This window comes from Prevotella communis (assembly GCF_022024115.1).
GTDB lineage: Bacteria > Bacteroidota > Bacteroidia > Bacteroidales > Bacteroidaceae > Prevotella > Prevotella communis.
On the sequence record NZ_CP091792.1, the window covers coordinates 980,414 to 1,441,786 of the forward strand.

354 protein-coding genes, 13 tRNA genes, 3 rRNA genes, 1 other RNA gene, 2 pseudogenes, 1 CRISPR repeat array and 1 riboswitch (2 of these 375 only partly in view) are annotated in these 461,373 nt (G+C 48.0%); of the genes and pseudogenes, 178 read left to right on the forward strand and 195 right to left on the reverse strand.

The features are described from left to right. From L6468_RS03780 to rplT, 4 genes are all read left to right on the forward strand, one after another. Positions 1-1,397, forward strand: the 3' portion of a protein-coding gene (locus L6468_RS03780) for a family 43 glycosylhydrolase (protein WP_237795448.1). 727 nt of this gene lie to the left of the window's left edge; only the last 1,397 of its 2,124 coding nucleotides appear in the window; the start codon falls outside the window, past its left edge; its stop codon occupies positions 1,395-1,397. A gap of 86 nt (positions 1,398-1,483) precedes the next feature. Further along, positions 1,484-2,182, forward strand: coding sequence for a translation initiation factor IF-3 (gene infC, locus L6468_RS03785; RefSeq protein WP_237795462.1), 699 nt, complete (start codon positions 1,484-1,486; stop codon positions 2,180-2,182). Between the two features lie 103 nt (positions 2,183-2,285). Beyond that, positions 2,286-2,483 carry a 50S ribosomal protein L35 gene (gene rpmI, locus L6468_RS03790; RefSeq protein ID WP_091816336.1) on the forward strand — a complete coding sequence of 66 codons (198 nt, stop codon included), beginning with the start codon at positions 2,286-2,288 and terminating at the stop codon, positions 2,481-2,483. 36 nt (positions 2,484-2,519) lie between these two features. Continuing rightward, the gene (rplT, locus tag L6468_RS03795) at positions 2,520-2,864 is read left to right on the forward strand and encodes a 50S ribosomal protein L20 (RefSeq protein WP_091816332.1); all 345 of its coding nucleotides are present in this window, start codon (positions 2,520-2,522) and stop codon (positions 2,862-2,864) included. 114 nt (positions 2,865-2,978) lie between these two features. Here the strand turns inward: rplT and L6468_RS03800 are convergent, their stop codons facing one another. From L6468_RS03800 to rfbA, 3 genes are read right to left on the reverse strand one after another with little or no spacing between them, the layout of a single operon-like run. Continuing rightward, positions 2,979-3,422: a BT0820 family HAD-type phosphatase gene (locus L6468_RS03800; RefSeq protein ID WP_091816330.1), complete on the reverse strand. Its 444-nt coding sequence runs from the start codon at positions 3,420-3,422 to the stop codon at positions 2,979-2,981. Between the two features lie 13 nt (positions 3,423-3,435). Beyond that, positions 3,436-5,997 carry a GumC family protein gene (locus L6468_RS03805; RefSeq protein WP_237795469.1) on the reverse strand — a complete coding sequence of 854 codons (2,562 nt, stop codon included), beginning with the start codon at positions 5,995-5,997 and terminating at the stop codon, positions 3,436-3,438. Between the two features lie 43 nt (positions 5,998-6,040). After that, the gene (gene rfbA / locus L6468_RS03810; RefSeq protein ID WP_237795476.1) at positions 6,041-6,916 is read right to left on the reverse strand and encodes a glucose-1-phosphate thymidylyltransferase RfbA; all 876 of its coding nucleotides are present in this window, start codon (positions 6,914-6,916) and stop codon (positions 6,041-6,043) included. A 122-nt stretch (positions 6,917-7,038) separates the two neighbouring features. Here rfbA and L6468_RS03815 point away from each other — a divergent pair, with 122 nt between their 5' ends. The 4 genes from L6468_RS03815 (at position 7,039) to rny (ending at position 9,975) form a co-directional block, all read left to right on the forward strand. Continuing rightward, a complete protein-coding gene (locus tag L6468_RS03815) occupies positions 7,039-7,668 on the forward strand; it encodes a DUF8491 family protein (RefSeq protein WP_237795478.1) in 630 nt (209 codons plus the stop codon). 79 nt (positions 7,669-7,747) lie between these two features. After that, positions 7,748-8,047, forward strand: a complete 300-nt coding sequence (locus L6468_RS03820; RefSeq protein ID WP_091816319.1) for a hypothetical protein — start codon at positions 7,748-7,750, stop codon at positions 8,045-8,047. Positions 8,048-8,061: 14 nt separating this feature from the next. After that, complete coding sequence (locus L6468_RS03825) at positions 8,062-8,367, forward strand: cell division protein ZapA (RefSeq protein WP_091816316.1); 306 nt, start codon at positions 8,062-8,064, stop codon at positions 8,365-8,367. Between the two features lie 63 nt (positions 8,368-8,430). After that, positions 8,431-9,975 carry a ribonuclease Y gene (gene rny / locus L6468_RS03830; RefSeq protein ID WP_091816312.1) on the forward strand — a complete coding sequence of 515 codons (1,545 nt, stop codon included), beginning with the start codon at positions 8,431-8,433 and terminating at the stop codon, positions 9,973-9,975. 99 nt (positions 9,976-10,074) lie between these two features. Here rny and L6468_RS03835 read toward each other — a convergent pair whose 3' ends face one another. Together L6468_RS03835 and L6468_RS03840 are read right to left on the reverse strand one after the other, a co-directional pair. Next, entirely contained in the window at positions 10,075-10,464 is a 390-nt protein-coding gene (locus tag L6468_RS03835) for a DUF1573 domain-containing protein (protein ID WP_091816308.1), read from the reverse strand. 21 nt (positions 10,465-10,485) lie between these two features. Next, complete coding sequence (locus L6468_RS03840) at positions 10,486-11,637, reverse strand: glycoside hydrolase family 88/105 protein (RefSeq protein WP_237795480.1); 1,152 nt, start codon at positions 11,635-11,637, stop codon at positions 10,486-10,488. 149 nt (positions 11,638-11,786) lie between these two features. Here L6468_RS03840 and aspS point away from each other — a divergent pair, with 149 nt between their 5' ends. From aspS to L6468_RS03855, 3 genes are all read left to right on the forward strand, one after another. After that, a complete protein-coding gene (aspS, locus tag L6468_RS03845) occupies positions 11,787-13,547 on the forward strand; it encodes an aspartate--tRNA ligase (protein ID WP_237795482.1) in 1,761 nt (586 codons plus the stop codon). Positions 13,548-13,659: 112 nt separating this feature from the next. Then, positions 13,660-13,971 (forward strand): winged helix-turn-helix domain-containing protein, encoded by a 312-nt coding sequence (locus L6468_RS03850; protein ID WP_091816301.1) that lies wholly within the window; start codon positions 13,660-13,662, stop codon positions 13,969-13,971. Positions 13,972-14,038: 67 nt separating this feature from the next. After that, entirely contained in the window at positions 14,039-14,383 is a 345-nt protein-coding gene (locus tag L6468_RS03855) for a hypothetical protein (protein ID WP_091816298.1), read from the forward strand. 2 nt (positions 14,384-14,385) lie between these two features. On the opposite strand, the gene L6468_RS03860 is transcribed toward L6468_RS03855, so the two are convergent. Beyond that, positions 14,386-15,000 carry an acyltransferase gene (locus L6468_RS03860; RefSeq protein ID WP_237795484.1) on the reverse strand — a complete coding sequence of 205 codons (615 nt, stop codon included), beginning with the start codon at positions 14,998-15,000 and terminating at the stop codon, positions 14,386-14,388. Positions 15,001-15,078: 78 nt separating this feature from the next. Between L6468_RS03860 and mfd the strand changes: the two genes are divergently transcribed. The 7 genes from mfd (at position 15,079) to L6468_RS03895 (ending at position 23,957) form a co-directional block, all read left to right on the forward strand. Next, positions 15,079-18,507 (forward strand): transcription-repair coupling factor, encoded by a 3,429-nt coding sequence (gene mfd, locus L6468_RS03865; protein WP_237795486.1) that lies wholly within the window; start codon positions 15,079-15,081, stop codon positions 18,505-18,507. Between the two features lie 8 nt (positions 18,508-18,515). Beyond that, complete coding sequence (locus tag L6468_RS03870; protein ID WP_237795488.1) at positions 18,516-19,904, forward strand: sulfatase-like hydrolase/transferase; 1,389 nt, start codon at positions 18,516-18,518, stop codon at positions 19,902-19,904. Between the two features lie 149 nt (positions 19,905-20,053). Then, entirely contained in the window at positions 20,054-20,479 is a 426-nt protein-coding gene (locus L6468_RS03875; protein ID WP_091851455.1) for an Hsp20/alpha crystallin family protein, read from the forward strand. Positions 20,480-20,636: 157 nt separating this feature from the next. Then, on the forward strand, positions 20,637-22,136 hold the full coding sequence (locus L6468_RS03880) for a sensor histidine kinase (RefSeq protein ID WP_237795496.1): 1,500 nt from the start codon (positions 20,637-20,639) through the stop codon (positions 22,134-22,136). Positions 22,137-22,160: 24 nt separating this feature from the next. Next, entirely contained in the window at positions 22,161-22,562 is a 402-nt protein-coding gene (locus L6468_RS03885; RefSeq protein WP_176944262.1) for an ATP-binding protein, read from the forward strand. Between the two features lie 37 nt (positions 22,563-22,599). Then, on the forward strand, positions 22,600-22,902 hold the full coding sequence (locus L6468_RS03890) for an STAS domain-containing protein (RefSeq protein ID WP_091816281.1): 303 nt from the start codon (positions 22,600-22,602) through the stop codon (positions 22,900-22,902). Next, positions 22,899-23,957 (forward strand): GTP pyrophosphokinase, encoded by a 1,059-nt coding sequence (locus tag L6468_RS03895; RefSeq protein WP_091816277.1) that lies wholly within the window; start codon positions 22,899-22,901, stop codon positions 23,955-23,957. Before L6468_RS03890 ends, L6468_RS03895 begins: the two co-directional genes overlap by 4 nt. Before the next feature lie 56 nt (positions 23,958-24,013). Here L6468_RS03895 and L6468_RS03900 read toward each other — a convergent pair whose 3' ends face one another. Next, the gene (locus L6468_RS03900) at positions 24,014-25,378 is read right to left on the reverse strand and encodes a TrpB-like pyridoxal phosphate-dependent enzyme (RefSeq protein WP_091816274.1); all 1,365 of its coding nucleotides are present in this window, start codon (positions 25,376-25,378) and stop codon (positions 24,014-24,016) included. Positions 25,379-25,480: 102 nt separating this feature from the next. Between L6468_RS03900 and L6468_RS03905 the strand changes: the two genes are divergently transcribed. Beyond that, positions 25,481-26,920 carry a sodium:solute symporter gene (locus tag L6468_RS03905; RefSeq protein WP_237795497.1) on the forward strand — a complete coding sequence of 480 codons (1,440 nt, stop codon included), beginning with the start codon at positions 25,481-25,483 and terminating at the stop codon, positions 26,918-26,920. Here the strand turns inward: L6468_RS03905 and L6468_RS03910 are convergent. From L6468_RS03910 to L6468_RS03945, 8 genes are all read right to left on the reverse strand, one after another. Then, positions 26,850-28,532 (reverse strand): hybrid sensor histidine kinase/response regulator transcription factor, encoded by a 1,683-nt coding sequence (locus L6468_RS03910; RefSeq protein WP_091851463.1) that lies wholly within the window; start codon positions 28,530-28,532, stop codon positions 26,850-26,852. The genes L6468_RS03905 and L6468_RS03910 overlap by 71 nt on opposite strands. Positions 28,533-28,816: 284 nt before the next feature. Beyond that, positions 28,817-29,743 carry a thioredoxin-disulfide reductase gene (gene trxB, locus L6468_RS03915; protein WP_237795499.1) on the reverse strand — a complete coding sequence of 309 codons (927 nt, stop codon included), beginning with the start codon at positions 29,741-29,743 and terminating at the stop codon, positions 28,817-28,819. Positions 29,744-29,759: 16 nt separating this feature from the next. Continuing rightward, positions 29,760-30,311, reverse strand: a complete 552-nt coding sequence (locus L6468_RS03920) for a glutathione peroxidase (RefSeq protein ID WP_091816265.1) — start codon at positions 30,309-30,311, stop codon at positions 29,760-29,762. 33 nt (positions 30,312-30,344) lie between these two features. Continuing rightward, positions 30,345-31,256, reverse strand: a complete 912-nt coding sequence (locus L6468_RS03925; RefSeq protein WP_237795501.1) for a DNA/RNA non-specific endonuclease — start codon at positions 31,254-31,256, stop codon at positions 30,345-30,347. Positions 31,257-31,352: 96 nt separating this feature from the next. Beyond that, positions 31,353-31,607, reverse strand: coding sequence for a type B 50S ribosomal protein L31 (locus tag L6468_RS03930; RefSeq protein ID WP_091816260.1), 255 nt, complete (start codon positions 31,605-31,607; stop codon positions 31,353-31,355). 178 nt (positions 31,608-31,785) lie between these two features. Next, positions 31,786-33,468, reverse strand: coding sequence for a DUF6359 domain-containing protein (locus L6468_RS03935; protein ID WP_237795503.1), 1,683 nt, complete (start codon positions 33,466-33,468; stop codon positions 31,786-31,788). Positions 33,469-33,503: 35 nt separating this feature from the next. Beyond that, positions 33,504-34,427 carry a DUF5689 domain-containing protein gene (locus L6468_RS03940; protein ID WP_091851473.1) on the reverse strand — a complete coding sequence of 308 codons (924 nt, stop codon included), beginning with the start codon at positions 34,425-34,427 and terminating at the stop codon, positions 33,504-33,506. A 31-nt stretch (positions 34,428-34,458) separates the two neighbouring features. Beyond that, positions 34,459-37,029 (reverse strand): TonB-dependent receptor, encoded by a 2,571-nt coding sequence (locus L6468_RS03945; RefSeq protein ID WP_237795505.1) that lies wholly within the window; start codon positions 37,027-37,029, stop codon positions 34,459-34,461. Between the two features lie 189 nt (positions 37,030-37,218). On the opposite strand from L6468_RS03945, the gene L6468_RS03950 reads away from it, so the two are divergent. Genes L6468_RS03950 through L6468_RS03960 form a run of 3 tightly spaced genes read left to right on the forward strand, consistent with a single transcriptional unit; the run spans position 37,219 to position 39,397 of the window. Next, positions 37,219-38,268: an endonuclease/exonuclease/phosphatase family protein gene (locus L6468_RS03950; protein WP_091851478.1), complete on the forward strand. Its 1,050-nt coding sequence runs from the start codon at positions 37,219-37,221 to the stop codon at positions 38,266-38,268. Between the two features lie 5 nt (positions 38,269-38,273). Further along, positions 38,274-38,891: a uridine kinase gene (udk, locus tag L6468_RS03955; protein ID WP_091816249.1), complete on the forward strand. Its 618-nt coding sequence runs from the start codon at positions 38,274-38,276 to the stop codon at positions 38,889-38,891. Then, positions 38,888-39,397 carry a histidine phosphatase family protein gene (locus tag L6468_RS03960; protein ID WP_091816246.1) on the forward strand — a complete coding sequence of 170 codons (510 nt, stop codon included), beginning with the start codon at positions 38,888-38,890 and terminating at the stop codon, positions 39,395-39,397. The genes udk and L6468_RS03960 overlap by 4 nt, the downstream gene beginning before the upstream one ends. Before the next feature lie 32 nt (positions 39,398-39,429). Here the strand turns inward: L6468_RS03960 and L6468_RS03965 are convergent, their stop codons facing one another. From L6468_RS03965 to L6468_RS04025, 13 genes are all read right to left on the reverse strand, one after another. After that, positions 39,430-40,380: a hypothetical protein gene (locus L6468_RS03965; protein ID WP_176944261.1), complete on the reverse strand. Its 951-nt coding sequence runs from the start codon at positions 40,378-40,380 to the stop codon at positions 39,430-39,432. A 136-nt stretch (positions 40,381-40,516) separates the two neighbouring features. After that, positions 40,517-40,900: a lipocalin-like domain-containing protein gene (locus L6468_RS03970; RefSeq protein ID WP_143010110.1), complete on the reverse strand. Its 384-nt coding sequence runs from the start codon at positions 40,898-40,900 to the stop codon at positions 40,517-40,519. Beyond that, complete coding sequence (locus L6468_RS03975; protein ID WP_143005663.1) at positions 40,884-42,404, reverse strand: capsule assembly Wzi family protein; 1,521 nt, start codon at positions 42,402-42,404, stop codon at positions 40,884-40,886. The genes L6468_RS03970 and L6468_RS03975 overlap by 17 nt, the downstream gene beginning before the upstream one ends. Positions 42,405-42,416: 12 nt before the next feature. Then, entirely contained in the window at positions 42,417-42,992 is a 576-nt protein-coding gene (locus L6468_RS03980; protein WP_237795508.1) for a sugar transferase, read from the reverse strand. Next, the gene (locus L6468_RS03985) at positions 42,989-44,107 is read right to left on the reverse strand and encodes a glycosyltransferase family 4 protein (protein ID WP_091816238.1); all 1,119 of its coding nucleotides are present in this window, start codon (positions 44,105-44,107) and stop codon (positions 42,989-42,991) included. Before L6468_RS03985 ends, L6468_RS03980 begins: the two co-directional genes overlap by 4 nt. A gap of 93 nt (positions 44,108-44,200) precedes the next feature. Next, positions 44,201-45,373 (reverse strand): alpha-amylase family protein, encoded by a 1,173-nt coding sequence (locus L6468_RS03990; protein WP_091816235.1) that lies wholly within the window; start codon positions 45,371-45,373, stop codon positions 44,201-44,203. Next, positions 45,370-46,671: a D-glycero-beta-D-manno-heptose 1,7-bisphosphate 7-phosphatase gene (gene gmhB / locus L6468_RS03995; protein ID WP_237795515.1), complete on the reverse strand. Its 1,302-nt coding sequence runs from the start codon at positions 46,669-46,671 to the stop codon at positions 45,370-45,372. The genes L6468_RS03990 and gmhB overlap by 4 nt, the downstream gene beginning before the upstream one ends. Positions 46,672-46,689: 18 nt before the next feature. Beyond that, positions 46,690-47,337, reverse strand: a complete 648-nt coding sequence (locus L6468_RS04000) for a D-sedoheptulose-7-phosphate isomerase (RefSeq protein WP_091816230.1) — start codon at positions 47,335-47,337, stop codon at positions 46,690-46,692. 6 nt (positions 47,338-47,343) lie between these two features. Beyond that, entirely contained in the window at positions 47,344-48,393 is a 1,050-nt protein-coding gene (locus L6468_RS04005; RefSeq protein WP_091816227.1) for a GHMP family kinase ATP-binding protein, read from the reverse strand. Positions 48,394-48,399: 6 nt separating this feature from the next. After that, positions 48,400-49,458, reverse strand: coding sequence for a glycosyltransferase family 4 protein (locus L6468_RS04010; RefSeq protein WP_255779413.1), 1,059 nt, complete (start codon positions 49,456-49,458; stop codon positions 48,400-48,402). Positions 49,459-49,471: 13 nt separating this feature from the next. Further along, entirely contained in the window at positions 49,472-50,590 is a 1,119-nt protein-coding gene (locus tag L6468_RS04015) for a glycosyltransferase (protein WP_237795517.1), read from the reverse strand. Positions 50,591-50,679: 89 nt separating this feature from the next. Beyond that, on the reverse strand, positions 50,680-51,816 hold the full coding sequence (locus tag L6468_RS04020; RefSeq protein ID WP_237795518.1) for a glycosyltransferase family 4 protein: 1,137 nt from the start codon (positions 51,814-51,816) through the stop codon (positions 50,680-50,682). Between the two features lie 4 nt (positions 51,817-51,820). After that, a complete protein-coding gene (locus L6468_RS04025; RefSeq protein ID WP_237795520.1) occupies positions 51,821-52,717 on the reverse strand; it encodes a glycosyltransferase family 2 protein in 897 nt (298 codons plus the stop codon). A 137-nt stretch (positions 52,718-52,854) separates the two neighbouring features. On the opposite strand from L6468_RS04025, the gene L6468_RS04030 reads away from it, so the two are divergent. Together L6468_RS04030 and L6468_RS04035 are read left to right on the forward strand one after the other, a co-directional pair. After that, positions 52,855-53,916, forward strand: coding sequence for an acyltransferase family protein (locus L6468_RS04030; RefSeq protein ID WP_237795522.1), 1,062 nt, complete (start codon positions 52,855-52,857; stop codon positions 53,914-53,916). Positions 53,917-53,931: 15 nt separating this feature from the next. Beyond that, positions 53,932-55,680, forward strand: a complete 1,749-nt coding sequence (locus L6468_RS04035; protein ID WP_489146327.1) for an LTA synthase family protein — start codon at positions 53,932-53,934, stop codon at positions 55,678-55,680. A 25-nt stretch (positions 55,681-55,705) separates the two neighbouring features. Here L6468_RS04035 and L6468_RS04040 read toward each other — a convergent pair whose 3' ends face one another. Genes L6468_RS04040 through L6468_RS04055 form a run of 4 tightly spaced genes read right to left on the reverse strand, consistent with a single transcriptional unit; the run spans position 55,706 to position 61,652 of the window. Continuing rightward, the gene (locus L6468_RS04040; protein WP_237795533.1) at positions 55,706-57,046 is read right to left on the reverse strand and encodes a lipopolysaccharide biosynthesis protein; all 1,341 of its coding nucleotides are present in this window, start codon (positions 57,044-57,046) and stop codon (positions 55,706-55,708) included. Then, positions 57,043-58,089: an EpsG family protein gene (locus L6468_RS04045; protein WP_091851517.1), complete on the reverse strand. Its 1,047-nt coding sequence runs from the start codon at positions 58,087-58,089 to the stop codon at positions 57,043-57,045. The genes L6468_RS04040 and L6468_RS04045 overlap by 4 nt, the downstream gene beginning before the upstream one ends. After that, positions 58,086-59,117, reverse strand: coding sequence for a chain-length determining protein (locus L6468_RS04050; RefSeq protein WP_237795548.1), 1,032 nt, complete (start codon positions 59,115-59,117; stop codon positions 58,086-58,088). The genes L6468_RS04045 and L6468_RS04050 overlap by 4 nt, the downstream gene beginning before the upstream one ends. Positions 59,118-59,123: 6 nt before the next feature. Beyond that, positions 59,124-61,652: an SLBB domain-containing protein gene (locus L6468_RS04055; RefSeq protein WP_237795554.1), complete on the reverse strand. Its 2,529-nt coding sequence runs from the start codon at positions 61,650-61,652 to the stop codon at positions 59,124-59,126. A 160-nt stretch (positions 61,653-61,812) separates the two neighbouring features. Between L6468_RS04055 and ssrA the strand changes: the two genes are divergently transcribed. Next, positions 61,813-62,215, forward strand: a transfer-messenger RNA (tmRNA) gene (ssrA, locus tag L6468_RS04060). A 35-nt stretch (positions 62,216-62,250) separates the two neighbouring features. On the opposite strand, the gene L6468_RS04065 is transcribed toward ssrA, so the two are convergent. Then, entirely contained in the window at positions 62,251-64,167 is a 1,917-nt protein-coding gene (locus L6468_RS04065) for a polysaccharide biosynthesis protein (protein ID WP_237795557.1), read from the reverse strand. Between the two features lie 152 nt (positions 64,168-64,319). On the opposite strand from L6468_RS04065, the gene L6468_RS04070 reads away from it, so the two are divergent. Both L6468_RS04070 and glmS read left to right on the forward strand, forming a co-directional pair. Then, on the forward strand, positions 64,320-64,829 hold the full coding sequence (locus L6468_RS04070) for a hypothetical protein (protein WP_237795559.1): 510 nt from the start codon (positions 64,320-64,322) through the stop codon (positions 64,827-64,829). Between the two features lie 128 nt (positions 64,830-64,957). Beyond that, positions 64,958-66,802 (forward strand): glutamine--fructose-6-phosphate transaminase (isomerizing), encoded by a 1,845-nt coding sequence (gene glmS, locus L6468_RS04075; protein WP_237795561.1) that lies wholly within the window; start codon positions 64,958-64,960, stop codon positions 66,800-66,802. A gap of 80 nt (positions 66,803-66,882) precedes the next feature. Here glmS and L6468_RS04080 read toward each other — a convergent pair whose 3' ends face one another. From L6468_RS04080 to L6468_RS04090, 3 genes are all read right to left on the reverse strand, one after another. Continuing rightward, entirely contained in the window at positions 66,883-67,272 is a 390-nt protein-coding gene (locus L6468_RS04080) for an HU family DNA-binding protein (protein ID WP_237795563.1), read from the reverse strand. A gap of 675 nt (positions 67,273-67,947) precedes the next feature. Beyond that, positions 67,948-68,301: direct repeats of the CRISPR family, unit length 47 nt; unit sequence GTTGTGAATACCTCTCAAATTAGTACGAAAGCAATATCATAAACAGT. Between the two features lie 103 nt (positions 68,302-68,404). Further along, positions 68,405-72,004 carry a type II CRISPR RNA-guided endonuclease Cas9 gene (gene cas9 / locus L6468_RS04085; protein ID WP_237795571.1) on the reverse strand — a complete coding sequence of 1,200 codons (3,600 nt, stop codon included), beginning with the start codon at positions 72,002-72,004 and terminating at the stop codon, positions 68,405-68,407. A 265-nt stretch (positions 72,005-72,269) separates the two neighbouring features. After that, entirely contained in the window at positions 72,270-73,127 is an 858-nt protein-coding gene (locus L6468_RS04090) for a Cthe_2314 family HEPN domain-containing protein (RefSeq protein ID WP_237795579.1), read from the reverse strand. A 144-nt stretch (positions 73,128-73,271) separates the two neighbouring features. Here L6468_RS04090 and L6468_RS04095 point away from each other — a divergent pair, with 144 nt between their 5' ends. Together L6468_RS04095 and L6468_RS04100 are read left to right on the forward strand one after the other, a co-directional pair. Continuing rightward, positions 73,272-74,261, forward strand: a complete 990-nt coding sequence (locus tag L6468_RS04095; RefSeq protein ID WP_237795581.1) for a virulence RhuM family protein/type II toxin-antitoxin system death-on-curing family toxin — start codon at positions 73,272-73,274, stop codon at positions 74,259-74,261. Between the two features lie 190 nt (positions 74,262-74,451). Beyond that, positions 74,452-75,519, forward strand: coding sequence for a glycerate kinase family protein (locus L6468_RS04100; protein ID WP_237795582.1), 1,068 nt, complete (start codon positions 74,452-74,454; stop codon positions 75,517-75,519). On the opposite strand, the gene L6468_RS04105 is transcribed toward L6468_RS04100, so the two are convergent. Continuing rightward, positions 75,506-76,132 (reverse strand): AlbA family DNA-binding domain-containing protein, encoded by a 627-nt coding sequence (locus L6468_RS04105; protein WP_237795584.1) that lies wholly within the window; start codon positions 76,130-76,132, stop codon positions 75,506-75,508. The genes L6468_RS04100 and L6468_RS04105 overlap by 14 nt on opposite strands. Before the next feature lie 106 nt (positions 76,133-76,238). After that, positions 76,239-78,149: a molecular chaperone DnaK gene (dnaK, locus tag L6468_RS04110; RefSeq protein ID WP_237795593.1), complete on the reverse strand. Its 1,911-nt coding sequence runs from the start codon at positions 78,147-78,149 to the stop codon at positions 76,239-76,241. A gap of 167 nt (positions 78,150-78,316) precedes the next feature. On the opposite strand from dnaK, the gene L6468_RS04115 reads away from it, so the two are divergent. Next, positions 78,317-79,636 (forward strand): hypothetical protein, encoded by a 1,320-nt coding sequence (locus tag L6468_RS04115; RefSeq protein WP_237795595.1) that lies wholly within the window; start codon positions 78,317-78,319, stop codon positions 79,634-79,636. Positions 79,637-79,687: 51 nt separating this feature from the next. On the opposite strand, the gene recA is transcribed toward L6468_RS04115, so the two are convergent. The 4 genes from recA to L6468_RS04135 are packed head-to-tail and all read right to left on the reverse strand — an operon-like array spanning position 79,688 to position 83,502. After that, positions 79,688-80,710 (reverse strand): recombinase RecA, encoded by a 1,023-nt coding sequence (gene recA / locus L6468_RS04120; RefSeq protein WP_091816160.1) that lies wholly within the window; start codon positions 80,708-80,710, stop codon positions 79,688-79,690. 50 nt (positions 80,711-80,760) lie between these two features. Beyond that, positions 80,761-81,999, reverse strand: a complete 1,239-nt coding sequence (locus L6468_RS04125) for a saccharopine dehydrogenase family protein (RefSeq protein ID WP_091816158.1) — start codon at positions 81,997-81,999, stop codon at positions 80,761-80,763. A gap of 7 nt (positions 82,000-82,006) precedes the next feature. Next, positions 82,007-82,867, reverse strand: coding sequence for a mechanosensitive ion channel family protein (locus tag L6468_RS04130; protein ID WP_091816155.1), 861 nt, complete (start codon positions 82,865-82,867; stop codon positions 82,007-82,009). Between the two features lie 41 nt (positions 82,868-82,908). Beyond that, positions 82,909-83,502, reverse strand: coding sequence for a DUF6621 family protein (locus tag L6468_RS04135; protein ID WP_237795597.1), 594 nt, complete (start codon positions 83,500-83,502; stop codon positions 82,909-82,911). Positions 83,503-83,681: 179 nt separating this feature from the next. On the opposite strand from L6468_RS04135, the gene rhaD reads away from it, so the two are divergent. After that, positions 83,682-84,491, forward strand: a complete 810-nt coding sequence (gene rhaD, locus L6468_RS04140; RefSeq protein WP_237795599.1) for a rhamnulose-1-phosphate aldolase — start codon at positions 83,682-83,684, stop codon at positions 84,489-84,491. Positions 84,492-84,603: 112 nt separating this feature from the next. Here the strand turns inward: rhaD and L6468_RS04145 are convergent, their stop codons facing one another. The 5 genes from L6468_RS04145 to L6468_RS04165 all read right to left on the reverse strand — a co-directional run bounded on the left by L6468_RS04145 (position 84,604) and on the right by L6468_RS04165 (position 91,538). Then, positions 84,604-85,680 (reverse strand): OmpA family protein, encoded by a 1,077-nt coding sequence (locus tag L6468_RS04145; RefSeq protein WP_237795601.1) that lies wholly within the window; start codon positions 85,678-85,680, stop codon positions 84,604-84,606. Between the two features lie 116 nt (positions 85,681-85,796). Next, positions 85,797-86,843: an L-rhamnose/proton symporter RhaT gene (locus tag L6468_RS04150; RefSeq protein WP_237795603.1), complete on the reverse strand. Its 1,047-nt coding sequence runs from the start codon at positions 86,841-86,843 to the stop codon at positions 85,797-85,799. 42 nt (positions 86,844-86,885) lie between these two features. Next, entirely contained in the window at positions 86,886-88,634 is a 1,749-nt protein-coding gene (locus L6468_RS04155) for an alpha-galactosidase D (protein ID WP_237795605.1), read from the reverse strand. Positions 88,635-88,793: 159 nt separating this feature from the next. Continuing rightward, complete coding sequence (locus L6468_RS04160) at positions 88,794-90,044, reverse strand: L-rhamnose isomerase (protein ID WP_237795608.1); 1,251 nt, start codon at positions 90,042-90,044, stop codon at positions 88,794-88,796. A gap of 12 nt (positions 90,045-90,056) precedes the next feature. Continuing rightward, complete coding sequence (locus tag L6468_RS04165; RefSeq protein WP_091851579.1) at positions 90,057-91,538, reverse strand: rhamnulokinase; 1,482 nt, start codon at positions 91,536-91,538, stop codon at positions 90,057-90,059. A 175-nt stretch (positions 91,539-91,713) separates the two neighbouring features. Here L6468_RS04165 and nhaD point away from each other — a divergent pair, with 175 nt between their 5' ends. Beyond that, positions 91,714-93,045, forward strand: coding sequence for a sodium:proton antiporter NhaD (gene nhaD / locus L6468_RS04170; RefSeq protein WP_237795615.1), 1,332 nt, complete (start codon positions 91,714-91,716; stop codon positions 93,043-93,045). A 56-nt stretch (positions 93,046-93,101) separates the two neighbouring features. On the opposite strand, the gene L6468_RS04175 is transcribed toward nhaD, so the two are convergent. The 3 genes from L6468_RS04175 to L6468_RS04185 are packed head-to-tail and all read right to left on the reverse strand — an operon-like array spanning position 93,102 to position 99,539. Then, on the reverse strand, positions 93,102-93,974 hold the full coding sequence (locus L6468_RS04175; protein WP_091816131.1) for a helix-turn-helix domain-containing protein: 873 nt from the start codon (positions 93,972-93,974) through the stop codon (positions 93,102-93,104). Between the two features lie 20 nt (positions 93,975-93,994). Continuing rightward, positions 93,995-96,718: an ATP-binding protein gene (locus L6468_RS04180; RefSeq protein WP_091816129.1), complete on the reverse strand. Its 2,724-nt coding sequence runs from the start codon at positions 96,716-96,718 to the stop codon at positions 93,995-93,997. A 1-nt stretch (position 96,719) separates the two neighbouring features. Next, positions 96,720-99,539 carry an ATP-binding protein gene (locus tag L6468_RS04185; protein ID WP_237795617.1) on the reverse strand — a complete coding sequence of 940 codons (2,820 nt, stop codon included), beginning with the start codon at positions 99,537-99,539 and terminating at the stop codon, positions 96,720-96,722. A 117-nt stretch (positions 99,540-99,656) separates the two neighbouring features. Here L6468_RS04185 and L6468_RS04190 point away from each other — a divergent pair, with 117 nt between their 5' ends. Continuing rightward, positions 99,657-100,940 carry an O-acetylhomoserine aminocarboxypropyltransferase/cysteine synthase family protein gene (locus L6468_RS04190; RefSeq protein ID WP_237795619.1) on the forward strand — a complete coding sequence of 428 codons (1,284 nt, stop codon included), beginning with the start codon at positions 99,657-99,659 and terminating at the stop codon, positions 100,938-100,940. A gap of 563 nt (positions 100,941-101,503) precedes the next feature. Here the strand turns inward: L6468_RS04190 and L6468_RS04195 are convergent. Continuing rightward, a tRNA-Gln gene (locus L6468_RS04195) sits at positions 101,504-101,577 on the reverse strand. A 176-nt stretch (positions 101,578-101,753) separates the two neighbouring features. Here L6468_RS04195 and rsfS point away from each other — a divergent pair. From rsfS to L6468_RS04220, 5 genes are all read left to right on the forward strand, one after another. Beyond that, on the forward strand, positions 101,754-102,113 hold the full coding sequence (gene rsfS / locus L6468_RS04200) for a ribosome silencing factor (protein ID WP_237795626.1): 360 nt from the start codon (positions 101,754-101,756) through the stop codon (positions 102,111-102,113). 19 nt (positions 102,114-102,132) lie between these two features. Beyond that, positions 102,133-104,199, forward strand: coding sequence for an ATP-dependent zinc metalloprotease FtsH (ftsH, locus tag L6468_RS04205; RefSeq protein ID WP_237795635.1), 2,067 nt, complete (start codon positions 102,133-102,135; stop codon positions 104,197-104,199). Between the two features lie 55 nt (positions 104,200-104,254). Then, positions 104,255-106,429: a tetratricopeptide repeat protein gene (locus L6468_RS04210; protein WP_237795637.1), complete on the forward strand. Its 2,175-nt coding sequence runs from the start codon at positions 104,255-104,257 to the stop codon at positions 106,427-106,429. Positions 106,430-106,643: 214 nt separating this feature from the next. After that, complete coding sequence (locus L6468_RS04215; protein ID WP_237795639.1) at positions 106,644-107,483, forward strand: phosphatidate cytidylyltransferase; 840 nt, start codon at positions 106,644-106,646, stop codon at positions 107,481-107,483. A gap of 85 nt (positions 107,484-107,568) precedes the next feature. Further along, a complete protein-coding gene (locus L6468_RS04220) occupies positions 107,569-108,174 on the forward strand; it encodes an outer membrane beta-barrel protein (RefSeq protein WP_237795640.1) in 606 nt (201 codons plus the stop codon). Between the two features lie 68 nt (positions 108,175-108,242). Here the strand turns inward: L6468_RS04220 and dacB are convergent, their stop codons facing one another. Then, the gene (gene dacB, locus L6468_RS04225; protein WP_237795649.1) at positions 108,243-109,463 is read right to left on the reverse strand and encodes a D-alanyl-D-alanine carboxypeptidase/D-alanyl-D-alanine endopeptidase; all 1,221 of its coding nucleotides are present in this window, start codon (positions 109,461-109,463) and stop codon (positions 108,243-108,245) included. Positions 109,464-109,581: 118 nt separating this feature from the next. On the opposite strand from dacB, the gene nadB reads away from it, so the two are divergent. Next, complete coding sequence (gene nadB / locus L6468_RS04230; RefSeq protein WP_091851610.1) at positions 109,582-111,168, forward strand: L-aspartate oxidase; 1,587 nt, start codon at positions 109,582-109,584, stop codon at positions 111,166-111,168. Positions 111,169-111,276: 108 nt separating this feature from the next. Here nadB and alaS read toward each other — a convergent pair whose 3' ends face one another. Next, a complete protein-coding gene (alaS, locus tag L6468_RS04235; protein WP_237796642.1) occupies positions 111,277-113,940 on the reverse strand; it encodes an alanine--tRNA ligase in 2,664 nt (887 codons plus the stop codon). A 109-nt stretch (positions 113,941-114,049) separates the two neighbouring features. On the opposite strand from alaS, the gene L6468_RS04240 reads away from it, so the two are divergent. Next, positions 114,050-114,400, forward strand: coding sequence for a MerR family transcriptional regulator (locus tag L6468_RS04240; RefSeq protein WP_237795651.1), 351 nt, complete (start codon positions 114,050-114,052; stop codon positions 114,398-114,400). Between the two features lie 12 nt (positions 114,401-114,412). On the opposite strand, the gene L6468_RS04245 is transcribed toward L6468_RS04240, so the two are convergent. From L6468_RS04245 to L6468_RS04270, 6 genes are all read right to left on the reverse strand, one after another. Beyond that, complete coding sequence (locus tag L6468_RS04245; RefSeq protein WP_373277373.1) at positions 114,413-115,381, reverse strand: pectinesterase family protein; 969 nt, start codon at positions 115,379-115,381, stop codon at positions 114,413-114,415. Positions 115,382-115,389: 8 nt separating this feature from the next. Beyond that, positions 115,390-117,678, reverse strand: a complete 2,289-nt coding sequence (locus L6468_RS04250) for a RelA/SpoT family protein (RefSeq protein WP_237796643.1) — start codon at positions 117,676-117,678, stop codon at positions 115,390-115,392. Positions 117,679-117,738: 60 nt separating this feature from the next. Beyond that, entirely contained in the window at positions 117,739-119,004 is a 1,266-nt protein-coding gene (locus tag L6468_RS04255) for a lytic transglycosylase domain-containing protein (protein ID WP_237796644.1), read from the reverse strand. An 84-nt stretch (positions 119,005-119,088) separates the two neighbouring features. After that, positions 119,089-119,841, reverse strand: a complete 753-nt coding sequence (locus L6468_RS04260; RefSeq protein WP_237795653.1) for a DUF5683 domain-containing protein — start codon at positions 119,839-119,841, stop codon at positions 119,089-119,091. Between the two features lie 13 nt (positions 119,842-119,854). Next, positions 119,855-120,769: a ParB/RepB/Spo0J family partition protein gene (locus L6468_RS04265; RefSeq protein WP_237795655.1), complete on the reverse strand. Its 915-nt coding sequence runs from the start codon at positions 120,767-120,769 to the stop codon at positions 119,855-119,857. A gap of 3 nt (positions 120,770-120,772) precedes the next feature. Next, positions 120,773-121,537: a ParA family protein gene (locus L6468_RS04270; RefSeq protein ID WP_091816089.1), complete on the reverse strand. Its 765-nt coding sequence runs from the start codon at positions 121,535-121,537 to the stop codon at positions 120,773-120,775. Between the two features lie 199 nt (positions 121,538-121,736). Here L6468_RS04270 and L6468_RS04275 point away from each other — a divergent pair, with 199 nt between their 5' ends. After that, the gene (locus L6468_RS04275; protein ID WP_237795657.1) at positions 121,737-124,880 is read left to right on the forward strand and encodes a glycoside hydrolase family 98 domain-containing protein; all 3,144 of its coding nucleotides are present in this window, start codon (positions 121,737-121,739) and stop codon (positions 124,878-124,880) included. 65 nt (positions 124,881-124,945) lie between these two features. Here the strand turns inward: L6468_RS04275 and L6468_RS04280 are convergent, their stop codons facing one another. From L6468_RS04280 to L6468_RS04300, 5 genes are read right to left on the reverse strand one after another with little or no spacing between them, the layout of a single operon-like run. After that, a complete protein-coding gene (locus L6468_RS04280; protein WP_237795658.1) occupies positions 124,946-126,190 on the reverse strand; it encodes an ABC transporter permease in 1,245 nt (414 codons plus the stop codon). Further along, positions 126,174-127,343: an ABC transporter permease gene (locus tag L6468_RS04285; protein WP_237795661.1), complete on the reverse strand. Its 1,170-nt coding sequence runs from the start codon at positions 127,341-127,343 to the stop codon at positions 126,174-126,176. The genes L6468_RS04280 and L6468_RS04285 overlap by 17 nt, the downstream gene beginning before the upstream one ends. 25 nt (positions 127,344-127,368) lie before the next feature. After that, positions 127,369-128,358, reverse strand: a complete 990-nt coding sequence (locus L6468_RS04290; RefSeq protein WP_237795663.1) for an HlyD family secretion protein — start codon at positions 128,356-128,358, stop codon at positions 127,369-127,371. Positions 128,359-128,389: 31 nt separating this feature from the next. Next, a complete protein-coding gene (locus L6468_RS04295) occupies positions 128,390-129,913 on the reverse strand; it encodes a TolC family protein (RefSeq protein WP_237795664.1) in 1,524 nt (507 codons plus the stop codon). Between the two features lie 4 nt (positions 129,914-129,917). Then, on the reverse strand, positions 129,918-130,787 hold the full coding sequence (locus L6468_RS04300) for a hypothetical protein (RefSeq protein ID WP_237795666.1): 870 nt from the start codon (positions 130,785-130,787) through the stop codon (positions 129,918-129,920). Between the two features lie 137 nt (positions 130,788-130,924). Between L6468_RS04300 and L6468_RS04305 the strand changes: the two genes are divergently transcribed. From L6468_RS04305 to L6468_RS04315, 3 genes are read left to right on the forward strand one after another with little or no spacing between them, the layout of a single operon-like run. Continuing rightward, positions 130,925-131,161, forward strand: coding sequence for a DUF4492 domain-containing protein (locus L6468_RS04305; protein ID WP_431356695.1), 237 nt, complete (start codon positions 130,925-130,927; stop codon positions 131,159-131,161). Between the two features lie 29 nt (positions 131,162-131,190). Further along, positions 131,191-132,774, forward strand: coding sequence for a cytochrome ubiquinol oxidase subunit I (locus tag L6468_RS04310; RefSeq protein ID WP_237795668.1), 1,584 nt, complete (start codon positions 131,191-131,193; stop codon positions 132,772-132,774). After that, positions 132,771-133,937, forward strand: a complete 1,167-nt coding sequence (locus L6468_RS04315) for a cytochrome d ubiquinol oxidase subunit II (protein WP_237795670.1) — start codon at positions 132,771-132,773, stop codon at positions 133,935-133,937. The genes L6468_RS04310 and L6468_RS04315 overlap by 4 nt, the downstream gene beginning before the upstream one ends. 124 nt (positions 133,938-134,061) lie before the next feature. On the opposite strand, the gene L6468_RS04320 is transcribed toward L6468_RS04315, so the two are convergent. The 6 genes from L6468_RS04320 to L6468_RS04345 form a co-directional block, all read right to left on the reverse strand. Beyond that, entirely contained in the window at positions 134,062-134,157 is a 96-nt protein-coding gene (locus tag L6468_RS04320; protein ID WP_176757075.1) for a smalltalk protein, read from the reverse strand. A gap of 39 nt (positions 134,158-134,196) precedes the next feature. Continuing rightward, a complete protein-coding gene (locus L6468_RS04325; protein ID WP_237795671.1) occupies positions 134,197-134,748 on the reverse strand; it encodes an HU family DNA-binding protein in 552 nt (183 codons plus the stop codon). A gap of 191 nt (positions 134,749-134,939) precedes the next feature. Further along, on the reverse strand, positions 134,940-135,899 hold the full coding sequence (locus L6468_RS04330; protein ID WP_237795673.1) for a CHC2 zinc finger domain-containing protein: 960 nt from the start codon (positions 135,897-135,899) through the stop codon (positions 134,940-134,942). Between the two features lie 2 nt (positions 135,900-135,901). Then, positions 135,902-137,209, reverse strand: a complete 1,308-nt coding sequence (locus tag L6468_RS04335; protein WP_237795674.1) for a hypothetical protein — start codon at positions 137,207-137,209, stop codon at positions 135,902-135,904. Between the two features lie 236 nt (positions 137,210-137,445). Next, positions 137,446-137,841 (reverse strand): hypothetical protein, encoded by a 396-nt coding sequence (locus tag L6468_RS04340; protein WP_091816052.1) that lies wholly within the window; start codon positions 137,839-137,841, stop codon positions 137,446-137,448. Positions 137,842-137,875: 34 nt separating this feature from the next. Next, the gene (locus L6468_RS04345) at positions 137,876-138,361 is read right to left on the reverse strand and encodes a D-Ala-D-Ala carboxypeptidase family metallohydrolase (protein ID WP_237795676.1); all 486 of its coding nucleotides are present in this window, start codon (positions 138,359-138,361) and stop codon (positions 137,876-137,878) included. Between the two features lie 215 nt (positions 138,362-138,576). On the opposite strand from L6468_RS04345, the gene L6468_RS04350 reads away from it, so the two are divergent. Next, entirely contained in the window at positions 138,577-138,978 is a 402-nt protein-coding gene (locus L6468_RS04350; RefSeq protein WP_091816044.1) for a pilus assembly protein HicB, read from the forward strand. A gap of 79 nt (positions 138,979-139,057) precedes the next feature. On the opposite strand, the gene L6468_RS04355 is transcribed toward L6468_RS04350, so the two are convergent. The 3 genes from L6468_RS04355 to L6468_RS04365 form a co-directional block, all read right to left on the reverse strand. After that, positions 139,058-139,468, reverse strand: coding sequence for a hypothetical protein (locus tag L6468_RS04355; RefSeq protein WP_237795678.1), 411 nt, complete (start codon positions 139,466-139,468; stop codon positions 139,058-139,060). A 3-nt stretch (positions 139,469-139,471) separates the two neighbouring features. Further along, positions 139,472-140,536 carry an HIRAN domain-containing protein gene (locus tag L6468_RS04360; RefSeq protein WP_237795680.1) on the reverse strand — a complete coding sequence of 355 codons (1,065 nt, stop codon included), beginning with the start codon at positions 140,534-140,536 and terminating at the stop codon, positions 139,472-139,474. Positions 140,537-140,666: 130 nt separating this feature from the next. Then, positions 140,667-141,023, reverse strand: coding sequence for a hypothetical protein (locus L6468_RS04365; protein ID WP_237795682.1), 357 nt, complete (start codon positions 141,021-141,023; stop codon positions 140,667-140,669). A gap of 449 nt (positions 141,024-141,472) precedes the next feature. Between L6468_RS04365 and L6468_RS04370 the strand changes: the two genes are divergently transcribed. From L6468_RS04370 to L6468_RS04380, 3 genes are all read left to right on the forward strand, one after another. Next, complete coding sequence (locus L6468_RS04370) at positions 141,473-143,569, forward strand: site-specific DNA-methyltransferase (protein WP_237795684.1); 2,097 nt, start codon at positions 141,473-141,475, stop codon at positions 143,567-143,569. A 1-nt stretch (position 143,570) separates the two neighbouring features. Next, positions 143,571-146,105 carry a DEAD/DEAH box helicase gene (locus L6468_RS04375; protein ID WP_237795687.1) on the forward strand — a complete coding sequence of 845 codons (2,535 nt, stop codon included), beginning with the start codon at positions 143,571-143,573 and terminating at the stop codon, positions 146,103-146,105. A gap of 290 nt (positions 146,106-146,395) precedes the next feature. Beyond that, a complete protein-coding gene (locus L6468_RS04380) occupies positions 146,396-146,659 on the forward strand; it encodes a hypothetical protein (RefSeq protein WP_237795688.1) in 264 nt (87 codons plus the stop codon). 104 nt (positions 146,660-146,763) lie between these two features. Here L6468_RS04380 and L6468_RS04385 read toward each other — a convergent pair whose 3' ends face one another. Both L6468_RS04385 and L6468_RS04390 read right to left on the reverse strand, forming a co-directional pair. After that, complete coding sequence (locus tag L6468_RS04385; RefSeq protein ID WP_237795690.1) at positions 146,764-147,726, reverse strand: alpha/beta hydrolase; 963 nt, start codon at positions 147,724-147,726, stop codon at positions 146,764-146,766. A gap of 60 nt (positions 147,727-147,786) precedes the next feature. Further along, the gene (locus L6468_RS04390) at positions 147,787-148,425 is read right to left on the reverse strand and encodes a cytidylate kinase-like family protein (RefSeq protein WP_237795692.1); all 639 of its coding nucleotides are present in this window, start codon (positions 148,423-148,425) and stop codon (positions 147,787-147,789) included. Positions 148,426-148,607: 182 nt separating this feature from the next. Here L6468_RS04390 and L6468_RS04395 point away from each other — a divergent pair, with 182 nt between their 5' ends. Both L6468_RS04395 and porE read left to right on the forward strand, forming a co-directional pair. After that, positions 148,608-150,686 carry a DNA topoisomerase 3 gene (locus L6468_RS04395; RefSeq protein ID WP_237795694.1) on the forward strand — a complete coding sequence of 693 codons (2,079 nt, stop codon included), beginning with the start codon at positions 148,608-148,610 and terminating at the stop codon, positions 150,684-150,686. Positions 150,687-150,714: 28 nt separating this feature from the next. Next, positions 150,715-152,751: a PorE family type IX secretion system protein gene (porE, locus tag L6468_RS04400; RefSeq protein WP_237795696.1), complete on the forward strand. Its 2,037-nt coding sequence runs from the start codon at positions 150,715-150,717 to the stop codon at positions 152,749-152,751. Here porE and L6468_RS04405 read toward each other — a convergent pair. The 5 genes from L6468_RS04405 to L6468_RS04425 form a co-directional block, all read right to left on the reverse strand. Next, positions 152,696-153,028, reverse strand: a complete 333-nt coding sequence (locus tag L6468_RS04405) for a DUF5056 domain-containing protein (RefSeq protein ID WP_176756902.1) — start codon at positions 153,026-153,028, stop codon at positions 152,696-152,698. The two genes, porE and L6468_RS04405, sit on opposite strands and share 56 nt — an antisense overlap. Continuing rightward, complete coding sequence (locus L6468_RS04410) at positions 153,012-153,581, reverse strand: RNA polymerase sigma factor (protein ID WP_091816007.1); 570 nt, start codon at positions 153,579-153,581, stop codon at positions 153,012-153,014. The genes L6468_RS04405 and L6468_RS04410 overlap by 17 nt, the downstream gene beginning before the upstream one ends. Before the next feature lie 15 nt (positions 153,582-153,596). Beyond that, positions 153,597-154,271 (reverse strand): DUF6249 domain-containing protein, encoded by a 675-nt coding sequence (locus tag L6468_RS04415; protein WP_237795698.1) that lies wholly within the window; start codon positions 154,269-154,271, stop codon positions 153,597-153,599. 98 nt (positions 154,272-154,369) lie between these two features. Next, positions 154,370-156,010, reverse strand: coding sequence for a family 43 glycosylhydrolase (locus tag L6468_RS04420; RefSeq protein ID WP_237795708.1), 1,641 nt, complete (start codon positions 156,008-156,010; stop codon positions 154,370-154,372). Positions 156,011-156,079: 69 nt separating this feature from the next. After that, positions 156,080-160,042, reverse strand: a complete 3,963-nt coding sequence (locus L6468_RS04425; protein WP_237795715.1) for a glycoside hydrolase family 2 TIM barrel-domain containing protein — start codon at positions 160,040-160,042, stop codon at positions 156,080-156,082. A 107-nt stretch (positions 160,043-160,149) separates the two neighbouring features. On the opposite strand from L6468_RS04425, the gene L6468_RS04430 reads away from it, so the two are divergent. Then, the gene (locus L6468_RS04430; RefSeq protein WP_237795717.1) at positions 160,150-161,418 is read left to right on the forward strand and encodes a methyltransferase RsmF C-terminal domain-like protein; all 1,269 of its coding nucleotides are present in this window, start codon (positions 160,150-160,152) and stop codon (positions 161,416-161,418) included. 117 nt (positions 161,419-161,535) lie between these two features. Here the strand turns inward: L6468_RS04430 and L6468_RS04435 are convergent. The 3 genes from L6468_RS04435 to L6468_RS04445 all read right to left on the reverse strand — a co-directional run bounded on the left by L6468_RS04435 (position 161,536) and on the right by L6468_RS04445 (position 162,857). After that, positions 161,536-161,607: transfer RNA gene (locus tag L6468_RS04435), tRNA-Cys, on the reverse strand. Positions 161,608-161,651: 44 nt separating this feature from the next. Continuing rightward, positions 161,652-161,846: a FeoB-associated Cys-rich membrane protein gene (locus tag L6468_RS04440; protein WP_143005667.1), complete on the reverse strand. Its 195-nt coding sequence runs from the start codon at positions 161,844-161,846 to the stop codon at positions 161,652-161,654. A 48-nt stretch (positions 161,847-161,894) separates the two neighbouring features. Continuing rightward, positions 161,895-162,857 (reverse strand): diacylglycerol/lipid kinase family protein, encoded by a 963-nt coding sequence (locus L6468_RS04445; protein WP_237795729.1) that lies wholly within the window; start codon positions 162,855-162,857, stop codon positions 161,895-161,897. A gap of 148 nt (positions 162,858-163,005) precedes the next feature. Between L6468_RS04445 and spt the strand changes: the two genes are divergently transcribed. The 3 genes from spt to L6468_RS04460 all read left to right on the forward strand — a co-directional run bounded on the left by spt (position 163,006) and on the right by L6468_RS04460 (position 166,906). Then, a complete protein-coding gene (gene spt, locus L6468_RS04450) occupies positions 163,006-164,193 on the forward strand; it encodes a serine palmitoyltransferase (RefSeq protein ID WP_091815992.1) in 1,188 nt (395 codons plus the stop codon). A 55-nt stretch (positions 164,194-164,248) separates the two neighbouring features. After that, a tRNA-Pro gene (locus tag L6468_RS04455) sits at positions 164,249-164,321 on the forward strand. 134 nt (positions 164,322-164,455) lie between these two features. After that, positions 164,456-166,906 (forward strand): helix-turn-helix domain-containing protein, encoded by a 2,451-nt coding sequence (locus L6468_RS04460; RefSeq protein WP_237795731.1) that lies wholly within the window; start codon positions 164,456-164,458, stop codon positions 166,904-166,906. A gap of 5 nt (positions 166,907-166,911) precedes the next feature. Here L6468_RS04460 and radA read toward each other — a convergent pair whose 3' ends face one another. Beyond that, a complete protein-coding gene (gene radA, locus L6468_RS04465; RefSeq protein ID WP_091815986.1) occupies positions 166,912-168,303 on the reverse strand; it encodes a DNA repair protein RadA in 1,392 nt (463 codons plus the stop codon). A gap of 136 nt (positions 168,304-168,439) precedes the next feature. Here radA and L6468_RS04470 point away from each other — a divergent pair, with 136 nt between their 5' ends. Both L6468_RS04470 and L6468_RS04475 read left to right on the forward strand, forming a co-directional pair. Beyond that, entirely contained in the window at positions 168,440-169,357 is a 918-nt protein-coding gene (locus L6468_RS04470) for an ABC transporter substrate-binding protein (RefSeq protein WP_091851703.1), read from the forward strand. Between the two features lie 19 nt (positions 169,358-169,376). Further along, positions 169,377-171,575 carry a tetratricopeptide repeat protein gene (locus L6468_RS04475; protein ID WP_237795733.1) on the forward strand — a complete coding sequence of 733 codons (2,199 nt, stop codon included), beginning with the start codon at positions 169,377-169,379 and terminating at the stop codon, positions 171,573-171,575. Here the strand turns inward: L6468_RS04475 and L6468_RS04480 are convergent. Genes L6468_RS04480 through kdsA form a run of 4 tightly spaced genes read right to left on the reverse strand, consistent with a single transcriptional unit; the run spans position 171,572 to position 178,336 of the window. Then, complete coding sequence (locus tag L6468_RS04480) at positions 171,572-172,864, reverse strand: phospholipase D-like domain-containing protein (RefSeq protein WP_237795735.1); 1,293 nt, start codon at positions 172,862-172,864, stop codon at positions 171,572-171,574. The two genes, L6468_RS04475 and L6468_RS04480, sit on opposite strands and share 4 nt — an antisense overlap. Beyond that, positions 172,861-176,616 carry a two-component regulator propeller domain-containing protein gene (locus L6468_RS04485; protein ID WP_237795737.1) on the reverse strand — a complete coding sequence of 1,252 codons (3,756 nt, stop codon included), beginning with the start codon at positions 176,614-176,616 and terminating at the stop codon, positions 172,861-172,863. Before L6468_RS04485 ends, L6468_RS04480 begins: the two co-directional genes overlap by 4 nt. Positions 176,617-176,630: 14 nt before the next feature. Then, complete coding sequence (locus tag L6468_RS04490; RefSeq protein WP_091815972.1) at positions 176,631-177,578, reverse strand: KpsF/GutQ family sugar-phosphate isomerase; 948 nt, start codon at positions 177,576-177,578, stop codon at positions 176,631-176,633. Beyond that, entirely contained in the window at positions 177,575-178,336 is a 762-nt protein-coding gene (gene kdsA, locus L6468_RS04495; RefSeq protein ID WP_237795739.1) for a 3-deoxy-8-phosphooctulonate synthase, read from the reverse strand. The genes L6468_RS04490 and kdsA overlap by 4 nt, the downstream gene beginning before the upstream one ends. Positions 178,337-178,535: 199 nt before the next feature. Between kdsA and L6468_RS04500 the strand changes: the two genes are divergently transcribed. After that, entirely contained in the window at positions 178,536-179,063 is a 528-nt protein-coding gene (locus tag L6468_RS04500; RefSeq protein WP_237795741.1) for an outer membrane beta-barrel protein, read from the forward strand. Positions 179,064-179,193: 130 nt separating this feature from the next. Here the strand turns inward: L6468_RS04500 and L6468_RS04505 are convergent, their stop codons facing one another. Together L6468_RS04505 and L6468_RS04510 are read right to left on the reverse strand one after the other, a co-directional pair. Beyond that, on the reverse strand, positions 179,194-181,335 hold the full coding sequence (locus L6468_RS04505; RefSeq protein WP_237795743.1) for a Tex family protein: 2,142 nt from the start codon (positions 181,333-181,335) through the stop codon (positions 179,194-179,196). Then, positions 181,332-181,796: a GAF domain-containing protein gene (locus tag L6468_RS04510; RefSeq protein WP_237795745.1), complete on the reverse strand. Its 465-nt coding sequence runs from the start codon at positions 181,794-181,796 to the stop codon at positions 181,332-181,334. Before L6468_RS04510 ends, L6468_RS04505 begins: the two co-directional genes overlap by 4 nt. 143 nt (positions 181,797-181,939) lie before the next feature. On the opposite strand from L6468_RS04510, the gene mutA reads away from it, so the two are divergent. The 4 genes from mutA to map all read left to right on the forward strand — a co-directional run bounded on the left by mutA (position 181,940) and on the right by map (position 188,898). Continuing rightward, positions 181,940-183,805, forward strand: coding sequence for a methylmalonyl-CoA mutase small subunit (mutA, locus tag L6468_RS04515; RefSeq protein WP_237795747.1), 1,866 nt, complete (start codon positions 181,940-181,942; stop codon positions 183,803-183,805). Positions 183,806-183,824: 19 nt separating this feature from the next. Next, positions 183,825-185,990, forward strand: a complete 2,166-nt coding sequence (scpA, locus tag L6468_RS04520) for a methylmalonyl-CoA mutase (RefSeq protein ID WP_237795754.1) — start codon at positions 183,825-183,827, stop codon at positions 185,988-185,990. A gap of 99 nt (positions 185,991-186,089) precedes the next feature. Further along, the gene (locus L6468_RS04525) at positions 186,090-188,057 is read left to right on the forward strand and encodes a sugar phosphate nucleotidyltransferase (protein WP_237795755.1); all 1,968 of its coding nucleotides are present in this window, start codon (positions 186,090-186,092) and stop codon (positions 188,055-188,057) included. Next, complete coding sequence (map, locus tag L6468_RS04530; RefSeq protein ID WP_237795757.1) at positions 188,041-188,898, forward strand: type I methionyl aminopeptidase; 858 nt, start codon at positions 188,041-188,043, stop codon at positions 188,896-188,898. Before L6468_RS04525 ends, map begins: the two co-directional genes overlap by 17 nt. On the opposite strand, the gene L6468_RS04535 is transcribed toward map, so the two are convergent. Continuing rightward, a complete protein-coding gene (locus L6468_RS04535) occupies positions 188,892-189,212 on the reverse strand; it encodes a hypothetical protein (RefSeq protein WP_237795760.1) in 321 nt (106 codons plus the stop codon). The genes map and L6468_RS04535 overlap by 7 nt on opposite strands. A gap of 236 nt (positions 189,213-189,448) precedes the next feature. On the opposite strand from L6468_RS04535, the gene L6468_RS04540 reads away from it, so the two are divergent. The 7 genes from L6468_RS04540 to leuB all read left to right on the forward strand — a co-directional run bounded on the left by L6468_RS04540 (position 189,449) and on the right by leuB (position 200,112). Further along, on the forward strand, positions 189,449-191,104 hold the full coding sequence (locus tag L6468_RS04540; protein WP_091815938.1) for a glycogen/starch synthase: 1,656 nt from the start codon (positions 189,449-189,451) through the stop codon (positions 191,102-191,104). 36 nt (positions 191,105-191,140) lie between these two features. After that, positions 191,141-193,711, forward strand: a complete 2,571-nt coding sequence (glgP, locus tag L6468_RS04545) for an alpha-glucan family phosphorylase (protein WP_091815936.1) — start codon at positions 191,141-191,143, stop codon at positions 193,709-193,711. Between the two features lie 273 nt (positions 193,712-193,984). Then, positions 193,985-195,490 (forward strand): 2-isopropylmalate synthase, encoded by a 1,506-nt coding sequence (locus tag L6468_RS04550; protein WP_237795762.1) that lies wholly within the window; start codon positions 193,985-193,987, stop codon positions 195,488-195,490. Further along, on the forward strand, positions 195,487-196,863 hold the full coding sequence (leuC, locus tag L6468_RS04555) for a 3-isopropylmalate dehydratase large subunit (protein ID WP_237795763.1): 1,377 nt from the start codon (positions 195,487-195,489) through the stop codon (positions 196,861-196,863). Before L6468_RS04550 ends, leuC begins: the two co-directional genes overlap by 4 nt. Beyond that, the gene (leuD, locus tag L6468_RS04560) at positions 196,860-197,450 is read left to right on the forward strand and encodes a 3-isopropylmalate dehydratase small subunit (protein ID WP_091815926.1); all 591 of its coding nucleotides are present in this window, start codon (positions 196,860-196,862) and stop codon (positions 197,448-197,450) included. Before leuC ends, leuD begins: the two co-directional genes overlap by 4 nt. Continuing rightward, positions 197,429-199,018: an alpha-isopropylmalate synthase regulatory domain-containing protein gene (locus tag L6468_RS04565; RefSeq protein ID WP_091815923.1), complete on the forward strand. Its 1,590-nt coding sequence runs from the start codon at positions 197,429-197,431 to the stop codon at positions 199,016-199,018. Before leuD ends, L6468_RS04565 begins: the two co-directional genes overlap by 22 nt. Positions 199,019-199,050: 32 nt before the next feature. After that, positions 199,051-200,112, forward strand: a complete 1,062-nt coding sequence (gene leuB / locus L6468_RS04570; RefSeq protein WP_091815920.1) for a 3-isopropylmalate dehydrogenase — start codon at positions 199,051-199,053, stop codon at positions 200,110-200,112. An 8-nt stretch (positions 200,113-200,120) separates the two neighbouring features. Here leuB and L6468_RS04575 read toward each other — a convergent pair whose 3' ends face one another. After that, a complete protein-coding gene (locus tag L6468_RS04575; protein WP_348535127.1) occupies positions 200,121-202,472 on the reverse strand; it encodes a mechanosensitive ion channel family protein in 2,352 nt (783 codons plus the stop codon). 455 nt (positions 202,473-202,927) lie between these two features. Between L6468_RS04575 and L6468_RS04580 the strand changes: the two genes are divergently transcribed. From L6468_RS04580 to L6468_RS04605, 6 genes are all read left to right on the forward strand, one after another. Continuing rightward, positions 202,928-204,457 (forward strand): 16S ribosomal RNA (locus tag L6468_RS04580). Positions 204,458-204,581: 124 nt separating this feature from the next. Beyond that, positions 204,582-204,655: transfer RNA gene (locus tag L6468_RS04585), tRNA-Ile, on the forward strand. 20 nt (positions 204,656-204,675) lie between these two features. Then, a tRNA-Ala gene (locus L6468_RS04590) sits at positions 204,676-204,749 on the forward strand. Between the two features lie 168 nt (positions 204,750-204,917). Further along, a 23S ribosomal RNA gene (locus L6468_RS04595) occupies positions 204,918-207,814 on the forward strand. Positions 207,815-207,949: 135 nt separating this feature from the next. Next, a 5S ribosomal RNA gene (gene rrf, locus L6468_RS04600) occupies positions 207,950-208,062 on the forward strand. Together the 16S, 23S and 5S rRNA genes with 2 tRNA genes alongside form the textbook arrangement of a ribosomal RNA operon. Positions 208,063-208,341: 279 nt before the next feature. Then, positions 208,342-209,991 carry a carbohydrate-binding domain-containing protein gene (locus L6468_RS04605; RefSeq protein WP_237795767.1) on the forward strand — a complete coding sequence of 550 codons (1,650 nt, stop codon included), beginning with the start codon at positions 208,342-208,344 and terminating at the stop codon, positions 209,989-209,991. Between the two features lie 137 nt (positions 209,992-210,128). Here L6468_RS04605 and L6468_RS04610 read toward each other — a convergent pair whose 3' ends face one another. The 3 genes from L6468_RS04610 to L6468_RS04620 form a co-directional block, all read right to left on the reverse strand. Further along, positions 210,129-210,302, reverse strand: coding sequence for a hypothetical protein (locus L6468_RS04610; RefSeq protein ID WP_237795769.1), 174 nt, complete (start codon positions 210,300-210,302; stop codon positions 210,129-210,131). Positions 210,303-210,311: 9 nt separating this feature from the next. Beyond that, a complete protein-coding gene (locus tag L6468_RS04615; protein ID WP_237795771.1) occupies positions 210,312-213,146 on the reverse strand; it encodes a choice-of-anchor J domain-containing protein in 2,835 nt (944 codons plus the stop codon). 278 nt (positions 213,147-213,424) lie between these two features. Beyond that, positions 213,425-213,859 (reverse strand): NUDIX domain-containing protein, encoded by a 435-nt coding sequence (locus tag L6468_RS04620; protein WP_237795773.1) that lies wholly within the window; start codon positions 213,857-213,859, stop codon positions 213,425-213,427. 1,864 nt (positions 213,860-215,723) lie between these two features. Here L6468_RS04620 and L6468_RS04625 point away from each other — a divergent pair. From L6468_RS04625 to L6468_RS04645, 5 genes are read left to right on the forward strand one after another with little or no spacing between them, the layout of a single operon-like run. Then, on the forward strand, positions 215,724-216,932 hold the full coding sequence (locus tag L6468_RS04625) for an OmpA family protein (protein ID WP_237795775.1): 1,209 nt from the start codon (positions 215,724-215,726) through the stop codon (positions 216,930-216,932). A gap of 9 nt (positions 216,933-216,941) precedes the next feature. Next, positions 216,942-217,880 carry a FimB/Mfa2 family fimbrial subunit gene (locus tag L6468_RS04630; RefSeq protein ID WP_237795782.1) on the forward strand — a complete coding sequence of 313 codons (939 nt, stop codon included), beginning with the start codon at positions 216,942-216,944 and terminating at the stop codon, positions 217,878-217,880. Between the two features lie 33 nt (positions 217,881-217,913). Next, positions 217,914-218,807, forward strand: a complete 894-nt coding sequence (locus tag L6468_RS04635; RefSeq protein WP_237795784.1) for a fimbrillin family protein — start codon at positions 217,914-217,916, stop codon at positions 218,805-218,807. 42 nt (positions 218,808-218,849) lie between these two features. Continuing rightward, positions 218,850-219,875, forward strand: coding sequence for a fimbrillin family protein (locus L6468_RS04640; RefSeq protein ID WP_237795786.1), 1,026 nt, complete (start codon positions 218,850-218,852; stop codon positions 219,873-219,875). 37 nt (positions 219,876-219,912) lie between these two features. Further along, positions 219,913-221,175 carry a fimbrillin family protein gene (locus L6468_RS04645; protein ID WP_237795787.1) on the forward strand — a complete coding sequence of 421 codons (1,263 nt, stop codon included), beginning with the start codon at positions 219,913-219,915 and terminating at the stop codon, positions 221,173-221,175. A gap of 239 nt (positions 221,176-221,414) precedes the next feature. On the opposite strand, the gene L6468_RS04650 is transcribed toward L6468_RS04645, so the two are convergent. From L6468_RS04650 to coaW, 8 genes are all read right to left on the reverse strand, one after another. Then, a complete protein-coding gene (locus tag L6468_RS04650) occupies positions 221,415-221,726 on the reverse strand; it encodes a LytR/AlgR family response regulator transcription factor (protein WP_237795789.1) in 312 nt (103 codons plus the stop codon). A 1,121-nt stretch (positions 221,727-222,847) separates the two neighbouring features. Further along, positions 222,848-223,105: a hypothetical protein gene (locus tag L6468_RS04655; protein WP_237795791.1), complete on the reverse strand. Its 258-nt coding sequence runs from the start codon at positions 223,103-223,105 to the stop codon at positions 222,848-222,850. Further along, positions 223,106-223,212, reverse strand: a riboswitch (SAM-I-IV-variant riboswitch). Between the two features lie 132 nt (positions 223,213-223,344). Beyond that, the gene (locus L6468_RS04660; RefSeq protein WP_237795792.1) at positions 223,345-225,837 is read right to left on the reverse strand and encodes a glycoside hydrolase family 127 protein; all 2,493 of its coding nucleotides are present in this window, start codon (positions 225,835-225,837) and stop codon (positions 223,345-223,347) included. A gap of 11 nt (positions 225,838-225,848) precedes the next feature. Continuing rightward, positions 225,849-227,408 (reverse strand): DUF6850 family outer membrane beta-barrel protein, encoded by a 1,560-nt coding sequence (locus tag L6468_RS04665; RefSeq protein WP_237795794.1) that lies wholly within the window; start codon positions 227,406-227,408, stop codon positions 225,849-225,851. Beyond that, positions 227,401-228,624 (reverse strand): DUF4876 domain-containing protein, encoded by a 1,224-nt coding sequence (locus L6468_RS04670; RefSeq protein ID WP_237795797.1) that lies wholly within the window; start codon positions 228,622-228,624, stop codon positions 227,401-227,403. The genes L6468_RS04665 and L6468_RS04670 overlap by 8 nt, the downstream gene beginning before the upstream one ends. A 23-nt stretch (positions 228,625-228,647) precedes the next feature. Further along, complete coding sequence (locus tag L6468_RS04675) at positions 228,648-231,377, reverse strand: TonB-dependent receptor (protein ID WP_237795799.1); 2,730 nt, start codon at positions 231,375-231,377, stop codon at positions 228,648-228,650. A 4-nt stretch (positions 231,378-231,381) separates the two neighbouring features. Then, positions 231,382-233,826: a zinc-dependent metalloprotease gene (locus tag L6468_RS04680; RefSeq protein ID WP_237796646.1), complete on the reverse strand. Its 2,445-nt coding sequence runs from the start codon at positions 233,824-233,826 to the stop codon at positions 231,382-231,384. 41 nt (positions 233,827-233,867) lie between these two features. Beyond that, the gene (gene coaW, locus L6468_RS04685) at positions 233,868-234,704 is read right to left on the reverse strand and encodes a type II pantothenate kinase (protein WP_091815414.1); all 837 of its coding nucleotides are present in this window, start codon (positions 234,702-234,704) and stop codon (positions 233,868-233,870) included. A gap of 115 nt (positions 234,705-234,819) precedes the next feature. On the opposite strand from coaW, the gene L6468_RS04690 reads away from it, so the two are divergent. Both L6468_RS04690 and L6468_RS04695 read left to right on the forward strand, forming a co-directional pair. Continuing rightward, positions 234,820-235,440: a deoxynucleoside kinase gene (locus L6468_RS04690; protein WP_091815417.1), complete on the forward strand. Its 621-nt coding sequence runs from the start codon at positions 234,820-234,822 to the stop codon at positions 235,438-235,440. Positions 235,441-235,455: 15 nt separating this feature from the next. Further along, a complete protein-coding gene (locus tag L6468_RS04695; RefSeq protein ID WP_091815419.1) occupies positions 235,456-236,076 on the forward strand; it encodes a deoxynucleoside kinase in 621 nt (206 codons plus the stop codon). Between the two features lie 130 nt (positions 236,077-236,206). On the opposite strand, the gene L6468_RS04700 is transcribed toward L6468_RS04695, so the two are convergent. The 5 genes from L6468_RS04700 to sppA all read right to left on the reverse strand — a co-directional run bounded on the left by L6468_RS04700 (position 236,207) and on the right by sppA (position 241,237). Next, positions 236,207-236,279 (reverse strand) — tRNA-Phe (locus tag L6468_RS04700). Positions 236,280-236,427: 148 nt separating this feature from the next. Then, the gene (thiL, locus tag L6468_RS04705) at positions 236,428-237,501 is read right to left on the reverse strand and encodes a thiamine-phosphate kinase (RefSeq protein ID WP_091853016.1); all 1,074 of its coding nucleotides are present in this window, start codon (positions 237,499-237,501) and stop codon (positions 236,428-236,430) included. A gap of 4 nt (positions 237,502-237,505) precedes the next feature. Next, on the reverse strand, positions 237,506-238,381 hold the full coding sequence (locus L6468_RS04710; RefSeq protein WP_091815425.1) for a purine-nucleoside phosphorylase: 876 nt from the start codon (positions 238,379-238,381) through the stop codon (positions 237,506-237,508). Next, positions 238,266-239,435, reverse strand: a complete 1,170-nt coding sequence (lpxK, locus tag L6468_RS04715) for a tetraacyldisaccharide 4'-kinase (protein WP_237795801.1) — start codon at positions 239,433-239,435, stop codon at positions 238,266-238,268. The genes L6468_RS04710 and lpxK overlap by 116 nt, the downstream gene beginning before the upstream one ends. An 8-nt stretch (positions 239,436-239,443) precedes the next feature. Continuing rightward, a complete protein-coding gene (gene sppA / locus L6468_RS04720; protein ID WP_091853024.1) occupies positions 239,444-241,237 on the reverse strand; it encodes a signal peptide peptidase SppA in 1,794 nt (597 codons plus the stop codon). A 154-nt stretch (positions 241,238-241,391) separates the two neighbouring features. Here sppA and L6468_RS04725 point away from each other — a divergent pair, with 154 nt between their 5' ends. The 5 genes from L6468_RS04725 to L6468_RS04745 all read left to right on the forward strand — a co-directional run bounded on the left by L6468_RS04725 (position 241,392) and on the right by L6468_RS04745 (position 248,221). Further along, positions 241,392-242,747: a rhamnogalacturonidase gene (locus tag L6468_RS04725; RefSeq protein WP_237795803.1), complete on the forward strand. Its 1,356-nt coding sequence runs from the start codon at positions 241,392-241,394 to the stop codon at positions 242,745-242,747. Positions 242,748-242,872: 125 nt separating this feature from the next. Next, positions 242,873-243,145 carry a co-chaperone GroES gene (locus L6468_RS04730; protein ID WP_091815438.1) on the forward strand — a complete coding sequence of 91 codons (273 nt, stop codon included), beginning with the start codon at positions 242,873-242,875 and terminating at the stop codon, positions 243,143-243,145. Positions 243,146-243,203: 58 nt separating this feature from the next. Further along, a complete protein-coding gene (gene groL / locus L6468_RS04735) occupies positions 243,204-244,835 on the forward strand; it encodes a chaperonin GroEL (RefSeq protein ID WP_237795805.1) in 1,632 nt (543 codons plus the stop codon). Between the two features lie 282 nt (positions 244,836-245,117). Then, positions 245,118-245,309, forward strand: a complete 192-nt coding sequence (locus L6468_RS04740) for a hypothetical protein (protein WP_237795807.1) — start codon at positions 245,118-245,120, stop codon at positions 245,307-245,309. Beyond that, on the forward strand, positions 245,306-248,221 hold the full coding sequence (locus tag L6468_RS04745; RefSeq protein ID WP_237795809.1) for a DUF4450 domain-containing protein: 2,916 nt from the start codon (positions 245,306-245,308) through the stop codon (positions 248,219-248,221). Before L6468_RS04740 ends, L6468_RS04745 begins: the two co-directional genes overlap by 4 nt. An 82-nt stretch (positions 248,222-248,303) precedes the next feature. On the opposite strand, the gene L6468_RS04750 is transcribed toward L6468_RS04745, so the two are convergent. Together L6468_RS04750 and L6468_RS04755 are read right to left on the reverse strand one after the other, a co-directional pair. Beyond that, complete coding sequence (locus tag L6468_RS04750; RefSeq protein ID WP_237795811.1) at positions 248,304-249,830, reverse strand: M56 family metallopeptidase; 1,527 nt, start codon at positions 249,828-249,830, stop codon at positions 248,304-248,306. Beyond that, a complete protein-coding gene (locus tag L6468_RS04755) occupies positions 249,827-250,183 on the reverse strand; it encodes a BlaI/MecI/CopY family transcriptional regulator (protein ID WP_091815451.1) in 357 nt (118 codons plus the stop codon). Before L6468_RS04755 ends, L6468_RS04750 begins: the two co-directional genes overlap by 4 nt. A gap of 204 nt (positions 250,184-250,387) precedes the next feature. Between L6468_RS04755 and L6468_RS04760 the strand changes: the two genes are divergently transcribed. The 4 genes from L6468_RS04760 to L6468_RS04775 all read left to right on the forward strand — a co-directional run bounded on the left by L6468_RS04760 (position 250,388) and on the right by L6468_RS04775 (position 255,337). Next, on the forward strand, positions 250,388-251,923 hold the full coding sequence (locus L6468_RS04760; RefSeq protein ID WP_237795819.1) for a RapZ C-terminal domain-containing protein: 1,536 nt from the start codon (positions 250,388-250,390) through the stop codon (positions 251,921-251,923). A 53-nt stretch (positions 251,924-251,976) separates the two neighbouring features. Next, positions 251,977-252,726: a nucleotidyltransferase family protein gene (locus L6468_RS04765; protein ID WP_091815457.1), complete on the forward strand. Its 750-nt coding sequence runs from the start codon at positions 251,977-251,979 to the stop codon at positions 252,724-252,726. 6 nt (positions 252,727-252,732) lie between these two features. After that, positions 252,733-254,340: a glutamine-hydrolyzing GMP synthase gene (gene guaA, locus L6468_RS04770; RefSeq protein WP_237795833.1), complete on the forward strand. Its 1,608-nt coding sequence runs from the start codon at positions 252,733-252,735 to the stop codon at positions 254,338-254,340. Positions 254,341-254,425: 85 nt separating this feature from the next. Beyond that, positions 254,426-255,337, forward strand: coding sequence for a PP2C family protein-serine/threonine phosphatase (locus L6468_RS04775; protein ID WP_237795841.1), 912 nt, complete (start codon positions 254,426-254,428; stop codon positions 255,335-255,337). A 5-nt stretch (positions 255,338-255,342) separates the two neighbouring features. Here the strand turns inward: L6468_RS04775 and L6468_RS04780 are convergent, their stop codons facing one another. After that, positions 255,343-257,019 (reverse strand): SulP family inorganic anion transporter, encoded by a 1,677-nt coding sequence (locus L6468_RS04780; RefSeq protein ID WP_237795843.1) that lies wholly within the window; start codon positions 257,017-257,019, stop codon positions 255,343-255,345. A 182-nt stretch (positions 257,020-257,201) separates the two neighbouring features. After that, on the reverse strand, positions 257,202-257,603 hold the full coding sequence (gene mscL, locus L6468_RS04785) for a large-conductance mechanosensitive channel protein MscL (RefSeq protein ID WP_091815471.1): 402 nt from the start codon (positions 257,601-257,603) through the stop codon (positions 257,202-257,204). A gap of 245 nt (positions 257,604-257,848) precedes the next feature. Between mscL and gap the strand changes: the two genes are divergently transcribed. The 7 genes from gap to L6468_RS04820 all read left to right on the forward strand — a co-directional run bounded on the left by gap (position 257,849) and on the right by L6468_RS04820 (position 266,147). Further along, positions 257,849-258,874 (forward strand): type I glyceraldehyde-3-phosphate dehydrogenase, encoded by a 1,026-nt coding sequence (gap, locus tag L6468_RS04790; protein WP_091815474.1) that lies wholly within the window; start codon positions 257,849-257,851, stop codon positions 258,872-258,874. A gap of 71 nt (positions 258,875-258,945) precedes the next feature. Continuing rightward, complete coding sequence (gene greA / locus L6468_RS04795; protein ID WP_237795845.1) at positions 258,946-259,410, forward strand: transcription elongation factor GreA; 465 nt, start codon at positions 258,946-258,948, stop codon at positions 259,408-259,410. Between the two features lie 14 nt (positions 259,411-259,424). Then, positions 259,425-260,348, forward strand: a complete 924-nt coding sequence (miaA, locus tag L6468_RS04800) for a tRNA (adenosine(37)-N6)-dimethylallyltransferase MiaA (RefSeq protein ID WP_237795847.1) — start codon at positions 259,425-259,427, stop codon at positions 260,346-260,348. Next, a complete protein-coding gene (locus tag L6468_RS04805; RefSeq protein ID WP_091815483.1) occupies positions 260,345-261,274 on the forward strand; it encodes a diacylglycerol/lipid kinase family protein in 930 nt (309 codons plus the stop codon). Before miaA ends, L6468_RS04805 begins: the two co-directional genes overlap by 4 nt. 175 nt (positions 261,275-261,449) lie before the next feature. Next, positions 261,450-263,399, forward strand: a complete 1,950-nt coding sequence (locus L6468_RS04810; RefSeq protein ID WP_237795849.1) for a glycogen debranching enzyme N-terminal domain-containing protein — start codon at positions 261,450-261,452, stop codon at positions 263,397-263,399. Between the two features lie 12 nt (positions 263,400-263,411). Then, complete coding sequence (locus L6468_RS04815) at positions 263,412-264,683, forward strand: glycosyltransferase family 4 protein (RefSeq protein WP_091815488.1); 1,272 nt, start codon at positions 263,412-263,414, stop codon at positions 264,681-264,683. Between the two features lie 33 nt (positions 264,684-264,716). Then, positions 264,717-266,147, forward strand: a complete 1,431-nt coding sequence (locus L6468_RS04820; protein WP_237795851.1) for a glycoside hydrolase family 57 protein — start codon at positions 264,717-264,719, stop codon at positions 266,145-266,147. 144 nt (positions 266,148-266,291) lie between these two features. Here L6468_RS04820 and L6468_RS04825 read toward each other — a convergent pair whose 3' ends face one another. The 9 genes from L6468_RS04825 to L6468_RS04865 form a co-directional block, all read right to left on the reverse strand. Further along, positions 266,292-268,364, reverse strand: coding sequence for a pectate lyase family protein (locus L6468_RS04825; protein ID WP_237795853.1), 2,073 nt, complete (start codon positions 268,362-268,364; stop codon positions 266,292-266,294). A gap of 78 nt (positions 268,365-268,442) precedes the next feature. Then, entirely contained in the window at positions 268,443-270,221 is a 1,779-nt protein-coding gene (locus L6468_RS04830; protein WP_237795855.1) for a thrombospondin type 3 repeat-containing protein, read from the reverse strand. A gap of 113 nt (positions 270,222-270,334) precedes the next feature. Next, positions 270,335-272,140: a chitobiase/beta-hexosaminidase C-terminal domain-containing protein gene (locus L6468_RS04835; RefSeq protein WP_237795857.1), complete on the reverse strand. Its 1,806-nt coding sequence runs from the start codon at positions 272,138-272,140 to the stop codon at positions 270,335-270,337. A gap of 98 nt (positions 272,141-272,238) precedes the next feature. Further along, the gene (locus L6468_RS04840; RefSeq protein ID WP_143005721.1) at positions 272,239-272,760 is read right to left on the reverse strand and encodes a hypothetical protein; all 522 of its coding nucleotides are present in this window, start codon (positions 272,758-272,760) and stop codon (positions 272,239-272,241) included. A gap of 26 nt (positions 272,761-272,786) precedes the next feature. Next, positions 272,787-275,165, reverse strand: a complete 2,379-nt coding sequence (locus L6468_RS04845) for a hypothetical protein (RefSeq protein ID WP_237795859.1) — start codon at positions 275,163-275,165, stop codon at positions 272,787-272,789. A 21-nt stretch (positions 275,166-275,186) separates the two neighbouring features. Then, positions 275,187-277,322, reverse strand: a complete 2,136-nt coding sequence (locus L6468_RS04850; protein WP_237795861.1) for a RagB/SusD family nutrient uptake outer membrane protein — start codon at positions 277,320-277,322, stop codon at positions 275,187-275,189. A 13-nt stretch (positions 277,323-277,335) separates the two neighbouring features. Further along, positions 277,336-280,662, reverse strand: coding sequence for a SusC/RagA family TonB-linked outer membrane protein (locus tag L6468_RS04855; RefSeq protein ID WP_237795864.1), 3,327 nt, complete (start codon positions 280,660-280,662; stop codon positions 277,336-277,338). Between the two features lie 197 nt (positions 280,663-280,859). Continuing rightward, entirely contained in the window at positions 280,860-284,018 is a 3,159-nt protein-coding gene (locus tag L6468_RS04860) for a pectinesterase family protein (RefSeq protein ID WP_237795865.1), read from the reverse strand. Between the two features lie 130 nt (positions 284,019-284,148). After that, on the reverse strand, positions 284,149-288,678 hold the full coding sequence (locus tag L6468_RS04865) for a rhamnogalacturonan lyase family protein (RefSeq protein WP_237795874.1): 4,530 nt from the start codon (positions 288,676-288,678) through the stop codon (positions 284,149-284,151). Positions 288,679-288,914: 236 nt separating this feature from the next. Between L6468_RS04865 and asnA the strand changes: the two genes are divergently transcribed. From asnA to L6468_RS04910, 9 genes are all read left to right on the forward strand, one after another. Next, positions 288,915-289,952: an aspartate--ammonia ligase gene (asnA, locus tag L6468_RS04870; protein ID WP_091853074.1), complete on the forward strand. Its 1,038-nt coding sequence runs from the start codon at positions 288,915-288,917 to the stop codon at positions 289,950-289,952. A gap of 136 nt (positions 289,953-290,088) precedes the next feature. Then, a complete protein-coding gene (locus L6468_RS04875; RefSeq protein WP_237795876.1) occupies positions 290,089-291,873 on the forward strand; it encodes a DNA polymerase III subunit gamma/tau in 1,785 nt (594 codons plus the stop codon). Between the two features lie 35 nt (positions 291,874-291,908). After that, complete coding sequence (locus L6468_RS04880; RefSeq protein ID WP_091815522.1) at positions 291,909-292,262, forward strand: hypothetical protein; 354 nt, start codon at positions 291,909-291,911, stop codon at positions 292,260-292,262. Beyond that, positions 292,246-292,647: a hypothetical protein gene (locus tag L6468_RS04885; RefSeq protein ID WP_091815525.1), complete on the forward strand. Its 402-nt coding sequence runs from the start codon at positions 292,246-292,248 to the stop codon at positions 292,645-292,647. Before L6468_RS04880 ends, L6468_RS04885 begins: the two co-directional genes overlap by 17 nt. 90 nt (positions 292,648-292,737) lie before the next feature. Then, a complete protein-coding gene (locus L6468_RS04890) occupies positions 292,738-293,493 on the forward strand; it encodes a DUF4369 domain-containing protein (protein ID WP_176944249.1) in 756 nt (251 codons plus the stop codon). Then, positions 293,477-294,820, forward strand: coding sequence for a dihydroorotase (locus L6468_RS04895; protein WP_237795884.1), 1,344 nt, complete (start codon positions 293,477-293,479; stop codon positions 294,818-294,820). The genes L6468_RS04890 and L6468_RS04895 overlap by 17 nt, the downstream gene beginning before the upstream one ends. Further along, positions 294,817-295,623 (forward strand): vitamin B12 dependent-methionine synthase activation domain-containing protein, encoded by an 807-nt coding sequence (locus L6468_RS04900; RefSeq protein WP_237795886.1) that lies wholly within the window; start codon positions 294,817-294,819, stop codon positions 295,621-295,623. The genes L6468_RS04895 and L6468_RS04900 overlap by 4 nt, the downstream gene beginning before the upstream one ends. Further along, positions 295,620-296,597, forward strand: a complete 978-nt coding sequence (locus tag L6468_RS04905) for a metallophosphoesterase (RefSeq protein ID WP_237795888.1) — start codon at positions 295,620-295,622, stop codon at positions 296,595-296,597. The genes L6468_RS04900 and L6468_RS04905 overlap by 4 nt, the downstream gene beginning before the upstream one ends. 22 nt (positions 296,598-296,619) lie before the next feature. Further along, positions 296,620-297,378, forward strand: coding sequence for a lysophospholipid acyltransferase family protein (locus L6468_RS04910; RefSeq protein ID WP_091815545.1), 759 nt, complete (start codon positions 296,620-296,622; stop codon positions 297,376-297,378). 18 nt (positions 297,379-297,396) lie between these two features. Here the strand turns inward: L6468_RS04910 and L6468_RS04915 are convergent, their stop codons facing one another. The 3 genes from L6468_RS04915 to L6468_RS04925 form a co-directional block, all read right to left on the reverse strand. Next, positions 297,397-298,152 carry a polyprenol monophosphomannose synthase gene (locus L6468_RS04915; RefSeq protein ID WP_237795889.1) on the reverse strand — a complete coding sequence of 252 codons (756 nt, stop codon included), beginning with the start codon at positions 298,150-298,152 and terminating at the stop codon, positions 297,397-297,399. Positions 298,153-298,245: 93 nt separating this feature from the next. Then, the gene (locus tag L6468_RS04920; protein WP_237795891.1) at positions 298,246-299,370 is read right to left on the reverse strand and encodes a glycosyltransferase family 4 protein; all 1,125 of its coding nucleotides are present in this window, start codon (positions 299,368-299,370) and stop codon (positions 298,246-298,248) included. Positions 299,371-299,415: 45 nt separating this feature from the next. Continuing rightward, positions 299,416-300,573, reverse strand: a complete 1,158-nt coding sequence (locus L6468_RS04925) for a glycosyltransferase (protein WP_237795893.1) — start codon at positions 300,571-300,573, stop codon at positions 299,416-299,418. 140 nt (positions 300,574-300,713) lie between these two features. Between L6468_RS04925 and L6468_RS04930 the strand changes: the two genes are divergently transcribed. Continuing rightward, on the forward strand, positions 300,714-301,868 hold the full coding sequence (locus tag L6468_RS04930) for a glycosyltransferase family 4 protein (protein WP_237795894.1): 1,155 nt from the start codon (positions 300,714-300,716) through the stop codon (positions 301,866-301,868). On the opposite strand, the gene L6468_RS14750 is transcribed toward L6468_RS04930, so the two are convergent. The 3 genes and pseudogenes from L6468_RS14750 to L6468_RS04945 form a co-directional block, all read right to left on the reverse strand. Beyond that, positions 301,807-303,018 (reverse strand): glycosyltransferase family 4 protein, encoded by a 1,212-nt coding sequence (locus L6468_RS14750; RefSeq protein ID WP_348535136.1) that lies wholly within the window; start codon positions 303,016-303,018, stop codon positions 301,807-301,809. The two genes, L6468_RS04930 and L6468_RS14750, sit on opposite strands and share 62 nt — an antisense overlap. Beyond that, positions 302,995-304,098, reverse strand: a pseudogene (locus L6468_RS04940) (glycosyltransferase family protein); the annotation flags it as partial. The pseudogene L6468_RS04940 and the gene L6468_RS14750, both read right to left, overlap by 24 nt. Before the next feature lies 1 nt (position 304,099). Continuing rightward, the gene (locus L6468_RS04945) at positions 304,100-305,152 is read right to left on the reverse strand and encodes a glycosyltransferase (protein ID WP_237795895.1); all 1,053 of its coding nucleotides are present in this window, start codon (positions 305,150-305,152) and stop codon (positions 304,100-304,102) included. 160 nt (positions 305,153-305,312) lie between these two features. Between L6468_RS04945 and L6468_RS04950 the strand changes: the two genes are divergently transcribed. Next, entirely contained in the window at positions 305,313-306,344 is a 1,032-nt protein-coding gene (locus L6468_RS04950; protein ID WP_237795897.1) for a glycosyltransferase family 2 protein, read from the forward strand. Between the two features lie 351 nt (positions 306,345-306,695). Here L6468_RS04950 and L6468_RS04955 read toward each other — a convergent pair whose 3' ends face one another. Continuing rightward, on the reverse strand, positions 306,696-308,702 hold the full coding sequence (locus L6468_RS04955) for a DUF4842 domain-containing protein (RefSeq protein ID WP_237795899.1): 2,007 nt from the start codon (positions 308,700-308,702) through the stop codon (positions 306,696-306,698). Positions 308,703-308,903: 201 nt separating this feature from the next. Here L6468_RS04955 and L6468_RS04960 point away from each other — a divergent pair, with 201 nt between their 5' ends. Beyond that, complete coding sequence (locus L6468_RS04960) at positions 308,904-309,761, forward strand: glycosyltransferase family 2 protein (protein ID WP_237795902.1); 858 nt, start codon at positions 308,904-308,906, stop codon at positions 309,759-309,761. Between the two features lie 76 nt (positions 309,762-309,837). On the opposite strand, the gene L6468_RS04965 is transcribed toward L6468_RS04960, so the two are convergent. The 6 genes from L6468_RS04965 to L6468_RS04990 all read right to left on the reverse strand — a co-directional run bounded on the left by L6468_RS04965 (position 309,838) and on the right by L6468_RS04990 (position 314,252). Then, a complete protein-coding gene (locus L6468_RS04965) occupies positions 309,838-310,269 on the reverse strand; it encodes an N-acetylmuramoyl-L-alanine amidase (RefSeq protein WP_237795909.1) in 432 nt (143 codons plus the stop codon). 15 nt (positions 310,270-310,284) lie between these two features. After that, a complete protein-coding gene (locus tag L6468_RS04970; protein WP_176756948.1) occupies positions 310,285-310,380 on the reverse strand; it encodes a smalltalk protein in 96 nt (31 codons plus the stop codon). Between the two features lie 74 nt (positions 310,381-310,454). Beyond that, entirely contained in the window at positions 310,455-310,925 is a 471-nt protein-coding gene (locus L6468_RS04975; protein ID WP_091815593.1) for an HU family DNA-binding protein, read from the reverse strand. Between the two features lie 186 nt (positions 310,926-311,111). After that, entirely contained in the window at positions 311,112-311,402 is a 291-nt protein-coding gene (locus L6468_RS04980) for a hypothetical protein (protein WP_237795910.1), read from the reverse strand. 248 nt (positions 311,403-311,650) lie between these two features. After that, entirely contained in the window at positions 311,651-313,879 is a 2,229-nt protein-coding gene (locus tag L6468_RS04985; RefSeq protein ID WP_237795911.1) for a VapE domain-containing protein, read from the reverse strand. A gap of 58 nt (positions 313,880-313,937) precedes the next feature. Then, positions 313,938-314,252, reverse strand: a complete 315-nt coding sequence (locus L6468_RS04990; RefSeq protein ID WP_237795912.1) for a hypothetical protein — start codon at positions 314,250-314,252, stop codon at positions 313,938-313,940. A 280-nt stretch (positions 314,253-314,532) separates the two neighbouring features. Between L6468_RS04990 and trpS the strand changes: the two genes are divergently transcribed. The 14 genes from trpS (at position 314,533) to L6468_RS05060 (ending at position 327,159) form a co-directional block, all read left to right on the forward strand. Further along, positions 314,533-315,579, forward strand: coding sequence for a tryptophan--tRNA ligase (gene trpS / locus L6468_RS04995; RefSeq protein ID WP_237795913.1), 1,047 nt, complete (start codon positions 314,533-314,535; stop codon positions 315,577-315,579). Positions 315,580-315,615: 36 nt separating this feature from the next. Further along, complete coding sequence (gene uxaC / locus L6468_RS05000; RefSeq protein ID WP_091815605.1) at positions 315,616-317,022, forward strand: glucuronate isomerase; 1,407 nt, start codon at positions 315,616-315,618, stop codon at positions 317,020-317,022. Positions 317,023-317,117: 95 nt separating this feature from the next. Further along, on the forward strand, positions 317,118-317,918 hold the full coding sequence (locus tag L6468_RS05005) for a polysaccharide biosynthesis/export family protein (RefSeq protein WP_237795914.1): 801 nt from the start codon (positions 317,118-317,120) through the stop codon (positions 317,916-317,918). Between the two features lie 84 nt (positions 317,919-318,002). Then, positions 318,003-319,082, forward strand: a complete 1,080-nt coding sequence (gene carA / locus L6468_RS05010) for a glutamine-hydrolyzing carbamoyl-phosphate synthase small subunit (protein ID WP_237795921.1) — start codon at positions 318,003-318,005, stop codon at positions 319,080-319,082. Positions 319,083-319,122: 40 nt separating this feature from the next. Then, positions 319,123-322,365, forward strand: a complete 3,243-nt coding sequence (gene carB, locus L6468_RS05015) for a carbamoyl-phosphate synthase (glutamine-hydrolyzing) large subunit (protein ID WP_237795928.1) — start codon at positions 319,123-319,125, stop codon at positions 322,363-322,365. 18 nt (positions 322,366-322,383) lie between these two features. Continuing rightward, positions 322,384-323,520 carry a carboxynorspermidine decarboxylase gene (nspC, locus tag L6468_RS05020; protein WP_091853146.1) on the forward strand — a complete coding sequence of 379 codons (1,137 nt, stop codon included), beginning with the start codon at positions 322,384-322,386 and terminating at the stop codon, positions 323,518-323,520. Between the two features lie 103 nt (positions 323,521-323,623). Then, positions 323,624-323,696: transfer RNA gene (locus tag L6468_RS05025), tRNA-Gly, on the forward strand. A 48-nt stretch (positions 323,697-323,744) separates the two neighbouring features. Further along, positions 323,745-323,826 (forward strand) — tRNA-Leu (locus tag L6468_RS05030). A 29-nt stretch (positions 323,827-323,855) separates the two neighbouring features. Further along, positions 323,856-323,939: transfer RNA gene (locus tag L6468_RS05035), tRNA-Leu, on the forward strand. Between the two features lie 22 nt (positions 323,940-323,961). Then, a tRNA-Gly gene (locus tag L6468_RS05040) sits at positions 323,962-324,034 on the forward strand. Positions 324,035-324,074: 40 nt separating this feature from the next. Beyond that, on the forward strand, positions 324,075-324,629 hold the full coding sequence (locus L6468_RS05045) for a hypothetical protein (protein ID WP_237795931.1): 555 nt from the start codon (positions 324,075-324,077) through the stop codon (positions 324,627-324,629). Further along, positions 324,626-325,048 (forward strand): single-stranded DNA-binding protein, encoded by a 423-nt coding sequence (locus tag L6468_RS05050; protein ID WP_091853148.1) that lies wholly within the window; start codon positions 324,626-324,628, stop codon positions 325,046-325,048. The genes L6468_RS05045 and L6468_RS05050 overlap by 4 nt, the downstream gene beginning before the upstream one ends. 9 nt (positions 325,049-325,057) lie before the next feature. Next, complete coding sequence (gene gldE / locus L6468_RS05055) at positions 325,058-326,389, forward strand: gliding motility-associated protein GldE (RefSeq protein WP_237795939.1); 1,332 nt, start codon at positions 325,058-325,060, stop codon at positions 326,387-326,389. Then, a complete protein-coding gene (locus tag L6468_RS05060; protein ID WP_237795941.1) occupies positions 326,386-327,159 on the forward strand; it encodes a glycoside hydrolase family 25 protein in 774 nt (257 codons plus the stop codon). Before gldE ends, L6468_RS05060 begins: the two co-directional genes overlap by 4 nt. Before the next feature lie 79 nt (positions 327,160-327,238). Here the strand turns inward: L6468_RS05060 and ilvC are convergent, their stop codons facing one another. The 4 genes from ilvC to L6468_RS05080 all read right to left on the reverse strand — a co-directional run bounded on the left by ilvC (position 327,239) and on the right by L6468_RS05080 (position 332,969). Further along, the gene (gene ilvC, locus L6468_RS05065) at positions 327,239-328,288 is read right to left on the reverse strand and encodes a ketol-acid reductoisomerase (protein WP_237795943.1); all 1,050 of its coding nucleotides are present in this window, start codon (positions 328,286-328,288) and stop codon (positions 327,239-327,241) included. Positions 328,289-328,491: 203 nt separating this feature from the next. After that, a complete protein-coding gene (locus L6468_RS05070) occupies positions 328,492-329,553 on the reverse strand; it encodes a sugar kinase (RefSeq protein WP_237795945.1) in 1,062 nt (353 codons plus the stop codon). Positions 329,554-329,608: 55 nt separating this feature from the next. After that, positions 329,609-331,822: a RelA/SpoT family protein gene (locus L6468_RS05075; RefSeq protein WP_237795946.1), complete on the reverse strand. Its 2,214-nt coding sequence runs from the start codon at positions 331,820-331,822 to the stop codon at positions 329,609-329,611. Between the two features lie 46 nt (positions 331,823-331,868). Next, positions 331,869-332,969 (reverse strand): AAA family ATPase, encoded by a 1,101-nt coding sequence (locus tag L6468_RS05080; RefSeq protein ID WP_237795949.1) that lies wholly within the window; start codon positions 332,967-332,969, stop codon positions 331,869-331,871. Positions 332,970-333,146: 177 nt separating this feature from the next. On the opposite strand from L6468_RS05080, the gene L6468_RS05085 reads away from it, so the two are divergent. Further along, positions 333,147-333,219 (forward strand) — tRNA-Lys (locus L6468_RS05085). A 54-nt stretch (positions 333,220-333,273) separates the two neighbouring features. Here the strand turns inward: L6468_RS05085 and L6468_RS05090 are convergent. Beyond that, entirely contained in the window at positions 333,274-333,807 is a 534-nt protein-coding gene (locus tag L6468_RS05090; protein ID WP_091815631.1) for a DKNYY domain-containing protein, read from the reverse strand. Positions 333,808-334,003: 196 nt separating this feature from the next. On the opposite strand from L6468_RS05090, the gene L6468_RS05095 reads away from it, so the two are divergent. The 3 genes from L6468_RS05095 (at position 334,004) to L6468_RS05105 (ending at position 334,828) form a co-directional block, all read left to right on the forward strand. Beyond that, positions 334,004-334,213, forward strand: coding sequence for a DUF4250 domain-containing protein (locus L6468_RS05095; protein WP_237795951.1), 210 nt, complete (start codon positions 334,004-334,006; stop codon positions 334,211-334,213). Further along, positions 334,210-334,455 carry a hypothetical protein gene (locus tag L6468_RS05100; protein ID WP_091815636.1) on the forward strand — a complete coding sequence of 82 codons (246 nt, stop codon included), beginning with the start codon at positions 334,210-334,212 and terminating at the stop codon, positions 334,453-334,455. The genes L6468_RS05095 and L6468_RS05100 overlap by 4 nt, the downstream gene beginning before the upstream one ends. A gap of 97 nt (positions 334,456-334,552) precedes the next feature. Beyond that, positions 334,553-334,828 (forward strand): formate/nitrite transporter family protein, encoded by a 276-nt coding sequence (locus L6468_RS05105; protein ID WP_255779498.1) that lies wholly within the window; start codon positions 334,553-334,555, stop codon positions 334,826-334,828. Between the two features lie 75 nt (positions 334,829-334,903). On the opposite strand, the gene trpA is transcribed toward L6468_RS05105, so the two are convergent. Genes trpA through trpB form a run of 7 tightly spaced genes read right to left on the reverse strand, consistent with a single transcriptional unit; the run spans position 334,904 to position 341,336 of the window. Next, complete coding sequence (gene trpA, locus L6468_RS05110; protein WP_237795959.1) at positions 334,904-335,680, reverse strand: tryptophan synthase subunit alpha; 777 nt, start codon at positions 335,678-335,680, stop codon at positions 334,904-334,906. Further along, on the reverse strand, positions 335,677-336,345 hold the full coding sequence (locus L6468_RS05115) for a phosphoribosylanthranilate isomerase (RefSeq protein ID WP_237795961.1): 669 nt from the start codon (positions 336,343-336,345) through the stop codon (positions 335,677-335,679). The genes trpA and L6468_RS05115 overlap by 4 nt, the downstream gene beginning before the upstream one ends. Further along, positions 336,342-337,076: an indole-3-glycerol phosphate synthase TrpC gene (trpC, locus tag L6468_RS05120; RefSeq protein ID WP_237795964.1), complete on the reverse strand. Its 735-nt coding sequence runs from the start codon at positions 337,074-337,076 to the stop codon at positions 336,342-336,344. Before trpC ends, L6468_RS05115 begins: the two co-directional genes overlap by 4 nt. A gap of 22 nt (positions 337,077-337,098) precedes the next feature. Beyond that, positions 337,099-338,097: an anthranilate phosphoribosyltransferase gene (gene trpD, locus L6468_RS05125; protein WP_091815895.1), complete on the reverse strand. Its 999-nt coding sequence runs from the start codon at positions 338,095-338,097 to the stop codon at positions 337,099-337,101. Between the two features lie 60 nt (positions 338,098-338,157). Further along, positions 338,158-338,721 (reverse strand): anthranilate synthase component II, encoded by a 564-nt coding sequence (locus tag L6468_RS05130; RefSeq protein ID WP_237795965.1) that lies wholly within the window; start codon positions 338,719-338,721, stop codon positions 338,158-338,160. A gap of 34 nt (positions 338,722-338,755) precedes the next feature. Further along, a complete protein-coding gene (locus L6468_RS05135) occupies positions 338,756-340,147 on the reverse strand; it encodes an anthranilate synthase component I family protein (RefSeq protein ID WP_091815650.1) in 1,392 nt (463 codons plus the stop codon). Further along, on the reverse strand, positions 340,134-341,336 hold the full coding sequence (gene trpB / locus L6468_RS05140) for a tryptophan synthase subunit beta (RefSeq protein ID WP_237795967.1): 1,203 nt from the start codon (positions 341,334-341,336) through the stop codon (positions 340,134-340,136). The genes L6468_RS05135 and trpB overlap by 14 nt, the downstream gene beginning before the upstream one ends. Before the next feature lie 300 nt (positions 341,337-341,636). Here trpB and L6468_RS05145 point away from each other — a divergent pair, with 300 nt between their 5' ends. The 3 genes from L6468_RS05145 to L6468_RS05155 all read left to right on the forward strand — a co-directional run bounded on the left by L6468_RS05145 (position 341,637) and on the right by L6468_RS05155 (position 349,906). After that, positions 341,637-343,382, forward strand: coding sequence for a mechanosensitive ion channel family protein (locus L6468_RS05145; RefSeq protein WP_237795969.1), 1,746 nt, complete (start codon positions 341,637-341,639; stop codon positions 343,380-343,382). 81 nt (positions 343,383-343,463) lie between these two features. Beyond that, on the forward strand, positions 343,464-347,180 hold the full coding sequence (locus tag L6468_RS05150) for a glycoside hydrolase family protein (RefSeq protein ID WP_237795971.1): 3,717 nt from the start codon (positions 343,464-343,466) through the stop codon (positions 347,178-347,180). Further along, positions 347,180-349,906, forward strand: a complete 2,727-nt coding sequence (locus L6468_RS05155; RefSeq protein ID WP_237795972.1) for a LamG-like jellyroll fold domain-containing protein — start codon at positions 347,180-347,182, stop codon at positions 349,904-349,906. Before L6468_RS05150 ends, L6468_RS05155 begins: the two co-directional genes overlap by 1 nt. Before the next feature lie 36 nt (positions 349,907-349,942). Here L6468_RS05155 and L6468_RS05160 read toward each other — a convergent pair whose 3' ends face one another. Genes L6468_RS05160 through L6468_RS05170 form a run of 3 tightly spaced genes read right to left on the reverse strand, consistent with a single transcriptional unit; the run spans position 349,943 to position 353,312 of the window. Continuing rightward, the gene (locus L6468_RS05160; RefSeq protein WP_284438411.1) at positions 349,943-351,118 is read right to left on the reverse strand and encodes a GDP-L-fucose synthase family protein; all 1,176 of its coding nucleotides are present in this window, start codon (positions 351,116-351,118) and stop codon (positions 349,943-349,945) included. Positions 351,119-351,152: 34 nt separating this feature from the next. Continuing rightward, positions 351,153-352,244 carry a GDP-mannose 4,6-dehydratase gene (gene gmd, locus L6468_RS05165; RefSeq protein WP_237795982.1) on the reverse strand — a complete coding sequence of 364 codons (1,092 nt, stop codon included), beginning with the start codon at positions 352,242-352,244 and terminating at the stop codon, positions 351,153-351,155. Then, a complete protein-coding gene (locus L6468_RS05170; protein ID WP_237795983.1) occupies positions 352,245-353,312 on the reverse strand; it encodes a mannose-1-phosphate guanylyltransferase in 1,068 nt (355 codons plus the stop codon). Between the two features lie 157 nt (positions 353,313-353,469). Between L6468_RS05170 and L6468_RS05175 the strand changes: the two genes are divergently transcribed. Further along, positions 353,470-354,378, forward strand: a complete 909-nt coding sequence (locus tag L6468_RS05175; protein ID WP_237795985.1) for a M48 family metallopeptidase — start codon at positions 353,470-353,472, stop codon at positions 354,376-354,378. Here the strand turns inward: L6468_RS05175 and aat are convergent. From aat to L6468_RS05190, 3 genes are read right to left on the reverse strand one after another with little or no spacing between them, the layout of a single operon-like run. Beyond that, on the reverse strand, positions 354,362-355,006 hold the full coding sequence (aat, locus tag L6468_RS05180) for a leucyl/phenylalanyl-tRNA--protein transferase (RefSeq protein ID WP_237795993.1): 645 nt from the start codon (positions 355,004-355,006) through the stop codon (positions 354,362-354,364). The two genes, L6468_RS05175 and aat, sit on opposite strands and share 17 nt — an antisense overlap. Before the next feature lie 60 nt (positions 355,007-355,066). Continuing rightward, positions 355,067-357,253 carry an AAA family ATPase gene (locus L6468_RS05185; RefSeq protein ID WP_237796006.1) on the reverse strand — a complete coding sequence of 729 codons (2,187 nt, stop codon included), beginning with the start codon at positions 357,251-357,253 and terminating at the stop codon, positions 355,067-355,069. 8 nt (positions 357,254-357,261) lie between these two features. Continuing rightward, positions 357,262-357,564, reverse strand: a complete 303-nt coding sequence (locus L6468_RS05190) for an ATP-dependent Clp protease adaptor ClpS (RefSeq protein ID WP_237796008.1) — start codon at positions 357,562-357,564, stop codon at positions 357,262-357,264. An 884-nt stretch (positions 357,565-358,448) separates the two neighbouring features. Between L6468_RS05190 and L6468_RS05195 the strand changes: the two genes are divergently transcribed. The 5 genes from L6468_RS05195 to L6468_RS05215 all read left to right on the forward strand — a co-directional run bounded on the left by L6468_RS05195 (position 358,449) and on the right by L6468_RS05215 (position 362,724). Beyond that, complete coding sequence (locus L6468_RS05195; RefSeq protein ID WP_111898462.1) at positions 358,449-359,249, forward strand: KilA-N domain-containing protein; 801 nt, start codon at positions 358,449-358,451, stop codon at positions 359,247-359,249. A gap of 308 nt (positions 359,250-359,557) precedes the next feature. After that, positions 359,558-361,051: an MACPF domain-containing protein gene (locus tag L6468_RS05200; RefSeq protein WP_237796010.1), complete on the forward strand. Its 1,494-nt coding sequence runs from the start codon at positions 359,558-359,560 to the stop codon at positions 361,049-361,051. Positions 361,052-361,066: 15 nt separating this feature from the next. Continuing rightward, complete coding sequence (locus L6468_RS05205) at positions 361,067-361,477, forward strand: hypothetical protein (protein WP_237796012.1); 411 nt, start codon at positions 361,067-361,069, stop codon at positions 361,475-361,477. A 7-nt stretch (positions 361,478-361,484) separates the two neighbouring features. Next, positions 361,485-362,249, forward strand: coding sequence for a TlpA family protein disulfide reductase (locus tag L6468_RS05210; protein WP_237796014.1), 765 nt, complete (start codon positions 361,485-361,487; stop codon positions 362,247-362,249). Then, positions 362,239-362,724: a hypothetical protein gene (locus tag L6468_RS05215; protein WP_237796016.1), complete on the forward strand. Its 486-nt coding sequence runs from the start codon at positions 362,239-362,241 to the stop codon at positions 362,722-362,724. Before L6468_RS05210 ends, L6468_RS05215 begins: the two co-directional genes overlap by 11 nt. A gap of 38 nt (positions 362,725-362,762) precedes the next feature. Here the strand turns inward: L6468_RS05215 and L6468_RS05220 are convergent, their stop codons facing one another. The 5 genes from L6468_RS05220 to L6468_RS05240 form a co-directional block, all read right to left on the reverse strand. Next, positions 362,763-364,163, reverse strand: coding sequence for a plasmid recombination protein (locus tag L6468_RS05220; RefSeq protein ID WP_237796018.1), 1,401 nt, complete (start codon positions 364,161-364,163; stop codon positions 362,763-362,765). A gap of 362 nt (positions 364,164-364,525) precedes the next feature. Then, on the reverse strand, positions 364,526-365,218 hold the full coding sequence (locus tag L6468_RS05225; protein WP_237796020.1) for a hypothetical protein: 693 nt from the start codon (positions 365,216-365,218) through the stop codon (positions 364,526-364,528). A gap of 183 nt (positions 365,219-365,401) precedes the next feature. Beyond that, entirely contained in the window at positions 365,402-365,812 is a 411-nt protein-coding gene (locus L6468_RS05230; protein ID WP_237796022.1) for a helix-turn-helix domain-containing protein, read from the reverse strand. A 34-nt stretch (positions 365,813-365,846) separates the two neighbouring features. Continuing rightward, positions 365,847-367,016 (reverse strand): site-specific integrase, encoded by a 1,170-nt coding sequence (locus tag L6468_RS05235; protein ID WP_237796024.1) that lies wholly within the window; start codon positions 367,014-367,016, stop codon positions 365,847-365,849. 417 nt (positions 367,017-367,433) lie between these two features. Continuing rightward, positions 367,434-368,171: a helix-turn-helix domain-containing protein gene (locus L6468_RS05240; RefSeq protein ID WP_237796025.1), complete on the reverse strand. Its 738-nt coding sequence runs from the start codon at positions 368,169-368,171 to the stop codon at positions 367,434-367,436. Positions 368,172-368,851: 680 nt separating this feature from the next. Between L6468_RS05240 and L6468_RS05245 the strand changes: the two genes are divergently transcribed. Further along, entirely contained in the window at positions 368,852-370,285 is a 1,434-nt protein-coding gene (locus tag L6468_RS05245; RefSeq protein ID WP_431356696.1) for an IS4 family transposase, read from the forward strand. Positions 370,286-370,570: 285 nt separating this feature from the next. Here L6468_RS05245 and L6468_RS05250 read toward each other — a convergent pair whose 3' ends face one another. The 6 genes from L6468_RS05250 to L6468_RS05275 form a co-directional block, all read right to left on the reverse strand. After that, positions 370,571-371,701 (reverse strand): alpha/beta hydrolase, encoded by a 1,131-nt coding sequence (locus L6468_RS05250; protein ID WP_237796029.1) that lies wholly within the window; start codon positions 371,699-371,701, stop codon positions 370,571-370,573. Positions 371,702-371,746: 45 nt separating this feature from the next. Continuing rightward, complete coding sequence (locus L6468_RS05255) at positions 371,747-372,730, reverse strand: DUF362 domain-containing protein (protein ID WP_091854389.1); 984 nt, start codon at positions 372,728-372,730, stop codon at positions 371,747-371,749. Between the two features lie 34 nt (positions 372,731-372,764). Next, the gene (locus tag L6468_RS05260) at positions 372,765-373,808 is read right to left on the reverse strand and encodes a carboxymuconolactone decarboxylase family protein (protein WP_237796036.1); all 1,044 of its coding nucleotides are present in this window, start codon (positions 373,806-373,808) and stop codon (positions 372,765-372,767) included. Positions 373,809-373,844: 36 nt separating this feature from the next. After that, positions 373,845-374,381, reverse strand: coding sequence for a flavodoxin family protein (locus L6468_RS05265; protein ID WP_237796038.1), 537 nt, complete (start codon positions 374,379-374,381; stop codon positions 373,845-373,847). Beyond that, positions 374,378-375,484, reverse strand: coding sequence for a cyclophilin-like fold protein (locus L6468_RS05270; protein ID WP_237796040.1), 1,107 nt, complete (start codon positions 375,482-375,484; stop codon positions 374,378-374,380). Before L6468_RS05270 ends, L6468_RS05265 begins: the two co-directional genes overlap by 4 nt. 123 nt (positions 375,485-375,607) lie before the next feature. Next, on the reverse strand, positions 375,608-376,774 hold the full coding sequence (locus tag L6468_RS05275; RefSeq protein ID WP_237796042.1) for an iron-containing alcohol dehydrogenase: 1,167 nt from the start codon (positions 376,772-376,774) through the stop codon (positions 375,608-375,610). Positions 376,775-376,932: 158 nt separating this feature from the next. Between L6468_RS05275 and L6468_RS05280 the strand changes: the two genes are divergently transcribed. The 4 genes from L6468_RS05280 to rsmA all read left to right on the forward strand — a co-directional run bounded on the left by L6468_RS05280 (position 376,933) and on the right by rsmA (position 381,667). Further along, positions 376,933-377,826: a helix-turn-helix transcriptional regulator gene (locus tag L6468_RS05280; RefSeq protein WP_237796049.1), complete on the forward strand. Its 894-nt coding sequence runs from the start codon at positions 376,933-376,935 to the stop codon at positions 377,824-377,826. A gap of 164 nt (positions 377,827-377,990) precedes the next feature. Then, entirely contained in the window at positions 377,991-379,427 is a 1,437-nt protein-coding gene (locus L6468_RS05285) for a Na+/H+ antiporter NhaC family protein (RefSeq protein WP_237796051.1), read from the forward strand. An 18-nt stretch (positions 379,428-379,445) separates the two neighbouring features. Next, positions 379,446-380,843 carry a C1 family peptidase gene (locus L6468_RS05290; protein WP_091815743.1) on the forward strand — a complete coding sequence of 466 codons (1,398 nt, stop codon included), beginning with the start codon at positions 379,446-379,448 and terminating at the stop codon, positions 380,841-380,843. Between the two features lie 20 nt (positions 380,844-380,863). Further along, positions 380,864-381,667, forward strand: coding sequence for a 16S rRNA (adenine(1518)-N(6)/adenine(1519)-N(6))-dimethyltransferase RsmA (gene rsmA / locus L6468_RS05295; protein ID WP_091815746.1), 804 nt, complete (start codon positions 380,864-380,866; stop codon positions 381,665-381,667). 397 nt (positions 381,668-382,064) lie between these two features. Here rsmA and L6468_RS05300 read toward each other — a convergent pair whose 3' ends face one another. Genes L6468_RS05300 through L6468_RS05310 form a run of 3 tightly spaced genes read right to left on the reverse strand, consistent with a single transcriptional unit; the run spans position 382,065 to position 385,584 of the window. Next, positions 382,065-382,736 (reverse strand): peptidylprolyl isomerase, encoded by a 672-nt coding sequence (locus tag L6468_RS05300; RefSeq protein ID WP_237796053.1) that lies wholly within the window; start codon positions 382,734-382,736, stop codon positions 382,065-382,067. A 6-nt stretch (positions 382,737-382,742) separates the two neighbouring features. Next, complete coding sequence (locus L6468_RS05305) at positions 382,743-384,134, reverse strand: MATE family efflux transporter (RefSeq protein WP_237796648.1); 1,392 nt, start codon at positions 384,132-384,134, stop codon at positions 382,743-382,745. Beyond that, positions 384,112-385,584, reverse strand: coding sequence for an SPFH domain-containing protein (locus L6468_RS05310; RefSeq protein WP_176757022.1), 1,473 nt, complete (start codon positions 385,582-385,584; stop codon positions 384,112-384,114). The genes L6468_RS05305 and L6468_RS05310 overlap by 23 nt, the downstream gene beginning before the upstream one ends. A gap of 121 nt (positions 385,585-385,705) precedes the next feature. On the opposite strand from L6468_RS05310, the gene L6468_RS05315 reads away from it, so the two are divergent. Together L6468_RS05315 and L6468_RS05320 are read left to right on the forward strand one after the other, a co-directional pair. Further along, on the forward strand, positions 385,706-388,393 hold the full coding sequence (locus L6468_RS05315; protein ID WP_237796061.1) for a 3'-5' exonuclease: 2,688 nt from the start codon (positions 385,706-385,708) through the stop codon (positions 388,391-388,393). Positions 388,394-388,489: 96 nt separating this feature from the next. After that, complete coding sequence (locus L6468_RS05320) at positions 388,490-390,535, forward strand: hypothetical protein (protein ID WP_237796063.1); 2,046 nt, start codon at positions 388,490-388,492, stop codon at positions 390,533-390,535. Between the two features lie 58 nt (positions 390,536-390,593). Here L6468_RS05320 and L6468_RS05325 read toward each other — a convergent pair whose 3' ends face one another. The 8 genes from L6468_RS05325 to L6468_RS05360 form a co-directional block, all read right to left on the reverse strand. Further along, on the reverse strand, positions 390,594-393,425 hold the full coding sequence (locus L6468_RS05325) for an outer membrane beta-barrel protein (protein WP_237796065.1): 2,832 nt from the start codon (positions 393,423-393,425) through the stop codon (positions 390,594-390,596). 1 nt (position 393,426) lies between these two features. After that, a complete protein-coding gene (gene serB, locus L6468_RS05330; protein ID WP_237796067.1) occupies positions 393,427-394,665 on the reverse strand; it encodes a phosphoserine phosphatase SerB in 1,239 nt (412 codons plus the stop codon). Positions 394,666-394,675: 10 nt separating this feature from the next. Continuing rightward, positions 394,676-395,404, reverse strand: coding sequence for a YjjG family noncanonical pyrimidine nucleotidase (locus L6468_RS05335; protein ID WP_237796074.1), 729 nt, complete (start codon positions 395,402-395,404; stop codon positions 394,676-394,678). Beyond that, positions 395,401-396,750 carry an aldo/keto reductase gene (locus L6468_RS05340; RefSeq protein WP_237796081.1) on the reverse strand — a complete coding sequence of 450 codons (1,350 nt, stop codon included), beginning with the start codon at positions 396,748-396,750 and terminating at the stop codon, positions 395,401-395,403. The genes L6468_RS05335 and L6468_RS05340 overlap by 4 nt, the downstream gene beginning before the upstream one ends. A gap of 33 nt (positions 396,751-396,783) precedes the next feature. Beyond that, positions 396,784-398,268 (reverse strand): 4Fe-4S binding protein, encoded by a 1,485-nt coding sequence (locus L6468_RS05345; RefSeq protein ID WP_237796082.1) that lies wholly within the window; start codon positions 398,266-398,268, stop codon positions 396,784-396,786. 81 nt (positions 398,269-398,349) lie between these two features. Next, on the reverse strand, positions 398,350-399,246 hold the full coding sequence (locus L6468_RS05350; RefSeq protein WP_237796084.1) for an esterase-like activity of phytase family protein: 897 nt from the start codon (positions 399,244-399,246) through the stop codon (positions 398,350-398,352). A gap of 33 nt (positions 399,247-399,279) precedes the next feature. Next, the gene (gene tatC / locus L6468_RS05355) at positions 399,280-400,026 is read right to left on the reverse strand and encodes a twin-arginine translocase subunit TatC (protein ID WP_237796098.1); all 747 of its coding nucleotides are present in this window, start codon (positions 400,024-400,026) and stop codon (positions 399,280-399,282) included. Further along, a complete protein-coding gene (locus L6468_RS05360; RefSeq protein WP_091815779.1) occupies positions 400,019-400,207 on the reverse strand; it encodes a Sec-independent protein translocase subunit TatA/TatB in 189 nt (62 codons plus the stop codon). Before L6468_RS05360 ends, tatC begins: the two co-directional genes overlap by 8 nt. A gap of 112 nt (positions 400,208-400,319) precedes the next feature. Between L6468_RS05360 and queC the strand changes: the two genes are divergently transcribed. Next, positions 400,320-400,979: a 7-cyano-7-deazaguanine synthase QueC gene (queC, locus tag L6468_RS05365; protein WP_091815782.1), complete on the forward strand. Its 660-nt coding sequence runs from the start codon at positions 400,320-400,322 to the stop codon at positions 400,977-400,979. A 64-nt stretch (positions 400,980-401,043) separates the two neighbouring features. Here the strand turns inward: queC and dpp5 are convergent, their stop codons facing one another. Genes dpp5 through yidC form a run of 3 tightly spaced genes read right to left on the reverse strand, consistent with a single transcriptional unit; the run spans position 401,044 to position 406,607 of the window. Continuing rightward, on the reverse strand, positions 401,044-403,215 hold the full coding sequence (gene dpp5 / locus L6468_RS05370) for a dipeptidyl-peptidase Dpp5 (protein ID WP_237796100.1): 2,172 nt from the start codon (positions 403,213-403,215) through the stop codon (positions 401,044-401,046). A 9-nt stretch (positions 403,216-403,224) separates the two neighbouring features. Then, a complete protein-coding gene (locus tag L6468_RS05375; protein ID WP_091815785.1) occupies positions 403,225-404,688 on the reverse strand; it encodes a DUF1846 domain-containing protein in 1,464 nt (487 codons plus the stop codon). Positions 404,689-404,714: 26 nt separating this feature from the next. Next, positions 404,715-406,607 (reverse strand): membrane protein insertase YidC, encoded by a 1,893-nt coding sequence (gene yidC, locus L6468_RS05380; protein ID WP_237796106.1) that lies wholly within the window; start codon positions 406,605-406,607, stop codon positions 404,715-404,717. An 80-nt stretch (positions 406,608-406,687) separates the two neighbouring features. Between yidC and L6468_RS05385 the strand changes: the two genes are divergently transcribed. Both L6468_RS05385 and thrS read left to right on the forward strand, forming a co-directional pair. Continuing rightward, the gene (locus tag L6468_RS05385; RefSeq protein WP_237796112.1) at positions 406,688-407,866 is read left to right on the forward strand and encodes a DUF3078 domain-containing protein; all 1,179 of its coding nucleotides are present in this window, start codon (positions 406,688-406,690) and stop codon (positions 407,864-407,866) included. Positions 407,867-407,947: 81 nt separating this feature from the next. After that, positions 407,948-409,894, forward strand: a complete 1,947-nt coding sequence (gene thrS, locus L6468_RS05390; protein ID WP_237796120.1) for a threonine--tRNA ligase — start codon at positions 407,948-407,950, stop codon at positions 409,892-409,894. 74 nt (positions 409,895-409,968) lie between these two features. Here thrS and rpiB read toward each other — a convergent pair whose 3' ends face one another. From rpiB to uxuA, 4 genes are all read right to left on the reverse strand, one after another. Then, entirely contained in the window at positions 409,969-410,409 is a 441-nt protein-coding gene (rpiB, locus tag L6468_RS05395) for a ribose 5-phosphate isomerase B (protein WP_237796122.1), read from the reverse strand. Between the two features lie 62 nt (positions 410,410-410,471). Next, a complete protein-coding gene (locus L6468_RS05400) occupies positions 410,472-412,484 on the reverse strand; it encodes a transketolase family protein (RefSeq protein ID WP_091815799.1) in 2,013 nt (670 codons plus the stop codon). A gap of 33 nt (positions 412,485-412,517) precedes the next feature. Continuing rightward, positions 412,518-414,110 carry a xylulokinase gene (locus tag L6468_RS05405; protein WP_091815802.1) on the reverse strand — a complete coding sequence of 531 codons (1,593 nt, stop codon included), beginning with the start codon at positions 414,108-414,110 and terminating at the stop codon, positions 412,518-412,520. A gap of 375 nt (positions 414,111-414,485) precedes the next feature. Continuing rightward, a complete protein-coding gene (uxuA, locus tag L6468_RS05410) occupies positions 414,486-415,739 on the reverse strand; it encodes a mannonate dehydratase (RefSeq protein WP_091815906.1) in 1,254 nt (417 codons plus the stop codon). A 202-nt stretch (positions 415,740-415,941) separates the two neighbouring features. On the opposite strand from uxuA, the gene ileS reads away from it, so the two are divergent. From ileS to L6468_RS05450, 8 genes are all read left to right on the forward strand, one after another. After that, the gene (gene ileS, locus L6468_RS05415; RefSeq protein WP_237796129.1) at positions 415,942-419,352 is read left to right on the forward strand and encodes an isoleucine--tRNA ligase; all 3,411 of its coding nucleotides are present in this window, start codon (positions 415,942-415,944) and stop codon (positions 419,350-419,352) included. Between the two features lie 5 nt (positions 419,353-419,357). Further along, positions 419,358-419,744: a TraR/DksA family transcriptional regulator gene (locus L6468_RS05420; RefSeq protein WP_091815809.1), complete on the forward strand. Its 387-nt coding sequence runs from the start codon at positions 419,358-419,360 to the stop codon at positions 419,742-419,744. Continuing rightward, the gene (locus L6468_RS05425) at positions 419,741-420,376 is read left to right on the forward strand and encodes a lipoprotein signal peptidase (protein WP_091815812.1); all 636 of its coding nucleotides are present in this window, start codon (positions 419,741-419,743) and stop codon (positions 420,374-420,376) included. The genes L6468_RS05420 and L6468_RS05425 overlap by 4 nt, the downstream gene beginning before the upstream one ends. After that, positions 420,373-421,317: a DUF4296 domain-containing protein gene (locus L6468_RS05430; RefSeq protein WP_091815815.1), complete on the forward strand. Its 945-nt coding sequence runs from the start codon at positions 420,373-420,375 to the stop codon at positions 421,315-421,317. Before L6468_RS05425 ends, L6468_RS05430 begins: the two co-directional genes overlap by 4 nt. A gap of 68 nt (positions 421,318-421,385) precedes the next feature. Further along, entirely contained in the window at positions 421,386-422,705 is a 1,320-nt protein-coding gene (locus L6468_RS05435; protein WP_091815818.1) for an MFS transporter, read from the forward strand. Positions 422,706-422,707: 2 nt separating this feature from the next. Beyond that, positions 422,708-423,244 carry a bifunctional nuclease family protein gene (locus L6468_RS05440; protein WP_091815822.1) on the forward strand — a complete coding sequence of 179 codons (537 nt, stop codon included), beginning with the start codon at positions 422,708-422,710 and terminating at the stop codon, positions 423,242-423,244. Next, complete coding sequence (locus tag L6468_RS05445; protein ID WP_237796131.1) at positions 423,231-423,953, forward strand: 16S rRNA (uracil(1498)-N(3))-methyltransferase; 723 nt, start codon at positions 423,231-423,233, stop codon at positions 423,951-423,953. The genes L6468_RS05440 and L6468_RS05445 overlap by 14 nt, the downstream gene beginning before the upstream one ends. A gap of 23 nt (positions 423,954-423,976) precedes the next feature. Next, complete coding sequence (locus L6468_RS05450) at positions 423,977-424,432, forward strand: DUF3256 family protein (protein WP_237796138.1); 456 nt, start codon at positions 423,977-423,979, stop codon at positions 424,430-424,432. On the opposite strand, the gene L6468_RS05455 is transcribed toward L6468_RS05450, so the two are convergent. The 8 genes from L6468_RS05455 to mazG all read right to left on the reverse strand — a co-directional run bounded on the left by L6468_RS05455 (position 424,423) and on the right by mazG (position 430,317). Beyond that, positions 424,423-424,917, reverse strand: coding sequence for a hypothetical protein (locus L6468_RS05455; RefSeq protein WP_237796140.1), 495 nt, complete (start codon positions 424,915-424,917; stop codon positions 424,423-424,425). The two genes, L6468_RS05450 and L6468_RS05455, sit on opposite strands and share 10 nt — an antisense overlap. A 15-nt stretch (positions 424,918-424,932) precedes the next feature. Next, a complete protein-coding gene (locus L6468_RS05460; RefSeq protein WP_091815831.1) occupies positions 424,933-425,292 on the reverse strand; it encodes a hypothetical protein in 360 nt (119 codons plus the stop codon). A 45-nt stretch (positions 425,293-425,337) separates the two neighbouring features. Then, a complete protein-coding gene (locus L6468_RS05465; RefSeq protein WP_237796142.1) occupies positions 425,338-425,889 on the reverse strand; it encodes an RNA polymerase sigma factor in 552 nt (183 codons plus the stop codon). Positions 425,890-425,925: 36 nt separating this feature from the next. Beyond that, positions 425,926-427,386, reverse strand: a complete 1,461-nt coding sequence (locus L6468_RS05470; protein ID WP_237796149.1) for a L,D-transpeptidase family protein — start codon at positions 427,384-427,386, stop codon at positions 425,926-425,928. A 71-nt stretch (positions 427,387-427,457) separates the two neighbouring features. After that, positions 427,458-427,856: a hypothetical protein gene (locus L6468_RS05475; protein WP_143010105.1), complete on the reverse strand. Its 399-nt coding sequence runs from the start codon at positions 427,854-427,856 to the stop codon at positions 427,458-427,460. After that, a complete protein-coding gene (locus L6468_RS05480; RefSeq protein WP_091815843.1) occupies positions 427,849-428,766 on the reverse strand; it encodes a ribonuclease Z in 918 nt (305 codons plus the stop codon). The genes L6468_RS05475 and L6468_RS05480 overlap by 8 nt, the downstream gene beginning before the upstream one ends. Positions 428,767-428,772: 6 nt before the next feature. Beyond that, positions 428,773-429,453, reverse strand: coding sequence for a lipocalin family protein (locus L6468_RS05485; protein WP_237796151.1), 681 nt, complete (start codon positions 429,451-429,453; stop codon positions 428,773-428,775). A 12-nt stretch (positions 429,454-429,465) separates the two neighbouring features. Then, on the reverse strand, positions 429,466-430,317 hold the full coding sequence (gene mazG / locus L6468_RS05490; protein WP_237796163.1) for a nucleoside triphosphate pyrophosphohydrolase: 852 nt from the start codon (positions 430,315-430,317) through the stop codon (positions 429,466-429,468). Between the two features lie 169 nt (positions 430,318-430,486). Between mazG and L6468_RS05495 the strand changes: the two genes are divergently transcribed. From L6468_RS05495 to L6468_RS05515, 5 genes are read left to right on the forward strand one after another with little or no spacing between them, the layout of a single operon-like run. Beyond that, positions 430,487-433,189 carry a valine--tRNA ligase gene (locus L6468_RS05495; RefSeq protein ID WP_237796170.1) on the forward strand — a complete coding sequence of 901 codons (2,703 nt, stop codon included), beginning with the start codon at positions 430,487-430,489 and terminating at the stop codon, positions 433,187-433,189. Positions 433,190-433,207: 18 nt separating this feature from the next. Next, a complete protein-coding gene (locus L6468_RS05500) occupies positions 433,208-434,926 on the forward strand; it encodes a putative transporter (RefSeq protein WP_091815857.1) in 1,719 nt (572 codons plus the stop codon). A 42-nt stretch (positions 434,927-434,968) separates the two neighbouring features. Continuing rightward, positions 434,969-435,997, forward strand: coding sequence for an OadG family transporter subunit (locus L6468_RS05505; protein WP_237796177.1), 1,029 nt, complete (start codon positions 434,969-434,971; stop codon positions 435,995-435,997). A gap of 4 nt (positions 435,998-436,001) precedes the next feature. Further along, a complete protein-coding gene (locus L6468_RS05510) occupies positions 436,002-436,469 on the forward strand; it encodes an acyl-CoA carboxylase biotin carboxyl carrier protein subunit (protein WP_237796179.1) in 468 nt (155 codons plus the stop codon). A gap of 38 nt (positions 436,470-436,507) precedes the next feature. Beyond that, a complete protein-coding gene (locus L6468_RS05515; RefSeq protein ID WP_091815865.1) occupies positions 436,508-437,659 on the forward strand; it encodes a sodium ion-translocating decarboxylase subunit beta in 1,152 nt (383 codons plus the stop codon). A 154-nt stretch (positions 437,660-437,813) separates the two neighbouring features. Here the strand turns inward: L6468_RS05515 and L6468_RS05520 are convergent, their stop codons facing one another. Next, entirely contained in the window at positions 437,814-437,990 is a 177-nt protein-coding gene (locus tag L6468_RS05520; RefSeq protein ID WP_176757021.1) for a hypothetical protein, read from the reverse strand. A 258-nt stretch (positions 437,991-438,248) separates the two neighbouring features. On the opposite strand from L6468_RS05520, the gene mtaB reads away from it, so the two are divergent. Both mtaB and L6468_RS05530 read left to right on the forward strand, forming a co-directional pair. Continuing rightward, positions 438,249-439,589 (forward strand): tRNA (N(6)-L-threonylcarbamoyladenosine(37)-C(2))-methylthiotransferase MtaB, encoded by a 1,341-nt coding sequence (gene mtaB, locus L6468_RS05525; RefSeq protein ID WP_237796187.1) that lies wholly within the window; start codon positions 438,249-438,251, stop codon positions 439,587-439,589. Then, entirely contained in the window at positions 439,582-440,604 is a 1,023-nt protein-coding gene (locus tag L6468_RS05530) for a glycosyltransferase family 2 protein (protein WP_237796189.1), read from the forward strand. Before mtaB ends, L6468_RS05530 begins: the two co-directional genes overlap by 8 nt. Positions 440,605-440,659: 55 nt before the next feature. On the opposite strand, the gene L6468_RS05535 is transcribed toward L6468_RS05530, so the two are convergent. Then, positions 440,660-443,779 carry a glycoside hydrolase family 2 TIM barrel-domain containing protein gene (locus L6468_RS05535; protein WP_489146328.1) on the reverse strand — a complete coding sequence of 1,040 codons (3,120 nt, stop codon included), beginning with the start codon at positions 443,777-443,779 and terminating at the stop codon, positions 440,660-440,662. Between the two features lie 122 nt (positions 443,780-443,901). Between L6468_RS05535 and L6468_RS05540 the strand changes: the two genes are divergently transcribed. From L6468_RS05540 to L6468_RS05565, 6 genes and pseudogenes are all read left to right on the forward strand, one after another. Continuing rightward, complete coding sequence (locus L6468_RS05540; RefSeq protein WP_237796192.1) at positions 443,902-445,725, forward strand: DUF6057 family protein; 1,824 nt, start codon at positions 443,902-443,904, stop codon at positions 445,723-445,725. A gap of 2 nt (positions 445,726-445,727) precedes the next feature. Beyond that, a complete protein-coding gene (locus L6468_RS05545) occupies positions 445,728-447,236 on the forward strand; it encodes a TolB family protein (protein WP_091815876.1) in 1,509 nt (502 codons plus the stop codon). Positions 447,237-447,342: 106 nt separating this feature from the next. Then, positions 447,343-447,416 (forward strand) — tRNA-Arg (locus L6468_RS05550). A gap of 29 nt (positions 447,417-447,445) precedes the next feature. Further along, positions 447,446-447,519, forward strand: a tRNA-Arg gene (locus L6468_RS05555). A gap of 114 nt (positions 447,520-447,633) precedes the next feature. Then, entirely contained in the window at positions 447,634-448,689 is a 1,056-nt protein-coding gene (locus L6468_RS05560; RefSeq protein WP_237796194.1) for a TlpA disulfide reductase family protein, read from the forward strand. A gap of 193 nt (positions 448,690-448,882) precedes the next feature. After that, a pseudogene (locus L6468_RS05565) lies at positions 448,883-449,199 on the forward strand (hypothetical protein); the annotation flags it as partial. Positions 449,200-449,534: 335 nt separating this feature from the next. Here the strand turns inward: L6468_RS05565 and L6468_RS05570 are convergent. Both L6468_RS05570 and L6468_RS05575 read right to left on the reverse strand, forming a co-directional pair. Continuing rightward, complete coding sequence (locus L6468_RS05570; RefSeq protein WP_237796203.1) at positions 449,535-449,630, reverse strand: smalltalk protein; 96 nt, start codon at positions 449,628-449,630, stop codon at positions 449,535-449,537. Between the two features lie 70 nt (positions 449,631-449,700). Next, entirely contained in the window at positions 449,701-450,261 is a 561-nt protein-coding gene (locus L6468_RS05575) for an HU family DNA-binding protein (RefSeq protein WP_237796206.1), read from the reverse strand. A gap of 558 nt (positions 450,262-450,819) precedes the next feature. On the opposite strand from L6468_RS05575, the gene L6468_RS05580 reads away from it, so the two are divergent. Further along, positions 450,820-452,169: an ATP-binding protein gene (locus L6468_RS05580; RefSeq protein ID WP_091817197.1), complete on the forward strand. Its 1,350-nt coding sequence runs from the start codon at positions 450,820-450,822 to the stop codon at positions 452,167-452,169. A gap of 133 nt (positions 452,170-452,302) precedes the next feature. Here the strand turns inward: L6468_RS05580 and L6468_RS05585 are convergent, their stop codons facing one another. Together L6468_RS05585 and L6468_RS05590 are read right to left on the reverse strand one after the other, a co-directional pair. Further along, entirely contained in the window at positions 452,303-452,398 is a 96-nt protein-coding gene (locus L6468_RS05585; RefSeq protein ID WP_237796203.1) for a smalltalk protein, read from the reverse strand. 70 nt (positions 452,399-452,468) lie between these two features. Next, positions 452,469-453,002: an HU family DNA-binding protein gene (locus L6468_RS05590; RefSeq protein WP_237796208.1), complete on the reverse strand. Its 534-nt coding sequence runs from the start codon at positions 453,000-453,002 to the stop codon at positions 452,469-452,471. 447 nt (positions 453,003-453,449) lie between these two features. Here L6468_RS05590 and L6468_RS05595 point away from each other — a divergent pair, with 447 nt between their 5' ends. The 10 genes from L6468_RS05595 to L6468_RS05640 all read left to right on the forward strand — a co-directional run. Then, positions 453,450-454,163: a four helix bundle suffix domain-containing protein gene (locus L6468_RS05595; RefSeq protein ID WP_237796210.1), complete on the forward strand. Its 714-nt coding sequence runs from the start codon at positions 453,450-453,452 to the stop codon at positions 454,161-454,163. Between the two features lie 145 nt (positions 454,164-454,308). Further along, on the forward strand, positions 454,309-455,190 hold the full coding sequence (locus L6468_RS05600) for a helix-turn-helix transcriptional regulator (protein ID WP_237793110.1): 882 nt from the start codon (positions 454,309-454,311) through the stop codon (positions 455,188-455,190). Between the two features lie 165 nt (positions 455,191-455,355). Beyond that, entirely contained in the window at positions 455,356-455,862 is a 507-nt protein-coding gene (locus L6468_RS05605; RefSeq protein ID WP_237793109.1) for a hypothetical protein, read from the forward strand. Continuing rightward, positions 455,832-456,317 carry a hypothetical protein gene (locus L6468_RS05610; RefSeq protein ID WP_237796212.1) on the forward strand — a complete coding sequence of 162 codons (486 nt, stop codon included), beginning with the start codon at positions 455,832-455,834 and terminating at the stop codon, positions 456,315-456,317. The genes L6468_RS05605 and L6468_RS05610 overlap by 31 nt, the downstream gene beginning before the upstream one ends. Positions 456,318-456,530: 213 nt before the next feature. Further along, positions 456,531-456,812 carry a hypothetical protein gene (locus tag L6468_RS05615; RefSeq protein WP_237796214.1) on the forward strand — a complete coding sequence of 94 codons (282 nt, stop codon included), beginning with the start codon at positions 456,531-456,533 and terminating at the stop codon, positions 456,810-456,812. A gap of 100 nt (positions 456,813-456,912) precedes the next feature. Further along, positions 456,913-457,554, forward strand: coding sequence for a BRO family protein (locus tag L6468_RS05620; RefSeq protein ID WP_255779422.1), 642 nt, complete (start codon positions 456,913-456,915; stop codon positions 457,552-457,554). Between the two features lie 283 nt (positions 457,555-457,837). Next, positions 457,838-460,105, forward strand: a complete 2,268-nt coding sequence (locus tag L6468_RS05625) for a DUF3987 domain-containing protein (RefSeq protein WP_237796649.1) — start codon at positions 457,838-457,840, stop codon at positions 460,103-460,105. 99 nt (positions 460,106-460,204) lie between these two features. Beyond that, entirely contained in the window at positions 460,205-460,591 is a 387-nt protein-coding gene (locus tag L6468_RS05630; RefSeq protein ID WP_237796223.1) for a hypothetical protein, read from the forward strand. A 9-nt stretch (positions 460,592-460,600) separates the two neighbouring features. Continuing rightward, positions 460,601-461,017 (forward strand): hypothetical protein, encoded by a 417-nt coding sequence (locus L6468_RS05635; protein WP_237796225.1) that lies wholly within the window; start codon positions 460,601-460,603, stop codon positions 461,015-461,017. Positions 461,018-461,112: 95 nt separating this feature from the next. Then, positions 461,113-461,373 carry the start of a M16 family metallopeptidase gene (locus L6468_RS05640; protein ID WP_237796227.1) on the forward strand. It continues 2,586 nt past the right edge of the window, so only the first 261 of its 2,847 coding nucleotides appear in the window; the start codon lies at positions 461,113-461,115; its stop codon lies off the right edge, out of view.

Genomic DNA, 461,373 nt, shown 5'->3' on the forward strand with positions numbered 1-461,373 from the left:
TCAGTGCCGATGAGACTTATGGCTACAGTGGCGTAGGCCGTACTGTGGTGCCCCGTGGTACGAAATACCGTATCGGTGAGGACGGGACGAAGTTTGGCGTGAGTCCTGCCAGTCCTGATGCAACGGGTTGTGATAATGCCCATCAGGGTGGTATCGTGCAGGCCAAGAACGGTTCGTGGTGGGCACTGCTGATGCAGGACTTCCATTCTATCGGCCGTACGGTATGCCTGATGCCGATAACATGGGAAGACGGCTGGCCAATGATTGGTCTGAAGGGTAATCTGGGGCGTGCACCCCGTACATGGTATAAGCCAGATACTGTGGAGGGTTGTTATGGTATCGGCGAGGAGGCTCAGCCTATCCGTGCTCCCTATGACAGGAATGAGAACTTCAATGGAAAACAGTTGGGACGTGTGTGGCAGTGGAACCATAATCCCGATGACAAGATGTGGAGCCTGAAGGGTGGCCGCCTGCGTATTCAGTCGCAGCCCGCAGAACAGCTGATGTGGGCACGTAACACACTGACACAGCGTGTGATAGGTCCTAAGAGCATCGCTACCGTAGAGCTTTATGTGAAGGGCATGAAGGATGGCGACGTGGCCGGTCTGGGTAATATCAATATCCCCTGCTCATGGATTGGTGTCATGAAGCAGCAGGGGCAGCCTCTCATGCTGCGTGCCTTCGACCAGACAGCCTCAGACTCTCCCTCTGCCCCCGACATTATCCTGCCTGCCATTCCTCGTGACGGTAAGATATGGCTTCGCTGCATCGGCGACTATGACAACAACCAGATGCAGTATGCCTATTCTACTGATGGCAAGGAGTTTAAGACGCTGGGTCGCATGATGCCGCTGACCTATCAGCTGATCACGTTCCAGGGCTCTCGTCATGCACTGTTCTCTTTCAATGTGAATGGACAGAGGGGTGGCTATGCCGAGTTTGATAACTTCACCGTGGAAGAGCCTATGGCCGACCGCTCAAAGAATATTCCCTATGGTAAGACCATCCGTATCATCAACAAGGCTACCAACCGTCCGGCTATTGCCTTGAAACACGGTATGCTGTATGATACCCATGCGGGCGATAAGAGCGACTTGACGAAGTTTAAGGTGATTGACCGTAACCTGGGTCGCGTTGCCTTGCAGTGTGCTGACGGACGTTATGTGAAGGTCTATGGCGACGGTCTGCCCGGCGATGTGCGTTTCACTACCGATCCGAAGGAGGCAGAGATGTTCCTGTGGCAGGATTACCTGGATCATGACTTCATGCTTCTGTCGCTGACGAATCATAAATATCTGGGAAAAAGTCCTACAACAGGCAGTCCTTACAGCATGGACTTCGCAGGTCCGGATCCGGCTCGAAGGAATGGTTCTGTGTTGCGTTGGGAGGAAGAATGACTAGAAAAATGAAAAAAGAAGGGAAAATATTTTGCTAATTCGCTGAATTTGTGTACCTTTGCAGCCGATTTGCTTAAAATAGCTTAATGAAACCTGACAAAAAACAGAACCAATACCGCGTCAACGAACAGATTCGTGTACGAGAGGTCCGCATAGTAGGCGAGAGCGGATCCACGGTGATGCCTACTAGAGAAGCGCTTGATATGGCACGTCAGCAGGGTGTAGACCTTGTTGAGATTTCGCCCAATGCTAATCCTCCTGTGTGTCGTCTCATTGACTATTCTAAGTTCCTCTACCAACAGAAGAAGCGTGCTAAGGAGATGAAAGCCAAGCAGGTGAAGGTGGAGGTGAAGGAAATCCGTTTCGGACCTCAGACCGATGAGCATGACTATCAGTTTAAGCTGAAGCACGCCAGGGAATTCCTCGAGGAAGGTAATAAGGTACGAGCATACGTATTCTTCCGCGGCCGAAGCATCCTGTTCAAGGAGCAAGGTGAGGTGCTGTTGCTGCGTTTTGCCAACGATCTGGAGGAAGTAGGTAAGGTAGAGTCAATGCCAAGCCTCGAAGGAAAGAAGATGTTCCTCTATCTGGCTCCTAAGAAAGCCGGCGTAGCCAAGAAGAGTCAGCAGGCTCGCGACCGTGAGAATGCTGAGGCTGAGCTGAAAGAGGCTCAGAGACAGCAGGCTGCAGAGATTGACGCAGAGGCTCCTGCAAACGGAGGCCTGTTTGCCAACGCAAAAATCAGTGCTGATGCGCTGAAGAAGTTGACAGAGACAGAGGATTAATTATCCATTCTCAATTGTCAATTATCAATTAGAAAGAAAGGGTGGCGCGCCCGGTATATGCGTAGCTGCCGATTATTAATAACAATTTTAAAATTAAAAAACAATGCCAAAAGTAAAGACAAATTCCGGTGCTAAGAAGAGATTCTCATTCACTGGTACAGGTAAGGTTAAGAGACATCACGCTTACCACAGTCACATTCTGACTAAGAAGACCAAGAAACAGAAGCGTAACTTGGTAGGTTCAACAATCGTTGATCAGACCAACATGAAGCAGGTTCGTGACCTGTTGTGTCTCCGCTAATTAACCCTATTGTCTAACATTTAAAGTAAAGAAACTATGCCAAGATCAGTAAATCACGTTGCATCACGTGCAAAACGTAAGAGAATCCTGAAACTTACTCGCGGTTACTTCGGTGCCCGCAAGAATGTTTGGACAGTAGCGAAGAACACCTGGGAGAAGGGTCTGACCTACGCTTATCGCGATCGTCGTAATAAGAAGCGCAACTTCCGCGCACTGTGGATCCAGCGTATCAACGCTGCCGCTCGCCTGGAGGGTATGAGCTATTCTAAGCTGATGGGTGCTCTGTCAAAGGCTGGTATCGAGATCAACCGTAAGGTGCTCGCTGACCTCGCCCTGAACAACCCCGAGGCTTTCAAGGCTATCGTTGCAAAGGTGAAGTAAATTGCATTTGAAGCAAGAAAAAAGATAACCGCCGGCATTGCCGACGGTTATTTTTTTTATTCCTAAGTGTATTGGCTTGTCTGTCTTAAGCGGTAGAGAAACCGCTGAGGCCGTTTAGAACGGCCACCAGCTCTTCTTTTTCTTGGAGTGCCTGTCTTCGTAGGCGTCCATCCTGTAATGGCTTACCTCCTCGTCGATAATATCGTTCCACGTCTTGTGTCTGGATATCATACGATAGATGGTGCCCCAGTCGGGGAGACCGCCAAGATTGCGGTCGTCAATCCATACGTCGGCCTTCAGCTTACGTGAGAAATGCTGGTTGTTTTCTGTGCTTTCCTCAGGGTAGTCGCGATTGACGGCGTAGAACTCCACGCCACGCTCCTTACACCAGTTAACAGCGTCTTCCAATAGCTTGCCCTCGCGAACCGACCACAGAATGACTCTGTGGTGGTCCTTGATGAGCATCTTCAGTGTGTCAATGGCAAAGGGAATCTCCTTGCCAATCTCAGGATATCTGTGCTCGACGATGGTACCGTCAAAATCAACAGCAATAATCATATTTACTTCTTACTTATTTCTTGATAGAGTTATCGTCCTTGTTGCCGTAATGGCTCTCGTTGTAGTTGCCATAGTTGCCATAGCTTCCGTATGAACTGCCGTAGCCGTAGCGTCCGTAGCGGCCATAGCCATAACCGTATGCATAGCGTCCGTACTTACCATACTTACCATAGCCGTAGTAGTAGCCGTACTTCTTCTTTGACATGTCGATACCGTTGATGACAAGGCACATGTTAGGCAACTTCTCTTCCTTCTTCAGGGTGTTGATCATGCCGAAGCTTGACTTTGGTGTGTAGTCGGCACGGCAAACGTATACGGTGACGTCTGCATAATGGCCAATCTGGAAGGTATCGGTTACCAGACCAACAGGTGCGGTATCGAGGATGATATAGTCGTACTGTTTGCGGAGCATATCCATGATCTGTCTCATGTTGTCGCGTGCCAGCAACTCTGTGGGGTTTGGAGGCGTAGGACCAGCCAGCAACAGGTCAAGGTTGGCATTGACGCCTGATGATCTGATCTGTGACTTCAGGTCTTCTTCGTCAATCTTGTCCTTCACAAGCAGTGAGGTGATACCGATGGTACGGTCCTTGATGTCAAACAGGCGGCCCAGGGCTGGCTTACGGATATCGAGACCAAGCAGAATGGTCTTCTTTCCGAGCAGTGCGAAACTGACGGCCAGGTTGGCTGCGTTGAAGGTCTTACCCTCACCAGAGGTTGACGAGGTGAACAGGATAGCCTTGTCGTTCTCCTTCATCAGGAACTGGATATTCGTACGCATGCTACGGAATATCTCGTCGGTCTGGTTGTTCTTGTTCTCGTGTACCACGATACCTGCAGCTGTCTTTGCATCCTCATTGGCAATAGCCACGTCGGCCACGATGGGAATGTCTGTCAGGCGCATCACGTCCTCATGACCTTCAATCTTATAGCGCAGGAACTGCAACAGGTAGGTGATGAGCAGAGGAAGGGCCAAGCCTAATACGATTGCAACAAGAAGAATGATGGCATCCTTAGGACTTACCTTGCCACCGAAAGCGGGTTCGTCGATAAGGCGGCCTTTGTCTGCAGTAGCAGCCAGTGAGATAGAATTCTCCTCACGCTTCTGGAGCAACATCAGGTAAAGGCCTGACATCACATCCTGCTGACGGCCAATCTCGGTCAGGATACGCTCCTGCTCAGGTGCATTGACAATCTTCGTCTGGTATTCGTTGTATTGCTTCTCGACGCCCTGACGAGCAATGTCGGCTGTGCGACGTGCCTGTCGGAGGGCTTCCTTGATACTCTCACCCAGTTCATCCAGTAATTTAGTCAAGGGCTCTACCTTTGGCGAAATCCCTGATGCAGAAGCCAGCAGATGGTTGCGGTCTAATACGGTCTTGTTGTACTGTGAGATAAGCGCATTGGATGCCGCATCCTCCATACCAACATTAGAGGGGATGATCTGGTATTTGTTGTTGGGGTTCTGGACATACTTGCTCAGATCGTCCAGAATCATAATCTGTGTATTAGCCTTTGACAGTTCGCCATAATACTGGTTAACCTGTGTCATGGTCTGCGTAGCATCCAGTCTCATCTGCACCAGATTGTTGTTGCGCTTGTAGACCTCCAGTTTGCTTTCCGTAGTACCCAACTCCTCGGAAATCTTCTCAAGACGGGAATTGATGAATTCCTCAGTCTTGTAGGCAATCTCGTTCTTGTCGGCATTGGCCTGACGGTTATAGACAACAGCCAGGTGCTTCAGGTAGTCCAGGGCACGCTCTGCGCTTTGGTCTCTGATGGTCAACTGTGCTATAGAGGTCTGCTTGGAGGTAGGCGCAATGTTGATGATCTTGGCGTATGAAGCAGCCATGCTCTTGGGTGATCTCACGGTGACAATCCAGGATGTGGTCTTTTCTTCAGCCTCTTTTGCTTCTCCCTTCATGGCTCTCTTGGCGCGTTTGCTTAACTGCTCCAACTCCAGGTTCTCTGTAAAGGTCAGTGTACCGTAAGGTGTCTCAACGCTGGCGGGCAGTGACTTGAACGAGCCTTCGAATTTGGCTTCCTTGAGTCCCTGAACCTTGTAGGTCTTGCCTTCTTTGATAAGACGGAAGCTGAATGCTCTCTTCAATGTGTTGTCAAGATCATCCAAATCGTCAGTCGGCATGTCCACGTTGATAGGCTGGTTCTTATATACCAATGGGTTAGTAATACGGCCTTCAGTGCGGTATTCTACATAAAGGTGGAGGTCCTTGACGACTTCAAGGGCCAGAATGCGTGATTTCAGAATCTCAATCTCATTGTCGATACCTGCTGAGTTGGTGATGAAACCGAGGTCTTGCATGTTGGCCAGCATCTGGCCGTTGCTGCGTCGGTTGTTTGTCTCATCCTTAATCAGCATTTTTGCGGATACTTCATATACAGCAGGCTGATAGCGCAGGTAGAGGTATGCGCCGGCAATAAAGATGATGAGTGACACCAAAAACCATTGCCAGTTTAATACCAGCAGGGTAAAGATAGTCTTAATGTCAAATGAAGACTCTTCTTCTTGTAGTCCGTTTTCTAAAGGTGATTCAATGGTTTTATTTTCTTCCATTTCTTTTACCGATTATATTATATGTATACTAGGTTATTGATATTTAATTCTGTGCCAATTGGAGCAAATACTGTCCATAGCCGTTCTTTATCATAGGCTGGGCCAGTTTCTTGAGCTGCTCCTTATTGATCCATCCGCGCTTGTAGGCAATCTCTTCCAGACAGGCAACTTTCAGTCCCTGTCGCTTCTCGATGACCTCGATAAACGTGCTGGCTTCAGCCAGGGAGTCGTGTGTACCGGTATCCAGCCATGCGAATCCGCGCTGCAGTGTCTGTACCTTCAGTTTCTTCTGGGCCAGGTACTCCTGGTTCACTGTGGTGATTTCCAGTTCTCCGCGTGCGCTGGGCTTGATGTTCTGTGCAATATCAACCACGCTGTTGGGGTAGAAATACAAACCAACAACGGCGTAGTTTGACTTAGGATGCTCAGGCTTCTCTTCAATGCTCAGGCAGTTGCCTTCTTTGTCGAATTCTGCAACACCATAGCGCTCGGGGTCGTTGACATAGTAGCCAAAGACAGTAGCGAGGCCGTTCTTCTCTGCATTTTCAACACTCTGGCGAAGCAGACCGCTGAAACCTGAACCATAGAAGATGTTGTCACCGAGGACAAGACAGACACAGTCGTCTCCAATAAACTCCTTACCGATGATGAAAGCCTGTGCCAAACCGTCGGGAGATGGTTGCTCGGCATATTCGAAATGTACGCCAATCTCGCTGCCGTCGCCAAGAAGCCGGCGGAAACCGGGAAGGTCGTGCGGTGTCGAAATGATTAGAATATCGCGTATCCCAGCTAGCATAAGTGCTGATATGGGATAGTAAATCATCGGTTTGTCAAAAATTGGAATCAGTTGTTTGCTGATGCCTTTTGTGATGGGGTAGAGGCGTGTTCCACTTCCACCTGCTAATACAATTCCTTTCATAAATATAACGTTATACGGCTGCAAAGGTAAGCATTTTTTTCTTCATAAGCATCTTTTTGCTAGGAAAAATACGACTTTGTCGATAAAAAAGTGTAACTTTGCAGCCGATTTAAGACTTAATTATGGGAATATTTTCAAATCTTTTCGGTCGCAAGTCGGCCGATACCGAACAAAAAGTGGGTGGCATGGAGGATTTTATGACCCTTATCCGAGTATATTTTCAGGCTGTGATCGCCTCAGATCTTGGTATCACTAATCTGAATGCACTGCCCGATTTGCGCGTGTTTAAAGTGACTTTGCGTGTACCAACACAAGGTGGAAAACTTGGACTTGGTGAAAAGGCACGTTGTAAGAAAATGTTGAAGGAACTCTATGAGATGGATGATGACTTCTTTAAGGAGATTGACCAGAGTATCCGTCACCGCTGTAAGAAGATTCAGGATGTGCAGACTTATCTGCTGCAGTTCCAGACTTATGTACAGGATGTGATGATGCTGTCTGGTAACCTGATGAAGTTCAAGCTTCGTCTTCCCAGTTTCTTTAAGGGTGCAATCCGTACTGCAACGGAAAAGACCGTTCATGACATCTTTACGAAGAATGACTACAAGGATGCCAGCGTACTGAAAACGGTGGTCTCTGTACGTGAGCTCGACAAGCGCCTCGGTTTCTCTGAGAAATGGACTACCGACTTCGTTTATCGTGTAGTGATGCTTGCAAAGAAGGAAAAGCAGCCTCAAACTGACGCTAAATAATTAATAAATATTAAATATCTTTCAAAATGGTAGGCAAATTAACTAATTTTGTCTACTTTTGTGGGATAAAAGAGTAGTTATGGCCCAGAATGAAAAAGTTTTAGCCAACTTCCAAACCCGCATGCGGCAGATGATTCTTCGGTTCCAGGAACTGAAGAAGGAAAATGCCGACCTTTATGCAATGGTTGAGGATGGAGAGCAGCGTGTCAAGCAGCTCGAGGAGAAACTGGCTCAGCAGGAGCGTGACTACCAGTCGCTGAAGATGGCCCGCATGATGGAAATCACTGATGGTGACTTGGATGGCGCTAAGGAGCGTGTTGCCAAGTTGATTAGGGATGTGAATAAATGTATTGCCGTATTGAGCGACGAGAACGAGTAACTGACGAGAAGAAAATGGCAGAGGGAAACAAACTCAATATAACGTTGCACGTCTATGACGAAGACATTCCAATGGTACTTCATAATCGTGAAGACGAGGAGTACTATCGTGCAGCAGCCAAACTCATCACCGAGCGCTATGGAGCCTATGCACAGGTTTACAAAGGGCGCAAGAGTGATCATACTATCGCGTTGATGACACTCATCGAGATTGCATTGCGCTATGAAAAGGAGTTGGGCAAAAATGATACAGCACCTTATGATAATATTCTCGCTCAGTTGACTTCGGAAGTTGAAGAAGCGTTGAAAAGTGAAAAGTAATGATGTGCTTTCGCTTGGAGAGAGAATATTAACAATCTAAATATATATGTATTATAATTAACTATGGTGGATTTAATTTTTGTGGTATTAATAGCCGTAGCAACCTTCATTATTGGAGGATTGTGCGGATATTTTGTTTTCCTTAAGGTCCTCAAGGGAAAATACAACACGATGGTCGATTCGGCTAATAAGGAGGCTGAGGTCATCAAAGAGAAAAAGCTGTTGGAAGTTAAGGAGAAGTTCCTCAACAAAAAGAGTGAGCTCGAGAAAGAGGTACAGCAGCGTAACCAGCACATCCAGCAGAGTGAGAATCGCCTGAAACAACGTGAGATTTCACTGAACCAACGCCAGGAGGAGCTGGGACGTCGTAAGAACGATCTTGACAACCAGCAGCAGCGCATTGACAATGAGAAAAAGGCATTGGCATTGAAGCAGGATGAACTGGGTAAGATGCAGCAGAAAGAGCGCGAGAAGCTGGAGGAACTCTCTGGACTGAGCGCAGAGGAAGCTAAGAACCGCCTGGTAGAGGCCATGAAGGACGAGGCCCGTACCGATGCTGCAGCTTATGTGAATGAGATTATGGACGAGGCCAAGCTGAATGCGAATGCACAGGCAAAGAAAATTGTGATTCAGACCATCCAGCGAGTAGCTACTGAAACCGCCATTGAGAACAGTGTATCTGTATTCCATATTGATAATGATGACGTAAAAGGCCGTGTGATTGGTCGTGAGGGTAGAAATATCCGTGCACTGGAGGCCGCCTGTGGTGTAGAAATCGTTGTTGACGATACACCTGAGGCTATCGTTATCAGTGGTTTTGACCCCGTTCGTCGTGAGGTATGTCGTCTGGCTCTCCATCAGTTGGTTAGCGATGGCCGTATCCACCCCGCTCGTATTGAAGAGGTTGTGGCAAAGGTTAAGAAACAGCTTGACAACGAGATTATTGAGACTGGTAAGCGTACAGCTATCGACTTGGGTATCCACGGCCTGCATCCTGAACTGGTACGTATCATCGGTAAGATGAAGTATCGCTCAAGTTATGGACAGAACCTGTTGCAGCATGCACGTGAGACCGCAAACCTCTGTGCTGTGATGGCTTCAGAGCTTGGCTTGAATCCCAAGAAGGCAAAGCGTGCCGGTTTGCTCCACGATATTGGTAAGGTGCCCGATGAGGAGAGTGAGATGCCTCACGCACTGTATGGCGCTAAGATTGCCGAGAAATACAAGGAGAAACCCGATATCTGCAATGCTATTGGTGCTCACCACGATGAGATGGAGATGCAGACACTGCTGGCTCCTATCGTTCAGGTTTGCGATGCTATCAGTGGTGCTCGTCCTGGTGCACGTCGTGAGATCGTAGAGGCTTACATCAAGCGTCTGAATGATCTTGAGGCTATTGCCATGAGCTATCCTGGCGTTACCAAGACCTACGCTATTCAGGCTGGTCGTGAGCTTCGTGTGATTGTCGGTGCAGACAAGATGGATGATGCCGAGACAGAGGCACTGAGCGGCGAGATTGCTACAAAGATTCAGAATGAGATGACCTATCCCGGTCAGGTGAAGATTACCGTGATTCGCGAGACAAGATCTGTAGCTTACGCTAAGTAAGGGAATAGGGATAAACTAAAAGTGAAAAATTTGCTACCGCGCGCCTGCTTTCAGGACAGCGGTAGCAAATTTTTTACTTTTCACTTTTACTTTTTACCTTTATTTCGCTTCTTCCATATCACCTTCGATATAGAGTCGGGTCATTTCTGTGACGCCGTTGGTGCGTACGGTGATAGACTTCTTGAAGTGTCCGGGGAACTTACCTGTGCCATTGTAGGTTACTGTAATCTCACCCTTTTCACCTGGCTGGATGGGTTTCTTGGTGTATTCGGGCACCGTGCATCCGCAAGAAGCAATAGCTTGGTTAATTACTAACGGCGTCTCGCCGATGTTCTGGAAGGCAAAGGTGCAAGTGACGATAGGATCCTTCTCCGAGAATTTTCCGAAGTTGTGGGTTAGCTTGTCAAACTTGATCTCAGCCTTCTTCTGTGCCATTGCGAAAGTCATTCCGCAAATGAGCATCATCGTGATAAGCAATACTTTTTTCATAAGTCGATCGTCTTTAGTTATTTATTTGACGTTGTTCTTCTGTAATAGTTTAAAATATTCCGTAGCGCCCAACAGGAAACAGCCAGTGCCGTAATCCTCGAAGTCGGGAACCTTGGTGTAACTCAGGGGCTGACCGGCAGAGGGGTCTTTGCCTGTGCCCTGCATCCAGCCCAGGAAACCGTCCTGATGAACTGCATCGCGTACCATAGCCGTCCAGGCTTTGTCGCACACAGGACTATAGACCTTTGCTTTCAGGTAGCCTTTCTGAATGCCCCATGCCATGCCATAGAGGAACAGGGCCGTACCACTTGTCTCAGGCATCTCGTAGTTGGTTGATACCAAACTGGGATTCCAGAAACCATCCTCACGCTGACATTTGCGCAGACCCTCACTCATCAGGAGAAAGTCCTTCTTCAGTTCTTTGTATTCTTTTGACTTCTCGGGCAGCAGGTTCATGCAACGCACCAGCGCGGCATATACCCAACCGTTACCACGGCTCCAGTAGCAGTCCTTGTCGTCGGGCTCCTTGTAGGGAGGTACGTAGTCGGCATCACGCCACCACAGTCCGTCTTTCACATTAAACAGTCCACCGCCACATTCATTCCTGCTCCAGCGGTACATCTTCATACCGTGGTCCAGGTATTTCTTGTAGCCGGTCTCTTTATACATCTGCACATACAGTGGCATTGCCATCTGGATGGCGTCAATCCATGTCCACCAGCCATAGAGACTCTGATTCTTCTTGTTGGCCGTATGCATCTGGTAGTCAAGGTTCTCGCGGATATTCCTTATCTGCTCTTCCTTGTCCTTATTGCTGTAGGGCAACAGCTCTATGTAGGTCTGTCCACAGCATTGGTCGTCGGCATCACATGTATTCATGCCGTTTCTGGGGCTCCATTTGTGGAAATCGGCCCATGTCATTGCATAGTCTATGTAACGCTGCTGTGGGTCTATCTGTTGCAAGGCCATGAGTCCTTCGTAATAGACGGCACGCGTCCACAGATTAGACGGTCTTACCTTCTTGACGTTGGTGGGCAATGTCGGGTCGGCATACTTTGCCATGAAGTAGTCATTGGCCTTACGTGCTACGCTCAGCACGTCGTTGGCTGTTGTTTGTGCCATGGCTCCCAGTGTCATAATGGTAGCCAGCATCATTGTAGATAGTCTTTTCATTGTAGTCTTTTTGTCTCGTTTTTGGGTGCAAAGATACGAATAAGTGTGAGAAAAAACAAATAAATTATGAAAAGAAAACAAATTTCTTTTTGCATTTCGCTATCTTATTCGTACCTTTGCATCCCGAAAGTAAAAACATAATATATAAGATGTATAGGACTAAGACTTGTGGTGAGTTAAGACTCACCGATGCCGGCAATGAGGTGAAGCTCGCCGGATGGGTTCAGCGCACACGTAAGATGGGTGGTATGACCTTCGTTGACCTGCGCGACCGTTATGGAATCACACAGTTGGTGTTTGACGAGTCAAAGGATGCAGCTCTTTGTGAGCGTGCCAATAAACTGGGTCGTGAATTCTGTATCCAGGTGGTTGGTGTCGTGAGCGAGCGTCAGTCAAAGAACCCCAAGATGCCTACGGGTGATATTGAGATACTGGCTTCTGAGTTGAACGTGTTGAGCGAGAGCCTGACACCTCCGTTTACGATTGAAGACCAGACCGATGGTGGTGATGATATCCGCATGAAGTACCGCTATCTGGACTTGCGTCGTTCTGCTGTACGTAAGAACTTGGAATTGCGTCACAAGATGACCATCCTGATCCGTAACTTCCTTGATGCACAGAACTTCATTGAGGTTGAGACACCTATCCTGATTGGTTCTACTCCTGAAGGTGCCCGCGACTTCGTGGTGCCCAGTCGTATGAATCCTGGTCAGTTCTATGCATTGCCTCAGAGTCCTCAGACCTTGAAGCAGTTGCTGATGGTTTCCGGCTTCGACCGTTATTTCCAGATTGCCAAGTGTTTCCGTGATGAGGATTTACGTGCTGACCGTCAGCCTGAGTTTACGCAGATTGACTGTGAGATGTCTTTCGTAGAGCAGGAGGATGTGCTTCAGATTTTCGAGGATTTGGCCCGTCATCTCTTCAAGGAGATTCGTGGCATCGAGTTGCCTGCCCTGCAGCGCATGACCTGGCATGAGGCAATGCGTCGTTTCGGTTCTGACAAGCCCGACCTCCGTTTCGGTATGGAGTTCGTGGAGTTGATGGACGTTCTGAAGGGTACAGGTTCTTTCCCCGTGTTCAACGAAGCTAACTATATCGGTGGTATCTGTGTACCTGGTGCTGCTGATTATACCCGTAAGCAGCTCGACCAACTGACTGAGTTCGTGAAGCGTCCTCAGGTAGGTGCAAAGGGCTTGGTTTATGTGAAGTTCAATGCTGATGGCACTGTGAAGTCATCTATAGATAAGTTCTATGAGCCTGAGGTATGGCAGAAGGTGAAAGAGGCTATGGGCGCCAAGGATGGCGACCTCGTGCTGATTCTCTCTGGCGATAATGCCAACAAGACTCGCGTACAGCTCTGCACACTGCGTCTGGAGATGGGTGATCGTCTGGGGCTGCGTGACAAGGATAAGTTTGTGTGCTTGTGGATTGTTGACTTCCCCCTGTTCGAGTGGAGTGACGAGGAGCAGCGCCTGATGGCTACCCACCATCCGTTTACGATGCCTAACCCCGATGATATCCCCTTGCTCGATACCGATCCTGCCAAGGTGCGTGCCGTGGCTTACGACTTCGTATGTAATGGCGTAGAGGTAGGCGGTGGCTCACTGCGTATCCATGATGGCAAGCTGCAGGAGAAAATGTTCCAGATTCTGGGCTTCACGCCTGAGCGTGCCATGGCTCAGTTCGGCTTCCTCATTAATGCCTTTAAGTACGGTGCACCTCCTCATGCAGGTCTGGCCTTCGGTCTTGATCGCTTCGTGTCGTTGATGGCTGGCCTCGATAGTATTCGTGACTGTATTGCCTTCCCGAAGAATAATTCCGGACGCGACGTGATGCTTGATGCTCCAGGCGAACTCGACCCCAAACAGTTGGAGGAACTTCAGCTTAAAGTTGACCTGAGTCAAGAATAGTTAACATATTGCTAGAAACTTCGGTGTTTTAGTTAGTTTTCTTAACAAAAAGGCTTAATTTTGCTGTCGAATTGACAAATCAAATTCACAAAGACTTAATTTTATAACTATTATGGCAGAAAAAAAAGCTACTACAAAGAAGGCTGCTGAAACGAAGGAAGCTAAGGCTCCCGCAGCTAAGAAGGCAACTGCAACAAAGAAGGCCGCAGTAAAGGCTGAAGTTACAGCTGTTAACGCTGAGAACATTGGTTTCAAGGCAGGAGATGTTTATCAGGCTCTGGCAGCAGCGCAGAAGGCACTCAATGTAAAGGAGATTGCCAAGGCTGCAAAGATTACAGAAGAAGAGACTCTGCTCGGTCTCGGTTGGTTGTTCAAGGAGGGTAAGCTCCTGAGCACAGATGACAACAAGATTGTTCTGGCCTAAGAGACGGGCAAACGAAACAATAAGAAAAGGTCGGTAAGCACTGTATTACCGACCTTTTTTAGTGAAAATGACATACGAACAACAGATATTGCATATATTGTCAGAAGTAGGTGAGCGTGGCATCAGTGTGTCATTGCTGGCAAAACATGTGTATAACCTTAACTGCACTTTGTTTTCCCAGCCCGACCTTCAGGAGGTAAAGCAGTTTGTGCAGCAATACCTGTTGAAAAATTCAAAATCTTCCCTCTCATTGATTGAAAGTACCGGCCGTCGTGGCTATTACCGGCTGAATACCCAGAATAATGCCGATGCCCGTCAGCTGATGCTTGAATTTCGTGAGGAAGAGATAGAAATGGAGGAAGTTGAGGAAGAGAAGCCCAAACAGGATCTCTCACTCAGTCTGTTTGACTAGGATTAGTCGTCTCCCGTATTTATTTTCTTGATGATTCTTGCTGGAACACCACCCACAACGGTGTTCGTTGGAACGTCTGCCGTTACCACGGCACCTGCTGCAACTACTGCGTGTTGACCTATCGTGACACCTGGCAGGATAACGGCGTTGGCGCCAATCCAAACATCATCCTCTATCGTGACAGGATTTGTTGAGATGCCTTGCTCGTCGATACGTCTTGTCGTGTCACTGAAATTATGGTTCAGTGCTGTCACCGTGATACCTTGTGCCAGGTTAACGTGACTGCCAATAGTCACGGGACCGATAATCGTGTTGTGGATACCTATACGGGTATGGTCGCCAATGATGACATCACCTACGGCGTTGTTGATGCATGAATACGACTCAACCACGCTGTTCTGACCAAGTGAAAAAAGTCTGTAGGGTGGGGTGTCCATCCGTACGGACCAGTATATTTTTGAACCGCGTCCACGTTCTTGATAGAGAGGAGCCAACAGGCGGATGTACCATCGTGGTCTTGCGTCACGCTGGTTCATTATCAGATAGTCAATCCATCGCTTCAGTCGCGGATTGGCTTTCAGATTCTGTCTGATGTCCTCTTTCTTCTTCGTAACCATAGGATGATTTGATGCAAAAATACGTAGAATATTCGAGAATCCCAAATTTTTTTCCTAATTTTGCAGAAAATATCGAAAATGAATATTCAGGAACTACAAAAACTATACGCCAATCATCCTCAGGTGGTAGCCTTGTCAAAAGCCATAGGAAAATCTTCGTTAAAGTCGATTTCCCTTGATGGCCTCCTGGCTTCTTCCGCGCCGTTGGCCTTTAGTGCCCTGTCGCTGAAGATAGAGTCACGCCTGCTTTTTGTTATGCAGGACGCCGAGGAGGCCGGTTATTTCTATCACGACCTTTGTCAGGTGATGGGCGACAAGCAAGTACTCTTCTTTCCTTCCAGTTATAAGCGTGCCATTAAATACGGTCAGAAAGACCCTGCCAGCGAGATTCTTCGCACGGAGGTGCTCTCCCAGGCGACGCATCATAACCTGTTGTATATCGTGACTTATCCCGAGGCACTTGCCGAGATGGTGGTGACGCGAAAACAGTTGGACGCCCGCCGGTTGACCCTGGAACAGGATCAGTCGATGAGTGTGGATGTTATCTGTAAGACATTGCGTGAGTTCGGCTTCCGTGAGGTTGACTATGTCTATGAGCCGGGACAGTTTGCCCTGCGTGGTTCTATCCTTGACGTTTATTCGTATAGTCATGAGTTCCCTTTCCGTATCGATTTCTTTGGCGATGATATTGACTCGATCCGTACCTTCGAGGTAGAAAACCAATTGTCGAAAGAGCGATGTGATCATGTGGATATTGTACCAGAACTGACAGCTGAGGAGGAGAAAGAGTCAATCTTGAAGTTCCTTCCAGATGATACTTTGCTGGTTACGAAAGACCTGCAGTTTGTCCGTGAGTCCATAGAACGCACCTATCAGGAGGGCTTCTCGCAACAGGCCATGCAGGAACGTATGGCAGAGGCAACGGAGATGGAACAGCGCCAGATTGAAAAAGAGATGCGGCGTGACAGTCAGATTATTACCGGCTCGCAGTTCGCTCTGGATGCTGAGCCGTTCCGCAAGATTCTGTTGAAAGATGAGAAAAGTTCTGCCGTTATACGCTTCAATATCAAGCCCCAACCGCTTTTCCATAAGAACTTTGAACTGTTGACGCAGACTTTGGAGGACTATCTGCTGCAGGGTTTCAAGCTCTATATCCTGGCTGACAGTGCCAAGCAGCAGGAACGTCTGAAAGATATCTTTGCAGAGATGAAACAAGGTGTAGAGTTTATTCCCGTGGATAAGACCCTGCACGAGGGATTTGTTGATGCTGACGGACGCCTGTGCCTGTTCACCGACCACCAGATATTCGACCGCTTCCATAAATATAACCTTAAGAGTGACAAGGCCCGTAGTGGTAAGGTGGCACTTACACTGAAAGAGATTCAGCAATTCGAGATTGGTGACTATGTGGTACATGTGGACCATGGTATCGGAAAATTCGGCGGACTGGTCAGAATGCCTTTGCAGAACGGCGGTTTTCAGGAGATGATTAAAATTATCTATCAGCGTGGTGATGCGATCTATGTCAGTATTCATTCTTTATACAAGGTATCGAAATACAAGTCGCAAGAAGATGGTCAGCAGCCCCGCATGTCGACATTGGGTACTGGTCAGTGGGAACGTCTTAAGGAACGTACCAAGAAACATATCAAGGATATTGCCCGCGACCTTATCAAACTCTATGCAGCCCGTCGTCATCAGAAGGGATTCGCCTTCAGTCACGATACCTACTTACAGCATGAACTCGAGGCTTCGTTCCTCTACGAGGATACCCCCGACCAGCTCAAGGCTACACAGGACGTAAAGGCTGATATGGAGATGCAGAAGCCGATGGACCGACTGGTTTGCGGCGATGTGGGCTTTGGTAAGACTGAGGTGGCCGTACGTGCTGCCTTCAAGGCTGCTGTTGATGGAAAACAGGTGGCTGTGATGGTGCCTACCACGGTGTTGGCCTATCAGCATTACCGTACCTTCCAGGGCCGACTGAAGGATATGCCTGTCCGGGTGGATTATCTTACCCGTGCTCGTACTGCGAAACAGACCACCGCGCTGCTGAAAGACCTGGAAGAGGGTAAGGTGGATATCCTTATCGGTACGCATAAACTTATTAGTAAGAGCGTGAAGTTCAAGGATCTGGGACTTCTGATTATCGATGAGGAACAGAAATTCGGCGTGTCCACAAAGGAAAAACTGCGTCAGATGAAGACGAATGTGGATACCCTCACAATGAGTGCTACGCCAATTCCGCGTACCTTACAGTTCTCACTTGTCGGGGCCCGTGACCTCAGCGTCATCCAGACGCCTCCTCCTAATCGTTATCCTATTCAGACGGAGATACACACTTTCTCTGCCGAGATTATCACCGATGCCATCAACTTTGAGATGAGTCGTAATGGACAGGTCTATTTCGTGAATAACCGTATCAGTGACCTGACGCATATTGAGGAGATGATTCATAAGTATATCCCCGATTGTCGTGTGGCCATCGGTCATGGTCAGATGAAACCCGAGGAACTGGAGAAGATTATTCTCGACTTCTCTAACTACGACTACGATGTGCTTCTGTCTACCACCATCGTGGAGAATGGTATCGATATCCCCAATGCCAATACTATTATTATCAATAGTGCACAGTACTTTGGTCTTAGCGACCTGCACCAGATGCGTGGTCGTGTAGGTCGTGGAAATCGTAAGGCTTTCTGCTACTTGTTGGCACCGCCATTGTCGGCTCTGCCTGTAGATAGTCGTCGCCGACTGGAAGCTCTGGAGAATTTCTCTGACTTAGGCAGTGGCATCAATATCGCCATGCAGGACCTTGATATCCGTGGCGCAGGTAACCTGCTGGGTGCTGAACAGAGTGGTTTTATCTCTGATTTGGGTTATGAGACCTATCAGAAGATTCTGAATGAGGCTATGGTGGAATTGAGGAATGAGGAGCAGACTAATCCCCAACCCCTCTCAGAGATGGAAGGGGGAAGTCAGGCTCAAGAGCAGGGACTGCCTTCGTCCCTCCCTCGCAGGGAGGGGACTGGGGAGGGGCTGCCGGGAGATGGGCCTTTTGTCTCCGACTGTAACCTTGAGACTGATCTTGAGATGTATTTCCCCGACCAGTATGTGCCTTCTGACTCTGAACGTATGCTGCTCTATCGTGAACTGGACAATACACGTAATGATGAGGAGGTTGAGGCTTATTGCAAACGCCTCATAGACCGTTTCGGTCCTTTGCCCCCACAGGCAGAGGAACTGCTGCATGTGGTTGCTTTGCGCCGGTACGGCAAGGCCCTGGGATGTGAGAAGATTATGCTTAAACAGGGACGTATGTTCCTTTATTTCGTAAGTAATGCCCGCAGTCCGTTCTATCAGAGTGAGGCTTTCGGACGTATCATAACCTATGCCACCACGAATGTGCGTCGCTGTAATCTGCGTGAGCAAAATGGAAAACGCTCTATGGTGATTACCGATGTGCCTACTGTAGGTGAGGCTGTGAAAGTATTGAAACAAATTTGAATGTGCCCATGAACTATCGATTATTCCTGGCCTTGACGGGTGCTGTGGCGGCTGCTGAGGCTGAGGCACAGAAAGCAACTCCCGAGCGTCCGAACATTATCTTTATCCTGGCCGACGATATGGGCTATGGTGATTTGTCGTGCTTTGGTTCGAAGCATGTGAAGACGCCAAATATCGACCGCCTTTCAGAGACAGGTACTACTTTTACGCAGTGTTATGCAGGTAGTGGCATATCGAGTCCTTCGCGCTGTTCACTGATGACAGGCAAGCATACTGGTAACACCCGTATCCGGGATAACCAATGTCCTGTTGGTGGTATTCAGGGTGTGAAGATTAATGCGAATGGTGATACGACCTATATCCGTCGTACCAATCTGATGCCTTCAGATACGACCATTGCTACCGTCCTGGGTACGGCAGGCTATCGTACCTGTTTGGTGAATAAATGGCATCTTGATGGTTACGACCCTACGGCTTCGCCCAATCATAGGGGTTTCGATGAGTTCTATGGCTGGACCATTTCTACGGTCCACTCAAATTCTCCATATTATTACCCCTACTATCGCTTTGTTGGAGATTCGCTGACTACCATCGAGGAGAATGCTCATGATGCTCATGTGCGTCATAATACTGATATCTCTACTGATGATGCGATTGCTTTCATCGGACGTAACAAAGAACGCCCGTTTTTCCTTTATCTGGCTTATGATGCGCCTCACGAACCTTATATCATCGATGAGACTTCATGGTATGACGGACAGCAGGACTGGTCAATGAATACCAAACGCTATGCTTCGCTGATTACTCATATGGATCGTGCCATCGGACGGTTGCTGGCTTATCTTGACCGGGAGGGGTTACGTGAGAACACGCTTGTGATCTTTGCCTCTGACAATGGTGCTGCCGTACAGGCTCCGATTGCAGAACTTAATTGCAATGCAGGCTTTCATGGACGTAAGGGACAACTCTATGAGGGTGGTATCCGTGTGCCTATGATTGTGAATCAGCCTGGTCGTGTGCCTGTACAGAAACTGCAGAACCTCATTTATTTCCCTGATGTGATGCCAACGTTGGCTGCCCTCACGGGTTCGGAAAATAGTTTACCTCAGGGAATCAACGGCATCAATATCTTGCCGCTTTTCTACGGACAACCCGTAGATACCGACCACCGTATGCTCTATTGGGAGTTCACGGGTAAACAACGTGCAGCCCGTCTGGGCGACTGGAAATGCGTTACCATTAAGAAGAATGCACCGTTGGAGCTCTATAACCTGAAGGATGATCCTGAGGAACGGCATAACCTGGCTGATGAATACCCTGAGATGGTGAAGCGTTTCGACGAGGAGATGCGTCGTATGCATCAGCCTTCCGAGTGCTGGCCGTTGGATGGAGAATAATTGGTGCGACATTTTGTCTGTGTTATGTGTCATTTTGACTTAACTTTTTGCGTTGGCATTGATGTTGCCTTATTGTAATCGAGCAAGATGCTCAAAACAATAGAAACAACATTGTAAAACCAATAAAAAAACATTAGGAGGACAAAATTATGACACCAATGATGAGAACAAACAATTGGATTCCAACAGTATTCAATGATTTCTTTGATACCGACTTTATGCCGCGTGCAAACTGCACAGCCCCGGCCATTAACGTAAAAGAGACTGACAAGGCCTACGTTGTAGAACTGGCTGCTCCGGGTATGAAGAAAGAGGATTTCAACGTGCATATCAATGATGAGGGCAACCTGATCGTTAAGATGGAAAAGAAAAACGAAAATAAGGAGGAAGACAAGAGTGCCCGCTATCTGCGCCGCGAGTTTTCATATTCAAAGTTTGAACAGACACTGTTGTTGCCAGACGATGTGAAACGAGAGGATATCAAGGCTCATGTGGAAAACGGCGTGCTGACGGTAGAATTGCCAAAGCAGGTGGAGGAAAAGGTGAAACTGAGCCGCCAGATTGAGATAGGATAAGCGGACACGTACTTGTCTGAATGAAGGATGAAAGGCAGCTGCAAATAAATGCAGCTGCCTTTTTACGTTTTTTCTGCTTTTTTTGTCGTTTTTCTTGGTTGAAAAGGAATTTATTGTTACTTTTGCAAGTGAATTATCGTGACTAAAAATTTGAAGGATGGAAAACAGAAGATTATTTGTATTATTCATAAGTGTATTCTTTGGTTGTGTGAGCCTGATGGCTGAGAAAAGCGAACTGCATCAGCGTGCAGAGGCTGAAGCTGCCAGTCATCATGTTGCCAGCGCCCGTTCTTTGTATATCCGTGCTTTTGAAGGTTATGTGGCTAAAGGTCAGATGGAGGATGGTGTGACATGTGGCGTGAAAGCTACGGTGCTATATTATCAGGAAAATTTCTGGAAAGAGGCTTTTGACTTGCTACGTCGTGTCGATCAGTCTATTGCTGCAGGTCATGGCATGGCCAGCAGTAAGGCAGCCTTGCGTTATCAGACTTCTAAAGAGCGCATGCAGATGTATATGAAGATGCGCAAGAGTGATCGTGTGAAGGAACAGTTGGCTGCGATGGAGGCAAACGTGAACCAGGCGAATGATGAGAGCCTGAAAAACGACCTGCTTTATCATAAGGCCATTTATTACTATACCTTCGGACAGACGTCACAGGGTAATGCTGTATTTAAGGAAATGGCTGCAAAACTGACCGCTGAAGGTGATTACGACAAGGTAGATAAGGTTTATCAGACTTTGTTGGCCAGCGGACGTCAGAGTAATAACGCTGGTATGCTGAATCAGGCATATAGCAGTTATATGGTATGGAAAGACTCTGTGACAGCGATTAAGACGGCAGCAGAACGCGATAGCCTGAAACAGGTGATTGCTAACAATGAGCAGATTATAGCTGATAAGGACGATTCGTTGTCGGCACGTCAGTTGACCATCTCAGGACTTATTGTGCTGGCTGTGGTGCTGGCGGTAGTGCTGGTATTGGGAGCTATGGTGCTGATGCGCTATATGGTGACCACCCGTAAGCAGAAGAAAACCATAGAACTGGCTAACGAGAGCAATGCCCTGAAGGCGAAGTTTATCAGCAATATCTCATCGCAGCTGGAGCCTACGCTGAATAAACTGGATGATTCGAAACCAGAGGTGAAGGCACTGCTGAGATTCTCAGAACATATCCAGACGTTATCGGACGTTGAGAATAAGTCGGCCGATACGGATGATTTCCAGGATACGCAGGTACAGCCTCTGTGCGAGAGCCTGATAGAGGAGATACAGCCAAAGGTGAAGGATAACGTGTCACTGACTATGACGGTGCCCAAGATGGAGGTGAAACTCCACAAAGAGTATATCACTTATGTCTTACGTCATTTGCTGAAAAATGCGGCAGTATATACGCCAGCAGAGGGAAAAATCACATTGGAGTTCAAAAAGCGCAGTCCTCATACCTATCAGTTCCTGATTACGAATACGGGTTCTGTGATTCCTCAGGAGAAACGTGAAGACGTGTTCAAGCCTTTCCTTGAGATAAAGGACCTGACTGAAGGTGACGGACTTGGATTGCCTATCTGTAAACAGATGGCTTTGAAGATGAATGCCGATCTGGATATTGATCCCGCATTTACCAAGGGTACGCGCTTCGTACTGAATCTACATGTGTAAATGATAACCATAAAACCTGACGATATGACTTTAACTCTAAGAAATGATATTCAGGATGTGCCGCTGCTGGCTGCATTCATAGATGAGGTCTGCGAGACCGCAGGCTTTAATGCCTCAGTTACCATGCAGATGAACCTGGCTATGGAAGAGGCTGTGGTCAACGTGATGAACTATGCTTATCCAAAAGGTGTGCAGGGTGATATAGTCATTGAAGCAGAGGAGATGGGTGATCGTGTGCGATTTGTTATTATTGATGGTGGCACGCCATTTGATCCAACAGCTGAGGCTGACGCTGATACGACGCTATCGGCAGAGGAACGTCCTATTGGTGGACTGGGTATCTTCCTGGTGCGCCAGTTGATGGATACCGTCAGTTATGAATATAAAGATGGTAAGAACAGACTGACACTCGTGAAGATAAAATAGAAAATAAATTCGAATAATCATAAAACGACTTAAAATTATGAAAACTACAATTTTGGAGAAGGATGGCGAGTTGGTCGCTGTGTTTGAGGGACGTTTGGACACTGCAGCAGCAGTAGAGACTGAGCAGGCTCTGAAGCCTCTGTATGATTGCACAGGCCATAACATCGTGTTCGATTGTAATAAACTGGAGTATATCTCTTCAAGTGGCTTGCGTTTGCTGCTTGGCGTACTGAAGAATGCCAAACCTAAGGGTAGCCGTGTGTTTATCACTGGTATCAATGATGATTTGCGTACGGTATTTGCCATGACAGGCTTTACCAATCTGTTTGAGTTTAAATGATACCTAAGCTGAATCCTCACGGAGAGGCACTCCTGCAACAGTTCAGGGAACAGGTGCCTGCTTTGGAACAGTTGTCAAAAACGGTCTACGACCAGTTGAGACAGGTGTTGCATGAGCAGTCTGTGGAACTGAGTGCCATAGAATATCGTGTGAAGACGGAACAGTCGTTGGCTGGGAAACTGGAGCGTAAAGGCGACAAATATGCGTCTTTAGAGGATATCACCGATTTGGTGGGATTACGCATCATCACTTTCTATACGGATGATGTTGACAAGGTGGCTGCTATCGTACAGCAGTTGTATGATGTAGACTGGTCCAACTCTATTGATAAGCGTAAGGCACATGAACTGACGAGTTTCGGTTATAACTCATTGCATTATATCTGTCGACTAAAAGAGGGGAGTGCTCCTTTCGAGATTCAGATGCGTACAGCCTTACAGCATGTGTGGTCAGCGATTGAACATGATATAGGATACAAGGGTGCTGTGAAGCTGCCACCGGAATACCGTCGTCAGTTCAGTAGATTGGCAGGTATGCTGGAACTGGCAGATGATGAGTTCAGCAGGTTGCGTACCACCATGACTGACTACCGCCGACAGGTGCAGGCTTTGGTGAAATCGGGTAAGTTGGATGAGGTGTTGCTAAGCACTGATTCCTTTAGTAGCTATCTGCAGATGCATCCTTTCAATAAGCTGAACCAGCGTATTGCAGCTGTGAATCAGGCTGAGATATTTCCAGCGTCTTTGATGCCGTATCTGCCCATACTCGAGGGCTTTGGATTAGAGACCCTGGGTGATTTGCAGCGCTTTATAGATAGTAATGGTGAGGAGGCTTATCAGTTGGCTGTGTCGCAACTGGCTATCACAGATTTGGATATCCTGGCTGAGAGTATCGGATTACAGAACCTCTGTCTTGTTCATATCCTGAAGACCGGGCGTGGTCGTGTAGGTCTGAGATGGTTCTATGACACGATTAACGGCACACATGATAGCAATGAGATGCTAGCGGATATGTTGTACGAACAAGTGGCTTCACTGCCCTTCGTAAAAAAATAAAAAAAAGTTTCGTTTCAGAATTGGAACGAAACTTTCTTTTATTTATATCAGTTGTCTTATTTCTGGTTGTCAAGTTCTGCCAGGTTTTCGGCAATCATCTCGTCGGTTACAGTGTAGTTCTGCAAATCACCCTTGATATAGGCCTCGTAGCTGGGCATATCGATGAGTCCGTGACCAGAGAGGTTGAACAGGATAACCTTCTCTTCGCCGGTCTCAATGCACTTCTTGGCCTCGCGGATGGTTGCGGCGATGGCATGAGTGCTCTCGGGAGCAGGGATAATACCCTCCGTGCGGGCAAAGAGCATACCTGCCTCGAAGGTCTCGAGCTGAGGAATATCTACACCGTGCATTAGACCGTCCTTAATCAACTGCGAGATAATCATGCCGGCACCATGATAGCGCAGACCGCCAGCGTGGATGTTGCTTGGCTTGAAGTTATGACCCAGTGTGAACATGGGGAGCAGAGGTGTGTAGCCTGCCTCGTCGCCAAAGTCGTAGCGGAACTGACCGCGGGTCAACTTAGGACAGCTGTCGGGCTCGGCGGCAATGAATTCTGTGTGACGCTCACCGCTCAGGTTGTGGCGCATAAAGGGGAAAGAGATACCACCGAAGTTACTACCGCCACCGAAGCAGCCAATCACGATATCAGGATATTCTCCTGCCATCTGCATCTGCTTCTCGGCCTCCAAACCGATGATGGTCTGGTGCAGACCAACATGATTGAGCACAGAACCGAGTGTATATTTGCAATTGGGAGTTGTTGTTGCCAGTTCCACGGCTTCAGAGATAGCAGTACCCAAAGATCCGCTGTGGGTAGGATCCTTGGTCAGGATATCCTTACCAGCACGGGTTGACATAGAGGGTGAACCCTCGACAACAGCACCAAATGTACGCATGATGCTTGAGCGATATGGCTTCTGCTGCATGGTAATCTTTACCTGATAGACAGCGCAATCCAAACCGTAGATCTTAGCGGCATAGCTTAAGGCTGCTCCCCACTGACCGGCACCAGTCTCTGTGGTAACGTTTGTGGTACCTTCCTGCTTGGCGTAGTAGCACTGGGGAAGGGCTGAATTGATTTTGTGCGAACCCAGAGGGTTGGTAGATTCATTCTTAAAATATATGTGGGCGGGTGTGCCAAGTGCCTCTTCAAGTGCATAGGCACGAACCAGCGGGGTAGAGCGGTAATACTTGTACTTCTCCAGTACGTCTTCAGGAATATCTATCCAGCGATGTTCGGTATCGAGTTCCTGCACACAGCACTCACGGGGGAAGATGTGTGCTAAGTCGTCAACGCCAAGGGGCTGCTTGGTAGCAGGATGGATAGGAGGCAGAGGCTTGTTGGGCATGTCGGCCTGGATGTTATACCACTGTGTGGGAATCTCACTTTCCTGAAGGATAAATTTCTTTTGTTTGCTCATACGTTTTTATTATTGGTTTAGTATTTTGCGATGCAAAGTTATAAAATAATTATCAATTATCAATTAACAATTATCAATTATTTTGTAACTTTGCCGACTGTTATGTGGATAATTGTAATTATATGCATCTATTTTGCTGCTTTGATGTTCATCAGCAGGTTGACTCAGAGACGTGCAGATAATCAGACTTTTTTCCGGGCTGAGCGTCGTTCGCCATGGTACATGGTGGCTTTTGGCATGGTAGGGGCGTCGATATCAGGTGTAACGTTTGTCAGTGTTCCTGGTATGGTGCTCTCGTCGCAGATGACATATCTGCAAGTGTGCCTGGGTTTTATCGTAGGCTATCTCGTTGTGGCGTTTGTGCTGTTGCCTGTCTATTATAAATTGAATCTGACGTCTATCTATATGTATCTGGGACAACGGCTTGGCCGGCAATCCTATCAAACAGGCGCATGGTTCTTTTTATTGTCGAAGATGGTGGGAGCGACCATCAAATTCTATGTGGTATGCATGGTATTGCAGCAGTTCGTCTTTGAAGCATTGGGCGTGCCTTTTATGGTGAGCGTATTGGTTCTTGTACTGTTGATTTGGCTGTATACACGAAAGGGTGGGGTGCGTACGCTTGTGTTTACAGACGTGTTTCAGACATCGTGTCTTTTTGTTGCCTTACTCCTTATTATATATATGGTGATGCTTCAGATGGATTTCTCGCTCACTGATGTGTTGGGAGCGTTATACACGGATGAACGCAGTAGAGTGTTTGAGTTTGATGACTGGACATCCCCGCGCTATTTCTGGAAACAGTTCCTGAGTGGTGCTTTTATCGTGGTTGTGATGACTGGACTGGATCAGGATATGATGCAGAAAAACCTGACTTGCCGGTCATTGCGTGAAGCGCAGAAGGATATGTGTTCCTACGGTGTTGCCTTTGTGCCTGTAAACCTGCTCTTCCTGACATTGGGCGTATTACTGGCACAGCTCTTTGAGAGTCAGGACGTAGCGTTACCTGCAAAGGGAGATGAATTACTTCCTCTATATGTTGAGCATACTTCTTCTTTCTTCCATATAACCTCCTACCTCTTTGTGCTCGGCATCGTGTCGGCTTCCTTCTCCAGTGCCGACTCGGCGCTGACATCGCTCACGACCAGCTATTGCGTGGATATCAAGGGAAGGGCTCATGATGAGCAGCTCAGAAAACGGTCGCATTTGATAATTTGCTTGTTGTTTGCAGTAATGATTATCGTGTTTCATTTGCTGAACAATAAGTCGCTGATAGATGCAATTTATACGATCGTATCGTATACTTATGGTCCTTTGTTGGGACTCTTTGTCTTTGGACTCTTTACAAAACGCTTGGTAAACGATAGGTGGACGCCCGTTGTCTGTGTAATATCACCATGCTTCTGTTATGCTATCGACAGTATGGCACAGATACTTTGGGGATACCATTTCGGATACGAATTACTGATGGTCAACGGGCTGCTGACTTTTCTTGGGCTTTGGCTATTATCTCGCTCGGCTGAATGCCAAAGTCCTTCTTGAAGCAGGTGGCAAAGTATTTGGGATCCTTGAACCCCACCATGTAGGCGAGGTCGCTCACCCGGATATCGGGTTGGCTCTCTGCTAATCGCTTGGCTTCGTTCATGCGTATGGTGCGAATATAGTTATTGATATTCATGCCCGTCAGTGCACGAAGTTTATTATAGAGCGTAGAACCTGAGGCTCCCATTTCTGCAGCAAAGGTGTCACGGTCGAATTCACTGTCGTCCAGATGTTTCATCACGCATTCCTTGGCTTTCAGAATGAATTCCTCGTCAGCGGTAAGTGGACGGTCTTTGTTTTCCTCTTCAGTAGCAGCTCTTTCTCCTACAATTCGCTTGCGGTTCTCGATAATGTTGTTGATACGTAGTTCGAGGTCGCCCAAACGGAATGGTTTGGTGATAAAGTCATCGGCACCTATGAGCATTGATTCCTTGCGTGCTTCATCACTGGTCTTAGCTGATATAAGGATGACGGGCAAGTGATGCATATCTTCATTACTCTTGATGAGTCGAGTCAGTTCGTTACCATCCATTTCTGGCATTGTCACGTCAGAAATAATCATGTCGAGATCCCGGGTCTTTATAATCTCCAGAGCCTGTTGACCGTTTGTGGCTGTTTGGATATTATATTTGCTGCTCATGAGTGTTTTCATCAGCATAAGCAGTTCCTCGTTGTCCTCTACGAGCAGGATATTATAGAATTCTTCTTTTTCTTCGTAGGCAGTAGGTGTCACAAGTTGCTCTGGTATGTCTTCCAGTGCACGAATATCGATAATGGTTTTGCGTGGTTTGGTAGGATCGAAGTCGTGTTGTTCGTCAATCTGTGAGGGCGTAAATGCATCTTTGCCGATAGGAAGAGTTACTGTGAAAGTGGTGCCCTTGCCTTCTTCGCTCTTGCAATGGATGGTGCCATTGTGCAGAAAGACCAACTCGCGTGTGAGTGCCAGTCCGAGACCAGTGCCGTTGACTCTCATCCAACGGTAATCGCCATCATAGAAGCGATGAAACAGATGTTTGAGCCTGTTAGCTGGGATGCCGATTCCATTATCGCTCACCTCAATGGTGACTTGATTGAAGTCTTTGTTGGTCCATACCTTGAGGGTTACAATGCCTTGGGCATTTGTGAATTTTGCGGCGTTTGACAGGAGGTTATAGATAATCTTGTCTACTTTGTCGGTATCAATCCATCCCATCATGGACTGTGGGTTGCATTGTATATCGAAAGTAAGTCCTTTTTTATACATCAATGGTTCAATGCTTAGGGCTGTCTCACGAATATAGGCTATGACATCTCCTTGTGATACGCGAAGTCTTAGCTCTCCCGCTTGCGACTTGCTCGTTTCAAGAATCTCCTGGAGCAGGCGCGTCATACGTTCAATATTGAGTTCCATCAAAGCATAGTCCTTTGTGTGTTGAGGTTCCTGAGCGCGTAATTTTTCTATGGATGCAGAAATCACGGTGAGTGGTGTCAGTAATTCATGGGAAATGTTGGTAAATACCTCGTTCATCTGTAGCCGATGATGTATCTTGACACTTCTTCTATATACGAGCCAACCGATGACGACTAGTAGAATCGTCATAATAATGATGACCATAATAATTTCGTTGTTCATGGGTTGGTAGTTTTAAGTTTAAATTTCGACAGCGAAATTACGAATATTTTTCAAAAAGTGCAAGTTTTCTTTTCAAAAAGTGCTTATTAAGGTTTATTTTTCGTTAATTTGGGTGGAAAAATCGATAAAAAGTAATTTTTAAACTATAATTAACAAAACTTCAACCTATCTTTCCAATGAAATTGTTATCTTTGCAACGTAAAAAGATTTTTAATGGTTAAGGTTTATGGTTGATTAATTTAGTTATGAAAAAGCCTCGTTGTGAAACGAGGCTTTTTTGCGTTTTATGCTAATAAGTATCTTTCTGCTTCTATTGCAGCCTGACAACCTGTACCTGCCGCACTGATTGCCTGGCGATAGGTGGGGTCAGCGCAATCGCCTGCTACGAATATTCCAGGAATCTTTGTTTTGGGTGTACCGTCTATCTTTTTCAGGTAGCCTACCTCGTCGGTTTCAAGCCATTCCTTGAATATGTCTGTATTGGGTTTGTGTCCGATAGCCAGGAAGAATCCGTCAATGGCAATGTCTACAAATTGTTCGTCGGGCTCGCCCTTGCGCTTTACCAGATGGGCACCTTCTACACCGTCTTCTCCAAAGAGTCCGATAGTGTTATGCTCGAACAGGATCTCAATGTTCTCGCGTTCCATAACGCGTTGCTGCATGACTTTTGAAGCGCGCAGATAGTTCTTGCGTACAATCAGGTATACTTTTTTGCATAGACCGCTCAGATAGAGGGAGTCTTCACATGCGGTGTCGCCACCACCTACTACTGCTACGGTCTTCTTGCGATAGAAGAATCCGTCGCAGGTGGCGCAAGCGCTTACACCCATGCCGTTGTATTTGCGCTCATCGTCGAGTCCCAGGTATTTGGCTGATGCTCCAGTGGCGATAATCACTGTGTCGGCTTCAATCTCGTTGTTAGAGTCGTCCCATGCTTTATAGGGAGCCTTAGAGAAATCAACCTTTGTGATTACACCATCACGGATATCTGTGCCAAAGCGTTCTGCCTGTTCGCGCAGGTCCATCATCATCTGATTGCCATCCACGCCGTTGGGATAGCCAGGGAAATTCTCTACCTCGGTAGTCTGTGTGAGCTGACCGCCAGGCTGCATACCGCTATATTCTATGGGATTCAGATTGGCTCTGGATGCATAGATTGCTGCTGTATAGCCTGCAGGACCGCTACCAATAATCAAGCATTTCGTCTTCATAACTATGAACTATGAATTATTTCAGCAGTTCTTCAATCTGCTTGGCAATGTTTTCAATTTTCTCAGTTGGCTCGAAGCGGGCGATAACCTGACCTTTCTTGTTGATAAGGAATTTAGTGAAATTCCATTTGATGTCGGCAGATTCTTTGTAGTTGGGATCTGCCTTTGACAACATATCGTCGAGAATATGGGCAATGGGGTGGGTCATATCCCAACCGGCAAAACCCTTTTGTTCTTGCAGGAACTTATACAGTGGTTCGGCATCGTCGCCGTTTACTTTAACTTTCTTAAAGCGTGGAAATTCTGTTCCGAAGTTCAGCTTGCAGAACTCGTGAATGCTCTCGTCGGTTCCGGGAGCCTGCTGGCCAAACTGGTTGCAGGGAAAGTCCAGGATCTCGAAGCCCTGACTATGGTACTGTTCGTACAGTTTCTCCAGTTCTTCATACTGAGGTGTAAAACCGCACTTTGTGGCAGTGTTTACGATGAGCAGCACTTCGTTGGCGTACTCTTTCAGCGAAACGTCCTTGCCTTTTCTGTCTTTGACAGTAAAATCATAAACAGTTTTCATTGTTTTGTGAGTTGTATTAATTTAAATGATTGTTTATAGTCCCCATTTGATTGTGGCAAACGACTTCTCGACCTCGTTCTCTGTGGCGTCGGGCAGGTTACAGAAGAAGTCAATGCCGGTAAGTGCCTCCAGGTTATCTATGCTCATGGCATATTTGCTGAGCTCGTCACCTGAATGGTCTATGTTGTCGTGCTCAAGCCAGAAGCCAATGGCCTGATAGGTGGTCTTGGTTTTCATCAGCAGAGCAACGAAGAAATACTTAGGAATAGGTAGTTGTCCCTTAATCTTACCTTGTGGATAACGACTATTCTTTAGTAGCATATCTTCTTCGATGGTTCCACCTTTTACAATATATAATGTGTCGCATCCGCTACTGCGTCCCCAGTTGCGTACTTTGCTTTCCAATCTGCACCAAGGACTGTCGTATTTGTCTTCATTGCCAGCATTAAACATGTAATACTGGGGCTGCATATTCGTGTAGTAGAACGTCTGGTGATTGGCAGTCTTTGAATATTGTCTGTCAGCCGATGCACAAATGTGTCCACGAGTAAAGCCAGAACCTTTATAGTAACTATATGTGTCTGAAACTCTGTAAGATGTGGGCAGGTCTGGATCTTCTTCAAATCTGCCATCATATCCTGCAGAGCCCGTCTGGCCTTTATGGATACGATAGGCTGTCCATCGCTGGGCTTTTTTGTCTGCATCCCATTCAACGATGAAGTTCACGCCTTCTTTGTGTGTGGTAGAATGAACCAATACGATACAGCCATTCTTTAGGTGAGGCATCTCCAAACGAGATGCTTCCTTGACAATGTTTGTGGCGTTTTGGTTGCTGTTTGTTAAGTCGTAAACCTTGGAGTCGTCATCATCACTACACGATGTTGCTATCAGGCATACCGATAGGAATAAGGTTAGTTTCAGACTAAGGGTCTTGAGAGTCGTCATCTTTTCGTTTTTGTGATTAGTCAATGAAGGTGCGTACAAGGCATATGCAACTACCCTGGACGCACCTTCGCGTAAGTGTCATTTCCTAGAAATATCTTACTTCTTCGAAGCCTTACCGTAGCGGCTCATGAACTTATCGACGCGACCAGCGGTGTCGACGAGCTTGCTCTTACCAGTGTAGAAGGGGTGAGAGCTGCTTGAGATTTCAACTTTTACCACGGGGTAAGTTTCGCCTTCGAACTCTACAGTGTCGTTAGTCTTAGCAGTAGACTTCGTAAGGAACATATCGCCGTTGGACATGTCCTTGAACACGACGGGGCGATAGTTTTCGGGATGAATTCCTTGTTTCATTTCTTTTTGTATAATTGATGATAAATAATAATTCTGTGCGCACAATGCGCCAATCAGGGTGCAAAGGTACGAACTTTTTTTGATTCCTGCAAACTTTTGGCTTCTTTTTCTATGTTAAGGAAAAATAAACGGGCTGCATCCGTTGTGGATACAGCCCGTATGATAAATAGAGAAACTCTTATTTGCGACGGCTGGCAGCTGTCTGAGAGTTGAGCTTCACTAAGTAGTTCTTCTTGCTGGCAAATTCGGGAGTGTTACCATTGTAGTTCACTACCTTGCCGCAAACAATTACTTCGTCGCCTACTTGAACCTGTGTGTTGCCTTCAACCCAGGGTTGATTGCCGAAGTAATAGCAGCTGTATGCGATAAACTCCTTGCCACCCGTAGCACCATCGTCAGAGATGTTAAAGGTAGCAGTTCCATACTGAGCACTGAAAGTGAATTTGATGCTGGAAATTTTTCCCTTAACATAGTAGTCGGCTTCAGATGTCACTCCTTTTTCCATGGCTGCTACGGCGTCGTATGCCTGAGATGCAGTCAGAGGATTATCGAGTGTTCCTGTGGTATTTGTGTTACCACTATTGCTACCATTGCTATGAGATACAAGGTAGTTGTTCTTGTCGAACTCAGGTGTTCCGTTGTAGTCCTTCAGTTTTCCTGCAACGACAACTTCGTCGCCTATGGCAAGATTTTCAAGTGCAGTAAACTGCTCCTTGTTAAGGTTAAGTCCGCTGTATACCTGCAATTTGGTGCTACCATCCTTGCTGTCAGAAATCCAGTATGTGATAGAGCCATAAGTGCTATTGAATTTGTCCAGCTGAACAATAATACCCTTAACGAAAGCCTCGTCTGGCAGTGCTCCTGAATTGATGGCGTTGATGGCTGCAACAACATTCCAGGGGTCAGCTTGTGTACCGCTACCCTTTGCTTCTCCGCTTGGGGTGTTTCCGCTTTCTGGCTTAGTGCCAATCTCAGTGCCATTAAGAATTGCGTAAGTCACACTCTTGATACCAGTCACGCTGAAATACTTTTCAATGTTACCGTAGAGGGTTACTTCCTTTTTGTAGTTTCCTGCATTATCCACGAGGTTAAGTGAGCTGCGTACATCGCCAGTAGGCAGTTGTACAGGCATACACTTGGTAATGTCGGTCTCATCAGCAGAAGCAGCAACCAGAATGTTTGATACAGTAGCGGTTTCTGCACTAAACTTAGCGTCTGTTGTTGCCTTACCATCAATACTACCAACGATGTATCCTTTCACGAACACGCCAGTGCCACTGCCAGCTGCAAGAGCTGCTGTTACATTATATGGAGAATCGATAGTACCCTTACCGTCGCCATTGTCACCGGATGTGTTGCCGCTATCACTTGTGGTTCCATTATGTGAATAAATGTATGTGCCAGTGGTAAACTCAGGAGTATCTCCTTTGTAATTTACAACTGAACCACACATAATCACTTCGTCACCTGCCTTGAGCTGGTCTGTAGAGGTGAACTTCTGATCGTTCAGATAATTTGAACGGTAAACCAAAAGTGAGTTGGTTCCGTTTTTGTCATCAGCAATAGTAAATTGTGCATTCAGATAAGTTGCGTCAATTCCTTTGCCGAGGTCAGAAATATATCCTTTTACGTAAATCTTGTCAGAGTTGACGTCTGCGCCAAGTTCGTTGATAAGTTTCAACGCGGCTGCCACATTGTATGGGTCCTCAACGGTACCACTACCTGCGGGGTCGATGGTAACCTCTTCTCCTGAGTTGAATGAGTCATACGGATTGTTGTATGGCTCGGGCACATCTTCACATGCAGTGAAGGTGAATGCTGCGATGGTCATAGCCATCATTGATTTGAAAATCTTATTCATAGTTTTATTCTTTTTTTCTGTTAACAAAATAGGTTTTACTTCACTTCTTCAATGTCGCTCAGCGAACGCATGATGAGCTCCCACTGGTCGCGCTGGCCTTTCTTGTTGCAATAGTGCTTCAAGACACCAGTAACATTGACTTTACCAGTAGGCAGCTTCATTGCTGCGAAATCTGCGTAGCTGCTGGTGTAGATCTGTACAGCAACACCATCATTTGTGTCAGAGATCTGCTCATTGAAATACCAAGAGGTTGAGAAACCTGGGATAACAAAAGCTGATTCACCAGGAACAAACTTGATACCGTCGTGATAAGTGCCGTTTTCTCCTTCTTCAGAATTGAAGTAACCTGCCTGCTTAATGGTGACATTCTTGATGGTACCCAGTTTGCCTGCATCCATCGTCAAGTCCCAAGTGGTAGGAGTGCTACCATCGGCAAAAAGTTCTGGAGTTACGTGCTCACGATAACCAGTGTAGGTGAAGTGCTGCTGCCACAATGCACGGGGCATACGGCTGACGCTAACTTCGCCATCCTTACTTGTGTAAGGTGTACCAATTGTAGCAGAGCGACGGTAGTTACCAATGCAGAGTCCTTTCAGGTCAATCAGAATCTCGGTACCCACGGGGAGGTAACCAAAGATGCCGCCCTGAGAGATGCCGATGAAAATACCACCGGTTTTATCCTGCACGCAGATTTCATTGTACATATTTCCCTCGATATCATTGGCTGTTACTACAACCTTGAGCTGCAGGTCTTCATCAATCTGCTTGTAGACACCCAGTGTTGATATCTCGTTCTTGTATTTTGTCTTCAGATCCTTGACGGTGATGACATTAGCCTCCTTGATGTCGGAATTACCGTAAATGGTGTCCTTGGCTGCAGGCTCGTCCCAATCGCCGTCCATACATCCTGTAAACACACCGCATACAAGTGCTAATAATAAATAATGTATCTTTTTCATACTTTCTTAATGCTTAAATCGTGACTATCTATTAGAACTTATATGCAATGTTGAGCATACCGTTGATGCCGTAAGCATAGAACTTCATGGGGTTCTTTGAGAACTTATAGGCACGTACGTTTCCGCTAGCAGTGTAGTCGGAACGGCTCTGCTCGTAACCGCCAGTTACAATGTTCTGGTTGTTCAGCAGGTTAGTAACCGACAGGTTGATGCTCATAGAGCGACCTCTCTTCAGGTTGATGCTCTTGCCGATAGAGGCGTCAAGCATGAAACCACCGTGACCCTTGGCCTGTTCTACGGCGCTCTCCATCACGTTGCCATTAGCATCGTACACATTGTGCTCAATCTTCTCGCGAGCTGCCAATGTTGAAGAGTAACGGTAAGAGGGTGAGTAGCCAAGGTAAATACGATCGTAGTAATTACCGTTCAGGTCAATGAACCAACCGCCTTTGTGGTAGCTCAGAACCAGACTCAGTGCTGTGAGGGGAGTACCAGATTCGCGCATGTTTTTATTATATACTACCTCTGGCTTGTTGTCGTTAGCATCATTGAAGGTACCCTTTGTGCTGCTCATGTACCAAACCTGGGCATTGTTAGTGTTGCGAGCCTCGCTGATAGTACCGAGCGTCTTCAGGTTGATAGCGTCGGTGAGCTTGAAGTTCAGACCCCATTCTACGCCGTAGTACTCTTTTGAGATGCCTGTCATTGAAACATAAGAGAATGAGTTGATATCGTCAAAGTAGAAGTTCTGCCACTCAGTAGCGTCTTCAACGATAGCACCATATGCCATGATGTTAGCTTTCAACCATGAGTTCTGCATCTGGTAGCCAATCTCGGCAGAGTAGTTCTTCTCGTTCTTCAGGTCAACCACGAAGTCATTGTTCATCTCAGGTGAAACGAAGGCAGACTGTGCCTGTGGAGCACGAACCTCTACGCCGACACCACCATTGATAGAGTGACCATGTCCGAGATTGATAACGGCGCCTGCCTTACCGCCACCTTCTAGGAAGTGGGCAGTCTTGCTCTTGCCGTAAGAGTTGTTGAGGAACATACCGTTGCGCATCTTGCCTTCACGCTGCATCTCGACACCGCCAATGCGACCGCTAACGAAAGCGTGGGTGTTGCCTGCAATGTCAGCGGCATAGGTCATCCAAACGTTGGCCTTGTTGACAAAGATATTGTAGTCGTAGCCAAATCTGTCGCCTTCGCGAACAACGGCATTAGGATGGTTTGCGTCATACTGAACCTCAGGATCCAGTGCTGAATAGTTGCCGATAGCGTAGGTGTTGATGTTGTGATAAACACTGGCACCCAGCAGGTCGTCCATTGTCTGGTAGTGCATACCCTTGTTGGTAGCCAGCTGGAATCCCATGTTCAGACGCTGGTCTTTGTTCAAGTCGAAGTTCAGGTTTGATGCAAGGGCAACATTCAGGTTGTCATTGTGCTTAGCCTGAATGAAGTACATGGCGTCTGCACCCTGCAAGGCAGCGTTGCGGTTGGCCAGGTACAACTTGTCGAAGTCAATCTGACGGTCGCGCTGGTAACCTGACATCAGGTTCTTGGCACGCAGCCAGTCGCTGGCACACTGCTCTGTACGGTTGTTGACGTCACTCTCATCCCATACGTCGAAATAACTACTTGGCAGGTTCTTCCAGTAGTTGGGGTGTGGGTTGTCTGAATTGTTGTAGTTGAGCTTGGTGCTCTTGTACATAGAATAGCGTCCGGTCAATGTGGTCACCAATTTCATCTGGTCGTTGATCTGCCAGTCCCAAGTAAACATGGCTGTGGGAGCGAAATCGTTAACTACACGGGAGTTGCGCTTCTTGCCGTTCTGGAAACCCCAGTTAGGGTTGTAAAAACGGTTGTTAGCCAACCAATACATTTCGTCAGTGGCTGCACCCTGAGAGGCACGCTCTGTGGGGTTGCCCCAAGTTACCAGTGAAATGTGGTGCTGGTCGTTGATGAATTTCTCTGCGCCGAAGAAGTAGCTCAGTGCGTTGTAGAATGTTCCTTCAACATAAGACGTGCTCATGTTTGCCCAACGGTAAGTCAGGTTGGCAGAGTAAGCCCAGCCGTTTTCCTTGACGCCGCTGTTGTAGGTGTACATGCCACGAAGGGTGTAGTTGCGGTTTGCACCTGACAGCGTGAAACGGTGCCCTGTAGCAAAGGCAGAGGGACGGAAGTTGTAGTTGTTAGAACCGGCCATGCCACTCATAGAGAAGTTGTTGTCTTCGAAGGGCAGTGAGTTTTCCACGCCACGTGTCTGCTGGTTCAGACCACCAACGATAGAATAACGGAACTGACCTGTCTCCATGTCATTCATCTGCACACCATTGATGTAGATGTCATTGTACTTTTGGTTCAAAGCACGGTAGCGGAAGCGCATAGGGCTGAACAGATAGCCTACTTGTGAGGCGTAAATGCTTGAGTTTGAACCTGTGATAGTCACGTTCTGCGACATATCGTCGTCCTCGCCCAACTGTGCTTCCGTGAAGGTGAATGCTTGCTCGTCCTGCACGCCCAGAGAGTCAATCTCTGTCTGAGCCATTGCAACGGGAGCGACACAAAGCGCCATCATCACGAATTTCAGCTTTTTATTCATAGAACTTTTTTAAGATTAAATTAATTATAGTTGTGTGCAAAGATACATTAAAATTATGTAACAACAAAGTATTTTATAAAAAAGTTTTCTCAATTATAAAATATGTGGTAAAATTGTATTGTTTATCAGAATTTTTTGTAACTTTGCACACAAGAACTATTTATTAAGCCTAATTAGACTGATCTGAATATGAAAAAGACAATGTTTTTATTGGCACTGCTTTTCCTGATGGGAACTGGTACCACGTTTGCTCAAGAGAAAAAGTTCTCGTTGTATGGCATCGGATTCTATAATTTGGAGAATCTGTTTGATACGTGTCATGATGAAGGTCATAACGACTATCAGTTCTTGCCCGATGGACAATATAAGTGGACGGGACTGAAGTACTCCAATAAACTGAAGAATATGGCCCGTGTGCTTGCAGAGCTCGGCACAGACAAGTTGCCTGGTATAGGTTGTGCCATCATTGGTGTCTCTGAGGTTGAGAATGCCAAATGTATGGAAGACTTGTGTAATCAGGAACCCTTGAAGAAGCGTGGCTACAAGTTCGTACATGTTGAGGGACCTGACTATCGTGGTGTTGACTGTGCCATGATTTACAATCCTCGTCTTTTTTCTGTTGAGAACGTGACATTGATGCCCTATACCTATATCTTGCCTGAAGACAGTATGCGCCATACCCGTGGATTCCTCACGGTGAGTGGTAAGTTGGCTGGTGAGCATGTGGCAGTCATTGTCAACCACTTGCCTTCTCGTGGTGCAGGTTCTTTCTATCGTGAGGAGGGTGGCCGACAGATTCGTTTGGTGAAGGATTCCCTGCTTCGTGTTGATCCTGATTTCAAGATTATTATCATGGGCGATATGAATGATGATCCTCAGGATAAGTCTATGGCAGTGTCCTTGGGTGCACAGCGTAAGATGAAGGATGTAGAGAAGGGCGGCCTTTGGAATCCTTGGTGGGATACTCTGGCCAATGGCACAGGTACGCTGATGTATGATGGAAAGTGGAACCTGTTTGATCAGATTATCCTGTCTCAGTCATTACTCGACCAGAATAAGAAAAAAGACTATCGTACCCTGAAATATTTTGCTCACCAGATTTTCCGTCGTGACTATCTGTTCCAGAAAGAGGGCAAATATAAGGGAAATACCCTACGTACTCATGCCGGCGGTGTGTGGCTCAACGGTTATAGTGATCACCTGCCCACAGTGGTGTATGTCGTAAAAGAAGTAAAGTAACAGGTATGACAATTATCGGAATAGCAGGCGGTACAGGTTCAGGCAAGACCACCGTAGTAAGAAAAATTGCCCAGTCGCTGCCTCCTCATTGTGTGGCTGTCGTACCTATTGACTCGTATTATAACGATACTACGGGTATGACGCCAGAGGAACGCAAGGCTATCAATTTCGACCATCCTGATGCTTTCGACTGGAAACTGCTGACGGAGCATGTGAAAAAGCTGAAGAATGGAGAGGCTGTGGAACAACCCACGTATTCCTACATCGAGAGCAATCGTCAGAAGGAAACCATTCATGTGGAACCAAAACCTGTGATTATTATTGAGGGCATCATGGCTCTTCATAATAAGAAACTGCGTGATGCAATGGATTTGAAGATCTTTGTCGATACAGATAATGACGTACGCCTGATTAGAAATATCCGTCGTGACGTCGTTGAGCGTGGCCGTACGGTTGAGATGGTGCTTGATCGTTACGAGAAGGTGCTTAAACCTATGCACGAGCAGTTTATCGAGCCCACTAAGAAATTTGCTGATTTGATTATTCCCTGGGGTGGCGAGAACCGTACGGGTATTCATATCCTGAAAACTTATATTGAAGGTATTGTAGTTCCAGGGGTATGACAAAGTTATATCTTGTTCGCCATGGCGAGACGTTCGATAATGAACGTCAGATTATGCAAGGACAGACGCCGGGTGAACTGAATGCAACAGGCATCCGTCAGGCTGAGGCTTTAAGTCTTCAGTTGGCGGATGTTCATTTTGATGCTATTGTAGCCAGTGATTTATGGCGAGCTATTCAGACGGCACAAATCCTGGCAGAGCCTCATCAACTGTCTGTTGTTACCACGCCCCTGTTCCGGGAACGTGACTGGGGTAGTTTTACAGGGCGTTTTATCCCTGATTTAAAAGACATAAAACCATGGCCTGATGATATAGAATCTCTCCCTGCAATGAAGGATAGGGCAGGGCGTTTCCTTGATTTTATCCGTAAGAATTATCCTGAGTCTCAGGTATTGGCAGTGGGACATGGTATTATTAATAAGGCTATCCAAGCTGTGTACTGGGGAAAGGAAATGCACGAGATAGAGAAAATGAAAAATGCCGAGGTGCGAATCCTCGACATTTAACAATTATCCTTCACTTTTCCTTTTACCTTAATTTATCTTCTTCCTCCACGGGGGCTGCTACCGCTGCTGGTACCTCTGGTGCCGCGATCAGATGAACCTCTTGACATGCTGCCACTGAAGCTTCCGCTGCTATGACTTCTGTTGCTGCTACTGCTGCCAATGTTGTGATTGCTGCCTGAGGTTGATCTGCTGCGGTCAAAGTCACGATTACCAACGCTTGTTCTGCTATTGCCGGACTCACGGGTGCCGATGGTCGTGTTGGTACGATTGAGGTCACGGTTACCGCCAGTGCTGCGATGGCCTCCGAATTCGCGGTTGTTATCGATACTGCGATTGTTGTTCAGGCCACGATTGTCATTCGTACTCCTGTTCCCGTCAACTCTACGATTTACGTCTGGTGTACGGCCGTTTCTCTCGGTAACACGTGTTGAACTGCGTCCTCCGTTGTTTCGGTAGTCACCGCGATCCCAACTGTTTCGCATTCCTACGTGATGATCCCGGTGAGTTACTGGGCGATAATGGCTATGGCGTCCTTCGTACCAGCTTCTGCCTCCATTATGGCGCCAGCTGTGTCCACCGCGATAGGTAGCATAGAAGTGTGGACGACCGAAGTAGAAGTAGTCACGACGTGGGTAGTGAATGTAAACTCCGAAGTGCCAGTGACCTGCCTCCCAATAAAGCGGACGGTAGAAATAAGTGGCTGCACGGAACAAATCCCACTGCCATGAATAGAGGATATAACTCAGATCAAGGTTGCGGCGCTCCCAGTAGGGACCGTATACATTATCATATGAAGTAACCCCCATCAGGTAGTCGAGGTTAATCTCGTAGGCTGCCTCATACTGCGCGTCATTCAGATTCAGTTCGTAGGCCATCTTGTCCGTCAGGAATAGAGCCTCGTTGCGAGCCTGCTCGTATGACATGGCGTTTGCCGCTGCTGCTATCGTCAGCATGGAAACCAGGGTAAACAACATCTTTTTCATAATCGTATCGTTTTAATCGTTCTACAATCAATTTCTATTTCTTGCTGCAAAGATAAGGCGAAAATATGGACGAAAAAAGGGATTTTCCCTAAATGGTTAGAGGAAAATCCCTATGCTTGATAAGTAGTGGATCATTTCAATACTTATAGAAACTCCAGGTCTGGCCATCTTTGCTGAGCACTAAATCATCATCGTTGAGTGCGTTGATTTTCAGACGAATGTCGTTGAAGGGCTTGAAACCAAAGCTGTTTTCTATAATAGCAGTGTCGGCTGCAGATGCGTTGATGGAGATGCATTGTATGAACAGACTGTCACCATTGTGTTGGAAGTTTGCATATATCTCTGTATCGTCAGTCATTCTAAAGAGAGCTACAGAACCAGAGAAACTGACATATTGTGTGTCTGATCCTTTTAGACGCCACTGTCCAAGCAAGTCGCCTGCCTCCCTGCCTTCCTGACAAGAGCAGATAGGGCAGATTAAAGCAAACAGTAGGATGATGTATTTACAGAATCTTGCCATGATATCCAATTTTTATGTCAAACGTAGAATTGTCGCCATAGATGTTTCCTTTGTCAAAGGCATATGATGCGCTGAACTGCCAAGGCCCTTTGTGATACTTGCCTTGGATCATCGCATCGAAAGAGTGGTGCTTGTTTGCTAAAGGTCTGCTGTATGTACCCCATCCCTCACGATAGGAACCTTTTACGAGATAGCTCAAATGATTGCTGATTTCGCCATTGACACCTACGTGCCAGGCTTTGACACGGTTATCTTTAAAAGCTGTGTAGCCATCCTTATTGTAAATAGGCGAGGTTATCAAAGCAATGCCGGGTGTCATGCCATAGACGGAATAACTATTATAGGTGAAGTGATTATAATAGTTGTCGCTGCCAACAACATAGTCTGTTATCTGGCTCCGTATAGGTTCGGCGTAGTCATTGGGATCCCAATGTAATGGTCCCGACTGGTTGGTACTTTGAAAGTATTCTAGCACTGCCCCTCTGATATACTGTGTGCCAGGGGTCTTATTGTTATATTGCAGTCCCCATGTTCCGTCAGCTCCATTGCTTTTTCTCATTCCAGAACCATCTTCGAATATATCATCCAGATAGGCCTGGACGGTATGATTCTTGTTGATATTCCATCCCAGTTGTACTGTCATCTCACCTAAGTGGTTGCCAAATATCCAGTCTTCCATGGCATCGTGTTCTGCATAGTTGCTATCACCAAATGGCAGTACAACCTCTAATAATGATTTTAGGTTTGTCGAACTCTTTTTCGTTACAAATTCACCATTCCTATTATAGGCGTGTGTGGTTCCGCCAAACTGTACTATATGTTCCATACCTCCAATGAAGAATAGATGTTCATTGAAATTAAGGCGGAAATAGAAATGTTTCTGGTGGTATAATATATCTGTGGCATAGCATCTGTTGATGTTTTGTCCATTAACAATAGGTGCCTCATTAAATTTCCTTTCGCGATAGTTACCGTCCAGGTAAGTGCCGTATCCTCCGTCAAAGTTCAGTTCCAGTATTCCTTTCGTGAAGGGAACACTCCAGAAACCGTCGGTTCCGATATGAACCTGAACCATAGGTTTGGCATTGGTTCCCTTGATAAATGATCCGATAGATAAGTCCTCATCGCGAAGAACTTGGTGCTGCTCTCGCTCTCCAACCTCCAAGAAGAATTTCTGATAAGACAGGTTTGCATAGCATTGCTGCAGATATGCCTGATGGTCGGCATGGACAGAGCCAATGGCATCAATACCGCCCGATAATTTCCAGTCACGTGACAGGTCATGGCTAATCTGCACGGCTCCGCGTATGTAGGCGGTGTTAGAGCGCGTGCCCAAAACGTGATGGCGATTAGTTGCTAACTGATAGGCTGTGAAGTCGCCTGTTCCGACAGCTGCCTCTGACGTGATATCGTAAGAGATAGTTGTTTTTAGAGAGTCTTGCGCATGTCCTAGTGCAGGATATATGCAGCATCCGATAAGTAGTAATATTGGCTTGTAATTCATTGTGCAGATGGTTTAGAATATTTTCCCAAATGCTATTTTTGTAAAAGTCTTATAGATGATGCTTAAATCTAGCATACAGGACTGGTGCTCCATATAATACAGATCCAATTCAAGTCTTCTGAGCATTTTTTCCATGGTGTCTGTATAGCCGTTGTAAAGCGTGGCATACGAGGTGATGCCTGGTCGCATGCAGTAGAGCTGTTCATAACGGGGGTCATGCTCCATAATCTGGTCGATAAAGTATTTACGTTCAGGGCGATAACCAATGAAAGACATGTCACCTTTCAGAACATTCCATAACTGTGGCAGTTCATCCAGATGATGAGCTCTTAGGAACTTACCTATCTTAGTGAGGCGCTGGTCGTCTGGCTCAGCTAACATTGGCAAGCCGTTCTGCTCGTTGTTGACAACCATAGTGCGGAACTTATAGATATTAAAGGGCTTACCATGCAAGCCAATACGTTCCTGCTTGAAAATGATAGACCCCTTGCAGCTACATTTTATACCTATATATATAATGAGGAACAATGGCGAACCAAGAATGAGTCCAACCAACGAGAGTGCGATATCGAACAAACGCTTATTCATGCTACCTCCTGATTTGGCATATAGACAGGTAAATTCTTCTTCGTAATGGCTTTGTTGATACACCAGTGTAGAAGCATCCATATAACAATATCTATTATTACTACACAACTCATATTGATTTTTATCAGGTACCATAGAGTTAAGTTGATTAAGATGAATACTAATGTAATTGCTAATATTGTAATTAATGCCTGATGCTGATTCATGCCTGTGCGCATCAGTTTATGATGGATATGATTCTTGTCAGCCTGGAAAATATGGGCTTTGTGGAATAGTCTTACCAGCGAAACACGCACGACGTCGAATGAGGGGACTATCAATAGAGAGTAAGCCAGCATCATTGATTCCAGTCTGAAGTGCTTTACATTGGGATTATCCATCGTGAATTTCACAAACAGGAAGCCTAGGATGAAACCTAAGGTGAGTGATCCCGAATCTCCCATGAATATCTTGCGGTTATCCTCTGCTTTCCCCAGTATATTATAATATAGGAAGGGAATCAAGATGCCAATCAGTCCAGATATGAGAATGCAATATGCGATGATGTCCTCACGTATAAAACATACAAGGAACCCTAATAACGCAATCAATGATATACCTGCAGAAAGTCCGTCAATACCGTCTATCAGATTGAGTGCATTGCTAACAAACACGATGACGAAAACCGTGAGCACGCTTCCTATACTAAAAGGAATCTCGTGGATACCACAGAAACCATACAAGTTGTTAATGTATAGTCCGCATATAGGTAATATCGTTGCAGCCACAATCTGAACTGTGAATTTTGTCTTTGCGCCCAACCCCACTAGATCGTCAATGAGTCCAACTCCATAAATCAGAAGTAAGCTAAAAAAGAATCCTAATGTCCATGTACTGACTTGTACTTGCTGTTCATGAATGTTGTGGTTATAGGCTATAATGGTAACAAGAGATGCCAGCAACATACTGGGCAGGAAACTAATGCCACCCAGTCTTGGTGTTGCGTTCTTGTGTACCTTACGCTCATTCGGAATATCGTAAAGCCTTTTGCGCTTACAGAAATCAAGAATGAGAGGTGTAATAACCACCCCGCATATTAAACTCAATAAAAAAGCGCTTAGTATATATATGATCATAAACAATTCTTCATTATTATTTATTATAATAACTAAGAATTTTTGCTATTATTGTATGCTATTCAGGAAATTTTATTCTATGCCTTTTGTGTTTTATTTCAGCTTAAATATGAGCATATCTCCGCCTCCTATCTTGTAATTGGTCCTGATTGTGGTCTCTTTCAGTTGCTTAGTCAGCATTGTCACATTTCTTTTGGCAGAAATATAGAGTTCCATATCGCTTTGATAATCTTTGTTGACCACTGCCATGTACAGATGTCCGTTTTTCTTGAAGGTTGAGATGATGGCCCCTTGACGACCTGTAATCTTCAGTTTCTTGATGTTTGTCGGAATGCGTTTTAATTTCGTGGTGCCCTCCGGTATTTTCACCATGTGGTTTACTGTTTGGATCTCTGCCTTGTCAAACAAGGGAAGCAGGCCACGCAGTTCCTGATTCATTCGTTTTACCAATGGATAGTTCTTGGTGCGACGTCCGTCAATACTAATGGGGGCATCGTGGAAATTCCATTCATCCGTAGGCTTGGGGGTCCAGTAGGTGAAATATTCTATGGCTTGAGCACCGTATGCCAGATTGGAGTATATTTGCAGCCGTAGTGACTCTATTGTGGGCTGTGGGTAGTCACAATGGGGCGTGCAAAGGGCAAAAGCCCAGAAAGGCTTACCCGTACGTAGGCTTTCATGGCGAACATCCTCCAAACAAGAATACCATGTTTCGCGAATACCAAAATCCCTAATAGGATAGAAATCAAAGGAGATAAACGGCAGTCCGATGGCTGATGCCTGTTTGAGATATTGCTTGTATGGTGGCATCTGGATTTCTCTAGGTAATCCATCACCATAGTCTGGCAATAGATTAACGTATGTAGGTTTTTTTGTGTCCTGTTTCGCCATTGCCCGATAGCGTCGTATAGTCTCCTGGATATCCTTTGGCCAAGGCTCGTCTTGCAGAAAGTACCCGTAGAGCGCTGGATGATTCTTGAGTCTTGGAATCCCGACATGGGGCTGAACAGATATCCATCCGCTGCTAATCAACAATTGGATGCCACTCTCTTGGGCATCGTCCAATATTCTGAGAAGGGTGTCAACGGGCGTATCGTCGTAGAAACAGATTGACACATCAAATCCTGCCTCCTTGAATTCCTTGAAACGACTAGCGTTAGAATATTCCAAAGGAATACCATAATAGGCCACGATGGGTATCTTGGCCTGAACTGGGAGAATGGAGAATATGACTATATTCAGGAATAATAGATGTAGCCTTCTCATATTATTTTGTTGACAATAGAGAGTAACGCATCTGGCTCATTTGTCTTAATGAAAAAAGATTGTTTACAGCCAGCGGCATTCCCAGCCTCAACATCCCTTTCACTGTCGCCAATCATATACGATTGCGATAAGTCGATGTTCCAGTCTTTGGCGGCTTGTAGTAGCAAACCAGGCTTTGGCTTTCGACAATTGCAGTCAATTTTATATGCTGGGCGTTCACCCTCAAAACCTTTGTCGGGGTGGTGAGGACAATAATAGATAGCGTCAACGAAAGCACCCTCCTGTCCAAGCAACGTCTCCATCTTGTCGTGAATTTCTTGCAACTGCTCGAAGGTACAGTCGCCACGTGCAATGACAGGTTGGTTGCTGACAACGATGCAAAGATATCCAGAGTGGTTAATCTGCCTAATAGCTTCAGCAACTCCTGGTAGTAAATCGAACTCTTCTGGTTTGGTCAGGAAACCAACGTATTTGTTGATTGTGCCATCCCTGTCCAGGAATATGGCTTTTTGTTTCTGTGAGAGATTCCTGGCCTTCACCTTTCCAGAAAGGATGTCCTTTTCAGCCTCATGGTAACGGTCTGGTGTTCCCATATCCTTGATATACTCAGAGGTATCATAAGCAAAGATTCTTCCTGATGCGATATTGGGTTTCAGTACGTCACGATCCAAATCAATTTTGTCTGGAGTCTCAGGATGACGAGGAATATAAGACTTCATGGTTTCATGTAGCAGTTCTGGTGATATGATTTCAATGCCAGCATTCACCCTGTTCTTGTAATAGAGTCGTTCATCTTCCTTATTCATCCATTTCATTACCCGATGGGTGTCGATAGGTAATCCGCCTTTTTCTTGTGGAGGAAGTATCTCTGTCACCAGCAATGAACTGTCGTAAGGATGTCCGTTGGGATGAGACATCAAACTGGCCCAGGCATGATGTTCGTGATGAAATTGGATGAAACGGTTGAAATCTACATCCACAATGACGTCACCGCACATCAGCAAAAAGTCGTCCTGAAGATTCAGCTTGAATAAAGCTCCTGCTGTTCCCAACGGATGGTCTTCCTCATAATAGCTGATATGAACGTCAAAATTGCTGCCATCCATGAAATAGTTGCGAATGACCTCGCCCAGATAACCTGTTACCAAAGTAATGTCCGTCAGTCCACAGGCTTTTAAATTCTCAATCTGCCATAGCAATATCGGTTTTCCGCAAATTTCAATCATGGGCTTAGGCACATCGCTTTTGATAGAAGCAATGCGCGTTCCCTTGCCACCGGCCATAATGACGACTTTCATAATTCCTTCCTTTATTTGTTATTTACCGAAGAAATGCTCTTCTAACATTAAGCAGAGACAATGATAGACAGGAAGGTGCAGTTCCTGTATTTTATAGGTTTCAGTCTCCGGCACCTGGATGCAGATGTCTGCCAGCTCTTTCAGCTTGCTGTCACGCTGGCCAGTCAGTCCGATAACGTGTAACCCTTTTGATTTTGCAGCTACAGCAGCAAAGAGCACGTTACGGCTATTTCCTGATGTAGATATGCCTAAGAATACATCGTGGGGTTTGCCATAGCCATTGACTTGCTGTGCAAAGATGAGTTCAGGATTACTATCGTTCATAAATGCTGTGGTCAGCGAAGAATGACCAGTTAAAGCTATGGCAGGAAGCGCTCCCTGCAGGTGTTTAGCCAGAATTTCGCCCAACTCAGGGTCGATAGTTCTCAGGGCTTCAGCTTGGTCTTTGAACACTTCCCTCTTGAGCTTGAACTCTTTCATCAATTCACCAACAATATGCTCGCTATCAGATGCTGAACCCCCATTGCCACAGACCAATAGCTTGCGACCATCTGTGTAGGCTTGCTTCAGGGTGTTGTAAGCTTCTTGAATAGAATTGCGACAGACTATCAGTTTTGGATAACGGTCTATCAGATTGTCAATATGTTTGTTGATATTTTCCTCCATATATATTTAGAATGCTTTAACATTGTCTGTATCGTAAATCTTCCAGCCGTGTGCACCACCATCGCTGAAGTTAAAAGGCATGACAAATCCATCCAATTTTGATAGGGCCTGTTCTACTTCCTTCTTTCGCGTAGGCTCTACTACGAACATGATGAATCCACCGCCACCGGCTCCAGATACCTTTCCTGCTTTGGCACCAGCCTGAAGGGCAACATCCATCGCTTCTTGAATGATGGGGTTCGAAATGTTGTTTGCCATCTTCTTCTTGTTTTCCCATGCCTCACGCAGAATATCGGCAAAAGCATCAATATCACCTTTCAAAAGAGCAAGCTTGGTGTCAATGGCACTCTGTTTGATACGGTGCATTGCTTCAATGGCATTGCTATTACCTCCCTCAGTGTTTTTCTTCTGTTCGTCGATAATGGCAGCTGATGAACGAGAGCGTCCTGTGAAGTAAAGAAGCATGGAGGCTTCCAACTCATCAATTATCCAACGCTTGATTTTCAGTGGATTGACGATGGCGATATCATCCTTCATAAACTCAATATAATTGAATCCTCCGAAGGAGGCGGCATATTGATCTTGTTTCCCACCACTCAGCATTAGGTCTTTCCGTTCTATTTCGTATGCCAACTTGGCTATCTCATAATCACCCAACGGCAATCCTTTCCATTCCACAAAAGCTTTTAGAATGCAAACAACCATAGTTGATGAGGTTCCTAATCCAGAGCCTGCTGGTGCATCATTGTAGGTGGTGATCTTGAATGCTTGCGGTTGTAGATGGAAATCACGGTAAACCCTGTTGTATACCCCCTTGATGAGGCTGGCTTGTCCATCAATCTCTAATGAGTTGGATAATGGATATGACTTGTGGACATCTGCATCAAAGGAATGGATGGTAATCTGTGCGTCATTTGTCTCTTCTATGGTACAATAGGCATAGAGATTGATGGTGGCATTGAGTACTAAACCTCCATAGATATCACAATAGGGGGCTACATCTGATCCTCCTCCTGCAAGTCCTAATCTTAATGGTGCTTTACTGCGTATAATCATAGTTCGTTATTTATAATGTTGAGCCAATAGAATGATTTTTTTTGCGGTTTTCTCCCATGAAAATCTATTGGCATTTTCATATCCTTTTGCAATGACGGTGGGGCGAAGAGTGTCATTCTTTTTCAGAAACTGCTCTATTGTATTCCTTATATCTTCAATATGGTGTGGGTTAAAATATATAGCAGCTTCTCCACAGACCTCTCTCAATACGGGAATATCAGATACGAGTACAGGACAACCGCACTTCATAGCCTCAATGACAGGTAGACCAAATCCCTCATATAAGGAAGGAAAAATGAAACAGATTGCCTGATTATAAAGTCGGACTAATTCTTCATCAGAGACCCTGCCAAGAAAATGGATGGTGTCTTTTATGGCAGTCATACTGCCTTCCTGTGTGAAAATTCGATTGTGAGAACCAACTATAAACAGAGAACATCCCTTGATATCTTTGAATGCTTCAATAAGACGGCCAAAGTTCTTGCGAGGGTCGAGAGATGAAACGGTCAGGGCAAAAGGTTTGGTGGGAACGCTATCTTGTAACTGAAAGTGAAAGAACTTCTCATCAGCAGCATTATAGGCGATACTGATGTTCTCTTCCTTGATAAAAGGATAGAAACGAAGAATCTCTTTTTTTGAGAACTCACTAACCGTGATGATATGTTTTGAAGTTCTGACAGCCAAGGGGGTCATCAGTTTGTACCACCAATAATAACCTTTGGAAAACCATTGGGGATTATCAAGGAACGAAAGGTCGTGTATAGTCATTATCTTGTTACGGAGGAGAATACTCCCTAATCCCGTAAAAGAAAACATGAAGTAGTCTTTCTTTCCGATGAAATAGAAGGGTAGTACAAATTGCTCCCATAAATGAGACCGGCCGAATCCGTAATGAACGATAGGAAGATTGCCGACATCATAGCATGACATAAGGGGAGAGTTAGGACAAATAATCGTGAAATCTGTGCCCATCTCTACCAGCGTTTTACATATCATATATGCATAACGCTCCACTCCTGTTATGGGTCGTGTGAGAAATCGTCCGTTGACATAAATCCGACTCATAGTCTTTCGCTTCTTACAATTGTTCGTAAATGGCTTTCATGATGCTAACAGATTTCTGCTCTGTGAACATATCTATGACACGTTGATGCGCAGCCTCGGCAAGTCTTTCTCTTAATGAATGGTTATTTAATAGATTGTCGATAGCCTTAGCATAACCAGAAATGTCGCCTAAAGGTATTTCCAGTCCTGTTTGATCTTTGATGGAGACCCAATTCACACCAGAACCTTCTAGATGGAAAACAATAGGGGTACAACGGCAGTACATTGCTTCAGCCAACGCCAATCCTAATGCTTCTGCTTTAGTGTTAGAGGTGAAGGAAAAGATATCCGCTGCATGGATATAACAGCGTAGGTCATCCGTACTTAGTTTACCTGTAAAGGTGATACGGGACGATGTGTTTTTTTTCATTAACTCTTTGGTTAGCGGACCGCTACCGGCAATGATAAACTGACAGTCGCTTTTGACCTGCTTTTCAATCTTCATTAACCAGTCGATGCCTTTATAAGGAATGTGGCGGCCAAAGAGAAACACAATTGGTTTGTTCCCGTATTGTGTTTTTATCTCAGTTATGCGTCTTTCATCCCCATCTTTTAAATTGAAATTGTCCAATACAATACCGCTTTGAACTACGCTCGTCTTTCCTTTGTATTGATAGATGGGACTTGATGGATGAATGTAGTTCGGACTGGTGGTGACGATGAGATCAGCACGTTTCAATATAGCACTCTCGAACGGTTTGACAAGTCTATAAACAATGCCTTTAGATAGAATATCCGAATGCCAATGCAGAATTAGTTTTGTATCAGGGTGGATGGCTTTGAGCACTAATGGGTAGACGTAGGGGTTAGGGCAGTGGACATGAGCATATTGCGGCTTGTATTCTGCTATCAATTTCTTTAATGTCCGGTAATACCCTATGGCTACGTCTTGACTCATTATGGAGAAATTGACTTTGACACGATATACTGTGACACCATTAATGATATCTACGGTATCTTTTCCGTCAGTGGCAAAGCAGATGACAATATTACGATATTCCGTTAACCCCTCGGCCATAGACTTGACCAAGGTTTCGATGCCCCCAATATAGGGATGGTAATATTTGGAAATATGGAGTATGGTTTTTTGCATGTGCAGCTGAGTTGTTTTATAATGATATAACGTTACAATGTTTTTTTTATTGTGTTATTTTTGTATTAAGTAGTTTGTAGAAATTGAACCTATGTATGAGATGTAGTGTGCGAAAGATAAGAAGTTAATCTGTCGATAATGTTACCCCAATGATAGTCAGATAATTGCTGCAAATTGACATTAGGTCGTTCTTGTAGCATCTTTACGATTGCATGTATCCATTTTTCTTTGTCGTATCCTTCTACTGTAACAGCACCGTCTTTCCCTTTGGCCACTTCTATCATGGCCGTGTTATGAGCAGTAACAACAGGGCATCCGCATAATAAAGCTTCCAATTGAGGCATTCCAAATCCTTCCATTAGTGCACAAGATACAAAACAAGCGGCAGTATGATATAGCATAACTAAGTCTTCATTGCTAACATAACCACAGAAAATGGTTGACTCTTTTGGAAAAGACGGTGATTCTATGATGTCTTTAAGATCCGTGTTCTTCCAACCTTTTCCGCCTACCACCACCAATTGAATGCCATGCTCCTTGTAGAGATTGGGTATGATGTTTAATAAGAACTTAAGATTCTTTCTCGGTTCCAGAGAGCCGACAAATAGAATGAATGGATGCTTGATGCCGAATGCTTGTTTTATTTGCAGCTTTTTGTCTTCAGACAGCGTCCTGCGAAAAAATATATTCCTGTCGGCAGCATCGCCTGTAAATATCTCCTTGCAGTGGCGTGAGGGGTAATATGCTTCCACTTTTGATTTCGTATAATAGGAGTTGGTCCATAGGAAGTTCGCTTTTTTGATTGCTTGTCCGAAAAAGATACTGGTAGCCAGTCGGTTAGTCCATGACATAGTCTGAGCCATCTCAATATTGACAACATCATGAATGGTCACCATTGTCTTTACCTTTGAGGGAATGAAGTAGGGTAGGTGAGGCACTGGTGAATAATACATGTTGATGTGTAGTTTCCTACAAAGGTAGGGCACTAATAGTTGCAGAATGATGATGTTCGGCAGTCTTTTGGGAAACTGCTTTGAATAATCAAGCAGTTTTATATTGTCTGGGATTGATGATAGCTCGTATCTTGTATCAAGTCCTTTGGGTAGTATAATATAAAATATGTCGTTTTTTCTCTGCTTCGCCCATTCCATGATGGCACAGGTAAAGAACGTCCCAACACCAGCAGAGAAAAGGGACCATATTCGACCGTCAATGAGAATGCTCATATTATTAAAGTTTTATCGAAACGTATAATTGCTTAGTGAATTTCCATTTGTCTGCAAATGATACATTAGGATTGAGCCATACAGTTAGTCTTAACACCGGGTGGATAGTACGATAGAGAAAGTATTTCCAACGAGGCTCTGTAAGCTTGAAATAAATGTATTCACTTTTTTGTTGTCTATAGGTATCTCGTATAAATCTGCTACTCTTTCCGTCTTTGCCGCCTTCGCCTTCGAAGTGGATGATTCTAGGGCCATTGAGTAGCACATTATCGTAGCCATGTAGATTGAATCGATGCTCCATCTCGGACTCCTCGCAATACATGAAAAAAGCTGGATGAAAAGCACCACACTCATCCAAAACCTCTCGACGGACAAATAGGTCAGCACCTGTTACGTAGTCAACAGTCAGCCATTGCTTGGGATACTTAATAACTGGAGGATTATACAGATGCAATCCTTTTAGAATGGGAATCCAAAGGAATTTTTGGAAATCGTCTTTCATTTTCGGAAACTGTCCATAGGAATGGATCCAATTTCCCTGTCTGTCTTCTAATATACATCCTAATGCACCAAGCTTGCCCTGAAACTGTTCAGCAAAATCGTAGAATATCTTGATGGCATTGTTTTTGAGTAGCGTGTCAGAGTTGAGGAAGAATATGTATTTCCCTTTTGCTTGTTCTAATCCTTTATTATTCGCCTTGCCAAAGCCTAGGTTCTCACCTGTAGGAACAAAGATAATGCGACTATCATTAGATAAAGCCTCTATAGATCCATCTGTGGAACCATTGTCAACGACTATAATTTCATAATCAATGCCGATGGTATGTTCTATAATGCTATCCAGACACGGTTTTAGAACATGCAGCGTATTGTAATTGACAATGATGATAGATACAGTCATAGTTATGCAAAAGTATAAAATTCTATTTATAGCAGCAAAGAATATGCTCATTGCAGATAAGAATTTAAATATAATTAACGTGGGTGCAACAGTTTGTATAGAAATACTTCGTACCTTTGCATAATAATGTAAATTCGATGAATAATATACAATTTTATAATTCTGTGTCTTTTGCTAAAGGTATCGGCATTATGTTGATGGTTTTGGGACATACATTCTTTTCCGTTTATGGCTATACAGTAATCTATATGTTCCATATGCCTTTGTTTTTCTTTCTCTCTGGCTATTGTTTCAGAGTGAGTCATTTGGAGGATTTTAGGAATTATGCCCAAAAACGTGTCAGTAGAATATATGTCCCATTTGTTAAGTGGAGCTTGATATTCCTTTTATTGCATAACATCTTTTTTCATTTAAATATCTATAATGATACTTTTGGTTTCGAGGGAGAAGTCTCTCAGTTATATAGTGTGTCTGATTATCTGAAAAAGACATTCTTTATATTCTTTTGCCTCAGTGGTAACGAACAATTGTTGGGCGGCTACTGGTTCCTGCATACTATGTTTTTTGCCTCTTTCATTTTCTATGGACTACTAAAACTGAAAATTCCCATTATCGGAGGAGTCGTTACCTTGCTGCTAAGTGTCTTGCTATATTTTAAGGGGATTCCTGTTGTCAATATCTACTGTGGTCCGAAGGAGCTCTTTGCTGTATCATGTATGATGGCAGGTTACCTCTATAAGTCATATTCGATAGAAGAAATCGTTGACAAGTACAGTAGGCTTGTTCTCCTTGGCTGTGCTTTATTATTGCTGTTGGGAAGTGTGTACTGGCGTGGCGATATGCTAGATATGATATGGACTCATACCATTCCCTATTTTATCTCAGCAATAGCTGGCTCTATCGTTGTGATGATGGTTTCCAAATATCTGACTGGAAAAACACACCGTCTTTCTAGCTTTATTTCAAATATCGGTAATAAGACGATAGAAATATTGACATGGCATTTCTTGTCCTTCAAAATAGTTAGTTTGATCATAATTGCCTATTATGGTCTCCCGATTGAGCAATTGGCAGAATTCCCGGTATTGAGGCCTTATAATACTCAAGGTTGGTGGATTGGCTACCTGGTTGTTGGTGTTGCTGTTCCTGTTATTGGTTCGGGATTAAAGCACAGTTTGTGTAAAGGTATCAAAAAATGATTATAACGGATTGATATGTTGTCAACATATTTACAAAAAGTAACCTGGAATAGGAAGTTTTTATTGTTGTTTGGTTTGTCGGTGGTCAATCTCTTGTCTATGCATGGACAGATGGTATTGACGGTGGAATATGAGTATCCGTTTAAGGTGGATGCTATAATGAGCAATTTTTTTTCGTGTCTGATTGATGCAACGTCCTTCTTCCTGCTGAGTATGCTACTGATGAGGGGTAGGGTAAAGAGGGCATTGTTGATGACATTCATTTTAACGGCATTGCTCTCCTTCTGCAACGTGCTCTATTCGCGCTTTTTTGGCTACTATCTGCCCAATCTGGTAATTCTACAGGTGGGCAACTTGAATGACAGCGACGTAATAGATAGCACACTGACAGGCTTTCGTTGGCATGACTTATTCTATATCCTTTGGGCTATCCTCTTCGGTTGGTTGTATAAACGCTACAATAAGGAGGACTTGAAGAGGCTGTGGCTGAAGACGATAGGATTGTTGTGGGGTACGATGCTGGCAGGTGTCTTGATCTCCATCCTGATGTTGGACTTGCTACATGATCATGACTTGAAAACATCTTTTATTCGTTTCTCGCCAACCAAGCAGCAATATGCGCAGGCACCCAACAATATGCTGTATCGCAGCGGTTTCCTGAGGCGTGCGTTGGTGTGTAACGATGATTTTATACAGAGGGATTGGGAGTTGGACGAAAGTCAGAAGGCGGATATTGAACAGGAATTTACTGACTATGGGCAACGAACGACAAAACCCACTGTCATGGGGACCAAGAATTTGATATTCATTATTGTTGAATCGTACCTGTCGGTAACGTCAGACCTGAAAGTGGATGGCAAGGAAATTACACCCTTCCTGAATAGCTTGAAACGCGATAGTATGGTGTTTTATAATGGACATATGTGTCCTAATATTGAGATGGGCGAGTCGTCCGATGGGCAATTTATCTATATGACGGGCCTGTTGCCGCTGAAGTCGGAGATAACTGTCAATATTGTTAAGGACAAGATGCTCTATGGTTTGCCGGCAGCTTTGATAAATGCTGGCCGACTAAAACATTCGCACGTTATTGTACCCACGTCGCCGACGTTTTGGGAACAGGACAAGATGAACTTGCGTTATGGAATTGAAAAGATGTACTCGAAGTTCGACTATGACAAGGATATGACTGGTTACGAAGATTTGAACGACGAGCAAATATTCCAAATGACATCACAGGTGGAAACAACGGCAGAACAGCCTTTCTTTTCGCTCGTGCTGACGATGTCGATGCATAACCCCTATACGAAATGCGTGGAGCATGGTTTTACGCTGGCAGATAAATCGCTGACGACGGAATACCTGAACTATTTGGTGGACTGTCACTATACTGATATGCAGATAGAGAAGTATATCAAGCATTTAAAACAACAGGGACTCTATGATAATAGCGTCATCGTGATAGCCGCCGATCATCAAGCCCATCCTGCTCATTTGAATATGGCTGATAGTCAGGTCGTTGACGAGTTGCCACTTTACATTATCAATGGTGGTATTAACAGTAGCAATGCATGGACCGGACGTTGCAACCAATTGGACGTCTATACCACACTACTGGATATCTATGGCGTACGTTCAACATGGCGCGGATTAGGACATTCCCTGTTAAACGCCAACTATCAGGAATACAACGTTGAAAGGTTGCAGACTTTGTCGGATTGGATTATCAGGAGCAACTATTTTGAAATGATGCGCAAGCACTAAGAGAAGATTATTGCTCGAATGCAACTTATTTCATCCAAATACCATTTGCTTTTCCGTTGATGAGCTTATAGAATTGAATTCGGTTGACAATGAGCCCGGGGATGTTCACCAAACACATGACAATCATAAACCAGATGATGCTGTGTGTCCATTGTGTCGTCAGGTAAGCCAATGGAATAAAAAGAACGGCTGCTGCTGTGGTAAAGATGAGTTGTAGTCGCAGTTTCCCGATACCATTAATGAAATAGCTGTAGCGCATGCTATAGATAAGGATGAAAATATAGGTAGCCATCATGATGCTCATCTTCAGGTCAATGACCGTCTGTTGGTCTATCCAGATGGCGTAGACGATATCTGAGAGCGCAATCATGACTATCAGACAGATAAGAATTCCTACCGTCATCAGTCGTAGTTTTTTTGTGGCATTACGAATCCATGCTATATCGTTTTTCTGATAGGCATCGGTTGTAGCATTCCAGAATGGCATGCAGATAACAGTAAAGATGACGAGCAGTATGCTGAAGTAACGATAGGTGATCTGATAAGGAGTGACCATCGTAGGAGAGAACAGATTCGAGATGAGTATGTTTGATGTCATAAACAAAACGACACTGGAGATTTGCATGATGAAAAATTGTACCCCCATATGAATGACTGCCTTTGCTTCTTTGAGCTTGATAAGTTTTAACGATGGGCACAGATGCGGATATTTGTAGAGAAAAGTATAAGGAAAAGCTAGTAAATAGATAATGAGTGGTGACACTGTGTTTACCAAGGCGATAAGCATCAGTGAATGGCTTCCTGACCACAGTACGATATAGGTGCCAATGAGTGCCAGTGTTTGACCCAAGGCTATTAGCAGATTGCTGACAGCAGGGAGTTGCATACCCATGTAGAAGTTGCCAATCAACTTAAAAATAAATGATGTACATACCAGTGTCACCGTTGCCATCAGAACTTGGTCAAGATGATCCACTTTCGATGGCGAAGCGTTGAAAATCCAGTAGGGGTCGGTAAGGGCAATTAATAATAACAGAATAAGCAGTACGGGAATGATGATGCATGTCAACATGGCGAAGGTCGATGAAATGAGAGAACGGGTCCGTTCAAACTCATCGTGTGCCATGTATTCTGCTATCTTGTTACGGAGTCCGTTACCAAGGCCAATATCCATGTTGTCAATCCATAATAGCAGGCTACTTATGGTGAGCCAAATGCCGTTTTTGTACTCTCCTAAGCAATGAAGGGTTGCCGGAACCAGCAGAAGTACAATGAGGGCTGACCACCCTTTGATAACAAAAGAGGCAAAGATATTCTTCTGTAACAGGGAAGAACGGCTGCTGCTAACGGTTTTATTGTTACTCATTCCATTGCAAAGTCTAATAGCTCCCATACGAATAGCGTGAAGTACATTTCTACCGCTCCAATAAAGCAGACCGCAATTCTACCATAGTACTGCGGACGTATAGTGTAACAGACGCATGGGAATAGTGCCAGTTCAACGATACCCAGTAATTCGTGCAGTCGGCCCGCAACTACAGAAATTGACGAGAGGGCAAAAAAGCAGGCCATTGAATAGGCTGTGATTTTTAGTAATAATGGTAATGCAGGACACTTTTCTAACATTGTGTCGTAAAAATAGAGCGAGTAGAGGATGATGCAATATTGAATCCAGATAAACACATTCTTGAGGGATAGTTCATCAAAGATTCCTCTTTCTGTTAATGCTTTATACATCTCAATCTTGTCCTGAATATAGGGTATTGGGAGGGCGGAGAAGAAATCATAATGAAGCAGGAACAACACGACTCCAATAGGCATAATCGCTATCAGTAGATATTTCCAGATCTGTGATAGTCTGTTGTTGAAAAATAGGATAGGATAAAACGCGAGTGATGAATAGTGAAATATGTTTGCTATTAAGAAGAAGAGAATGGCTTTCTTCTTCTTTCCTTCAGAGAGAGGTTTGATGGCCAGCAAAAGCATACCTGATGCAATGCTAGCTCTAATCTGTATGTAGTCGTGAAGAATAAAATAGTTTCCGAAGTATATGACTAATGGAAGAAAATACCAAGGCGATAGTTGCCTAAGGGCAATAAACTTTATCGTGACACCCAAAATGGCGTATATCAAGAACAGATAGTGGACATCGTCCGTAAATCTTTGCACAATCCCCGAAAAGAATAAGAAAGAGGCTTCTACCAGAAGTTCTGGATTGTTTTCATGGGTTTTGAAGATCTCTTCGTAAGCTTCAGAGTCAGGGTCGACGCCTATCGTCCTGAATGCACATAAAAGTATCATAATGATACATAGTCCCCAATATACATATTTATTATGGTCTCCAAGATATTCCTCCAGGAATATCAAAGAGACAATAACAATAAATAGTAAGAGGAAGGTATATATCATTGTTTACGCAATATATATAGTGAAGTGCCGGCAAATGTAAGCATTAGCATGAATGCAACAAAAATCATGCGTTTAGGACCTGCAGGTTTAATGGGCACTGAAGCACCTTTGATGACGGTGAACGCTGGTGTGCGCTCCTGTACTTTCGCTTTTGATGCCTGCATCTGGGTGTTGAGTGTGGTATAAGTGTTGTATCTTAGCTGAAGGTCATTCTCCATATCCTCAAGTTGCAACTCAAGGCTTTTCAGAGCTACATTTGTACTGGCATCTGCCATCCTGCCGTATTGCTGACGAGTTTTCTCGTATTCCTGTTTGGCTTCCATTGTTAGTTTCATGTAGTACTCGTAATCAGTACGGGCTTTGCTGGTACGATAGTCTGTAATGAACTCCTGAAGTCGTTCCTTAACGGAGTCACCGATAGTTTTACAGATCAGCGGGTCCTGATCCTTTATACTGATACTGATAACAGCTGTTTTCTTGTCGAAATTAATCTTGATGTTATTTCTGATACTTCCGGCAATAGCATCTTCGTCCTTCGACAGGTTATAGGGATCGATAGTTCGTTCTTCTGCTTTTTGTTTGCTACGAAACAGGTTCTTCATCCAATCAATGGGGACAAACCATATAACAGGCTTTTGATGTTTCTGTAAATAATCATGGTATGTGGTTTCAATGCTTCCGTCTACAGTTTTTACCCGTACATTGAAAAGATTGGTGACAAAGCCATTATCTTCCATAAGGTCGGGATATAGAAGGGGGGTAATGGCATCGTTGCTTTGCAGATTGTCCAAATCGAATCCGAAAGAAGATGCTAGCGATCCTAATGTACTACTACCAATAGACGACCCGCCTAGTTCTGGGGCTAACTTGATATCTGTATTATAGTAGCGCGGAAAACCTAGGATAAATACACATGATAATACAAAGGCTATGGGTAATGTCTTGGCAAAGAGTTTCTTCCTGGCCCACAGCTTTTTTGCTATATTAATGACATCAATGGTCTTCAGTTCTTTCTTATTATCTTCCATAGCTTCTTACTTTGTCAAGTTTGCAATCGTAGCAATCATTGTTGCGATAGAGGCAGTGCTAGAGCCGATACTCAGGATTTCTGGCAGTGACATGCCCTTGCGGCGTGACTTTGTGGGCACCACAATCTGGCAACCTGGGCGAGGCTTGTGCTTGCGGTCTGCGCGTGCCACCATGCCATTCATGTAGATGATAACGGTCATCGATTTCTTGGCTGTTGATGTTGTTCCACCGGCTAAGTTAATATAGTAGTCGGTACTCTTGCCTTCCTTGAAATATACTGTGTTGGGGAATAGTACTTCACCGTTAATTTTTACTGTTCCGTCATAACGGGGCACCACAATGCGGTCGCCTTCGCGAAGGATTGGGTCGTCATCGGTTCCTGGGTTCTTCAGAGCTTTATCCAACTCAATACCTACGGGGTAGGTGGTATTTGTCATCAATTTCTTTACGTCGATGGAGTCGTTACCCGAGTTGCGTTGGGCGGTGCGTAGCATAGTTTCCATCATGTCGCGCTCTTCTGAGGTCATCTGGCGCAACAGTTTGGTACCTTCAGCATAAGCCTGATTGGTCAGTCCGCCTGCCATCTTGATGACTTCGCTCAGTCGCTGTCCCTTGCTTGACAATGCGTAGTTGCCACTAAACTGCACCTCGCCTTCGATGGTGACATTCTGTTGTTCGTTATAGTCGGGAGAACGACGTACATAAACTTCATCGAATGGTTGCAGTGTAAAATCGGGTTGTTCAGAAATCGTGAAGTCAGGATTCAGCTTGAAACTGAAGTTCTGGGCTATCTGGTCGCCAGCCTCCGTAGAGTTGGGGTTGGTAATACGACGTGCTACATCGACTTTTGCCAACGATGCAGCCTCAGTAGGACCACCAGCTTGGATAATCAGGTCTTCAAGTGTCTCGTTCTCAGCATAGCGGTAAACACCAGGATAGGCCACTTCACCATTGATTGTTACCGTTTTCTTCTCGTTGCGTTCCTGACGACTGGCAATGTAAATAACATCCTCGTTCTTCAGGGCAATGTCAGGAGCTGTACCTTCCATAATGGCACGTAAATCCAAACTTATCATCTCAAGTGAACGGTCTGCCTTTATGCGATGCATCACGGCATGCTGTGAGATGGCTTCCTCTGTGACTCCTGCTGCTGCTTCTATGAGTGCTTTGACGGTGTTGATTTCTCCTCCCACTTGATACATGCCAGGACGGAATACGGCGCCGCGTATCTCAACCATATTCTGATATCGATTTAGCGTTGAGTCAATACTGACGCTGTCTTCATCCATTAATTTGAAACTGTTCATGTCAAATTCGCCAATATTGAATACAGAGTAGCCTGCACCGGCTTTACGATTGACGCGGATAGCCTTAGTATAGGCATCACCTGTGAAACCACCAGCATAGCGGAGTAGGGTAGCGGCACTCTCGTTTTCTTTCATCTCGTAGAACATTGGGCGCTTTACCTTACCCGTAATATTCACCAATGTTTCGTAGGGGCTGACGGTAATCACGTCATTGTCTTGCAGACGTACGTCACCACTTAACTTTCCGTTAAGCAGGAAATCATAAACATCAACATTTGAAAGCAATTTCCCTTTGCGATATACTTTAACGTTGCGCAATGTTCCAATTTCATTGGGACCGCCTGCCATGTAAAGTGCATTGTAAACAGTGGCGAAGGCCGACATCGTGTATGTTCCCGGTACTTTCACCTCACCCATCACGCTGATTGTGATTGTGCGTGTTTGTCCTAGGGTTAAATCTATTTGCGAACCCTGATAGCGTGGACCTATGACTTGCTTGAGTTTTGCTTTGGCTTGACTAACGCTGAGCCCGCCCAGCTTGATGACGCCAATTCCTTCTATGGTTATTGTACCATCAGGAGAAACAGACTCTGTGATACTTTCTTGTGAGGCTCCCCAAATATCGACGTTCACTTCATCACCAGGACCAAGTACGTAATTCTGAGGCGTAGCCAGGTTCATGCTACTCTCGAAAGTCAGATTCTTGTTGTTAAATACATCGTGGCCGAATATCTTACGTTTTTCAGGCTTTTGCTCATCCAACTTGTATTTTAGGGAATCTGGCATCATAAAGTCAATGGCCTCGTCCATTTCCACAAAGTCCTTATCGTCGTCATCGTACGTATGGCGTTGAATCTGGTTTGATTTCTTGCCATCCTTAACACGGAATTGTGAGGCGTTTTGCTTGTCTTTCTTTACCTGTTCCTCACGTTTTTCACCGTTGGCTTCGCGCATACGATTCTTTACGGCTTTCGAACCGGCTGTAATATCTTCTGCACCAAGGGCACCGTTTTTGATCTGCTTCTGATACTTCTTCTGGATGCGGCGTAATTGGTCAATGGTGACGCCACGCTGCATCAACTGAGTCACAATCTGTTGGCGCGATACACCCTTGGCGTTCTGCTCAATTACATAATCCATGATTTGGTTGTCAGTCATACTCGACTGCGCAGTCATTGATGTGCAGGTAAGCAGCATCATTCCTAAGAGGAATAGGTATTTTCTCATATCTTGTCTATTGTTTTGGCATAATAATACATTATAATAAACCGATTCACGGCAAAATTATTGCAAAGGTACGAAATATTTTTTTATTCATAGTTCTTATTTCATAATTATTTTATACCTTTGCACCCGCAATACCTGCATTTTGCATGGTTCATAGTCTGGGGTTGACTGGATTTGACGGCAAGATGAAATGGTACGTAAGCACGCGGAGCTGGGCTATGGGAGGCTCCTTAATCTCTTCTGTAGGAAAATTAATTGGCAACAATGAGTATGCTCTCGCTGCCTAATCGAAGTATAGTAGATTACTGGCTTAATTCCCTTACAAGGTGAGGGAACGAGACGTCGCTCCAAGGATCTGGTTCCGAATCCGAGGGCTCAGCGGCGCAGGTTAAATCGGAAATAGTCTGTTGGGCGCCTCGACTGGTAGATGAAATTTTAGGGGATAAGGTTACGATTGGTGGCTTGGGTCTTGTCGTAGCTCGAAAATGAAGGCCAAGATAAGCGTGTAGAAAGCGTATGGTTTCCTTGTGCGGACGAGGGTTCGACTCCCTCCAGCTCCACTTAATAAGAAAAAGCCCTCAAAAAGTGAGGGCTTTTCTTATTTGTCTAATACTTCGTATACTGAGTTGTTTGACTTGTATTCAGGCACAATCTCCTTCATCTTCTTTACCGTTGCCATGTCGTCATATTGCTTGGATATGGCTATCAGGTTATTGATCTCCTTATTGACTTCTTCATAATCGTATTCACGCACTTCGGCAATACGTATCTTTTCGTGGAACGAGGGCTTAGTGCCTTCCAACTCGTTGAGCACTTCCTCGTAAAGCTTCTCGCCAGCACGCAGTCCGGTGTACTCTATTTTTACGTTTTTAGCGCCGCTTAGTGCAATCATGCGTTGAGCCAGGTCTGCAATTTTTACTGGTTGTCCCATGTCAAATACAAAGATTTCGCCACCGTGGCCTTTTGTGCCTGCTTCAAGTACCAACTTACATGCTTCGGGAATCAGCATGAAGAATCGCACAATGCGTGGATCTGTTACTGTGACAGGACCGCCATTCTTGATTTGTTCCCGGAACAGAGGAATCACACTGCCGTTAGATCCCAGTACATTACCAAAGCGGGTGGTGATAAACTGTGTCTTATCCGTAGTCTTGCCAAGGCTCTGTACGTAGATTTCACAGATGCGCTTTGAACATCCCATCACGTTGGTGGGGTTCACGGCCTTATCCGTTGATACCATGACGAACTTCTTGACGCCATACTTTACGCTCAGGTCGGCAATCACCTTCGTACCATATATATTATTCTGTACAGCCTCACTGGGGTTGTTCTCCATCATCGGCACGTGCTTATAGGCGGCAGCATGGAAAACATAGTCGGGTTTGAAGTCGCTGAAAATCTGCTCCATGCGGTCTTCCTTGCAGATACTTGTGACCACAGTCTCAGCCTTCACATCGGGGAATTCTTTCTCCATCATCAGACGGATATCATGCTCAGGCGTCTCGGCCTGGTCTATCAGCATCATCTTGGCAGGCTTGTTGACGGCTACCTGACGCACCATCTCAGAGCCGATGCTGCCTGCAGAACCGGTAATCAACACACGTTTGCCTTTCAGAAGTGCACCTACGGATGCCATATCCACAGTGATTTCCTGACGTGGGAGGAGATCTTCCACAGAGACCTCTTTCAGCTGCATGCTACGGAAGTTATCTTCGTTGAGGTTGTCTTCGTTTGGTTTTAACTCCTTTGCCTGCTGAGCCATATAAATCTTGCAGCCAGCTTTGATAAGCATGTCCTGTATCTGCTGGTTGTTTCTGAAATCGTCAATACGAAGGGGGGATACAAGTACGGCGTCAATATGTTTCTGGGCAATGATGTCTTCCAGATTGTCATTGACATTATAAACTTGCTTACCCATCAGCAACATGTGCTTAGCCTGCTTGTCGTGTGAGATAAAACCCTGAAGGAGATATTTCTTGGGGTTTTGTGAGTTGATGTACTTGGCAAGACCAATACCGCCAGAGAGTGCGCCGTAGATAAGTACTCTCATGGCTCGCTTGTCAGATACCATCACGTCGTATAGGTTTTTAACCATCACACGTCCGGCCCACATCAGCAGGGTAGCCACACAGAATGTGACAACTGTTTCTGTCTGGCTCAGGATGGCAATGCAGCAAACATACTTTTCTGCGATGACAGAGTAGATAAGAGCAATAACCATTGACAGCAAACTGCCATAGCCTACACGCATCAAGTCTACGAAACTTGAGTAACGTACAATTCCGGAGTATGTGCGGAAGACGCGGAAACCAATGATTGCGAATGCCGTATAGATAAGCATGGTGTACAACACCGCAAATCGGAGATCAAATAATACGGCAGTTTTCCTGAAAGTCCAGAAGGTAAAGATACCTGAGAGGAATACAAATAGACTATCTGCGATTAGCACACACCAATAAGGTAAAGTATTCTTGGTGAAGTACCAACTGATTATTTTGTCTAATGGATTTTTCATATTAGCTTAGTATTTTCGGGTGCAAAAGTACATATTTTTTGTAAAATAAAGAAATTTTTGAGTATTATTTTAAACTTTTTCGTCACTATTGCGTCTAACCTGTGATTTCAAACCATATTTTAATCACCATATAATTAAAAACAATTAAAACTATGAAGAAACTTTTTATGATGATTGCAATGCTGGCACTTCCGTTTGCCATGCAGGCACAGACAACATTCCACGACGTCGAAGCAAACGATGCTACTGGAAAAGTGAAGAAGATTGAGAGCAGCCAGATGGGCCGCCAGCAAGTGATTAATTTCTCTCCCGACGGAAAGATGCAGCAGGAGGGTATGAGCGATGCAAAATATGATGCCAATGGCTATCTGCAGTCGGCAAAAATGAATGCACGCGGTATGGATATTGTTGTTACCTATAAGTGGGAAAACGGTAAGGTGAAGAGCCAGAGCATGGACATGGGTGGCCAGGGCTTTTCTATGACTTTTGCCTATAACGACAAGGGCGCTGTTGTCAGTCAGACCATGGATATGGGTGGCCAGGAAATGAAGATGGAATATACCGATATAAAATATGATGCTAAGGGTAACTGGATCAGCCGTAAGACCTCTATGATGGGGCAGGAGATGGAACAGACCCGCACTATCGAATATTACGAATAAAGCCAACCATTCACATTATACATTAAATTTCTTTTTAAAAAAATGGCTATCTTTTATTAAGGTAGCCGTTTTTTTTGTAATTTTGCAGCCGAAAAAACAAAACTTAGCAGTATAAAACTAAACAATATATGTGTGGAATAGTTGGTTATATTGGTAAGCAACAGGCTTATCCAATACTTATTAAGGGACTTCGTCGACTGGAGTATCGTGGTTATGACTCTGCCGGTGTGGCACTGATTAATGATAAATGCGACCTTAATGTTTACAAGACGAAAGGTAAGGTGGACAATTTGACGGAGTATTGCTCTGACAAGGATGTCACGGGCTGTGTAGGTATTGCCCATACGCGCTGGGCTACTCATGGCGAACCTTCGGCTCGTAATGCCCATCCACACTATTCGCAGAGCCATAACCTGGCAATTATCCATAACGGAATTATTGAGAACTATGCCGATATTAAGGCTAAGCTGATAGATAAAGGCGTGGAGTTCAAGAGTGACACGGATACCGAGGTACTGGTGCAGCTCGTAGAGTATATCATGGAGAAAAAGGGCATCACTCTGCTTGAGGCTGTTCAGGTGGCACTCTATCAGGTGATTGGTGCTTATGCCATCGCTATTGTTGATAAGCGCGACCCCAGTCAGATAATTGCTGCCCGTAAGCAGAGTCCACTAGTGGTAGGTATCGGAAAGGATGAGTTTTTCCTAGGGTCTGATGCCAGTCCTATCATTGAATATACGGACAAGGTTGTGTATCTGGAGGATGGTATGATTGCCGTCATCCGTTTGGGTGAGGACTTGAAGGTGATGAGTATCCTCGGTGAGGAGCAGGAACTGCAGGTGAAGAAGGTGGATATTGATCTTGGACAGATAGAGAAAGGCGGCTATGCTCATTTTATGCTGAAGGAAATCTTTGAGCAGCCCGAATGTCTTACTAACTGTATGCGTGGACGTATCAATGTAGATGCCAACCACGTGACACTTTCTGCCCTTATCGATTATCGTCTCCAACTGTTGAAAGCCAAGCGTATTGTCATAGTAGCTTGTGGTACCTCTTGGCATGCAGGTCTTATTGGTAAACAACTGATAGAATCGTTCTGCCGTATTCCTTGTGAGGTGGAGTATGCCTCGGAGTTCCGTTATCGTAACCCTGTTGTTACAGACGATGACGTGGTGATTGCAATCTCGCAGAGTGGTGAGACGGCCGATACTCTTGCTGCTATCCAGTTGGCTAAGGAGAAAGGGGCCTTTATCTATGGTATCTGTAATGCCATTGGCTCAAGCATCCCTCGTGCCACCGATACGGGTACATATATCCATGTAGGTCCAGAGATTGGCGTGGCTTCAACGAAGGCTTTCACGGGTCAGGTCACGGTACTCACCATGTTTGCTTTGGCATTGGCTGATGCAAAGGGTACTATCAGTCGTGATGAATACCTGAAGGTGGTGGAAGAGTTGAATCGTGTTCCTGAAATTATCAGGGAGGTGTTGAAGACAAATGAGAAAGTGCGTGATCTTGCTCGTACCTTTACATATGCGCACAACTTCCTGTATTTGGGACGCGGCTATTCTTATCCAGTAGCTTTGGAGGGCGCTTTGAAACTGAAGGAGATTTCTTATATACATGCCGAGGGCTATCCTGCTGCAGAGATGAAACATGGACCTATTGCTCTGATTGACTCTGATATGCCTGTTGTGGTCATTGCTACACACAATGCCATGTACGAGAAGGTACTATCTAATATTCAGGAAATCAAAGCTCGCCAGGGACGTGTCATCGCACTTGTGTCAAAGGGTGACGATACTATTAGTCGTATAGCTGACGAGGTTATCGAACTGCCTGATGTGCTGGAATGCCTGGAGCCTTTGGTGGCTACCATTCCTCTCCAGCTTTTGGCTTACCATGTGGCCGTCTGCAAGGGTAAGAACGTGGACCAGCCTCGAAATCTGGCAAAGTCGGTTACGGTAGAGTAATTGTTTGAATATGTGATATATTAAAAATGGTGTAACCTGCTGGGTTGCACCATTTTTATATTTTATTCTTGCTTTACTGGTTAGTCCTGTTTCTCCTTCTCGAAACTCATGTTCTCGTAGAGTTCCTGCGAACCGTCATTGCTTTGGGGTAGGAAGTGGAGTCGTACACCACGGATGTGCTTCTTGGCGCGGAATTCCTTGGGATCATCTACCTTGTCACTTTCTATCTCGAGTTTCATCATACCCCAGTCTGGCAGACGCACACGATCACCGTCGCGCAGGTGACTGTTCACCACTTCGGCGATGCTGATAAGTACGCCTTTGATATTGCCTGCGCTGAACCCCGTGCGCAGGGCAGTCTCCTTGATAATCTGTTCGCTCTCTATGGTCTTCTCGTGAACGGCCACTGCCTTGTATTTTCCAAAGTTCTTGAGGGTGGGCTTGGTTTCTTGCTTAATCTTATATTTCATAATGCTTTTCGTATTTTCGTGCAAATTTAGTAAATACTCCTGAGAATGCCAATTATTTCTCGATAATCTTGATTTAAACATCTTCCGACACTCACCCGTTACATCTCTATCGGTTATAAAGTAAAACCCAGTCTATTGTTCCTCATTTCTTAGCAGTAGAGTAGTAAAGAAATTCTCTAGAGAATTTTGTCCTTACTAAGTGATATAGCATTTGCTACTTAGTTATACAGGAAGAAATTCTCTAGAGAATTTTTCTACTATCATATAGAAGGCAGATTGAAAGTCCGTAATTTCGTTCTTGTTACTACGTTAAACAGACCTGATAAGTCAATACAAATAGTACCCAGAAATACAAGAGAACTAGAAGAAGATCCCATAGTGATTCCTGATTAGAATGGCTACGTTCCACAACATTCTTGCATAGGTAAGCGTTAAGTGGCAGCTCGTGAGGAAGGAACTGTATGATGGTAAGAAATTACAATAGATTTTGGTGGTTTGAAAAAAACATCGTATATTTGCAGCGCAAAGGGTGGTCTTTGACATATTAGTATAAAGAATACATACATAGTCTGTTATTCGCGTTCCCCCCGGCGTTCAGCGTTGTGAATACCTCTCAATTAGTACGAAAGCAATATCATAAACAGTGCGCAGGTCGATGTCTTCCGTGCGCTGCTCGTTGTGAATACCTCTCAAATTAGTACGAAAGCAATATCATAAACAGTCTGGATGATGTACTTGCCGTCGTAGGGGATGTTGTGAATACCTCTCAAATTAGTACGAAAGCAATATCATAAACAGTATCATGTCCGACGCGATGCAGAACTCACCAGTTGTGAATACCTCTCAAATTAGTACGAAAGCAATATCATAAACAGTGTAAAAAAAATCAAATCCGAGAAGGCTGAGTTGTGAATACCTCTCAAATTAGTACGAAAGCAATATCATAAACAGTCATCACCTCATTCTTCTGCCAAGTAACACCGTTGTGAATACCTCTCAAATTAGTACGAAAGCAATATCATAAACAGTAGATCTGCCGTAAAAGACAGAACCACAGAGATTTATGATTGCAAACAGGAAAACAAAAATGTTTGTGATAACAGAGAAATCCCTCGATAGTGAGGGATTTCTTTTATTCTGCATACTCTATATGTCCAATCTTGGTTATCCGAACTTTTACAGCACCCTTTAAATCGTTTATAACACGAATTCTTTTCCACGTCATGTTTTTCAATTTCGCATTATTGTTTTTCGTCGCATCGTACTGATGTCTGAAACGATAGTCTCCTTCCGATATGGCCTGAACCTTGAATAAGTGTGGACTTATCAAAGCATAGTTATCTTTTGCGGTCAGATCTATGTCAGCTGGATTGAAACCTGTGGCCTCGTCGGGGAACACAAAGCAGTCGTTCTGCTGAAGCGAAAACAGGAACCTCCAGCCCTTGTCTGCATTATATGTCATGTCGATGACGGGGTTACCCTGTATGGCGCTGTCAACAGCATCGAAAAATGACACCACAACTTCGTGCAACTCATGCTGCGCATCTTCGTATATCGCAACATGATGATTGTTGTTTGTTCTGACGTAGTCGGCAGATTGGACCTTACCATCCTTGTCAAGCAGCAGCTCGCCCTTGTTGTCGTGTTTTTTGTGGATGGCTCGGGCATCCTTTAATTTGGTTCTTACGATGACCCGTTTGATGCGGATGCCTTTCTCACGATTAAACCAGATGGGATTCTCTTCCAGATTGGAAAAAGCCTCTTTGGGTTTGTTGCCATACTCGCGAAGTCTTTCTTGCAGAATGCGCTGTACGCCCTTGTCAACGACATCATTTACATTTAAACTCTCGTTCACCTCAACACGTTTGGTGAACACCTTTACGCCATTCTCCATGATGCTGCCATAGTAGGTATCATCGTGCAGTTTGCCTCTTGGCGTTAGCTGTATCTGGCGGTTGCCTTCTTTTTTCTTCTTACTCTTCGAGATGTTCAGGTTTGGTGTTACTGCGTTTATTGCTGGTTTTTGATAAACGTTGATTCTCTCCAGCTGTTGTTTGACTTCGGCACGCAACTCTCCCAATGGCATTGGCTCATTGAAGCGCCAGTTGCCCTGCTTGTCGCGATGCAGATTTTTCTGTCGCATCTTCATCAACTGTTCCCGCTTTTCGCCCTCAGCATTCAGACTGTTGAGGTAATTGATGAAAGCAGGCTTGGTGAAGGCAACGGTGATAGCATCCATCGCGTGGTTACGATGGTCGGTACGCTTAGTCCAGGCATCCTCGTTGATCTTGCGAACCGTCTTACCGTCTTTGTCCTCGTAGGTATCAATCAGCTCCAGTTTGTCGTATTTGTCCCAAACGAGTTCCTGTAATACATCCACCAATTGCCAGTCGTCGCGCAGGCGGCTGGTAATGCTACCGGTAGTGGGTACTACCTTTCGGGTGATAGTACCCAGCAGTTCGTAAGCCTTGCGGTTGATGTATTGTGTTAGGCCCAAATCCCTTGTCAGAGGCTCGTCCTGAATGTCGGCTGCTGTGCGCAGCAGATTGTCCTTCTTGGCTTTGCTGATGGCTTTCTTCTTGAATAGGTCGTTGACTCTGGCTATATACTGCTGGGCTTCGGCCTCGCCATATTTCCACTTCACATAGTCCAGAGCCGTCATATCGCCCTTCTCCTCATTGATGCTCGAAAGTTCTACCGTCAGCACCGAGAAAGCGTTGCTGGGGCTTTTGGCTTTGGGGATGATGTGTTCCTTGTCGAACTTACGATGGATGATAAGGTCAACCAAATCGACCTTGGTCTTAGAATAAAGCGTCTTGTATCCAAGAGGTGCCAACTCCTTATATAATCTGTATTTCAGGATGTCGTTTTCGCTGACGTAGGTTACATGATAGCCTCTTTCGTTCAGCTGGTCAATGAGTTCCTGTCGGCACTTTGCTCGTTCGTTCTTATTATTCTCTATGTCCTGAGTCATTCGCCTTCGGCTTTCTGCGTTCTTGCTCAGGTCGCGTGCAAGTTCAATGCGTATCTCGTTGAATTGACCATACTCATCGCCATATTCGTCTATCAATCCGTTTACAACCGAAACCATCTGGTTAAGGACTCTTTCTACTAGCGGATTGCGCAGGCTATTATGAGGAATGGGTTGCAAGTAATGGTGCAAAACGCGGCTTTCGTTCTCTTCCTTGGTGATGGAACGCTTGGAGTGATTGTAACCTGCTTTTTCGCAGGCTTCATTATACTGATAACCCTCTTTCAGGAATGGTAGTAACTTTTGTATGGCTTTGGCGCTGAGGCTGCGATATCCATCGGGGAATTTAACATCGGCAATGATCTTGGCGTATTCATCGTTGTCGAAGCCGAAGAACTCCTTTACACGTTGCACAAGTTTGGCACTGCCTGAGCGTGAATTGTCGCCAGGGAAAGAATAGAGCAGATGCCACAACTTATAGTGAGGCTGCATGTAGATTTCAGGACCTATCATGACTTCGCCATTCAGCGCTTCCGTCTTGTAACCCAAGCCTTCAAATACCTTGCATATAACATTAAGCACATCTTGTGCCTTCATCTTCTTGATGTCCAATATGTCGTGACCTGTCATTTCCAATATCTTCAGATATGCGCTCACCAGTCTGGTCTGAGTCTCGTTGCCAATGAGGGTGTCGAAGTTCAGGTCGTAGGTCTTTGTCTGTTTGCCAACAAGCAGTTTGATGGCGGCTGTTTTTGTCAGTTCCTTCCTAATAGACAGTTCTGCGGCCAGCATCTCCTTCTGTTCCAGCGTCAGAGCGTATTGCTCAAGCGTGGTGGTGTTGGTGAGAACGACATCATTCAGTCGCTGCCACATCCTGAATTCTTGGAATAAGGGCGACGATATGGGGCAGACTCTGCTACCTGTTGTTACAAGTTGCTTCTTGCCGTTTTTCTCAACCTCTATCTGATGACTCTCCAGTTCGCAAAAACTCAGGTCCTGTTTCTTGCTCTCTATGGGGCGTTGGAAGAAAATAATACGGTTCTTAATTTCCTTCTTTAGTTTGCGAGTTAGTTCTGGGTGGAATGCCATCTGCGTCTTCCAAATCTGCTCAAACTCATCCTCGTAGTCCTTGCGATAGAATGTCTGGCGCTTGATGCCTTTCAATGGATTGAGAGTCAGTTGGTTCATCAGGTATTGGCCAACGGTCTGATGGTTCTCAACCAACGTATTACTGCGTCCTGTTATGGCAGCCAGATAGGCTCCCATATCCTCTATGTCGGTATCAGCTTCGCCCTTACGGATGCTTTTATATCCGCGCTTTTTGTTAATCATGAGCAGTACCCTTGCCAGCTCGCTTAATGAGATTTCCTCACGTGCAGCCTTTGATCGCAACATGAGGGTTTCGTAGGTGGTTCCCTTGCCGTCTTCACACAGCAGGGTATCGCCGTCAATGAAACCATTCTCGCGCAACAGGGCTATCAGGTCGGCACGTCTTTGTTTGTATCGCTGAAGTTTACGATGGGCTCCACGTTTCTGCCGTCTCACCAAATTGGGAGAAACGGTGAGTCCCTTTCTGAACATGTCAATAGGCTTACCCTCTGAAATCTTGCCTTTGGCATTCATATACGCAAAATTGTCAAAATCAACCTTGACGACATTCGAATCAATAATCCTTGATTGTTCGTTGTCGTTCTCTGCTTCTAATATCAGCGCCCAGCCGATACTGGCAATTCCCGGGTCTAATCCTAGTATAAATTTCATAGGGTAGCAGCAATTAAATAATGTCTTGCAAAGATAGTAAAAAGGCGACGTAATGAGATAAAAACAGCATCGATTTTTAAAATAATTAAAGTTTAGGATATGATTTGGCAATATTTTTCGTCGTTTTCTTTGTTCATTCTAAGAAAAAACGTATCTTTGCAGCACTAATTTGAGGTATTCACAATAAGGATTATTCCGTTGTGAACATTAAAGAGAGCCAAAGCTATTTCCTAATAGTGGCGGTTCTTTTTCTTTTGGGGTATTGTTACTCTCTATGTTTTGATAGCACAAATCTGTTCAGACTATCTTTATTTAGTTCTATAAACTCATTACTGTGTGACTCTAAGAATTTAGGTGACATCTTCTGAATTAACTTTGGCAATAATAATTCAAAGAGCTTTTGGGTTGATCCTATTGTGACTGTCAACAATGTGTTTAATTCGCCTATAAATGCTTTCTTGGTTTTTGCCAGAAGATACTTGTTTGCCTTTGTACCCTCTATGTATTCATGCATATCATCCGCTGTTAACGGCTTTGTGTGAAGGCTCGACCAAATGATAGTAAGGTGATAGTTGTCTAGCATTTTGGAAGACAAAAGTCCCTCGTGAGAAACCTTATTTCTCTTTTGCTCATGTTCTTGTATTACAGAATAATAGTGTTCTATTAGCTCGACAATATCATTCTCACCATTTGCATTCAACGCATCACGCAATTTGTTCCATTGAATCATTCTTTTGCTGCCAATATTAATATCGCACAACTCAACTAACAGCTTAAAGTACAAATCGTGAATAGTCGTAATAGAATGACAGAATGAAGAGTAATGATATCTATAGAAATCGTATGCAGTATAACCCTTTTCTGAGTAGTATTTAGCATTATAACGCCTCTTGATTTGCAAGATGGCGAGTTGCATATATGACATTGATGATGTAATCCCCATCATAATTTTTCTTACCTTTTTGAGACACGTTTCGTGTGGTAAAAGTGGTGGACGCTCACCTTTTATTTTGCTCTCAATATAAGGATACGACCGCACGATATCGTCTAAGCTGGCAAAATCATCCAAGATAAGAACTATCTCGAAGAAAGGTGTTTTTGTCACAAGGTTGATATTATTCATAAGTCATTATGTCATTGGTTTGTGCAAAGATACGAATAAAAATCAGAGGAAGAAACTTTTTCTATGATTTAAGACGTAACATTTCCATTTTTTGCATACTATATTAATAGAAAAGTATTACTTTTGCAAAACGAAAAGAATGTTATGAAACAGGATCAGATTGTAATCTATCAGACGGAGGATGGGCAGACACAGATTGATGTCCGTCTAGAGAATGAGACAGTATGGTTGACGCAGACTCAGATGGCTCAATTATTCAAGTCATCTCGTACGAACGTATTAGAGCACATCCTGCATATCTACGAAGACGAGGAACTGGAGAAAGAGGCAACATGTCGGAATTTCCGACAGGTTCGTCAGGAGGGCAAGCGTATGGTTAATCGTACGATAACAATGTACAATCTTGACATGATTATCTCCGTTGGTTATCGAGTCAATTCTAAACGAGGTGTGAAATTCCGTCAGTGGGCAAATAAGGTGCTCAAAGACTATCTGATAAAAGGCTACGTCGTAAACGAGCGCATCCGCAAGGAGCAGCTTGGTGAGTTGCGACAGTTGGTGCAGGTGGCCAGTCGTGCCATTAGCAATCAGAAGGTGGAGAAGACGGTTGAGAATCAGGACCTGCTGAATGTGGTGGTAGATTATACTTACGCCCTTGATACACTCGACAACTATGACTATGAACGTCTGACTATCGATAAGACTACAAGTCAGGAGAAGTTTCATGCCACTTATGATAATGCGATGGAGGAGATAGCTCGCCTGCGTGAGAAGTTTGGCGGCTCTTCACTCTTTGGCAATGAGAAGGATGAGTCGTTCAAGAGTAGCATCGGACAGATTTATCAGACGTTTGGTGGTGAGGAACTCTATCCCAGTGTGGAGGAGAAGGCTGCTATGCTGCTGTATCTGGTGACGAAGAACCACTCGTTTAGCGACGGCAACAAACGCATTGCTGCCACGCTGTTCCTTTGGTTCCTGAATAACAACGGCATTCTGTATCGTGAGGACGGCTCAAAGCGACTGGCTGATAATACCCTTGTGGCTCTGACGCTGATGATTGCAGAGAGTAAGACAGAAGAGAAGGACGTGATGGTGAAGGTGGTGGTGAACCTGATTAACCAGCGGAACGAGTGATATAAAAATAAGAATGGTGTAACCTGCAGGGCTACACCATTCTTATTATTGTGAGGCAGTTTATAACTGCATGTTTGGTTTCATGACATCATGACATTTTACGGTGTGTGGCATTGAAAGAGAGTAGGGGGAAAAAGAATTGCTCCGTTTGTCTGGTTTCCAGGATTAATTCGTATCTTTGCGCCGTCATATGAAAAAGATTATTATAGCCATCGACTCCCTGAAGGGTTGTCTGACATCTAATGAAGCCAACAGGGCTGCAGCGGATGGCTTTGCCTTGTCTATGCCTGAGGCAGAGGTCGTCAGTATTCCCGTAAGTGATGGCGGCGAGGGCTGGCTGGAGGCATTCAAGGATGTCCTTGGCGGAGAGGTAGTAGACGTGAACGTGAAGGATCCAATGATGCGAACCATCATGGCGCAGTATCTGGTGAAAGACGATACAGCGGTGATAGAAATAGCGAAGGCCAGCGGACTGACACTGCTCACGGCAGAGGAACGTAATCCTATGGTGGCAACGAGCTATGGCACAGGCCAGCTGGTGGTGGATGCTGTAAGGCGCGGATGCAGGCATATTATCGTGGGGCTCGGTGGCAGCGCTACCAGCGATTGTGGTATCGGGATGCTACGGGCTATTATCGATGCCTTCGCCCGTCATGGCAGTTGGGATGATGTCAGGGAACTGAGTCATGTACATTTCACGATTGCTACTGACGTGACCAATCCGCTTTGCGGTGAGAAGGGCGCTGCACATGTGTTCGCGCCTCAAAAGGGAGCAACACAGGAACAGGTGCTTGCCCTCGATGCACGAGCCCGTCGTTTTGCGGAAGTCTCATCCAGACACATGGGCTACGACCGCCAGGATATGCCAGGAGCCGGTGCGGCGGGCGGCTTGGGCTATGCTTTCCTGCAATATATGAATGCTGAATGCCGTTCGGGTATTGACCTGTTGCTTGACAGCGTCCACTTCGATACTTTATTACAAGATGCCTCGCTGGTCATTACGGGCGAGGGCTCTGCTGATTGTCAGACGCTGATGGGTAAACTGCCCTTCGGCATCTTGCAGCGAGCAAAGAAATACCATGTACCCACCTGGCTGATAGCTGGTCGCATTAGTGATCGTGAGGCGTTGCTCGATGCAGGTTTTGAACGTGTAGAATGCATCAATCCGCCTGACGTACCGCTTGACGAGGCCGTGAAGCCCGAAACCGCCAAGCGACATATTTATGAACTCTTTTTAGGTGGGATTATATCTGACTGAATAGGAACTGCTGGCTTTGGTACTCCCAGCGAACGATGCCAAAGCGGATAAGACGGGCCAGCAGAGCGATGACTTTTGGACGGGGCAATCGCGAGGAGCGTACTATCTGGTTCAGTGTGCGCTGTCCCTCAATGGCATTGAGCAATTGTCTCACTGTGTCGTTGTAGGTCATGATGGCCCCCTGAGGCTTTTGCTGTTCGCGCCAAAGAGCCAGATGAACAGGCGAGGCAACGATGTTCTCGTCGGCAATGCGGATATAGGCACGCTTGCTACCTTCTTCATCCAAAGCACAGATAGGACGGTTGGGGGAGGGCGGAACGGTGGCAATGACAATGGTCCTGCCCTCTACATGATAGGTATCAAACTTGATGCTCGCCTCGGGCTTGCAGTATTTGTAAGCCGCCTGATGCATCATGTAGATCTCCTCCTCGCTTCGTACCCCCGAGAGATGTCCGTCGTCGCGCACGCCAATCAGCAGGCGGCCGCCATCGGTATTGGCAAAAGCCGATACCGTTTTTGCCAGTTTGCAGGCATCGGCAACGCGATATTTGAAGTCTTGCTGCTGGTGTTCGCCTTCACGAATAAGGCTGAGAAGATAGTGCTTGTCGTCCATACGGGGTGCAAAGTTATGCAAATTATCTGAAGAATCACGCTCTTTGAGGCAAAAAAAAGCGTGCAACCTTTCGGATGCACGCCTTCATCATTGTCATATGTGGTATTTACTTCACTTCCTCGAAGTCAGCGTCCTGAACGTCATCGTTAGGATTTGACTGAGTCTGCTGACCACCCTGGTACTGCTGCTGACCTGCATCGGCACCGGGCTGACCTGCGCCTGCCTGCTGGTACATCTTCTGAGAAGCAGCCTGCATCACCTGGTTCAGGTTGTTCATGGCTGTGTCGATAGCAGCAACATCACCTGCCTTGTGAGCTTCCTTCAGCTGGTTGACAGCAGCCTCTACGTTAGCCTTGTCGGCACCCAGCTTGTCACCATTCTCGTTGAGGAAGGTCTCAGTTTGGAAAATCATAGAGTCGGCCTGGTTCATCTTGTCGATGCGCTCGCGCTCCTTCTTATCGTTCTCAGCATTAGCCTCGGCCTCAGCCTTCATGCGGTTGATCTCGTCCTGTGACAGACCAGATGAAGCCTCGATGCGGATGGCCTGCTCCTTACCGGTAGCCTTATCCTTAGCACTTACCTTCACGATACCGTTGGCGTCGATGTCGAAGGTTACCTCAATCTGAGGCACACCGCGACGGGCGGGAGCGATTCCGGTGAGGTTAAACTGACCCAGGCTCTTGTTCTGAGAAGCCATAGGACGCTCACCCTGCAGTACGTGGATGGTTACCTCTGTCTGATTGTCAGCTGCAGTAGAGAATACCTGGCTCTGCTTGCAAGGAATAGTTGTGTTGGCATCAATCAGCTTGGTCATTACGCCACCCAGGGTCTCAATACCCAGAGTCAGAGGAGTAACGTCGAGCAATACGATGTCCTGACCAGTCTCCTGGTTAAGGATAGCACCCTGGATAGCTGCACCTACAGCTACTACCTCGTCGGGGTTCACACCCTTTGAAGGCTCCTTGCCGAAATAGTTCTTTACCAGTGTCTGCACAGCAGGAATACGGCTTGAACCACCTACGAGAATCACTTCGTCGATATCTGATGTTGAGATACCTGCATCGCGAACGGCGTTCTGGCAAGGTACCAGGCAAGCCTGAATCAGGTTGTGGGCCAGCTGCTCGAACTTAGCACGTGTCAGGGTCTTCACCAAGTGCTTGGGAACACCACCTACGGGCATGATGTAGGGCAGGTTAATCTCTGTAGAAGTAGTGCTTGACAACTCAATCTTAGCCTTCTCAGCAGCCTCCTTCAGACGCTGCATAGCCATAGGATCACTCTTCAGGTCTGCACCCTCGTCGTTCTTGAATTCCTGTACCAGCCAGTCGATGATTACCTGGTCGAAGTCGTCACCACCCAGGTGTGTGTCACCATTGGTAGAGAGCACCTCGAACACACCACCACCGAAGTCGAGGATAGAGATATCGAAAGTACCACCACCGAGGTCGAACACGGCAATCTTCATATCCTTGTTGGTCTTGTCGATACCGTAAGCCAGAGCAGCTGCTGTAGGCTCGTTCACGATACGACGTACGTTCAAGCCAGCAATCTGACCGGCTTCCTTAGTAGCCTGACGCTGAGAGTCTGAGAAGTATGCGGGCACGGTGATAACGGCTTCAGTCACCTCCTGACCCAGATAGTCCTCTGCGGTCTTCTTCATCTTTTGAAGCACCATAGCAGAGATTTCCTGAGGCGTATACTTACGGCCATCGATGTCAACACGGGGATAGCCACCCTCGTTTACTACATTAAATGGTACGCGTGAGATCTCCTTCTCGGTCTGCTGCCATGTCTCACCCATGAAACGCTTAATAGAATAAACGGTGTTCTTGGGGTTGGTGATAGCCTGACGCTTGGCGGGATCGCCAATCTTACGTTCGCCACCCTCAACGAAACCTACTACAGAAGGCGTTGTGCGCTTACCCTCGCTATTAGCGATAACAACAGGCTCGTTGCCTTCGAATACAGATACACAAGAGTTTGTTGTACCTAAGTCAATTCCAATAATCTTTCCCATAATTGTATTTATTTTTTTTGTTATTATTCAAAATATGTCACTGACAATCTAGCAAAGTGCGTGCCAAAAGTGAAAAAAATCCCCATAATCGATTTTTTGTCACGTCATTTTGTCATAAGTCAGAAAAAAATTATATCTTTGCACTCGTTATCAATCAACATAACGTTATGAAAAGACTATTTGTGATGGTTGTCATGGCCGTGGCTGTCATTGGTGCCTCGGCTCAGGAGAATAAGTATATCGTGAAAACGAAGGGCGCTAAGAAGACTGTTGTCGCAACTTCTGCAGAGGATCCTCAGGCCGCTAAGGAAACGGAGGAACCTCAGGATACGCTGAGCCGCTTCTTCCGTCATGTCAGCATGTGCGACTGGGGAGAAGGTATGCGCTTCATGGTGATTCCCGACAAGAAGGATATGGTCATCAAGACTTTTGCCGATGCAGAGACAGGTCAGATGGTGAGCAGTCTGAAACTCCGTCATAAGATTATGGTCTATCAGGGACATGAGAATACCGGTGGACTGCACGAGCGTGTGAACTTCAAGTGCGAGGATGATGGCAAGGCTTACTATTTCGAGGTGCCCACAGCATCATTCGATGACTACTGCTTTGGCAAACTGGGTGTGCCCACCCTGGCATATCTGGGTGATGTGGATGCTGCTATCGAGTTTTTCAAGGATAAGACGCTGTTTACCCTGGCCAGTGAGTATTATGTGGATACAGAACTGGATGGTGATGGCTACAAGACCATCACGGATGTGAAACCTGGTACGGAGGTGAAGGTTGTGGCTGTAGGCGTAGGCACGCGTAACTTCCCCGTAAAGATTATCGTGGCTGATGAGTCAGGACGTGAGTTCTATCAGAATGTGGCTATCAGTAAGACCAACAGTGGTATGCGTGACGAGGAGTTTGAAATCAGCAATATGAAGTTCCATACCTTCCGTGGTGCCTTTGAACTGCCTGCTGACAATATGGCAGCAAGTTCTGCTTATAAGAAATATATAGGTAAGGAGGTCTATACATTGTATGCATCTGTCTTTACTGACCAGAATGGCAAACCTACGAAGGCTGCACGCCTGTCAACATTCAGAATCAAGGATGTGCGTGCCCAGCGTGGTACCCATTATGTCAAGATGACACTGCGCGGACTCGGTTCAGGCAAGACCTATACGAAGGAGGTCACCTTTGTGAGTCAGGATGTGTCCGGTGATATCGCAGGTACGCATGAGGACCTTTACAACAACCTGTTTGCTGAGGGTAATCCTCTGGATATCCCAGGTGTTAAGAAGGAACATATGGTAGATATCCAGAAAGGTGTGGCCCGTCCTGGTTTCACTGAGGCCGAGGTGCTGCTGGCCCTTGGCGAACCAAGCAGCAGGAGGGAAGTGGACGACAAGACCTATACGATGGAGTATAAGAGCGTGAACCAGCGATATGCTTGTGTCTTCATGGATAAGAAAACCAAGAAAGTGAAGAGCGTGAAGCATTAAAATAAAAAGGGCAATCGAAATTGCCCTTTTTATTTTGATTTCTACTCTTGCTTACTGCTCGTGTAGTTTCTCCATAATCTTTGCCTCCAGTTCCTCACAAAGCTCGGGGTTGTCCTTCAGCAGATTCTTCACGGCATCACGTCCCTGAGCCAGTTTTGATTCTCCGTAAGAGAACCATGAGCCACTCTTCTTGATGATACCCAGTTCTACACCCAGGTCTACAATCTCGCCAATCTTTGAGATACCCTCGCCGAAGGTGATCTCAAACTCTGCCTTGCGGAAAGGAGGAGCCACCTTGTTCTTTACCACCTTCACGCGGACCTGGTTACCAATGATGTTGTCGCCATCCTTGATAGAGGTCACCTTACGGATATCCAGACGTACGGAAGCGTAGAACTTCAGGGCGTTACCACCAGTGGTTGTCTCAGGATTGCCAAACATGACACCAATCTTCTCACGCAACTGGTTGATGAAGATACAGGTGGTGTTGGTCTTGGCGATGGTAGAGGTGACTTTGCGCAGGGCCTGGCTCATCAGACGTGCGTGCAGACCTACTGCTGAATCACCCATATCGCCCTCAATCTCCTTCTTAGGCGTCAGGGCGGCTACAGAGTCAATCACAATGATGTCGATAGCAGCCGAGCGAATCAGCTGGTCGGCAATCTCAAGAGCCTGTTCACCATTGTCGGGCTGTGAGATATACAGGTTGTCAATATCGACACCCAGCTTCTGTGCATAGAAACGGTCGAAGGCATGCTCTGCGTCGATAAAGGCTGCAATACCGCCATTCTTCTGGCATTCTGCGATGGCATGGATAGCCAGAGTGGTCTTACCTGATGACTCAGGACCATAGATTTCGATGATACGTCCCTTTGGATAGCCACCTACGCCAAGGGCAGCATTCAGTGCGATAGAACCGGTGGGGATGACCTCCACGTTTTCCACGCTTTCCTCGCCCATGCGCATGATACTACCCTTACCGAAGTCTTTCTCGATCTTCGCCATGGCAGCCTGCAAGGCCTTCATTTTCTCCTGTTGAGGAGTCAACTGTTCTGTTTCTTCTTTCTTTGCCATATGGTCTTTTTTCTTTTTTTTCGTTATTACGTTATATCGTTATCACAACATTAGAGCTCCAGGTCTCCGTCGTGAATCTCGTGCCAGGGCAGACCCTGCTTGTTGAGCTGTTCCATGAATGGATCGGGATCAAACTCCTCTACGTTGTGAACGCCGGGCGTATTCCAAAGACCCTTGCAGAACATCATGGCACCAATCATAGCGGGTACACCTGTGGTATAGCTGACACCCTGCATGCCAGTCTCCTCGTAGGCGGCACGGTGGCTGCAGTTGTTGTATACATAATAGGTATGCTCCTTGCCATCGTTGCCGATACCACGGATGCGACAGCCGATAGAAGTCTGACCCTCGTAGTTCTCGCCCAGATCCTGTGGGTTGGGCAGCACGGCCTTGAGGAACTGCAGAGGCACAATCTTCACCTTTGCAGTGCCGGTACCGTCGGCCAATGGAGCCTCGTACTCCACCTCGTCGATACGGCTCATGCCAATGTTCTGAATCACCTCCAGGTGCTTCAGGTACTGCTGACCAAAGGTCATCCAGAAGCGGGCACGCTTGATGGTGGGGTAGTTGATAACCAGTGACTCAATCTCCTCGTGGTGCAGCAGGTAGCTGTCGCGAGGACCAATTTCGGGGTAGGTCAGGTCCTTATGGATTTCCAGAGGTTCGGTCTCAACCCACTTGCCATTTTCCCAGTAGAGTCCCTTCTGGGTAATCTCGCGGATATTAATCTCCGGGTTGAAGTTGGTGGCGAAAGCCTTGTGGTGGTCGCCAGCGTTACAGTCAACGATATCCAGATACTGAATCTCCTTGAAGTGGTGCTTGGCAGCATAGGCGGTGTAGACAGATGTTACACCCGGGTCGAAGCCACAACCAAGGATGGCTGTCAGACCGGCCTTCTCGAAACGCTCGCGATAAGCCCACTGCCATGAGTACTCAAAGTGAGCCTCGTCCTTGGGTTCGTAGTTGGCGGTATCCAGATAGTTGCATCCGCATGCCAGACAGGCATCCATGATGGTCAGGTCCTGATAGGGCAGGGCCAGGTTGATTACCAACTCAGGCTTGAAGTCGTTGAAGAGCGCCTTCAACTGCTCTACATCGTCGGCATCCACCTGGGCGGTCTTGATGTCCAGTTTGTATCCAGCCTTGTGAATATCCTCTACTATCTTGTCGCACTTAGCCTTTCTGCGACTGGCAATCATGAATTCTGTAAATACGTCAGCATTCTGTGCAATCTTGAATGCTGCTACTGTAGCGACGCCACCGGCGCCAATCATTAATACTCTTGACATATTTTATTTATTTGTTGTTCAGTATGTTAACATCTACACGGTTGAATGGGAACATGAAGCCACGTTCCTTCAACATCTGGTAGACAGTCTCATTCAGGTTGAAATAGACAGCCCAGTAGTCGGCACCCTTACACCAAGAGCGGGTGACAACCGTTACGCCGCTCTCGCCCAGGTTCAGCAGACCAATCCAGGGCTCTGCCACGATGGGAGAATCCTCTACGGGACCCTGAATGACCTGTGGGTGACTCTTCAGGATATCCATGATGGCTGCCTTTACCTCATTGTAGTCGGCACCATATTCAAACTGAAACTCCAGGTCCACACGACGATAGAGCTCCTTGGAGGAATTCTTCATGGTGCCACTGCTCAGCGTACCGTTTGGAATCAGGATGATCTGGGCATCACCAGTACGGATGATGGTATTGAAAATCTGAATCTCCTTCACGATGCCGGCATAGCCCTGCGCCTCGATGAAGTCGCCCACCTTAAACGGACGGAACAGCAGAATCATCACGCCACCGGCGAAATTCTGCAGCGTGCCGCTCAGTGCCATACCGATGGCCACACCTGCTGATGCAAACAGGGCAATGAATGAAGAGGTCTCGATGCCCAGGATGCCTACGATGATGATGATAAGCACAAACCAGCATACCACGTTGATGATACTGTTGAGGAAGGTATAGAGCGTAGCGTCCACCTTGCTCTTCTCCAGCATCTTGGTAAACAGCTTGATAATCAGTTTAATCAGATAGCGACCAATGAAATACACAATGGCTGCTACTACCAGATTCTTACAAAAGGTGAGTCCCCACTGCCAAAGTTGCTCATAGGGCACGGCAGCGAATAGCTTGTCTAATATACTGCTCATAGTTTTTTATAGTTTATTTCTTAGCTCTTAACTCTTAATTCTTAACTCTTAACTCCTGCCTCCAACTCTTCCCCTCTGATACCCAGCGCGGCCATCAGCGAGTAGCCCAGTATCTCCTGACAGAACCCGCCGCCCGTCATGGGCTGCATGGCAAACACGGTGACACGCTTCAGGTCATCTTCTGCCTTGCGCACGATATCGCGTACATTATTATATAGCGATTCCTCAGGTATCACCATCACGCGTTTCACCTCTTTCTGCTGCATCACGGTCTGGAGCGTGTCCAGGAATAGCGAGTCCTTGTCAACGAATCCTTCGCCATTGGGTGTGCTGAAGCAAAACTCGCCCAGGTTACCCTTGAAGGCCTTTCCGTCCAGTTCCTCTGAGAACTGCCCTGGCACGAAGTTTTTCATCGCCGTCATTTCCTTGTCGTGCGTCAGTATGACGGTCGTCTGATGCTCACCGTTCCTGAGTCCGCCGTCCAGTGCGATACACTCCACCCATTTGGCCATGTCAGCCTGCGGAATCCGCCTTTCCAGCATTCGTTCAAAATTCACTATCAAGTCGAATGCCACTCTGTCTACAAGGGCTGCATCCGCTATGATAACATTCTCGCTCCATTGTATATTATTCATAAGTGCAAAGGTACAAAATGACGGGTAATTTACCAAATCTTTCGCCATATTTTAATTTAATTTCATGTGATTGACATAAATCAAACCGTAAATCATAATTCAGGGGTTAAAAATCAAATTATTGTGCTGGGTACTTAAAAATAGGTATACCTTTGCAAATGCAAAGAAAACTATAGATTATGAAGAGTATCTTAGACGGACGTCCTGCCTTGAAGGCGGAGATTGAGAAAATCGCTGAGGTGGCCGGCTATCTGTGGCAAAACGGATGGGCTGAGCGCAACGGCGGAAATATCACAGTGAATATTACAGAGTATGTTGACGACGAGATTCGCAGCATGGCTCCTATCAGTGACGTGAAGCAGATTGGTGTGACATTGCCTGCACTGAAGGGCTGTTACTTCTATTGCAAGGGTACAGGCAAGCGTATGCGCGACCTGGCTCGCTGGCCTATGGACAACGGATCTGTGATTCGTATCCTTGACGACTGCGCTTCGTATGTGATTATTGCTGACAACGCTGTGATGCCTACCAGCGAACTGCCCAGTCACCTCACCGTTCATGCCCGTCAGATTGAGACCAATTCCGGCTATAAGGCAACGGTTCATACACACCCCATCGAACTGGTGGCTATGAGTCATAACCGTGCATTCCTGGGTAAGGATGTGCTGACGAAGATTCTGTGGAGTATGATTCCAGAGACCAAGGCTTTCTGTCCGCTGGGTCTGGGTATCGTGCCTTACACCCTGCCTGGTTCCAACGCACTGGCTGATGCTACACTGAAAGAACTGGAGAACTATGATGTGGTGATGTGGGAGAAGCATGGCGTCTTTGCCAAGGGTACTGACGTGATGGATGCTTTCGACCAGATTGATGTGCTCTCAAAGAGTGCCAAGATTTACATCAACTCAAAATGCATGGGTTTCGAACCCGAGGGCATGAGTGATGAGCAGATGAAGGAGATGACAAAGGCCTTCAACCTGCCCAGATAAGAAAACAACTACTGACTACATATTATATTATTACTTATTAACGGGTAATTAAAAAGCCCCAGCGTTGAGAAATGCTGGGGCTTTGATTTGTTCTATGTTGACAGGGTAGGGGTTACTCTTCGCCAAAGGCTATCACTGCACGGTTGTCGTCATTATTGGCAAATGGCTGTTCGGTATCGCCCTTCACCTCAATCTTCAGACGGTCTGCTGCAATACCTTTCTCTACGAGTGCCTTCTTCACGGCGTTGGCACGCTGCTTGGCGATACGCTTGTTGACACTGGCATTACCAGTCTCTTTGTCAGCATAGCCGGTGAGCACGATGTTAGCCTTTGGATGCTCGTTGGCCCATTCCATGATCTTGTCAATCTTGCCAGCCTGCTCATCCTTGATGTCGGCCTTTGCCAGATCAAAGAAGATATTCTCTGTAATCTTCACGGGCTTCTTCACCACAGGTGCGGGGTCTGGCTTTGGTTCGGGCTTGGGCTCAGGCTTGGGCTCAGGCTTCACCTCGGCAGGCTCCTCTACATAGACATACTCTTTTTCCTCGATAACGGCAGGCTCTTCTGCCTTTGCCTTCTTGTGGCCGAACTTGAACGTCAGACCAGCCATGGCATAAGGCCACCACTTGTTGTTATCAACGTATACCTCGTTGTTCTGACGGATATAGTTGGTACCAGCCTCGATGTTGAATCCCCAGTGCTTTGACAGGTTGAAGTCAATCATACCGCCCACCTTCCATGCGGTGTTCCAGCGGTCACTGCCATAAGCGGTGGCACGTGCGTTGTTGTCGACCCATGCGTGGGGCACAGCCAGTTCAAAGGGTACGCCTGCAATGGCAATCAGGTTCACAGTGTTCTTCTGATGGGGGAAGAATACGTTAGAGAGGTTGAACATCATATCGAGGTCGATGTTGCCAATCTTGCTCTTGTATTCAGAACCATCGGGCAGTGTTGCCTTCCAGGTGCTTCCATTAGCCTGCAGACGCATTCCAAACACGCTGGTGAAGTTGTATCCCAGGGAAACAGCGCCCATGGGATTCCATTTGCGGTCTATTCCCTGACCGTTATAGGCTCTCATCACACCACCCTGCACACCGATAAAAGCGTGGGGATAGTCTTTTGTTTCCTGCGCAGAAACATTGATAGCAAACAGCATTGCCACCATTGAAAGAAAGATTCTGTACTTCATGTGATAATATTTGTATTGTTTAAGTTTCGTTAACTAGCCGCAAAGATAATGCGTTTTTTCGAGAAAAGCAAATGTTTTGCTCGAAAAAACGCATTTCCTTGATTAAAAGACGCTTGTTACTTGCTGAGGCTATCGATGATAGTAGGCAGGAAGGTAGAGATAATCAGCACTGCGATACCTGCAATCAGTACGCTGATGGTCTTGCCGGAACATCCCTTCCACTCCTTGAGGATGATACCCCATACATTAGAGAATACCACGTTGAGTGCCATCAGGATACAGAACGACAGGACAAACATGGTGCCGCCCTTCTCGAAGAAGCTCTGACCCAGTGAGAGTCCGAAGAACTGTGAATACCACAGGGCACCGGCCAGCAGACAGAACACCACATTGTTGCCCCATACACTGCCTTTCTTATAGTCGCCCCATGTCTTGTTCTTCTGGTTCTGGTAGAAACAGTAGATGGCATTGGTGACAAATCCGCCCAGGGTCACCAGGAAGGTGGCGGGCAGGGCGGCAAACATCTCCTGCGTCTCAGCGAACTTGATGTCGGCACCGAAGGTGAGACCTACGTTGAAACAGCCACTCATGAAACCGGCAAGCAAGGCGATGGTCAGTCCCTTGGGGAAGTTGAAGTCCTTCACGGCAGCCTTCTTCTCCTCCTCAGAGAGGCCAGCCGACTTCATGGAACCTGCCACACCGATGATGGCGATGCCCACAAGCGTGACTACCACACCCAGAATCACTGAGAAGGTCAGTTTTGACAGGGGATCCTGCTCAGGGAAGAAGATGTTGAGCAGCACAGGTCCCATGATGGTTCCCAGACCGGCGCAGGTACCCAGGGCGATGCTCTGGCCAAGTGCCACACCCAGGTAGCGCATAGAGAGACCGAAGGTCAGTCCGCCCACGCCCCACAGCACACCGAAGAGGATCGTCATCCAGATATTGAATGACTGTTCGGCTGTGAAGAGCTCAAACAGCGAATGGCCTGCAGGTACTGCCAACAGTGCGCCCAACAGGGGCAGGAGCAGCCAGGCGAAGACACCCTGCACAATCCAGTAAGACTCCCAAGACCAGTCCTTGATCTTGTTGATAGGTACGTAACATGACGACTGGCAGAAAGCGCCAATCGCGATAATGATTAGTCCGATAACAATTTCCATGTTGTTTAGTAATGAATTAGTATTGTTTGTTTGTTAAATGAATTATTTCCTGATTATCTTGCGGTTGTTGCTCACCACGATGCCGTGAGCCTGTGCGCCCTTCACCTCGCGTCCCTGCAAGTCGAACAGACGTTGAGGCTTGTTTGCCTCGTCTTTTATCATGCCAACGGAAGTAGGTATAGCAGGCGTCACGTCGATATAGTCCATATCGGGCAGCCAGCCACTGGTATTCACTAAGCGGATGGTGTTCTCACCTTTCTCCAGAGTGATGTCGAGCGTTTTCTTGCCAACCTTTTCCCAGCCACCAGAATTGCAACTGAGTCCTTTTGCTTTCTTGCCGTTCACATAGACATTGATAGTGCGATTCTCACCACAGATATAGCCGATGGTGAGTTTGTAGTCACCACCTTCCTTGCTGTACACATTGCTCCACTCCAGGTAGTTGTTGCTGTTGCTGCCACCGATGTAGCCCACTTTGTAGCCACCAGAGCAGTAGGAGGCCTCTGAGTACTGGCAGATGTTCCAGTCAATCTCAGAATAGGCCTTGCTGTAGCCCGTCTCTGCCTCATAGCGGGTGCGCTCCAGTCGGGTGTCGGCCTCGGCCACATAGATTTTTGTGCCATGCTTGGGAACGGTGACCTCGTAGGTCCCGTAGAACTTGCCGATATCCTTCTTTGTGAAGCAGTCGTGCAGTGCCACACTGTCGGCCAGGTCTATATCCTTGAAGTTCAGTGTCACCTTCTTGGCCGCATCGTTGGGATTGTAAATGGCGAAAGCACGTTTGTTGCCATAGTGCTTCTCAATATCCTTCACCATGATGTAGCAGTCGTTGACCTTGGCTGCCAGATAGGCCTGCTGGTAGAGTGTGTCCTGATTCAGGGCGATGAGTTCCTTGTTCTTCAGCAGGTTGAGGTTGGTGGTGCTGAGGCTATTTATATTACAGCCGATAAGCAGAGGCGAGTTCATGATACACCACATGCCAAAGTGGGTCTTGGCTTCTTCGGCGGTGAGTTCATTACCCCATTTGTTGACACCCACTTCGAGCATATCCATGTCGTTGTAGTGCCCCTTGCTGCTGTAGGCACTCATATAAAGGTTCTGCTTCAGGATGTCCTTTATGGAGTCCCAGTTGGAGAAGATGTCCTGCGTGGTGCGCCATGAGAAACCTGCATTGTTAGCCCATGTGCCAGGGTAAGCCCAACGGCAGATGTTCATGCGTACATCGGTACGACCGGTATTTTTGATAGCTTGGGCGATAGCGGTATAGCGGGCCTTCTCGTCAAGATCCAAACCGTCCTTATTATGAACGGGGTCGCCACCACAGAAATCCACCTTAATAAAGTCGAAACCCAGTTCCTTGAAAAAGAAGTCACAATCCTGCTGGTCGTGCTGATACAGCCCCACGCCTTCACCGTCTTTGTCGCCGCCATGGTAGCTGCCGCAAGTGTTGTAGCCACCATCACTGTAGATGCCGGCCTTCAGGCCTTTTGAGTGAATAAAGTCAACCACGGGTTGAAGTCCGTTGGGAAAGCGTGTGGGGTGAATCTTCAGTTTGCCCGTTGCTGCATCGCGTCCGCCAAAATAGCCGTCATCAATATTGATATGGTCGTAGCCCGCGTCAAACAGCCCCTTCGAGACCATTGCAGCTGCCTGTCCCTTGATAATCGATTCACTGATGTTGAGTTCAAACGTGTTCCACGAACTCCATCCCATTGTTGGTCCATCCTGTGCTGTTGCTGTTGTGACAGACATTGCTGCAAACAACACCAAAGATTTTATTTTTTTTCTCATCGTTTATAGTTTAGGTAATAATACTCGGTTTTAAACGGATGCAAAATTACAATTTTTTCAACAATAAACGACCTTTTTCCCTACATTATTTATTTAAAAGGATGAAAAAAGGGCCCCCGGAATAAGTCGGGAGCCCACCAAAATTACCTAAAACAGTGATTAGCGCTTGCTCGTCACATTCTTCTCGTACTCCTGGATGGCAGCGATATACTCCTCGCCCACGGGTACGTTGTTCTTCAGGTTGAAGTAATCGAACACAGCACCGAAAGGCATTGACTTAGCCTCTTCCATCAGTGCCAGACGCTCGAAGTACTGACCGTTGTCCTCATATTCGCGGAGCTTAGCCTTGGGCTCGAGCAGAGCCTGGAGGATACACTTCTGAGTGGCACGGCTACCGATGATGTAAGCACCGATACGGTTGATGGAAGCATCGAAGTAGTCGAGACCTACGTGAGCGCGGTCCAGGGCATCGCAGCGTACCAGTTCCTTGAACAGATCCAGTGTCTGGTCGTTCATGATGGTTACGTGGTCTGAGTCCCAACGTACAGGGCGGCTCACGTGGAGCATCAGCTCGGGCACGTACATCAGCAGGGTAGAAACGAAGTCAGATACGTTCTCTGTCTGCTCGTAGTGACCAGTATCGATGGTGTACATCTGCTTGCGGGTAGCGCAGTAAGCGGTGTAGAAGTCGTGTGAGCCTACAGTGTAGCTCTCCAGACCGATACCAAACAACTTAGCCTCAAAGCAGTTCTTCACGCCGTCGAGCTTCTCCTCCATAATCTCGTCGAGAGAAGCAGCCAGCAGCTCACGATACTTCTTGCGCTGTACGGGCATATCCTTGCTTCCGTCGTGTACCCAGATATTCATGATACAGGGGTCGTTCTGTGCCTTACCCATGGCGTCGGCGATACGACGGCAACGTTTGGTGTGCTCAATCCAGAAATCACGGATGCCCTTGTCGGGGTTGCTCAGTGTGAGGTCTCCACTCTTGGGGTGAGAGAACGAAGTAGAGTTGAAGTCGAGCTTCATGTTGTTCTCCTTAGCCCAGTCAATCCAGCTCTGGAAGTGCTCTACGCCCACCTGGTCGCGGTCTACGAACTTACCTCCGAAGTCACCATATATCTCGTGCAGGTTCAGGCGGTGGTTACCACCCAGCAAAGTCTTTACGAACTCAATATCCTGACGCACCTCGTCGATGTTACGGGCACGGCCGGGGTAGTTACCTGTGGTCTGGATACCACCAGAGAGAGCCTCGTTGCGCTCGAAACCTACCACGTCGTCGGTCTGCCAGCAATGCAGAGAAATCTGCTGTTTCTGGAGCTGGTCAAGTACGGCATCGGTATCGACGCCAATAGCAGCATAGCGGTCTTTCGCTACGGCATAAGCTTTTTCAATCAGTTCTGCTTTCATTTGTTTTGTTTTTTATTTGTTGATGATATTTAGATATTTCTGATAAGCCTCTTCCCAAGCCGCCTTGTCCTGTGGCTCGTATTTCACCATCTCGATGGAGTTGGCGATGATCTGGCGCATCTCCCAGATGTCCTTCACCATATTGGCCGCCTTGGCCTGCAACATGATATTGCCGATGGCCGTGCACTCCTGGGGTCCTGCCAGTACGGTGGCGCCTGTAGAGTTGGCAGTAAACTGGTTCAGGTATTTGTTCAGCGAACCGCCACCGATGATATGGAGCACATCCAGGCGGAAGGGGGCAAACTCCTGCAGCCAGGTGAACACCTGACGATAGCGCAGGGCCAGCGAGTCGAAGATACAACGGCATATCTCTGCTGGTGTCTCAGGAACGGGCTGGTTCGTGTCGCGACAGTATTTCTGAATGGCAGCAATCATACTTGTGGGAGCCGCAAAAGCCGCATCATCAGGGTTGATGATAGAGCGGAAGGGCTCTACCGTCATGGCCTGACCCTGCAGTTCGGGGTGTGACAACTTGCGTACCTCCTCCGGCCACTCCAGGCGGCAGCGCTCATAGAGCCACATGCCACAGATATTCTTCAGAAAGCGTGTGGTACCCTCGATGCCACCCTCGTTGGTGAAGTTGCGCTCGTACGAGAGATCGCTGATCACGGCATCCTTAGTCTCGATACCCATCAGACTCCAGGTGCCACTGCTAAGATAAGCAAATTTCTCGTCCTTGGCAGGTACGGCAGCCACAGCGCTGCCAGTGTCGTGACCGGCTACGGCGATGACAGGTACCGGACCCAGACCAGTGAGGCGCTGCACCTCGTCCGTCAGTACCCCAATCATGGTGCCTGGGTTCACCATCTTGCCGAATTTGGCACGTGTCAGTCCCAGTGAGTTCAGCAGACGCTCGTCCAGTTGCTTTGTGCGTGGGTCGAGGAGCTGTGATGTTGAGGCGATGGTATATTCGCAAACCTCGTTGCCCGTGAGCATCCAGCTCAGTGCATCGGGCACAAAGAGAATCTTCTGCGCGTTGCGGAAAGCCGAGTTGCCCTCGCGCTTCATGGCGTAAAGCTGGAAGATAGAGTTGAAGTTCATGAACTGGATACCAGTGACGTCGTATACCTCACGTTGCGAAACAACGTGGCGCAGGTAGTCGTCCATGGCGTCGAAGGTGATGGGATCGCGATAGGCACGTGGGTTTCTCAGGATGGCACCATCGTCGCCTATGCACACAAAGTCCACCCCCCAAGTGTCGATACCTATAGAGGTGATCTCCAGTCCACGTTGAGCTACCTCTTTCAGACCCTTGATAATCTCGAAGTAGAGGGCGTAGATATCCCAGTAGTAGTGACCGCCCTGCTCAATGAGGTTGTTGGGGAAGCGGGTCACCTCTTCCAGTTCAAATTTCCCGTCTGCGATATTGCCGATGATGGTGCGTCCGCTGGTGGCGCCCAGGTCCACGGCAAAGAAATATTTCTTATTTTCCATTTGATGTTTTAGTGTTTTAGCCTAATTGCCCACAAAAGTACAGAGATTTGCCCATTCTTGACCTCATAATTTGATTTTTGGGCATAGTTTTTTGTTTGAATCACTTTTTTTCGTACTTTTGCAGCCAATTTGTGAAGACGACATTATTAATATTATAAAAAGTATAGCATAAGACATGACATTTACAGTTTTGATTATCACACTTTTCGTCGTGGGCTACCTGTGTATTGCCCTCGAGAGTGTGTTCGAGATCAACAAAGCAGCTATCGCCTTGTTGATGTGTGTGGGGTGCTGGACATTGCTGATGGTTGGTGTGCAAGGATTCTTTCCTGACATGCCCGATGGTGTGAGCTATGTCACAGAGCGCATTCAGCATCATCTGGGCGATGCTAGCGAGACCCTCTTCTTCCTGATGGGCGCCATGACCATCGTAGAGATTGTGGACTCCAATGGCGGTTTCAACTTCGTGCGCGATGCCATCAAGACGCGCTCAAAAAGAAAGCTGATGTGGCGCGTGGCCTTCATGACCTTCTTCCTGTCGGCCATCCTCGACAACCTCACCACCTCTATCGTGATGATTATGGTGCTGCGCAAACTGGTGCAGAGTCGCGAGGAGCGCCTGATCTATGCCGGCCTGATTATCATCTCGGCCAACTCGGGTGGTGCTTTCTCGCCGATTGGCGACGTGACCACCATCATGCTGTGGATCAAGGGCGTGATAACGACCCAGGGCGTGCTGACAGAAATCTTCATTCCTTCGCTGGTGTCGATGGTGATTCCTGCTGCCGTTCTGAGTCTCCAGTTGAAAGGCAAGTTTGACAAGGAGCAGAACCTGAAGTGCACGGAGATAACGGCCTTTACTAAGAATCAGCGCAAGGTTATCTTCTGGTTGGGCGTAGGCGGACTGGTCTTCGTGCCTGTCTTCAAGACCATCACCCACCTGCCTCCGTTTATGGGTATCCTCCTGGTGCTCGGCCTGCTGTGGACGGTGACGGAAATCTTCCACCGTATGCAGGAGACGGGTGAGGACGACACCATGGCAAAACGCGTCAGCGACCTGCTGTCAAAGATAGACCTCTCTACTATCATGTTCTTCCTGGGCATCCTGATGGCTGTGGCCGTGCTCCAGGAAATCGGTGTGCTGAAGACGATGGGTGAGGGACTGAACGAAGCCTTTGCAGGCAATTACTATCTGATTAACGGTATCATCGGTGTGCTGTCGTCTATCGTAGATAATGTACCGCTGGTAGCCGGTTGTATGGGTATGTATCCTGTATCAGATGTTGCAGGCGATGCGATGGCTGTTGACGGCGTGTTCTGGCAGCTGTTGGCCTACTGTGCCGGCGTAGGTGGCTCCATGCTGATTATCGGCAGTGCTGCTGGTGTTGTCGTGATGGGCCTCGAGAAGATTTCCTTTGGCTGGTACCTGAAGAAAATAACCTGGGTAGCTTTTGCCGGTTATTTGGCTGGTATAGGATGCTACTGGGTAGAGAAACTGTTCTTTTAGGAGTTAAGGAGTTAAGACGTCAGTTTTGTCTTAACTCCTTAACTCCTTTAACTCCATCATTGATTACGTAGTTCACTGGGCTTCCTACCAGTCTTGAGCTTAAACTTGGCAGAGAAATAGTCGGGCGACTCGAAATTGAGTTGGTAGGCTATTTCCTTGATGCTCATATCCGTCGTGGAAAGCAGCTCCTTGGCACGCTGCAGGCGCAGGTCCTGCTGATAGGTGGCAGGCGACAATCCCGTATGTTCCTTGAACAACTTGCGGAAATTAGAGTAGCTGACACCCAGTTCCTCGGCCACCTCTTGAATGGTGAGCGAACTCTCCAGTGATTCGCGGATGCGCAGACGCGCCTTGTTGATCATGTCCACATGCGTCTGGTTGCGGCTCTTCAGTTCTATGTTGCGCTCCAGCGAATACATCATGCCAATCAGGTGGTTCACGATGCCGGCCATCAGCTGCTGCGAGTAGGCCGCCTCTTCCTGCGCCGTCTTGTAAGCCTGTTTGTAGAGGCTCACCACCGCATCCGAGAAGCCCACGTGATAGACAGGCTTGGTGGGTGACAGGAAACCAGCCCTGACGCGTGCGTCCATGTTTTCGCCCTTGAAACCAATCCAGTATTTCTTCCAGCCCTTCGGACCTACGGGGTGATAGCTGTGCCACTCGCCAGGGAAAAGCAGGAAGAAGTCGCCCTCCTTCAGGTGCACCTCAGGTACGGTGCGACTGTGGAAGATACCTTCACCTTCGATGATATAAAGCAACTGATATTCAGACAGGACTCGTCCTTTCTCCAGTTCAAAATAGTAGCCGTCAGCATGACCTCTAGTAGGATAAGGGTCGTTGGGCCCTATCTCTTCATAGCCAATTGTCGTTGCTGTGAGTCCCCACAGGGCATCACGGTCGCTGGCCAGCATATATTTACTTATCTGCATTGTTTTGTAGAAGATTATATTTAGTCTTTATTGAGTTCACAGGGAATCCACAGCCAGAAGGTAGAGCCTTTGCCCTCGCCCTCGCTGAACACGCCAATCTTTCCGTTGCACCGTTCGGCAATGGTCTTGCAGATACTCAGTCCCAGACCCGTGCCCTGTACGAAGTCGTTCAGTTTGACGAAACGCTCAAAGACGCTGGCCTGCTTGTCCTTCGGGATGCCTGCACCAGTATCTTCGCAGTAGATATAGAGTCCTTCGTCCTGCTTGCGGTACCCCACCTTGATATGTCCCTCGCGGGTATATTTCACCGCATTGGTCACGAAGTTGGTAATCACCTGTTGCACGCGTCCCTTGTCCAGTGTGGTGTTGAGCGTGGGGTAGGGGTTCTCCTTGAGGAACTCCACGCCGGGCTCCTGCACACGCTGTGCCAGTGTCTGACAGATATCGTCGAACACCTGCGAGAAGTCCACGTCAGTAGGCGCGATAGCCAGTGTCTGTCCTGTGCCAGATGCTTCCAGAATATCGTTGATAAGTCGGAGCAGCATGTCGCAGTTGTTGCGTATGATGCGGATAAACTCCTGACGGTCTGCCGGCTCGTCGATAATCTGGAGCAGGTCACTGAAACCTACGATGGCATTTAGCGGCGTACGTATCTCGTGGGTCATATTGGCCAGGAACGCACTCTTCATGGTGCCCGATGCCTCTGCCCTGGTACGCTCCTTCTTCAGTTGCTCCTGCACCGTCATCAGGTCGTTCACATTCTTCAGCACACCGAAATAGCCCGTGCACTCGCCGTCGTCCTCAATAATGGGCATACCACTGATGGCATACCACTGTGGTCCGTTGTCGATGGGTGTCGACAGGAAATGGTGGGTGTTGTTAAACGGCTGCCTCGACTCCATCAGTGCCTTGAGGTTGCTTGCGGCAGCAGCCCGCTCGTCCTCAAACATTGAGTTCAGGTAGTCCTCAAACGACTCCTTGAATTCATACGACGACAGCGACCTTGAGAAGATAATCTCCATCGTCTTGAAACTGATGGACCATACAAACATGTTACCATTCTTCAGCAGGTAGTTCAGCTCGTGCTCATAGCGGCTCACCCGCTTGCTGATCTGTTTCAGCTTCTTCTCGTGCTTGCGCTGCTCCAGGTCCATCTCACGCTCTGCGGTGACGTCGCGCGAGGTGACGATATAATACAGCAGGTGGTCCTGGTCATCGAAGGTAGGACGTATTCTGAAGTCCAGGTATTTGTCGATGCCAATCTCAGGGTAGTACATGCGCTGGCACACGTGGAACGAGTGCTTGCTAGTGCGGTCGAAGTCGGTCTGCAGCAGGGGCGCGTCAAACATGCAGGTCTTCCTGAAGTATGCCTCACTCTCCTCGGTGAATACACAGAGCTCGCGCATGCTGTCGTTGAAGTCGATGAGCTTGCCGCTGGCATCATAGAACGACATCGCGATAGCATTCGAGTGGAATATCCTGCTGTATCTGTTGGCCAGCTCCTTATTGGCGCTGTCCTGCTCCACCTCGAGCGTGATATCCTTCACGATATTGATGATATGCGTCAGTTGGTCGCCCTCCATCTCAGCAATAGAGTTGCCATGCAACTGACGTCCGTTCCATTTGAAGTCCAGGTCGAACGGCTGTTTGGCATTCTTCAGCAGGTGACCATAGACCGAACGGGCATGTTCTACGTCGGATGGGGCTATCTGGTCGAAGAACTCCTCCACGTCCATGCCTTCCTCAGGCACCAGGTTGCCATAGACATTACTAATCTGTCCGGTAGCCTGGTTATGCTCAATGACGTAGAAACGGCCCATGCTCAGAGCCTGCGCCATGATATTTCCAAGGTCTCGTGTTTTCTCCGCCTTTTTCCTGATCTGACGTCTGAGCAAGTGACTGAGAATCATGAAGACGATAATCAGCATCACCACCAGGCCGATGATGAAGAACACGTATCTGGGCGTGTTGTGGTGGATGCGCTCCGGGTGGAACCACTTGTCAGTGATCACCTCCAGCTCGCCTTCCTGCATCATGCGGGCAAACTCCTCGTCGATGTCGTTGATCAGTTCCTCGTCCGTACTCGTGAAGTGCAGTTCACCGGTGGGGATGTCCACGTCGCAGGTCCTCACATTGTCGAGCGCCATCTCCTGAATCTCCTGCCGCAGGGGCATGCTGCCCCATAGGTAGTACTTGATCTCGCCGTTCGACAGTGCCACCAGGGCATCGTGGGGATTCTCGTATCTGACATGATACGGACGGAACTCCTGCTGGTTCAGGTATACGGCCGCATAGTCGTTGTTCTTGACCACGATGGTGTCCCCGCTGGTCAACTGCTTCAGCGAGCGCAGTGGCGGGGTGTCATCGCGATAGGCCACCTCAATCTTATAGAACGTCATGAAGTTCTGCGTCTGTACATACGGTGGCTTGTCATAGACCACGTCCAGGGCGTGAATCATGTCGGCCTGTCCGTTTTCAAAAGCCTCGATCGCCTTGGTCCAGTCGCGCATCTCGAAGCGGTGGGGTATCTCCAGCTTGTTGAGGATGGCATCCATCACCTCCACGCAGTAGCCCGTGGGCGTGCCATTCTTGTTGAGCTCGTAGGGCGGGAAACTCCAGTCGCACACCATCACCAGCGGGTCGGCCTCCGTATACGGACGTCCGTGCCTGCCTTGCGGTGCTGCTGTCATGGCGGTGAGCGCTGACAGTGCCAGGATCAGTGTGATGATGTGTCTCTTGATCATATCAGATATTCTTCCGTTCTATTTCCTTGGCCTTACAGGGAATGGCAAACCATACGGTGGTGCCCTTGCCCTCGGCCGACTTGATTTTGATGCTGCCGTTCATGAGCCTGGTCAGCTCGTGACAGATGCTGAGGCCCAGTCCGGTGCCATTGTTGGCCCCTGTAGAGAAACGCTCAAAGATATGGTCGGTCAGCTCGGGCTCGATGCCGCCGCCCGTATCCTCCACAGCCACGATCAGCTGGTCGCCCGTGTAGTCATAGTGCACGCGGATGGAGCCCTTCTCCGTAAACTGCTTCGCGTTCTTGATCAGTTGCTCCAGGATAACCCCGATGTTCTGCACGTCGATGTCGAGCACCATGTGACTGTAGTGGTTCTCCACTATGAAATTAACGCCCTCCTTCGTGTGATTATTGCCCCAGAAGGTGTTGCACATGCTGTCAAACGCCAAGGCGAAGTCCGTGGGCTTTGTCTTTATCTCGATCATGCCCGCGTCAATTCTCGACAGGAACAGGATATTGTTGATCAGTGCCAGCAGCGTGGCGGCGTTGTTCTTGATCTCTTCTACGAAGAGAACCTCGTCCTCGGGCGAGTGGGGCATCTGGAAGAACTCCGCGAAACCCACGATAGAGTTGAGCGGCGTGCGTATCTCGTAGTTCATATTGTGCAGGAACGCGTTCTTGATGGTCTCCACCTCCTGCGCCTTCACCGTTTCCTTCTCCAGCAGCACCTCCGTGTTCTTCTGTTCGCTCACGTCACGACAGATACCGAAGTATTCCTTGCCCTGGCTGAATGTCGATGGTATCAGCAGCAGTTGGATATAGAGCGGCTGACCGTCAGGATTCTTCAGCGTGGTCTTCAGCGTGACGTCGATATGCGTGGCCTTGTGGCTGTCCATATCCATCAGCATCTGCATGGCCTGCATCCTGTATTCCTCTTCCAGCAGGTGGATGGCATGTGTCTGGGTCAGTTGCTGCTGCACGTCGCTGATGGTGCTGTAGATAGACATGATATGCGTGTCGGGCTGGTAGATGACGAAGCGCATGCCGCCCACCTTCAGTGCATAGTTGATGTTGTCGATATAGCGGCTCACCTCCTTGTTGGCCTGGGTCAACTGCTGCAGGCCCTCCAGCCTCTGGTGGTGGTAGTTGGATATATCGGTCACGTCGCGTCCTGTGCCGTATCCGCCTTGCAGCACCTTGCCGCTATCGTCGTAGAGGGGCTGCAACTTCAGTTCATAGGAGATGGCCTTCTGCACACCTCTGCCAAAGGGTACCTTCAGTCTGATGTTGGCGTAGAAAGGCTCCTGCTTGTCCTGCGGCAGGTCCTCTTCCTTCAGTCCGTAGAGGTCGCATATATGGATGTCCTTGCTCAGGATGTCCTCACGCCTGCAGCCGAAAGTATGGCAGGCCTTGTCGTTCAGGTCCACGATAAAGCCGTTCTTGTCGAAATACACCATGTCGATCATCACCGAGTCAAAGATGGCCTGATAGCGTATCAGCGTGTCCTTCACCCTGTTCTGTCGCTGGCGGTCCTCACTGATGTCATTGCGTGTGCCGATGATGACGGTAGGCTTGCCGTTGCGGTCGCGATGCAGCACAGAGAGCGAGATGGCATAGTCGTGTATGTCGCTGCTGTTCACGTCTGATGGCGCCTGCATCGTCAGTTCGGCGTTCTCCACCTCCTGACTGGTGATGCGGTTCAGTGCCTGCATCATCTGCTCCAGGTCCTGCGACGTGTAGTTGCTGAAGAACTGCAGCAGGGTGTATTCGTGCTTGTTGTTGCCGTTCTTGTCGAGCCAGGTCACGGTCTGCCGCCTGATGTCGTAGATCCATATCCTCACGTTACTGGCTTTCAGCGTCAGTGCCAGTCGGGTGTTCTCCCTGCGGATGTCGCGTGTGGCGCGTCTGGCTCGTATGGTGTAGAACAGGTAGATGCCCAGTATGCCTGCGAGGAAGAGTACCAGGAGGTTGGCCACCATCCATATCCACGAGGGGATGCCGGTGTCCTTCCGCTCAGGATAGAACCATTTGTTCTGCAACTCCTGCAGCCTGTCCTGCGCGCGCAGCACGGCATAGGTGCTGTCCATCAGCGCCAGCAGTTGCGGGTTGTTGGCCATGAACCTGTATTCGCTGTGGGGCATGTCTATGGGCTTTATCTCCAGGTTGTCGGAATGGAATTGGTTGAGCTGCCATTTCAGCGACATCGTGTTCCATACGATGATGCCCTCGCCCTCGGTGCTCACCTGCAGCATGGCCTCTTTCATGTCGTTATAGGGGATGGCGTTCTTTTCCCAGCCCTTTTCCTGCATCAGGTGGTGACTGTAACTGCCTTTGTGCACGATGACGCGGTTTCTTGCCAGGTCGTTGAGCGTCTTGATGGGCTGCTGTTCACCTTTTGCATAGACCACGCTGTGGGTGGCCAGGTTCAGCGCGATGCCGCCGTACTGGCCGTATTTGTCATGGTAGGGTGCCTTCAGGCCTATCATCACGTCGGCCTTGCCGCTTTTCAGGTCATTCAGTACTTTGCGGAAGTCTTTGAGCTTGATTTCATAGGGCATGCCCAGCTCCTCGAAAATCATCCTCATCAGGTCCACACGGTAGCCGGTGGGCTTGCCGTCTTCCAGGAAGGAGTAGGGCCATACGTCCCAGGTGTCTTCATAGACCACCGGGTCGTCAGCAGTGAAGTGGAGGGCATCTTCTGTCTGGTCCTGCGCATAACCTTGCGTCAGTCCACACAACAAAACAACCAGCAAGGCGATAAGACCTCGCTTCCATACGCAACAGTCGCTCCCCCTATGGGGATTATGCAGTGGATTGATCATCTTAGGTTGTTTTGACTGTGCAAATTTAAATAAAATCTGCGAAATAACAAAACTTTATCTTGTTTTTCCTGATTATTTCTTACCTTTGCACGCAAAAATGTTCTAAAACGTAATAAAATGAAACAGAAAATGAAGCAATCGACCCTTTGCGTGCAGGCTGGATGGGAACCTAAGAACGGTGAGTCGCGCGTACTACCTATTTATCAGAGTACTACGTTCAAGTATGACAACACGGAAGAGATGGCCGACCTCTTCGACCTGAAGAAAGAGGGCTATTTCTATACCCGTCTGCAGAATCCTACCAATGATGCGGTGGCTCGCAAGATTGCTGCCCTCGAGGGTGGAGTAGGGGCTATGCTTACCAGTAGCGGTCAGGCTGCTAATTTCTATGCCATCTTCAATATCTGTGAGGCTGGCGATCATTTTGTGACTTCCAACGAGATCTATGGCGGCACCTACAACCTCTTTGGCGTGACGCTCAAGAAACTGGGTATCGAGTGCACGTTCGTGAATCCCGAGGCTTCTGAGGAGGAGATCAGTGCTGCCTTCCGTCCCAATACCAAGGCGCTGTTTGGCGAGACCATCTCTAACCCTGGCTGTAAGGTTCTGGATATCGAGAAGTTCGCTCGCATTGCCCACCAGCATGGTGTGCCCCTGATTGTCGATAATACCTTCCCCACGCCTATCAACTGCCGTCCCTTTGAGTGGGGCGCCGACATCGTGACCCATTCTACCACCAAATATATGGACGGCCATGCCACGCAGGTAGGCGGCTGCATCGTGGACAGCGGTAACTTCGACTGGGATGCCCATGCCGAGAAATTCCCTGGTCTCTGCACCCCCGACGAGTCTTATCATGGACTTACCTATACCAAGAAATTCGGTAAGATGGCTTATATGACCAAGCTTACGGCTCAGCTGATGCGCGACCTGGGCAGTATTCCGTCGCCTCATAATGCCTTCCTGCTCAACCTCGGACTGGAGACGCTGCATCTGCGCATGCCCCGTCATTGTGAGAATGCCCAGAAGATTGCCGAGTTCTTGCAGGCCGACGAGCGCGTGGCTTGGGTGCACTATAGCGGACTGCCCTCTGACGAGAGTCATGCCCTGGCACAGAAGTATCTGCCCAACGGCTCTTGCGGTGTGATTGCCTTTGGCCTGAAGGGAACACGCGAAACGGCCGTGAAGTTCATGGATTCTCTGGAGCTGATCTGTATCGTGACCCATGTGGCCGATGCCCGTACCTGTGTGCTGCATCCTGCCAGCCACACCCACCGTCAGCTCTCTGATGAGCAGTTGCGCGAGGCAGGCGTAGCTCCCGACCTGATTCGTCTTTCCGTAGGTATCGAGGATGTCGATGACCTCCTGGCTGATATCCGTCAGGCACTCGACAAGATTTAATCTGAATAAAGTAAATAAATCCTGTTGTTTGAGCGTTACGTCGTTTCTCCGCGGGCGATACGTCGTTTCTCTCATCGCAACTCGTCGTTTCTCTTAACGACAATGCCAAGTGAAGTGCAAGGTGAATGCAGAGCCGGGCTCGCTCGAGCTTTGCTGAGCCGCAGCCTTCACTCGCGATGCATCTCAAATGTATTGCAAAGGTACGAAGAATAACTACGCAAAACAATAGTTCTCCCCGGTTATTTTTAGGAGAATGCAAAATATTTTTAGTGAATTATTCTGGCCTGAACGGCTGTCCCTAACACACTAACGCCCTAACGCCCTCACATTAGGGTTTGTTAGTGTTAGGGTGTTGTTATGATTTATATTATATATTATATATATTATAATATATATAATATATAATATAAATATAATGTTGGTTGGGATTCCATTGTTATATTCCAAGAATTCAAATGTGAGTGTGTTAGGGTGTTAGGACGTTAGGGTGCTGTTTTTAATGGGCCATGGCGAGAGGGTAGGATATAACAAAAAAATGGATGTGCTTTTGCACATCCATCTTTTGGTTGGGGTACCCGGACTCGAACCAGGAAAGGCAGGACCAGAATCTGCAGTGTTACCATTACACCATACCCCAATTCCTTTGCATCAAGTTGTCGTTTTCTCGATTGCGGGTGCAAAGGTACGACTTTTTCTTGAATCTCCAAAACTTTTTGCAACTTTTTTTCAAAAAATCCGTAAAAATATAGAGAAATCGTTGTGACTTCAGATAAATTTCGTATCTTTGCAATCAAAATACACATTATTATATAAATGGAACAAACAAAGAAATTAGTAAACGTAATTATAGAGGGAATACAAGAAAAAAAAGGTTCACAGATTGTAGTGGCCGACTTGAGTGAGATAGAAGGCACTATCTGTAAGAATTTCATTATTTGTCAGGGTAACTCGCCTGCACAGGTGGAGGCTATTACTGAGAGTATTGCTGAGATGGCACGTAAGAAGTTGGGCGAGAAGCCTGCTCACGTGGTGGGTCTGGAGAACGCCCAGTGGGTGGCTATGGACTATACCGACGTGATGGCGCACGTGTTTCTGCCCGATGTACGCGAGTACTACGACCTGGAGCATCTGTGGGAGGATGCACCAGTGGAATATGTCCCAGATTTAGACTAAATGCACATAACTATATTGTATGGATCAGAATCAAAACCCGAACAATAATCAGCCGAAGATGCCCAGGTTTAATATGAACTGGGTGTATCTGCTCGTGATTGCTGCCCTGGCATTCTTCTATTTTTCAAACGGAACCGGTGGCCTACAGGAGCAGGGCAATACGCAGGGTCAGGCTTCGTATAGCGAGTTCAAGAACTTCGTGAAGAATGGCTACGCCAACCGTATCGTGGCCAACAAGAGTACGGAGACGCTGAAGATGTATGTGAAGCCCGACAGTATTCAGGCTGTGTTTCATAAGACTACGGCGACAACAGGCACGGAGCCTTACCTGAGCGTGGAGTATGGCAGCAATGCCAAGGTGGAGGAATTTGTAGACTCTGCCCGCGCACGTGGCTACTTCACGGGTAAGTTTGACTACGAGCACGAGGCCAGCAATGGCATCCTGAGCTTTATCATCACCAGTCTGCTGCCTATCTTCTTTCTGGTATTCCTGTGGATGTTCTTCATGCGCAGGATGGGCGGCGGTGGCGGCATGGGTGCCGGCATCTTCAACGTGGGCAAGAGCAAGGCCAAGATGTACGAGAAGGGTGGTGAACTGGGTATCACCTTCAAGGATGTGGCTGGTCAGGCTGGTGCCAAGCAGGAGATTCAGGAGATTGTGGATTTTCTGAAGAACCCGCAGAAATATACGGACCTGGGTGGTAAGATACCCAAGGGTGCCCTGCTGGTAGGTCCTCCGGGAACAGGTAAGACACTGTTGGCCAAGGCCGTGGCAGGCGAGGCCGGCGTACCGTTCTTCTCGATGAGTGGTTCTGACTTTGTAGAAATGTTCGTGGGTGTGGGCGCGTCGCGTGTGCGAGACCTGTTCCAGCAGGCTAAGGCCAAGAGCCCTTGTATCATCTTCATCGACGAGATTGATGCCGTGGGCCGTGCCCGTTCGAAGAACCCTGCCATGGGTGGTAATGATGAGCGCGAGAACACGCTGAACGCCCTGCTGACGGAGATGGACGGTTTCGGCACGAACAGCGGTGTGATTATCCTGGCAGCTACCAACCGTGTGGATATGCTCGACTCGGCCCTGCTGCGTGCCGGTCGTTTTGACCGACAGATTCACGTGGACCTGCCCGACCTCAACGAGCGTAAGGAGGTGTTCATGGTGCATCTGCAGCCCCTGAAGCTCGACGAGACGGTGGATGTGGACTTCCTGGCACGTCAGACGCCTGGTTTCTCGGGTGCCGATATCGCGAATGTATGTAATGAGGCAGCGCTGATTGCTGCTCGTCATGATAGTCAGAAGGTGGGCAAGCAGGACTTCCTGGATGCTGTGGATCGTATCATCGGTGGTTTGGAGAAGAAGACGAAGGTGATGACGGAGGCCGAGAAGCGTTCTATCGCTATCCATGAAGCTGGTCACGCTACCATTTCATGGTTTACACAGTATGCTAACCCCTTGGTGAAGGTGAGCATCGTGCCACGTGGACAGGCGCTGGGTGCTGCCTGGTATCTGCCTGAGGAGCGTGTGCTGCAGACCAAGGAGGCGATGCTCGACGAGATGTGCTCGCTGCTGGGCGGACGTGCTGCCGAGGAACTCTTCGTGGGTACTATCTCTACAGGCGCAATGAACGATCTGGAGCGCACCACCAAACAGGCTTATGGCATGATTGCTTATGCCGGTATGGGTGAGCAGTTGCCTAACATCTGTTATTATAATAATGCGGAGTATCAGTTCCAGCGTCCTTATTCGGAGACAACGGCCAAACTCATTGATGATGAGGTGCTGAAGATGATCAACGAACAGTATGCGCGTGCCAAGCAGATACTGACAGAGCATGCCGAGGGTCACGCCCAGTTGGCTCAGCTCCTGGTGGAGCGTGAGGTGATCTTTGCCGAGGATGTGGAGCGCATCTTTGGCAAGCGTCCCTGGACCAGTCGTGCTGATGAGCTCCTGGAGGCTCAGATGCGTGCCGAGGCCGAGAAGATGGCTGAGGAGCGCACCAAGCAGCTGGAAGCGCAGCAGCAGGAAGCCAAGGCGCTGGATGCCAAGGATACTGAAGAGTCGAAAGATACAGAAGGGAATGAGGCTTAGGATTCAGCCTCATTCCTTTACCAATAACTAACTAAAATTTTCAAACCTAAAACCTATGAAGTTAAAACTAATCGCACTGTTTTTGTTGATTGGTGCAAGTCAGGTGCTGCATGCACAAACCACAGACCAAGTTCCTGTTGGCGATACCGTCTATTTGTATAACCCTGCAAACGAGAAGTTCTTTGTTGGTGAGAACCAGTATAAGACGCAGGCCAGTCTGTCTGCGAATCATGCCTATAAGGTTGTGGTGAACAAATATCTTGACCAGAACAACCAATGGGATGGTAAGACCTACGTGATGACGGACTCCGTAGAGGCTGGTAACTATGGTTTCAGCTATCGCAACATTTTCATTGATGCAATAGACTGTGTTGTCTGGGTGGATCAATCAGAGAGGTCGGAATTTAGTGACTATCTGTGGGAAATCGTTCCTTCCAAGACGATGAAGGGTGCTTTCAATATCTATCCTGCAGAAGCGAACAATGCCTATAAACATAGCAATATGCCTGACAGATGGCTGGGATGCTGTGATACCACGGCTCTGGAATATCCGTTGGTATCGTTGGTGAAGACAACTGATCCCAAGGCATCTATCGATTGGACCTTCGTGCCTATGGCTCAAGGTGACAAGATGTTGGCTGAGCGTCATAAGGCATTGGCACAGAAGCGTCTGGCACTCCTCACGGGTGGAAAGCCGGTGACGAGTGAACTGAGCATCACGCCACTGCTGGTCAATCCCCAGTTCTCTGATTCCAAGGCAAGTGGCTGGCATACCACGTTTGACGTGAAGCGGGGTACCGTGACATGGTGTGGTGGTGACCAGTCGAATCCATGTGCAGAAGCATGGCAGTGTAACTTCGATTTCTGTCAGAAGTTGGAGGGAATGCCAACGGGTTTGTATAAGGTAGACATGCAGGCGTTCGCCAGAACCAATGAGCCCAGGTTTGCATGGTATGAGCGCGACTCGGCCTTTATCAGCACCGTGATCTATGCGAATGAGGCAGAATTGCCCGTGCACAACCTGATGCGCAACACGTTCCCCAACAGGAATGACTATGACTTCCTGCGACCAGCCATCGACGGCACCAACAAGGCTGCATGGGAGACCGTAGAGGGCTCTTATGTCCTCAATAATCTGCGTGCTACGTCGTTGGCCTTTGCCAAGGGACTCTTCGACCAGAGCATCTATTGCTATGTGGGTGATGGCACGCTGCAAGTGGGCATCAAGGAACCTATCGTGCGCAATGGTGCGTGGTCGGCATGGGATAATCTGAGAATTACTTATTTGCCAGAGACCAAGGAGAATTACGCGAAGGCCATCAGATATCATGTGGAGAAGGCTAAAGAGATAGAGAAAATAGCCAAGACGATGAAGGGTGTAGATGTAAAGTCTCTCACGAAGGCACTCTCTGGTATAGAGAAACTGTTGAAACAGGGCTCTGTCAGTCAGTTGCGCGACAGGCTGGCGCTGATCAATAAGGCGATGAAGCGTACCAGGGAGGCCATGCTTGCCAGTCTGCATTTTGCAGCCCCCATGCAGGTGACATCCATGAATCCCACAGTGGACAAAAGGCGCCAGGAACTGAATCGTATCCATACGTTGGGCCTGTCGTACCTTACCCTGGGGGCAATGGCGGAGAAGGATCAGAATATGGAACTCTCGTTGAAATACTTTCAGTCTGCAAGTGACTTGTATGCTGCTTATCCAGATGCTTTCTATCGTCAGCTCATTGCTGTGGCAAGAGTCATATACTACCAGCAGCTTGCTGCAGAACATGGGGATGAGGCTGCAAATACCGTGGTGACGTTGATAGAGCGTTTGGAGCCTTATAACACCAATGCTATTCTAAAAGAACTGGATAATATCTATCCGAAGGCTGGCGAATTGCTGTCTGTCCAAAAGAATTATTCAAAGGCAGAGGAGATATATATAAAGGCTGCCAACCTCAGTTTGAGACTTGGTAATATAGAGGAACTTGCCAATCGTTTTAATATGTTGGCCTACTGCTTAGCCTATCAGGAAAAATATGACGAAGCCTTGGAGATCATCGATTCGGCCATAAAGAAGCAGCCTCAGGATGCAAACCTCTATGACAGTAAGGGTGAGTTCTACTTGATGAAGGGTGATAAGAAAAATGCGCGCAAGATGTGGAAGCAGGTCATCACCCTTGATCCCGATTTCCCACAGAAACATGAAACGGTACTCTATCAGAAACTGATAAAGAAATAAATTCGTTTTTTTGCAATTTAGGGGTGTTTGCAAGCGCCCGTCCTTGTTCGGCAGACAAGCGTCTGGCTTTGTCGGTGCCTTGGACGACGAGAAAAACAATATGCTGACGCCGCAAATAGGTTGGCTGGTGCGTGCCCGTGAGTGAATTTTCTTGGTGTAATTGTGCAACTTTCAAAAAAATGTTGTATTTTTGCACCAAGAAAACGTGAATAATATGAAAAACTTTATTGTTAGAACCATCACAGGCGTATTTTTCGTCGCCGCTATCGTGGTCAGTTTTCTGAATCCGATGGCTATGGTCTTCCTGTTTGCGCTGGTCACTGGCCTGACTATCTGGGAGTTCTGCGGACTGGTGAACGAGCGTCCCTATGTGCAGGTGAACCAGTTTATCTCGACGGTGGCAGGCGTGTATCTGTTTCTGGCGATGGCAGGCCACTGCAGCGGATACGTGAATACGGACACTGTGTTTATACCTTATCTGATAACCATCGTCTATCTGCTGATAGCAGAGCTATACCTGAAGGCAAAGGATCCTATCAACAACTGGGCCTACACGATGTTGCCACAGATGTATATCGCCCTGCCATTCTCTATGCTTAATGTGCTGGCATTCCCCCAGGCAGGCAGCTACTCGTTTGTGTTGCCCTTGAGTGTGTTCGTGTTCCTTTGGATGAACGATACGGGTGCTTATCTCTGTGGCTCACTTCTGGGACGTCATAAGCTCTTCCCAAGGGTTTCGCCAGGCAAGAGTTGGGAAGGTAGCATCGGTGGTGGCCTACTGGTTGTAGGCGTGGCAATACTGATTTGGTGGCTGCTTGAACAGACTCAACAGCACAGCGACTTGGATATGTGGCAATGGGCTGGACTGGGCCTTACTGTCGTGGTGTTTGGCACGTGGGGCGACTTGGTGGAGAGTCTGCTGAAACGCACGCTGGGTATCAAGGATAGTGGTAACATCCTGCCTGGTCATGGAGGTATGCTGGACCGCTTCGATTCTTCGCTTCTGGCTATCCCTGCGGCAGTGGTTTACCTGTTTACTATCTCGCTGATGTAAAAAAGTCTTTAGAAAACTTGCATAATTCAAAAAAAACTTGTTATTTTGCACTTAGTTTTAAACATTAACCTAAATAGTTAAAGAAATGATGAAGAAATTTTTAGTGGCTATTGTAGCCGTGCTGTTTGCAGCACCTTCGTTCGCTCAGTACAGCAGCGGTGGTTTTTCTTTGAGTGAGAGTACTGTATATTATGGTGCACGCGTTGGTTTGAACGTAGGTTGGATCAGCGGTGATGTTGATGGCTACGGTGCAAAGGCAGGCATGAACATCGGTGGTGTGCTGGGTCTGCGTGTTAGCGACGCTACACCTGTATTCCTGGAGTCTGGTCTTTATTTTGCTATGCAGGGTGCCAAGGATGGTAAGGATGAGATAAACCTGAACTATCTGGAAATTCCTCTGCTGATTAAGTACGGCGTGCAGGTTACTGATGATATCGCCCTGTTGCCTTATCTGGGTCCTACCTTCGGACTGGGTATCAGTGGTAAGATTAAGCCCGGTAGCACTGGTTCATTCTCAAGCGATGGTGGTTTCAACCGTCCTGATGTAGGTATCAAATTCGGTTGCGGTGCTGAGTACAACAAGCTGTATCTGGAGACAGGTCTGAAGTTTGGTGTGACCAACATCCTGGATGATGACAACGATGCTGCACACAATGGTGCATGGTATCTCAACTTCGGTGTGAACTTCTAATATCACTCCATATACAAAAAAAGAAAGCCTGCTCAGTCGAGCAGGCTTTTCTTATATTTTCTGACTGCTTATTCACATAGGATGTCGCAAATCTTATCTTGATAGTTGCGGGCAGCCTTGCCACTGAGTGCGCCCTGATTAATTATGGAAAAGCAGAGACGATGGCCGTTGGAGGCGGTGCAGTAGCCTGCCAGGGAGATGATACCGGTGAGTGTGCCGGTCTTAGCCTGCACATTACCTTCGGCATGGGTATCAATCATACGCTTCTTGAGGGTGCCGTCCTCGCCGGCAACAGGCAGTGAGGGCAACAGGTGTTGATAGATGGGCTTATGCTGATAGGCATAACGCAGGAGGCGCAGCAAGCACTCGGCAGAGAGGTAGTTGTAGAGCGACAGTCCACTGCCGTCGGCCAACTTATAGCGACTGCTGTTCAGACCTGCACGTTCCATCAGGGCTTTCTCCTGACGCTGGGCGTAGAGTGCCTTTCCTGGATGGTTGCTGTGGGCGGCAATCTGATAGTACATCGACTCGGCATAGAGGTTGTCACTATCTTTCATCATGCGCAGCAGTATCTGGTCTATAGAGGTTTTGTGCTGACTCAGCAGGGTGGCGTCCTCGTCAACCTTACCTTCCCTGATGGTGATATCCTGCAGCACGATATCATAGCGTGACAGGGCGTTGATAAACTGCAGGAGGAAGTTGTCCTTACGATCTACGAGAAGTGGCGACAGGGTGGGGTTGTCGTCGTCCCAGCACCAGCCTTCGCCCCATTTCAGGGTGTCTTTCAGCGTGTTGTCGGCGATGATACTGCCACAGATGGTGTCTATACCCTGCTGCTTGACGCTCTGAGCAAAGGCGTCAAGGTCGCCATAGGAGAACGAGGGGTCGAGGCCACCTACGCAATAGAGGTTACCCTGAAGGGTGTGGTCGGTTATGTCTCCTTTATAATATAAAGATGTGGTATAGTGATAATTGGTGCCCAGATAGTCGAGAGCTGTGATGGCCGTGACCAGTTTCATGGTAGAGGCAGGACGCAGGAGCTGTCGCTGGTTCATGCCAAACAGCTGACAGTCGTCTGTGAGGTCCCATACCATCAGCCCCAGTTGGGTATAGTCCAGCAATGGGTCGCGCATCATGGAGTCCAGCTGGCTCTGCATCTGCTGAGGCCAGGGCAGTTGTAGTTCGGTAGTGTCGGATGTGGCGGCTGGTTCGCTGACTATCTGTTCCGTTTGGGCATAGAGCGAAACTGACAGTAACCAGAATAAGCCTAAAATAGTTCTTTTCTTCATAATTGATGCAAAGATATAAAATTATTGTGAATTATGGGCTCCCCTTTATCGCTTTTTTAGAAAAAAGAATTATGAATTATGAATTATTTTGTACCTTTGCACCATTAATTTGATTTGTATGGTTTACAAATATGATTTCCTGATTATAGGCGCTGGCGTGGCTGGCATGAGTTATGCCCTGAAGGTGGCCCGCGCCAAGAAAGGTAAGGTGTGCATTATCTGTAAGACCTCGCTCGATGAGGCCAACACTTCATTTGCACAGGGTGGCGTGGCTTCGGTTACCAATCTGGCTGTTGATGATTTCGACAAGCATATCGAAGACACGATGATAGCAGGCGACTATATCAGTGATCGCGCTGCAGTAGAGCAGGTGGTGAGAAACGCTCCTGAACAGATTAAGGAACTGGTGGAGTGGGGCGTCAACTTCGACCGCAAGGAAGACGGTACGTTTGACCTGCATCGTGAGGGCGGACACTCTGAGTTTCGCATCCTGCACCATGCTGATGATACTGGTGCTGAGATTCAGCGCGGACTGATGGCTGCCGTGAGAAGCAATCCTGATATCGTGGTGAGAGAGAACCACTTCGCAGTGGAGATTATCACTCAGCATCATCTGGGTGCCAAGGTGACACGTCGCACACCCTATATCAACTGTTATGGTGCTTATGTGCTGAACCCTGAGACGGAGAAGGTGGACACGTATCTGTCGAAGGTCACGCTGATGTGTACTGGTGGATGTGGGGCTGTGTATCAGACCACCACAAACCCCATCATTGCAACGGGTGATGGTGAGGCTATGGTCTATCGTGCCAAGGGTACGGTGGCCGACATGGAGTTTGTGCAGTTTCACCCCACAGCCCTCTATTCTCCAGGCGAGACACATCCTGCCTTCCTGATTACGGAGGCCATGCGTGGCTATGGCGGCATCCTGCGCCTGCCTAACGGCGAGAGCTTCATGGAGAAATATGACGAGCGTCTGTCGCTGGCTCCACGTGATATCGTGGCACGTGCCATCGATAAGGAGATGAAGATTCACGGATTGGACCATGTGTGTCTGGATGTCACGCATAAGGATCCTGCCGAGACTCGTCGTCACTTCCCGAATATCTACCAGAAATGCTTGTCTATGGGTATCGACATCACCACGGACTATATCCCCGTGCGTCCTGCTGCCCACTATATGTGCGGTGGTATCAAGGTCGACCTGAACGGTTGTTCAAGTATTGAGCGCCTGTATGCTATCGGCGAATGCTCATGCACTGGTTTGCATGGTGGTAACCGCTTGGCTTCCAACTCACTGATTGAGGCCGTGGTCTATGCGGATGCTGCTGCCAAGCACTCACTGGAGCATGTGGACCTGTACGACTTCAACGAGAAGGTGCCTGAATGGAATGATGAGGGTACGCTGACGAATGAGGAGAAGGTGCTGATTACCCAGAGTGTGAAGGAGGTGGGCGAGATCATGTCCAACTATGTGGGCATCGTTCGTTCCGACCTGCGTCTGCATCGTGCCTGGGTGCGCCTGGATACGCTCTATGAGGAGACGGAGAACCTCTTTAAGCGCGTGAAGGCCACAAGGGATATCTGCGAACTGCGCAATATGATTAATGTGGGCTATCTGATTACTCGCTTTGCCCTGGAACGTAAGGAGAGTAGGGGACTGCATTACACCATTGACTATCCGGCTCACGCATACGATAAGTAAGGGTAAAAGGAAAAGAGAAAAGTGAAAAATTTGCTACCGCTTTATGTTTGAGGTAAATCCCCAATATGCGGTAGCAAATTTTTCACTTTTCACTCTTCACTATACCTTTTATAGTTTTGCTAATTCAATCACCTTGTCAACAGCAGCGCTGAGGCCATCAACACTCTTACCGCCAGCCTGTGCAAAGTGGGGCTGACCACCACCGCCGCCTTGGATGAGCTTGGCTGCTTCGCGAACCATCTGACCAGCATTCAACTTATGATCGGCCACCATGTCGTCGCTCATCATGATAGAGATCTGAGGCTTGTTGTCTGCATGTGTGCCTAGTACGCAGAGTAGAGAACTATCCACGGCTGCACGAATCTTGAAGGCCAAATCCTTGGCTGCTGCAGGAGCCATGGGCAGCACAGCGGTGATCACCTTCACACCGTTGACCTCGCGGGCTTTCTCTACCAACTGCTTGGCAGTACGCTCTACAGCCTGTGCCTGGAAGGCTTCGATTTCCTTCTTCATAGCGTCATGCTCGTCGATATATTTCTTGATAACGCCCTGCAAATCCTTGGCATTATTGAAGAAAGCCTTCACGGCACGCAGCATATCCTCGGTCTGGTACAGGAGCTCTTCGCACTCCTTGCCAGTCTTAGCCTCAATACGACGGATACCGGCAGCAACACTGCTCTCAGAGATAATCTTAAAGAAGCCGATACGGCCGGTACTGCTGGCGTGGACACCACCGCAGAACTCGCATGAGGGACCGAAACGGACTACGCGCACCTTGTCGCCGTACTTCTCACCGAAGAGGGCGATAGCGCCGAGTTTCTTGGCTTCGTCGAAGGGCATGTCACGATGCTCGTCGATGTGGATGTCCTGACGAATCATGTCGTTGACCATACGCTCTACCTCGCGCAACTGCTCGTCGGTGACCTTCTCGAAGTGTGAGAAGTCGAAACGCAGGGTGTCGGGGCTCACGAATGAACCTTTCTGCTCCACGTGGTCGCCCAATACCTGCTTCAAAGCATAGTCGAGCAGGTGGGTAGCGGTATGGTTGGCAGCAGAAGCATCGCGCTTGTCGGTATCAACGCAAGCCATAAACTGGGCTGCGGTATCCTTTGGCAACTGCTTCACGATATGTACGCTCTGGCCGTTCTCGCGCTTGGTATCGATAATCTCGATGGTCTCGTTCTCAGAAACCAGAACACCCTGGTCGCCTACCTGACCACCCATCTCGCCATAGAAAGGCGTATTATCGAGTACCAGCTCGTAGAACTCGTTCTTCTTCTGGGTCACCTTGCGATAGCGCAGGATGCGGCACTCGTATTCTGTATAGTCGTAGCCCACGAACTGTTGTTCGCCTGGCTGCAGCTCTACCCAGTCTGAGTTCTCTACGGCAGCGGCATTGCGGGCACGGTCTTTCTGTTTCTGCATCTCGGTGTTGAACTGCTCCTCGTTGACGGTGAAGCCGTTCTCACGGCAAATCAGCTCGGTCAGGTCCAAGGGGAATCCGTAGGTGTCGAACAGACGGAAAGCCTGTACGCCGTCGAGCTCCTTCTTACCTTCGGCCTTGAGCTGCTCCATGGCGTCGTTGAGCATGCCGATACCCTTCTCCAGTGTGCGGAGGAATGAGTCTTCCTCTTCCTTCATCACCTTGGCAATGAGGGTCTGCTGAGCCTTCAGCTCTGGGAAGGCGTCGCCCATCTCCTCAACGAGGGTAGGCAGGAGCTTGTAAAGGAAGGCTTCCTTCTGACCCAGGAAGGTGTAGGCATAGCGTACGGCACGACGCAGGATACGACGGATCACGTAGCCAGCCTTGGCGTTTGAGGGCAACTGACCATCGGCTATAGAGAAGGCAACGGCACGCAGGTGGTCAGCGCAAACACGCATAGCCACGTTGATATCGTCCTGCTCCTTACTGATGGGGTTCTCGGTCTCCTCCTCGAAGGTGGTATATTTCAGACCTGTGATCTGCTGCTCGGCCTTGATGATAGGCTGGAACACGTCGGTATCGTAGTTGGAGTGCTTGCCCTGCATCATGCGGACCAGGCGCTCAAAGCCCATACCAGTATCAATCACGTTCATTGACAGGGGCTCCAGTGAGCCGTCAGCCTTGCGGTTGAACTGCATGAACACGATGTTCCAAATCTCGATAACCTGAGGATCGTCCTGGTTTACCAGTTCACGGCCGCTCTTGCCACTGGCCTTGCGCTGCTCGGGTGTACGTGAGTCAACATGAATCTCTGAGCAGGGACCACAGGGACCTGTATCGCCCATCTCCCAGAAGTTGTCGTGCTTGTTACCATTGATGATGTGGTCGGCAGGCACGTGCTTAGACCAGTATTTGGCTGCCTCGTCATCGCGAGGGATGTTCTCTTCGGGTGAACCCTCGAATACGGTTACGTACAGGTCCTCGGGGTTCAGCTTCAGTACGTCGACAAGGTATTCCCATGCCATATCAATGGCACCCTCCTTGAAGTAGTCGCCAAAACTCCAGTTACCCAGCATCTCGAACATGGTGTGGTGGTAGGTGTCGTGACCTACTTCCTCCAAGTCATTATGCTTACCTGAAACGCGCAGACACTTCTGTGTATCGGCACGGCGACGTGGCTCTGGGGCACGTGTTCCCAGGATAATATCTTTCCACTGGTTCATACCCGCGTTGGTGAACATCAGCGTGGGGTCGTCCTTGATAACCATCGGTGCAGAGGGCACGATGGCGTGCTGTTTTGACTCGAAAAACTGTTTGAACGAGTCGCGAATTTCTTTTGCAGTCATTATCAATCTTTGGTTATTTTCAATTTTGTGTGCAAAATTACAAAATAATTGCGAAAAATCGATGAGGAATTAGAATAATTTCGTATCTTTGCAACCAAATGATGATGTTTTTATGGCACTGAATCTGAATAAGAACTTGAAACTCTACTATTCCATCAAGGAAGTAGCTGAGATGTTTGACCTTAACGAGAGCACTTTGCGCTTTTGGGAGACGGAATTTCCGTATCTCAAACCAAAGACGTCTGGCCCCAGTAAGGTTCGTCAGTATACCGAGAAGGATATTGAGCAGATTAAGCTGATCCACAACCTGGTGAAGGTGCGTGGATTCAAGTTGGCTGCTGCCAAGAAAATCATCAACTCCAATCGTGATGGTGCCAACAAGAAGGCCGAGGTGCTGACACGCCTGATGAGCGTGCGTGACGACCTGCAGGCGCTGAAAAAGCAACTTGACGGGTTGCAATAAAAAATGGCATCCTTATGGGTGCCATTCTTCGTTTCTCTGAAACACTTTCTCCAGTGTGATAGCTTTTGCTTCTTTCTTGGTGAGTTGTCGGCTCCAGGCTACGCGCTTGTCTGTTGCAGCGCCCTCACCTGTGTTCTCGAACTCCAGATAGCGGGCTGTCTGTTCGCGCTCTTTCTGCCAGTGGTGCCATCCCTCAGGACGGATCTGCCTGGGCAGGTTGCAATGCATGAAGAGGGTGTAGCCGTAATCACGCCATGGACGACCCAGATAGACCTTCTGCACATCGTTTGCAGCCGTGACGGTGCACTGGTTGAAGATATAGCCGAAGGGGATATGCTTGGGCGTTGATGCTGCCGTGATGTAACTGTTGGCCTTGCAATGAATGGTGCACTGCTCAAACCATGCTGTCGACGGACCAAAGATGAAGTCGGTGGTGCCCTCGATATAGCAGTGGTCAAAGAACAGGCGCGTTCCCTCCATACCCGTATAGATGGTGTCCTGATGACCCAGGAAACGACAGTTGATGAATTTCAGGCAGTCGCCTTGTGTATGCAGGGCCACAGCCTGTCCCAGACGGGCGGCATTATTCTCTATCGTCAGGTTCTTGAAAGTGATGTGGTTGGCATCCACCCTGACGGTATAGGTGCGGAAGGTACCCATCCCCAGGCCTGTAGGCGGATAGAGGATGTTGGCATGGTCGTCGTAGGTGATGATGGTCTCCTCACGACTCTCGCCACAGAGTTCTATGTTCTGCACCCACTGTGGGATAATCACTTTCTCCTTGTAGGTACCTTTCTTGATGTAGATAACTTTGTGATAGTCCATGAAGGCGCGGCACACCTCGATGGCATCTGCAATGTTACGGAACTGGCCAGTGCCGTCGCGTGCCACGACAATCGTATCGGGATTGTCGTAGGGTGAGGCGGCATACGTGATGCCTGCCAGCAGTGAAAAGATGATAGTTTGTAGTAGTCTGTTCATCATATGTATTACATGATTTGTGAAATCTCTTTCAGGTCGTCCACCTCTTTCAGACGGTCGATAATCTCTGCCACATCATCACGGTCGTGAACACGCAGGTCGATGACACCGTCGAAGATACCATCCTCCGTGGTGAAGGTCAGCTTGCGGATGTCCACGCTCATCTGGTTGGAGATAATCGTCGTCACCTCGTTGACCAGTCCGCGGCGGTCGATACCTCCCAGGCGGATGGTGGCATCAAAGAACATGGTTTTGTGCATATCCCATTTTACGTCCAGGATACGGTTGCCGAAGCTGGCTTTCAACTTGTTGGCAATCGGACAGGTACGTTTATGGAGTTCTATGCGGTTACGATTGTCTATATAACCCAGCGTGTCGTCACCGGGGATGGGGTGACAGCAGTCGGGGAAGATATATTGACGGATATTCTTCTCGTTGATGTAGATAGGCTTCTTACGATTGAACTTCTCGGGCACGATAAACAGTTCGGGCTCCTCTTCCTTCTTCTCCTCCTCTTTCTTGGCTTTGACGAAAGGCACGAATTTGCGCCAGCCGCCACCGTTGTTGTTACTGTGTTTCTTCTTCTTACCCTTTATCTCGTCGATATCTTTCTCGCCAATCAGGAAGGTGTTCTCGCCGATGCCCTGATAGAGGGCTTCGCGACGCGTCACGTCGAACATCTTGCACAGGCGGTCCAGGACAGCAGGCGACTGTTCGATATTGTACTTCGCCAGCCAGTTCTCCAGTTTCTCCTCACCCTTCTTCTGTATCTCACGATTGGCACGGCGCAGCATGGCCTCAATCTTGGCCTTGGCCTTGGCCGTGGTCACGAAGTTCACCCATGAGGGTTGTACGTGGTGCGACTTGGATGTGAGAATCTCCACCTGGTCGCCGCTGGCCAGTCTGTGACTCAGGGGCACCAGCTTGTGGTTGACCTTCGCACCGATGCAGTGTGATCCCAGGAAGGTGTGGATAGAGAAGGCGAAGTCGAGCACGGTACTGTCTGCCGGCATCGTCTTGATCTCACCCTTGGGCGTGAAGACAAATATCTCGCTGGAGAAGAGATTCAGTTTGATGGCATCCAGAAAGTCCATCGCGTCGGGCTGTGGGTCGTCCAGGATCTCCTTGATGGTACGGAGCCACTCGTTCAGCTCAGTCTCATCCTCTGTGATACCATCTTCCTCAGCCCCCTCCTTGTATTTCCAGTGGGCAGCAAGTCCCTGTTCCGCTATCTCGTTCATACGGTCAGAACGGATCTGCACCTCAATCCAGAGACCCTGTTTCGACATCAGCGTCACGTGCAGGGCCTGATAGCCATTGGCCTTGGGATTGTTCAACCAGTCGCGAATGCGGTCGGGGTGATATTTGTATATCTTCGTCAGGGCCACGTATATCTTCCAGCACTCATCCACTTCCTCCTCACGGTTCTTGGGAGTGAAGATGATACGTACGGCCAGGATGTCATAGATCTCGTCAAAGGACACATGCTTCTTCTGCATCTTGCTCCAGATGGAGTAGGGCGTTTTTACACGTTCCTTGATCTCATACTGGAAGCCCATCTTCTGGAGGGCAGCCTCGATAGGCTGGGTAAACTCGTCGAACGACTGATGACGCAGGACGCGGGTCTCTTCCAGCTTACGTTCGATAATGGCATATTCCTCCGGGTGCTCGAACTTGAAACTCAGGTTCTCCAGTTCCGACTTGATCTTATAGAGTCCCAGACGGTGGGCCAGAGGGGCATACAGGTAGAGCGTCTCGCCCGCAATCTTGTATTGCTTGTTGGCAGGCTGGGAGTCCAGCGTGCGCATGTTGTGCAGACGGTCGGCTATCTTAATCAGAATCACACGGATATCCTCGCTCATGGTGAGCAGCAGCTTCTTGAAGTTCTCTGCCTGAGCCGAGGCCTGTTCGCCAAAGATGCCTCCGCTGATCTTTGTCAGTCCGTCGACGATCTGTGCAATCTTCGGACCGAACATGTTCTCGATATCCTCAACGGTGAAGTCGGTATCCTCCACAACATCGTGGAGCAGGGCTGCACAGATACTGGTAGAACCCAGTCCTATCTCCGAGCACACAATCTGTGCCACGGCGATGGGGTGCATGATATAGGGCTCGCCCGACAGTCGTCTCACGCCCTTGTGAGCCTGACGTGCGAAATTGAATGCTTTTCCAATCAAGTCCACCTTCTTGCGATGGCGCGAGTTCAGGTAGTCATTGATGAGTTTCTCGTACGCATCATTAATCAGTTTTTCATCGGCTGCTTCCTGTTCCTTTAATTTCTGCTCATCATCAGTCATAGACATCCTCCTCTTGTAAAAAAATAACTACTAACTATCTTCTCTTTTCTATCTTCCTCTTTAACGTACTCTCAGACGCTGTCCGGGACGTAGGTTGCTATTGCGCAGTCCGTTTAATTTCTTTATCTTGCTGACTGTCGTTCTATTTCTTTTTGCGATGGCACTCAGGGTATCGCCAGAGCGTACCTTATGCCATTGTGCGTTTCTGCTGCTCTTTCTGTCTTTGGTCGTGCTGGTTTTCACCGTCACCTCTTCTACTGCCACTTCCAGACGCTTCTCGGTGCTCGACTCTGCTGCATAGATGGAGTCCTGTCTGTCAATGAATGTCGAGATATCGCTGATTGGCAGACGGATGGGCGATGGCGTCGTAGCACCAGGCACGATGTCACGTCTGTAGGCAGGGTTCAGCGCTCTGATCATGGAGATGTCAAGTCCGCAGACACTGGCTATCTGACTGAAGTTCACGTTGCGGTCTACCATGACGGTGTCTGTCTTGACGGGCAACTGACTCTTCATCGGACAGATATTATGCTCGCAGTAGTAGTTCATCACGTAGTTGGCCGCAATGAAAGCAGGCACATAGCCTCTCGTCTCCTTGGGCAGATAGGGGTAGATCTTCCAGTAGTCCTTCTCACCGCCAGAGCGACGGATAGCCTTGTTGATATTCTCAGGACCACAGTTGTAGGCGGCAATCACCAGGTTCCAGTCGCCGAAGATATTATACAGGTCGCGCAGATAGCGGGCAGCAGCGTATGATGCTTTTACAGGGTCGCGACGCTCGTCCACCAGTGTGTTCACGTTCAGTCCGTAGGCCTTACCCGTGGTCAGCATAAACTGCCACAGGCCGGTAGCACCAACACGTGATACGGCTGTGGGGTTCAGGGCCGACTCAATGACAGGCAGGTATTTCAGTTCCAAGGGCAACTGGTACAGGTCGAGTGCTTCCTCGAAGATAGGCATGTAGAAATTTGACGCACCCAGGAAGTAGCTCACCGACTGTCTCATGCGTGAGGTATATCTGTCGATGCACGACTGCACCACCTCGTTGTATGGCATCTCCATGATGGTGGGCATGCGATGCAGACGGTCGATATACACCTGCTTGTCGTAGGTGACATTCTCGTTCTTCATCTGACAGTCGTTGTCCGTTGCCAGGTAAGTCTTCGACATATATTGGCTCATCAGACTATCCATATCGTAGGTCATGGCCTCAGGGAAGTCAATCTCCTCCTTGTTGCCCATCTCGTCGACAACCTCAATCTCGTCGTCGTCATCATCATCGTCGACCACAATCTGTGCACTGCCGTTCAGGGGCAGCACAGCCATACATAGTGGCAGTGACCATCTTACTGTTTTGTCCAATAGCTTTGTAATATATGTCTTTATCATCATTCGTTAATGTTATCGTGTTTAAAAATTAATACTACAGTTGACACCCAGCGATGTGGCATAGAGCGGGTTGACAGACGACTTGTTGCTGATCACCGTAGGACGTACCTTCAGACTCAGGTCCTTGGAGATGTCGAACGACGACAGTTCTGCATCCACGTAGGCGTCAATCACGGATACCGCATAGACACCCAGCATGCAGAAGAAGCTCAGGTCGCGCCATCGGCGGTATTTATCCTTCCTGCTCTTGAAGATCTGCTTGTAGCGCTCTTCGTTGGCAGGCGTAATCTGTTTGCCCAGGTGCAGGAACTTATTATAGCTGGCCGTTCCCGGGTCGTCGTCCATGATGTCCAGATAGGCCTGTGAGTAGTCCTTGTACATCATGTTGTTCCACATCATGGCATAGATACAGCCTACGAATCCGCCATATACGATGGGCAGTTTCCAGTATTTCCTGTTGTATATCTGACCACCGCCAGGTATGACCAGTGCCAGCCAGAGAGCCCTCTGCGGGTCGGGTCGCCATGTGTTCCAGTCGCGCGCCACCTTCATCTCTGCCTCGTCCTTCACGAAGGTCAGCTTCTGGTATTCCAGCGAGTCCTCGATGAAGGCCGTGTCGAGAGGCAGTGCCTCGTACATGGAGTCCATCGCCATCACGATGGAGTCGGGTAGGGCGTTCTGGGCCGATGCCGTAAAAGGTAAAAAGGCAAATAGGTAAAAAAGTAAAAGCTTTGTTACCCGTTCGTTCCTTCTGTATACCTTTTTTATATTCATATCAACCACTTCCTTATCTCTCCAGCAGACTCATGATACGGTTCAGGTCCTCCTCATTGGCAAAGGTGATGCTGATCTTTCCGTTACCCTTGGGTGAACAGGTCAGCTGTACCTTTGTGTTGAGCATGCTTGTCAGGCGGTTCTTGCTCTCGTTCAGACTGCTTGACAGGGGCACCCTTGTCGTGATGCGCTTGCGTACGGTCTGCACGTCCTCGCCATTCTTCAGTGCCTGTACCATCTCCTCAACCTTGCGCACAGAGTACTGGTTCTTCTGTACCTCCTTGAAGAGTTTCAGCTGAAGCGAGGGAGAGTCCAGTGCCAGCAGTGCACGCGCATGTCCCATGTCAATCTCACGGTTCTTCAGGGCCATCTGAATCTGTGCGGGCAACTTCAGCAGACGCATATAGTTGGTCACCGCCGTACGGCTCTTGCCCACGCGCTCAGAGATTTTCTCCTGCGTCATGCCACTGGTCTCTGCCAGGTGCTCGTAGGCCAGTGCTATTTCGATGGCGTTCAGGTCCTCACGCTGGATATTCTCCACCAGTGCCAGCTCCATCACGCTCTCATCGTTGGCCGTGCGGATATAGGCAGGGATAGCCGTGAGACCGGCAATCTGCGATGCGCGCCAACGACGTTCACCGGCGATGATCTGGTAGTGGTTCTCGCTGACCTGACGCAGGGTGATAGGTGCAATAATACCCATTGTCTGGATACTTGCTGCCAGTTCCTGCATAGCCGTCTCGTCAAACTCACGACGAGGCTGGTCGGGGTTGGGCTCAATCTGTTCGATGGGAATCTCGTTCAGGTTTGACGAGCCTTGCGTCTTAACGTCACTTGTATCTATGAGGGCATCCAGTCCGCGACCAGTGCTGATATCGTCCAGACCTCTGCCCAGTACGCTCTTATCAAATTTCTTTCTAACAGCCATGATTTATTTGTTTTTGCTGATAATTTCCTTTGCCAATGCCAAATGGTTCTTGCTACCTGTAGAGTCTGCGTCATAGAGGATGACGGGCAGACCGTGTGAGGGACTCTCAGACAGTTTCACGTTACGCTGAATCACGGTCTTGAACACCAGTTCCTGGAAGTGGCGCTTCACCTCGTCGTAAATCTGGTTGGCCAGACGGAGACGTGAGTCGTACATCGTCAGGAGGAAGCCTTCAATCTCGAGCTTCGTGTTCAGTTTCGACTTGATGATCTTGATGGTGTTCAGCAGTTTTGAGATACCCTCCAGTGCGAAGTACTCACACTGCACGGGGATGATGACTGAGTCGGCTGCTGTCAGGGCATTCACCGTGATGAGGCCCAGTGATGGTGAACAGTCAATCAGGATATAGTCGTATTCATTGCGGATGGGGTCGAGCATATTCTTGATGACACGCTCGCGGTTGTCCAGGTTCAGCATTTCTATCTCAGCACCTACCAGGTCAATATGGCTGGGGATGATGTCCAGTCCCTCGATGTCGGTTGTATAGATAGCCTCGCGTACATCTGTATGGTTAATGATACATTCGTAGAGCGAGCAGTCCACCTCTTTCAGGTCTACTCCCAGTCCGCTGGATGCGTTAGCCTGAGGGTCGGCATCAACCACCAGTACGCTTTTCTCCAGCGTAGCCAGCGATGCTGCCAGATTAATGGTTGTCGTGGTCTTTCCCACGCCTCCTTTTTGGTTAGCAAGTGCAATAATCTTTCCCATTTTTAATTTTTCTCCTATGGATTTGAACTGCAAAGATACATAATTTCCGTGAAACAGTTGTTGTTTCACTCATTTATTTTGAAAATTTTAGAAAATGGAGTGTAGTCTGTACAATTTCCAAAACGAATGAAACATTTTCGTATAATTATTAGAGGAATTATTTGTACTTTTGCAGCATAGATTTAAAAACCTAAGAATTATGATTAGAAAAATTTACTCATTTCTTTTAGTGATGATGCTGAGCGTCTGTGCCTTTCATGGCATCCAGGCCCAACAGCGTCGTCCTATTGACAATCAGCATCCGTTATGGTTGGTCCACGTTGATGTGTGGAACAGTGCTGACCCACAAAAAATTATTGATTTGATACCAGCAGATATCAAACCTTATGTTTGTCTGAACCTGTCGCTCTCTTGTCAGTTTGACACGAAGACCGGCATGTATCGTATGCCTCGTAATGCAGTGCGAACCTATAAGTCGTGGGCCACTGTCTGTCAGCAGAACAATATGTGGTTCTCTTGTCAGCCTGCCTCTGGTGGTCACACCCATATTCAGGATAACGACCTGCAGACTTTCGAGTATTTCTTCAAGACCTTCCCCAACTTCCTTGGATGGAACTATGCCGAGCAGTTCTGGGCCTTTGGCGATGCAGGCGACCTGAGTTCCATGACCAAGTCCAGTCGTTGGAATCTCTTTGCCAACCTTGTTGAGATGTCTCATAAGTATGGCGGCTTTCTCACGGTGAGCTGGTGTGGTGGTATCTACCATTTCGATACCGACCCTCTGGCAGAGTTGAAGACCGAGCCCAAGTTCTTGGCTGCCTGTCAGAAATATCCCGAGTCCATCCTGTTTCTCTACAAGTACACCCATTGCAGCAGTTTCTATAACAACGAGAGTGTGTGCTTCGGTCCGTTTATCGCCGGTCTGACCAAGAACTATGGTGTGCGCTATGACAACTGCGGCTACAACGACATGCTGACTAAGGTGCTGGGCGAGAAGCACGGCAAGAAATATCCAGGCAGTGCTGGTATAGGCACCGTGATGGAGCAGACCTGTGTGAACGGCGGTGCCGTGTGGGACGGACCAGAACTTATCTGGACCGAGGACTTCCAGAACCTCAGTGACAGTAACGTGGATGGCTATACCCGCCGCAACTGGGGACTGTTTCCTAACTTCAAGGGTATCTGGATTGATATGTGGCGTGAGATTATCAAGGGCAAGATGTATATCCCCACCCGTCAGGAGGTTGTAGCCAAGACCAAGGCCGTGCTGATTCATGATGCCGACAATGATTTCAAGGTGCCCGATGCCCTCTATGCCGGCCTGTATGAGGTGAAAGACCCGGGCAACAAAGGCGACGGACGTTGGGAGAACAACGGTTGGTATCTGAAGTCCTCGGGCCGTTATGGCGCTATCCCCATGGTGCCAGGCCTCTATGACGATATTGCCAAAAGTATCCCTGTGCAAGTAAAGAAGAGTGGGTTCAGTTCGCGTTGGGGCACCCAGTCAAAGAAGGTTAAGGAGTTCAACGAACTCTATCCAGAGGTGTCAAAGGGCGACCTCTTCGTGAACCGCTATCGCAATCAGTTGGTGACCTATGCTCCTTATACCTATTTAAATAAGAATAAGCACGCCACGGGTGCCATTTCTCTGCAGTATAATACCTGCGACTCATTGAAACTCGACTATTACAATCTCTCCAGCGGTGTGATTCGTGAGTATGCCGACCGTATCGAACTCTATCTGAACAACTACCGCAGTGATACCCTGACGGTACGTACCGATACCATCTATATCGTTGGTGCCACCGCCCAGCCTGTCACAACGGTGGAGAAACACAAGACGGGTACCACCACCTATAGCGCCTCTTTGGTTAGCGAGAACTATGATGCCGACACGAAGACCTATCGTGTGGGTGTGAAACACATGGGTCCTGCCACCATCACTATTGCCTGTGCCGGCGAGGGTACCAACCGTCTTACCGACTATCTCCCCGATACACCCTTAGGCCAGCCCCAGCAGCCAGCAGCCTATCATGGTCCAGTTATCATTGAGGCCGAGAATATGGACTACAAGAGCGTGAACGTCAGTCTGACACACTCCGGCTGGTGGGCACAGGACTATAAGGACTTTGCCGGTATGGGCTACGTAGAGACACAAGCCAGTACAGCCGCCGCCCTGCGTCATCAGTTGGCGCTGACCGAAGGTGGTGCCTATAATATCCTGGTGCGCTATTGTAACAGCAGTAAGGCTGGTAATATGAAAGCCACCGTTAATGGTACTGCTCAGACTGTAGCTTTTGAGAAAGTTGATAAAAACGACTGGCGTGAGGCTGTTATCCCTGTCACGCTGAAAGAAGGTACCAATAATTTCGTGCTCCAAAACTCAGGCGCTATCAAGATGACCATCGACCAGATTACGTATATGCCTGCAGAGATGCCCAAGGAGAAATTTGATGTTGCTGTGCGACAGGCCGACTTTGGAACTGTGGTTGCAGATGTCGATTCAGCCCAGGCAGGTCAGGAGGTCCACCTCACCATCAGCGCTGACGAAGGCTATGGCATCAAGTCGCTCCGTGTGGTCAACTCCGTCTATTTCACCCAGGGCAAGACCATTCCTGTGGAAGTGGGTGCCAAGGAGGTATCGTTCATCATGCCCGATGAGAACGTGACCATTCAGCCTCAGTTCTACGATATGTGCGCCGTCTATGACCTCGACTTCACGGATGTGCAGGCCGGTGAACTGCCTGTTGGCTGGCGTACCACCGATGGTGACAATGTGCGCAACTATCCCACCTCGAATGGCAGTGGCCCCCGTACCTTCAGTGGCCTGCAGGGCTATCAGGGCAAGGCACTCTACTGGCGTACCACCAGTGCGGAGTATGGTCGCCTAGCCAACTATAAGCTCTCGCTCGAACCTGGCTCTTACGTGCTCTCTTTCGCTACGGCCGCATGGAAGGGCACACCCACCTATTTGGCACGTATCCTGAAGAGCACAGGCGGTGTCGTTGCTTCTTCGTCCAACTATACCGCTACGCCCAACCTGAATGGTAATGCCGCAGGCGATATCTCGTCGGCCACGCGCAACACGCTGTCGTTCGACATCACCACCAAGGGCGACTACGTGATTCAGTTCAAGGAAGTGGGCAGTGGCATGCAGGAGTTCCTCCTGGCCGAGTGCCGTCTGCGCGACTTGTCCATCCTCACCGGCATCACCACCCGTCCTGTCAGTCGTATGCCAGAGGGTATCTACAGTCCTTCGGGCGTACGTCGTGAGTCGCTGCAGCGCGGACTGAATATCGTGGTGAAACCCAACGGACAGACCATGAAGGTGCTGATCAGATAAGCATCCGCTCAGATACATAAGAAAAGGCTGCTCCATTCGTGGGGCAGCCTTTTTATTATGTTTGTTTATCCTTGTCTCTGTTGTCTTCTCCTCTTCATGTCGATATATCGCCAGAAGGCATCGTGACGCGCCAGGTAAATCTGGTAGCCGTAGACCACGCATGCCAGCCAGAAATACAGGAACACGTGGAGCCAGAGAATCCATATCTCCGTTGACACGTCGCTGATGGTGGCACCCATCGAGTTCAGGCGTACGTAGGCCCTGATGCCGAAGGTAGAGGGGAATACCCACGATGCACCCTGCCAGAAGCCGGGGATGTTGCTCTGGGGCCAACTTACACCCGAGAGGAACAGCAGGGGTACGGATACAAAGACCATCAGCAGCATCACGTTCTCGCGGTATCTCACAATACATGATACCACGATGCCAAAGAAGATACATGCCAGCGTGTAGGGCAACATCAGCGTCAGCAGTGGTTGCCATGCTGCCAGTTGGGGGAAGTGGAACAGGCGTGGCACGGCGATGACCAGCCAGGCACCCATGATGGCGTATATCATGAAGTAGCACAGCGACTTGCCCAGCACGATGCGGAACACGTTCTGATAAGGGCGCGTCACCGGTATCAGCTGGTGGTAACGGTTGCGCTCGCGTGCCGTACCTGCCGACATGCCGATACCCAGTACCAGCGTCTGCTGCAGAATCAGCATCAGCACACCGGGAAGGATGAAAGAGCCATAGCCCCCCTGCGGATTAAAGATAGCCACGTCGGCATAGTCCAGCGGACGGGCAGCGATAGCCTCTTCCCTGCTGGTGAAATGGCCTCCCAGTTTTGTCTGTATCTCGGCCCCCATCTGCATGGAAACCAGTTGGGCGGTCTGGAAGATAGCCTTGTAGGTGAGCATCAGGCTCATGTCACAGTATACGCTGATGACGCCCTGCTGCATCCTGTTGATGTTTGTCTCAAACTCACTGGGAATCAGGTAGATACCCTTAACTAACTGACGACTGACCAGCGACTTGGCCTCGTCGAGGTCCTGTGCGTAGTAGGCCACCTTCACATCTGCCGACGCGTCGCACATACGGATAAACTGTCGTGAGAGCGCCGTGTGCGACTGGTCCACCACGACCACCGGCACCTCGTGCACCGTCTCGTTGTTGTAGATCCACGAATAGAGTAGGGGATATATCAAGGGCACGATGATAAAGAAGATGAGCATACCTTCATCCTTCAACACCTGTCGCATCTCGTCGCGCCATATCAACATGGTGTCGTCGATCCTTCTTCTGAAACTATTACGGTATGTAGACATAGGTCAGCATTGCATTCTTAATTTTCCTCACCACCAACCAGGGCAGCAGTATGAATGCTGCCATAGCGGCCATGTGGAACCACGACTCCAACAGTGGGTAACCGTTGAACACGTTAATCTGATAAATCATGTAGTAATGACGCAGGGGAAACAGCCACGTGAGCGTCTGCAGCGCACCGTCCATGCCCATCATGGGGAAGGCAGAGCCCACCATCGAAAAACTGAGCACCGCCCAGAGTGAGCACACACTCATCGACATACGCAGCGACGGCATCAGGCCAAAGGCAAAGATGCCAAAGCCCTGCGAGGCTATCACCTGTACCAATCCCAGCAGTACCAGCATCCAGGGACTGCCCTGATGGGGGAACTGCAACACGTGGAACACGTAGTATTCATAACTGTAGACCACCGCCAGCCATATCATGGTCTGAGGCAGGAACTTGCCCATCAGCGCTATCGATATGCGGTTGTCGGCCATCTCCAGCCATTCCTTCGACGTGCCGAACTTCAGTTCCGTGCCCAGCGAGTAGGCCGATATCAGGAAGATAAACAGCATAATCATGCCAGGTACCAGCATCGTTGACAGGTAGGAGTTGTAACTGGTCCACGGGTTGGCTATCTGATGCAGGTCTATGCGGATAGGCTGCAGGAATGTCTGTATCTGTGCATCCGTGAATCCCTTGGCACGCATCGTGGCCTGACCTACGGCTGCCGAGCCCAGTGTAGAGATTGTCTTCAGGTCCTTCATCAGCAGGGCACCCGACGCCAGTGTGGTATATGAGTAATAGAACGATATCTTTGGCTGTCGGCCTGCCAGCAGGTTCTCCGTGGTACCCTTGGGGATATACAGGAACGCGTATATCTCGTTCTCCTGGATATCACGACGGGCCTCGTTCACGCTGGGGTAGTGGGCCACCACCTTCGACATCTGGAAGGCATCCAGACGCTGCACCAGTGAGCGCGACGTCGATGTGTTGTCCAGGTCCACCACGCCCACGGGCATCTCCGTTGGCAGTCCATCGTCCATCAGCGATGTGAAGAACACCATGACCATCAGCGGGAAAGCCACCATGCAAAACAGGTACACCCTGTTCCTGCACAGTATCTGCAACTCGCGCAGTCCTACCTTATATAATAATTGTAGCGTTTTCAACTCTAACGTCTTAACTCTTCATTCATTACTTCACCACCAGGCTCATGCCGGGACGCAGGCCCTCAATCTTCTCCACCGGACGCGCCTTCACCTCAAAGGTCTTCAGGTCATACTGTCCGTTGGCCTTCGTAGCCTTCCATACCGCATACGAGCCCTGATCCTTCATGTGATACACCTTCAACTTGATTTCCTTGTTGAATGCGGGTACGAAAGCCGTAAACTCAGTACCAATCTTCATGCCGTTCAACTGATCCTCGCGTACGTTGAATGTGCCCCACATATCGTTCATCATTGAGATGGTCATGATAGGACTGCCCGTACCAACGAGCTCGCCCACCTTCGGGTAGATGCTGCTCACCTCACCGTCCATCTGGGCTATCTGCACGGTCTCGCCGATATAGGCGTTGACCTCCTGCACGGCACCCTTGGCGCGGTTCAACTGTGCCTGAGCGGCCAGTTTCTCCTCCTGACGGGCACCGTTCACAGCCATGTCATACTGACTCTTGGCAGCCTTCATCTGAGCCTCAGAAGCCTTGTACATAGCCAGCGCCTCGTCGCGCTTCTGTGCACTCACCACGCCCTCGTCAAACAGACGCTGCACGCGGTTGTATGATTTCTCGGCAATCTCCAGGGCTGCCGTTGCCTGCTGGTACACCTGATAGGCACCCTGCACCTGTTCCTTGCGGGCACCATTCTTGGCCATCATCTCCAGCGCGGCGGCACCGTCCTCAGCCCCCTGTGCCTGTTGCATCTTGGCACGTACCTCGGGTGCATCCAGAATGGCCAGCGTGTCGCCGGCATGTACGTAGTCGCCCTCCTTCACACGGATTTCCAGAATACGTCCGGGCACCTTGCTCGACACGCGATACTCTGATACTTCCACCTGTCCCTGAATAATCTCGGGATCGCGACCCAGTGCAAAGAAACCTATGAGAGCCACGATAATAACAACTGCAGCAAAACCAATGATCGCATACAGAATGTTATGATGCTGTTTTTTTGATTGATTACTCATATCTTGATACTTCTTAACTCTTAATTCTTAACTAATACAGCGTTCCCAGTGCTTTCTGCAGATCCACCTGCGAGAGCTTCACGGCAATCTGTGCGTCGATGAGCTGTGACTGTGCCTGCAGCCAGGCCGTCTGTGCCTCCATCACCACGGTAGGTGCTATCACACCCTCCTTGAATCCCAGGTTGGCCGTGCGCAGGTTCTCGTTGGCACGCTCGATACCCGTCTGCGCCATCACCAGACGCTTGTTGGCCTCGTCCACCTTAAACGTGTTCTGGTTCACCTGCAGCTCTATCTTCTCGCGAGCCTCGTCGCGCTCCAGAGCAGCAATGGCTGTGGCACCCTTGGCAGCACGCACCTTGTAGGCCACGTCGCCCCAGTTCCAGATAGGCACGCGCACCAGCACACCCACGTTCCAGAATCCGCCGAATTTCTTCTCGAATCCGTTGAGCACGTTGGGATTGCTCACCGCATAGCCACCCATCAGGGCCACCTGTGGCAGGTTGGCAGCCTTCAGGATATTGGTAGCCTGCTTCGACATATCCACCACATTATCCAGCATCTTCAGTTCGGCACGGTTCTCCACTGCCTGTTCCACGTTCAGCTGGGGGTGCAGCGTCACCACGGCCAGGTCCTCCACGTCCTCGTCGGCCAGTGTGATCTCCTCGTTCATCGGCATGCCAATCATCTGACAGAGCAGCATCTTCGACAGCACCAGTCCGTCGTCCACCTTCTGCAGGGTCATCTCGGCCTCGTTCACCTTCACGCTGACGCTCAGTCCCTCGCTCCGTGTGGCCACGCCCTCTTCAATCATGCGCTGCACGTCGGTATCAAATTTCTTAATCAGTTCCAGGTAACTCTCAGCCAGCTTCTTCTTGTGCTTCAGCGACACCACCTGCCAGTAGGCCTGGTCGGTAGAGTAGAGGATACCCTGACGACGTGCTGCCACTGAGTTGTTGGCAAACTCCTCGTTGATGTCGGCCAACTTATTGAGCGCCATGATGCCACCACCCATGAAGATGGGTTGGGTGACCAGTACCGAACCGGCAAAGATATGACGCGTATCCGTGCGGAAGGCATCCACTATCTTCTGTCCCTCACTGTCCAGCAGACCAGCCATGTTGGTCGATGTCTGCTGCATGTTCTGCTGCAACTGTCCAGCCATCTGCTGGAAGGCCTCGGCAGGCACACCCAGTTGTCCCAGCATCGTACCCATCTGTCCCAGTGTCGTCTGCAGCGTGTTGCCCAGTCCCGACAGGGATCCTGTGAGGTTGGTACCCAGATTTGATAACTTACCCTTCTGCTCGTTGTTCAGGATAGAAATCTCCTCGCTGGTGAATTGGTAACTGCCTATCGCACTGACGTGGGGCAGGTACTTGGTGCGTGCCGACTTCCTGAGGTTGGCTGCGATGTCCTGTTTCAGTTGCTGCACGCCCATCTGCTTATTGTTGCGCAGGGCCATGGCACGGCAACTGTCAAGACTCAGCAACTGCTGTGCCTCGGCTGCTCCCTGACCCAGAGCCAGGAGCAAGAAGCCGAAAGTAAAGATTCTCTTCATATTGTTATTCAAAGGTAAATGTTCTTGTTCCAATCATGTTGCCGTCGGCAAAGATGCTGACGCGATACTGTCCGGCCTCCAGGAATTCGCTGACCTGCCAGTAGGTCTGTACGTTCACTTCCTCGCCGGTATATTCCACCACTTTCTTCATCGAGTACTCCAGCTGACGGTTCTCGTAGGGGAATGTGCCTGCTGTCAGCACCTGACCCGCAGGTGTCTGTATGCGTACGTAGAGGGTGCGGTTGCCCGTCTGTGCCGTCACGTTGCGTGCAATGTTGAAGCCCACCTGGATGGTCTTGCAGTCCTTCATCTTCTTGGCCGTCTTCTGACGCTTGTTCAGCGTGGTCATGGTGATGCCCGTAGCGTCCAGCTGTGCGGCGATGGCCACCTTCTCTGTCAGGTTCTGCTTCTCCATGCGCAGACCCTCGTTGGCCTGGTTCGACTGTGCCAGCTGGTCCTTCACGCGGTCGTTCTCAGCCATCAGACTCTGGTTCACCTGGTTCAGCGAGTCCACCTGTCGGATATACGAGCGCAGCACTTTGCGTACCGTGGCCAGCTCTTTCTTCAGTCGCGTAATCTCGCGTGTATCGGCTGCCTTCACGTTTTTCAGTTCCTCCAGCAGCTGCTGCGTGCGCATCTGCTCCTGGGTCAGTTGGGCTATGATAGAGTCATTGTTGATAGAGTTCATCATCTCTGTGTACTGCAGGGTCAGTCGCTCGTAGTCGTTCTCCATCTCCTGCTTGTCCAGTTCGGCCAACTCCAACATCTCCATTTTTTCCTGTTCCAAATTTCGGTTGTTCAGCAGCAGGTAAACCATGATGCCTGCCATTGCCAGGATCACCACCACGACTGCTGCTATGAGTGCTTTTTTCATGTCTGTACCTTACTATTTAAATAAAAACGCTGCAAATGTACAAGTTTTTCACTAAATTGCCAAAGAAAATTTGGTACTTTTATATTATTTTACTATCTTTGCCGCAATATTTACCAATTCTATTCCTATAAAGACCTATGATGACTAACTTCCTATATCGAACAATTCATTTTTACTATGATGGCTTCCGTCACATGACGGTGGGTCGCACCCTGTGGGCTGTCATCATTGTGAAGCTTATCATCATTTTCCTTGTCCTGAAGGTTTTCTTCTTCCCCAACTATATCTCCGAGCACTCCGATGCCGGTTCCGAGCCCGACTTCGTAGCCTCCGAGCTCATAGACCGCGCAGAGTCTAATGTCTTAACTCCTTAACTCCTATAACTCCTTTAACTCCTATAACAATGACAAACCTACTACTATCCATTGATGCCGGTACCATTGACTGGTCCAGAGCGCAGTTCGCTCTCACGGCAATCTATCACTGGCTCTTCGTGCCCCTGACCCTTGGCCTGGCCGTTATCATGGGCATAGCCGAGACCATTTACTACAAGAAGCGTACGGACTTCTGGAAACACACGGCCCAGTTCTGGCAGCGCCTCTTCGGCGTGAATTTCGCCATGGGTGTGGCCACGGGTATCATCCTGGAGTTCGAGTTTGGTACCAACTGGAGCAACTACTCCTGGTTCGTGGGCGATATCTTCGGTGCCCCACTGGCTGTCGAGGGTATCGTGGCTTTCTTCATGGAGAGCACCTTCGTGGCCGTGATGTTCTTTGGCTGGAAAAAGGTGTCGGCTGGCTTCCATCTGGCCTCCACCTGGCTCACCGGACTGGGTGCCACCATCTCTGCCTGGTGGATTCTCGTGGCCAACGCGTGGATGCAGTATCCCGTGGGCTGTGCGTTCAATCCCGACACCATGCGCAATGAGATGACCTCGTTCCTCGAGGTGGCACTGTCGCCCTTCGCCGTCGAGAAATTCTGCCATACGGTCATCTCCTCGTGGATCATCGGTGCCGTGTTTGTCGTTGCCGTCAGCTGTTGGTATCTGGTCAGGAAACGCCACATCCAACTGGCTGTCCAGAGCATCCGCATTGCTGCTATCGTCGGCTTTGTGGCTGCCCTTGGCGCAGGTGCTACCGGTCATAAGAGCGGTCAGACCGTGGCGCAGGTACAACCCATGAAACTGGCTGCTATGGAGGCCCTCTATGATGGTGGTCACGAGATTGGCCTGAAGGTGGTTGAGGGTATCGAGGTGCCCTATGGTCTGTCGATGATGGCCACCAACACCCTCGATGGCTATGTGCCTGGCATCAACGACCTGCTCGATGGCTATGTGAAGGACGATGGTACGGTGGAGCCCTCTGTCGATGAGAAGATAGAGCGAGGCCGAAAGGCGATACAAGCCTTGGCTGATTACCGCAAAGCGAAGGCCGAGGGCGCCGACGAAGAAATTCTCAATTCTCAATTGTCAATTATCAATTCTAATATGCCTTATTTCGGCTATGGCTACGTGAAGGACAAGGCCGACGTGGTGCCGCCCGTATGGATCAATTTCTGGGCGTTCCGTGCCATGGTGGGACTGGGCTGTCTCTTCATCGCCTTCTTCGGACTGGTGCTCGTCCTGATATTCGATATCCCCATGGTGTCGCTCCTGGTGCGCCGACTGCTCTCTGCCGTCGGACTGCTCGATGAGCGTGCGGCCGACCGTAGCGCTCCTGCCGATGCGATGCCCGCATGGCTCTGCTGGACTGCCGTACTCATGGTGCCCCTGGCCTATATCGCCTCCGAGAGTGGCTGGCTGGTGGCTGAGTTTGGTCGTCAGCCCTGGACCATCCAGGATATGCTGCCTACGTGGGCTGCTGTCAGCGACCTTAGTGCCGGCAGTGTGGCACTCACCTTCTTCCTCTTCCTCATCCTCTTCACCACGATGCTGGCTGTGGAGATAAACATCCTGTTGAAACAAATTAAGAAAGGACCGCAACTATGACTTACGAATTCTTGCAACATTACTGGTGCTTCATCGTATCACTGTTGGGAGCACTACTCGTCTTCCTGCTCTTCGTACAGGGAGCCAACTCCATGATATTCCAGTTGGGAAAGACACCCGACGAGCGTCGCCTGCTCATCAATTCCACCGGTCGTAAGTGGGAGTTCACGTTCACCACGCTGGTCACCTTCGGCGGTGCTTTCTTCGCCTCTTTCCCCCTGTTCTATTCCACCAGCTTCGGCGGTGCCTACTGGCTGTGGATGCTCATCCTCTTCACCTTCGTGCTGCAGGCCGTGAGCTATGAGTTCCAGAATAAGCTGGGCAATTTCCTCGGTCCCAAGACCTTCCAGTGCTTCCTGGTGCTCAATGGCATCCTGGGTCCCCTGCTCCTGGGCGGCGCCGTGGCCACCTTCTTCGAGGGCTCCAATTTCATCGTGGAGAAAGGGAATATGATTGATGCCGATGCCCTGTCGCCTGTTATTAGTCACTGGGCCAACGCCTCTCATGGCCTTGATGCCCTGCTCAATCCGTGGATACTCGTCTTCGCCGTGGCCGTGCTCTTCCTGGCCCGTACGCTGGGCATCCTGTACACCATGAACAATATCGCCGACGAGACCATCCGCACCCGCAGTCGCTATCAGCTGGCTGGTGCCGCCTTCGTCTTCGTGGTGCTCTTCGTGGTCTATCTGGTCCATCTGCTTCTGAAGGACGGCTATGCCTACGACGACAGCGGCCTGATTTTCATGGAGCCCAACAAATACCTGAACAACATGCTGGATATGTGGTATCTCACCGCCGTGATGCTCCTCGGCGTCGTCCTGGTGCTCTGGGGAATAGGAAGTGAGTTGATAAACCTCAAATCTCCAACCTTAAATCTCAAATCAAACGGCATTTGGCCTGCCGGCATCGGCACCGTGCTCACCGTGACGCCCCTGCTCCTGATGTCAGCCTGGAACCACACCGCCTATTATCCCTCCACGGCCGACCTCCAGTCGTCGCTGACGCTCGAGAACTCATGCAGCAGTTATTTCACCCTCAACACCATGTTCTGGGTGTCGCTCCTCGTTCCCTTCGTCCTTGCCTACATCGTCTATGCCTGGCGCCAGATAGACAGCAAGAAGATAGACCGTGACGAGATTGCGTCCGACGACCACGCCTATTAATACCTCTTTTAATATAACAACGGCTCCCGAAGCATTCCGCCTCAGGAGCCGTTTTTTTAAATGTTTCATGTTTCGCTCGGCTTTGCCGCTTTTACAAAGGCCGCAGGCCGACTAAAAGAATGTATCACATGCACGAGGTCACTCCCAGTGCCGTTGCGATGGCCGACAGCACACTAATGGCTGTTTGAATCGCGAATTTCCAAAATGTCTTGTTCTTCATGGTTCAGAATTTTAATGTTTAATCTTTAATGTTTAATCCTTAAGGATTGACGGGACCGCCGCCGTTGCCAGACTCGGAGCTAGAACTGCCGCCGCCGTTCTCCGTGCCTCCGTTGTTCCCTGACTCCGTGTTTCCGCCTCCGGTCTCTTCGCCCGTCAGCTCGCTGTACACGCTGGTACTCAGGTTCACGGCCTCACGCATAGAGCGTGCCTTGTACATGGACTTGCGGCTCTGGTCGGCCAGGAAGGCGATGCCGATGCGGGTGACGTTCTCCGTGGCGCTGAAGTCCTTGGCGTTGTCTACACCTGCGCTGGTCAGGGTGGGGTACAGCGTGCCGATGCCGTCGAGCTTCACCTTATGACCGTCGGCCAGCATCTCCTGCATGCAGTTCTTCAGCTTGGTGATCACACCGATGACGACGTCTTCGGTATACACAGAACCGTGCTTCATGATGTGCTCGGCCATGTCGTCCAGCGTCAGGGTTTTACGATAGATAATCTTGCCGTAGGTCTTCTGTACTTTCTTGCGAGTGTTGTCAGCATCCTTTACCTGTACGGTACGCTGAACTTTCTGAATTTGAATTTCTCCCATTGTTGTAATGTTTTTTTTGGTTGTTAAATATTAAGGTTCTATTGTCTAAAGTTCCACTTCTCGTTGTCTTAAAGAGCAACTCGACCTTTCTCTATAGGCGAAACGTCGTTTCTCTCATCGCAACTCGTCGTTTCTCTTATTGACACTACAAAGGTACAAAAAAATCCCGAGATACGCAAGTCTTTCCGTAATTATTTTTCAGATATTTTTTGCTTCAGAAAATAGTCGGAGAAGTCCTTGCAGTCGGGCGGCAACTGATGGTGCACCAGCGACGGCAGCACCTCCTTCAGCTGCAGGAACAGACGCTCGCCAGGGGCGTCGCGATCGGGGTACATGTGAAACAAAGACCCACCCCCTTCCCCATTCCCGCTGACGCGCCTACCCGTAGCCTTTCCCTGTGATGGAGGGGAGTATATAGAGTTTAGCAATTCTATATCTTTCTTGGAGAGCAGCGTTGCTGATGGTATCGCGATGGCCTTGTGACCGGCAGAGAGCATGGCCCAGCAGTCGGAGGCGCCCTCCGTGATGAAGAGCTGTTCGCCCGGACGAAGGAGGTTCAGAACAGGCAGGTTGTAGATGCCACATTGCGAGCCTTGCGGGAAGCGGAAGCGGGGCAGGGCGCCACGCACCAGGTTGCGGTTCTGCACGCCCACCAACCGTCCCTCACGGTCATAATAGGGTATCTGCAGCCAGGGCACCCCCTGCTTGTCTTTCCAGGAAGTGAGGCGGCACCAGCGGATTACCCTCGGGTCCAGGCGTCGCTCCTCAAAGAGAAACTTCTGGGCCTCTGGCAAAAGCCAAGGATGCTCAAAGAAACGTTCATACCTACTCCCGTCGAAGGATGTCTGAGGGCTGATGTCTGATGTCTGCGGTTTCCATTCTTCAAGGATTATGTTATGTTCGTCGGCCAACCATCGGCAGGCAGCCCTGAAGTCCAGATTCAGGTGCTTCATCACCAAGTCGATTGGTCCGCCGCTGGCCCCGCACACAAAGCATCGGTATGTGTTCTTGCTTACCTTAAACGATAGGCTGGGGTGGTTGTCGGCATGAAACGGGCACAGAGCCTTATGATGCACAACCCGCAGTCCAAGTCGCTCAGCGACTCCCTCTATGGGGAGTTCGCGGAGCTTTTGAAGATCTTGTCTATCCATGATTATGAATTCTTCAGATAATTTTCTGTTTTAGAATAGAGCCCAGTCTGCGCAGAGTACTCGATGAACTTGCGATGCACCCATTGACGTAGTTGGGCTTTTGTGCCCTCTTTGTTCTTACCTGATTCCAGGCGAAGCGCCTCTAATTGTGCTTCGTTGAAGTTGTTGGGCAGCGAGTCGAGCATGTTCTTTGGGCCTGCCTTACTGGTCTCTTGGATGTTGACGTCGCCATCCTTCAGCATGTCGGCAAATATCTGCATTTTTGACCAAAGGTCGTGATACACCAACCACTCTACCAACTCACCCATGGCCTTTGTCCACGTCTGAGTATTGAGCACCCAGAGTATGCAGCCCGCCTTCCACGCCGAAACGAGTGATCGCTTTGATACGTCCCAGAGCACATCGTCGTCTACCAGGTCGGCTAGTGTGGCCATATCCTGCGCAAGTCGGTCTATGAGCTTGTTCAGCGGGCGGATGATGAATCGCCCCTTTGTCATGTCGAGACGTGCCATATAGGTGTCCAGTTGTTGGTAGAAATTGTCGGCAAACTCTCCCCTGCGCGGTATGTGCCCACTTCGGGTGGCTTCGCGAGGTTTGTAGGAAAAGACCATGCGGCCGAAGGTGCCGTTGTGGAGCTCATTTTTGTAGAACTTGCGAACCGTGACAGGCACGCCTGAGAGGGTGATGCAGGCACGGAGCACGGGGTTGCCACTCACACCATTGGCCGTTGCACGCAGGGCTCCAGCTTGAGCCATATCATAGATATTTCTCAGCAGGTGACTCATGTACTTGTGGCTGCCACAGAGTTGGTCGGCCATTTCTACCTCAGGAAAGTTGAACAGCTGCGTACGTCCGCCCGCTGCCTCGAGGGCTATAGCGTTTTCTAGGAAGCCTGCGCTGGTGGTGTTGGCCGGCGGGAGGAAGATGGGGGTATCTGGTTTTACAGGACCATCTTTGCTCTTCGACTTCGAATTGCTGATCTTCGCCCACTCGCGCAATTTTTTCATCTCCGTCTCATCGTGCAGACTAAAGTCTCGACAGATAGCCTTCGTTAACTCAGTCAATTGACCCTTGTTACACCCTGATCCGCCTACCAGATTGGCCATTTGGCCGCACATTTCCTTCCAGGAGCGGTCTGGGTACTGAAATTCCGCGCCGCTTATATGTGCGCCAAGTGAGGGGAAAAGCATCGGAACAAGGGGTTCGTGCATGTCTTTTGAGGCTTGTGTGAGCAGTAATTTGATACATTCTGTACCCTTTCCGAGGTTAGGCATCTCGGGAGCCTTGTTTGTTGTGATATCGTATTTCATTGATTATAAGCTTTTTAGATGAATTTGATGTTGACTGAGCGTGACAGTGACAGTTGTGACAGTTGTTTTTTGAGGGGTACCCCTTTTCTTAATATTCTATTTATAATATATATAACTAATTATATATCAATAAGTTATATATACTTATAAGGGGTATAGTGAGATGTGTACTCTCAATTTTTTAATTGTCACAACTGTCACTGTCACGCACTCCGTCATTTCTCTTTTTTACCTTTTTACCTTTCCTCTACCAGGCCCTCCAACGCCCACATCAGTTCGTTGCCCACGCTGCTGGCATAGCTGTCCACGCAGAAGCCTGGTCCTATGTGTATCGGGCGGAGGTTGGGACGGTAGGAGCCGTCGCTGTGCCGGGTGATGGTGATATACTCACCCTCGAAGATGCGCGGGTTGCGCTTGGTGCATGTTTTGTTAGAGGTCTCCACAAACGTCATGTATTCGTTGTACTTGAAGTCCTCGCACCTCACGTGCCGTTTCAGCACGCCCTGGTAGCACTTGCCCGCCTTCATCCTGGCATCGCTCCTCAGGAAAGTCTTCACGTCCATACACAGTTCTGTATTCTTTTTCCAGCCCTGCTTCTCAGGGCACTCCGTAATTATTATTGTCTGTTTCATAAATAATTCGTTTAATTCGTCTTAATTCGTTGTTTTAAATCACATTGAGAAGGGATATCTTCCTGCGGTTGTTCTTGGGACGCACGGCAAAGTGCAGCCAGTAGCCGCGGGCATTGCGCTCCATGAGCAGCTCATCGAAGTCCTGATGCATCTCGTCGCTGATGTCGAGCAACAGCACCACATACCTCAGCAGCTGCTCCTTGCCCATGACCCGCAGGTCGGCAGCACACCCCGTGAGATGGTTCGACGTGGTGCATCCACCCACCAGCCTGTTCAGCTCCTTGCAGCGGAAGGCGCTGTTGATGATCACAGGGTCGTTGCCCTCGCCATACTGCTCGTTCCAGCGCTGGCGCAGCATCTCCAGCCACTGGCACACCCTCGTCAGGTTCTCTGTCACCTGCTCATCCGGCTGCGTCTGCCGCTGGCGGTCCACATATCCCAGCTCCACGTCTGTGCGCGTCATCTCCTCAAGTGTAAAGTGAGGCGTTAACTTTGTCGTTTTATTATTTTCTTTTGCCATAACAGTAAAATTTTAAAATTAATAATGTTTGTTGGATTGAGCTGGCCAGCTTTGATTTCCGGCGGCAAAGTTAGGGGTATTCTCCGATTCCTACTCCCCTTAGGGGTACCACGCGTGGGTACTACGGTCTGAATAGTTAAAAATATGGTAGTATAACAAAAAAGTTACCAAATAATTTGTTTGTTTATAACTTTTTTGTTACTTTTGCACCGTCTATGAGGAAAGTATTAGTGATAGTATCGCAGGCATCCGACGGCACATTCTGGTGCCACACAGAAAAGGATGTCTATGGCGCGGGACTGAATGCAGCAGGCCAGACTGTGAAGGAGGCCAAGGACGACTTACTGGCTTGTCTGGAAGAGGCTAAGGCAGACTACGAAGAAAGCGGGAAGACGGCTGAGCAAGTAGAGTTCCGCTATCAGTATGATTTGCAGTCGTTCTTCGACTACTTTTCTTTTTTGAATGTCACAGAGGTTGCCAAGCGCGCTGGAATCAATCCTTCGCTGATGCGCCAGTACACACGGGGTATCAAAACGGCAGGTGAAAAGACTTATGAGCGTCTGACTGCCTGCATGGCAAGTATTACTAAGGATCTGCAAGCCGCGTCTTTCCGTTAGGATGGCACGGATGTATTTCATAAAACAAGAACAAGAACAGTAAAAGTCCTGATGCGTGAGCACCGGGACTTTTCGCTTCTTAATCAAACAACACCTTCAGTTCGTCTAGAAAGTCGAGCGTTTTCTTTCTGGTAAGGGCCAAGTTATAATCACTTCGCATGTAATTCCGATTCCAGAAGCCCTCGAACACCTTCCACTTCTCTTTGATGCCCAGTCGCTCCGCCATCGCATCGGCCAACAGTGCCGCCTGCGTCCGCGATATCAAGGGCTGGTAGTGCTCATCCACGTAGCCCGCCTGCTGCGCCTTCCGCCATAAAGCCATAGCTTTATCTGTAGCGAGAACTTCAGGCAACTCTTTATATTCTGCCTCCTGAATCTCGGCTTCTTCCACCGTATGCCACAGCCCGTTCTTGTCTTGCACCAGCGTCAATTTGCCGCCAGCGTTCACCTCGATGTTGGGTCCGTAGTTGTTCTTGATATGAAATCCCATCGTTTACTCTATGTTTTTATTGGGCAGCGACAACGTGCCGCCGTTATGCTCAATATTCGGCCCGAAGTTCTTGTCGATGTTTGTATCCTTATTGCTGAAAAGTTCTACGTGTACGTTCACGTTCTGAGGCGTTTTCTCGTTCTCGGCCGCCGATGTACTCTCAGACTTCTGGCGCGCAGAGACGGCCTCATAGAAGGCTATGCCCGAGATGAATCGCCACAACACCTCGCGAGGGATGTGCATATACAGCAACTTAGCCACAAAGTTCTCCTTATTCTCTATCCACTCCTCAAACATCGACTCTGGGAAACATTCCAACTGCCTCTTTATCTCGTCAATATTGTGCTCGTGACGACATACCAGCAGGGGCTTGATGGTCTTCGGTTCTGCAATCAGGCGCATCCAGTAGTTGAGCACCTTTCCGCCATGCGACTCACGTCCTGCGCGGCCACACGCCATCTTCAGTTCCTCCGTCAGTTCCTGAAAGCCGTAGTCGTCAATCTCCATCAGGCGCAGACAGAGCCTGCGGCGGAAGTCGCTCATCTCGCCACTCAGGTCGTAGCATGACAACTCGCAGAATCGCATGGTCAGCGTCAGAAAATCGCGATGCTCCTCATCGCTCCACAGCTCATGCTCATCCAGTCGCTCGCAGATCTCGTCCATCATATAGTCCAGCGTCACCATCTCATGCGTGGATTTCAGGCGTGGCCCCGTGTAGTTCCAGGCCGTATACGCTGCCGTGGGGTATAACTCGCACGACTCGCCCAGCGTCTCCACCTTGCACTCAAACACCAGGCACTTGTGCTCGCCGTTCACCTCCACAATACGTCCGCGCAACGACTTCCTGCCGCTGCCGCGCAACGTCTGCCAGGCTTCCCTCAGGTCGTAGGCTGCCACATAGCCCGCATGCCGTCCCTCCCAATCGTAGGCACAGATGGCTTTTGCATCAACGTCGTTGGCTGGATCGGGGCGCAACGTCATAGCACGTCCCATCGCCTCGGCAAGAAACTCGCCCAAGCAGTCTTTCACATTATAATAAGGTAACGCAACAATATGTGTCCTGAACATCGGTGTTTAATTATTCTCAAAACAATCGAGGTGCAAAGGTACAAAAAATCCGGCAAAAAATCGAACAAATCGCCAGGTATTATCTACATATTTTTTTATGTATCATCCTAAATCTCCTTTTTATTGTCCTTTATTGGTTTAATGGATCCATATTTTTCCCCACCAACCCTTCTTTTTCTTTGAAAAACGACAAGATTGTATTCTTTTTTTTAAGAACTTCATGATGAAGTACAAACAAAAATAAAGAGCAATCGTTGAACGACGGCTCTCTATAAATTGGGCAGTATCGATAAAGCCTTACCCCACGCGGGATTCTACCCGGATAGTCAAAAACAAATGTTCTGACGTTGCAAAGATAGAAAGTATTTTCGTTAATTCCAGATTTTTGAGCAGCGAATGCAATAAATGCTTGCATTTGTATTGCTGAGTCGTGAAAAAATTCGCCCGTCGGGTCAAATTTTTGAGAGGAAATCTTTCTAAATCTCATTTTTTTTCTTGTACTATTTGATAAGATTACTTTTTTTTACTACCTTTGTAGGCAATTACCGGCAATTGTCGTTGTTCGGCCTCTGGTCGCTTGTTCCCGTAAGGGTCTCAAGAAAACAGCGCATGCTGCAAAGCATCAGTCTCTGAGAGCAGAGAGCCGGTATGATTTTTGAGGGTAAAAACATAGCGTTTGCTGTTTATTCAATAACGTTCGGGAAACTTGGCGGTGGAAAGAACAAGGATACAGAGTAACAGTAGATGTTCACGTATGTGGGCACTACTACATCTGTATTCTTAGGTTTCCGCCAAGTACCTCCGAACGGGATGTGGTTAAGGTGTCCACTTCTCGTTTCTTTGATGAAGGTACTTGGTGGAAACTGTTGTTATCTGAATCTTATTCAGCTTACTTGGCTTTGATGATGCCCCACATCATTAAACTATGTAGTATTTATGGCTGTTATCAATGATCTGATAGATAGAATCAGTGACCCAGAACTGCGTCGTCGTATTAATGACGAGGTGGTACGTTTACAACAACAGAAGAAGTTTGGGCTGGTGTTTGAGGAACATTTGCCTGAAGCAACTCCCTTATATGATGTCCCCATCAAGGTGAAGTCGTTAGTGGCTCGTAAGGATGGATACTTCAAAGAGTTCTTCCGTGTAAAGCGTATAGAGGGGAATGTTCTGTTTTGCGAACGGGAGGATGACAGTCATGAACAGGTCGAGTTACAAAAGAATGAAGCTGTAGCTGTTGCGCTTTTTGGAGAGCCCATCTATCCATACTTAAAGCCAATGGATGCCGTGAAGAATGCGCCTGATAGCGACTTGTGGCATACATTGATAGAGGCCGATAACTATCACGCTCTGCAACTTTTGGTTTATCTTTATGGTGGTATGGTGGATTGTATCTATGTTGATCCGCCTTATAATACAGGAGCTAAAGACTGGAAATATAACAATGACTATGTTGATAGCTCAGACAGTTACCGTCATAGTAAATGGTTGAGCATGATGAAAAAAAGATTGGTTCTTGCCAAGAAGTTGCTCAATCCCCAAAACTCTGTTCTGATAGTCACAATAGATGAAAAAGAATATCTTAGATTGGGATGCCTGTTGGAGGAATTGTTTCCTGAGGCAAGGATACAGATGGTTAGTAGTGTCATTAATCCAGCAGGTGTAAGTCGTGGTGGAGAATTTGCTAGAACAGATGAATATTTGTACATAGTAATGCTTGGAGATGCATCTCCACAGGCGTTACCATTATCAAATGACTGGAGAGGAAATATAAAAGGAGGATATAAAGACAAACTGCGTTGGAATGGCCTTCAACGTTCAGGTACGGCAGTCTTAAGGACGGACCGCCCCAAGATGTTTTATCCAATATATTTAAATTCTTCAGGTGATAAGATAATTGAAGTGGGTAGCGATATACCATTGGATGTGGATAGAAAGTCCGTTTCATGCCCAAAAGGATTAATTCAAATATGGCCAATATTTCCGGATGGGAAAGAAGGTAGATGGCGACTCGGAAGAGAAACATTAATTGACCTAATCGATAAGCACTATGTAAAAATAGGAAAACTCAGAGGTGAGAAAACATCCTTAACCTATCTGGCAAAAGGAGAACAACAGAAAGTAGAAAGAGGCGATTTCCCGATTATCGGCTATGCTGCAGATGGATCTATTATTGTGGACGAGAGTAACTATGAGGCAAAGTTTATTCCAGGAACACAATGGTGGATTAGTTCTCACGATGCGACCCAACAGGGGACAAAGCAACTTAATGCAATTATTGGAAAACGTTTTGATTTTCCGAAATCAGTGTATGCAGTTCATGATGTTTTACATTTCTTCGTTGTTAATAAACCCAATGCTCTTATCGTAGATTTCTTCGCGGGCTCGGGTACAACATTACAAGCCGTTAACCTGCTGAATGCAGAGGATGGTGGACATCGTCGCTGCATTATGGTGACAAACAATGAGGTATCGGAGTTTGAAGCTAAGGCGCTGAGAAAGAAAGGTTACCAACCTGGCGATGAGGAGTGGGAGAAATATGGCATTGCCCGCTATGTAAACTGGCCTCGAACGGTTTGTAGTATTGAAGGCCACGATATTAACGGACAGCCATTAAAAGGTAATTACTTAGGTAGTGATATACCTATGCAGGATGGATTCAAGGCCAATGCAAAATACTTTAAGTTAGGTTTCCTTGATAAAAACTCTGTGGCAGCTTATCGTCAATTCCATGAATTGCTGTCACTACTTTGGATGAAAGCTGGTGCTATTGGCGAATGTCCTACATTAAAAGGCAAGGAAATTCCAGAATTTTTGATTCTGACAGAGAATAAGATGGCTATTCTGACAGAAGAATGGGCCTATGCTAAGTTTATGGATGAGATGAAGGACCGCCAAGACATTAAAACGGTGTTCTTGGTTGTTGACTCTGAGATTGGCTTCCGTGAGATGGCTGCACCATTGAAGTGGGCCAAGACCTATCAATTGTATAAAGACTATTTGGAGAACTTCACTATTAACTACGAGAAATAATATGGCTATTGCATCAGAACTTTTCCCCTTTCAGATAGAAGCTTTAGATAAACTTCGTTCGTTCTGCAAGAAAGCAAAACGCGACTATGAAGATGATGGTGAGAACACCATTATTACGCTCGCGGCTCCTACAGGAGCTGGTAAGACTATCATTATGTCGGCTCTGATAGAAAAAATTCTTTGTGGTGATGAAAACAACAAGAGCGAACGTAATTCTATCTTCATATGGTTGTCGGACGACCCAGAGTTGAATGAACAATCTATGCACAAGGTGGAGCGTGAGACAAGATTCAAACTGCCGATAAATAGTCTTGAGATTATTAGTGATGAGTCTTTTGATAAGGCGGAATTGGAGGATGGCAAGATATACTTTCTGAACATTCAGAAGTTGAGCAAGTCGAGCAACCTAACCAAGAAAGGAGATGGCAGAGAGCATACCATCTGGCAGACTCTTCAACGAACCATTGAGAACAAAGGTCATCGTTTATATTTTATAATTGATGAAGCGCATCGTGGCACTTCAAAGGTCAGCGAAACTAAACAGGCCAATAGCATTATGCAAAAGTTTATCTTTGGCAGTTCTGATGATGGACTAAGCAAGATGCCCATTGTGATTGGAATGAGTGCTACCGTTGACCGTTTCACAGAACTGATTAAGGATTCTGGATCCACCACGCGTTCTTGGTCTATTGATGCTGAAAAGGTCAAGGATTCTGGACTGCTGAAAGACGAAATAGAGATAAGCTATCCTGGTGATAATCAAATGCAACGTGGTATGGCTATTCTGAAATATGCTACCCGTGAATGGATGGAGAAATGCCAGCACTGGGAAGACTATTGTAAGAAGGAGCATGAACCAACGGTATATCCTGTAATGGTGATACAGGTAGAGAATGGTACTGGAGGAAAGATTTCTGAAACTAATCTTGATGAATGTCTGAAGACGGTTGAAGAAGAACTTGGAAGAAGCTTGTATGAGGGCGAAGTGGCTCATTCGTTTGGCGAACCTAAGACAGAACTGAATATCAATGGTTTGAAGGTGCCCTATGTGGAACCATCAAGAATCGACGAGAGTCAGAAAGTAAGAATTGTATTCTTCAAGGAGAGTCTTTCTACAGGTTGGGATTGTCCAAGGGCAGAGACGATGATGTCGTTCAGAACTGCCAACGATTATACATATATCGCTCAGTTGATGGGTCGTATGGTGCGTACACCATTGCATCGCAGAATTGAAGGTGACGAATCGTTGAATAATGTACATCTGTTTTTGCCAAACTATAATAGTGAGAATGTTCAACGCGTCATTGATGCATTAAGCAGTAAGGAGGGAGAAGGAATTCCTTCAAATATCAAAAAGAAACCGGTGGGCAATCCTGATGAGCAAGAACTTCATGTGGCAGAGGATAAGAAAGATGTGTATGAGTGGTTGAATAATCTGCAGTTGAAGACATATGTATTCAACAGATTTAAGGTGAACAACTACCTAACTTCGTTGTTTAATCTGGCATATCTTGCTGCTAATACACAAGGCTGCGATCCTGATGCAGCAGTCAGAGTGTCAAAACAGGTATGCAAGATGATTTCTGACTATATTGAGGGTCTGAAAACTGAAGGCATATACATTGATAAGGTGCGCGATGTCAAACAGTTTATACTGACAGAAAGCAAAATGGAGTATCTAACTGAGAATAAGTTGAAAGATGCTTCGAACCTTGTATTGGAATTGACAGACTATGATATTGAACGTGAATTTGCGAGAGCTGATTCAAGACTAAAGAATGCAGGTCTTCGTTATGTCCGTGATAACTATGATGAAGAAGACCCCATGAAACCCAAAGTGGAGGTGATTCTATTTGCGCAGTCAGAGGAATGCATGGCTGAACTTGATAAATATGCAAAGAATACGTTCTATCAGTATAAGCATGACTATAGAAAGTATCTGTCGAAATATAGCGAAAGTGTTAAGAGTAAATACGATAAATACACTCGTGAAGGAGAATGTGTGAGTGACCACTCTTGGATGTTACCATGTACTATTTATTTGCCTAAGGGTGAAGAGCAATGGGAAGAGCGTAATCATCTATTTGTAGATAGTGAAGGAAAGGCATTCTTTTCATTGAATGGTTGGGAAAGGGATGTTATCATTGAGGCAAAAAAGGATCCCAACTTTGTATGCTGGTTACGAAACCAACATATGAAACACTGGGCATTATGTCTTACTTATTCAATGAGTGAAAAGAATCATCCTTTCTATCCAGATTTCATCATTGTTAGGAGAGATGGTCAAGGTGGCTATCTACTTGATATTGTCGAACCTCATAAGAAGGATGAGGACAATGTTCCCAAGGCAAAAGCTATGGCTAAATATGCAGAAGAAGCAGATGGTGACGTTGAGCGATTTGAAATGACTAGAATGTATGGAGACAAGATGCTTAGGCTTGACTTTGCTAACCCTGCTATTAGCCATCACTTAAGCGATGCTACAAAATATGATGACGACTATCTGGATGAATTGTTCAGAAAAATAAATCAATAGAAAAAAGAGGACATCAGAAGAATGTCGCAGGGGCTGGTTCCTGCCATCCATTTTTATGAAGATAGTCTTAGGAGGACATCAGGGACAGACGAGTGTCTTGCTTCTGAATCATTACCTTATGGGTAAGGAAGAGTCGAGATGCCAGTCCCCTGGCATCTTGCTAAAGAATTATTTGGTTATGTTAGTTTTTATGGTTATCTTTGCATTACATATATATCACCCGGTGAGGCGTTATTCCGGAGGCAATATGTAATTATCTTAAATCCAACACATTATAACAAAATAGACAAATGAAATCAATCAGACAATTATTCGAGAATGTAAGGCAATGGTTGCGGTCGCTCTCCTTCAGGACTGGAGTTATCGTATTGATGAGTTGCATACCGTTTTATATTTTATCCTTCGCCCAGATGGTGCTACCTATAAGCGCTGCAGCAAAAGGTATTCTTTGGACGGTACTCTTCGGACTGGCAAAGACCTGTCAGTATGGAGGCCTGACAATACTCGGCGTGGAAGGATACAAGCGATTCAAGAACATGCTTAAACGTAATTGACCCCGTAGCTCAGGTTCCCTATACATCTATTTATAAACTCATAAAAAATGGGAACCTCGGGGGCTACTCCCGAGATTCCCATTTTATGATATAAGAGAGAGGGTTTATTTCTTCGTGCGAACAGCATCGAGGAAGTTGGTCATCTTCTTCAGGTTCTCGGCAGAGTACATGCCCATGCCGTGACCGCCTTCAGGTTCCAGGGTGATGTCGGTCTTGACGCCCAGAGCCTTCAGGGCATCGTAGAGCTTCTTGCCCTGACAGCAAGGCACCACATTGTCCTTCATGCCATGGAATACGATGAGGGGAACATCGTTCTTGTCGATATATGGCAGGAAGCTGACAGAGAGGTATTTGTCGGGATCTACGTCCTTCTTGCTGTTTACAAGGGCATCCTCGGGACTGGAGGGGCCGAACGACATGTGTTCACCGCACTCCATATCGGTCACGTCGACAGGGCCGGACCAGTCGCAGGCGGCATTCACCAGGCTGCTCTGCTCGGTATACTGACCAACGGTACCCTCGATATTCAGTTGCTCCTTGCCCACCTTGGTCTGTCCTACGCCATTGGTGACGGCACAGAGGGTGGCCAGGTGACCACCTGAGGAGAAGCCTGAGGTGGCGATGAACGAGGTGTCGAACTTATAGGTCTTGGCCTCGCCGCGGATGAAGCGCACCACGGCCTTGATATCATTGATCTGGGCAGGCCACTTGGCATCGGCGCTGGAACGGTGGTTAGGACAAACCACGGCATAGCCGGCATCGAGGAGCGACTTCACGATGGTGCCAATATCGGCAGCACCCTTACTGTTGTTTGAGAACCACGCACTGCCGTAGATATGTACTACGACGGGATAGGCTGCCTTCTCCTGCTTGGGCAGGTAGATGTCGCAGGTGTGGAATGCCTGGCCGTCGCCGGCATAGTTCACATCCTTCCACTGCTGTGAGGTTTCAATACTTGCCTGCTGCTGGAAGCCGCCGAAACCGCCGGCTGGCTGGGCCATCAATGATGATGTGCCGAGCAATGCTACGCAGCACACCATCGTCTTCAGATAATTTTTCTTCATCATTTTTTTTTGTTAGACTTTTAATGTATTTGGTTGGGTAAATTGATAACTTTGCTCACAGGGCTACTTCAGGTACAACATGATGATGTCCACGATCTCGTCCTCGGTCTTGCCGTCGGCCTTGATCACGATGTCGTAGTTGCGGGTGTCGTAGCGTGAGGTGCCGGTATGTTTCCTGACATAGTTCTCGCGCATCAGGTCCACCTCCTTGATGACCTTGAGTGCCTCTTTCTCGCTGATGCCCTGCTTGCGCATCACACGCTCCAGACGGAAGGGCTGGGAAGCCTGGATGAGGATACTGACGTGGTTGGGGTGGTTGCGGAAGATATGGAAACCACTACGACCGGCAATGACGCACGACTCCTCGTGGCTGATGCCCTTGAGTATCTCGGTCTCAGCCTCGAAAATCTGGTCGGTATCCAGCAGTTCGGGTTCGCTGCCTTTCTCGGGGATATAGTAGTTGGAGTGCATGCTGGGACTCACAAACATGATGCGCTTGATGTCGGCCCACCAACCTTGTTTCTGACCCTTCAGCTTTTCAATCTCTTCTACAGTAAGGTGGTATTGCTCCATCAACCCTTTGATGACCGCCTTATCATAGAATTCCACACCCAGTCGCTCGGCAAGTTTACGACCTACGGTACGACCTCCGCTTCCTAGTTCACGGTTGATCGTGATGACAAATTTCACGTTTTTATTCATAATGGTTTTATTTTGATTAAAGATTATTTTCTTGTAATGGTCTCCTAATTCCTTCATGGGGTGTTAGTATTATTTTTTTCACTGACAAAGGTAAGAATATTTTCCGTAGCGTCCAAATTATTCGGGAGAAAAGCGCAAAATATTTTTTTTTTGATTACCTTTGCATGCAAATTAAGAGAAACATGATTGTTTGTATAGCAGAGAAACCCAGCGTGGCGAAAGATATAGCACGTATCATCGGTGCTAACAGTAGTCACGACGGATATATGGAAGGCAACGGCTATCAGGTGACGTGGACATTCGGTCATCTGTGTGAGCTGAAGATGCCCGAGGACTATACGCCCGTGTGGAAGGCGTGGAGTCTGTCGGCACTACCCATGATTCCGCCTAAGTTCGGCATCCGCCTGAAGGACGATGCAGGCATCAAGAAGCAGTTTGCCATCATCGAGAGCCTGATGCAGAAGGCCGACGGCATCATCAACTGCGGTGACGCCGGACAGGAGGGTGAACTGATTCAGCGATGGGTGATGCAGAAAGCGCAGGCCAAGTGTCCGGTGCAGCGCCTGTGGATATCGTCGATGACCGACGAAGCCATCCGCGAGGGTTTCGCCACGCTGAAAGACCAGAACGAATATCAGTCGCTCTACCTGGCTGGACTGTCGAGGGCTGTGGGCGACTGGCTCCTTGGTATAAACTGTACGCGCCTGTATACCATTAAATATGGACAGAATAGGCAGGTGCTCTCCATCGGTCGTGTGCAGACGCCCACGCTGGCGCTGATCGTGAACCGTCAGAAGGAGATAGACAACTTCAAGCCGGAGCCCTACTGGGTGCTGGCCACCGTATATCGTGACACAACGTTCACGGCCACATCGGGTAAGTTCACGTCGAAGGAGGAGGGTGAGAAGGCCTTTGCCACCATCGAGGGAAAGCCATTCACGGTGACGAAGGTGGAGAAGAAAAACGGTAAGGAGACGCCGCCAAGCCTGTATGACCTGACCTCGCTGCAGGTGGACTGCAACAAGAAATTCGGGTTCTCGGCTGAGATGACGCTGAACATTATCCAGCAGCTCTACGAACAGAAACTGACCACCTATCCGCGTGTGGATACCACCTTCCTGCCGGATGATGTGTATGCTAAATGTCCGCAGACAATGAACGGACTGTTCCAAGTGAAGTTTGCCGGACAATCAGTTTATGCTGATTTGGTTAAAGCGTTGGGTGGTAAGCCGTTACAGAAGTCAAAGAAGGTGTTTGACTCGTCGAAAGTGACCGACCACCACGCCATTATCCCCACGGGAATCGTGCCCCAGAACCTGACGGATGTACAGCGTAAGGTGTACGACCTGATAGCCCGCCGTTTCATCTCGGTGTTCTATCCCGACTGTAAGTTTGCACAGACCACGGTACTGGGAGATGTGGACGGTGTGGAGTTCAAGGTGACCGGTCGTACCATCATTGATCCGGGATGGCGTGCCGTGTATGCAAAGGACGCTCAGACGGATGATGACGAGAAGAAGCCGGAGGAGGAAGAGCGCACGTTGCCTGCCTTCGTGAAAGGCGAGAGTGGGGAACATACGCCTACGCTGACGGAGAAGATGACCACGCCGCCAAAGTACTATACGGAGGCCACGCTGTTGCGTGCGATGGAGACGGCCGGTAAGCTGGTGGAGGATGAGGAACTGCGCAGGGCGATGAAGGAGAACGGTATCGGCCGTCCGTCAACGCGTGCTGCCATCATCGAGACGCTGTTCAAGCGCCATTATATCCGCAAGGAACGCAAGAACCTGTTGGCCACGCCTACGGGTATAGAACTGATAGACTTGATTCGTGAGGAGCTCCTGAAGAGTGCCGAACTGACGGGTATCTGGGAGAAGAAACTTCGCGACATAGAGGCGAAGAAATACGATCCGATGCAGTTTATCGATGAACTGAAGCAGCAGGTCACGGAAATTGTCCGCGAGGTGATTGGCGACACCACCAACCGTCGTGTCACCGTGACCACCGAAGAAGACCTGAAGGTCAAGAAGAAGCGCGCAACAAAATCCACTGCTCCCAAGTCTAACAACTCCCCTCTCTCACAGAGAGGGGCTGGGGGTGAGTCTGCAGGGGGTGAGTCTGCTGGGGGTGAGTCCGGTGATTCTTTGGCTGGCCAACCTTGCCCTGTTTGCGGCCAAGGCACCATTATCAAGGGCAAAACGGCCTATGGCTGTTCGCGCTGGAAGGAAGGATGCACTTTCCGCAAACCTTTTGAGCAATAAAACGGAGAAGTTTGCGTTATAATAGGGTATGCGCAAACTTATCGCAATCATATATACAGCATTAATCGGTCTCCTCGTCACAGGATGTGGAGCCGATTCTGCTATGCGTAAGGGTGACAAGTTCTATGCCCTGGGTGAATACAATGATGCTGCCGACCAGTACAAGAAGGCCTACTCGCAGACGAAGTCGAAGGACAAGCCCTTGCGCGGGCAGCGAGCCTTGAAACTGGCCGACTGCTACCGACGTATCAACTACACGCAGAAGGCTATCGGAGCCTACCAGAATGCGGTGCGATTTAAGCAGGCCGACTCTACGGCGATGCTCCATCTTGGGCGCTTGCAACTGAAAAACGGGTCGTATAAGGAGGCTGAGAAGATATTTAAAACGTTAGAGGATTCTATGCCGCGTAACATTCTGGTTAAGAATGGATTACAAAGTGCGCAGATGGCGCCGAAATGGAAGGCGGAAGCCCAGTATTCAGGCTATACGGTGAAGAAGCAGGACCTGTTTAACTCGCGCCGGTCGGAGTACTCACCGATGTTGGCTGGCGATGATTACAACCAATTGTATTTCTCGAGTACTCGCAGTCAGGCAAAGGGCGACGAACTGAGTGGCATCACGGGTACGAAGAATGCGGATATCTTCTTCTCACAGAAAGATGACAAGGGAAAATGGTCGAAGCCGGAGGTGATAGAGACCGACCTGAACACGGAGTTTGATGAGGGTGCCTGTGTCTTTACGCCCGACTTCAAGACGATGTATCTCACGGTGTGTAAGACCGACCCGGAATATCCGCGCTTTGCACAGATAGCCACCGCCCAGCGTAGTGATGCATCGTGGGGTAAGGCTACCGAACTGGAGATTACGAAGGACACGCTATCTACGTTTGCGCATCCTGCCATATCGCCCGATGGCATGTGGCTCTATTTCGTCAGCGACATGCCCGGCGGACTGGGCGGCTATGATATCTGGCGTGTGGAGATTACGGCCCACGGACTGAACAGTCTGGAGAATCTGGGGGCGCCTATCAACACGCCCGGCAACGAGATGTTTCCCACGTTCCGCCCGAATGGAGACTTGTATTTCTCGAGCGACGGGCATCCGGGATTCGGAGGCTTGGATATCTTTATAGCTTCGCCTAATAAGGATGGGGTGTATGTGATAGAGCACCCTGGCGCACCGCTCAACTCGCAGGGTGATGACTTCGGCATGACTTTCGAGGGACTGCACAACAGGGGCTATTTCTCGTCGAACCGTGGCGACGCACGCGGATGGGACCATATCTACTCGTTTGAGAAGCAGGAGGTGGTACAGACGGTGAAGGGCTGGGTGTACGAGAAAGACGGATACGAACTGCCTGAGGCACTGGTCTATATGGTGGGTAATGACGGTACGAACAAGAAACTGAGCGTGAAGGGTGACGGTTCGTTTACGGAACTGATAGACCCCAACGTGGACTATGTGTTCCTGGGTACGTGTAAGGGCTACCTGAACCATACGGAGGAGTTGCGCGTAGAACCGGTACTGGAGTCGGAGGAATACGTGCTGCAGTTCCCCCTGGCATCGCTCACGGCGCCTGTGCTCATCAGGAATATCTTCTATGATTTCGACAAGGCTACGCTGCGCCCGGAGTCAACCATGGCGCTGGATAGCTTAATAGAACTGCTCAACGAGAATGCGAATATCACCATCGAACTGAGTGCGCATACCGACTATCGTGGTTCGGCGGCCTACAACGAGCGACTCTCACAGCGTCGTGCGGAGAGTGTGGTGAATTATCTGATAGAACATGGTATAGCGGCGGATCGCCTGAAGCCCGTGGGCTACGGTAAGATGAAGCCTAAGACGGTGAAGCGCAAGCTCACGGAGACCTACCCCTGGCTGAAGGAGGGCGATGTGCTGACGGAGGAATTCATCAAGGCCCTAGACGAGGAGAAACAGGAGATATGCAACCAGTTGAACCGCCGCACGGAATTCACCGTGCTGCGTACAACCTACGGCATGGATGCTAAATCTGCAGACGCTCCATCTTCTGAACCAGTTCAACCACAGCCAGGGAGATAAGTACACCGGCTGTCATGAAGATGGGTACGGGGTGCAAATCGCCGATATTGGTATTCAGGAGTGTGAGGATACCGCGGAAGATGGGTTGCCAGCCTACGAATACCACGAAGGCCACGATGCCCAGCAGCACGCAGAAGAGTGTCCACAGATGCGACAGGCACACGGCGTTATAAGGCACCTTGCGCATCACACGTTCCGTAAATCCGTTGTCTTCCACCTTCACCGCCTTTGCGGGTTGGAAGAACTGTTCCAGTAATTGATCATTTATTTCCGTCATAGCCATTATTCTTTAAGTAGGTCGTCAGTTTCTCTTTACCGCGTCGCAGGTGCGACTTCACCGTATTCACCGGCATTTCTGTCATCTTGGCTATCTCGTCGAGCGAATAGCCGTCGATGAGCTGTAGGGTCACGCACACTCGCTCTTCCTCCTTGAGGATGGCGAGGGCTGAGTGGATATCAAGACCCACCCCCGTCCCCTCCCTGTAAGTGAGGGGCGTAGATTGACTTTGCTCCAGAGGGCGACCACTCCCCTCTCTCTCAGAGAGGGGCTGGGGGTGAGTCCTCCTCTTGTCGTCATAGTACACATTATACGCAATACGGAAGAGCCAGGTCTGAAACGAGGCGATACCCTGGAATTGCGTGATGTGGGTATAGGCACGGATAAAGGTGTCCTGTGCCAGGTCGTCGCTCAGCGCCTCGTTGCCCAGCGTGAGGTTGAGCAGGAACCGGCGCACGGGCGACTGGTATTTCCTTACCAACTGGTCGAAGGCCCGTCGGTTGTGGAATACCGCCACCTGTGCTACGAGGGATATATCGCTTAGCGACTGCATGGTCTTTATCTGGGTTTATTCGTGTTCTGGTTCCTGGGTGGATGTTCTGCTCTCGCTGCCTTTGTTGAACATGCGGTCGTGCAGCTCCTGCTCCTTCTGCTTCTGCTTGGCACCATAACCGATAGCCATGTTACCAATGCCAATCAGGGTGATGAGGACACCGATAGCCATTCCGAGTTTGCCGATAATCACCCACAGCAGTAAGCCAACGCCAGCGCCGAGGAATATCTGCTTGACACCTTTGTTCCACACGTCCTCTCCTTTCTGGCTGGGCATGCCCACGGCCTCTACGGGTATCTGCTTGCCACTCTTCATGGCCATCTCCATCATGCGCATCTTCTGCTTGCGGCTCTTATAGACGAAGAACAGGATGATGCCTATCAGGCCAACCGGGGCCAGGATAAAGATAATAATCAGGACGATAATCACAAATAACATACCTAACAGACCGTCGTCAATGCCTATTTCACTCATCAGGGAATTGGTGTCAGAGGCACTCATTCTGTCCCATACTTCATCTTCATCCCAGAAGTCCTCATCCATTGCAGCTGAGTCCAATGATGTGGTGTCAGAGTATGCCTCTATCTGAGGCACGGTGTCATTCTTAGGCGTAGCAGCCTTCTTCTGTGCTTCCATGGGCACTGCCATGGTCATGATGGCAAGTACCAGTGTAAATAGAATCTTTTTCATATTCTTTCTCCTTTTCTTTTGTTGTTTCTGTACGTTAGACGTAGGGAGAAATAAAAAAGTTGCAACGGGTGCAACTTTTTTTAAAAATAAATCAGATTTTATTTTGTCTGGAACGCAAAATTCTCGAGTTTGCAGAGGGATTTGCCCTTCGTATCCGACTTGAACACGAAGAAGATGGCGTGCTTGTCTGAATAGGTGGACAGGGGATCCAGGGGTACTGCAACCTCTGTGGGTACCTTCTTCATTTCTTTTGTCAGCTCCATAGAACCCAGTTTCACGCCACCGCGCGACTCCCAGGGACTGTCGATCATGATGTCAATCTGGCCCTTGATGCCTTCGGGGATGAAGTTGAGCAGCAGCGAGGTCTTCTTGCCTTCCGTCTCGGTGAAGTTGAAGTATTTATAACCTACGATAGACCCGTCGGTATTGTTGACCACCGAGTTGGTGTTGTTCTTCAGGTCGTAGGGCTTCTCAAACTTATCGTCGGTGCCATAGGAAGAGGCTACATAAGAACCAAAGAACGTGTTGTTAGGCCACTCGTGGATGGCGGTCTTTGGACCTGTGTACCAGCAGGCAATACCGGCAGAATGGCGCTCCAGCGGGTTCAGGCCATCGGTGCAGAAACCCTCGGAGGTATATTCGCCCTCGCTGATGAAGACCTTGCCGCCAGGACCTTCCTCTACTTCTACCTCGATAGGAGCCACCATAGCCTGACGGGCATACTCGTCGGTGCCTGTCTGACGATGATAGAACACCCACCATTGTCCGTTGATCTCGCAGATGCTGCCGTGGGTATTACCATCTACTGTGGCCGTAGCGATTGTGTCGCCCTGCTCGTTGACGTCACGTCCGCGTCCGTCGATGATGGTGCCGCCATAGGTCCAGGGACCCAGGGGGTTGTCGCTATAGGCATAGGCCAGCGTGTAGTTGGATATGGGCAGTCCGAACTCGCCATCCTTGGTGAAACGGCTATAGATGAAGACGTACTTGTCCTTAATCTTACGGATAGAAGAGGCCTCGAAGAAACTGAAGATGCCCTTCTGGTTGCGACCGGATATCATATCCTCCACAATCTTGGTGCCTGGTTTCACGGTAGCCATCGTGGCAGGGTCGAACTCGGCGGCATACGAGCGCTCAAAGCCCCAGTAGCCATACACGCGTCCGTCGTCATCTACGAAGACGGCGGGGTCGAACTGCAGCACGCCATCGGTGGCGTTGGGGTTCTCCTTACTCCAGTTGCACACCTCGAAAGGTCCGTCGGGGCGGCTGCTCTTACATACCATGCCGTTGCGTCCCCACGACTGGTTGTTGGGGAAGAGGTAATAGACCTTGTTGCCTGCCGAGTCGGTGGTCATCGTCACATCGGGTGCGAAGAGCACGTCGGCCAGTCCGGCACTGTCCAGCAGTTCACCATTGGCATTCTTGTTGACGCTGAATATCTCACCATCATAACGCCAGTCGGTGAGGTTGTCGACGGGTGCCGACCATACCACCTGGTCGCGTCCGCAGTAGGCTGTCACCAGGTCGTCGTGCGAGCCATACAGATAGACACGGTACTGGCCGGGATTGTCGGGATCCTCAAACACATAGGGTTCGCCATCGGGGATATGTTCCCAGAGTGGAAGGAAGGGGTTGCCCGGTGTGGTGAGTTTGGTTTCTGCCATCTCCTTGGGTTGTGTGTTACACGAAAGGACCATAGCCCCTAAGGCCATGTATCCTAGCAGATTCTTGTAGTTCATAGCGCTTATCTTTGTTTTTTTTTTCTTTTAGTCGCTACGCTTTGTAAAAGCGCTAAAGCGAGTCCCTTTTTACTTTTTCACCTTTTTACCTTTATTAATATAGATACCGCTGGGCAGTGACTGGAATTCGCCGGTATAGTGGCGTCCCTGCAGGTCGTAATAGCCGGTGTTGTTGGCCAGGGGCTTGTCTGTCACGGTGTTGATGCCTGTGATGTCTGCCTCGGCCTCGATACCTATCTCTGCTGCTGATGTCCAGGCTTTGCCATTGATTTCCGACTTGGCCACGAACTTCAGGTAGCGTCCTGCGGTGGATGTGGTGAGCTTGGCTGTCTGTTGGGCGGTGGTGTTCTTGAACTCGCCGCTGGCCACCTTGGTCCAGGTGGTCTTGTCCAGACTCAGGTATACCTCGTAGGCTTTCACCATACCGTTGCTGTTGCCATCCTGGCGAGCCAGGTAGGTGAAGGCCGTCACCTTGTAGATTTTCTTCATATCCACAACGATGGTGTGTGGGCACTGGGGTTCGTTGCTGCCCCAGGCCGTATGCCAGAACGTGCCGGTATTGTTGTCGAAGGCCAGTTTGGGCTCGTTGCCACCCTGGTAACTGTCGGCACTGACCAGTGCCCAGCTGGACTTGTTGATATAGAAGGGGAAGGTGTAGTCCATCTTCGGACTGTCCATCAAGCCCTCAGCCGTACAGTAGGCTGTCACCTTGCAGGCATCGTTGTGGAGCAGGGTAGTGGTGTATTTCTGATATTCCCCACCGTCGATACTGTAATAGATTGTGGCGTTCTTGGTAGGTGTTGTCATCTTGATGCGGCCAGTGCTCAGGCGTTCGCAACTCACGGGCTGACAAACGGGCATGTCGACGCGGGCTGCCTCGGCTGCCTTGACACCGGCTGTCAGGGGGATGATGAAGAAACGGAAGGCGGTATTGGCGGCTTTCAACTCGTATTTCGCCATCACATCAGGACCGCATGAGTTGTTGCCCAGGCCACGGGTGGCAGCGTCGAGGTTGACCACGGTAGTGGCGCACTTCACAAATTCGTAGGTGTGCTTCTTGCGGGTGTTGCTGTTGGTGTAGTTGTCTTCTGGACGGAAATGGACAGCCGAGGCGGCCATCTGGTCGGGGGCAGCAAAGAGCAGACCCTTGCCGTCTTCGTTGGTCACAGACAGCCAGCGCACCTCTTGTTTAGTGCCGTGCTCCTGGGGCAGAATATACTCTTCATACTGATCGGAGACGGTACTCTGGTAGATAGCAGGCAAACAGGCTTCTTTTCTGTCGCGATAGCTATCCCAAGGGCCGCGTCCGAACCATGAGATCTGTTCCATCTCCTTGGGCATCTCCAACTTAAAGCCGAGCTTAGGCAGGATGGCGCCTGTGTTGGCAGGACGGATAAACGAGTTGGTCATGATGGTACCGTCGGCACAGACGATGAAGTCGAGACTCACGTTGAAGGTGTTGGCACCACTGCCATAGGTGCTCTTCATGCTCACGGTGATGGTCTTGCCGTCTTCTGCCTTCGTCACGGTGGTAGAGGTGCCCTTAGCCGTACTGCTGAGCTTGGGCAGGTTCATGCCGTCCCAGGTACCTTTCTTGCTGCCATCATTATCCGTGGGCAGGCGGAAAGCGCTGAGATACAGTGGTTTGCTGAGCATCGTGACACCGTCAAGGGTGTAACCGGTCAGCGTACCCTTGCTCTTGGTGAAAGTGGCCTTGAAATGGGCACCGGTGATGGTGACGGCGGTACTGGTCTCGTCAAGGGTGAGGGCCTCCTCATTGGCAAAGGTGAGGTCCTTCATGGGTTTCGTGGCTGTCTTCACGGGCAGCTTCTCCTCTGCCACTACATAACCGGCATCGGCCCAGGCGGTCTGCGTGCGCTGTTTGGCACAGAAATAGATGAATGCCTCTTTGTCTGAAGAGAGTTCGCTGAGGGCGCTGAGGTCGATGGTGATATCCTTTGTCTTACCAGCCACAACCTCATCGCTGATGGAGCCAGAACCCAGGATATTTCCTTCCTCGTCCATCACGCTATAGCTCACGTCGTAGGTGGTACTGGGCAGGAAAGCCAACTTGTTCTTCATGCGGAACACGTTGGTCTTGCCACTCACGGCCGCCCATTCCAGGGGCTGGTATATCTTCTTCGTGTTATAGGTCTTGGCGGTATAGCTCAGGTCGGGGTGCACCAGTCCGTTGATACAGAAATTGCCGTCGTTGGGGTTGTCACCAAAGTCGCCGCCATAGGCCCAGTATTCCTTGCCCGTACTGCTCTTGGTGAGCAGGCCCTGGTCTTTGAAATCCCAGATGAATTCACCAGTCAGGCAGGGATATTTTTCGTATAGGTCGAACATCTCGCGTACATTACCCATTGAGTTGCCCATAGAGTGTGAGTTCTCGCATTGGATGTGTGGTTTGGGGTTGGTTTCTCTCTGGCGTGAGGAACCAATCCATTCGATAGTTTCGTAACTGCCATACATCGTTGATGATACATCGGCATAGTCGCTTCCGCCCTCGTAGTGGGTTGGACGCGTCTTGTCGAGCGCCTTGATGGCTGTCTGCACAGAGGCGAAGTTGTTGCCATTACCACTCTCATTACCAAACGACCACATGAAGATGCAGACGTGGTTGCGCATCCAGCGTACGTGGTTCTGTGAGCGCTCCACCATGGCATTCTTGAACTTAGTGTTGGATGACAGGCTCTGGTTGGCGTGGCACTCTACGTCGGCCTCGGCCAGTACATACATGCCGTATTTGTCGCACAGGTCATAGAACACAGGGTCGTTGGGATAGTGGGATGTACGTATGGCGTTGATATTCAGTCGTTTCATGCACAGAATATCCTGCTCAATCTCCTCGGGAGTGATGGCACGTCCGTTGACTGGAGAGAAGTCGTGACGGTTTACGCCGTGGAACACCATACGCTTACCGTTGATCAACAGCGAACCATTGCTGGCGATGGTCACCTCGCGGAAGCCAACCTTGCCACCACGGATATCAACCACCTTGCCCCCGGCATCCTTCAGTGTCAGCACCAGGTCGTAGAGGTTGGGCTCTTCGGCGCTCCATTTTCTGGGATTCGTCACGTCCATATCCAGACTGACGTCGGTGGCTTGGGATTTGAGGTTTGAGGTCTGAGAGGCAACGACGCTACTGCCGTCCATGATTTTCGCCTCTACCGTCATGCCTGCGTTCTCACCGCTGAGGGTCAGTTTTACGTTGGCCTTCGCATTGGCGTAGTTATTGTCCAGGTCGGTGGTGAAGAAGTAGTCGCGTATCTGACTCTTGGGTGCTGCCCACAGGAAACAGCTGCGGTGGATACCCGTGAGGCGCCAATAGTCCTGACACTCCAGGAACGAGCCACTGGTGAAGCGGTATACCTGCAGGGCAATGCTGTTCTCGCCCTCTGTGAGGTATGGTGTGATGTTGAATTCCGAGGGCAGGTAAGAGTCTTCCGAGTAACCTATGCGCTGTCCGTTGATCCACAGGTAGTAGCCGTGGCCCACGCTGTTGAAGCGTACGTAGATATCACGTCCCTGCCATTCCGCTGGCACGGTAAAGGTACGGCGATAGGTGCCCACGGGGTTGGGCATGTTGCTATTGTAGGTGAACCAACTGGGACGCTCCTTCATGATGCTGAAGGTGGTCTCGTCAAATGAGAACGGGTAGGCCACGTTACAATACAGGGGCTTGTCCCATGACTTGCCGTGATTCAGCCCCCATACCTGCCAACTGCTGGGCACGTCAATATCGGTCCAGGAGGCGTCGTTGAAGTCCTTGGCGCACCATTCCTCCTTGGCGCTGGTGGGCTTGGCCACCCATTGGAACTTCCACGTACCGTTGAGCGACTGGTAGTAAGGCGACTTACTGATGTCGTTTTGGTTGATGTCGGCTTCCGATGCCACCGGGATACTGATGGTATGTGCCGTTTCTCTGTTAACACTGGTTTTCAGAGGGTCGTCCCATTCCTTACCTGTCTGCGCATTCGCTGTCAGAACGGTAAGAATCAGACCACACAAATAGACAATCTTTCTCATTATGATTTAGGTTTTATTCTGATGTCTTGGTTTTTTAATCGTGCAAATTTACGAAAAAAATCATAATTCATAATTCATAATTCATAATTATTTTCTACTTTTGCAGAATGATGATACAACTGCCAAAAGAATTTATACATACAACGAAAGCGTTGATGGGTGAAGAGCGCTTCGAACGCTATCTTCATTCGTTTGAGGAAGAGACGCCTGTGAGCATCCGACTGAATCCGATGAAGCTGTCAGAGGGTAAATATCAGATGGAAGATGCGGTGCCCTGGTGTCGTAATGCCTATTATCTGGCCAAGCGTCCCAACTTTACTTTCGACCCTCTCTTTCATGCCGGCTGCTACTACGTGCAGGAGGCCGCCTCGATGTTTTTGGATGAAGTATTGAAGACCCTCCTCCGAGCCCTCCCTGAAATGAAGGGGAGTAATTACGCTCAAGAACAAATTCTTTCTACTCCTCTCCCTAGCAGGGAGGGGCTGGGGGTGAGTCTTGACCTCTGTGCTGCCCCTGGTGGCAAGTCCACGTTGCTCCGTTCTGCCCTGCCTGCGGATTGTGTGCTCTATAGCAACGAACCTATGCAGAAGCGTGCCAGTATTCTTCTGGAGAATGTGACGAAGTGGGGCTACAAGAATCATCATGTCACCAATCTCTATCCTCGAGACTATCGGAAGTCGAAGATGAAGTTCGACCTGATTCTCTGTGATGTGCCCTGCTCTGGTGAGGGTATGTTCCGCAAGGATGAGGCCACCATCAAGGAGTGGAGTCCGCAGAACGTGGAGAAATGCTGGCAGTTGCAGCGTGAGATAGTCAGCGATGCGTGGGCCTGTCTCAACAATGGCGGCATCCTGATTTACAGTACGTGTACCTTTAATACCAAGGAGAACGAGGAGAATGTCCGTTGGATACTGTCTGAGTTTGATGCTGAGGTGGTGCCCATTGAGACCAAGCCCGAGTGGAATATTACCGGTTCGCTCCTGCAGGACTTCGATGAGCCCGTCTATCGCTTCATTCCCGGCATCACGCGCAGTGAGGGCTTGTTTATGTGTGTGCTGCGTAAGGGTGGTGAAAGAAGTAAGAGGGATGATGTAAGAGGTAAGATGGACAGATTAAGGACTATGACATCAGACTTCAACCTTCAGCCGTCAGCTGTAAAAGTAGAACTGTCTTATTCTCAGGCCCTGGCTTATCTGCGTCGTGAGGCACTGGCGCTGCCTTCCGACACGCCTCTGGGTATTGTGGAAGTCTGTTTTATGGGGCATCCCTTAGGTCTGATGAAGAATATTGGCAATCGTGCCAATAACCTTTACCCCAAGGAGTGGCGCATCAAGACCACACACGTGCCGCAGGAGTACGAGCCTGTGTTGTGGTGAGGTTATTCATATGAATGTCGTAGGTGTCTGGCCTGCGGCTTTTTTTTTCTTAGTGGGTAATTGGGATGATGAAAAAAAATCCTGAAACCCATTTTGAGGTTTCAGGACTTTTCTCTGAGGTGCCTGGCGGATTCGAACCGCCGTAGACGGTTTTGCAGACCGTTGACTAAGCCACTCATCCAAGGCACCAACTATATTTCCTTGTTTGCGGGTGCAAAGGTAGTCATTTTTTTTTATTTGGCAAAATTTTTTTGTGGTTTTTTGCAGTCGCAGCATGGATTTCCTCCTTTTTTCTGCATTTGCTCTTTCAGCGCACAGCCAGGACAATCGTCGCATGCGCAACTCTTGTTTCTTATCGTGCGGGTAATCCTGTTCACGACATAGGCTACAGAGGCGATGATGATGGCAATGACGATGATGATTTCCATAGGGGTGTACAAATTATAATTATGTTCGCGCGTACATTATTAATATAATTATATGATGATTTTGTCTATTGTCTTGCTGATATTGTCGATTACCTTGCCTGGTTTGGCATCATCTTGCGTGCGATCTGGGTTGATGATGGCTTTCAGTCCTAAGGGTTCTATGCGTACGTCGATGTCTGTGCCCATCTTTGTGGGGTCACCATCGAAATGTACGGCACCGGATTCGTTGCGATGGATATGGATGCTGCGTGCCTGGAACGTCTTGATGTGCTTGTTGCTCTTCAGTGTCTTGGCAAAGAGATCGAATCCTACCTTTGCAGCCTCGATGATATTGAAGGGCTCCATGATAATCACGTCGAGAAGTCCGTCCTGCATGGATGCCTCAGGAGCTATATAGGCATTGTTGCCATATTGGGAGGCATTGGCGCAGGCCACGAGGAAGGCGTTGTACTGATGATTGCCTGACTCATCGGTGATGATGTAGGTGTCCGGTTTGTAGGTGAGTCCCTCCTTGAGTACGTTTTCCACGTAGGTGGCAAGACCGCGCTTGCCAGACTCGGCAAATTTCAGTGAGACATAGGCATCGAAGCCCATGCCACAGGTGCAGAAGAAGGGCTGGTCGTTGATGACGCCATAGTCGAAATAGTCTGTCTTTCCTGCATTGATAACCTGCAGGGCCTGCTTCATATCCATCGGAAGACAGAGATGACGGGCTAGTCCGTTGCCAGATCCGCTGGGGATAATTCCCAGAGCCGTCTCACTGTGGGCGAGTGAGCGTGCCACTTCGTTGACGGTACCGTCGCCACCTACAGCCACGCAGATGTCTATATGGTCATTCACGCACTGGCTGGCAAGCTCGGCTGCATGTCCGGCATATTCTGTTTTGATGATTTCACACTCGTAGAGACTGTCATCAATCAACTGCTTGACGAGTAGGGGTAGGGTGTCTTTTGATTTAGTACCCGATATAGGATTAACGATAAAGGTAATGTTCTTTTTCTTCTTTTGCATAGTGCAAAATTACATATTTTGGATGAAAAAAGAGGTGTAAATGATGAATAAAAAGAAAAAAACAAACTTTTATTAAGAAAAATGTGCACGATTTGCGGAATTTTGTGTAACTTTGCACCCCAAATAAAAGTGAAACCTAACAAAAGATATGGGACAACTACAAGAAAGATATAAGTCGTATCGCATTCCTCAGGAGGCAATGGCTAAGGGAATCTACCCCTATTTCCGTGCTATTGAGGGCAAACAGGGTACGGAAGTTGAGATGGGCGGACACAAGGTTTTGATGTTTGGCTCAAATGCATATACTGGTCTGACAGGCGATCAGCGCATCATTGACAAAGCTAAGGCTGCGCTCGATAAATATGGCTCTGGTTGTGCTGGAAGCCGTTTCCTGAATGGTACGTTGGACTTGCATATCCAGCTGGAGAAGGAAATCGCTGAATTTATTGGTAAGGATGACTGTCTCTGCTTTAGCACTGGATTCTCAGTAAACCAGGGTGTTATTCCTGCATTGCTGGGTAAGGATGACTTCGTGATTTGCGATGATCGTGACCACGCATCTATCGTAGATGGCCGTCGTCTGGCTTTCGCTAAGCAGCTCCACTATAAGCACAACGATATGGAAGATTTGGAGCGTGTGCTTCAGAAACTTCCTGCTGAAGCTATCAAGCTCATTGTGGTAGATGGTGTGTTCTCAATGGAGGGCGACCTGGCTAAGCTGCCCGAAATTGTGAAGCTGAAGCATAAGTACAACTGCTCAATCATGGTTGACGAGGCTCACGGTGTTGGCGTATTCGGTCGTCAGGGACGTGGTGTTTGTGACCATTTCGGACTGACTGATGAGGTTGACCTGATTATGGGTACTTTCTCAAAGTCACTGGCTTCTATCGGTGGTTTTATCACTGCTGATGCTGATACCATCAACTGGTTGCGCCATACATGTCGTACTTATATCTTCTCTGCTTCTAACACCCCTGCAGCTACTGCAGCTGCTATGGAGGCTCTGCATATCCTGCAGCAGGAGCCCGAGCGTATTGAGAAGTTGTGGAAGGTGACCCGCTATGCTTTGAAGCGCTTCCGTGAGGAGGGCTTCGAGATTGGCGATACAGAGAGCCCCATCATTCCTCTTTATGTAAGAGATACCGATAAGACATTCCTGGTAACTGCCCTGGCTTTCAATGCTGGTGTATTTATCAACCCTGTAATTCCTCCTGCATGTGCTCCTCAGGACACGCTGGTGCGCTATGCCTTGATGGCTACACACACCGAGGAACAGGTAGAACGTTCGGTAATTGCACTGAAAAAGATCTTTGTTGAACAAGGAATTATAAAATAATTGCGGAAAAATTTGCAAAGGTCACAAAAATTGTGTACCTTTGCACCCGCAAAAACGAGGTGTAGCGCAGTTGGTAGCGTTCCTGGTTTGGGACCAGGCTGTCGCAGGTTCGAGTCCTGTCACCTCGACTAGCAGATAAATTAGGAAAGCATTTAGTCAAAATGGCTAAATGTTTTCTTTTTTTATTCATTTTTCTGTCAAAAAGTTTGCAAAGAAAGATTTTTTCACTATCTTTGTAGCCAGATTAATCGGCTATAGCGATATGAAATCTATACTAAGGGTCTTTACTATAATACTACTACTGCTAGGAAATCAGCACGCCGAGGCTTTTGAGGGACGAACCTTCAAAACCATTAATGCATCCAATGAGTTGGCAGATAATAGTGCGCAGATTGTTGTCTGCACAAAGACCGGTCGTATGATTATCGCTACACTTGGAAGCCTGAACTTCTATAATGGTTCGGGATTCTCACATATCACTCCTCATCACGACTGTCAGTATCAGTTGCCACGCTATACTGGTAACTATCGCCTGGGGTTTGACCGTAAGCATCATATATGGTTGAAGAATTCGCATACGTTGACATGTGTAGACCTGTTGATGGAGCAGTTTATTGTGAATGTCGACAGTGTCATCAATGATTTAGGGTGTCACGAGCCTATAGAAGATTTGTTCGTGGATTCGGAGGGAGGCGTGTGGCTTCTCACGGAAAAAGGTCTCTTTGGAGTAAACGACCAGCAGACGTATACCGTGCTGCGTGATCAGAACCTGCAGGATGTGGATGTGTATGAAAACCTGCTGCTTACTTTCTATGGCAATGGTGAGGAGGTTGGTCAGGACCTTAAAACGGGTAAGACCGTGCATCGTACACGTGCTTATGACTGGGATACAGGACAGCGCTACAATCAGACATCGGCTATCATTCGTTATGAAGACGGCTATTTCATGGTGAGAAATGGTGAGAAAGAGTCTGCGTTCTTGTATTTTGATGTGAAACAGTTGCAGTGGACGGTTATTCAGACTTTCACCTTCCATGTCAATCATCTTGCCCTTCATGACGAAATGATTTATTTGCCATCACAACGTGGATTCGGCATATTTGACATCAAGCAGAATAACATGGCCTGGGTGGATGAGTTCCCGCTTGTTGACGGACGTAAGGTTCAGACAGATTGTAATATGATTGCCTTTGATCGTCAGGATGGTATGTGGATCGGCACAGAAGACCGTGGCGTACTTTATTCCCGTCCGGCAAAATTACAGTTTATGTCGTACGCCGTTTCAACACCGGAAGCTGAGCACTATTCCAGGATGATGGATGAGTTGAATCAGAATATCACGGAATTTCATGGTCTGCGTGCCAACTGTATGTTTATGGACAGTAGGGGCTGGTCGTGGATAGGTACGACAACAGGACTCTATCTGTATAAGACGCCTCAGTCGGAACCACTGGTATTCTCCAAGAGAAACGGATTCTATAATAATGTGGTCCATACGGTGGTGGAAGATAGGAATCATAATATCTGGGCTGCTACGTCAAATGGTGTCTCCTATGTACGTTTCAAGGGTGAGAAGGTGGAGTTTGTCAATAGCTTCAATGATATTGACGGCGTGCCAAGCGAGTCCTTTGTAAATTGTAAGGGCAGGATGCTTGATGACGGTACGATTATTATGCAGGCTATAGATCATGTCGTGCGATTCAATCCTGACGATTTGGAGGAGGTCAATACACCTCATCCCTATAAACTGTTTCCCAAGCTGATTCGCCTGATGGTGAATGGAAATAATATTGAACCCGATATGATGATGGATAATCATATCGTTATTGACAGAGCATTGTCACGTACATGGGAAATCGTGTTGAGCAGTGAACATTCGTCGGTATCTCTGACTTTCTCGCCTCTAAACTACTATCGTCCTCTGCAGACGTACTACAGACTCAGGATAAAAGGTGTTAAGGAATATGAGGAATGGACACTGCTATCCGTCTTTAATAGTGGTGGAAAGGTTGATTCCAAAGGTATGTTGCATGTTCCACTGATGGGATTGGCTCCAGGTTCATATCAATTGGAACTGCAGGCTTCGATGTATCCTGACCAGTGGGATGGGGAACCGTTTATTTGGAATATCATCGTCAACGAACCTTGGTGGCAGACTACCGGTATCTTGTGGCTTCTCGGCATCATCGTATTTATGATTGGTATTACCAATTTCGTCTTCTATATGCGAAACGAGCGCATGCGTATGCGCAGGAGTCATGGTGAAGGTGATATGATACGAAAGATACGTCAGTTTGTGACACGCTGTAATACCGATACAAGTGAATCCCTGTCACCGATGCATGAAGAGTATGGCCATAATTCCGAGAATGCAGACGTCAAACTGAGTCCGGAGTTTATGGAGGTGATGATGCGTATCCTGCCTTATGTAAAGGCTCACATGAGGGGTGACTTGAGTATGGCACAGTTGAGCCATGTGGCAGAAATGGATGTGGTGCCTTTCTATGAGTTGATGATGGATAATATCTATAAGAGTCCTCGCGACCTGGCACGTTTCTATCGTCTGGAGAATGCCACAAAACTATTGCTGACAACGGATCATACGATAGAACAAATTGCAGAGGAATGTGGATTCTTTACTGCCAATTATATGATTGGCACCTTCTTCCATCAGTATAAGCAGACGCCTCAGGAATATCGTGAGAGTCATTAATAAGGTTATCCGAATAGGGCACGGAGGGCTTCTTCCACTTTCCTGACGGGATGAATCTCAATCTTGTATTTCTTTGTGTTGAGACCTTGCATGTTATAGCGAGGGATGATGATGTGCTGGAATCCTAATTTCTCAGCCTCGGCAATACGTTGGTCAATACGATTGACAGGTCGCACCTCACCACTTAATCCTACCTCGCCGGCCATGCACCAGCCTGGTTCGATGGGTGTGTCAACATTTGACGAGAGTACGGCAGCAATGACGGATAGGTCCATAGCCAAGTCTGTAACCCTCAGTCCGCCAGCGATATTCACAAAGACATCCTTCTGCATCAGTTTGAATCCTACGCGTTTTTCCAGGACAGCCAGCAGCATATTCAATCGGCGCTGATCAAAACCTGTGGCCGAACGTTGTGGGGTGCCATAGGCTGCTGATGATACAAGGGCCTGGGTCTCAAGCAGGAACGGACGTACACCTTCAATGGCACTGGAGATGGCAATGCCGGACAGACCTTCATGGTCTTGTGTGAGCAGAAGTTCTGATGGGTTGTTCACCTGTCTGAGGCCGTTTTGCAGCATCTCGTAGATACCTAGTTCTGATGTGCTTCCAAAACGATTCTTGATACTTCTCAGGATACGATACATATAATGCTGGTCGCCCTCAAACTGAATGACGGTGTCAACGATATGTTCCAACACCTTTGGACCTGCCAGTGTACCTTCCTTTGTGATATGTCCAATCAGGATGACAGGTACGCCACTTGTCTTGGCAAATCGCAATAATGCAGCAGCACACTCACGTACCTGAGCCACGGAGCCGGCACTTGACTCAACATCCTCAGTGGCAATGGTCTGTATGGAGTCAACAACAACCAGGTCTGGTTGTTCTTCCTTGATATGTTCAAAGATATGTTCCAGTGCGTTCTCGCACAGAATCATAAAGTTCTCTGGATTGGGCTGTCCGTTTAAGATGCGCTCTGCACGCATCTTCAACTGGTGGGCACTTTCCTCACCACTGACGTAGAGAATGCGCTTGTCGGTAAGACGGAGCATGGTCTGTAATGACAGCGTGGATTTTCCGATTCCAGGTTCGCCGCCAAGCAGTACGATACTGCCTGGTACCAGACCACCTCCAAGAACGCGGTTCAGCTCTTCGTCATGCATATCGATACGTTTCTCGTCATGGCTGCTTATCTCGCTGAGTCTCATGATGCGGTTGGTGCGTAGGGCATGACCTGTCTTGGCTGCGGCGGAGGTGGCACTCTGTCTGACGTTGTCAGTACTGAGCTTGATTTCCTTGAATGTGTTCCACCGTCCGCAAGACGGACACTTTCCAATCCATTTTGCTGATTCTTGTCCGCAGTTCTCGCAGACGTATGCTGTCTTGTCCTTTGCCATTCTGAGTTTTCTTATATCAAGTTTGATGCAAAGGTACTAAATTCAAAGGCTCTATACAAGGCTTTTTACTTTATTAACTCTTGTATTTGGTGAATGATTTCGCAGTTACAAAAGAATTTAGTACTTTTGCACCACGATGAACGGAATAAGACTATTTTTTACTATCGCCACTGGTTTGTTGTGTTTTGTTGCATGTGCAGGCAGGGGTGATAATACGCAAACGGATAATGAAAAAGATACGCGGGAGTCAGACTCTGCCTCACTGCGTATTGCGGTGATGCCTACCATAGACTGTCTGCCCTTGTTTGTGGCAGAGGAGGAGGGTATGTTTGAACGTCATGGTGTCAGCGTAAGCCTCTATCCCTATCAGGCTCAGATGGATTGTGACACGGCCATTCGGAATGGATGGGTGGATGCAATGGTGACGGATCTGGTGAGAGCAGAGCGTCTGAAGAGTCAGGGCGTGCAGTTGCGTTACCTTACTGCTACAGACTTGCAATGGCAACTGTTGGCCGGAAAACATGCTCGCCTGAAGAAACTGGGACAACTCGAGAACAAAATGATTGCGATGACGCGTTATTCCGCTACAGCTATGTTGGCTGACGTGCTTGTGGATAGTGCTTCTGTCATCAATGAGCATGTGTTCAGGATTCAGGTTAACGACCTTGGTGTACGTCTTCAGATGTTGGAGACTGAAACCATGGATGCTATGTTCCTGCCTCAGCCTCAAGCTACTGCTGCAAAACTGTTAGGTGCCGAAGTTCTCTATGATACGCAGTGGAATGATGTCTGCATGGGGGCGATGGTCGCCAGTGAGGCTTCTCAGTGTGATACGTTGCGCCAGCGTCTGACAAAAGGTATGCTGAAAGCCTATGGTGAAGCTTGCGATACCATCAATAAACGTGGTGTGAGATTTTACAGTAAACTGTTGGCACAGCGATGTGGACTGAAGGGTGGAGTGGCGGACTCCATATCTTCGGATATTCATTTTAACGGGGTGCGTCAGCCACGTCAGCAAGATATTACGAGAGCTACTTCATGGCTTAATAAATAATTGGCATAAGGAGAGATACATGCAGAACGTGAATCCACTAGACGGAGTTATATCGTATATAACAGCCAAAAAACTCTTTGCGGGCATACAGAGCCTGGAGAATTATCTCCTGTCGTATCCGCAAATGCCTGGCTTGGACAAATTGTCGGCTATCAAGGTCGACTATGAGTTGATGGCCGACTATTGGAAGCGTGGGGCAAATGATCCTGAGCGTGAACAGGTCTATGAGCAATTGCTGAGACGTCTGTATGTGTTGGCCATGAATATCCGTGCTCATCATCTCTACCGCACTAATTCCTACTGGATAACTACTTATCAGCGTCCACGTAAGAACAGAACTGAATGGGGACTGACGGGCATAAGGGAGGAGTTGGAAAACTATGTCACTGAGACGGCGATGCTGGATTTTGAACCTGCACATATCAGGGCAAACAAAAGTCTGCAATTGAATCAGCGTCATCAGACCTTCATGAGTAATCTCTTTGAATATGTGTTGACTTCGCGCCAATGGAAAGATTCTTTGTCAGAGCAGTTCGTGGATATCCTACTGTCGCCTACGATTGATACCGTAGATCAGCAGTTGCTTGTAAGTGCCATCACGCTGGCTGCCCAGAATGCGTTTGACGTGAATAAGGTGCTGACGCTGATAAAGGTGTATAAGCAGTCAACTGATATCTGTGTCCGTCAGCGTGCGCTGGTAGGGTGGACGTTGACTGTTAATGCTGAAAAATCTACCCTTTATCCTGAAATAAAACAGACTATTGCTGAGATAGGTGCTGATGAGACAATGTGCCAGGAGTTGACGGAACTGCAGATGCAACTGTTCTTCTGTAAGAGCACGGAGAGTGATCAGAAGAAGATTCAGGATGAGATAATGCCTGATATTATGAATGGCGGTCATTTTAAGATGACTTCAAAGGGACTGGAGGAAATGGATGAGGACGCGCTGGAGGATATCCTGCATCCTGATGCAGCTGAACGTGATATGGAGAAGATGGAACAGAGCGTGACGCGTATGACGGATATGCAGAAAGAAGGCTCTGACATCTATTTCGCCGGCTTTGCGCAGATGAAGCGTTTCTCCTTCTTCTACGACTTATCCAACTGGTTCGTTCCTTTCTTTGCGAATCATCCAGCTGTTAATAATATCTGGGAGAACTCAAAAGGTCAGAAATTCCTGCATTCAATTATATCAAGGGGCGCTTTCTGCGATAGTGACAAATACTCGTTTGTTCTGAGTTTTGACCAAGTGCTTAATCGTTTGCCTGCCCATATATTGAATATGATGGAAGAAGGTGAAGCGATGGCGATGCCTCTGGGCGGGATAGTAACGAACGAAGAAAGGAAAACGCCTGCTTACATCAGACGTATGTATCTGCAGGATTTATACCGCTTCTTCCGACTGTACCCTGCTCGTCAGGAGTTCCGGAATCCTTTTGATGAGGAAAAGATATATCTTTTCTTTGCAAGTGAATTGTTGTGTAAGACGTCACTGGTCAATCGTATGAGTGAAGTGGTAAACTTCCTTGTGAAGCGCAAATACTATCATGAGGCAGAGGAGATTCTTTGTCTTTATCCCAAGGATAAGCGCGACTATCAATATTGCTTCTTACGCGGACATCTATGTCAGGTACAGCCGGAAGGCTTGGGTGGAGAGGACAAATTCTGGTATAAAGCGGCCTTGAAACTGAAACCTGATGATAAGAAGGCGCTAGCGGGATTGGCACGCGCGCATTTTTATGATAATGAATATCGTCAGGCTCTGGATGTCTACAAGCAGCTACTGGACATAAATGCAGAGTCCAGGTCGTATATGCTTAATGCGTCTATTTGCATGGCTAACCTTCGTCAGTGTGAGGATGCCCTCAAATTGCTGTATAAGTTGAACTATCTCGATGAAGAGAATATGGAGGTGGTGCTTGTATTGGCTTGGGTGCTGACAATTGATGGACGTTTTGATGAGGCAAAGAAATACTTTGCCCAACTCATGACTCAGGAGCATCCTCAGGCAGATTGTTTCCTTTATCAAGGTTACTGCCTGTGGTTTTCCGGCGACATTGGAGGAGCCATCCAGTCATTTCGCCGTTATCAGGATCTTCTCATTGCTTCGGATCCTTCGTTGGAAAATGCTTTCTATTTGACGGAAAATGACGTTATTCGCAAATACCATATAGGTAAAGGCGAGATTCAGATGATGCTGGATGCGATAAAAGGTTAGAGGAAAGGACGCAACAGGTGGGCAAACCAGCCACGGAAACGTTGCCAGGGCGTGCGGAATTCTTTCCATGTCTGTGGTGTCAGGTAGATGCTTTCCTTCTTATCACGCTCAAACATATCATCCAGTTCTCGTGTGGTGCAACTGTCAATAATCACGGCGTTCTCTTCGTAGTCGAATCGTGTGCTGCGGGCATCCAGGTTGGTACTGCCAACAGTACAGAATTTCCCGTCGACCATCATAATCTTAGAATGATGGAAACCTGGTTGGTAAAGCCATACATTTGCACCGCGCTTCATTAATTTATGAGCATTATAGAATGCACAGTCCGGTGTCAGGGGAATATCGCTCTTGGCAGATAGCATGATGTCCACTTTGATACCTCGCTTCAGAGCCTGCTTGATTGCTTTCTTGATGCAGGGAATCAGGGTGAAGTAGGGGTTGATGATGTGGATAGAGTCTTTGGCATCGTTGATGGCATTGACATAGAAGTAGCGCATGGCATCATTCGTGATATGGGGCTCACGATTAATGATACCCACCAGTTTCTTCCCTGCTGTTGCTGTCGTGTCTGGCTTGAGACCTTTCATGGCTGTAGGTTCATAGGCCCTGAAGTACTGAGGCTGTGAGAGTAGATCCTCGCCAGTGGCTTTCTTCCATATCCTACAGAAAATCTGTTGCAGCACATTGACGGCGCCACCCTCAATACGACAGTGCATGTCGCGCCAAGCACCTACCTGCTCCGTACCTTTTATATAATAGTCGGCAACGTTCATACCTCCTGTATAGGCAATACTTCCGTCGATGACTACAATCTTACGATGGTCGCGTGGCCATATATGGTTGACCCAGGGAAAACGGATCGGATCGAATTCTACGATGTCAATACTGTCTTTTCGAAGGGCTTCCAGATGATGTTTGCGCAGAGGCTGGTTATTGGAATCGTTACCAAAACCATCAAACATGGCGCGGATCTCTACGCCTTCCTTGCGCTTCTCCTTCAGAATGTCGAAAAGAAGCATGGCGATAGAGTCGTTGCGGAAATTGAAATACTCCAAGTGGACGCTATGCCTGGCCTGCTTGATAGCTGCAAACATATCGTCGAATTTTTCCTGTCCCGACATAAGGAGCGTCACGCTGTTATTATCTGAGAACGTGACATCATAGTCCTTCAACTGCCGATATATCAGGGAATCGGAGGTGAGGTTATCCTGTGCTTTTAATGTGCTTGTTGAAAGAATAGCAAGTGCCACGAGAGTAACACTTGCCATCTTATATCCTAATGTATTCATTTGCGGTGTTTAAGCCTGTATTCAGAGGGCGTCATTCCGAAGCGCTCCTTAAAGAGGTTGATAAAGTGCTCGCCAGTTGCAAATCCAACGTGTGAAGCCAACTCACTCATGTTGATATTCGTACGCTGGAGCAGGATGCAGGCGTGGCGCAGACGTAGGTCGCGCACAATCTCGGCAGGTGTCTTTCCTGTGATGTCATGAACCTTCTGGAAGAAGGGCTTCATGCTCATGCCCATCGCTTCTGCCATATCCTCCAGATTGATGGTGCCACGATTCATATTCTGTTGGACATACTGCTCAATGCTGTTGATGAGTTGCTGGTCCATGCTCTCAGTCATACTGAATTTCTCGTGCATCTCATCCTGGTCGTCTGTGAAGTTGTAGTTCTGTTCCATGGCCGATGCAGTATGGTCTCTGACAATCTGTATGGCCAGTGACTTCATCTGTTCATCTTCCTCAATATCATTGGCGCTTGGGTTGTAGGTTGCCAAATCCATGCTCTCAGTGGCGGTAGTCATGCTGGAGTTACGACCTTCCAGTTCACGTGTCTCTGCACCTTCAATCAAATCTGTCTTAATCTCAATTGGTCCTACGCCAAGCAGTTTGTTGAAACGCATCACAGCTTCTTGCAGGTTGAATGGTTTAGCCAGATAGTCGTCAGCGCCCATCGTGATATTCTGACTCGTCATCTCCTGTGGGGAGAGCTTGTTGTCTGTCATCAGTACGAACTTGATGCGGTTAAGCGTGGGGTGCATCTTGATGTTATTGCACAGTTCGCTACCTGTCATCTTGGGCATGTCCTGTTTACAGATAACCAGATCTGGCATCATGGATTCGATATCGGTGGCAGCTTTATGGATATCGTTATAAGTATGGAACTCATAAACAAACTTCAGGTGCGACTTGATGAACTTGATAAACTCTACATTGCTGTCAATGAAGACAACACGGAATTTTGCTGTTGGGAGTTCTGCCTGATAGGGGCGAATCTCAGATGTGAGTTCTTCACTCAGCAGGTCTGGCAGACTCATCTCACCCTTGGCGTTAATCTCGAAGTGCTTTTGTACAGCCTTCTTGGCTCTCTCCTCCGGATTCTCAAGTATGGTCTGCATATCGCTGACGCGCGTGATGAGTTGCAGCATCTGGGCGTGAAGTGCATTGAGCTGTTCGCGCTCTTCCAGCGTGCTCTCTTTCTCTGAGAGATTCATGATGATAGTCGTCATGCGCGACATTGGCTGACGTAAGTCATCACTGGCCGACTTGATTTCCTCACGCTGCTGAACCAGTTCGCCGAGAATTGCTTTCTTCTTCTTCCACAACAGACGGATGCGGTCCATGCCTTGTTTCCACATGTAGATGACAATGATAAGGATGAGGGCATAGATACCAATCATCCACCACTGCAGGAACCAGGGACGAGCCACAACAATCTCTATGACACGCTCCTGATTGCTGACAGCTCCTTCCGCACTGACGGCTTTGACATGGAGCTTATAGGTTCCCGGTGAAAGGTCTGTGAATGTGACACCATGTTTCAGTGCATCACCATCATGCCAGTTGTTGTCCAGGCCCTCCATCTCATACATGAACTGCAGGCGCTCACTCTGGTTATAGTTGCCGGCGGCAAATTTGATGGTAATGGTATTCTGGTCGCTCTTCAATTGGATGCGACTACTTTCGTTGAGTGCCTGGGTCAGAGGGATGTTGCCATTGTAAGAATGACCTACCAGGATTTCCTCTTCACCAATAAATAACTGGGTAAGCATCACACGTGGCAGACTGACAGTCTCGTCAATGGTCTTTGGACGTATCCAGTTGATACCATTCAGACCACCCATTACTACGTTGCCATCGCGACGAATGAGGATTGAGCCAATATTAAACTCGTCGCCCTGCAGTCCGTCGTTGCGTGTGTAATTATAAAGACCATAGTTGTACGTGTCGTTCTCGTGATTCCTTTGGATGACAACTCGACTGACACCATTGCTGGTTGACAGCCATACATTGTGACTGGCATCCTCTGCTATACCACAAATGTTATTGTTGCACAGTCCGTTCTTTTCAGTCAGGTAATCCAGATGGTCGTTGTTTGGATTCCAGATATTCACACCTTCACGTGTTCCTACCCATATCAAGCCACGGGAGTCCTCAAAGACCTGAGTAACATAGTTATTTGTATACTTTGACAGATTCGTAGAGTTACCAGTGTACTGGCGCATCTCTGTTGTAGAGATGTTCATGATGATAAGTCCCTCGGAGGTTCCTATCAGCATGTTGTTGTTTGAAGTGTAGAATAGCGACGTGATGTTGTTAACCCTAATCTTACCATTCTTTTTGGTGTAGTTTGAGAACTGGTTGACGCGTGGGTTGTAAACCTGCAGACCACCATCAGTAGCGATCCAAAGGTTGCCGGCCTTATCAGATGTCAGTGCATTGATATGGTCGTCAATCATCATTCGTTGTGTGCTGTCGTTGGCCACAGAGTATATCTGTGATACACCATTCTTGATGCGGGTAATACCATTCTGAGGAGAGCCCACCCAAAGGCTTCCGTCCTTGGTATATGCCATAGCCGAAATCTTATTGCTGGCGAGTTTGCCATCAAAATCTATGATACCTTTATCACTGGTGCCATACCACACTTTGCCTGCGCTATCTTCCACAATCGCTGTGATGTCACCCAGTTTCTGAGACTCAAATTTATAGATGTTCTGTCCCATATAGGCAACACCAGATTTTGCCGTACCTATCCATAGGAGGTCTGTATCATCAACATAGATACTGCGTATACCCATGTTGTTTTCAACCAGACGTGTTGAGTTAAGACTCTTGGTCTGAACATTTTCAATGACATGGGTGTTGACATTCATCTTAAGCAGATAGGGCAGGTTGGTACCCAGCCAGATGTTGCCACTGCGATCGCCACCCATGGAATAGACTGCATTATCAACATTAATGCCTGTCAGGTCCAGTTGGTCTCCAATGCTGGTATCCCAACTCTTTACTTTCTTATTATAAAGGAATAGTGTTCCTTGTCCGTAAAGCCAGATATTGTCTTTCTGATCGGTGAATACACGTAAAGAACTGGTCTTGCGGAGTCCCTTGTTGGCAATGTCGTAGTTACGCCATACCACATTTTGCTGGTGGATGATGTCAAGACATACGATACGTCCATCGTCATAGACATAGATGACGCCATCCTTGCATTCGCCTATAGAACAGACATTTCCTTGTGGAATGCCATATGAATCGTCTGATTCCGGAAACTCATAGAACAGTTGCTGTTGGGTGTTATAACTGATGGCACCTCTTCCCGAGATATAGCCCCAGAGGTTTTTGTGACGATCGATATAGATAAGTTCTGGCACATCTTTGATTCCAAGACGGGCAAAGGCCTGACGCATATCGCGCTCGAAACTCTCTGATTGTGGGTGGTAGATACAGTAGCCGGCTATAGTCTTTACCCACAAGTTACCATCATAGGCTTCCTGAATGGATTCTATATAACTGTCTGGAAGTGATGAACCATCCTGGGAGTCTGTCTGGAAATGTTTGAATATATATCCGTCATAACGATAGAGACCTGCAGGGGTGCCCAACCAGATGAATCCGCGCGAATCCTTCGTGATGCAGTTAATCTGGCTGGATGTCAGTCCGTTGCGGGCGTCCAACGTCTTGAAAAGATAATCGGCCGACGTAGCCAACGGCAACATCAGCGCTATGATAATCAGAACTTTCTTAAGTGCGTTCATACGTCTTATATCTCTTAAATCATACACGAGTAATGGTCTACGACGCCCAATAGCTGGTTGTCTTTGCTGATGACCAGTACGGAATGAATCTTGTATTGTTGCATGATGCGTTGAATCTCTGTAATCTTTGTATCCAGCTCTACTGTCTTCGGTGTGCGAGTCATGATGTCGCTGACGGTGTGGTTGAAGAAGTCGGCTTGCCAGCGTTCGATGGCTCTACGGATATCACCGTCGGTAATCAAACCGGCAATGGTGCCGTCAACCTCAGCAACACCCAGTCCCAGTTTGCCTTCGCTGACTATCATGATGGCCTCGCCAAGACGTGTCTCTGGTGAGAGAATAGGCATGTCGTCGCTGCGCATCACGTCTTGAGCTGTCGTCAACAAGCGTCTGCCGAGTTCTCCGCCAGGGTGGAAATGCGCAAAATCCTGCGGACGGAAATTTCTTTTCTGCATTAAGGCGATAGCCAAAGCATCGCCCATAGCCAGTGCAGCGGTGGTACTGCTGGTAGGCGCAAGGTTCAGCGGACAAGCCTCTTTCTTAACGCCTACATTCAGATGGAAAGTGGAATACTTCGCCAATAATGACGCAGGGTTACCACTCATGCCGATAATGGGTATCTCCATGTGGAGTACCATGGGGATGAAACGCAGTAGTTCGTCTGTCAGACCAGAATTGGATATGGCAAGTACCACGTCGTCATGTGTCATCACACCCAGGTCACCGTGATAAACGTCCAGGGGGTTGATGAAAAACGAGGGTGTTCCTGTGGAAGCCAGTGTTGCTGCTATCTTTGCACCGATATGTCCGCTCTTGCCTACCCCCGTAACGATAACCTTACCTTTACAGTTCAGCATCAAGTCGACGGCCTTGTCAAACTGGTCGTCCATTTTTGGAATCATATCGAGCAGGGCCTCTGCTTCGTCTTTTATTGCCTGTATACCGTATTCTCTTGTCGTCATGAAATCAGTTTCTTTACTAAGTCTTCCAGTTTATCCAGCTCTAACATGTTTGCAGCATCGCTTAATCCTTGATCAGGGGTAGGGTGTACCTCGAAAAAGTAGCCCGTAGCCCCAAAGGCCTTTGCTGCTAAGGCCATAGATGGTACAAAACGGCGATCGCCTCCCGTCTTGCCTCCTTTGGCGTCAGGGCGTTGCACGCTATGGGTGCAGTCCATGACGACGGTGGGTACAATCTCCAGCATATCGCTGATATTGCGGAAGTCTACCACTAGGTTGCCATAGCCCATCATATTGCCGCGTTCGGTGAGCCATACCTCTTTTGCGCCGGCATCCTTTGCTTTTTCTACAGGATATTTCATGTCGCGGCCACCCAGGAACTGGGCTTTCTTGATGTTCACCGTCTTACCAGTCTTTGCTGCAGCAACCAGTAAGTCGGTCTGCCGGCAAAGGAATGCAGGAATCTGAATGACGTCTGCCACCTGACCTGTAGGTTCTGCCTGCCATGCTTCGTGGATATCGGTGAGTATCTGCAATCCGTATTTCGATTTGATGTCGCCCAGCATCTGCAGTCCCTTGTCAATGCCAGGACCGCGGAAAGAGTTGATGGAGGTGCGGTTGGCCTTATCGAATGAGGCCTTGAATATGATATTGGTGCCAAGACGACGATTGATGTCAACCAATGTTCTGGCAACGGTGTCCAATAACTCGGCAGACTCAATGACGCAAGGCCCTGCAATAAACTTCAGATTGTTGTTCATATTATTAATGTATTCAACCATGCAAAGGTACATAATTTATGCGAAATTAGCAAGGATTTATCATCTTTTTGAGTAAAATGTGAATTTTTTTTAGAAAAATGTTTGGTGGTATTAAAGTTTTTTGTACATTTGCACCCGAAATCATTAATAACCCGCTTTTTAAGGGCGGAAAAGTTTAACAAAATTAATTTATAAAACTATGAAGAAAATTTTGATGTCAATGGTTGCCTTGTTCGCAGCTGTAACTATGAACGCACAGGTTTATGTTGGTGGTGGTGTAGGCTTTCAAAAGAAAGGTGATGCCCAGACTTTCACAATTGCTCCCGAAGTAGGCATGTCTTTGGATGAGAAATTTGGTGTAGGTCTCCAGTTCGGATACACAAATGTTAAGGATACTTACACTCAGTGCGCTGTCAACCCCTACCTCCGTTATCAGGCTCTTGAAATTGGTAAGGCAAAGGTGTTTGTTGATGGTGGTGCCTATTTCAATACCAAGAAGTTGGAAGGTGCTGACAAGTCTTCAAATGCATTTGGTTTGAATGTTGCTCCTGGTGTTGCCTTTAACCTGACAGATCATATTAGTATTGTTGCTAAGGCTAACAACCTCTTTGTGTTGGATTTCTCTAAGGAGGCTGGTGACGATGACACAAGAACCATCGTTGGTCTGAATACCCTCAATAATTTCAGTGCTGGTGACCTGATGTTTGGTTTCTACTACAACTTCTAAGAAACGAATTTAATTCAAATAATAAGGGGGATGCGCCGCAGTTGGCGTATCCCCTTTTTGTTTGTAGTCCGTAGGCGTCGGACTGTCAGTACGTCGCCTACGGACTAGGAGTCCGACGACGTCGGACTTTTTATTGCTTCATGGATAATGAGATGCGATGACGTCGTTGGTCGATTTCAATGACGCGTACGGTGACGTGCTGATGCAGTTTTACTACATCCGTAGGATGAGCAATGCGACGATTGGCCATCTGTGAGATATGTACCAGTCCGTCCTGGTGCACGCCAATATCCACAAAAGCACCAAAGTTGGTGATGTTGGTCACGATGCCGGGCAGTAGCATTCCTTCCTCCAAGTCGTCGATTGTCTGCACGCGACTGTCAAATTCGAACACTTCCAGTTGCTCGCGAGGATCGCGTCCGGGCTTCTCCAACTCCTTCATGATGTCGGTCAGCGTGGGAAGACCAACCTCTGATGTGACGTATTTCTTGATGTCCAACTTGGCACGTAAATCCTTTTGTTCAATCAGGTCCTTCACTGTGCATCCCAAGTCCTTTGCCATCTGTTCTACGATGGGGTAACTCTCTGGATGAACAGCGCTGTTGTCGAGCGGATTCTTAGCACCGGGAATACGCAAAAATCCTGCACATTGCTGGTAGGCTGAAGGTCCTAAACGGGGTACTTTCTTGAGTTGGGCTCGCGAAGTAAAAGCACCGTTTTCTTTGCGATAGTCTATAATGTTCTTTGCAAGTGTAACTCCCAGTCCGCTAACGTATTGCAGTAAATGACTGGAGGCGGTGTTTAAGTTGACTCCAACTTGATTGACACAGCTTTCTACTGTTTGATCAAGCTGGTGTTTTAATTTTGTCTGGTCAATGTCATGTTGATATTGTCCTACTCCAATGCTCTTAGGGTCAATCTTCACTAACTCTGCCAAAGGGTCCATCAGACGACGTCCGATGGAGATGGCACCGCGAACGGTGACATCCTCGTCAGGGAACTCTTCGCGGGCTACTTTTGATGCGGAATAGACAGAAGCGCCGTCCTCGCTTACCACAAAGACATTGATTCCGTCGTGACCTTGAAGGGCGTCTTCGATGAATGCCTTCGTTTCGCGACTGGCAGTACCATTTCCAATAGCGATTGCCTCAATATGATACTGTTCCAGCATCTGTTGCACGTGAACAGTAGCCTGCATACGTTTGTTGACAGGCGGGTGGGGGAAGATGGCTTCATGGTGTAGCAGGTTGCCCTGTGCATCCAGACAAACCACTTTACATCCAGTACGGAATCCTGGATCAACGCCCATCACGCGCTTCTGACCTAAGGGGGCTCCAAGCAACAACTGTCGCAGATTCTCTGCAAACACTCGGATTGCTTCTTCGTCGGCCTGCTCCTTGCTCAGATTGGCAAATTCAGTCTCAATGCTGGGCTTCAGGAGACGCTTGTAACTATCCTCTACAGCCTCGGCTACCAAATCTCCGCAAGGTGTATGTCCGTAAACATAGTGACGTTGCAGACGCTCGATACATTCATCATCGTCGATGGGGTCGATACTCAGGCGTAAAATGCCTTCGTTCTCACCTCTGCGCATTGCCAGTAAACGATGGCTCGAACAGCGTTTCAATGGCTCGTGCCAGTCAAAGTAGTCGTGATATTTCGCGGCTTCGTCCGTGTCGGCCTTTGCTTTTACTGCTTTTGACGTGATGATAGCTGTACGACGATAGGCACCACGCAGCTGTTGACGTGAACGTTCGTCCTCACTTACCATCTCTGCTATGATGTCCTGAGCTCCTTTAATAGCTGTCTCTGCATCCTTTACGTCGCCTTTTACAAAGGCCTGTGCAGCACGTTCAGGGTCGCGTTCGCGTTGCACCATCAGAATCTGGGCTAAGGGTTCAAGTCCTTGCTCGCGAGCCACTTGCGCACGTGTGCGTCGGCGGGGCTTGAAAGGCAGGTAGATATCTTCCAATTCCGTGCTGTCCCAGCATTGCTCAATGCGCTTCTGTAGCTCAGGTGTCATTTTCTCCTGATCTGTAATCGTCTTGATGACTGTCTCCTTACGCTTCTGAATTTCCTTCAGGCGCTCGTTTTCGTCGCTGATGGCTGCAATCTGCACTTCATCGAGCGCACCTGTGCGTTCTTTCCTGTAGCGCGAGATGAAAGGAATGGTGCATCCTTCCTCTAATAAAGATAAGGTGTTGCCCACAGCCTCAACACTCAGATTCAGGCTTTGGGCTATCAGTTTGGCAAAGATAGTCTGCGTGTTCATGAATATAATGTCTTGGTGATAATCTCGCAAACGCGCTCTAGATTCTGTCTGTCGCACTCGTCAAAGGTGTTGAGCTCTGTACTGTCGATGTCAAGAACGCCAACGGGATGGTGCGCTTTGTCGAAAATGGGAACGACGATCTCTGAACGCGACAAACTGGAACAGGCAATGTGACCAGGGAACTGCTCTACATCTGGTACAACGATGCTCTGCTGCTGTTCGAAGGAGGTGCCACAGACGCCTCTTCCTATTTTAATATGCATGCAAGCTAATGTGCCCTGAAACGGACCAAGGCGCAATTCGCCTTCACGCTCCAGATAGAATCCTATCCAGAACCAGCCGAATCGTTCCTTCAACACTGCGCTGACATTTGCCAGTACGCTCATCTCTTCTTTCTCGCCCTCGATGAGTGATGCCAATTGTGGTATTAACTCGTCGTATTCTTGTTGCTTGTTTGTCATAATGGTGCAAAAGTAAGAAATAATTGTGAATAATAAAAAAATAAATATGATTTTTTCCCTCTTTTCGTTTGTTGGTTTCAGATATTCTGCTTATCTTTGCAATCTAGAACTTAAAACTTATATTAATAATACTCTAAGAAATTATGTCAAACAAAAAGGAGAAGCTCTTTACCGAGTTCACTGCGCCGACCAAACAGGAATGGCTCGACAAGATTGAGGTTGACCTGAAAGGTGCCGACTTCCAGAAACGCTTGGTATGGAGAACCAACGAAGGTTTTAATGTACAACCTTTCTACCGCCGTGAAGATTTGGCGAACCTGAAGACACCAGATGCTCTCCCTGGAGAGTTTCCGTTTGTACGTGGAAACAAGAAGGACTCAAATGAGTGGTATGTCCGTCAGAATATTGATGCCAGCGATCCAAAGGCTGCAAACGCTAAGGCACTCGACATCCTGAATAAGGGTATCGACTCGTTAGGTTTCAAGATTCCTGGTAATATGGTATCTATGGATACAGTCGAGACTTTGCTCGAGGGTATCTATTGTGAGTATGTTGAGGTGAACTTCTCTACCTGTCAGCGTCATTCGCTCGAACTGGCAGAAATCCTCAAAACCTATTGGCAGAAGAAAGGATACGACAAGGATAAGATTGTGGGCTCTATCGAATGGGACCCCATGAAGAAAATGGTACTCAAGGGTAAGGATGTGTCGCCTATCCTGGCATTCGGGCCTAAGCTGGCCGAGTCGCTCAAGGAGTATCCCAACTTCCGTGGTATTGTAGTTCATAGTGATGCCTTTAATAATGCTGGTGCTTATATCGTACAGGAGTTGGGCTATGCGTTGGCTTGGGGTAACGAATATCTGCAGCAGTTGACTGATGCTGGTGTTGATGTTGATACTGCTGCGAAGAGCATCAAGTTCAATATGGGCGTTAGCGAGAACTATTTCATGGAGATTGCCAAGTTCCGTGCCGCCCGTTTGCTCTGGGCTCAGATTGTAAAGCAGTATGAGCCTAAGTGTGACTGCGCCTGCAAGATGATTATCAACGCTACTACCTCTACTTATAACCAGACGCTGTTCGACAGCTATGTTAACCTGTTGCGTTCGCAGACCGAGGCGATGAGTGCTGCCCTGGGTAGTGTTCACTCGATGGTGGTAACACCATTCGATGCACCTTACGAGGAGGCTACCGACTTCTCGGAGCGTATTGCCCGCAACCAGCAGTTACTGATTAAGGAGGAGAGCCATTTTGACCGTATCGTCGACCCATCAGCAGGTTCTTATTATATTGAGCATCTGACTGATGCTTTGGCTACTGAGGCCTGGAAGATATTCCTGAAGGTGGAAGAAGAGGGAGGTTTCCTCGCTGCCATCAAGGCTGGAACTATTCAGGACGATATCAATGCTACCAACGTGAAGCGCCACGGCGATGCTGCCAAGCGTAAGGAGTTCCTGTTGGGTACCAACCAGTTCCCCAACTTCACGGAGAAGAGTGAGGGTAAGCGTGCCTATAAGCATAACTGTGGTTGTGGTGGCGTGCATCATCATGGTGAGGAGAGTGTGCCATTCAAGGCTATTGAGACTACTCGTCTGGCTGCTGATTTCGAAGACCTCCGTATCCATACCGAGGAGACCAAGGTGCCTACAGCCTTTATGCTGACCATTGGTAATCTGGCCATGCGTCAGGCTCGTGCACAGTTCTCGTGCAACTTCCTGGCTTGTGCTGGCTATAAGGTGATTGATAACCTTGGATTCAAGACCGTTGAAGAGGGTGTTGATGCTGCTTTGGAAGCTAAGGCCGATATCGTGGTTATCTGCTCGAGCGATGATGAGTATGCCGAGTATGCTATCCCTGCCTTTAAGTACCTCGATGGTCGCGCCATGTTCGTAGTGGCTGGTGCGCCTGCCTGCATGGAAGACCTGAAGGCTGCCGGCATCGAGAACTTTGTTCACGTAAAGTGCAACGTACTCGAGACTTTGAAGGAATATAATCAGAAACTTGGTATTTAAAGAATAGGAGACTTGAATTATGCGTAAACAGTTTAAAGATATTGATATCTATGCAGGCATCAAGGCTCAGGATGGTGCCAAGTGGATTAAAGATAATGGTATTGAGGCCAACTGGAAGACCCCAGAGCACATCGAGGTTCGTCCAGTTTATACAAAGGAAGACCTTGAGGGTATGGAGCACCTCGACTTTACAGCTGGTATCCCTCCCTATCTGCGTGGTCCGTATTCGATGATGTACCCCTTCAAGCCTTGGACCATCCGTCAGTATGCCGGATTCTCAACGGCTGAAGAGTCGAATGCCTTCTATCGCCGTAACCTGGCTTCTGGACAGAAGGGTCTTTCTGTGGCTTTCGACCTGCCTACACACCGTGGTTACGACCCTGATAACGCTCGTGTAGTGGGCGATGTGGGTAAGGCGGGTGTGTCCATCTGTAACGAGGAGAATATGAAGGTGCTCTTCAGCGGTATCCCCTTGAATAAGATGTCTGTGTCAATGACCATGAACGGTGCTGTGCTGCCTATCCTGGCATTCTACATCGTAGCTGGTCTGGAACAGGGCGCTCAGCTCGAGGAGATGGCTGGAACTATCCAGAACGATATCCTGAAGGAGTTCATGGTGCGTAACACCTATATCTACCCACCTGCATTCTCCATGAAGATTATCGCTGATATCTTCGAATATACCTCGCAGAAAATGCCTAAGTTCAACAGCATCTCTATCTCAGGTTATCACATGCAGGAGGCTGGTGCTACAGCTGATATCGAGTTGGCTTACACCTTGGCAGATGGTATGGACTACCTGCGTACGGGTGTGAATGCGGGTATCGATGTGGATGCTTTTGCTCCTCGACTCTCGTTCTTCTGGGCTATCGGTATGAACCACTTTATGGAGATTGCCAAGATGCGTGCAGGCCGACTGCTGTGGGCTAAGATTGTAAAGAGCTTCGGTGCCAAGAATCCTAAGTCGCTGGCGCTGCGTACTCACTCGCAGACATCAGGATGGTCACTCACCGAGCAGGACCCATTCAATAACGTAGGCCGTACCTGTATCGAAGCTATGGCTGCTGTGCTGGGTCACACCCAGTCGCTGCATACCAATGCCCTTGATGAGGCTATCGCTCTGCCTACCGACTTCTCGGCTCGTATCGCTCGTAACACCCAGATTTATATCCAGAACGAGACTAAGGTGTGTAAACAGATTGACCCGTGGGCTGGTTCTTACTATGTTGAGACCCTGACCAACGAACTGGTTCACAAGGCTTGGGAGCATATCCAGGAGATTGAGAAGCTGGGTGGTATGGCTAAGGCCATCGAGACCGGTCTGCCTAAGATGCGTATCGAGGAGGCTGCTGCCCGTACGCAGGCTCGTATCGACAGTGGTGTCCAGACCATTGTTGGTACCAACAAGTATCGTTTGGAGCACGAGGATCCTATTGATATCCTTGAGGTTGATAACACCGCTGTACGCAAGCAGCAGGAGGAGAGCCTGAAGGAGGTTCGCTCTACCCGCGACGAGGCTGCTTGTCAGGCTGCGCTCAAGGCCATCACGGAGTGTGTCCGTGATTTCAATGAGGGTCGTAAGAGCGAGAACAACCTGCTCGACCTGGCAGTAAAAGCCGCTCAGTTGCGTTGTACCCTTGGTGAGATTTCAGATGCCTGCGAAGAGATCGTAGGTCGTTATAAAGCAGTAATCAGAACAATTTCAGGCGTGTACAGTTCAGAGTCTAAGAATGATAGCGAATTTGAGTTGGCTTGTAAGCTGACTGATGAGTTCGCAGAGAAAGAAGGTCGTCGTCCTCGTATTTTCATCGCTAAGATGGGGCAGGATGGTCACGATCGTGGTGCTAAGGTAGTTGCTACGGGTTATGCCGACTGTGGTTTCGACGTAGATATGGGACCACTGTTCCAGACACCTGCCGAGGCCGCACGCGAGGCTGTGGAGAATGACGTCCATGTTGTTGGTGCTTCGTCTCTGGCTGCAGGTCACAAGACACTCATTCCTCAGCTTATTGAAGAGCTGAAGAAGCTGGGTCGTGAGGATATCATGGTCATTGCAGGTGGTGTTATTCCTGCTCAGGACTATGACTTCCTGTATAAGGCCGGTGTGGCTGCTATCTTTGGTCCTGGTACCTCTGTGGCTAAGGCTGCTGTGGAAATGATGAAGATTTTGCTCGATAAAGAGTAGATAATCAGTTAAATATCAAATTACTGCCCACTAAATTTGGTGGGCAGTAATTTTTTGATTACCTTTGCACGTGTCATTTTAGATTTAAGTTACAAAACTATGATAAAGCTATTTGTGCCAGGCCGTTTGTGCCTGTTTGGAGAACACACAGACTGGGCAGGCCATTATCGTACCATGAATGCCGATATCGAGCCTGGTGCTGCCATCGTTACTGGTATTGAACAAGGTATATATGCAGAAGTGGAGAAGTCCTCAATGTTTGAGGTGAAGTGCTCTTTCCTGAATGAATCTGGCGAGAACGCAGATTTCTCGTGTAGAATGGATGAACAGGAACTGAAACGTGTGGCACGTTCCAAGAACTTCTTCTGCTACTGTGCTGGTGTGGCATCTTATATGCTGGAATGGTATAAGGTCGGTGGCGTGAGTATTAATATCACGGATATGACGCTCCCAATGAAGAGCGGCCTGTCGTCATCGGCAGCTATCTGTGTGTTGGTAGCTCGTGCGTTCAACTTGCTGTATAACTTGAATCTGAACACCATGGGCGAGATGAATATCGCTTATGTAGGTGAGTTGCGTACCTCTTCGCGTTGTGGACGTCTGGATCAGGCATGTGCCTTCGGTGTGAAGCCTAGTCTGATGAAGTTCGATGGCGATGAGATCGAGGTTCAGACCCTGAATGTCAAGAAACCTCTTTATTGGGTCTTCGCTGACCTTTGTGGTAAAAAGAATACCATTAAGATTCTGGCCGACTTGAATAAAGCCTATCCTTTTGCCTCCAATGAGCGCGAACAGAAGTTGCATGATGCATTGGGACAACATAATCAGGATATTATCAATCGTGCAATTAAGTTTATGGCTGAGGGCGAGATTGAGCGTCTTGGTATGCTGATGACAGAAACTGAAAAGGTATTTGATGAACAAGTGGCTCCCCTTTGTCCGGAGGAGTTGCGTGCTCCGAAACTCAAGGCTGTTCTTGCTGATGAACATATCAAAGCTCTGACTTATGGCGGGAAGGGTGTAGGTTCGCATGGTGACGGTTCGGTGCAGTTCCTGGCTAAGGATGCGGATTGTCAGCAGCAGTTGGTCGACTATCTGAAGGCGGAGGGTATGCCTGCATATAGTCTGACGATTAATCCTGTTCATACAGTACGTAAGGCAATCATTCCTGTGGCAGGCTTTGGTACTCGTCTCTATCCTGCGACGCGTTGTCAGAAAAAAGATTTCTTCCCTATACCTTGTCCTGATGGCATGGTGCGCCCAGTTATCCTGATTCTGCTGGAAGAACTGGTGCAGAGTGGTATTGAGGAGATTTGCCTGGTACTTGGCAGTGAGGAAGAACGTCAACTGTATACTGATTTCTTCGAACGTCCTTTGACGCAAGAGCATTTAAGTAAGTTGAATGCAGAGTGTCAGGAGTATGAGAACAGGATCTTGGATATTGGCAAACGCTTGCGCTATGTCTATCAGACAGAAAAGCGTGGCTTCGGTCATGCCGTTTATCAGGCTGCACATTTTGCAGGCAACGAACCTGTATTGCTGATGCTCGGTGATACCCTGAGCCGTTCTACATCTAATAAACCCTGTGCCCTGCAGCTTATTGAAGCATACGAACGCTATAATCGCCTGATTCTTGGCTTATATCCCGTTCCTGTGTCAACTGTGAGCCATTTCGGTATTATGTCTGGCGTATGGGAGGATAAGGACGAGCGCATCATGCACGTTCATGCTTTCGTAGAAAAGCCTAAGGCCAGTTATGCAGAGGAGTTCCTTGGTGTGAAGAATAAGCAGGGCGACAAGGAATACTGTTCGGTATTCGGACAATATATCCTGACACCTGAGGTGTTTGCCCAGTTGGAGGCAGATATAGCTGCAGCCGACGCTGAGGGTGATATGACAAAGGAAATCGGATTGACAGAGGCGTTGGAAGCTGTCAGAAAGCGCTCCGGTATGATAGGCTTCCGCCTGAAAGGTCTTCGTTACGATATGGGTAATCAGGGCGCATTGATTAACACTATTACGGAATTTTCGCAAAAGACAATAGAAGATAATGGTAAAAAAGCGTAGATGGCACTGTCTGTCAGGACAGGAACCAACGGAATTTGATAAGCAGATTATGTATTGGGAGAACAAGGGAAAGCTTGTTCCTACCCGTGAGTTGATAAAGACTCCAGAACAGATTGAGGGCATCCGTAGGGCTGGTGTGGTAAACACTGCAGTTCTAGATGCTGTGGCAGCAACTATTCATGCAGGCATGAGTACGCTGGAGATTGACCAGCTTTGCCGGAAGGTATGCGAAGAGCATCATGCCATTCCAGCCTGCTTGAATTATGAGGGATTCCCCATGAGTGTGTGTACCAGTATTAATGAGGTGGTATGTCATGGTATTCCTAAAGAAGAGGATGTGTTGGAGGAAGGCGATATCATCAATGTCGATTTCACCACCATCTTGGATGGCTATTATGCCGATGCCTCTCGCATGTTTATTATCGGTAAGACAACACCTGAAAAGGAACAGTTAGTACGTGTTGCCAGGGAATGCTTGGAGATAGGTATGGAGGCTGCCAAGCCTTGGGGTTTTGTAGGTGATATCGGTCATGCTATTGAGAAGCATTGCAAGAAATATGGCTATGGTATCGTACGCGACTTGGCCGGTCATGGTGTAGGACTTCAGTTCCATGAAGATCCGGAGGTGAACCACTACGGACATCGTGGTACGGGTATGCTACTCGTGCCAGGTATGGTATTCACTATCGAACCAATGATTAATATGGGTACGTGGCGCGTATTTATTGATGCCGATGATCCCTATGGATGGGAGGTTATCACGGAAGATGAGAAACCCAGTGCCCAATGGGAGCATACATTGGTCATGACGGACCACGGTGTTGAGATACTTACTTATTGACGTTTAGGTCTGACAAATGGCAGAGTGCTTGGCAACTTCTGCCATTTGCCGTCATTAGGCACCTTTAAGGTAGAGCCTTTGCCTTGCTTTAATACATAGATGCTATCGTTCTCGCGTGTCAATGTGGCTTCAAGATCCTCACTGCCGTAGTCATTTACCATTTGCAGGTGAGCCTTGTTTCCTTTGACTTTCGCGCTGACAATAGGCCAACAGAAACTGTTACGCTCTTTGCCCAGGTAGCCGGGTAGGGGACCAAGCAAGTCTTGGTCGGGAATAATAACATCCTGATCATAGAAGTTGATTCGCAAATACACTTTGTACTCTTTATTATATAAATAGGTGTGAAATGTTGTCTTATCGCTTTGTGCATAGGTTGCGAAACTCCATAAAGCACAGATACTTATCAAGATAGCTCTCATTTTTTTCTTGTTTAGAATACAAAGTTAGCAGATTTAAATCAATTATTTCTGAAAAACGGGAAAATAGTTTGGAGTTTTTGCTAGATTTAATATTATTTTAAGTATCTTTGCAGCCATATAAAACGTGTAAAATGAATAAAAAGCTATTAACTCCAGACTATATCTTTGAATCGAGTTGGGAGGTTTGTAATAAAGTTGGTGGCATCTACACCGTCCTTTCAACCCGGGCAAAAACCTTGCAGGAAAAATTTGAAGATAAGATCATCTTTATTGGCCCTGATTTCTGGAAAGAAAAAGAGAGCCCATATTTCCGTGAAGAACCTTCTCTCTTTGCTGAATGGCAGTGGGAGGCTAAGGAGCAGGGACTTAAAGTCAGGGTAGGACGTTGGACTGTACCAGGCGAACCTATCGCAGTCCTGGTGGATTTTACACCGTATTTCGAAAAGAAAAACGAGATTTATACTTGGTTGTGGGAGAATTATCGTGTGGACTCCCTTCATGCTTATGGTGACTATGATGAGGCTTCAATGTTCTCATATGCAGCCGGATTGGTTGTAGAAAGTTTCTATCATCACTCTCTTTCAAGTAAGCAGAAGGTGGTTTACCATGCTAATGAATGGATGTGTGGTCTTGGTGCTCTCTATATTAAGAACAAGTTGCCACAGATAGCCACCGTCTTTACAACCCACGCTACAAGTATTGGTCGTTCTATTGCCGGTAATCAGAAACCTCTCTATGATTATCTTTTTGCCTATAATGGTGATCAGATGGCTGAGGAACTGAATATGCAGTCAAAGCATTCTATTGAGAAACAGACGGCATGGCATGTCGACTGCTTCACAACAGTGAGCGATATCACAGCCAATGAGTGCAAGGAATTGCTGGATAAACCTGTTGATGTGGTACTTCCTAATGGCTTTGACAATAGTTTTGTGCCAAAGGCTGCCTCGTTTACAAAGAAACGTAAGGCTGCACGTCAGAAGATGTTGCAGGTGGCCAATGCGCTGTTGGGTGAGAATCTGGATGATGAGACGATTATTGTTTCAACCTCTGGCCGGTATGAGTTCCGCAATAAGGGTATCGATGTGTTTGTAGAAGCCATGAACCGCCTGCTGCGTGACCGTGACCTGAAGAAAAAGGTTCTTGCTTTCATTGTTGTGCCCGGTTGGGTAGGTGAGCCTCGTAAGGACTTGCAGGAGAGACTGGAAAGTGGTAAGTCCTATGATACTCCCTTGGAGGTTCCGCAGGTTACTCACTGGCTTCATAATATGGGTCACGACAGTGTGCTTAATATGATGAAGTATTACGATATGCACAATCGTCATGAAGATAATGTTAAGGTGGTTTTTCTGCCCGATTATCTGGATGGTCGTGATGGCATCATGAATCTTACCTATTATGATGTTGTCTTGGGTAATGACCTGTGTATATATCCCTCTTACTACGAGCCTTGGGGCTATACCCCGCTTGAGGCCGTAGCATTTAAAGTGCCTTGTATTACTACTGATTTGGCTGGTTTCGGACTGTGGGCCAATAAGGAATTTGGACATGAAGGTCAGTTGCAGGATGGTGTACGTGTGATACATCGTACAGACTATAACTATTCTGAGGTGGCCGACTATATCAAGGACACTGTAGCGGAATTCTCAACGATGTCTAAAACAGAGGTCGATGCTTGTCGTAAGGCTGCTGAGACACTCTCTAAAAAAGCTCTTTGGAAAGAATTTATCAAGTATTATTATGAGGCATACGACATAGCTTTGAAGAAGGTCGTTGCCAGAAGTTAGTGTTATTCAATGTAAAATCCCTTAATAAGTAAAGATATGAAAATTAAAGCTGACTACGTGAATGCTCCTCAATGGAAGGAGATGATTGTAAAATCTCGTCTGCCAGAGGAGTTGAAATGCCTTGGTGAGATTGCACACAACTTGTGGTGGGTATGGAACTATGAGGCTCGTGACCTTTTCCGTGACCTCGATCCAGAACTCTATCACGACGTGAAGCACAACCCCGTGATGTTGCTCGAGCGTCTGAGCTTTTCGCGTAAGGAAGAGATTGTCAAGGACAAGGCTCTGATGAAGCGTATCAAGGATGTATATAAGATGTTTCGTGCTTATGTTGACGTAAAGCCCGATGCAAAGCGCCCTTCTGTAGCATACTTCTCTATGGAGTATGGTATGCACTCTGCCCTGAAAATTTACTCTGGTGGTCTTGGCATGTTGGCCGGTGACTATCTGAAAGAGGCCTCTGACTCAAATGTTGATATGTGTGCCATTGGCTTCCTCTATCGTTTCGGCTACTTCACCCAGAGCCTGTCAATGGATGGACAGCAGATTGCCAACTATGAGGCTCAGAATTTTACGTCGCTGCCTATTGAGCGCCAGCTTGACGAGAACGGACAGCCAATGGTGGTTGACGTTCCTTATATGAACTATACGGTTCATGCTTATATTTGGCGTGTCAACGTGGGTCGTATCAAGCTGTATCTGCTCGATACCGATAATGATATGAACTCAGAATACGACAAGCCTATCACTCACTCACTTTATGGTGGTGACTGGGAGAACCGCTTGAAGCAGGAAATCCTGCTCGGTATCGGTGGTGTGCTCACCCTGAAGAAACTGGGTATCAAGAAGGATATTTATCATTGTAACGAGGGACATGCTGCTCTTTGTAACCTGCAGCGTCTGTGCGACTATATCGAGGAAGGACTGACCTTCAACCAGGCCATGGAACTGGTTCGTGCCAGCGGTCTCTATACCGTACACACACCTGTTCCTGCAGGACACGACTACTTTGATGAGGGCCTCTTCGGTAAGTATATGGGAGGTTATCCTCAGAAGTTGGGTATCTCTTGGGATGAGTTTATCGGTATGGGTCGTACAAATCCTGATGACCACGGTGAGAAGTTCTGTATGTCAACTTTCGCTTGCAACACTTGTCAGGAGGTTAATGGCGTATCTATGCTCCACGGCTGGGTTTCACAGAAGATGTTTGCCGGCATCTGGAACGGCTATTATCCCGAGGAGAATCACGTGGGCTATGTCACCAATGGTGTACACTTCCCCACATGGTGTGCTACCGAGTGGCGCCGTGTCTATGCAAAGTACTTTGATACCAAACATATGAGCGACCAGTCAAACGAGGAAATCTGGCACGGTATCTACAATTGTCCCGATGAGGAGATTTGGGAGACCCGTATGGCCCTGAAGAATAAGTTGTTCGACTATATCAAGGAGCAGTTCCGTGATACATGGCTCAAGAATCAGGGTGATCCCTCTCGTGTGGTTGCTCTGCTTGATAAGATGAACCCCAATGCGCTGGTCATTGGCTTCTGCCGCCGTTTTGCTACCTATAAGCGTGCACATCTGTTGTTCATGGACGAGGCTCGTCTGTCTAAGATTGTAAACGATCCCGAACATCCCGTTATTTTCCTCTTTGCAGGTAAGGCTCACCCCGCAGATGGTGCTGGTCAGGGTCTGATTAAGCGTATCTACGAGATTTCTCAGCGTCCTGAGTTCCTGGGTAAGATTATCTTCCTTGAGGACTATGACTTCCTGTTGGCTCGCCGCCTTGTATCAGGTGTTGATATCTGGATGAACACGCCTACACGTCCTCTTGAGGCTTCTGGTACCTCTGGTGAGAAGGCCGAGATGAATGGTGTTGTCAACCTCTCCGTGAAAGATGGCTGGTGGCTTGAGGGCTATCGTGAGGGTGCTGGATGGGCTCTTACCGAGAAGCGCACCTATCAGACTCAGGGCTATCAGGACCGTCTTGATGCAGCTACTATCTATGGCTTGCTCGAGAACGAGATTATACCTCTTTATTATAATAAGAACAAGAAGGGTATCAGTGAAGGCTGGGTGAAGGTTATCAAGAACTCTATCGCTCTCATTGCTCCTCACTACACCATGAAGCGTCAGCTCGATGATTACTATGATAAGTTCTATGTAAAAGAAGCAAAGCGTTTCAAGGAAATCTCTAAGAACAACAACCAGTTGGCTAAGGATATTGCTCAGTGGAAGGAAACAGTTGCTGAGCGTTGGGATAGCATCAATGTTGTTTCTGCCGAGTGGAATATTCCTTCAACGGGTCTCGAGACAGGTCAGGAGTACACACTCCGTTATGTCATAGATGAGCAGGGACTTGAAGATGCCGTTGGACTGGAGAAGGTCAATGTATTTGTCAACAAGGAAGGTGAAGAGCGTATCTACTCTATCGAACCATTGAAGATGGTGGGTCGTGAAGGCAATAACTTTGTATTCGAAGCTAAGCTGGCTCCTCATCAGGCTGGTGCGTACAAGTGTTCAGTACGTATGTATCCAAAGAACAAGAATCTGCCTCATCGTCAGGATTTCTGCTACGTTAAGTGGTTAGAGTTGCCTCAGATGTAAAAAAAGTATCGATTTATTTGCATGATTGGCTGGAAATATGTAAATTTGCAGCCGAAAAGAAGAAAAAAGTATTAAAATGATACAGCAGAGCCTACTAAACGCCATTATTATTATTCGACTGCAACTATGTGGTCGGAAGTGATGAGGCGTATATATAGAGCAGGTAAATGCTAACATACATTTGAATCATACAAGAGCCTTTCTCACTTCCGAGTGTGAAAGGCTTTTTTCGTATAACGTCATAACGATTTAACGACATAAAAAGAAACTAAGATGAGTGACAGATTGTTTATTTTCGACACGACACTGCGCGATGGTGAACAGGTGCCTGGATGCCAGTTGAACACCGTAGAGAAGATTCAGGTGGCTAAGGCCTTGGAGCAGTTGGGCGTTGACGTGATTGAAGCAGGATTCCCTATCAGTAGTCCGGGCGATTTTAATTCGGTAATTGAGATTTCAAAGGCCGTCACTTGGCCTGTTATCTGTGCGTTAAGCAGAGCTGTACAGCGCGATATTGACGTGGCAGCCGAAGCGTTGAAGTATGCCAAGCACAAACGTATCCATACCGGTATCGGCACAAGTGACGAGCATATCAAGTTCAAGTTCAATAGCACGCGTGAGGAGATTCTTGAGCGAGCTGTAGCTGCGGTGAAGTATGCGCGCCGTTTTGTGGACGATGTCGAGTTCTATGCCGAGGATGCCGGACGAACGGACAATGAGTACCTGGCTCGTGTCGTTGAGGCCGTCATCAAGGCCGGTGCCACGGTGGTCAACATCCCAGATACGACAGGCTATTGTCTGCCTGAAGAGTTTGGACAGAAAATACGTTATCTGAAGGAGCATGTTGATAATATCGATCGTGCTATCATTTCCACCCACTGTCACAATGACTTAGGTATGGCTACGGCCAACACGCTTGAAGGTGTGCTCAATGGTGCCCGTCAGGTTGAGGTCACAATCAATGGTATAGGTGAACGCGCCGGTAATACTAGTTTGGAGGAGATTGCCATGATATTGAAATGTCACAAGTCAATCGATATCGAGACCAATATCAACACACAGAAAATCTATCCTACATCTCGTTTGGTTTCCAGTCTTATGAATATGCCTGTCCAGCCCAATAAGGCTGTCGTAGGACGTAATGCTTTTGCTCATTCCAGCGGTATCCATCAGGATGGTGTGTTGAAGAACGTGCAGACCTATGAGATTATGGATCCTAAGGATGTTGGTATTGACGACAACTCTATTGTATTGACCGCACGTAGTGGTCGTGCTGCCTTGAAACATCGTCTGCATATCAATGGCGTTGACGTGAGCGATGAGGAGAAGGTCGATAAGATTTACGAGAAATTCCTGGCTCTGGCCGATTTGAAAAAAGAGGTAAGCGATGCCGATGTGCTGATGTTAGCGGGTGCCGATACGGCTGAGCAACATGCTGTGAAACTCGACTTCCTGCAGGTTACCACGGGTAAGGGCGTGAAGAGCGTGGCTTCTATCGGACTGGATATCAGTGGACAGAAGTTTGAGGCTGCATCCAGTGGCAATGGTCCGGTGGATGCCGCTATCAAGGCTCTGAAGAAGATTATTATGAAGCACATGACATTAAAGGAATTCACCATTCAGGCTATCTCCAAGGGGTCTGATGATGTAGGTAAGGTACATATGCAGGTAGAGTACCAGGGTGCTTTGTACTATGGCTTTGGTGCTAATACCGACATTGTGACCGCTTCCGTGGAAGCCTATATAGACTGTATCAATAAATTCAAGAAAGCAGAATGAACACACTTTTCGATAAGATATGGGACGCCCATGTGGTACAGACCGTGACCGATGGTCCCACACAACTTTATATTGATCGCCTCTACTGTCATGAGGTGACTTCACCACAGGCCTTCGATGGTATGCGTGCCAGGGGCTTAAAGTGTTTCCGTCCGGAACAGATTGTCTGTATGCCCGACCATAACACGCCTACTCATGATCAGGATAAGCCAATTGCCGACCCTGTCTCAAAGAAACAGGTGGATACCTTGGAACGAAATGCCCGTGAGTTTGGCTTGAAGCATTTTGGTATGATGTCAAAAGATAATGGCATCATCCATGTGGTAGGTCCGGAGAAAGGACTCTCGTTGCCCGGTATGACGATTGTATGTGGCGACTCTCATACCTCTACCCATGGTGCCATGGGTGCTGTTGCTTTCGGTATCGGTACCAGTGAGGTCGAGATGGTCATGGCTTCACAATGTATCCTGCAGCAGAAACCAAAGTCTATGCGAATCACCATCAACGGACAGTTGGGTAGGGGAGTGACGGCCAAGGATGTTGCCCTCTATCTCATGGCGAAACTGACAACCAGTGGTGCCACGGGATATTTTGTTGAGTATGCAGGTGAAGTGGTTAAGAACCTGTCGATGGAAGGTCGCCTGACGCTCTGTAACCTTTCTATTGAGATGGGGGCGCGTGGAGGTTTCATAGCTCCTGACAACGTGACCTTTGATTATATAAAAGGTAAGGAATACGCCCCCAAGGGTGAGGATTGGGATAAGGCCATGGCCTATTGGCGCACGCTGAAAAGTGGCGATGACGCTGTGTTTGATAAGGAACTGGTGTTTGATGCTGCGGATATCGAACCTCGTATCACTTATGGCACCAATCCCGGTATGGGAATCGGTATTACAGAGTCAATTCCTGCTGAGGGTGATGCCAATTTTAATAAATCTTTGCAGTACATGGGCTTCAAGGAAGGTGAGAAACTGTTGGGCAAGAAGATTGACTATGTCTTCCTGGGCGCCTGTACCAACGGCCGTATCGAGGACTTCCGTGCCTTTGCGTCTATCGTGAAAGGACGTCAAAAGGCTGCTGATGTGGTGGCATGGCTGGTACCTGGCTCATGGGCTGTTGACAAGCAGATTCGTGAGGAAGGACTTGATAAGGTTCTCGAAGCTTCAGGCTTTGAAATCCGTCAGCCTGGTTGCTCAGCCTGTTTGGCGATGAACGATGACAAGGTTCCTGCAGACAAGTATGCCGTATCAACGAGCAACCGTAATTTTGAGGGCCGTCAGGGACCTGGTGCACGCACCATCCTCTGTTCCCCCCTTGTAGCTGCCGCTGCAGCAGTCACTGGAGTAATCACTGATCCACGTACATTATTATGAAACAGAAATTTGACATCATCACATCTACCTGCGTGCCCTTACCTTTAGAGAACGTAGATACAGACCAGATCATTCCCGCCCGTTTCCTGAAAGCCACGGATAAAGAGGGCTTTGGCGATAATCTCTTCCGTGACTGGCGCTATCGTCCCGATGGCAGTATCGTTGAGGATTTTGTTCTCAATGACCCGAAGTACAAAGGATGTATCCTCGTGGCAGGTAAGAATTTTGGTTCTGGTAGCAGTCGTGAACATGCCGCCTGGGCTATCGCTGGCTATGGCTTTCGTGTGGTTATCAGCAGCTTTTTTGCTGATATCCATAAGAACAACGAACTGAATAACTTTGTTCTTCCTGTGCAGGTGAGCGAAAACTTTCTGCAGGAACTCTTCCAGACAATTCAGAATAATCCCGATACTCAGGTCGAGGTTGATCTGCCTAATCAGACCGTGACCAATAAAGCAACTGGCAATAGCGAGCATTTTGATATTAATGGCTATAAGAAGCACTGTCTGATGAATGGTCTTGATGATATCGATTTCCTCGTGGCCAATAAAGATAAGATAGAAAAATGGGAACACCAGAGAAACTGAATACGTATCAGCGCATTTTGCCCTTTGTGGAGATTATGGACTCCACGCTCCGTGATGGCGAACAGACCAATGGCGTGTCGTTCCTGCCTCACGAGAAGTTGGTGATGGCGCGCAAACTGCTCTCCGATGTCAACGTAGACCGTATCGAGGTGGCTTCTGCACGTGTCTCTGAGGGAGAACACGAGGCCGTCTCCAAAATATGTGCCTATGCCCAGAAGATGGGACTCTTGAGTCGTGTTGAGGTCTTAGGCTTTGTTGATGGTGGACAGAGCATCGACTGGATTGACAGTTGTGGCGGTCGTGTCGTAAACTTGTTGGCCAAGGGTTCACTGAAACACTGCACTCATCAGTTGCACAAGACGCCAGAAGAGCATATCAACGATATTCTTAGTGAAGTGGAATATGCTGCCAGCAAGGGCATCAGTGTGAATCTCTATCTGGAGGACTGGTCTAACGGCATGAAGGACTCCCCAGAGTATGTATATCAACTGATGGATGCAATAACCTCTTCCTCCCCCTTGGGGAAACAGGGAGGGGTCCAGCGTTTCATGCTCCCTGACACCCTTGGCGTGATGAACCCTTTGCAGGTCATCGAGTATTTCCGTAAGATGATAAAGCGTTATCCTGATGTCCATTTTGATTTCCATGCACATAATGATTACGACCTTGCGGTAAGTAATTCCTTGGCAGCCGTATTGAGTGGTGCCAAGGGGCTGCATGTCACCGTGAATGGGCTGGGTGAGCGTTGTGGTAATGCGCCGATGGCTTCTGTTCAGGCTATTCTGAAGGATCAGTTCCATGCCAAGACAAATATTGTAGAGAGTCAGCTCAATGACCTCTCACGTATGGTCGAGAGCTTTAGTGGCATCACGGTAGCCCCCAACCAGCCTATCGTTGGTGAGAATGTGTTTACGCAGGTGGCTGGTGTGCATGCCGATGGCGACTCGAAGGATAAGCTTTATTATAACGAGTTGGTTCCAGAACGTTTCGGACGTAAGCGTGAATATGCCCTGGGAAAGAATTCGGGTAAGGCTAATATCGCTAAGAATCTTGAGGAACTGGGGTTGGAACTCACGCCTGAGCAGACACGCCGTGTCACGGAACGTATCACAGAACTGGGTGACAAGAAGGAGATTGTGACACAGGAAGACCTGCCCTTTATCGTCAGTGACGTCTTGAAGCACGACGGTTCCGAGGATAAGGTCAAACTGATCAGTTACATGGTCTCTACGGCTTATGGCCTGCGCCCGGGTGCTAATGTCAAGGTAGAAATCAATGGTCAGCAGTATGATGGCAGTGCTGTGGGTGATGGTCAGTATGACGCTTTTGTCAAGGCGCTTCGTTATATTTATAAGAAGTATCTGAACCGTACGTTTCCTGTCTTGGCCAATTATCAGGTTACCATTCCGCCGGGCGGACGTACCGATGCCTTGGTACAGACAGTCATCTCTTGGCATTATAATGGGGGTATCCTGCGCACACGCGGACTGGATGCTGACCAGACGGAGGCTGCTATCAAGGCCACGTTCAAGATGCTGAACATCATCGAAAACGAGATTCCTAATTAGTAAAATAGTGTATAACTTCTAAGTAAATTGATATGAAACTAAAAATAGCTATTCTTCCGGGCGACGGTATCGGACCGGAGATTATGAAACAAGGTGTGGCTGTGCTCAATGCTGTAGCAGAGAAATGCGGTCATGAGTTTACTTACGAGGAAGCGTTGGTAGGTGCCTGTGCCATTGAGGCCTGCGGTGATCCTTATCCGGAGGCTACCCATCAGGCGTGTATGAATGCAGATGCCGTGCTCTTTGCGGCAGTGGGCGATCTGAAATATGATAATAACCCCACGCTGAAGGTACGTCCTGAGACTGGTTTGCTGGCTATGCGTAAGAAGCTTGGCCTCTTTGCCAACGTGCGTCCGGTGGCTACATTCGACTGCCTCCTGCATAAGTCACCCCTGAAGGAGGAACTGCTTCGCGGGGCAGATTTCGTGGTGCTGCGCGAACTCACTGGTGGTATGTACTTCGGGGAAAAATATCAGGACAATGATAAGGCATACGATACCGATGTATATACGCGCCCAGAGATTGAGCGTATCCTGAAGGTTGCTTTCGAGATGGCTATGCAGCGTCGTAAGCATCTTACGGTTGTGGACAAGGCCAACGTCTTGGCGTCTAGTCGTTTGTGGCGCCAGATTGCCAAGGAGATGGAACCGCAGTATCCCGAGGTGCAGACTGATTATATGTTTATTGATAATGCCTCGATGCGTGTGCTCACCGAACCGCGCTTCTTTGATGTTATCGTGACAGAGAATACCTTTGGTGATATCCTTACTGATGAGACTTCATGTATCACGGGTTCAATGGGCTTGCAGCCTTCGTCTTCTTTAGGCGAACACACACCGCTCTTCGAACCTGTCCATGGCTCATGGCCACAGGCAGCCGGTCAGAACCTGGCCAATCCCTTGGCTCAGATTCTTTCTGCTGCTATGCTGTTGGAACATTTCGGACTGAAAGAGGAGGGCGCCCTTATCCGTAAGGCTGTCGACGCATCGCTCGATGCCAATGTCCGTACGCCCGAGATTCAGGTTGAAGGCGGACAGAAATATGGCACACGCGAGGTAGGAGAGTGGATAGTTAATTATATCAAGGCGAATTAATCTATCGTCTAAACCCTTACCTCCTTTAACTCCTCTAAATTCTTAATAGTAATATCGCGCTGTGGGAATGGTATTTCGATGCCATTCTCATAGAGCGTATTATAGACGCACTTTAATACATCACTGATCACGTACGATTTCTTCACGGCATCAGCCCACACAAAGAGCTTGAAATCTACGCTTGAGTCGTTCATGCCGCTCATCACCGACTTCACCTTCTTCTCAGGATCCATCCATTCATGGTGTAGATTGTTGACGGCGTTCTCTACCAGATCCGTTACTTGTTTCAAGTTCGAACCATAGGCCACTCCAAATGGGATGACTGCCAGGATATAACCGTTGTTCTTGGTCAGGTTCTTATAGTTCTTGGCAAACAACTGACTGTTTTGGAAGGTGATAATCTCTCCATATACAGACTCAATGATCGTTGACGTGTAGTTAATCGAGGTCACCTTTCCTCTTGTGCCGTCCACCTCAATCCAGTCGCCCACACTGATACGGCCGGCCATCAGCGAGGCACCATAGTAGATATTCTCGATGATATCTTTCGATGCAAAACCGATACCGGTTGACAGTCCGCCTGAGATAGCCAGCAACCATGCCACGCTGATATTCATGATAGAGAGTGACATCAGCAGCCATACTCCCCATACCAGTACTTGAATCACGTTGCGTCCCATCACCTCTCTGCTGGCGGCAGTCGAGGGGTCGCCTGCTTTGTAGTGGTGCTTCAGCAGTGACAGGATGGTACTTGCTATATACTTGAACATGAAGAACAGGTTTACCACCATACAGAGTTTCAGGATGCTCACCTGCAGGTTCTCCAGGTCGATAAAGTGCTTCTTGAAAATCTGCCAGCACAAATCGCTTAGGTTAAACACGTCGGCAGCCCAGTATATAGAGATCATCACAGACAGAACACCCATCACGGGCAGCATTACCTTATAAAATAGCATGTAGGCCCATGTCTCTGTAATAGGTTTCTCTTCAAAGCCGCGGCGTGTGCCGTATAGTTTCAGATACTGACTCACACAGGTGATTGTCAGGATGCAGGTCAACTGCATAATCCACCATATCAGTATCTGTACGGCCATCAGTGTATAGCCCACCCATGAACATATCAATGACAGTATAAAGATTGCCTGTGATATATAGGTATAGAACATGTCCGACTGTGGAATGTTCTGATGGTGCTTCCTCATCATACGCCATTGCCATAGCGTGCAGAGCAGGAGTAGGGGAGGGAATATCAGGTTAACCAACTCTCTGGGGATAAGTATGATACGGAATGCAATGACCATGAATCCCACAAAGAGCAGGGGAGCGTAGATGTGGAACGCACTGCGTATCTGCCGGCCGTTTACTCTGAGGAGCAGTGATATCAGTATCACACTCAGCAACCAGGCGTATTCTATCAGCAGACTGCTGGCCATGAGGAAGAAATTCTGATTCAGCGTTGCTTTCAAGATACCCAGGATGGCGGCAAAGGTAACGGTGGTTGTCGCCATAATCACGCACGAGCGCTTCTTGAGGAACTCACTGGTGTGGAATCGCTTGGGCAGGAACTTAAATATAATAAGGTTTAAGATAACGGCTACCAGGATATAAAAAACAATGATGGTAAAGAGCTGGATGATTACCGAACTGTCCCAGTCAGATTCTTCTTTGTTGGGCGTGTACTTATCCAGGATAACCGACTCGGCCTCAGTGAGTTTGGTCCTGAACTCCTTGATGACCGTAAAGTAGTTCTCACCGCCATTTTTGAAGATGCTTTTCTGGATGTCATCATATCGCATGTTGGCATACTCATTCAGATTCTTCAGACGTTGCTCAGCCATCTCGTAGAAGGAGATATAATTGGCCACCTGTCCTCTGTTCTCTATCAGTGTGTTCTGGATATTGATAGCGAGGGTCAGACAGACACTGCGGTCGGTCCTTCCTTGTTCTTCCAGCATGTCAGGACGCATTGACTTCAGACTGTTTATCAGGCTGTCGTATTTTGCAATCTCTACGTCGCTTTCTTCCAGATAGGCCTTAAAGGGCAACTGTTGTTTCTGAAAAGACTGATACTGCTCCGTAGCCTCATGACAGGCGTAGGTCAGGTCAAACACATAATTCGTGTTTTGCGAATAGAGCATCAAAGCATTCTGATTGCTTTTTTTGATAGTCTCCTTCAGTTGGTCCACGATACTCTTAGCCGCTTCTTTGCGCTCGTTCGACTGTGAGTGCAGTTCGGTATGCTTTTCTGTTAGTTCCGTACGTAGCACGCTCAGAGTTTGCTCCAAATCTTTTTCTTTCAGTACGGCATACGCATCTGTCAGGGTAAACAATACGAGTAGGGTAGCTATTATTTTCTTCATGTACATATGTTTATTTTCTAAAATTTGGGCACAAAGGTACGAAAAGAAGTGAGTAATACAAAAAATATTGATTCTTTTTTTTGTGTCATTTTTACATTACTCTGCTCTCTATATAATATATAATAAGGTGAGTTTTTAAGGTTTGTCAAATAACTCGAAAACCTGCAATTTTTTTATGAAAAAAAGTAGTAAAATGTTTGGTGGTTCAGAAAAAAGTCGTACCTTTGCATCCGCTTTCGCCTAACAACGGGCAAGGCACTAAAGAAAGAGTTCTTTGAAAGATTTACATAGACAGAAGTAGTACAAGAAGCGAGAGTAATTTCGGTTACTCTTGGGTAGAAGAAACAAACCGTTTAATTCTTAACTTGATACTGGATAGTCGTTCTGAGACAGATATAAAAGATTTTGAAAGCAGCATTTCCTGCTTTAGCAAAACTTTAGAGATAAAACATTTTACAATGAAGAGTTTGATCCTGGCTCAGGATGAACGCTAGCTACAGGCTTAACACATGCAAGTCGAGGGGCAGCGAGAAGAAAGCTTGCTTTCTTTGTCGGCGACCGGCGCACGGGTGAGTAACGCGTATCCAACCTTCCCCTTAGTAGAGGATAGCCCGGCGAAAGTCGAATTAATACTCTATGTTGTTCGTTGCGAGCATTCAAGATGAACCAAAGGTTTACCGCTAAGGGATGGGGATGCGTCTGATTAGGTTGTTGGCGGGGTAACGGCCCACCAAGCCCACGATCAGTAGGGGTTCTGAGAGGAAGGTCCCCCACATTGGAACTGAGACACGGTCCAAACTCCTACGGGAGGCAGCAGTGAGGAATATTGGTCAATGGACGGAAGTCTGAACCAGCCAAGTAGCGTGCAGGATGACGGCCCTATGGGTTGTAAACTGCTTTTGTACGGGAATAAAGTGAGGGACGTGTCCCTTTTTGTATGTACCGTAAGAATAAGGACCGGCTAATTCCGTGCCAGCAGCCGCGGTAATACGGAAGGTCCGGGCGTTATCCGGATTTATTGGGTTTAAAGGGAGCGCAGGCTGGAGATTAAGCGTGACGTGAAATGCCGCGGCTCAACCGTGGAAGTGCGTCGCGAACTGGTTTCCTTGAGTGTATTCGACGTCAGCGGAATTCGTGGTGTAGCGGTGAAATGCTTAGATATCACGAAGAACTCCGATTGCGAAGGCAGCTGGCGAGGCTATAACTGACGCTAAAGCTCGAAGGTGCGGGTATCGAACAGGATTAGATACCCTGGTAGTCCGCACGGTAAACGATGGATGCCCGCTGTATGCGATATAGTGTATGCGGCCAAGCGAAAGCGTTAAGCATCCCACCTGGGGAGTACGCCGGCAACGGTGAAACTCAAAGGAATTGACGGGGGCCCGCACAAGCGGAGGAACATGTGGTTTAATTCGATGATACGCGAGGAACCTTACCCGGGCTTGAACTGCAGGAGAACGATTCAGAGATGATGAGGCCCTTCGGGGCTCCTGTGGAGGTGCTGCATGGTTGTCGTCAGCTCGTGCCGTGAGGTGTCGGCTTAAGTGCCATAACGAGCGCAACCCCTGCGACTAGTTGCCATCAGGTAAAGCTGGGCACTCTGGTTGGACTGCCACCGTAAGGTGTGAGGAAGGTGGGGATGACGTCAAATCAGCACGGCCCTTACGTCCGGGGCTACACACGTGTTACAATGGGAGGTACAGAGAGATGGTGTTCCGCAAGGCGCATCTAATCCTAAAAGCCTTCCTCAGTTCGGATTGGGGTCTGCAACCCGACCCCATGAAGCTGGATTCGCTAGTAATCGCGCATCAGCCATGGCGCGGTGAATACGTTCCCGGGCCTTGTACACACCGCCCGTCAAGCCATGAAAGCCGGGGGCGCTTGAAGTCCGTGACCGCAAGGATCGGCCTAGAGCGAAACTGGTAATTGGGGCTAAGTCGTAACAAGGTAGCCGTACCGGAAGGTGCGGCTGGAACACCTCCTTTCTGGAGAGAATGACTAGACAGAAGTTAAGATGGTTAGTTTTAACCCAAGCTTCTTTACTACACGCTGTTTATATATAGAGAATGTATGAGGCTGGGCAGAGGTACCCCCTCTGACCAAACTGACAGTCCTATAGCTCAGTTGGTTAGAGCGCCACACTGATAATGTGGAGGTCGGCAGTTCAAGTCTGCCTGGGACTACTTCGATTTCTCTATCCCATGGGGGATTAGCTCAGTTGGCTAGAGCGCTTGCATGGCATGCAAGAGGTCATCGGTTCGACCCCGATATTCTCCACAATCCTCACAACGAGGAAGAGATCTTTGACATATTGACACACAAGACTGTAAGTAAAGACTTTAAGAAGTCAAACTGAGTAGATTAAAAAATCTCAAAATTACAGCTGAAAGTATGAGCTATGCATTGAATGTTTAATGTTTAATCATTAATGTTTAATGTATATAGGCGAAAGCAAGTTAGGGCGTCTGGTGGATGCCTTGGCTCTCGGAGGCGATGAAGGACGTGATAAGCTGCGATAAGCTCTGGGTAGATGCAAATAATCTTTGATCCAGGGATTTCCGAATGGGACAACCCAGCAGTCTGAAGGACTGTTATTCCTACAAAGGTAGGAAGGCAAACGGGGGGAACTGAAACATCTTAGTACCCTCAGGAAGAGAAAATAAACAATGATTCCCCTAGTAGTGGCGAGCGAACGGGGAAGAGCCCAAACCTGTTATGTAGCAATGCATAATGGGGGTTGTAGGACCACGCCGTGGTACTCTGATCATGAGCAGAATGTTCTGGAAAGTTCAACCATAGAAGATGAAAGTTCTGTACGCGAAGTGAAATGAGGCCTAGTGGTATCCTGAGTAACGCGGAGCACGAGGAATTCTGCGCGAATCTGCCGGGACCATCCGGTAAGGCTAAATACTCCCGAGAGACCGATAGCGAACCAGTACCGTGAGGGAAAGGTGAAAAGCACCCCTATTAGGGGAGTGAAATAGTACCTGAAACCAGTCGCCTACAAGCGGTCGGAGCTAGTTATACTAGTGACGGCGTGCCTTTTGCATAATGAACCTACGAGTTACCATGTCCGGCGAGGTTAAGCCCTTCTGGGGCGCAACCGCAGTGAAAGCGAGGCTGAAGAGGCCGCCCAAGTCGGATGGGGTAGACGCGAAACCGAGTGATCTACACATGTCCAGGATGAAGTCCCGGTAACACGGGATGGAGGTCCGCACCGATAAGCGTTGAAAAGCTTCCGGATGAGGTGTGTGTAGGAGTGAAAGGCCAATCAAACTCGGAGATAGCTCGTACTCCCCGAAAGGCATTTAGGTGCCGCGTCGGATGGTCACCGTGAGAGGTAGAGCGACCGATAGGTCAAGAGGGCTTCACCGCCTATCGAGACCTGACGAACTCCGAATGCTCACGGTCTGCAGTCCGGCAGTAAGGGGGCGGGTGCTAAGGTCCGTCCCCGAGAGGAGAAGAATCCAGACCGCCGTCTAAGGTCCCGGAATCCTGTCTGAGTTAGTCTAACGAAGTGTGGCCTCGATGACAGCTAGGATGTTGGCTTGGAAGCAGCCATTCATTCAAAGAGTGCGTAACAGCTCACTAGTCGAGAGGCCGTGCATGGATAATAATCGGGTATAAGACAGGTACCGAAGGCGCGGGATAGCATTAAAAAGTATCGGTAGGGGAGCATTCCAGCGACGTCGAAGGTGAAGGATGACCTTCACTGGAGTTTCTGGAAAAGCAAATGTAGGTATAAGTAACGATAAGACGGGTGAGATTCCCGTCCGCCATAAGACTAAGGTTTCCCGGGCGATGTCAATCACCCCGGGGTGAGTCGGGTCCTAAGTTTAAGCCGAACGGCGAGAGCGATGGCTGACACGGTTAATATTCCGTGACTACCATACGGGGCGACGTGGTGACGGAGCAGTGACACTGCCGCGTGCTGACGGAATAGCACGTTGAAGCGTGTAGGTGCTGAGGAGTGCAGGCAAATCCACACTCCGAGCCGAACGTGACAGTACAGGGTCTTCTTCGGAAGAACTTGATAGCGCAGGTAAACATACTCCCGAGAAAAACCGCTAAGCTTAACCCGTGTGGTACCCGTACCGCAAACGGACACACGTAGTCGGGTAGAACATACTAAGGCGTTGAGAGATTCGTGGCTAAGGAACTAGGCAAACTGACCCTGTAACTTCGGGATAAAGGGTCCTCACTTTAAGTGAGGCGCAGAGAATAGGTCCAGGCAACTGTTTAACAAAAACACAGGGCTGTGCAAACTCGAAAGATGAGGTATACAGCCTGACACCTGCCCGGTGCTGGAAGGTTAAGAGGAGATGTCAGTGGTAACATGAAGCATTGAATTGAAGCCCCAGTAAACGGCGGCCGTAACTATAACGGTCCTAAGGTAGCGAAATTCCTTGTCGGGTAAGTTCCGACCTGCACGAATGGTGTAATGATCCGGACGCTGTCTCGGCCACGATCTCAGTGAAATTGTAGTATCGGTGAAGATGCCGATTACCCGCGATGGGACGAAAAGACCCCGTGAACCTTTACTACAGCTTAGCACTGACCTTGGTCATCGGATGTGTAGGATAGGCCGGAGGCTATGAAGTGGGCGCGCCAGCGTTCATGGAGCCGCCGTTGAAATACGGCCCTTCTGCTGCCTGAGGTCTAACACGCAGTAGCGTGGACACTGTTTGGTGGGTAGTTTGACTGGGGTGGTCGCCTCCAAAAGCGTAACGGAGGCTTCCAAAGGTGCCCTCGGGCCGATTGGTAACCGGCCTTATAGAGTGTAAAGGCAAAAGGGGCGCTTGACTGGGAGGCAGACATGCCGAGCAGGCAGGAAACTGGGGCTTAGTGATCCGGTGCAAGTGTATGGAAACTGCATCGCTCAAAGGATAAAAGGTACTCCGGGGATAACAGGCTGATCCCCCCCAAGAGCTCATATCGACGGGGTGGTTTGGCACCTCGATGTCGGCTCGTCACATCCTGGGGCTGGAGAAGGTCCCAAGGGTTGGGCTGTTCGCCCATTAAAGTGGCACGCGAGCTGGGTTCAGAACGTCGTGAGACAGTTCGGTCTCTATCTATCGTGGGCGTGGGAGTCTTGAGTGGATCGGACACTAGTACGAGAGGACCGTGTTTGACTGACCTCCGGTTTACCGGTTGTACCGCCAGGTGCACCGCCGGGTATCCGCGTCGGGATCGGATAAGCGCTGAAAGCATCTAAGTGCGAAGCCGGCCACAAGATGAGGGCTCCATTGAGGGTCGTCGTAGACTACGACGTTGATAGGGTGCAGGTGTAAAGACAGTGATGTCAAAGCCGAGCACTACTAATTGCCCGAAGGCTTTCGCTAATAAAGCGCATGCTTTCAACTGTGACAGTATTGACGCTGAAGTTTAAGCTTCAGTCTTAGTGTGATATGTCAACCTTATACGCGGTTGTATAATTGTCAATTATCAATTGTCAATTATCAATTTAGCGAAGATATTCAGGTGGCTATTGCGGCGGGGTCCCACCTCTTCCCATTCCGAACAGAGAAGTTAAGCCCGCTTGCGCCGATGGTACTGCAATGCAATGCGGGAGAGTAGGAGGCTGCCATTTTTTACAAGTAAAGACCCTGATTCAGCAATGAGTCAGGGTCTTTTTCGTGTTTGTATATCCTAACCTTATATGCATTGTTAGTTGCTTACGCTGAACATAAAAACCGGTTTGCTGAATATATTTGGCGAATCGGTTTTCTTTGTGTAGTTTTGCTTCATCAAAAATATCTAAACTTATAAGATGAACAAATTTCTGTTTTTTTTGATGCTTATGGCATCTGCTGCATCAGTGACTAGTTGTACTCAGGATGATCCGTATGAAGAGTACTTCAACAATTGGATGAATAATAACGTTACTCCCAATACCAGTAGTGGTAATTCCGCTACTACGGGTGAGTTGGCTTCATTTGATGTTGCTATAGATAAATCGACAGCGGAACCAACCGATGTCGCTACGGCATATTATCCTGACGAAGAGGATATGCTTGAGAATAATGATTTTTCGACGGAGGTGGCTATTGATTTGTCTAATCCAGTTTCGAAGACAGTTGATGGTGTGGAGATAACTGTCAACGGTAGCCATGTGACGGCCAACCACGGCTCTGAGAAGAAAGTATGCTACGTAGTGAGTGGCTCGACTACCAACGGTTCACTGACCATCCTTGGTGAGAAGAAATATGCCGTGAAGCTCAACGGTGTATCCATTACCAATCCCGACTCAGCAGCATTGAACCTGTTGAGCAATAAACGCGCGTTTGTTATCCTGGCCGATGGCACTACCAATACGTTGACCGATGGAGTGGGGGGCTCGCAGAAAGGTACGCTCTACTGTAAGGGTAAACTGCTTTTCAATGGCAGTGGCTCCCTGAGCGTCACTGGCAATACGAATAACGGTATCCATTCAGCCGACTATATTACTTTTAGTAAAGGCTGTAATATTTATGTAAAAGCTACCGAAAATCATGGAGTTAAGGCAAATGATGGTATCTTCATTAATGGTGGAGTCCTCAATGTTGAGGTATCGGCAGCTGCAGCTAAGGGCATCAACAGCGAGAGTCATATCATTATCAACGGTGGACGCACTACAGTATTGACTACTGGTAACGGTGCTTATGATACAACAGATAAGTCTGTTAAGGGTGCGGCATGCATCAAGACCGACTCAACACTGACTGTTAATGGTGGCGAGCTATGGTTGAAGAGTACTGGCTCGGGTGGTAAAGGCATCAATGTGGATATGGAAGCCAACTTCAATGGCGGTAGTGTCTATGTGGTTACCACCGGCGGACAATACAAAATCAATAACGACTCCTCATCGCCTAAGGGAATCAAGGTTGATGGTAATATCAACATCAGTGGTGGGCGTATCTGGGTACGTACCAGTGGCTACAACGGTGAAGGTATTGAGACGAAGAAGCAAATGACTATCACCGGTGGCGAGGTAGCCTCGTACGCCTATGACGATGCCATCAATTCAAAGAGTAATATGACCATCACCGGTGGTTATGTCTATGCCCAGGGACAGCATAACGACGGACTGGATGCCAACGGCAACTGCTATATCAAGGGCGGTACTATCTTCGCCATCTGTTCAGGCACACCAGAGGTGGCTATCGATGCCAATACCGAGGGCGGTTACAAACTCTATGTAACTGGTGGTACTATCGTTGCCGTAGGTGGAGTAGAAAACGGCAGCAGTTTGTCACAGTCGTGCTATCAGGCCTCATCGTGGAGCGCCAGCACATGGTATGCACTGACGGTAGGTAGTAGCACCTTCTCATTTAAGACCCCTTCAAGTGGTGGCTCAGGTCTGGTTGTTAGTGGTGCCTCACAGCCTACGCTCCTGTCGGGAGTCAGTGTCAGCGATGGTACGTCCTACTTCGGTGGCCTGGGGATCATCGATGGCACCGTCAGTGGAGGTACCAATATCAGCCTCTCTTCGTATAGCGGTGGCAACGGTATGAACAGTGGTCCAGGAGGCTGGCATTGACCCAGAAAAATAAACACTGATTTTGAGGTCCTATCTTAGTGACTTTGAGGTCCTAAACCTATGGTTTACGATGTGTAAACCTATGGTTTAGGACCTCAAAGTCTATAGTTTACGATGCCTTAACCTATGGTTTCTGTTTACACATCCTCTTCATCGTCTTCAATACCCTCTTTAACGGGTACAAAATCCATTTCTTCATCATCTGGGGTCACAACACTTTTCACGCTTTCCCCGCTGCCTGTTAACAGGCAATTATGGTGCATGACTTCAATTGCCTGTACATCAGGTTTTGTATATATCTTTTTCATCATTATTCCTTGTTATTTAGTGAATTTCTTACCATTAGAAATATATAGTCCTTTCTTCGTGGGCATTTTGTCGAGTTTACGACCGTCGATTGTGTACAAATTCTCCTCCTGTTGTTTTATATCTTCTTCTACCACTAGGATACCTGTTGTCTCATAGCCTTCATCGAAATCGAGCACGAAGTTGCGCGCCTGCTGACCATTCTCGGTAGCTACCTTGAAGTGACTACGGAAACATTTCAGCGCCTTGCCATTGTCAGTGGTGCGTGCGTTTTTCGAGTAACCTATCTTGTTACCCGATGACATCAGTATAATCTCGTTCTTATTGCCTTGATTGTCGCCTGTCGCTCCACTTGCTACAATCTCGAAGGGCGCGTACTGTCCAACGAAGCTTACCTGCTGGTCTTCGCTCACGATAGGTGTTGGCTCTGTGCTGGTGATGGTAACACCTGTGAATACAGGATCTTTAATGTCGCGTGTGTTTACATCCGCCTGGTCATAGCCATCTGCCTTGTTCCACCTGATGAGGTAGGGCACACCAGCCTCGATGTCTGTGACCGTATTAAATTTCATTGTCAGTGTGCCATCTGCCGATAGTGAGGTACCATCAGCGCTATTGTTAAATGCCTTGATGGTAGCACCTGCCAGACTGCTGGCGGCAATTTGTTCGGCTGTCAGCGAGAAGGGTAGGCACAGGGTGTTCCAGTAACCATCCTTGAGCAGTGTACGGTCAGTGAGTTGCACCTCAGCCATTTTGTGCCAGTTCTCTTCAAGAATGTCGATATTCTTTTTCACCAGTTCCGCGTCGTTGTTGGCAAGCTGCAGTGCTGCCTGTGTGGTGAATGCCTGGATAGCTATCAGGTTTGTAACACTATGTCTGCTATCCTTGAGCCCCCTTAACGTGAATTCGTATTGCGTGTCGCTATCCAGATTGTTGAGGGTTATCGATGGTGAGAAGATGTCACCGATGGCTGTCCAGTTTGTAGCGGTCTGCGGTTTGTTGATTTCGATGCAGTCTACGAAGAGGTAGTACATGTCGTCAGATGTATATTTGATGCAGACATACTTGGTTCCCTCAGGGATGTCTTCCTTGTATTGCGTCCATTGGTTGTCCTTAATACCAGTCACTTCATTACTGAAAGTAAAGGCGTCTATATCGTCTGTCGTAGAACTGTAGCCCACCATGAATGACTCGGGATATTCTGTGTGGTAGTTCTTGTAGTAGAACGACAACTGGGTGCCATCGATGGTCTTTGCCAATTGGGGCGAGATGAGATACTGTGGATGATGTACCTGGTCCGACAAGAAGGCGAAGCCCGCGTTACCATCCTTGCTCACAACAGAACCACTCTTGCCTTGTGATCCGTCGATACAGTCGTGACGCTTCCATCCTTTATATCCATTTTCAAAGTTCTGCGACAAGGAGGTACTGTGGTCTGACTTTCTGTACACAAACTGATAGGAGTCGCTGAAGCCCGTCCATGAGATGGTAGCCCCGTCCTTGCCCCTGTTGACGTTGATATCATAGGGTGTTGGGTTAGCTTCGGTGAACACTGAAACCTGTGCCCAGGACACCTCTTCATTTTGGGCAGAGAGGCCGCTTATCTTAACTAAATAAGAATGATCTACATTCAGGTTGCCGATGGTGTATGGACTTGTGGCGTCTTCTACAACAGTCCATTCCGGATTGTTGGGATAGATACCGACGTTGTCGATAAGCATATTATACTGGTCATTACTTTGATCGCGGAAGGCGATATAACCCATCTGGCCTTCGTATGCACTCAAGTCAACGGTTACCTCTGTCCATTCGCCGCTGGCATCGCCTGGCTCGGCAAGTAAATGGAATGCCGTCGTATCTTTTTCGGTGGTCGAGACGTAAATTTTATAGTGCTCAGGAAATCTGGAATCGCCGACACGCACCCAGTATTTCAGTTGACCGCCTAATTTGACCTGTGGTGTAATCAGCCAGTTGTCAACATTATAGGACGTCTTGTTACGATAGCTGTAAACAATGACGCCATAGTCTCCTTCATAAGAAGCATTATTATCATTATTTTGGATTATCTGCCAGTCAGTGTCGTTTGTTCCCTGGCCATTGCGCGCCACTGTCCAGCCATCGAGTCCATTCTCAAAATCGTCGAAGAATGATATCTCGCTATAGCGCAACCGATAGCTGTTGTTCTCGCCAGTCCAGTTGATAGTGGCCGAGGTGGGCGTCGTGTTAACGCCTGTGATGACGGGACATGGATAGTACATGAATGTGGTCGTGGGGATGAAGTTATATTGGTTGGGTGTTCTACTCTCCAGTTTACTTTTATCAGCATCAAACACCGCGATAGAAGCGCCCTCGACTTTTTTGCCATAGAACTTCTTTGATATCTTTTCTCCCTTTTCTGGGTTTTCAAAGTCTATGAGCAGGTTGCCACCCTTATAGAAATAGGGTGTCTTGAGTGCCATGAGTATCATTCTCTCGTTGCCCACTTTCGAGAGTGTCAGTTGGCCTTGGTAGTACAAATCCTGATCGACAACCGGTTCAAAACTGCTGATAGTGGTGTAGCCAACCTCCTTGATATACACGTTGACGCTACCCTCCATCATCTCGTTGTCGTTGTCGGTGGTGAGATGATATGCGAGAGCGTAAATGTTACTACCAAGCATGTCTGTCAGCTGTGCAGCAGGAATCACATACTGACTTTTGTTATAATAATTAAACATGCCACCAGCGACGGGAATCATTCCTTGAGTATCGGTTCCTTCATAGACCGTTACATTTTTCTCTGCCCTCATGCTGCCAGTGAAAAGGTATAGCATGAGCATAATCATCAGGTTAAGTTTTAATTTTGTCATCGATATTTGATTTTTAATGAGGTTTATTTGCGCCGCAAAGATACAATTATTTATTGATATATTGTTCTCTCAACAAGAAAAAAATACGTATCGATGCATGCATTTTCTTGTTTAGGTCAATCTTTCCATCGTAGGAATCAATACACATACACTTCAATACACTTGTTTTTATAAAACCCTTCGTGCGTACATGTATGTGCGTGTGTACGCAGGAGAATATTGAGTATTTCCCAATTTGTTTCCTGGTTGCAATCAACTTGGAAAATATTTTATTTAAGTTATTTCTGAACGTGAAATAAGTTGATGGCGTCTGCCATGATATCTACATGATCGAAGGCTAGTTCAGGCAAAGCTGATAAGGGGAACCATTCGGCCTTTGCAGCATCATCCTGACCAGTGACTTGCGCAGGCTTATCAATGATGGCGAGGTAAGCCACAGTGATAGTCCTTCCTCGTGGATCGCGGTCCACCTTGGAGTACGCACCTATCTGCCGAACAGTGCCCAACTTCAGGCCAGTCTCTTCCTCCAGTTCACGGATAGCACATTGCTCCGTGGTCTCGTCCATATTCATGAACCCGCCAGGAAAAGCCCAGCATCCCTTATATGGATCTGCGCTACGCTGAATAAGCAGCACCTTCGGTTCCGCCTCCTTTGTAATGACCACGCAGTCAGCTGTTACTGCAGGTCTTGGGTATTTGTATGTATATTCCATTGCTTATTTTCTTATGTGATGGCGATAGCAAAATATAAAAATAACGATGCAAAGATAGTGAAAATATAAGAAAGATGACTACTATTTAGTGCTTTTCTTTTGCGTTGTCAATGATACTTTCTATCTTTGCAACGTGAAAGGAGAAGCCAAGTAGAGCCACGATGTGCGGAACGGTGGCATCTGCGTGATGATGAGCAATTCGACCTTCTTGCGTCCCTTTGGTAGCAAGCGAACAAGTTCGAGCGGCCGCTTGATTTCTTTCACTCAGATACAGAGCTGGTCACGTGTGGCCAGCTTTTATTGTATCCCATTTTAGGATGGCAGTACCAGTCCCCTGCCAACTTCATATCATTGAGTGACTCAGATCCTCCCGTCAGCCCAATCTATAATCCATGTTTCTTTGATTCTGTCTATATAGGTACAAAAGTATTTTGGAATAAAGATCTCGGCTATCAGCCATACTCTAGCCTGCTTCGTGAGTGCTCCACGGAGCAGCCTAGGAGCAGAGTGATTGCTGCCTAGGAGCAGAGTGATAGCCGCCTAAGAGCAGGCTAAAACATTTTTTACTATCCTATAGAAGACGGATTGCAAGTCAGTAATATCGTTTTTGTTTCTAGGTTAATCAGCCCTCAGACATCAGACATCAGCCATCGGCCATCTTCCATCGGAGCGAGACACTCACCCGTCCCCTCTGTACCTATTCCATCGGAGCGAGACACTCACCCGTCCCCTCTGTACTTAAGGTAGTAAAAAAAGTAATCTTGTCAAATAGTACAAGAAAAAAAATGAGATTTAGGAAGATTTCCTCTCAAATATTTGGAATTAACGAAAATACTTTCTATCTTTGCAACGTGAAAGGAGAAATCAGGTAGAGCCACGATGTGCGGAACGGTGGCATGGCTGTGGAAACACAGAGATGATGAGCAATTCGACCTTCTTGCGTCCCTTTGGTAGCAAGCGAACAAGTTCGAGCGGCCGCTTGATTTCTTTCACTCAGATACAGAGCTGGTCACGTGTGGCCAGCTTTTATTGTATCCCATTTTAGGATGGCAGTACCAGTCCCCTGCCAACTTCATATCATTGAGTGACTCAGATCCTCCCGTCAGCCCAATCTATAATCCATGTTTCTTTGATTCTGTCTATATAGGTACAAAAGTATTTTGGAATAAAGATCTCGGCTATCAGCCATACTCTAGCCTCGCTCTTGAGTGCACCACGGAGCAGCCTAGGAGCAGAGTGATTGCTGCCTAGGAGCAGAGTGATTGCTGCCTAAGAGCAGGCAAAAGCATTTTTTACTATCCTATAGAAGACGGATTGCAAGTCAGTAATATCGTTTTTGTTTCTAGGTTAATCAGCCCTCAGACATCAGCCATCGGCCATCTTCCATCGGAGCGAGACACTCACCCGTCCCCTCTGTACTTTGAATACCTCCTGAATAGTTTTGTAATCAGTTTAAAAATAGTTAGGTAAATATTTTGCTGTTTTTAAAAAAAATTATATCTTTGCAGCAGATAATCTTTACCTAAGTATTTTTATCCGCCTAATGAAGAAATCTCGCAGAGAGTTAAATAATGCCAACGCAGTGAAAAGAATGACCGATTTCCTTGGCCATTCCAATAATTTTGCTACTCTCTCTCTCTCTCTCTCTCTCTCTCTCTCTCTCTCTCAGGTACTTAACTGCCAGTCCACCACTAATAACATACGCCCCCGCGCGTGTAAATATACGGCTTTGCCTTTGGCGAAGCTGCTCATGCTCGGCAATGTTCAAGCGAGCTTGCATTGCGCTCGCTTACTCGCAGCTTTCCATGCTTTCTGCAATGGGAAGCCTCATTGTTTTTTGTCTATATCTAATCCATTTTTTATTATGATGAAGAAAACAACTTCTATCCTCATGCTGCTGACGATGCTGGCCACAGGGGTGCAGACTGCGTTTGCCCAGAGTGACAGCCGCGACTACAAGCGGGGCTGGTATGCCGGGCTCAGCGGCGGCACCTCCTTCGGTCAGGCCACCTTCCGCAGCATCACCGAGAGCAAGACCAACGTTGGTGCTCAGTTCGGTGTCTTCGGCGGCTATCAGTTCAGCCGCTTGTTATCAGTTGAAGCCCTCGCCACGATGGGCGGACAGAAGCAGACGTCGCTCGACTGCGATCCATTCTGGCTCGCTACCGACGGTGAGTTCACCTTTGCCCCCGTCCTCGGCAAGCAGGGCAACTACTATCGTGACCTCGAAGCCAAGACCCGCTGGATGCGCTTCGGGCTGCAGGCCAACTTCGACGTACTGTCGCTGCTGACCAAGCCGACGACACGCTGGTCTGTTACGCTGTCGCCGCAACTATCAGCCGTCACCACGCGCACCAAGCATCTTGCCACGGGCTACGAACAGGAGTTCGACCGCCAGTGGCACCTCGGTCTGGGCGGTCAGGCTGCCGTGGGCTATCGCGTGGTCCGTAACGTCGGCCTCCAACTCTATGGCGGCATCACCTGCCTGACGGGCGACCGCTTCGACAACATCCCCAAGTACTGCCACAAGAGCAACCTCATCTATGAGGCAGGCCTGAAGGTGGCTTTCCATTTTGGAAAGAAGAAGCCCGCACCTGTTGTTGAGGAGCCTGCTCCTATAGTTGCTGAGCCCGCACCACAACCAGTGGTAGAGGAACACCCCGCTGTAGAGCAGCCCATAGTAGAACAGCCTGTGGTCGAGACCGCTGCCGTAGAGGAGAAGAAGCCCGAAGTGGTGGAAACCGCTCCTGCTGACCTCCCCGCCATCTACTTCGCCAACAACAGCAGCCGCCTGACACAGCAAGAGGCTGACAAGCTCGATACTGTGTCAGAAATGATGAAGGCACAACCCGATGTAACGCTGAGCATCATCGGCCACGCCTCCAACATCGGCAGCAACGCCTACAACGACCGATTGTCTAAGCGTCGCGCCAATGCGGTGAAGGCGCTGCTTGTGCGCCGTGGTATTGATGCCAGCCGTCTGAAGCCAGTTGTTGGCCGTGGCATCGACCGCGATGCTGCCGACAGCAAGCAGGCCCGCCGCGTGGAACTGATTATTAACGACAAGAAATAAGTGATGCGTATGAATAAGAAGATATTTCCATTGATGGCGGCAGCTGCCATGATGCTGCTCTCCGCCTGCTATCACGACAAGCATGAGCTTATTCCCAATGAGAATGAGGGGCAGCCTGTGGGCTATGTGGCTCCGCAGCTCCTCTGGGAAGACGAGGCCGATGAGCCTGCTATCACATCCATCGATGCACTCTCTTTCTGGATACAAGGCTCAGACGGAGGCAACCGCACCCGTGAGTTTGGCTCTGTTGAGGAGAGTGCCGACTGGCTGCAGCAGTTGCCCGCCGGCGAGTACGACATCCTCGTCACTGCCGATATGGACGATCCCTCCGGTTATGCTACCGCATCCAACCTTACTCGCTCCAGCAGCCTCCTCGCGCCCACTGTCGTTTCGCTGAAAGATGCAGCCTCGTCGCCCCGCCAGTCATGGTATGCCGTGACCCACGTCACCATCCGCGAGGACGAGATTACCGTGGCCGACTTCAAACTCCAGCGCCTGCTGCCCACGCTCACCGTCAACGTGACAGGTGTGCCTGCGGGTACCAAGGTCGCTGTTGCCGTAGAGCGTGTGGCAGAGAGCGTCCTGCTTACCGAACAGGATACCAACGGCCGCTATGGTGTGCCAATGTCTAAGCAGACCACAGCCGACTTCGGCACCCTCACGCCTACAGCTGAAGACGCCTCTACGCACTGCCTTGACGGCAAGCACCTCATGCCTACCGCCGCCGGCGAGAGCCGCGCCCTGCTGCGCATTACGACCACTGCCCCCGACGGCACCGTGCTGACCAGTACAGCCGACTGCCCCCGCATGGAACTTGGCATGTACTACACCATGGACTTCAATTATGCCACTCTGGCTCCCTACATGCGCTTCGAGGCCATGACCATCAGCGACTGGCAGGAGGGCTGGACCATCAGCGGTGAAATCCTGAATCCCACTAATAAATAATAAACAATGTATCACAATAAAAACAACAACAAGATGAAAAAACTCAGATTCATCCCTCTGGCTGCCCTCGGCCTATTGACCGCAGCGTGCAGCAGCGATGACGCGACTTCTGCCGAGCAGCAAGCCGCCAAGAACATCACCATCGAGGCGAGCATCGGGGCTATGACCCGCGCCACGACCACGGGCAATACCACGGTGTTCGACGCTGGCGATGGTGTTAGCATCTACGCCTGGACGGGCTCGGCCACAGCTGTTGCTGCCGACAAGGTGGTCAACGGCGTTGTGAACACCCTCGGTACCGATGGCAAGTGGACACCCGCCACGCCCATGCTCTGGGCCGACATGGTGACACCCCACTACTTCCTCGGTATCTATCCGGCACGTACGGTCACTGACTTCACTGCCGACCCCTACACGGTGGACAATACCGACTATGAGCAGAGCGACCTGCTCGTGGCCCGCCAAACGAGCGGACTCACTGCCACGCAGAACCCCGTCTCGCTGACCTTCGACCACGCCATGGCGAAGCTCTACGTGAACATGAACTTCCGCAGCCAGTGGGACGCTGCCCCCGAGGTGGCTTCCTGTGAGGCTACAGCTGCCAAGAGTTGTACCATCGACTATCTGGCTAAGACCTACGCTGCCGGTGAGCAGGACGCTGTCGCCCTCACTGCCAAGGACGCTGCCGAGGGCTATGCCCGCAGTTTCAGCGGCCTGATGATTCCGCAGACGGGCTTCCGCACCGTCACGCTCACCATCGGTGGCCAGGCCTACGTCTATACCCACGCTGAGGACATCCCCCTCGAGGCCGGCAAATATACCATCGTCAACCTCATCGTGGGCCGCAACAAGATTGAGCTCGGCGAGGTGAGCATCAACGACTGGACCGAAGGCTCTACCATCAGCGGCGGACAGGCATTGCAGTAACATTTTCTTTCATTATTTATAATCAACTCAAATTAAAGTATTATGAGATTCAAAAACATTTTCTTCGCAGCCGCAGCAGCCATGGCGCTGACGGCATGCTCCAGCGACGACGCTATCGAGACCGTACAGCAGAAGTCGCAGTTCCCCGAGGACGGCGTGATGCGCTTCACCACCAACCTCGTTGACCCCACGGCCGTAACCACCCGCGCCAGCATCACTGGCAGCGACGTGAACCAGAACGGTCAGCAGTTCCAGGTGAAGATTGTCAACCCCACATCGGCCACCTACAGTTACTTCAACACCGTACAGTACGACGGCAGCGAGTGGACACCCATAAACCGTATGCTCTGGCAGAACGACCAGCAGAGCATCACCGTGACTGCCGCCTACAAGCAGGGCAAGACATTCAGCGACTATGAATTCATCGTCGGTGCCAACCTCACCGTGGCTGCCGACCAGAGCACCGAGGCCAAGCTGAAGCAGCAGGACCTGCTGACCATGCCGACTAAGACCATCGCCAACCCCTCTATCGAGGAGACGCTGATGCAGAACGGCAAGTTGGTCATCAACTTCTACCACGCCCTCTCGAAGCTCGACGTGACGCTGGACCTGGCCAACGAGTTCTACAAGAATGACCCGAAGCTGAACAATGCCTCGGACATTACCGAGTTCACCATCAGCGGCACCAACGCCGGCTACCAGTTCAAGGCCATGGAGACTGTCAATGAGAACTACGGCACCGTGACCGCTGCCGCTACACCCGTTGCTGCCGACATCCTCGCTAACCAGAGCGCTTTCACTGCAGCCACCGAGACGAACCAGCACAGCACGGCCACCTACGAGAGCATCGTAGTTCCACAGCAGATTGCCGCCGGCGCCCTGACCGTATCGTTCAAGATTGGCACGCGCTCCTTCTCATGGACCAACACCGAGGCCATCACCCTTGAGCAGGGCAAGCACTACACGCTGCCCCTCACCGTAGGTTTTGACACCACGACCCTCAATGCCCGCGCCTTCACCGTCACCTCATGGGAAGACCAGCCCGGCGACAACCTCGGCACAGAGTAATTAACTACCTTTATTAACACTAAAATAGCATAAGAATATGAAAGCAACAAAATATCTTTCCATGGCAGCCCTCGCCCTCATGGGCACCCTCGCCAGCTGCCAGAGCGACGACGAGGCCACAACAGGCTTCCGTCCCGACAATGCCGTGAGTCTTAATTTCTCTGTAGGCTCGCTCCAGGGCACCACCCGTAGCAACGCCGTCGCCACCGACGACACGCAGCGCCAGTTCAACCAGGGCGACCAGATCGCCGTCAGCACCAACGATCAGGAGGCCGTCCTCTTCCAGTGCACGTCAACCGAGAACCAGACATGGACTGAGGCAGTGCCCAACAAGTTCCTCCTCTGGACACAGAAAACGCTCACCTTCTCGGCTTACTATCCTGCAACCACCGGCACGTCGATGACCACCTTCACCGTGCCCACTGACCAGAGTAGCGTGGAGAAAATTGCCCTCGCCGACTACATGACCCGCCAGCAGTTGATCTCCCGTCCCGAGGGCGGCAGCGACATCCAGATGCAGTTGGAGCGCAAGATGGCCCGCGTCATCGTACGCATCAGCGGCTTCGGCAGCCAGTACCGTGACGACCAGAAGACCGTCGACAACGTCCGCATCTACAGCGAAGCCAGCGGCATTGCCGACGGCAATCCCACGGGCAGCAGCACTGAAATCCAGCCATACGCACAGGGCAGCAACGATGGGTGGGGCTGGAGTCAGAACTCCACCTTCACCGCCCTCGTAGTGCCTGGCTATGGTGACAGCGGCGCCCGCTTCATCCAGCTGACCGACGGCGAAGGCAGCACCCTCCTCGTGAAGGGCATCCCCGAACTGGAGGCAGGCAACAGCTACACCTTCAACCTCGTAGTGGGTAAGAACAGAATTGAGGTGGCAAGCGTCACCGTACAGGACTGGACCACCGGCGAGACACTCGCAGGCGGACAGGCACAGGAGCAGGCGGCCGCCGTCCCCATCACCGTAACGTGGAACAAAGATGATATAACCGGCAGTGGAAAATCTTTCACCAAGGACGGTGTCACTATAACTGCCGGCTATATAGACTTCGGGGAAAAGAATTTCATGCAGGGCGGAACATTTACCACCACCCTCGGCAACTTCACCAAGATTGAAGTGACTACAGGGGATTGGGACGCATCAGGCACAGGCTGGTCTGGCAGTGGACAAAGCGGCACCTGGACGGGCACTCCTGCCTCCAGCGTATCGTTCAGCGGCGATATTATGGGTATGAGTAGTCTTCCGGGTCAAAATACCAAGTTTGTGTTCACCATTGAGCCGGCGAACTGAACGCTCCCCGCTCGGGGTCTGTACCCCGCGTGAGGTAAACGATATCGTTCTTTGAACCAGTGACACCAATTCTTGCTGGGCACAATACCGTCCGACGGCACAGACTGGTCAGACGGTAAGGACATAGTCACAGCGTGATGTGGGAGTAACCCTCACACCCCGTGACCATAGCAAGCACGACCAAGCCGCCCGAGAGTCCTCATGAGAAGGCTCCCGGGCGGCTTTTCCGTATCTTTACGTCATTGCTGCTTTGCCTTGACGAAGACACCTTCCATGCCCTGACGATAGTCGCCAGTGGCATAGAGCGGATTCTTGCCGATGTAGTAGCAGTTACCTTCAAAGCCGTCAACAGCATCCAGATTAACAATCTCTGACCTGTTGATACGCACGAAGTTCTTGTGCTCCTGCAACATCTCTTCAATCCGCCACAGCCGATGATTCACCATCAGGCTCTTCCCGTCGGTCAGGAACACGACACTCCCATTCTCGAAGGCTCTCACCCACATAATCTCGTCATACCTCACCTTCTCCCACTTCTCATCAGTCTTCACGAAGAAGCCGTCCCTTACTACATACGGACTTTGCAGGCTTGGGCGAAGTGGACTATACAGCCGAAGAGTTTCTAGGCGAGGGCGACGGCAAATTCTTTGGATAAAAGAAACAGGGAGCAAGAATCTTGGTAGAAAAATAGCACAAAAAGCAGGTAATCTTACTATATATAGCTGAATTCATGAATTGACTCGAGTGATTTCATGATTTCAGCTAGCTAATTCGATGAATTCACTCGAGTGAAGATTTTGGGGGTATTACGTGACAGGAAGGATTGATGTCAATCATGAATTGCCTAATAATGTCTCTTTCATAGTCTTCTATGTTGCATTCCAAATAATTGAATTAGTAAGTCATTTTGTATAGCGTCGGATCAAAGAGACGTAACCTCGTCCAAAGCGAGCCGTAATCTCGCATGGAGTAAAATTACGGCTTGCTTCTTATATGCCTTTACCTTTCAAAGAGCATGGAGTATGACGATACTTCTTCAACACCCAACCCAAGAGCATAGAAATCTCCTGAAAAGCCTTTAAATACTGGGGAATGCGCTGGGTGGAGTGTTGCCTTAACACTAACCCCAACACCCAACCCAACACTCCACCCGACACCCAACCCTAGGGATATCAGGGAAGATCAAATCTAACGGCACGTGTCAAATAAATTCCAGGTCCATTAATCTTGGCTATTTACTCCTTAACCAAGAAAAAATTGCGCTCTGCCTAAGAAAATATTTTTTCCTAGTGAGGGCGCAATTACTACATTTAATGGTAGCAAAATTGCTTCCGTATAGTGTAAAGAAAATTCTGCACTATCAATTAAAGCCAAGAGTCTCAAGGGGGAGTGTAGGGGGTACTGTTGGGGTTAGTGTCAGGGGGAGTGTTGACACAACACTAACCCCTGCTGAATATATTGTATTTAAAGGCTTTTCAGACTATATTTCTATTCTTGGGGTGGGTGTTGCACACAAAAACAATTGTGCGTTAAAAACAGTATCGAGAAAGGTTGTTTCTCGATAAGCAACTCGTCGTTTCTCTACAAGCGAAACTTAAATAAGATAAGAATTAAACTCCACCCTTGCCAAGAGCAGACGGCAAGGGTGGAGTACTTTTATGGAGAGGGGGCTTCAGTCAATGAAGGTCAGTCGGTTGGCGATTAAATCATATCTGACAGGATGGGCAAATGAAATCGACTTGCCATCGCTAATCAGGGAGATGTCAATGCCTCGACGTTGGAACTCGTCGATGAGGGCCAGGTCGTGATAGGCACGCATACTGGTCCAGCCTCGATTGCCGACCTGGCGATTGAATACTGTTATTAATTCGGGAATTTGCATGTCTGCGAATTGCAGGGCATAGCGAATGTAATAAATGTGTTGTTGCATAATTTGGAATGTTTTTGAAGTTAATACTACCACATCGTACTGACCACCGTGGCTTCCAATGCTCGGTTGGCGAGTCCATCCGAAGATGACTGCTCTTGATGTTTCGGGTGCAAAGGTACAAATTAGTGAGCAGAAAACCAAAAGAAAATTCGATTTTCCTTGAATTGGCAAGAATTGTAATAACGAAAAAACGAGGCGTTATAACTTATAACGCCTCGTGATTATGACAATTTTATCTTTTATTTCTTTACCAGTCGTAGGTAGTAAAGACCTGGGTTGGGGGTGGTGCCGGTTGCAGAGAGGCGCACCTTATAGCTGGTCTTTATCTTGCCTTTGCTGTCCTTCATCAGTTCGGCAGGGATGGGGAATTCTATGTTATAGAAACCATTCTCGCTGTTTCTTACCCTGCCGGGGATGGTGATATCGGCCAGTTTGGTGCCATCGAGGGTGAGCGTGGCTGTACGTCCGCGGTCGTCTGTGGTGAAGCGGCACATGACAGACAGGCTGTCGGTGACGGCATCCTTGTTGAACAGTGCAAACTCTACGTAACCGCCTGCTTTGGCATCACGATAGCTCTCGCCATTGTAACTGCCCTTGCCAGAGTCGCTGCTGTAGTTGTACTCATGGCCGGCCTCGCTCTGCTGCTCACCGGGAGCCACGAAGTCGATGGTGCGGTTCTTCAGTGCCTCGATGGCTGCCTCGCTCTGAGCCATATCACTCTTGGCGAAGTTCTCTGGTGTCTGCTGATACCAGTAGCACATATAGCGGTCGTGATGAATCTGATAGAAGGGCTGCAGGGTGAGGGTAGTCCACTTATAGGTATCTACGCCAGGACGTGACACGTCAATAGTGAATTTGAGTTTTGACGAATCCTGTGTCTTGATGCGACCCAATACGTCAGAGCGGGTGCCCAGGATAAGAGGTGCCGACATCAGGTTCTTCTGACTTCCCATAACGCCGGGTGAGTGGTCCATACGGCCCTCGCCGCCATAGACATTGCGCAGTTGCTCGCTGCCATTGGTGGTGTTGGCACCCAAGAGGATAGGTCCATACTTGAAGGCGATATAGTCAGAGTAGTTGGGACACTCCTCAAAGCGCAGTTCCATGGGCAGGGTGATGGTGACCTTGTCGCCCTTCTTCCACTTGCGGTCGATGTTGACATAAGAGGCTTCGCCCGTTTGGGCGGTAGCGTCGATGGGAGCACCATTGACTGCAACGGCGAAGCCTTTGGCTGCCCATGCGGGATGACGGAGGGCAAGGGTATAGCGGCCACTCTTGCCAATGGTGAGGGTGGTGGTGTTGCTGAAGGGGAACTGCGTCTCCTGAGTGACGACGAAGTTCTTGCTGACCAGCTTGGATGGGGTGAAGAGGTTCACGAAGAGTGTCTTCTTACCATCGTGGGTATAGATGAAGTGACCATATTTTGAATGGTTCTCCATACCTGTGCCCACGCAGCACCACATGCCCTTGTTGGGCTCAGAGTAGATGCGATAGCCCTGTGGACGCAGGGTGGTGAAATAGACATAGCCACCCGTCTTGGGATCCTGTGTAGAGAGGATATGGTTCCACATAGCCTGCTCGAAGAAGTCCACATACTTGGCATCGCTGGTGCGGTCGAAGAGCATCTCGGAGAACTTCATCATGTTGTTGGTGTTACATGACTCGGGACCGTCGGGCTGGTCGATGTAGCGGTTGCCGTTGGCAGCGGCAAGGAAGTGCTCGTTCACCGAGTTACCGCCAATGCACACCGTGCGGTTGGTGGCCACATCCTTCCAGAAATTCTCTGCTGCAGTGATGTAGTTGGCAGCAGCGCCATCCATCTCGCCAATACGCTCCATACCGATGAACTTAGGCACCTGGGTGTTGGCATGCTTGCCATCCAGGAACGCGGGGTTGAGTGTCTGCATGCCGTTGAGCATACCTTTATGAGTGTATTTCTTGGCAGCAGCCAGATACTTGGCATCGCCAAAGAGCTGATAGGCATCGAGCAGAGACTCGTTCATGCCGCCATGCTCGCAGTTGAGGAAACCCTCGAAAGCCTGATCGTCGACCTTGGCAATGAGGTTGGCACTCCAATCGCTGAGCTTGCGGAACATCTCCTTTGCCTCTTTGCTGTTGCCATAGAGATAGGCATCGCGCAGACCAGCCAGGATCTTATGCTGACAATAGAAAGGCACCCAGCCCCAGTTCTTCTGAATCTTAGAGAGGTCGCCCTGATAGAGCGCCTTCCAAGAGTCGTTGATAGGCTGTCCGCCGATGAAGCCATAGAGACCATCCTTGTTGTTGTCGTACTGGTCCTGACAGTCCTTCATGACTTTGAGCATATAGTCCATACGCTCCTTCAGCACCTTCTGCATCTGGGCATCATGGCAGGCAGCATAGGCCAACGCCAGTGCCGACAGATAGTGACCGCCAACATGACCGCTGAGGTCGAAGCCGGCATCGCCACCCCAGTTCTTGAAGTTGGGGTGCTTGGTGAGCCACTGGTAGTAAGGGCTGGTGGCATCCTGCGTGTCGGCCAGTCCTGACTGACGGACATAAGGTGTGAGCAAACGGTCGACGTCATACTGCAACAGCATCTGGATATTCAAATCCATGGCTGTCTTCATAGGTCCGTCGAGAAGTGTTACTTCTTCCAAGTCGAAATGCTTGGGATAAAGTTCTGACTGTGCGTTGGCCTGTTGCATGGTTGCCAGCGTCATCAGTCCACAAAAGAATAGTTTGGTTTTCATTATGATAAGGGTTAGTTGAAAATGCCAATTGAGAGTCCAACCATCTTCTGATCCAGATGATTGTTGGTGCGGAGGTAGTCGCCATAGGCCTTGACATACCACTGCGATGGTGTATGTTTGATGGTCAGAGGGAAATTGTATTTCACCTCTGCATGACCCTGCCAGTAATTAGCGTGGTAGTAGTCCATGTCTGCCAGCCATACATTCTGCGCATAGGACGTCGTGGCATCGGCCAGGTTCAGTTCTACGTTCTTGGCGAAATGATAGGTACCTGAGAGGTCAATCCACAGTTGCTTGTTGAAGAATGCCTTACCGGCCTCAACCTGTACGTTGAAGTGGTCGTACTGGAAATCAGAGAGGGGCAGCAGGTGCTTGTTGCTGGTATGCTGCATAGAGAAGCGAAGACCGGCGTAGCTATTGATGGCGGTGCCATCGGTTACGGAAAAGCGATAATGGAATGAAGCATTGGCTGTCTTCACTTGATAACGCTTCCTATATTCTATCTGCGTCTCGTAGCGATAGCTGGTATAGCCTTTTTCGGCATCGCGCTCCTGAATGAGCTGCTGACGGTATTCATCGGCATAGCCCTGGGTGAAGTCCATATCGAGGTCGAGGTGATGGAGTAGGTCACCGCTCTTGATGCGGTTATGGGATGCCACCTTATATATATAAGAGGTGTACTGGCCCGGTTCGTATTTGTACTGTCCCCAGGCATCCTCTGTGCCACGACTGATGCTGACGGAGGTAAGGCTATTGAGACCGTCGTGCTGATAACCATAGTTGAGCTCGGCACCAAACTGATGATTCACCCACTCACGTGTGAAGCCGCTATAGCCTCCCACGATTCCGTTGGCATTCTCCATGCCACTCATGGTGTAATACATGAGGTTGGGATCGGTCTGCACCGTGGTGATATTGGGTATTTTCTCCTTGCGGCGGTTGTAATAGCCACTGACGCCAAGGGTGTGATAGCCGAAGGTGAAGGTGGCGGCAGGGGTGAGCTTATAGTCGAGCAGCTCAGAGCGTGAACGCGGGTCGCGCAGACGACTGAGGTCGCCCACTTTATAGTCTAACTTGATACCGAAAGCCATCTCGCGATCCATCGATTCGCCCGACAGGGGGATGGGGATGGTGCTGATAGCGGCCGTGCAATCGAAGTTCTGCGTGTCGTAACTGCCACTGATACTGCTGCCAGAGAAAAACGGGTTACTGTTGTAGGGGCGCATCACGTCGCACCAGGCGCGGTGCTTGGCGTGGTCCATGTCAAACTGGAACTTGCCATAGCCTACGAACAGCATGCTGATTTGCTGAAAGCGTTCGGTGGTGAACTTCAGTTGGTTGTGCTGGTCACCTTCCTGCACCCTGCTATAGTCGCCGCTGCGGTGCTCCAGATTGAATTCTGCATAACCACGGTCACGACTATTATCAAGTCCCAGACCGGCAGCATTATCGGTTTGGTGCCACAGCTGCATGGCATCATCATAGCGATACTCGCTCTCCTGAGCAGAGGCTTCTATCGAAACTAGTGAGACTAGTGATGCAAGTGAAACTATAGAAAATATCTTATTCATCGTATTCGCGGGGCTTGATAGTGGTAGATACTTTGAAGTCGTTGCTGGAGTTGTTGGTGTCCATCAGGACGGCATGACCATCAGTGGCATGCTTGCTGGTCTTGCGATAGACCACCTCGCCATTACGACCAGAGGTAGAATTGATATAGGTGTAGCCGGCATCCAAGTCGTCATAGAGACGCTTGGTGGCGACGTCAACACCGGTGTTTTTATTGGAAAGCACTTCCACTGCATCGAGAATCATACGTTTCGGTAGCAGTTTCCATTGGTTGCCGCTGGTCTTGCCGTAAGGATAGGTCGTAGGCAAAGAAGCCGGATCCTCGTCGGTACGGAAAATGACGACACCACAGGGGCCGCTCTGTACCAAATTCATGTTGGAGATAGAGGGATACATCGTATAGATAAGTTCCAATGCCGGTGTGGCAGGATTATTCTGTACGGGATTGCTGCTATAGTCCTTAGCCTCGAAGTCAGCACCGGAAAGGTCGTATTCCATTGATGTGTTGTTGGCGGTATGGTCTATGGCACTGTTTACAATCAGTACACTGCCGCCAGCGGCAACCTTATGGCTGGTTGTGGCAGGGATGCGGAAGATCTGCTTCAGCAGTACCACGGAGTCGGCATAGGCATCATGCAGGTTCTGCAAGGTGTAAGCCTGCGTGCTCTCGGCCTCTACCAGACCGATGTAAAAGCCTGCCACATCAATCTCCTTGTTACTTTGATTATAAATCTCAATGAATCTGCCAGCCATGTAGTTGCGATTGTTGTTGTCTTTAGAGCCAGCATAGTAAATCTTGCCAATGATGATGTCCTGATTGATGCTCAACTGCGTAGAGAGGGTGATGGTCTGCTCTTCCTTGATGAGGAGGGAGTTTTGCGAGCCAGAGACAGTACAACCACTCACGGATTGATTGCTGCCTGTAGCCTGATGATACTCAGCCTCTGTAATTTCCCATGAGCACGAGATGTCATAGACATCAGGGATAATGCCATTGAACGTAGCCACGCCATTGGCATCGGTTGTGGCAGAGAGACGCGTGCTGCCTTGCTGCAGTATAACCTCATGGCCTGCAAGGGTAGAGGTGCCAATGAATTCCTTTGGCATCAGGATTTGGACGCGTGCGGATGTTTCGCTGGTAGCATCGCTATAGTCTACACACGAAGTGAGAGCAAACAGTCCGCAAGCGACTAATATCGTATGAAGTCTTTTTGTCATAGTCATTCTCCAGTTCTGAATAATTAGAATTTCAGTGAGAGTTCAGCACCGAAAGCAAACTTTCCTGTGTTGCGTTGTGAGAGTGTAGATGTCTTATTGCCTTTCAGATAGGGCTCGTAGAACAGGCAGTTGTCCACATAGAGTGAGAGGGTTCCCGTCTTACTGATTTCTTTTGTCAGACGGGCCGAGAGGTTCCAGGTGGTAGGCGACTCCGTAGGTTCGTTGTCTGAGTATTTCAACTGCAGCTTCTCATCGTTGGTGGCAATCTGCCCGCCGTCGAAGGTGATATAGTCGGCAGAGTTGATGTCATGATAGACAAGGTCGCTGCTGATCCATCCGATAGGATTCTTGTCGGCAGTGTAGCTCCATGTAGAGTTGTGCCAGATAGCCTGTGCCGTGAACGAAGCCACCATATTTAGTTGTGGGATATGGGTGACGGCACGCAACGTGGTGACAAAGCGGCGCAGGCGGGTATAGTCGAGACCGGAAGGATAGACTATACGTACGGGTGAAATGTTACGGCCGGCGTACTTTGTACCCGTGAGCAGCGCAGCAGGCACGGACATAGTGTTCATGCGTGTGCTCCAGTCGGTCTTGGTCTCGTTCCATGCACCACTGAAATAGAGGTTTGTCTTCAGCGGTTTGATCTCTCCAAGGTCGAAGTCGTACTCCACACCGCGGTTGATGGTCTTATCGGTATTAGCCAACTGACCGGTCGTGGCGAAGCAGGTGAACTGATAGGCATAGCCAGTAGAGAAATCAGGCTGACCATCGCTTCCGATTGTTGGCATATGGGTATCGTCGAAGAGATTGTAGGTATAGGTGAAATAGTCGGCGGCTGCCTCAAAACCATTAGGCGTACGATCCTCGTAAGCCAGGATGCTCAGCTTGCGGTTGCCGGGCAGTTTGATGTCGGCACCCACTTCTACCTTTGTCGTCGTGGCGTTCTTCAGTCCCTTGGAGCGCTGTACGTCATAGACTTCGGTATGCGTGTAGTAAGCCGGTGTGGCTGCCATGGTGAAATTGCCAACGAGGTCATCGATATATTTCTTGTCGGGATAGAGGTGCATCAGTCCGGGCGTCTTGGAGTTGAGGCCGATACCACCGCGGATGTCGAGCCATTTTGTCACGGTGAACGCAGCATTCAGACGGGGCGAGAGGGCGGTGGTAGCCACATCGCTGAAGGGCTGCATTGACGTGAAGCGCAGACCGAAGTTGATGCGCAGGCGGTTTACCTTATTTATATTATAGGTGAACTGGTCTTCAACAAAGGCTGACAACTGATGCAGGCCGGGGATGTCATCGAAGGCTCGGGGACGACCATTGCTGTTGGGACGGTAGGGCAGACTCTCGTCGGCATTGTAATAGCCGCGGCCTGTGTTCCAGTCGTAGTGATAGTCAACGCCCACCTTGAAACTCTGAACGGTCTTTCCACTGCGCCAGAAGAAATCATCGGTCATCTTAAAGAAGATATTTCCCGGACGACTCTCAGTGATACCCGTTGCCAGATAGGATGAAGTAACCCATGGAACTGAGTAGTAACCAGTCTCGCGAGCCGTGAGTATGGGTAGCAAACCACTGCTGACGGATACAAAACTGGTGTTGCGGGTGTCGGTCTGCGTCATGGTGACACCAAGCGTATATTTCAAAGAGCGCATCAACGGCAGGTCCATACGGATACGTCCGTTATGGTTAAGTCCAATGGTGGTAGTCTTTGACTTGTTCTCAGTACCGTCCTGAATGGCATCGGGGTCCTGACCAGTCCAGTCCTTGGCCTGCATGAAACGCAGTTTGGTGTCAGCATGCCAGCGGGGAGTGATGTCATAGCCCCATCCGATATTAGCGGTGTAACGGTCGAAAGAGCGTGTCTTCTGACGTGGGTCGCCCCATGCCTTGGCATAGTCGAAACTGGCATTGATGATGCCTGCCTTGTCAAGAGAGAAACCCTTGCCTACGCTATAGTTCTGAAGGCCCGGATTAATCTTGGCTTTTACCTGCCATGGCGTGGCACCAACCTTGGAATGAACCACCACGAGTCCGCTGGTCAGGTCGCCGTATTCGGCTGAGGGAATACCACGGATTACCTCTACCTCCTCAATGTTATCGGCTGAAATCTGACGCATATCAGAACCGGCAAAGGCGGTGCCAGAGAAGGCACCCTGGCCTATCTCACCATTATTGGACATCGGTACACCATCCACAACGATGCTGGTACCGAAGGCCATGGTGGAGTTATTCTGAAGTGTGCGCAGTTGCAGTCCCTGTTTGGCAGTGAGGTCAGGACGGTCCATCAGCTGTCCTGGAATCAGTTGCATCACATCAGCCAGTGACGTGGCCTGCAGGTGATCGATAGCCTGACGACCGATGACATTGGCCGTTGAGGCTCCACTCTCACGTTGACGCGCCACTACCTGCACCTCACGCAGCGACAGGGAGGAGGGTGTCATCTGGAACTGCATCTGCAGGTCCTTGCTGATTTTTACACGTGTGTTGACTGGTTCGAAACCTACATAACTGATTTGCAGGGTGTACTCACCTGACGGGATGTTGTTGATGGTAGCCTTACCATTAACATCGGTCACGGCCATTGCCCCGATGGGCTGCAGTTGCATGGTGGCCATGATGATGGCATCGCGGGTGCCTTTCTCAGTGACCGTGACATTCAGCGTGTGTCCGCCTTTCTGAGCAAATGATATAGCAGAGAAAAGGAGGGCAATTGCCAGGACTAGGGACTGTTTGTGACTTCTGTGCATAATCTTATTTTACTGTGGTGCGGCGCTCGCGGATAAGTTTTATCTCGCGGAGCAGATCTTCGAAATGCAGGGCATTGATACCCTCAGATGCCTTCATCTGCTGCTGACAGTAGGTCTCTACCTTCTGCAGGTTCTGCAGCACATAGAGCATGGCGTCTGAGTTGTAGTTGCGTGACATAGCTCCCTTGAGGTCGGCTTCTGAAGGATTGAGCAGACTGTTCAAGTTCTGCACATACGAACGTTGCAACTGGCGACGGGCCTTCTGCTGGAAAGAACTGCTGCTCTTTGGTGCTGTCCATACCTGTGCAAAGAGGTCGTCCAGATACTGATTGACGGCATAGTCGCTGGTGCTGATATTGCTCAGCATCAGGGGTGTCATCAGACGGGTGAGCAGATTCGTCTGCTGTTGCTGTTGGGTGGTACCGGCATCGGCACCGCTCTTAGACAGAATATTTGCGGGATAGAGCCACTCGGGAGCCTCGAAGATATTTCTGCCCAGATACTGCAGAGCCTCGCGCTGACGGGCTGCAGGCACTGGGGAATAAGGCTCCATGCCTGGCATGTTGTTGATATAACGGCCACCGATATTCTTGGCTACATGGTTCATGTAACGGTTGAACTGATCGGTAACGGCCTTATACATCTCTACGAGATCATCATACTGGTCGTTTTCCTCCTTGGTCCATTGAGGCAGGTGCTGCATGACGCGCTTCAGGTTCTTGATACCATATTCAGAGGCCTTGACATTGTTGTCGCTCAGGTCCTCGGTCTGGGCGCGCGGATCCTCATTACGTCCCTCACCACCAAACCAAAGACGTGGGTTACCTTTCAGGATATTCGTTGTCTCGGTCATGAGTTTTTCCTTCTCCTCGTATTCATCCTTGAACTCAGGGCGCCACTGATAACCCCACTTGATAGCCCATTTGTCGTAGTCGTTGATACGAGGAAACAGACCTTTGGAAGAGATGTTGTCCTCGGGCTGTGCCACATAGTTGAAACGGGCATAGTCCATGATGCTGGCTGTATGGCCATTTTTCTCAACCCATGCCTTGTCGCGCAACTTCTCAACGGGTGTAGCAAACGAAGCACCCATGTTGTGACGCAGTCCCAGTGAGTGACCTACCTCATGACTTGAAACGAAACGGATGAGTTCGCCCATCAGCTTGTCGTCGAAATGCATGGTCTGTGCACGCTTGTCTATTGCACCGCACTGCACCATATACCATTTTGTGAGCAGGTTCATGACGTTATGGAACCAGCAGATATGAGCCTCGATAATCTCACCAGAGCGTGGGTCAACAATGCGGGGACCATAGGCGTTCTCTGTCTCTGAGGGCAGATAGCGCAGTACAGAATAACGGGCATCCTCCAGACTCACGTTGGGGTCATCCTCGGGCAGCACCTTGGCTGTGATGGCGTTCTTGAAACCGGCAGCCTCGAATGCTACGTTCCAGTCGTTGATACCCTGAATCAGATAGGGAATCCACTTCTTGGGAGTGGCTGGGTCGATATAATACACAATCTGCTTCTCGGGCTCGGTCAGTTCGCCACGCAGGTATTTCTTCTTGTTCTTGGGCACCAGACGGTAGCGTGAGATAATCGATTCGTGTTCGGTCTTGTGCTGGTCATCACTGAAACGCACGAAGTTATTCACGAAATAACCTACACGGTCGTCCCACAGACGCTTGCGCATAGGCTCCTTGGGCAGAAGCACCATTGACGTGTTGAAAGCCATGGTGATAGTACCTGTCCTTGATGCCTCTGAACGGGCAGGCGAAGAACCGTAGGTGCGGGTGGTGGCTACCTCGATATTGGTTGGGAACACCTTGATGGTATCGATGAAGGTGCGGTCCTTCATCAGGCCACCGACCTTCAAAGTGGTCTTGTCGGTGTTGGAGAAACTCATCAGGTTGTTGTCGCTATTGAAGAGCGATGTAACCTCGATGAGGCTGGCATTTTTCTCTTCATTCTGACCAATAACCTTAAATGACTGCACGATGGGGTCGATGGTGGACTGCTCCAGGGTGCGAGAGATATTATCGCCATTGTCGGCCAGATGTGATAAGACATACTGTCTGATCATTATCTGACTGGTGTCGCGTTTCTCGAAATAGATGGTGGAATGGGTGATTTCCTCTCCGGCAAACTGGCCGAAGTTCTGAGGCACGGCAGTGAAGCGGGTGACACAGAGAATATAGCGTCCCAACATGGAGTCGGGTACCTCGAAATAGTATTTGTCTTCGATATGACGTACGCGGAAAAGACCGTCGGTTACGGTGCCTCCTTTCTTGATAATCTTTTGATACTCAGTCTCTTTTGGTTCTTTCTTTACCTTAGACTTTACGTCTTCCTTTTCGACTTTTGTCGTGTCGGTAACGGTGGTATCCTTCTTAAGTGTGTCAGCCTTTACAGCATAAAACGGCTTGGCTTGAACGGTTGCTGTCAGCATCAATCCTGCTGCAACAGTCAGAAAATGTTTGTAAATCATAGTTATCTGGTTGATTCTTGGTTTTGATGATAAGCCAGGGCTGCACCGATAGCTGTGCAGAACTCGGCGAACTTTGGAATGTGGAAATGTACCTGGTAGAGTTTCTCAAGCATGGGATATACCTCCTTGCACTGAGGCAGCAGCGTGAGGTTACCGATGAGAACAAAGTCCTTGATGCCTGAGTTGAGTGCCGACAGGATGGCAGCAGAGCCAATACTCTGCAGCACCATGACGATGATGCCCAGTGCGATATCTTCCTTCGGTGCGTCGTACTGTGCCTTGGAGAACAGACTGGCTGTGGCATTCATGGGCAGACCGGGCAGCGGGTGGGTGGAGATATCACCGATAAGCAGGTTGATATTATGGATGTCGCCCTGCATGGCCAGACTCTGAATCTGCTTCTGGTCGCGTGTGTTCAGCATCACTCGGCTCAGTCCCTGCAGCGTACCGCCACCGATACCGAGTCCACCGATATGGCGGATATCATCACCGTCGCACTGTACAAAACTGGTTCCTGTGCCCATTGACACAACGATTGCCTTGGAGAGGCCGCTCTCGAAGCGTGCTCCCAGACCATCGGCAATAAACTCGTCAACCTTTTGCGTGGGGATACCGTATACCGGTTCGTCAATATAGGCAGCACCGACACCTGTCAGCATCACCTGTTCTACATCCTTCAATTCTACTTTGTTGTCATGCAGGTATCTTCCGAATGCACCATAGAGCGATGTTACCTGGTCGGCAGCCGTGATGCGAATGGGTGAAACCACACGGCCATTCTTCAATCCTACAATCTTCGTGGTGCTGATGCCCACGTCTATACCTATTATAATACCCATAGTTATAAGAATTTTGCGCAAAGGTACATAATTTAATTAAGAATTAAGAATTAAGAATTAAGAATTTTGTTGTTTCGTAATATTTTAGTACCTTTGCGCTCAGAAACCTTAGAAAATGCATATAGCAGTAGCAGGAAATATTGGAAGCGGAAAGTCAACACTTACTCGTATGCTGGCCCGTCATTACGGATGGGAAGCACGTTTCGAGGCTGTTGACCATAATCCGTATTTGGAAGACTATTATCGTGATATCCATCGTTGGTCGTTCAATCTGGAAGTGTACTTCCTGAAAGAGCGTTTCCGTGATCTCATAGAGATTGAAAAATCAGAGCATACCATTGTTCAGGACCGTTCTATCTTTGAGGGTGTCTATGTGTTCATGCAGAACAACAAGGCCATGGGTAATCTCTCTGATCGCGACTATGAGACTTATATGGAGCTCTTTGAACAGATGATGAGTGTAGTACATTATCCTGATTTGATGATCTATCTCCGGGCGTCTGTCCCTCATCTGGTAGGTAATATCCAGAAGCGCGGACGTGAGTATGAGCAGACCATGAAGCTGGAATATCTGGAGAACCTGAACCGTCGTTACGATGAGTTTATCTATAAGATGTATAAGGGTAAGGTGATGGTCATCGAGAAAGATGAACTGGACTATCAGAATAACCCGAAGGATTTTGCACGTATTGTCGACCGTATCGACAGTACACTGTTTGGACTTTTCCCTGAATAAAAATATTATAACAATATGCATATCGCAATAGCCGGAAACATAGGAAGTGGTAAGACCACTCTGACAAAGATGTTGGCCCACCGTTATGGCTGGACGCCAAGATTTGAACCTGTAGATAATAATCCGTATCTGGAGGATTTCTATGCTGACATGAAACGTTGGTCGTTTAACCTGCAGATATACTTCCTGAATAAGCGTTTTAAGGAGGTGGTGGAGATTGCCAATTCAAAGGAGACCATCATTCAGGACCGCACGATTTTCGAGGATGCATGCATCTTCGCACCCAACCTGCATGGACAGGGTATGATGAGTGACCGCGACTTCCAGAACTATAAGGACTTGTTTGACCTGATGATGTCGCTGGTGAAGTTGCCGGAACTGATGATCTATATCCGTAGCAGTATCCCGACGCTGGTGGCACAGATTCAGAAGCGCGGTCGTGAGTATGAGCAGACCATGCGACTGGATTATCTGGAAGGACTGAGCCGCAGGTATGAGGAATGGATAGCCGACTATAAAGGTCCGCTGATTGTGGTCGACGGTGATCACTGCAAGTTTGGTGATAACCCGGAGGACTTCAAGCAGGTCACGGATATGATAGACGCAAAATTGTTTGGACTTTTCCCAATGGAGTAACGCACAGTTACTCCATTTTTTTGTAATAGGAGGGGGAAGGACTCTTGTCGTTTACTGATTGGAAAAAGGGGAAAAGAAAAATCCCGTTTCAGTCTTTCGACTTACACGGGATTCATAATGAAAGGAGGAGTGGTACCTCCAGGAATCGAACCGGGGACACACGGATTTTCAGTCCGATGCTCTACCAACTGAGCTAAGGCACCATCATGTGTTCACTGCAATCCTTTCGTTTGCGGGTGCAAAGGTACAAATAAAAAAATAATTGACCAAACGTTTGGTCAATTATTTTGCAGTTTTTAAGAATTTTCTCCTCTGTAGAAGCGTTATTGTTGAAAAATTCGCTTCAATTCTTTACTTTTGGTCGTTTAATGGGTTCCAACCTTGGGCCTTGAGTTCGAATTCCTGGTTGTCGCGTGTGACGAGAATATGGCCATATTTCTGGTCGGTGATATGACCAATCATACGCACACCTTCCATGTCCTTTACCTTGTCCAGGTCGCCAATGGGCACAGTGAAGAGCAGTTCGTAGTCCTCACCGCCATTGAGGGCGCAGGTGGTAACATTCATGTTCATCTCCTCAGCCATCACAGCTGTCTGGTAGTCGATGGGGATTTCTTTCTCGAAGATACGGCAGCCCACACCGCTCTGTTTGCATATATGCATCAGTTCTGATGACAGACCATCGCTGATATCCATCATGGCAGTGGGATGAACGCCTGCCTCGCGCAGTTTGTTGATGATATCACCGCGGGCCTCAGTCTGAAGTTGGCGCTGAAGGAGATATTCCTTGCCGGCAAAGTCGGGGTTGAAATGAGCCAGTTCCTCAAGGGCTTTGTTGTCGCCTTTCTTCTTGGCCTCGTTTACCTGCTGATAGTACACGCTCTTCTCGCGCTCCAACAGTTGCAGACCCATATAGGCTGCACCAAGGTCGCCAGAGACACAGATAAGGTCGGTATTCTTTGCACCGTTGCGATAGACGATATCTTCCTTGCGGGCTTCACCGATGCAGGTGATGCTGATGGCTAGTCCGGTATAAGAAGAGGTGGTGTCACCACCCACGATATCGACGTTCCATTTCTCGCAAGCCAATCGGAGACCAGCGTAGAATTCTTCCATATCCTCTACGGTGAAGCGTTTGCTGAGGGCCAGCGATACGGTGATTTGTCGTGGGGTGCCGTTCATGGCAAACACATCACTGATATTCACCATGGCCGACTTATAGCCCAGATGCTTCAGGTCGATATAGGTGAGATCGAAGTGTACGCCCTCCATCAGCAGGTCGGTGGTGACGAGAACCTCGCTATCAGGGTAGTGAAGTACGGCGCAGTCATCGCCCACGCCGTACTTTGTTGATTCATTTTTGTTTTCTAAGTCTTTTGTCAGACGGTCAATAAGACCAAATTCTCCTAATTTTGCTATTTCCATTTCTTTACTTTTTCCAATCCTCTGTTGGGTGATCGGTATTGAACTGTTCCTCCTTGGTGTGCTCCAGTTTCTCAGAACGTACAATCATCTCACGCATAATCTCTGTCATGATAGGCTGGGCCTTGTCGGCAGCCTCCTGAACCTCCTCATGGGAAACCTCAACGGGGATGTCGAAGCCACCCAGGTCGGTGACAACAGAAATACCAAAGGTGCGGATGCCGCAGTGGTGAGCCACGATAACCTCAGGAACGGTGCTCATACCTACGGTGTCGCCACCCAGGATGCGGTACATCTTATACTCTGCTGGAGTTTCGAAGGTAGGACCCTGGACGCCCATGTAGACACCATACTGCAGACGAATCTTCTTCTCGCGTGCAATCTGGCTGGCCAGTTTGATAAGCGACTGGTCGTAGGTCTCGTGCATATCCGGGAAACGGGGACCGGTAGGGAAGTTCTTTCCGCGCAGAGGATGCTCGGGGAAGAAATTGATATGGTCGGTAATCACCATCAGGTCGCCAATCTTGAAACCGGGGTTCATGCCACCAGCAGCATTAGAGACAAAGAGCGTCTTGATGCCCAGTTCGTACATCACACGGACAGGGAATGTTACCTCTTTCATCGAGTATCCCTCGTAGAAATGGAAACGCCCTTTCATCGCCATGATATCCACGCCGCCAAGCTTGCCAAAAATCAGTTTGCCGCTATGGCCTTCTACCGTAGAAATGGGAAAGTTGGGTATTTCACTATAGGGTATCTCAAGTGCGTCAGTTATTTCTGAAGCTAATTGTCCGAGGCCTGTCCCCAGAATGATTGCCGTCTTTGGGCTTGTTGTCATCCTTTCTTTTAACCAGGATGCTGTTTCTAGAATTTTTTCGTACATAGCCTATAATATTATCGTTAAACTTCTCTTCCTGATTGAGCATGAACTTGATGCGTACAGGAAGTATGTATATATTTTCTTTGATTTCTTCGCAGAGTCCCTTTAACCCAATGATGCGGGCCGCGTCTTTCTCGGTTGTGATGATGCATTTGGGTGAGAGGAGTTTGGCAAACTCACTGCTGATCTGTTCGATATCCTTCTGACTGAAGGCGTGATGGTCAGGGAAACTGAGCATCGATAACTTTGATACTACCGGTGTGAGGTCTTCCTTCATCTGACGGGGAGAGGCGATACCTGTAAGAAGAAGTGCGTTGTGGTCTTTGAGCTTGTCAAGATTCACCGTCGGTGCTTCTTTCTTGAATAGCGGTGTCAGTTCTCCATATTCCAGTGTGGTGAAGAATATCTGCTGGTAGGGATAGAGATCCATGGCTTTGGTAATCACACGATACTCCATAGGTTTTAAGTCCTTCGGACATTTCGTGATAATCACCATGTCGGCACGGTTCTTTCCTGTGAGCGGCTCGCGCAGACGACCGGCAGGCAACAGTGTGTCATAGATAATCAGTCGGTGATAGTCCACCAGCAGGATGTTGATGCCCGGTTTCACGTAACGATGCTGGAATGCATCATCGAGCAGGATGACATCGATATCCTGATACTTCTGGTTCAGGGCCTCGATGCCGTGGACACGGTTTTTGTCGACGGCAACGATGACCTTCGGGAATTTCTGCTTCATCTGGAAGGGCTCATCACCAATGGTACGGGCAGTGCTCGACTCGTTGGCAATCTGGAAACCATGCGACTTCCGCTTGTAGCCTCTGCTTAATACCGCCACGCGGGAATGGTCTTGGAGTAACCTGATCAAATATTCCACGTGTGGTGTCTTGCCTGTACCTCCCACGGTGATATTACCTACGGAGATGACAGGTATGGAGAATGACCTGCTCTTCAGAAAACCTGTCTCAAACAAGGTGTTCCTGAATCGCACGCCCAGACCGTAGAACCAACTCAGTGGCTGCAGCCAGCGGTTTATTTTGATGAAGTCGCCTTCCAAATCCTTTCTTATTTAATAGTTGTAGCAAAGGGGAATCTTGCCTGCAGACGATTACGCTGACAATCCTTGCGCAGTTCGATGACAGGCTCGTAGAGCTCGCCCAGCGTCTCTTTCAACTGCTGATCCAGGTAGGTGCCTTTTGAATCGTCGGTAGCTGCCAGCAACTGATCGAACCAGTTGGCCTTTCCGGGGTAGGGAGCCGTGTAGTATTCACTGCAATCTGCCAGTTCGGCAGCCTTCTTTACTGCATCGTTCAGTGAACCAATCTTGTCTACCAACTTGATAGGCAGGGCGTCGGTGGCCAACCATACGCGACCCTGTGCAATCTCGTGTACCTGATCTTTGGTCATTCCACGGCCCTCTGCTACGATGCTGAGGAAGGTGTCGTAACCACGGTCCACGTAGGTCTGGAGGAATCTGAGTTCCTCTTCGTTGTCCTTTCCGAAGACGAGATTGGTTTCGTAGTCGGTGTGCTTGTTGGTCTGCACACCATCCCATGTCACACCCAATTTCTCCGTAACAAGTTCGCTGGCATTGGGAATCAGACCGAAGATACCAATAGAACCGGTAACGGTGGTGGGTTCAGCTATGATATAATTAGCGGGAGCACTGATCATATAACCACCAGATGCTGCATAGCCGCCCATGGAAACAACAATAGGCTTCTTCTCCTTCAGCAACTTGATGGCGTGCCAAATCTGTTCAGAGGCAATGGCACTGCCGCCAGGAGAATTGACGCGCATCACCACGGCTTTGATGTCGTCATCATCAGCCAGCTTCTTCAGGTCTTCTACTACCTCGCTGCCCACGATGGCATGTTCAGAAGCAAAACCGCTCAGTGGCTGGTCCACAATCTCGCCATAAGCATAATAGATGGCAATCTTGCCACCGTCTTCCTTCTCATCCTCAGGCACATTGAGCATTTCGCTCATCGTCACCTGGTTGATATCGTCGTCCTCGTCGAGTCCTAACTTATCCTTGATGATATTCTTGATGGCATCAGGATACATGGCACCGTCAATCAGTTTCGCGGTCTTGTAATCATTGATATTAGCGAATACCATGATGCTGTCGTCGGCCACCTTGTTCAACTGCTCTGCCGTAACCTTACGACTTGCAGCCATCTGCTTCAGCCAATGCTGCCAGATGCCCTGATACATGGCCAAGCGCTGTTCGCGGTCATTGTCACTCATGTCCTTGCGGGTAACGCTCTCAACGGCGCTCTTGTATTTACCCACACGGGTGCACTGGTATTTCACGCCTACTTTCTCATAGAGTCCGGTCATGTAGTAGCCTTTGCCACCCATACCCTTGAAATCAATCATGCCGGTCTTGTTAATAAACAGACTGTCGGCAACAGAGGCTACGTAGTAGCTGGCCTGAAGATACTGGTCGGCATAGGCGATTATCCATTTGCCACTCTTCTTGAAATCCTCCAGGGCATCGCGCACCTGCTGGGCTGTGGCGGGAGAGTCGAAAACGGTGGCGCCGCCCTCAATATATATACCCTTGATGTCTTCGTTATTCTTGGCCTTCTTGATGGCAGCGACAATGTCGTCCAACCCCATGTCTGACATGTCGGCAGTACCAAGCAGTGCATCAAAGGGCGTACCTTCTTCCGTACGCTCATTGACCGTTCCGTTCAGTTTGAATACCAATACGGAATTTTCTTTAATCTCTGTGGTGGCGTTTCCGCTGGCCACGATGCCGGCAAATGAAATCATCATGATGATTCCAGCCACGATACCAAGTGCGATGATGCCGCAGACGGTAGCCAATGCATACTTGAAGAACTCTTTCATTTTCTTTTTCTTTGGTCTTTTGGTTTAAGTATATTCCGTGCAAAGTTACGATATTTTTTTTAATCTTCAACAAAAAATCCATAAAATGTATGATTTTATATTTTTTATGCGTAACTTTGCAGCACGAAACTAATCATAAAACTAAATTAAAAGGATGAAACAAAGATTGATAATTGGCCTGGTGTTACTGTTGCTTTGCACGATGGCGATGGGTAAGAAGAAAGTGGTGAAGCAGGATTTGTGGCCTGATGGAACACCTATTTCTGCGTGGTTTAGTGATACTTCGAGGGTAGATGTTAACAAGTTGGGCAAGCGCTATGTGGTGACCGACTATGGCGTGAAGAATTGCTCTGAACAGGTACAGACAGAAAAGATACAGGCCGTCATTGACCGTTGTGCCAACGAGGGTGGTGGCGTTATTGTCATTCCTCGTGGCTTCGTGGTGAGTGGTTCGCTGTTTTTCAAGCAAGGCACACACCTGTTGATAGAAGAGCATGGCGAACTGCGAGGCAGTGACCGTATTCGTGACTATAAGATTCTGAAGACCCGTCTGGAGGGACAGACACTCGACTATTTCGCTGCATTGGTGAATGCCGATGGCGTGGATGGATTTACCATTACCGGACCTGGTACCATCAATGGCAACGGACAGGCTTTCTGGGAGGAGTTCTGGATTCGCCGCAAGATCAACAGGAACTGCACGAACCTGGAGGCTATGCGTCCCCGTAATGTGTATATTTCTAACAGTAAGAATGTTACGGTGCAGGATGCGCGTATCATTAACTCGGCTTTCTGGACCAATCACCTCTATAAGTGTGAGAATGTGCGCTACCTAGGCTGCTATATCTATGCACCTACTGATAATGTGACACCCGTAGATCCTAAGCGTGGTGCCCCCTCGAGTGATGCCATCGACCTGGATGTCTGCAAGAATGTGCTTGTCAGTGGCTGCTATATGAGCGTCTGTGATGATGCTGTTGTACTGAAAGGTGGTAAGGGTACCTGGGCTGACACCATGCCGGATAATGGTCCCTGCTCAAATATCATGGTGACCGACTGTACTTACGGAAAGGTGCATGGCTGTATGACACTGGGGTCTGAGAGCTTGCATGACAGGAATGTCATCCTGCGTCGTTGTAAGGTGCATGAGGCCAATCGCGTGATTTGGTTAAAAATGCGTCCTGACACACCACAGCATTATGAGTATGTCACAGTGGAAGATATGACAGGCGATTGTACTTCTTTCTTGGTGGTACGTCCCTGGACACAGTTCTTCAAACCTGAGGAGCGTAAGGATATGCCTCTGTCACAGTGTAATAATATTACTATCCGCAATATCCAGATGGACTGTAAGAACTTCTTCGATGTAGGCAAGAGTGAGAAATACCGCTTGTTGGACTTCACTTTTGAGAATGTCAATGTGAAGGATCAGAAGAAAGCTTTCAATGCTTCTCTGATAGAGAACTGCAAGGTGAAGAATGTGGTGATTAACGGTGAGAAAAAAGACTAATACCTTATATTATATATAAAGGTGACTTTGAGGGCGTGCCAAATTGTCAGTAAGGACAGTTTGGCACGCTTTTCGCAATGCCAAAGGCAGACGAATTTATTTACAACTTAAAAATACTTAGAATTATGAACATCAAACCATTAGCAGACCGCGTGTTGGTAGTTCCTGCACCGGCTGAAGAGAAAATCGGTGGAATCATTATTCCAGATACAGCAAAAGAGAAACCCCTTCGTGGTGTTATCAAGGCCGTTGGTAAGGGTACCAAGGATGAGGAGATGATCCTCAAGGCTGGTGATGAAGTGCTTTATGGCAAATACAGCGGCACTGAGATTGAACTCGAGGGTGAGAAGTTCCTGATGATGCGTCAGAGCGACGTACTTGCTATCATCGAGAAATAATGTGGCGTTATAACGATATAACGTTTTCACGTAATAATAAATAATTAAGAAAAGAATCATGGCAAAAGAGATTAAATTCAATATTGACGCCCGTGACGCAATGAAGAAGGGTGTTGACCAGTTGGCAAACGCAGTTAAGGTGACTCTTGGTCCTAAGGGTCGTAACGTAGTTATCGAGAAGAAGTTCGGTGCTCCCCAGATTACCAAGGACGGTGTGTCTGTTGCTAAGGAGATTGAACTCGAGGACCACTTCGAGAACACAGGTGCACAGCTCGTAAAGAGTGTTGCTTCTAAGACAGGTGATGATGCTGGTGATGGTACAACAACAGCTACTATCCTGGCTCAGGCTATCGTGTCAGAGGGTCTGAAGAATGTTACTGCCGGTGCTAACCCCATGGACCTGAAGCGTGGTATCGATAAGGCTGTGAAGGCTGTTACCGAGTTCATCGCTAAGAATGCTGAGCAGGTTGGTGACAACTACGATAAGATTGAGCAGGTAGCTACCGTATCTGCTAACAATGATAAGGAGATTGGTGAACTGCTGGCTGAGGCTATGCGTAAGGTTTCAAAGGACGGTGTTATCACCATCGAGGAGAGCAAGAGCCGCGATACACATATCGGTGTTGTTGAGGGTATGCAGTTCGACCGTGGTTATCTGTCAGCTTACTTCGTTACAGATAGTGAGAAGATGGAGTGTGCTATGGAGAACCCCTACATCCTTATCTATGATAAGAAGATTTCTAATATCAAGGAGTTCCTGCCCATCCTGCAGCCTGCTGCCGAGAGCGGTCGTCCTTTGCTGATTATCGCTGAGGATGTTGACTCTGAAGCTCTGACCACACTGGTTGTAAACCGTCTGCGTGGTGGTCTGAAGATTTGTGCAGTGAAGGCGCCTGGCTTCGGTGACCGTCGTAAGGCCATGCTCGAGGATATCGCTGTACTGACAGGTGGTACCGTTATCAGCGAGGAGAAGGGTCTGAAGCTGGAGCAGGCTACCCTCGAGATGCTGGGTACTTGTGAGAAACTTACCGTTACAAAGGATAACACGACTATCGTGAATGGTGCTGGCGACTCTCAGGCCATCAAGGACCGTGTGAACCAGATTAAGGCTGAGATTGAGAATACAACCTCTTCTTACGACAAGGAGAAACTGCAGGAACGTCTGGCTAAGTTGTCAGGTGGTGTTGCTGTGCTTTATGTTGGTGCTAACAGCGAGGTAGAGATGAAGGAGAAGAAGGATCGTGTTGACGATGCTCTCTGCGCTACCCGTGCTGCTATTGAGGAAGGTGTTGTTGCAGGTGGTGGTACTACCTACATCCGTGCACTTGATGCACTGGCTGACTTGAAGGGCGACAATGCTGATGAGCAGACTGGTATCAATATCATCAAGCGTGCTATCGAGGAGCCTCTGCGCCAGATTGTCACCAACGCCGGTGGCGAGGGTGCCGTTGTTGTACAGAAGGTGCGCGAGGGTAAGGGTGACTTCGGTTACAATGCCCGTCTTGACAAATATGAGGATATGCGTGCTGCTGGTGTGATTGATCCTGCTAAAGTGTCACGTGTGGCTTTGGAGAACGCTGCAAGTATCGCAGGTATGTTCCTCACCACCGAGTGCCTCATCTGCGACAAACCCGAGAAGGAGCCTGCAATGCCTATGGGTGGCGCATCAGGCATGGGTGGCATGATGTAAGCCAAATTGACAACTCTATATAACAAAAGAGAATGAGATGTATTCTGTACGTCTCATTTTCTTTGATTTATGTCAAGAGACTATAATTTTTGATATAAAAACGTTTGGACAGATAAAAATTAATGTATAACTTTGCAAACAGAAAAAAGATATTTTTTGATTTGTTTTAGTAGATTAGTTTTTAAGTAGTTTGTTTTTGAAGCCGGTTGTCGTGAGACAGTCGGCTTTTATTTTGTTGTTTCTTTGGTAATCTCATAAAAAAGCACTACCTTTGCCCCTGTTATGAATTGGAAGTTTATTATTAGTTGGGCTGTCAAGTTTGCACTGGCTACAGTGGTATATAACTTCGCTGCCAAATTGACCAATAGTTTATGGTGGGCCTTTGTGATGGCTCTGGGTTTTCTGATTATCATTGCGATATTGGAAAGCTATGTGATTGACTGGATTGAGAAATGGAAGGAAAAGCGCCAATGAAGCATTTCGTATTGACTTTGTCGTTAATCCTTACTGGCTTTTTATCTGCGGAAGCACAGATAGCAGGTGCATTGCAGTCGTATAATGACGGCAAGCAGGATGAGGCACGTGTTCAGCAATATTTCCCAGAGGGCGATGCTATTGTTTGTGTGAATGGTAAGAATCGATTTACACGTGCCCTCTATGGCAGTTATTCAGACTGGCGAGTGGAGACATCCGACCGGCCGGTGTTTGCTGTGGTCAAGAAAAATCACCATCGCCATATTCGTTTTGAGGTGAATGGCGTTGCGCTCGACTCTACAGACTATTGTAAGGCGAGTTATGTGAACGGCATGCGTATCTACCGCTTGCAGGATAATCGATGGGGGAAGGATGCCTATTTGAAACTGACAGTCGTGGCGATGCCTGATAGGGAAGGGGCTGTATGGCTGTTTGATGATCAGCATTTCGATAAGGAAGCCGTCTATACTGCTGAGGTATGCGATATTGCCAATCCGAAACTCAGTCGTAATGGTGACATCGGTGCTGATAAGCCAGGCTGTTTCGAGGCTTCGTCAAAAAAAAGGAATATTTCAGGATGCAAGTGGAACGGAGGGCGCGAGACTTATTTCGTGATTGACTCTATCAACCAGATAACACCAGTCAGCGACGAGCGGGGACGACAGTTGTTCATGAAAGCTGTGATGCATAACGGTGCGTTACAAAGCAGAATCGAGTTCAATACACCAGACCCTTATATTAATACACTGGGAAGTGCCCTGACCTTTGCTGCCGATGGCGATTGGGACGGACAGACCTGGTTGCATGGCTGTATAGGCTGGCGCATGCCTCTGGCCGGTTGGCGTGCTGCCTATGTGGGTGATGTTCTGGGATGGAATGAGCGTCAGTTGAGCCATTTCAATGCCTATGCCAAGAGTCAGGTGACCAATGTAGAACCCACTATTCCTCATCCCTCGCAGGATGCCAAGATGAATATGGCGCGTGCTGAGAAGAAATGGGGCACCCAGATGTATTCGAATGGCTATATCTGTCGTAATCCTGAGCGCAATAATCAGATGCACCATTACGACATGAACCTCAACTATATGGATGAGTTGCTCTGGCATTTCCAGTATGATGCCGATACGGCCTATATGCGACAGATGTGGCCTGTTATCAAAAGACATCTGGCGTGGGAGAAACGCAACTACGACCCCGATGGTGATCACCTCTATGATGCCTATTGCTGTATCTGGGCCAGTGATGCTTTATATTATAGTGGTGGTGCTGTGACTCATGCTTCGGCATATAACTATCGTGGTAATCTTCTTGCCGCACGTATCGCAGAGATCATTGGTGAGGATGGAAAACCCTATCAGCAAGAGGCTGAGGCTATCCTCAAGGCAATGAATGAAAGATTATGGCTAACGGATAAAGGTGTGTGGGCTGAGTATCAGGATGTTATGGGATTGATGCGTAAGCATGAATCGCCTGCCGTGTGGAGCGTCTATACTCCTATCGACTGTGGGGCCTGTACGCCAAGTCAGGCATACAAGGCCGTGAGGTGGGTGAAGTCGAATATACCGCATTTCAAGGTGGAGGATACCAACTATAAGACCATTGCCACGTCCAACTGGATGCCTTATTCCTGGAGTATCAATAATGTAGCTACGGCAGAGACGATGCATACGGCGCTGGCCTGTTTTGAGGCTGGCGATGCTATACAGGGCTACGACCTGCTGATGGGCAGCGTGATGGATAATATGTTTTATGGACAGTCGCCTGCCAACTTCGGACAACTTTCTCATTATGATGCTGCCCGTGGAGAGTGTTATCGTGACTTTGGCGACTGTATCGGCATCAGCAGCCGTACGCTTATTCAGGGACTCTTTGGCATCATCCCTCAAGCGCTCTATGGCCAGTGCATCATCCGTCCAGGCTTCCCCAGTTCATGGGATCGCGTTGAAGTAAAAACACCATATCTGTCGTATAAGTTTACACGCAAGGATGGGGTAGAGCGTTATGAGGTGACACAGAATTTCCGTCAGCCCCTGAAGATTGTGATTCGTCAGAATACAGGAAAGGGCAACTATCGTGAAATAGAGGGTACCTCAGAACGTTATCAGGTAATAGAGGTGAGGAAAGCTGATTATGTGATGAGTCTCTCGCATCCTATCGTGAAAGGCAAGCGCAGCTATGGACTTGAAGAGCCAGACCTTTCCAAGCCGTTTAAGATGCAGAATATCTCTGACTATTTTAATAGTGAGGTGGACGATATTTTCAAGAATCGGTATCTGTCGCCTCGACCTCAGACCACGACCCTTCAGATTCCTGTGCAGGGGGTGGGAGAGTGGTGTCACCCGCAATATACGCCTGTGATTAATGACTCCGTATTCCGCACGCTGATTCAGAAGAATACGTTCACAGTGGCTGGTGTGCCTTTCCGTACACCCAAGGAGGGACGGAATATCGTTTATACCTCGCTCTGGGATAACTATCCAGACAGCATCGTGGTACCCCTGAAAGGCAAGGCCTCCTCGGCTTATCTGTTGATGGCAGGCAGTACGAACCACATGCAGAGTCGCATCGATAATGCCCTGGTTATTGCCACTTACGAGGATAATACCTGTGATACGCTGTTTCTGCGTAATCCTGATAACTGGTGTCCTATAGAGCAGGACTATTATGTTGACGGCAAAGCTTTCTATAGTGCCAATCCTCGTCCGTATCGTGTTTGTCTGGGTACGGGTACGGTGAGTCGCGACTTAGGCAATGCACTGGATATCAAAGGCGTCTATGGACGGGAGATTCCTGGTGGAGCCGCTCAGATGTTGCGCATGCCTCTGAATAAAAAGAAACGCTTGCGTAGCCTTACCCTGCGGGTACTGTCAAACGATATTGTTGCAGGACTGATGGGTATCACGCTGCAATAAAAAATCCGTAGGCTTCGGACTCGCAGTACGTTAGGGACGTACGCACAGTCCGAAGCCTGCGGACTAAATAGAACTCTATGTATTAGCTCAAGCGGAAGGTAACGGGAAGAGTGAACTTCACACGTACGGGCTCACCTTTTTGTTTACCAGGCTTCCATTTCGGCATGGCGTTGACAACGCGGATGGCTTCTGCATCCAGATATTCGTTAACACTCTTTACAATTTCAACTTCGCTAATGCTGCCGTCTTTCTCAATGATGTACCTTACGACTACGCGACCTTGGAGACCCTTTTCTTCGGCTTCCTTAGGATATTTTACGTTTTCCGATATGAATTTCATGAGTGCTTCCTTTCCTCCGGGGAATGATGGCATCTGTTCTACCACATCAAATGGTTTGTCATCGGGCTCGGTCTGTGCTTCTGTCTTTACGACAACGTCCAGCAGTACGGGTTTCTTGGTCTTTATTTCTATGACGCCGTTTTTACCTTCAGCTCCGTAGATCTCGGTGGCAGCTTTCCCCTTCAGCACGTTGATGTGGTCGATTCTCTTTTCATCCAGAGCATCCATTTCGGCTTTGGTTGAGCGCTTTCCGTCAATCATAATGAGTGGTTCTTTTGTCTTCCCAGAAGCATTTTTTTCCGTTTTTTTCACTTGTATGGTCTTGTTGCCCATCTTTATCTGAGCGTTGGCCTTACCTTTCTTGATCACCTTCTTGGGAGGCGTCTGCGTCTTTTCCGTGTACACATAGTCGTTGACGGTTTCTGCCTGCATAGCGAGTGCAATACCAACGATGGGGACTAATGCGAGCAGCTTCAGTAAGCTGGCACGACTTGAATTCTTATGTAGCATCATATTTATGCGGTTTTTAAGGGTACTGTGACTGATACCGTTGGCTACTGAGTACCCGCAGTGGCTCACGGCTTTTTGGATAAGCAGATACTGATACTGGCGCATATTGATGCCTTGAGAGAGTACCGCTGCATCGGCTTCGTACTCATGGATGGCGCGCAGATCCTGGCGCAGCATCCACATAGCGGGATTGAACCATTGCAAGGCGGTGAGGGTATCAACGAGGAGCAGGTCGAGTGAGTGGCGTCGACGGATATGTCCCCGTTCATGGGCGAGAATAGAGGCATCTTGGGCCTCGTAGTCGCTTTGGGAGAGTACGATGTAGTGCATCCAACTGAAAGGCGATACGTCAAAGGAGGTTACGCAGATGACGGTGCCGTCGGGCTGTGGATGCTGTTGACTGTGGCTGATGAGTAACCATACGCGGAGCACGTTGGAGAGCGTGTATCCTAAGGTGGCAACCATACCGATGAAGAAGGCGATGACAGCTGCTGTCTGCCAGAATGGCTGTTGCTCAGCTTCCTCAATCATCATGGTCATTCCCTCGAAATCCACATGTGTCTCTGTCAGTTCTATAACTACCGTCTTGTGCAGCGTGATGACGCACAGAGGCAGTATGAACGATGCCACGGCGGTTGTCAGCAACACGATGCGGTTGACGCAGTGGAATGTCTCGCGGCTCAGCAGCAGGCGGTAGAACATATAGAATACCGCTAATAGTGCTGCCACCTTCAGGTCGTATGTCAGAAACTCCATCATCCTTGCTCTATTTTCTCGATTAGTTCTTTCAGTTCGTCCACAGAGATTTTCTCTTCCTTCACGAAGGCAGAGACGGCGCTCAGGTAGGAATCATTAAAGTAGTCTTTGATGATGCCTGTCAGACTGGAACGTCCGTATTCCTTCTCCGTAATGGTAGGGAAATATTGATAGGAGGTGCCATACTGCTTGTGATCCAGAAAACCTTTCTTCTCCAGGATGCGTACAGTAGTTGACAGTGTATTGAAATGAGGACGTGGCTCGTCATAGTACTCCAGCAGTTCCTTGACGAACATCGGACCATGCTGCCAGTACAGTTCCATGATTTCCCGTTCTTTTGTGGTCAGTCTTCTCATTGTTTTTGGTTTTAAAGTTCCATTTTTTCTTAGCGCTTCTGATGCGCCAGTATCTGTATCCGTTGGCAAAGTAACTAAAAAATATAGTTTGATGTAACTAAAGGCTTTAGTTTTTAATGTTTATTAAGTAGAAAGTGGCTCATTTTTTAGTTGTTCACACAAAAAAGTGTTAACTTTGCGGACGAAACGAGAAACGATAGCTTTATGAAACAGCTGATAGATTTATATAAAAAATGGTGTGGTGCAGAACCTGTCACGACAGAACAACTGCCTGGGGCTGGTAGTAACCGTGTGTATTACAGAATGACGGGTGCCGATGGCGTCAGTGTAGTTGGATGTATTGGTACGAGTCGTGACGAGAATCATGCCTTTGTCTATCTGGCTCATCATTTTGCGGAACGCCAGTTGCCTGTACCTCAGGTGTTGGCTGTCAGTGAGGATGAGTTGCGCTATCTGCAGACCGATCTTGGCTCTGTGTCGCTGTTTGATGCAATCCGTGGCGGACGTGAGGCTGGTGGCCGATATACGTTGCAGGAGCAGCAACTGCTAAAACGGACTATTCGTGAGTTGCCGAATATTCAGATACGTGGCGCCCGTGAACTGGATTTCTCCCATTGCTATCCCCAGCCGGCATTCGATACGGACTCGGTACTCTTTGACTTGAACTATTTCAAGTATTGCTTCCTGAAAGCTACCGAACTGGACTTCCATGAGTTGAAACTGGAGGCTGACTTCCGACTGATGGCTAAGGACCTGACTGCAGGCGGTGATGAACAATGTTTCCTCTATAGGGATTTCCAGGCACGTAATGTGATGCTCGATGATAAGGGTAATCCTTACTTCATCGATTTTCAGGGCGGACGTCGCGGACCTTATTATTATGACGTGGCTTCATTCCTTTGGCAGGCTTCGGCTAAGTACCCCCATAAATTGCGTCGTGAGTTGGTGTATGAGTATTATCATGCGTTGAAGCAGTTCACGGAGGTACCCACACCACATGTCTTCGTTGCCCGTCTTTCACTCTTTGTGCTGTTCCGTACCCTTCAGGTGCTGGGCGCTTATGGCTTCCGTGGCTATTTTGAGCGTAAGCAGCATTTTATTGACAGTATACCGCCGGCTATTCAGAACCTGCGCGAGTTGCTTGATGCAACCGACTTCCCTTATCCGTATCTGTCGGCTGTGCTCAGGCAGTTGACAGAGATGCCGCAGTTCCAGCAGATCACATCCACAGCCAAACGTGCTGATGGCTATAAGACAACAGAGAATAATCCCTATAAGCCCCATCCACAGGATGGTCCTGCCACCTTCTCTAAATATGATGCCCAGGGACCATTGGTGGTCAAGGTATTCAGTTTCTCGTATGGCAAGGGCATTCCCGAGGACGAGAGCGGTAATGGTGGCGGCTATGTGTTCGACTGTCGTTCTACGCATAACCCAGGCCGTTACGAACCTTACAAGAAACTCACGGGACTGGATGAACCTGTTATCCGCTTCCTAGAGGATGATGGTGAGATACTGACATTCCTGGATTCAGTCTATAAACTGGCTGATGCGCATGTGCGTCGTTACATCCAGCGTGGCTTCACCTCACTGATGTTCTGTTTTGGTTGTACGGGTGGTCAGCATCGTTCAGTCTACTCTGCCCAGCACTTGGCTGAACATATCCATGAGAAGTTTGGCGTAGAGGTGAGAATCTGTCATCGTGAACAGAAAATAACGCAAGTTCTGCAAAAGAAATAAAAAACTCAAATCTCAAAACTCAAATCTCAAAAATAATTCGTACCTTTGCACCCATGAAACAGGCGATGATATTCGCGGCAGGTTTGGGAACCCGTTTGAAACCCCTTACAGACACAATGCCGAAAGCATTAGTGCCGGTGGGAGGACGCCCCTTGCTCGACTTGATTATCAACAGACTTCGTGAACAAGGATATGATCGCTTCGTTGTTAATATCCACCATTTTGCTCAGATGATTAAGGACCATGTGGCGCAGCAGGACTATGCTCCACTGGTGCAGTTCAGCGATGAGAGCGATCAGTTGCTCGAGACGGGTGGGGGACTGAAGAAAGCAGCGCCGCTGTTTAATGACGATGAGCCCATCCTGATTCATAATGTGGATATCCTGGATAACGTAGACTTCGGTTGGTTCTCGCGTCAGCATCTGCCAGAAGAGGATGCCGTCCTCCTTGTCAGTAAGCGTAAGACGAAGCGCTATCTGCTCTTCGATAATGCCATGCGACTGATGGGCTGGAAGAATATTGAGACGGGTGAGATCCGCAGCCCCTACGAGTATGTGCGTCGTACAGGTCTTTCACAGCATGGTGAGCCTTTCAATGAGTATGCTTTCAGTGGTATTCACTCTTTCTCACCTCGTCTGTTTGCGCTGATGGAACAGTTTCCTGAGCGTTTCCCCATTATCGATTTCTATCTCAGCGTCTGCCACCGTTCCAAGATTGTGGGACTTGTGAAGGATGACCTGCGCCTGATGGATGTGGGTAAGATAGAGACCCTTGACCAAGCAGAACAATTCATTAATCAATAAATTTCAATGCAAAAGATTATTATTCTTGATTTCGGTTCGCAGACGACCCAGTTGATTGGCCGTCGTGTCCGCGAGCTGGACACCTTTTGCGAAATTCTTCCTTACAACAAATTCCCCGTTGGTGATGACTCCGTTATCGGTGTGATCCTCTCAGGTTCGCCCTATTCGGTTCATGACCCCGAGGCCTTTAAGGTTGACCTTTCGCAATTCGTAGGCAAGGTGCCTGTGCTGGGTATCTGCTATGGCGCACAGTTTATCTCAAACACTCTGGGCGGTAAAGTTGAAAAGGCCGACTCTCGCGAGTACGGTCGTGCAAATCTTGAGACCATCAATCTGGACAATCCTCTGTTCAAAGGTTTTGAGAAAGGTTCTCAGGTGTGGATGAGTCATGGTGATACCATCACGGCCATTCCTTCTGATTTCGAGGTGATCGGTTCTACAAAGGATGTGAAGAATGCAGCCTTTGCTTCTACCAGGCAGCCCGTATGGGCCGTGCAGTTCCATCCAGAGGTGTTCCACACGGTACAGGGTAAAACCTTGTTGCATAACTTTGTTGTCAATATCTGTGGCAGTAAGCAGGAGTGGAGCGCAGCTTCGTTCGTTGATACTACTATAGCAGAGCTCAAGGCTCAGGTTGGTAACGACCGCGTGATTCTGGGTCTTTCTGGTGGAGTGGACTCTTCAGTGGCTGCTGTGTTGCTGAACAAGGCCATTGGCAGTAACCTGACCTGTATCTTCGTGGACCATGGCATGTTGCGCAAGAATGAGTTCCAGCAGGTGATGGAAGACTACAAGGTGCTGGGCTTGAATGTGATTGGCGTGGATGCCAGTGAGAAGTTCTTCGGCGATCTGGCTGGAGTAACCGATCCTGAGCAGAAGAGAAAGATTATAGGTCGTGACTTCGTGGAGGTATTCAATGCCGAGGCCAAGAAGATTACGGATGCTAAATGGCTGGCACAGGGTACTATTTATCCAGACCGAATTGAGTCTTTGAATATCACTGGTAAGGTGATTAAGAGTCATCATAACGTGGGCGGTCTGCCCAAGGAGATGCATCTGCAGCTCTGTGAGCCCCTGAAGTGGCTGTTTAAGGACGAGGTGCGCCGTGTGGGTCGTCAGATGGGTATGCCTGAGCATCTCATCACACGTCATCCTTTCCCCGGTCCTGGCCTGGCTGTTCGTATCCTTGGTGATATCACCCGTGAGAAAGTACAGATTCTTCAGAATGCCGATGACATCTATATCCGCGGCCTGCGTGACTATAAGGTAAAACTCAGCGGCGAGGAAGCCCGTAAGGTTCTGGCTGCTGGTATTCCTGCTGATATGAAAGATGGTGAGATCGAGGTTTCGCTCTACGACCAGATATGGCAGGCAGGTGCCATCCTCCTCTCAACAGTTCGCAGTGTTGGTGTGATGGGTGATGAGCGTACATACGAGCATCCCGTTGCCCTGCGTGCTGTTACTTCAACCGATGCTATGACAGCCGACTGGGCTCATCTGCCTTACGAGTTCATGGCAAAAGTCTCTAATGAGATTATTAATAAGGTACGTGGCGTGAATCGCGTCTGCTATGATATCTCTTCAAAACCACCCGCAACAATCGAGTGGGAATAATAAATATTAAAAAAGTCCGAAAGTTTTGTACTTTCGGACTTTTTTGTTTACCTTTGCCGCGAATCATAGAAAATAGTAGAAAAGAATGAAATTCCAATTACATCAACCACAAGCCATTAATGAACTGGGAAATCGTAGTAACCAGGAAGATGCAATATACCCCGTGATGGGAGAGGCTTCTGCAGACCAGCGCGTGTTCGTGGTCTGTGATGGTATGGGTGGTCTTGATAAAGGCGAAGTGGCCAGTGCGGCTGTGAGTAAGGCACTGGGAGAGATGGCAAAGGCTATCTGTGACGTGGTTCCAAAGTTTTCGGATGACGACTTCAGACAATGTCTTACAAAGGCTTATAATGCCTTGGATGCTGCCGATACAAAGAAAGAGGCGACAATGGGTACGACGATGACCTTCCTCTGTTTCCATGACGGAGGATGTTTAGTGGCTCATATAGGTGATAGTCGTGTATATCATCTGCGTCCGTCATTAGGGACTGAGAATGGCGTACTGTTCAGAACGCGTGATGACTCTTTGGTACAGCAGATGTATGAAAATGGTGAGATTACCTACGAGGAGATGCGTACGTCGCCTAAGAAGAATATTATCCTGAAGGGTATGCAACCCTATCAGATGGAGCGTACAACGGCAACCCTGACGCATATCACAGACGTAAAGTCTGGTGACTACTTCTATCTTTGCACAGATGGTATGCTGGAGAAGATGGATGATAAGGAACTGGTGAGCATCCTTGCCAGTAATGAGTCTGACGAGCAGAAGCGCCAACGGCTGATTGATGCTACGGTAAATAATTCGGATAATCACTCTGCCTATCTGATACAGGTGAAGGATGTCAGTGAAGGAACTGCAGAAATACAGCAGAAGAGGAAACCTGTCACTACCGAACCTGTGGATAGTAATCAGATTTCCTCTTCTGTAATACTTGGTTTCTCCGCCCTCTCTTTATTGGCGGGTATCGCTGTTGGCTTAGCGGTCTTTATGTAAACCGCTTAGCCTACAATCTCGTTGGCGCGAGCCAGGGCGAGATCAATGTGGTTGCAGATATTCTCCTGACCCAATAATTTGTGGAAGTTGTTGCGACGAAGCACGGCTTCCACTTTTTCGTTAACGCCGGAGAGTACCACGGTGATGCCTTCCTTCTGGCTCATCAGGCACATGTTCTCAAGGTTATGCAGACCTGTGGAATCGATGAAGGGTACCTTACGCATACGGATGATGCGTACCTTCGGACGATCACCGAAACCGCCCATCAGATCCTCAAACTTATTTCCTGCACCGAAGAAGTAAGGACCGTTAATCTCGTACACCTCTACACCCTTGGGGATAGACAGGTGTTCCAGGTTGCCACGCTCCATGTCGGCATCTTCATTCAGGTCAATCTCGTCGTATACAGCCTTCACGTCGGTGGTCTCGCTCATACGCTTCATGAAGAGCAGACAAGCGCAGACGATACCTACTTCGATGGCTACTGTGAGGTCGAAGATGATGGTGAGGAAGAAGGTGAGCAGCAGAACGGTGATGTCACTCTTTGGATTGTGCATCAGTGCTGTAAACGAGCGCCATCCGCTCATGCCGTAGCTCACTACTACCAGTACACCGGCCAGACAGGCCATGGGGATGTATTGTGCCAGCGGCATCAGGAACAGGAAGATGAGCAGCAGTACCACTGCGTGTACTATACCGGCGATAGGGGTGCGTCCACCATTATTAATATTAGTCATGGTACGGGCGATTGCACCTGTAGCGGGGATACCGCCAAAGATGGGTGATACGATATTTGCCACGCCCTGACCAATAAGTTCTGTGTTTGAGTTATGATGATCGCCAATCACACCATCGGCAACGGTGGCTGACAGCAAGCTCTCGATAGCACCAAGGATGGCGATGGTCAGCGCGGGGGCAACCAGTCCCTTGATGGTTTCCCAGCTCAATTCGGGCACAACGGCATCAGGTAGCTGTGAAGAGATGTTGAAACGGTCGCCAATGGTCTCGATAGAGGTTACGCCGGCATACTGCTTCAACAGCAATACGACAACAGTCATGACGATGATGGCAATGAGTGAACCGGGGATACGCTTGCTGAATTTGGGAGCTGAGGCAATGATAGCTACGCTCACTAATCCTACACCGGCACTCCATGGATCAATATGAGTCAGGTTCTGGAAATAGGCAATCCATTTCTCAATGAAGTCGCTTGGAACGGCATCCATCCGCATGCCCAGCAAATCCTTTACCTGCGTAGTGAAGATGGTGACGGCGATACCGCTGGTGAAACCAACGATGATGGGGTAGGGAATGTACTTGATGATGGTACCCAGGCGCAACAGGCCGAAACCGATAAGGAAAACACCCGCCATGAGTGTGGCGATGGTGAGACCCTGTATGCCATATTGGTTGATGATGCCAGCCACGATGACAATAAAAGCACCCGTAGGACCGCCAATCTGTACTTTCGAACCGCCAAGGGCCGAAATGGCGAAACCTGCTACGATAGCCGTGATAATACCTTTTTCTGGAGAAACACCACTGGCAATACCGAAGGCGATAGCCAATGGAAGGGCAACGATACCCACGATAAGACCGGCCATCAGGTCGGCCATGAATGTCTGTTTGTTGTAATTCCTAATAGCCGATACCAATTTCGGCTTAAAATCTAAAGTTTTCATTACCTTTTTATTATCCTATTGAAAAACGGCTGCAAAGTTATGCAAAAAAGATTAATTTTTGTTATGTGTGCGATAACAACCACAGAAAGACTTCATTTTCTTGATTTATGTCGTGCCGATATGGTAGAAGAAAAAGGGCGAGTTTTTATCGAAACTCGCCCCATATAATAAAAAAGGTGTGTTTACTTCTTCTCCTTCAGCAAGTCGCGAATCTCTGCCAGCAGTTCTTCCTGAGTGGGACCCTTGGGTTCTTCAGGTGCAGGAGCGGGTTCTTCCTTCTTGCGGTTCAGCTTGTTGATACCCTTCAGCATCAGGAAAATACAGAAGGCCACGATGATGAAGTCTACAGTGTTTTGGATGAAGTTACCATACTTCAGCACAGCGGCATCTTCGCCCTCGCCAATCTGGAAGGCCAGATTAGTAAAGTCTACATTGCCTGTTACCATACCAACCAGCGGCATCAGGATGTCGTCAACCATGCTACTTACAATCTTACCAAAAGCGGCACCGATGATCACACCAACTGCCATGTCCATCACATTGCCCTTCATGGCAAACTCCTTGAATTCTTTAATAAATCCCATAGTTCTTAAATTGTTTAAATGGTTAATACATATTTTGTAATCTTCGTTTTGCAATCTTGTCCTTTCTTTCTTGATGAAAATCACTTTTCGCACGCGATTCTCACTTTTCACTTTAATTAAGATTGATTCTGGGTGCAAATATAGGAATTTTTTTGTAACTTTGCACGCGAAAATAAGAAAAAATGCTCCATGAGGGCAAAAAACTTAGAAATTATTTATAACCCTTTTAATAAAAAACTAAAAAAATGACAAAAGTAGCAATTAACGGTTTTGGCCGTATTGGTCGTCTCGCATTCCGTCAGATGTTCGAGGCAGAAGGTTATGAAGTAGTAGCAATCAACGACTTGACAAGTCCTAAGATGCTGGCTCACTTGCTGAAGTATGATACCGCTCAGGGTGGTTTCTGCGGCAAGATTGGTGAGAACAAGCACACTGTAGAGGCTGGTGAGGATTACATCGTTGTTGATGGTCAGAAGATCACTATCTATGCTATTCCTAACGCTGCTGAGCTGCCTTGGGGCAAGCTGGATGTAGACGTAGTTCTGGAGTGCACAGGTTTCTACACATCTAAGGAGAAGGCTTCTGCTCACCTGACTGCTGGTGCTAAGAAGGTTGTTATCTCTGCTCCTGCTGGTAACGATCTGCCCACTATCGTTTACAATGTAAACCACAAGACTCTGACTCCTGCTGACACTGTTATCTCAGCTGCTTCTTGCACAACAAACTGCTTGGCTCCTATGACCAAGGCTCTGAACGACCTCGCTCCCATCCAGAGCGGTATCATGACAACTGTTCATGCTTACACTGGTGACCAGATGATCCTCGACGGTCCTCAGCGCAAGGGTGATGTTCAGCGTGCTCGTGCTGGTGCTCAGAACATCGTTCCTAACTCAACTGGTGCTGCTAAGGCTATCGGTCTCGTTATCCCCGAGCTGAACGGTAAGCTGATCGGTGCTGCTCAGCGCGTTCCAACTCCTACAGGTTCTACCACTATCCTGCACGCTGTTGTTAAGGGTGAGGTAACTGTTGAGAGCATCAACGCTGCCATGAAGGCTGCTCAGAACGAGAGCTTCGGTTACACTGAGGAGAAGCTCGTTTCTAGCGACATCATCGGTATGAAGTTCGGTTCACTCTTCGACGCTAACCAGACCATGGTAAGCAAGATGGAGGATGGTAACTCACTCGTACAGGTTGTTTCTTGGTACGACAATGAGAACTCTTACACTTCTCAGATGGTTCGCACCATCAAGTACCTCGCTGAGCTGAAGTAATACTAGCCCATATAGGTAAAAATTAGCCACTCGATTTTGTCGGGTGGCTTTTTTTTGTTACCTTTGCAGGCATGGAATATATGTCACAAGAGGGCTACGATAAACTCGTGGCTGAATTAAAGCAATTAGAGACTGTGGAACTGCCACAGGTAAGGGATGCTATTGCAGAAGCTCGCGACAAGGGTGACTTGAGTGAGAACTTTGAATATCATGCCGCTAAGCGTGAGCAGGGACGCTTGTTGGGACGTATACGTTTTATGCAGCGTGTGCTTGAGAACGCCAGGGTGATTGACAAATCGCGACTGGCTGGCGAGAGCATAGGCCTGCTGAGTAAGGTTGAGATGACCAATCTCAACACGAACTCACGTATGACCTATACTATCACAAGTCCTCATGAGGCCAACCTACGTGAGGGTAAAATTTCCATCAAGTCACCGATTGCTGAGGCTCTTTTGGGTAAGAAGGTTGGTGATGAAGTGGAGGTGCGTGTACCAGCAGGTATGCTTAAACTTCGCATTGAAAGTGTATCTCTATAGTGTTGGAAATGAGGATGATAACAATACTTGGTCCTACGGCAAGCGGTAAGACGCCATTGGCAGCTGCATTGGCCCAACGTATCGGTGGAGAAATTATTTCTGCCGACTCACGTCAGGTGTATCGTCGTATGGATATTGGTACGGGAAAGGACCTTTGCGACTATGCCCCTGTGGTTGACGGTACCCCCGTCAACATCCCTTATCACCTCATTGATATCTGCGAGCCTGGTACGAAGTATAACCTGTTTCAGTATCAACAGGATTTCTTTGATGCGTATAATGATATTGTAGGGAGAGGAAAGGCACCTATTCTCTGCGGTGGCACCGGACTTTATATTGAGGCTGTGCTGAAGGGTTATAAACTCTCGCCTGTACCCCAGAATCAGAAATTGCGTGACAGTCTTGAAGGTAAGACGCTGGAAGAACTGACTGCCATACTTGCTGAATTGAAGCAACGGAGCGGTTCTGTGATGCATAATAAGACCGATGTAGACTCCTGTCAGCGTGCCATACGTGCCATTGAGATTGAAACCTATAACATAGAACATCCCATGCCACTTCGTGAATTGCCACCTATAGACTCCTTGATAGTAGGTGTCAATATCGACCGTGACTTACGTCGTGAAAAGATAACACGCAGATTGAAAGCCCGTTTGGATGAGGGTATGGTAGATGAGGTTCGAGGATTGCTGGCTGAAGGAATACCGACAGAAGACCTGATTTACTACGGTTTGGAATATAAATACCTGACGGAATATATCATAGGCAAACTGTCGTATGATGAGATGTTCCGCCAACTTGAGATAGCTATTCATCAGTTTGCAAAGCGTCAGATGACGTGGTTCCGTGGTATGGAACGACGTGGTTTCACTATTCATTGGATAGATGCTACATTACCGATAGATGAGAAGGTAGAACAAATACTTCAAATGATATGATGGAAGATTGTCGATGGGCTATACTGTATTGCCCCAGAAAAGGCATTTACCGTTCGCGCAGGCGTTGGGAGCGACTGCAAAAGGAACTTGCGGCACAAGGTGTGAAATATGACTTTGTGCAGAGTGAGTCGACTGAGAGCGTGGAACGTCTGATGACGATGCTAATACATAATGGGTATAAGACTATCGTTATCATGGGTGGCGATACGGCGCTGAACGATGCAGTGAATTGTCTGATGAAGGCAGATAAGGATATGCGCGAGCAAGTGGCACTGGGAGTGATACCTAATGGCACGCTGAATGATTTCGCCAGATTCTGGGGCTTTGATGAGCGTGATGACGAGAAGACGGTGATGTGGTTGAAGATGCACCGGGTCAGGAAAGTGGACCTGGGTTGTATTGACTATGAGAACAAAGCCGGTGAAAAGCTGAAGCGCTATTTTCTGAACTGTGTCAATATCGGTCTGACGGCAGATCTTCAGAATCTGCGCCGACAAGGTAGGCAAGTCCTGGGCTCAAAGACGATAGCCTTCCTGTATACTTGTTTGTCAATGGTGTTTCATCGCCACGACTATAAGATGCGCCTGAATATTGACTACGAAGTGATGGAACGTAGTGTTATGACGGTCTGCGTAGGTAATGCCCTGGGTTACGGACAGACGCCGAGTGCTGTGCCCTATAGCGGCATGCTGGATGTGTCAGTGGTCTATAATCCACGAGTAAAGCAACTGCTGGCAGGCTTGTGGCTGTTGGTGACCGGGCGCCTCTTGAATCATAAGAGTGTGCATCCGTATCGAGTCAGGAAAATGTCGGTGGAATCTGACAAGGCCTTGGTATGTGTAGACGGTCGTCAGGCTGAGCGTACGGTGGGCGAATACCATATTCATGTAGAACCGGAAGTGATTAATTTCTTGATACCCGATTGAGCGAATCATAGAGGAAAAGGAGGTGATGATACCTCCTTTTTGCTTTTTTTCGGACTAAAAACTAAAATATTTGCCTAAATGTTTTGCTGTCCAAAGAAAAATTCGTACTTTTGGAAATCAAATAAATCTAAAGCGACTATTATATCTAATAAAATAAAACCTTAAGATAGGAACTATGAGTTATTTACGATTTGAAAAAGCCGTGATGACGAACCTGGAGGAGAGTCTGCGCCGTGAATTGCTCCGCACCAACCGAGGTGGTGCGTATAGCGCGTCTACCCTTGTAGACTGCAATACGCGAAAGTACCACGGACTGCTGGTGGTCCCTGTGCCTGAGATTGACGATGAGAACCATGTGCTCTTGTCGTCGCTTGATTGTACGGTGGTGCAGCATGGAGCGGAATTCAACCTGGGTCTCCACAAGTATCAAGGCAACAACTTCAGTCCTAAGGGACACAAGTACATTCGTGAGTTTGATGCCAGTCTTATTCCTACCACTGTTTATCGTGTGGGTGGTGTGATACTGAAACGTGAGACGATTTTCCAGGCTTACGAGGACCGTATACTGATCCGCTATACGCTGGAAGATGCTCATTCTGCTACCACCCTGCGTTTCCGTCCGTTCCTGGCATTCAGAAGTGTACGTCAGTTTACCCATGAGAACTCAGTGGCAAGCCGTGATTATCAGTTGATTGACAACGGTATCAAGACATGTATGTACAAGGGCTATCCCGATTTGTTCATGCAGTTCAATAAGAAAAATGAGTTTATCTTCCAGCCCGACTGGTATCGTGGCATAGAATATCCGAAGGAGCAGGAGCGTGGCTATGCTTCTAATGAGGATCTTTATGTACCTGGTTATTTCGAGGTGCCTATCAAGAAGGGTGAGACCATTGTCTTCGCAGCTTCTACGTCGCAGGTGAAATCTAGTTCTCTGAAGAGTATGTTCCAGAAAGAACTGGATTTGCGTGTGCCGCGTGATAATTTCTATCACTGTCTGGTAACGGCTGCCCATCAGTTCCATAACCGTGAGGCTGATGATACCCGATATCTGTTGGCCGGCTATCCATGGTTCAAATGTCGTGCTCGTGACACATTTATCTCGCTTCCGGGATTGACATTGGCTATTGACGAGCAGGACTATTTCGAACTGGTGATGAACACTGCAGAGCGTGGCTTGCGTGAATTTATGGAAGGCAAGCCTTTGACGGTGAAAATTTACGAGATGGACCAGCCTGACGTCCCCTTATGGGCTGTATGGGCCATACAGCAATATGCCCGCTATGCAGGGCGCGACAAAGCCTTTGAGAAGTATGGCAAGTTATTGCAGGACATCATTATTTATATCAAGGACGACAAACATCCTAACCTTCGACTGGACGATAATGGCCTGCTCTATGCCAACGGTCGTGACAAAGCCATCACATGGATGAACTCTAAGGCCAACGGTAAGCCCGTTGTGCCTCGTTCTGGCTATATCGTAGAGTTTAATGCCCTATGGTATAATGCTGTGAAGTTCTGCGCATCGATGGCTGCAGAGAAAGGTGATGTCAAAGGTGCAGGGGTGCTAGAGGAATTGGCTGCTAAGACGAAAAAATCGTTTGTTGACACATTTGTCAATGAGTATGGCTATCTGCTGGATTATGTAGACGGAAATATGATGGACTGGAGTGTTCGTCCGAATCAGATCTTTGCGGTGGCCTTGGACTACTCACCCCTGAATCAGCAGCAGATGAAGAGCGTGGTAGATATCTGTACACGTGAATTGCTCACACCAAAGGGCTTGCGCTCACTGTCGCCTAAGAGTGGCGGTTATAACCCCATGTATGTTGGTCCGCAGACACAGCGTGACTATGCTTACCATCAGGGTACGGCATGGCCTTGGCTGGGTGGCTTCTATATGGAGGCTTGTCTGAAACTCTACAAACGTAGTCGCTTGTCGTTCATTGAGCGCCAGATGGTGGGCTATGAGGATGAGATGGATTATCATGCTATTGGGACTATTTCGGAACTGTTCGACGGTAACCCGCCATTCCATGGACGTGGTGCTATGTCGTTTGCGATGAACGTCGCCGAGATTCTGCGTACCATGAAGTTGCTTGAAAAGTATTCATATCAAAAATAAGGAGGACCGACGATGAAAGTATTAATGTTTGGATGGGAGTATCCTCCTCATGTATTTGGTGGCTTGGCTACCGCCAACTATGGTATCTCTGAAGGTTTGAAGGCTCAAGGCGATATAGAGACTGTGCTCTGTCTGCCTCGTCCCTTTGGTGATGAGAGTCAGCATGCCTGTCGTATCGTTGCCATGAACGCAGTGCCTATTGCCTGGCGCGATGTGAACTATGACTATGTGAAGCAGCGCGTGGGCAATATTATGTCTCCTGAATACTACTATAAGTGTCGTGAGCATATCTATGCTGACTTCAACTATATGCATGTGAATGACCTCGGATGTATGGAGTTTGCCGGTGGTTATCCTGGCAATCTGCACGAGGAAATCAATAACTATTCTATCATTGCAGGTGTCGTGGCACGTACGGAGGACTTTGATATTATTCATGCACACGACTGGCTGACTTTTCCTGCAGGTATTCATGCTAAACAGGTGAGTGGTAAACCGTTATGTATTCATGTGCATGCAACTGACTTCGACCGTAGCCGTGGAAAAGTGAACCCCACGGTTTACTCAATTGAGAAGAATGGTATGGATAATGCTGACTGTATCATGTGTGTGTCAGAGTTGACCCGTCAGACGGTTATCAATCAGTATCATCAGGATCCGCGTAAGTGCTTCACGGTACACAATGCAGTATATCCTCTGCCTCAGGAGTATCAGGATATTCCCCGACCTGACCATACGGGTAAGGAGAAGGTGGTTACCTTCCTTGGTCGTATCACGATGCAGAAGGGACCAGAGTATTTCGTTGAGGCTGCCAATATGGTGCTACACCGTACACGTAATGTGCGTTTCTGCATGGCAGGTTCTGGTGACATGATGGATCAGATGATTTATCTTGCTGCCGAACGTGGTATTGCAGACCGTTTCCATTTCCCTGGTTTCATGCGTGGCAAACAGGTATATGAATGCCTGAAGGATTCCGATGTATATGTGATGCCATCAGTATCAGAACCGTTTGGTATCTCACCCTTGGAAGCTATGCAGTGTGGTACGCCTTCTATTATCTCTAAACAGTCTGGTTGTGCTGAAATCCTAAACAACTGTATCAAGGTGGATTACTGGGATGTACATGCTTTGGCTGATGCTATCTATAGTATCTGTGTGAACGACTCGCTGTTCAACTACCTCAAGGAAGAAGGAAAGAAAGAGGTTGACCAGATTACATGGGAGAAGGTGGGTCGCTGGATACGCACCCTCTACAGAAGAACCTTAGGATGGGAAGAGTAACATTAAACATTAAAGATTAAACATTAAACAATTATGAAGACGATTTGTTTATATTTCGAGATACACCAGATTATCCATCTGAAGAGATACCGTTTCTTTGATATCGGTACTGATCATTATTATTATGATGACTATGAGAACGAGCGTAGTATCAGCGACATTGCAGAGCGTTCGTATATGCCTGCACTGAATACCTTGCTGCAGATGATTAAGGAGAACGGCAAGTATTTCAAGGTGGCCTTCTCACTTTCTGGTACTGGAATCGAGCAGTTGGAGTATCATGCTCCTCAGGTTATTGAAAAACTTCAGGAACTCAACGAGACCGGTTGTGTGGAGTTCCTGGCTGAACCTTATAGTCATGGTCTTTCGTCACTGGCTAATCCTGAGGCTTTTGCTCGTGATATGAAGAAACAGAGTGCCAAGATGGAGGAGTATTTCGGCAAGAAGCCTACCGTGGCACGTAACTCTTCTCTTATTTACAGTGATGACATCGGTGCACAGATTGCTGCCCTTGGCTTCAAGGGTATGCTCACCGAGGGTGCTAAGCACGTACTGGGTTGGAAGAGTCCTCACTATGTATACAACTGTAACATGGCTCCCAGTCTGAAACTATTGCTTCGTGATGTAGAGTTGTCAGACGATATCTCATTGCGTTTCAATAACGCAGAGTGGGAGGGCTATCCTCTGTTTGCCGATGCTTATATTGATCGTATTGCCCGTCTGCCGGAGGAAGAGCAGATTATCAATATCTTCATGGAACTCTCTGCATTGGGTATTGCACAGCCACTCAGTTCTAATATCCTCGACTTCCTGCATGCTTTGCCTGTATGTGCTAAGCAGAAGGGTATCACCTTCTCTACACCTACTGAGATTTGTATGAAGACAAAGAGTGTGGGGGCTATCAATGTACCTGATACGTTGTCGTGGGTTGACGAGGAGCGCGACTGCTCATGCTGGTTGGGTAATGCCATGCAGCGTGAGGCCTTTAATAAACTGTATTCTGTTGCAGATCGTCTGTTGATTGCCAACGACCCTCGTATCAATCAGGACTGGGATTACCTGCAGGCTTCAAATAACTTCCGCTTTATGACCACCAAGCCTTCTAACGTAGGACTTGACCGTGGTATCTATAGCGGTCCGTTTGATGCTTTCACTAACTACATGAATATTCTGGGCGACTTCATCAACAGAGTGAACGCTCTCTATCCCGAGGAGATTGATAATGAGCAGCTCAACTCACTGCTGACCACTATCAAGAATCAGGGTGACGAGATTGAGATGAAGGATATGGAGATTGAGCGCCTGAAAACCAAATTGGCAAAACTCCAGCCTGCTGAGGCTGAGAAGCCCAAGAAGGCAACACCAGCTAAGAAGGTAGCACCAGCTAAGAAGGCAGCTGACAAGAAAGCTGCTCCCGCTAAGAAGGCAGCCCCCAAGAAAAAGGCTGAACCAAAGAAAGAATAATCTAGTAGAGATTGAATAAAGAAAGAACCGTCCTATTGCTTCGTGCGATAGGGCGGTTCTTTATATTTAAGTTGACTTTTAATTTTTCTATGTTGATTTCTGCTGTTTCTAAGTTGAAAACAATAGGAATCTAAGTTGGAAAGACTACTTGAGTATGTATTTCTTTCCTTTTGAAATATAGATTCCCTTCTTTTGTTGGGAATCACTTACCTTTCGACCCAGCAGGTCATAACAGTTATTATCCTGATGCTCCGGAGTCATCAATTCCTGGATGCCTGTTGTCTGGTCAACATGAAGGGTGATGTAATAGCAGGCCTGTCCATTTCCCTTAGGTGTGAACGTCAGTTTATTGCTGACGGGCTGGCTCAGCGTGATGGTATGTGTGGCCTTGCTGGGATTGGCGTCTCTTGCTGGAAACACATAATCGTTTGCTCCGTATTCGGTGCCAGCCAATTCGCCTAAGTAACCTGTCTGACCATCAGAGTTGCAGTAGCCAAGAATCGTCACTTTGTTGATGGTGATACCTTCTGGCATGGTGATGGTATACTGTTTGGAACTACTCAGTTTGATTGTGCCGGAAGTTCCAAAGGCAGGCTGACTGGTGCTGCTGAAACTGCTAAGTTTAAATCCGTCAACGAAAGTACCATCACCATTAGAGGTCATCTGACAGATACTATAACTGGCGGAAATGGGTTCTTTGCCAATCTCAATGATACTTCCCATAGGTGTACCACCTGCATTCTGTTGCTCGGTGATATCAGCAACCAAGGAGTTCAGATATACCTCCACGTTGGTATAACCACTGGCGTCAAGAGCTTTGCCATCAGATGTATTCTTTGGATCCAGTCCGTGAGCAGTCTCCCAATCATCTGGCATTCCATCACTATCTGTATCTGCCGGGGCTGTTTCGCTATTCAACTCAGGCCAAGCGCTCCATGTACTACTGGCACCAGTGGGCTTGTTGTCCTCTTGTGAGTTGACAAAGCCTGCAGCATTGCCAGAACCGGTATGTGAGGCTCTTCCCAGACGCGTATCACTTACCATCATCTCATCAAACGAATCGCGGTGCAAACTGGCTCCAGCATACTGTAATACTTTCTCGTAGGCATCAGCGGCAGAGTGCGTTGTCGTGGTGATAAAATAGATGGGTTCTGACAGCTTGATACTGTCCTTAGTGGCTTGTGTCCATGTGCCATCACAATCGCTGGCGTTCACTTGGTTTATCACACCGACAGTCCAGTTGCTGCTAGTCACATCACTATACATTGAGTTGACATTCCCCGTTACATAGTAGTGGCCCCATAGATGCAGGGCAGGTGCATAGTCAGGGTAGGTGGCTATATATGAGTTGGTGCGAATACCGATGCCGGCAATACGTTTCCCTTTATTGTCTGTGGGCGAACCTGGTCCTGGCTTATAGTAGTTGTTCACAATGTTGACATTCATACCCTCACCTCCATAGCAGCCGTTGCCACCGAAATTATAGATGACGTTATTGCGCATATCCATTCGCTCGTCTAACTGGGTGGTAGGACGTGGGCCAAGACGTGGGGTACGACTGCCATGATGAGCCAACAGGTTGTGATGGAACGAAGCACCACTGCCTCCCCAGTTGCCACCATAGCCATGATTACCTTTGGAGTGACCGGCAGCTACCAGACTCTGGGCCACGAGACACCATTGTACTGTCGTGTTTTTATTGCCGAGAACAGACAGACACTCATCGATGGACCAGCTTACAGAGCAGTGGTCTATCATCCAGTTCATCTGGTCGAATCCGCCAAAGCCATCCCATCCGTCAGCACCATCCTTTTTCACGTTCTTGTTGCCCAGACGGAAGCGCATATAGCGTACAATGACATTATTGCCATGGATGCTGCAAGGATAGTCTGCAATGCAGATACCGTCGCCAGGGGCAGTCTGACCAGCAATGGTAACGTTGCTGGGAATCGACAGTTCTGACTCCAGATGAATGGTACCACTAATGTCGAAGACGATAATCTTTGGCTTTCCAGGATTTTGTGCCAATGACCAGCGTAGCGACTGATAGCCACTGTCTTTCAGGTTTTTGACGTGATAGACCGTACCACCACGTCCACCTGTGACATAGCGTCCGAATCCTTCTGCGCCAGGAAAGGCGGGTAGTTTTTCTTGAGCTGTCATTGTGGTAGCACATAAGAGCATGGCTCCAGATAGCATGAATTGTTTCAATTTCATAATGATTGTTAGTAGATATTTTTTATTTTCTCTGCAAAGATACTATTTTTCTCTGATTCAGCCGATAGAATGAATAGATTATCTGATAATCTTTCGGCATTGTTTGGTACCATCGGCATTATTTTCGGTAATTATGAAGATGCCATGTCGTGGTTGGGCGATGCGTTGTCCTTTCAGATTATGATATCTGAGATAGTTAACCGGTGCATCGGTCGTCGGGTGACAGATGCCTGTAGAATGGTTCAGGAAGGGGTAGTACTCGTCCACACCTTCTATGGCATCAGTGTTGCCAGCCTTCATAATATCTTCTACCAAGGCATTTAGATAGACCTCCAGATTGGGGTACCATTTCTTTTCAGAATCCAGGGTATAGGTCTTACCATCGGCTGCACTGTTGGGATTTAGTCCGTGGGCAGTTTCCCACTCATCAGGCATGCCATCGCCATCAGTATCGAAACCAGTAGGGCGTGAGCCTGTGGGGAAATCATTCTCGGTATAGCCCTCCACATCAGCCACTCGGTCAATGCGACCTTTCTTGCCTGTAACTGAACCGGTATAGGTAGCGGTGCCGTTTTCTGCTTCTTCCATATAACGGGCATCAACGACATCGCGGTCGAGGGATGCTCCACCATAGGCTAATACCTTCTGAAAGGCCGTCTGGGCTGTATGTGTTGTTACAAGACCTGAAGGCGCAGGAGATTCCATCCTGATTCTGACGCAGTCTGTACCATTGATTTGTTCGTAGGTTACGTCAGAGCCGTAATAGTGATTAGGATCTTTTGTATAGTATTCACCATTTTTGCTTGGTATCCCATTATCGTAGATGATGCGGCTCCAGTCGTTGCCAGTTTCATTATTCATCTGGTTACCGTCAATATAATAACGGCTGGTCATATCCCAGAAAGTCTGGTCATTGCCTGCGTTGCCACTACCGGCAAGAGACACGTTAGTAATATAGTTAGTAGAAGCTGCTGGCCCTGTTTTATAGTAATTGTTGATTACATTAATCTGGCCACCGCCAGGTCCTCCGTAACAGCCATTACCACAGTTGTAGATCACGCAGTTGCGGAAGTCAACATTCTCTGCCTGTAATGTGTTACTCCATTGGTAGGTGCTATAGAGTTTGTTGCCGGTATAGCCCGACCAGTTATAGCGGGCACCGTTAAAGCGCGGTGAACGGTTGTTGACATGGCAAATCAGATTATGATGGAATGAGGCAAGTTTGCCGCCCCAGATACCACCATAGCCATGTGCTCCTTTGTCGTGTCCTGCGTTGTTGAGGCTTTCACCGACAGTACACCACTGCATGGTGAAATTATTGTTGTCGTAGAACGATGCTACTTCATCTATTGACCATGAGAAAGAGCAGTGGTCTAGTATGATGTTGGTCTTCTGTCGTGTCCAAGTGGCGTCAGCACCATCGTTTACGTTTTTCTCTTCACCTCTGCGGAAGCGAATGAAACGGATAATGATTTCATTGCCATTTGGCGTTACAGTATAATAGCGAAGCGTGATGCCAGGGTAGGGTGCTGTCTGTCCGGCAATGGTTGTATTAGCTGGTATCTTGAGGTCGCTGGTCAGTGGGATAACACCACCTACATCAAAAACGATGGTCTTGGCATTGGAGCCACCTTTCTTCAGACAGTAGCGGAGGGAGCCGGATGTTCCACTGCCGTCTTTCTCATTGTCTGATAGTGTGGTGACATGATAGACGGTTCCTTTACGTCCACCGGTGACGTAGCGTCCATGACCTTCTGCACCGGGGAAAGCTGGTATGTTATCCTCTGCCTTTGTTGTTAGAGATGACAGGATGAGAAGAACGATTAATGATAAGTAATAGAATAGATATCTTTTCATTTGTATAGTGATAGTTGCTTGTCGCGTCTGTTTTTGATAAAAGAGACACGTCGCTCCATTTACTGAAGCACGTGTCTCTTGAGATTTGAACCTAATCAAGTTCGGTGTCTTTCTTACTTGAATATTTTCTTACCATCCTTTACGATGATACCCTTGAAGTTGCTTGTAACCTTCTGACCTGCCAGGTTGAAGATAGCACTCTTAGCAACCTCGTTCTTTACGGTAGAAATGCCAGTTTTGTCAACCTCGACAGGAGTAATCTCGATAGAAGAAATCAAGATGTTGCCAGTGCCTGAATATTTCTGGAAGGTGTAAGTACCTGCGTGTAGACCGAAAGTGATAACGTTTGCCTCAGAATGCAGTTTCAGGTCGGCTGCTACACCACCATCTGCATCCAGATGACAATAATTAGTACCACTTACGTTTACGTAGCAGCTGCGATCAGGTGTGCAACCATTTACAAGTTTGTCTGCTGCGGCATCTTCAGCTTCAAGATTCTTGCAAGAGTTCTTTGTGCAGACAACCTTCACGTCAACAGAGTCGCCCTCAGCCACCTGGAAGGTGATGTTGGTGTTGCTCATCTGGATGTAGATCTCCTGGCCTTCGGGAACCTGATACTGAGCCTTCTCATCTTTCAGTACACTGAAGGTAAGGTTCTTTACAAAGAAATCTTTCTTGTCGGCGCTGATGGCACCACCTTCAACCTTGTAAACAGGACCCGTAGTAGATGTAGCTGTAGCTTCCTCGTCAATGACGGCAGTACCTGTTGTTACGGCGATGGTCTTCTTTTCCTTGATAGGATTCAGCACGTAAACATCCTTAGTGGTGCTCTTGGTGGTGAACTCAGCATAGTCACCGTTGATAATCTTAGAGTAAGCTGTTACAGTAGCAGACTCCTCCAAAGTGATTGAACTGGTCTCCTCCTCATTGTCACCATTAATCAGCACGAAGTTCTTAGCGCCCTCGTAAGGAGAGGTGATTGTAACCTGTGCACCATTAGCCTCGATGGTAGGAGCGTCAAACAGGAAGTTTACATTTGCTTCGTTGTCGGCGTTATCGCAAATACAACCTGCATCGGGAGTTCCTGTTCCTGCGATGTCATAGAAAGCCTGGAACTTTACAGTCATATCCTTGTAGCACTTGATAGGAGACTGGTAAATTGGGCTTGCTGCAGTTGGAGCGGTGCCATCTGTGGTGTATGTCACGATGGTGGGGATACCGATTTCAGTACCCTCCATGGTGTAGTCATTAGCCTTACAGGTAACTTCACGGAACCAGAGACCTCCTTCGTAGGTCTGCTCACCAACCTTTACCGTAGGAGTGCCAGGAGCCTCGTTAGCCTCAATGATGATGTAACTAACAAACATATCGCCATTATTGTCGCCAACGTAGACAAGACCATCGTCAGTGGCAGTCCATTCCATTCTTCTGACGTTTACGGCAGGTTTGCCCTCTTCGCCAGAACATCTTTCAGATCTTACACCGTCTGCATATTTTTCAGTCAGAGCTGCATCCTTTGCAAAAACAGGATATCGGTCATCTTTGTTGTTGTCCTGATAGAAAATAATAACTTTTGATTTTGCAGTTACCTTCATGGCAATCACATCTTGAGTTTTCTTTAGTCGAAGAAAATTCAGATGCTTACCATACTCACCATACTTATTGGCAATTGCCTCTGTAACGAGTACACCATCTGCAACAGAAAGATCAACGGAACCTTTGTTAGTTGCTGTAGAACCACCTGTTACATCTAGGAAATGACCGTCACCAAAAAGGGCTCCCTTGCCAGGACGTGCACCAAGATCTTCACATACCAGCACATAACTGTGTTTCAGTACAGCCAAGTCGTCAACATTAGCGGCGTTGGCAACACCCGCAAAGCCCATGAGGGCTAAAGCTAAAGTAAAAAATTTTTTCATAATAGAAATTGTTAGTTAAATAATAATGTTAAATAGTTATTGTCTTTTTATTTCCTCCCCTGTATACCATTGATACAGGAGAGGGCGTTGTATAGAGATTACTCTTTTACGAGGTAGGTCTGGGCAGGTGAGTCACCATAGTGAACCAAGGTGATGATTTCTTTCTTACCTTTCACCACGACACCAATGAAGATGGCTTTCTTTGTCACCTTTCCGTTGCTGACGTTGCGCTGCAGAATCTGAAGATTACCAGTCTTGGAACTATAGGTGTATTCGTAATAGGGCAACTTGGCGGTGTTTGATTCATCATTCCATGTGCCTTCAGTGACACCCTGACTCATCTTTACAGCAACAGAGTCGGACGATACAAAGTCGAGGCTTTCTACAAAACCTTGAATCTCCTTACCATAGGCATTTTTCTTCAATCCTTCGCCACGTACCCATTTGGTACTTTCCAGCGACTCAGGATGAGAAATCGTTGTGGTGTCTGTATAGCCGACAATCCATGAGGGGTTGTCTGTGTTGCTATCTTCATACTCGTTAGCCTCTGAGCATGCTGTCATGCCGAAACCAGCCAGTAGGGTAGCGACTGCTATTATCGATATTCTGAATTTCTTCATAATGTCTTTTCTTTAGTGTTTGTTATTTACTTCCTCCAACGAGCAGCACCTACGTTGTTTGTGAAGATGTCGTTGTTCTTGTCTTTGAAGAACAGGTTCACGTTGTAGGCTGTTGTTGCTGTTCCGTCCAGTGCGTCTGCACGGTGCATGTGCTGATCTTCTGCTGTAGCTGCAACATGAGGAGGACATGGACTGATGAGTAAGTCTGTTGCAGATATGTTGGCAACAGATACCTGTAGCGATCCGTTCAGTGTTGCTTTATTCAGAGTTACTAAGTTACCGAAGCCATCCTTCTGGTTGTCGAAGGCACGTGAACTGAAGATAGAACCATTGGTTAGATCGTTATTCGTTGACCAGTTGTTGTGGAAATTCAGCGTGATATGTCCTGCAGAGCCGTCAGCACCTGTCTCCGTATCGGGAACGTAAGCACCATATTGCTCCAGTTTGCGCTGGTCACCTGCCTGTTTGCAGAGAATGATGAGGTTGTTCTCTACATTAAATACAGAACCATTAGGTATGCGTGTCAGTTTGAAGATGGCACCGTCACCACGTGTGTTGTAGTTCACCAGGGTGTTATTAGAGAATGTGATATTCCATTTTGGATTGTCCACATACTTATATTCTTCTGCCAGCTGCTGTTTGATGAAGGCAGGGAAAGGACAGTCATAGAAGGTGTTTTCGATAGCCTTGAAGTCTGCCAGCATATTGGTCTTGCCATTGTTGCCAGCACCGTCAATCCAGCAGTAGCCACCAGCACCATTGCTGTAGTATCCGCAGTCGAAGAACAGGTTGTTCTTGATAAGCACATGGTTCCAAAGTTTGTAGTTAGGACCTTGCTCACGCACAAAACCACGAACAATACGCTTGAAGGTACAGTTCTCCATGACAAGCGAATCGAGGGTGATAGCCATACCATCGCTAAACATGTTGAAGAAATAGTTACCCGTTGCTGTTCCTATGCCTGCTTTCTGGTCACCATAGTTGAAACACTCAGGATTGTCGAAGTCGATATCATAGAAAGCTAGTTTCTTCATGTATATCTCACCACCTTCACCAGCTTCAGGTGAACGGCCAAAGGTGAACATAGAGTATGGACAACCATCCCACTGACGACCTTCCTTGGCCTGTGTGAAGATATCAGAACTTTCACCTATGCCACAGATGACACGGGCACGTAAGCCCTTGGCAACATCTTCAGGATTGGTCCTCAATACAAAACCTTTACATGTGATGTCGTTACCATCTAAATAGTATGTCTTACCACCTTCCAGCAAGAATGTCTGACCTTCTGCATAGTTGGTGTTCGAGATAAAGTCATGGAGAGTTGGTGATATAGGAGCTGCATTATATTTATCGGCTTTCGGTCCATATACGTCAGCACGTTTAGCATCGCGATCTGGAATCGCCATGTCGGCAGCCTGTGCCATCAGTTCACTATGTGAAAGCAGGATAGGTTCACCGGGCTGACCATCAGAACGGGCGGTACAGGTGTTGTACTTAGCATCAATGTCTACAGGAACGCGTGGATCTATTACATCGATGACATATACAGAGTTGGCTGTCAGACCATCTACCACGACATATCCGCGGGCGCGGTCCTCATCAGTAATCTTGTATTTCTTCCATTTCTCGCCAACGGTAGAGTTGGGATTGTTGGGAGAAGGTGTCACGGTGAGGTATTCATAACCGAGGTTACCATTTTCATCAATGTTGAAGTTCTCGTAGTAAGCCTGCAACTTATCCTTGTCGTCATCATCGTTCAGGTTCAAGCCCAACTGACTGATGTTGGTATTGAAGTAAACGTGCATGTCGTTTTCGGTAGTCTCGGCCTGATTCACATAGATTGCCATTGGGGTGGGGTAACGGTCATCAGTAGTGATGCCCAGATACTCCTGCCACTGGCGTCCGTTGCCATGGCCGAACCAGTTGGATGCGTGAGCAAAGGTCGTCTCGTCACCCTTGATGTTGCGGTCTTTCTTTGACAATGCGCGGATAGCAAATCTATAGTTGGTAGAATATTGCAGATCTTTCAGCAGCAAGTCGAGTTGCTTTGGTCCTACAATCGTATCGAGCAGCAGGTCGCTGGTACCTTGTACCTTTTGCCATGCCTCAGCACCACCACTGACCTTGATCTGCAGTCCCATTTGAATCTGGTAGCCTGCGCAGTCGTCAACACCGTACCAATAAAGATGGATTGTGTTGCCATGTGGATAGGCTCCGTCAAGTCCGCAGTTGTAAGGATAAGAGGTTCCTTTTCCACGGGTATTGTCGGTGATGAACATGGTCATAAACTCCCTGTCGGTATTAGTCGAAGATCCGTTGTTATCGTCATCCTTACATCCCACGAAGGTGATGGAGGAAGCGGCAACGAAAAGGAGCATGATTTGATTCAATATCTTTTTCATAATCTTTTGTTCTAGGTGTTATTAATAACCATAGTAGTTTTTATAGGCACCGGCAGAGCGCTGAATAACCTGGTTAGGATAGGGGAGAATATAGCGTACGGCTGGAAGTGTGCTCATATCTGCAGGGATAGCGTCAAACTGCTCTTGAACGCCGTCGCGTATAATCCATAAAGCATTATTCTCGTCCGCACGGATATAGCCGTAGTAACTATACTTACACTGGTTGTTGGGTTGTGCTGTCGCATCGTTATACCAGTTGTAGAACTTGGCGTTGCTCCATCCTGCAGCAGAGAATCCAAATGCTGTAATCTGACCTGTTGTCGGCTGACTGAGCGGTGCGTAGGCATTATACAGACGCAGGCTGGGCAGCGACTGGTTAGGATAGCTCAGGTTGATGTCGAATGGTGTCGTTGTATCAACAGTGTATCCGTACATCTGGTTGCTGTATAGACGATGGAAGAGCATCTTCTGATTGTCGGTACCCTCGCTTGTATAATACTTATGATAGTACACTGTCAGCGGTGTTCGGTTGATATAGCTTGCATTGGCAGGCTGCTCGTCGTGCTCTGTGATAGCATCTTCAAAGCCTGAGTTGTGTGCCATACCTGCAGCATAGTAACGCAGGAAGCTATATACCAACTCCTCTGAATACTTATTTGTTCTGACGAGGTCGCGCCAACGAGAGTTTTCACCGGCAAACTCCCACTTACGCTCATCGAGCACAGCCTTCTGGAAGGCTTCCTTTGAAGTCTGAGCAGTAGCAATGAAGGTAGGATCACCGTCGTCAAATGCACGGCTGTGAACCTTTGTCAGACATTCAACAGCCTTGGTATCTGAAGGTCCACCATCCAGCTCGTTAGCAGCTTCTGCATACATCAACAGTACATCCGCATAACGCATATAAGGATAATTGATACCTGTAGAACCTGTAGAACCGTTTCCCAGTGCAGAACCTTCTGCTGTCCAAAGTTTAGACCACTTGTTGTTAAACACTGCATAGTCGTTAAAGATGACGATAGAGTCAACCTGATTGTTGTTCTCGTCCATACGGTAGGTGTAATACCACAATCCGTTTACAAACTCACGACGCTTGTCGCCAGTTCTGAACAGGAAGCGGTAGAAAGCGTGCAGACGGGCGCTTCCTTTACATTCGCCCCAGACACCAGTTGTCTGGTTCTCGTATGAGTCGTATTTCGGACCATGGATATAACCAGTATTACCGGTAGATTCTTTCGTAAAGGGAATCTCAAAGATGGGGTCGTCATCGTTGACCACCTGATAATTGCACTCGTTGACGAAAACATTCTGATATTCGGCTTTCAAATCATGTGTACCAGCGCTAATTACTGAGTCAGCATAATCGCGAGCTATCTTGTAATAGTCAGTATAGTTGTCCGGACGCTTCATCGTACCATAGCTCTTTGCATTATTCTTGTCCGGGCGCAAGGAGTAACCACCAGCTGTCAGAGCAATACGGGCAATCATTGCCTGAGCAAACTCCTTAGAGCAGTGCTCCACGGTGACGCTCTTTGTGCTTGACATGTAAGGTGCGATAGCTTTCAAATCTTTGATGAGCGTGTCTTGCACCTCCTGACGGTCGGTGACGGGGAATACGTAATTAGAACGGTCGCGTGCTGGCGTAAAGGTGAAAGGTACGTCGCCAAACATAACTACAAGGTCGTGATAAATCATGGCTCTGAGACACTTGGCCTCGCCAATCCATTGTGCAACCTGTGCATCTTGTTCCCATTCTGGATCGTTGTCTGTATTCTGATAGAACTTAGAGCCCTCTGCAGAAGCAATAAACTTATTGCAGTATTCAATCAGACTATAGGCAGCTGTCCAGAATTTCTGAATATCGCCACCCTGTTCATCACAGTCGAAACGTGCGTATGTGCTGTGTGAGTGTGCACCGCTGGAGGTGATTGTCACATCAACATCACTATTCAGATTGAACGTGAGCTGATAGGCATTGCCATACAAATCGCCAACAAGGGCCTGGGCATACACACCGTTAAGTGCACGTTCTATCTCTGACTTCTGACTGAAGACAAAGTCTGGCGTATATGCAGATGGTGCCTCCACATCTAGAAAGTCATTGCATGAACCCAATGTCAGTGCAGCAACTCCTGCTATAATGATATTCTTGATTTTCATATCTGTTTCTTAATTAGAAGGTGATGTTTGTACCAAATACGAAGCTGCGGCTACGTGGATAGCGGTTGTAATCCATTCCGCAAGTCAGACCAGTCTGGATATCCACCTCAGGATCATAACCGGAATACTTGGTGATGATAAACAGGTTGGATGTAGAGACATAGAAGCGTGCTTTCGAGATGCCCCATTTCTGGGTGATGTTCTTTGGCAACGTGTATCCAATCGTAATATCATTACAGCGCAGGAATGAACCATCCTCAATAAAGTATGAGTGTGTCAGTTTGGTGGTGACGTCAGTGGGGTTCCACAGACCACGGTTCTGATTGCCACGCTTGTAGATGCTTACAGGGTCTGTCAGATAATATGCCTTATAAAGGATATCACCCTTGGTGCCTGTGATGCTACCGTCGATATCGTTATACTGCCAACCATCGCTGAACTTGGAAAGAACATTATAGAAACTGTTCTTGTTGCCCTCTGATGATGATAGGGTATAAGCTGTTGCATTGTTTACATCGAAATCGAGCATATAGGTGAAGTTAGCGGTAAAGTCGAAGTCTTTCCACTGACCACTCAGACCGAAACCACCTTGGAATTTAGGATTGGTATTGCCAATGACGGTACGGTCGTTCTCAGTGATACGTCCGTCACCATCCAGATCCTTGAACTTAATCTTACCGGGTAGGGTAGCGATACCTGAGTTTGAATCACCTGATACGTCGTTGATAACGGTAATATAACCATCCTCGCGAGGTGCACAGTTGTTGCTTGTTCCATTGTCGGCTGCGCTAGAGCCCCAAGGAATAGCCTGATAGTTGTTCTGTGGGTCAAAATAGAACTCATCGAACTGGTAGATGCCGTCATACACGAATCCGTAGATCAGACCAACCTCATCGCCCACGCGCAAGCAGTAGTCGTTATAACTGGACTTCCAACGGTCATTCTGGTCCCATACCACCTTGTCGGTACCATTCAACTTGTCAATCTTCATCTTGTTGTGACCAAAGGTGAGGTTGGCACTCAGCACATAGTCCTTTCCTTGCAGAATGTCACCGCTGATAGAGAGTTCGATACCCTTATTGGTTACCTGACCGATGTTCTGCATCTGGTTGGTGTAGCCAATGGGAACCAAATCTGATCGGTAAAGCAAATCGCGCGTGGTGTTCCAATAGAATTCCGGTGTGATGGTCAAACGACCATTGAACAGTGAGATATCTGCAGCCAGGTTGCGGGTAATCGTTGTTTCCCACTTAATTTTGTGATTGTAGAACTGTGCACCGCTGTTGTTGCCATAATATTGTTCGCCAAGTGATGCTACTTCGCCGAAACCAGGACCACCTGATGAGTTTATGGCATAGAGTTCACGATAGAGGTCAGAATTAATGCGGTTGTTACCTGCCAGACCATAGGCAGCACGCAACTTCAATTGGCTAATCCATCTGATATCTTTCATGAAAGGCTCCTCGGAAACAACCCATGCTCCAGAGATTGAGGGGAAGTAGCCCCATTGGTAGCCAGGTGCGAACTTCGTAGAACTATCGGCACGCATCGTTGCAGAAATCAGATACTTGTGGTTGAAATTGTAGCTAATCTGTCCGAAGAAAGATGCCGTGCGGTCGGGTGTTGATAGTGATGACGAAACATCATAGGGGGTACCGAAGCCCATGTTGTCCCAAGCCTCACGAGCCGTGAATGCTACGGGGAACAAGTGGTTTGTTGTTGAGTTCGTGCGAGTCTGTGTCTCATAAATCTCCTGACCGAGTAAGAACGACAGATTGTGGACGTCCTGTAGGGTGAGGCTGTAAGAAGCTGTATTAGTCCATACATAATTCAGTCGCTTGGTATTGGCGATAGTGGCCAATGGCTGTGAGTTATGGATGGTCTTCTTTCCCTCGGATGTATATGCGCCATAGAAACGGCTCTGGTCTGTCCATTGCAAACCAATGGTTGCTTCTGAGCGCAGACTCAGATCCTTGATGGGTTTCCAGTTCAGTGCTACACTGTTTGTATAAGTATAGGCGTGTTTGATGAGCTGGTTGATAGCAATATCACTCTTTGGGTTGGTGTAGGTAAACATCTCCTCTTCTGCAGGGTCTGCATATGTGGGGTCAATGTAACCATACTCGCGGAAACCGTTTGTAGGACGATACTTCAGCACGTCGATAATACCACCTGTACCAATATTGTTACCACCAGCACCCTGGTCACGACGGAAGGTGAACTTGGGGTTGAACTGAATAGAGAAATTCTTGGTAACTTTCACGTCGGTCTTGAAATTGATGTTTGTACGACGTACGCCTGAGCCCATGATAATACCTTTGTCCTCACTCTGGGTCAGTGACAGGTTGAATTTTACACTCTCAGAACCACCACCAATCGTCACGTTGGTAGAGTAGTTGACAGGGGTCTCACCCATCACCTCGTCCTGCCAGTCATGTGATGGCAGACTTGAATACATGTCTAGGTCGTATGGGTTACCGAAGTTGGCACGGAAGAATTTTCCGTTGGTAGAGCGTGTGCCGTTACAGGAGTGCCACTGATATTGATAGTTGGCAAACTGTTGAGCATTCATCAAATCGAGCTTCTTGGATAGATGACTAATTTTCAGGTTTCCGTTGAAAGACACCTGCACCTTACCTTCTTTTGCCGACTTGGTGGTCACGATGACAACACCATTACCACCTTTGGCACCATAGATGGCTGTCAAAGAGGCATCCTTCAATACGTCGATTGAGGCAATGTCTGTGGGTGGAATATCATTGATGTTGGGCACTTGGAAACCATCGACAATATACAAGGGCTCGTTTGACTGGGTCACAGAGGTACCTCCACGAACGCGGATGTTAACATCTGCGCCAGGCTGACCATCGACTGTGGTAACCTGTACACCGGAAATCTTTCCTTGCAAGGCTACTGCTGCCGAAGTTACGGGTACTGCCTCCAGTTTCTTACCTGAGATAGAACCCACAGAACCGGTTAGGTCTTTACGAGCCTTACTGGTATATCCAACGACTACCACTTCTTCCATCAGATTGTTGTCGTCCTCGAGGACAACTTTCATGTTCAGACCAGCTGCTAATTCTGCGGGCTTGGTTCCGATGTATGAAATGATTACGGTCTTACCCTTTTTAAGGTTAAGGGTGAAATTTCCGTCAAAATCGGTCACCACGGCGTTCTGGGGATTACCTTTTTCCACTACGGTAGCACCGATGACGGTTTCGCCAGTTTGGTCGAAGACTTGTCCTTTTGCTGTTGTCTGTGCCATAAGCTCGGGGGGAGCTAGCACGTAAAACGCTGCCAAAAGACATAGTTTGCACAATAATTTCATTGCGTCCTTCATACTTTGCTTTTGTTTGTTTGTTAAATTGTTAATGTTAATAGTACTTTTTTGTTCGTTTTAGTTGGATTTGGGTTTCCTGATACCTTAATCGGTGCAAAGATAAACAAATTTTTTAATAATAAGCAAATTATTTATAAAAAAAATCGGAGACCCTTGAAAAAAGTGCCTCCGATGTATAATTGATACAATAAAAAGGACTATTTTTTCATAATCTTTTTGCCATTGATGATATACAATCCCTTTTCAGGCTTCTGTACACGCATACCTTGCATATTGTAGATTACATTATATGTGTTGGTTGCTGTCTGTACATTATTAACGCTTGACAAGGTGCCTGCAACAGGACCCTCTGGGCCAAATCCACCACGCATGTTGGCAGTGCGGATAGTGAGCGCGTCTTTTGATGGGTCAATGGTGATGTCGTTGAATACACCGTTGGCAGAGATGGCAACAAATTCGCCATTCTTGAACAAGGCGCAAGCTATCATACCATTGTCTGTCATATCGAATGTCACTGTATTGTCCTCATACTTGGCATGTGCTGGAGCATCCAACTGACGTGCATCTCTCTGTGCATTGGCAGCCCAGTCTCCTAATACATTCTCGATAGAGTATGTCTGCAGTGCGCTTGCATCCAGAATGGTGTTCAGTTTGGTGTTCTGTTTTGTGAAGGTCACCTCGTTCTTGGCCGGAGTAATATCCTGACCATTAGCATTCTTCGTTCCATACTCACCTGCAATGCTGTAGTCACAGTTCAGACCACTGAGATTCCAACGTGTGGCGGCAAGTTTAGCACCACCGTCGAGTAGGGTGGTGTTCAGATAAATACATACAGGATTGTCGCTCCATGCACGTCCGAAGTTGTAGGTGCCAGCATTATTCTCAACTATACAATTGTTGAATACGTAGAGTTCTGAATTAGCCGTGATAGTTGCACTATTGCGCACTTCATTGACCAGTTTTACTTTGTTGAAGTAGACCTTACCATTACCGCAGAGATAGTCAACTGTTCCGTGTAGTTCTCCACCTTCCCAGTAATACAATCCACCAACTTTATGAGAGTAGTAGGTATCCTGATGTGAGAGCAGGATGACGTTCTTACAGATAGTCTTGGTGCCAGTGTCATGTAGAGAGGCGGCACGTCCGTCGTTACCACCATAGCTCAGATCGTTCTTCAGTGATAAATCCTGCATATAGAGACCTTCACCGGTGTTCTTCAGCAGATCTGCCTTGTCAAGACCTTCCATGGCTACAGGAGGATGGTTGACGATAATGGTCTTCTCTGCGCTTTGTCCGATGAGTGAGATGTTCTTTCCGCTGATGATGGTCTTCATAGTTTCGCCTAAGTCATAAGTTCCGTCTGGCAAGAAGATCTTAACGTTCTCAATACCTTTTGCCATCTCGATAGCATCAAGCAGGCTGCTTGCATCACCTTGCTTTACGATAATCCATTCACCCTGTTTTGTGAAGTTGGGCTCGCTTGTGTTAAATACGGTGATGTCGTGAATATAAGCTCCACCATTGAGTGTCAGTGTCAGTGTTCCACTTTCGCCTTCATAGTCGATTGAACCGGCACCGCCATCATTATCAACCTTTGCGTTGATACTTACGCCGTTGCTGGCTTCGATTGTAGCGCTGGCAGGTGAATATTGGCAAAGAGAGAAATTAATGGTAGCCTTCGGACCTACAAGTAATTCAATCTTGTCGCCAGGTTTGAATTCCCATCCGTGTTGTTTGTCGTGCCATTTTCCCTGACCAATGCTATTGAAGCCTTCGTGGTCTTCGTCAAAGAAATTCGGGTCAGTCAGGTCATACACGTACTTACGACTGAGACTAGAGACTTCCATCTCAGTCTGAATAGCGTATAGCTTAGTATCGGCTGTAATAACATCGTCAGTGGTGAACTTCGCACCTAGATAGTTCTGCTTGAACCAACCACGAGCTTTGTAGCCATTTTTTGTTGCTTCTACATCGGCAATGCTATAGGCAAATTCTCCGATGGTGCCATCTTCTTCGACCGTCTGTGTCTTTAAAATGGTGTTACCGTCTACATCAATATAGCTCAAGGTATAGTCGGGCTTCTGGATGATATTGAGCACATAGTTCATCTGTGTCTCTCCTGCAGTCATAGGAATGGTTACTTTGCAGGTTGTCTCTGTGCCTTCGTAAGTGATAGTACCCACCTCGCCATTTGCTGCTGTAACATCAGTCAACTTGTTCTCAGCACTTACCATAGCCTCTTTCTTAGAGAGTTTTAATGTTGCTTCATACTGCTCGCCAAATACGTCTTCTACGGCATATTCTTTGTCGTTAATCTTGAATGAAGTCAAAATTGGTACGTCTTTCTCTGTGCCAGAGAGTGTTCCTTCAATAATGATTTCAGAGAAACCTACATGTTTGCCATTATCAAGACTGTAAAGATTTATCTGTAGTCCGCAAGCACCATCACCTGCCTTTGCTCCAGTGATGTCAAAACTAAACTCACTCACATTAGGAGTCTCGTTGTCTCGCGCAGGCTGTTTGTCTGTTGCCAACGATACCAAAGTGCCGTCAGAATTTTTCCAGGCGATGTCGAGCTTACCTCCGTTAGTTCCATAGCGTGTCGTCTTAAATGATACTTTCTTGGCTGTAAACATTAGTCCGGGTTTCGGCGTGGTAATGAAGTTGATGGCATTTCCATCATTAGCTTTGCTATCTTTTGCTACAGGATTGAACCACGTCTGGTTCAGATTCTTATTGTCTTTGCCTTCCAATACAAGACCATCTCCATGGGTAATTTTGCTAGAAAGAAAATAATCTGCATTCGAGTATGTTGCTGTTTGTCCCTCTGTACCATTGTTAAATGCGAAGTGTGCCGAGGCTGCCTCATTGTCTAGTGTTACCTTTTCTTTCTTGTCTTCATTTTGTGTGACACTTATGGAAATCAGGTATTGTCCTTTGTTCACAATCTCTACGTAGCCTTTTTTCACGTCGCTAATGGTTGCGTTGATGGTTGTAGTGGCATCGGTAGCGTCAATACCAGCGATGGCGTAGGCAAAATAGCCTGGGTATCCTACTACGGTTACAATATCTTTAGTACCTTGCACTGGCACCTTGAATACAACGGGACTACCTGTCTGAATAGAGTTGCCGTTGTTGCGGATGGTCTGTCCGTTGGCTTCAATCGTGAGTAGCAGGCCATTGTCTTCAATAGCCTTGATTTGTCCAGTCTCAGTACTGCCTGATAGTGCTACAGCGGCAGCCACTACGTTGGAATTCGTGAAATCCCAGGTTGCTGTTAGGGGAAACTCTGCATGGGCCACTCCACAGATGATGAGAAGTAAACTCATCAGAGAATAACGTAATAGTTTGTTCATGTTGTTTTTTAGTTAATTGATAAAATATTGATGATTTATTTGTTTTAGTTTTATTCTGCGTGCAAAAATACGAAAAAACGAGAGAACCACAAAGAATTCTCTCGTTTTTTTACTATTAATATATGTAGTTTTATTTCACTACGAACTTTCGTCCTTCTATTACGTAGATACCTGGCTTCAAGCCCTCTGTTGATGTGGCTGACTTTCGAACCAAGCGACCGCGTAAATCGTAGATGTTGCCAATCTGAGATTTAACATCGGCAAATTGAGGTTTGATGTCTGTGGCAATCGATTTCACGAAGAGTAATCCTTCGCTGATGCGGCTGTCGTCCCATTCAATGCCGTTGGTGCCCTCGATCGTGGGCGTGCCAACAAACTTCGTCACATTGCTCCACAAACGGATGCTGTCGCCTACAGCCAATGTGTTGCTTGAAACGGGTTCAATACGAATGGTGCCGTTGATAGTCAGTGTACCAATGTTCTGCAGGGCTGTACAGCCATTCGCGCTAGCTGTGGCACACTTATTTGTTCCTACGATGAGAACTGCTGACTGATTGAGTGTGACATTCTTGCCACTAAAGAAGAGTGTGCCAGAGAAAGCACCGTTATAACTGCCAGGGCGCAGTATGCCATTCACTTCAACCGAGGCATTCTCCAGTTGCTTGCTGGTAGAGTTTGCGCCAGAGAAGGTTGCACCTTGTGCTATGGTCAGTTTTCCTGTACCCAGTTTGCCTGATGTCGCAATGCATAATTCACCTTCCTTGATGGTTGTAGTACCGGTATTGGTATTGGCTCCTGACCAGGTAATCTTACCTGTTCCCAACTTAACAAGGTTTGAATTGGAGGTGACTTTCACAGAACAGCCCCAGTTGGCGTCATTTCCAACCTGCCATGTGTTGGCACCTACGCTGGTGCCATTACTGAATGTGCAACCACCGCCAAGGGCACCACTACCAGTCAGCTTACCGATACGGAAGGTCTTGCCACTGTTCTGTACCTCTACGTTGGAACCAATGTTCATTGTACCTTTTGGCATACCACTACTTGTGTTAAGTGTGAAGCGCAGTACGCTGGGATCATCGAGACTAGAGGTTGCCACCAATGTGCCTTCAAAGTTAGAGAAGTCACACTGTACTTGGGTGCGGGTAGCATAGTAGTTCGTACCTTTCTCTGTTACACAATAAGCTGTCAGCGTGCCAGTTCCTGTGATTTTGTTTGAATAGGTTGAGCGGTTTGCCATGTACCAGTATCCCTGTTTACCCTGAGGTACGTTGATGGTGTAGCTGGTGCTGGTATTCTCACGTAGTGTACCGCCTTGGAATTCAACGGTCTTGGCAGGTGTGCTGGAATTAATACACTGTACAGTACCTGCTGCGATGACAAGTGTGTTAAGTCCGGTGTTATTAACATTCAGTTTCATCCATCCGGTACCTTTCTTCGTGAGTTTTGTGCCAGTCATGGCACGGTCCACAATAAAGTCGGCTGAGTTATTGATGATACCACCTGTCTCGCTCTCAAACTTGATGGTAGAACCATTAGTCACTGCAGCTGTAGTACGCAGTTCTCCACCATTTTCGATAACAAACTTGTTTGCGCTGGTAGTTACTGCACCAAGATTACCTTTTGCTTGCGTAGAGTTTGCCAATGATGTGACGATGACTGCACCACCTGATATACGGTTGCCTCCCGTGTAAGCGTTTTCTGTTTTGATGGTCAACAAACCTTTTCCGCTCTTGTTGAGCATGGAGTTACCTGTGATGGAACCTGTACCCTGTATGGTATAAGCCTTGGTATTCTCTACGAATATCGTGTCAGTTTCCAGTTCGCTGTTGATGGTTACATTAAACTGTGTGGCATCGTCGCCGAAGAATACGTCATCACCAGTAACGAAGGTTGACTTCTCTTCACCTTTTAGGAAGTTTGTTGTATTGTCAAGATCCCAGACAGTGCTTTCTGAACCAGTCCAATTGATGGTTGTTGCACTGCGCATACCTTCTATAATAATATAGAGACTTTCGTTCTCCGTGATGAGGGTTGCCTTTTTGTTGGAAGGAACTCCTTCGATGCGGATGTTATTGATGCTTCCTTTTATTTCGGTTGCTTTGCCGATGAGGTATTTGCCTGGTTCAATGTCACCTTCACCATGATAGGCAATTTCAATCACAGGGGTCAGATAGTCTGGACCATTCTGCCAGTTCTTTGTTTCAATATAAAAATACTTTGTGTTGATTTGGTCGGCTGAGAAATCTTCGTAGAGATCATAGATGACGCGTGATCCAAAGCCCAACAGCAAGCTGTCGGTCGTGATTGTACCGCGATTGTCTGCGCGACCAGGGCGCAGGATAGAAGCATAATCCATCTTGATAGAACGGAACTGACCTCCATCGCTATTGAGTTCTGCAAAGCGGTTGAGCCAGAGAGGGGAATTCTTCATTGTGCCGTCGAAATTCAGTACACCAGCCCATATGTTCGTCTCTCCTGTATGTGACATGTCAACCTTGGGCAACTCCAAAATGCCGTCACCCTGTTTTACCAGACGTCCATTACCACTGATACCGCTTCCGCTTACAGTGCATGTATAGGTCACATAGTTAATCTTTGTGTCCTTGGTAGTACACTCGCTAGCTGCCGAACCTTGTACCCATGTAGGTACGTTGAATGTTAGGATTTCAGGTTGGGCACCCTCCTCAATGGTGACATTGCAATTTGTCGTTTCGCATACCATGACGTGCTGTCCGTTCAGACTGCTTCCGATGGTACCGTTGTTCATTACCTCCACGCGTCCTGTCGTAGTCAATGGTGGTGGCGCCATGGTGATTCCCTCCAGTTCGCCAAGGAAATAACTTGGACGTGGTGGCTGGTTATATCCGCACATCTGCCATACCATGGCGTTGCGATACTGATGGTCGTACCAAAGTGAAGGGATACGCCACTTGGTCGTTGTTGGGGTAGAGTATATGCGAATATTGTTATTGGCTGTACGCATAATAACTTCTTCGCGCCAGTCACCTAAGATGTCACCTTGAAAACATGGTGTGCCTTTGGTGTCATTGTTGGTCATAGAACCGTCCATGGTGTAGATGGGGCTCCAGGAACCATATTTTGCTATGCAACCTGCGGTGTTCTTGCCATTGACATAGTTAAAGGTTTCTTCAAGTAGGTCACCATCCCAGTAGATACGCATATTCTGATTGACTCCAGCCTCTGTAATGCCAGAAACGGTCTTGCATGTAACAAGACTGATGGGACCTATATCTGTAGGTGTACCCATAGAGCCGGGGAAAGCGTTGCTGAAATTGCCAGCCATACAGCGTCCTACATCACTGCCGGCGATGTAGCGATAGTATACCTTTGACGTGGTGGCATCACGATAGTTTGTACCTGGATTGTCTTCCATACAGGCGAATACTTCATGACCATGACGGTAGGGGTCTAGGTCTCCAACTTGTTCTGCGTCACCGTGTCCGAAGCCTGTCGTTGATAGCCCCTTACCATTATCATCGATGACCATAGAGCCATACACAATTTCATCACGACCGTCCCAGTCCACATCGGCCACACAGTAGTTATGATAACCTTGTCCTTTCCAAGGGCCACCTGCGTTACAGTCCCAACGCCAGCGTTGTGTGAGTTGGTGGGTTGTGGGATTCACATCATAGGCAATCATCTTATGACGGGTGTAGATACCTCGAGCCAAGAAAATGCTGGGTTTCTTTCCGTCAAAATAGGGCGCACCGAAGAAATGCTTCGAACTGCGATGCTGCCATCCTGAATGACCCCATTCGGTTGCAAGGTCAGCACCGGGTGTCTCACGGAGTTTCAAGGGGTAGGGCATTTCTTGGTATTTGGCACCTGTCTCACCATTAAAATATAGTAGGTATTCTCCGTCGGTGCAGATAAACCAGTTTACACCTCCTCCATTGGCTCCACGTACGTTGGCATTGGCATCACCCACGGTATAGGTGCTGCCATCTTTCATATGCATGGTCAGACCGTCAGTAGCACGCATGATGCACTCTGCTTTACCATCACCATCCCAGTCGTATGCCATGATGTTTTGTTCGTTATTCTGGAAGTCAGCCATGTTAGGTCCACAGTTGATCCACCATAAGCGGGTTCCGTCAAGCTTGAAGCACTCAAAGATGGTATATTCTTTCGTGTCAACACCGTCAATTTTGGGACCATACTTGGGGTAGGATTGTTCCATCTCACTCAGATTGTCGAACTTCATGATGATTTCCAGTTCTCCATCACCATCGACATCAGCACAGGTGGCATCGTTGGGAACAAGTGTGCTCTTGATGCCCTCGTGATTGAGCTGAATCTCAGTGTAGCTGGTAGTCCAGTTTTTAGCCACTTTGCTCACATTCTTCACAATACCATTTACCACGGCAGCAACAGTATATTTACTGTTGATGGTACCTTCTGTGTCGGTGTAGTTTGATACGGAAAGGGGCTTGTCGTTGATAGGCTGACCGTCACGATACACAATGTAGGATACATCGTAGTATTCGTCTGCCTGAATACGCCAGTTGAGATACATACCGCGTGCGGTCTTCATAGCGATAAGGCCACGATCCAACTGGTCTGTTCTACGCTGAGCTGTCATGCTTGCTGTCGCGAGCACTAGCGCTGTCATTGTAAGAAGAAATCGTCTCATTGATTATATTTTATAGTTTTCAGTTAGCTTTTTTGACGCTGCAAAGTTACGAAGAAAAAACTAAAAGTGTGTCAATTATACATTATTTAATATTTTGTCCTTGACTTTTTATACTGTATTCTTTCAAAAAGTTACTGAAAATTGTGTTATTCTTACTTTTTGAAAAGTTTTATTCGTAAATTATTTGCAATTTAATATTTAATTGTTATCTTTGCACCCAAAATTTTAATAACAACATGAGTCAAGTCATTAAACCTGTAGACTATCAGCGTCTGCTCGACATGCGTCAGACAGAGCAGGGCATTAAATTGATTAAGGAGTTTTTTCAGCAGAATCTCTCCACGGAATTGCGTCTTCGTCGTGTAACAGCCCCCTTGTTTGTGTTGCAGGGCTTAGGTATTAACGATGATCTGAATGGTGTGGAGCGTGCGGTTACTTTCCCCATCAAGGATTTGGGTGATGCTCGTGCAGAAGTGGTACACTCGTTGGCTAAGTGGAAGCGCCTGACACTTGCAGAATACGAGGTGGAGCCTGGTTATGGTATCTATACAGATATGAATGCCATCCGTGCTGATGAGGAGTTGGATAATCTCCACTCACTGTATGTTGACCAATGGGACTGGGAGGCAGTTATCCGTCGTGAGGATCGTACGCTTGCCTTCCTGAAAAATATCGTAGCACGTATCTATGCTGCCATTCGTCGTACGGAATATCTGGTGTGCGAGAGTTATCCCCAGATAAAGCCTTTCCTGCCAGAGACGATACATTTTGTTCATGCGGAAGAACTGCTGCAGATGTATCCCGATAAGACGCCCAAAGAACGTGAGGATGCTATCTGTAAGAAGTATGGTGCCGTGTTTGTAATTGGCATTGGCGGAAAACTGGCGAATGGAGAGAAACATGATGGACGTGCTCCAGACTATGATGACTGGTCGACAGTGGCAGAGGACGGACGTAAGGGACTGAATGGTGATATCCTTATCTGGTATCCTGTGCTAGGGCGTTCTTTCGAACTTTCGTCAATGGGTATCCGTGTAGACAAAGAGTCACTCTTGCGTCAGCTTGAGATTGAAGGTCAGCAGCAGCGTGAGAAACTCTATTTCCATCAGCAGCTGTTGAATGATAAACTGCCTTTGAGTATCGGTGGTGGTATTGGTCAGAGTCGTCTTTGCATGGTGTTGCTTCATAAAGCCCATATCGGTGAGATTCAGGCCTCTATCTGGCCCGATGAAATGCGGAAAGAGTGCAAGGATTTGGGTATGCCGCTGATTTAAGGATAAAGGGTAATGTGAAAAGTGAAAAATTTGCTTCCGCAAATATAATAATTTTGAAGCGGTGCAAATTTTTCACTTTTCATTTTCCACTTTTGGCTTTTTTTGTTAACTTTGCAAGCGCAAACTAACAAAAAATATGGAATATATTGTTTCGGCACGAAAATACAGACCGATGTCGTTTGATGCGGTGGTTGGGCAGTTGGCTCTGACCACTACGCTGAAAAATGCCGTGAAGAGCGGCAAACTGGCTCATGCCTACTTGTTTTGCGGACCACGAGGCGTCGGTAAAACAACATGCGCGCGAATCTTTGCGAAGGCTATCAATTGTCAGAATCCGACGGCAGATGGAGAGGCATGTAACGAGTGTGAGAGTTGTCAGTCGTTTAATGAGCAGCGCTCACTGAACATCTTTGAGCTCGATGCTGCTTCAAATAACTCGGTAGAACATATCAAGACGTTGATGGAACAGACCCGTATTCCTCCGCAGGTGGGAAAATACAAGGTCTTTATCATTGACGAGGTCCACATGTTGTCTACGGCGGCTTTTAATGCTTTCCTGAAGACATTGGAGGAACCCCCTGCACATGTCATCTTTATTCTGGCTACTACAGAGAAGCATAAGATTCTGCCCACCATCCTGAGTCGTTGTCAGATATACGACTTTGAGCGTATGACGGTGCAGAATACCATCGATCACTTGAAACACGTGGCAGAAAAAGAGGGCATCCAGTATGAGGATGCGGCGCTGGCGGTTATTGCAGAGAAGGCCGATGGTGGTATGCGAGATGCACTGAGTATCTTTGACCAGGCAGCATCGTTCTGTCAGGGTAATATCACTTATCAGAAGGTGATAGAAGATCTCAATGTGTTGGATTCGGACAACTATTTCCGTATGGTAGATTTGGCCATACAGAATAAAGTGAGCGATATCATGGTGCTACTCAATAGCATCATCAGTAATGGCTTCGATGGCGGCTTGCTCATTCAGGGCTTGGCTAAGCATGTGCGTAATGTGCTGATGGCGAAGGACCCCCAGACATTGCCTTTGCTGGAAGTGAGTGATCAGGCTAAGAAACGCTATACGGAACAGGCACAGCATGCTGATACGCGTTTCCTCTATGGTGCTCTGAAATTGATGAATCAGTGTGATATCAACTACCGTCAGTCGGGTAATAAACGCTTGCTGGTGGAATTGACACTGATAGAAATTGCCCAGTTGACACAGCCCGAGGAGGGGCCGGCAAATGGGCGTCAGCCCAGAAGATTGAAATCCCTGTTTAAGCAACTGATTCAGCAGGCACAGCCCAAACCGAAGGCGGCTCCACAGGTGGCCGTGGCTGCGCCACAGAGTCAGAGTAAAGTTGTTGAACCTGTTCAAACTGGTTCTGTAAGTAATACGCCCCAGACTCCTCCTCCATCTGCTCCCTCGACTCCCAGGCCAACTCTGAAAACCGGGAGTATCGGTATCACATGGAATAATCTGCGCGGTTCAGGAAGAAAATTGAAGATCCAGCTTCCGTCAGACGTTGCTGCTTCAAACGGACAATCAACTGAGCAGGCAAATTTCTCGTTGGATGAATTACAGTTGCAGTGGGTAGCTATGTGCAACAGAATGCCTGAACGGCTTAGTGGTATTGCGGCCAGAATGAAGAATATGAATCCTGTCATTCGTCGTATGCCAGAGGTGGAGGTGGTAGTGCCAAATGAGATTATCAAAGATGAGATGGAACAGATCAGAGGCAGTATTGTGAATACGCTGAAGATCTATCTCAGAAATAATAAGATTACGCTGTCTCTTTCTGTGGCTGACCAAACCGAACGGGAGGTGGTACTGTCCAGACGACAGCAGTTTGACCTGATGACAAGCAAGAACCCAGCTATTGAGCGACTGCGTAAGGAGTTTGGCTTGGAGTTGGTTTAAGAAAGTGATGAGTTTTAATTTGCAACTGCAATAAGATGAAGAAAATAAAGGAAACAATCAAGGCTTTTCTGGCAATACCGTTTGTGAAATATGGTGTTGTGTTGGTTATTGGTGTCGTACTGATTGGTTTCGTAGGCTCCAATAGTATCTGGGGGCACTTTCGTAACAAAATGAGAATCAGTGAACTGAAAGACGAGATTGAACACTATGAAGGAGAGTATCGTCGTGACCAGACTCAGATTCATCAGTTGCAGAGTAATACAAAAGCAATGGAAAAAGTGGCTCGTGAGCGCTTCTTTATGAAGACTGACGAAGAGGATATCTTTGTTTTGAGCGACGACCAGCGCGAGTTCCAACAAAAGAATTCAAAGGATGAAACAATTGAATAAATGGCAGAATGCCATCTTTATGGTGAGTGCTCTGTTGATGGTTGTAGGTGCCGGTGCCGGTATCTTCAGATGGTATTATTTCCCCTATGTCTATGCTGTTGGTGCAATAGGCTATGCAAGTATGCAGATGTTGCAGCGTTATGAAGGACGTGATTTCACGATTCGCCGCTTGCGTCGTGTGATGTTGTTCAGTGATGTACTGCTTTTGCTGACTGCGGTGTTCATGTTTGCGTCTCAGGATAATTCCTTGGGGCTGGATAGGATTATTTACCTGCAATATGTGAATAATAACTGGGTCGTTGTGTTGCTGGTGGCGGCTGTCTTGCAGCTTTATACCACCTATAGAATCAGTAGTGAACTGGAAAAAGAGGCAAAAAAACTATAAAAGATTGCGCAATTGTTTTAAATTGCGCAAATTTTTTTCTCTAGTTCAATAATAGGTTGTACATTTGCAAAATATAAGCAGATGGTTAAAATGAAGAACCTTACATATCTATTTTTGCTCATGGCTCTGATGGTTTCATGCTCAGAGTCTTATGTGATACAAGGTACGTCATCAGTCTCAAGGCTGGATGGCAGTAAACTCTATTTGAAGGTGGTTAAGGACAAGAAATTGTCAAATCTTGATTCCTGCGAGGTGGTGCATGGAAAGTTCCATTTCTCGGGTGTCCTTGATACTGTTCAGGTAGCTTCTTTATTTATGGATGACCAGAGTTTGATGCCCTTGGTAGTAGAGAAAGGTGATATCAGTATAACCATTGATAATGGACAGCAGAAAGTGAGTGGTTCTCCACTTAATGATTTGCTTTACGACTTCTTGGATCAGCATACCCAGTTGCAGAATCAGATGGTAGAACTTGACCATCGTTACAGTCAGATGCTGCTTGATGGTGTTGATGAGGATGAGATAGAACGCATCCTTAATGCTGAGGCTGCTGTCATCGCTCAGAAAGAGGATAGCCTGGTTTCAGGTTTTGTTGAAGAGAACTTTGATAACGTACTGGCTCCCTTTGTGTTTGTGCAAATGGCAACGTCAGTTCCTCAGGTGGAACATATCATGAGCAAGGCACCGGATGCGTTCAAGAACCATCCCTTGGTTGCTGAGTTTTATAAGAGTGTGACAGAGAGTGAGATGATTGAGAAACCTGAGCCTCGTGAGGCTACGCTCCCCTCTGAAATTGACGATGCAACGATACAAGATATCCTGAATGGTAATGAGAACGCTAATTAAAGGAGGACGTATCGTCAACGAAGGACGTACCTTCGAAGGCGCCATTGTTATTGAAAACGAACGAATCGTAGACGTCATTGACGGTAAGGATATTCCTCAGGAATCATCATTTACTTCTGTCGTCGATGCCAAAGGTTGTTATGTCCTGCCTGGTATCATTGATACACATGTTCATTTCCGTGAGCCTGGCATGACCGAGAAGGCTGATATCGAGAGTGAGAGTCGTGCAGCTGCTGCAGGTGGCGTGACCTCCTATTTTGAGATGCCTAATACTGTTCCGCAGACCACCACGATAGAAGCCCTTGAAGATAAGTTCCAGCGTGCAGCCAAGAGCAGTCACGTGAATTATACCTTCTTCTTTGGCGCTACAAACGATAATGTAGACTTATTTAGTAAGCTCGATGTACATCGTATTCCAGGTATCAAACTCTTCATGGGTAGCAGCACAGGCAATATGCTGGTGGATCGTGATGAGGCATTGAATCGTATCTTTGCTTCAGCGAAATTGCCTATCATGGCACACTGTGAAGATACCACGATTATCAATCGTAACATGGAGGAGGCTAAGAAAGCCTGGGGCGATGATCCTCAGGTGTCTTTGCATGCCCTGATTCGTAGTGAGGAAGCCTGTCTGGCATCAACTACCAAGGCAGTTGAATTAGCTAAGAAGCATCATGCCCGTTTGCATGTAGCCCATATCTCCACAGCTGATGAGTTGGAACTGATACCTCCTTTTACTAAACAGGGGAAAATGGCTTCAATCACCGCTGAGGCTACGGTGGGTCACCTTTATTTCACGATGCTTGACCATGAACGTTTGGGAGCACGTATCAAGGTGAATCCAGCTATCAAGAGTCCTGTAGATCAGTTCATGCTGCGTGAGTCATTGAATGATGGACGTATTTTTACCATTGCCACTGATCATGCACCTCATCTGTTGTCACAGAAACAGGGAGGATGTGCCAAGGCTGCCAGTGGTATGCCGATGGTACAGTTCTCATTGCCAACCATGCTAGAATTGGTTGACCAGAAAGTGCTGTCCATTGAACGGATGGTGCAACTCATGGCGCATAATCCTGCCACGTTGTTTGAAGTACGTCATCGTGGCTTTATCCGTAAAGGCTATCAGGCCGACCTCGTCATTGTACGTCCAAAGTCATCTTGGACAGTGACGCCAGAGGTGATTGAAAGCAAATGCGGCTGGAGTCCTATGGAGGGGCACACCTTCAACTGGCGCGTGGAGCAAACATTCTGTAATGGTCATTCAGTATATCATCATGGTGTCGTAGATCGAGATTATATTGGTCAGCCACTTGCGTTCCGATGAAACTTATCTACGATATCAGAGACCTTGTGCCCTATATCAACTGGGCTTACTTCTATTTTGCCTGGCAGGTGAAAGACGAAGTAAACCAGCAACGTGTGAGAAGGGAGGCAGAGGACTTTCTGAAAGCGTACGACGGGAAATATCAGGCTTACGCGCTTTTTGATATCGTTGATGCTCATTCTGATAATGATGATATTGTTATTGACAGTACAGGCAAACGATTGCCAATGCTACGTCAGCAGCAAGCTGAAAGTGAATTTCTTTGTCTTGCTGATTTTCTCTTACCTTACCAATCATCTGAATCCCTGCATCCTTCATCCAGAATTGGTTTGTTTGCTACCTCTGTAGACAAAGGTATGGAGACTGATTTTGACCATGATCCCTACTTGAAGATGATGGCACAACTCTTGGCTGATCGTTTGGCAGAGGCAGCAGCTGAACGAATGCATGAGGAGGTACGCAGACACTATTGGGGATATGCGCCTGACGAAAACTTGTCTATCCACGAGATGCAACTGGAACATTTTCAGGGTATTCGTCCTGCAGTAGGGTACCCTTCCTTACCAGATGCCAGCATGAATTTCCTCCTTGACGACTTACTTGACATGAAGCAGATTGGTATCTCTCTGACTGAGAGTGGTGCTATGCGACCTCATGCCAGTGTCTCTGGTCTGATGATATCCCATCCCAAGTCACATTATTTCTCTATTGGTAAGATAGGTGAAGATCAGTTGGCCGACTATGCCCGTCGTCGTCAGATGCCTGTAGAAACAATACGTAAATTCCTTTCCGCAAATATATGAACGAGACACATATCACATTACTTCAGCCTGATACCTATATTTATATAGGGTGGGGTATCATGCTTTTCCTTTCCTTGGTAGCAGGTGTCACATGCTATTTCACCAAACGTCGTTGGTTGAAATGGACATCTATCTTACCATTATGTCTGCTTTGGCCCATATTTCTCTTTGGTGCTTATGTGGGTGTCAGTCAGTTTGAGGTCAAGCATGTGGACTTGTCATTCGAGGATCTCCCAGAGGCTTTTGATGGTTATACCATTGTGCAGTTCAGTGACGTACATACAGGTACGCTCACCGGCAAGAGGATGGATTTGCTGAAAACAGCTGTCGACAGTATCAATGCCCAGAATGCAGATATGGTGGTCTTTACTGGTGACTTGCAGAATAAGGTGCCCAGTGAGATAGAGCCCTGTAGGACGCTCCTGTCAAGTATCAAGGCCAAGGATGGTGTCTATTCTGTCTTGGGCAATCATGACTATACGACGTATGATGATGGAGATGCCTTGGAGCAATATACCAATTCTGGGCTCCGTGAAGGACTTGATGAGGAATTAGGGTGGATCCCACTGAATAATGCACGTTGCTTTATTCATCGTGGCGATCAGCGTCTTGTCATTGCAGGTATGGAAAATGATGGCGATGGCGTACGCTTTCCGCAGAAAGGCGATTTGTCGTCAGCACTTTATCGTGTCAAACGGCAGGATTTCGTTGTTCTTTTGGAACATGATCCTTCTGCATGGCGTCGCAAGATTCTGCCTCATAGTCATGTGCAACTGACATTGAGTGGCCATACCCATGGTGGACAGTTCTCGCTATTTGGCTTGTCTCCAGCCTTCTTGAAATACAAGGAGTATAGCGGACTCTATACCGTTGCTAATCGTTGTCTTTACGTTTCCAGTGGTCTCAGTGGTGTTGTCCCATTCCGTGTGGGCGTGCCTGGCGAGATTACGGTTATCACCCTTCATAAGAAATAACATAATAAATATATTATCAACAATGAAATACCTTTACTATACTTATCAGTTATTTATTGCATTACCTTTAACCATCATCACTACGGTAGTCATAACCAGTTCTATCATTATAGGCGCAGCCCTTGGCTTCGGTCATTTCTGGGGCAACTATCCTCCTCGTTTATGGGCTCGTATCATCCTGTGGCTGTTCCTCATTCCTGTGCGTGTAGAGGGACGTGAGAACCTGGATAAGAAAGAGTCATATGTCTTTGTAGCCAACCATCAGGGAGCCTTTGACATCTTCCTGATTTATGGTTACCTGAATCGTCATTTCAAGTGGATGATGAAATACCAGTTGCGTAGAATTCCTTTTGTAGGCTTTGCCTGTGCCAAGACCCATCAGATTTTTGTGGATAAGCGTGGTCCTAAAAAAGTAAAGGCTACCTATGACCAGGCTCGTGAGACGCTGAAGGGCGGTACTAGTCTTACTGTGTTCCCCGAGGGCTCCCGTTCGTTCACGGGTCATATGGGTGTCTTCAAGAAGGGTGCCTTTATGTTGGCCGACGAGTTGCAATTGCCTGTCGTCCCCCTGACTATCAATGGTTCTTTTAATATCATGCCTCGTATGCGAGATATGAAGTTTGTCCATTGGCATCCCCTTACCCTGACCATCCATCAGCCCATCTATCCTGTAGGGCAGGGCTCAGAGAATGTGGAGGCAACAAAAAATCAGGCCTATGACAGTGTGATGTCTGCCTTAGTGCCTGAATATCAAGGATTCGTGGAAAACCCCGATCAGTAAGTAGAGTAAGTGTAGCAGTTACTCTGTCTTGGGCAATGCAGGATATTTCCGTGTCCATCCATCCCAGCGTAGTCGCATCACTCCGAAGAATGCCTCTCCGAAGATGCCACCCGACATTTTGCTGGTTCCCTCCTTGCGGTTCACAAAGATGACGGGCACCTCTTTGATCTTGAAGCCAATGCGCCAGGCGGTGAACTTCATTTCAATCTGGAAGCCATAGCCCTTGAAGCGAATCTTGTCCAGTTCGATGGTCTCAAGCACACGACGCTTGTAACATTTGAATCCGGCGGTAGTATCGTGGATGGGGAATCCCGTTACGATCTTCACGTATTTTGATGCAAAGTAGCTCATCAGCACACGTCCCATGGGCCAGTTTACTACGTTCACACCACTGATATAACGTGAACCAATGGCAACGTCGTTACCCTCGTCATGACATGCAGCATAGAGGCGTGGCAGGTCGTTGGGATCGTGACTGAAGTCTGCATCCATCTCAAAGATATACTGGTAGTCGTGCTCTAAGGCCCATTTGAATCCGGCGATATAAGCCGTACCCAGTCCCAACTTACCTTTCCGTTCTACGATAAACAGACGGTCGCTGAACTCATTTTCCATCAGTCCCTTCACGATATTGGCAGTCCCGTCGGGAGAACCGTCATCGATAATCAGTATATGGAAACACTTCTCCAAACCAAACACGGCCCGGATAATCTTCTCTATATTTTCCTTCTCGTTATAAGTAGGAATTATGACGATGCTGTCGCTTGTATTCATCGATTTAATGGTTTTAATGCTGCAAAAGTAGTCAATTTATTGTTACTATCAAAAAAATAACTATCAAAAAATAATAAAAGGACCTAATGATACTTACTTTTCCCGATCAACCTCCTGATAAAGCCTGAGCAGTTGCTCTGCAGTTCTCCGCCATGAGAAAAGTTTTGCTCTTTCCAGTCCTAACGCCTTTTGTTTCCTATATAAGTCCTCGTCACTTTCTAATTGCAGCATCATCTCTGCAATCTCATCACTACTCTCAGGATTTACCAGGATGGCATTATGTCCAGCGATTTCTGGCATGGATGAAGTGTTGCTGGTGATGACGGGAGTACCACATGCCATTGCCTCTAACAGGGGAATGCCGAAACTCTCTCTCAGAGATGTATATAGGAAGGCAAATGCTCCATTATAAATATATGGTAAGTCGCTATTCACAATATATCCAGGCATTAAGATGTGCTCCTTGATATTCTCTATATGGTTTCGCTGAATGATACCATTCAGATACTCAGCATCCAGATCGGCCATCAGCAACTTTCGTTTTACGTCCGACTGTTGTAGATATTTGGAATAAGCAACCAGTGTGCGCTCTGTATTCTTTTTGGGATCTGTATTGCCCAGGAAGAAAAAATAGCCCTCGTCAGAAATGTATTTCTTAGTGACGTCGCTTGTCTCTTCAATGGGCTTAAACCAGTTGTTGTATCCGTTGTATATCATCGCCATACGTTCGCGTGGAATACCCAGTTTAGAAATGATATTCTCCATCTCAAAGTTTGATACGGTGATGATGCGGCGACATTTGTTTAGTATTCTCGGAACGTCTAATCTCCTGTATAGCCACCCCATATTTTGGTATAGAGAATGATTCTGCTTGTCCCTGGGCTCAAGGAAAATGATATCGTGCAACGTCAAAACCAATGGTATGTTACACCAGATGGGAGCTGTGTTGCTTGTGCAATGTAGTATCTCTACACCATATTTCTTTGCAGCCCTTGGCAGTGCCCATTGTTCCCAAAGCGGATATGAAGGACACTTTAATTCGATGATATGCACATTCTTTGTACTCTCGACACAACGGTCTTCGCCAGGTTTTACAAATACATAGTATTCATTCTCCGTGTCTATCTGTTGCAGTTCTTTAATCTCCTGCAACACCACGTAGTCCATACCGTGCTTGTTTTTGCGGAAAATTCGCTGTGCTTCAATACCTATAATCATGGTTCTTGTAGAGTTTTATGCTGTCAAACATTCTTGGAGATATCGCTATTCATCTATCAGTTTCCTCCATTGATTGGAGATTGTGGTAATGTCGAATCTTTTGGCAATGGTTAGTGCTTCTTTCGATTTCCTTTCCCAATCAATCTCTGTTGCATCTTTTAGAGAACGAGCCAAGTCGTTTATATTACCGTTCTTGAAATAGATTGCGAAGTCGCCCATGATCTCTTTGCTTGTTGGAAGATCTGAAGAAACAATAGGTAATCCATGAGCCATCGCCTCAACCAATACTAATCCAAAACCTTCCCATCGTGAGCTGAGTATGTATACTTGTGCTTGGGAGTAATATTCTTGTATGTTATTTGTAAAAGGGTGAAGTGCTATTCTTTCTTCCAATTGATAGTCAGCTATCATTTTCCGATAGAGAGGTTCTTCCACTCCTTCCCCAACTATATCAAGTACCCATTCTTTATTGTCTTTTGCAAAGATATTGAAAGCCTCAATTAATAAGTCAAATCCCTTATGCCGATGAGAGAAGCGTCCTACTGCTAAAAATCTTTTAGAATCACCTTGTGATGGCTTTCCTGGCTCTAAGGTTAACGGATTATAGATAATTTCTGTTGGAAAATGATATTTATGGGCATCATCTTGACAAAGAACAACAGTCTTATCTAGTTTTTGTAGTTGATATTCATAATGCTTTCGTAACTCTGGTCCAATGTACAGGGAGCCAGTACCAAAGAGAGCTTCGTATGAATTGTGAATCCACCCAATCAGTTTGATGTTCCCTAATTTTGACCTATATGCAGCTAAACGGACTGATAATGGAGCATGAACACCGATAATTACATTGTATTCTCCCGCTATCAGTTCTTTTACCAGTGCGTCTCTTTTTTCTGATGGATATGAACTATACGCATAGAGGTTAGATGTAATTTTTGTCTGTGGTAAAATCTTTCGATAAAGATAGCTATAGGTTTTGCAAATCAGTTGCTTCCATCGCGGTGTTTCCGGATATTGAAAGAAACGATAATGAATGTCTGCTTCTTGCAAATTATATAATGAAGTGTCTTCCTGCTCTGGCTTATCAAGTGTTACGATAGTGACGTCATAGTCTCTGGCCAATTCCTTGGCAATTACTGCTGTAACTCGTTGTACACCGCCAAACGAGAAGATGGAGTCTGTCAAAAATCCTATTCGTTTCATATTCGTTCGCAAAAATACGAAAAAAAAATGATGGTTTCAAAATATTTTCACTATATTTGCACAATAATCTGTTATAATGAATAAAAAGTAGTTTGTTCTATTAGAGAAGAAGGATGAGGTTAGCGTTTTTATGTAATAACATGAAGTCGCTTAATGGCGTGGAGCGTGTACTGTCACAGAGGCTAAATCTATTGGCAGACAGTGGACTTTATGACGTGTATCTGATTACTTGTAATCAGTATGGTGCTCCTTTGTCTTTCCCCATTTCTGAAAAAGTCCATCATATTGATTTATCCACCCGTTTCTTGCTGCGTTGTTCCTATCACGGTCTCTTCCAGTATTTTGATCGATTTGTAAGTAAGAGGAAATATATTAAAGCAATCTGTCGTTGTTTGGAGTCTATTAGTCCTGATGTTATTACCTGTGTAGATCAGCATGTAGCTGATTTGGAGGCTGTTCTGAAGGTTAAGGTCGACGCAGTGAAAGTGGTAGAGTGTCATAGTGGGCGTGCTGCGTATTTCTCAAATCTGAAAAAGATGAATCACACCTATCGGTTTTATCTTGGTAGTCGGTTAAAGAGTAAGTTGGTGCGTGCCATTGAAAGATTTGATAAGGTTGTGGTGATGACTGAGGCCGAAAAGTATGATTGGCATATGGATGAGCGGGTTGTGTGTATTCCAAATATGCTGGCCTACTATCCTGATGATGATGCTATTTGTGTCCATGAAAGTCGCTGTCAGGTTATTAGTATAGGTCGTTATGCCTATCAGAAAGGGTATGACATGTTGATTGAAGCTTGGAAATTGGTTCAGCGACGTCATCCACAGTGGAAGCTGCACACATACGGTAGTTGTGACGATGGAGCCGGTGGTTATGAACAACTTAAGGATACAATAGAAAAATGTCATATTCCGAATGTCTTTCTTCATACTGCCACTACCGATGTCTTTGGCCAGTATATGCAAAGCGACCTCTATGTCATGTCATCACGTTTTGAGTCGTTTGGCTTGGTGCTGATTGAAGCCATGTCATGTGGCTTGCCTGTGGTCTCGTTTGACTGCAAGTATGGTCCAAGTTCTATTGTAGACGATGGTTATACAGGCCTGTTGGTTCCTGTAAACCAAGTTGCTCAATTGGCTGAAGCTATTTGCTCTCTAATAGAGAATGATGATAGACGCCGTGAGATGGCTATTAATGCCCGCCGTGAGTCTGCGAAATACCATCCCGATTACATTATGCCTCGTTGGCATGCCTTTTACGAATCTCTTGGAAAAGGACGTCCCATTGGTTCATGATATGATCCATCGAAAAGCGTTGGATATTTATGGCAGCCTTCTTTCCCATTGATCTTCTTGTATCTTCGTTGTCAATGAGAGAGTTGATTCCATTTGCCAATTCATCGATGTCCTCTGCTTTACACAAGATACCGTCAATGCCGTTGTTAATGATGTCCTTGGGTCCGCACTGACACGCAAAAGCTACTGGTGGCAGTCCCGTAGCCATAGCTTCCATCAAGACCAAAGGCAGACCCTCGAAGCGCGAGCTGAGCACAAAGATGGCGCTTTCGGCATATTTTTCACGGATATTGCTGACGGGACCATGACACATCACTGCATCTTGCAGTCCCAATGCCTCGGCTTGCGCTTGATACTGCTCGCGATTACCACCGCCATAGATGTTCAGTTGCCAGTCGGGATGCATTGCAAATACCTTTTTCCATGCTCTGATGAGTAGGTCAAACCCTTTTTGATATGTATATCGTCCCACAGCAATAACTTGCTTCTGGTCATAGTTTGCTGATGGGCCATTCATGATGGTGATGGGGTTGGGTATGACCTGTAGGTTGTCCTGTTTATGCCACAGAGCAGCATCCTCGTGTGTCAATACGACAAAGCGGTCTAGTTGACTCACCTTTTTGTCTAACTGAGCCATCCATCTACGGGTAATAAACCTATTGATAAAGTCTGGCAGGAAAATAAAATTTGCCTCACGGTATTTGTATCTTCCAAAATGAATCTCTCCTACCTTGGCGCTACCGTCCTTGATATCACACAGGAAATTGATTTCTCTTCGTAGCAACGAGATAGTGATGTCGGGCTGCAAGCGTTGCAGACACATGGACAGCCTTAGCTTAAATTCGTCCATCTTTTGATGATAAAGGTACAGTCTTTTCCAAATAGGATACTGCCACAGACTGTCGATGTTGATGTCCAGTTGAATGACGTTGACCTTCGGAGATAGCTGGAAATATGGTTTTTGACCCTTATCATCGGTTATGATGATATTGACTTCGTAATCCAGTTCGTCTGCCAGATAGTTGGCCTTAGCCGTGAGTACGCGTTCCATGCCTCCTGAGTGGTCCAGCGATGGGATACAGTAAGCTAGTCGGGTAGAGTCGTCATTGTTTTTATGCTCTTGATAGACTGCGTCGATGACCCGTTTCATCTGGTTTTTCCACGACAGATTCTCAATAGATTGTCTGATGATCTGAGGTGTGACGGTCAACTGATGATAGAACTGAATGATGTCCTCGATGCTCACTGCGCTTTCATTGGCAGCCACCTTCATGACGTAGGGACGTGAGTCGAAGTCCGTATCTGTCTCAGAGTAGACAAAGGCAATACCTCGCGCTGCATACTCGCGATTCTTCAGAGTCTTGATGTCTGTGATGCCTACTCGGTGGCGTCCAAGGCTACCGATGCCAAAGTCGCATTGGTCGAATATTTCGTCTAGTTCTGTACCGTGCTTCTTGCCGTGCAGGATAACATATGGTTCAAGGTGGTTATCTTTAATGATTCTTGTTATTTCTTCTTCCTCAATGGGTGAGAAGAAGTAGCCCACCATATGGAAATAAACTATCATTTCCCTAGGTGTAGCGTAATATTCTGCCATGCCCTTGATAACCCTATCAAATCCGTGCCATTTATGAATTTCGGCCACGCCAATTAAGTGTAGCTCGTTATCTGGATGATGTGCTTCATGTTTCAATCTGACTGAGTTGAAGTCTATACCGTTGGAAATCTTGATAGTCTGTTGCCCGAAGATAAAATCCTCTTCGGCAAAGGTAACAATTGCATCTAATTGCTGGGCAAAACGATGCCTGAATAGTTTGTCTTGAATCAGCTGGCGACGCATGGATATATTGAAATATTCCTGGTCGTATGGATATGTGGGAATCTCCATGACAACCTTCATGCCCGTCTGCTTCATGCGTTTAACCATGTGGATGGTAAAGGGATTGGCATTATGGTTGGAACGTATATAAACAAAGTTGATGTTCGCTCTAATGGCATAATCTACAATCGATCCAAATTCAATGCGTTTAAGAATCTTACCCTTGATGCCGTTGCCATAGTTCACGATGACTTGATTGTCTACGATACGGCATTTTCCGTTGGTCTCGTCCATATAACATAGGTGAACCTCATGGCCATTCGCCTTGAAGGCGTCCAACTGGTAAGTAATTTTTTTGCTAATACCATTGTTGGGGTCGAATCCGTGGAAGATTAGGAACAGGACTTTCATTTTACATCAGTTTTTTCTTTTTGGCCACAAGTTTCAGAACTGCCACCGACAGAAAAGGTGGTAAAGCCCCCATGAACCAGAATCCTAAGTTGGCGGCACGCTGCTGCTTGAATCTGAGAATCTCTCTCACTCTCACGGGATGGCGCATGGCATTGCGAATCGTTTTGTTGGTGAGGTGGGGTTTTATTTTTTCCCTATTCTTTAGTGCCCCACACATGATATAAAACATATAAATCATGACTTTTGCGCAGCGTGTTTCGTAGTACGATTTGTCCTTGAGTGTTTTAACCTGGTTTTTAATATATGAATAAATTTTGATATATTGCTCAATCTCAGATAGCTTGATTTCGTTCCTGATTTGGAAATTTGATAACGAGCCTGGACGTAACACATAGTAATATGTATCATCGGGAAGCAGTACCGCTCTTTCTATCAGCGGCTGCATGTCGGTCTCAAAGAGAATATCATCGGCAAAGCGAGTTTCATGGAAGCGAAGATGATTTTTTTTGATAAAGTCTGTTCTTAAAAGTACGTTCCAGATAAAGTTATAGAGAGTGGCATGAATGTTCTGATTAGCATATGCTGCAAGAGAATCTTTTTCCAATAGTAGCTTGAATGGCAACTTCATGTCGCCCTGGCTGAAGTTGGCCGAATGTCCCTCTTCGTCTACAGATTCTACAGAGCCGTATACCGCTTCGGCCTGATACTCCTCGGCCGTCCGGTACATTTTTTCTACAGCATCAAGTGCTAGATAGTCGTCGCTGTCCACCAATAGCAGATACTTTCCTTTAGCCTCGTTAAGAATAGTGTTTCTGGCTGCCCAGCACCCCATGTTCTTGGGCTGGGTGATAATTCGTATCTTATGGCCTTTGGGATGGGATGTTTGAATCTCCTTGACAATATCCATCGACTTGTCTGGGCCTAAATCATCAACGACGAGGATTTCTGTATCACCCTCAAACGTTTGATCTAGTACTGACAGCAAACATTTTCTAATGTATTTTTCGACGCCATAGACAGGCATCCCAATGGTGATAAGATATGGATAGGTCATTCGAAATATATGTATGTTTTATTTTTTTGTTGGCTAAGTTACGCAATTTCATTTCAATGACCAAACATTTCCGATGAAAAAATGATAAAAATGCCCAAAAAACTTGTTCTTTCCATTCGAATGTGTTATATTTGCATCAGAATTTCAGCCATTATTGGTTATGTACACTGTTTCAATCATCATTCCTGTCTATAATGTGTCGGCATATATTCAACGGTGTCTTGAGTCGGTTGTAGCTCAAGCTACTGATGCTGCAAGGATAGAGTGCCTGTTGGTTGATGATTGTTCGACCGATGACAGTATAGCAGTGGCTGAGGCTTTTTTTTCTACATATGATGGTTCTGTCAGTTTCCGGATTCTTCATCACGAGGTGAATCAAGGTCAGTCGGTAGCTAGGAACACTGGTGTAGCTGCAGCTCAAGGTGACTATCTATTGTTTCTTGATGCTGATGACCATCTTGTGCCAGGCAGTCTGATGTTGATGCTCGAAGCTCTTAGGACGCATCCTGAGGCAGATGTGGTGGACGGAGCTTTCTATCATTGTGAGGATCGAAAGTCCTATCCTCCATGTAAAGAGATGAGGTTCCTGACCAATCGTAATGAGATTCTCAAGAATTTCTATAAAGGGCGTCTGAGCCTATGTGCATGGAATAAATTGATACGTCGTGATTTCTTTATATATCATGTTTTATATTTTGTCAAGGGTATAGTATTCGAGGATATTCAGTGGTCTAATCGCCTGTTCCACTGCATAGACTCTATTTTGGTTTTGCCTGATGTGACCTATATCTATGAGTATAACCCTTGCTCGACTATGAATACGACCCATATCAATGCCACGAAATCAATTCGTAGTTTTGTACGTGTTTTTGCCGATCTGATTAATACTTCAGAACGTGATGTCTATGTGGATCACAAGATATTTATCTTCCATTATATTCTGAATGCAATGGATATTCTGCACAAGGGTAATGTAAATCCTCAGGTAAGGGATGATTTGATGTTGATAAAGCGTCGTTTGTATGGACAGGTAGTCAAAGATGGTCGACTGATACTGTCTTTATATTTTCTCTTGATGTTTCAACCATTTTATTCTTTGCTGCGCTGGTCGATGTTTCGTCATCATGTTCACGAGTTGGAACGTAGCGTGGCTCTCTTGGCTAATCGTTTCCAGTGTTTTCATAAATTCTGAATGCATTATCTTATGTTACATTGGTATGCTCCATATCTTACTATCTACGGACGTCCCTTTTTTGAGGTACTTGAATCTGTGCTTGCTGAGGTTAGAATAGTCCTGCAGGCCTTACAGAGCCCAGCCCTTGGCGTCTATCGTAATAATTGCTTATAAGGAGGAGAAACAAACACTTGCAGGCATTTCTGTGGACTATCAGTGAAATCAAGTGTAAATATCCTGTGGAGATTATTGGTGTTGACAATGATTCTACAAATCGGACGGCTGAGATATATGAGAAGTCGGGAATCGTAAAAAATAATAATGAGGATGCGTGCATCCTCATTATTGTAATCTGTTAATTATGATTGTTTATTGATTGCTGAACTTGTCTGGATAAACAAAGTCTTCTTCCCAATAGAGATACCAGTCTTTGTTCACATTCATGTTGACAGCCCAGGTCAGGAAGTCGGGATAAGCATCTGTTATACTCTTCCTCTCCAGCGGATAACGGAAGCTGGTGGGAACGATGATGGCGTTGGGGGCCTCACCCTTTTCTGGCACCTTAATAGTTTTGCCCGTTGTGCGGTTCTCAATGTAGATTGACTTCAGGAAGTCATCCATGCTCAGGTTCTTTTCAACGGTAACAATCTCGGTGACGGGCTCTATGTATGCCGCATTCTTTTCGGTATTGATAAATACCTTTTGGTCATATCTGTATCCGAATAACTCGTGGACTTCTTTACCGTTGAAGCCTTTCTCCTCACTACCTTGGATACCACCCAATACAATGGCGTCGTAGGCACCGCAGGCAATGATGCTGAGCTGAATCTTGTCTTCGCCAAGACGTGTGGTACGAAGAACAACGTCGTTCATATCGTAGTCAGCAGTCTGAGGACGGTCTTCAAAGCACATCGTGTAGGCTTCGGCTTCAGGCTGGGGCTTCTCATCGATTTGGATAAGACCTCCACCAACCTCAATCACCATATCGGTAAAGTTGCAGTCTACACCTTCCTCAAAGCACATATAGGTTTTTCCGTTGGCTGTGAACGTAGCAATACGCGGGTCTGTATAGGTCATGCCTTCCTCGGTTTCACCACCCAAACTCTTATCCATGGCTTTTTTGAAGTCCCCGAAATGATTCACCTCTTCATTCAGACGGCCGTCACCATATGTACATCCGTATTTATTATTGGAAATATCTGTGCCGTTCTGACATTTCTGGTTCAGGAAACCAATTTTATAGCCGGCAGGGAAGGTGGCGCTGGCCTTGACTTCTCCTTTGAAGGGTGCCTCTTCGTAGAACGGCAACAAGAATTCACGTCTGTGATAGATTGCACTATCATTCTTTTCGACAGTTGTCTGTATACGTTCCACCTGTATAGCTTTGTATTTAGGCAACTGTTTGATATAGTCAACCTCGCTCATGCCTGATGGAATATCCTCCGGCCTGAAATAATAGTAGTAGATGTGGTTCTGCTTGAAGTCGTCCGTAAAGGCCTGGATGGGAATCAAGGTAACGGGATTGCCGTCGGTCTCGAAATAGTTGTTGTCAGTCTTGAAATAGGCACTGTTGCGAATGGCAGGAAGATTATTCTTTTTGATTTTCTTATCTGCGCTAGCATACTTCTGAAGAAAAACATTGAGGATAGCCTTTACATTTTCCAACTCGCCCTCAGCGAAGTCTGCAATACCATCTCGGAAGATGACACCTCTGTTGTTAATTTTAATGCCATTTTCTACACAAATATCCATACGCCATCCGTTGTCAAAATCCTGATCTACAGGAGCCCACATCTGGTCACTCCAGTTCGAGTTGTTCCATGCGTCGTATTTAGCATCGTCCGACTCAGCACGCTGTGTGTTCAGTGACTTTTGGGGAGCCCCCAGTTTGATTTTGTCGAAAGTGGGAGCCTCGCTCTTAGCGGCTCTACGTGATGAGGCATTGGCTTGTGGGAAACTAACGCTTTCCTGTCCTACATTGAATACCTGAATGAAGTAAACGCCCTTGCTGTCAATACATGCGGCAATCAACTGCTTATAGATGTTTGGAATAGAGTAGGTCAGTTTGACTGTTGCTCCCTTTTGGACTTGGGCCTCGTTCAATACCTTGGCCTCGTTGTTCAGGAAGGGTGACTCAGTCAGAATCTGAACCTTTACGATGTCGTTAAGATTTGCATTGGCCGTGATTTTTACTTCACTGCTAACGGTACTGTTCCAATCCTGATTAGAATCGATCTTGACACCATATCTCTGTTCAAAGTTCGCAATGGCCTCTTCGCTTTCATTGGGCTGTGGAGGATAGTCCATGTAGTCCTTCTTGATGCAACCCGTCAGAATAAATGCTGACAGCATTGCTAAGGTAATAGATTTTTTCATGAGATTAATTGTTTTATGCTAGTATTTTGCCTACAAATATACAATTTTTACATTATTTAATCCTTAAAGAGTTGTATAAAATGCATGAAAGTGGTGATTATTTAACATATTTTTTAATTCTGGGCGATGATATACTCTTCTTTTTACCCTTTATTTGATTTTATTTGTTACCTTTGCATGGTAGAATCCGTGATTGTGATTATGGCAAATTGGTATGATAAGTACTTGACTATCTATGGGAAACCTTTCAGTGAGGTGCCTCAACCTGTCGTTGATGTGACTCGTGATTGTTTAGCAAAACTACAGAGTCCTGAACCGTTAGTCTCTGTGGTGGTTATTGCTTATAATGAATCAACACGTTTGCCTGCTTGTTTGTGGTCGCTGAGTCAATTGAAAACTAAATATCCTATAGAGATTCTTGGCGTCAACAACAATTCGAAGGATGAAACAGAGGAGGTTTACAAGGCCTTTGGTGTTCCATATTTTAATGAGACTCGGCAGAGTCCTGGTTTTGCTCGCCAGTGTGGTTTGCTTCATGCAAAGGGCAAATTCCATTTCTTTATTGATGCTGACACACTCTATCCTTCCTGTTATGTAGATTTGATGATGCGGAAGTTAGAGAAGCCAGGAGTGTCATGTGTTGGCACTTTTTGGAGCTATTATCCTGATGAGAAACATTCTACTATAGGTCTGTTTTTCTTTGAGTTGATTCGCGATACATTTTTGTGGATTCAACATTTCAAACGTCCGGAACTGAATATTCGTGGAATGACTTTTGCTTTTCGAACTGATTATGCTAAACAAATAAGCATCCGTACTGATATTCGTCGTGGCGAGGATGGATCATTGGCATTAGAACTAAAAAAGTTTGGCAAGATAGCTTTCCTTTACAACCGAAAGGCACGACCAGTTACAGGATATGGAACTCTTAACGAAAGTTCGTTGCTTCAGAGTCTTTGGAATCGTATCAAGATACAAGGTAAAGGTATTACTCGCATCTTCCACAAGACCGATCACTACGATGATTCTGAAGATAATCTGGTGAAGAAGACACAATAATTATTTTATTGACATATTGCTTAGATGTAATAATATTGCAGCGCACCCTTTTGGGATGCGCTGCTCTTGAAAATGGTTAAGGTTTAATGTTCGCGAAATAATCGCGGTACTCCTGACAGTTGAAACAGGGGCAGTCCTTGTGGACGCCTTCGAGTTCACAGTGACCCTTGATCTCAGCATCGGGATAGGCGGACTTGAGAGAGCGGAGTAGGGCGAGCATGGCGGCACGCTGGGCTGGGGTGCGGGTGTCGCAGGAGCGGCCCTTTTCGTCCAGCCCTCCCTCGTAGCAGATGCCGATGGAGTGGGCATTGTAATGGAGGGCGTGCATGCCTACCTCTGACTCGTCACGGGGTTTGTGGAGCTGACCATCGCGCTCGATGTAGTAATGATAACCGATGCCCTTGTTGTGGAAACGGGCGTTGTGGTCGTCACGGAGACTGTCGATGGAGTAGCGTTGGTTGCAGCGGGTGGCTGAACAATGGATAACGATTAGGTTGATTTTACGCATAGCTTTTCTTTTGGGTTATCTGCAGCTGGCGACACCGATGGCGGTGGCGATAGCTGAGAGGATACTGATGGTTGTCTGAATGACGAACTTCCAAACTGTCTTGTTCTTCATGGTTTTAATCTTTAATGCTTAATGTTTAATCTTTAATGTTTAATCTTTAATGTTTAATGTTTAATCTTTAATGTTTAAGGGTTCACTGGTCCACTGTTGCCTGAGTCTGATGGCGTGGTGGGCTCTTCGCTGGTGGTGATTTTGCCATTGACATAGGCTGCCTTCTTCAGGGTAGCCTCCAAGTTGAGCGACTTACTCATAAGTTCACCGGTAGCACGAGCCTTGAGTTTCACGCCCTCAATGTTCTTTGAGATAGAGAAGTCGGACTCGGCATCGGACGTCACCTTGTTCTTGATGCCCAGGGAGAAGATGGCAAGGTGATCTATCTTCACGTTCTTGCCCTCCAGAAGGAGTTCCTTGATGCAGGTAATCATGTCGGTGAGGACGCCCTTGATGGCACCCTTGGAGTAGGGGCAGTTGTGGCTACTCATGTGCTCAGCGAGAGCGTCGAGGTCGATGGTCTCCTCTACCACGTTCTTGGCAAACCACTTGCCAAAGGAATGGCTGGATTTGATTTTGATCTGATGTAAGATGTAACGAACCATAAATGTTGTTTGATGTGAGGCGAAAGAAGTATGATGTGGCTGCGCGCGAGGCCTTGTCAATACTCCACTGGGATTTTCCCAGATTCCTGTGCTGTTCTTAACACAATGCAAAGGTACGACAATCCCCGGTATGGCTGTCCCACTCTGTCCATCTCTCACAGATTATTTTTATTTCAGTGTGGGAAATCAATAGAGAGGTTGGCGCTGCTGAAGCATGCGGAGGAAATTCTGGAAGAGGGGAGACTTTGATAGCGCTTCCTGATCCTGAAGTTCGGGAGGCAGATCTATACAGTAGTCCTCACAGATATAGCGGACGGCCTGTGGAGGAAGCTTCTGTGCCTTTGGACTGATGCCCATGGCGTCCAGGATGGGGCGGCGGGTGGCAAGGTAGCGGCGGAAGGTGCGAGGACTGACGTCGGCCAGGCGGGCTAACGTGCTCTTGCTGATAAATCGATTTTTGTCGTAGAAATTGATCATAACTAACTTGATGATGGTTGGGAAACAGGTTGATAAAAATGTTTTTTAAGTTGAATGCTACAGATAAACAAATTGGAGATTAATGAGGTCTCATCTTTTTGCTTTTTTTTTACTCAATTCTTAAATATAATTTATTATATTTATGACACGAATGACACGAGGTTTTCAACCTTTCTATAAAGAAATATATTTGGTTCGAGGTGAATGGTTTTTCTTAAGGAAAAGTTGGAATACTCGTGACACTCGCGTCATGGTAAGAATGGTAGGTCTTTCTCAACTGTCTGATTCTTAGCAGATTCTGATGGCGAATTGGAGATGGTGCGTTGTGACTCATTCGAATCCATAATATAGAGTTTGTAGTAACGCCCCATGGTTTTTCGCTCGGCATGAAAACCAAGAGACTTCATGACCAAAGCAACACTACGGGAGGTGATGGGCTGGTGGTTATAGGATATCATCTGGGCGATAGTGGCAGCGTTGAGATACTTGAAGGGTTCACCAGGACGAGGCTTGCGGAAACGGTCACGGATGAACTGTTCCTCGTCGGACACGATGCGGAAATTCTCGTTCTGATGCTGCATGCGCTCCTCATCAGCTTTATCGAACCAATAAGTAAAGCCATCGTAATACTCATCACGCAACTGCGCATAGAGTTGTTCGTAGTTAAAGTCCCATACCCGTGGGTTGTCGATATTTGCCACGCGGAAACAGAGCCAACGTCGGTTGCCTGTCTTGTCCGTCAGGAAATGCTCCTGATTACCCGTGGCACAGAGTGATGCCAGCCGGTGCTTGGTCATGACAAACTTATCGTAAGGTCTGCGCACCTTCAACGTGACCTTGGTCGATAAAGACTTCAGTTCGGCATTATCACGATCCTTGAACATGTCAATCTCCTCAATCTCCACCAGACAGTTCTCGACCAGGGCTATCTGGTCATCCTTCTGCGAGAAGGAGTTGCTTGAATTCTCCAGATAGTAGGGACGCAACGTAGGTGGTAGCAGATAGCGGAAGAAGGTGGTCTTGTATACACCCTGAGGCCCGATGAGCGTGAGGATAGTCTCATTACAGATATCATCACTGAGCCAGTCGGCCATGGTAGCCACCAGCCACTTGTGGAGTGCCCACAGAAAGAGTTCCTGGGCTTCCTCTGGCTTCTGCCCCTCCTGTACCGGGTCAATATGCACATGAGCGGCCAACTGACTGACACGGTCCACTTTATCCCATGTTGGTAACTGACGCACATAGTCGCGCACCGGATGAATACGATGCGCATAGTCGCTCATCAGCATATCCTTCAGATCCGATTTCAGGACACGTTTCCCTGTATCAGCAGCCATACGGCGGCGCAGACTGCATATATCACTGTCTTCCAACGATTTCCATTCTCCGTTATTCTCCGTATAGGAAGTCTGGTCGGATATCTGGTTATAGGTAACCTCCACTTTGTTGCTGCTGAGCCACTTTACGATATCTGGCAGCGTAATCATGGACACCTCCTTTGGCCGGCCACCCTTATTCAACCGCCAACGACCATGCTCGTCCTGCCTGTTCTGGTACACCCAGTGGATGATGCTCTCGCGCTGCTTTTGGTCGTAGTCGCACCAGTTTTGTGCTGCCCATGCCAGCACCTCTTCCTTTGGCACACCGAAATGGTTGAACAGATGAGTGGCATGCATCACGTAATGATGATGAGTGCCAGGCCCGTAGGTGATATCGCGTTTCGCGAGCATCAGTTCGATGACAGCCCAGGCTGCATCAACCTCGGCATGATGAGTGCCCACAGGGTCGTCCTTTCGACGCTTGCCTGATTCTGTGTCAGCTGCCGTGTTAGCTGCCGCAGCCTCGTCGTCGGTGATGATGAAGGGCTCAGCGTTGAGGTTTAATACAGCATCCGCATCATGGGCAATACCACTGAGACGGGTGATGTCGCCACACAGTCCGTCGTAGGCCACGCCACAAAGTTCTGCATAGTATTGGTTGCCCTTCCTGTAGGCCGCCCGGTAAAGAATGCCGTTCTCAGGAGGCATCCCTTGTTCGTCTTCGTAACAGAAGATAATCCGGAATCCCTCACCACTGATGGTACGGTATGCCAGGACGGTGTGGGGATCTGCAATAATCTTCTGGAACATCGTGTTCATGGCGGTAGCAAATTTTTCACTATTTACTTTTACCTTTTCACTTACAACGTGGTCGATATCACAGATAGAAAGTCCTGTCACACGCGTGACGTGGGTGGTCTGTCTGCCTACGCCGTTGAGTAGAACCGCCACAGAGAAGGCTGGCATCATGGCATTCTTCACCTTTTTGTTGGCTTCTTTGCGCGTGATGGTCATTGCAAGATTACGGTAGAGTTCTGTTTTCTGTGCTACGCTCTGGTCGTTTTTTATCCACCATAGCACCGTGTTAAGGTTTATTGGTTTACTCTCGTAGGAACTCAGATTATTGAAAATACTTACTTTAATGTCTTGAAGGTTCATAGTCTAAAAATGGTTTGTATATCAAGTGGTTACTGCATTTTATGGTGTCAAATGGAAATCACGGAGGATCCATGCGGGATTTTCGCGTTTCCTGAACAATTTTATAAAAGTAGTCAATGAATTCTTCCATATCTTTCATGCACTCTTCGCGCCCTTGGTAATCCGCCTTTTTTTCTATAATTTTAAACATGTGCTCGGCACTGATGTTGTAGGGCTTGTCGGGGTTAAGCCATTTTCCGTTAATACCAGCCTTTTTAGTAATAAATGTAGTGAGGCCTCTTTTTCGCTTAATTTGTAAGAAAAGGAAACTCAATAACTTACCTTCCAGTCCATCTCCCATAAGGTGGGTCGGACGGTTGTAAAAATGCTTCATTTTTTTTGCTTTTTAAATTATTTATTATGCAAGTCTATCTGACCTTGCGCGTACAAAGTTACTACAGTTTGCAAGAAGTGTCTTGATGGCTATATCCGTCATAATACTTAAATAAATTAACATTTTTAACGGCGTATAACATGCCTTTCGTTCAGAAACAATAATTAAAACAAGAAAAAAGGTCAGTCGTCGCAAATAAAAACGTCGTATTAATTTGGTTTTTTGCTCACTTAATCGTACCTTTGCACTCCAATAGAAACTAACACGTATAAAATTAAATATGGGAAAAGTGATTTTGACGGGCGACCGTCCTACTGGAAAACTGCACCTGGGCCATTTCGTGGGCTCATTGCGTCGTCGTGTGGAACTGCAGAATGCTGGCGACTATGACAGAATGTTTGTGTTTATGGCCGATGTTCAGGCTCTCACAGATAATGCTGACAACCCACAGAAAATTCGTAATAGCATCACGCAGGTGGCACTCGACTATCTGTCGGCCGGACTGGACCCCGAGAAATGTACACTGTTTATTCAGAGCCAGATTCCTGAGTTGGCCGAACTGACCACCTATCTGATGAACCTGATATCCGTGAGTCGCGTGCAGCGTAACCCTACGGTGAAGACCGAAATCAAGATGCGCGGCTTTGAGGGCGAGAGCATCCCCTTGGGCTTCTTCTGCTATCCTGTGAGTCAGGCTGCCGATATCACTCTGTTTAAAGCCACCACAGTGCCTGCTGGTGAGGACCAGGAGCCTATGCTCGAGGTGACTCGCGAACTGGTGAACCGTTTTAATAATACCTACGGCCCCGTATTGGTAGAGCCCAATATCATGTTGCCCGAGAACCTCACTGCCCGTCGTCTGCCCGGTACAGACGGTAAGGAAAAGATGTCAAAGAGTCTGGGCAACTGTATCTACCTGTCAGACTCTGCCGACGAGGTGTGGCAGAAGGTACGCTCTATGTATACCGACCCCACGCACCTGAACGTCTCAGACCCGGGTCATGTGGAGGGTAACGCTGTGTTCACCTATCTGGATGCCTTCTCTACCGACGAGGACTTCAAGAACTTCTGGCCTGAGTATCAGAATCTGGACGAACTGAAGGAGCACTATACCCGCGGTGGACTGGGCGATATGAAATGCAAGAAGTTCCTCAACGAGGTGCTCAACCAGTACCTGGAGCCCATGCGTCAGCGTCGTGCAGAACTGGAGAAGGATATCCCCGAGATCTACAATATCCTGAAGAAGGGCACCGAGGCTGCCCGTGAGGTGGGTGCCCAGACCATGAGTGAGGTGCGTAAGGCTATGCAGATAGATTATTTTGGATAAGATATAATCCTATTAACCACTTAAAACATAAGATCAATGAAACAATTCAATGACAAGAACTTCGTTCTGGAGACAGAAGTTGCCCAGGACCTGTATCACAACCACGCGGCTAAGATGCCGATTATCGACTATCACTGCCACCTGATTCCAGAGATGGTGGCCAACGATCATAAGTTTAAGAGCATCACAGAGCTGTGGCTTGGTGGTGACCACTATAAGTGGCGTGCCATGCGTACCAATGGCGTGGATGAGAAATACTGCACCGGTAAGGATACCAGCGACTGGGAGAAGTTCGAGAAATGGGCCGAGACGGTGCCTTACACCTTCCGTAACCCCTTGTATCACTGGACACACCTGGAGCTGAAGACCGCTTTCGGCATTGAGAAGCAGTTGAGCCCCAAGACCGCCCGTGAGATCTTTGACGAGTGTAACGAAAAGCTGAAGCAGCCCGAGTTCTCTGCTCGTGGACTTATGAAACACTACAACGTAGAGTGTGTGTGTACCACCGACGATCCCGTGGACGACCTGCACAACCATATTGAGTATGCCCGCCACAAGGCTGCTGACGATCCCATCATGATTCCTGCATGGCGTCCCGACAAGGCCATGAACATCGAGAAACCCGAGTTCTCTAAATATGTGGAGCAGTTGGCTGAGGTCAGTGGTGTCAACATCGTGAAGTTTGCCGATATGGTAGATGCCCTGCAGAAGCGTCACGACTTCTTCGCTGAGAATGGCTGTAAGTTGTCTGACCACGGTATCGAGGAGTTCTATGATGAGGACTATACCGACTCACAGATTGAGACCATCTTCGAGAAGGCTATGCGTGGACAGCAATTGTCACACATGGAGGTGCGCCAGTTTAAGAACTGCTTCCTGACCCGTATGGCAGAAATGGATGCCGAGGCCGACTGGACACAGCAGTTCCACTATGGTGCCATCCGCGATAATAACACCAAGATGTTCAATCAGTTAGGTCCTGATACTGGATTCGATTCTATAGGTGAGTTCAACACCGCCAAGGCTATGTCTAAGTTCCTCAACAAACTGAACATGGAAGACAAGCTCACGCGTACCATATTATATACACTGAACCCCTGTGCCAACGAGGTAATCGCTACCATGCTGGGTAACTTCCAGGGTGGTGAGCCCGGAAAGATCCAGTTCGGTTCAGGCTGGTGGTTCAACGACCAGATGGACGGTATGATTAAGCAGATGAACGCCCTGTCAGTGCTGGGCCTGCTGAGTCGCTTCGTGGGTATGTTGACCGACTCACGTTCGTTCCTCTCATATCCTCGTCACGAATACTTCCGCCGTATCCTCTGTAACCTGCTGGGTAACGACGTGGAGAAGGGACTGCTGCCCGATGATCGTGAGACCCTGGCTCGCATGGTTGAGGATATTTCCTACAACAATGCTCGCAGATATTTCAAGTTCTATTGATAAAAATAGGGAGGGGTTTTCAAAAAACTCCTCCTTTTTTTGCGTATGTCGAAAATAAGCAGTAATTTTGCAGCCGAAATAAAATGATTTTTAGAATGAAGCTTCTTAATAAAAGTCTTTTGTTGGTAATGGCAGTCGTTTTGCTTGCTGGTTGTGCAAGTCACAAACACGTTGCCTATTTCCAGAATTCAAACGAGGTTGATTTGTCTAAGTCACAGTATCTGTATGATGCCCGCATCATGCCAAAAGATCAGTTGACCATCACGGTGAGCACTACCGATGACGAGGCTGCTGTGCCTTTCAACCTGACGGTGCCAACACCTTATACGGCCAATTCACGTAGTACCTATTCACAGGCAATGCTCCAGACCTACCTGGTAGATAATGAAGGTAATATCAACTATCCGGTGTTAGGACAGATTCATGTAGGTGGACTGACAAAGTCTGAGTGCGAGAAGATGATTCAGGAGAAAATCAAGCCCTTCATGGCTGCTGCTGAGAATCCCATCGTTACCGTACGTATGACGGGTTATCAGATTTCCGTGATTGGTGAGGTGGCACGTCCCGGTACGTTTACCGTGTCACGTGAGAAGATCTCTATCCTTGAGGCTTTGGCACAGGCTGGCGACCTGACCATCTACGGTCAGCGTAAGAATGTGCAGTTGATACGTGAGGATGCTTCTGGCCAGAAGTCTATCCATACGTTCGACCTCACCGATGCCGACATCATCAATTCGCCGTATTTCTATTTGCAACAGAACGACGTGGTTTACGTGACGCCAAACAAGGTGAAAGCGCAGAACTCCAGCGTTGGTAGCATGACGACGCTTTGGTTCTCTGCAACGTCTATTCTTATTTCGTTGACATCGTTGCTTTACAACATATTAAAGAAATAACATAAAAAGGTTGGGGCATTTTTCCCCAATCTTTTTTTATATCAACTAGACAGAAATAAAACATATATATATAAACACAAGATAATGAAAGCAGTAACACTTGTTCTTCAGGATGGAACAGAATTCAAAGGAAAGAGTTTTGGTTACGAGCGTCCAGTAGCTGGCGAAGTGGTTTTCAACACAGCTATGATGGGCTATCCCGAGAGTCTTACAGACCCCAGTTATGCAGGTCAGTTAATGGTACTCACTTATCCTCTGGTAGGCAACTATGGCGTGCCTCCCTTCACGGTAGAGGATAATGGCATCGCTACCTTCATGGAGAGTGACCGCATCTATGCCTCGGCCATCATTGTGAGCGACTATTCTCAGGCTTACTCTCACTGGAATGCATGCGAGAGTCTGGGTGACTGGCTGAAGCGTGAGAAGGTGCCTGGCATCACTGGCATAGACACCCGCCAGTTGACCAAGGTGCTGCGCGAGCATGGTGTGATGATGGGTAAACTGGTGTTCGAGGGTATGGAAGATGCTGAGGATTCCGAGGGTGCTGACTATGGTTCCATCAACTGGGTAGAGCGTGTGTCGTGCAAGGATGTGATTCGCTACAACGAAGGTGCCGGTCGTAAGGTGGTGCTTGTGGACTGTGGCGTGAAGAACAATATCATCCGCTGCTTGATAAATCGTGGCGTAGAGGTGATCCGTGTGCCTTGGAACTACGACTACACGGATATGGCTTTCGACGGCCTGTTTCTGGCTAATGGTCCTGGCGACCCAGACAAGTGTGTGGATGCCGTGGAAATTCTGAAGAAACAGATGTCGCAGAGCCGCAAACCTATCTGTGGTATCTGTATGGGTAATCAGTTGCTGGCCAAGGCTGGTGGCGCCACTATCTACAAACTGAAGTATGGTCACCGCTCTCACAACCAGCCCGTGCGTGAGGTAGGCACCAACCGCTGCTATGTGACCTCGCAGAACCATGGTTATGCTGTAGATGCAACTACTCTGGGTAATGAGTGGCGTGAGCTCTTCGTGAATATGAACGATGGCTCTAACGAGGGTATCCGTCACCTGACGCACCCCTGGTTCTCAAGCCAGTTCCACCCCGAGGCTTGTTCAGGTCCTGTAGACACAGAGTTTATGTTCGACCGTTTTATTGAGACACTCTAAGAAAAGGTAAAAGGGTAAAAAGGTAAAAAAGAATAAGAAGATGAAGGACAATAATATAAAGAAGGTATTACTGTTGGGCAGTGGCGCCCTGAAGATTGGTGAGGCAGGTGAGTTCGACTATAGTGGCTCACAGGCATTGAAAGCAATGAAGGAAGAGGGTATCGAGACGGTGCTTATCAATCCTAATATCGCTACGGTGCAGACCTCAGAGGGTGTGGCCGACCAGGTCTATTTTCTCCCTGTTCAACCTTATTTCGTTGAGAAGGTTATCGAGAAGGAGCGTCCTGACGGCATCCTGCTGGCCTTTGGTGGTCAGACAGCATTGAACTGTGGTGTGGAACTGTATCAGAGTGGTGTGCTGGAGAAGTACAACGTGAAGGTGCTGGGTACGCCCGTTCAGGCTATCATGGATACTGAGGACCGTGAGCTCTTCGTGAAGAAACTGGACGAGATCAATGTGAAGACCATCAAGAGTCAGGCATGTGATAATATCGCTGATGCCCGTAAGGCTGCTGCCGAACTGGGTTATCCTATCATCCTGCGTGCTGCTTATGCCCTGGGTGGTCTGGGCAGTGGCTTCTGCGACAATGAGGAGCAGTTGAACGCTCTGGCCGAGAAGGCATTCTCGTTCTCGCCACAGGTGCTGGTAGAGAAGTCCCTGAAGGGTTGGAAGGAGATAGAGTACGAGGTGGTGCGCGACCGTTACGACAACTGTATCACCGTATGTAACATGGAGAACTTTGACCCGCTGGGTATCCACACCGGCGAGAGTATCGTGGTGGCTCCTTCACAGACCTTGACAAACTCAGAATATCATAAGTTGCGTGCGCTGGCCATCAAGATTATCCGTCATATCGGTATCGTGGGTGAGTGTAACGTGCAGTATGCTTTCGACCCAGAGTCAGAGGATTATCGTGTCATCGAGGTGAACGCCCGTTTGTCACGCTCATCAGCCCTGGCATCAAAGGCCACTGGCTATCCCCTGGCTTTTGTAGCTGCTAAGTTGGGTATGGGTTATGGTCTGTTTGAACTGAAGAACAGTGTCACCAAGACTACGAGTGCTTTCTTTGAGCCCGCCCTCGACTATGTGGTATGTAAGATTCCTCGTTGGGACCTGTCTAAGTTCCATGGTGTTGACAAGGAGCTGGGTTCCAGCATGAAGTCGGTAGGCGAGGTGATGGCTATCGGTCGTACCTTTGAGGAGGCTATCCAGAAAGGTCTGCGTATGATTGGCCAGGGTATGCATGGCTTCGTGGAGAACAAGGAACTGAAGATTGCAGATATCGACGCTGCGCTGCGTGAGCCTACAGACAAGCGTATCTTCGTCATCTCAAAGGCTATGCATCTGCCTGAGTATGATATCGACAAGATTCATGAACTGACAAAGATTGATAAGTGGTTCCTGGAGAAGTTGCAGCATATCATCGATATCGACGAGCAACTGAAGAAATTTAATATCAACACGCTGGAAGAGTCGCTTCTGCGCGAGGCCAAGGTCTATGGCTTTACCGACTTCCAGATAGCCCGTGCTATCGGACTGGAGAGTGAGTGCCGTAATATGCACGAGGCTTCTCTGCTGGTGCGTAATCGCAGAAAGCAGTTTGGCATCACACCTGTGGTGAAGCAGATTGACACACTGGCTGCAGAGTATCCTGCTCAGACCAATTACCTGTATGTCACTTACTCAGGCGTGGCAAGTGACATACAGTATGAGAATGACAAGAGAAGCATCATCGTGCTGGGTTCTGGTGCCTATCGTATCGGTTCGAGCGTAGAGTTCGACTGGTGTGGTGTGCAGGCTCTGAACACCATCCGTAAGGAAGGTTGGCGCTCTGTGATGATTAACTATAACCCTGAGACGGTGTCAACCGACTATGATATGTGTGACCGTCTGTATTTCGATGAACTGACCTTCGAACGTGTGATGGATATCATCGATATGGAGGCTCCTCACGGTGTCATTGTTTCAACTGGTGGTCAGATTCCTAACAACCTGGCTGTGCATCTGGACGAGCAGCGTGTCAATATCCTGGGTACACAGGCTAAGGATATCGATGGTGCTGAGGACCGTGCTAAGTTCTCGCAGATGTTGAACGAGCTGGGTGTCAACCAGCCTGAGTGGAGTGCACTGACATCTATGGATGATATCAACCAGTTTGTGGAGCGTGTGGGCTTCCCTGTCCTGGTGCGTCCTTCGTATGTGCTCTCGGGAGCTGCCATGAATGTTTGTTCTAATAATGAGGAGTTGGAACGCTTCTTGAAGTTGGCTGCTAACGTCAGCGAGGATCATCCCGTCGTGGTGTCTAAGTTTATTGAGCATGCCAAGGAGATTGAGATGGATGCTGTGGCAAGGAATGGTGAGATTATCGCTTATGCTATCTCTGAGCATATCGAGTTTGCCGGTGTGCACTCAGGCGATGCCACGATTCAGTTCCCACCGCAGAAGTTGTATGTGGAGACTGTGCGTCGTATTAAGCGTATCTCTCGTCAGATTGCCAAGGCGCTGAATATCAATGGTCCGTTCAACATCCAGTATATGGCTCGCGAGAATGATATCCTGGTGATTGAGTGTAACCTGCGTGCCTCACGTAGCTTCCCATTCGTGTCAAAGGTGCTGAAGATGAATATGATTGACCTGGCTACGAAGGTGATGCTGGGACTGCCTGTGGAGAAACCTTCGAAGAACTTGTTCGACCTCGACTATGTGGGTATCAAGGCTTCGCAGTTCTCATTCAACCGCTTACAGAAGGCTGACCCCGTGCTGGGTGTGGATATGGCTTCTACCGGTGAGGTAGGTTGTATTGGCGACAATACCGACACGGCACTGCTCAAGGCTATGCTCTCTGTGGGACACCGTATTCCCAAGAAGACTGTGCTGCTGTCAACGGGTGGTGCCAAGCAGAAAGCTGAGATGCTGGATGCTGCCCGTATGCTGGTGAAGCATGGCTATGAGTTGTATGCTACGGATGGTACTTCGAAATATCTCACGGAGAATGGTGTGGAGAATACCCGTGCCTTGTGGCCTTCTGAGGAAGAGGGGGCTGCAGGTAATGTGCCTTCAGCACTCGACCTGCTCCACAATCATCAGATAGACATGGTGGTGAATATTCCGAAGGACCTGACTACCCACGAGTTGACGAATGGTTACAAGATTCGTCGTGCTGCCATCGATCTCAACGTGCCACTGATTACCAATGCCCGTCTGGCAGCTGCCTTCATCGAGGCTTTCTGTAAGGTGGGACTGGATGGTATTGGCATCAAGTCGTGGAGCGAATATAAATAATTTGAACTGATTGATTTGATGAAAGAACCCGTATATATCATTGAGGAAACGCTGCTGCGTAGGAATCTGCAACTGATTGCCGACGTGGCTAAAGAGGCCGACGTGGAGATTATCCTGGCATTCAAAGCTTTTGCATTGTGGAAAACATTTCCTATTTTCAGGGAGTATATCAACAGTACTACGGCCAGCAGCCTGAGTGAGGCTCGCCTAGCGCTGGAGGAGTTTGGTGCCAAGGCTCACACGTATTCACCGGCCTATACTGACGAGGAAATAGATGATATCGTGAGGTGCAGCAGCCACCTGACGTTCAACTCGCTGTCACAGTATGAGCGCTTCCATGATAGGGTAGAGGGGAAGGCTAGCATTGGTCTGCGCGTGAATCCTGAGTATTCAGAGGTTGGCACCATGCTCTATAACCCCTGTGCGCCTGGCACCCGATTCGGTATTACTGCCGATAAGTTGCCAGAGACACTGCCTGCTAATATCGAGGGCTTTCATTGTCACTGTCACTGTGAGAGTGGTGCTGACGTACTGGAACGTACGTTGGTGCATATTGAGGAGAAATTCTCTAAGTGGTTCCCACAGTTGAAGTGGCTTAATTTGGGTGGTGGTCATCTGATGACACGTAAGGATTATGATGTGCCTCACCTTATTAATATATTAAAGGGACTACATGAGCGTTATCCCTGGCTCAAGATTATCCTTGAGCCAGGTAGCGCTTTTGCCTGGCAAACGGGTCCACTGGTGAGTCATGTGGTGGATATTGTAGAGGATAAGGGTATCCGTACGGCTATTCTGGATGTAAGTTTTACTTGTCATATGCCCGACTGTCTGGAGATGCCATATATGCCAGAGGTGAGAGGGGCAGAAATCGTAGAAGAATCCTCCAGTCTCCAGTCTCAAACCTCAGAATATGTCTATCGTTTGGGAGGCAATAGTTGCCTGAGTGGTGATTTTATGTCCTCATGGCGCTTCGATCATGAATTAAAAGTGGGAGAAGAGGTGATTTTTGAGGACATGATTCATTACACGACTGTAAAAACTTGCATGTTCAATGGTATCTCTCATCCAGCTCTTGCGATGCTTCATAAGGACGGAAAATTGGAGATTTTGCGCCATTTTGGCTATGAAGACTACCGAAACCGCATGGATTAGCACTTTTTTTTGAAAAAAAATCGGAAAAGTTTTGGTAGTTCAAAAAAAAGTAGTACCTTTGCATCCGCAATCGAGAGAGATGCACTTCTAATAAAGAAGTAACGCGGAAATAGCTCAGTTGGTAGAGCACAACCTTGCCAAGGTTGGGGTCGCGGGTCCGAGTCCCGTTTTCCGCTCACAGATTGAACAAAAAGAGAGATTAGGGAAGGCCTTAATCATAAATTGCCCAGGTGGCGGAATTGGTAGACGCGCACGTTTCAGGTGCGTGTGCCGCAAGGCGTGCAGGTTCGAGTCCTGTTCTGGGCACTCTTTTTTTCAATATGTAAAAATTTGTTGGAGAGGTGGCGGAATTGGTAGACGCGCTACTTTGAGGGGGTAGTGTCAATTGCGACGTGGGAGTTCGAGTCTCCTCCTCTTCACCTCTTTTTTTTGATAAGAATTGCGGAAATAGCTCAGTTGGTAGAGCACAACCTTGCCAAGGTTGGGGTCGCGGGTCCGAGTCCCGTTTTCCGCTCTCTTTTTTTTATTTAGGAAAACAACCTTTTCACACAAACATGAATTTATACTTAAGATACTTTGACAGCGAGACACTTGTTTCGAGTGTCGATGAAGCAATAGAATTCTTAGATAATATCGACGAGATTGGTATGAATCCTGTTCTTGAGGCTGATATCCGTGAATATGCCGCAAGTGATGTTTACTATCCTAAACGCTATAAGATTCGTCCCCGGGTTTATTTCATTATCATCAAGACTGAGGCTGCTACCATGCAGGACTTCAAAGAGAAGCGTGCGCTGCATCCTGCCGAGGATGGTCAGAAGGAGCGTCAGCCAATTCCTGCTGTATTGAAGTTGAACGAGGAACGCGAAGGCTGGTATGAAGGTGAACTGAACTTCAAGCGTGTGTTGTTGGTACCAGGTACAGGTAAGTTCCAGTATCGTGATACGCAGTTTGTAGCTCAGGTAAAGGCTTACTCTGGTTTGGATTGTTACAATCGTATAGTCAGTCATCTGCGCGAGCGTGTGGATGAGCGCAGTCAGTTCCCCTCAGCCAAGGGTAAGAATTTCAAGTTCCGTTATTTAGGTGAAGCAAAACCATTACGATCATGAATAAGGTAATGATGATAGGCCATGTTGGCACAGACCCTGAGGTACGCTATGTAGAGCAGGGAGTTGCTGTGGCTCGTTTCCGTTTTGCCACAACAGAGAAAGGATATACGCTTCAGAATGGTACGCAGGTGCCTGATCGTACTGATTGGCACAATGTGATAATGTGGCGCCGTCTGGCTGAGATTGTGGAGCGCTATGTGCATAAAGGAGATAAACTATATATTGAGGGCCGACTGCGTTATTCTACTTATGATAATAAGCAGGGACAGCGTCAGTATGTGACTGAAATCTGGGCTGACAACATGGAGATGCTTTCTGCAAAGCCTACGGGTCAGCAGGAGCAAACTGCCACAGCAAGCCAGACAACTGCTACTGATACTACGTCGGAAAGCAGTCAGTCGGATGCCCTTCCGTTCTAATATTAAGAAATGGATTATCTTCAAGATATCATCAACGAGGTACACCTGAATCCCATTGGTTTCGGAGAGATTTTTTCAGCCATATTGGCTTGCTTGCTACTTGTAGCGTCAGGCTTTGCATCGGGTTCAGAGATAGCCTTCTTCTCCCTCTCGCCTACAGACTTGAGTGAGCTTGACGAGGAGAAGAACAAGGCTGATGGTTATATCAAGCGTCTGCGTAATGACTCAGAGCGCACGCTGGCCACGATTCTGATTACGAATAACCTGGTGAATGTGACCATCATTATGCTCTGTAACTTCTTTATGGCTTCTTTGTTTGATTTTGGAGCTGCAAAGTGGTTGGAGTTTCTGGTTGTCACGATTGTACTGACCTTCCTCTTATTGCTTTTTGGTGAGATTGTGCCAAAGGTGTATTGCGCGCAACATGCATTGGCTATCTGTCGTACATTTGCCCCAGCCATCTCCTTGCTGAGCAAGTTGTTCTACCCCTTGTCATCTATCCTGATACGCTCTGGAGCACTGGCCGAGAAGGTGGTGCAGAAAGAGAATCATGTGCTCAGTGTGGACGATTTGGAACAGGCGTTGGAGCTTACAGATAAGGAAGAACTGAAGGAAGAGAAAAACATGCTCGAGGGCATTGTGCGCTTTGGCGACGAGACAGCCAAGGAGGTGATGACCAGCCGACAGGATATCGTGGATTTGAATTTTCGTTCTACGTTTCCAGAGGTTCTGAAGTGTGTCGTGGAGAACAACTACTCCCGCATTCCCGTGTATCAGGATTCTATCGATAATGTGCGTGGCATCCTGTATATCAAGGACCTGCTGCCGCATCTAGGAAAATCAGCTGCTTTCCGTTGGCAGTCGCTGATTCGTCCTCCGTATTTCGTGCCTGAGACGAAGAAGATTGACGACTTGCTTCGTGACTTCCAGGAGAACAAGGTACATATTGCCATCGTTGTGGACGAGTTTGGTGGCACCAGTGGACTCATCACCCTGGAGGATATCCTAGAGGAAATTGTGGGCGAGATCAATGATGAGTACGACGAAGAAGAGAAGAATTACGTACGCATCAATGCCAATACCTATGTGTTTGAAGGTAAGACGCTGCTCAGTGATTTCTATAAGATACTGAACCTTGATGATGATGTGTTTGAGGATGTTGAGGGTGATGCAGATACTTTGGCTGGTCTGCTGTTGGAGTTGAAGGGTGATTTCCCCCAGGAGAATGAGCGCTTTACGTATGGCAGATTTAAGTTTGAGATTATTGAACTCGATGGACACCGCATCTCAAAAATAAAGGTAATTCTGCAAGCAGAAGAGAAAACTGAAGAGGAAAAATGAGGAAACTGACTATATTCTTGATATTGTGTATTTGCTGCATGGCAGTAAATGATGTAGACGCGAAAACCAGAAAGAAGAGAAAGACACGCAGACGTGCTAAAGTGACAAGGGTTGTCGCTAAACCTACTATTCATGAGAATCCCTATGTCTGTTGCGAGGATACATGCAATCATGTGCATGGGTTGGATATGAGTCATTACCAGGGTGAAGTGTTCTGGGAGACCGTAGGCGAGAATACCAAGATGGCTTATGTCTATCTGAAAGCTACGGAGGGTGGTGACCGTATCGATGAGAGATATGAGAGGAATATCGATTTGGCTCATCGTTATGGGCTGAAGGTGGGTTCGTATCATTTCTTCCGTCCGATGTCTGACCTTAAGCAGCAATTGGATAATTTTACTGCTCAGTGTCTGCCAGGTGAGCAAGATTTGATTCCTATGTTGGATGTGGAGACTGTTGGAAAACTGTCGACAGAGGCTTTTTGTGACTCGCTGTTTAAGTTTCTGGATATGTTGGAAGAGGCTTATCACCAGAAACCTCTGATTTATACCTTCCGTAATTTCTATAACAAGCATCTCTTAGGTAAGATCAATGATTATCAGTTGATGGTGGCTATGTATGCTGATGAGCCGCCGGTGCTGGCAGATAATCGTGACTATATCATCTGGCAGTATACCTCAAAGGGACGCATCAGAGGCGTTGGAGGACTGGTCGATAAAAGTTATATCATGGGCGACCATAAGTTACGTGAGTTGCGCTTTATCCATTAAGTGCATCCCTATGATGATAAGAAAAAAATGTCGGGCTCCACATTGGAACCCGACATTCTTTTATGTAGTTTATTGGGAATTAGTCTTCCTGATTCTCAGGACGCAACTTGCGAACAGTCTCGCCGGCACGCCACATCTCCTGATTACGCATAGCCTCAAGCTCCTTCTCCAGTCCAGCACGATAGTCGGGCTTAGAGTTAGAGTCGATACTGATCTGAGCCTCATTACCAGTCTTCACAGAGTAGTACAGCCACTCCATCACAGGCTTTATCGCATCGTGGAAACGGGGAGCCCAGTCAAGCGCACCGCGCTGAGCCGTTGTAGAGCAGTTGGCATACATCCAGTCCATACCTTTCTGGCCAAACAACGGGCCAAGGCTCTGTGTGAGTTCCTCAACAGTCTCATTAAATGCCTCAGAAGGTGTGTGGCCATTCTCGCGCAGCACCTCATACTGAGCCAGCAGCAAGCCCTGGATAGCACCCATCAGTGAACCACGCTCACCAGTCAGGTCAGATGTAGCCTCACGCTGGAAGGTTGTCTCAAACAGGTAGCCGGCACCGATACCGATACCAAAGGCCAGTGTCTTATCCTTTGCCTTGCCCGAAGCATCCTGATAAACAGCGTACGAGCAGTTCAGTCCGCGACCCTCGCAGAACATGGTGCGAAGAGATGTACCAGAACCCTTAGGAGCAACCATGATAACATCAACATCCTTTGGAGGAACAACACCGGTACGATCGCTCCAGTTGATAGCGAAGCCATGAGAATAGTAGAGCGTCTTTCCGGGTTTCAGATATTGCTTGATGGTGGGCCATACCTGAATCTGACCAGCATCACTTAGCAGCATGCAAAGGATAGTACCTTTCTCGGCAGCCTCCTCGATAGAGAAGAGGGTCTTGCCTGGTACCCAACCATCGGCTACAGCTTTCTCGTAGGTCTTGCCCTGACGCTGTCCGACGATCACGTTGAAACCATTGTCGCGCAGGTTGCAGGCCTGACCAGGTCCCTGAATACCGTAACCGATCACTGCGATTACTTCATCCTTCAATACTTCACGTGCTTTCTCCAAAGAGAATTCCTTGCTGGTGACAACAGTCTCGATAACGCCACCAAAATTCATTTGTGCCATAATTACAAATGTTTTTAAAGTTAAACTTATCCCTATGAACTATGCCAGTCCTGCCCGAGAACCGGACGCTTGGTGTCCACCACCGTCTTCTTGAAGTCCATTCTCACCTTACGCGAAGGTGTGACGAGGGGGTTAATATCATTATAATTGACTGCAAAGGTAACAAATTGTTATGATGTAGCCAAATTTTCTTATACTTTTATTTAAAAATAGGTCTTTATCTTTACGGTTTTGTCGTCAATCAGACTTTGAATCTCTTCATCAGTAGCCAGATTGAAGTCGCCCGGAATGGTGTTTTTGAGTGTTGATGCTGCCAGTGAATACTCCAACTGACGCTGGTTATCATCAGGGAATGCGTTGATGGCATGAAGCAGTCCGCCCATAAAGGCATCGCCAACCCCCGATGGGTCTACAACTCCGTTGATATCGTAGATAGGTGCCTTCAGAAGGTCGTAGTCTGTACCATTGTCGCTAGTGAAGAGTAGGGCAGTGAGCAGGTGATGACTCGATGCCACCATGTTGCGCATGCCCATGAGCCATTTTCTGCAGCGGGGGAACTCACGGTGCAGGTCGTCAAACCATTCACGGTATTCGTCCATCTGCATCTCAAAACTAGAGTCAAGAGCCGTGAAGGGAGGTTGTTTGCGCTGGCATATCCATTCAAACTCGATGGCATCGCCAAACATCAGGTCACAGTGGGCGAGCATCCGTTTCAGTGTCTCTCGAGGGTCTGCGCCATACTGCCACAGGTTCTTGCGGTAGTTGATGTCGAATGCAATCTTGACACCCATCTCGTCGGCAATGTCGAGTGCCTCGAAGGTGGCATCTGCCGAACTCTGTGAGATGGCAGCCGTGATGCCCGATACATGCAGCACGGCAGCATCTTTCAGAATCTCTCGCCAGGGTATCATGCCAGGCTCTATCTCCGAGCAGGCCGAGTTGGCACGATCGTAGATGACTTTCGCCGAGCGCATGCCAGCTGCCGGTTCCATGTAATATGTGCCGATGCGCTGTCCGCCCCATTGTATATAGCGACAGTCCACACCCAGCTGCATCAGGTTCTGAGCTCCGGCATGACCGACGGGCGTGTTGGGCAGTCGGGTGACATATTGTACGTTGTCGCCCAGTGTGGCCAGCGACACAGCCACATTCGCCTCACTACCGCCGTATTTGCTGGTGAAATAGTCGCCTTGCGACAAACGTTGATGATCTAATTTTGAAAAGCGGAGCAGTAATTCTCCGAAAGTCACTACTTTAGTTTTCATATCTTTAATAATCTAGTTTCATGTTTCAAGTTTCAGGCCTCAGGTTTCAAGTTCACTATATTCTCTCTACCTGTTTTACGCCTTTCACTGTGCGCAGTTTCTTGATGAGCGCTTCCAGTCGGGTGTTATCATTAATCATGATGGTCAGCGTGCCCCGGAACAATCCGTCGTTAGAGTCGATATTGATGCCGCGCAGCACCAGCTTTTCATCTTTCGAGATGATGCTGGTCAGGTTGTTCACGATGCCCAAGTCGTCATTACCGATGACGCGCAGCGTGATGGCATACTGACTAGACCCCTTGCCGCTCCATTTGGCTCTGACGATACGATAGCCGAAACGTCGGCGCATCTCGGGTGCGTTAGGACAGTCACAACGGTGAATCTTGATGCCGCCGCTGATGGTGACAAAACCGAATACCTGGTCACCATAGATGGGGTTGCAACATTTTGCCAACTGATAGTCCACGCCCTTCAGGTCCTGTCCGATGACTAGCACATCATCATTCTGCACTGTAGGCTGACCTTTGAAGTCTTCCAGTACAAATTCCTCGGCCGAACGGGCTATATTATCGCCTGTGATAACTTTCTCGCCCTGTTGCAGTTCCAGGTATTTATCAAACACGGTCTGGACGTCAAGTGTCTCATGGGCAATGTCGCGATAAAAGTCGCTGGCCTCCTTATAGCCCAGTTTCTTCATCGTGCGCATCATCAGGCTCTCGTCCTGCTCTATCTTCCTGTTCTTGAACTTACGCTCCAGCATCTCCTTCACCAGGAGTGCCTCCTTCTGCTGAGTCTCCTTCAGTGCCAGACGGATTTTGGCCTTTGCCCTTGCCGTCTTGACGATGCTGAGCCATTCCTGTTTGGGATACTGTGTGGACGAGGTGAGAATCTCTACCTGGTCGCCCGAGTGAAGTTCCTGACGGAAGGTGACCACCTTATTATTTATGCGCGCGCCCGTGCAAGCCGACCCCACCTTCGAGTGGATGTGATAAGCCATATCCAGCACTGTGGCACCCTTGGGAAATTTCAGTAGGTCGCCTTTTGGCGTGAAGACGTATATCTCGTCGTCATAGAGGTCCATCTTAAACTGGTCCATCGCCTCCATACCGCTAGCGTTCTCCAGCATCTGACGGATGCCGTTGAGCCATTCGTCCATGCCGCCTTCCGCCGACTTCACGCCCTTGTAGCGCCAGTGGGCTGCCACGCCTCGTTCGGCAATGTCATCCATGCGTTCCGTGCGTATTTGCACCTCCACCCATTTTTTCTCGGGCCCCAGCACGGTGATGTGCAGACTCTCGTAGCCGTTTGACTTAGGCACGCTGAGCCAGTCGCGCATACGCTTTGGGTTCGAGGTGTACATATCCGTGATGATGGCAAATGTCTGCCAGCACTGCTGTTTCTCCTTCTCTATCGGACAGTCTATGATGATGCGGATGGCAAAGAGGTCGTACACGCCCTCGAAGGCACACTTCTGCTTCTTCATCTTCTGCCAGATGGAGTGGATACTCTTGGTGCGTCCCTTCATGTGAAACTTCAGTCCGGCATTCTTCAGTTTCTCCTCAATAGGAGCGATAAACTGTTCGATGTATTTGTCGCGTGCCTGTTTGGTGGCATTCAGTTTCTCCTTGATATGATAGTAGGCATCGGGCTCCAGGTATTTCAGCGACAGGTCCTCCAGTTCGCTTTTCAACTTGTACAGACCCAACTTATGGGCTAGTGGGGCGTAGAGGTATGCCGCCTCTTCGCTGACGCGCCGCTTGGCCTCCTCTTTTTCTGTGTCCCTGATCTGACGCATCAAGTTCACGCGGTCTGCTATCATGATGAGAATCACACGCATATCCTCTGCGAACGACAGTAGCAGGTTGCGGAAGTTCTCGCTCTCGATGACGGGATTCTTCTGATACAGTTCCTGTATGCGTTGCAGTCCATGCAAGATCCGTCCCACGGCAATACCATAGGTGGTGCCCACCTCGTCGATTGTCAGGAATCCTGCCTCCACGCTGGGGTTCAGCAGAATAGCCAGTACGGCATCCCTGCGTAGTCCTATCTCGTCGATTAAAAGAAGTGCTGTTTGCAGACTGCTAACGATGGGGTTCAGTCCGAAGGTGTCGCGTTTTACTTGGTTCTGCTCGATGGCATGCAACAAGTGACTGCGAATACGTCCTTCGTCGTCTTCCTCCAGTGAAGGAGCAATCTTTTCCTTCAGTTCTGTATATAGTGCGAGCGCTTGGTCTCTCTCCTCTATACTAAATTCAAAATGTTCAGTCATATCCTTCAACATCTTTTTGTTAATAGGATAGCCCCAAACATATTTTCTAATGTTTCAGGGCCAATGTGTAGTTATAATATTCCTTGTTGCCCGTGACGTCTTTGATGACTCTGAGGAATGGGGGGAATTTCACGGGTTCGCCCTCGGCTATTCCCTTTGTCTCTAGTATGACAAGTCCTTCAAGGCATCCCTGATAGATATCCACCTCAAAATACTGGCCTTTCCAGATAAAGCTGTGGCGCTGCTTGTGAATGGTGCAACGCTGCGGGTCGGCCAGTGAGAGCATCATCTCATAGAGCGACAGGCTAATCTGGCGTTCGGTCACCAGTTCCTCGTTTTCCGACGTCTTTTTCTTCGTGGTGTGCACATACACCTGTTTCTGTCCCCATCCACGCTTGCGCAGCCTAATCTCGGTGCCGGGTTCGCCCTGCAGATAGGTCTGCGTAATCTCGCTCTGAATGCAGTCTTCAGGCAGTTCGCCAGTGAGCTCCACAATATATTTCCGCTCTTCCACAATGGGCTGGGGCAGTCCCAGCACGTTGGATATCTCCATAATCACGCGGTTCATCTTGCAGTCAAAGTCGTCGTGGTTGTTGATGACGCGCAGATGTGGGTGGCCCGTCCATGCCTTAATCACCTTCTTGTCCAATCCGCGGGCAATGCGCAGTCCCTCTTCATTCATCTGCTCGTAGCGTTGTGCATTATTAGCAGTGGTATAGTATTGCTCAGCACCGTCGGCAGCCGATACCAAGTGCAGTACCGCGTCATAGCGCTCGCGCAACTCCGGCGTTGTGGTACCTACCGCGCGCGTAATGTTGCTCCATATATCGGGGGTCATGTAGGCCGAGATATCCATTGCACCTCTGTCGCAGACAATGAGACAGGGCTTAGTGCACTCCTGCGCCATCCTCAGGAATTTGTCCTCCAGGGCCAACTGGATCTCCAGCGTGGCTTTCTCTCCTTCGTAGAAGAATCCCTGGTTCTTTGTCAGGTAGTTCATGCCTGCCTGAGTGAAGAGGGTAGGGACCTCCGGAATGGTGAAAACTTTATAGCCGAGACTCGAGAAATGTTCTATGACGCGTACCAGTGCCGTTGTCTTTCCTGCACATGGTCCGCCGGTGAGGACTATTTTTTTTATTTCGTTCATTCTAATGCTTGTATTTTGAGTACAAAGATAATCAATTTTATCAGAAATAATGCTTAGGAGAAGAAAATTTTGATGAAAATCGAAAAAAAACAGGAAAAAGTTTGGTGGTTTCAAAAAAACTCCGTACCTTTGCACCCGCAATTCAGCAAGAGCGCTGAATCAACAATAAAAAACGATGCACCCGTAGCTCAGTTGGTAGAGCACCTGACTCTTAATCAGGGTGTCCAGAGTTCGAGCCTCTGCGGGTGTACTAAAAAGAGAGGTTTACCACCTCTCTTTTTTTATTTTAACTGTTTGATAATCACTAATCAAGTTTCCGTCCCCTATAGTAAGCGTTGAATGCATCTTGTGCATAGCCGTCGCCTGTATATTTGAATGTAGAGGCAGAGGCACCGTCAATCTTCTTTCCGTAATAGAATACATTGAAGGCATCCTTGGCATAACCGTCACCAATCTCCTTGAAAGAAGAGGCCATGGCGTCTATCTTCTTGTCTCCGTAGTACACGTTGAACTTCGTCTTGTAATATCCCTTGGGGCTTCTGTCATGTTCATGCCAGTCTCCTTCTTCGTGGAAATGTGAGTTGTCGCGCCCTTTCAAACGGAATGTGGCTGGGTCTACAAACTCAAGTATACGACCATGGTGATACACGTTGTTGCGATCCTTGGCATAACCGTGACCTAAATCTACGAACGAACGGGCATCCGCATGCGGTATTGGCTCCCTGTCGAAAAAGACCTTGTTGCGGTCTATTTTGTACGCTTGTGCAAAACCCGATAGGCTCCATCCTATAAAACCTATCACCATCAGTGACTTTTGGAGTGTAGTAATCTTTTTCATAACATTGGTTTTTTAATTGATTAATAACTGGTGCAAAGATACGCATTTTGCTTCAAACAATAAAAAAGAAAATCCCTATCATATGGTGGGGATTCTCCTATTTTAATCCTAAACTATCCTAATAATCAATGAAAAGGTAGGAAAATTATCGGATTTTTAAGTACCTTTGCAATCCGATTTAATATGATTATTTGAAATGGATTACTTACCGAAAGACCCTGCCATACTGGTTTCGAGTGTGAATATGCTGCTGCGTGACGAGGAGTTCGACACGCTTGAGTCTCTATGCTATAACTTTGGTACAGAACCCGTACATGTCAAGGACTACCTTTACGGACATGGATTTGTGTATAGCGAGGAGCAACGACAGTTCCGTCCGATAGGTTATGACACCGCAACCCGATGATTACAAAAGACAGTATAGAGACCGCCTATAGCTTCCTGCATCAGAAGCAGCGCATCTATGTGCATTCCACGCTCGACTGGCAGAAGGATGACATCGAGATGGCCATTGCCGCCTATGCCGACGAAATGAGTCCTGATCTGTATGATGCCATCTGTGGTGGCCGTACCGACTTCCTGCGCGACCATCAGCATTTCCTGGAGGATATCACCAAGGCTGTTGAGATGCTGGAAGGGATGCTGTGACGTGTGGGGATTATTTCTGGAAAATGTACTGAAAGTCATTTTTTTTGAGTACCTTTGCACCCATGAATCACTATGTTAAGATTTTGCGTTCTGCAGACTGGCCAAGAGCCCTTTGGCCTGCTTCCTGTTGGCCATTGGCTGCGGATTTATCATGACCACCGCTGTCCAGTTTGGCCGCGAGGGTAAATTCCTACCTTTATTATTTGGTGTGCCCGTCTTCATCCTGTGTGGTTTTACCCATTCTGTGGCAGATGCCTTTTATTTCTTGGCCGTCCCTCAGATGATCAGCATCCAGTTGTTGGCTATCTACCTGATGGAAGTCCTGGGCAATTTCATAGGGTGCAATCTGTACCGGTTGTTGATTTCAAAGTAAAGTATTTTACCCTGGAAATCGTTGAATCAAAAACAACGTTTTTCAGGGTAAAACACAAAAGAATGGAGTATGTGGTTACTTCGAGAGTGCTTCGAAAAGTCTGTCAAGAGCACGATTTGCGTCTTTTTCTTCGTCGAGGAGTTGCACAAATTTTGAGCCGATGATGGCACCTGCAGCGTTTGATTGGGCTGATTCCAGGGTCTGCTTGTTACTGATTCCGAAGCCAATCATGCGCGGATTTCGCAGGTTCATGGCATTAATCTTGTGGAAATAAGCCTGTTTTTGTTCGTCAAACGACTGTTGTGCCCCCGTTGTGGCAGCTGATGATACCATGTAAATGAAGCCTTCCGTGTGCTCATCAATGAAGCGGATACGCTCCTTGGAGGTCTCGGGCGTGATGAGCATGATGACGCGTACATCATAGCGATCGGCCACTGGTTTGATGTCGTCGAGGTAGTCTTTGAAGGGTAGGTCGGGGATGATGACACCACTGACGCCAGACTCAACGCACGACTGACAGAAAGCTTCGATACCATACTGCATGATTGGGTTTAGATAACCCATAAGTATCAGTGGTATAGATACTTCGTCTTTTATGCTCTTGAGCTGATTGAAGAGCGTTTGCAGATTCATTCCGTTCTTCAAAGCCTTTGTGGCAGCATCCTGAATCACGGGTCCGTCGGCCATCGGGTCGCTGAAAGGAATGCCCACTTCTATCATGTCGATGCCTCGTTTCTGCATCGTTTTAATTACTTCGGCGGTACTGTCGAGGGTGGGGGTGCCGGCGCAAAAATAGAGTGAGAGGAGCTTTCTGTCGCCTCTTTCGTTGAAAAGTCGTGTTATTTTATTCATAATTGTGTCAGAAATTGCTTTAATAGTTCTACATTTTTCATTCCAGGCTCTGTTTCAAAGCGAGAATTGAGATCTATTCCCATCATCTTCGGGTGCTTAAAATCGCGTATGCGAGCAGCATCGTCGGGACCTATACCGCCACTAAGCAGGAAAGGTTTCTCACCGTCGTAGCCGTCGAGTACAGACCAGTCAAACTGCTTTCCGCTACCGCCTACGCACGTACATTTTGTATCAAAAACGAAGGCATCGACGCAGTCCTCGTACTGCTTATAAATTGCGACCGAATTGCGATCCATAATGCTGATGGCCTTCCAAATCTGGATGCCTCGACGCAAGTCGGGGTCAATCGTACTGCGCAGGTTGCGGATGAGTGTGGGCTCTTCGTGGCCGTGCAACTGAATCACGTCCAACTTGAAATTCACCACCCGCGTGATGATATTCTGTGCCATCTCGTCTACGAAAACGCCCACTCTCTGGTAGCAACTCGGCGTTTCGCTGTTAGCAACAAGCCGTGTTGTGTCGGGGATGATGCCTGCGTGGGAGGGAATCATGGTCACGTTTCTGGGCGATTTTTCCCAGAAAATCATGCCGATATAATCGACGCCTAACTTGCTGACCTGACGAATATTCTCGCCGTCGCGCATGCCGCATACTTTTACTTTCATATCTTTGCAATAAATTCTTTCAGAGCCAGTCCTGGTTGGGGTTCACGCATAAACGTCTCACCGATGAGGAAACCGCGGAAACCTGCCTCGCGCAGTTCCCTGACCGTCTGTGGGTTAGAGATGCCGCTCTCGCTTACTTTTACAGCCTCTCTTGGTAGCTTCTCGGCCAGACGGTAAGAAGTCTCCACGTTGGTAATAAACGAGCCTAAATGGCGATTGTTGATGCCACAGAGGTCTGGATTCAATTCTGCATATTCCAGTTCGCGCTCGTCGTGCATTTCAAGCAGTACCTCCAGTCCTAGCTCGTGAGCTTTTGTCAGCAGAGTGCGCAGTTTTTCTTTCGTCAGACAAGCTGCGATGAGCAGTACGGCAGAGGCACCGCATAGCAGGGCTTCGTAGAGTTGCATCTCGTCGATAACGAAATTCTTGTAGAGTACAGGGATAGCGACGCCTGCCTGTCGTGCCTCCATGATAAAACGGTCGTGACCACCGAAATATTGCTTGTCGGTGAGGATAGATAGGGCTGCGGCACCGTTCTGCTGGTACGACAGGGGTATCTCGCAGGCTTTACCCTCCTCTTTGATCCAGCCTTTCGAGGGCGAGCGGCGCTTGAACTCAGCGATGATGCCCGTGGGCGAGGCCAGGAGGGCTTCCCGTATAGAGACCTTCTTCTGACGCATGCGCTCCAACTCTTGCTGTTTGTGAGCTACTATTTCTTCAAGGATGTCCATTGTTGTGATGGGATTAATGGGGTTAAGAATTCAGCTCCACGAATTTCTTGAAGGTACGCAGTGCTGCACCGCTGTCGATACTCTCGCGGGCAATGGCGATACACTCCTCAATGCTCTTCTCGCCCTTTTCAAGCACCTGAATACCGAAGGCGGCATTGGCCAGCACGATGTTCTTTTGGGCAGGCAGCGCACGATTCTCGAGTACGGAGTCGAATATCTGGGCGGCCTCTTCCTCGGTAGCTCCACCAACAAGTTCCTCGGGCTTAGCTATCTCGAAGCCGAGGTCGCTGGGCTTAAAGATACGCTCGTACTGCTTGGTGGTTACTTTAAAGTCGCCTGTAAGTGAAATCTCGTCATAGCCGTCGATAGAATTCACGATACCATAGTCGATGCCAATCTTCTGATAAACCTGGTTATACAGACGCATCTGGTCGAGGTTGGCTACGCCAAGCAGTTGACACTGAGGCTGTGAGGGATTGACCAGAGGACCAAGCAGATTGAAGATTGTTGGGAACTGCAGCGCCTTGCGGATGGGGCCAACAAACTTCATGGCCTTGGCAAAGAGCTGGGCGTGGAGATAGACAATGCCAGCCTCGTTGAGTGAGCGGTTCAACTTGTCGATATCATCGGTGAACTTAATGCCGTGATGGGCAATGACGTTCGAGGCACCCGAAACAGAAGTGGCAGCGTAATTACCGTGCTTAGCCACCTTGTAACCTGCACCTGCGATGACGAAACAGCTCGTCGTAGAAATATTAAAGGTGTTCTTACGGTCGCCACCGGTTCCTACCACGTCGATATAGCGATCGGCGTCGAGAATGGCGGGAACGCCCGTCTCAAGGATACCATCGCGGAAACCAAGCAGTTCGTCAACGGTAACACCGCGCATCTGCAGGGATGTGAGCAGTGCTGTAATCTGCTCGGTGGGATACTCACTCTGAGTGATACCAATCAGAATATTCTTCATTTCTTCACGAGACAATTCCTCGTGGTTCAGCATCCTGTTCAGGATGTCTTTCATTGTCTGTGCCATATCTGTTTTGTTGTTTAATCCTTAATTTTTAATCTTTAATACTTCATGTTACAAGAACATCCAGTTCTGCAGCATCTTCTTTCCATCGGGGGTGAGCACGCTCTCGGGGTGGAACTGGATACCACGTATGTTGAGAGTTTTATGTTTCAAGGCCATAATCTGTCCTTCGTTGCTCTCGGCAGTGATTTCAAGACAATCGGGGAAGTTCTCCTTTGAGACCACCCACGAGTGATATCGGCCTACGGTAAATTCCTTCGAGATACCCGAGAAGAGTGCATCGTCGTTAGTGAGATGGCAGGGCGTAGCTACACCGTGAAAGACGTCGCTCAGGTTCTCGAGCTGGCCACCAAAGGCCTCGCCAATAGCCTGATGACCGAGACATACGCCCAGAATGGGCTTCTTGCCGGCATAGGTGCGAATCACATCAAGTAGCAGACCTGCCTCAGAGGGGATGCCAGGACCTGGGGAAAGAATAATCTTACTAAACTCCTCCAGTTGCGACAGTTCAAACTGGTCGTTACGGTAAACGGTGACGTCTGCGCCCAGTTCCTTAACCAAATGACTCAGGTTGTATGTAAACGAGTCGTAATTATCTATGATAACTATTTTCATGATGGTTCTAATGGGGATTAATGAATCAAGTAATTTACATCTTCTCGGCCATGAGGATAGCACGTCTTAGTGCACCCAGTTTGTTGTTAACCTCCTGCAGTTCGTACTCCTCGTCGCTCTTGGCCACAATACCTCCGCCTGCCTGAAACCAGAGTTCACCGTTACGACTGACAAAGGTGCGGATGGTGATAGCCTGATTCAGCGATCCGTTAAGACCTATATAGCCGATACAACCGCCGTAAGCACCACGGTTATGGGGCTCGTACTCAGAAATCAACTGCATGGCGCGAACCTTTGGGGCACCTGATAGTGTGCCGGCAGGGAAGGTGTCGATGAAAGCCTTGATAGGGTCGGCATCCTTGTCAAGTTCGCCTGAGACGCGTGACACGAGATGAATGACATGTGAGTAATATTGCAGGTCTTTGTAAAAATCAACCTTTACGCCGTGACAATTACGTGACAGATCGTTGCGTGCCAGGTCAACCAGCATCACATGTTCTGCATTCTCCTTGGGATCATTGCGCAGGTATTCGGCTCCCTTGCGATCGGCCTCTGCATCGCCTGTACGCTTGGTAGTGCCTGCGATGGGGTCGATGTAGGCCTTCTTTCCCTCTATGCGACAATGCGTCTCGGGAGAAGAACCGAAGATACGGAAACCGCCGAAGTCGAAGTAGAAGAGGTAAGGTGAAGGGTTGATTGAGCGGAGGGCACGATAGAGCTTGAAGTCATCGCCCTCATACTTCTGGATGAAGCGGCGTGAGAGCACAATCTGGAAGACGTCGCCACGCAGACAGTGTTGGATGCCTTTTCGGATATTGGCCTTATGTTCCTCGTCGGTAAGGGGTGAGGTCGTTTCGCCTACAGGATGGAAGTCGTAAGCCTTTACGTTGGCTTTATTCATGGCTTTCATCACATCATCTAGTGCCTTTTCGCCATCAAGTGAGATAATTGTGAGGGTGTTGTTGAAATGGTCGAACACAATCACTACCTTATAAAGGATGTATAACAGGTCGGGGGCATCGTTCTTGGCCTGTGTCTCGTCCTTAACGTCGATATTCTCGAAATAACGTACGGCATTGAATGAGGTATAGCCGAAGAGTCCGCAGGTGTCTGCATGCTCGCCAGTGACCTTGATATGGTCAATCAATGCATGGATGGCATCGGCAGAACCATAGTTGTTGTTGATTTCATGCTGCTCATTGCTTCCATCAGGAAAGATGATGTTGGCAAGGCCGTGACCGATGGCCACACTCGCCATAGGGTTGATACCGATAAACGAGCGCGAGTTATTTGAGTCGTGATAATCCGAACTCTCCATCAGGGCACTCTGTGGATAGAGGTCGCGAAGGCGCATATATACGCCAACAGGTGTATAAAGGTCGGCCAGAATGGTACGGCTGGTTGTGGTATATTTAAAAGTTTCCATATTCGCCTGCTAAGTCTTTGTTGTTCAGATAGGTTTCTACATCTTTATCGCCACGTCCGCTGACGGTCAGCACTACCACATCATCGGGCTTGAAGGTCATCTTCTGAAGGGCTGCAATAGCGTGGGCACTCTCCAGGGCGGGGATGATACCCTCCAGACGGGTCAGTTCGTAGGCGGCGCGTATGGCCTCGTCGTCGTTGATGCTATAGACTGTTGCACGATGCTGAGTGGCCAGGTTGGCATGCATCGGACCGATACCGGGATAGTCCAGTCCGGCAGAGATGCTCTCAGCCTCGATAATCTGTCCGTCGGGGGTCTGCATCACCAACGTCTTGGCACCATGAAGGATACCCAGTCGGCCAGCGTGAATCGTAGCTGCGGTATGACCGGTCTCTACGCCCTTGCCACCAGCCTCTGCCAGCACAATCTTCACGCGCTCATCATCTATATAGTGGTAGATAGTACCTGCGGCATTTGAACCACCGCCCACACAAGCCATCAGGTAGTCGGGATAGTCGCGGCCAATCTTCTCTTGGAGTTGCTTCTTGATTTCCTCGGAGATGATGCTCTGCAGACGGGCCACCATATCGGGATAGGGGTGGGGACCCACGGTAGAACCGATGATATAGAAGGTATCACTGGGATGACAGCACCAGTCGCGGATGGCTTCATTGGTGGCATCTTTCAGGGTCCAGTTGCCTGTTTTCACCGGACGGACCTCGGCACCCAGCATCTTCATGCGCTCTACGTTGACGTGCTGACGTTCTACGTCCAGCGCTCCCTGATATACCACGCAGGGCATATCCATCAGGGCGCATACCGTTGCTGTAGCCACGCCGTGCTGACCGGCACCTGTCTCGGCGATGATACGTTTCTTACCCATCTTCTTGGCCAACAGGATCTGTCCGATGGTGTTGTTGATCTTGTGGGCACCGGTGTGGTTCAGGTCTTCACGCTTCAGGTAGAGCTGACAGCCGTATTTCTCGCTCATGCGCTTAGCCAGGTAGAGGGGAGAGGGACGACCTACGTAGTCGCGTAGCAGCGTCATATACTCACGCTTAAACTCCTCTGACTCGATAATGGGCAGATACTCCTCCTGCAAGCGCTTCACCGTAGCATAGAGAATCTCGGGAACGTAGGCTCCACCAAACTCTCCGTAAAATCCTTGTTTGTCAACTAAGTAACTCATATATTTTTATTTTTTTGTGTTGTTATTCGATTAAAAGAAAAAGAGACCCGTCGTGATTTGACGAGCCTCTTCTTATGGTTGATGTACATATACATGGCAAGTTTCTCACGACTATTTAAATCTTGAGTTACGCCACCACCATGCATTGAACAATTGTTTCATATTTTCTTGTTTCTTGTTTCTAATTCGGTTGCAAAAGTACGTGTTTTTCTGATAATCTGCAAATTTTTTGCTAACTTTTTTCGTAATATGATAGTTTTTTCTTATATTTGCAGTGGTATTTGTTAGATATTGATGATTATGAGAACCTATTTCTATAAAATTCTATTAACCTGTTTTGTTCTTTTCGTCTGTTCTGGCATATCGGCTCAATCAGATTTTGCCGTTGACTCCGTGACTTCGGAAAGTGACTCGTTGATACAGGTGTTGCGTAATCAGGTACAGGAACTGCAGTTGCAGCGTATCATGATGCAGGAACAGTTGTCCGAGACGGGACGTAGCGACTCCTTGAGAGCAGCCGAACGAAAGGCGCGTGTGGACTCTCTGCGTACGATAACGCCAGGTTCGCCCTTGGTGATTGACGGCGACACGCTGTTGGTGCTCTATGCGCGCAAGGGTGGGGTGTATCCTGAGAAACGCGTAGAACAGGCTTATGAAGCTATCCTCTCGCAGGGGCGTCGCCTGACGATGTTTGCCGACTCAGTCTATGTCTATGAGAGCGATTTCTTCAGCGATATCATGGCAGGCAATGAGGTGATACTCAGTGTGACGGATATTGATGCGCTGTGGCAGAATACAACCCGTCAGGAACTGGCCGCGCAATATGCGGAGGTTATCAAGGCCAAGATTCTGGAGATTCATGAGGAGTATGGGTTGCGCCAGAAATTGCGTGGCTTGTTGTGGGTGGCTGTCATCATCGTGGTGCAATGGTTGCTCATCAAGGTGACGTTGTGGTTCTACCGCAGATGGCGCTATCGTCTGATGCGACGTGTGATGCAATGGGATATCCCTTTGAGAATCAGGGATTATGAGGTGCTGAACGTCCGTAGGCGTGGCATCATCTTCCTGTTCTTCTTCCGTATGCTGCGCTTCTTCGTCATCCTGATGCAGTTGCTTGTCAGTGTGCCCCTGCTCTTCTCTGTATTCCCGGAGACTAAGACGTTCACCTTTACAATATTAGGATATATTTGGGACCCGCTGGTCGATATCGTGGGGTCTGTGATGGGCTATATGCCCAACCTTTTTAAGATTATTGTCATCATCGTATGTTTCCGCTACCTGGTGAAGGCAATCCGCTATCTGTCCAATGAGGTATCATCTGGTAACCTGAAGATTACGGGCTTCTATGCCGACTGGGCTCAGCCAACTTACCTTATCCTGCGTATCTTGCTTTATTCCTTCATGTTTATCATGATATGGCCCTTGTTGCCCAGTTCTGACTCTGAGATATTCCAAGGCGTCTCTGTCTTCATCGGTGTCATCGTGTCACTGGGTTCTACGTCTATCGTGGGTAATGTAATGGCAGGACTGGTGATGACCTATATGCGCCCATTCCGCGAGGGAGACTTCATCCGCTTTGGTGATGTTGAGGGCTTTGTCATCGAGAAAACGGCACTGGTGACGCGTGTCAGGACGCGTAAGAACGAGGTGATTACGATTCCTAATTCGAACCTGATGAGTGCCCAGACTTCTAACTATACGTTTGCGGCGGCAAATTTTGGTATCATCGTGCATACCAAGGTGACGATAGGTTATGACATGAAGCACGAACTGATAGAGAATTTGCTGCTGGCGTCGGCAAAGGCTACCAAACACTTGCAGCAAAAGCCCCAACCTTTCGTGCGTGTCACGGCGTTGGATGATTTCTACGTGGAATACGAAATCAATGCCTATACACATCATTCTGAACACTTGTCGGATATCTATTCGGAGTTGCACCAGAATATTCTGGATCATTTCCATGAGGCTGGTGTTGAGATTATGTCACCCCATATCTTTGCCCACAGAGATAATCTGGAGTTGCAAATTCCCAAGAGTGACAAATAAATTTTAATTTATTTTGAAGTTTGACAGAATTCAATTATCTTTGCAGACGAATACTCGATTGCTAACTAAAAATATTATAAGATGAAAAGAAAACTTTCTTCTCTATTGCTGTTTGCTGCTATGCTGTTTGCTGCTCAAGGAAATGTCATGGCTGCCAATACAAAGACAACAATAACACAGGTCACAACGACAGTCACTCTTAGCGATGATGTGGATTACATCATCACGGGCGATGCACCTTTTGCCGGTGATGGCTTGATTAATATCACGAATACAGAGCATGCTGTGTTGATTCTTCAGAATATCAAGCCGTCGAAGGCGTCTTCGTGGTTGAAATATGTTCAGATCAACGGTGTGAAGGCTGCCAACAACTCCAACTGTCAGATAAAGTTCTATAATTATGGTTGTATCATCCTGCCATATGCCGGCGGTGATAATTTCAAGCCGCTCACCGTCTATTCTGAGAAGAATTTCGAGGGCGAGTCGTGCAATGACTTCGGATTAGAGCATTCCGATGGTTATATGAACACGCTGACGGATGCAAAGTTGAACAACCGTATCCGTTCGTTTAAACTGAAGCGTGGCTATATGGTGACTTTTTCCCTGAAAGCTGGCGGACACGGTTATAGCCGTTGTTTTATTGCTGCTGACAAGGATTTGGAGATGGCTTCACTGCCTGCACTCATGGACAACAGTATTTCTTCGTATCGTGTGTTTAAATGGTATGACGCTGGCAAGAAACAGTTGGCCAATGATTTGAACACCACCACCATGGCTGCCCTGGATGTACAGAGTAGTTATACTTGGAGCGAGGGACATAATATGGCACCCGATTATGAGTGTGTACCCAACCATATCTATGAGGACTATCCCTCTTCTCGTGCTATTGGCAAAGCTACATGGTCGCCTCATTCAAAGAATAATAATGAACCTAGGAATACGTCTGATGACCATCCGCAGGATCTGAATACAATCCTCAACAACTGGGAGAACATGATGCGTACGGGTATGCGCCTCTGCTCACCGGCTTCTTGGGATGGTAGCGACTATTGGAATGCTACGGGATTCCTGGCAGAGTTCTTGGATTCTATTGATGCTCGCGGCTGGCGTTGCGATATTATTGACCTGCACTGCTACTGGGCTGAGGGCAGCTTCGGTAATATGCACTATTGGTCGGACAAGTATAAGCGTCCTATCTGGATTTCTGAATGGTGCTGGGGTGCCTCCTGGAATCATAATGGTGCTTTCGCTGATGGTGTCACCCAGTCACAGGTGAAGGGAGCATTGGAACGTATCTGTACGAATCTGAATAATTGGGATTATGTGGAGCGCTATTATTACTGGAATGGTGAGGCTCCGATATCCCGTCTCTATGATGGCGGACTGACACCTGCTGGTGAGTACTATGCTGCAATGAAGGCGCCGATGGCTTATAATGGTAAATATGATTTTGTGCCTAAGACACCTAAACAGTATGCCCCTTCCAATTTCTCTGTGGAATATGATAATAAGAAGGGACTGGCCGTCCTGAAATGGGATGATAAGAATGGCGAAATGAACAGCAGCATGTCTATTATGCGAAAGGCTGGTAGCGGTAAGGCATGGGAGGTATTGTGTAATGTCGCTATTCAAGAGGATGCTGCAAGTTATACGTTTACCGACTCTGCTGCCATGATTGGCTATCAGTATCAGATTGTCGTCAAGGATGCCAACAACCAGGATCGAAAGTCTACTACCTTGATGGCAACAAGTGATGAGCTGCAGACTGGCGATGCCATAGAGATTGATGGACAGACAAGATATCTGGGTGGTAACATCATGGTGAATGGCAGTTTTGATATGGGCTTCTATGGTTGGCTCGACGGAAAAGGCAACACACTCTCGGCACCTTATTTCCAGGTGATTCCTGAGGGTGGAAATGATGACGGTGCTTATCTGCAGGCTTACGGCAATGGCAACCTGACAAGTGAGATGGCTCTGCATACGGTGTTTACGATCCTGCCCAACACGAATTATTATTTCTCAGTAGCCTCTTGCAACATGCCTTCGGGCTATGATTGTAAGTTGGGCTTGAGCGAGGAGGGTATGGCAGCTCCTGCGGCATCACCTTTGTTTATTAATAATACAACGGATAAGTGGCTGACGCAGTTTGCCAGTTTCAATAGTAAGTCCAATACACAGGCACGTGTACGTCTGTTTAATCTGGCTTCTAAGGCGCAAGTTGATCAGATGATGCTTTGCCAGTTGTTCTCTACACGCGACTCGGCTATTGCTGATGGTATTGCCAAAGTGCGTATCACGGCTGAGGCATTCAAGGACTACAATACAAAGTACAACTATCTAAACGAGGACTTGACACGTATTTCCACGGGTGTTACTACTACTGATGCAGAGGCTCTTCAGACGCTGGCAAAGGCAATGGAAGATGCCCTCCAGGCGTATCGTTATCTGAACGATGGTACGTTGGTTGCATATGCTGAGAAACTGGTTGCGCTGAAGTTACATGGTAATGAGAGTTTGGAATTGATTCTTAATGCTGCCAAGAAAGCTAAGACAATAGAATCTGTTGTCATGTGCTATGCTGACTTGGAGGAGGCTGTGTTCGACTATCTGCCTTACAAACAGGTGAAGGGTAAGATTGAGAATCCCAATTTCTCGTTGAATACTGGATGGACGTTTAAGACTGGTTCTTATCAAGGTGGCGATCAGCGTCTGGCTACCCATGATGGCGTCACCTGCTGGAATGCGTGGTGGTCAGGTATCGATGCCGACAACGAGACACAGTCGATGGCTATCTCGCAGGATTTGACATTCCCAGGCACAACTCCTATGCATGGTCTGTATGCACTTGAGTGTAAGGCTTCTACAGAGCATTACTGTCTTTCTGACCAGCATGGTTATATTACAGATGGTACCGTAAAGGAGAATACACAAAACCTTACAGCCGACTATCTGGATCTGAATATGCCTGTTGCCAAACGCTGGGGTACGCTTTACACGGCTCCTATCTACCTCAACGATAATAGTACGTTTACCGTTGGTTTCGAGGGTACTAAGAAGGGCTCTGTTGCCAATGGCTGGCTGCAGTACGGAAAAACGTCAGGTCAGTCTAACGATAAGCGCGAGGGGTGGTGGTGTGCAACAGATTTCGCACTCCGTTTTACGCCGCTCTATAAGCAAACTGTAGTGCCCAATCAGTTTGGTTGTATCTGTCTGCCTTATGCTGTTCGCGCTTCCGAAACGCTTGAATGCTACAAAATTGTGGGTATCAATGCAGACTATACCCAACTGTGTCTTGAGGAGATCGACGAGACAGAGGCTGGCGTTCCTTTTATCTACCGTTCTTCAGATACTGAGGCGCTCTTCCTGGAGTATGGCGATGCAGTGACCATGACACAGAACGGTCCTGGTAATCTGCGTGGCTATCTGATTGCAAGTGCTCGTATGCCTCTTAATTATTACTTTGTCAACGATGGCGCTTTCGAGAAAATTACTTCTGCAAATCGTACGAAAGTGAAAAACTACGACGGCTATATGCGTCCTTTCACGGATCTCAATAGTGAGGCTATCCCTGTGCTGACCGACTGGACGGGCGAGACAATGGCTATCAGTGGTGTTACTGAAGAGGAGAAAGTAAAGAACAACCAACTCACCGGAATTAATACCGTCGTAGACAACCGTATGTTTGCTGATGGCGTTTACACGCTTGATGGACGCAGCATGCAGCGTGAGTCATTGAGGCCTGGGCTTTATATCAAGGTCGTTGGCGGACGTATGTATAAGACAATCATAAAGTGATGATGAATAAAAAAAGAAATATCCTGTTTGTGGTGGCTGCACTGGGTGCTGCCACCGCTTTCGCGCAAGAGCCTGTGCGCTCTTCGTCCAGTCTCTATCTGCATGCCCAGAAAAAGGCTGATGTGTCTCTGCCTTATGCCATCTCGGCCGAGGGCAAGCGATTCCAGCCAACATGGGGTTTGGATCTGGCTTGGAATAATGAGTCAAATTTGCGTAAGGGCGTCAACCACATGGGTAAGGAGAATGTCGGCATCGGTCGTACATCATTCCGTGTGCTGAATGCGCTGAAAGATGGTAATCAGTTGACATCAGACCAGATAGAAGGACTACGTTCGCGTTCGAATGTATTTGATAATGTGGTGGGCAGAACCCTGCCATTGGTTATCAACTGTGACAACGGTTATATGCCCAATGGTCATACAGGACCGTATATCAATACTTACTATACAGCTGAAGATAAGAGTGTTGATGTAGAACATTGGGCTAAGTGCATTGAGGCTCACGTGCTTTGGATGAAGACGAATACTAGTCATCCGATAGTTGGTGTGTCGCCGTTTAATGAGCCTGATAACGCTTGGGAAAAGAACCTTGCGGGTGAAATACAGGGAAATGCAGGGGATGAGGCTAATGTGGCAAAGTTACTGAAAAGCTATGATTCGATGAATGGCATCGTCATCGCTGGTGCCAACACGCTGAATAATGACAACGCATGGAACTGGTTTAATGCTGGCAAACAGTATTACGACTGGGGAAATACCCATCAGTTGGCGGGCTCGTTCGCTAATTTCGCTAACTTCTATCAGCAACTGAAAAACGCTGAAAAGGTGGGTTTCGATGACGAGATGCACAATGTTGTTGAGGCTATGGTAGGACTGGAATACGGCATGACTGTCGGCATCTGGTGGGGCTTCGACAGTCGTGCGCGTGGTGAGTTCTGCGATATAAGTCGCAATGGCGTGCGTCTGGCTTATGGTGAGCACCGCAACAACTGGACGGCGGCCAGCGTTTATCGTCATGATGACGGACGCGTAAAGGCTTTTGTTGGCTCCAGTGAACGTCAGGCTAAGACCACCACTTATCAGTTTGTCTCTACTGAGCGTGATGTCTATTATGATGGTTATGGTCCTGTACACGAGTTCGTGATGGAGATGCCTGGTGGTACGGGCTATCAGACAGGACAGACCAACGGTGAGCGTGTAATCAATGTGACGTGGGGCGAGGACGTGCCTCCTTCTGAGATTAACGGTACTTATAAACTGTTGAACAAGGTTTCGGGTGCTACTGGTAATGTCGTAAGCTATACTTCCAGTGGTGATGTGATTAAGCAGTCAAGGTACACGGGTTCCAAGAAACAGCAGTGGACGGTGAAACCTTGTAGTTCTCGCATTGGTGGTGATTATAGCTTCTATAATATCGAGTCGGTGGATAATGCCAATATTCGCATGAATGTGAAGGATTATTCCAAGAGTCAGGCTGATATCCTGGCGTGGACGCAGAATGGTCCTACCAGCAACGAACAGTGGTATCTGGAGTATGACGGCAATGGCTATTACTTGATTCGTAACCGTGAGAGTGCACTCTATCTGGCATCGGCAGGCACTAGTACAATGGCCAAGATTATCCAGACCCCAGAACTTACGGGTACTAATCGTGATCGTATGCTGTTCCGTTTCGTTCCCGTGGACGTAACTTACGATACTGCAGCTCCTGCCAAGCCTGCTGGCTTGCTGGCTGAGTCGCAGTCGGCCTCTGTTCGTCTCTCATGGACGGCTAATACAGAAACGGATGTGGAAGGCTATATGGTGGTGCGTGCGCCTAAGGGTACTGACGACTGGAACACCATCGCCCGTCAGCTCACGGAGACTTATTTCGTAGATAATACCTGTCGTCCTAATACCTCTTATATATATAAGGTAAAGGCGATAGACCGTTCGCAGAATATATCTGAGGCTTCTGATGTCGTTGAGGCTGCTCCGCTGAGTCAGCCTACGATGATTGCCCGTTGGGATTTCGAGGATAATCTCAATGACGACACGCAGAATATGCTGGATATGGCTTCACCTTCTACGCCTAAGTATGTGGCTGACCATAAGGTGGGCGATAAGTCTTTGTCGCTGACTGCCCAGTTCGTTCAGTTGCCTTATCGTGTTGCTGATAGTGATGAACTCTCTGTTGCTATGTGGGTTAAGTGGAACACATCTACGACTCAGTGGCAGCGTATCTTCGATTTCGGTAATGACGAGGACCATTATCTGTTCCTGACACCCAATAGCGGTACCTCTAAGATGCGCTTCGCCATTAAGAACGGAGGTGATGAACAGATTCTCGACTGTCCTTCGAAGTTGTCAAGCTATCTGTGGAAGCATGTTGTGGTGACGATGGGTAAGGATAAGACTGCAATCTATGTTGATGGTACAGAGGTTGCTTCTACTACAGGTATCACCATTAAGCCCAGCGATATCCGTCCGGTATTGAATTATCTGGGACGCAGTCAGTATACGGCAGACCCCAATATCTCGGCTAATTATGATGATGTGCGCATATTCAACTACGCCCTTAGTGCTGACGAGGTGAAGGCTGTGAAGGACGGTACCTATACCAACATCCAGTCTGTTGAGAATTCCGACGCCGTCAGTAAACCAATCTATACGATTGATGGTAAACGGATTGACCGACCCCAACAGGGCATTAATATCATTGACAGCAGGAAGATTTTGATGAAGTAATAAAACAGAAAGAGGATGCGGATGCATCCTCTTTCTTTATTTCTCCAACGATAGTTTGTACCACTCAAAGAGTTTTTTCACACCTTCGTCAATCTCTACCTTGTGTGTCCAACCTAATCGGTGCAACTTGGATACATCAATCAGTTTACGCATCGTGCCGTCGGGTTTCGTACTGTCAAATTCGATGGTGCCTTCAAAGCCCACGGCCTTGGCTACCAGTTCCGACAGCTCGCGAATGGACAGTTCCTTGCCAGTACCTACGTTGATATGACAGTTGCGTATCTCGCCCAATGAGGGGATGGCTCCACCGCGGCCAGCCGAATGGTTACGGTCTACGGCGCCATCGGTCTTGGCACCATAGTGCACGCTGGAGTATTTCTCAATGCCTATCACGTCGCTGAAGTCTACGTTCAGCAATACGTGTACGCTGGCATCTGCCATATCTTCACTCCACAGGAATTCGCGCAGTGGTGTACCAGTACCCCAAAGGGTCACCTTATTGTCTTCAATACCATACTTCGACAAGATGTTCAGTATATCGTCGTGTGATGATGACCCATCTACGCCCTCTACAGGACGTTTGTTGAGGTCAATGGCAATCTTGTCCCACTCGCCATCGTGAATCAACTTGGCCAGGTATACCTTGCGCATCATGGCTGGCATTACATGACTATTCTCCAGATGGAAATTATCATTGGGGCCATACAGGTTGGTGGGCATCACAGCGATATAGTTGGTTCCGTATTGCAGGTTGTAACTTTCGCACATCTTCAGGCCTGCTATTTTCGCAATGGCATATTCCTCGTTGGTATATTCCAGAGGCGACGTCAGCAGACAATCCTCCGTCATAGGCTGAGGTGCATTCTTGGGATAGATACAGGTAGAGCCCAGAAACAGCAGTCGCTGCACGCCGTGCTTATAGGCCTCGCCAATCACGTTGCATTGCATCATCATGTTCTGCATGATGAAGTCAGCACGATACAGGCTGTTGGCCATGATACCACCCACAAAGGCAGCTGCCAGCACCACCGCATCAGGCTTCTCCTCATCAAAGAACTGGCGTACGGCCACCTGGTCTGTCAGATCCAGTTCCTTGTGACTTCTGCCCACCAGGTTTGTATAACCTCTCTGCAACAGGTTATTCCAAATAGCGGAGCCCACAAGTCCGTGATGCCCCGCTACATATATTTTCGCGTTTTTATCTAACACAATTCCTAATTGTCAATTATCAATTATCAATTCTCAATTATTTCACGATACCTTTCTCCAGATATTCTTCCAGATTGGTACGAACCTTGGCGGCAGCACCGTCGGCAGCAACCTTAGCCATATCGCTGTCCACCATAATCTTTATCAGTTCCTCAAACGAGGTTTTATTGGGGTTCCATCCCAACTTGGCCTTTGCCTTCGAGGGGTCGCCCCACAGGTTGACCACATCGGTAGGACGGTAGAAGTCGGGTGATACCTCAATGAGTACTCTTCCTGTTGCTTTGTCGATACCTTTCTCGTTAGCACCCTCACCAACAAATTCCAGTTCGATGCCAACGTGCTTGAAGGCATAGTAGCAGAATTCGCGTACGGAGTGTTGCACACCGGTAGCAATGACAAAGTCTTCCGGTTTCTCCTGTTGCAGGATGAGCCACATACACTCTACGTAATCCTTTGCATAGCCCCAGTCGCGCAGACTGCCCAGGTTACCAAGATATAACTTGTCCTGCTTGCCCTGCTTGATACGGGCTGCAGCCAGCGTAATCTTACGTGTCACAAAGGTTTCACCGCGACGCTCACTCTCATGATTAAACAGAATACCTGAGCAGCAGTACATATCGTATGCTTCACGATATTCCTTCACAATCCAGAAACCGTATTGCTTGGCAACGGCATAGGGAGAGTAGGGGTGGAAGGGCGTTTCCTCGTTCTGGGGCACCTCTTCTACTTTTCCATAGAGCTCAGAGGTAGATGCCTGATAGATACGGCACTGGTCCTTCAGTCCCAACTGGCGTACAGCCTCCAGTATGCGGAGCACACCAACGGCATCCACGTCAGCAGTAAACTCTGGTGAGTCAAATGATACCTGTACATGACTCTGTGCTGCCAGATTGTATATCTCTGTGGGTTTTACCTTGCCGATAACGCCCAGAATACTCATCGAGTCGCCCAGGTCGGCATAATGCAGGTGGAAATTGGGCTTTCCCTCCAGATGGGCAATGCGTTCGCGGTAGTCAACTGACGAACGGCGTATGGTGCCATGCACCTCATATCCCTTCTCCAGCAGGAATTCTGCCAGGTAAGAGCCGTCCTGGCCGGTGATGCCAGTGATTAGTGCGATATTCTTCATTTAGTTTTCTCCACTGAATTGCTTAATACGCTGTTCCTCTGACAGTTTACAGATAAGCAGCGTGTCATTGTTCTCTGCTACGATGTAGCCGTCCAGTCCCTGTACTACCACCTTCTTCTCCTGTGTGGTATGAATCATACAGTTGTGGGTATCAAAGACGCTGATATTCTCGCCGATGAGGGCATTGCCGTAGATGTCGCGCTTCGACTGTGTCTGCAGTGAGCCCCATGTGCCCAGGTCACTCCATCCGAAGTCGGCAGGACAAACAAAGATTTCCTCAGCCTTCTCCATGATGGCATAGTCCACAGAGATATTCTCGCACTGGGGGAACTTCTCGTTGATCATCTCCTGCTCCTGTGGTGTGCCGTAGATGGGCAGCATCTGCTCGAAAATCTTGTTCATCTTGGGCTGATAGATACGGAAAGCATTGACAATTGTCGATACGTTCCAGATAAAGATACCCGCATTCCAGAAATAGTAGTTCTTCTTGATATACTGCTCAGCGGTCTTCAAATCGGGCTTCTCGCGGAAAGAGTCCACACGGAAGATGCCCTTGTTTCTCAGAGAAGAGGCTGACAGGTCGGCCTGAATATAACCATAGCCCGTCTCAGGACGTGTAGGCTTCATACCCAGTGTCACGATGGCATCGCTCTCGGCGGTGAAGTTCATACACTCTGTGATGACACGCTGAAACTCCTGTACGTTCATCACGATATGATCGCTGGGGGTTACCACAATATTGGCCTTGGGGTCTTTTGACTTAATACGCCAGGAAACGTAGGCAATACAGGGTGCAGTATTTCTGCGGCATGGCTCGCATAGAATATTTCCTGCTGGCATCTCTGGCAGTTGCTCACGAACGATGTCTACATATTTCTGATTCGTGACTACCCAGATATTCTCAGGTGAAACCAGTTTGTTAAAGCGTTCTACGGTGAGTTGCAATAATGTCTTTCCCACTCCCAATACATCAATAAACTGCTTTGGCTTTTCTGCAGTGCTCATAGGCCAGAAACGGCTTCCAACACCTCCGGCCATGATAACAAGGTGATTATTCTTTTGTGCCATAACAACTACATTTTTTTTCGACTACTATTTTATGAAGTTGCAAAATTACGGAAAAAGAGTGATACTTGCAAGTAAAAAAGGAAAAATTGTAACGCTCAATTTCCTATTTCAATTATTTTTCGTACCTTTGCGTCCTGAAATTTATAACCTAAAAATTATGAAAGCAATAAAAATCGTATTCATGTCGCTGGTGGCAACTATCCTGGTGAGTTGTGGCACCACATCTACCGTACCCATTACGGGACGTAAGCAGACTTTGTTGGTTAGTGATGGTGAGGTGCTGAGTCTCTCTACCCAGCAGTATCAGCAGTATATGCAGAGTGCTAAGGCATCAACGAATGCTACCAACACAGCGCTGGTAAAGCGTGTTGGACAGAATCTGGCTAATGCTGTGACTTCCTATCTTAACAGCAATGGCCTGAGTGCTGAGACGCAGAACTATGCCTGGGAGTTTAATCTCGTGCAGGACAAGCAGGTGAATGCCTGGTGTATGCCTGGTGGTAAGATTGTGGTATACGAGGGCTTGCTGCCTGTTACTCAGGACGAGGCTTCGCTGGCTATCGTGCTGGGTCATGAGATTGCCCATGCCGTAGCAAAACACTCGGCTGAGCGTCTGAGTAATGAGTACAAGAATCAGTATGGCAATGCCATCCTTGGTGCAGTGGTACAGGGTGCTGGCGTCAGCGAGAAGACGCAGGCACTTATCTCTTTGGGCCAGCAACTGGGTGGTGCGCTGTGGACCTCTGGTTTCTCTCGTAAGCAGGAGAGCGAGGCCGACCATATGGGACTCATCTTTGCTGCGATGGCAGGTTACGACCCACAGGTAGCTACCTCTTTCTGGCAGCGTATGGCTGCTCAGAGCAGTGGTAATAGTGGCGGATTGTTCAGCGATCACCCCTCTGACGAGCAGCGTATCAAGGATATTCAGGGATGGATGCCCGAGGCTCTGAAATATTATGTGCCCAAAAAGACTACAACTAGCAAAACTAGCAAAACTAGTAAGACTAGCAAAACTAGCAAGACTAGTAAGACTAGTAAGACTAGCAAAACTAGCAAGAAGAAATAAGCTTCATATATTCGTCGTAACTGATATATCTGCCGCCCATCGATTCCAGATGGGCGGTTTTTAGTTGACAGTCAATAATGCTGCCGTTCAGTTCCTGCATAGTCTTTGCCAGGTGTATCAGCGCCAGTTTCGAACCGCTTGGCACCAGTGAGAACATGCTCTCGCCAAAGAAAGCCGAACCGATATTCACACCGTAAAGGCCACCCACCAGTCGTTCTTCCTCCCATACTTCCACGCTGGCAGCAAAGCCCTGACGATGCAGTTCGGTATAGGCCTTGATGATGTCTTCGCCCAACCAGGCACCTTCTTCGTCGTAGCGCAACTTACTGCAATTGTGGATCACACCTTCAAAATCCTCGTTCAGGCTGAAGGTGTATTTCTTTTTATTTAATAAGGTGCGCATAGAGTGGGAGATATGTATCTCGTCGGGAAATATCACGAAGCGCTCGTGCGGACAGTACCATACGGGTTCTTCGTTGTCGCGAAACGAGAACCACGGAAAAATGCCGTGCTGATAGGCCAGCAACAGCCGGTCTATACTCAGGTCGCCGCCCACCGCCAGACAACCGTCTTCATCGGCCAGGCGTGGGTCTGGGAACCACAAATCGTCGTCTAATTGGTAAACCACCTTATTGAGTTAAGAGTTAAGAGTTCTTGGCGGAGCCAAGCGGCGAAGCCGAGCGAAGAATTAAATTGTGATTTCTCCTCCGTCTTTGAGTGAGCCGAAGAGTATTTCGCGCATCAGTTGTGGCTTCAGACGCTGATTGATGACGCGGTCCATCTCGCGTGCGCCATATTCCTTTGTGAATCCCTCTTTCAGCAGGGCAGCGAAGGTCTCGTCCTTCAGCGTCAGCGTCACCTTCTTGGCGGTGAGCTTCTGCTGCAGTTCACGCAGTTTCTTCTTGAGAATCAGCTCTGCCATATGGTGGTCCATATCGTTGAACACCACAGTACCGCTCAGTCGGTTGATAAACTCAGGCTTGAAGGTCTTCTTTACCTGTTTCAGCATGGCCTCACCACGACTCACACCTCCTGTGAAACCGATGTTGGCCTGTCCGGCAAACTGTGCGCCTGCGTTTGAGGTCATAATCAGAATCACGTTGCGGAAGTCAGCCTTGCGTCCCTTGTTATCCGTCAGACGGGCGTAGTCCATCACCTGCAACAGGATGTTGTAGATATCCTGATGCGCCTTCTCTATTTCGTCAAGCAGCAGCACACAGTGGGGTGTCTTACGGATGGCATCCGTCAGCAGTCCACCATCCTCATAGCCAATGTAGCCGGCAGGCGAACCGATGAGCTTGGCTACCGTGTGCTTCTCCGTATATTCACTCATGTCGAAGCGTAGCAACTCGATGCCCAGTTCCTTGGCCAGCACACGTGCCACCTCTGTCTTTCCTACGCCCGTGGGACCAACGAAGAGCAATGATGCCGTGGGCTTATTGTCGTCCAGCAGTCCTGCCTTCGACATCTGTACAGCCTCTACCACCTGACGGATAGCCTCATCCTGTCCGTAGATTTGAGTTGAAAGGTGAGAGTTGAGAGTTGAGAGTTTCTCGTTGTCGTCCTCTTTCGTTGTTACATCTATCTTGCAGGTCTTTGCCAAGACTTCGGAAATCAGAGACTTTGTGACCACCTTTACATCTTCCTTCTTACCTCTTACCTCAAGCGTAGCTCCCGCCTCGTCGATCAGGTCGATGGCCTTGTCTGGCAGGAAACGGTCATTGATATATTTCGCGCTGGCCTCTACGGCATAGCGCAGGGCCTCGTCTTCATAGACCACCTTGTGGAACTCCTCATATCTGGGGCGCAGTTGCATCAGGATGTTCACGGCTTCGTCGATGCTGGGCTCCAAGATGTCTATCTGTTGGAAACGGCGTACCAGTCCTTTGGAACGAGAGAAGTACTTATTGTATTCTTCGTAAGTTGTTGAACCAATGAATCTTAAATCACCTCGCTCCAGATATGGTTTTAACATGTTTGAGGCATCCATACTGCTCTCGCCCACGGCACCGGCACCTACCATGTTGTGTATCTCATCGATGTAAACAATGTTGTTCTTGCCTTCGCCTGCCACACCGTCCATCACCTGTTTGATGCGCTTCTCGAAGTCGCCGCGATACTGTGTGCCGGCCAACATCGTGCCCAGGTCCAACATATATATACTGCTGCCTTTCAGCCTGTCGGGCACGTTGCCTGCGTTGATGCGGGCAGCCAGTCCGTAGATCAGCGCCGTCTTACCCACACCGGGTTCGCCTACATGCAGGGGATTGTTCTTGTCGCGACGGCAGAGCACCTGAATAGTACGCTCTAACTCGGCCTCGCGGCCAATGAGCGGGTTCTTCTGATCCACCACGTCGTTCATACACGTCACCAGTCGTCGCCATCCGGCAGCCTCCTCCGTACGCTCCTCACCCTCGTTCTCGTCTATCAAACTTGCCTCCTCATAGGAAGATACGATATCGCTGACGAATTCAGGCTCACAGGCGCCCAGATGCTTCTTCAGCAGATAGGCTGCCCACGACTCTTCCAGTTCCAGCATGGCCACCACAACGTGGGGTATGTCCAGTGCCTCGGCACTACTTGAGATAACCTGTAGCGACGCCTTTCCCATCAGTTGATTGTATTGCTCTGACGGCATCAGTTGGTATTCTATGTTGTAGGGCACGAATCCCGTCTCTACCAACCTGTTTTCCACTTCGTCCATCAGCTCTGTAATATCACAATAGAAGTCTATCACCGAGCAGAATACGTCCTCAGAGAGCAGTTCGTAGAGCACTGTCTCGGGTGTTACAAATTCATATCGGCGTTCTTTGCAGAGCTCTATACACTCCTGCAAAAGGTCATTCAGTCTTTCTGTCAGTTTGATATCTGCCATAAAATCGATTAATCCGGTTCATAAGTAAGCCTCAGGGGAAATCCCTCATTGCGTGCCATCATCGTGGCTCTCTTCACTTTCGACACGGCGATGTCATAGGTATAGATACCCACCACGGCCTTGTCCGAGTGATGCACCTGAAGCATCAGTTTCTCTGCTTCCGCAGGCTGTTTGAAGAAAACATGTGTCAGCACCTTCACCACGAAGTCCATTGGTGTGAAGTCATCGTTGTGAATAGTCACCTTATAGCGTTGCGGCTCGCGCAAGTCTGTGCGCTGCCTCTCCTTTATCTGCGATTGTTCCTGTGGCATACCTTATTTCTTTATTGCCATTGGTTCATACGTTTCATTGTTCTCATGGTGCAAAGATACACTTTTTTATTGAAATAGTTCGTTATTTTATGAAAGAAAAAATGCATTTCTTGTCTGTCATCTCGATATTATTTCTTATCTTTTCCCTCGAACCACTTCGTCGTATCTCTGACGGAGAAACGACGTGTTGCTCATCGAGAAACGACGTTTCTCTTTCTAACCCCAAAATTTCGAGTCATAATTTAATGTTTAATGTTTCATGTTTTATGTTTAATATTTAATGTTTAATGTTTAATGTTTCATGTGGAAGTGTTTGAGAACTTTATAAGTATCTGTAACACAGGTAGAAACGATTATGCCCTGAAGTTGAAAGGTACAAAAAAGTGCAATTTGCAATTTGCCGTTTCTGGTGCCAAAGCAAGCAGTTTTTCTATCATTAGAGCAATATAAGATTTAACAATTCGTTAAGATTATTTAACAGACGAATTTTAGTCATTTTGAGCTATTGGCAACTTTGGTGAGCAAAGACAAGACTTTTAGCCAGTCAAAAGAGAGAAGATAAATCATCAAAATGGGGGCATTTGTACCGACCTTGTACCTCGGTTGCGCTAAGTAACTGTGTGACAAGGTCGGTTAATAATTCAAAGTCAACGAATGACACAAAAAATGTGCTGTCAATTGTATCAATGTTTATGTGTCACCAGACAGATAATCTTTGGTACAAATTGGTTAAAAAGGTCGGGAAAAGAAAGGTTGAGGTGACACTTTGAGGCAATAATGAAGTAAAAATAGGTGTGTTCACCTTATTTAATATGGCAAGTTATCTGTAATTGGTGGAAAAGTTGTAACTTTGCAGCGCAAAGTTTGTAAAAACAGCAGACAATATGGCAAAGATAACAGTACAGAACACGCAGATAACGGTCATAAAGCAGAACGAAGATGACTATATCAGCCTGACAGATATGTTGAAGGCGAAAGATGGTGAGTTCTTTTTTTCTAACTGGCTGCGCAACCGCAACACCATAGAGTTCCTTGGAATATGGGAGCGGTTGATGAATCCGAATTTTAATTGTGCCGAATTCGACATAATTAAATCTCAGGCAGGGTTGAACCGTTTCCGTCTCAGTGCTAAAGAGTGGACAGAAAAGACTAATGCCATCGGTATTATCTCGAAGGCTGGACGTTATGGTGGCACCTACGCCCACAAGGACATTGCCTTTGAATTTGCCATGTGGATAAGCCCTGAGTTCAAGGTCTATCTGATACGTGAGTTCCAACGGCTGAAAGATGAGGAGCAGAAGCAACTTGGCTGGACGGCAAAGCGTGAATTGTCGAAGATTAACTATCGTATTCACACGGATGCCATCAAGCAAAACCTGATTCCGGAAGAGGTGACGGCAGCACAGGCAAGCATTATCTATGCAGAGGAAGCGGATGTACTGAACGTTGCCATGTTCGGACAGACCGCCAAGCAGTGGCGTGAAGCCCATCCTGAACTAAAAGGAAACATTCGTGACTATGCTTCCATCAACGAACTTATTTGTCTGGCAAATATGGAGAACATCAATGCAGTTCTCATTGATGAGGGTGTGCCACAGGGCGACCGCCTTGTCCGCCTCAATCAGATAGCCATCAATCAGATGCGTGTGCTGGAGAACGATGATAATAGAAACCTCTTAAAATGACATGAGTGGATAGAATATAACATAGAACAACATAAGAAGCGTTGACTTTTTGATTCTTGTTCCAAAATTCGCCAAAATATTAACCTACGAGATGATAGAAGTTGATGCTCGCGTTTAGGCGCGAGCTGAGACTTGTATTAGTAGGTAGGCGTTTGGCGATGCCTTGGAACAAATGCACAGAATCAGACTCGCGCCATCTTTATGTCCAGCGATTAGGAAAGTTTAACGCCCGACAGTGCAAGATTTCCGGCTTTCGGCGTTTAATCAAACAGAGCAATTACATCAAAATTATAATGAAAATGAAAACAATGAAGATTTGGAGACTCGCCTTTGCAATGCTTGCTGCTTTCTCCCTCGCCTCTTGCAGCAGTGATAGCGAAGAAAATAGAGAATATCAGCCCGCCCATCGCTCGGCGATAATCAACGGTGTAAAGATGGTGCTGACAGATGCAGACGGCAACGATCTTTGTAGCCAGACAGAGACGCTTAGTTCACTGAAAATCTACGGCAACCTGTCAGGACAATATGCCTCAACAGGGAACATGAGGGAGGATGGGGTGATGTACATCAAGTTCAACGCCGACCTGCCCGACGAGCGGGACATCAAATACAACGAAGACAAGAGCATTGGGACGGGAACGTCCACGATGACCATCATCGTTGGCGGGAAAACCGCCCGTCTGACGTTTGCCTTTGAGATTACCGACAACAGCAATGGCGAGGAGATGTATGGCGGCAATGCCATCCACGTTATAGGCGCACAACTCGGCAATAAGACCGTAGCCAATGAAGAAAACGGCGACATGGTAATCGTGCTGGTCGTGGACGAAGGTGGCCTAACCCTCTCTGACGAAGTTCCCATTCCAGAAGAAGCCACGGCTACACACCTCATGGCCGATGCGCCGCTTGCGAACAAGGTCTATCTGGGTTCAGGGTACGACGTGACGGGAGCCTATCTCAGCAACGACTGCCTGCGCGAGAATGTGATAGACCTCAGCACATTCGACGAGAGCGACCAACCGAAGATAGCCGCATTTAGCGGCACGGGCAGTCTGGTGAGCGGTGTTGACAATGCCTGGGGATTTCTCAATGGGCTGCGCGTGGCTCAGGGCTTCACCATGGAGGGCGAACCGGGCGATGTCTATTTCGCAGGCACGTTTACGGACAATCCACTATTCAAGGAAGCATCGGAGCGTGGCGATGACTATAAGTTTCTGATGTATATTGACCGCTACATCGTCTATCGACACCAACTCAACATGACGATGTATCTTTCCAAAGCCTATTTAGAGCGGATACTGACCGACGAGTTCAAGCGGGCATTGGCCGAGGAGAGTGCTGAGCGCATCGTGGAACGCTTCGGCACCCACGTGCTGAAGAAGGCCTCAATGGGACTGAGCATCCTCTCGCTCTACCGCTCTGGCCTGAAAGCCAACACCCGTGATGAAGACCGCTTCACAGCAAGTATGTTCCGCCGTATGATGGAAGTCTATTACCCCATCTTCTGGGGCATCACCGACAGCAAGGCCACCAAGGGCGGTGCGCTGGCCGTTCAGTGTCATGGAGGCAACACTCAGCGGCTCGCGGCAGCCTTGGCTCGTTTCCCTCTGACGTTTGAGGTATCATCGGCAGGCATCGCCGATTGGTGGAATCAGTCAAGCGAAGAGAAGAGCGACCTTTCGCTGGCCCACCTACAAGACGACGACCTGATTCCCATCTACAAACTGATACCCGACGAGACCAAAAGGGCCGAGGTACAGCGTGCCGTAAAGGCGTATATCCACAGCCACCAGTTGAATTAACCAGAGCAGGAACTCATGAATACGATTTTGAGACTCGCCTTTGCGATGCTTGCTGCCTTCTCCCTCGCCTCTTGCAGCAGCGACGATGATGAAGAATTTCTGATGGACCAACTCGCGGGCACTTGGGAGCAAGTGTATGATGAAGGTGTTGTGGCTGAGGGGTATGTGCAGTACACGTTTACGCCTGGCAAGCCGGCTACAGGGGGTGAATGTACCATTCATGTGTATGATGTCTTTGCAGGCGACACGACATTTGTGCGTGACTATGCACTGACCGAGGACCGCCATCTGGCTATATACATCGGACAGTATGGCGGTACGCCCCCGGAAATCCAAGAGTATGATGTCCAAAAGCTTTCGGCAAAAACGATGACTTGGCATCTCACAAACTCGGATGTAGTTTTGAATTTCAAGAAAGTAAAATAAAAGGGACATGAAACATTTATTTACATTGCTATTGATAGCCTGTTCACTAACGGCGACGGCACAAGAAGAAAGAATCGACACGGTTATTCCTAAGTTTCTTTCCAACGGCTATTTCTTCCGTGAAATGCCTAAATTGCCCGACGGTGAGAAGTCCATCATGCGACTGAAAGACAAGGAGGGCAATAGTCTCGTCGTCATCAACGTCGATGCCACGCTGCCCAAGTCTCTTATCCGTCAGGCCATCCCGCGTGAGCAAGTCCACAATGCCGACCAGTTCCTGAACGGTCTGAACATGATGCACGAGATGGGCGAACTGACAAGGGCAAACGTGAAAGCCGACGGCACATTCTACTCGCCCAAGGCCGGTGAGCCGTTCCCGCAGTTCAATGAGAAGGATATGGACGGGCGCACATGGACGAACGACAGCATTCGAGGCCGCGTGATGGTGCTCAACCTGTGGTACTCCGGCTGCGGCCCCTGCCGTGCCGAGATGCCCGAACTCTCCACGTGGAAGGAGCAGTTGCCCAATGTGATGTTCTTCTCTGCCACCTACCACGATGCGGAGCTGGCCAAGCGTATTACCGACAAGCACCACTTCACGTGGACGCATCTCGTTGAGGCCAAGGACATGATGTCGTGGATTGGCACCGAGGGTTTCCCCTTCACCGTTGTGGTCGATAAGCAGGGCATCGTCCGCTATGCCGTCCACGGCACGAGCGAGGATAAACGTGCTGAGTTGCTGGCAAAGATTAAGGAGGCTGATGCAGAATAAGCCGCACACGCTGTCGGGCAAGTCGTGGATAAGGACCAGCACGGCAGGTTTCGAGGGCGACTGCAAAGGAGAAATAGAATGGGGGCCTATCTTTAAGAACCGGAAAGACTATCTGCTGACCGACATTATGGTCGCCATCGACAAGTGCGAGTACGAGGAATGCCTATTGAGTTTCAACTGTTACGAGGTTCGGGACAAGAAGTTTGTCAATGTACTGAACAAGCCCATCTACCTGCGAGTCACGCCAGCCGACAATGGCAAACAACTCAGCGTCACCCCTGTGGAGTCTGTCGTTCTGAAAGGCAAGAAGAAATACTGCGTCACTATCAGCGTCGTTGACATCAAGGGCAAAGGCAGGCTGTCTTTCCCCGCCAACTTCAAGAGCAGTTATGCCCGTCACAAAGTGAAAGGAAAAATGAAGAAAATTCCTGGCTGCCCGATGATTATCGTGAAGGGCCACGAGGTGGAATTGTAGATACTATATTTATCGGACTGCTATCATATAGCAGCTGCTTATCTCGAAATTCCTTGCTGGTACTTCTGTATTCGTCCATCGTATCTGCCATCAGCAATGTCGTGGACTTCATGGTCGGCACGTCTCAGTTCGTTAGCGTTGAACCTGCCCAAAGTGCTTGCCAGCCAGACAAACCAGTCTGCCACCTGCTTCAAGGTGGCACTGGCAAGGTCGGCAAACATCTTCAGGTATTGCTTGATGGCGTATGACTCGTTGTCCCAGAAAATGTCACCATGCTTGCCGCCTCGACCGCCGAAGCCTGAATAGGCAAAGTCCTGAATGGCTTTGATGCAAAACTGCAAGCCCTCGTCAATGCGGTAGATATATGCAGACATGGCAAAGAACATCGGGTCTTGCCAGTCGCCACGCTCCTTGATGGTGTAGAAGTCCCGCAGCTTCTTGTCGGCTTTCGCTGATAGTCCAGCAACTTCCTGTTTCTTGGCATCAATGGCATCATCAAGTGCCTGGGAGCGGTTCGTCTTATTCCTGATGTCAAGGTCGAGGCGGTTGCTGCGCTCTGCTTTCGTGCGGTTGGCACTTGTCAGATAGTCGTGCTCTTTCCACAAGTCTGCCATTTCTGTTTTTGCTGCCTCGACCTCTGCTTCCGCCTCCTCCTTCTCTGCAATGGCTTTCTTCGACTCTTCCTGTAGCTGTTTCTTCTTGCTTTCCTGCTTCAGGATGATGAAGTCGTTCCGTTCCAGATGGTCAATCCCTGTCTCTGACTTCTTCTGCCCTCGCTGCATGTCCAATGTCTCAGCTACCAAATCTTGGATGGCAGACATGTCCTCGGCATTCAACTTGAAGGACTTGCCCGTGTCGTGGTCCATCCAGTCCCAGATGATATGAGCATGGTAGTTCGGTTCCCATGATGCGGGGTCTTCGGTGGCTGGCTCCGCCGAGTTCTGTCGCGACTCGGCAATGTTCAAGCCTGCTTGACATTGCTCTCGCTGCTCCATCACTTCATAATGGCCTTCGTCCTTATGAATGTGTATCTGTATGGCTCTGATGCCCCACCTCTCGTGCACTCTTTTGACATAGCGCAAAAGGTCTTCCATCGTCGTGTCGGGCTTGATGTTCACCACACCTTCACGGATTGGGCTGCACCCCTGACGGACACGCTGCTTGCCTTTCTTGTCCGTAAACTTCACGTCCTTCTCCTGCATCGCCCTGCCAGTCTTCTGCTTCACCATGACACGGATGTCGTCATAGTGCTGCTGAAGACTGACACCCACCATGTCAGGTGCGACATACACTTCATTCAGGTGGGCCAGGTCTTTGCGGATGTAGAGCATGGCAGGATTGAGGGATGCGATGTAGTCTGCGTCCCTCCTGTTGTGCCGCTCACTCTGGGCGATGTTGCAGGGCTTGATGTGCTCGGATGCTTTTGCTGTTGTTGCCATATTTCTGCTTTTGCGGATTTGCTGTATAATTGGTTATCAGGGTATCGGGGCAGAGCCTTGATTGGAGGGTGCAGGGAGAGAGTCACTTCCTGCTCAGGGGTCTTGGGGGCAGATGCCACTGAGCGGAGTTTGCAAAGAGAGGGTCACTCTTTGCTCCGGGTTCTCAGGGGTGAAACTCATGAGCGAGGTTTCGGGGCAGCGTCCTGAACGGGTCAAGGGCAGCGCCTTGTGGGTTCTCAGGGCAAAGCCATGAGTCCCTCGGAAGAGCCCACAACTACGAAAGCGGAGCGTGTAGTTATAATGGGCTATAACAAGGCAAGCCTTTTTCTCCCTGCACCACGTCCCGGACTGCCACGCTGTGCTCATACCTCTGTTCCTTTCCCTTCTGTCGATACCTCTTGGAGCAAGCTCTCGTCTTGATGGCAAGAAAGCGGCTGTGGCTCTTCCACGACAGTAGGTTGTTTGTTCTCTTCTCGCATACCATCAGACTGGAGATTGCTGCTTGTTGGATAATGGCGGTTGTCAGCAACAGTTTCGCTTGAAGACTGACAGACTGGACTCACGCGCTCGCGTAGATTATCATTAGATGGTAGGGAAAGAGAAGGAGTAAGGCAATGCTCCTTCTTCACTTCAGCCAGAATTTCGGACGATATGACCTTAGTCACGTCGCCTGTATCGGCAGAAGATGTCCCACCTGAATCTGTTGGTGTCGGCTTGCAGACTTCAACTGTTTCAGCACCGCTTTTAGGTGGGACATGGTTAGTAGGTCTTGTCGGCTTCCCTATGTGCTTGACCATAGGGTTGCTGGCAAAGAAAGGATTCTTGATTGTCCGCTGATCCGTGAACCAGACGGACAGACACAACAGCGTGTGGATGGTCGTGCGGTTTGACGGCTCAGAACGGAGAATGCCCATCTGATTAAACTCCCTGATGATTCGGGTGGCAGTCTTCCGGTTGCAACCCCACATCAGGGAAAGCTCGACCTTGGAAGCCATGAACTGCCCAGGCTGTAGGACAGCAGAGAAATGGGTCTTAGTCACGGTTGTCTGTTCCATGAGGGTTAGGCGGATGAAGGTCTTGAAACACTTCATACGGTTGATGTCCTGGCATTCATCCGACAGGTAATCATACTGTGCTTCATTCAGAAGCGTACTGTATCTGATATTGGTATATCGCATAATAACAAATGGTTTTAATGAGGAAGTGGGACCGTCATGTCCCACCTCCGAATGTAAGAATCATTGTTGTTGGACGGCAGCCGGCTTGTGCCGTTTCTTCTCACGCATTTGCTCCAGATGGGCATCAAACTCTGCCTGTTCCTGCTCGGAGAGGGTATAAGGCTTGTCGTATGCCCCTCCGCTCTGGATCCACTCAATGAGTTCCTTCTTAAAGAAGTAGAGCTTGTTGCCACGCTTGCGGTATGGGATGCGTCGCTCAGAGGTGAGAGAGTACATCGTGGAGCGTTTCTTGCCAATGAACTGACAAGCTTCGTCCATCGTCATCATCTGGTCATCGTCCTGAGTCGGGGAAGAACCGTCCACTTCCTTTTTCTCGTCAAGGCGGCTAATCACATAGTCCACCTTGGTCAGGAGTTCACCAACTGCCTTGGGCAACTGGTCGAACGAGAGATTGCTTTCATTTTGTTCCATGTGAGTTTTTAATTTTGTTTTAACGTCAAGAATATCATTGAGCAAGTGTTTCTTTGTTCTGTGCTTCTTCAAGAGTGGCAGTTTTCCTGGCATCATCCTTCAATGAAATGCGCTCGGATGCATCACGTTTCAGTTCGCTGACCACCTCTGCATACACCTGTGTTGTGGCAAGGTTGCTGTGGGTAAGCAGCTTGCTCACGGTGTAGATGTCCGTGCCTCCTGCCAGTTGTAAGGTGGCGAATGTATGACGAAAGCAGTGAAAAGTGATGTGCTTGGTGATGCCAGCAGCCTTTATCCAGTCTTTGAGGTGGGCGGCAACCAGGTTCGGTGTCAGTTTCTTGAACACCTGACCCTCTCCACGCTCGCCGCACAGGGCAAGTGCCTCTTCGCTGATGGGCAGAATGGCATCGGTCTTTGTCTTCTTGGTCGTGATGTCGAGCACCCATCCGCCATCGCCCGACTTCTTGATGTTCTCCCACTGGAGCAGGATGCAGTCAGACAGGCGCAGTCCTGTCAGGCAAGAGAACAGTCCTGAACGGCGTAGCACATCACTCTTGCACTCAGCCTTGGACAGCGCAACAAGTTCCTCCTTGGTCAGGTACTGCCGCTTGTTGCCGTGTCCCTTAGCCTTGACAAGTTTCTTGGCTATGTTCTCCTTGATATGTCCGTCATCGTAAGCCATACGGAGGGCGGCTTTCAGCTTTACGAGGTGGTTGTTGGCGGTGGTGGGCATCATCGGTTTGCCGTTATGATAGCACTCTGCCGACAAAAGATAATCAACAAACTTCTGGCAATACGCTACATCGAGGTCGCAGAAGCGACACTCGCCACCCGAATATTTGACGAAGTGCTTGTAGGCAGCCTCCCAGTTTGCCTTGTTGGTTGTCTTGTTCATACACTGCTTGAAGTAGTCTAGAAAACTCTCCTGACCTTTGGAGCGGTCGAGAAAACCGAACTCCTCGTTGATGATGGACTCTGTGCGGCGGCACTTGATAAGCTCCGCCTTCTGCATGATACTTCGGTTGTACTCCTGCTGAAACTTCTCAGTAGGGTTTGAATAAATGTATAAGCCCAGATACTCGCGTCGTGACAGACGGCCAGTCTTCGGGTTGCGGATAGGTGGGTAGAAATCGAGATAGAGCGATGTCTGCCCGTTCTTGATAGGTCGCTTCCGCACTGTGACCTTGGTACATAAATTCGTCATGTCTGCTATTTTATATTGTCATTACATTTATCTATATTCGGTTGTCCTGCACTGCACTTCATGTGCGGTTGGAACTTCAAGCGATTGCAAAGGTACGTCCTTTGTTTAGGTTGCGCCTAAAATGTTGACCTCCAATGCATCATATTTAACCTGAGTTAGCGTTTGAGTATGAAATTTCGGCAAAAACCATACTCGGAAACAGGTTAATGATTCATTTACATTCATTGTATTCCTTGATTCCGAAAGGATTGCCAATGTTGGGGTACATCTTTTTCAGATGGCTCTGCAAAGTTACTGACTGCAAAGCTACAATCTGGGTACAACGGCCTGAAACCAGTCGTTTTGAGTCTTGGATTACAGGATTGGTTCTAACCATCGCTGCAAGTAGTACCAACATTTGTATTCTCATGTCCAGCATCATGTCCGTTTCGCCTTGGTACTGGCACTTGTTTTCTCGGCTTTCTTTCGTGCCGCTTCCCAGTCCGCTTTGAGGTAGAGATTAGCCCTGCCGCCCTTGGCTTTCTTGATACGGACATTGTGTGTCTCGGCAAAACGGCGTACCTGCGTCTTACCCAAACCGTACTTCTGCATGATGTCAAAGCAGGTGTAGTATGCTTCCTGCTGCGCCTTGCCCTGTTCTTCGTCGTACTTGGCAATAGCTTTCTCGACATCCTCCTTCTTAAAAGCGGTCGTACCCCAGGCATGGATGGATGCTAACTGATAGCGGTTGCGTATCTCGTACAGGCGACCGTACTTGATGTTGAACTTGCTCATTACCTCTGCCATCGTATAATGGGTTTTGTGGGTAACACCTTTAGGGGCTTTCTCACAGGCTGGTGTCATGCGGCACTTGGCAGTTTTGTTTACGCGGCCCGTCTCTGGCTTGGCAGTAGTTATACTCTTCTTCTTTTCCCTTTTGTTATTATTAAAAGGAAGGGAAGAAGAAGGTAGCACGACATTGCAGCCTTGCCCTTGGGCAAAGTCTGTGAGTTCCTGTAGACTGATGCGTGTCATCCGCTTGCCGAGGTTGACGGCTTTCAGTCTGCCGGAGGTAATAAGCAATCGCACCATCTTAGTGCTGACACTGATGGCGACGGAGGCATCCTTCACGGACAGAAGGATGTTGGGAATTTGTGAAGTTTGATTCTTGCCCATATCAAATAATTTTGTCAATTTCTGCCGTTTTTAGGGGGATGGCCCCTGACGGAAACCAATTAAGCGGATTTAAGGGGAAATAAGGTGATTTAAGGGAACACCCTACGAACCCTCTGCTCATCCACCCGAGGTACAATGGCGGTACAAAATTACTCTAATCGGGGCAAACGCGCAATAGGCGAAGAATAAGGTTAGTTAAGTGGAGTTAATTGTAAGACAGTGTTTTACACGATTTGATTTAAGGTTTGTTTCGGTTTGTTTTGACCTAATTTAATCGGTGAAGAATTCATGTTTAATGTATTCATACCCCCAAAAACGCCACTCGAGTGAATTCATCGATTTACCTAGCTCAAGTCATGAAATCACTCGAGTCATTTCATGATTTCAGCTATATAGGGGTGACTTTTCAGTACAGAAGGGGACGGGTGAGTGTCTCGCTCCGATGGAAGATGTCTGATGTCTGAAGGCTGATGTTCGAGGGCTGTTTAACCTAGAAACAAAACCGATATTACTGACTTTTAATCCGTCTTCTACATGATAGTAACTAAAGTTTCGCAAGTGATGGCGCACCTGCATAATTTAACATAAAATAGGAATAAAAATGGCTTCGAAGTTTGCTCAACTCACTGAAAATGAGTAACTTTATAGTCGCCAAACAATAAAGTTCAAACTTAGAAGCCGTGAGCAAAGGTACAACAATTATTTCAGATTTGAGAAGCTTTTTCTCAGAAAATGAGAATAACCGTGCAATTAATGCGATTATGAGAGTGATGGAGTGCATAAACATACGTCCGGAGCAGATAGGGACAGAGAAGAAAGAGAACTGCAAGTTCACGAACGTGCAGGTCCTTAATCTTTTGATGCTGTTCCCTTTCTTCGTCGTCAGGAATGCATACCGGTACTCGGGCTCTTCATTAAGCCGCTTGTTCTGTTGTGAGAAGGACATGTTCTATCGTTTTATGAATGATGGTGATATCAAGTGGCGCAAACTGCTGTATGCGATGAACCTCCAGCTGCTGCGTAAGATCAGCCGTAGCACCGAGGCTGAGCATGACAAGCCTGTCTGCCTGATTATCGATGACACAGACGCTCCAAAGAGTGGTCGCAAGAGTGAACTTATCGGCAAGGTTTTCTCTCATATCCAACAAAAGAGCATCCTCGGCTACAAATGTCTGACGCTGCTTCTGTGCGATGGCATGAGCCAATTGTTTCTCGATTTCTCGCTTCATGGTGAAGAAGGCAGTAATCCTGACAAGAAGCAAGGGTTGACGGACAAGCAACGCAGTGAGCGTTTCTCTGCCGACTATACGGGGCAATGTGTTGAGGAGCGCATAAAAGAATACACCATGAAGAAGACTGACAAGGCAATCGAGATGGTGAAGTACGCTATCAAGCGTGGAATACGTTTCGACTATCTGCTGGTTGACAGTTGGTTTACCAGTGCAGACTTCGTTCGCCTGATTACCAGCCGCCACATCAAGTGTCATCTGATAGGCATGATCAAGCTGGGCAAGACCAAATACCACACCCAGTGGGGTGATTTGACTGCTAAGCAGATTATCAAGAAGCTCCAGAAGCAGGGCCTCACCAAACATAACAGGACACTCAGATGTACCTACTGCACCATCGATGTGAAGTTTGCAGGTACCACCGTGCGTTTGTTCTTCTCGAAACGAGGCAGGAATGGGCTTTGGAATGGATTGCTCACTACGGACCTCTCGCTTAGTTTTCTCAAAGCATACAGGACGTACGCTATCCGCTGGACTACCGAGGTGGCTTATCACGACCAGAAGCAACTGCTCGACTTCGGCAGATGTCAGAGCGTACACTTCTCTGCACAGATTGCCAGCTTTACGCTGATCATGATGCAGTACAACATACTTTGCACGGTAAAGCGGTTTGAGGCCTACGAAACCGTCGGGGCGCTCTTCCGTGATACCACTGGCAACACTCTCGAGCTGTCCGCTTCGGACAGGATATGGGAACTTATATTGGACACCATCCTGGAAATCGCAGAGATGATCTCTGCCGATGTCAGTGAACTGCTTTCTGCGGTTATTGATGCCAATCCTAAGTTCCATAAGCTATATCAAATGTATAAATTAGTCGCTTGATGAATGAATATTCACTTGCGAAAGTTCAGATAGTAAGAAAATTCTCTAGAGAATTATTATCTTTATAACTAAGTAGCAAATGCTATATCACTTAGTAAGGACAAAATTCTCTAGAGAATTTCTTTTTTACTTTACTGTCAAAAATGCTTTAGCCTGCTCTTAGGCAGCAATCACTCTGCTCCTAGGCTGCTCCTAGGCTGCTCCGTGGAGCACTCACGAAGCAGGCTCCACGCTTTCATGTCCTCGGCAGAACGACGCATGACTTGCTGTTCACATTTCACTGTATTATTTGAGATAGGTCTTGAAGAACTCAGCCAACTTATCCCAAGGAATCATGTTCTTGGGCTGACCCTGGCCTGCTTTTTCCTCATAGCCACCGTCGTAAAGGTCACAGTGAGTAGCATCGGGGATGATGAGCAGTTGCTTGTTCTCAGGATTGGGATTGGGTTCGCCAACGAACTTGTAGCCTTCGGCTTTACCCTCTACCATATAGTGATAGGCAGCCTCGCCAAAGTAGCGTGAGTGGGCATCGGCACCGTGCATCACGAGAACGGCAGAGCGAATCTCATTGATGTAGTAAAGGAAACGGCTGTTGGCGTAGGCCTGAGTGCCGATGACGCGCCAACCGTCGTTAGAGTTGCCTGAGCGCTTGTGATAACCACGTGAAGTCTTGTAGTAGTCGTAGTAGTCGTGCACAAAGTTGGGAGCCTGTGGTGGAACGGTGTCCAGTACACCGCCAGCCATAGCATTGGGGTCTGCCAAACGCTGTTTTGAGAGGTTCTCGCGGTTTCTGTGGCGCCACTGCTCGTTGTCGAAAGCATCGTTGTAGTCGTTTCCGCTGACACGGGTCATATCATACATTGTTGAGGCTACAGTAGCCTTGATGCGTGTGTCGGCAGCGGCAGCATTCAGGGCAATGCCTCCCCAACCGCAGATGCCGATGATACCTATCTTCTCGGCATCTACATAGTCCTGCTTCGACAGGAAATCGACAGCAGCCATAAAGTCCTCGGTATTGATGTCGGGCGAAGCTGTACGACGCGGTTCACCGCTGCTCTCACCTGTATAGGAAGGGTCGAAAGCCAGTGCCACAAAACCACGCTCTGCCATCTTCATGGCATAGAGTCCGCTACACTGCTCCTTCACTGCTCCGAAAGGCCCAGAGACGGCGATGGCCGCCATCTTACCTTTGATATCTTTCGGCGTATAAAGGTCTGCCGCCAGCGTCAGTCCATACTGTGTCTCAAACGTCACCTTCTTGTGGTTCACCTTCTCGCTCAGCGGAAACACCTTGTCCCACTCCTGCGTCAATTCCAACTTATGTTCCATATCGTTATTAGTTGTTCGTTTGTTACTGTTTGTGCAACCTGCCAGCATTCCGACCAGCACCATTGCAGCTAAAAATGTTCGTTTCATGTTGTTTGTTAATTGATAGTTCAAACCTCTCAGTCGAGAGCGGTGCTACTTCAGATTTACCAACTCATACTTCTTGGAGCCAAGGCCAATCTGGGCTGCATGGTCGATAGTGTGTGTACCATGCTGCTTGTCGATGCGCTTGAGCAGGTCGGTAGGGTCGTTCTTGGCCGTCACCTTCTGCTGATTGATGATGTCGATGCAGGCCTGGTCGAGCGCTACAGGGTCAGTAGAGGCAAGGATGCCGTAGTCTTCAAGTTTCACAGGTTCGGGATGATCCACGCAGTCGCAGTCTATTGACATGTTGTTCATCACGCTGATGTAGATGATGCCCTGCTTCTTGTTGAAGTAGTTCACCACAGCTTGCGCGGCAGCTGCCATACTTTCGAGGAATCCGTCCTGATTACCGATGAACTCTGGTGTCCACAACTTGCCCATATCCAGTTTCTCCATCTTGCCGGCAGAGTGGATGTAAGCCTTGCCGTTCTGACTAGCACAGCCGATAGAGAGATTTTTCAGCGCACCGCCATAGCCTCCCATAGGATGCCCCTTAAAGTGATTGAGGGCAATCATGAAGTCATAGTTAGCTATGTGGCCTCCTACAATGTCGTACTTGATGTGCGTTTGATCCTTTACGGGGATGCGGATTTCATCATATTCGTCCATGATATCTACAGGGAAATATTTCGTGAAACCGTGACGCTCAATCACTTTCCAATGATTCTCCGATGTGTTGCGGTCATCCTTCTTGTCGGCAGGCGAGTTGCCGTATGCGGTGTTACATTCCACGATGGTGCCATCCACCTCGAATATCAGGTTCTTCACCAGTTCCGGCTTCAGGTAGTTAGGGTTGCTACCCTCTCCAGTACTCATCTTAACGGCCACGCGTCCCTTAGCGGGAACACCCAAGGCTTTATAGATTCTCACCAACGACTCAGGACTGATTTCTCTTGTCAGATACACCTTTGACTGTGCGAAAGCAGCTGCCGATGCCACCAGCATCAATGCAACAATTGTTAATGTCTTCTTCATATCTTATGCCTTTATATGTTTATATTCTTGGGTGTTATTTTGAGAGAGCATCGTACTGTTCGTTACTAACAGCCTCACACCACTCGTTGCTTGCTCCTTCCTGAATATCCTTATGATAGGTGAGATGCTGAAGCCATGAACCCTTCTGCGCTCCATGCCAATGCTTTACTTCTGCTGGAACAGCAATGACAGTGCCGGGAGTAAGCTCTTGCGGCTCCTTGCCCCATTCCTGATACCAACCGCGACCGGCTACACAAATCAATACCTGCACCTGCTTGTGGTGGATGTGCCAGTTGTTACGGCAACCTGGTTCAAAGGTGACATTTATCACACCACCACCGACATCTGCCAGATAGCTCTGACCAATGAAATACTTTCCGTAGGGATTTGGCTCACCCTTGGGCCACTTGGTGCTTAGAGTGTAGCCCTCGTTGCAGAGCCAAGTGCACAGTTCATCGACGAGCTGCTGACTATTTCCCATATTTACGGCACCCTGCTTGTGGGCAGCGAGTTGTGGTGCTACGCCCTCAAGACCACTCAGGGCTGCTACGGTTACTATTTCGCGATCGGCAGCAGAGAGTTGGTCACCAGCAAAGATGTCACCAAAGAGGTGCGACTTTAGGTAGTAGTCGTCCTGCGGACAGAATTCATAGTTGAAAGGCTTTCCTGAGAGCTGCGTCTGGTTCTTGGTGCCCAGTTCGTAGGCCTTTTTGGCATCATCCCACTCAGCAGGACGCTTCCAAGGCTTTCCTTCCTGCCAATTCGCCTGCTTGCTTTCCAAAACCTTACTCAAAACTCCCAGCGCATTCAGACTTCGTGGGAAACCTGTGTAGGCATAGAGTTGCGAGAAAGCCTCCTTCAGTTCGTTGATGGTTACACCACCATCGAGAGCCTTTCGTACGGCAGGCTCCAAGCGATTCATGTCACCCTGTGCCATCAGGCAGGCACATGCTGCCAATCCCTTTTGACGCTCCGTCAGCGTCATTCCCGACGTGCCGTCGCCTACCCGTTGCATTTGTGCATTTGCTGTTACCATAGTCATCATCATGATTAATAGAGCAAAAAATAATCTTCTCATATATAAAGACCTTTTCATTCTTCTCTACTTTCTATATTATATATTTTCTCCTAATTCAAAAGCCTCCTGCAGTTTGGGATTACCCTCAATCTCACGAGGGTCATTCACACCTCCGCAGAAAAGCGTTCCTGCCAGGTGACTTTTGGGATAGCAGTCTATCCAGCCCGTCAAGCCCATTTCGGCACGCTTCGGCGTCTGCTCATCATCCTCTGCAGCCGTTGTCAGCAGATAGACGTCACGAAACGCATAATCCTGTTCATACATCGCATTCATGCGGTCTATGAGGGTCTTCATCTGTCCGCTCATCTCATAATAGTAAATTGGTGTAGCCCAACATACTACATCGGCCTCCAGTACCTTTGCCATGATGTCGTTCACATCGTCGTTGATGACACAGCGACCCAGCTTTTGGCAACCAAAGCAGCCTTTGCAAAACTGTATATTCTTACCTACAAGAGAAATCTTCTCTACTTCGTTTCCAGCAGTCTTTGCTCCTTCAACGAATTTGTCTGCTAACATGTCGCTGTTTGAGCCGTGACGCAGACTTGTGGAAATAACTATAACTTTTTTCATAATATAACTTTTTTACCATTCTTTATATATATTCCCTTAGATGGATTCTCAATCTTCACACCATTCAGGGAGTAAATTCTCCCCTCTCTAACTGGAGAGGGGTTGGGGGAGAGGCCCTTGATGCCAGTAGGCTTTGCAAGCGACAGGGTAACACTGATGTTGCTTTCGCCTGCTTTGAGGAATGTGCGAAGCTCATTTTCTGACAGTCCGTCGATATGTCCTAAACGAGTATAGCTCCAAGAGTTTGACTCGTAGAAGATGCATATGTTGCTGCCGTTATAAAGCACGATGTCTCCGGGTAGGGCTGTCATCTGCTCGTTTTTCGTTGTCAGCGATTTGCCTAAAGAACCCCATATCTCAAAATCGTTGTCGTTAAGAGTAACTGTTATGGAGGCATCCTGAAGTGCCGCAATCAACTCGCGTGTAGCTTCATTATCGACCAGTGTCGCGCTTTGCGTTTGTCCGCCGATGGTGATATATATCTTATCCATAGTAGTATTCTTTTCTGCGAAAGTCAGTGTCTTGAGCCAGTTTTCTATCAGTGTGGCACGATTACTGTGGTTGCTGGCGTTAATCCACAACGCATCACCCATCCATGTGACATTAGGCAATAGTCGTTTGGCATCATTTACCACACCGCTGATGCTACTCGAATGACTTGATACAATCATTCCAACGTGCTTTCCTGCCATCTGAGAAGCACTCTGAAAAAGGTAAGACTGCATGATGGCAGCCATCTGACTCCACCACAACGGGGTGACAATGATGATGTTCTGGTAGTCGCTGAGCGATGTCGTTACAGGGTCGATGGCTGGGTAACTGCTGACATCGTTAGGATTAGCCTTGATGGCATTCAGCAACTGAGTACCAAGGGCATAATTGTTTGCCTCGTACCTTAGTCCCTTTTCTGCAGGCTGAATCTCCAGCACGTCAGCCTCTATCTGACTGGTCAGCGTATTTACTATCTCACGGCAGTTACCTGTATAGCTGTAATATACCACAAGCGTCTTGGCTGTATTTGCAGGTTCCTCAGCCTTCACTTCGTTATCTGCGGAACAGCAGCAGAACAACATTGCTGCTAAGAATGATAAAATCTTTTGCATCGTTATCGTTGTTTTTTGAATATCAGTTTCATGGTCTCGGGGTCGAGTGGCTTCATGGTGGGCAGTTTCAGGTCTTTCACCATGTGAAGCGTGCCCTGCTTGTACTTTCTTAATTCAAAATTCCTAAAGGCTATCCTTCAGTACCTGTACAACCTCATCGCGATTCAGAATGTAGTAGCCACCCTGACAGATGGGGCAGGCATCAGCCATTCCCTCAATCAACTCTGGCTTGGCACCACATTCGGTGATATTCATCGCCAATCCCAGTTCGCGCATCCACTGCTCCATCGTCTCCAGACCTTCCATCGCAACCTGCTCGTCGGTCTTAACCTCGGCAGAAACGCCCCATACGTTCATGGCCAGACGCTTGAACTTCTGCACGGCATCGGGCGACTTGCTGATGAGCAGACGGTAGTAGGCACCGCTGACGGCAGCGAGGGTGTGACCGTGAGTGGCATCGGTATAGGCAGCCACAGCCTGACCCAGCATGTGCACCATCCAGTCGGTGGCCTTAGCGCGGTCGATGAGCGTGTTGAGTGCCCAAGTGGCTGTCCACATGATGTTCGAACGAGCCTCGTAGTCCTCAGGATTCACGTTAGCCTTGCGGCTGCTGACGATAAGTGAGCGCATCAGTCCTTCGGCGATATAGTCGCTGGTGTTGTCGTCGGTGCCAGAGAGATACTGCTCCAGAATATGACTCATGATGTCGTAGATACCAGCCACCATCTGATACTTGGGAACGGTGAAGGTGAAGCGAGGATTGAGGATGGAGAAGTCGGGGTTACGGAAGTTATAGAACAACTTGCGGTTCTCCGTATGGCTGGAGATAACCGAACAGCTGTCCATCTCAGAGCCAGTGCCAGCCATTGTGAGCACACAACCCACAGGAATCCAACGGCAGGTCATCGGTTGCCAGTTCTTGAAGTAATACTCCCAAGGGTCGCCATCGTACCAAGCACTTCCGGCTACGGCCTTACAGTAGTCAACGGTAGAGCCGCCGCCCACACCAAGGATGAAATCCACATTCTCCTGGCGAGCCATGTGGGCTCCCTCTAATACCTTCTCTATAGTAGGATTGGGCATCACACCGGCTATCTCTACCACCTCGCAGCCTGCCTTCTTCAGCTCGGCCATCACCTGATCGTAGATGCCGTTGCGCTTAATGCTGCCACCGCCATAGCAGAGCATCACCTTCTTGCCATAGTTCTTCAGTTCTTCACTCAGTTTGCTTAAAGAATCCTCACCGAAGTGCAACTTCGTAGGATTGTGGAATGTAAAATTGCCTAACATAATTATTCTGTTTTAAGTTTCTGGGTGCAAAAGTACACATAATATATTATATAGGTATTACACAAATTGGCTGATTATATACCAATTCCGCAGAAAGTGCTTAAATAACGTAAAATATATACCATTATTAGATTATTTTGCGTATCTTTGCCACCAATATGAGGAATATTTTGAAGTTAGACAGCCCCAACGACTATGCTCGTTTTGTGGATGCACCGGTGTTGCACCCATTAATTAGCATCATCCATTATGACGAGCTGGCACCCTTCCGTCACAGCTTGAACAACTATGGTGTGTATGGGTTGTTCATCCAACGACAGTTCCCCTTCAATCTCTCATACGGCATGCGGAAATTGCAGGTGAGCGATGGTTCTATCATTGCAGTGGAACCAGGACAAATAGGCGGACTGGAGGACAATGGTGAGCGCATCTCGTTAAGTGGTTGGGTGCTGCTATGGTCGCCTGAGCTGTTGCACGGCAGCGAATTGGAGCGTCAGATTGATCACTATCAGTTCTTCTCGTATTTCTTCGATGGCTCGCTGCGCATGGATCCAGACGAGTGGCTCTGCATCACGCAGTTGGTGGCTCAGATGCGACAAGAGTTGCAGGCGCATGAGGATTCCCCTTCACTCCGAAGTGTGCTGCTGGCTTATTTGCACCTGATACTGGAATACTGCAATCGTATCTATTTGCGCCAGTTATCGGAAGAGAATAGGGGAGAGACCGACCTGCTAAAGCGTTTCCATAACTTACTGCATACCTATTTTCGCGAGAACCGACAATTGTCGCAAGGCTTGCCCACTGTAGCCTGGTGTGCCTCCCAACTGGCTTATTCTCCCCGATACTTTGGTGACATTGTCCACAAGGCCACGGGCGGCACTGCTATCGGTTATATACATAATTATGTCATCAATCAGGCGAAAAGTCTTTTGATGCAAGGGCATAACGTCAGCGAGACCTCCCGCCTGTTGGGTTTCGACTTTCCCCATCATTTCACCCGCCTCTTCAAGCGCATCACGGGTCTCAGTCCGAGCCAGTTCGTTGGGAAATAATCATCTGTCGTTATTATTGCGACATTTCTCAATGTGGCTGTTCTCATCAATATGGTTGCTTCCAAAATAAGGTATGTTTCATCACAAATACAAATATATAAGTGCAAATTTACTTTTTTGCGATTTATTTTGTAAATTTGCACACTGAAATATATGTGATATTGATGAAAGAACTCCCTCATCCTCTTGTAGCAGCTATTCCACTAGTGGTCCTGATAGGTCTGCTGGCTGTGGTTATTGCGCTGTTTGGCAGTGATTCGCTGAGCGGTGGCAGTCAGGTGTCTCTATTGGCAGCTATGGCTGTGTGCGTGTTTATCTCGATGGTATTCTACAAGGAGCCATGGAAATCGTTTGAGCAGCAGATAGAGAAAACCGTGGGCGGCGTGGCTATTATGATACTGATACTGCTGGCAGTAGGTATGCTGGCAGGAGCGTGGATGATAAGTGGCGTGGTGCCCACGCTGATATATTATGGCGTGCAGATGTTGTCGCCCCAGTTTTTCCTGCTTTGTGCCTGCGTAATCTGTGCGCTGGTGTCGCTGCTCTCAGGCAGTTCGTGGACCACGATAGCCACGATAGGTGTGGCATTGCTGGGTATCAGTCATGCGCTGGGCGTTAGCGAGGCCATTGCTGCAGGCGCCATCATCTCTGGTGCCTATTTCGGTGATAAGATGTCGCCCCTGAGTGATACCACCATCCTGGCATCCTCGTCGGCTGGTGTGGATATCTTTAAGCACATACGCTATATGATGCTGACCACGATGCCTGTCTTTATGTTGACACTTCTGATATTTACGGCATTAGGACTGGGCTTTGATGCTGACGACAGTATTCATGTGCATCAATATACAGAGGGACTGGGAGGTAAGTTTAATATCTCGCTGTGGACGCTTCTGGTACCTGTGCTTACCGGCGTGCTGATTGTGAAGCGCGTGCCCTCGCTCATCGTGCTGTTCCTCTCGGCCCTGATGGCCGGAGTGATGGCCATCATCCTGCAGCCGCATATTCTGAAGGAGATAGCTGGCGATGCAGAGCTGGGCAGTGTGGCAGCCCTGACAAAAGGCCTGGTGATGACTTTCTATGGTCCTACAAATATTGAGATGGGCTCGGCAGAACTCAACGAGCTGGTATCTACGGGTGGCATGGCTGGTATGCTGAATACCATCTGGCTGATTGTCTGTGCCATGTGTTTCGGAGCCGTGATGGTGGCTAGCGGTATGATTGAGAGCATCACAAGAGTGGTAATCAGTTGGGTGAAGAGCAGGGTAGGGCTGGTGGCCTCTACAGCCAGCACAGGCCTCTTCCTGAACGCAGCCACAGGCGACCAGTTTATCAGTATTGTGCTGACGGTGAATATGTTTAAGAACGTATATGAGAAGCAGGGCTACGAACCACGGCTGGTGAGCCGTACGGCAGAAGACTCGGCCACGGTGACCAGTGTGCTGGTGCCTTGGAATACCTGCGGACTGACGCAGAGCACGGTGCTGGGTGTGGCTACCATCGCCTATCTGCCTTATTGCTTCTTTAATATCCTGAGTCCCATGATGACTATTCTTGTGGCTGCATTGGGATGGAAGATCAAGAGAAAGGTTAAAGAGTAAAAAGTAAAAATTGATAATATGAAAAACGTACTGATTTTAGCTGCCTTGTGTGTCGCCATGACAACGCAGGCACAAACGAAAGATGGAGGCATCAGCAAGAAGATGCTCTCTGAGATTGAAAACGAGAATGCGCTGCAGCCTGCTGATCGTGCATTGGTAAACGCTATTGCCGCGAATGCCATTGACGACTTGTCGCAGAACCGCAAGAACGCAGGCGCGCTGGATACGCATTTCAGCATAGAGACGAAGAAGCAGAGCATCACAGACCAGAAATCGTCTGGCCGCTGCTGGATGTTCAGTGGACTGAACGTGCTGCGCTCTGACTTCAACCTGCGTACCGACTCGCTCAATGTGACGTTCTCACAGGCTTATCTCTTCTTCTATGACCAGTTGGAGAAGGCCAACCTGATGCTGCAGGGCTGTATTGATACGGCTAAGAAGCCTATTGACGACCAGCGTGTGCAGTTCTTCTTCCATTATCCTATCAATGATGGAGGCACATTCTGTGGCGTGGCCGACCTGACAGAGAAATACGGACTGGTGCCTACGGAGGTGATGCCTGAGTCATATTCAAGTGACAATACCTCAAAGGCTCGTGCCCTGATTGCCAGCAAACTGCGTGAGTTCGGTCTGCAGTTGCGTGATATGGTGCAGAAAGACAAGAAGGCATCTGCTATCGAGAAGGCAAAGACACGCATGCTCAGTCAGATCTACCACATGTTGCAGTACACCATTGGTGAGCCACCCATGAAGTTTACCTACGCCTTTAAGAACAGCAAGGGACAGACTGTAGGCGAGGCCAAGGAGTATACCCCACAGTCTTTCTATAAAGAGGTTGTAGGCAAGTCGCTCAATGGCACGTTTATCATGGTGATGAACGACCCCCGTCGTGAGTACTACAAGACCTACGAGGTAGAGTTTGACCGCCACACCTACGACGGACACAACTGGAAATACATCAACCTGCCCATGGACGATATCGAGGAGATGGCCATCAACACACTGAAAGCTGGTCATAAGCTCTATTCTTCTTATGACGTAGGTAAGATGCTGGACCGCAAGCGCGGCTATGCCGATACGGAGAACTTTGACTACGGCTCATTGTTTAATACCTCGTTTGGCATGAATAAGGCTGAGCGTATCTCTACGTTCGATAGTGGTTCTACACATGCAATGACGCTGACGGCTGTTGACCTTGACAGCAAGGGCAAGGCCACGAAATGGAAGGTGGAGAACTCATGGGGTGCTTCTTGGGGACAGCAGGGTTGCCTGATTATGACGGACCGCTGGTTCCGTGAGTATATGTTCCGCCTGGTGGTGCCCAACGAATATGTGCCTGCCAAGGTGAAGATGGCCTACGAGACAGCTCCTGTGATGGTGATGCCCGAAGACCCGCTCTTTCAGATGGATGAATAATCAAGTAAACTTGTACTTATATGAAACAAGTAAGACCGAAAAAGAACCTTGGTCAGCACTTCCTGACCGACCTGTCTATAGCAAAGCGCATAGCTGATACTGTAGATGCCTGTCCTGATATCCCTGTGCTGGAGGTAGGACCGGGTATGGGTGTGATGACGCAGTATATCGTGGAGAAGCCTCGCCCGTTTAAGGTGGTAGAGATTGACCGTGAGTCGGTGGAGTATCTGAACGAGCATTTCCCGAAGTTGCGCGAGAATATCCTGGGTGAGGACTTCCTGCGGATGGACCTGCGCAAGGTGTTCGACGGACAGCAGTTTGTGCTTACAGGCAATTATCCCTATGATATCTCCTCGCAGATATTCTTCAAGATGCTGGATAATCGCGACTTGATTCCTTGTTGCACAGGTATGATTCAGCGTGAGGTGGCCCTACGTATGGCCTCACAGCCAGGAAATAAACAGTATGGCATCTTGTCGGTACTGATTCAGGCATGGTATGATGTAGAGTATCTGTTTACGGTAGAGCCAGGCGTGTTTAATCCGCCTCCAAAGGTGCAGAGTGCCGTGATTCGCATGACACGCAACAAAGTGCAGAAACTGGGATGCAACGAGGAACTGTTTAAACGCATTGTGAAGACCACGTTTAACCAGCGTCGTAAGATGTTGCGTGTCAGTTTGAAGCAGATGCTGCCTGCTGACTCTCCATTTTTTGACGAGTATTCTTCGGTATTAACCAAGCGTCCGGAACAGCTTTCAATTCCAGAGTTCGTGGAATTGGCAAATTGGTTGGAAAATTACCTGTGTGCGAACACAAACGCTTGATTTTAATCAATAATACGTTATTTTTCTTGCAAAAGGCGACGGAATTTGATACGAGTTATCAGATTTCGTCGTACCTTTGCATCGTCAAAAGGAAACAATGACAAAAGAGATCTTCAATAGTATTTAGTTTGATTAGGTAGAAAGTTTAGTTAGTACCCTTGTGAAAGGCGAGCATAGAGTTAGTAAAAAGCATAGAAAGTTAGTAAAAAGAGAATCAATAGGTTAGTTAGTTATAAGGTTAGATTGTTTTTAAGGAAAGTAGGTATTAGTAAGGTAATAGAGATTGCATTAAGGGTAACAAAAGTAGAAAAGGTTTTTAGTTATTAATATCGAATGAAATGCAGGCCGCTGGTTGGTGAACCAAGACCTGCATTTTCGTTGTATATGGGTTTTATGTCTATCTTTTGATTCTCGTAGCCCTGATAATGCGCACATCATTAACAGGACGGTTGTAGTCGTCGGTAAACACCTTCTGGATTTTCTCTACGACATCCAGTCCCTCGGTGACTTCGCCAAACACGGTGTATTGTCCGTCGAGATGGGGCGAACCGCCGCGCTTTTTGTAAGTCCAGTACATCTCAGAACTGAATCTGGTCTGTCCCTTGGTATTTTCGAGCACCTTCTCCTGGATGGCTTCCAGTTCCTTGGTGGAATAGGTCTTACCCCATACGATATAGAACTGGCAGGCGCTGGAGCGTCTCTGCGGGTTTCTGGCATCGCCCTCGCGAGCCATTGCCAGGGTTCCTCTGGCATGATAGTGTGTAGGCGTCTTGATTTCTGCAGGCAGCGTATAGCCCAGATCGCCTCCGCCCAGAATCTCTCCTGATTCTGCATGCTTACTCTTTGGGTCGCCCGCCTGTATCATGAAATTCCTGATGACACGGTGAAAGAGCAGGGAGTCATAAAATTGTTCATCCACGAGTTTCAGGAAGTTGTCACGATGCAGCGGTGTGTCATCATACAGCATGACACGGATGTTGCCCTCTGTTGTCTCAAGCAGCACCTCATTGGTCTGAGCGGCTGCTGGCAATACAAACAGCAGACTGGCTATAATACATTTGATTTTCATAAATTATCAATTATCCATTTTAAGTTTCAGTTTGTTGTTCCAGTTCCCAGTAAAGAGGCGTGTCAGGAAAATGATGCCTCTGAAGGTCAGTTCTATGGCCATTGCCAGCCAGACCCCCATCAGGCCGTAATCCTTTGACAGGTACCAGGCCAGCGTCAGACGTACGCCCCACATGGATGCCAGACTCATAAAGGCTGGCTTCAGCGTGTCGCCGGCACCCACGAAGACGCCATTGCATACGATGGCGGCAGCAAACATCGGTTCGGCCCATGCCTCGATGCGCAGGACATCGGTACCCAGTGTGATAACGTCGTCTACAGGCGACATGATTGTCATCAGCTCTGGTGCGAAGGTCCACATCAGGATACCCATGAAGGTCATCACGACGATGCCCATGCCCACAGACATCAGTGCCAGACTTCTGGTCAGCACCTTCTGACCGGCACCTATTCCCTGTCCTACAAGTGTGGTGGCTGCTTCAGCTATACCAAAGCCTGGCATATAACAGAGACTCTCAACGGTGATGGCCAGCGAGTGGGAGGCTATGGCGATAGTGCCCAGCGGGGCTACTATCAGCGTGCTTACTATCTGTGCACCGCCCATCAGCAGGTGTTGCAGTCCCATAGGTGCCCCAATCTTAAAGGCTGTGCCAACGGTATCGCTCTTTGGACGGAACGAGCCTGGGAAACCTTTCAGACGGAGCATATCGCTCTTTACCAGCAGGAAATACAACATCAGGATGGCTGTGACGAGTTCGGCAAGTCCTGTGCCCATGGCAGCGCCCATCACGCCGAGGTCGAGGATATAGATAAAGAAATAGTTGAAGATAACGTCCATCACACACATACCAATGTTGAGGATAGAGGGTATCTTCATATTACCTGAGCACTTCAGCATAGAGCCTGCCAGTCCTTCCATCTGGAAGAAGATGCCTGCCAGTCCGATGATGGCAAAATAGAGTGAGGCATCACGTGCTATCTCTGTACTGCCGCCAAGCCAGTAGGGCAGGAAGGGACTGATGCCTATGCAGATGCCACTCATCACGAAACTGAATATCAGGCAGCATACCAAGGCCTGACGCAACACACGACGTGCCGCCTCAAAGTCGTTGGCACCAATGAAATGGGCCACCTGTACAGAGAATCCCATCGAGGCTGCAGAGGCCAGTCCGCCCATCAGCCATCCGGTGGTCTCAACCAGTCCGATGGAAGCAGAAGCCTTTGCACCCAGATGTCCCACCATGGATGCGTCGATGAAGAACATCACCGTGGCGGATATCTGTGCAAGGATAGAGGGAATAGAAAGTTGCACGATGAGCCGCAACTTCTCCTGTTGCGTCATCGTGCGACCTTCACGTATGTATGATAATAAGTCTTTACTTTTCACCCGTGATATTATCAACAGCATCGCGAGCCTGATCATTCAGGTTGACGTTGCGGGTAGTCTTAGCCTCGATAGTGCCAGCACGCATGATGTCGGCCATATCAACGCCAGTGGCACTCTTCAGCACGTCGAAGGCCTGCTTGATGGCTACGGGCACGTTGCCGCTCATGGCAGAGATACCCTGGCCGTCACCACTGTAGATATTGACATCCTTGATGGCTGAGATAGGCTTAGCCACATTCTCTACAACCTGAGGCAGTACCTCGATCATCATCTGAACGACAGCTGCATTGTTATACTTCTTGTAAGCCTCAGCCTTCTTGTCCATAGCAAGCGCTTCGGCCTCACCTTTCTTCTGGATAGCATAAGCCTCGGCCTCACCCTTGGCCTTGATACCGGCAGCCTCCTGTTCCAGACGGTAACGGGTAGCATCAGACTCGGCATTCTGGGCAAGTGCACGCTGTTCGGCCTCATACTTTTGAGCCTCAGCCACACGCTTGCGCTGTTCCAGTTCTGCGGCAGCATCACGCTCAACCTTATACTTATCGGCATCAGCCTTCTTCTCAATCTCAGCAGACAGTTCGTTCTGCTTAATCTCAATGCGCTCCTTTGACAGGATCTGCTCACGCTTGGTCTTCTCAATCTCAGCCTCAACGGTCTTCACGTTGATGGTCTTCTGCTGTTCCTGCTGCTGGATAGCGTATGCAGCATCGGCATCGGCCTGAGCGGTGTCGGCCTGCTGTTTCAGGGCAGCACGCTTCAAGGCGAGATCGTTGTTCTTGATAGCAATAGCGGTATCGGCATCCACGCGGGCATCATTAGACTCCTTGTCGGCCTTAGACACCTCAATCTTCACGTCGCGCTCAGCGATAGCACGGTTGATAGCGGCATCTTTCTTGATCTTGGCAGTGTTGTCGGCACCCAGGTCCTTGATAAGGCCTTCGCGGTCGGTCACGTTCTGGATGTTACATGAGATGATGTCGATACCCAGTTTCGCCATGTCGGGTGACGCTTTAGCCATCACCTGGTCAGAGAAACCATCACGATCGGTATTCAGCGAACGCAGGTCGAGCGTACCGATAATCTCACGCATGTTACCCTGCAGGGAGTCCTGCAACTGCATGGCAATCTCGTCGGGCGTCATGTTCAGGAAGTTCTTGGCTGCCAGACGGGTTCCCTCGCTATCGGGTGTGACACGAATCTTGGCCACGGCATCAACGTCAACATTGATGAAATCGTTGGTAGGCACGCTCTCCTCTGTCTTGATATCTACAGTAATCTGTCCCAGGTAGACGCGGTCCAGACGCTCGAGGAACGGAATACGGAATCCGCCCTTACCAATGAGCACGCGAGGCTGCTTGGAAAGACCTGAAATGATGAAGGCGAATGAGGGTGGTGCCTTCACATAGGATACGAAAACGAAGATGGCGAGGAAAAAGATTCCAGCGCCAATAAGAGCATACATGAGTGTTGGTTCCATAATTGAATAATTTTAGAGTTCATAGATAAATTGTGTAAGCAAATGTACTACATTTCGGATGATTGGCAAAAAAAATTCGCTATATTTAACTAAAACGCTTGTCAATATGCCAGAAAAGGGTTACCTTTGCAATGTGGTGATGACATTTAACACAGAACAACAACAAGTCATTGAGGCTACGGGGGGCTGTCATCTGGTGCTCGCCCCTCCAGGTTGCGGTAAGACGGCTGTGCTTGCCGAGCGTATCGTATGGGCTCATGAACATGGGGAGGAATTTGCCGATATGGCTTGTCTGACCTTTACTAATCGTGCCTCACGAGGCATGAAGGAACGTATCTATGAGCGTATGGGTAACGTGAAAGGACTGGATGCGCTCTTTGTGGGTAATGTGCATCGCTTCTGCTCGCGCTTTCTGTTTGAGAACGGTATTGTGCCAGAGCATACGGCTGTGATAGATAATGACACGTCGTTTAGTATCATGGCTGATTTCCTGGGTGAGGATGAACTGAAAGTGCTGGGTGACAACAAGGACAGACAGCGCTATTCTCAGATACTGAACCTGCAACACCTGATGTATCAGTGTGAGCATCGTTATCCGTCGAAACTGATGGTACATCGTGATGCCATGCAGCCATCGGCTTTGAAGGAATTGTGTATCGCTTTCCGTCTGCCATATACACAGGACTCGTCTATCACGCTATATCATCAAGCCAGTCTGTTCCTGGATGAGCATGCGTTGCTCAGTAGGGAGGCCGCAGCCCTCTTGTTGAGCCTGAATGCGGCCCGTCAGTATGAATTATACAAGCTGCAAAACGATCTGATGGATTTTGAGGACCTGCTCCTGAAAACCTACGATATGCTGGTGCAGTATGATGCGACAGAATCGCATCATGCAGAACAGGTGGAAGCGCATCCTATCAAGAAACTGAAATGGCTTCAGATAGATGAGGTTCAGGATCTGAATCCGCTTCAACTGGCAATTATTGATGGTTTTACTGATACTGAAGCAACTGTAGTGTATCTAGGTGATACTCAGCAGGCTATATTCTCTTTTATGGGTGCACAGACGGACACGCTGACGTTGTTGAAAGAGCGCTGCGGCGAGGGACATTTCCATAATTTCTTCGTCAACTACCGTTCACCCCAGTATCTGCTGGATGTCTTTAATCAGTATGGTGAACAGCAACTGGGTATAGCTCATGACCTGTTGCCATCAACGCAAAACAAGACGGAGAAGCAGGTAGGCGACCTGCAGTTTCTTGAGGCTGATACGAATGTGGATGAGGCTAACATCGTGGCGCATGAGGTACGTCGTATCTACGAACAGTATCCTGACGACACGGTGGCGGTAATCGTGGCTTTCAATAGTGATGCCGATGACGTGAGTGGTGCGTTGCAGACCTTGCCACATTTCAAGATATCTGGTATCGACTGTTTCTCTACGCCAGAGGTGCGTCTGCTGTTGGCTCATCTCAGTGTGGTGTCGATGGAACAGAATTTCATAGCCTGGTCGCATCTGTTTACCGGGCTTCATGTCTATACTTCCAATAGTGCCTCAAGGCAGTTCGTACGTCAGGTGATGGAACTGGCCTTGTCGCCTGTTGATTTCCTGGATTATGAGGGTTCTACCTATCTGAGTGAGTTTGTCAAGGTCTATGAGAAACAGGATGTTGTGGTGTTTGATACAGAGACCACAGGCCTGAATGTCTTTGAGGATGATGTCGTGCAGATTGCAGCCGTGAAGGTCAGACAGGGTAGGGTAATAGAGGAGTTGAATATCTTCATTGAGACAGAACGTACGATTCCTGAGATGCTGGGCGAGGTGGTGAACCCGCTGGTAGAGGAGTATGCGGCACAACCGCATCTGTCGCATCAGGAGGCCTTACAACGATTTGTGGATTTCTCCCGTGGCTGTGCTATCCTGGGACATAATGCTACTTACGACTATCAGATTATGGAGCATAACATGCAGCGATATGCACCAGACCTGTCGATGTACCGGATTTGGCCTTCTTATTTTGATAGTCTGAAGATGGCACGCCTGCTGCGTCCGCGCCTGAAGAGTTATAAGTTAAAGGACTTATTGGTACAGCTGGGGCTTGAGGGACATAACTCGCACCTGGCTAATGATGATATACTGGCTACGAATAGTCTGATGATTTATTGCTATGATCGTGCCAGGAGTATCGTCGGACGTCAGCAGGAGTTTATCAGACGTCACCAGAAAACCATAGACCGCTTCCGTCATCTCTATGCCGACCTCTATCAGCATTCGCGTAGCAGGCTCTATGTGCAGAGTGGTATTACACCACTCTCGGCTGAACTGCAATATACGTTTGACTATCTGCGTGACATTGGCCGTATAGGTCATATGCCAAAGCTGCCATATATAATAAGGTATATAGAACAGGAACTGATTTCATCTGCCAGTGGACTGTCGTTGGTTGACCAGCTTCACCGGCATATCCAGGACCTGACCACCATGAAGGAGGCCGACCTCTGTGGGGCTTCCAGTATGACGGACCGTGTTTTTGTGAGTACGGTACATAAGGCAAAGGGACTGGAGTTTGACCATGTCATCGTCTATGATGCGGTGGAAGGAAAATATCCCAGCGTCTATGCCGATACAGAGAGTGGCGGACAGGAAGAGGCACGCAAATTCTATGTGGCTATCTCACGCGCCCGCAAACGGCTGACCATCAGCTTTTGTCATAACAGCATCACGCGCTGGGGACGCAGTTATCCCAAACAATTAACCCGTTATATGGCTTCTATCCGCCAATTCTTTGCCTGATGTAACAAAATCAGAAGGATAAGACACATAATCCAAAAGTCTTGTCGCGGATTTTTGGTACCTTTGCAGTCGGAATAAAAACCTTTAACGAGTTTTATGAAGAAGATCTTTTTATTAGCTGTGGCTTTCGCAGCCACAATGGGTATCAATGCCCAGAATCCCTATTTGCCATTGTGGGAACATGTGCCCGATGGTGAACCCCGTGTGTTTGAAGATCCCGATCAGCCGGGAAAGTTTCGTGCTTACATCATTGGTTCGCACGATGTGAACTATTCAGCCTACTGCGGTCCAGATATCCGTATGTGGTCAGCACCTGTAGAAGACCTCAGTCAGTGGCGCGATGAAGGTCCAATCTTCTCGTGGTTTGTAGATGGTCAGTGGGACACGATGTATGCGCCTGACTTGGTGGAGGTAAAGGACAGAACAACTGGTAAGAAGACTTACTACCTCTATCCTCACTCTCGTGGCTGGCGTCGCACGCCAATGGTGTGTAAGGGTGACCGCCCCAATGGTCCCTTTAAACCCATCAACCTCACAGAGGATGGTCGCCAGTGTCTGCCTGGTTCACTGATTGATTTCGACCCCTCAGTATTCATTGAGAATATCACGGATAAGAAAGATAAGGATTATAACATCGGTTTCCGTGCTTACGTGTTCTATGGTTTCCAGCACTCTACTGCTGTAGAACTTGACCAGAACACGATGTATTCTAAGCGTCCCGGAACGGAACCCATAGATCCGTTTATTCCTGCTGTAAGTGCCGACGGTCGTCTGTTGGATAAGGCTGGCAGCGAGTATAAGGCTCTTTATAAGGGTCAGGATCCTAAAGACTTCAATTTCTTCGAGGCATCAAGTATCCGTCAGGTGGGTAATAAGTACGTGATGGTGTTCTCTGGTTACTCTGGCAAGGAGTATGGCCTGGGCAACACGAACTCAGCTCTGCGCTATGCCTATGGCGACTCTCCCCTAGGTCCCTGGCGTTCTGGTGGCGTGTTGGTTGACTCTCGTGGTGTTGTCCTGAATGAGGATGGCTCAAAGTTGATTACAACGAACGCTGGCCATAACACACACGGTTCGCTACAGGAAATCAACGGACAGTGGTATGTGTTCTATCATCGTCCTCCACGTGGCTTTGGTAATGCTCGTCAGGCTATGGTGGCTCCTGTGAAGATTACATGGGACAAGAAGCCTGTGGCTAAGGGTGGTAAGGTGGTTATCACTGGTTATGATCCTTATAAAAAGGATAATGTGTGGACTGCAAAGGCTACCGACGGCAATGAATATACAGGTGCTGAGGTGACCAGCGAGGGCTTCCAGATTTTTGGTTTGCCTCCTTATAACTATTATAGCGCTGGTTATGCTGCCTTCATGTATGGCCCCAACGCCAACAACTGGATGCAGGACAACCACGACGTGTGGAACAACTCTATGGACCTCGCTGGTATCCAGAATGGTGGTATTGTTGGTTTCAAGTACTTTGGTTTCGGTGGACTGGCTCAGGATACCAAGGGCTGTAAGGCTTTCGAGGGAACTAAGGCTGGTGACAAGACTACACTTGGTCTCAATCTGACACCCAGTGGCAAGGGCGCCTTCAAGATTCGCGTTAAGTTGGATGATCCCTGGAAGGGTCAGGAGATTGCTGTCGTTGACGTGCCCGCTAATGCAGACCGTAAGGAGACAATGTTTTATGCTGCCGTTCCTGCTTTAGAGGGTCTTAGTGGCAAGCATGCTATCTACCTCGTGGCTGATGGTCCAGAGGTACAGCAGCCCCAGCAGCCTCAGGGACGTCCTGGCTTTGGTCGTGGTCCCCAGCAGCCTCAGCGCCCTCAGGGCTTGTTCGACCTCCACGGAATCAGTTTCTCTAAAGGTGCAGAACATACGGCTCCTGTTGTTCCTCAGCTCACTATTACTGCTGATGGCCAGAAGTTGAATATCCCCACCACACCTATCCGCTTCAACAATCAGAATGGCTATGCCGACCAGATTCGCTATCAGGTCTATGGTCCTCTGAAGGCTAATACCAAGCTGGAGGCTAAGGCTGACGTGCCAGGCGTGAAGTGCGAGATTAGTCCTATCGTTGAGGGCCGTGCTACAGTGAAGGCTACCTACAACGGTCAGACCAAGATATTCCTGATTAACTAAGGGAATGCTATCATAAAAAATAAGAGGTGAGATTGAAACGTCTCACCTCTTATTTTTTTTATTTCTTTGGTTGTTTATTGAACTTATAGGCAACGGAGAGCATCAGGTAGCGGGGGATGCAGTTGTTCCAAGTCTCTGTGCGACCTTGTGCATTGACGCTGTATTGCTTGTTGGAAAGCTGGTGCAGCAGGTCGAAGGCCGTGAACTTCAATGTGAGTTTCTCGTTGAACAGTGAGCGTGCCAGTTCGGCATTCCACACCAGGTCGTCGGTGTTCATCATCTCACTCTGATAGCCCCTGCGACTATACATGCGGATGTCGGTAGCGATGTTCAGTTCTACCCAGGGAATGGTGTAGCGCAGCAGTCCACCGTAGTTATAGTCGAAGGCCGAGATATTCTCGAAGTTGGCACGATGGCTGGTTGAACGGCGCCAGTCTATCTCGCCGCTGATACCAATGGTGAGCTTGTCCTTTTGGTATTCTACACCCAGGTGCTCGTTGAGCGTCCAGTTGTGTACGGTGCTCTTCAGGAAGTCATATTCCTCAAAGGGCTTATTGGATTCATAGACCACATCGAAATCTACAGAATGGAGATAATCGACGCTGAAACGCTGTTGCAGGGTGATTCGTTTGGCACTGTCGAGTGGTTGCTCATAGCTCGTGCCGAGGTTCCAGTTCCAGTTGCCGTTGATATTGTCCTGCATATAGGTATAGACACCTGTCGCGGTATCGTAGATGGTGCGTGTACCAATAGAGTGCTGAGTCAGCGAGGCATTACTCCACACACGGATGAAACGGCGGATGGAGTCATTGTTGAACTGAAAACCGATATTCACGTTATGTGTCAGCGTAGGTTTCAGGTCAGGGTTGTTGATGGTGGTGACCAGTGGGTTGGTTGTATCATCGACGGGCATCAGGTCTGCCAAGGATGGTCTGCTCATGTTCATGCTATAGCCTAAGCTGTTCAGGCCATTCTTCTTGCCCCAGCGCGACCAGCTGATGCTAGGCGCTATTTCCACGTAACTGCGACGGGCAATGGTGTCGAGCCCGGCAAAGTCATTATAATAAAGTCGCTCGTGTGGATTCTTGATGGGGAGTGAGAATGAGAAATACTCATTGTCGCTGGAGTGCATGACCTCTAATGTGGTACTGGCGGTACGAGTAAGCAGTTGTTGCTCGTCGCAGTTGTTAAGGTCTATCACACTCTTCAGTTCTTCATGCGTGGAAGGTAGCCATTCCGTCTGTAGTTTGTCCTCAGCCAAACGGTCCAGGCGATAACGCAGGTTATTGCTATTGTCTAACGACTGCGTATAACTGGCATTGGCGCCAATAAACCACCTGTTGAGTAGCTGGAGATAATAGCCGAATTCTGCCTCATAGCTATAATTGTCACCATGTGTGTCGGCATAGTTATGGCGCAGGTCCGTATCACTTGTCTGTGTGAAGAGTGTGCGGTTCATCGTCCAGCTGTCGCTTGGTTTCTGGCGCGTATAGCTGCCAGTCAGTCCGCCCATCAGATAATCGCCCCAGGCGAATTTATGATGTAAGCCGATTGTACCACTTAGGTTCAGCGTGCGGTAACGTGTCAATCCGTCGTTGAAGGATTGGTTGATGAGGCTCTCGCGGTAGGTGGAGTCCTGACTGCCGTTAGTGCGATGCCCATTGGTATAGGTGACATTGAGTGTACCCCACAATGTGACAGGCTTCTTTATTTGGAAGTAGTCAAAGGCCTGAAAACGGAAATCTTTCTGGCGGCTCCATGACTCAGAGCCTCCAAGGATATTTCCGCCTGTGGCAAAGCGCTCGCTGGAAGTACGGCTCATATTATCGGCATCATCCCATGCGAAGACGGCATCGAGGTTGGTCTCCCAGTTTTTGTCAGCATCTTCGGTCTCAATATGCAGGCCCGTCTGTTTCATAGACCTTAGTCCCTGCGGCGTATTACTGGGTGTCCATTCGCCTTCAGCTCCAGGCCTGTGGGTTTCATTCACGTTGTTGGCATTAGCAAAGACGCTTACACGTGAGTGGTCATCATAGTAGAGGCCGAACAGGCGTCCCATGTAACGTTTGTCGGTACCGTACCCGCCTTCAATATTACCCATCAGACCACGATTGTATTCGCGCTTCAGCTGCACATCCATCACGTAGTCTTTCTTCTCGACATCATGGCCAATGAGTTCACTCTGTTTGGTACTCTTGTCAAAGACTTTCAGTTCCTTCACGGTGTAGTAGGGCAGGTTGTCGAGCATTACCTTGTTCTGTCCCTTAAAGAAGTCCTTACCGTTCAGCGTGAGATAGTCCACTTTCTTGCCGTTGATATAGATGTCTCCGTTGTCCTTGAGTTCGGCACCGGGCATCTGACGAATCAGTCCGTCGAGCATAGAACCTTCTGGCAGGTTAAAGGCGGAGGCATTATACACCAGCGTGTCACCACGATAGGCCAGTTTTACCTTGGTACCTGTTACGACGACTCCTCCGAGTCCGATTTCCTTATAGATATCATCGTCGCTGCGCTGCTTCTTCTTCATGAGGATGCGAGGCAGTTCAAACCATGAGTTGCGTGCAATATGGCGCAACTTATAGTTCATTGTGGTATCATTATATCCTTCGGCAGAGGCTTTGATGATATAGTCGGCATTCTTAGCAGGTACCTTAAACTGGTAATAAGAAGAAGTGCTCCATGTCCAACAGGTCATAGAGTCCACAAACGTAGAGTCTGAACGCATCAATGTGATGAGTGCTTTCACCTTGGCCTTGGTGAACGAGTCATAGACTTCGCCCGATAGTTCAATGGTGCGCTCTTTCTTTTTCCTAACCTGAGTGGTGTCGGCTTGTGCATAGCAAGCTAAGGCCGATAGCCAAACTGCTATTCCAACTAGTATTGTCTTCATATTATAGTTTGCCTTGATCACCGAGATAGGAGTCTTTAAAACCAAGGAAATAAAGCACGCCATCGAGTCCGATGGTATTGATGCTCTGCTTGGCGTTGGCCACCACACGCGGTTTAGCGTGGAAGGCGATGCCCAGTCCGGCTTCGGATATCATAGGCAGGTCGTTGGCACCATCGCCCACGGCAATAGTCTGGGCCAGGTTCACTTTCTCTACCTGTGCAATGAGTTTCAGAAGTTCAGCCTTACGATGGCCGTCCACAATCTCGCCCACATAGTTACCGGTGAGCTTGCCGTTCTCGTCGACCTCCAACTCGTTGGCATAGACATAGTCAATACCGTATTTGCGCTGCAGGTGTTCGCCGAAATAGGTGAATCCACCACTGAGAATGGCTATCTTATAGCCGCAGCGCTTGAGGATGGTCATCAGGCGGTCAACGCCCTCGGTGATGGGCAGATGTTCGGCAATATCTTGCATCACACTGACATCGAGACCCTTGAGCAATTTTACACGACGCGTAAAACTTTCCTTGAAATCAATCTCGCCACGCATAGCGCTCTCGGTAATGGCACGCACCTGTGCACCAACGCCAGCGCGCTCGGCCAACTCGTCGATACACTCGGTCTGGATAAGGGTGGAGTCCATATCGAAACAGATAAGGCGACGCATACGGCGGAACATATCATCACGCTGGAAAGAGAAGTCAATCTCCATCTCGGCCGACAGTTTGAGGAACTTTGACTGCATCTCGTGACGGTTGGCGGGCTCGCCGCGCAGTGAGAATTCAATGCAGGCACGGGTGTGCTTAGCTGGGTTCTTGATACTCTTACGACCAGTTAAACGGATGATGGAGTCAATATTCAGACCTTGATCGGCAATGACGCGTGTGGCAGCTTCAATCTGCTTGGCTTCCAACTGGCGCCCCATCACCATGAGGATATAGCGGTTCTTGCCTTGATGGCCCACCCAGTCCTCGTATTCTTCATCGGTGATAGGGGCAAAGCCGATGTTTACGCCCAGTTCGGTAGCCTTGAACAACAGTTCTTTCATCACCTGTCCCGAGTGCTCTTCTTCCATGCGAATAAGGATGCCCAGTGACAGGGTGGCGTGGATATCGGCCTGACCGATATCTAGAATCTGTGCGTCGTATTTTGCAAGTATGCCCATCACCGATGCGGTCAGTCCAGGACGATCCTGACCAGTGATGCGTACAAGTATTTGTTCTTCTTTCTTCTGTTCCATATGTTTAATCTTATAGGATGTTCATAATATCTTTTAATGCTTTTACTTCATAAGTTACAGGCTCTGTTGCAGGATATTCTGGCCAGTGATTAAAGAAAATGGTATCTAGGCCGGAATTCTTTGCACCAAGGATGTCTGTCTGGAAGTTGTCCCCAATCATGATTGTTGATGTCTTCTTGGCACCCGACTGTTTCAGTGCATATTCAAAGAATAATGGTGAAGGTTTATTGACGCCTGCATCCTCACTCAGGATGATGGTGTCGAAGTGGTTGCTTAATCCGCAGGCCTTCAGCTTCTTGTATTGTACCTCATGAAAACCGTTGCTGCACATGTGTAGCCTATAGCCTTTGTCGCGGAGATAATCCATCAGTTCGTGGGCACCATCAATGACGCCAGGCTTTGATGAGCAGTAGTCAAGGAATACATCGCTTATCTTGAGACAATAGTCTTCGAAGGCAGAGGCTGACTGCTCATTTTTCACTCGTAATTCTTCACTCACACAAAGTGGGTGACGGAAACGCTCAACGATAAGATAATCGCGTGTTATCTCACCCTTGGAGTAGCGTCCCCACAGGTCGATGTTGGTCTTCCAATAGTCTTCGTAAAACGCCTGTGGATCGTTGAAATAGCGGTCCAAATGAAAGTCCTCATACGTCTCAGCGAGTGCTATCACGGCATTGCCGTGGGTGTCATAAAGTGTATCGTCGAAATCTAAAAATATGTCTGTGTACTGTTTCATTCGTCTCTTTTCAGTTGTTCCATCAGGTCAGCAATCTTTTTCAGTTCCTGAGGAATACGTATTTTCTGAGGACAGGTCTTCACCTCAATGCAGTGGTTACACATGATGCAGTGGTCGGGCTGACGGTCCTTGGGGATGGCACGGTCCAGACTGATGAGGTAGTTACGACGGTTCTTGCGGTAGTTCTCGTCACCTTTGTCCTTAGGCAACGTCTTTTCCACCAACCATTTATTATAATGTACGAAGATACCTGGGATATCGATACCATAGGGACAGGGCATGCAGTATTGGCAGTTGTTGCAGGGGATTGTACCCATCTCCATCATCTGTTGTGCAATCTCTGTGTCCAGGAATCGTTGCTCCTCTTCCGTCAGAGGTTCCAACGGACAGTAGGAGAGAAGGTTATCTTTCAGATGCTCCATGAAAGTCATACCACTCAGTACGGTGAGTACACCCTCTGGGGTACCTGCATAGCGGAAGGCCCATGATGCGATTGATTTCTGCGGGTCGCGCTGTTTCAGTTCGTTGATGGCATATTGTGGCAGGTCCTTGACCAGACGGCCTCCGAGAAGAGGTTCCATGATGACAGCTGGAATATGACGTTTCTCCAGTTCTGCATAGAGATAGGAAGCATCCACATTAAAGCTGTTAATCTCGTTGGCATAGTTCCAGTCCAGATAGTTCAGCTCAATCTGTACGAAGTCCCAGTGATACTGGTCTGTCATAGCCAATACCTCATCAAACACTTCTTTCTGACCGTGGAATGAGAAGCCCAGGTTCCGAATCCTTCCAGCCTCGCGCTCCTGCATGAGGAAGTCCATCATGCCGTTGTCTACATAGCGTTTGTTGAACTCCTCCATACTGCCTCCGATGGCGTGCAGCAGATAGTAGTCAATATACTCAACCTGCAGTTCCTTGAACGAGTTCTGGTACATCTGCATCGATCCTTCGCGTGAAGCATCACCAAAGTTTGATAACTTCGTGGCTACGAGATATTCCTCGCGCTTATGGCGACTCAGGGCGATACCTGTGCAGCGTTCTGACAGCCCACGACAGTACACGGGCGATGTGTCGAAGTAGTTCACGCCATGCTCCAGGGCGTAGTCTGTCTGTTGGTTGATCATATCCTGATCAAACTCTTCAGAATCAGGTAGTTGTGGCAGTCGCATCATGCCGTAGCCTAATACGGATACCTTGTCGTTGTTCTTGGGGTTGGTCCTGTATGTCATTTGTCCCACAGGTGGCTCGCCAATGTCATTGCCGTTGTCACTCTTCTTTCCTGCACAAGCTGCAATAGCAGCAGCTGAGCCAAGTCCCATATATTTTAAGAAATCTCTTCTATCCATAATTCTTAATTCTCAAATCTCAAATCTCAAACCTCAAATCATCTTGTGAACCTCATGACCTTCTACGTGAATGGCCGATAGTGGGCGCACAGGACATAGGTGCTCACAGGCACCGCAACCTATGCAGGCATTCTCGTTGACTGCGGGAACAGATGGTGACAGATCGTCTTCAGGATCGCTGGGCACCATCTCAATGGCACCTACTGGACAATGACGGGCACAGTTGCCACACTCGTTTTCACCCAAAGCCGAAAGACAGAAGTCGGGATAGACCACAGCATGACCTATCTGAATACCTGACTTCTCTTCCTTGTCTATCAGTTTGATGGCACCGGCAGGACAAACCTCTGAACAACGTGTACATTCCGGACGGCAATAGCCTTTCTCGAATGACATTACGGGCTGCATCAGATTTGTGATATCCATGCTGGGACGCAAAACGTCGTTGGGACATTTTGATACGCACAGCTGACAGCCCGTACAGTGTTGTGTCATGTGCTTCAGCGAACGGGCACCTGGTGGTACTATTGGTGTCTTTCTTTCAGGCGCTTTCTTCTCGATGATATCTGCCAGTCCTCCATCAACGTGTTTCTTTTCTTGTGCTAAGGCTGCTGTAGATACAAGGGCTGTGGCAATCAAGAAAGAACGTTTGTTGGCATCGACGCTAGCATCACTAGTCGTACCAGTTTTACTGGTCCCACTAGTTTTTCTAGAATAGCTCAGTGCTCCAAACTTGCAACTCTTGATGCAGTCCCCACATACTACGCAACGACTATAATCGACCTTGTGATTCTTGAAATCTATGCAGGCCGCCTTACAGTTCTTGGTACACAGCGAACAGTTCTTGCATTTATCCTCGTCGAAATGAATCTTCAGCAGTGAGAAACGTGAGATAAACGACAGTACCGTGCCTACAGGACAAATGGTGTTACAGTATGTACGACCGTTTCGCCAGGCTAAGATAGCAATGATAATCAGCGTGAGCAGGGCGATGAAGAATACGGGGAGTGACTTCATCCATACGTCTACGCCATAGAATGCATAACTCTCGTAATGCTCTGCAATTGATGCCAGTGCATTATTACCCAACATCCACAAAGGCTGCAGCAGCATGGTACAGATGCGGCCAAAGGCAGAGTAAGGAGCCAACAGCTCAATGATAGTGCCGACACCTGCCAGACAACCTGCGATGAATATAGCGAGCAGACCATATCTCAGCCACTTGTATTCTTTAGAAAAGGTGTACCTGTTTTTCTTGGATTTTTTACCCAACCATCCGAAAACATCCTGCATTACCCCCAGTGGACAGATGATGGAGCAATAGATACGTCCAAATAGAAACGTGAGTACAGCGAGCCCCGCGATGACAGCCACATTCAGTGCCAATACGGCCTCTAAAGCCTGCACTTTGGCCATCCAGCTAAGCCATTGGTGTAGTGTTCCCGTAAAGTCCAGGAACAGCAGTGACAGTCCTATGAACATCACACTGCCCAGTGTAATTCTGATTTTTCGAAGCATAGTAATAGTATTTGTGGCTACAAAGATACGAATAAGCAAGGAAAACACCAAATAAATTGCGTATTTTCAGGCATGAGTATTTTAAAATCCAATTATCAGAAACCAGTCGCGCAGAAAACCTTTGAATCTGTTCTGTGAATCAGCAATCAGTAGCAGACGGTTTCCCTGTATCTCACAGAGTCCTTCGTAATTCGCAAACTTACGACTGGTGAGACTTAGTCGGGTGCGAAACTCTTTGACTAATCTCTTTTCTAATATGGACTTATCCGTTGGCGTAGTCTCGTAGATACGGATAATGGTGGATGCGCCCAGTTTTAGTTTTGGCACACGAATCTGACGCTCTAAAACCAATAATCGTCCGTCTTCTAATGCGCAGAGTTCCGAAACTCCATAGAAATGCTTCTTACTGATTGGTTCATCAGGTTTATAATAGTAGCAGAACCCTGGTTTCAGGTTATCACTGAAGGATTGGATACGAAGCAGGGAGTCACCTTCCAGGAGCCTTTCACAGGTAGTATAGAATAAATGCCGTTTCCTGTCGTAGGTCAGCGATTCCAATCCGTAGTTGTGTCCTGCCTTCTTGAAGATGTCTGGCATCTCCAGGCGTTGTCCGGTTCGTTTTCCATCCAAAGTATATTCATATACCTCATTATCCTTCTCTCCAGATATGAAAACAGTATTTGTTGTGGGGCGATAGCAGATTCCCTCTACATCTCTGTTTGGCAAACCGCTGGATTGAAATCCCTCGTTCTCTAGTGATGTGATGCACCCTTTGACGCTGTCTGTCTCAATATGCAGAATAAAGAATCCCTCTGTTTCCGACTTGTCGCTCACCACGGCATATCTGTTATTCCCCAAAGCCGTTATCCCACTGTAGTTTCCTGCAGGCAACTCTTGATGAAATCTTTGTGGTTTCTGGGCTATTATGACTGAAGTCCACAATACCATCAAGTAGAGCAATACAATAGTCTTCTTCATCTTTGTTGTAAAGAGAATGTAAAGGTGTGGACTTTATCGAATCAGTTTCACTACAAGGATACTGAACTCATAGAGCAACCAGATTGGCAGGGAGACGACCAGAAGGGTGAAAATATCAGTAGTAGGGGTGATGATGGCGGCAATGACGAGGATTGCCACGATGGCATGACGTCGATAACGACTCATGAGGCTGGAGCTGATAAGATGCAGACGGCCAAGGATTGCACATACAATGGGGAGTTCAAAAATTACGCCCATGATTAGGCTCATAGAGACAAGTGTGTCTGTATAAGACTGAAGTGTGAGCATATTCTCTACCTCTGCACTGACCTGATAGGTCCCCAGAAAACGCACGGTGAGGGGAAAAATCAGAAAATAGTTGAGCAAGGTGCCAAGAATAAACATCAGATAGCCCGTGGTGACTACCCAGAAAGCAGCACGACGTTCGTTTTGGTAAAGTCCGGGAGAAACAAAACGGAATAGTTCGAAGATGACGTATGGGGCGGCACAGAGCAAACCTGCATAGATGGCCACACGCATGTGGGTCATAAATTGCTCCGTGAGTCCCGTGTTCATCAGGTGAATACTGAATGGCTCTACGCCCAGCCACTGAAAGGTGATGAACTCGCTAGTACGTGGAGCCAGTACAACGGCAAAGAGCCAGTCCTTCATACAGAAGGCGGCAATGCCGAAGATAGTGGTGACAACCAGCGAACGCAGGATGACCCATCGGAGCACATCAAGGTGCTGCCAGAAGGTTACCGGTTCGCTATTATTCATCCTTTTTGACCTCGTCGTTAACTTCCTTCATGCCTTCCTTGAAACTCTTAACGCCCTTGCCTAGGCCGCGCATCAGTTCGGGAATCTTGGCTCCACCGAAAAGAAGTAGCACGATGAGGGCAATGAGCAGCAACTCCTGTGCGCCCAATCCAAGGAAGAGTAATGTGTTAAGTCCAATCATAATCTGTAGGGTTTTTAATATCGGATGCAAATTTAGGTAAAAAAAATGAGATTTGATAAGATTGTCACAAAAATTTTGTACCTTTGCGGCCTACTAATATAACTTTGTACGCATGGAAACAAAAAAGGATACAATTTTGATATTAAGCGGTGGCATGGATAGTGTCACGTTGCTGTATGATTACAAGGAGCGCATCGCATTGGCTATTTCGTTCGACTATGGGTCAAATCATAACGCCAAGGAGATTCCTTTTGCCCGTCTGCACTGTGAACGGCTGGGTATAGAACATATCGTGATTCCTCTGGATTTTATGGGTAAGTATTTCGAAAGCTCGTTACTGCAAGGTTCGGAGGCTATCCCTGAGGGACATTATGCTGACGAGAACATGAAATCTACGGTGGTGCCTTTCCGTAATGGCATCATGCTGAGCATTGCCGTGGGTATGGCAGAGAGTCGCGAACTGCAGTATGTGATGATGGCAAATCATGGTGGCGACCATACGATTTATCCTGACTGCCGCCCTGATTTCGTTGCGGCTTTCGATGCTGCAGCCCATGCTGGTACATACAACGGCGTGCATCTGATTTCGCCTTATACGAATATCACAAAAGGACAGATTGCTGCCCGTGGAAAAGAACTTGGTATCAACTATGCCGAGACATGGTCGTGCTACAAAGGTGGAGATAAACACTGTGGCAAATGCGGCACGTGCGTAGAACGAAAAGAGGCACTGGCCGATGCCGGTATTCCTGATCCAACGGAATACGAATAAAGTGAAATTAAAAAAATATAGGGAGTGAATCAATCACTCCCTATATTTTTATCTGTAGTTCTTCCTATTTCTTCAACCAGCGATCCAACCACTCAAAGTAGGTGCGTTGCCAAAGAATACCGTTCTGTGGTTTCAACACCCAGTGGTTCTCGTCGGGGAATATCAGTAACTCGGCCTCGATACCACGCATGCGGGCTGCATTGAAAGCACTCATGCCCTGTGTCGCATTGATGCGGTAATCCTTCTCGCCATGGATGCATAGGATAGGTGTATCCCATTTATCCACAAAGCGGTGGGGAGAGTTATCGTAGGTCTTCTTAGCACGAGGCGTCTGGTCCTTGTTCCAGTAAGCATCATCATACTCCCAGTTAGAGAACCAGTTTTCCTCTGTTTCTGTGTACATAGCCTCGAGGTTGAAAGCTCCGTCATGGGCAATGAAGCACTTAAAGCGTCCGTCGTGATGACCAGCAAGGTAATAGACGCTGAAACCACCGAATGAAGCACCTACTGCACCCAGACGGTCGCGGTCAACATAAGGCAGTTCGTCGCAGGCAAAGTCGATAGCGGCGAGATAGTCGTGCATACACTGACCTGTCCAGTCGCCAGAAACGGCTTCAAGCCATTCCTGACCGAAGCCAGGCAGTCCGCGACGGTTGGGAGCCACGATGACATAACCCTGAGAAGCCATGATAAAGAAGTTCCAGCGATAGCTCCAGAACTGTGACACAGGACTCTGGGGACCACCCTCACAGAAGAGCAGGGTGGGGTATTTCTTTGTCTTGTCGAAATGAGGAGGCAGAATCACCCATGTGAGCATATCCTTACCATCGGTGGTCTTCACCCAGTACTGTTCTACAGAAGGTTTTCCAAGCTGGTCAAGGATTTCTTTGTTGACCTCGGTAATCTGAGTAATAGCTACGCCATTATCAGTATCGTTTGGTGTCACCACATAGAGATCGGCGGGTTCTGTGTAAGAATGTTTCTCTGCCAGAATCTGCTTGTCGTTCAGCATCTGCAGTGAACCGAAATCAGCCTGAAAGTTTGTCATCTGTTTTACCTCGCCCTGAAGGTTAGTGCTGTAGAGATTCTCTGTGGCGTGCCATACACCTATATAATATATGGTACGCGCGTCAGGTGCCCAACAGTAATCGTCCACGTTTGAATCAAACGACTCCGTAAGGAATGTCTTCTCACCTGTTTTCAGGTCGTAGCAGCACAGACGCATACGGTCGGCCTCATAGCCGTCTCGTGCCATAGATGTCCAAGCCAGATAGCGGCCGTCAGGTGAGAACTTAGGATTCTGGTCGTAGCCAGGCAAGTTCTTCAGATTCTCAGGGGCGTTGACTGCCTGATTAAGCATGGTTTTGGTAGGTTCGATGGCAGGCTCTACATAGTCGGCAGGCTTACAGAGATTCTTGGTCTCTTTCTTTTCTACATCATAAAGGAAAATGTCTGAGTCAGTAGAGATAGAATACTGCAGACCAGTCTTCTTCCTGCAGGTGTACGCAATCTGTTTAGAGTCGGTGCTCCAAGCCAGTTGTTCCATACCGCCAAAGGGTTCCATTGGACATTCGAAAGGCTCGCCCTCAAGGATGTCTGTACCTTCGCTGGCAACAGAAAAATCATCGTTTACTGTGAATACGAAGGGGTGCTGGATACTCTCCACGTAGTGGTCCCAGTGACGATACATCAGGTCTGTTACCACACGGCCTGTAGTCTTTGGCAAGTCGGCAGGTTTTTCCTTGATTACCTCGTTGAAGGGGATGCTCTTCAGAATGATGACCTTTGAACGGTCGGGAGAGAACTGGAAACCCTCAACCTGACCTTCTGTCTCTGAAAGCTGTTTGCGGGCTGAGCCGTTAAGACTCATCTTCCACACTTCGCCACCCTTGATGAAGGCTACGGTCTCGTTGTCGAGCCATTGCGCATCCGTTTCATTGTCGGCATCTTCAGTAAGTTGCTTCTGTTCTGATCCATCAGCATTCATCATCCAAAGCACCTGGTGACTTTTGTTTTCTTCTACACTATAGTAGCCCATCTGGAAAACGATATGCTGTCCGTCAGGTGAAGCCTGATAACCACCGATACGACTCATAGCCCAGAGTGCCTCTGGCGTCATCTGGTCATTCTCCAACTGTATGGTTTGTTTTTGGATGTTCACTTCGTTATTGTCTTTCTGTGAGCCGCAAGCCGTGAGTAGCAGAGCTGCGGCACCAATTGCTAATAATTTATTCATAAGCGTCATTTATTTCTTCTTCACGGGATCGCAGGTCAGGCCGCACCCCAGTTTCTTGAATATCTTACGATCTACTTCTGAGAGCATTACGGTAGAATGTACCTGGCAGCCGCGCAGACGGGGCAACTGTTCCAATGCTTTGCGGCACTGCTCATCGTCCTTTGACAATACGCTCAGGGCTACCAGCACCTCATCAGTATGCAGACGGGGATTCTTACCTCCTAAGTATTCTATCTTAGTTTTCTGAACAGGTTCAATGAGACTCTGTGGAATCAGTTTTGCCTCATGGCTGATGCCTGCAAGGTGTTTGGTGGCATTGAGCAGCAGAGCAGCAGAGCAACCCAGCAGGGGTGATGACTTCGCTGTGATGATGGTGCCATCTTCCAATTCCATTGCGGCAGAGGTCTGACCAGTGAGTTCTTGTTTGGCTTGAGCAGCTACGGTGACACGACGATAAGCGGTGGTAATCTTTGCCTGATTGAAAAGCATCAGAATCTTGTTGATTTCCTTCTCGTTGTCAATACCCTCCGCCATTTTGTTGGTCGCATCGTAGTATCGACGGATAATCTCGTCGCGACTGGCCTGGCAGCATACCTCGTCATCGCTAATGCAGAAGCCCACCATGTTGACGCCCATATCTGTAGGACTCTTGTAGGGGTTCTCACCATAGATGCCCTCAAACAGTGCGTTAAGCACAGGGAATATTTCAATGTCGCGATTATAGTTGATGGCAATCTTGTCGTAGGCTTCCAGATGGAAGGGGTCAATCATGTTCACATCGTTGAGGTCGGCGGTAGCTGCTTCATAGGCGATGTTTACAGGATGCTTCAGGGGCAGACTCCATACGGGGAAAGTCTCAAACTTGGCATAACCAGCCTGTACACCGCGCTTATTCTCATTGTAGAGCTGACTGAGACATACTGCCATCTTGCCAGAACCTGGACCTGGAGCTGTGACGATGACGAGCTCTCGAGATGTCTCAACGTAGTCGTTCTTACCAAAGCCTTCGTCGCTGGCAATGAGTTCCACGTTATGGGGATAACCATCGATAAGGTAGTGTACATACGACTTGATGCCCATGCGCTCCAGTCGATGACGGAACTGATCTGCTGCATTCTGACCGTTATAATGAGTGATGACGACAGATCCTACCATAAAGTCGCGATTCATGAATTCCTCGCGCAGACGCAGCACGTCTTCATCATAGGTAATGCCCAAGTCTGCACGTACCTTATTTTTCTCGATGTCTTCGGCACTTACTACGATGACGATTTCCAGCTGGTCACGTAACTGTGCAAACATACGTAGTTTTGAGTCTGGCTTGAAGCCTGGCAATACGCGTGATGCATGGTGGTCATCGAAGAGTTTTCCACCCAACTCGAGGTATAGCTTACCATTAAATTTGGCAATTCGCTCTTTGATGTGCTCTGACTGGATTTTGAGATATTTCTCGTTGTCGAAACCTATTTTCATTTTTTCTCTCCCTTTATATTCACTTGTCACTTTCTGTTCTGCTGTTGCTTCTGCATCTCGGCAGCGCGCTTCTGCATCTCCTCCAGACGGGCAGCCAAGCCACTTGCCTTCTTGGGGTTGTTCTGGTTCTCTTTGTATTTAGCCTCAAGGATAGCCAGCAGCTTCTCGTCGTCAGTTGTTTTGCGGAGTGTCCACATGATAGCTGCAGAGAAAAACAGGGAGATGAAGTAATAGAAGTTCAGACCTGAGCCGTAGTCATTGAACATGAAGAAGAACATCACAGGCATGACGTACATCATGTACTGCATCATCTTCATCTGCTCGGCCTGCTGTCCTACCATCTGGTCGCGTTGCTGGCGCATGGTCATATATGAATAGAGGATGTTGCTCACACAGAACAGAATACAGGTCAGCGAGAGATGGTCACCGATACCCCATATATGCGTATCCCACTGTCCGATGAAGGGGATGGGGTCGTATGTTGACAAGTCTTCCATCCACAAGAACGACTCACGACGCAACTGTATGGCGTTAGGTACGAAGTTGAACATCGCAATCCAGATAGGCATCTGAATCAGCATTGGCAGACAGCCACCCAGAGGAGATACTCCGTATTTTGCATAGAGTTGCATCATGGCCTGCTGCTTTTGCATCTGATCCTCGGGCTTGTTGTACTGCTTGGTTGCTTCTTCGAGTTTGGGTTTCAGAACGCGCATCTTTGCGCTTGACATATAACTCTTCTTCACCATGGGGTAGGTTATGAGCTTCAGCAGCATTGTGATGAGAATCAAAACAATACCCATTGGCAGACCCAACTTCGTGAGCCAGTCGAAGACATACAGTGTGAACCAACGGTTGATGAAGCGGAATAGAGGCCATCCCAGGTAGACCAAACGCTCCAGCTCAAGATCCTTGCCAAACTCACTCTGGGCCTCTACATCCTGAATCAGACGGAAGTCGTTAGGACCAAGGTACATTTCAAATTCTGATGCCTGCAGACCTGTGGGATCGAACTTCGTGGTGAGGCGTGCGTCATAGTTCTTTAGGATGCGTGTGCTCTTATCCAGAGGTGTGCTGGCTAGTTCTGCACCAGTGTTGAATGCATCTCTTGATATGAGTACAGCTGAGAAATACTGGTTCTTGAATGCCACCCAGTCAATAGGTTCTTCGGTAGTCTCTTTCTTTTCTGATGTCTCGCTCAGGTAGTCGGTACCGCCATTGTGAAACTTATATGTCAAAGCCGAACGCTGGTTCTCGAATGTGAAACCGCGCTCCTGCTGGCGACAAGAGTCCTGCCATAGAATAACCACTTCTTTGTTGGTGGGGTCGAGCTGGTCACCCAGTCCTACGGCCTGCATGGAAAAATGCAGCATATAGTCAGGACCCAGTCGGTATTTGAAAATCAATTGTCCGTTGCCCTGAGCCTGAGCTGTCATTGTGAGTGAACCGTCAGCTTCTTGGGTTGGCGTGAAATAAAGGTCGCGGGTGTTAATATACTGCTTCAGACCCTTGATGATGAAGTCCATGTGTTGTCCATTCTCGGTGAAGAGTTGAACGCCCATATTGTTCAAGGTGTCCTTATGGCCCAGGATACGTGCGCTGGCAATGGTACCACCCTGTGTGTTGAACGTCAATTCCAGTGAGTCGTTCTTCAATGTAACGAGACTGTTGACGCCAGCCAGTGAGTCACTCATTGAAGGGAAGAAAAGGGCAGCTGAGTCAATGGCAGCTGCAGCCTTCTGTCCCTTTAACGTATCCTGTACAATCTGTTGTTGCTCCTGAGCCATCTTGACAGCAGCAATACTGTCCTGCTCATGGTTGTAAGCATCAATCTCTGCTTGCGAGGGAGAACTCATGTAACTGAATGCAATGAGTACCACTGCAATGAGACTGAAACCAATCAAAGTGTTTCTGTTCATATTAATTATCTTACTTTTTGTTACTTTTTTACAAACAAGGTGCAAAGTTACGAAAAAAAATCATAACTTTGCACTCGGTTATGAGAAAATTAGCATTATTTATTGCTGCTGTCAGTTCAATGGGTCTTTCGGCGGCAGAGCCTCAGTTGAAAAACACTGGGCTTTATTATCGTCTTTTCGCTCCGCTGACGTTTTATCACAACGTAGCAAGTAGTCAATTTAATATTATTTCTAATGACTCTGATGAGGTGAGTCAGGCTATAGATCAGGCGCTTATGCACGTTTATCTGAAACGCCCGGAATTGGTGAAAGTTACCGAATCTGAACAGGAAGAGGCTGGTTCCTTGCGTCAGGATATCATCGAGACACCCGTAATGCAGGAGGTAGAGATGGTGGAACAGGCAGCACCAATGCCAGAGACTCCTGAAGCTGCTCCTGTTGAGGTTGTTATAGAAAAACCAAATTTCTGGAAGTACAAAGGTGATGCGAATTTGCAATTCATGCAGAATTATGTGTCGGACAACTGGTATAAAGGCGGTGAGAGTAATCAGGCTGCAGTAGGTTCTGTGACACTTGAGGCTAATTATGACAATAAGTCAAAATGGAAGTGGGATAATAAACTGGAGATGAAGTTGGGTTTCCAGACATCACCTTCAGACACTGTTCATAAGTTCAAGACCAATGAGGACTTGATTCGTTATACGGGAAAGGTAGGATTGCAGGCTGCCAATCGTTGGTACTATACTTTACAGATGTTGGCCTACACGCAGTTTTATCATGGTTTGAAGTCAAACAATACAAAGGTGTTCTCTGACTTTATGTCGCCTTTTAACCTGAGCGTCGGTCTTGGTATGGACTATAAGGTACAGGCTCTTGCCAATAAGCTTACGGGTACTATCAATATGTCGCCTCTCGCTGTGAACTATCGTTATGTTGACCGTGCCGATTTGGCCGCGAGTTTTGGTGTTAAGACGCCGGACCATAGTCATTCGTTGACTGACTTCGGTTCGCAAATAACGGCGTCGCTCACTTGGCAGGTCAATGATGTGCTTTCTTGGAAGACGCGCATCTATGGATTCTCCAGTTATCACCGTTCAGAAGTGGAGTGGGAGAATACGTTTACCCTGCGTGTATCGAAGTATATCTCGGCCAACCTGTTTCTCTTCCCTCGTTTCGACGATGCCAACAATCGTGACGAAAATCTGGGCTATTGGCAGTTCAAAGAGTACTCTTCACTGGGATTCTCTTATAATTTCTAAAGGTTATTCTTGATTTTCTTTGTATTATTCAAAATAAATACTACCTTTGCACCCGCTTAAACTTAAACATATATTGTAGATATGGAAATCAAAATTACTTTTCCCGACGGATCTGTTCGCTCTTATGAGCAGGGCGTAACGGGACTTCAAATTGCCGAGAGCATTTCGCCTGCTCTGGCTCGCAGCGTTTTGGCTTGCGGTGTGAATGGCGAAACGGTGGAGCTAAACCGTCCTATCAATGAGGACGCACAGATTGAGCTCTATAAGTGGGACGATGAGCAGGGTAAGCATACTTTCTGGCACACCTCTGCCCACTTGCTGGCTGAAGCACTCCAGGAATTGTATCCTGGCATTCAGTTCGGTTTCGGTCCTGCTGTAGAGAGTGGCTTCTTCTACGATGTGCTGCTGCCTAATGGTGAGAGCATCAAGGAGAGCGATTTTGCTACCATCGAGAACAAAATGCGTGAACTGGCCTCAAAGAAGGAGCCTGTGGTTCGCAAGGAAGTTGCTAAGGCTGATGCTCTGAAGGAGTTTGCTGCTAATGGTCAGACCTATAAGTGCGAACATATCGAGCAGGACCTCGAGGATGGTACTATCACCACCTATACACAGGGTGCTTTCACCGACCTTTGCCGTGGTCCCCATTTGATGGATACGGGCGAGATTAAGGCTATCAAGCTGACCTCTGTTGCCGGTGCTTTCTGGCGTGGCGATGCCAACCGTGAGCAGATGCAGCGTCTCTATGGTATCTCTTTCCCCAAGAAGAAGATGCTCGACGAGTATCTTGTTATGTTGGAGGAGGCTAAGAAACGCGACCATCGTAAGATTGGTAAGGAGATGGAACTCTTTATGTTCTCCGACAAGGTTGGTAAGGGTTTGCCTATTTGGTTGCCAAAGGGCACGGATATGCGTCTACGCCTTCAGGATCACTTGCGTAAGGTTCAGAAACGTTATGGCTATCAGGAGGTTATAACTCCTCATATTGGTTCTAAAAATCTCTATGTTACCTCTGGTCACTGGGATCACTATGGTAAGGATTCTTTCCAGCCCATCCAGACTCCTGAGGAGGGTGAAGAGTACCTGTTGAAGCCTATGAACTGTCCTCACCACTGCGAAATTTTTGCATGGAAACCCCGTTCATATAAGGATCTGCCTCTGCGTATTGCTGAGTTTGGTACCGTTTACCGTTACGAACAGAGTGGTGAACTTCATGGTTTGACCCGTGTTCGTTCGTTCACTCAGGACGATGCTCACCTGTTCTGCCGTCCAGATCAGGTAAAGCAGGAATTCCTCAACGTGATGGATATTATCAATGTAGTGCTTTCTGCTTTCGGCTTCAATTTCGAGGCTCAGATTTCTCTGCGTGACCCTAATAATCATGAGAAATATGTAGGAAGTGATGAAGACTGGGCCTTGGCAGAGAAGGCTATTCAGGAGGCTTGTGAGGAGAAGGGCCTGCCCGCTAAGGTGGAATACGGCGAGGCTGCATTCTATGGTCCTAAGCTTGACTTTATGATTAAGGATGCTATTGGTCGTCGTTGGCAGTTGGGTACCATTCAGGTGGACTACAACCTGCCAAAGCGCTTCCAGTTGGAATATACCGACGAGGATAATCAGAAGAAGACACCTGTAATGATTCACCGTGCTCCCTTCGGTTCTATGGAACGTTTCACCGCTGTACTCATTGAACACACCAGTGGTCACTTCCCCTTGTGGCTTACTCCTGATCAGGTGGTTGTTTTGCCTCTGTCTGAGAAGTACAACGACTATGCAAAGAAAGTGCTCGAGCAGTTCAACCAGCAGGGTGTTCGCGGTTCTATCGATCTTCGTAACGAGAAGTTGGGTCGTAAGATTCGCGATAATGAGTTGAAACGTATTCCTTACATGGTTATTGTTGGTGAGAAGGAAGCTGCAGAGGGACTTGTCTCTATGCGTCAGCAGGGTGGTGGCGAGCAGGCTACCATGACTATCCAGCAGTTCATCGACAAGATTAATGCTGAGGTTGCTGAGCAGACAAAGAATTTCTAATCTCAGAATTCTAATATAATAAAAAGAGGTCACTTCATGATGAGGTGACCTCTTTAATTTAGCATTTATTCTTCTCACTGAATCGCAATCTTGTCCACGCGTTTCTGGTGGCGACCGCCTTCGAAACTCGCGGTAAAGAACTCATCCATAATCTTGCGTGCCATGTTGTTGTCGATAAAACGACCTGGCATTACCAATACGTTGGCATCGTTATGCTGACGGATAAGGTGTGCAATCTCTGGTATCCAGCAAAGACCTGCGCGTACCTGCTGGTGCTTATTCAGTGTCATAGAAATACCCTCACCACTGCCACAAATGGCAATACCAGGGTAAACCTCACCACTTTCGATGCCCTTTGCCAAAGCATGACCGTAGTCAGGATAATCTACACTGGCATCGCTCCATGTGCCATAGTCTTTCACGGGATAGCCTTTCTCCTCCAGATACTGGAGTACAAACTGTTTCAAAGCGAAGCCTGCGTGGTCGCAAGCAACTCCAACTGTTTTTACTTCCATAGTCGTAAGATTTTAAAAGGCACGGACCGGAAGTCCGTGCCTGATGATTAGATTATTATAAATTAACCCAGCAGGGCTTTAACCTGCTTGTAAACATTCTCTCCGGTGAAGCCGAGCTTCTCGTCGAGCACCTTGTAAGGAGCAGAGAAACCGAAGCTCTCCAGACCCCATACTGTACCGTCGGCACCTACCAGACCCTCGAGGTTTACTGGCAGACCTGCTGTGAGACCGAATTTCTTAACGCCAGCAGGCAGGATGCTCTGCTGATACTCCTTGCTCTGGCTGCGGAACAGACCCTCAGAAGGAACGCTTACGATGCGCACCTTAACGCCATCCTCGCGGAGCAGTTTAGCACCAGCCTCGAGGGTAGAAACCTCAGAACCTGAAGCCAGCAGGATAACATCAAACTTCTCGTCTGAGCCTGCTACAACATAAGCACCCTTAGTAGCTTGGTTATAGTCGTTGCCCTCGGGCAGCATCTCGATGTTCTGACGTGAGAAGATAAGTGCTGTAGGTGTATCTACATTTTCCATAGCCATGCGCCAGCAGACGGTTGTCTCCTCTGCATCAGCAGGACGAACTACCAATACAGAGTTCTTGCCGTGGTGGTTCTTCAGCTTCTCCATCAATCGAATCTGTGCCTCCTGCTCTACAGGCTCGTGGGTAGGACCATCCTCACCAACACGGAAGGCATCGTGAGTCCAGATGAACTTCACGGGCAGTTCCATCAGGGCAGCCATACGAACGGCAGGCTTCATGTAGTCAGAGAATACGAAGAAGGTACCGCAAGCGGGGATGACACCACCGTGTAGAGCCATACCGATACAGCAACATGCCATGGTGAGCTCAGCAACACCAGCCTCGAAGAAGGCACCGCTGAAGTCGCCGCGAACCATATCCTTGGTCTTCTTGAGGAAGCCGTTTGTATTATCAGAGTTTGAAAGGTCGGCTGATGCACAAATCATGTTGGGCACTTGCTCAGCCAACTGACCGAGAACGGTAGCCGATGCGTTACGTGTAGCGCAACCGGGCTTCTGCTCAACCTTGCTCCAGTCGATCTTTGGAGCCTTACCGCTGAACCACTCCTCCAACTGCTTAGCCTTCTCGGGGTTAGCCTTAGCCCACTCAGCCTTCTCAGCGTAGCGCTCTGCAACAATTTTCTTCAGCTCCTCAGCACGCTTAGCATACATCTCCTTAACCTCGGGGAAGATCTGGAATGGATTCTCAGGATCAGCACCCAGGTTCTTCATCGTGTTGATGTAAGCGTCACCACCGAGCGGTGCACCGTGAGTAGCGCAGTTGCTCTCATATGATGTGTTGTCGGCCTTACGGGCACCCTTACCCATAACGCAGTGACCGATAATCAGACTTGGACGCTCCTTCTCGGCCTGAGCCTTCTTGATAGCCTCACGAATCTGGTCAACATCGTTACCGTCGATTTTCTGTACATACCAGCCCCATGCCTCGTACTTCTTAGCTGTGTCCTCGCAGGTCACAACCTCTGTCTTTGTAGAGAGCTGGATATCGTTAGCGTCGTAGAACATGATGAGGTTGTCCAGACCCAGGTTACCGGCGATACGACCAGCACCCTGTGAAATCTCCTCCTGCACACCACCGTCAGAGATGTATGCATAGATGGTCTGATTCATGACGTTGCCCAGACGAGCCTTCAGGAACTTAGCGGCGATAGCAGCACCAACAGCGAAACAGTGACCCTGTCCGAGAGGACCAGAGGTGTTCTCGATGCCGCGCTCAATCTCGCGCTCGGGGTGACCGGGAGTTACTGAGCCCCACTGGCGCAGGTTTTTCAGATCCTCCAATGTGAACTTGCCTATCAGAGCCAACTGGCTGTAGAGCATTGGAGCCATATGACCGGGATCGAGGAAGAAACGGTCACGACCCTCCCATGCGGGGTTCTCGGGGTCGTAAACCAAGAACTCACTATACAGAGTGTTGATGAAGTCAGCACCACCCATAGCACCGCCGGGGTGTCCCGACTTGGCTTTTTCAACCATCGAAGCAGCGAGGATACGGATATTATCCGCTGCTTTGTTCATAACTTTGTTGTCGTTCATAATTTGTTTAACTACTGTTTATATTATATATACTTATTTCTTATTATCTACGGCAGCCTGCTCAATGGGGAGACACTGCTTGTAGTTCTCGATGTATTTCTCGAATCCTGCGACATCTTCTGGGGTGGGGGCGATGCTCACACCTGTATTGCCTGCGAATACCACTGTCTCCAGGTAATCGGCCAGTGACAATTTATTGGGGTTGTTCACCACGTAGCCAGCCAGCAGGGCGATACCCCACGCACCGCCTTCGCCAGCAGTCTCCATCACACTGATAGGACTGTTCAGGGCTGCAGCCAGCATACGCTGACCTACACCGGCAGTCTTAAAGTAGCCACCGTGACCAGTGATGCGATCCACGCGAATCATCTCGTCCTTAAACAGAATATCGTTACCGATTTTCAATACACCGATGGCACCGTAGAGATGGGCACGCATGAAGTTGGCCAAGTTGAACTTGTCATTAGCTGAGCGCACAAACATGGGACGACCCTCGCTGAGACCTGTTACGGGTTCACCGCTGACGTAATTGTATGCCATCAGACCACCGCAGTCAGCATCACCCTCCAATGCCTTGTTAAACAGTTTTCCGAAAAGCTCGTTCATATCCACTTTTAAGCCCATCAGCTGTTGATATTCCTTAAATAAACCTACCCAGGCATTGATGTCTGAAGTACAGTTGTTGCAGTGTACCATAGCTACCAGACTTCCGTCAGGTGTTGTCACCATGTCAATCATCTCGTAGGGCTTTGAAAGCGGCTTTTCTAATACAATCATTGAGAAAGAAGAGGTTCCTGCGCTCACGTTACCTGTGCGCTGCTTTACAGCATTGGTAGCTACCATACCTGTGCCGGCATCACCTTCTGGAGGACATACCGGACATCCAGGCTTCAGATGACCACTTACGTCCAGTTTCTTGGCACCTTCGGGAGTCAGGAAACCAGCGTTTTCGCCAGCATTCAGACTCTTTGGCAGAATGTCGAGTAATTTCCAGCTGAAGCCTTTGGGTGCAATCAGCTCATCGAATTTCTTCACCATCTCGGCATCGTAGGTCTTTGTGGCGGGGTCAACAGGAATCATACCTGATGCATCACCAACACCCAGTACAAACTCGCCAGTTACCTGCCAGTGCACATAACCTGCCAGTGTTGTCAGGTATTTGATGTCTTTTACGTGCTCCTCATTGTCAAGGATGCACTGATACAGGTGTGAGATGCTCCAGCGAAGGGGAATGTTATAATTAAACAGTTCTGATAGCTTGGCAGCAGCTTTGCCTGTATTCGTGTTACGCCATGTGCGGAAAGGCACCAGAATCTGCTGGTCTTTGTTGAAGGCCATGTAGCCGTGCATCATGGCTGAGAAGCCGATGGCAGCCAGTGTCTCAAGCTCACAGTCATACTGCTTCTGCACGTCTTTGCGTAGCTCGGCATAACAGTCCTGCAGTCCATACCATACAGCCTCGGTAGAGTAGGTCCACAGTCCGTCAACGAGCTGATTCTCCCACTCGTGTGAGCCCTGAGCAATGGGGTTGTTGTCTTGGTCGATAAGTACGGCCTTGATGCGTGTGGAACCGAATTCGATTCCCAAAATGGCTTTACCAGCCTCAATGGTTTGTTTTGCGGTCATTGTTTTTCTAAGTTTTGAAGTTTTGACTGCAAAGTTAACACTTATTTTGCGAATGGCCAAATTATTTCAAATAAATAATGAAAAATGATGCTTGGTTTTAGGCGCTATGATGGTCGGTAGGAGTGCTTGATATGGAAATCAGTGGTTTTGACATCGTCAAGTAGGGACTTAGAGGTCGTAACCCTATGGTTTACGCATCGTAAACCTATGGTTTGTGAGTCCAAAACCTATGGTTTAGCATCTCTAAATCAGTGGTTTTTAAAAAGCGGCAGAATAAGGCGTTGTTTCTGTGGGGGAAATAAGGCCTCCCCCTCATATTGGAGTCCCCCTTATAGGGGGACGAAAATATGGAGGGGGCGAGACCTCAGAAGGGGGTTAGTCGAAGAAACCAGGTTGCTTGTAAGGGATACCCAATTCCCGGTCAACCGTTGCAAGGATGCCTTGAACCTGACCAAGTGCAAACATGCGTCCCAGAAGGGTGTAGCCGGCATTGTGTCCGTGACTGCTTTCGTCCATAATACCACCAGGTTCGTCAGTGAACGTCATACCGTGGTCAACACGCATAGGAAGTGCAGGGTTCTCTTTTTCGAAAATACGGCACAGCTCAATCAGATCGGCACGTCCGCCTAAGTGACTTGCTTCGGTAAAATCGCCGTTGGGGAAAATGTGGCATGAGCGGAGATGAACAAAATGGGTGCGAGAAGCAAATTCCTTTGCCAGCTCAACCACATTGTTGTAAGCACCGGCGCTCAGTGAACCTGCACAGAATGTCAGACCGTTGTGCTTGTTGGGTACTGCATTTAAGAACCAGCGAATGTCCTCTTCGGTACGTACAATACGCGGTAAACCGAGGATTTCAATTGGGGGATCGTCAGGGTGTACGCACATGTTGATATTGCACTCCTCGCAGACAGGCATGATGGCCTCAAGGAAGTATTTCATGTTTTCGCGTAACTGCTTCTTGTCTATGCCTTTATATAAGTCAAGGAATTCGCGGAATTTCTGGATTGGAGCTTCGTCGTTTTCGCTGAAATTACCAGATACGAAACCCTGTGTTTTGATGACGATAGTCTCTACCAACTTGTGGTCTTTTTCGGGTGTCATGGTCTTGGCAAGCTCGTCGCATTCGGCTATGACGCTGCGACCTTCTCCCCAACCTTCGGGAAACTGGAAATTCTCCCATTCCTCGCGAGCACCAGGGCGCTTCAGGATGTAAATGTCGAAATAGGCAAATTCGGCATAGTTGAAGTAGAGGTTGGTGGCACCGTTGGGGTTGTCGTGGAATAAGTCTGTACGGGCCCAGTCAAGTACGGGCATAAAGTTGTAGCAGATGCAGTTGATGCCTTCTGCGGCAAGATTGCGCAGGCTCTCTTTGTATACTTCAATCTGTTGGTCACGGTCAGGACCGCCATATTTGATAGTTTCGACCACGGGGAGCGATTCTACCACGCTCCAGCGCATGCCATAGCTTTCAATATACTCGCGCAGTTCGCGAATTTTTTCACGTGTCCACACTTGGCCAAGGGGTACATCGTGCAGGGCAGTAACAATGCCCTCAACGCCAATCTGTCTCAGTTGGGCAAGCGTTATCTTGTCTTTCTTGCCAAACCATCTCCAAGTTCTTTCCATTTCTTTCTTTTTGTTTGTTAAAGGTTTTCGAAATTTCATGCAAAGGTACTGGAAATATTTTATATCACCATCAAAATTTGGTTCAAAATTATGTAATTTCGTTTACTTTTCGCTAAAGCGTGAATATTTGTTTCATTTTTTGGTGGTATCAATTTTTCTTCGTACCTTTGCACGTCAAAAATAAAATAAGTACAAATAAGATATGGCAAAGAGATTCGCCGAACATAACGGCTTGAACCTGACACAGGTGAATAACGAGATTCTGGAGAAGTGGATGAAGGATGATATCTTTCATCGCAGCATTGATGAACGTGAGGGCTGTCCTCAGTTTGTATTCTTCGAGGGTCCTCCCTCTGCAAACGGTCATCCAGGTATCCACCATGTGCTGGGTCGCTCATTGAAGGATACGTTTAACCGTTATAAGACCATGCAGGGCTTCCAGGTGAAGCGTAAGGCCGGTTGGGATACTCATGGTCTGCCTGTAGAACTTGGTGTCGAAAAAGAACTGGGTATTACTAAGGCTGATATTGACAACAAGGAAAGTGATAAGTATATCTCAACGGAGGATTACAATAAGAAGTGTCGTGAAAACGTGATGAAGTTTACCGCAGAATGGCGTGAACTGACTGAGCGTATGGGCTATTTTGTAGACCTGGATAATCCTTATATCACTTACGATAATAAGTATATAGAGACTTTGTGGTACCTTTTGAAGAAATTCTATGAGAAGGGTCTACTTTATAAAGGTTATACCATTCAGCCTTACAGTCCTGCAGCCGGTACAGGCTTGTCGAGTCATGAGCTGAACCAGCCTGGTTGCTATCGTGACGTGAAGGATACTACTTGCACGGCACTCTTCAAAATGAAGAATCCAAAGGCTGAGATGACAGAATGGGGTACACCATATTTTATGGCTTGGACAACAACGCCTTGGACGCTGGCTGCAAACTCGGCTCTCTGTGTAGGCCCAAAGATTGATTATGTGGCGCTGCAAACCTATAATCCATATACTGCCGAGAAAATTACGGTGGTGATGGCTGAGGCACGTGTAGCTGCTTATTTTGATACTGCAGCAGAGATTACTGATGGCGGCGAGATGCCAGAATTCAAGAAGGGTGAGAAGTTCTTGCCTTATCGTGTGGTAGGTCGCTATAAAGGTACTGACCTCGTAGGTATGGAGTACGAACAGTTGTTGCCAATGATTAAGCCTATGGGCGATGCCTTCAAGGTGATTCCTGGTGACTATGTGACGACAGAGGATGGCGCTGGTATTGTGCATATCGCGCCCAACTTCGGTGCTGACGACGCCTTTGTTGCTAAGAAGGCAGGAATCTGTCCTATTGTACTGATTGATAAGAAGGGCAACGAACGTCCTGTTGTTGATCTGCAGGGTAAGTATTTTGTACTTGAAGATCTCGATGCAGAATTCGTTAATAAATATGTAGATGTAGAGAAGTGGGGTAAATATGCTGGTCGTTATGTGAAGAACGCCTATGATGAGAACCTCACCGATAAGGATGAAACTCTTGATATTTCCATCTGCATGGATCTTAAGGCAGAAGGCAAAGCCTTTAAGATTGAGAAGCATGTTCACAACTATCCACACTGTTGGCGTACGGATAAGCCCGTGCTCTATTATCCGCTGGATTCATGGTTCATTAAGAGTTCTGCTTGCAAGGAGCGCATGAGCCAGTTGAATACTACTATTGGCTGGCATCCAGAGTCAACAGGTACAGGCCGCTTTGGTAACTGGTTGGAGAATCTGAATGACTGGAACCTCTCCCGTTCACGCTTCTGGGGTACACCACTGCCTATCTGGCGTAGTGAGGATGGCGAGGAAAAATGTATTGGCAGTCTGGAGGAACTCTACAACGAAATAGAAAAGGCTGTTGCTGCAGGTGTGATGACCTCTAATCCATTGAAGGAGAAGGGCTTCGTACCTGGTGATATGTCGAAGGAAAACTACGACAAGATTGATATGCACCGTCCGTACGTGGATTATATTGTTTTGGTGAGCGACAGTGGTAAGCCCATGAAGCGCGAGAGCGACTTGATAGACGTATGGTTCGACTCTGGTTCTATGCCATATGCCCAGATTCACTACCCATTTGAGAATCGCGAGCTCATCGATAATAATAAGGCATTCCCTGCAGACTTTATCAATGAGGGCGTGGACCAGACACGAGGCTGGTTCTTCACGCTTCACGCTATTGCAACGATGATTTTCGATTCTGTTGCTTTTAAGAACGTGATATCTACAGGTCTTGTGCTTGATGCTAAGGGAAATAAAATGTCGAAGCACGTGGGCAATGTAATCAATCCTTTCGAGATGATTGATAAGTACGGCTCTGATGCTGTGCGTTTCTATATGATTACAAACTCAGAACCTTGGGATAACCTGAAGTTCGATCCAGAGGGCGTGGCTGAAATCAGTCGTAAGTTCTTTGGTACCTTATATAATACATACTCACTCTTCGCGATGTATGCTAATGTGGATAACTTCGATCCGAAAGCTCCACAGATTCCCGTTGAGAAGCGTCCTGAGTTTGACAGATGGATTTTGTCTTGTCTGAATTCATTGGTGAAGGGCGTAGAGGAAGAGATGAATGGCTTTGATCCCACCCGTGCAGGACGACTCATAGATAAGTTTGTTGACGAGGACCTCTCTAACTGGTATGTGCGTCTGAACAAGAAACGCTTCTGGGGTAAGGAGATGGATGAGGATAAGTTGGCTGCATATCAGACGCTTTACGAGTGCTTGATGACTGTTTCTAAACTCCTGGCTCCGTTTGCTCCGTTCTTCGCAGATCGTATCTACTGTGATATGGGTGGCGAGATGGACAGCGTGCACTTGGAGAAATTCCCCGTAGCTAATATGTCATTGGTGAATGCTGACCTGGAACAGCGTATGGAGATTGCTCAGCGCATTACTACCGTTGTGCTGTCACTGCGCAAGAAGGAAGGCATTGCCGTGAAGCAGCCTCTGCAGACCTTGATGATTCCACCCGTGGACGAGGCTCAACGCATCGCAATCGAGAGCGTGAAGCAGATTTTCCTGCAGGAAGTGAACGTGAAGGACGTGAAATTCGTTGAGGGTCAGGGTATCCTGGTGAAGAAAGTGAAGTGTAACTTCCGTACGATGGGTAAGAAGTTTGGCAAGGACATGAAGGCCGTTGCTGCTGCTGTTACTGACATGACACAGGAGCAGATTGCTGAACTGGAGACCAACGGAAAGGTGCAGTTGGGTAGCTATGAGATTCTGGCCGAGGACGTTGAGGTAATCAGTGAGGATATTCCTGGATGGCTGGTTGGCAACGATGGTAACCTGACTATTGCTCTCGATATCACGCTGACTGACGAGCTGCGTGCAGAGGGTATGGCCCGTACGCTTGTGAACCGCATTCAGAACATTCGTAAGAAGAGCGGATTGGAGATTACTGACCGTATCCGCGTACAGATAGAACCCAACGCGGCTGTAATGAAGGCTGTGGAGGACTTTGGCGACTATATCGCCCGTCAGGTGCTGGCCGATGAGGTCAAGCTGGAGGCCAATGAGGGACAGTCTGTTGAATTTGATGATTTTAAACTGAATATCAATATTACTAAATCTTAAGACTTATGGCGGAAAAGACACGCTACACTGACGAGGAGCTCGAGGAGTTCCGTCAGATAATCAATGAGAAGTTGGCCTTGGCCAAACGTGACTACGACCAAATGATGGCTTCGCTGACCAATCAGGATTCTAACGATGTGGATGACACATCACCCACCTACAAGGCATTGGAGGAGGGTAGTGCTACGCAGTCAAAGGAAGACTTGATTCAGTTTGCAGCACGTCAGCAAAAGTTTATTCAGGGACTTAAAGCTGCCCTCGTACGTATTGAGAATAAGACATATGGCATTGACCGCATCACAGGAAAACTTATTCCTGCTGAGCGTCTGCGTGCTGTACCTCATGCTACGTTGAGCGTTGAGTCAAAGCAGATTGAAAAGCAAAAGAAGTGAATAAGGCTAAAGAAATCGTGACTAAAGGAAGATTGGCGGTGATACTAATCATCGCCATCCTCCTTATTGACCAGTTTATTAAAATATGGGTGAAGACCCACATGGAGTTACATGAGAGTATCCGAGTGACCAACTGGTTCTATATTGCTTTTATCGAAAACAACGGTATGGCTTATGGTATGCAGATTGGTTCGAAGTTACTTCTTTCACTTTTCCGTGTAGTAGCCATAGGTGCTCTAGGGTATTATATCTGGCTTCAATCTAAAAAAACTAATGTTCGTTGGGGATATATTGTCTGCTTGTCTATGATATTGGCAGGTGCTGCAGGCAACCTAATTGACTGTATGTTCTATGGTTTATGTTTTGATGCCTCTACTGTAGGACACGTTAGTCAGTATGTAGGTTTGGGCAATGGCTATGAGTCGTTCCTCATGGGACGGGTGGTGGATATGTTTTATTTTCCCCTCATTGTCACGACTTATCCCGATTGGTTCCCTGTTTGTGGAGGTGAGGATTTTATCTTCTTTAGTCCCGTATTTAATTTTGCCGACTCGAGTATTAGTGTTGGAGTAGTAGCTTTATTGCTGTTCTTCAGAAAAGAAATCGGTCAGATTTCATTTAGGAAGAAATGAAGAAATATCTGCTGTTTGCCGTAGGCGTTTTTACAATGATGGTTGGATGCAAACCCGGTACGCCGAGTGAATATATTCAGCCTGACGACATGGAGGATATCCTTGTTGAGTATCATATGGCTAAAGCTATGGCCGGCCAGTATGACGGGTCATATGAGGAGCGTAATTATCAACAGGCTTTGTATATTGAGGCTGTATTGCGTAAGCATGGTGTGACTCAGGAGCAGTTTGACTCTTCACTAGTCTATTATTATCGTCGTGCTGACAGGTTTGATAAACTTTATCAGAATGTAGCCGACAGACTTGAGGAACAGGCTTTGTCGCTTGGTGCTACAGAAGGTGAGATTGGTAAGTTTGCTTCTCTTAGTGCTACTGGTGATACGGCTAATATCTGGACAGAGCGTTCGCGCTATGCAATGATGCCAGTCCCTCCTTATAATCGTTGGTCGTTTGAAGTATCAGTAGATACGGCTTTTTATAATGGGGATAGCTTTCTTATGCAGTTTATGTCTGACTTTATGTTCCAGGATGGTATGCGTAGTTGTACGCTAAATATCGCAGTGACCTATGATAATGACACTACAATCAGTAAAAATATAGTGTTCTCTTATGCAGGTCTGACTCAACTGCGTATCCCTGCTTACGAAAATCATGCAGTCAAGCGTCTTCGCGGCTATTTCTATCTGGCTGGTGGTAGTGATCGTACAACGACTACACGCCTTTTATTCCTGGATAATATTCAGTTGATACGTTTTCATAATGAACAGCATGAAGAGAATCAGAAAGATAGCGTCGAATCAGATAGTATTGGAGGACAAATCCGTCTTGACTCAGTCGGTGGTGGAAATCTCCCAAGGGGAGGTCTTAAAATGGTATCCATTGACTCAGGAGTTACCCAACACGGAATGGTTAGGCGGACAAGTTTGCCTGAGAAGAGATAAAGATGGTGTGCTGAGGGCATACTATAATAATAAGGTAGTAGAATAAACAACTAAAAATCTATACGAATATGAATACAAAAGTGCGTTTGGCAGTAATGAACTTCTTGGAGTTCGCTGTATGGGGTGCATACCTCACTTGTATGGGTAATTATCTGGGAAAGGCTGGCCTAGGTGAAAATATTGCATGGTTTTATGCCATACAGGGTATCGTTTCCATCTTTATGCCCACACTAATGGGTATTGTGGCAGATAAATGGATACAGCCCCAGCGATTGCTTGGTCTTTGTCATCTGTTGGCTGGTGTCTTCATGCTTGGCTGTTGGTGGATGGGTGTGCAGGCTGGTTTTGGCAACGAATTGCCCAATAAGTCACTCTTTATCGCTATGTATACCTTGAGTGTGGCATTTTTTATGCCTACCATCGCTTTGGCAAACACTGCAGCTTTCTCCATATTGAAGAAGAATGGTATGGACACCGTGAAAGACTTTCCTCCAATCCGTGTATTGGGAACAGTCGGTTTTATTGCTACAATGTGGTTTGTTAATTGCGCAGTGTGGGAAGATGGTTCGTTTTCGTTCACCCTGGCGGAAAATTCGCATAAGTTCCAGTACACCTATATGCAATTTTTTGTATCAGGTTTGTTGAGTGTCTTGCTCTGTGCTTACTGTTTTACCCTGCCTGAGTGTCCATTGAAGAAACAGGAAGATGGAAAGAACAAATCTATTGTGGAGTCTTTGGGATTGAATGCCTTTAAACTCTTCAAAACCAAGAAGATGGCTTTCTTCTTTATTTTCTCAGCTTTGCTTGGTATGTGTTTGCAAGTGACAAATGGTTATGCAGGACCTTTTATCACGAGTTTTAAGGGTAATCCGGATTTCGCAGATACTTTTGCTGCCAATAATGCAACGTTGTTGACTAGTATCTCTCAGATTAGTGAGGCATTATGTATCTTGATGATACCTTTCTTCCTGAAGCGTTTTGGTATCAAGATAGTTATGCTGATGTCTATGTTTGCCTGGGTATTCCGCTTCGGTTTCTTCGGCGTTGGTGACCCTGCTATGCCTGGTGTTATCTTCTTTGTCCTTTCTTGTATCGTCTACGGTGTTGCTTTCGACTTCTTCAACGTGTCGGGGGGTATCTTCGTTGATCAGGAATGTGCACCCGATATAAAGGCATCAGCCCAGGGCTTGTTTATGATGATGACAAATGGTATTGGTGCTACTATCGGTACGCTGATTGCTGGCGAGGTGGTGAATTACTTCTGTCAGTGGGAAGGCGACTATCTAATGGGTGAGTGGCAGAGTTGTTGGTTTATTTTTGCTGCTTTTGCATTGGTAGTAGGCGTATCATTTGCCTTGGTTTTCAATCCTGATAAGAATAAGAAATAAGTATGAAGCGTACGCTTTTGAGATTTGAGAATGTGCAGCAGGTGGTTGGTGGCGATGGGATGGCTGTCATCATACTGACCGACGGGGAACGAAAACGTGCCTTGTCTGTGGTGTGCGACGAACCCATGAGTCAGCAACTACAGATGCGCATGGCAAATCCAAAGGCTTGCCGGACCATGTTGCCAGAGACGCTGGTGAGTCTGTTACCGGAATCCTACGAGATGCTGATTTGTGGACTTTTCGAGGGCCAGTATCAGGTTATGCTGATGAATAATATTGGTGATAGTGTCCGTTTACGCATGAGTGATGCCGTGTTGCTGAGTCTCATATCTGATATTCCGCTTTATATTGAGGATAACTTGATGGAACGGCAGTGTTTTCCTTTCGATGAGAGGGCACAGAAGATAGCGATTCCTATTAATACGATGGACCTTTCCAGACTGCAGTCGGCTTTGGCTGATGCTGTTGAGAATGAGAATTATGAACTAGCTTCACAATTGCGTGACGAAATAAACAAGAGACATCATGAAAGAGACTAGATATTTCTTTGTGCCTGATGCTGCTAAGCAGATAGAATTGCCTGATGATGAAGCCGTTCATGCAGTCAGAGTGTTGCGTATGCAGGCTGGTGACGAGATGATGCTGTTGGATGGTCAAGGCTCTTTCTATCGAGCTGTTTTGACCCTTACTACGCAGAAACGTTGTCAGTATGAGATTGTTGAGACACTGCCTCAGAAACGTCAATGGAAGGGTTGTATTCATCTGGCTATCGCTCCGACCAAACTGATGGATAGGATAGAATGGATGGCGGAGAAAGCTACAGAGGTTGGTCTGGATAAACTGTCATTTTTGGATTGTGCTTTTTCAGAACGTAAGACGCTGAAACTTCCACGTGTTGAGAAAATCGTGGTGTCGGCAGTTAAGCAAAGTCGTAAGGCATATATGCCGGAACTGACGGAAATGACACCATTCAAGAACTTTATTCAACAACACACTTCAGGGCATCGTTATATCGCACATTGCTATGACGAGGTGCCTCGTGTGAACCTGTTTGATGAATTGAAAGCTGTCAATGAGGATGAAGATACTTTGGTGATGATAGGTCCTGAGGGCGACTTCTCTATTGACGAAGTGCGTTTTGCTGTTGACGCTGGCTTTATTTCTGTTGATTTAGGAAAGAGTCGCTTGCGTACAGAGACGGCCGGTCTATCGGCAGTAATGATGATGCAACTTGCAAAACAATGCTGAGCAATTGGTAAAATAATGTTGATATGAAAAAACTACTGATATTTGCGCTTCTTTTTTGTTCTCAACTATCGTTGCAGGCACAGACTGATAGTCTGAATATCCGTGAGGTCTTCAAACTGATGCCTGACAGTCTTTTGCCATATCTGACACAGAACAATAGGCTTGATATGATTGATTTCATGGATGCTAAGATGAAAGCTGCTGTAGATAATCAGTTGGGTGGCGAGAGCGAGATGACGTATCTCTCAGACGACTCCCTTTGTATTAAGATGAATGAGTCGATGACCTTGGAATTGAAGATGCTCCGTGATGAGAAAGAGCCTATTGTCTTTATGAAGCGCACCTATCAAATTACAGAACGCCAAAAGGAGATCCTGATTGGCAGGTATTCATCCTCTTGGCGTCCTATATCTGATGTCTCTGTAAAATCTACGCTTTTAAAACGTGATGAAGAGATGCTTGAGAAATCTTACTTTTGATTACCTTGCTGGCCGCGTCTTTGCTGTTGTTGCATCTGTGGCCAGTTGAACTGAGGCTTGTTGCGATTAAATCGTCTGAACACGTGGCGATAGAATTTATCCTCAGCCTTCAGCACGGCATATACTTTCGATGCAGGCAATAAATCCAAGAAACGTTCGTGGTAAGTTTTCTGTATTCGCTTCATCTCCAAATCGATATCATCACGCTCCTTGATAGCCTTCATGCATGAAGACTCGTCATTTGGCGTCATTGTAACTAGTTTGCGCTGACAATCATACAGTCCGCGTTGTTTGTTCTGCATCTCCCTGTATACGGGGAAGAATTTCGCAGCCTCTTGTGGCGACAATTTTGCCTCGTTGATGATAAATAGATGCAGTTCTGCGTCAAATTTCTCCGGCGAGAATTTCTGCTCTTCCTGAGGTTCGTGTGCACTGATTGTCAAGGCTGCAATGAATAGGAAAAATAACATTAATCCCTTTTTCATAACTTTTCCTCCTTCTTACATATCAGCCAGCAGGCTGGCATAGATTTCATTGTTGTCGAACATGGCATAGTCAGTGGCTTCGTCAATGTACGAGTCATTGTATTCTGTTGCATGTTGAGAGAAATTTCCTTTCATCGTCTCGTTAGTCTGCTTGTCCAGGTTTTGGTAAATGACCACACCAAAGACGGCTATGCAGACGCATGCAGCAGCATAGAGTAGCGGCCTCAGTCGCTTGATTAATGCGGGTTTCTGTTCCTTTTGTGCTGGTATCTTATTCATGATATCGCCCGCCAACTGCTCAAAGTATCCTTCGGGCACCGTAAACGGGTTTTTGTTACCCATTTTGTTTCTAATGTAATCCTCTTCGTAGTTCATAGTTTCGTATCCTTTTTCTTTTTGACGTATAAAAATTATTATGGTTTAATCGAATTGTTTAAAAAACTCTGTTATTTTTTTGACGGCAATATGGTAGGAGGCTTTCAGTGCCCCTTCAGAGGTTCCAAGTGTCTTGCTGATATCGCTGTATTTCATATCATCGTAGTAGCGAAGCAGGAATACCGTACGCTGAACCTCTGGGAGTGACGCGATAGCCTGTTGCAGCTGTGCTTCTTTCTCGTCACCATCAAAATATTCGTCAGCCATCAGTTGGTTGGCGATACCCGTCTCTATATTATCGGCGCTGAGCGTTGGCCTGTTTTTCTGCTTACGTAAGAAGTCGAGCGCCTCGTTGATTGCTATTCGTGACAGCCAGGTAATCAGTTTGGAATCGCCGTGAAAACTGTCAAGCGAACTCCATGCTTTAATAAATGCGTTTTGTAGTACGTCATTACTGTCTTCATGTGTGATGACTAAACGACGTACCTGCCAGTATAGCTGTTCGCTATATTGACGCACCATTACTTCAAATCCCTTGCGGCGTGTGGCTGGGTCTTGAAGGAGCAACTTCAGTTGGTTATCATCTGTTGTTGACATTGTATCTGGTGTTCGGGCTTTAGTGTTTAAGACGCCTTACGGCATAAAAGGTTTAATTCGACGTGCTATTTGTTTGTCGTATTCATAGCGATCAGGCCATGCTTCCCATTTTCCCGTTTCCGGGTTGGGGTATAGGGTGTAGTAGTCGATGACTACTGGGATATGGGGTTTTACGCTGACATAGGACATCTTGATACCCTTCAGCGGATCCTCTTCGTCTGTATGTTCTCGTTGATAGCGTTTACCTTTATCACCTTCTGGACGCATATCGATGTTCATGCGTATCTTGTCAAGTGTCCACTCTTGAGCATCTGACATCAAAAATTTTACCATGTCGAATGGACGTTGTATACGTACGCATCCATGTGAGATGGTGCGCCTGTCGTAATTAAAGGCATTCTTATTGTTTGTATCATGCAGATAGACATCAAATTGGTTGTTGAAGCGGAAAATGATACGTCCAAGTGAGTTGCGTGGTCCGCTATGCTGGGCCACACGATAGGCTCCGCTACGCAATTGGGTACGAGTGATGTCTTTGGGCGATATGGTATCACCAGTATTTCTATGTACGATAAAATAGTCGTTTCGTGCGAAATAAGCAGAATCGCCGGCATGCTGACTTACCTCGTCGCGTAAAATGCTCCCTGGGATATTCCATTCAGGGTTTAGTTGTATCAGTCTTATCTTACTGGATAGTAAGGGCGTCTTTGTTTTCCATGCCCCGCAACAGATGCGCATTGAGAATACACTGTCAGGACGAATGGCCCATAACTGCTGTGACGGGATATTAATAAAAACATGCTTCTGCGTACTGTCTGTTTTTTGTGTGTGACGCCAGCGCAGACGTTCCATGTTACATAGAATGCGTTGACGTCCGTCTGGTGTGGAATCCGTTGTCAGACGCTCCTTTAGTTGATTATATACAGGGTGATGACTCTCTAGTCCTGCCAGGAAAAGCGAGGGATTCTCATCTGCAGCATGTGCAAGTGCCAGTTTTGTAAAATCTTCACTGGGTTGTTCTATGTCTACATCATAAACTATGCGGTATCCACCTTCCTTGCGCTTGTCCAGTCGGTTAAACACCTTATGAGGATTCATAAAACCATAGCGTTGTCCTAAAGCGTAACGTATGTATGCCTTACTGAGATTTAGTTCCAGTTCAGCCATCGTCTTCGTGACGCTAGTATTGGTAGAGTCAAAGTCCAACGTGCGGAAATGCTCCAAGTCCTTTAGAATCTCTGTTGTAAAAAAAGCTTTTGGAGTAAAACCAATCTTTTGAACCTCATTTTCAAGAAAGTGAACTGTCGTCTCAGCTTTCTCTATAAAATCCTCATTTTCGTCGTTCAACCATACCCACTCATTTCCTTCCTGATAATATCTACTTACCAATCTGTCGGCCTCCAATGAGTCCGTATGACTAGAAATGAATAGCCCAAGATGCTGTTGGGCATCTTGAGCGCTATCTGCAAGTAATTGCAGTCTTAGTCTTGCGGCCATATCTTCCTGCGACATAAAGATGTCGTTCTTGCAGGCCGTCATATTAAATAGAAGTGCGCAAGTGAAAAGACTTAACGCAATGTAATCTTTCGTACGGTTTTTCCTACTTTCAGAATGTAGCATCCTTTAGGCAGATTAAGTTCTACGCGTTGTGCAGGTCCTTCAATCTTGTATGATGCTACGGCTTTTCCTGTGAGGGATACAACTTCGAGCACCATTCCGTTTCCACCTTGCACGGTGACGGCATTCTTATCTAATTTTATAGTAGGTGTGGTTTCTTCTACTTGCTCTGCCACTCCCATCTCAGCAATCATTGTCATTGCCTGCGCAGGTATTGCGAAAGCAAGTGATATTGCTGTTGCGATTATGAGTAGTCTTTTTTGCATAAGCGTAATATTTATTTGGGGGCAAAGATAAAAAATATTTTCGAACTTTCCAAATATTTTAGCGAAAAATTCGTTGTTATACATCAAAGACCTTCATTTCGTCGGTTAGATAGGTGTTTGGGAATATCTCTTGTGCTTCTTTCAAAAGCACCGTTTCGTCGTTATATCGTGCGCTGTAATGCCCTAATAACAGTTTCCCAGCCTGTGCGTCGCGTGCAACCATTGCAGCTTGTTGAGCCGTTGAGTGATAGTATTTTTCTGCGCCGTCTTTTTTGTCCTGTGCATAGGTGCTTTCGTGATACAGCGTGTTGACTCCCTTTACCATTTTATGTAGTTCAGGCATGTAACGTGTATCCGAGCAATAGGCATACGAACGTGGCGCATCTGCTGGCGTCACTAGTTTCTCGTGGGGAATCAGTGTGCCGTCTGATAGGGTATAGCCTTGTCCTGACTTGATATTATTGATTTGTGACACGGGGATGTTGTACAGATCAATCATCTCGCGTCGGATATGCGGGAGTGAAGGCTTTTCACGGAAAAGATAGCCGGCACAAGGCATCCTGTGGTTCAGGGGAATTGTCTCTACCGTCAGTGAACGGTCTTCGTAAATCACCTGCTGCTTTTTGGTATCTACACCATGAAATTCCACTTTGTAGCCAATGTCATAGTTGAAAAACATATCCAGTTGGGCTTGCAGCATCGGTCTGAGTTCCTCTGGTGCATGGATGTGCAGTGTGGCAATTCGTCCTAGAAGTCCAAAAGTACTGATGATGCCGATAAGTCCGAAACAATGGTCACCGTGCAGGTGTGTAATAAAGATATGTCCCAGCTTCTCAAACGACAACCCCGAACGTCTTAGTTGTACCTGAGCGCCCTCACCACAGTCCACCATGAATAGTTTACCCCTGCATTCTACGACCTGCATGGATGACATGTGTCGTAATGTAGGCAAGGCACTTCCACATCCTAATATATGTACGCGAAATGGTTCCATTGGCGGTTACATGTCAAATTCATCGTCGTAGCCCTCGTCGAGCACAACGCCGTTAAGATCCTCTTCTGTATATTCCTCACCTGCAGGATGAGTGTATTCGTACGTCTCCTGGTCTTCGTCTGTTGATCGGAGTGTCAATTCATTGTCTGTCAGTTTGATGATATCATACACGAGAATCTCCTCTGCATCGATACCATCTTCCCTAGTTATCGTGAATTGCAACTGTCCATTGAATATCCTCCACGATTTATAGACGATGGTACTCTGATCGATACTTTCAGCTACACCACCTCGCAGAATGCGTACGCCTGTCTCGTTGCTGCCGTCCATTGGGTTTGGCATCACCCAATCGCCGTTGAGCATGGATTTATTGATAACGAGGATTGCCTGTGTCGTGTCAGAGTTGACAATAATTGCCATCTCATCACCAATGGCATAGCCACCCAGTACCTTACCTTTCTCGTTGGCTCTTGCTGTGCTGACGGTAATGGTGTCACCACCGTCAGTAATAATCTGTAAGGTGTTCATGGCAGAGCCCTCTGCACAGAATCCATAAATAGCGGTGTCGCGTAAGAGATAGTCCACTTTTTCTTCTTCAGAATCATTGCTGTTAGATGTCCCTTTCGGTCCGCAACTGATGCATAACACAATAGCAATAATTGCTGTTATGAATAAATTTTTTTTCATTGTTAGTCAGTTTTATTTTTCTTCCTTCTTTGCTTCATTCCATAGTTTATCCATTTCTTCTAACGACATCTCTGTCAGAGGTTTACCAGCCTTTATGCTATGCTCCTCTATATAGTTGAATCGATGGATAAATTTCCTGTTTGTACGTTCCAGTGCATCGTCAGGATTTAGCTTGTAGAGACGGGCTGCGTTGATGACAGAAAATAAGAAGTCACCCAGTTCGTTGGTCGATTTTTCCTTATCCTCTTTTGCCAACTCTTCCTCTAATTCTCTGAGTTCCTCGTGCACCTTGTTCCAAACATCCTCCTTCTGTTGCCAGTCGAAGCCCACGTTGCGTGCCTTGTCTTGAATACGATAAGCCTTGATGAGCGAGGGTAGGGCAGCTGGCACCCCGCTCAATACACTCTTGTTGCCGTCTTTCTCTTTCAGTTTAATCTGTTCCCAGTTCTGCAACACCTGTTCTGATGTCTTCGCATTGGCAAACTCGCGTTCCGAGTCATCCTCACCAAAGGGCAGAGGCTTAGGGTCTGGAGCACCCACCTGTGACGGATGATAGATATGTGGATGGCGGAAGATGAGCTTGTCTGTTTCTGTGTTCAGTACATCGGCAATATCGTAAAGCCCTTTCTCGCGTGCTATCATCGCATAGAAACACGTGTGCATCAGTACATCACCCAGTTCCTTCATCATGTCGTGCGAGTCACCGCGCATGATAGCGTCGCATAGTTCAAAGGTCTCTTCAATCGTGTTTGGTCGAAGACTTTCGCTTGTCTGTTTTTTGTCCCACGGGCATTTCTCCCTGAGTTGGTCCAGTACGTCAAGTAGACGTCCGAAGGCCTTCATTTGTTCTTCTCGTGTATGCATACCGTTTTTGTCACGTTTTTATTTTGTGATGCAAAGGTACGAAAACTATTCCGAATGACAAAAGATATTTTTAATTTTAAACGGATAAAAATCAGTCATTAAGTTTTCTTTGTTTCAATTTTTCTTTGTACCTTTGCAGGCAAATTTGAGAAAGCATTATTAAATAGGTATGGAAATTGCAAGTAAGTACGACCCAAAAGAGGTCGAAGGAAAATGGTATCAGTATTGGCTTGATAACAAACTGTTCAGTTCTAAACCCGATGGCCGCGAACCCTATACAGTTGTTATCCCGCCCCCCAATGTGACGGGTGTGCTGCATATGGGCCACATGCTGAATAACACAATTCAGGATATCTTAGTTCGTCGTGCCCGTATGGAGGGCAAAAACGCTTGTTGGGTACCTGGTACCGACCACGCTTCTATTGCTACCGAGGCTAAGGTTGTGAAGAAGTTGGCTAGTCAGGGCATCAAGAAGCGCGACCTGACCCGTGAGCAGTTCTTGGAGCATGCATGGGACTGGACCAATGAACATGGAGGCATAATCCTGAAGCAGTTGCGTCGTCTGGGTGCCAGCTGCGACTGGGATCGCACCGCCTTCACTATGGACGAGAAGCGTAGTGAGAGTGTTATCAAGGTTTTCGTTGATCTTTACAATAAGGGTCTGATTTATCGTGGTCTGCGTATGGTCAACTGGGACCCCAAGGCACTGACAGCCCTGTCAACTGAGGAGGTTATCTATAAGGAAGAGCAGAGTCATCTGTTCCACCTGAAGTATTACGTTGACGGCTTGGCATCTCTTGACAACGAAGAGGCCTTGAAGGCTGAGGGCAATGTTATCCATAAGGACGCCAAGGGCTACTATGCCGTTGTTGCCACCACTCGTCCTGAGACTATCATGGGTGATACCGCTATGTGTATCAATCCCAAGGATCCCAAGAACCAGTGGCTGAAAGGCCGTAAGGTCATCGTGCCTTTGGTGAACCGTGTTATCCCTGTAATTGAGGACCGTTATGTGGACATCGAGTTTGGTACAGGTTGCTTGAAGGTGACACCTGCCCACGATACAAACGACTATATGCTGGGTAAAACTCACAACCTCGAGACCATCGATATCTTCAATGCAGACGGAACAATCTCTGAGCAAAGCACTCTCTATGTAGGCATGGATCGTTTTGACTGTCGTAAGCAGATTGCCAAGGACCTGCAGGAAGCTGGCCTGATGGAGAAGATTGAGGATTATGTTAATAAGGTGGGCTATTCTGAGCGTAACCCCGATACAGCTATCGAACCCCGTCTCTCACTGCAGTGGTTCCTGAAGATGCAGCATTTTGCTGACATCGCTCTGCCTCCTGTGATGAACGATGAGTTGAAATTCTATCCCGCTAAGTATAAGAATACCTATAAGAACTGGCTGGAGAATATTCAGGACTGGTGTATCTCTCGTCAGTTGTGGTGGGGACATCGTATTCCTGCTTACTACTACAACGATAACGACGACTATGTAGTAGCTGAGACTCGTGAAGAGGCTCTTAAACTGGCTCAGCAGAAGGATGCCAGCGTGACTGATGCAGATCTGCGCCAGGACGAGGATGCCCTCGATACATGGTTCTCTTCATGGCTGTGGCCTATCTCTTTGTTCGATGGTATCAACAATCCCGGCAACGAGGAGATAAAGTACTATTATCCCACAAGCGACTTGGTGACAGGTCCAGATATCATTTTCTTCTGGGTGGCTCGTATGATTATGGCCGGCGAGGAGTATATGGGTACTTTCCCCTTCAAGAACGTATACTTTACTGGTATTGTTCGCGACAAGCTGGGACGTAAGATGTCTAAGTCACTGGGTAACTCACCTGACCCCATTGATCTCATCGAAAAGTTCGGTGCCGATGGTGTGCGTATGGGTATGATGCTCTCTGCGCCTGCAGGTAATGATATCCTCTTCGACGAGGCACTATGCGAGCAGGGACGTAACTTTAATAATAAGATTTGGAATGCCTTCCGTCTGGTTAAGGGTTGGCAGGTAGCCGATGGTGCAGTCTCTGCAACAAACAAAACAGCTGTAGCCTGGATGGAAGCACGTATCAAGCAGGCCAACGAAGAACTGAAGGACCACTTCTCCAAGTATCGTATCAACGATGCTCTGATGACGGTCTATAAACTCTTCTGGGACGAGTTCTCACAGTGGTATCTTGAGATGGTGAAGCCCGCCTATAAGGATGGCGTGCAGCAGCCTATCGATCGTGAGACCTATGATGCTACTCTGCGTTTCTTTGAGCTCCTGCTCAAGATGCTGCATCCTTTCATGCCTTTCATTACAGAGGAACTTTGGCAGGCTCTCTACGAGCGTAAAGAGGGTGAGAGCATCATGCGCGACAGTCTCGTGCTCGAAGCTCCTACAGCTGAAGAACTGAAGCTCATTGCGAATATCGAACAGGTGAAGCTGGTCGTTTCTGGCGTACGCACCGTTCGCAGTCAGAAGAATATTGCTCCAAAGGAGCAGCTTACACTCCAGACCGTTGGTCAGAACCAGTTCGAGGCCTATAACGACGTCATCAAGAAGATGGGTAACCTCTCTTCTATTGACGTGGTAGAGGCAAAAGACCCCTCTGCTTCTGCTTTCATGGTAGGTACTGACGAGTTTGCTGTACCTCTGGGTGACCTCATCGACGTGGCTGCCGAGATTCAGAAGATGGAAGCACAGCTCAAACACCTTGAGGGATTCAAGGCTGGCGTTGAGAAGAAACTCTCTAACGAGCGCTTCGTTCAGAATGCGCCTGAGGCCGTGGTGGCTCTGGAGCGCAAGAAGTTGGCAGACTCAGAAGAGAAGATTGCCGCTCTGAAGGAATCAATTAATGCACTTAAGAAATAATATTTATCAGGATAATTTATGGAATGGTTTGTTAATCTATTTGCTAATACAAATTCGGTGGCGCACATCGCGTTGATATACGCCATCGTGATTGCCGTGGGCGTGTACCTCGGTAAAATAAAACTTTTTGGAATCTCATTGGGTGTCACCTTTGTGCTCTTCGCGGGTATCGTGGTGGGTCACATCTACAAGATCTACTGTCCGGAGTCAGAATTTGCTGCTCCGGGCGACACGCTGACCTTCATTCAGGACTTCGGATTGATTCTCTTCGTCTTTATGATTGGTCTGCAGGTGGGTCCTGGCTTCTTCGAGAGCTTTGGTAAGGCAGGTCTTAAACTCAACGCACTGGCTGCTTCGGCTATCGTGCTCAACATCGTAGTGATGTTTGCCTGCTACTTTATCTTCTTCTACCAGAAGCATGATGTCAACGACCTGCCTATGATGGTTGGTACCCTTTATGGTGCTGTGACTAACACCCCTGGTCTTGGTGCTGCCAACGAGGCCCTGAACTCAGTGTTTGGACAGTTGAACCTGCCCGTACCTCAGATTGCATCGGCCTATGCTTGTGCCTATCCTTTGGGTGTGCTTGGTATCATTGGTGCCACTATCCTGGTGCGTTATCTCTGTCGTGTGAAGCTCGAACAAGAAGAGGCTGTCCTTGAGGAGCAGGCTGGTGCCAATGCTAATCAGAAGCCTCACCACATGCACCTTGAGGTGTCTAACAAGTATCTTGAGGGCAAGACAGTGCTTCAGGTGCACAACTTCCTGAACCGTGATTTTGTGGTATCCCGTATCCTGCACGATGGTCATGTGTCTATCCCTAATCGTGATACCGTGTTCCATGTGGGCGACCAGATGTATATCGTTTGTGCCGAGGCCGATTACGAGGCTATCGTTGCTTTCATCGGACCTGTTATCGAGGTTGACTGGGAACAGCAGGATCAGCCCCTGGTTTCTAAGCGTGTACTGGTGACCAACCCCAAGATTAACGGAAAATCATTCGGTCAGATGCACTTCTCAAGTGTATATGGTGTCAATGTGACTCGTGTGACCCGTCACGGCATGGATATCTTCGCATCACCCAACCTTCCCTTGCAGGTAGGTGACCGTATTATGGTGGTAGGTCCTCAGGATGATGTTGACCGTGTGGCTAATATGATGGGCAACAGTATCAAGCGTCTGGATGCACCTAATATCGCTACTATTTTCGTAGGTATCATCATTGGTATCATCTTCGGCTCACTGCCCTTCATCCCTGGCATGCCTCTGATGAAGCTGGGTATCGCTGGTGGTCCGCTGATTATCGCCATCCTGATAGGTCGTTATGGCTATAAGATGAAGCTGGTGACCTATACCACCACTTCTGCTAATATGATGTTGCGCGAGATAGGACTGGTGCTCTTCCTTGCCTCTGTGGGTATTAAGGCAGGTGCCAACTTCTTTGATACGGTGATGACAGGCGATGGTGTGCTCTATGTGCTTACCGGTTTCCTTATCACTATTATACCTATATTAATAGTAGGTCCTATTGCCCGTCGTATGAAGTTCAACTACTTCACCATCGCAGGTATGCTGGCCGGTACCTATACTGATCCCCCCGCATTGGCTTATGCCAACAGCATCTGCTCTAAGGAGGCACCCGCAGTAGGCTATTCTACGGTTTATCCGTTTGCCATGTTCCTGCGCATCCTGACGGCTCAGCTCATTGTGCTGTTCTGCTGTGGGCAACTCTTTTAATGCTACGACCTATATAATAATACACGTTTAACAATTACCAATATGACAAGCTTAAGACTTATGCTAAGTTCGCTGACATTGCTTGGCTCGGTGGCGATGTTTGGACAAGGTGCCCGCAACATCGTCATCAGCGAGGTGATGACCAGCAACACGCAGAGCATTGAGGATGAGTTTGGTCATCGTGAGGCTTGGGTTGAGTTGGCCAATACATCTTACTCCACCTACAATGTGCGAGGTATGTATCTGACCACCAATCCCAAGGTCCTCGATGAATCGCTCTCTGCCCCTCAGCGCATCTCAATGATGAGTGTCATTCCTAATGGCGACGATCGCACCAATCTGGCTGCCCGTCATTATATGATGCTCTTCTGCAACTCTAACCCTGCACAGGGAAAACTTCACCTCTCTCTTCCTGTAGACAGTACAGGTCCCGTATTCCTTGCTCTTTACAATGCCAATGGCGTAGAGCTCATTGACTCTGTCACTATTCCCGTATTGGGAGCCGACGAGAGTTATGCACGCATTGACGGCCATTGGACGGTATGTGGAGTAGGGGATGCCACTCCTGGTCACGACAACAAAGTTCAGGCTAATGCTGCCAAGGGAAAGATTGAGGAGTTCAAGGATAAGGATCCCCACGGCTTCGCTATGGCAATCATGGCTATGGGTATTGTGTTTCTCTGTCTGTCGCTCTTGTGGATTTTCTTCACCGTCTTCGGCATGATTATGCGTCATATGGACACAGCTAAGAAGGTGGTTAACCAGCAGCCTATCAAACCTATCACCAAGACTGTTGCGAAGACGGCCGAGATTGGTCATAAGACCAGCAATCTTCTTCAGGAAGGTTTCGACAAGAAAGGCATCGATATGGAAGTCTATATGGCTGTTATCGGTATGGCACTCCGCCAATATGAGGATGATGTTCACGACGTGGAGAGTGGCATTATCACCATTAAGCCTAAGGACACCGGTTGGGATGATGAGTACACACAGATGACTCAGTTGCACGACCCGTTCCTCCCTTCCACCCCCAAAGCTCCAATTATTCCTACAACCCCAGAATTACACTAAACCCATGAACAAGTATCAGTATAAAGTAAAAGGCGTGGACTACGAAGTAGAAATCGCCGAAGTAGAAGGCAATATCGCCAAGGTTAACGTCAATGGTATCCCCTTCGAGGTGGAACTGCAGAAGCCTATCAATGCTGCTAAGCATCCCACGATGGGGGCTCCCAAGGTTCAGGCTCCTCAGTCTGCTGCTCCTGCTGCCAAACCCGCAGTTGCCCAGCCAGCCGTGGCTCCAGCAGCTCCTGCTGCAGCACCTGCCGCTGGCACTTCTGTCAAGGCACCCCTGCCTGGTACTATCACCGAAATCCGTGTGCAGGTGGGTCAGCAGGTCAATGCCGGTGATATTGTCCTGGTGTTGGAGGCCATGAAGATGCAGAATAATATCGAGGCCGAGACTACTGGTAAGGTAACCTCTATTCAGGTGAAACAAGGCGACAGTGTGATGGAAGGCTCTGTGCTGCTGACCATTGGTTAATTGATAATTGTGAATTGATAATTGATAATTTTTGAATTATGTTCCAGTTTATCATTGACAATTTCAACGAGTTCCTCACCTATACCGGCTTTGCCAATGCCTCGGTGGGCAACTTGCTTATGATCATAGTAGGTGCCGTCTTTATCTATCTGGCTATCAAAAAGGATTTCGAGCCCCTGCTGCTGGTGCCTATTGGCTTAGGTATCATCTTGGGTAATATCCCTTTCCGTGCCGATGCCGGTCTGGAGATTGGCCTCTATGAGGATAACTCCGTACTGAACATCTTCTATCAAGGCGTGCGTCAGGGTTGGTATCCGCCTCTTATCTTCCTGGGTATAGGTGCTATGACCGACTTCTCGGCTCTGCTGGCCAACCCTAAGCTGATGCTGATCGGTGCTGCTGCGCAGTTTGGTATCTTTGGTGCTTATATGCTGGCTTTGGCGTTGGGCTTCGAACCTAACCAAGCTGCAGGTATCGCTATCATCGGTGGTGCCGATGGTCCTACCGCCATCTTCCTCTCTTCAAAGCTGTCGCCCAACCTGATGGGAGCCATTGCCGTGTGTGCCTATAGCTATATGGCGTTGGTGCCACTGATTCAGCCCCCATTGATGCGACTGCTCACCACCAAGAATGAACGCGTTATCAAGATGAAACCCTCGCGTCAGGTCAGTCAGACCGAGCGCATCCTGTTCCCCATTATCGGACTCCTTATCACCACCTTCATCGTGCCTTCAGCCTTACCCCTGTTGGGTATGCTGTTCTTTGGCAATCTGCTGAAGGAAAGTGGTAAGACCACCCGTTTGGCTAAGACGGCAGGCAATGCCTTGAATGATATCGTGGTGGTACTGCTGGGTCTCACCGTAGGTTGCTCTACGCAGGCCAGCGAGTTCCTTACACTCAACACCGTGTTTATTTTCGCCATCGGTGCCTTCGCCTTTGCTATTGCCACCGCCAGCGGCGTGTGCTTCGTGAAGTTCATGAATCTCTTCCTGCCCAAGGATAAGAAGTTGAACCCCCTGATTGGTAATGCTGGTGTCAGTGCCGTTCCTATGGCAGCTCGTATCAGTAATAATATGGGTTTGGAGTACGACCGTCACAATTTCCTCCTGATGCATGCTATGGGTCCCAATGTGGCTGGTGTCATCGGTTCCGCCGTTGCTGCCGGTGCTCTTCTGGGTTTCCTGTCGTAATGAAGTCAGGTACATAAAATATCATGAGCCGCAATCTCGGATTATCAGGGATTGCGGCTCATCGTTTGTATGCTAATAGGGGGCTATTTTTTGAACACAAAAAAAAGAGGATATATCAGAAGATATATCCTCACGTTTCCTTTAGTTCGCTAAATTACTCAGCAACAACAGCTGTATCAACGGCAGCGCTGTCAACAACAGTAGTGTCAACAACAGTAGTGTCAACCTCAGCGATTGAATCTGTAGCAACCTCCTCAGCGGGTTTGTTACCATTACCACCACAAGCTACGAACATAGCTGCAACTGCGAACATAAATGCAATCTTTTTCATTTCTTTTTTGCTTTTTAAATCTGTAAAACAATCATTTGTTTATTAAAACGATGCAAAGGTAGGTATTTTTTTGATACGATGATACATTTTTTTCAATTTTTTTTTGATGATTTTTGTAACTTTTTTGTAAATGCCTGTAAATCAGTTGGATATGAAATGTTAAAAATAGTATACAAACGACACTTAAATGAAATTAAGACAAAAAAGCGTGTTTTTCGCCAATTAATGTGTACCTTTGCAAAACAGAAGATAAATGATATGATAGATACATCTGCCTTTCAAGGCAAAACAGCAGTATATTATACCTTAGGGTGTAAGTTGAACTTTTCTGAGACATCAACTTTCGGTAGGATGCTTCAGGAGATGGGCGTCCGCACAGCCCATAAGGGCGAGCCAGCCGACATCTGTCTGATAAATACCTGTTCGGTGACCGATGTGGCCGATCATAAATGTCGTCAGGCTATTCATAGAATGGTACGCGAGAATCCTGGCGCTTTTGTAGTAGTGACAGGTTGCTATGCCCAGTTGGAAGCCGAGACTGTGAGTAAGATAGAGGGCGTGAGCCTGGTGTTGGGATCTAATGAGAAGGCTAATCTCGTGCAGTTCCTGTCAGAAGCTTTTGTTAACCGTAATAATATCGCGACTTACAAGACTGAGAAGACCAAAGATATCAAGACCTTTGCGCCATCGTGTTCAAGGGGAAATCGTACCAGGTATTTTCTGAAGGTGCAGGATGGCTGCGACTATTTCTGTACCTATTGTACTATACCGTACGCGCGAGGGTTCAGTCGTAACCCAACGATAGCTTCATTGGTAGCACAAGCAGAACAGGCAGCAGCAGAGGGAGGAAAGGAAATCGTGCTCACGGGTGTGAATATTGGCGACTTCGGTAAGACCACGGGTGAGAAATTCATCGACCTGGTGAAAGCCCTTGACCGTGTAGAGGGCATCAGTCGTTATCGAATCAGCAGTCTGGAGCCCGACCTGCTCAGCGACGAACTCATTGACTACTGTGCCAGGGAGAGTCGTGCCTTTATGCCCCATTTCCATATTCCCCTACAGAGTGGCAGTGATGAAGTGTTGCGCCTGATGCATCGTCATTACGACCGACAGCTCTTTGCTGATAAGATCATGCGTATCAAGGAACAGATGCCCGATGCTTTTATCGGCGTGGATGTGATGGTGGGATGCAGAGGTGAGACACCCGAGTGCTTCGAGGATGCCTATGAGTTTGTCAAGTCCCTGCCCGTCACCCAACTGCATGTGTTCCCATACTCAGAGCGTCCAGGCACATCAGCTCTGAAGATCAACTATGTGGTGCCTGAGAAGGAGAAAAAACTGCGTAGCAAGCGATTGCTGGAACTGTCTGACGAGAAGACCATCAGTTTCTATGAACAGTATATTGGCCAGGAAGCTGAGGTACTCTTTGAGAAGGCTACGCGCGGACGTGCCATGCATGGGTTTACCAAGAATTATATTCGTGTAGAACTGTCGCCTGCAGACGCAAAACCAGAATTTGACAATGAACTGATTCGGGTGCGCATGGGTGATTTCAACCACGATAAGACCGCCTTAAAAGCCACGATTATCAATGGATAAGTTAGCTATCGTCATATTAAACTGGAATGGCGCAAAGATGCTTCGCCAGTATCTGCCCAGCGTATTGGAATATTCAAGGGACGAGGCCGTGGTCTATGTAGCTGATAACGCCTCTACAGATGAGAGTATCACCTTGTTGAAGGAACTGTTCCCTGAAGTGAAGTTGATCCTGCTGGAAAAGAACTGGGGCTTTGCTGAGGGCTATAACAAAGCCCTGGAACAGGTTGATGCCGAGTATTATCTGCTGCTGAATAGCGATATAGAGGTAACCAAAGGATGGCTGACGCCCCTGCTTGCATTTATGGACGCACATGCTGAGGTTGCAGCTTGTCAACCCAAACTATTGAGCATTTATCAGCGCGACAGTTTTGAGTATGCAGGTGCATGCGGTGGCTATCTGGACCGTTATGGATATCCGTTCTGCCGCGGAAGAGTCTTTGATGTCGTCGAGAAAGACCAAGGACAATATGATGAGCCTGCAAAGATACATTGGGCTACAGGTGCAGCTCTCCTCGTGCGTGCGCGTATATATAAAGAGGTGGGCGGACTGGATGGCCGCTTCTTTGCCCATCAGGAAGAGATTGAGATGTGCTGGCGTATGCGTATCCGCGGTTACCAGCTCTACTGCCTGCCTGAGAGTAAAGTCTATCATGTAGGAGGTGGTACGCTGCCAAAGTCGAACCCCATGAAGACCTACCTGAATTTCCGCAATAACCTGACGATGCTGTACAAGTGCCTGCCAGAGAAAGACCTGAAGCCCGTGATGCGCTCGCGTTGGTTCCTGGATTACCTGGCTGCTTTCCAGACGCTGTTGCTGAAGCGTAACGTGGGCGACTTCAAAGCCATTTTCCGAGCCCGTCGCGACTTTAAGCGCTGGCGCAGGGATTTTAAAAACGACCGTCAGCAGATTCAGCAAAGTAGGGTAGCTGCCCATGATGCAGAGTTCGCGCCATTCCTGTTGCTTTGGCGATACTATGCAAAAGGCTGTAGGACGTTCAGTCAGTTAGGACAATAAAAACAAACGGCACTCATTTTCCAATGGGTGCCGCTTTTGTTGTATTGCCTTTCCTTTATTTCAAAGGCTTGATGGCAAATGTGAAGTCATACTCCTTGAAAGGAACGCGATACTCGTTGCGAGGCCATGCACCCCATGAGTTCACGCAACCCAGGCCCAACTGACGCTGCTGGATATGAACGCTGGTGTAACCTGACGGAACCAGGTCGCCACTATGACGTCCCCAAGCCTTGTCCTTATGAGGACCGTCGTCAAGCTGGCCAGTGGTGTAGGGCAGGGCAGAAGCCTCCATCGGTGCGTTGGAATAGAACTGCAGCCCCTTTCCGCTTTGGTTGATGACTGAGAACCAGCGTACGTCAACGTGGTTACCACTCTCCTGTGGACGGATATACTCAAAATACTCATCCTTCACGGCATTCCTATACACGCCCAGGAACTCAGAATCCTTACGGTCGCTGTAGGTCTCGACAGGACCACGTCCGTAATACTCCACCTGGTCGTACTGCTTAGGCATCTGGATACCCATGCCAAAGCGGAACATCTCGCTCATCTTGGCTTCACCCTCAGGCTTCAGCTGCTCACGTACAATCACTTCACCATCAGCAGTGAGGGTGTAGGTCATTGTGAGGATGGCAAAAGCCGGACGACGCTCATCGCGGTTTCTTGGACCTGCCGTGCGAGTGGCGGGTTCGCGCAGCTCTATGGTGACGGTAACGGAATTGTCGCCTGTCTTGAAATCTTTCACCCTTGTCTCAGGACTCTTCCAGGCAGAGAAGCGATTCTGCAGCTGAGCACCATAGTCATTATCCGTTGGAGCACGCCAGAACTCAGGCACGATGCTCTCACGGAACTGCAGCATATCCTGACCATCCACAGTCAGATAGTCTATCCATCCGTTCCAACGACCGATATAGAGATCGGTGCCTGCAGCAGAGAGTTTCACGTAAGTGTTGGTCTCTTCCTTCAGAACCTCAGCTGTCTCCTGTTTCAGTTCAGGATACTTGTACTCGTTGATGCAGAACTGCTGCTTTGCCAGTACCTGACCTTTCTCTATGAGAGGTGCGCCGTTCTTTGACTTGAAGTAGAACGAAACGAAAATCTCGTTGTCACCATGATGACCCAATACGCGCTCAATGACCTTCTGCATCTCTTCAGAGGTGATCACCTTGCGCTGCTGTGGCTGGATGCCACTGATATCGATAGTGCCTCCGTGGCCAAAGGTCATGCCGCTGGGACGATTAGCACTCTCATGGTGATGACTGCCTGCGCCACCTACAAACCATTCCAGTTGCAGGTCGTCGAGCGTCTTGAAGAAATTCTCGTTGTAGATCTCAAACTTACCAGCTTTCAGGTCCACATCCTTCACCCATACGCTCTGATAGTAGTAGCCTACCTCGTAGGCATGAGGGTTCAGGCGACGGTCTGGTGCGATGATACCATTACAGTTGAAGTTATAGTCGGAAGCAGGATACTTACCGTAGTCGCCACCATAGGTAAAGATGGTGCGTCCTGTTACAGGACTCTTGTCGCGCATACCCTGATCCACGAAGTCCCAGATATAGCCACCCTGATATTTCGGATACTTACGTACCAGGTCCCAGTATTCCTTGAAACCACCCATGGAGTTACCCATGGCGTGGGCATATTCACACTGGATGAGTGGACGGGGATTGCTGCCCTTCGAGTAAGCCTCACAACCCTCGTAGCCATAGTACATCGGACAGAAAATGTCTGTCTTGCCGTTCTGGCCAGCCTGCTCATATTGTACAGGACGAGTCTTGTCGGTAGCCTTTATCCAGTCGTAAGCCTTCTCGAAGTTAGGACCATAGCCCGCCTCGTTGCCCAGGCTCCATACGATGACAGATGGATGGTTCTTGAACGACATGACATTACCCTGGTTGCGCTCCAGGTGCATCTTCTCAAAATCCGCGCGCTTAGCCAGTGTGCGCTCTCCGTAGCCCATGCCGTGACTCTCCAGGTTGGCCTCGGCTGTCAGATAGATACCATACTCGTCGCAGAGGTCGTACCAACGGGGATCGTCAGGGTAGTGGCAGGTGCGCACGGCATTGATGTTCAACTGCTTCATAATCTTGATGTCCTGGATCATGCGCTCTATAGAGACGATATAACCGCCATCAGGGTCCAACTCATGACGGTCGGCACCTTTTATTAATATAGGCTGACCGTTCAGCAACAGTTGACCGCCCTTGATCTCAATATGACGGAAACCTACGCGCTGACGGATGACCTCAAGCACCTTGTCGCCCTTCTTCAATGTGATAATCACGTTGTAGAGGTTGGGCACCTCGGCCGACCAGGGCTTTACGTTCTCAAGACTTACCTCATTGCCGTTCTTGTCTTCCAGACGCTGCTCGATGGTCGTTCCCTTCGGCGCTTTTGCGTCAATCTTCAGTACACCTTTGCCAGCAACAAAGTCCTGGCTGACTGTCAAATCCTCGATATGCATCTTCGGACGGGCATACAGATATACCTCGCGAGCAATACCTGTGAAGCGCCAGAAATCCTGGTCCTCCAGGTAAGAGCCGTCGCACCAGCGCATCACCTGCATGGCAATCAGGTTCTTGCCTTTCTTCAGGTACTTGGTAATGTTGAACTCGGCAGCTACCTTTGAATCCTCTGAGTAGCCTACGAACTTACCGTTGACCCATACCTTCAGGTTGCTTGTTGCCGACCCCACATGGAAATAAACCTCCTGTCCGTTCCAGTCGCTGGGCAGGTTGAACTCACGTCGGTAAGAACCCGTGTAGTTGTTGGTCTCACCGATAAAGGGAGGATTACTGTTGAATGTGGTACCCCATGAATAACCCACGTTCTTGTAGGTCTTGTCACCGTAGCCCTCAATCTCAAAGAGACCAGGTACGGGGAAGTCCACCCATTTCGAATCGTCAAACTTCAACGAGAAGAAATTGGCAGGTGCCAGGTTGTGGTCCTTCACGAAGTTAAAACGCCATTTGCCTTCCATCGACAAGTATCGACCCGACTTCGTCTTGTCGTTTGTCTTAGCCAGTCCGGCATTCTCGAAAGCAAAGAAATCTGCACGACGCGCCTCACGGTTAATCTGGTTGACTGCCGGATTCTTCCATTCCGGTTCCGCGGCAGCAAATCCTTGTGCCGTAGTCATTAGCGCTAATGCTAAAAAGAAATGTTTGAGCATAAATAATTAATGTAGTTATTGATAGTTTACTATTTCGTGCAAAGTTACGAAATTATTTCCGATTCTGATTCAATTTGTAGAATAATTTTTATACCTTTGCACGCACAATAACGAAAAATCGCATGAAACATAAACTTAACATCATTCCTTTGCTCCTTGTAACGGTAGCTTTCGGCCTGATAGCGTGGGCTCTGGTGCACTATGAGGAGAACTATCTCTGGAAGGTCCAGGAGTTGAACCTGTTCCTTGATACAGCATTGTTTTTTAAGCAGCAGATGGTCGTTTCGGGTGGCATCCTGACGTATCTGGGTACCTTCTTCACCGACTTCTTCTATCACTCGTGGCTTGGCGTGCTCATCCTGTGTGCCTGGTGGGCTGTGCTGCTGGCTCTCTCGGCCCTTACCTTTAAGGTGCCGTTGAAGTGGCTCACGGTTTTGCTCGTTCCTGTGGCATTGTTGCTGCTGAGCAATGTGGAACTGGGCTATTGGATTTATTACCTGAAACTGCGAGGCTATTTCTTTGTGGCCACCATCGGTCTTACTGCCGGCATCGCCAGCGTGTGGGGCTTCAGGTGCCTGCCTAAGATGGTCCGTCCTGCGTATATCGTTGCCGGTTCGGCCGTGCTTTACCCGCTGCTGGGCTTTTATGGCTTGCTGGCAGTGGCACTCATGGGTCTGCTTTCCTGGCGCCTGAAGGACATGTCCCTGAAACTGCGACTCCTGAATACCTTCCTGGCGTTGGCCGCAATCATCGTTGTGCCGATGATCTATTATCAGCAATGCTATTATCAGACCAATTCCGAGGATATCTATTTCACGGCTCTTCCACTCTTTGAGATGGACGATTTCTTCGCCAGCTATTACATCCCCTTCATCCTGCTCACCGTCTTCTATGCCTTGATGGCGCTCAGCTATGGCCTATGGGGCAGCGGACAGGTTCGCAAGCCTGTCATCTGGGGCCTGGTTCAATGTGTGCTGATAGGCGGTCTTGTGTATGGCGTTCAGAAATACTGGTATAAGGACTATAATTTCCATAAGGAACTGGCCATGAACCGTGCTATGGAGGCTGGCGACTGGAATGGCGTGATCCGTGAGGCCGCCAACCTGCAGGATGAACCTACCCGCAGCATCGTGATGATGAAGAACCTGGCGCTCTTCCGCCTGGGACGCCTGGGTGATGAGGCCTACCATTATCGTCAGGGAGCCAAGGCCAGCAACACCCCGATAGACATCCGTATGACGCAGGTCGTTGGCCGTGATATCTATTTCTATTTTGGTCAGCTTAACTTCTGTCACCGCTGGTGTCTGGAGGATGGTGTGGAGTATGGCTGGCGTGCCGTCTATCTGAAGTACATGATTCGTTGCTCGTTGATGGACGAGGAATATGAGGTGGCTGCAAAATACATCAATATCCTGAAGCACACGCGCTATCATAAGGCGTGGGCCGAACAGCAGGAGCAGTACCTGCATCATCGTGAGAAGTTGAAGGCCAGCAAGGAATACGGCCCATTGTTCCATCTGCGTGATTTCAAGGATCAGCTGAGTAGTGACAACGGACTGGTTGAGTATTTCCTGATGCACCTTCTGGTCAATGTTGAGACGGATGATCCTGAGATGCAGGAACTGGTGCTCTTTGCTGCCCTTTGGACCAAGGATATTCCTACCTTCTGGCCCAGGTTCAATAAGTATGCCGTTCTGCATCAGGGTAAGCTGATGCCTCGTCACTATCAGGAGGCAGCCTATCTCTATGGCAATCTGGAGCATCAGGTTGATATCAGTCGCATGCCTTTCGATGCCCAGGTCAAGGAGGACTACGAGAATTTCATGAAGCTGGCCCAGAGTTGTGCCGGCATGACGGAGGCCCAGATGCGTCCCGTCTTCTATCCCCGTTTTGGTCATACGTTCTACTATGACTATTTCCTTATTAGAAATCAGAAGTTGTATTGATTATGAAATATATCCATTTATTGTGCCTTGGGGCACTCCTGGCGTTGGCCTCATGTGGAACGAAGGTTCCTGACAGTTTTATCGAAGACGAGCATTTGCCTAAGATATATCCCGACTATACGGATGTGACCATTCCTGTGAATATCGCTCCGCTCTCGTTCCAGTTGGAGCAGGAGGCCGACGAGGTGGTGACGCGTTTCTCCTATGGCGATATGGAACTGGTGTGTGGCGGTGTCAAGGCCCAGCCTTCTGTTGATGACTGGCATCAGTTGACAGCTGCTGCCCAGGGCCACGATATCACCGTTGAGGTCTTTGCCTGCAATGGCGGACAGTGGAAGCGCTTCAAGCCCTTTGCCTATCATGTGTCTGCCGACAGTATTGACGCTTATCTCTGCTATCGTCTTATCTCTCCTTCCTATGTCACCTACGAGGAACTGACGCTGAATCAGCGTTGCCTTGAGACGTACGACGAGAAGGTGATGGTCGACAATCTGCTGTGCAGCACCGAACAGGATGGCCAATGTGTCAACTGCCACAATTTCCAGCAATATAATCCTGAGCGCATGCTCTTCCATGCCCGTCAGAATCATGGTGGCACCATCATGGTCTATGATGGCAAGGTCAGCAAGGTCAATATGCGCAACGACTCCCTGCTCTCTGCAGGTGTCTATCCCACCTGGCATCCCACATTGCCCTTGGTGGTGTTCTCTACCAACAAGACGGGACAATCGTTCCATACGCGCCATAAGAATAAGATTGAGGTGTTCGATTCCGCCAGCGATATCATAGCCTATGATGTCAGGAACAACGAGGTGACGAATATCGAGAACGACTCTACTGAGTTTGAGGTGTTCCCCTTCTGGGCACCCGATGGCAAGAGCCTCTATTATTGCAGCGCACATTTTGAGTTCCGTGATACGGTGTCCAAGGATGTAGAGGTTATCCGCCGCTATAGCGAACTGCATTATAATATCTATCGCAAGTCGTTTGATGCCGAGACGATGACCTTTGGTCCGCGCCAGCTGGTCTTCGATGCCGATACCCTTGGCAAGAGTGCCACGCTGCCTCGCATCTCGCCCGATGGACGCTTCCTGGTCTTCACCCTGGGTAACTATGGCTGCTTCCATATCTGGCACCACGAGGCTGATCTCTGGATGCTCAATCTTGCCACGGGTGAGTGCAAGCCTATGGAGGGTATCAACTCCGACGATACTGAGAGCTATCACTCTTGGTCCAGCAATGGACGCTGGCTCGTAGTCAGCACCCGACGCGAGGATGGTAATTTCACCCGTCCCTTCTTTGCGCATGTTGACCAGCAGGGTAGGGCATCCAAACCCTTTGCGCTGCCTCAGGCTGATCCCGACTATCATCGTCAGTTCATGAAGAGCTATAATATCCCTGAATTCGTATCCGGACCCGTGGAAATAACACCCCAGCGTTTTGCAGATGTGCTGAAGAATGACGAGGGTGAACCAGTAAAATACGTCCGAAAATTGAAAAATATTCACTAATAATTCAGAAAATCCAAAAAAATACACCTATTTTGAAAAAAATACCTCAAAAAAATTGGTGAATATAAAAAAAGTGCGTACCTTTGCACCCGCAAACAAGGAACGAGGTTCCGTAGCTCAACTGAATAGAGCATCTGACTACGGATCAGAAGGTTGTGGGTTTGAATCCCGCCGGAATCACATTCAAAGGTTTGCGACAAAGGAACGGAGGTTCCGTAGCTCAACTGAATAGAGCATCTGACTACGGATCAGAAGGTTGTGGGTTTGAATCCCGCCGGAATCACAAAGAGAGGTATTTGAGACCTCTCTTTATTTTTTTATTTATTAACAACCATAGACGCGATATTTTTACCAAGTTGAGCGTATATATAAATAGTACTTTAACTTAAAAGTCAATATGAACAAGAAGAGTATTCTTTCTGCATTGCTCGGCCTCGCCGCTATGACGGGACAGGCACAAAACACTTATACAGTGAGTTGCGACGTTAGTCTGCTGAATGAAGAGTATGCTAAGGAAAACGTCAAGGTTGACAGCTTCTACCTGGCCGACTTCGTCAGTCAGGAGCCTATCACGGAGAAATGTGCCCTGCAAGGCAATAAGATTGCTATCAGCGGCAGGGTGGAAAAGCCCCAGATAGCAGCCCTGCTGCTGGAGTCACAGATCCAGAACGGTGTCCGTACTAATCGCTTCCCGCTTATCCTCGAAGCAGGTGATATCGTCATCACGCAGGACGACTGGATGTCGTGCCGTGTAGGAGGCACCCCGCTCAATGATGCCTTGTTTGATGCCACGCGCGAGATAGGCAAAGCCAGTGAGGCTGGCGATAAGGACAAAGCCGTTCAGCTCACCAAGGATTATATCCTTGCCCATCGCAACGACCTTACCGCGGCGCTGATGCTCACGGCATTGCCCCATTCTACGGTGCCCGAAGCCAGGAAGGTGCTGGCACTCATCAGCCAGTGTGGCGAGGTTGTACAGCAGCATCCTGTCACCGTTAAGTACGTGGAGAGGCTGAACACGCTGCTTACCCGTCCGCAGGAGGGCGAAAGGTTCCGTGACTTTGCCGTGGAGTACGACGGCAAGACCGCCCACCTGAGCGACTATGTGGGCCGCGGCAAGTATGTGCTCGTTGACTTCTGGGCCTCGTGGTGCGGTCCCTGTCGTGCAGGAATCCCCAAGGTCATTGCCTTGCACGAGAAGTATAAAGACCGCAATTTTACAGCCCTTGGCGTAGCCGTGAAAGATAAGCCCGAGGCCACGCTGCGTGCCATCAAGGACGATGCTATCCCTTACCCCCAGATCCTCAACTCGCAGGCCGTGGCATCCGAACTCTATGGCATCGACGCCATCCCTGAACTCATCCTCTTTGCTCCTGACGGCACCATCCTTGTTCGAGGCAACAACCGTATGGACGCTATTGAGCAAAAGTTGGCTGAAGTCTTCCCTGAATAACCATACTCGTCTGGGCATTGACGGATAGGATGCTGAATACCTACTTCTGATTAATCTGCTTTGGCAGTTCATGATAGGTGCGTAATACTTAAAACACTCGATTTTAGGTATTGCGCACCTTTTTTATTTGCCGTACCTTTGCACCGTGAAAACAACCATGGTGCAATTTTAATTAAGACAAGACATATGAAAATTGAAAAGATTCATGCAAGAGAGATCCTCGATTCAAGAGGTAATTACTGCCGTGGGCGACGAGGGTGGCTATGCACCTGATTTTGACGGCATTGAGGATGCACTCTCTCAGCCGACGAGCAGATTGCCTATCTGGAACAACTCATCACCAAGTATCCTATCGACTCTATCGAGGACGGACTCGACGAGAACGACTGGGACAACTGGGTAAAACTGACCGAGAAGATTGGCGACCGCATGGCCAAATACAATCAGCTCATCCGTATTGAGGAGGAACTGGGCGATACGGCTGTCTACGGCTACAAACGACTGAAATAACGTATTGTTAGCTTTTTTAGAATAAATCATTTGTGATAAATGGTTTAAAATTCGCTTAAATTGGTCGGAAATCTGATATTTAATAATTTTTGAACCACTTATAACAAATATTCAACATATATCTCAACCTTTTTTCGTACCTTTGCAGTACATAAAAAGATTTTTAATGGTTAAGGTTTATGGTTGATTAATTTAGTTATCGGGAAAGGTTCGCTGTGAAGCGAGCCTTTCCTTTTTTTTGATGGAATGAAAAAGAGCCACGCGGTGTGGCTCTTCCTGTAATTAACTATTTCCCCATTTTAATGTTTCATGTTTCATGTTTCATGTTTCATGTATTACATGCACGAGGTTACGCCCAGTGCCGTTGCAATGGCCGACAGCACACTAATGGCTGTTTGAATCGCGAATTTCCATAATGTCTTGTTCTTCATAATGCTTTAGTTTTAACGGTTTAACTTTTGTCTTAGGATTTAGGGAGTCGCGTTTCGCGACCCCCTTAGTTTAAGGATTGACGGGACCACCGCTTTCGCCGCCTCCGCTCTCCGTGCCTCCGTTATTCCCTGACTCCGTGGCTCCATTCTCCGAGCTTCCGCCTCCGCCGTTCTCAGGATCCTCCGGATCTTCCACCTCGCCCGAGGTTGAGGTGACGCGCTTCACCTCCTTGCCGTCCCTGTCGATGCAGGTGATCTGGATGGCGGCACTGGCTAGTTCCTCTTTCAGGTCTACGCTGGGCGTGAAGATGATACGGCGGCTACTGATAAGACCGGCCTTTACATCGTTCACATTCTCCACAGACTTACTGCGCAGTCCGAAGCGCATGCTTCCCAGTCCGGGCAGGGCAACCGAGTGGCCTTCTGTAGCCCATGCCTTAATCACTTCGCCAGCTGCATCCCAGCAGGCCTTCATCACACCCTGGCTCACACCGCTGCGAAGGGCAGCCTCCTTAATTACCTTGTCCTGTGTGAGGGCGGTGTACAACTCAGGCACCATCACGTAGCGATACTTACCAGCGTAGGTGCCTACCTTCTGCAACTGTTCTTTTGCTTTTACTTTCATTGACATAATCTAAATGTGTTTTAAATGGTTATTAAAATTTTAATGTTTAATTATTAATGTTTAATCTTTTTACCTTTGTCGAATTCGGGGCTCTATAGTGCCTTCGTGCTTCCAAATTTCCTCGTGCACTAGGAAAATTTTTCTCGCTAGTTAGGGCGCAATATTTATCCCTTATTGACAATGCAAAGGTACTCATAAAAAGCGATACAAACAAATATTCTTTGTCAAGAAATATGAAAACATGAATATCTTACAATCTTACAATCTTACAATCTTACATTTCATATATTTTTTTGTGAGGTAGGAGTTAAGTAATATAATAATATTATAATATTATTATATTACTTAATTTTCTTCCCGCATTTTTTATACCAAATGTAAGATTGTAAGGATGTAAGATTGTAAGGTTTTAGACGAATTTATCACCCAAAGGTCAAGAGCTGACAGGTCAACCCCTGTTATTATCAAAGATTTTGAGATTTCTACATATTTTTCATGAATAAACTTTGAGATTTCTACAAAAATGTGTAATTTTGCCCTCAGAAACTAAAAACATTTTGAGGTATGGATACAGATTATCGCATATTCAGGAGAAAACTTTATGAGCGGATGCTGAATTGGAAACAGGCCAAGGACGGCAAGACGGCGCTGCTTATAAAGGGTGCACGACGTGTGGGAAAATCAACGATTGCTGAGGAGTTCGCCAAGCGTGAGTATGACTCATACATTGTGGTAGACTTTGCAAATGCGCCAGATGGCGTTTGGGAAGCAGTGAAGAATATTGCCGATTTGGACAACTTCTTTTTTCAGTTGCAGTTTATCTATAAGGTGAAGTTGGTGGAACGAAAATCTGTGATTATCTTCGATGAGATACAGAAGGCACCGCAGGTGCGACAGGCCATCAAGTATATGGTAAAGGACCATCGCTACGACTTTATCGAGACGGGGTCGCTCCTGTCTATCAAGAAGAATACGCAGGGCATCACCATCCCCAGCGAGGAAACTCGCGTCACGATGTATCCTATGGACTATGAGGAGTTTCGTTGGGCATTGGGTGACCAGGTGACTTTACCGCTTCTGAAGGAGGCTTTTGAATCGAAACGTACGGTTGGTGATCAGGTGAGCAGACAATTGCTGCGCGACTTCCGTTTGTATATGCTGGTTGGAGGTATGCCACAGGCTGTTAACACCTATCTGGATACTAACAACCTGAGTGAGGTAGATCAGACCAAGCGTGAAATCATCGACCTATATACTGACGATTTTCGCAAGATTGACCCTTCTGGCAAGGCTTCGCGACTGTTTAAGGCCATTCCGTCAGAGCTGTCAAAAAACGCTTCTCGCTATCAGGTGATGAGTGTATTGGGACGCAGCGCCGAAAATACGGATATGGACGAGTTGCTGGAGGATATGGAGGATAGCCTTTGTGTGAACTTTGCCTATCATGCAAACAATCCGTCAGTTGGTTTGGCTTTGCATAAGGATAAGGACCAGTATAAGATGTTTGTGGGTGACACGGGTCTGTTTATCACGCTCGCATTCTGGGACAAAGATGTTACGGAGAATATCATCTATCAGAAGTTGCTTTCTGATAAGTTGAGTGCCGACCTGGGCTATGTGTATGAGAATGTGGTGGCTCAGATGTTAAAGGCTGGTGGTAACGAGTTGTTTTATCACACATGGCCCACGCCAAGCGGTAAGCATAACTATGAGATTGACTTCCTGTTGTCACGCAGTAATAAGCTTTGTCCTATAGAAGTGAAGTCGTCGGGTTATAAGACCCATGTGTCGCTCGACGAGTTCTGCAAAAAATTCTCGAAAGAGGTATTATGGCGATATCTGGTTTATACAAAAGATTTTCGCAAGGATGAAGAGACACTGATGGTGCCTGTTTACATGGTGCCCTTTTTATAAGACATATAGTAGAGATGGCAGGAATGAAAAAGAGCCACGCGGTGTGGCTCTTCCTGTAATTAACTATTTCCCCATTTTAATGTTTCATGTTTCATGTTTAATGTTTCATGTTTAATGTTTCATGTTTCATGTATTACATGCACGAGGTTACTCCCAGTGCCGTTGCAATGGCCGACAGCACACTAATGGCTGTTTGAATCGCGAATTTCCATAATGTCTTGTTCTTCATAATGCTTTAGTTTTAACGGTTTAACTTTTGTCTTAGGATTTAGGGAGTCGCGTTTCGCGACCCCCTTAGTTTAAGGATTGACGGGACCACCGCCGTTGCCAGATTCGGAGCTAGAACTGCCGCCGCCGTTCTCCTCGGAGTTGCCAGGCTCAGGAGTGTCTTCGCCCGTCAGCTCGCTGTACAGCTGGGTGCTCAGCGTAGCGCCCTGTCGCATGGCGGAAGCCTTGTAGGCAGACTTCTTGCTCTGGTCGGCCAGGAAGGCGATGCCCAGGCGGGTGACGTTCTCAGAGGCGCTGAAGTCCTTCGCGTCGCTGACGCCCTTGGAGGTGAGGACAGGGTAGAGGGTTCCGATGCCGTCGAGCTTCACCTTGTAGCCGTCGGCCAGCATCTCCTGCATGCAGCTCTTCAGCTTGGTGATCACACCGATGACCACGTCCTCGGTATAGATACTGCCGTGCTTCATGATGTGCTCGGCCATGTCGGTGAGTCGCATTGTGCCGCGATAGATAATCTTACCGTAGGTCTTCTTCACCTGCTGGCGCTGCTCGCCCTTCTTGCCCACAGTCACCTTGCGTTCCACCTTCTTAATTTCAATTGTTCCCATAGTTTTTAATTGTGAGGTTTAAGGTTTGAGATTTAAGATTTATTTGTGTCGTTTTGAGAGAAACGGCGTGTTGCTTTCAGCGAGCCGGCGTTTTGCTGTCAGCGATACGGCGTGTTGCTCATTTTTGACAATGCAAAGGTACTACATTTCCATTGCGGTCTACGAATACATATCCAAGATTATTTTGTCTATTTTTGTGTCTTGCGCGGTCATTTGGTCATTTGGTCATTTGTCAAAATCGAAAACTGATTGTCAAAATCCGCCACTATAATATAAATATTTATATTTATATATAGTGAGCAATGACCGCGTTCCCGAAATTGATTTTGACCAAATGACCTTGACCAAATGACCACAATATTTTTTCCCGTTCTACCACAAATAGAGCGGGATTTTTTTGTACCTTTGCAGGTAAATTATTGGTTCTATTAAGGTAAAAAGGTAAAAATGGACAAGGATAAGGAAATTCCGAAGGTATTGCAGAACGAGGTGCAATACCAGGACCTCTTCTTTTATCAGAAGACAGAAGTGCTGTATGCGCTGACATTTCATTTTGCCAAGCGCTTCCTGCCTGCTAAGGCTGACCGCACTGTAGATCAGATGATACAGGCGGCACGCTCGGGAAAGCAGAATATTATAGAGGGATTTGCCGATGGCATGACATCCACAGAGCTGCAGCTGAAACTGCTGAATGTGGCACGCTCGTCGCTAAAGGAACTGCGCGCAGACTATGAAGACTACCTCTGCACGCGTCATCTTACCGTGTGGGGTAGTGGTAATCCCCGCTACGACACGCTGCTGAAGTTTTGCAGGCAGCATAATAAAGTGAGCGACTATGAACCCTATTTTGAACGGTGGGGCGACGAGGAGCAATGCAACGTGGCGCTGACCCTGCTGCACATGACAGACAAGATGATGAAGACCTATCTGAGTGGCCTTGATAAGCAGTTTGTCACTCAGGGTGGCATCAAGGAGCGTATGTATGCGGCCCGCACGGGCTACAGAAAGGGCATAGACGAAGACCTGCAGCGGCTGAGGGAAGAGAACAAGAGCCTGCGTCAGCAGGTGCCTATCCTGGAGCAGCGCATTGAGCAGCTTCTCAATGAGAAGCGCCATCTGGAGGTGCTACTGCGGCAGGAAAGGGAAAAGAGGAGAGGATAAAGGAAACTAGTTCTAACTAGCTGAACTAGTTTGAACTGGTGTGACTAGTTGGAACTGGTTTTTGCTAGTTTTGACTAGTTTTGACTAGTTTGACTAGTTTGACTAGTTTGACTAGTTTGACTAGTCTCAACTAGAATCAAATACTATGTATCAAAGCAACACAATACGACAGTGCCTGTGGCTGATAACGACCATCAGGCAGAACGAGCGCCTCACGCTGAAGGCGCTGCAGGAGAAATGGACGGCCGACAAGATGGGCGACACGCTCTATCGCTCGTCGTTCAACCGCTATCGTGACAAAATCTTCGAGTTGTTTGGCCTGATGATGGAGTGCGACGAGAAGTACCAGTATTATTTCTCGAACCCGGGCGAGCTGGCCGACCATTCGATTGAGAGTTGGCTGCTGTCGACGATGACGGTGAACGTGGCACTGGCCGACAGTTCGACGGTGAAGGACCGCATCATTCTGGAGAGCGTGCCCGAGGGCGAGCAGTTCCTGCCGATGATAATCAAGGCCATCAGACTGAACCGCCGCCTGCACATGCGCTACCAGCGCTTCGGCTGTGAGGTGAGCGAGAAGACGGTGGAGCCCTACGTGCTGAAGCTGTGGGGACGTCGCTGGTATCTGCTGGTGTTTACGGGTCACCACATGGCTACCTACTCGCTGGACCGCATGCTGTCGGTAGAGATGACCGACGAGACCTTCGTGATGCCAGCCGACTTCTCGTCAGAGCAGTACTTCGGCGAATACTACGGTGTGCTGACCGACGAGACAACGCCGCTGACGCACGTGGTGGTGCGTGCCTACGGCAAGACGGCCAACTACCTGCGCACGCTGCCACTTCACCACTCGCAGCGGGTGGCAGACACGACCGAGGCCTATACCGACTTTACGCTCGACGTCAGGCCCACGCCCGACTTCCTAGGCGAACTGCTGAAATACGACCATGGCGTGGAAGTGGTCGACCCGCCTGAACTTCGCCTTAAAATGTGTAAAATCATAAAAGAAATGCTTAATAGATATTAAATCTCAAGAGGGTGTCCCCGGTTTCTGGGACACCCTCTGTTGTATATTTGCAATCCGAAATCAATATATGTCGAACTAAAAACATTAAGATTATGGATGCGATTTTTTGGATTTATATCATTGCGGTAGTGGTAATATTCACGGACTATAAATTCTTAGAAGAGAATGGACGTAAATTTTGACGAACTGAGAGATTGGAGCGATGGCGCCAGGCGTGCGCTCGACAGGGAGCGCGAAAGAATGATGGAACAGATGAAAATGCTGGACGGACTGGCACGGGCCACGGAGGTGATTGGCGATATCCAGGCCGAGAACGAGCGGCTGCAGGCGGAGGTGGACGACCTGAACGAGCAGCTGGAGCAGCGGGATCAGGAGATAGAAGATCTGCGCCGTCAGCACCAACAGGAGATAGACGACCTGCAACGGCAACTGCTGGAGGCGAGAAACCAGCATCTGGAGACGGAGCGACAGCACCTGGAGACGGAGGTGCGTGCGAAGCCTATGGAGATTCACAACCACTTCGAGGCGGGCAGCAGTTCGCAGGTGTTCAACGACCGGGTGAGCGGTAAGTTTGGCAAAGTGCAGAGCGACAGGAATAAGAATAACAAGAAACGTAACGATATCAAAAAGAACAAGAAAAAATGGAAAAAGACAATCAGAAAAATGTTGTGAACAATTTTGAGGCGGGCTCAAACTGTCAGGTATTCAACGGCAATATCCGCGGCTGCGTGTTTGCCATGCCCGGTGCGACGGTCAACCAGCACGTACCGGAGACAAAGGCGCCAGACGCGCCTCAGGATGATGAGCAGCCCGATGTAGCGACGCTGGCGCGAGCCATTGAGAACTGTCAGGAGTATTTCTGGGGTAACAGTGCGTATGCGGTGGTGTACTGTGTATGTCGTGACGACTTCCATAATAAAGACTTGACGCAAAGCGGCTTTGAACGGATGGTAGAGAAACTGCCTTACTCAAAGAAACGCGACTATCAATGTACGTCTGGCACAATTGCCAATGCCTTCTGCCACAATTCCCTGTTTAAAACTCACGTCAGTCGCTGGGAAATGCAAGGTGCTTCTGAACGCATTATCAGACTACTGAATCAACTTCGTAAGGAATTAGAGTTATAGGAATAGTTTTATAGTTCTATAAATACCTCTATGGGTGTCTAAAGCTTCTTTAGGCACCCATTTTTTGTGTGTACTTTTGCATCGTCGAACAACGACAAGGCGCTCTTTGACATATTGATACACAGTAATGGGTTTTAAAGACAGAGTAATGGGTTTTTAAAGACACAGTAACATAATAACAAATTTATAATAACAGATTTTTAATAACAACAAATGGAAACAAAGATTTTGAAAGTGGTACGCCAGGGCGAGGCCTTCAGCGTACAGTCAAGTAAACAGGAGTCGGGCGTTATCCAGAAGTGCACGATAGTGCTGAAGGAGCTGGGCGGCAAGTTTGAAAATGAGTATGTGTGCGCTATGCTGGGTAATCTGGCGGCGTGCAGGTTCTACGAGGGTGACATCGTCATCGCCACCCTCCGATTCTCTACACACGAATATCAGGGACAGACGTTCCAGGAAATACTGGCGACAGACCTGATAAAGGTAAAAGGGTAAAAAGGTAAAAACTTGAGTTGAAAGACGAGCGGAGAAGTATCCGGATGAAATGAGCTCAAACAATCTTCGCTTTTCCAAAGCTCGTAATTTTCAACAAACAATGAAAACAGCAATCCAAATATTTACAAACGAAGTTTTCGGCGAGGTTCGCACTTGCCAAGTTAATAATGAAATTATGTTCGTGGGCAAAGATGTGGCTCAGGCGCTGGGGTACAGCGACTCTAATAAAGCCATCCGCATTCACGTAGACGATGAGGACAAAGGGGGAGCCGTTTTGTCCACCCCCGGTGGAAATCAGAAAGTTATCTTTATCAACGAATCTGGTCTCTACTCCCTGATTCTTTCATCGAAACTTCCACAGGCGAAGGCCTTCAAGCGGTGGGTGACCTCAGAGGTACTCCCCTCTATTCGCAAGACAGGCCGCTACGAGTTGCCACAGCAGCTCCCTGCGCTGGCCCTGCTCAACGAGGATGCCGAGGACACGCTGACGGCGACGCAGGTGGCGAAGACCTTTAACATGACGGTCTTTGAGTTCAATGCCGTGCTTCGCGACATGGGCATCCAGTATCGACGCGGCGGGCGTTGGAACATCTCTGACGACCTTGCCGACCGCGACTTCGTGCGCCTGCGCACCCACGTCTCCTATTCATTGAAGGGCGAGAAGAAAATACGCACCTATATGACGTGGACGATGCAGGGACTGCACTACCTTAATTCTAAACTGGGATACCCGAACTTCTAAGACTCACCCCCAGCCCCTCTCTGCTCAGAGAGGGGAGTGAATAGATTTTCCAATTAATAACTAATATTACCCCAACTAACTACTCCTCCCCATTCAGGGGGAGGCAGGGAGGGGGTCTTTTTATATGAGTGTACATTATATTTATTATAAGGATGGGGCGAAGAGGATGCGCCCTGTCCTCACGAGAGAGGAGTATCTGAGTCTGAGGAATGGCGGCGAGCAGCGGCGGTTGGTGGAGCGTATCCGAGCAGGCGAGGAAGGTCTGAAATCGAAGCTGGTGCAGATGAACTACTCGTGCCTGCCCAATGAAGACGGCTCGCTGAAGGGCTCAAAGACGATGAGCACCACGGTGGGCATGGATATAGACCACCTGACCAAGGAGGAGATGCCCGCGGTGCGTGAGCGCATCTTGCAGAAGAAGGAGGAACTGGGTCTGCTGATGCTGGAGGAGAGTGCCCGCGGCGGTGGTTATCACCTGGTGTTCCGTCGCCGTCCGGAGCTATCGCAGGAGGAGAACCTGAAGTGGGCGAGTGAACTGCTGGAGGTCAAATACGACGATGGTGCTAAGGACATCACGAGGGTGTTTTTCACGACAACGGGGAGCGCCGAGGATCTTTTATTTCTGGATGATGAGATATTCAGACTCACCCCCAGCCCCTCTCTGCTCAGAGAGGGGAGTGGTCAGACTCAAGGACAATCACAAGTAGCTGAACTATCTACGCCCCTCTCTCACAGAGAGGGGATGGGGGAGAGTCTTCTATCTACGCCCCTCCCTCACAGGGAGGGGATGGGGGAGAGTCTGCTGGGGGAGAGTCTTCTTCTTTTCCCCTCTTCTTACCACGGCATCCCCTTCACGGATATCATCCGGAAGTACTGGGAGCTGAACAACCACGGGTTTGAACCGACCATTGGCGACCGCGACACGCTGACCTATCAGTTGGCCTGCGACCTGAGGCATATCTGTGGCAAGAACGCCGACTGGCTGGATCAGGTGATTCCCTGCTACAACGGGTTCCCCGAAGAGGAGAAACGGGCGAAGATTAAGAGTGCACTGAGTTCGGAGTACAACGGATTTCCGCAGAGGCTGCGCAACACACTGAATGCCTTAACCTCTCCCGACCTCCCCAAAGGGGAGGAGGGCCTAGCGGATGAGGATGACAGTGAAGATGCGGTAGCAAATTCTTCACTTTTCACTCTTCCCTCTTCCCTTAAGCGAATGCCGATGGGCATCCGCGACTCCATCGATGCCGTCGGTCCTCAGCTCTCCATGCCCGTTATCACCGCCATCTGCCCCTGTATCGGCACGCTGGCCACGGGCGTGACGCTGGATGTGCACGGGCAGAAGCGAGGGCTGAACCTGATTGCCTATATCGCCGGCGACTTTGCCAGCGGCAAGGGTGGCATCGACCCCGTGGTGGAGGCGTGGATGAGTGAGGTGCAGGCGCTCGACAAGATGTACCAGGTGCAGGAGGACGAGTGGCGTGCCAAGAAGCGGGCGGCGAAGAATAAGAAGGAGCAGCCTGAGGAACCGAAACTGCCCGTGCGCTGTCTGACGCTGAACAATACGGTGGCCAACCTGGCCGAGCGTCTGGCCAACACGGAGGGCAAGCACGCCTTCTCGTTTACCCCCGAGGCCGATACCGTGGCGCAGAAGTGGAAATCCACGATGAGCGACTTCTCCGTGATGCTGCGCCAGAGCTACGACGGTACGAAGTACGAGCGTGAGGCCCGCAGTGCTGACGCGGTGAACGTGCATATCGACAAACTGCTGTGGAACGTGTGTATGTGCGGCACGCCCGATGCGCTGTATCGCGTGGTGAACAACTACACCGACGGTTTCCAGAGCCGTATCGCCGTGGCCCGCACGCCCGATAACACCTTTGCACCGCTGCAGGACAAGCCGCCTGTGCTGACCGACCGCCAGCGCGACCGCATCCAGCAGATAGCCCATCTGTTGCCGCTGATGTATGGCGAGGTGGTGCTGCCCAAGCTGGAGGCCAAGGGCCGTGAATGGGTGGAGCGCATCCGACTGGAGACGATGAAGAACGACGACCGCACCCGTGCCCGTCAGCGCTTCCGCGTCTGCGTCACAGCCCAAAGAATGACGTGCTGTCTGATGCTCTGCAAGGTGTGCGAAAGCCTTATTCAGAAGCACGGGCTGACCGGAGCAGAGGCACAGTTGAAGCAGCAGCCGGGACTATGGAAGGAGATGCTGCTGAAGGCGCAGACGCTCACGATGCTGGAGGTCTACGACGTGATAGCCGACTCGCTGCTGGAGAACGCGCTCTACTTCTTCCGCGACCGCATAGAGAACGCCTTCCAGAGTCGCGACTATGCTGGCAATATGAACGGTGAGCGCACCAAGCGCGGCAAGAACGACTCCATCTTTGAGCGACTGGACATCCAGTTCTCTTTCGAGCAGGCTATGCAGCAATCGGTGGCGGTGAAGGGTGCCAACGTGAACCATAACACCGTGCGGCAGATGCTGAAGAATTGGCGCAAACAGAAGCTCGTGGTACTGGAAGAGGATGGGAAGTATAGAAAGGTATAGTGAATAGTGAAGAGTGAAAAATTTGCTACCGCATTGGCGGTCAAAATGGTCAAGGTCATTTGGTCAAAATCGATTTTATGAATATTGAAATTTAGAATTATGAATTTAGAATTAAATAATTCGCAGGAATGCTTTGTGTTGCTCTGGCGCAGGCTGGAGCGCACGAGGCGCCTCCTCGGAGGTCAGTGTAAGCGGTATTGCATCCGCAATGTGTTGAAGGCATGGTTTGGCAGCGAAGCCACCGACGATTTTATCTGGGAGGTGTGTCACATGGCTGTGGTTGACGACGAGCCTCAGGAAGGCTGGAACGAGCTGCCGATACCGAGTCTTTATCCGCGCAAGCACCGTGAACTGTTGCGTGCTATCGTGGCTGTAAAAACGGGCGTCAGCTATCGGAAAGTCAATCTGAAAGCGCTCGATAAGGCTTATAGTGAAGCCTTTCCAAATAGTACACCAATAAACGTAAATAAAAAAGGAAAAAGGTAAAAAGTAAAAATGATTAGTCGAGGAATAAGAAATAATAATCCGCTGAATATAAGACGTTCAAAGGATAAATGGCAGGGCTTGAAGGCCTTGCAGACAGACCCTCAGTTCTGTCAGTTTGAAACAATGCCGTATGGCTGGCGTGCAGCTTTTAAGATGTTGACGCGTACATACTATCATGATTACAGGCTCTATACCATCAGGGCGATAATCAACCGGTGGGCGCCGCCTAATGAGAACAACACGAAGCGGTACATCGAGAATGTATGCAGGCTGACGGGCATCGGAGCCGATGAGCCCCTGGGCATCCCCAGTGATAAGCCCGCCCGCTGGATTATGCTGGGTGCTGCCATGGGCATTCAGGAGTGCGGTCTGGAAGGCTTCGACTGGTTCGCCATGCTGCGCGGCTGGATGATGGCGAGGGAATAAAGAATTTGTAATTGCGAACTATTGCAAACGAAAATGTTTGGATAGTTCGCTTTTTTCATGTACCTTTGCAAAACGAAATCAACCGTAAGTAAAAAATGAAACTGATATTACTGACCGTACTGCTGACGATGTGCAGCACTGGGGCTTTCTCACAGAAAAGGGAAAGCCTGAATCTGGAGATGATTGACAAACAGGCGATTCCTGAGGACACGATGGTGCGACGGGGGGTGCTGGACAACGGACTGACGTATTATGTGCGCAAGAACGACAGTCCGAAGAAACTGGCGTATTTCTACCTGCTGGTGAAAGCGGGGTCTGTGGTGGAGCAGGACAACGAGCGAGGCATAGCCCACTTC

What these genes read in the sequence shown, in the direction of transcription:
- infC (WP_237795462.1), top strand. Translation starts at nt 1,484, where the DNA reads ATGAAACCTGACAAAAAACAGAACCAATACCGCGTCAACGAACAGATT.
- rpmI (WP_091816336.1), top strand. Translation starts at nt 2,286, where the DNA reads ATGCCAAAAGTAAAGACAAATTCCGGTGCTAAGAAGAGATTCTCATTC.
- rplT (WP_091816332.1), top strand. Translation starts at nt 2,520, where the DNA reads ATGCCAAGATCAGTAAATCACGTTGCATCACGTGCAAAACGTAAGAGA.
- L6468_RS03800 (WP_091816330.1), bottom strand. Translation starts at nt 3,422, where the DNA reads ATGATTATTGCTGTTGATTTTGACGGTACCATCGTCGAGCACAGATAT.
- L6468_RS03805 (WP_237795469.1), bottom strand. Translation starts at nt 5,997, where the DNA reads ATGGAAGAAAATAAAACCATTGAATCACCTTTAGAAAACGGACTACAA.
- rfbA (WP_237795476.1), bottom strand. Translation starts at nt 6,916, where the DNA reads ATGAAAGGAATTGTATTAGCAGGTGGAAGTGGAACACGCCTCTACCCC.
- L6468_RS03815 (WP_237795478.1), top strand. Translation starts at nt 7,039, where the DNA reads ATGGGAATATTTTCAAATCTTTTCGGTCGCAAGTCGGCCGATACCGAA.
- L6468_RS03820 (WP_091816319.1), top strand. Translation starts at nt 7,748, where the DNA reads ATGGCCCAGAATGAAAAAGTTTTAGCCAACTTCCAAACCCGCATGCGG.
- L6468_RS03825 (WP_091816316.1), top strand. Translation starts at nt 8,062, where the DNA reads ATGGCAGAGGGAAACAAACTCAATATAACGTTGCACGTCTATGACGAA.
- rny (WP_091816312.1), top strand. Translation starts at nt 8,431, where the DNA reads ATGGTGGATTTAATTTTTGTGGTATTAATAGCCGTAGCAACCTTCATT.
- L6468_RS03835 (WP_091816308.1), bottom strand. Translation starts at nt 10,464, where the DNA reads ATGAAAAAAGTATTGCTTATCACGATGATGCTCATTTGCGGAATGACT.
- L6468_RS03840 (WP_237795480.1), bottom strand. Translation starts at nt 11,637, where the DNA reads ATGAAAAGACTATCTACAATGATGCTGGCTACCATTATGACACTGGGA.
- aspS (WP_237795482.1), top strand. Translation starts at nt 11,787, where the DNA reads ATGTATAGGACTAAGACTTGTGGTGAGTTAAGACTCACCGATGCCGGC.
- L6468_RS03850 (WP_091816301.1), top strand. Translation starts at nt 13,660, where the DNA reads ATGGCAGAAAAAAAAGCTACTACAAAGAAGGCTGCTGAAACGAAGGAA.
- L6468_RS03855 (WP_091816298.1), top strand. Translation starts at nt 14,039, where the DNA reads ATGACATACGAACAACAGATATTGCATATATTGTCAGAAGTAGGTGAG.
- L6468_RS03860 (WP_237795484.1), bottom strand. Translation starts at nt 15,000, where the DNA reads ATGGTTACGAAGAAGAAAGAGGACATCAGACAGAATCTGAAAGCCAAT.
- mfd (WP_237795486.1), top strand. Translation starts at nt 15,079, where the DNA reads ATGAATATTCAGGAACTACAAAAACTATACGCCAATCATCCTCAGGTG.
- L6468_RS03870 (WP_237795488.1), top strand. Translation starts at nt 18,516, where the DNA reads ATGAACTATCGATTATTCCTGGCCTTGACGGGTGCTGTGGCGGCTGCT.
- L6468_RS03875 (WP_091851455.1), top strand. Translation starts at nt 20,054, where the DNA reads ATGACACCAATGATGAGAACAAACAATTGGATTCCAACAGTATTCAAT.
- L6468_RS03880 (WP_237795496.1), top strand. Translation starts at nt 20,637, where the DNA reads ATGGAAAACAGAAGATTATTTGTATTATTCATAAGTGTATTCTTTGGT.
- L6468_RS03885 (WP_176944262.1), top strand. Translation starts at nt 22,161, where the DNA reads ATGACTTTAACTCTAAGAAATGATATTCAGGATGTGCCGCTGCTGGCT.
- L6468_RS03890 (WP_091816281.1), top strand. Translation starts at nt 22,600, where the DNA reads ATGAAAACTACAATTTTGGAGAAGGATGGCGAGTTGGTCGCTGTGTTT.
- L6468_RS03895 (WP_091816277.1), top strand. Translation starts at nt 22,899, where the DNA reads ATGATACCTAAGCTGAATCCTCACGGAGAGGCACTCCTGCAACAGTTC.
- L6468_RS03900 (WP_091816274.1), bottom strand. Translation starts at nt 25,378, where the DNA reads ATGAGCAAACAAAAGAAATTTATCCTTCAGGAAAGTGAGATTCCCACA.
- L6468_RS03905 (WP_237795497.1), top strand. Translation starts at nt 25,481, where the DNA reads ATGTGGATAATTGTAATTATATGCATCTATTTTGCTGCTTTGATGTTC.
- L6468_RS03910 (WP_091851463.1), bottom strand. Translation starts at nt 28,532, where the DNA reads ATGAACAACGAAATTATTATGGTCATCATTATTATGACGATTCTACTA.
- trxB (WP_237795499.1), bottom strand. Translation starts at nt 29,743, where the DNA reads ATGAAGACGAAATGCTTGATTATTGGTAGCGGTCCTGCAGGCTATACA.
- L6468_RS03920 (WP_091816265.1), bottom strand. Translation starts at nt 30,311, where the DNA reads ATGAAAACTGTTTATGATTTTACTGTCAAAGACAGAAAAGGCAAGGAC.
- L6468_RS03925 (WP_237795501.1), bottom strand. Translation starts at nt 31,256, where the DNA reads ATGACGACTCTCAAGACCCTTAGTCTGAAACTAACCTTATTCCTATCG.
- L6468_RS03930 (WP_091816260.1), bottom strand. Translation starts at nt 31,607, where the DNA reads ATGAAACAAGGAATTCATCCCGAAAACTATCGCCCCGTCGTGTTCAAG.
- L6468_RS03935 (WP_237795503.1), bottom strand. Translation starts at nt 33,468, where the DNA reads ATGAATAAGATTTTCAAATCAATGATGGCTATGACCATCGCAGCATTC.
- L6468_RS03940 (WP_091851473.1), bottom strand. Translation starts at nt 34,427, where the DNA reads ATGAAAAAGATACATTATTTATTATTAGCACTTGTATGCGGTGTGTTT.
- L6468_RS03945 (WP_237795505.1), bottom strand. Translation starts at nt 37,029, where the DNA reads ATGAATAAAAAGCTGAAATTCGTGATGATGGCGCTTTGTGTCGCTCCC.
- L6468_RS03950 (WP_091851478.1), top strand. Translation starts at nt 37,219, where the DNA reads ATGAAAAAGACAATGTTTTTATTGGCACTGCTTTTCCTGATGGGAACT.
- udk (WP_091816249.1), top strand. Translation starts at nt 38,274, where the DNA reads ATGACAATTATCGGAATAGCAGGCGGTACAGGTTCAGGCAAGACCACC.
- L6468_RS03960 (WP_091816246.1), top strand. Translation starts at nt 38,888, where the DNA reads ATGACAAAGTTATATCTTGTTCGCCATGGCGAGACGTTCGATAATGAA.
- L6468_RS03965 (WP_176944261.1), bottom strand. Translation starts at nt 40,380, where the DNA reads ATGAAAAAGATGTTGTTTACCCTGGTTTCCATGCTGACGATAGCAGCA.
- L6468_RS03970 (WP_143010110.1), bottom strand. Translation starts at nt 40,900, where the DNA reads ATGGCAAGATTCTGTAAATACATCATCCTACTGTTTGCTTTAATCTGC.
- L6468_RS03975 (WP_143005663.1), bottom strand. Translation starts at nt 42,404, where the DNA reads ATGAATTACAAGCCAATATTACTACTTATCGGATGCTGCATATATCCT.
- L6468_RS03980 (WP_237795508.1), bottom strand. Translation starts at nt 42,992, where the DNA reads ATGAATAAGCGTTTGTTCGATATCGCACTCTCGTTGGTTGGACTCATT.
- L6468_RS03985 (WP_091816238.1), bottom strand. Translation starts at nt 44,107, where the DNA reads ATGATCATATATATACTAAGCGCTTTTTTATTGAGTTTAATATGCGGG.
- L6468_RS03990 (WP_091816235.1), bottom strand. Translation starts at nt 45,373, where the DNA reads ATGAGAAGGCTACATCTATTATTCCTGAATATAGTCATATTCTCCATT.
- gmhB (WP_237795515.1), bottom strand. Translation starts at nt 46,671, where the DNA reads ATGAAAGTCGTCATTATGGCCGGTGGCAAGGGAACGCGCATTGCTTCT.
- L6468_RS04000 (WP_091816230.1), bottom strand. Translation starts at nt 47,337, where the DNA reads ATGGAGGAAAATATCAACAAACATATTGACAATCTGATAGACCGTTAT.
- L6468_RS04005 (WP_091816227.1), bottom strand. Translation starts at nt 48,393, where the DNA reads ATGATTATACGCAGTAAAGCACCATTAAGATTAGGACTTGCAGGAGGA.
- L6468_RS04010 (WP_255779413.1), bottom strand. Translation starts at nt 49,458, where the DNA reads ATGAGTCGGATTTATGTCAACGGACGATTTCTCACACGACCCATAACA.
- L6468_RS04015 (WP_237795517.1), bottom strand. Translation starts at nt 50,590, where the DNA reads ATGCAAAAAACCATACTCCATATTTCCAAATATTACCATCCCTATATT.
- L6468_RS04020 (WP_237795518.1), bottom strand. Translation starts at nt 51,816, where the DNA reads ATGAGCATTCTCATTGACGGTCGAATATGGTCCCTTTTCTCTGCTGGT.
- L6468_RS04025 (WP_237795520.1), bottom strand. Translation starts at nt 52,717, where the DNA reads ATGACTGTATCTATCATCATTGTCAATTACAATACGCTGCATGTTCTA.
- L6468_RS04030 (WP_237795522.1), top strand. Translation starts at nt 52,855, where the DNA reads ATGAATAATATACAATTTTATAATTCTGTGTCTTTTGCTAAAGGTATC.
- L6468_RS04035 (WP_489146327.1), top strand. Translation starts at nt 53,932, where the DNA reads ATGTTGTCAACATATTTACAAAAAGTAACCTGGAATAGGAAGTTTTTA.
- L6468_RS04040 (WP_237795533.1), bottom strand. Translation starts at nt 57,046, where the DNA reads ATGAGTAACAATAAAACCGTTAGCAGCAGCCGTTCTTCCCTGTTACAG.
- L6468_RS04045 (WP_091851517.1), bottom strand. Translation starts at nt 58,089, where the DNA reads ATGATATATACCTTCCTCTTACTATTTATTGTTATTGTCTCTTTGATA.
- L6468_RS04050 (WP_237795548.1), bottom strand. Translation starts at nt 59,117, where the DNA reads ATGGAAGATAATAAGAAAGAACTGAAGACCATTGATGTCATTAATATA.
- L6468_RS04055 (WP_237795554.1), bottom strand. Translation starts at nt 61,652, where the DNA reads ATGAGAAAATACCTATTCCTCTTAGGAATGATGCTGCTTACCTGCACA.
- L6468_RS04065 (WP_237795557.1), bottom strand. Translation starts at nt 64,167, where the DNA reads ATGAAAAATCCATTAGACAAAATAATCAGTTGGTACTTCACCAAGAAT.
- L6468_RS04070 (WP_237795559.1), top strand. Translation starts at nt 64,320, where the DNA reads ATGAAGAAACTTTTTATGATGATTGCAATGCTGGCACTTCCGTTTGCC.
- glmS (WP_237795561.1), top strand. Translation starts at nt 64,958, where the DNA reads ATGTGTGGAATAGTTGGTTATATTGGTAAGCAACAGGCTTATCCAATA.
- L6468_RS04080 (WP_237795563.1), bottom strand. Translation starts at nt 67,272, where the DNA reads ATGAAATATAAGATTAAGCAAGAAACCAAGCCCACCCTCAAGAACTTT.
- cas9 (WP_237795571.1), bottom strand. Translation starts at nt 72,004, where the DNA reads ATGAAATTTATACTAGGATTAGACCCGGGAATTGCCAGTATCGGCTGG.
- L6468_RS04090 (WP_237795579.1), bottom strand. Translation starts at nt 73,127, where the DNA reads ATGAATAATATCAACCTTGTGACAAAAACACCTTTCTTCGAGATAGTT.
- L6468_RS04095 (WP_237795581.1), top strand. Translation starts at nt 73,272, where the DNA reads ATGAAACAGGATCAGATTGTAATCTATCAGACGGAGGATGGGCAGACA.
- L6468_RS04100 (WP_237795582.1), top strand. Translation starts at nt 74,452, where the DNA reads ATGAAAAAGATTATTATAGCCATCGACTCCCTGAAGGGTTGTCTGACA.
- L6468_RS04105 (WP_237795584.1), bottom strand. Translation starts at nt 76,132, where the DNA reads ATGGACGACAAGCACTATCTTCTCAGCCTTATTCGTGAAGGCGAACAC.
- dnaK (WP_237795593.1), bottom strand. Translation starts at nt 78,149, where the DNA reads ATGGGAAAGATTATTGGAATTGACTTAGGTACAACAAACTCTTGTGTA.
- L6468_RS04115 (WP_237795595.1), top strand. Translation starts at nt 78,317, where the DNA reads ATGAAAAGACTATTTGTGATGGTTGTCATGGCCGTGGCTGTCATTGGT.
- recA (WP_091816160.1), bottom strand. Translation starts at nt 80,710, where the DNA reads ATGGCAAAGAAAGAAGAAACAGAACAGTTGACTCCTCAACAGGAGAAA.
- L6468_RS04125 (WP_091816158.1), bottom strand. Translation starts at nt 81,999, where the DNA reads ATGTCAAGAGTATTAATGATTGGCGCCGGTGGCGTCGCTACAGTAGCA.
- L6468_RS04130 (WP_091816155.1), bottom strand. Translation starts at nt 82,867, where the DNA reads ATGAGCAGTATATTAGACAAGCTATTCGCTGCCGTGCCCTATGAGCAA.
- L6468_RS04135 (WP_237795597.1), bottom strand. Translation starts at nt 83,502, where the DNA reads ATGAATAATATACAATGGAGCGAGAATGTTATCATAGCGGATGCAGCC.
- rhaD (WP_237795599.1), top strand. Translation starts at nt 83,682, where the DNA reads ATGAAGAGTATCTTAGACGGACGTCCTGCCTTGAAGGCGGAGATTGAG.
- L6468_RS04145 (WP_237795601.1), bottom strand. Translation starts at nt 85,680, where the DNA reads ATGAAGTACAGAATCTTTCTTTCAATGGTGGCAATGCTGTTTGCTATC.
- L6468_RS04150 (WP_237795603.1), bottom strand. Translation starts at nt 86,843, where the DNA reads ATGGAAATTGTTATCGGACTAATCATTATCGCGATTGGCGCTTTCTGC.
- L6468_RS04155 (WP_237795605.1), bottom strand. Translation starts at nt 88,634, where the DNA reads ATGAGAAAAAAAATAAAATCTTTGGTGTTGTTTGCAGCAATGTCTGTC.
- L6468_RS04160 (WP_237795608.1), bottom strand. Translation starts at nt 90,044, where the DNA reads ATGAAAGCAGAACTGATTGAAAAAGCTTATGCCGTAGCGAAAGACCGC.
- L6468_RS04165 (WP_091851579.1), bottom strand. Translation starts at nt 91,538, where the DNA reads ATGGAAAATAAGAAATATTTCTTTGCCGTGGACCTGGGCGCCACCAGC.
- nhaD (WP_237795615.1), top strand. Translation starts at nt 91,714, where the DNA reads ATGACATTTACAGTTTTGATTATCACACTTTTCGTCGTGGGCTACCTG.
- L6468_RS04175 (WP_091816131.1), bottom strand. Translation starts at nt 93,974, where the DNA reads ATGCAGATAAGTAAATATATGCTGGCCAGCGACCGTGATGCCCTGTGG.
- L6468_RS04180 (WP_091816129.1), bottom strand. Translation starts at nt 96,718, where the DNA reads ATGATCAAGAGACACATCATCACACTGATCCTGGCACTGTCAGCGCTC.
- L6468_RS04185 (WP_237795617.1), bottom strand. Translation starts at nt 99,539, where the DNA reads ATGATCAATCCACTGCATAATCCCCATAGGGGGAGCGACTGTTGCGTA.
- L6468_RS04190 (WP_237795619.1), top strand. Translation starts at nt 99,657, where the DNA reads ATGAAACAGAAAATGAAGCAATCGACCCTTTGCGTGCAGGCTGGATGG.
- rsfS (WP_237795626.1), top strand. Translation starts at nt 101,754, where the DNA reads ATGGAACAAACAAAGAAATTAGTAAACGTAATTATAGAGGGAATACAA.
- ftsH (WP_237795635.1), top strand. Translation starts at nt 102,133, where the DNA reads ATGGATCAGAATCAAAACCCGAACAATAATCAGCCGAAGATGCCCAGG.
- L6468_RS04210 (WP_237795637.1), top strand. Translation starts at nt 104,255, where the DNA reads ATGAAGTTAAAACTAATCGCACTGTTTTTGTTGATTGGTGCAAGTCAG.
- L6468_RS04215 (WP_237795639.1), top strand. Translation starts at nt 106,644, where the DNA reads ATGAAAAACTTTATTGTTAGAACCATCACAGGCGTATTTTTCGTCGCC.
- L6468_RS04220 (WP_237795640.1), top strand. Translation starts at nt 107,569, where the DNA reads ATGATGAAGAAATTTTTAGTGGCTATTGTAGCCGTGCTGTTTGCAGCA.
- dacB (WP_237795649.1), bottom strand. Translation starts at nt 109,463, where the DNA reads ATGAAGAAAAGAACTATTTTAGGCTTATTCTGGTTACTGTCAGTTTCG.
- nadB (WP_091851610.1), top strand. Translation starts at nt 109,582, where the DNA reads ATGGTTTACAAATATGATTTCCTGATTATAGGCGCTGGCGTGGCTGGC.
- L6468_RS04240 (WP_237795651.1), top strand. Translation starts at nt 114,050, where the DNA reads ATGGCACTGAATCTGAATAAGAACTTGAAACTCTACTATTCCATCAAG.
- L6468_RS04245 (WP_373277373.1), bottom strand. Translation starts at nt 115,381, where the DNA reads ATGAACAGACTACTACAAACTATCATCTTTTCACTGCTGGCAGGCATC.
- L6468_RS04250 (WP_237796643.1), bottom strand. Translation starts at nt 117,678, where the DNA reads ATGACTGATGATGAGCAGAAATTAAAGGAACAGGAAGCAGCCGATGAA.
- L6468_RS04255 (WP_237796644.1), bottom strand. Translation starts at nt 119,004, where the DNA reads ATGGCTGTGCTGCCCCTGAACGGCAGTGCACAGATTGTGGTCGACGAT.
- L6468_RS04260 (WP_237795653.1), bottom strand. Translation starts at nt 119,841, where the DNA reads ATGAATATAAAAAAGGTATACAGAAGGAACGAACGGGTAACAAAGCTT.
- L6468_RS04265 (WP_237795655.1), bottom strand. Translation starts at nt 120,769, where the DNA reads ATGGCTGTTAGAAAGAAATTTGATAAGAGCGTACTGGGCAGAGGTCTG.
- L6468_RS04270 (WP_091816089.1), bottom strand. Translation starts at nt 121,537, where the DNA reads ATGGGAAAGATTATTGCACTTGCTAACCAAAAAGGAGGCGTGGGAAAG.
- L6468_RS04275 (WP_237795657.1), top strand. Translation starts at nt 121,737, where the DNA reads ATGATTAGAAAAATTTACTCATTTCTTTTAGTGATGATGCTGAGCGTC.
- L6468_RS04280 (WP_237795658.1), bottom strand. Translation starts at nt 126,190, where the DNA reads ATGTCTACATACCGTAATAGTTTCAGAAGAAGGATCGACGACACCATG.
- L6468_RS04290 (WP_237795663.1), bottom strand. Translation starts at nt 128,358, where the DNA reads ATGAGTAATCAATCAAAAAAACAGCATCATAACATTCTGTATGCGATC.
- L6468_RS04295 (WP_237795664.1), bottom strand. Translation starts at nt 129,913, where the DNA reads ATGAAGAGAATCTTTACTTTCGGCTTCTTGCTCCTGGCTCTGGGTCAG.
- L6468_RS04300 (WP_237795666.1), bottom strand. Translation starts at nt 130,787, where the DNA reads ATGAAAAAAGCACTCATAGCAGCAGTCGTGGTGGTGATCCTGGCAATG.
- L6468_RS04305 (WP_431356695.1), top strand. Translation starts at nt 130,925, where the DNA reads ATGATGACTAACTTCCTATATCGAACAATTCATTTTTACTATGATGGC.
- L6468_RS04310 (WP_237795668.1), top strand. Translation starts at nt 131,191, where the DNA reads ATGACAAACCTACTACTATCCATTGATGCCGGTACCATTGACTGGTCC.
- L6468_RS04315 (WP_237795670.1), top strand. Translation starts at nt 132,771, where the DNA reads ATGACTTACGAATTCTTGCAACATTACTGGTGCTTCATCGTATCACTG.
- L6468_RS04320 (WP_176757075.1), bottom strand. Translation starts at nt 134,157, where the DNA reads ATGAAGAACAAGACATTTTGGAAATTCGCGATTCAAACAGCCATTAGT.
- L6468_RS04325 (WP_237795671.1), bottom strand. Translation starts at nt 134,748, where the DNA reads ATGGGAGAAATTCAAATTCAGAAAGTTCAGCGTACCGTACAGGTAAAG.
- L6468_RS04330 (WP_237795673.1), bottom strand. Translation starts at nt 135,899, where the DNA reads ATGGATAGACAAGATCTTCAAAAGCTCCGCGAACTCCCCATAGAGGGA.
- L6468_RS04335 (WP_237795674.1), bottom strand. Translation starts at nt 137,209, where the DNA reads ATGAAATACGATATCACAACAAACAAGGCTCCCGAGATGCCTAACCTC.
- L6468_RS04340 (WP_091816052.1), bottom strand. Translation starts at nt 137,841, where the DNA reads ATGAAACAGACAATAATAATTACGGAGTGCCCTGAGAAGCAGGGCTGG.
- L6468_RS04345 (WP_237795676.1), bottom strand. Translation starts at nt 138,361, where the DNA reads ATGGCAAAAGAAAATAATAAAACGACAAAGTTAACGCCTCACTTTACA.
- L6468_RS04350 (WP_091816044.1), top strand. Translation starts at nt 138,577, where the DNA reads ATGAGGAAAGTATTAGTGATAGTATCGCAGGCATCCGACGGCACATTC.
- L6468_RS04355 (WP_237795678.1), bottom strand. Translation starts at nt 139,468, where the DNA reads ATGGGATTTCATATCAAGAACAACTACGGACCCAACATCGAGGTGAAC.
- L6468_RS04360 (WP_237795680.1), bottom strand. Translation starts at nt 140,536, where the DNA reads ATGTTCAGGACACATATTGTTGCGTTACCTTATTATAATGTGAAAGAC.
- L6468_RS04365 (WP_237795682.1), bottom strand. Translation starts at nt 141,023, where the DNA reads ATGAGATTTAGAAAGATTTCCTCTCAAAAATTTGACCCGACGGGCGAA.
- L6468_RS04370 (WP_237795684.1), top strand. Translation starts at nt 141,473, where the DNA reads ATGGCTGTTATCAATGATCTGATAGATAGAATCAGTGACCCAGAACTG.
- L6468_RS04375 (WP_237795687.1), top strand. Translation starts at nt 143,571, where the DNA reads ATGGCTATTGCATCAGAACTTTTCCCCTTTCAGATAGAAGCTTTAGAT.
- L6468_RS04380 (WP_237795688.1), top strand. Translation starts at nt 146,396, where the DNA reads ATGAAATCAATCAGACAATTATTCGAGAATGTAAGGCAATGGTTGCGG.
- L6468_RS04385 (WP_237795690.1), bottom strand. Translation starts at nt 147,726, where the DNA reads ATGATGAAGAAAAATTATCTGAAGACGATGGTGTGCTGCGTAGCATTG.
- L6468_RS04390 (WP_237795692.1), bottom strand. Translation starts at nt 148,425, where the DNA reads ATGAATAAAAACGTGAAATTTGTCATCACGATCAACCGTGAACTAGGA.
- L6468_RS04395 (WP_237795694.1), top strand. Translation starts at nt 148,608, where the DNA reads ATGATTGTTTGTATAGCAGAGAAACCCAGCGTGGCGAAAGATATAGCA.
- porE (WP_237795696.1), top strand. Translation starts at nt 150,715, where the DNA reads ATGCGCAAACTTATCGCAATCATATATACAGCATTAATCGGTCTCCTC.
- L6468_RS04405 (WP_176756902.1), bottom strand. Translation starts at nt 153,028, where the DNA reads ATGACGGAAATAAATGATCAATTACTGGAACAGTTCTTCCAACCCGCA.
- L6468_RS04410 (WP_091816007.1), bottom strand. Translation starts at nt 153,581, where the DNA reads ATGCAGTCGCTAAGCGATATATCCCTCGTAGCACAGGTGGCGGTATTC.
- L6468_RS04415 (WP_237795698.1), bottom strand. Translation starts at nt 154,271, where the DNA reads ATGAAAAAGATTCTATTTACACTGGTACTTGCCATCATGACCATGGCA.
- L6468_RS04420 (WP_237795708.1), bottom strand. Translation starts at nt 156,010, where the DNA reads ATGAACTACAAGAATCTGCTAGGATACATGGCCTTAGGGGCTATGGTC.
- L6468_RS04425 (WP_237795715.1), bottom strand. Translation starts at nt 160,042, where the DNA reads ATGAGAAAGATTGTCTATTTGTGTGGTCTGATTCTTACCGTTCTGACA.
- L6468_RS04430 (WP_237795717.1), top strand. Translation starts at nt 160,150, where the DNA reads ATGATGATACAACTGCCAAAAGAATTTATACATACAACGAAAGCGTTG.
- L6468_RS04440 (WP_143005667.1), bottom strand. Translation starts at nt 161,846, where the DNA reads ATGGAAATCATCATCGTCATTGCCATCATCATCGCCTCTGTAGCCTAT.
- L6468_RS04445 (WP_237795729.1), bottom strand. Translation starts at nt 162,857, where the DNA reads ATGCAAAAGAAGAAAAAGAACATTACCTTTATCGTTAATCCTATATCG.
- spt (WP_091815992.1), top strand. Translation starts at nt 163,006, where the DNA reads ATGGGACAACTACAAGAAAGATATAAGTCGTATCGCATTCCTCAGGAG.
- L6468_RS04460 (WP_237795731.1), top strand. Translation starts at nt 164,456, where the DNA reads ATGAAATCTATACTAAGGGTCTTTACTATAATACTACTACTGCTAGGA.
- radA (WP_091815986.1), bottom strand. Translation starts at nt 168,303, where the DNA reads ATGGCAAAGGACAAGACAGCATACGTCTGCGAGAACTGCGGACAAGAA.
- L6468_RS04470 (WP_091851703.1), top strand. Translation starts at nt 168,440, where the DNA reads ATGAACGGAATAAGACTATTTTTTACTATCGCCACTGGTTTGTTGTGT.
- L6468_RS04475 (WP_237795733.1), top strand. Translation starts at nt 169,377, where the DNA reads ATGCAGAACGTGAATCCACTAGACGGAGTTATATCGTATATAACAGCC.
- L6468_RS04480 (WP_237795735.1), bottom strand. Translation starts at nt 172,864, where the DNA reads ATGAATACATTAGGATATAAGATGGCAAGTGTTACTCTCGTGGCACTT.
- L6468_RS04485 (WP_237795737.1), bottom strand. Translation starts at nt 176,616, where the DNA reads ATGAACGCACTTAAGAAAGTTCTGATTATCATAGCGCTGATGTTGCCG.
- L6468_RS04490 (WP_091815972.1), bottom strand. Translation starts at nt 177,578, where the DNA reads ATGACGACAAGAGAATACGGTATACAGGCAATAAAAGACGAAGCAGAG.
- kdsA (WP_237795739.1), bottom strand. Translation starts at nt 178,336, where the DNA reads ATGAACAACAATCTGAAGTTTATTGCAGGGCCTTGCGTCATTGAGTCT.
- L6468_RS04500 (WP_237795741.1), top strand. Translation starts at nt 178,536, where the DNA reads ATGAAGAAAATTTTGATGTCAATGGTTGCCTTGTTCGCAGCTGTAACT.
- L6468_RS04505 (WP_237795743.1), bottom strand. Translation starts at nt 181,335, where the DNA reads ATGAACACGCAGACTATCTTTGCCAAACTGATAGCCCAAAGCCTGAAT.
- L6468_RS04510 (WP_237795745.1), bottom strand. Translation starts at nt 181,796, where the DNA reads ATGACAAACAAGCAACAAGAATACGACGAGTTAATACCACAATTGGCA.
- mutA (WP_237795747.1), top strand. Translation starts at nt 181,940, where the DNA reads ATGTCAAACAAAAAGGAGAAGCTCTTTACCGAGTTCACTGCGCCGACC.
- scpA (WP_237795754.1), top strand. Translation starts at nt 183,825, where the DNA reads ATGCGTAAACAGTTTAAAGATATTGATATCTATGCAGGCATCAAGGCT.
- L6468_RS04525 (WP_237795755.1), top strand. Translation starts at nt 186,090, where the DNA reads ATGATAAAGCTATTTGTGCCAGGCCGTTTGTGCCTGTTTGGAGAACAC.
- map (WP_237795757.1), top strand. Translation starts at nt 188,041, where the DNA reads ATGGTAAAAAAGCGTAGATGGCACTGTCTGTCAGGACAGGAACCAACG.
- L6468_RS04540 (WP_091815938.1), top strand. Translation starts at nt 189,449, where the DNA reads ATGAATAAAAAGCTATTAACTCCAGACTATATCTTTGAATCGAGTTGG.
- glgP (WP_091815936.1), top strand. Translation starts at nt 191,141, where the DNA reads ATGAAAATTAAAGCTGACTACGTGAATGCTCCTCAATGGAAGGAGATG.
- L6468_RS04550 (WP_237795762.1), top strand. Translation starts at nt 193,985, where the DNA reads ATGAGTGACAGATTGTTTATTTTCGACACGACACTGCGCGATGGTGAA.
- leuC (WP_237795763.1), top strand. Translation starts at nt 195,487, where the DNA reads ATGAACACACTTTTCGATAAGATATGGGACGCCCATGTGGTACAGACC.
- leuD (WP_091815926.1), top strand. Translation starts at nt 196,860, where the DNA reads ATGAAACAGAAATTTGACATCATCACATCTACCTGCGTGCCCTTACCT.
- L6468_RS04565 (WP_091815923.1), top strand. Translation starts at nt 197,429, where the DNA reads ATGGGAACACCAGAGAAACTGAATACGTATCAGCGCATTTTGCCCTTT.
- leuB (WP_091815920.1), top strand. Translation starts at nt 199,051, where the DNA reads ATGAAACTAAAAATAGCTATTCTTCCGGGCGACGGTATCGGACCGGAG.
- L6468_RS04575 (WP_348535127.1), bottom strand. Translation starts at nt 202,472, where the DNA reads ATGAAGAAAATAATAGCTACCCTACTCGTATTGTTTACCCTGACAGAT.
- L6468_RS04605 (WP_237795767.1), top strand. Translation starts at nt 208,342, where the DNA reads ATGAATAATAACGTTACTCCCAATACCAGTAGTGGTAATTCCGCTACT.
- L6468_RS04610 (WP_237795769.1), bottom strand. Translation starts at nt 210,302, where the DNA reads ATGATGAAAAAGATATATACAAAACCTGATGTACAGGCAATTGAAGTC.
- L6468_RS04615 (WP_237795771.1), bottom strand. Translation starts at nt 213,146, where the DNA reads ATGACAAAATTAAAACTTAACCTGATGATTATGCTCATGCTATACCTT.
- L6468_RS04620 (WP_237795773.1), bottom strand. Translation starts at nt 213,859, where the DNA reads ATGGAATATACATACAAATACCCAAGACCTGCAGTAACAGCTGACTGC.
- L6468_RS04625 (WP_237795775.1), top strand. Translation starts at nt 215,724, where the DNA reads ATGATGAAGAAAACAACTTCTATCCTCATGCTGCTGACGATGCTGGCC.
- L6468_RS04630 (WP_237795782.1), top strand. Translation starts at nt 216,942, where the DNA reads ATGAATAAGAAGATATTTCCATTGATGGCGGCAGCTGCCATGATGCTG.
- L6468_RS04635 (WP_237795784.1), top strand. Translation starts at nt 217,914, where the DNA reads ATGAAAAAACTCAGATTCATCCCTCTGGCTGCCCTCGGCCTATTGACC.
- L6468_RS04640 (WP_237795786.1), top strand. Translation starts at nt 218,850, where the DNA reads ATGAGATTCAAAAACATTTTCTTCGCAGCCGCAGCAGCCATGGCGCTG.
- L6468_RS04645 (WP_237795787.1), top strand. Translation starts at nt 219,913, where the DNA reads ATGAAAGCAACAAAATATCTTTCCATGGCAGCCCTCGCCCTCATGGGC.
- L6468_RS04655 (WP_237795791.1), bottom strand. Translation starts at nt 223,105, where the DNA reads ATGCAACAACACATTTATTACATTCGCTATGCCCTGCAATTCGCAGAC.
- L6468_RS04660 (WP_237795792.1), bottom strand. Translation starts at nt 225,837, where the DNA reads ATGAAAACCAAACTATTCTTTTGTGGACTGATGACGCTGGCAACCATG.
- L6468_RS04665 (WP_237795794.1), bottom strand. Translation starts at nt 227,408, where the DNA reads ATGAATAAGATATTTTCTATAGTTTCACTTGCATCACTAGTCTCACTA.
- L6468_RS04670 (WP_237795797.1), bottom strand. Translation starts at nt 228,624, where the DNA reads ATGACAAAAAGACTTCATACGATATTAGTCGCTTGCGGACTGTTTGCT.
- L6468_RS04675 (WP_237795799.1), bottom strand. Translation starts at nt 231,377, where the DNA reads ATGCACAGAAGTCACAAACAGTCCCTAGTCCTGGCAATTGCCCTCCTT.
- L6468_RS04680 (WP_237796646.1), bottom strand. Translation starts at nt 233,826, where the DNA reads ATGCTGACAGCAACCGTTCAAGCCAAGCCGTTTTATGCTGTAAAGGCT.
- coaW (WP_091815414.1), bottom strand. Translation starts at nt 234,704, where the DNA reads ATGGGTATTATAATAGGTATAGACGTGGGCATCAGCACCACGAAGATT.
- L6468_RS04690 (WP_091815417.1), top strand. Translation starts at nt 234,820, where the DNA reads ATGCATATAGCAGTAGCAGGAAATATTGGAAGCGGAAAGTCAACACTT.
- L6468_RS04695 (WP_091815419.1), top strand. Translation starts at nt 235,456, where the DNA reads ATGCATATCGCAATAGCCGGAAACATAGGAAGTGGTAAGACCACTCTG.
- thiL (WP_091853016.1), bottom strand. Translation starts at nt 237,501, where the DNA reads ATGGAAATAGCAAAATTAGGAGAATTTGGTCTTATTGACCGTCTGACA.
- L6468_RS04710 (WP_091815425.1), bottom strand. Translation starts at nt 238,381, where the DNA reads ATGTACGAAAAAATTCTAGAAACAGCATCCTGGTTAAAAGAAAGGATG.
- sppA (WP_091853024.1), bottom strand. Translation starts at nt 241,237, where the DNA reads ATGAAAGAGTTCTTCAAGTATGCATTGGCTACCGTCTGCGGCATCATC.
- L6468_RS04725 (WP_237795803.1), top strand. Translation starts at nt 241,392, where the DNA reads ATGAAACAAAGATTGATAATTGGCCTGGTGTTACTGTTGCTTTGCACG.
- L6468_RS04730 (WP_091815438.1), top strand. Translation starts at nt 242,873, where the DNA reads ATGAACATCAAACCATTAGCAGACCGCGTGTTGGTAGTTCCTGCACCG.
- groL (WP_237795805.1), top strand. Translation starts at nt 243,204, where the DNA reads ATGGCAAAAGAGATTAAATTCAATATTGACGCCCGTGACGCAATGAAG.
- L6468_RS04740 (WP_237795807.1), top strand. Translation starts at nt 245,118, where the DNA reads ATGAATTGGAAGTTTATTATTAGTTGGGCTGTCAAGTTTGCACTGGCT.
- L6468_RS04745 (WP_237795809.1), top strand. Translation starts at nt 245,306, where the DNA reads ATGAAGCATTTCGTATTGACTTTGTCGTTAATCCTTACTGGCTTTTTA.
- L6468_RS04750 (WP_237795811.1), bottom strand. Translation starts at nt 249,830, where the DNA reads ATGATGGAGTTTCTGACATACGACCTGAAGGTGGCAGCACTATTAGCG.
- L6468_RS04755 (WP_091815451.1), bottom strand. Translation starts at nt 250,183, where the DNA reads ATGAGAAGACTGACCACAAAAGAACGGGAAATCATGGAACTGTACTGG.
- L6468_RS04760 (WP_237795819.1), top strand. Translation starts at nt 250,388, where the DNA reads ATGAAACAGCTGATAGATTTATATAAAAAATGGTGTGGTGCAGAACCT.
- L6468_RS04765 (WP_091815457.1), top strand. Translation starts at nt 251,977, where the DNA reads ATGAAACAGGCGATGATATTCGCGGCAGGTTTGGGAACCCGTTTGAAA.
- guaA (WP_237795833.1), top strand. Translation starts at nt 252,733, where the DNA reads ATGCAAAAGATTATTATTCTTGATTTCGGTTCGCAGACGACCCAGTTG.
- L6468_RS04775 (WP_237795841.1), top strand. Translation starts at nt 254,426, where the DNA reads ATGAAATTCCAATTACATCAACCACAAGCCATTAATGAACTGGGAAAT.
- L6468_RS04780 (WP_237795843.1), bottom strand. Translation starts at nt 257,019, where the DNA reads ATGAAAACTTTAGATTTTAAGCCGAAATTGGTATCGGCTATTAGGAAT.
- mscL (WP_091815471.1), bottom strand. Translation starts at nt 257,603, where the DNA reads ATGGGATTTATTAAAGAATTCAAGGAGTTTGCCATGAAGGGCAATGTG.
- gap (WP_091815474.1), top strand. Translation starts at nt 257,849, where the DNA reads ATGACAAAAGTAGCAATTAACGGTTTTGGCCGTATTGGTCGTCTCGCA.
- greA (WP_237795845.1), top strand. Translation starts at nt 258,946, where the DNA reads ATGGAATATATGTCACAAGAGGGCTACGATAAACTCGTGGCTGAATTA.
- miaA (WP_237795847.1), top strand. Translation starts at nt 259,425, where the DNA reads ATGATAACAATACTTGGTCCTACGGCAAGCGGTAAGACGCCATTGGCA.
- L6468_RS04805 (WP_091815483.1), top strand. Translation starts at nt 260,345, where the DNA reads ATGATGGAAGATTGTCGATGGGCTATACTGTATTGCCCCAGAAAAGGC.
- L6468_RS04810 (WP_237795849.1), top strand. Translation starts at nt 261,450, where the DNA reads ATGAGTTATTTACGATTTGAAAAAGCCGTGATGACGAACCTGGAGGAG.
- L6468_RS04815 (WP_091815488.1), top strand. Translation starts at nt 263,412, where the DNA reads ATGAAAGTATTAATGTTTGGATGGGAGTATCCTCCTCATGTATTTGGT.
- L6468_RS04820 (WP_237795851.1), top strand. Translation starts at nt 264,717, where the DNA reads ATGAAGACGATTTGTTTATATTTCGAGATACACCAGATTATCCATCTG.
- L6468_RS04825 (WP_237795853.1), bottom strand. Translation starts at nt 268,364, where the DNA reads ATGAAATTGAAACAATTCATGCTATCTGGAGCCATGCTCTTATGTGCT.
- L6468_RS04830 (WP_237795855.1), bottom strand. Translation starts at nt 270,221, where the DNA reads ATGAAAAGATATCTATTCTATTACTTATCATTAATCGTTCTTCTCATC.
- L6468_RS04835 (WP_237795857.1), bottom strand. Translation starts at nt 272,140, where the DNA reads ATGAAAAAATTTTTTACTTTAGCTTTAGCCCTCATGGGCTTTGCGGGT.
- L6468_RS04840 (WP_143005721.1), bottom strand. Translation starts at nt 272,760, where the DNA reads ATGAAGAAATTCAGAATATCGATAATAGCAGTCGCTACCCTACTGGCT.
- L6468_RS04845 (WP_237795859.1), bottom strand. Translation starts at nt 275,165, where the DNA reads ATGAAAAAGATATTGAATCAAATCATGCTCCTTTTCGTTGCCGCTTCC.
- L6468_RS04850 (WP_237795861.1), bottom strand. Translation starts at nt 277,322, where the DNA reads ATGAAAATCAAGAATATCATTATAGCAGGAGTTGCTGCACTGACATTG.
- L6468_RS04855 (WP_237795864.1), bottom strand. Translation starts at nt 280,662, where the DNA reads ATGAAGGACGCAATGAAATTATTGTGCAAACTATGTCTTTTGGCAGCG.
- L6468_RS04860 (WP_237795865.1), bottom strand. Translation starts at nt 284,018, where the DNA reads ATGAACAAACTATTACGTTATTCTCTGATGAGTTTACTTCTCATCATC.
- L6468_RS04865 (WP_237795874.1), bottom strand. Translation starts at nt 288,678, where the DNA reads ATGAGACGATTTCTTCTTACAATGACAGCGCTAGTGCTCGCGACAGCA.
- asnA (WP_091853074.1), top strand. Translation starts at nt 288,915, where the DNA reads ATGAGTCAAGTCATTAAACCTGTAGACTATCAGCGTCTGCTCGACATG.
- L6468_RS04875 (WP_237795876.1), top strand. Translation starts at nt 290,089, where the DNA reads ATGGAATATATTGTTTCGGCACGAAAATACAGACCGATGTCGTTTGAT.
- L6468_RS04880 (WP_091815522.1), top strand. Translation starts at nt 291,909, where the DNA reads ATGAAGAAAATAAAGGAAACAATCAAGGCTTTTCTGGCAATACCGTTT.
- L6468_RS04885 (WP_091815525.1), top strand. Translation starts at nt 292,246, where the DNA reads ATGAAACAATTGAATAAATGGCAGAATGCCATCTTTATGGTGAGTGCT.
- L6468_RS04890 (WP_176944249.1), top strand. Translation starts at nt 292,738, where the DNA reads ATGAAGAACCTTACATATCTATTTTTGCTCATGGCTCTGATGGTTTCA.
- L6468_RS04895 (WP_237795884.1), top strand. Translation starts at nt 293,477, where the DNA reads ATGAGAACGCTAATTAAAGGAGGACGTATCGTCAACGAAGGACGTACC.
- L6468_RS04900 (WP_237795886.1), top strand. Translation starts at nt 294,817, where the DNA reads ATGAAACTTATCTACGATATCAGAGACCTTGTGCCCTATATCAACTGG.
- L6468_RS04905 (WP_237795888.1), top strand. Translation starts at nt 295,620, where the DNA reads ATGAACGAGACACATATCACATTACTTCAGCCTGATACCTATATTTAT.
- L6468_RS04910 (WP_091815545.1), top strand. Translation starts at nt 296,620, where the DNA reads ATGAAATACCTTTACTATACTTATCAGTTATTTATTGCATTACCTTTA.
- L6468_RS04915 (WP_237795889.1), bottom strand. Translation starts at nt 298,152, where the DNA reads ATGAATACAAGCGACAGCATCGTCATAATTCCTACTTATAACGAGAAG.
- L6468_RS04920 (WP_237795891.1), bottom strand. Translation starts at nt 299,370, where the DNA reads ATGATTATAGGTATTGAAGCACAGCGAATTTTCCGCAAAAACAAGCAC.
- L6468_RS04925 (WP_237795893.1), bottom strand. Translation starts at nt 300,573, where the DNA reads ATGAAACGAATAGGATTTTTGACAGACTCCATCTTCTCGTTTGGCGGT.
- L6468_RS04930 (WP_237795894.1), top strand. Translation starts at nt 300,714, where the DNA reads ATGAAGTCGCTTAATGGCGTGGAGCGTGTACTGTCACAGAGGCTAAAT.
- L6468_RS14750 (WP_348535136.1), bottom strand. Translation starts at nt 303,018, where the DNA reads ATGAAACGGGTCATCGACGCAGTCTATCAAGAGCATAAAAACAATGAC.
- L6468_RS04945 (WP_237795895.1), bottom strand. Translation starts at nt 305,152, where the DNA reads ATGACCTATCCATATCTTATCACCATTGGGATGCCTGTCTATGGCGTC.
- L6468_RS04950 (WP_237795897.1), top strand. Translation starts at nt 305,313, where the DNA reads ATGTACACTGTTTCAATCATCATTCCTGTCTATAATGTGTCGGCATAT.
- L6468_RS04955 (WP_237795899.1), bottom strand. Translation starts at nt 308,702, where the DNA reads ATGAAAAAATCTATTACCTTAGCAATGCTGTCAGCATTTATTCTGACG.
- L6468_RS04960 (WP_237795902.1), top strand. Translation starts at nt 308,904, where the DNA reads ATGGCAAATTGGTATGATAAGTACTTGACTATCTATGGGAAACCTTTC.
- L6468_RS04965 (WP_237795909.1), bottom strand. Translation starts at nt 310,269, where the DNA reads ATGCGTAAAATCAACCTAATCGTTATCCATTGTTCAGCCACCCGCTGC.
- L6468_RS04970 (WP_176756948.1), bottom strand. Translation starts at nt 310,380, where the DNA reads ATGAAGAACAAGACAGTTTGGAAGTTCGTCATTCAGACAACCATCAGT.
- L6468_RS04975 (WP_091815593.1), bottom strand. Translation starts at nt 310,925, where the DNA reads ATGGTTCGTTACATCTTACATCAGATCAAAATCAAATCCAGCCATTCC.
- L6468_RS04980 (WP_237795910.1), bottom strand. Translation starts at nt 311,402, where the DNA reads ATGATCAATTTCTACGACAAAAATCGATTTATCAGCAAGAGCACGTTA.
- L6468_RS04985 (WP_237795911.1), bottom strand. Translation starts at nt 313,879, where the DNA reads ATGAACCTTCAAGACATTAAAGTAAGTATTTTCAATAATCTGAGTTCC.
- L6468_RS04990 (WP_237795912.1), bottom strand. Translation starts at nt 314,252, where the DNA reads ATGAAGCATTTTTACAACCGTCCGACCCACCTTATGGGAGATGGACTG.
- trpS (WP_237795913.1), top strand. Translation starts at nt 314,533, where the DNA reads ATGGGAAAAGTGATTTTGACGGGCGACCGTCCTACTGGAAAACTGCAC.
- uxaC (WP_091815605.1), top strand. Translation starts at nt 315,616, where the DNA reads ATGAAACAATTCAATGACAAGAACTTCGTTCTGGAGACAGAAGTTGCC.
- L6468_RS05005 (WP_237795914.1), top strand. Translation starts at nt 317,118, where the DNA reads ATGAAGCTTCTTAATAAAAGTCTTTTGTTGGTAATGGCAGTCGTTTTG.
- carA (WP_237795921.1), top strand. Translation starts at nt 318,003, where the DNA reads ATGAAAGCAGTAACACTTGTTCTTCAGGATGGAACAGAATTCAAAGGA.
- carB (WP_237795928.1), top strand. Translation starts at nt 319,123, where the DNA reads ATGAAGGACAATAATATAAAGAAGGTATTACTGTTGGGCAGTGGCGCC.
- nspC (WP_091853146.1), top strand. Translation starts at nt 322,384, where the DNA reads ATGAAAGAACCCGTATATATCATTGAGGAAACGCTGCTGCGTAGGAAT.
- L6468_RS05045 (WP_237795931.1), top strand. Translation starts at nt 324,075, where the DNA reads ATGAATTTATACTTAAGATACTTTGACAGCGAGACACTTGTTTCGAGT.
- L6468_RS05050 (WP_091853148.1), top strand. Translation starts at nt 324,626, where the DNA reads ATGAATAAGGTAATGATGATAGGCCATGTTGGCACAGACCCTGAGGTA.
- gldE (WP_237795939.1), top strand. Translation starts at nt 325,058, where the DNA reads ATGGATTATCTTCAAGATATCATCAACGAGGTACACCTGAATCCCATT.
- L6468_RS05060 (WP_237795941.1), top strand. Translation starts at nt 326,386, where the DNA reads ATGAGGAAACTGACTATATTCTTGATATTGTGTATTTGCTGCATGGCA.
- ilvC (WP_237795943.1), bottom strand. Translation starts at nt 328,288, where the DNA reads ATGGCACAAATGAATTTTGGTGGCGTTATCGAGACTGTTGTCACCAGC.
- L6468_RS05070 (WP_237795945.1), bottom strand. Translation starts at nt 329,553, where the DNA reads ATGAAAACTAAAGTAGTGACTTTCGGAGAATTACTGCTCCGCTTTTCA.
- L6468_RS05075 (WP_237795946.1), bottom strand. Translation starts at nt 331,822, where the DNA reads ATGACTGAACATTTTGAATTTAGTATAGAGGAGAGAGACCAAGCGCTC.
- L6468_RS05080 (WP_237795949.1), bottom strand. Translation starts at nt 332,969, where the DNA reads ATGAACGAAATAAAAAAAATAGTCCTCACCGGCGGACCATGTGCAGGA.
- L6468_RS05090 (WP_091815631.1), bottom strand. Translation starts at nt 333,807, where the DNA reads ATGAAAAAGATTACTACACTCCAAAAGTCACTGATGGTGATAGGTTTT.
- L6468_RS05095 (WP_237795951.1), top strand. Translation starts at nt 334,004, where the DNA reads ATGGATTACTTACCGAAAGACCCTGCCATACTGGTTTCGAGTGTGAAT.
- L6468_RS05100 (WP_091815636.1), top strand. Translation starts at nt 334,210, where the DNA reads ATGATTACAAAAGACAGTATAGAGACCGCCTATAGCTTCCTGCATCAG.
- trpA (WP_237795959.1), bottom strand. Translation starts at nt 335,680, where the DNA reads ATGAATAAAATAACACGACTTTTCAACGAAAGAGGCGACAGAAAGCTC.
- L6468_RS05115 (WP_237795961.1), bottom strand. Translation starts at nt 336,345, where the DNA reads ATGAAAGTAAAAGTATGCGGCATGCGCGACGGCGAGAATATTCGTCAG.
- trpC (WP_237795964.1), bottom strand. Translation starts at nt 337,076, where the DNA reads ATGGACATCCTTGAAGAAATAGTAGCTCACAAACAGCAAGAGTTGGAG.
- trpD (WP_091815895.1), bottom strand. Translation starts at nt 338,097, where the DNA reads ATGAAAGACATCCTGAACAGGATGCTGAACCACGAGGAATTGTCTCGT.
- L6468_RS05130 (WP_237795965.1), bottom strand. Translation starts at nt 338,721, where the DNA reads ATGAAAATAGTTATCATAGATAATTACGACTCGTTTACATACAACCTG.
- L6468_RS05135 (WP_091815650.1), bottom strand. Translation starts at nt 340,147, where the DNA reads ATGGAAACTTTTAAATATACCACAACCAGCCGTACCATTCTGGCCGAC.
- trpB (WP_237795967.1), bottom strand. Translation starts at nt 341,336, where the DNA reads ATGAGTTACTTAGTTGACAAACAAGGATTTTACGGAGAGTTTGGTGGA.
- L6468_RS05145 (WP_237795969.1), top strand. Translation starts at nt 341,637, where the DNA reads ATGAGAACCTATTTCTATAAAATTCTATTAACCTGTTTTGTTCTTTTC.
- L6468_RS05150 (WP_237795971.1), top strand. Translation starts at nt 343,464, where the DNA reads ATGAAAAGAAAACTTTCTTCTCTATTGCTGTTTGCTGCTATGCTGTTT.
- L6468_RS05155 (WP_237795972.1), top strand. Translation starts at nt 347,180, where the DNA reads ATGATGAATAAAAAAAGAAATATCCTGTTTGTGGTGGCTGCACTGGGT.
- gmd (WP_237795982.1), bottom strand. Translation starts at nt 352,244, where the DNA reads ATGAAGAATATCGCACTAATCACTGGCATCACCGGCCAGGACGGCTCT.
- L6468_RS05170 (WP_237795983.1), bottom strand. Translation starts at nt 353,312, where the DNA reads ATGGCACAAAAGAATAATCACCTTGTTATCATGGCCGGAGGTGTTGGA.
- L6468_RS05175 (WP_237795985.1), top strand. Translation starts at nt 353,470, where the DNA reads ATGAAAGCAATAAAAATCGTATTCATGTCGCTGGTGGCAACTATCCTG.
- L6468_RS05185 (WP_237796006.1), bottom strand. Translation starts at nt 357,253, where the DNA reads ATGGCAGATATCAAACTGACAGAAAGACTGAATGACCTTTTGCAGGAG.
- L6468_RS05190 (WP_237796008.1), bottom strand. Translation starts at nt 357,564, where the DNA reads ATGCCACAGGAACAATCGCAGATAAAGGAGAGGCAGCGCACAGACTTG.
- L6468_RS05195 (WP_111898462.1), top strand. Translation starts at nt 358,449, where the DNA reads ATGGCAAAGATAACAGTACAGAACACGCAGATAACGGTCATAAAGCAG.
- L6468_RS05200 (WP_237796010.1), top strand. Translation starts at nt 359,558, where the DNA reads ATGAAGATTTGGAGACTCGCCTTTGCAATGCTTGCTGCTTTCTCCCTC.
- L6468_RS05205 (WP_237796012.1), top strand. Translation starts at nt 361,067, where the DNA reads ATGAATACGATTTTGAGACTCGCCTTTGCGATGCTTGCTGCCTTCTCC.
- L6468_RS05210 (WP_237796014.1), top strand. Translation starts at nt 361,485, where the DNA reads ATGAAACATTTATTTACATTGCTATTGATAGCCTGTTCACTAACGGCG.
- L6468_RS05215 (WP_237796016.1), top strand. Translation starts at nt 362,239, where the DNA reads ATGCAGAATAAGCCGCACACGCTGTCGGGCAAGTCGTGGATAAGGACC.
- L6468_RS05220 (WP_237796018.1), bottom strand. Translation starts at nt 364,163, where the DNA reads ATGGCAACAACAGCAAAAGCATCCGAGCACATCAAGCCCTGCAACATC.
- L6468_RS05225 (WP_237796020.1), bottom strand. Translation starts at nt 365,218, where the DNA reads ATGGAACAGACAACCGTGACTAAGACCCATTTCTCTGCTGTCCTACAG.
- L6468_RS05230 (WP_237796022.1), bottom strand. Translation starts at nt 365,812, where the DNA reads ATGGAACAAAATGAAAGCAATCTCTCGTTCGACCAGTTGCCCAAGGCA.
- L6468_RS05235 (WP_237796024.1), bottom strand. Translation starts at nt 367,016, where the DNA reads ATGACGAATTTATGTACCAAGGTCACAGTGCGGAAGCGACCTATCAAG.
- L6468_RS05240 (WP_237796025.1), bottom strand. Translation starts at nt 368,171, where the DNA reads ATGGGCAAGAATCAAACTTCACAAATTCCCAACATCCTTCTGTCCGTG.
- L6468_RS05250 (WP_237796029.1), bottom strand. Translation starts at nt 371,701, where the DNA reads ATGAAACGAACATTTTTAGCTGCAATGGTGCTGGTCGGAATGCTGGCA.
- L6468_RS05255 (WP_091854389.1), bottom strand. Translation starts at nt 372,730, where the DNA reads ATGAAGAAGACATTAACAATTGTTGCATTGATGCTGGTGGCATCGGCA.
- L6468_RS05260 (WP_237796036.1), bottom strand. Translation starts at nt 373,808, where the DNA reads ATGAGAAGATTATTTTTTGCTCTATTAATCATGATGATGACTATGGTA.
- L6468_RS05265 (WP_237796038.1), bottom strand. Translation starts at nt 374,381, where the DNA reads ATGAAAAAAGTTATAGTTATTTCCACAAGTCTGCGTCACGGCTCAAAC.
- L6468_RS05270 (WP_237796040.1), bottom strand. Translation starts at nt 375,484, where the DNA reads ATGCAAAAGATTTTATCATTCTTAGCAGCAATGTTGTTCTGCTGCTGT.
- L6468_RS05275 (WP_237796042.1), bottom strand. Translation starts at nt 376,774, where the DNA reads ATGTTAGGCAATTTTACATTCCACAATCCTACGAAGTTGCACTTCGGT.
- L6468_RS05280 (WP_237796049.1), top strand. Translation starts at nt 376,933, where the DNA reads ATGAGGAATATTTTGAAGTTAGACAGCCCCAACGACTATGCTCGTTTT.
- L6468_RS05285 (WP_237796051.1), top strand. Translation starts at nt 377,991, where the DNA reads ATGAAAGAACTCCCTCATCCTCTTGTAGCAGCTATTCCACTAGTGGTC.
- L6468_RS05290 (WP_091815743.1), top strand. Translation starts at nt 379,446, where the DNA reads ATGAAAAACGTACTGATTTTAGCTGCCTTGTGTGTCGCCATGACAACG.
- rsmA (WP_091815746.1), top strand. Translation starts at nt 380,864, where the DNA reads ATGAAACAAGTAAGACCGAAAAAGAACCTTGGTCAGCACTTCCTGACC.
- L6468_RS05300 (WP_237796053.1), bottom strand. Translation starts at nt 382,736, where the DNA reads ATGAAAATCAAATGTATTATAGCCAGTCTGCTGTTTGTATTGCCAGCA.
- L6468_RS05310 (WP_176757022.1), bottom strand. Translation starts at nt 385,584, where the DNA reads ATGTATGCTCTTATTGGCGCTGGAATCTTTTTCCTCGCCATCTTCGTT.
- L6468_RS05315 (WP_237796061.1), top strand. Translation starts at nt 385,706, where the DNA reads ATGCCAGAAAAGGGTTACCTTTGCAATGTGGTGATGACATTTAACACA.
- L6468_RS05320 (WP_237796063.1), top strand. Translation starts at nt 388,490, where the DNA reads ATGAAGAAGATCTTTTTATTAGCTGTGGCTTTCGCAGCCACAATGGGT.
- L6468_RS05325 (WP_237796065.1), bottom strand. Translation starts at nt 393,425, where the DNA reads ATGAAGACAATACTAGTTGGAATAGCAGTTTGGCTATCGGCCTTAGCT.
- serB (WP_237796067.1), bottom strand. Translation starts at nt 394,665, where the DNA reads ATGGAACAGAAGAAAGAAGAACAAATACTTGTACGCATCACTGGTCAG.
- L6468_RS05335 (WP_237796074.1), bottom strand. Translation starts at nt 395,404, where the DNA reads ATGAAACAGTACACAGACATATTTTTAGATTTCGACGATACACTTTAT.
- L6468_RS05340 (WP_237796081.1), bottom strand. Translation starts at nt 396,750, where the DNA reads ATGGATAGAAGAGATTTCTTAAAATATATGGGACTTGGCTCAGCTGCT.
- L6468_RS05345 (WP_237796082.1), bottom strand. Translation starts at nt 398,268, where the DNA reads ATGCTTCGAAAAATCAGAATTACACTGGGCAGTGTGATGTTCATAGGA.
- L6468_RS05350 (WP_237796084.1), bottom strand. Translation starts at nt 399,246, where the DNA reads ATGAAGAAGACTATTGTATTGCTCTACTTGATGGTATTGTGGACTTCA.
- tatC (WP_237796098.1), bottom strand. Translation starts at nt 400,026, where the DNA reads ATGAATAATAGCGAACCGGTAACCTTCTGGCAGCACCTTGATGTGCTC.
- L6468_RS05360 (WP_091815779.1), bottom strand. Translation starts at nt 400,207, where the DNA reads ATGATTGGACTTAACACATTACTCTTCCTTGGATTGGGCGCACAGGAG.
- queC (WP_091815782.1), top strand. Translation starts at nt 400,320, where the DNA reads ATGGAAACAAAAAAGGATACAATTTTGATATTAAGCGGTGGCATGGAT.
- dpp5 (WP_237796100.1), bottom strand. Translation starts at nt 403,215, where the DNA reads ATGAATAAATTATTAGCAATTGGTGCCGCAGCTCTGCTACTCACGGCT.
- L6468_RS05375 (WP_091815785.1), bottom strand. Translation starts at nt 404,688, where the DNA reads ATGAAAATAGGTTTCGACAACGAGAAATATCTCAAAATCCAGTCAGAG.
- yidC (WP_237796106.1), bottom strand. Translation starts at nt 406,607, where the DNA reads ATGAACAGAAACACTTTGATTGGTTTCAGTCTCATTGCAGTGGTACTC.
- L6468_RS05385 (WP_237796112.1), top strand. Translation starts at nt 406,688, where the DNA reads ATGAGAAAATTAGCATTATTTATTGCTGCTGTCAGTTCAATGGGTCTT.
- thrS (WP_237796120.1), top strand. Translation starts at nt 407,948, where the DNA reads ATGGAAATCAAAATTACTTTTCCCGACGGATCTGTTCGCTCTTATGAG.
- rpiB (WP_237796122.1), bottom strand. Translation starts at nt 410,409, where the DNA reads ATGGAAGTAAAAACAGTTGGAGTTGCTTGCGACCACGCAGGCTTCGCT.
- L6468_RS05400 (WP_091815799.1), bottom strand. Translation starts at nt 412,484, where the DNA reads ATGAACGACAACAAAGTTATGAACAAAGCAGCGGATAATATCCGTATC.
- L6468_RS05405 (WP_091815802.1), bottom strand. Translation starts at nt 414,110, where the DNA reads ATGACCGCAAAACAAACCATTGAGGCTGGTAAAGCCATTTTGGGAATC.
- uxuA (WP_091815906.1), bottom strand. Translation starts at nt 415,739, where the DNA reads ATGGAAAGAACTTGGAGATGGTTTGGCAAGAAAGACAAGATAACGCTT.
- ileS (WP_237796129.1), top strand. Translation starts at nt 415,942, where the DNA reads ATGGCAAAGAGATTCGCCGAACATAACGGCTTGAACCTGACACAGGTG.
- L6468_RS05420 (WP_091815809.1), top strand. Translation starts at nt 419,358, where the DNA reads ATGGCGGAAAAGACACGCTACACTGACGAGGAGCTCGAGGAGTTCCGT.
- L6468_RS05430 (WP_091815815.1), top strand. Translation starts at nt 420,373, where the DNA reads ATGAAGAAATATCTGCTGTTTGCCGTAGGCGTTTTTACAATGATGGTT.
- L6468_RS05435 (WP_091815818.1), top strand. Translation starts at nt 421,386, where the DNA reads ATGAATACAAAAGTGCGTTTGGCAGTAATGAACTTCTTGGAGTTCGCT.
- L6468_RS05440 (WP_091815822.1), top strand. Translation starts at nt 422,708, where the DNA reads ATGAAGCGTACGCTTTTGAGATTTGAGAATGTGCAGCAGGTGGTTGGT.
- L6468_RS05445 (WP_237796131.1), top strand. Translation starts at nt 423,231, where the DNA reads ATGAAAGAGACTAGATATTTCTTTGTGCCTGATGCTGCTAAGCAGATA.
- L6468_RS05450 (WP_237796138.1), top strand. Translation starts at nt 423,977, where the DNA reads ATGAAAAAACTACTGATATTTGCGCTTCTTTTTTGTTCTCAACTATCG.
- L6468_RS05455 (WP_237796140.1), bottom strand. Translation starts at nt 424,917, where the DNA reads ATGAAAAAGGGATTAATGTTATTTTTCCTATTCATTGCAGCCTTGACA.
- L6468_RS05460 (WP_091815831.1), bottom strand. Translation starts at nt 425,292, where the DNA reads ATGAACTACGAAGAGGATTACATTAGAAACAAAATGGGTAACAAAAAC.
- L6468_RS05465 (WP_237796142.1), bottom strand. Translation starts at nt 425,889, where the DNA reads ATGTCAACAACAGATGATAACCAACTGAAGTTGCTCCTTCAAGACCCA.
- L6468_RS05470 (WP_237796149.1), bottom strand. Translation starts at nt 427,386, where the DNA reads ATGGCCGCAAGACTAAGACTGCAATTACTTGCAGATAGCGCTCAAGAT.
- L6468_RS05475 (WP_143010105.1), bottom strand. Translation starts at nt 427,856, where the DNA reads ATGTATAACAACGAATTTTTCGCTAAAATATTTGGAAAGTTCGAAAAT.
- L6468_RS05480 (WP_091815843.1), bottom strand. Translation starts at nt 428,766, where the DNA reads ATGGAACCATTTCGCGTACATATATTAGGATGTGGAAGTGCCTTGCCT.
- L6468_RS05485 (WP_237796151.1), bottom strand. Translation starts at nt 429,453, where the DNA reads ATGAAAAAAAATTTATTCATAACAGCAATTATTGCTATTGTGTTATGC.
- mazG (WP_237796163.1), bottom strand. Translation starts at nt 430,317, where the DNA reads ATGCATACACGAGAAGAACAAATGAAGGCCTTCGGACGTCTACTTGAC.
- L6468_RS05495 (WP_237796170.1), top strand. Translation starts at nt 430,487, where the DNA reads ATGGAAATTGCAAGTAAGTACGACCCAAAAGAGGTCGAAGGAAAATGG.
- L6468_RS05500 (WP_091815857.1), top strand. Translation starts at nt 433,208, where the DNA reads ATGGAATGGTTTGTTAATCTATTTGCTAATACAAATTCGGTGGCGCAC.
- L6468_RS05505 (WP_237796177.1), top strand. Translation starts at nt 434,969, where the DNA reads ATGACAAGCTTAAGACTTATGCTAAGTTCGCTGACATTGCTTGGCTCG.
- L6468_RS05510 (WP_237796179.1), top strand. Translation starts at nt 436,002, where the DNA reads ATGAACAAGTATCAGTATAAAGTAAAAGGCGTGGACTACGAAGTAGAA.
- L6468_RS05515 (WP_091815865.1), top strand. Translation starts at nt 436,508, where the DNA reads ATGTTCCAGTTTATCATTGACAATTTCAACGAGTTCCTCACCTATACC.
- L6468_RS05520 (WP_176757021.1), bottom strand. Translation starts at nt 437,990, where the DNA reads ATGAAAAAGATTGCATTTATGTTCGCAGTTGCAGCTATGTTCGTAGCT.
- mtaB (WP_237796187.1), top strand. Translation starts at nt 438,249, where the DNA reads ATGATAGATACATCTGCCTTTCAAGGCAAAACAGCAGTATATTATACC.
- L6468_RS05530 (WP_237796189.1), top strand. Translation starts at nt 439,582, where the DNA reads ATGGATAAGTTAGCTATCGTCATATTAAACTGGAATGGCGCAAAGATG.
- L6468_RS05535 (WP_489146328.1), bottom strand. Translation starts at nt 443,779, where the DNA reads ATGCTCAAACATTTCTTTTTAGCATTAGCGCTAATGACTACGGCACAA.
- L6468_RS05540 (WP_237796192.1), top strand. Translation starts at nt 443,902, where the DNA reads ATGAAACATAAACTTAACATCATTCCTTTGCTCCTTGTAACGGTAGCT.
- L6468_RS05545 (WP_091815876.1), top strand. Translation starts at nt 445,728, where the DNA reads ATGAAATATATCCATTTATTGTGCCTTGGGGCACTCCTGGCGTTGGCC.
- L6468_RS05560 (WP_237796194.1), top strand. Translation starts at nt 447,634, where the DNA reads ATGAACAAGAAGAGTATTCTTTCTGCATTGCTCGGCCTCGCCGCTATG.
- L6468_RS05570 (WP_237796203.1), bottom strand. Translation starts at nt 449,630, where the DNA reads ATGAAGAACAAGACATTATGGAAATTCGCGATTCAAACAGCCATTAGT.
- L6468_RS05575 (WP_237796206.1), bottom strand. Translation starts at nt 450,261, where the DNA reads ATGTCAATGAAAGTAAAAGCAAAAGAACAGTTGCAGAAGGTAGGCACC.
- L6468_RS05580 (WP_091817197.1), top strand. Translation starts at nt 450,820, where the DNA reads ATGGATACAGATTATCGCATATTCAGGAGAAAACTTTATGAGCGGATG.
- L6468_RS05585 (WP_237796203.1), bottom strand. Translation starts at nt 452,398, where the DNA reads ATGAAGAACAAGACATTATGGAAATTCGCGATTCAAACAGCCATTAGT.
- L6468_RS05590 (WP_237796208.1), bottom strand. Translation starts at nt 453,002, where the DNA reads ATGGGAACAATTGAAATTAAGAAGGTGGAACGCAAGGTGACTGTGGGC.
- L6468_RS05595 (WP_237796210.1), top strand. Translation starts at nt 453,450, where the DNA reads ATGGACAAGGATAAGGAAATTCCGAAGGTATTGCAGAACGAGGTGCAA.
- L6468_RS05600 (WP_237793110.1), top strand. Translation starts at nt 454,309, where the DNA reads ATGTATCAAAGCAACACAATACGACAGTGCCTGTGGCTGATAACGACC.
- L6468_RS05605 (WP_237793109.1), top strand. Translation starts at nt 455,356, where the DNA reads ATGGACGTAAATTTTGACGAACTGAGAGATTGGAGCGATGGCGCCAGG.
- L6468_RS05610 (WP_237796212.1), top strand. Translation starts at nt 455,832, where the DNA reads ATGGAAAAAGACAATCAGAAAAATGTTGTGAACAATTTTGAGGCGGGC.
- L6468_RS05615 (WP_237796214.1), top strand. Translation starts at nt 456,531, where the DNA reads ATGGAAACAAAGATTTTGAAAGTGGTACGCCAGGGCGAGGCCTTCAGC.
- L6468_RS05620 (WP_255779422.1), top strand. Translation starts at nt 456,913, where the DNA reads ATGAAAACAGCAATCCAAATATTTACAAACGAAGTTTTCGGCGAGGTT.
- L6468_RS05625 (WP_237796649.1), top strand. Translation starts at nt 457,838, where the DNA reads ATGAACTACTCGTGCCTGCCCAATGAAGACGGCTCGCTGAAGGGCTCA.
- L6468_RS05630 (WP_237796223.1), top strand. Translation starts at nt 460,205, where the DNA reads ATGAATTTAGAATTAAATAATTCGCAGGAATGCTTTGTGTTGCTCTGG.
- L6468_RS05635 (WP_237796225.1), top strand. Translation starts at nt 460,601, where the DNA reads ATGATTAGTCGAGGAATAAGAAATAATAATCCGCTGAATATAAGACGT.